At 63.6% G+C, this 450,288-nt stretch carries 420 protein-coding genes, 2 tRNA genes, 5 pseudogenes and 3 riboswitches (2 of these 430 only partly in view); of the genes and pseudogenes, 224 read left to right on the top strand and 203 right to left on the bottom strand.

The features are described from left to right. The 3 genes in view from SLT36_RS10765 to SLT36_RS10755 are tightly spaced (each overlapping or abutting the next) and all read right to left on the bottom strand, a layout consistent with a single transcriptional unit that may run on beyond the window. Nucleotides 1-297 carry the start of a CCA tRNA nucleotidyltransferase gene (locus SLT36_RS10765; RefSeq protein WP_432287367.1) on the bottom strand. 960 nt of this gene lie to the left of the window's left edge, so only the first 297 of its 1,257 coding nucleotides appear in the window; its start codon is at nt 295-297; the stop codon falls past the left edge of the window. Further along, nucleotides 294-926: a CoA pyrophosphatase gene (locus tag SLT36_RS10760; protein WP_432288302.1), complete on the bottom strand. Its 633-nt coding sequence runs from the start codon at nt 924-926 to the stop codon at nt 294-296. Before SLT36_RS10760 ends, SLT36_RS10765 begins: the two co-directional genes overlap by 4 nt. Further along, the gene (locus SLT36_RS10755) at nt 926-1,570 is read right to left on the bottom strand and encodes a DUF1285 domain-containing protein (RefSeq protein ID WP_432288300.1); all 645 of its coding nucleotides are present in this window, start codon (nt 1,568-1,570) and stop codon (nt 926-928) included. Before SLT36_RS10755 ends, SLT36_RS10760 begins: the two co-directional genes overlap by 1 nt. Before the next feature lie 317 nt (nt 1,571-1,887). On the opposite strand from SLT36_RS10755, the gene SLT36_RS10750 reads away from it, so the two are divergent. From SLT36_RS10750 to SLT36_RS10735, 4 genes are read left to right on the top strand one after another with little or no spacing between them, the layout of a single operon-like run. After that, the gene (locus tag SLT36_RS10750; RefSeq protein ID WP_432287366.1) at nt 1,888-2,892 is read left to right on the top strand and encodes an AAA family ATPase; all 1,005 of its coding nucleotides are present in this window, start codon (nt 1,888-1,890) and stop codon (nt 2,890-2,892) included. Further along, nucleotides 2,892-3,806: a DUF58 domain-containing protein gene (locus SLT36_RS10745; RefSeq protein ID WP_432287365.1), complete on the top strand. Its 915-nt coding sequence runs from the start codon at nt 2,892-2,894 to the stop codon at nt 3,804-3,806. Before SLT36_RS10750 ends, SLT36_RS10745 begins: the two co-directional genes overlap by 1 nt. Continuing rightward, entirely contained in the window at nt 3,803-6,628 is a 2,826-nt protein-coding gene (locus SLT36_RS10740) for a DUF4159 domain-containing protein (protein WP_432287363.1), read from the top strand. The genes SLT36_RS10745 and SLT36_RS10740 overlap by 4 nt, the downstream gene beginning before the upstream one ends. 1 nt (nt 6,629) lies before the next feature. Further along, on the top strand, nt 6,630-8,711 hold the full coding sequence (locus SLT36_RS10735) for a hypothetical protein (protein WP_432287361.1): 2,082 nt from the start codon (nt 6,630-6,632) through the stop codon (nt 8,709-8,711). Nucleotides 8,712-8,725: 14 nt separating this feature from the next. Here the strand turns inward: SLT36_RS10735 and SLT36_RS10730 are convergent, their stop codons facing one another. After that, nucleotides 8,726-8,896: a hypothetical protein gene (locus SLT36_RS10730; RefSeq protein ID WP_432287360.1), complete on the bottom strand. Its 171-nt coding sequence runs from the start codon at nt 8,894-8,896 to the stop codon at nt 8,726-8,728. A 345-nt stretch (nt 8,897-9,241) separates the two neighbouring features. Between SLT36_RS10730 and SLT36_RS10725 the strand changes: the two genes are divergently transcribed. The 5 genes from SLT36_RS10725 to SLT36_RS10705 all read left to right on the top strand — a co-directional run bounded on the left by SLT36_RS10725 (nt 9,242) and on the right by SLT36_RS10705 (nt 10,527). Further along, nucleotides 9,242-9,448 (top strand): cold-shock protein, encoded by a 207-nt coding sequence (locus tag SLT36_RS10725; RefSeq protein ID WP_067959320.1) that lies wholly within the window; start codon nt 9,242-9,244, stop codon nt 9,446-9,448. A 131-nt stretch (nt 9,449-9,579) separates the two neighbouring features. Further along, nucleotides 9,580-9,846, top strand: coding sequence for a hypothetical protein (locus SLT36_RS10720; protein WP_432287359.1), 267 nt, complete (start codon nt 9,580-9,582; stop codon nt 9,844-9,846). After that, entirely contained in the window at nt 9,843-10,097 is a 255-nt protein-coding gene (locus SLT36_RS10715) for a hypothetical protein (protein WP_432287357.1), read from the top strand. The genes SLT36_RS10720 and SLT36_RS10715 overlap by 4 nt, the downstream gene beginning before the upstream one ends. A gap of 29 nt (nt 10,098-10,126) precedes the next feature. Next, nucleotides 10,127-10,267 carry a hypothetical protein gene (locus SLT36_RS10710; RefSeq protein ID WP_165915833.1) on the top strand — a complete coding sequence of 47 codons (141 nt, stop codon included), beginning with the start codon at nt 10,127-10,129 and terminating at the stop codon, nt 10,265-10,267. Between the two features lie 29 nt (nt 10,268-10,296). Further along, nucleotides 10,297-10,527, top strand: coding sequence for a hypothetical protein (locus tag SLT36_RS10705; protein WP_432287356.1), 231 nt, complete (start codon nt 10,297-10,299; stop codon nt 10,525-10,527). 55 nt (nt 10,528-10,582) lie between these two features. Here the strand turns inward: SLT36_RS10705 and clpS are convergent, their stop codons facing one another. Further along, a complete protein-coding gene (gene clpS / locus SLT36_RS10700; protein WP_432287354.1) occupies nt 10,583-10,888 on the bottom strand; it encodes an ATP-dependent Clp protease adapter ClpS in 306 nt (101 codons plus the stop codon). Nucleotides 10,889-11,076: 188 nt separating this feature from the next. Between clpS and SLT36_RS10695 the strand changes: the two genes are divergently transcribed. The 4 genes from SLT36_RS10695 to SLT36_RS10680 all read left to right on the top strand — a co-directional run bounded on the left by SLT36_RS10695 (nt 11,077) and on the right by SLT36_RS10680 (nt 13,729). Next, entirely contained in the window at nt 11,077-11,430 is a 354-nt protein-coding gene (locus SLT36_RS10695; protein WP_432287352.1) for a DUF1428 domain-containing protein, read from the top strand. A gap of 162 nt (nt 11,431-11,592) precedes the next feature. Then, nucleotides 11,593-12,546 carry a helix-turn-helix transcriptional regulator gene (locus SLT36_RS10690; protein WP_432287351.1) on the top strand — a complete coding sequence of 318 codons (954 nt, stop codon included), beginning with the start codon at nt 11,593-11,595 and terminating at the stop codon, nt 12,544-12,546. Between the two features lie 326 nt (nt 12,547-12,872). Further along, nucleotides 12,873-13,226, top strand: a complete 354-nt coding sequence (locus SLT36_RS10685) for a hypothetical protein (protein ID WP_432287350.1) — start codon at nt 12,873-12,875, stop codon at nt 13,224-13,226. Continuing rightward, complete coding sequence (locus tag SLT36_RS10680; protein ID WP_432287348.1) at nt 13,223-13,729, top strand: hypothetical protein; 507 nt, start codon at nt 13,223-13,225, stop codon at nt 13,727-13,729. Before SLT36_RS10685 ends, SLT36_RS10680 begins: the two co-directional genes overlap by 4 nt. Nucleotides 13,730-13,775: 46 nt before the next feature. Here the strand turns inward: SLT36_RS10680 and choV are convergent, their stop codons facing one another. The 3 genes from choV to choX form a co-directional block, all read right to left on the bottom strand. Further along, nucleotides 13,776-14,957 (bottom strand): choline ABC transporter ATP-binding protein, encoded by a 1,182-nt coding sequence (choV, locus tag SLT36_RS10675; RefSeq protein WP_286291282.1) that lies wholly within the window; start codon nt 14,955-14,957, stop codon nt 13,776-13,778. After that, complete coding sequence (choW, locus tag SLT36_RS10670; protein ID WP_067959292.1) at nt 14,954-15,808, bottom strand: choline ABC transporter permease subunit; 855 nt, start codon at nt 15,806-15,808, stop codon at nt 14,954-14,956. Before choW ends, choV begins: the two co-directional genes overlap by 4 nt. Nucleotides 15,809-15,936: 128 nt before the next feature. Continuing rightward, the gene (gene choX / locus SLT36_RS10665; RefSeq protein ID WP_432287346.1) at nt 15,937-16,872 is read right to left on the bottom strand and encodes a choline ABC transporter substrate-binding protein; all 936 of its coding nucleotides are present in this window, start codon (nt 16,870-16,872) and stop codon (nt 15,937-15,939) included. Between the two features lie 212 nt (nt 16,873-17,084). On the opposite strand from choX, the gene SLT36_RS10660 reads away from it, so the two are divergent. The 7 genes from SLT36_RS10660 to SLT36_RS10630 all read left to right on the top strand — a co-directional run bounded on the left by SLT36_RS10660 (nt 17,085) and on the right by SLT36_RS10630 (nt 26,737). Further along, complete coding sequence (locus SLT36_RS10660; protein WP_067959286.1) at nt 17,085-17,699, top strand: thymidine kinase; 615 nt, start codon at nt 17,085-17,087, stop codon at nt 17,697-17,699. A gap of 106 nt (nt 17,700-17,805) precedes the next feature. Beyond that, nucleotides 17,806-18,894, top strand: coding sequence for a hypothetical protein (locus tag SLT36_RS10655; RefSeq protein WP_432287344.1), 1,089 nt, complete (start codon nt 17,806-17,808; stop codon nt 18,892-18,894). Nucleotides 18,895-19,117: 223 nt separating this feature from the next. Next, complete coding sequence (locus SLT36_RS10650; RefSeq protein WP_432287342.1) at nt 19,118-20,266, top strand: hypothetical protein; 1,149 nt, start codon at nt 19,118-19,120, stop codon at nt 20,264-20,266. Between the two features lie 195 nt (nt 20,267-20,461). After that, nucleotides 20,462-22,372, top strand: a complete 1,911-nt coding sequence (locus SLT36_RS10645) for an AAA family ATPase (protein WP_432287340.1) — start codon at nt 20,462-20,464, stop codon at nt 22,370-22,372. A 44-nt stretch (nt 22,373-22,416) separates the two neighbouring features. Continuing rightward, nucleotides 22,417-23,703, top strand: coding sequence for a DUF6638 family protein (locus SLT36_RS10640; RefSeq protein ID WP_432287338.1), 1,287 nt, complete (start codon nt 22,417-22,419; stop codon nt 23,701-23,703). An 11-nt stretch (nt 23,704-23,714) separates the two neighbouring features. After that, a complete protein-coding gene (locus SLT36_RS10635) occupies nt 23,715-24,839 on the top strand; it encodes a DUF2333 family protein (RefSeq protein ID WP_432287336.1) in 1,125 nt (374 codons plus the stop codon). Nucleotides 24,840-25,057: 218 nt separating this feature from the next. Continuing rightward, a complete protein-coding gene (locus SLT36_RS10630; RefSeq protein WP_432287334.1) occupies nt 25,058-26,737 on the top strand; it encodes a formate--tetrahydrofolate ligase in 1,680 nt (559 codons plus the stop codon). A gap of 136 nt (nt 26,738-26,873) precedes the next feature. On the opposite strand, the gene SLT36_RS10625 is transcribed toward SLT36_RS10630, so the two are convergent. Continuing rightward, a complete protein-coding gene (locus SLT36_RS10625) occupies nt 26,874-27,287 on the bottom strand; it encodes a TipAS antibiotic-recognition domain-containing protein (protein WP_432287332.1) in 414 nt (137 codons plus the stop codon). Nucleotides 27,288-27,434: 147 nt separating this feature from the next. Beyond that, nucleotides 27,435-27,629: a MerR family transcriptional regulator gene (locus tag SLT36_RS10620; protein ID WP_432287331.1), complete on the bottom strand. Its 195-nt coding sequence runs from the start codon at nt 27,627-27,629 to the stop codon at nt 27,435-27,437. 239 nt (nt 27,630-27,868) lie between these two features. On the opposite strand from SLT36_RS10620, the gene SLT36_RS10615 reads away from it, so the two are divergent. Next, nucleotides 27,869-29,881 (top strand): bifunctional metallophosphatase/5'-nucleotidase, encoded by a 2,013-nt coding sequence (locus SLT36_RS10615; RefSeq protein WP_432287330.1) that lies wholly within the window; start codon nt 27,869-27,871, stop codon nt 29,879-29,881. Between the two features lie 125 nt (nt 29,882-30,006). Here the strand turns inward: SLT36_RS10615 and SLT36_RS10610 are convergent, their stop codons facing one another. Beyond that, nucleotides 30,007-31,128: an acyl-CoA dehydrogenase family protein gene (locus SLT36_RS10610; protein WP_432288299.1), complete on the bottom strand. Its 1,122-nt coding sequence runs from the start codon at nt 31,126-31,128 to the stop codon at nt 30,007-30,009. Nucleotides 31,129-31,345: 217 nt separating this feature from the next. On the opposite strand from SLT36_RS10610, the gene SLT36_RS10605 reads away from it, so the two are divergent. Next, nucleotides 31,346-32,038: a winged helix-turn-helix transcriptional regulator gene (locus SLT36_RS10605; protein WP_067959258.1), complete on the top strand. Its 693-nt coding sequence runs from the start codon at nt 31,346-31,348 to the stop codon at nt 32,036-32,038. Here the strand turns inward: SLT36_RS10605 and SLT36_RS10600 are convergent. From SLT36_RS10600 to SLT36_RS10590, 3 genes are all read right to left on the bottom strand, one after another. After that, nucleotides 32,035-32,505, bottom strand: coding sequence for a GFA family protein (locus tag SLT36_RS10600; protein ID WP_432287328.1), 471 nt, complete (start codon nt 32,503-32,505; stop codon nt 32,035-32,037). The genes SLT36_RS10605 and SLT36_RS10600 overlap by 4 nt on opposite strands. A gap of 144 nt (nt 32,506-32,649) precedes the next feature. Continuing rightward, on the bottom strand, nt 32,650-33,123 hold the full coding sequence (locus SLT36_RS10595) for a 6,7-dimethyl-8-ribityllumazine synthase (protein WP_067959252.1): 474 nt from the start codon (nt 33,121-33,123) through the stop codon (nt 32,650-32,652). Between the two features lie 76 nt (nt 33,124-33,199). After that, a riboswitch (FMN riboswitch) is annotated at nt 33,200-33,346 on the bottom strand. A gap of 58 nt (nt 33,347-33,404) precedes the next feature. Beyond that, the gene (locus SLT36_RS10590) at nt 33,405-33,959 is read right to left on the bottom strand and encodes a sugar O-acetyltransferase (protein WP_432287327.1); all 555 of its coding nucleotides are present in this window, start codon (nt 33,957-33,959) and stop codon (nt 33,405-33,407) included. Nucleotides 33,960-34,109: 150 nt separating this feature from the next. Here SLT36_RS10590 and SLT36_RS10585 point away from each other — a divergent pair, with 150 nt between their 5' ends. Together SLT36_RS10585 and SLT36_RS10580 are read left to right on the top strand one after the other, a co-directional pair. Beyond that, nucleotides 34,110-34,571, top strand: coding sequence for a DUF4126 domain-containing protein (locus SLT36_RS10585; RefSeq protein WP_432287325.1), 462 nt, complete (start codon nt 34,110-34,112; stop codon nt 34,569-34,571). Then, nucleotides 34,568-35,950 carry an FAD-containing oxidoreductase gene (locus SLT36_RS10580; protein ID WP_432287323.1) on the top strand — a complete coding sequence of 461 codons (1,383 nt, stop codon included), beginning with the start codon at nt 34,568-34,570 and terminating at the stop codon, nt 35,948-35,950. Before SLT36_RS10585 ends, SLT36_RS10580 begins: the two co-directional genes overlap by 4 nt. 44 nt (nt 35,951-35,994) lie before the next feature. On the opposite strand, the gene SLT36_RS10575 is transcribed toward SLT36_RS10580, so the two are convergent. Continuing rightward, the gene (locus tag SLT36_RS10575) at nt 35,995-36,762 is read right to left on the bottom strand and encodes an isocitrate lyase/PEP mutase family protein (RefSeq protein WP_432287321.1); all 768 of its coding nucleotides are present in this window, start codon (nt 36,760-36,762) and stop codon (nt 35,995-35,997) included. Between the two features lie 198 nt (nt 36,763-36,960). Further along, entirely contained in the window at nt 36,961-37,413 is a 453-nt protein-coding gene (locus SLT36_RS10570; protein ID WP_432287319.1) for a MarR family winged helix-turn-helix transcriptional regulator, read from the bottom strand. 179 nt (nt 37,414-37,592) lie between these two features. Here SLT36_RS10570 and SLT36_RS10565 point away from each other — a divergent pair, with 179 nt between their 5' ends. After that, nucleotides 37,593-40,022, top strand: coding sequence for a membrane-bound PQQ-dependent dehydrogenase, glucose/quinate/shikimate family (locus SLT36_RS10565; protein WP_432287318.1), 2,430 nt, complete (start codon nt 37,593-37,595; stop codon nt 40,020-40,022). A gap of 43 nt (nt 40,023-40,065) precedes the next feature. Here SLT36_RS10565 and SLT36_RS10560 read toward each other — a convergent pair whose 3' ends face one another. Beyond that, complete coding sequence (locus SLT36_RS10560) at nt 40,066-40,971, bottom strand: DMT family transporter (RefSeq protein WP_432287316.1); 906 nt, start codon at nt 40,969-40,971, stop codon at nt 40,066-40,068. A 97-nt stretch (nt 40,972-41,068) separates the two neighbouring features. On the opposite strand from SLT36_RS10560, the gene SLT36_RS10555 reads away from it, so the two are divergent. From SLT36_RS10555 to SLT36_RS10520, 8 genes are all read left to right on the top strand, one after another. Beyond that, on the top strand, nt 41,069-41,926 hold the full coding sequence (locus tag SLT36_RS10555; protein WP_432287315.1) for a LysR substrate-binding domain-containing protein: 858 nt from the start codon (nt 41,069-41,071) through the stop codon (nt 41,924-41,926). A 133-nt stretch (nt 41,927-42,059) separates the two neighbouring features. After that, nucleotides 42,060-43,226, top strand: coding sequence for an MFS transporter (locus SLT36_RS10550; protein WP_432287313.1), 1,167 nt, complete (start codon nt 42,060-42,062; stop codon nt 43,224-43,226). Between the two features lie 32 nt (nt 43,227-43,258). Next, nucleotides 43,259-43,468, top strand: a riboswitch (cobalamin riboswitch). Nucleotides 43,469-43,576: 108 nt separating this feature from the next. Then, on the top strand, nt 43,577-44,392 hold the full coding sequence (locus SLT36_RS10545) for an ABC transporter ATP-binding protein (protein WP_432287312.1): 816 nt from the start codon (nt 43,577-43,579) through the stop codon (nt 44,390-44,392). A 16-nt stretch (nt 44,393-44,408) separates the two neighbouring features. Beyond that, the gene (locus SLT36_RS10540) at nt 44,409-45,353 is read left to right on the top strand and encodes an ABC transporter substrate-binding protein (RefSeq protein WP_432287311.1); all 945 of its coding nucleotides are present in this window, start codon (nt 44,409-44,411) and stop codon (nt 45,351-45,353) included. Nucleotides 45,354-45,407: 54 nt separating this feature from the next. Continuing rightward, the gene (locus SLT36_RS10535; protein ID WP_432287309.1) at nt 45,408-46,415 is read left to right on the top strand and encodes a FecCD family ABC transporter permease; all 1,008 of its coding nucleotides are present in this window, start codon (nt 45,408-45,410) and stop codon (nt 46,413-46,415) included. Nucleotides 46,416-46,658: 243 nt separating this feature from the next. Then, a complete protein-coding gene (locus SLT36_RS10530) occupies nt 46,659-48,848 on the top strand; it encodes an anthranilate synthase (RefSeq protein ID WP_432287307.1) in 2,190 nt (729 codons plus the stop codon). A 68-nt stretch (nt 48,849-48,916) separates the two neighbouring features. Further along, nucleotides 48,917-49,873 carry a cation diffusion facilitator family transporter gene (locus tag SLT36_RS10525; RefSeq protein WP_432287305.1) on the top strand — a complete coding sequence of 319 codons (957 nt, stop codon included), beginning with the start codon at nt 48,917-48,919 and terminating at the stop codon, nt 49,871-49,873. A 129-nt stretch (nt 49,874-50,002) separates the two neighbouring features. After that, entirely contained in the window at nt 50,003-50,308 is a 306-nt protein-coding gene (locus tag SLT36_RS10520; RefSeq protein WP_432287304.1) for a putative quinol monooxygenase, read from the top strand. Nucleotides 50,309-50,313: 5 nt separating this feature from the next. On the opposite strand, the gene SLT36_RS10515 is transcribed toward SLT36_RS10520, so the two are convergent. From SLT36_RS10515 to SLT36_RS10505, 3 genes are all read right to left on the bottom strand, one after another. After that, nucleotides 50,314-51,519 (bottom strand): metal transporter, encoded by a 1,206-nt coding sequence (locus SLT36_RS10515; protein ID WP_432287303.1) that lies wholly within the window; start codon nt 51,517-51,519, stop codon nt 50,314-50,316. Further along, nucleotides 51,516-52,649: a multicopper oxidase domain-containing protein gene (locus SLT36_RS10510; RefSeq protein WP_432287301.1), complete on the bottom strand. Its 1,134-nt coding sequence runs from the start codon at nt 52,647-52,649 to the stop codon at nt 51,516-51,518. The genes SLT36_RS10515 and SLT36_RS10510 overlap by 4 nt, the downstream gene beginning before the upstream one ends. A gap of 555 nt (nt 52,650-53,204) precedes the next feature. After that, entirely contained in the window at nt 53,205-54,191 is a 987-nt protein-coding gene (locus tag SLT36_RS10505) for a Bug family tripartite tricarboxylate transporter substrate binding protein (RefSeq protein ID WP_192315022.1), read from the bottom strand. 196 nt (nt 54,192-54,387) lie between these two features. Between SLT36_RS10505 and SLT36_RS10500 the strand changes: the two genes are divergently transcribed. The 6 genes from SLT36_RS10500 (at nt 54,388) to SLT36_RS10475 (ending at nt 61,506) form a co-directional block, all read left to right on the top strand. Then, entirely contained in the window at nt 54,388-55,470 is a 1,083-nt protein-coding gene (locus SLT36_RS10500; RefSeq protein ID WP_432287299.1) for an AbrB family transcriptional regulator, read from the top strand. Nucleotides 55,471-55,552: 82 nt separating this feature from the next. Further along, nucleotides 55,553-55,855, top strand: a complete 303-nt coding sequence (locus SLT36_RS10495; protein ID WP_432287298.1) for a DUF6958 family protein — start codon at nt 55,553-55,555, stop codon at nt 55,853-55,855. A 388-nt stretch (nt 55,856-56,243) separates the two neighbouring features. Continuing rightward, nucleotides 56,244-57,911 carry a 2-isopropylmalate synthase gene (gene leuA / locus SLT36_RS10490; protein ID WP_432288298.1) on the top strand — a complete coding sequence of 556 codons (1,668 nt, stop codon included), beginning with the start codon at nt 56,244-56,246 and terminating at the stop codon, nt 57,909-57,911. 136 nt (nt 57,912-58,047) lie between these two features. After that, nucleotides 58,048-59,817: a tetratricopeptide repeat protein gene (locus SLT36_RS10485; RefSeq protein WP_432287296.1), complete on the top strand. Its 1,770-nt coding sequence runs from the start codon at nt 58,048-58,050 to the stop codon at nt 59,815-59,817. 131 nt (nt 59,818-59,948) lie between these two features. Beyond that, entirely contained in the window at nt 59,949-60,749 is an 801-nt protein-coding gene (locus tag SLT36_RS10480) for an alpha/beta fold hydrolase (protein ID WP_432287294.1), read from the top strand. A gap of 154 nt (nt 60,750-60,903) precedes the next feature. Beyond that, on the top strand, nt 60,904-61,506 hold the full coding sequence (locus tag SLT36_RS10475; protein ID WP_432287292.1) for a hypothetical protein: 603 nt from the start codon (nt 60,904-60,906) through the stop codon (nt 61,504-61,506). Here SLT36_RS10475 and SLT36_RS10470 read toward each other — a convergent pair. Further along, entirely contained in the window at nt 61,496-62,431 is a 936-nt protein-coding gene (locus tag SLT36_RS10470) for a metallophosphoesterase family protein (RefSeq protein WP_432287291.1), read from the bottom strand. The two genes, SLT36_RS10475 and SLT36_RS10470, sit on opposite strands and share 11 nt — an antisense overlap. A 53-nt stretch (nt 62,432-62,484) precedes the next feature. Here SLT36_RS10470 and SLT36_RS10465 point away from each other — a divergent pair, with 53 nt between their 5' ends. Both SLT36_RS10465 and SLT36_RS10460 read left to right on the top strand, forming a co-directional pair. Then, nucleotides 62,485-62,979: an NUDIX domain-containing protein gene (locus tag SLT36_RS10465; RefSeq protein WP_432287289.1), complete on the top strand. Its 495-nt coding sequence runs from the start codon at nt 62,485-62,487 to the stop codon at nt 62,977-62,979. A 111-nt stretch (nt 62,980-63,090) separates the two neighbouring features. Beyond that, nucleotides 63,091-63,702 carry a hypothetical protein gene (locus SLT36_RS10460; RefSeq protein ID WP_432287288.1) on the top strand — a complete coding sequence of 204 codons (612 nt, stop codon included), beginning with the start codon at nt 63,091-63,093 and terminating at the stop codon, nt 63,700-63,702. Nucleotides 63,703-63,761: 59 nt separating this feature from the next. Here the strand turns inward: SLT36_RS10460 and SLT36_RS10455 are convergent, their stop codons facing one another. Further along, nucleotides 63,762-64,751: a glutathione S-transferase family protein gene (locus tag SLT36_RS10455; protein WP_432287286.1), complete on the bottom strand. Its 990-nt coding sequence runs from the start codon at nt 64,749-64,751 to the stop codon at nt 63,762-63,764. 273 nt (nt 64,752-65,024) lie between these two features. Here SLT36_RS10455 and SLT36_RS10450 point away from each other — a divergent pair, with 273 nt between their 5' ends. The 5 genes from SLT36_RS10450 (at nt 65,025) to SLT36_RS10430 (ending at nt 68,593) form a co-directional block, all read left to right on the top strand. After that, nucleotides 65,025-65,561 (top strand): GNAT family N-acetyltransferase, encoded by a 537-nt coding sequence (locus SLT36_RS10450; RefSeq protein ID WP_067959181.1) that lies wholly within the window; start codon nt 65,025-65,027, stop codon nt 65,559-65,561. A 66-nt stretch (nt 65,562-65,627) separates the two neighbouring features. Continuing rightward, nucleotides 65,628-66,389, top strand: coding sequence for a 3-hydroxyacyl-CoA dehydrogenase (locus SLT36_RS10445; protein ID WP_432287285.1), 762 nt, complete (start codon nt 65,628-65,630; stop codon nt 66,387-66,389). A 146-nt stretch (nt 66,390-66,535) separates the two neighbouring features. Beyond that, entirely contained in the window at nt 66,536-67,300 is a 765-nt protein-coding gene (locus tag SLT36_RS10440) for a HugZ family protein (RefSeq protein WP_432287283.1), read from the top strand. Between the two features lie 130 nt (nt 67,301-67,430). Further along, nucleotides 67,431-67,727 carry an ArsR/SmtB family transcription factor gene (locus SLT36_RS10435; protein ID WP_109575469.1) on the top strand — a complete coding sequence of 99 codons (297 nt, stop codon included), beginning with the start codon at nt 67,431-67,433 and terminating at the stop codon, nt 67,725-67,727. A gap of 62 nt (nt 67,728-67,789) precedes the next feature. Next, a complete protein-coding gene (locus SLT36_RS10430) occupies nt 67,790-68,593 on the top strand; it encodes a TrmH family RNA methyltransferase (RefSeq protein ID WP_432287281.1) in 804 nt (267 codons plus the stop codon). Nucleotides 68,594-68,595: 2 nt separating this feature from the next. On the opposite strand, the gene SLT36_RS10425 is transcribed toward SLT36_RS10430, so the two are convergent. Both SLT36_RS10425 and SLT36_RS10420 read right to left on the bottom strand, forming a co-directional pair. After that, entirely contained in the window at nt 68,596-69,738 is a 1,143-nt protein-coding gene (locus tag SLT36_RS10425) for a hypothetical protein (protein ID WP_432287279.1), read from the bottom strand. 105 nt (nt 69,739-69,843) lie between these two features. Continuing rightward, nucleotides 69,844-70,425 carry a DUF1134 domain-containing protein gene (locus tag SLT36_RS10420; protein WP_067959164.1) on the bottom strand — a complete coding sequence of 194 codons (582 nt, stop codon included), beginning with the start codon at nt 70,423-70,425 and terminating at the stop codon, nt 69,844-69,846. Between the two features lie 344 nt (nt 70,426-70,769). Here SLT36_RS10420 and chpT point away from each other — a divergent pair, with 344 nt between their 5' ends. Then, nucleotides 70,770-71,399 (top strand): histidine phosphotransferase ChpT, encoded by a 630-nt coding sequence (chpT, locus tag SLT36_RS10415; RefSeq protein ID WP_067966240.1) that lies wholly within the window; start codon nt 70,770-70,772, stop codon nt 71,397-71,399. 213 nt (nt 71,400-71,612) lie between these two features. Beyond that, entirely contained in the window at nt 71,613-71,981 is a 369-nt protein-coding gene (locus SLT36_RS10410) for a response regulator (protein WP_432287277.1), read from the top strand. Nucleotides 71,982-72,080: 99 nt separating this feature from the next. Here SLT36_RS10410 and ctrA read toward each other — a convergent pair whose 3' ends face one another. Then, nucleotides 72,081-72,776, bottom strand: a complete 696-nt coding sequence (gene ctrA, locus SLT36_RS10405) for a response regulator transcription factor CtrA (RefSeq protein ID WP_067959158.1) — start codon at nt 72,774-72,776, stop codon at nt 72,081-72,083. Between the two features lie 451 nt (nt 72,777-73,227). Between ctrA and SLT36_RS10400 the strand changes: the two genes are divergently transcribed. Then, nucleotides 73,228-73,605: a flagellar export protein FliJ gene (locus tag SLT36_RS10400; RefSeq protein WP_067959155.1), complete on the top strand. Its 378-nt coding sequence runs from the start codon at nt 73,228-73,230 to the stop codon at nt 73,603-73,605. 87 nt (nt 73,606-73,692) lie between these two features. On the opposite strand, the gene SLT36_RS10395 is transcribed toward SLT36_RS10400, so the two are convergent. Continuing rightward, the gene (locus tag SLT36_RS10395; protein WP_371746481.1) at nt 73,693-74,121 is read right to left on the bottom strand and encodes a winged helix-turn-helix transcriptional regulator; all 429 of its coding nucleotides are present in this window, start codon (nt 74,119-74,121) and stop codon (nt 73,693-73,695) included. Nucleotides 74,122-74,198: 77 nt separating this feature from the next. On the opposite strand from SLT36_RS10395, the gene SLT36_RS10390 reads away from it, so the two are divergent. Beyond that, complete coding sequence (locus SLT36_RS10390) at nt 74,199-75,125, top strand: NADP-dependent oxidoreductase (RefSeq protein WP_432287275.1); 927 nt, start codon at nt 74,199-74,201, stop codon at nt 75,123-75,125. An 84-nt stretch (nt 75,126-75,209) separates the two neighbouring features. After that, a complete protein-coding gene (locus SLT36_RS10385; RefSeq protein WP_432287274.1) occupies nt 75,210-75,677 on the top strand; it encodes a paraquat-inducible protein A in 468 nt (155 codons plus the stop codon). Nucleotides 75,678-75,779: 102 nt separating this feature from the next. Here the strand turns inward: SLT36_RS10385 and SLT36_RS10380 are convergent, their stop codons facing one another. After that, the gene (locus SLT36_RS10380) at nt 75,780-76,055 is read right to left on the bottom strand and encodes a DUF1153 domain-containing protein (RefSeq protein WP_013529904.1); all 276 of its coding nucleotides are present in this window, start codon (nt 76,053-76,055) and stop codon (nt 75,780-75,782) included. Nucleotides 76,056-76,323: 268 nt separating this feature from the next. On the opposite strand from SLT36_RS10380, the gene mnmA reads away from it, so the two are divergent. After that, on the top strand, nt 76,324-77,514 hold the full coding sequence (gene mnmA, locus SLT36_RS10375; RefSeq protein ID WP_432287272.1) for a tRNA 2-thiouridine(34) synthase MnmA: 1,191 nt from the start codon (nt 76,324-76,326) through the stop codon (nt 77,512-77,514). Nucleotides 77,515-77,525: 11 nt separating this feature from the next. Continuing rightward, on the top strand, nt 77,526-77,900 hold the full coding sequence (locus tag SLT36_RS10370; RefSeq protein WP_432287270.1) for a YkvA family protein: 375 nt from the start codon (nt 77,526-77,528) through the stop codon (nt 77,898-77,900). Between the two features lie 70 nt (nt 77,901-77,970). Here the strand turns inward: SLT36_RS10370 and SLT36_RS10365 are convergent, their stop codons facing one another. Next, a complete protein-coding gene (locus tag SLT36_RS10365; protein ID WP_432287268.1) occupies nt 77,971-78,924 on the bottom strand; it encodes a Gfo/Idh/MocA family protein in 954 nt (317 codons plus the stop codon). 285 nt (nt 78,925-79,209) lie between these two features. Between SLT36_RS10365 and SLT36_RS10360 the strand changes: the two genes are divergently transcribed. Next, nucleotides 79,210-79,286: transfer RNA gene (locus SLT36_RS10360), tRNA-Met, on the top strand. 168 nt (nt 79,287-79,454) lie between these two features. Here SLT36_RS10360 and SLT36_RS10355 read toward each other — a convergent pair. Next, nucleotides 79,455-80,384 carry a sugar phosphate isomerase/epimerase family protein gene (locus SLT36_RS10355; protein ID WP_432287267.1) on the bottom strand — a complete coding sequence of 310 codons (930 nt, stop codon included), beginning with the start codon at nt 80,382-80,384 and terminating at the stop codon, nt 79,455-79,457. A gap of 195 nt (nt 80,385-80,579) precedes the next feature. On the opposite strand from SLT36_RS10355, the gene SLT36_RS10350 reads away from it, so the two are divergent. From SLT36_RS10350 to ugpC, 5 genes are all read left to right on the top strand, one after another. After that, nucleotides 80,580-80,954: a hypothetical protein gene (locus tag SLT36_RS10350; protein WP_432287265.1), complete on the top strand. Its 375-nt coding sequence runs from the start codon at nt 80,580-80,582 to the stop codon at nt 80,952-80,954. 160 nt (nt 80,955-81,114) lie between these two features. Beyond that, a complete protein-coding gene (locus SLT36_RS10345; protein ID WP_432287263.1) occupies nt 81,115-82,446 on the top strand; it encodes an extracellular solute-binding protein in 1,332 nt (443 codons plus the stop codon). Nucleotides 82,447-82,522: 76 nt separating this feature from the next. Further along, nucleotides 82,523-83,407 carry a carbohydrate ABC transporter permease gene (locus SLT36_RS10340; RefSeq protein ID WP_432287262.1) on the top strand — a complete coding sequence of 295 codons (885 nt, stop codon included), beginning with the start codon at nt 82,523-82,525 and terminating at the stop codon, nt 83,405-83,407. A 14-nt stretch (nt 83,408-83,421) separates the two neighbouring features. Further along, nucleotides 83,422-84,318 (top strand): sn-glycerol-3-phosphate ABC transporter permease UgpE, encoded by an 897-nt coding sequence (gene ugpE, locus SLT36_RS10335; protein ID WP_432287260.1) that lies wholly within the window; start codon nt 83,422-83,424, stop codon nt 84,316-84,318. A 12-nt stretch (nt 84,319-84,330) separates the two neighbouring features. After that, nucleotides 84,331-85,470, top strand: a complete 1,140-nt coding sequence (gene ugpC, locus SLT36_RS10330; RefSeq protein ID WP_432287258.1) for a sn-glycerol-3-phosphate ABC transporter ATP-binding protein UgpC — start codon at nt 84,331-84,333, stop codon at nt 85,468-85,470. Nucleotides 85,471-85,651: 181 nt separating this feature from the next. On the opposite strand, the gene SLT36_RS10325 is transcribed toward ugpC, so the two are convergent. From SLT36_RS10325 to SLT36_RS10310, 4 genes are all read right to left on the bottom strand, one after another. Beyond that, nucleotides 85,652-86,578, bottom strand: coding sequence for a LysR family transcriptional regulator (locus SLT36_RS10325; protein WP_432287256.1), 927 nt, complete (start codon nt 86,576-86,578; stop codon nt 85,652-85,654). 276 nt (nt 86,579-86,854) lie between these two features. After that, nucleotides 86,855-88,474, bottom strand: a complete 1,620-nt coding sequence (locus SLT36_RS10320) for a pilus assembly protein TadG-related protein (protein ID WP_432287254.1) — start codon at nt 88,472-88,474, stop codon at nt 86,855-86,857. Between the two features lie 97 nt (nt 88,475-88,571). Next, the gene (locus tag SLT36_RS10315) at nt 88,572-90,194 is read right to left on the bottom strand and encodes a peptidoglycan D,D-transpeptidase FtsI family protein (RefSeq protein ID WP_432287252.1); all 1,623 of its coding nucleotides are present in this window, start codon (nt 90,192-90,194) and stop codon (nt 88,572-88,574) included. 49 nt (nt 90,195-90,243) lie between these two features. Continuing rightward, nucleotides 90,244-92,682 (bottom strand): penicillin-binding protein 1A, encoded by a 2,439-nt coding sequence (locus SLT36_RS10310; RefSeq protein ID WP_432287250.1) that lies wholly within the window; start codon nt 92,680-92,682, stop codon nt 90,244-90,246. A gap of 205 nt (nt 92,683-92,887) precedes the next feature. Here SLT36_RS10310 and SLT36_RS10305 point away from each other — a divergent pair, with 205 nt between their 5' ends. Beyond that, complete coding sequence (locus SLT36_RS10305) at nt 92,888-93,769, top strand: LysR family transcriptional regulator (RefSeq protein WP_432287248.1); 882 nt, start codon at nt 92,888-92,890, stop codon at nt 93,767-93,769. Between the two features lie 93 nt (nt 93,770-93,862). On the opposite strand, the gene SLT36_RS10300 is transcribed toward SLT36_RS10305, so the two are convergent. From SLT36_RS10300 to phnF, 10 genes are all read right to left on the bottom strand, one after another. Next, entirely contained in the window at nt 93,863-94,942 is a 1,080-nt protein-coding gene (locus SLT36_RS10300) for an NAD/NADP octopine/nopaline dehydrogenase family protein (RefSeq protein ID WP_432287246.1), read from the bottom strand. Between the two features lie 71 nt (nt 94,943-95,013). Beyond that, nucleotides 95,014-95,628 carry a helix-turn-helix domain-containing protein gene (locus tag SLT36_RS10295; protein ID WP_067958831.1) on the bottom strand — a complete coding sequence of 205 codons (615 nt, stop codon included), beginning with the start codon at nt 95,626-95,628 and terminating at the stop codon, nt 95,014-95,016. Between the two features lie 30 nt (nt 95,629-95,658). Further along, nucleotides 95,659-96,234 (bottom strand): peroxidase-related enzyme, encoded by a 576-nt coding sequence (locus tag SLT36_RS10290; protein WP_432287245.1) that lies wholly within the window; start codon nt 96,232-96,234, stop codon nt 95,659-95,661. Beyond that, nucleotides 96,231-96,731, bottom strand: a complete 501-nt coding sequence (locus SLT36_RS10285; RefSeq protein ID WP_432287243.1) for a CMD domain-containing protein — start codon at nt 96,729-96,731, stop codon at nt 96,231-96,233. Before SLT36_RS10285 ends, SLT36_RS10290 begins: the two co-directional genes overlap by 4 nt. A gap of 9 nt (nt 96,732-96,740) precedes the next feature. Further along, a complete protein-coding gene (locus SLT36_RS10280; protein WP_432287242.1) occupies nt 96,741-98,240 on the bottom strand; it encodes an NAD(P)-binding domain-containing protein in 1,500 nt (499 codons plus the stop codon). A 110-nt stretch (nt 98,241-98,350) separates the two neighbouring features. Next, the gene (locus SLT36_RS10275) at nt 98,351-99,436 is read right to left on the bottom strand and encodes an ABC transporter ATP-binding protein (RefSeq protein WP_432287240.1); all 1,086 of its coding nucleotides are present in this window, start codon (nt 99,434-99,436) and stop codon (nt 98,351-98,353) included. Further along, nucleotides 99,436-100,230 (bottom strand): ABC transporter permease, encoded by a 795-nt coding sequence (locus SLT36_RS10270; protein WP_067958813.1) that lies wholly within the window; start codon nt 100,228-100,230, stop codon nt 99,436-99,438. Before SLT36_RS10270 ends, SLT36_RS10275 begins: the two co-directional genes overlap by 1 nt. Continuing rightward, on the bottom strand, nt 100,230-101,219 hold the full coding sequence (locus SLT36_RS10265; RefSeq protein WP_115731047.1) for an ABC transporter permease: 990 nt from the start codon (nt 101,217-101,219) through the stop codon (nt 100,230-100,232). The genes SLT36_RS10270 and SLT36_RS10265 overlap by 1 nt, the downstream gene beginning before the upstream one ends. A gap of 244 nt (nt 101,220-101,463) precedes the next feature. Then, nucleotides 101,464-102,573, bottom strand: coding sequence for an extracellular solute-binding protein (locus SLT36_RS10260; RefSeq protein ID WP_432287238.1), 1,110 nt, complete (start codon nt 102,571-102,573; stop codon nt 101,464-101,466). Nucleotides 102,574-102,993: 420 nt separating this feature from the next. After that, on the bottom strand, nt 102,994-103,779 hold the full coding sequence (phnF, locus tag SLT36_RS10255) for a phosphonate metabolism transcriptional regulator PhnF (protein ID WP_432287236.1): 786 nt from the start codon (nt 103,777-103,779) through the stop codon (nt 102,994-102,996). A gap of 86 nt (nt 103,780-103,865) precedes the next feature. Between phnF and phnG the strand changes: the two genes are divergently transcribed. The 7 genes from phnG to SLT36_RS10220 all read left to right on the top strand — a co-directional run bounded on the left by phnG (nt 103,866) and on the right by SLT36_RS10220 (nt 109,097). Then, complete coding sequence (gene phnG, locus SLT36_RS10250; RefSeq protein WP_432287235.1) at nt 103,866-104,330, top strand: phosphonate C-P lyase system protein PhnG; 465 nt, start codon at nt 103,866-103,868, stop codon at nt 104,328-104,330. Further along, the gene (phnH, locus tag SLT36_RS10245) at nt 104,330-104,935 is read left to right on the top strand and encodes a phosphonate C-P lyase system protein PhnH (RefSeq protein WP_432287233.1); all 606 of its coding nucleotides are present in this window, start codon (nt 104,330-104,332) and stop codon (nt 104,933-104,935) included. The genes phnG and phnH overlap by 1 nt, the downstream gene beginning before the upstream one ends. A gap of 1 nt (nt 104,936) precedes the next feature. After that, nucleotides 104,937-106,046 (top strand): carbon-phosphorus lyase complex subunit PhnI, encoded by a 1,110-nt coding sequence (locus SLT36_RS10240; RefSeq protein WP_432287232.1) that lies wholly within the window; start codon nt 104,937-104,939, stop codon nt 106,044-106,046. After that, nucleotides 106,043-106,936 carry an alpha-D-ribose 1-methylphosphonate 5-phosphate C-P-lyase PhnJ gene (locus tag SLT36_RS10235; protein ID WP_432287230.1) on the top strand — a complete coding sequence of 298 codons (894 nt, stop codon included), beginning with the start codon at nt 106,043-106,045 and terminating at the stop codon, nt 106,934-106,936. Before SLT36_RS10240 ends, SLT36_RS10235 begins: the two co-directional genes overlap by 4 nt. Further along, nucleotides 106,933-107,709: a phosphonate C-P lyase system protein PhnK gene (gene phnK / locus SLT36_RS10230; protein WP_192314975.1), complete on the top strand. Its 777-nt coding sequence runs from the start codon at nt 106,933-106,935 to the stop codon at nt 107,707-107,709. The genes SLT36_RS10235 and phnK overlap by 4 nt, the downstream gene beginning before the upstream one ends. 66 nt (nt 107,710-107,775) lie before the next feature. Next, on the top strand, nt 107,776-108,483 hold the full coding sequence (gene phnL / locus SLT36_RS10225) for a phosphonate C-P lyase system protein PhnL (protein WP_432287229.1): 708 nt from the start codon (nt 107,776-107,778) through the stop codon (nt 108,481-108,483). Next, nucleotides 108,480-109,097 carry a DapH/DapD/GlmU-related protein gene (locus SLT36_RS10220; RefSeq protein ID WP_432287227.1) on the top strand — a complete coding sequence of 206 codons (618 nt, stop codon included), beginning with the start codon at nt 108,480-108,482 and terminating at the stop codon, nt 109,095-109,097. Before phnL ends, SLT36_RS10220 begins: the two co-directional genes overlap by 4 nt. Nucleotides 109,098-109,104: 7 nt before the next feature. On the opposite strand, the gene gltS is transcribed toward SLT36_RS10220, so the two are convergent. Then, nucleotides 109,105-110,316 (bottom strand): sodium/glutamate symporter, encoded by a 1,212-nt coding sequence (gene gltS, locus SLT36_RS10215; protein ID WP_432287225.1) that lies wholly within the window; start codon nt 110,314-110,316, stop codon nt 109,105-109,107. 283 nt (nt 110,317-110,599) lie between these two features. Here gltS and SLT36_RS10210 point away from each other — a divergent pair. Next, nucleotides 110,600-111,986: pseudogene (locus SLT36_RS10210) on the top strand (IS1182 family transposase). A gap of 163 nt (nt 111,987-112,149) precedes the next feature. Here the strand turns inward: SLT36_RS10210 and SLT36_RS10205 are convergent. Then, entirely contained in the window at nt 112,150-113,172 is a 1,023-nt protein-coding gene (locus SLT36_RS10205) for a Tim44 domain-containing protein (RefSeq protein WP_432287223.1), read from the bottom strand. Nucleotides 113,173-113,399: 227 nt separating this feature from the next. Next, the gene (locus SLT36_RS10200; RefSeq protein ID WP_432287221.1) at nt 113,400-113,834 is read right to left on the bottom strand and encodes a GFA family protein; all 435 of its coding nucleotides are present in this window, start codon (nt 113,832-113,834) and stop codon (nt 113,400-113,402) included. Between the two features lie 227 nt (nt 113,835-114,061). On the opposite strand from SLT36_RS10200, the gene SLT36_RS10195 reads away from it, so the two are divergent. Further along, nucleotides 114,062-114,400, top strand: coding sequence for a winged helix-turn-helix transcriptional regulator (locus SLT36_RS10195; RefSeq protein ID WP_432287219.1), 339 nt, complete (start codon nt 114,062-114,064; stop codon nt 114,398-114,400). A 59-nt stretch (nt 114,401-114,459) separates the two neighbouring features. Here SLT36_RS10195 and SLT36_RS10190 read toward each other — a convergent pair whose 3' ends face one another. After that, complete coding sequence (locus SLT36_RS10190) at nt 114,460-114,804, bottom strand: GFA family protein (RefSeq protein ID WP_432287218.1); 345 nt, start codon at nt 114,802-114,804, stop codon at nt 114,460-114,462. Between the two features lie 284 nt (nt 114,805-115,088). Here SLT36_RS10190 and phnC point away from each other — a divergent pair, with 284 nt between their 5' ends. From phnC to SLT36_RS10160, 6 genes are all read left to right on the top strand, one after another. Next, nucleotides 115,089-115,931 (top strand): phosphonate ABC transporter ATP-binding protein, encoded by an 843-nt coding sequence (phnC, locus tag SLT36_RS10185; RefSeq protein WP_432287217.1) that lies wholly within the window; start codon nt 115,089-115,091, stop codon nt 115,929-115,931. A gap of 91 nt (nt 115,932-116,022) precedes the next feature. Next, nucleotides 116,023-116,934 carry a phosphonate ABC transporter substrate-binding protein gene (gene phnD / locus SLT36_RS10180; RefSeq protein ID WP_432287215.1) on the top strand — a complete coding sequence of 304 codons (912 nt, stop codon included), beginning with the start codon at nt 116,023-116,025 and terminating at the stop codon, nt 116,932-116,934. A gap of 74 nt (nt 116,935-117,008) precedes the next feature. Beyond that, on the top strand, nt 117,009-117,962 hold the full coding sequence (gene phnE / locus SLT36_RS10175; protein WP_432287213.1) for a phosphonate ABC transporter, permease protein PhnE: 954 nt from the start codon (nt 117,009-117,011) through the stop codon (nt 117,960-117,962). Between the two features lie 2 nt (nt 117,963-117,964). After that, entirely contained in the window at nt 117,965-119,350 is a 1,386-nt protein-coding gene (phnE, locus tag SLT36_RS10170; protein WP_432287212.1) for a phosphonate ABC transporter, permease protein PhnE, read from the top strand. A 99-nt stretch (nt 119,351-119,449) separates the two neighbouring features. Next, a complete protein-coding gene (locus tag SLT36_RS10165; protein WP_067958747.1) occupies nt 119,450-120,157 on the top strand; it encodes a DUF1045 domain-containing protein in 708 nt (235 codons plus the stop codon). Nucleotide 120,158: 1 nt separating this feature from the next. Beyond that, nucleotides 120,159-121,295 (top strand): alpha-D-ribose 1-methylphosphonate 5-triphosphate diphosphatase, encoded by a 1,137-nt coding sequence (locus tag SLT36_RS10160; protein ID WP_432287210.1) that lies wholly within the window; start codon nt 120,159-120,161, stop codon nt 121,293-121,295. A 45-nt stretch (nt 121,296-121,340) separates the two neighbouring features. Here the strand turns inward: SLT36_RS10160 and SLT36_RS10155 are convergent, their stop codons facing one another. Further along, nucleotides 121,341-121,964 (bottom strand): helix-turn-helix domain-containing protein, encoded by a 624-nt coding sequence (locus SLT36_RS10155; RefSeq protein WP_154386860.1) that lies wholly within the window; start codon nt 121,962-121,964, stop codon nt 121,341-121,343. A gap of 114 nt (nt 121,965-122,078) precedes the next feature. On the opposite strand from SLT36_RS10155, the gene SLT36_RS10150 reads away from it, so the two are divergent. The 3 genes from SLT36_RS10150 to SLT36_RS10140 all read left to right on the top strand — a co-directional run bounded on the left by SLT36_RS10150 (nt 122,079) and on the right by SLT36_RS10140 (nt 126,042). After that, entirely contained in the window at nt 122,079-123,233 is a 1,155-nt protein-coding gene (locus tag SLT36_RS10150; protein WP_432287209.1) for an NAD(P)/FAD-dependent oxidoreductase, read from the top strand. Nucleotides 123,234-123,312: 79 nt separating this feature from the next. Then, nucleotides 123,313-124,911, top strand: a complete 1,599-nt coding sequence (locus SLT36_RS10145) for an ABC transporter substrate-binding protein (protein ID WP_432287208.1) — start codon at nt 123,313-123,315, stop codon at nt 124,909-124,911. A gap of 27 nt (nt 124,912-124,938) precedes the next feature. Beyond that, nucleotides 124,939-126,042 carry a serine hydrolase domain-containing protein gene (locus SLT36_RS10140; protein WP_432287206.1) on the top strand — a complete coding sequence of 368 codons (1,104 nt, stop codon included), beginning with the start codon at nt 124,939-124,941 and terminating at the stop codon, nt 126,040-126,042. A gap of 60 nt (nt 126,043-126,102) precedes the next feature. Here SLT36_RS10140 and SLT36_RS10135 read toward each other — a convergent pair whose 3' ends face one another. Continuing rightward, nucleotides 126,103-126,711, bottom strand: coding sequence for a DUF6969 family protein (locus SLT36_RS10135; protein WP_432287204.1), 609 nt, complete (start codon nt 126,709-126,711; stop codon nt 126,103-126,105). Between the two features lie 21 nt (nt 126,712-126,732). Here SLT36_RS10135 and SLT36_RS10130 point away from each other — a divergent pair, with 21 nt between their 5' ends. After that, nucleotides 126,733-127,071, top strand: a complete 339-nt coding sequence (locus tag SLT36_RS10130) for a hypothetical protein (RefSeq protein WP_432287202.1) — start codon at nt 126,733-126,735, stop codon at nt 127,069-127,071. Between the two features lie 67 nt (nt 127,072-127,138). Here the strand turns inward: SLT36_RS10130 and SLT36_RS10125 are convergent, their stop codons facing one another. Both SLT36_RS10125 and SLT36_RS10120 read right to left on the bottom strand, forming a co-directional pair. After that, on the bottom strand, nt 127,139-128,350 hold the full coding sequence (locus SLT36_RS10125; RefSeq protein ID WP_432287200.1) for a YeeE/YedE family protein: 1,212 nt from the start codon (nt 128,348-128,350) through the stop codon (nt 127,139-127,141). A gap of 105 nt (nt 128,351-128,455) precedes the next feature. After that, nucleotides 128,456-129,379: a sulfurtransferase gene (locus SLT36_RS10120; RefSeq protein ID WP_432287199.1), complete on the bottom strand. Its 924-nt coding sequence runs from the start codon at nt 129,377-129,379 to the stop codon at nt 128,456-128,458. A gap of 68 nt (nt 129,380-129,447) precedes the next feature. Here SLT36_RS10120 and SLT36_RS10115 point away from each other — a divergent pair, with 68 nt between their 5' ends. Further along, nucleotides 129,448-129,609 carry a hypothetical protein gene (locus SLT36_RS10115; protein ID WP_432287198.1) on the top strand — a complete coding sequence of 54 codons (162 nt, stop codon included), beginning with the start codon at nt 129,448-129,450 and terminating at the stop codon, nt 129,607-129,609. Nucleotides 129,610-129,668: 59 nt separating this feature from the next. Then, nucleotides 129,669-131,255 (top strand): ABC transporter substrate-binding protein, encoded by a 1,587-nt coding sequence (locus SLT36_RS10110; RefSeq protein WP_432287196.1) that lies wholly within the window; start codon nt 129,669-129,671, stop codon nt 131,253-131,255. Between the two features lie 119 nt (nt 131,256-131,374). Here SLT36_RS10110 and SLT36_RS10105 read toward each other — a convergent pair whose 3' ends face one another. Further along, entirely contained in the window at nt 131,375-132,037 is a 663-nt protein-coding gene (locus SLT36_RS10105; RefSeq protein ID WP_432287194.1) for a hypothetical protein, read from the bottom strand. A 186-nt stretch (nt 132,038-132,223) separates the two neighbouring features. On the opposite strand from SLT36_RS10105, the gene SLT36_RS10100 reads away from it, so the two are divergent. Beyond that, nucleotides 132,224-132,781 (top strand): transglutaminase-like cysteine peptidase, encoded by a 558-nt coding sequence (locus SLT36_RS10100; RefSeq protein WP_432287193.1) that lies wholly within the window; start codon nt 132,224-132,226, stop codon nt 132,779-132,781. A gap of 15 nt (nt 132,782-132,796) precedes the next feature. On the opposite strand, the gene SLT36_RS10095 is transcribed toward SLT36_RS10100, so the two are convergent. Then, the gene (locus SLT36_RS10095) at nt 132,797-133,279 is read right to left on the bottom strand and encodes a hypothetical protein (protein ID WP_067958723.1); all 483 of its coding nucleotides are present in this window, start codon (nt 133,277-133,279) and stop codon (nt 132,797-132,799) included. A gap of 7 nt (nt 133,280-133,286) precedes the next feature. Further along, nucleotides 133,287-134,102 (bottom strand): helix-turn-helix transcriptional regulator, encoded by an 816-nt coding sequence (locus SLT36_RS10090; protein ID WP_432287191.1) that lies wholly within the window; start codon nt 134,100-134,102, stop codon nt 133,287-133,289. Between the two features lie 714 nt (nt 134,103-134,816). Here SLT36_RS10090 and SLT36_RS10085 point away from each other — a divergent pair. From SLT36_RS10085 to SLT36_RS10065, 5 genes are all read left to right on the top strand, one after another. Further along, nucleotides 134,817-136,631 (top strand): hypothetical protein, encoded by a 1,815-nt coding sequence (locus SLT36_RS10085; protein ID WP_432287190.1) that lies wholly within the window; start codon nt 134,817-134,819, stop codon nt 136,629-136,631. 130 nt (nt 136,632-136,761) lie between these two features. Beyond that, entirely contained in the window at nt 136,762-138,798 is a 2,037-nt protein-coding gene (locus SLT36_RS10080; RefSeq protein ID WP_432287189.1) for a type I secretion protein, read from the top strand. Between the two features lie 19 nt (nt 138,799-138,817). Further along, a complete protein-coding gene (locus tag SLT36_RS10075; protein WP_432287187.1) occupies nt 138,818-141,403 on the top strand; it encodes a type I secretion system permease/ATPase in 2,586 nt (861 codons plus the stop codon). A 12-nt stretch (nt 141,404-141,415) separates the two neighbouring features. Next, nucleotides 141,416-142,759, top strand: a complete 1,344-nt coding sequence (locus tag SLT36_RS10070) for an HlyD family type I secretion periplasmic adaptor subunit (RefSeq protein WP_432287186.1) — start codon at nt 141,416-141,418, stop codon at nt 142,757-142,759. A 35-nt stretch (nt 142,760-142,794) separates the two neighbouring features. Next, nucleotides 142,795-144,417, top strand: a complete 1,623-nt coding sequence (locus tag SLT36_RS10065) for a GNAT family N-acetyltransferase (RefSeq protein ID WP_432287185.1) — start codon at nt 142,795-142,797, stop codon at nt 144,415-144,417. Between the two features lie 37 nt (nt 144,418-144,454). Here the strand turns inward: SLT36_RS10065 and SLT36_RS10060 are convergent, their stop codons facing one another. The 12 genes from SLT36_RS10060 to SLT36_RS10005 form a co-directional block, all read right to left on the bottom strand. After that, the gene (locus SLT36_RS10060) at nt 144,455-145,261 is read right to left on the bottom strand and encodes a 3-methyl-2-oxobutanoate hydroxymethyltransferase (protein ID WP_432287183.1); all 807 of its coding nucleotides are present in this window, start codon (nt 145,259-145,261) and stop codon (nt 144,455-144,457) included. A 43-nt stretch (nt 145,262-145,304) separates the two neighbouring features. After that, nucleotides 145,305-146,117: a 5-deoxy-glucuronate isomerase gene (gene iolB / locus SLT36_RS10055; RefSeq protein ID WP_432287181.1), complete on the bottom strand. Its 813-nt coding sequence runs from the start codon at nt 146,115-146,117 to the stop codon at nt 145,305-145,307. A 4-nt stretch (nt 146,118-146,121) separates the two neighbouring features. Then, the gene (locus tag SLT36_RS10050) at nt 146,122-146,325 is read right to left on the bottom strand and encodes a hypothetical protein (RefSeq protein WP_067958695.1); all 204 of its coding nucleotides are present in this window, start codon (nt 146,323-146,325) and stop codon (nt 146,122-146,124) included. A 149-nt stretch (nt 146,326-146,474) separates the two neighbouring features. Next, nucleotides 146,475-147,392, bottom strand: a complete 918-nt coding sequence (iolE, locus tag SLT36_RS10045; RefSeq protein ID WP_432287180.1) for a myo-inosose-2 dehydratase — start codon at nt 147,390-147,392, stop codon at nt 146,475-146,477. Between the two features lie 91 nt (nt 147,393-147,483). Continuing rightward, nucleotides 147,484-149,334, bottom strand: a complete 1,851-nt coding sequence (iolD, locus tag SLT36_RS10040; protein ID WP_432287179.1) for a 3D-(3,5/4)-trihydroxycyclohexane-1,2-dione acylhydrolase (decyclizing) — start codon at nt 149,332-149,334, stop codon at nt 147,484-147,486. Between the two features lie 61 nt (nt 149,335-149,395). Continuing rightward, nucleotides 149,396-151,324: a bifunctional 5-dehydro-2-deoxygluconokinase/5-dehydro-2-deoxyphosphogluconate aldolase gene (locus tag SLT36_RS10035; RefSeq protein ID WP_432287178.1), complete on the bottom strand. Its 1,929-nt coding sequence runs from the start codon at nt 151,322-151,324 to the stop codon at nt 149,396-149,398. Nucleotides 151,325-151,494: 170 nt separating this feature from the next. Beyond that, nucleotides 151,495-152,484, bottom strand: coding sequence for an inositol 2-dehydrogenase (gene iolG, locus SLT36_RS10030; RefSeq protein WP_432287176.1), 990 nt, complete (start codon nt 152,482-152,484; stop codon nt 151,495-151,497). A 154-nt stretch (nt 152,485-152,638) separates the two neighbouring features. Then, nucleotides 152,639-153,682, bottom strand: a complete 1,044-nt coding sequence (locus tag SLT36_RS10025) for an ABC transporter permease (RefSeq protein WP_432287175.1) — start codon at nt 153,680-153,682, stop codon at nt 152,639-152,641. Between the two features lie 28 nt (nt 153,683-153,710). Next, the gene (locus SLT36_RS10020) at nt 153,711-155,252 is read right to left on the bottom strand and encodes a sugar ABC transporter ATP-binding protein (RefSeq protein ID WP_432288296.1); all 1,542 of its coding nucleotides are present in this window, start codon (nt 155,250-155,252) and stop codon (nt 153,711-153,713) included. A 93-nt stretch (nt 155,253-155,345) separates the two neighbouring features. Then, nucleotides 155,346-156,284 carry a substrate-binding domain-containing protein gene (locus SLT36_RS10015; RefSeq protein WP_067958671.1) on the bottom strand — a complete coding sequence of 313 codons (939 nt, stop codon included), beginning with the start codon at nt 156,282-156,284 and terminating at the stop codon, nt 155,346-155,348. A 319-nt stretch (nt 156,285-156,603) separates the two neighbouring features. Beyond that, nucleotides 156,604-157,419: a TIM barrel protein gene (locus tag SLT36_RS10010; RefSeq protein WP_432287174.1), complete on the bottom strand. Its 816-nt coding sequence runs from the start codon at nt 157,417-157,419 to the stop codon at nt 156,604-156,606. A 140-nt stretch (nt 157,420-157,559) separates the two neighbouring features. After that, nucleotides 157,560-158,591: a LacI family DNA-binding transcriptional regulator gene (locus SLT36_RS10005; RefSeq protein ID WP_432287172.1), complete on the bottom strand. Its 1,032-nt coding sequence runs from the start codon at nt 158,589-158,591 to the stop codon at nt 157,560-157,562. A gap of 161 nt (nt 158,592-158,752) precedes the next feature. On the opposite strand from SLT36_RS10005, the gene SLT36_RS10000 reads away from it, so the two are divergent. The 4 genes from SLT36_RS10000 to SLT36_RS09985 all read left to right on the top strand — a co-directional run bounded on the left by SLT36_RS10000 (nt 158,753) and on the right by SLT36_RS09985 (nt 162,551). Beyond that, the gene (locus tag SLT36_RS10000; RefSeq protein ID WP_432287171.1) at nt 158,753-159,841 is read left to right on the top strand and encodes a fatty acid desaturase family protein; all 1,089 of its coding nucleotides are present in this window, start codon (nt 158,753-158,755) and stop codon (nt 159,839-159,841) included. A 24-nt stretch (nt 159,842-159,865) separates the two neighbouring features. Next, nucleotides 159,866-160,180 carry a MocE family 2Fe-2S type ferredoxin gene (locus tag SLT36_RS09995; RefSeq protein ID WP_067958664.1) on the top strand — a complete coding sequence of 105 codons (315 nt, stop codon included), beginning with the start codon at nt 159,866-159,868 and terminating at the stop codon, nt 160,178-160,180. 17 nt (nt 160,181-160,197) lie between these two features. Further along, nucleotides 160,198-161,418, top strand: a complete 1,221-nt coding sequence (locus tag SLT36_RS09990) for an NAD(P)/FAD-dependent oxidoreductase (protein WP_432287169.1) — start codon at nt 160,198-160,200, stop codon at nt 161,416-161,418. A 113-nt stretch (nt 161,419-161,531) separates the two neighbouring features. After that, nucleotides 161,532-162,551, top strand: coding sequence for an aldose epimerase family protein (locus SLT36_RS09985; RefSeq protein ID WP_432287168.1), 1,020 nt, complete (start codon nt 161,532-161,534; stop codon nt 162,549-162,551). A 3-nt stretch (nt 162,552-162,554) separates the two neighbouring features. On the opposite strand, the gene SLT36_RS09980 is transcribed toward SLT36_RS09985, so the two are convergent. From SLT36_RS09980 to chvE, 5 genes are all read right to left on the bottom strand, one after another. Continuing rightward, the gene (locus SLT36_RS09980; protein WP_432287167.1) at nt 162,555-163,325 is read right to left on the bottom strand and encodes an SDR family NAD(P)-dependent oxidoreductase; all 771 of its coding nucleotides are present in this window, start codon (nt 163,323-163,325) and stop codon (nt 162,555-162,557) included. 10 nt (nt 163,326-163,335) lie between these two features. Further along, nucleotides 163,336-164,331: an AraD1 family protein gene (araD1, locus tag SLT36_RS09975; protein WP_067958653.1), complete on the bottom strand. Its 996-nt coding sequence runs from the start codon at nt 164,329-164,331 to the stop codon at nt 163,336-163,338. Between the two features lie 156 nt (nt 164,332-164,487). Next, a complete protein-coding gene (gene mmsB / locus SLT36_RS09970) occupies nt 164,488-165,702 on the bottom strand; it encodes a multiple monosaccharide ABC transporter permease (RefSeq protein WP_432287165.1) in 1,215 nt (404 codons plus the stop codon). Further along, nucleotides 165,699-167,237, bottom strand: coding sequence for a multiple monosaccharide ABC transporter ATP-binding protein (gene mmsA, locus SLT36_RS09965; RefSeq protein ID WP_432287163.1), 1,539 nt, complete (start codon nt 167,235-167,237; stop codon nt 165,699-165,701). Before mmsA ends, mmsB begins: the two co-directional genes overlap by 4 nt. A gap of 228 nt (nt 167,238-167,465) precedes the next feature. Then, nucleotides 167,466-168,482: a multiple monosaccharide ABC transporter substrate-binding protein gene (chvE, locus tag SLT36_RS09960; protein ID WP_154386477.1), complete on the bottom strand. Its 1,017-nt coding sequence runs from the start codon at nt 168,480-168,482 to the stop codon at nt 167,466-167,468. Nucleotides 168,483-168,820: 338 nt separating this feature from the next. Here chvE and SLT36_RS09955 point away from each other — a divergent pair, with 338 nt between their 5' ends. Beyond that, nucleotides 168,821-169,807, top strand: a complete 987-nt coding sequence (locus SLT36_RS09955) for a LysR family transcriptional regulator (protein ID WP_432287161.1) — start codon at nt 168,821-168,823, stop codon at nt 169,805-169,807. 93 nt (nt 169,808-169,900) lie between these two features. Here the strand turns inward: SLT36_RS09955 and SLT36_RS09950 are convergent, their stop codons facing one another. The 8 genes from SLT36_RS09950 to SLT36_RS09915 form a co-directional block, all read right to left on the bottom strand. Continuing rightward, on the bottom strand, nt 169,901-171,079 hold the full coding sequence (locus tag SLT36_RS09950; RefSeq protein ID WP_432287159.1) for a serine hydrolase domain-containing protein: 1,179 nt from the start codon (nt 171,077-171,079) through the stop codon (nt 169,901-169,903). A 26-nt stretch (nt 171,080-171,105) separates the two neighbouring features. Continuing rightward, a complete protein-coding gene (locus tag SLT36_RS09945) occupies nt 171,106-172,302 on the bottom strand; it encodes a serine hydrolase domain-containing protein (RefSeq protein WP_432287158.1) in 1,197 nt (398 codons plus the stop codon). A 165-nt stretch (nt 172,303-172,467) separates the two neighbouring features. Then, the gene (locus SLT36_RS09940; RefSeq protein ID WP_246340993.1) at nt 172,468-173,493 is read right to left on the bottom strand and encodes an extracellular solute-binding protein; all 1,026 of its coding nucleotides are present in this window, start codon (nt 173,491-173,493) and stop codon (nt 172,468-172,470) included. Nucleotides 173,494-173,610: 117 nt separating this feature from the next. Continuing rightward, complete coding sequence (locus tag SLT36_RS09935; RefSeq protein WP_432287156.1) at nt 173,611-174,645, bottom strand: extracellular solute-binding protein; 1,035 nt, start codon at nt 174,643-174,645, stop codon at nt 173,611-173,613. Nucleotides 174,646-174,662: 17 nt separating this feature from the next. Continuing rightward, nucleotides 174,663-175,463, bottom strand: a complete 801-nt coding sequence (locus tag SLT36_RS09930) for an ABC transporter permease (protein WP_432287154.1) — start codon at nt 175,461-175,463, stop codon at nt 174,663-174,665. After that, nucleotides 175,456-176,376, bottom strand: a complete 921-nt coding sequence (locus tag SLT36_RS09925) for an ABC transporter permease (RefSeq protein WP_154386443.1) — start codon at nt 176,374-176,376, stop codon at nt 175,456-175,458. Before SLT36_RS09925 ends, SLT36_RS09930 begins: the two co-directional genes overlap by 8 nt. A gap of 3 nt (nt 176,377-176,379) precedes the next feature. Further along, nucleotides 176,380-177,474: an ABC transporter ATP-binding protein gene (locus SLT36_RS09920; protein WP_432287153.1), complete on the bottom strand. Its 1,095-nt coding sequence runs from the start codon at nt 177,472-177,474 to the stop codon at nt 176,380-176,382. 125 nt (nt 177,475-177,599) lie between these two features. Beyond that, nucleotides 177,600-179,276 carry an amidohydrolase gene (locus SLT36_RS09915; protein ID WP_432287151.1) on the bottom strand — a complete coding sequence of 559 codons (1,677 nt, stop codon included), beginning with the start codon at nt 179,274-179,276 and terminating at the stop codon, nt 177,600-177,602. A gap of 254 nt (nt 179,277-179,530) precedes the next feature. Here SLT36_RS09915 and SLT36_RS09910 point away from each other — a divergent pair, with 254 nt between their 5' ends. Continuing rightward, nucleotides 179,531-180,184, top strand: a complete 654-nt coding sequence (locus SLT36_RS09910; protein WP_432287149.1) for a TetR/AcrR family transcriptional regulator — start codon at nt 179,531-179,533, stop codon at nt 180,182-180,184. A gap of 17 nt (nt 180,185-180,201) precedes the next feature. Next, nucleotides 180,202-181,233, top strand: a complete 1,032-nt coding sequence (locus SLT36_RS09905) for a histone deacetylase family protein (RefSeq protein ID WP_432287147.1) — start codon at nt 180,202-180,204, stop codon at nt 181,231-181,233. A 90-nt stretch (nt 181,234-181,323) separates the two neighbouring features. Here the strand turns inward: SLT36_RS09905 and SLT36_RS09900 are convergent, their stop codons facing one another. Continuing rightward, on the bottom strand, nt 181,324-182,511 hold the full coding sequence (locus SLT36_RS09900; RefSeq protein ID WP_432287145.1) for a TMEM43 family protein: 1,188 nt from the start codon (nt 182,509-182,511) through the stop codon (nt 181,324-181,326). Between the two features lie 412 nt (nt 182,512-182,923). Between SLT36_RS09900 and SLT36_RS09895 the strand changes: the two genes are divergently transcribed. Next, nucleotides 182,924-183,625, top strand: a complete 702-nt coding sequence (locus SLT36_RS09895; RefSeq protein ID WP_310322152.1) for a helix-turn-helix transcriptional regulator — start codon at nt 182,924-182,926, stop codon at nt 183,623-183,625. After that, on the top strand, nt 183,622-184,377 hold the full coding sequence (locus SLT36_RS09890) for a helix-turn-helix transcriptional regulator (protein ID WP_432287143.1): 756 nt from the start codon (nt 183,622-183,624) through the stop codon (nt 184,375-184,377). Before SLT36_RS09895 ends, SLT36_RS09890 begins: the two co-directional genes overlap by 4 nt. 127 nt (nt 184,378-184,504) lie before the next feature. Here SLT36_RS09890 and SLT36_RS09885 read toward each other — a convergent pair whose 3' ends face one another. The 6 genes from SLT36_RS09885 to motA are packed head-to-tail and all read right to left on the bottom strand — an operon-like array spanning nt 184,505 to nt 189,406. Then, entirely contained in the window at nt 184,505-184,942 is a 438-nt protein-coding gene (locus SLT36_RS09885; protein ID WP_067958619.1) for a hypothetical protein, read from the bottom strand. Further along, nucleotides 184,939-186,015 (bottom strand): flagellar biosynthesis protein FlhB, encoded by a 1,077-nt coding sequence (gene flhB, locus SLT36_RS09880; protein ID WP_432287141.1) that lies wholly within the window; start codon nt 186,013-186,015, stop codon nt 184,939-184,941. The genes SLT36_RS09885 and flhB overlap by 4 nt, the downstream gene beginning before the upstream one ends. Before the next feature lie 26 nt (nt 186,016-186,041). Then, nucleotides 186,042-187,055, bottom strand: a complete 1,014-nt coding sequence (locus SLT36_RS09875) for a flagellar motor switch protein FliG (protein WP_067958615.1) — start codon at nt 187,053-187,055, stop codon at nt 186,042-186,044. 49 nt (nt 187,056-187,104) lie between these two features. Beyond that, the gene (fliN, locus tag SLT36_RS09870) at nt 187,105-187,509 is read right to left on the bottom strand and encodes a flagellar motor switch protein FliN (RefSeq protein ID WP_432287139.1); all 405 of its coding nucleotides are present in this window, start codon (nt 187,507-187,509) and stop codon (nt 187,105-187,107) included. 52 nt (nt 187,510-187,561) lie between these two features. Beyond that, nucleotides 187,562-188,494 carry a FliM/FliN family flagellar motor switch protein gene (locus tag SLT36_RS09865; protein WP_432287138.1) on the bottom strand — a complete coding sequence of 311 codons (933 nt, stop codon included), beginning with the start codon at nt 188,492-188,494 and terminating at the stop codon, nt 187,562-187,564. A gap of 36 nt (nt 188,495-188,530) precedes the next feature. Next, on the bottom strand, nt 188,531-189,406 hold the full coding sequence (gene motA / locus SLT36_RS09860) for a flagellar motor stator protein MotA (RefSeq protein ID WP_432287136.1): 876 nt from the start codon (nt 189,404-189,406) through the stop codon (nt 188,531-188,533). Between the two features lie 154 nt (nt 189,407-189,560). On the opposite strand from motA, the gene SLT36_RS09855 reads away from it, so the two are divergent. The 43 genes and pseudogenes from SLT36_RS09855 (at nt 189,561) to SLT36_RS09645 (ending at nt 229,387) form a co-directional block, all read left to right on the top strand. Further along, nucleotides 189,561-190,685: a DUF1217 domain-containing protein gene (locus SLT36_RS09855; protein ID WP_067958597.1), complete on the top strand. Its 1,125-nt coding sequence runs from the start codon at nt 189,561-189,563 to the stop codon at nt 190,683-190,685. 7 nt (nt 190,686-190,692) lie between these two features. Next, nucleotides 190,693-191,415, top strand: a complete 723-nt coding sequence (gene flgF, locus SLT36_RS09850) for a flagellar basal-body rod protein FlgF (RefSeq protein ID WP_067958594.1) — start codon at nt 190,693-190,695, stop codon at nt 191,413-191,415. Beyond that, nucleotides 191,416-192,816: a flagellar protein export ATPase FliI gene (gene fliI, locus SLT36_RS09845; RefSeq protein ID WP_432287134.1), complete on the top strand. Its 1,401-nt coding sequence runs from the start codon at nt 191,416-191,418 to the stop codon at nt 192,814-192,816. Further along, nucleotides 192,800-193,429: a hypothetical protein gene (locus tag SLT36_RS09840; RefSeq protein WP_286291731.1), complete on the top strand. Its 630-nt coding sequence runs from the start codon at nt 192,800-192,802 to the stop codon at nt 193,427-193,429. Before fliI ends, SLT36_RS09840 begins: the two co-directional genes overlap by 17 nt. Nucleotides 193,430-193,500: 71 nt before the next feature. Continuing rightward, nucleotides 193,501-193,881 (top strand): flagellar basal body rod protein FlgB, encoded by a 381-nt coding sequence (gene flgB / locus SLT36_RS09835; protein WP_067958577.1) that lies wholly within the window; start codon nt 193,501-193,503, stop codon nt 193,879-193,881. Nucleotides 193,882-193,886: 5 nt separating this feature from the next. Then, complete coding sequence (flgC, locus tag SLT36_RS09830) at nt 193,887-194,303, top strand: flagellar basal body rod protein FlgC (RefSeq protein ID WP_067958576.1); 417 nt, start codon at nt 193,887-193,889, stop codon at nt 194,301-194,303. Beyond that, nucleotides 194,303-194,617, top strand: coding sequence for a flagellar hook-basal body complex protein FliE (locus SLT36_RS09825; protein ID WP_432287132.1), 315 nt, complete (start codon nt 194,303-194,305; stop codon nt 194,615-194,617). Before flgC ends, SLT36_RS09825 begins: the two co-directional genes overlap by 1 nt. 11 nt (nt 194,618-194,628) lie before the next feature. Beyond that, the gene (gene flgG / locus SLT36_RS09820; RefSeq protein WP_432287131.1) at nt 194,629-195,417 is read left to right on the top strand and encodes a flagellar basal-body rod protein FlgG; all 789 of its coding nucleotides are present in this window, start codon (nt 194,629-194,631) and stop codon (nt 195,415-195,417) included. Nucleotides 195,418-195,422: 5 nt separating this feature from the next. Further along, nucleotides 195,423-195,896: a flagellar basal body P-ring formation chaperone FlgA gene (gene flgA, locus SLT36_RS09815; RefSeq protein WP_432287130.1), complete on the top strand. Its 474-nt coding sequence runs from the start codon at nt 195,423-195,425 to the stop codon at nt 195,894-195,896. After that, a complete protein-coding gene (locus tag SLT36_RS09810; protein WP_067958568.1) occupies nt 195,893-197,170 on the top strand; it encodes a flagellar basal body P-ring protein FlgI in 1,278 nt (425 codons plus the stop codon). Before flgA ends, SLT36_RS09810 begins: the two co-directional genes overlap by 4 nt. Nucleotides 197,171-197,179: 9 nt before the next feature. Next, nucleotides 197,180-197,764, top strand: a complete 585-nt coding sequence (locus SLT36_RS09805) for a MotE family protein (RefSeq protein WP_432287129.1) — start codon at nt 197,180-197,182, stop codon at nt 197,762-197,764. Continuing rightward, nucleotides 197,761-198,465, top strand: a complete 705-nt coding sequence (gene flgH, locus SLT36_RS09800; RefSeq protein ID WP_432287127.1) for a flagellar basal body L-ring protein FlgH — start codon at nt 197,761-197,763, stop codon at nt 198,463-198,465. The genes SLT36_RS09805 and flgH overlap by 4 nt, the downstream gene beginning before the upstream one ends. A gap of 9 nt (nt 198,466-198,474) precedes the next feature. Next, nucleotides 198,475-198,984, top strand: coding sequence for a flagellar basal body-associated FliL family protein (locus SLT36_RS09795; RefSeq protein ID WP_067958562.1), 510 nt, complete (start codon nt 198,475-198,477; stop codon nt 198,982-198,984). Continuing rightward, complete coding sequence (fliP, locus tag SLT36_RS09790; protein WP_432287125.1) at nt 198,981-199,712, top strand: flagellar type III secretion system pore protein FliP; 732 nt, start codon at nt 198,981-198,983, stop codon at nt 199,710-199,712. The genes SLT36_RS09795 and fliP overlap by 4 nt, the downstream gene beginning before the upstream one ends. A 294-nt stretch (nt 199,713-200,006) precedes the next feature. Next, nucleotides 200,007-200,999 carry a flagellin gene (locus tag SLT36_RS09785; protein ID WP_432287123.1) on the top strand — a complete coding sequence of 331 codons (993 nt, stop codon included), beginning with the start codon at nt 200,007-200,009 and terminating at the stop codon, nt 200,997-200,999. Between the two features lie 257 nt (nt 201,000-201,256). Then, nucleotides 201,257-202,354 carry a flagellin gene (locus tag SLT36_RS09780; protein WP_067958540.1) on the top strand — a complete coding sequence of 366 codons (1,098 nt, stop codon included), beginning with the start codon at nt 201,257-201,259 and terminating at the stop codon, nt 202,352-202,354. A 285-nt stretch (nt 202,355-202,639) separates the two neighbouring features. Continuing rightward, nucleotides 202,640-203,731: a flagellin gene (locus tag SLT36_RS09775; RefSeq protein ID WP_432287121.1), complete on the top strand. Its 1,092-nt coding sequence runs from the start codon at nt 202,640-202,642 to the stop codon at nt 203,729-203,731. Nucleotides 203,732-204,027: 296 nt separating this feature from the next. Further along, nucleotides 204,028-205,011 carry a flagellin gene (locus SLT36_RS09770; protein WP_432287120.1) on the top strand — a complete coding sequence of 328 codons (984 nt, stop codon included), beginning with the start codon at nt 204,028-204,030 and terminating at the stop codon, nt 205,009-205,011. A 290-nt stretch (nt 205,012-205,301) separates the two neighbouring features. Next, nucleotides 205,302-206,279, top strand: a complete 978-nt coding sequence (locus tag SLT36_RS09765) for a flagellin (RefSeq protein WP_432287118.1) — start codon at nt 205,302-205,304, stop codon at nt 206,277-206,279. Nucleotides 206,280-206,605: 326 nt separating this feature from the next. Then, nucleotides 206,606-207,607, top strand: coding sequence for a flagellin (locus tag SLT36_RS09760; RefSeq protein WP_432287117.1), 1,002 nt, complete (start codon nt 206,606-206,608; stop codon nt 207,605-207,607). A 178-nt stretch (nt 207,608-207,785) separates the two neighbouring features. Beyond that, on the top strand, nt 207,786-209,435 hold the full coding sequence (gene fliF / locus SLT36_RS09755) for a flagellar basal-body MS-ring/collar protein FliF (protein ID WP_432287115.1): 1,650 nt from the start codon (nt 207,786-207,788) through the stop codon (nt 209,433-209,435). Further along, a complete protein-coding gene (locus SLT36_RS09750) occupies nt 209,435-210,064 on the top strand; it encodes a hypothetical protein (protein ID WP_432287114.1) in 630 nt (209 codons plus the stop codon). The genes fliF and SLT36_RS09750 overlap by 1 nt, the downstream gene beginning before the upstream one ends. Further along, nucleotides 210,061-211,371: a MotB family protein gene (locus SLT36_RS09745; RefSeq protein WP_432287113.1), complete on the top strand. Its 1,311-nt coding sequence runs from the start codon at nt 210,061-210,063 to the stop codon at nt 211,369-211,371. Before SLT36_RS09750 ends, SLT36_RS09745 begins: the two co-directional genes overlap by 4 nt. Then, nucleotides 211,368-212,771 (top strand): chemotaxis protein MotC, encoded by a 1,404-nt coding sequence (locus SLT36_RS09740; RefSeq protein ID WP_432287112.1) that lies wholly within the window; start codon nt 211,368-211,370, stop codon nt 212,769-212,771. The genes SLT36_RS09745 and SLT36_RS09740 overlap by 4 nt, the downstream gene beginning before the upstream one ends. Next, entirely contained in the window at nt 212,768-214,063 is a 1,296-nt protein-coding gene (locus SLT36_RS09735; RefSeq protein WP_432287110.1) for a flagellar hook-length control protein FliK, read from the top strand. Before SLT36_RS09740 ends, SLT36_RS09735 begins: the two co-directional genes overlap by 4 nt. After that, a complete protein-coding gene (locus SLT36_RS09730) occupies nt 213,993-214,583 on the top strand; it encodes a transglycosylase SLT domain-containing protein (RefSeq protein WP_432287108.1) in 591 nt (196 codons plus the stop codon). The genes SLT36_RS09735 and SLT36_RS09730 overlap by 71 nt, the downstream gene beginning before the upstream one ends. Before the next feature lie 211 nt (nt 214,584-214,794). Beyond that, nucleotides 214,795-215,463 carry a response regulator transcription factor gene (locus SLT36_RS09725; RefSeq protein ID WP_067958516.1) on the top strand — a complete coding sequence of 223 codons (669 nt, stop codon included), beginning with the start codon at nt 214,795-214,797 and terminating at the stop codon, nt 215,461-215,463. Nucleotides 215,464-215,528: 65 nt separating this feature from the next. Then, on the top strand, nt 215,529-216,782 hold the full coding sequence (locus tag SLT36_RS09720) for a flagellar hook protein FlgE (protein ID WP_432287107.1): 1,254 nt from the start codon (nt 215,529-215,531) through the stop codon (nt 216,780-216,782). Between the two features lie 36 nt (nt 216,783-216,818). Beyond that, nucleotides 216,819-218,273, top strand: coding sequence for a flagellar hook-associated protein FlgK (flgK, locus tag SLT36_RS09715; RefSeq protein ID WP_432287106.1), 1,455 nt, complete (start codon nt 216,819-216,821; stop codon nt 218,271-218,273). Nucleotides 218,274-218,277: 4 nt separating this feature from the next. After that, complete coding sequence (locus SLT36_RS09710) at nt 218,278-219,321, top strand: flagellar hook-associated family protein (protein WP_432287105.1); 1,044 nt, start codon at nt 218,278-218,280, stop codon at nt 219,319-219,321. A 26-nt stretch (nt 219,322-219,347) separates the two neighbouring features. Continuing rightward, a complete protein-coding gene (gene flaF, locus SLT36_RS09705; RefSeq protein ID WP_432287103.1) occupies nt 219,348-219,695 on the top strand; it encodes a flagellar biosynthesis regulator FlaF in 348 nt (115 codons plus the stop codon). After that, on the top strand, nt 219,692-220,132 hold the full coding sequence (gene flbT, locus SLT36_RS09700) for a flagellar biosynthesis repressor FlbT (protein WP_432287102.1): 441 nt from the start codon (nt 219,692-219,694) through the stop codon (nt 220,130-220,132). Before flaF ends, flbT begins: the two co-directional genes overlap by 4 nt. After that, on the top strand, nt 220,132-220,545 hold the full coding sequence (gene flgD, locus SLT36_RS09695; protein ID WP_432287100.1) for a flagellar hook assembly protein FlgD: 414 nt from the start codon (nt 220,132-220,134) through the stop codon (nt 220,543-220,545). Before flbT ends, flgD begins: the two co-directional genes overlap by 1 nt. After that, nucleotides 220,542-220,808, top strand: a complete 267-nt coding sequence (gene fliQ, locus SLT36_RS09690) for a flagellar biosynthesis protein FliQ (RefSeq protein ID WP_067958500.1) — start codon at nt 220,542-220,544, stop codon at nt 220,806-220,808. The genes flgD and fliQ overlap by 4 nt, the downstream gene beginning before the upstream one ends. 270 nt (nt 220,809-221,078) lie before the next feature. Further along, the gene (locus SLT36_RS09685; RefSeq protein ID WP_154386457.1) at nt 221,079-222,722 is read left to right on the top strand and encodes an MFS transporter; all 1,644 of its coding nucleotides are present in this window, start codon (nt 221,079-221,081) and stop codon (nt 222,720-222,722) included. A 367-nt stretch (nt 222,723-223,089) separates the two neighbouring features. After that, nucleotides 223,090-225,180 carry a flagellar biosynthesis protein FlhA gene (flhA, locus tag SLT36_RS09680; RefSeq protein WP_067958496.1) on the top strand — a complete coding sequence of 697 codons (2,091 nt, stop codon included), beginning with the start codon at nt 223,090-223,092 and terminating at the stop codon, nt 225,178-225,180. Further along, nucleotides 225,177-225,929, top strand: coding sequence for a flagellar biosynthetic protein FliR (fliR, locus tag SLT36_RS09675; RefSeq protein ID WP_432287098.1), 753 nt, complete (start codon nt 225,177-225,179; stop codon nt 225,927-225,929). Before flhA ends, fliR begins: the two co-directional genes overlap by 4 nt. 3 nt (nt 225,930-225,932) lie before the next feature. Beyond that, the gene (locus SLT36_RS09670; protein WP_432287096.1) at nt 225,933-226,322 is read left to right on the top strand and encodes a hypothetical protein; all 390 of its coding nucleotides are present in this window, start codon (nt 225,933-225,935) and stop codon (nt 226,320-226,322) included. A 62-nt stretch (nt 226,323-226,384) separates the two neighbouring features. Beyond that, the gene (locus SLT36_RS09665) at nt 226,385-226,939 is read left to right on the top strand and encodes a rod-binding protein (protein WP_432287095.1); all 555 of its coding nucleotides are present in this window, start codon (nt 226,385-226,387) and stop codon (nt 226,937-226,939) included. A 10-nt stretch (nt 226,940-226,949) separates the two neighbouring features. Beyond that, on the top strand, nt 226,950-227,360 hold the full coding sequence (locus SLT36_RS09660) for a hypothetical protein (RefSeq protein ID WP_067958484.1): 411 nt from the start codon (nt 226,950-226,952) through the stop codon (nt 227,358-227,360). Continuing rightward, complete coding sequence (locus tag SLT36_RS09655) at nt 227,357-227,896, top strand: hypothetical protein (RefSeq protein ID WP_432287094.1); 540 nt, start codon at nt 227,357-227,359, stop codon at nt 227,894-227,896. Before SLT36_RS09660 ends, SLT36_RS09655 begins: the two co-directional genes overlap by 4 nt. Before the next feature lie 189 nt (nt 227,897-228,085). Next, nucleotides 228,086-228,367: an SCP2 sterol-binding domain-containing protein gene (locus SLT36_RS09650; protein WP_067958475.1), complete on the top strand. Its 282-nt coding sequence runs from the start codon at nt 228,086-228,088 to the stop codon at nt 228,365-228,367. An 86-nt stretch (nt 228,368-228,453) separates the two neighbouring features. Then, nucleotides 228,454-229,387: pseudogene (locus SLT36_RS09645) on the top strand (IS481 family transposase). A 1,284-nt stretch (nt 229,388-230,671) separates the two neighbouring features. Here the strand turns inward: SLT36_RS09645 and SLT36_RS09640 are convergent. Continuing rightward, a complete protein-coding gene (locus SLT36_RS09640; RefSeq protein WP_432287093.1) occupies nt 230,672-231,313 on the bottom strand; it encodes a GNAT family N-acetyltransferase in 642 nt (213 codons plus the stop codon). Nucleotides 231,314-231,429: 116 nt separating this feature from the next. Continuing rightward, nucleotides 231,430-232,563 (bottom strand): ornithine/lysine decarboxylase, encoded by a 1,134-nt coding sequence (gene odc2, locus SLT36_RS09635; RefSeq protein WP_310322271.1) that lies wholly within the window; start codon nt 232,561-232,563, stop codon nt 231,430-231,432. A gap of 549 nt (nt 232,564-233,112) precedes the next feature. On the opposite strand from odc2, the gene SLT36_RS09630 reads away from it, so the two are divergent. The 4 genes from SLT36_RS09630 (at nt 233,113) to SLT36_RS09615 (ending at nt 237,145) form a co-directional block, all read left to right on the top strand. Beyond that, entirely contained in the window at nt 233,113-234,312 is a 1,200-nt protein-coding gene (locus SLT36_RS09630) for an amidase (protein ID WP_432287091.1), read from the top strand. Nucleotides 234,313-234,316: 4 nt separating this feature from the next. Further along, the gene (locus SLT36_RS09625; protein ID WP_067958465.1) at nt 234,317-235,225 is read left to right on the top strand and encodes a LysR family transcriptional regulator; all 909 of its coding nucleotides are present in this window, start codon (nt 234,317-234,319) and stop codon (nt 235,223-235,225) included. A gap of 77 nt (nt 235,226-235,302) precedes the next feature. After that, nucleotides 235,303-235,968 carry a DUF1007 family protein gene (locus SLT36_RS09620; protein WP_432287090.1) on the top strand — a complete coding sequence of 222 codons (666 nt, stop codon included), beginning with the start codon at nt 235,303-235,305 and terminating at the stop codon, nt 235,966-235,968. A gap of 4 nt (nt 235,969-235,972) precedes the next feature. Further along, nucleotides 235,973-237,145 (top strand): nickel/cobalt transporter, encoded by a 1,173-nt coding sequence (locus tag SLT36_RS09615; protein ID WP_432287088.1) that lies wholly within the window; start codon nt 235,973-235,975, stop codon nt 237,143-237,145. Nucleotides 237,146-237,264: 119 nt separating this feature from the next. On the opposite strand, the gene SLT36_RS09610 is transcribed toward SLT36_RS09615, so the two are convergent. Both SLT36_RS09610 and SLT36_RS09605 read right to left on the bottom strand, forming a co-directional pair. After that, the gene (locus SLT36_RS09610) at nt 237,265-237,519 is read right to left on the bottom strand and encodes a hypothetical protein (RefSeq protein ID WP_067958446.1); all 255 of its coding nucleotides are present in this window, start codon (nt 237,517-237,519) and stop codon (nt 237,265-237,267) included. A 53-nt stretch (nt 237,520-237,572) separates the two neighbouring features. Further along, complete coding sequence (locus SLT36_RS09605; RefSeq protein ID WP_432287086.1) at nt 237,573-238,094, bottom strand: hypothetical protein; 522 nt, start codon at nt 238,092-238,094, stop codon at nt 237,573-237,575. On the opposite strand from SLT36_RS09605, the gene SLT36_RS09600 reads away from it, so the two are divergent. Then, nucleotides 238,077-238,793: a response regulator gene (locus SLT36_RS09600; RefSeq protein WP_182576015.1), complete on the top strand. Its 717-nt coding sequence runs from the start codon at nt 238,077-238,079 to the stop codon at nt 238,791-238,793. The two genes, SLT36_RS09605 and SLT36_RS09600, sit on opposite strands and share 18 nt — an antisense overlap. Further along, nucleotides 238,790-240,220: an ATP-binding protein gene (locus SLT36_RS09595; RefSeq protein ID WP_432287084.1), complete on the top strand. Its 1,431-nt coding sequence runs from the start codon at nt 238,790-238,792 to the stop codon at nt 240,218-240,220. Before SLT36_RS09600 ends, SLT36_RS09595 begins: the two co-directional genes overlap by 4 nt. A gap of 12 nt (nt 240,221-240,232) precedes the next feature. Here the strand turns inward: SLT36_RS09595 and SLT36_RS09590 are convergent, their stop codons facing one another. Next, a complete protein-coding gene (locus tag SLT36_RS09590; protein ID WP_067958433.1) occupies nt 240,233-240,439 on the bottom strand; it encodes a hypothetical protein in 207 nt (68 codons plus the stop codon). A gap of 151 nt (nt 240,440-240,590) precedes the next feature. Further along, nucleotides 240,591-241,298, bottom strand: coding sequence for a GNAT family N-acetyltransferase (locus SLT36_RS09585; protein WP_432287083.1), 708 nt, complete (start codon nt 241,296-241,298; stop codon nt 240,591-240,593). A 59-nt stretch (nt 241,299-241,357) separates the two neighbouring features. Here SLT36_RS09585 and SLT36_RS09580 point away from each other — a divergent pair, with 59 nt between their 5' ends. After that, a complete protein-coding gene (locus tag SLT36_RS09580; RefSeq protein WP_432287081.1) occupies nt 241,358-242,542 on the top strand; it encodes a pyridoxal phosphate-dependent aminotransferase in 1,185 nt (394 codons plus the stop codon). Between the two features lie 20 nt (nt 242,543-242,562). Here the strand turns inward: SLT36_RS09580 and SLT36_RS09575 are convergent, their stop codons facing one another. The 5 genes from SLT36_RS09575 to SLT36_RS09555 form a co-directional block, all read right to left on the bottom strand. Next, nucleotides 242,563-243,258 (bottom strand): methyltransferase family protein, encoded by a 696-nt coding sequence (locus SLT36_RS09575; protein ID WP_432287080.1) that lies wholly within the window; start codon nt 243,256-243,258, stop codon nt 242,563-242,565. Beyond that, nucleotides 243,255-244,073, bottom strand: a complete 819-nt coding sequence (locus tag SLT36_RS09570; protein ID WP_432287078.1) for a sterol desaturase family protein — start codon at nt 244,071-244,073, stop codon at nt 243,255-243,257. The genes SLT36_RS09575 and SLT36_RS09570 overlap by 4 nt, the downstream gene beginning before the upstream one ends. A gap of 113 nt (nt 244,074-244,186) precedes the next feature. Then, complete coding sequence (locus SLT36_RS09565; RefSeq protein ID WP_432287076.1) at nt 244,187-244,942, bottom strand: SDR family oxidoreductase; 756 nt, start codon at nt 244,940-244,942, stop codon at nt 244,187-244,189. 332 nt (nt 244,943-245,274) lie between these two features. Then, nucleotides 245,275-246,027 (bottom strand): tellurite resistance TerB family protein, encoded by a 753-nt coding sequence (locus tag SLT36_RS09560; RefSeq protein WP_192314843.1) that lies wholly within the window; start codon nt 246,025-246,027, stop codon nt 245,275-245,277. A gap of 101 nt (nt 246,028-246,128) precedes the next feature. After that, complete coding sequence (locus tag SLT36_RS09555) at nt 246,129-247,058, bottom strand: rhodanese-related sulfurtransferase (protein ID WP_432287075.1); 930 nt, start codon at nt 247,056-247,058, stop codon at nt 246,129-246,131. 138 nt (nt 247,059-247,196) lie between these two features. On the opposite strand from SLT36_RS09555, the gene SLT36_RS09550 reads away from it, so the two are divergent. Both SLT36_RS09550 and SLT36_RS09545 read left to right on the top strand, forming a co-directional pair. Beyond that, nucleotides 247,197-248,066 (top strand): N-acetylmuramidase domain-containing protein, encoded by an 870-nt coding sequence (locus SLT36_RS09550; protein WP_432287073.1) that lies wholly within the window; start codon nt 247,197-247,199, stop codon nt 248,064-248,066. A gap of 156 nt (nt 248,067-248,222) precedes the next feature. Continuing rightward, complete coding sequence (locus SLT36_RS09545) at nt 248,223-248,864, top strand: 2-dehydro-3-deoxy-phosphogluconate aldolase (protein ID WP_263006242.1); 642 nt, start codon at nt 248,223-248,225, stop codon at nt 248,862-248,864. 197 nt (nt 248,865-249,061) lie between these two features. On the opposite strand, the gene SLT36_RS09540 is transcribed toward SLT36_RS09545, so the two are convergent. Together SLT36_RS09540 and SLT36_RS09535 are read right to left on the bottom strand one after the other, a co-directional pair. Continuing rightward, on the bottom strand, nt 249,062-250,801 hold the full coding sequence (locus tag SLT36_RS09540) for a DUF882 domain-containing protein (RefSeq protein ID WP_432287072.1): 1,740 nt from the start codon (nt 250,799-250,801) through the stop codon (nt 249,062-249,064). 356 nt (nt 250,802-251,157) lie between these two features. Continuing rightward, on the bottom strand, nt 251,158-252,666 hold the full coding sequence (locus tag SLT36_RS09535) for a sigma-54-dependent transcriptional regulator (protein WP_432287071.1): 1,509 nt from the start codon (nt 252,664-252,666) through the stop codon (nt 251,158-251,160). A 142-nt stretch (nt 252,667-252,808) separates the two neighbouring features. Here SLT36_RS09535 and SLT36_RS09530 point away from each other — a divergent pair, with 142 nt between their 5' ends. The 7 genes from SLT36_RS09530 (at nt 252,809) to SLT36_RS09500 (ending at nt 259,574) form a co-directional block, all read left to right on the top strand. Continuing rightward, the gene (locus SLT36_RS09530) at nt 252,809-254,644 is read left to right on the top strand and encodes a M3 family oligoendopeptidase (RefSeq protein ID WP_432287070.1); all 1,836 of its coding nucleotides are present in this window, start codon (nt 252,809-252,811) and stop codon (nt 254,642-254,644) included. A gap of 21 nt (nt 254,645-254,665) precedes the next feature. Beyond that, nucleotides 254,666-255,820 carry an aminodeoxychorismate synthase component I gene (locus SLT36_RS09525; RefSeq protein ID WP_432287069.1) on the top strand — a complete coding sequence of 385 codons (1,155 nt, stop codon included), beginning with the start codon at nt 254,666-254,668 and terminating at the stop codon, nt 255,818-255,820. Beyond that, nucleotides 255,769-256,437, top strand: coding sequence for an aminotransferase class IV family protein (locus SLT36_RS09520; protein WP_432287067.1), 669 nt, complete (start codon nt 255,769-255,771; stop codon nt 256,435-256,437). Before SLT36_RS09525 ends, SLT36_RS09520 begins: the two co-directional genes overlap by 52 nt. Nucleotides 256,438-256,496: 59 nt before the next feature. After that, the gene (locus tag SLT36_RS09515; RefSeq protein WP_067958397.1) at nt 256,497-256,778 is read left to right on the top strand and encodes a CopG family ribbon-helix-helix protein; all 282 of its coding nucleotides are present in this window, start codon (nt 256,497-256,499) and stop codon (nt 256,776-256,778) included. Further along, nucleotides 256,775-257,074 carry a type II toxin-antitoxin system RelE/ParE family toxin gene (locus SLT36_RS09510; protein ID WP_067958394.1) on the top strand — a complete coding sequence of 100 codons (300 nt, stop codon included), beginning with the start codon at nt 256,775-256,777 and terminating at the stop codon, nt 257,072-257,074. Before SLT36_RS09515 ends, SLT36_RS09510 begins: the two co-directional genes overlap by 4 nt. Further along, entirely contained in the window at nt 257,071-257,988 is a 918-nt protein-coding gene (locus SLT36_RS09505; RefSeq protein WP_432287066.1) for a heme-dependent oxidative N-demethylase family protein, read from the top strand. Before SLT36_RS09510 ends, SLT36_RS09505 begins: the two co-directional genes overlap by 4 nt. 140 nt (nt 257,989-258,128) lie before the next feature. Next, nucleotides 258,129-259,574 carry a homospermidine synthase gene (locus SLT36_RS09500; RefSeq protein WP_432287064.1) on the top strand — a complete coding sequence of 482 codons (1,446 nt, stop codon included), beginning with the start codon at nt 258,129-258,131 and terminating at the stop codon, nt 259,572-259,574. Between the two features lie 66 nt (nt 259,575-259,640). Here the strand turns inward: SLT36_RS09500 and SLT36_RS09495 are convergent, their stop codons facing one another. The 3 genes from SLT36_RS09495 to SLT36_RS09485 are packed head-to-tail and all read right to left on the bottom strand — an operon-like array spanning nt 259,641 to nt 261,905. After that, the gene (locus SLT36_RS09495) at nt 259,641-259,928 is read right to left on the bottom strand and encodes a PTS sugar transporter subunit IIB (protein WP_432287062.1); all 288 of its coding nucleotides are present in this window, start codon (nt 259,926-259,928) and stop codon (nt 259,641-259,643) included. Nucleotides 259,929-259,949: 21 nt separating this feature from the next. Next, nucleotides 259,950-260,411 carry a PTS sugar transporter subunit IIA gene (locus SLT36_RS09490; protein ID WP_432287061.1) on the bottom strand — a complete coding sequence of 154 codons (462 nt, stop codon included), beginning with the start codon at nt 260,409-260,411 and terminating at the stop codon, nt 259,950-259,952. 57 nt (nt 260,412-260,468) lie between these two features. Continuing rightward, entirely contained in the window at nt 260,469-261,905 is a 1,437-nt protein-coding gene (locus SLT36_RS09485) for a PTS galactitol transporter subunit IIC (RefSeq protein WP_067958385.1), read from the bottom strand. 258 nt (nt 261,906-262,163) lie between these two features. Between SLT36_RS09485 and SLT36_RS09480 the strand changes: the two genes are divergently transcribed. The 8 genes from SLT36_RS09480 (at nt 262,164) to SLT36_RS09445 (ending at nt 270,892) form a co-directional block, all read left to right on the top strand. Next, a complete protein-coding gene (locus tag SLT36_RS09480; protein WP_067958382.1) occupies nt 262,164-262,553 on the top strand; it encodes a hypothetical protein in 390 nt (129 codons plus the stop codon). Nucleotides 262,554-262,766: 213 nt separating this feature from the next. Next, nucleotides 262,767-264,731: a 5'-nucleotidase C-terminal domain-containing protein gene (locus tag SLT36_RS09475; RefSeq protein WP_432287059.1), complete on the top strand. Its 1,965-nt coding sequence runs from the start codon at nt 262,767-262,769 to the stop codon at nt 264,729-264,731. Between the two features lie 222 nt (nt 264,732-264,953). Beyond that, nucleotides 264,954-266,018 (top strand): ferrochelatase, encoded by a 1,065-nt coding sequence (gene hemH / locus SLT36_RS09470; RefSeq protein ID WP_432287057.1) that lies wholly within the window; start codon nt 264,954-264,956, stop codon nt 266,016-266,018. 66 nt (nt 266,019-266,084) lie between these two features. Further along, complete coding sequence (locus SLT36_RS09465; protein WP_432287056.1) at nt 266,085-267,299, top strand: NAD(P)/FAD-dependent oxidoreductase; 1,215 nt, start codon at nt 266,085-266,087, stop codon at nt 267,297-267,299. 113 nt (nt 267,300-267,412) lie between these two features. Then, nucleotides 267,413-268,363 carry an SPFH domain-containing protein gene (locus SLT36_RS09460; protein ID WP_067958370.1) on the top strand — a complete coding sequence of 317 codons (951 nt, stop codon included), beginning with the start codon at nt 267,413-267,415 and terminating at the stop codon, nt 268,361-268,363. A gap of 36 nt (nt 268,364-268,399) precedes the next feature. Beyond that, nucleotides 268,400-268,864 (top strand): NfeD family protein, encoded by a 465-nt coding sequence (locus tag SLT36_RS09455; protein WP_432287055.1) that lies wholly within the window; start codon nt 268,400-268,402, stop codon nt 268,862-268,864. Between the two features lie 121 nt (nt 268,865-268,985). Then, entirely contained in the window at nt 268,986-269,591 is a 606-nt protein-coding gene (locus SLT36_RS09450; protein ID WP_432287053.1) for a TetR/AcrR family transcriptional regulator, read from the top strand. 92 nt (nt 269,592-269,683) lie between these two features. Continuing rightward, nucleotides 269,684-270,892: an MFS transporter gene (locus SLT36_RS09445; RefSeq protein ID WP_432287052.1), complete on the top strand. Its 1,209-nt coding sequence runs from the start codon at nt 269,684-269,686 to the stop codon at nt 270,890-270,892. A 32-nt stretch (nt 270,893-270,924) separates the two neighbouring features. Here SLT36_RS09445 and SLT36_RS09440 read toward each other — a convergent pair whose 3' ends face one another. Continuing rightward, nucleotides 270,925-271,923 carry a KpsF/GutQ family sugar-phosphate isomerase gene (locus SLT36_RS09440; protein WP_432287050.1) on the bottom strand — a complete coding sequence of 333 codons (999 nt, stop codon included), beginning with the start codon at nt 271,921-271,923 and terminating at the stop codon, nt 270,925-270,927. Between the two features lie 150 nt (nt 271,924-272,073). Between SLT36_RS09440 and SLT36_RS09435 the strand changes: the two genes are divergently transcribed. After that, nucleotides 272,074-273,759, top strand: a complete 1,686-nt coding sequence (locus SLT36_RS09435) for an outer membrane beta-barrel protein (RefSeq protein ID WP_432287048.1) — start codon at nt 272,074-272,076, stop codon at nt 273,757-273,759. Here SLT36_RS09435 and bluB read toward each other — a convergent pair. Both bluB and galU read right to left on the bottom strand, forming a co-directional pair. Then, nucleotides 273,756-274,487 carry a 5,6-dimethylbenzimidazole synthase gene (gene bluB / locus SLT36_RS09430; protein ID WP_432287046.1) on the bottom strand — a complete coding sequence of 244 codons (732 nt, stop codon included), beginning with the start codon at nt 274,485-274,487 and terminating at the stop codon, nt 273,756-273,758. The genes SLT36_RS09435 and bluB overlap by 4 nt on opposite strands. Nucleotides 274,488-274,534: 47 nt before the next feature. Further along, a riboswitch (cobalamin riboswitch) is annotated at nt 274,535-274,719 on the bottom strand. Nucleotides 274,720-274,782: 63 nt separating this feature from the next. Beyond that, a complete protein-coding gene (galU, locus tag SLT36_RS09425) occupies nt 274,783-275,670 on the bottom strand; it encodes a UTP--glucose-1-phosphate uridylyltransferase GalU (protein ID WP_432287045.1) in 888 nt (295 codons plus the stop codon). A 247-nt stretch (nt 275,671-275,917) separates the two neighbouring features. Here galU and SLT36_RS09420 point away from each other — a divergent pair, with 247 nt between their 5' ends. Continuing rightward, the gene (locus tag SLT36_RS09420) at nt 275,918-277,135 is read left to right on the top strand and encodes a lytic murein transglycosylase (protein WP_432287043.1); all 1,218 of its coding nucleotides are present in this window, start codon (nt 275,918-275,920) and stop codon (nt 277,133-277,135) included. Between the two features lie 15 nt (nt 277,136-277,150). Then, complete coding sequence (locus SLT36_RS09415) at nt 277,151-278,392, top strand: SGNH/GDSL hydrolase family protein (protein ID WP_432287041.1); 1,242 nt, start codon at nt 277,151-277,153, stop codon at nt 278,390-278,392. 64 nt (nt 278,393-278,456) lie between these two features. Here SLT36_RS09415 and SLT36_RS09410 read toward each other — a convergent pair whose 3' ends face one another. The 3 genes from SLT36_RS09410 to gltB are packed head-to-tail and all read right to left on the bottom strand — an operon-like array spanning nt 278,457 to nt 285,876. Continuing rightward, a complete protein-coding gene (locus SLT36_RS09410) occupies nt 278,457-279,911 on the bottom strand; it encodes a glutamate synthase subunit beta (RefSeq protein WP_432287040.1) in 1,455 nt (484 codons plus the stop codon). A gap of 23 nt (nt 279,912-279,934) precedes the next feature. Then, nucleotides 279,935-281,137 carry a hypothetical protein gene (locus SLT36_RS09405; protein WP_432287039.1) on the bottom strand — a complete coding sequence of 401 codons (1,203 nt, stop codon included), beginning with the start codon at nt 281,135-281,137 and terminating at the stop codon, nt 279,935-279,937. A gap of 8 nt (nt 281,138-281,145) precedes the next feature. After that, entirely contained in the window at nt 281,146-285,876 is a 4,731-nt protein-coding gene (gene gltB, locus SLT36_RS09400) for a glutamate synthase large subunit (protein WP_432287038.1), read from the bottom strand. Between the two features lie 499 nt (nt 285,877-286,375). Between gltB and SLT36_RS09395 the strand changes: the two genes are divergently transcribed. Beyond that, complete coding sequence (locus SLT36_RS09395) at nt 286,376-287,425, top strand: threonine aldolase family protein (RefSeq protein ID WP_432287037.1); 1,050 nt, start codon at nt 286,376-286,378, stop codon at nt 287,423-287,425. Nucleotides 287,426-287,498: 73 nt separating this feature from the next. Here SLT36_RS09395 and SLT36_RS09390 read toward each other — a convergent pair whose 3' ends face one another. Next, the gene (locus tag SLT36_RS09390; RefSeq protein ID WP_154386971.1) at nt 287,499-287,966 is read right to left on the bottom strand and encodes an Hsp20 family protein; all 468 of its coding nucleotides are present in this window, start codon (nt 287,964-287,966) and stop codon (nt 287,499-287,501) included. A 464-nt stretch (nt 287,967-288,430) separates the two neighbouring features. Between SLT36_RS09390 and SLT36_RS09385 the strand changes: the two genes are divergently transcribed. After that, the gene (locus SLT36_RS09385) at nt 288,431-289,390 is read left to right on the top strand and encodes an alpha/beta fold hydrolase (RefSeq protein WP_432287036.1); all 960 of its coding nucleotides are present in this window, start codon (nt 288,431-288,433) and stop codon (nt 289,388-289,390) included. A gap of 6 nt (nt 289,391-289,396) precedes the next feature. Here the strand turns inward: SLT36_RS09385 and hisN are convergent, their stop codons facing one another. Both hisN and SLT36_RS09375 read right to left on the bottom strand, forming a co-directional pair. After that, a complete protein-coding gene (hisN, locus tag SLT36_RS09380; RefSeq protein WP_432287035.1) occupies nt 289,397-290,170 on the bottom strand; it encodes a histidinol-phosphatase in 774 nt (257 codons plus the stop codon). Nucleotides 290,171-290,392: 222 nt separating this feature from the next. Beyond that, nucleotides 290,393-291,283, bottom strand: a complete 891-nt coding sequence (locus SLT36_RS09375) for an N-formylglutamate amidohydrolase (RefSeq protein WP_432287034.1) — start codon at nt 291,281-291,283, stop codon at nt 290,393-290,395. Between the two features lie 228 nt (nt 291,284-291,511). On the opposite strand from SLT36_RS09375, the gene cpdR reads away from it, so the two are divergent. Together cpdR and SLT36_RS09365 are read left to right on the top strand one after the other, a co-directional pair. Further along, nucleotides 291,512-291,874: a cell cycle two-component system response regulator CpdR gene (cpdR, locus tag SLT36_RS09370; protein ID WP_018429348.1), complete on the top strand. Its 363-nt coding sequence runs from the start codon at nt 291,512-291,514 to the stop codon at nt 291,872-291,874. Nucleotides 291,875-292,000: 126 nt separating this feature from the next. Next, nucleotides 292,001-292,075, top strand: a tRNA-Val gene (locus SLT36_RS09365). A 76-nt stretch (nt 292,076-292,151) separates the two neighbouring features. Here SLT36_RS09365 and SLT36_RS09360 read toward each other — a convergent pair. Both SLT36_RS09360 and SLT36_RS09355 read right to left on the bottom strand, forming a co-directional pair. Continuing rightward, entirely contained in the window at nt 292,152-293,639 is a 1,488-nt protein-coding gene (locus tag SLT36_RS09360) for a flavin-containing monooxygenase (protein ID WP_432287033.1), read from the bottom strand. A 111-nt stretch (nt 293,640-293,750) separates the two neighbouring features. Further along, a complete protein-coding gene (locus tag SLT36_RS09355; protein ID WP_067958320.1) occupies nt 293,751-294,203 on the bottom strand; it encodes a cupin domain-containing protein in 453 nt (150 codons plus the stop codon). A 247-nt stretch (nt 294,204-294,450) separates the two neighbouring features. Here SLT36_RS09355 and SLT36_RS09350 point away from each other — a divergent pair, with 247 nt between their 5' ends. The 3 genes from SLT36_RS09350 (at nt 294,451) to SLT36_RS09340 (ending at nt 296,882) form a co-directional block, all read left to right on the top strand. Next, nucleotides 294,451-295,401, top strand: a complete 951-nt coding sequence (locus SLT36_RS09350) for an AraC family transcriptional regulator (RefSeq protein ID WP_432287032.1) — start codon at nt 294,451-294,453, stop codon at nt 295,399-295,401. Between the two features lie 102 nt (nt 295,402-295,503). Then, a complete protein-coding gene (locus SLT36_RS09345; RefSeq protein ID WP_432287030.1) occupies nt 295,504-295,755 on the top strand; it encodes a hypothetical protein in 252 nt (83 codons plus the stop codon). Nucleotides 295,756-296,114: 359 nt separating this feature from the next. Beyond that, a complete protein-coding gene (locus SLT36_RS09340; RefSeq protein ID WP_432287029.1) occupies nt 296,115-296,882 on the top strand; it encodes an aspartate/glutamate racemase family protein in 768 nt (255 codons plus the stop codon). Here the strand turns inward: SLT36_RS09340 and SLT36_RS09335 are convergent. Then, nucleotides 296,879-297,619 (bottom strand): GntR family transcriptional regulator, encoded by a 741-nt coding sequence (locus tag SLT36_RS09335; RefSeq protein ID WP_432287028.1) that lies wholly within the window; start codon nt 297,617-297,619, stop codon nt 296,879-296,881. The two genes, SLT36_RS09340 and SLT36_RS09335, sit on opposite strands and share 4 nt — an antisense overlap. Before the next feature lie 132 nt (nt 297,620-297,751). On the opposite strand from SLT36_RS09335, the gene SLT36_RS09330 reads away from it, so the two are divergent. From SLT36_RS09330 to SLT36_RS09295, 8 genes are all read left to right on the top strand, one after another. After that, a complete protein-coding gene (locus SLT36_RS09330) occupies nt 297,752-298,765 on the top strand; it encodes an ABC transporter ATP-binding protein (RefSeq protein ID WP_432287027.1) in 1,014 nt (337 codons plus the stop codon). A 470-nt stretch (nt 298,766-299,235) separates the two neighbouring features. Beyond that, nucleotides 299,236-300,801, top strand: a complete 1,566-nt coding sequence (locus tag SLT36_RS09325) for an ABC transporter substrate-binding protein (RefSeq protein ID WP_432287025.1) — start codon at nt 299,236-299,238, stop codon at nt 300,799-300,801. Nucleotides 300,802-300,861: 60 nt separating this feature from the next. Beyond that, a complete protein-coding gene (locus tag SLT36_RS09320) occupies nt 300,862-301,827 on the top strand; it encodes an ABC transporter permease (RefSeq protein WP_432287024.1) in 966 nt (321 codons plus the stop codon). Continuing rightward, nucleotides 301,824-302,747 carry an ABC transporter permease gene (locus tag SLT36_RS09315; protein ID WP_432287022.1) on the top strand — a complete coding sequence of 308 codons (924 nt, stop codon included), beginning with the start codon at nt 301,824-301,826 and terminating at the stop codon, nt 302,745-302,747. The genes SLT36_RS09320 and SLT36_RS09315 overlap by 4 nt, the downstream gene beginning before the upstream one ends. Before the next feature lie 18 nt (nt 302,748-302,765). Then, nucleotides 302,766-303,965, top strand: a complete 1,200-nt coding sequence (locus tag SLT36_RS09310) for an amidohydrolase family protein (protein ID WP_432287021.1) — start codon at nt 302,766-302,768, stop codon at nt 303,963-303,965. Further along, the gene (locus SLT36_RS09305) at nt 303,962-304,924 is read left to right on the top strand and encodes an ABC transporter ATP-binding protein (RefSeq protein ID WP_432287020.1); all 963 of its coding nucleotides are present in this window, start codon (nt 303,962-303,964) and stop codon (nt 304,922-304,924) included. Before SLT36_RS09310 ends, SLT36_RS09305 begins: the two co-directional genes overlap by 4 nt. Nucleotides 304,925-305,172: 248 nt before the next feature. Further along, the gene (locus SLT36_RS09300; RefSeq protein ID WP_432287019.1) at nt 305,173-305,892 is read left to right on the top strand and encodes a glycosyltransferase family 32 protein; all 720 of its coding nucleotides are present in this window, start codon (nt 305,173-305,175) and stop codon (nt 305,890-305,892) included. Between the two features lie 61 nt (nt 305,893-305,953). Next, nucleotides 305,954-307,297, top strand: coding sequence for a Mur ligase family protein (locus SLT36_RS09295; RefSeq protein WP_432287017.1), 1,344 nt, complete (start codon nt 305,954-305,956; stop codon nt 307,295-307,297). Between the two features lie 30 nt (nt 307,298-307,327). Here SLT36_RS09295 and SLT36_RS09290 read toward each other — a convergent pair whose 3' ends face one another. From SLT36_RS09290 to SLT36_RS09235, 12 genes are all read right to left on the bottom strand, one after another. After that, complete coding sequence (locus SLT36_RS09290) at nt 307,328-308,983, bottom strand: GMC family oxidoreductase (protein ID WP_432287015.1); 1,656 nt, start codon at nt 308,981-308,983, stop codon at nt 307,328-307,330. A gap of 8 nt (nt 308,984-308,991) precedes the next feature. Then, a complete protein-coding gene (locus SLT36_RS09285) occupies nt 308,992-309,768 on the bottom strand; it encodes a 3-ketoacyl-ACP reductase (protein WP_432287013.1) in 777 nt (258 codons plus the stop codon). Then, nucleotides 309,765-311,270 carry a GMC oxidoreductase gene (locus tag SLT36_RS09280; protein ID WP_432287012.1) on the bottom strand — a complete coding sequence of 502 codons (1,506 nt, stop codon included), beginning with the start codon at nt 311,268-311,270 and terminating at the stop codon, nt 309,765-309,767. Before SLT36_RS09280 ends, SLT36_RS09285 begins: the two co-directional genes overlap by 4 nt. 1 nt (nt 311,271) lies before the next feature. Then, on the bottom strand, nt 311,272-312,387 hold the full coding sequence (locus SLT36_RS09275) for an ABC transporter ATP-binding protein (protein ID WP_432287010.1): 1,116 nt from the start codon (nt 312,385-312,387) through the stop codon (nt 311,272-311,274). A gap of 4 nt (nt 312,388-312,391) precedes the next feature. Next, on the bottom strand, nt 312,392-313,273 hold the full coding sequence (locus tag SLT36_RS09270) for a carbohydrate ABC transporter permease (RefSeq protein WP_067958276.1): 882 nt from the start codon (nt 313,271-313,273) through the stop codon (nt 312,392-312,394). Then, a complete protein-coding gene (locus SLT36_RS09265) occupies nt 313,270-314,187 on the bottom strand; it encodes a carbohydrate ABC transporter permease (RefSeq protein WP_432287008.1) in 918 nt (305 codons plus the stop codon). Before SLT36_RS09265 ends, SLT36_RS09270 begins: the two co-directional genes overlap by 4 nt. A gap of 164 nt (nt 314,188-314,351) precedes the next feature. Next, nucleotides 314,352-315,605, bottom strand: coding sequence for an ABC transporter substrate-binding protein (locus SLT36_RS09260; protein WP_432287006.1), 1,254 nt, complete (start codon nt 315,603-315,605; stop codon nt 314,352-314,354). A gap of 85 nt (nt 315,606-315,690) precedes the next feature. After that, entirely contained in the window at nt 315,691-317,211 is a 1,521-nt protein-coding gene (locus SLT36_RS09255; RefSeq protein ID WP_432287004.1) for an aldehyde dehydrogenase family protein, read from the bottom strand. Continuing rightward, entirely contained in the window at nt 317,211-317,990 is a 780-nt protein-coding gene (locus tag SLT36_RS09250; protein ID WP_432287003.1) for an enoyl-CoA hydratase/isomerase family protein, read from the bottom strand. The genes SLT36_RS09255 and SLT36_RS09250 overlap by 1 nt, the downstream gene beginning before the upstream one ends. Next, nucleotides 317,983-319,593: an acyl CoA:acetate/3-ketoacid CoA transferase gene (locus tag SLT36_RS09245; RefSeq protein WP_432287001.1), complete on the bottom strand. Its 1,611-nt coding sequence runs from the start codon at nt 319,591-319,593 to the stop codon at nt 317,983-317,985. Before SLT36_RS09245 ends, SLT36_RS09250 begins: the two co-directional genes overlap by 8 nt. Before the next feature lies 1 nt (nt 319,594). Then, entirely contained in the window at nt 319,595-320,596 is a 1,002-nt protein-coding gene (locus SLT36_RS09240; RefSeq protein WP_432287000.1) for a Gfo/Idh/MocA family protein, read from the bottom strand. Then, nucleotides 320,593-321,630, bottom strand: a complete 1,038-nt coding sequence (locus tag SLT36_RS09235; RefSeq protein ID WP_432286998.1) for a LacI family DNA-binding transcriptional regulator — start codon at nt 321,628-321,630, stop codon at nt 320,593-320,595. Before SLT36_RS09235 ends, SLT36_RS09240 begins: the two co-directional genes overlap by 4 nt. Nucleotides 321,631-321,946: 316 nt before the next feature. Here SLT36_RS09235 and SLT36_RS09230 point away from each other — a divergent pair, with 316 nt between their 5' ends. After that, nucleotides 321,947-323,113, top strand: coding sequence for a dihydrodipicolinate synthase family protein (locus SLT36_RS09230; protein WP_432286996.1), 1,167 nt, complete (start codon nt 321,947-321,949; stop codon nt 323,111-323,113). Nucleotides 323,114-323,117: 4 nt separating this feature from the next. On the opposite strand, the gene SLT36_RS09225 is transcribed toward SLT36_RS09230, so the two are convergent. The 19 genes from SLT36_RS09225 to SLT36_RS09135 all read right to left on the bottom strand — a co-directional run bounded on the left by SLT36_RS09225 (nt 323,118) and on the right by SLT36_RS09135 (nt 343,579). Next, nucleotides 323,118-323,606 (bottom strand): ester cyclase, encoded by a 489-nt coding sequence (locus SLT36_RS09225; RefSeq protein ID WP_432286995.1) that lies wholly within the window; start codon nt 323,604-323,606, stop codon nt 323,118-323,120. A gap of 214 nt (nt 323,607-323,820) precedes the next feature. Next, nucleotides 323,821-325,248, bottom strand: a complete 1,428-nt coding sequence (locus tag SLT36_RS09220; RefSeq protein ID WP_432286993.1) for a gamma-aminobutyraldehyde dehydrogenase — start codon at nt 325,246-325,248, stop codon at nt 323,821-323,823. A 19-nt stretch (nt 325,249-325,267) separates the two neighbouring features. Continuing rightward, on the bottom strand, nt 325,268-326,083 hold the full coding sequence (locus tag SLT36_RS09215) for an ABC transporter permease (RefSeq protein ID WP_182575398.1): 816 nt from the start codon (nt 326,081-326,083) through the stop codon (nt 325,268-325,270). Further along, a complete protein-coding gene (locus SLT36_RS09210; protein ID WP_432286991.1) occupies nt 326,073-327,044 on the bottom strand; it encodes an ABC transporter permease in 972 nt (323 codons plus the stop codon). Before SLT36_RS09210 ends, SLT36_RS09215 begins: the two co-directional genes overlap by 11 nt. Next, the gene (locus tag SLT36_RS09205) at nt 327,041-328,039 is read right to left on the bottom strand and encodes an ABC transporter ATP-binding protein (protein ID WP_432286989.1); all 999 of its coding nucleotides are present in this window, start codon (nt 328,037-328,039) and stop codon (nt 327,041-327,043) included. Before SLT36_RS09205 ends, SLT36_RS09210 begins: the two co-directional genes overlap by 4 nt. Nucleotides 328,040-328,246: 207 nt before the next feature. After that, on the bottom strand, nt 328,247-329,401 hold the full coding sequence (locus tag SLT36_RS09200) for an ABC transporter substrate-binding protein (protein WP_432286987.1): 1,155 nt from the start codon (nt 329,399-329,401) through the stop codon (nt 328,247-328,249). A 137-nt stretch (nt 329,402-329,538) separates the two neighbouring features. Next, on the bottom strand, nt 329,539-330,450 hold the full coding sequence (locus tag SLT36_RS09195; RefSeq protein WP_067958240.1) for a LysR family transcriptional regulator: 912 nt from the start codon (nt 330,448-330,450) through the stop codon (nt 329,539-329,541). A gap of 533 nt (nt 330,451-330,983) precedes the next feature. Then, a complete protein-coding gene (locus SLT36_RS09190; protein WP_067958237.1) occupies nt 330,984-332,048 on the bottom strand; it encodes an ABC transporter ATP-binding protein in 1,065 nt (354 codons plus the stop codon). 19 nt (nt 332,049-332,067) lie between these two features. Continuing rightward, the gene (locus tag SLT36_RS09185) at nt 332,068-332,859 is read right to left on the bottom strand and encodes an ABC transporter permease (RefSeq protein WP_310322468.1); all 792 of its coding nucleotides are present in this window, start codon (nt 332,857-332,859) and stop codon (nt 332,068-332,070) included. Continuing rightward, entirely contained in the window at nt 332,856-333,770 is a 915-nt protein-coding gene (locus SLT36_RS09180; protein ID WP_432286985.1) for an ABC transporter permease, read from the bottom strand. Before SLT36_RS09180 ends, SLT36_RS09185 begins: the two co-directional genes overlap by 4 nt. Before the next feature lie 65 nt (nt 333,771-333,835). Further along, nucleotides 333,836-334,942 carry an ABC transporter substrate-binding protein gene (locus tag SLT36_RS09175; RefSeq protein ID WP_115730865.1) on the bottom strand — a complete coding sequence of 369 codons (1,107 nt, stop codon included), beginning with the start codon at nt 334,940-334,942 and terminating at the stop codon, nt 333,836-333,838. A 236-nt stretch (nt 334,943-335,178) separates the two neighbouring features. Next, complete coding sequence (locus tag SLT36_RS09170; protein ID WP_432286984.1) at nt 335,179-336,351, bottom strand: iron-containing alcohol dehydrogenase; 1,173 nt, start codon at nt 336,349-336,351, stop codon at nt 335,179-335,181. 11 nt (nt 336,352-336,362) lie between these two features. Continuing rightward, entirely contained in the window at nt 336,363-336,836 is a 474-nt protein-coding gene (locus tag SLT36_RS09165) for a DUF2569 family protein (RefSeq protein WP_432286982.1), read from the bottom strand. A 19-nt stretch (nt 336,837-336,855) separates the two neighbouring features. Then, on the bottom strand, nt 336,856-338,244 hold the full coding sequence (locus SLT36_RS09160; protein WP_432286981.1) for an aldehyde dehydrogenase family protein: 1,389 nt from the start codon (nt 338,242-338,244) through the stop codon (nt 336,856-336,858). A gap of 74 nt (nt 338,245-338,318) precedes the next feature. Continuing rightward, nucleotides 338,319-339,689 carry a glutamine synthetase family protein gene (locus SLT36_RS09155; protein ID WP_432286980.1) on the bottom strand — a complete coding sequence of 457 codons (1,371 nt, stop codon included), beginning with the start codon at nt 339,687-339,689 and terminating at the stop codon, nt 338,319-338,321. Nucleotides 339,690-339,770: 81 nt separating this feature from the next. Continuing rightward, nucleotides 339,771-340,835, bottom strand: a complete 1,065-nt coding sequence (locus tag SLT36_RS09150; RefSeq protein WP_432286979.1) for a TRAP transporter substrate-binding protein — start codon at nt 340,833-340,835, stop codon at nt 339,771-339,773. Nucleotides 340,836-340,920: 85 nt separating this feature from the next. Continuing rightward, nucleotides 340,921-342,246 (bottom strand): TRAP transporter large permease, encoded by a 1,326-nt coding sequence (locus tag SLT36_RS09145; RefSeq protein ID WP_432286978.1) that lies wholly within the window; start codon nt 342,244-342,246, stop codon nt 340,921-340,923. After that, entirely contained in the window at nt 342,243-342,713 is a 471-nt protein-coding gene (locus SLT36_RS09140; RefSeq protein WP_432286977.1) for a TRAP transporter small permease subunit, read from the bottom strand. Before SLT36_RS09140 ends, SLT36_RS09145 begins: the two co-directional genes overlap by 4 nt. 68 nt (nt 342,714-342,781) lie before the next feature. Further along, nucleotides 342,782-343,579, bottom strand: a complete 798-nt coding sequence (locus SLT36_RS09135) for an N-formylglutamate amidohydrolase (protein ID WP_432286975.1) — start codon at nt 343,577-343,579, stop codon at nt 342,782-342,784. A 142-nt stretch (nt 343,580-343,721) separates the two neighbouring features. Between SLT36_RS09135 and SLT36_RS09130 the strand changes: the two genes are divergently transcribed. From SLT36_RS09130 to SLT36_RS09105, 6 genes are all read left to right on the top strand, one after another. Then, nucleotides 343,722-344,567, top strand: coding sequence for a MurR/RpiR family transcriptional regulator (locus tag SLT36_RS09130; RefSeq protein WP_432286973.1), 846 nt, complete (start codon nt 343,722-343,724; stop codon nt 344,565-344,567). 226 nt (nt 344,568-344,793) lie between these two features. Next, on the top strand, nt 344,794-345,954 hold the full coding sequence (locus SLT36_RS09125; RefSeq protein ID WP_432286971.1) for an efflux RND transporter periplasmic adaptor subunit: 1,161 nt from the start codon (nt 344,794-344,796) through the stop codon (nt 345,952-345,954). A gap of 14 nt (nt 345,955-345,968) precedes the next feature. Further along, complete coding sequence (locus SLT36_RS09120; protein ID WP_432286969.1) at nt 345,969-349,097, top strand: efflux RND transporter permease subunit; 3,129 nt, start codon at nt 345,969-345,971, stop codon at nt 349,095-349,097. A 133-nt stretch (nt 349,098-349,230) separates the two neighbouring features. Next, on the top strand, nt 349,231-349,716 hold the full coding sequence (locus SLT36_RS09115) for a MaoC family dehydratase (protein WP_269441453.1): 486 nt from the start codon (nt 349,231-349,233) through the stop codon (nt 349,714-349,716). A 137-nt stretch (nt 349,717-349,853) separates the two neighbouring features. Beyond that, nucleotides 349,854-350,504 (top strand): TetR/AcrR family transcriptional regulator, encoded by a 651-nt coding sequence (locus SLT36_RS09110; RefSeq protein WP_067958193.1) that lies wholly within the window; start codon nt 349,854-349,856, stop codon nt 350,502-350,504. A 123-nt stretch (nt 350,505-350,627) separates the two neighbouring features. Beyond that, nucleotides 350,628-350,876 (top strand): DUF680 domain-containing protein, encoded by a 249-nt coding sequence (locus SLT36_RS09105; RefSeq protein ID WP_432286967.1) that lies wholly within the window; start codon nt 350,628-350,630, stop codon nt 350,874-350,876. 169 nt (nt 350,877-351,045) lie between these two features. On the opposite strand, the gene SLT36_RS09100 is transcribed toward SLT36_RS09105, so the two are convergent. The 6 genes from SLT36_RS09100 to SLT36_RS09075 form a co-directional block, all read right to left on the bottom strand. Next, nucleotides 351,046-351,267: a hypothetical protein gene (locus tag SLT36_RS09100; RefSeq protein ID WP_432286965.1), complete on the bottom strand. Its 222-nt coding sequence runs from the start codon at nt 351,265-351,267 to the stop codon at nt 351,046-351,048. 92 nt (nt 351,268-351,359) lie between these two features. Beyond that, nucleotides 351,360-351,908 (bottom strand): sarcosine oxidase subunit gamma, encoded by a 549-nt coding sequence (locus SLT36_RS09095; RefSeq protein ID WP_432286964.1) that lies wholly within the window; start codon nt 351,906-351,908, stop codon nt 351,360-351,362. Then, nucleotides 351,901-354,894 carry a sarcosine oxidase subunit alpha gene (locus tag SLT36_RS09090; protein ID WP_432286962.1) on the bottom strand — a complete coding sequence of 998 codons (2,994 nt, stop codon included), beginning with the start codon at nt 354,892-354,894 and terminating at the stop codon, nt 351,901-351,903. The genes SLT36_RS09095 and SLT36_RS09090 overlap by 8 nt, the downstream gene beginning before the upstream one ends. Then, complete coding sequence (locus SLT36_RS09085; protein ID WP_432286961.1) at nt 354,894-355,274, bottom strand: sarcosine oxidase subunit delta; 381 nt, start codon at nt 355,272-355,274, stop codon at nt 354,894-354,896. The genes SLT36_RS09090 and SLT36_RS09085 overlap by 1 nt, the downstream gene beginning before the upstream one ends. 11 nt (nt 355,275-355,285) lie before the next feature. Next, complete coding sequence (locus SLT36_RS09080) at nt 355,286-355,720, bottom strand: hypothetical protein (protein ID WP_432286960.1); 435 nt, start codon at nt 355,718-355,720, stop codon at nt 355,286-355,288. After that, nucleotides 355,720-356,973 (bottom strand): sarcosine oxidase subunit beta, encoded by a 1,254-nt coding sequence (locus SLT36_RS09075; protein WP_192314681.1) that lies wholly within the window; start codon nt 356,971-356,973, stop codon nt 355,720-355,722. The genes SLT36_RS09080 and SLT36_RS09075 overlap by 1 nt, the downstream gene beginning before the upstream one ends. 239 nt (nt 356,974-357,212) lie before the next feature. Here SLT36_RS09075 and SLT36_RS09070 point away from each other — a divergent pair, with 239 nt between their 5' ends. Next, nucleotides 357,213-357,971 carry an SDR family oxidoreductase gene (locus SLT36_RS09070; protein WP_432286959.1) on the top strand — a complete coding sequence of 253 codons (759 nt, stop codon included), beginning with the start codon at nt 357,213-357,215 and terminating at the stop codon, nt 357,969-357,971. Between the two features lie 50 nt (nt 357,972-358,021). Here the strand turns inward: SLT36_RS09070 and SLT36_RS09065 are convergent, their stop codons facing one another. Together SLT36_RS09065 and SLT36_RS09060 are read right to left on the bottom strand one after the other, a co-directional pair. Next, complete coding sequence (locus SLT36_RS09065; RefSeq protein WP_432288294.1) at nt 358,022-359,185, bottom strand: MFS transporter; 1,164 nt, start codon at nt 359,183-359,185, stop codon at nt 358,022-358,024. 147 nt (nt 359,186-359,332) lie between these two features. Continuing rightward, nucleotides 359,333-360,160 (bottom strand): AraC family transcriptional regulator, encoded by an 828-nt coding sequence (locus SLT36_RS09060; RefSeq protein ID WP_432286957.1) that lies wholly within the window; start codon nt 360,158-360,160, stop codon nt 359,333-359,335. A 90-nt stretch (nt 360,161-360,250) separates the two neighbouring features. Here SLT36_RS09060 and SLT36_RS09055 point away from each other — a divergent pair, with 90 nt between their 5' ends. Then, entirely contained in the window at nt 360,251-360,661 is a 411-nt protein-coding gene (locus SLT36_RS09055; RefSeq protein WP_432286956.1) for a DUF2000 family protein, read from the top strand. Between the two features lie 48 nt (nt 360,662-360,709). On the opposite strand, the gene SLT36_RS09050 is transcribed toward SLT36_RS09055, so the two are convergent. Further along, nucleotides 360,710-361,894, bottom strand: a complete 1,185-nt coding sequence (locus tag SLT36_RS09050) for a glycoside hydrolase family 5 protein (protein WP_432286955.1) — start codon at nt 361,892-361,894, stop codon at nt 360,710-360,712. A 239-nt stretch (nt 361,895-362,133) separates the two neighbouring features. On the opposite strand from SLT36_RS09050, the gene rpsU reads away from it, so the two are divergent. From rpsU to SLT36_RS09025, 5 genes are all read left to right on the top strand, one after another. Next, a complete protein-coding gene (rpsU, locus tag SLT36_RS09045) occupies nt 362,134-362,400 on the top strand; it encodes a 30S ribosomal protein S21 (protein ID WP_067958156.1) in 267 nt (88 codons plus the stop codon). A 149-nt stretch (nt 362,401-362,549) separates the two neighbouring features. Beyond that, entirely contained in the window at nt 362,550-363,389 is an 840-nt protein-coding gene (locus tag SLT36_RS09040; RefSeq protein ID WP_371746472.1) for a tetratricopeptide repeat protein, read from the top strand. 22 nt (nt 363,390-363,411) lie between these two features. Next, nucleotides 363,412-364,005: an NAD(P)H-dependent oxidoreductase gene (locus tag SLT36_RS09035; RefSeq protein WP_432286954.1), complete on the top strand. Its 594-nt coding sequence runs from the start codon at nt 363,412-363,414 to the stop codon at nt 364,003-364,005. 69 nt (nt 364,006-364,074) lie between these two features. Then, on the top strand, nt 364,075-364,551 hold the full coding sequence (locus SLT36_RS09030; RefSeq protein WP_067958149.1) for a DUF992 domain-containing protein: 477 nt from the start codon (nt 364,075-364,077) through the stop codon (nt 364,549-364,551). Nucleotides 364,552-364,722: 171 nt separating this feature from the next. Then, nucleotides 364,723-365,355, top strand: coding sequence for a LysE family translocator (locus SLT36_RS09025; RefSeq protein ID WP_432286953.1), 633 nt, complete (start codon nt 364,723-364,725; stop codon nt 365,353-365,355). A 76-nt stretch (nt 365,356-365,431) separates the two neighbouring features. Here the strand turns inward: SLT36_RS09025 and SLT36_RS09020 are convergent, their stop codons facing one another. From SLT36_RS09020 to SLT36_RS08965, 12 genes and pseudogenes are all read right to left on the bottom strand, one after another. Continuing rightward, the gene (locus SLT36_RS09020; RefSeq protein WP_432286951.1) at nt 365,432-366,928 is read right to left on the bottom strand and encodes a hypothetical protein; all 1,497 of its coding nucleotides are present in this window, start codon (nt 366,926-366,928) and stop codon (nt 365,432-365,434) included. 147 nt (nt 366,929-367,075) lie between these two features. Continuing rightward, nucleotides 367,076-368,462 (bottom strand): annotated as a pseudogene (locus SLT36_RS09015) (NAD(P)(+) transhydrogenase (Re/Si-specific) subunit beta). A gap of 1 nt (nt 368,463) precedes the next feature. After that, a pseudogene (locus tag SLT36_RS09010) lies at nt 368,464-368,885 on the bottom strand (proton-translocating transhydrogenase family protein). A 226-nt stretch (nt 368,886-369,111) separates the two neighbouring features. Further along, a pseudogene (locus SLT36_RS09005) lies at nt 369,112-370,244 on the bottom strand (Re/Si-specific NAD(P)(+) transhydrogenase subunit alpha); the annotation flags it as partial. A gap of 285 nt (nt 370,245-370,529) precedes the next feature. Continuing rightward, entirely contained in the window at nt 370,530-370,778 is a 249-nt protein-coding gene (locus SLT36_RS09000; protein ID WP_067958134.1) for an aa3-type cytochrome c oxidase subunit IV, read from the bottom strand. 431 nt (nt 370,779-371,209) lie between these two features. Next, on the bottom strand, nt 371,210-371,716 hold the full coding sequence (locus tag SLT36_RS08995; RefSeq protein WP_432286950.1) for a hypothetical protein: 507 nt from the start codon (nt 371,714-371,716) through the stop codon (nt 371,210-371,212). A 5-nt stretch (nt 371,717-371,721) separates the two neighbouring features. After that, the gene (locus SLT36_RS08990; RefSeq protein ID WP_432286949.1) at nt 371,722-372,525 is read right to left on the bottom strand and encodes an ABC transporter substrate-binding protein; all 804 of its coding nucleotides are present in this window, start codon (nt 372,523-372,525) and stop codon (nt 371,722-371,724) included. A gap of 47 nt (nt 372,526-372,572) precedes the next feature. Then, the gene (locus tag SLT36_RS08985; RefSeq protein WP_432286947.1) at nt 372,573-373,352 is read right to left on the bottom strand and encodes an N-acyl amino acid synthase FeeM domain-containing protein; all 780 of its coding nucleotides are present in this window, start codon (nt 373,350-373,352) and stop codon (nt 372,573-372,575) included. A 156-nt stretch (nt 373,353-373,508) separates the two neighbouring features. Continuing rightward, complete coding sequence (locus SLT36_RS08980; protein ID WP_432286945.1) at nt 373,509-375,818, bottom strand: putative bifunctional diguanylate cyclase/phosphodiesterase; 2,310 nt, start codon at nt 375,816-375,818, stop codon at nt 373,509-373,511. A gap of 139 nt (nt 375,819-375,957) precedes the next feature. Beyond that, nucleotides 375,958-379,434 (bottom strand): indolepyruvate ferredoxin oxidoreductase family protein, encoded by a 3,477-nt coding sequence (locus SLT36_RS08975; protein ID WP_432286944.1) that lies wholly within the window; start codon nt 379,432-379,434, stop codon nt 375,958-375,960. A 206-nt stretch (nt 379,435-379,640) separates the two neighbouring features. After that, nucleotides 379,641-380,174, bottom strand: coding sequence for a hypothetical protein (locus tag SLT36_RS08970; RefSeq protein WP_432286943.1), 534 nt, complete (start codon nt 380,172-380,174; stop codon nt 379,641-379,643). Next, nucleotides 380,167-380,763: a CGNR zinc finger domain-containing protein gene (locus SLT36_RS08965; RefSeq protein WP_432286941.1), complete on the bottom strand. Its 597-nt coding sequence runs from the start codon at nt 380,761-380,763 to the stop codon at nt 380,167-380,169. The genes SLT36_RS08970 and SLT36_RS08965 overlap by 8 nt, the downstream gene beginning before the upstream one ends. A gap of 93 nt (nt 380,764-380,856) precedes the next feature. Between SLT36_RS08965 and SLT36_RS08960 the strand changes: the two genes are divergently transcribed. From SLT36_RS08960 to SLT36_RS08950, 3 genes are all read left to right on the top strand, one after another. Next, the gene (locus SLT36_RS08960; protein WP_432286940.1) at nt 380,857-381,762 is read left to right on the top strand and encodes a branched-chain amino acid ABC transporter permease; all 906 of its coding nucleotides are present in this window, start codon (nt 380,857-380,859) and stop codon (nt 381,760-381,762) included. 199 nt (nt 381,763-381,961) lie between these two features. After that, complete coding sequence (locus SLT36_RS08955; protein ID WP_432286939.1) at nt 381,962-382,546, top strand: TRAP transporter small permease subunit; 585 nt, start codon at nt 381,962-381,964, stop codon at nt 382,544-382,546. Beyond that, nucleotides 382,543-384,282, top strand: coding sequence for a TRAP transporter large permease (locus tag SLT36_RS08950; protein WP_432286938.1), 1,740 nt, complete (start codon nt 382,543-382,545; stop codon nt 384,280-384,282). The genes SLT36_RS08955 and SLT36_RS08950 overlap by 4 nt, the downstream gene beginning before the upstream one ends. Nucleotides 384,283-384,353: 71 nt before the next feature. Here the strand turns inward: SLT36_RS08950 and SLT36_RS08945 are convergent, their stop codons facing one another. Genes SLT36_RS08945 through SLT36_RS08935 form a run of 3 tightly spaced genes read right to left on the bottom strand, consistent with a single transcriptional unit; the run spans nt 384,354 to nt 386,534 of the window. Then, on the bottom strand, nt 384,354-385,604 hold the full coding sequence (locus SLT36_RS08945; RefSeq protein WP_432286936.1) for an RNA polymerase sigma factor: 1,251 nt from the start codon (nt 385,602-385,604) through the stop codon (nt 384,354-384,356). A 1-nt stretch (nt 385,605) separates the two neighbouring features. Continuing rightward, nucleotides 385,606-386,109 carry a YciI family protein gene (locus tag SLT36_RS08940; protein WP_432286934.1) on the bottom strand — a complete coding sequence of 168 codons (504 nt, stop codon included), beginning with the start codon at nt 386,107-386,109 and terminating at the stop codon, nt 385,606-385,608. A 32-nt stretch (nt 386,110-386,141) separates the two neighbouring features. Next, complete coding sequence (locus SLT36_RS08935; protein ID WP_432286933.1) at nt 386,142-386,534, bottom strand: MAPEG family protein; 393 nt, start codon at nt 386,532-386,534, stop codon at nt 386,142-386,144. A gap of 505 nt (nt 386,535-387,039) precedes the next feature. Here SLT36_RS08935 and SLT36_RS08930 point away from each other — a divergent pair. After that, nucleotides 387,040-387,405 carry a VOC family protein gene (locus SLT36_RS08930; RefSeq protein ID WP_432286931.1) on the top strand — a complete coding sequence of 122 codons (366 nt, stop codon included), beginning with the start codon at nt 387,040-387,042 and terminating at the stop codon, nt 387,403-387,405. Nucleotides 387,406-387,466: 61 nt separating this feature from the next. On the opposite strand, the gene SLT36_RS08925 is transcribed toward SLT36_RS08930, so the two are convergent. After that, the gene (locus SLT36_RS08925) at nt 387,467-388,576 is read right to left on the bottom strand and encodes a TRAP transporter substrate-binding protein (protein ID WP_067958106.1); all 1,110 of its coding nucleotides are present in this window, start codon (nt 388,574-388,576) and stop codon (nt 387,467-387,469) included. A gap of 297 nt (nt 388,577-388,873) precedes the next feature. On the opposite strand from SLT36_RS08925, the gene SLT36_RS08920 reads away from it, so the two are divergent. Next, on the top strand, nt 388,874-389,647 hold the full coding sequence (locus SLT36_RS08920; protein WP_432286929.1) for a gamma-glutamyl-gamma-aminobutyrate hydrolase family protein: 774 nt from the start codon (nt 388,874-388,876) through the stop codon (nt 389,645-389,647). Between the two features lie 69 nt (nt 389,648-389,716). On the opposite strand, the gene SLT36_RS08915 is transcribed toward SLT36_RS08920, so the two are convergent. The 7 genes from SLT36_RS08915 to SLT36_RS08885 all read right to left on the bottom strand — a co-directional run bounded on the left by SLT36_RS08915 (nt 389,717) and on the right by SLT36_RS08885 (nt 396,066). After that, nucleotides 389,717-390,634, bottom strand: coding sequence for a hypothetical protein (locus SLT36_RS08915; RefSeq protein ID WP_432286927.1), 918 nt, complete (start codon nt 390,632-390,634; stop codon nt 389,717-389,719). A gap of 2 nt (nt 390,635-390,636) precedes the next feature. Then, nucleotides 390,637-391,095: a hypothetical protein gene (locus tag SLT36_RS08910; RefSeq protein ID WP_432286926.1), complete on the bottom strand. Its 459-nt coding sequence runs from the start codon at nt 391,093-391,095 to the stop codon at nt 390,637-390,639. A gap of 379 nt (nt 391,096-391,474) precedes the next feature. Continuing rightward, entirely contained in the window at nt 391,475-392,458 is a 984-nt protein-coding gene (locus tag SLT36_RS08905) for a 2-hydroxyacid dehydrogenase (RefSeq protein WP_432286925.1), read from the bottom strand. Beyond that, on the bottom strand, nt 392,455-393,489 hold the full coding sequence (locus SLT36_RS08900) for a LacI family DNA-binding transcriptional regulator (RefSeq protein WP_067958100.1): 1,035 nt from the start codon (nt 393,487-393,489) through the stop codon (nt 392,455-392,457). Before SLT36_RS08900 ends, SLT36_RS08905 begins: the two co-directional genes overlap by 4 nt. A 64-nt stretch (nt 393,490-393,553) precedes the next feature. After that, nucleotides 393,554-394,492, bottom strand: a complete 939-nt coding sequence (locus SLT36_RS08895) for a DMT family transporter (RefSeq protein ID WP_432286923.1) — start codon at nt 394,490-394,492, stop codon at nt 393,554-393,556. 131 nt (nt 394,493-394,623) lie between these two features. Next, nucleotides 394,624-395,136 carry a MarR family winged helix-turn-helix transcriptional regulator gene (locus SLT36_RS08890; protein ID WP_067966171.1) on the bottom strand — a complete coding sequence of 171 codons (513 nt, stop codon included), beginning with the start codon at nt 395,134-395,136 and terminating at the stop codon, nt 394,624-394,626. 198 nt (nt 395,137-395,334) lie between these two features. Beyond that, nucleotides 395,335-396,066, bottom strand: coding sequence for an intradiol ring-cleavage dioxygenase (locus SLT36_RS08885; protein WP_432286922.1), 732 nt, complete (start codon nt 396,064-396,066; stop codon nt 395,335-395,337). Nucleotides 396,067-396,250: 184 nt separating this feature from the next. On the opposite strand from SLT36_RS08885, the gene SLT36_RS08880 reads away from it, so the two are divergent. Both SLT36_RS08880 and SLT36_RS08875 read left to right on the top strand, forming a co-directional pair. Then, the gene (locus SLT36_RS08880) at nt 396,251-397,333 is read left to right on the top strand and encodes a CobW family GTP-binding protein (protein WP_067958095.1); all 1,083 of its coding nucleotides are present in this window, start codon (nt 396,251-396,253) and stop codon (nt 397,331-397,333) included. 158 nt (nt 397,334-397,491) lie between these two features. Further along, entirely contained in the window at nt 397,492-398,466 is a 975-nt protein-coding gene (locus SLT36_RS08875; protein WP_432286920.1) for a WD40 repeat domain-containing protein, read from the top strand. A gap of 35 nt (nt 398,467-398,501) precedes the next feature. Here the strand turns inward: SLT36_RS08875 and SLT36_RS08870 are convergent, their stop codons facing one another. After that, the gene (locus SLT36_RS08870; RefSeq protein WP_432286918.1) at nt 398,502-398,954 is read right to left on the bottom strand and encodes a hypothetical protein; all 453 of its coding nucleotides are present in this window, start codon (nt 398,952-398,954) and stop codon (nt 398,502-398,504) included. A 74-nt stretch (nt 398,955-399,028) separates the two neighbouring features. Here SLT36_RS08870 and SLT36_RS08865 point away from each other — a divergent pair, with 74 nt between their 5' ends. After that, nucleotides 399,029-399,460 (top strand): MarR family winged helix-turn-helix transcriptional regulator, encoded by a 432-nt coding sequence (locus SLT36_RS08865; RefSeq protein WP_432286917.1) that lies wholly within the window; start codon nt 399,029-399,031, stop codon nt 399,458-399,460. Between the two features lie 39 nt (nt 399,461-399,499). On the opposite strand, the gene SLT36_RS08860 is transcribed toward SLT36_RS08865, so the two are convergent. Continuing rightward, entirely contained in the window at nt 399,500-399,931 is a 432-nt protein-coding gene (locus SLT36_RS08860; protein WP_432286915.1) for a hypothetical protein, read from the bottom strand. A gap of 172 nt (nt 399,932-400,103) precedes the next feature. Between SLT36_RS08860 and SLT36_RS08855 the strand changes: the two genes are divergently transcribed. The 4 genes from SLT36_RS08855 to SLT36_RS08840 all read left to right on the top strand — a co-directional run bounded on the left by SLT36_RS08855 (nt 400,104) and on the right by SLT36_RS08840 (nt 405,706). Next, nucleotides 400,104-401,489 (top strand): aspartate aminotransferase family protein, encoded by a 1,386-nt coding sequence (locus SLT36_RS08855; protein ID WP_432286914.1) that lies wholly within the window; start codon nt 400,104-400,106, stop codon nt 401,487-401,489. A 30-nt stretch (nt 401,490-401,519) separates the two neighbouring features. Further along, the gene (locus SLT36_RS08850; RefSeq protein WP_432286913.1) at nt 401,520-402,908 is read left to right on the top strand and encodes a glutamine synthetase family protein; all 1,389 of its coding nucleotides are present in this window, start codon (nt 401,520-401,522) and stop codon (nt 402,906-402,908) included. 111 nt (nt 402,909-403,019) lie between these two features. Beyond that, a complete protein-coding gene (locus SLT36_RS08845; RefSeq protein ID WP_432286912.1) occupies nt 403,020-404,258 on the top strand; it encodes a putative DNA modification/repair radical SAM protein in 1,239 nt (412 codons plus the stop codon). Continuing rightward, complete coding sequence (locus tag SLT36_RS08840; protein WP_432286910.1) at nt 404,255-405,706, top strand: UdgX family uracil-DNA binding protein; 1,452 nt, start codon at nt 404,255-404,257, stop codon at nt 405,704-405,706. Before SLT36_RS08845 ends, SLT36_RS08840 begins: the two co-directional genes overlap by 4 nt. Before the next feature lie 44 nt (nt 405,707-405,750). Here the strand turns inward: SLT36_RS08840 and SLT36_RS08835 are convergent, their stop codons facing one another. The 4 genes from SLT36_RS08835 to SLT36_RS08820 form a co-directional block, all read right to left on the bottom strand. Next, a complete protein-coding gene (locus tag SLT36_RS08835; RefSeq protein WP_432286908.1) occupies nt 405,751-407,016 on the bottom strand; it encodes a glycerate kinase type-2 family protein in 1,266 nt (421 codons plus the stop codon). Nucleotides 407,017-407,034: 18 nt separating this feature from the next. Then, on the bottom strand, nt 407,035-407,541 hold the full coding sequence (locus SLT36_RS08830; protein WP_432286906.1) for a heme-degrading domain-containing protein: 507 nt from the start codon (nt 407,539-407,541) through the stop codon (nt 407,035-407,037). Between the two features lie 58 nt (nt 407,542-407,599). Next, a complete protein-coding gene (gene guaD, locus SLT36_RS08825) occupies nt 407,600-408,916 on the bottom strand; it encodes a guanine deaminase (RefSeq protein WP_432286904.1) in 1,317 nt (438 codons plus the stop codon). Between the two features lie 110 nt (nt 408,917-409,026). Next, complete coding sequence (locus tag SLT36_RS08820) at nt 409,027-410,247, bottom strand: urate hydroxylase PuuD (RefSeq protein WP_432286902.1); 1,221 nt, start codon at nt 410,245-410,247, stop codon at nt 409,027-409,029. Between the two features lie 147 nt (nt 410,248-410,394). On the opposite strand from SLT36_RS08820, the gene SLT36_RS08815 reads away from it, so the two are divergent. Then, nucleotides 410,395-411,315: a LysR family transcriptional regulator gene (locus SLT36_RS08815; RefSeq protein ID WP_067958054.1), complete on the top strand. Its 921-nt coding sequence runs from the start codon at nt 410,395-410,397 to the stop codon at nt 411,313-411,315. A 27-nt stretch (nt 411,316-411,342) separates the two neighbouring features. Here SLT36_RS08815 and SLT36_RS08810 read toward each other — a convergent pair whose 3' ends face one another. Next, nucleotides 411,343-412,689 (bottom strand): serine hydrolase domain-containing protein, encoded by a 1,347-nt coding sequence (locus SLT36_RS08810; RefSeq protein WP_432286901.1) that lies wholly within the window; start codon nt 412,687-412,689, stop codon nt 411,343-411,345. A gap of 27 nt (nt 412,690-412,716) precedes the next feature. Next, nucleotides 412,717-413,190, bottom strand: coding sequence for an SRPBCC family protein (locus SLT36_RS08805; RefSeq protein ID WP_432286899.1), 474 nt, complete (start codon nt 413,188-413,190; stop codon nt 412,717-412,719). A gap of 122 nt (nt 413,191-413,312) precedes the next feature. Between SLT36_RS08805 and SLT36_RS08800 the strand changes: the two genes are divergently transcribed. Both SLT36_RS08800 and dps read left to right on the top strand, forming a co-directional pair. Beyond that, a complete protein-coding gene (locus tag SLT36_RS08800; RefSeq protein ID WP_286292023.1) occupies nt 413,313-413,828 on the top strand; it encodes a winged helix-turn-helix transcriptional regulator in 516 nt (171 codons plus the stop codon). 107 nt (nt 413,829-413,935) lie between these two features. Continuing rightward, complete coding sequence (dps, locus tag SLT36_RS08795; protein WP_067958045.1) at nt 413,936-414,424, top strand: DNA starvation/stationary phase protection protein Dps; 489 nt, start codon at nt 413,936-413,938, stop codon at nt 414,422-414,424. A 27-nt stretch (nt 414,425-414,451) separates the two neighbouring features. Here the strand turns inward: dps and xdhC are convergent, their stop codons facing one another. The 4 genes from xdhC to uraH are packed head-to-tail and all read right to left on the bottom strand — an operon-like array spanning nt 414,452 to nt 419,551. After that, nucleotides 414,452-415,342 carry a xanthine dehydrogenase accessory protein XdhC gene (gene xdhC / locus SLT36_RS08790; RefSeq protein ID WP_432286897.1) on the bottom strand — a complete coding sequence of 297 codons (891 nt, stop codon included), beginning with the start codon at nt 415,340-415,342 and terminating at the stop codon, nt 414,452-414,454. Next, complete coding sequence (xdhB, locus tag SLT36_RS08785; protein WP_432286895.1) at nt 415,339-417,699, bottom strand: xanthine dehydrogenase molybdopterin binding subunit; 2,361 nt, start codon at nt 417,697-417,699, stop codon at nt 415,339-415,341. The genes xdhC and xdhB overlap by 4 nt, the downstream gene beginning before the upstream one ends. A 1-nt stretch (nt 417,700) precedes the next feature. Next, nucleotides 417,701-419,182 (bottom strand): xanthine dehydrogenase small subunit, encoded by a 1,482-nt coding sequence (xdhA, locus tag SLT36_RS08780; RefSeq protein ID WP_432286894.1) that lies wholly within the window; start codon nt 419,180-419,182, stop codon nt 417,701-417,703. 3 nt (nt 419,183-419,185) lie between these two features. Then, nucleotides 419,186-419,551, bottom strand: a complete 366-nt coding sequence (gene uraH / locus SLT36_RS08775) for a hydroxyisourate hydrolase (RefSeq protein WP_432286893.1) — start codon at nt 419,549-419,551, stop codon at nt 419,186-419,188. A 180-nt stretch (nt 419,552-419,731) separates the two neighbouring features. Here uraH and puuE point away from each other — a divergent pair, with 180 nt between their 5' ends. The 9 genes from puuE (at nt 419,732) to SLT36_RS08730 (ending at nt 430,434) form a co-directional block, all read left to right on the top strand. Further along, the gene (gene puuE, locus SLT36_RS08770) at nt 419,732-421,165 is read left to right on the top strand and encodes an allantoinase PuuE (protein WP_432286891.1); all 1,434 of its coding nucleotides are present in this window, start codon (nt 419,732-419,734) and stop codon (nt 421,163-421,165) included. A gap of 17 nt (nt 421,166-421,182) precedes the next feature. Then, nucleotides 421,183-422,028: a bifunctional allantoicase/(S)-ureidoglycine aminohydrolase gene (locus tag SLT36_RS08765; protein ID WP_154386411.1), complete on the top strand. Its 846-nt coding sequence runs from the start codon at nt 421,183-421,185 to the stop codon at nt 422,026-422,028. A 23-nt stretch (nt 422,029-422,051) separates the two neighbouring features. Next, nucleotides 422,052-422,552, top strand: a complete 501-nt coding sequence (locus SLT36_RS08760; protein WP_432288292.1) for an ureidoglycolate lyase — start codon at nt 422,052-422,054, stop codon at nt 422,550-422,552. 3 nt (nt 422,553-422,555) lie between these two features. Beyond that, complete coding sequence (locus tag SLT36_RS08755; RefSeq protein WP_432286889.1) at nt 422,556-423,149, top strand: nucleoside deaminase; 594 nt, start codon at nt 422,556-422,558, stop codon at nt 423,147-423,149. A gap of 91 nt (nt 423,150-423,240) precedes the next feature. Then, on the top strand, nt 423,241-425,241 hold the full coding sequence (locus SLT36_RS08750; RefSeq protein WP_432286887.1) for a CocE/NonD family hydrolase: 2,001 nt from the start codon (nt 423,241-423,243) through the stop codon (nt 425,239-425,241). A 142-nt stretch (nt 425,242-425,383) separates the two neighbouring features. Beyond that, nucleotides 425,384-426,967, top strand: coding sequence for an ABC transporter substrate-binding protein (locus SLT36_RS08745; protein ID WP_432286885.1), 1,584 nt, complete (start codon nt 425,384-425,386; stop codon nt 426,965-426,967). A gap of 15 nt (nt 426,968-426,982) precedes the next feature. Then, entirely contained in the window at nt 426,983-427,942 is a 960-nt protein-coding gene (locus SLT36_RS08740) for an ABC transporter permease (protein ID WP_067958016.1), read from the top strand. A gap of 10 nt (nt 427,943-427,952) precedes the next feature. Next, the gene (locus SLT36_RS08735; RefSeq protein WP_432286883.1) at nt 427,953-428,783 is read left to right on the top strand and encodes an ABC transporter permease; all 831 of its coding nucleotides are present in this window, start codon (nt 427,953-427,955) and stop codon (nt 428,781-428,783) included. Further along, a complete protein-coding gene (locus SLT36_RS08730; protein ID WP_432286881.1) occupies nt 428,776-430,434 on the top strand; it encodes an ABC transporter ATP-binding protein in 1,659 nt (552 codons plus the stop codon). The genes SLT36_RS08735 and SLT36_RS08730 overlap by 8 nt, the downstream gene beginning before the upstream one ends. A 143-nt stretch (nt 430,435-430,577) precedes the next feature. Here the strand turns inward: SLT36_RS08730 and SLT36_RS08725 are convergent, their stop codons facing one another. From SLT36_RS08725 to SLT36_RS08700, 6 genes are all read right to left on the bottom strand, one after another. Further along, complete coding sequence (locus SLT36_RS08725) at nt 430,578-431,519, bottom strand: alpha/beta hydrolase (RefSeq protein ID WP_432286879.1); 942 nt, start codon at nt 431,517-431,519, stop codon at nt 430,578-430,580. Nucleotides 431,520-431,767: 248 nt separating this feature from the next. After that, nucleotides 431,768-432,550 (bottom strand): carnitinyl-CoA dehydratase, encoded by a 783-nt coding sequence (locus tag SLT36_RS08720; protein WP_432286878.1) that lies wholly within the window; start codon nt 432,548-432,550, stop codon nt 431,768-431,770. A 12-nt stretch (nt 432,551-432,562) separates the two neighbouring features. Then, complete coding sequence (locus tag SLT36_RS08715; protein WP_432286876.1) at nt 432,563-434,674, bottom strand: acetate--CoA ligase family protein; 2,112 nt, start codon at nt 434,672-434,674, stop codon at nt 432,563-432,565. An 82-nt stretch (nt 434,675-434,756) separates the two neighbouring features. Continuing rightward, complete coding sequence (locus tag SLT36_RS08710; protein WP_432286875.1) at nt 434,757-435,920, bottom strand: acyl-CoA dehydrogenase family protein; 1,164 nt, start codon at nt 435,918-435,920, stop codon at nt 434,757-434,759. 3 nt (nt 435,921-435,923) lie between these two features. Next, complete coding sequence (locus SLT36_RS08705; RefSeq protein ID WP_432286873.1) at nt 435,924-437,015, bottom strand: carnitine 3-dehydrogenase; 1,092 nt, start codon at nt 437,013-437,015, stop codon at nt 435,924-435,926. Between the two features lie 37 nt (nt 437,016-437,052). Further along, nucleotides 437,053-437,970 carry a 3-keto-5-aminohexanoate cleavage protein gene (locus SLT36_RS08700; RefSeq protein ID WP_184701328.1) on the bottom strand — a complete coding sequence of 306 codons (918 nt, stop codon included), beginning with the start codon at nt 437,968-437,970 and terminating at the stop codon, nt 437,053-437,055. A gap of 76 nt (nt 437,971-438,046) precedes the next feature. Between SLT36_RS08700 and SLT36_RS08695 the strand changes: the two genes are divergently transcribed. After that, complete coding sequence (locus SLT36_RS08695) at nt 438,047-439,027, top strand: GlxA family transcriptional regulator (RefSeq protein WP_432286872.1); 981 nt, start codon at nt 438,047-438,049, stop codon at nt 439,025-439,027. On the opposite strand, the gene SLT36_RS08690 is transcribed toward SLT36_RS08695, so the two are convergent. From SLT36_RS08690 to xylA, 4 genes are all read right to left on the bottom strand, one after another. Further along, the gene (locus SLT36_RS08690; RefSeq protein ID WP_432286871.1) at nt 439,024-439,782 is read right to left on the bottom strand and encodes a TIGR01458 family HAD-type hydrolase; all 759 of its coding nucleotides are present in this window, start codon (nt 439,780-439,782) and stop codon (nt 439,024-439,026) included. The two genes, SLT36_RS08695 and SLT36_RS08690, sit on opposite strands and share 4 nt — an antisense overlap. Before the next feature lie 62 nt (nt 439,783-439,844). Beyond that, nucleotides 439,845-440,075, bottom strand: coding sequence for a hypothetical protein (locus SLT36_RS08685; RefSeq protein ID WP_432286869.1), 231 nt, complete (start codon nt 440,073-440,075; stop codon nt 439,845-439,847). A 109-nt stretch (nt 440,076-440,184) separates the two neighbouring features. Next, entirely contained in the window at nt 440,185-440,673 is a 489-nt protein-coding gene (locus SLT36_RS08680; protein ID WP_432286868.1) for a GNAT family N-acetyltransferase, read from the bottom strand. Nucleotides 440,674-440,798: 125 nt separating this feature from the next. Continuing rightward, nucleotides 440,799-442,109 carry a xylose isomerase gene (gene xylA / locus SLT36_RS08675; protein WP_432286867.1) on the bottom strand — a complete coding sequence of 437 codons (1,311 nt, stop codon included), beginning with the start codon at nt 442,107-442,109 and terminating at the stop codon, nt 440,799-440,801. 151 nt (nt 442,110-442,260) lie between these two features. Between xylA and SLT36_RS08670 the strand changes: the two genes are divergently transcribed. Next, a complete protein-coding gene (locus SLT36_RS08670) occupies nt 442,261-442,620 on the top strand; it encodes a nuclear transport factor 2 family protein (RefSeq protein ID WP_432286866.1) in 360 nt (119 codons plus the stop codon). Nucleotides 442,621-442,634: 14 nt separating this feature from the next. Here SLT36_RS08670 and xylB read toward each other — a convergent pair whose 3' ends face one another. From xylB to SLT36_RS08655, 3 genes are all read right to left on the bottom strand, one after another. Next, the gene (gene xylB / locus SLT36_RS08665; RefSeq protein WP_432286865.1) at nt 442,635-444,086 is read right to left on the bottom strand and encodes a xylulokinase; all 1,452 of its coding nucleotides are present in this window, start codon (nt 444,084-444,086) and stop codon (nt 442,635-442,637) included. 215 nt (nt 444,087-444,301) lie between these two features. After that, entirely contained in the window at nt 444,302-445,624 is a 1,323-nt protein-coding gene (locus SLT36_RS08660) for a tetratricopeptide repeat protein (protein ID WP_432286864.1), read from the bottom strand. 10 nt (nt 445,625-445,634) lie between these two features. Next, entirely contained in the window at nt 445,635-446,258 is a 624-nt protein-coding gene (locus SLT36_RS08655) for a LysE family translocator (protein WP_067957979.1), read from the bottom strand. 179 nt (nt 446,259-446,437) lie between these two features. Here SLT36_RS08655 and SLT36_RS08650 point away from each other — a divergent pair, with 179 nt between their 5' ends. The 3 genes from SLT36_RS08650 (at nt 446,438) to SLT36_RS08640 (ending at nt 449,212) form a co-directional block, all read left to right on the top strand. Then, nucleotides 446,438-447,169 (top strand): L,D-transpeptidase, encoded by a 732-nt coding sequence (locus SLT36_RS08650; protein ID WP_246765202.1) that lies wholly within the window; start codon nt 446,438-446,440, stop codon nt 447,167-447,169. A 154-nt stretch (nt 447,170-447,323) separates the two neighbouring features. Next, a complete protein-coding gene (locus SLT36_RS08645) occupies nt 447,324-448,490 on the top strand; it encodes a diphosphate--fructose-6-phosphate 1-phosphotransferase (protein WP_432286863.1) in 1,167 nt (388 codons plus the stop codon). A 50-nt stretch (nt 448,491-448,540) separates the two neighbouring features. Next, nucleotides 448,541-449,212: an MBL fold metallo-hydrolase gene (locus SLT36_RS08640; protein ID WP_432288290.1), complete on the top strand. Its 672-nt coding sequence runs from the start codon at nt 448,541-448,543 to the stop codon at nt 449,210-449,212. A 233-nt stretch (nt 449,213-449,445) separates the two neighbouring features. Here SLT36_RS08640 and SLT36_RS08635 read toward each other — a convergent pair whose 3' ends face one another. Beyond that, nucleotides 449,446-450,288, bottom strand: partial view of an aldehyde dehydrogenase family protein gene (locus SLT36_RS08635; protein WP_432286862.1) — the 3' portion only. It continues 606 nt past the right edge of the window; only the last 843 of its 1,449 coding nucleotides appear in the window; its start codon lies off the right edge, out of view; it ends in the stop codon at nt 449,446-449,448.

Below are 450,288 nucleotides of genomic sequence, written 5' to 3'. Positions count from 1 at the left end.
GACGTCGGCGCGCAAGGTGGTGACCTCGAATGGCTTGCCGCCAGCGACCACGGTGATGGTACCGTGCTCGGCGCCGGTGGGCACAGTCTTGAAACCTGCCGCCTCGGCGCGGCGCACGGTTTCGTCAGGCAGATTTGACGTGGCGATGTCGACATCGGCGACGGGCTCGCCGAGCAGCGCATTGCGCACGGCACCGCCGGCGATGCGCGCCTCGCCGCCGTCGGCGTTCAGCACTGCGAGCAGTTTCTGCAGCTGCGGGTCGCTCAGCCAGGAGGCTGCCGATATCGTGGCGCTCATGTGTAGAGCCTTTCATAGAGCGCGCGGATGATGCCGGCGGTGACGCCCCAGATGTAACGCTCTTCATAGGGCATGGCGTAGAAGAAACGCTCCTGGTCCTGCCAAGTGCGGCTGGCGCGGCCGTGATTGGCCGGGTCCATCAGGAAGCTGAGCGGCACTTCGAAGACGTCGTCGACCTCGCCGGCATTGACGGTCAGCTGGAAGCCGGGGCGGACAACGCCGAGCACCGGTGCAATGCGGTAGCCGCTGCCAGTGACGTAGTCCGGAAGGCGACCGATAACATCGACGAAATCGGAGGTTATGCCGATCTCCTCGACCGTTTCGCGGAGTGCGGCCGCCTCGGGCGAGACGTCAGTCGGGTCGATGCGTCCGCCGGGAAAGGCGATCTGGCCGGAATGGCTCTTCAGCTTCTCGGCACGCTTCGTGAGGATGACCGTCGAGGCATCGCCGTGATCCACCACGGGGATCAGCACAGCGGCATCGCGCAGCCGGTCGTGCACGAACAGTTCGCGCATGTCCGGGTTCAGTACGTGGTCGCCATAGTCGGCAACCGCATCGTTGAGATGCTCCTGTGCGGCGCGCTGGCGGAAATCCTGCGCCGAATAATGCGCTGTCGGGGCATGAACCATCACGCGCTCAGCCGCTCCAGCTTGTCCCAGGGCATTATGGGGTAGACCTCACCCTTCGAACGCACGGCAAACATGTCCTTACCTGATATGTCGATGCGCTCGCCAACTTCGGCGAGCTCGTACATCACCGGACGCGCCACCAGCGCCTCGAGGCGCCCGCGGACCAGCAGGTATGGCTTGAGGCCGCCTGTCTCGGGCTCGTCGACAAAGCGCAGCGGATGCTCCGGGCCAACTTCGACGACATCGCCGACATTGGTGCGAAAGGTCAGGATCTGGTCAGCGCCCTCGCCCGTCACATTCATCTCGACAGCAACGAAATGCGCGTCGACGACGCGGATTCCGACCCGTTCCACCGGGGTGACCAGGTAGGTCTTGCCGTCCTCGTCCTTGCGCAGGACGGTCGAAAACAGCTGCACCAGCGGCAGGCGGCCGATCGGCGTGCCCAAATAGAACCAGGTCCCGTCGGGCTTGATTTCCATGTCGAGATCGCCGCAAAAATCGGGATTCCAGCGCTCGACCGGCGGCAGGCCCTTGCCGGCGCGGGCGGCACGCGAAATCAGCGCCTCGAGGCCGGCGGTGTCTCCGGCACGGGTCAGGCCAAGGTCAGTTGCCGCCTCGCGGCTATGGTCAAGGTCGCCAGTCATGGTCACGAAATAGTCACTGTTGTTGCGCTTGTCAGCATAGGCAAGTGATTTAAGTTCAATGCCATGACCTCGCAAAGGTGCGGGCATGGAGATCGCGACGCCCGGGATCGTTTGACCTCTGGGGATTGGGCGGCAGGCACGACGTCCACACGGACGACGCACCGGACCAAGAGGCAAATAATCCTTGTAGATTGACGAAGCGGCCCCCTGTTCTGATGGACGAGAGAGGCACGCTGTAGCATTTTGAGTGAGCGCATCGGCAGTCCGGGAATCGGTTTTGATTTCAGGCGCCGCGCCAGAAGAAGGATCCGGCCCGCATGAGCGTGATGATCAAGGAAACGGCGATGAGCGAGAGCGAGATGATCGCCGCAGCCGAACGTGCGCTTGCCGACATCGCCAAGATCCGCGCTGGCGTCGGCCGCGTCATCTTCGGCCAGGAAAGCGTCGTTGAACGCACTCTGGTGGCGCTATTGGCCGGCGGCCATGCGCTGCTTGTCGGCGTGCCCGGCCTTGCCAAGACCAAGTTGGTCGAGACGCTCGGCATCGTGCTCGGCCTCGACTCGCGCCGCATCCAGTTCACGCCCGACCTGATGCCATCCGACATCCTAGGCTCCGAGGTGATGGAGCAGGACGACCAGGGCAAACGCTCCTTCCGCTTCATATCAGGGCCGATCTTCGCGCAATTGCTGATGGCCGACGAGATCAACCGCGCCAGCCCGCGCACCCAGTCGGCGCTGCTGCAGGCGATGCAGGAGTACCACGTGACGGTCGCGGGCGAGCGCCACGACCTACCCGCCCCTTTCCATGTGCTGGCAACCCAGAATCCGCTCGAGCAGGAAGGCACCTATCCGCTGCCGGAAGCCCAGCTCGACCGGTTCCTGATGCAGGTCGACATCCTTTATCCCGAGCTTGAGGCCGAGCGTCGCATCCTCCTGGAAACCACAGGCATCGAAGACGCCAGGGCGCAGAATGTGCTCGATCCCGAACGCCTGAAGGACATCCAGTTGCTGATCCGGCGCATGCCGATGCCCGAAACCGTGGTCGAGGCGATCCTCAAGCTGGTGCGTTCGGCGCGCCCCGGCCAGGGCCATGCCGAGACTGACAAACACGTCTCCTGGGGCCCCGGTCCGCGCGCCAGCCAGGCGCTGACACTGTGTGCCAGGGCGCGCGCCCTCTATGACGGGCGGCTTGCGCCGTCGATCGACGACATCCGCGCGCTGGCGGAGCCGGTGCTGCAGCACCGCATGGCGTTGACCTTCGCCGCCCGCGCCGAAGGCATGACGGTCCGCGACGTGGTGGCGCGGCTGGTCAAGGACATCTGATGGCGCGCATCGGCGAGGCATCGGCACCGGTTGCGACCAGCGATGCGCTTGCCCGTGGCAGGTTGCGCGCCTCGCTGGTGCCTGACCTGCTGGTCGAGGCCCGCCGCATCGTCAACACTGTCATCGCCGGTTGGCATGGCCGCAAGAAGCGCGGCATAGGCGAGAATTTCTGGCAGTTCCGACCCTATGTGCAGGGCGAGGCGATGGCGCGCATCGACTGGCGGCGCTCGGCCCGAGACGACCACACCTATGTGCGCGACCGCGAATGGGAAGCGGCCCACACGGTCTGGTTGTGGGCAGACCTGTCGCCGTCGATGCTGTACAAGTCGAAGACGGCGACCGTGTCGAAGGAATCACGCGCACTGGTGCTGGTCTTTGCGCTGGCCGAGCTTCTGTCACGCAGCGGCGAGCGCATAGCATGGCCGGGACTGACCGACCCGTTCAGCGCCCGCAACGGCGCCGAGCGGCTGGCCTCGCATCTGGCGCAAGCCGTTTCACTGCCGGCGAAACCTGATCTGTCCAGCATCCGTCGCTTCTCCGACATCGTCATCATCGGTGACTTCCTCGATCCGGTCGAAGAGACGATGGCCTGGCTCGATACGTTGGCCCGCCATGGCGCCCGCGCCCATCTGATCGAGGTCGCCGATCCTGCGGAAGAGAATTTCCCCTATGCCGGCCGCACCGAATTCACCGACCCCGAGACGGGCGAAAAGCTGACCGCCGGCCGCGCCGAGCAATTGTCGGACGCCTATCGCAATCTCTACGGCGCGCGCCGCGAGGAACTGGCCGCCTGGTGCAAGCGGCTCGGCTGGAGCTACACGGTCAACCACACAGACCGCCTCGCCTCCGAGGCGCTGGTGCGCGTTCATATGGCGTTGACCTCGGAAGGCCACGGACCGGGAGGGCGCCGATGAGCTGGCTGCCGCTGTCGTTCGGATTTCCAGCCGTCTTGTGGGGGCTGCTCGCCCTGCCCGTCATCTGGTGGCTGCTCAGGCTGACGCCGCCCAAGCCGCAGGCCGAAATCTTCCCGCCGCTGAAGATTTTGGCGCGGGTGTTCAAGAAGGAAGAGACCCCACATCAAAGCCCGTGGTGGCTCACCCTGCTGCGCTTGCTGATGGCGGCACTGGTGGTGCTGGCGTTGGCCGAGCCGGTGTTCAATCCGCGCGAAAAACTGCCGACGGGCGGAGCTGCGCTGGCACTTGTGGTCGACAATGGCTGGGCGAGCGCACCGGACTGGAAACGCCGCGTTGCCACGGCCGAACGGCTTATCGCCGATGCCGGTGCATCAGGACAGCCGGTCGTGCTGGCCTTCACCGCCGAAAAGCCCAATGCCGAGATCGGTCCGTTCGATGCACAGGCAGCGCTCGATCGCCTGCGCGCCGCCGAACCGCGGCCGGTGCCGACCGACAGGGCGCCCGTTTACGCACGCGTCGCCACCGTTCTGGCAACTTTGCCCGGCACGAGCATAGCCGTTCTCGACGACGGGCTGGCGGGTGCAGGCGACGCGCAAGCGTTTTCGACGCTGCTGGGCCAGAACCCAGCCAATGTGCTGTGGGCCTCGCCCGAACGGCTCGACGCCAAGGGCCTGACATCAGCCGAAAACGAAATGGACGGCTTTGCGCTGACCGCCATCCGCGCGCCGGGCGACCCCGCTCCGGGGGCCGTGACGGCAGGTGCCTTCGACGACAAGGGCCGCCGCATCGCCGACGCCACGCTGGCCTTCGCGCCGGGCGAGACGGTGGCAACCGGCACGATGACCGTGCCTTTCGAACTGCGCAACGATTTTGCCTCGATCGCGCTGGACGGCCAGGGCCAGGCAGGCGCCGTGCGGGTGCTCGACGACAGCTCCAAACGCCGCCGTGTCGGCCTGCTGTCGCAGTCGGATGCCGACGACTCGCAGCCGCTGCTGGCGCCGCTCTATTACATTCGCCGCGCGCTCGAACCCTTTGCCGATTTGAGCGAACCAACGAGCTCCGACCTCGCCGAGGCGATCCCGCAAATGCTTGAGCAGAAGCCGGCGATGATCGTCATGGCCGATGTCGGCACCATCCCGCCGCAGGCGCGCGAGAAATTGCTGATCTGGCTCAAGGAAGGCGGCACGCTCGTGCGTTTCGCCGGCTCCCGCCTCGCCGCCGCCGGCAATGACGAGGAATTGCTGCCGGTGCGGCTCAGGCTCGGCGAACGTTCGCTCGGCGGCGCCCTGTCGTGGACGGCACCACAGCCGGTCAGCGACTTCCCCGGCGCCGGCCCGTTTGCCGACCTGTCGCCGCCCAACGAGGTGACTGTGAGCAAGCAGGTGCTGGCCGAGCCGACGCCTGATCTCGCTGCCAGCACCTGGGCCAATCTCGCCGACGGCACGCCGCTGGTGACGGGCGCCCGGCGCGGCAAGGGCACGCTGGTGCTGTTCCACATCGCGCCGCAGGCGACATGGTCGAACCTGCCGATCTCGGGCAGCTTCGTCGAGATGCTGCGCCGGATCGTGCAGCTGTCGCGCAACCAGGGCACGGCAACCACAGGCGTCGAGGGCAAGCCGGCATCGCTGGCACCGTACCGGATGATTTCGGCCGACGGCCGCATTGTGCCGCCGACGCCGGATGCCCGGCCGCTGCTGGCAGGTGCCGGCGCCCTGCCCGTCACGCTCGAAAACCCACCCGGCCTCTATGGCAGCGAAGAAGGTGTGCTCGCCCACAATCTGCTGAAATCCGACAGCACGCTGTCGCCGCTGGTGCGACCGCAGCTTTCAGCGCCGGTGACCGAAATACGTTACGCTTTCGACGAATCGCGCGACCTGAAAGGCTCGCTTGTGGCAGCAGCTCTGGCATTGATGGCGCTCGACACGCTCGCCGTGCTTTGGATGGGCGGCATGTTCTCGCGCCGTGGCGCGAGACGCGGGCGAACGGCCGGCACGGCCGCGGCAGTATTGCTTTGCCTCGGCGCACTGATGGCGCAGCCGAATCTGGCGCGTGCCGACGACGCCAAGCCAGGCGACGTCGAGGCGGTCGAGGCCATCTCGAAGACCCGCGTCGCCTATGTTCTGACCGGCGAAGCCTCGGTCGACGCCATAAGCCGTGCCGGCATCGCCGGGCTGACAAAATTCCTGATCGAGAAGACCGCGCTCGAACCGGGCGAGCCGGCCGGCGTCGACATCGCCAAGGACGAACTTGCTTTCTACCCGTTGATCTACTGGCCGATCGACCCGGCCGCCGCGATGCCGAGCGAAGCGGCGATCGCCCGCGTTGACGCCTACATGAAGCAGGGCGGCACCGTGCTTTTCGATACCCGCGACCAGTTCGCCAATGGCATTGGCGCCGATGCAGCGAGCCCGGCGACCGAGCGGCTGCGCGATATCCTTTCCAGCCTCAACGTGCCCCCACTGGAGCCGGTGCCGGCCGATCATGTGCTGACCAAGGCGTTCTTCATCCTTCCGGAGTTCCCCGGCCGTTTCAACGGCAGCCCGCTGTGGGTCGAGGCGTCGCTTGAGGCATCGAACGCGGAGGGCCGGCCGGTGCGCACCGGTGACGGCGTGACCCCGATCATGATCACCGCCAACGATTTCGCCGGCGCCTGGGCCATCGACGAGAACGGCGACCCGATGCTGCCGACGGTGCCTTCGGACCCGATGCAGCGCGTCTATGCGCTACGCGCCGGCGTCAACATCATGATGTACATGCTGACCGGCAACTACAAATCCGACCAGGTGCACGTACCTGTCCTGCTCGAACGGCTGGGGCAATAGCATGAACTGGTCCGTCGCCTTCGAGCCCCTGCTGTCGTGGCCTCTTCTGGCGGCGCTGCTCGTGCCGCTCGCCCTGCTCGCTTTTGTCGGCCTTTGGTTCCGCCAGCGCGGCGCCTGGCTGCGACTGGTTGCGCTCGGCGCGCTCGGGTTGGCACTGGCAAACCCTGTGATCCTCGACGAAGAGCGCGAGCCGCTGAAGAGCGTGGTCGCGATCATCGTCGACCGCAGCCAGAGCCAGGACATCGGTGCCCGCACCGCCCAGACCAATGCAGCGGTCGAAGGCCTCAAGGAACGGCTGGCGCGCTTCAGGCAGTTCGAGGTGCGTGTCGTCGAGGCCGGCCGTTCCGAGGCCGCCGACGACCGCACCGAAACGCGGCTGTTTGCGGCACTCGAAGGTGCATTCCGCGATGTTCCGCCGTCGCGTATCGGCGGCGCCGTGATGGTCACCGACGGCCAGGTGCACGACGTGCCCGGCGCCCCAGCGACCAGCGCACCGCTGCACGCGCTCATCACCGGCGAGGAGAATGAGCGCGACCGCCGCATCCGCTTCGAGAACGCTCCCCGCTTTGGTATCGTCGGCAAGCCGCTCGACATGACCTATCGCGTGATCGACACCGGAGGCGAGGCCGGGTTGGTCGACGTGCGCGTGTCGATCAACGGTAACCAGGTTTCGGTGCAGCGCGCCTTTGTCGGCCAGGAAATGCCGCTCCAGATCACCGTGCCGTCGGCCGGGCGCAACATCGTCGAACTGTCGATCGACCGGGTTCCGGGCGAGCTGACCGACACCAACAACCGCGCCATAGCCCTCGTCGACGGCATCCGCGAGAATTTGCGCGTGCTTCTGGTCTCGGGCGAACCGCATGCCGGCGAGCGTACCTGGCGCAACCTCTTGAAGTCCGACGCCTCGGTCGACCTCGTGCATTTCACCATTCTGCGGCCGCCTGAAAAGCAGGACGGCACGCCGATAAACGAACTTTCGCTGATCGCCTTTCCGACGCGCGAGCTGTTTGTCGAGCGCATCAACGACTTCGACCTGATCATCTTCGACCGCTACCAGCACCGCGACGTGCTGCCGATCCTCTATTACGACTACATTGCCGAATATGTCGAAAAGGGCGGCGCGCTGCTGATCGCCGCCGGCCCCGAATATGCCGGCGAGCAGTCGATCGCCAACACGCCGCTGATCTCGGCCCTGCCCGCCATGCCCAATGGCGACGTTGTCGAGAAGGCCTTCTATCCACGCCTGACCGAACTCGGTCAGCGCCACCCGGTGACGCGCGGCCTCGAGGGTTCGGCGCAGGAGCCGCCGCGCTGGAGCCGCTGGTTCCGCCAGATCGGCATCGAACAGCCGGAGGGCGAAGTGGTGATGAAGGGTGCCGATGACAGGCCCCTGCTCCTGCTCGACCGCAAGGGCGAAGGCCGGGTCGGCATGTTCCTGTCCGACCAGGGCTGGCTGTGGGCACGCGGCTTCGAGGGTGGCGGCCCGCATGTCTCGCTCTACCGCCGCATCGCGCACTGGCTGATGAAGGAGCCCGAACTCGAGGAAGAGCGCCTGACCGCAGACGGTCGCGGCATGGTGCTCGATATCCGCCGCCAGACGATGCGCGACGAAGCTGGTCCTGCCCGCGTCATCACGCCGTCCGGCAAGACGCTCGACGTCCAGCTCGCCAAGAGCGACCCCGGCATCTTCACTGGGAGCGTCGAGGTCGGCGAGATCGGCCTCTACCAGGTCGGCAATGGCGACCTGACCGCGCTTGCCCATGTCGGGCCGGTCAACGCGCCCGAATTCGCCGACGTGGTCTCGACCGAAAACGTGCTGCGCCCAACCGCCGAGGCAACCGGCGGCGACGTGCGCCGCCTGGCCGCGACCGGCATCTCGGCCCTGTCCAACGGCATCTCGCTGCCAAGCATCGTACCGGTGCGCGGCAATGCCGAAGCCTCCGGCCGCGACTGGCTCGGCTTCCGCACCACCGACGACAGCGTGCTGAAGTCGGTGTCGCGGGTGCCGCTGTTCGGCGGCTTCCTCGGCCTTGGCTTGCTGCTGCTGGCGCTCGGCGGAATGTGGTACCGCGAGGGCCGGTAGCCCCTCGAAATCAATCAGCGCAGGCGGTTGTCTTCCATCATTTGCAGCTCGCGACGTCGCGAGCCGTCGCTGTCGGCGAGCCGCAGACGCGCGATTTCGTCCTTGCGCGCGGTCAGCTTGACCAGCTTGGCCGGCGGCGCGGAAACTTTGATGACTGAGGTCTTCGGCCTTCTCGTGAACATCATGGCTTTGTCCTCGCATGGGGGGAATGCAGTCCGCCGCGAAGGACCAGACGGTCCTGCGGGAAAGCAACTGCCAATTGTCTGCTAGTGCTGAGACGGTATCAGCATTCCACGACCGCTGCTAGACGGACACGATCCGAAATAAATTTTGAAATAGAACCTAGCCTGCAAAAAACACCTTACATAAACCGCAATTAAGGTTTAGAAGTAATCAATCGTTTTTTGGGCCAGCTTGGCTATCGCGGCGTCAGAGGTTCTCGACCCGCCAAACTCTTTCCAAATCGTCGATCTATTGATGTGCGGCAATACTTGCCGCGCGACGACTTTTCTCATTCGAAAGATACTCCCATGAACACTGGAACCGTGAAGTTCTACAATGGCCAGAAGGGCTTTGGCTTCATCGAGCAGGCCGGCGGCGGCAAGGACGTTTTCGTCCATGTCAGCGCGCTCGAGCGCGCCGGCTTCTCCGGCCTGGCCGAAGGCCAGAAGCTGAATTTCGAGCTGGAGCGCGACAACAAGGGCCGCGAGTCGGCCACCAATCTTCAGCTGCTCTGATTTCATTTGGCCCGGATCGAAGGACGCTGACCACGGATGTACTGGCAGCACCCATCCGGTCCGACCCAGGCACGCTTGAAGCGGCGAAAGCGGGGCATTGCTCCGCTTTTCGTTCATTTCGGGAGACATCGATGACCGGGCGCACCAAACGTTCAACCGTCCATTTCGACAGGCCGTTCGCCTTGCGCGGGATCGAGGAGATCCAGCCGGCAGGCGACTACGACATCGACCAGGACGAAGAGCTGATCGACGGCATCTCGTGGATCGCTTACCGCCGCGTCGCCACCTACATTCACCTGCCCGCGCGATCATCCAACCTGCTGACCAGCCAGGTTCTCGCCATCGACCATGCCGAACTCGAAGCCGCGCTGCGGCAGGACCAGGAAAAGGCCGCATGATCAGGTTCACAAAAGGACCGGCTTCAGCCCCGCGCGTGGAAAAGCCGTCGCATCGCTTCACCGTCGGCCAGATGGTGCGGATCAAGAGCCGGATCGGCATCGCGGTAAAGGACGCAGAGACCTTCCACGTCAAAGCGACGCTGCCGGCCAAAGACGGCTCGCCGCAATACCGCATTCGCAGTGACCGCGAAAACCACGAGCGGGTCACCACGGAAGACAATCTCGAGGGCGTCGAAGCGGTAGCCGAATAGGTTCGCTTCGCAACAGGAAGGGCACGACCATGGCCAAGGGCCAACAACGCAGCAACCGCGAAACCAGAAAGCCCAAGAAGGAGAAGGTCGAAGTCAAAGCCGCGTCCACCTTCGGTTCGCAGGTCAAGCAGGCAGAGACAACATCCTACAAAGGCAAGCCGAAAGGCTGACCTGTTCGCGAAGGCGGCTGGAGGCAGATGTGAATTTCGTCATCGAATTCTATCGCCTGCGCAAGGAAGACGGCGCGCACGCGACGCTCGACCGCATTTCCCTCGAAGCGCCGGATATCGACGCGGCCGTCGATGTCGCCAGCTCGCTTTTCCATACGCTCACAATGCCGCAGGTGCCTGACCAGGTCCGCATCTGCGACTGGGGCGGACGCGAACTCTATGTCGGCCCGGCCTCGGGTACGGAACCGGCAGCATTGTAGCGGATTGGCGGCAGCCTGCCTGCGGGCATCTTGCCCTCTGCTGCGCGGACACTCCTCACTCCTCCGGTTCTGTCGTGAACTGCAGCGGATAGCCCTTGGCCTTGCCGGCTTCCGTCGCCCGCGTCGCCTTGGTCTCGGCGACATCCCGGGTGAACACCGCAACGACGCAGACACCACGCTGGTGTGCGGTGATCATCACCCGGTAGGCCTGGTCTTCCGACATGTGGAATTCGCCCTTCAGCACCGTGACGACGAAGTCGCGCGGGGTGAAGTCGTCATTGATGAGAATGACCTTGTGCAGCTTCGGCCGCTCGGTCTTGGGACGAAGCTTGGTGCGGGGGACGGCGGTGGTTTCGGGCATGGCAATCGCGCCTCATGCTCACGTCCCGATAGTATGGGGTCGATCGCAACCCGCTGCAACGGTTTCGGAACCCATGCTCCGCCCTACCATTGTGCGCTCGAGGACGCTTGCGAGAAAAATTGGCCGGCATTGTAGGATCGGCCGGCAGCCATTCGTCCTTGCAACGTCACAACACGAGGAGAAGAAGCATGTCTTATGTCGATGGGTTCCTGCTCGCCGTGCCGAAAGGCAAGATCGAGGCCTACAAGGAGATGGCGCGCCTCGGAAGCGAGGTCTGGAAAGACCACGGCGCACTCGCCTATGTGGAGTGCCTGGCCGATGACGTCCCTTATGGCGAAGTCACCTCCTTTCCCCGCGCCGTGCAGGCCACGGACGACGAGATTGTCGTCTTCTCTTGGATCGTCTACCGCTCGCGGGAGGACCGCGACGAGATCATGAAGAAGGTGATGGCCGACCCACGCTTGGAGGGCGATCCAGCGTCATGGCCGTTCGACGGCAAGCGCATGATCTATGGCGGGTTCAAGCCGTTTGTAGAAGCCTGATCCCTCCGACCAATTGATGGCGGTTACTGGCAGCAATCGGCAAACCGCCATCTTGACCGCAACAGCCGTTCCGTGAATAAGGATGCAACCCCGCATAGATTGAAACAGAAAAACCTTCCCGCCTAGGTAGCTGTCGGGTGCATTCTGAAACGGAACCGTTCGATGCAGCGCCTTACAACCTTTGACGTACCCACACGCGACCGCCTGTCCTACCTGCACGATTTCGTTGCCCGTCACGTTGCCGGCCTGCGCTTTCGGCCGGAAGACGCTGACAACTTTGCCTTCGATGTCTCCGCCTACTTTCTCGACGCCGGCACGACGGTCGGCACTGCCTGCTATTCAGCCGTGCTCGGCGAACGCCCGAAGGACCTGATGGCAGCGGACGGCCGCCAGGACTATCTGATGACCATCCACACCACCGACTATGAGGTGGCGGTGGCCGGCAAGCCGCCCTTGTCGATCAAGGCCGGCGACATCACGTTGCTCAACGAAGCGACGTCAATGGCCTTCGCCTTGCCCAACACGCTGCTGAAGGTGGTATCCTTGAACGAGGCGCGGCTGGCAGCCCTTGCGCCACGCATCCGCCAGAAGGCGTTTCATCACATCCGTGCCGATGCCGCCGGCGCCGGGCTGCTGACGGGTTATGCCGACCTGTTGCGGTCGCAGGCACCCGAAGGCGAGGCCGGGCGTCGACTTGCCGGCAACCACATCTACGACCTCGCCGCCCTCGTCGTGCAGGGCGCGACCGCAGCCAGTGCGGAACCGGTGCGCGCCAGCCTCAGCTCGGCGCGGCTGGGACTGGTCAAGGCCGAGATGTTGCGCCAACTGACCGATCCAGAGCTTACGGTCACCTCGATTGCGCGGCGTCAGGGCGTGACCCCGCGCTACATCCAGCGACTTTTCGAGCAGGAAGGGATTACCTTCTCCGAGTTCCTGCGCGACGCTCGCCTCGACCTCGCCTACAACGCGCTCGACCTTGCCGGCGCCACAACGGTGTCGGCGATCGCCTTTGATGCCGGCTTCAACGACCTGTCGCATTTCAACCGTGCCTTCAGGCAGCGCTTCGGCGTGACGCCTTCGGAAATAAAGGCGGCTGCACTGCGCCGCTGTCAATAAAGCCTGCGCGTCCAGACGTATGAAAGCCGCGCAACCTCATTGAGGCTTCGCATCGGCTTGCCGAAAATCGGTTCCGGCTCTCGGCCGATACGTTGGACGCCCGCACTGTTCGCTCCAGACCGCACCTGTTCGCCCCACGCCAAGACGACATCTGTGCTGTCGTCGTAAATCGGCGCCGTGGCGGACCGATGCATCCGAAGGGCGGGGGCGCTCATCGACGCATGCGAGGCCGGCCATCGCCGGACCGTCGACTGGGCAGAGTCGACGGTCCGCGCATGGCCCGCATCCAGAGAGTTCGCGCCTTCTCCAGCGAAATCGAGAGATCCATGAAAAGAGCGATTGCATTGATGATGTGCGGCATGCTCGCCGCCTGCAGTCAGACGACGTCGACGACCAGCACCACGACGTCGGCAGGCGCGCCCAAGGCGGCAGCACAATTGGCCCCCAAGGGCAAGAAGCAGACGGCAGCCCAGCGCTGCGAGGAAGCGATGCGCAAGGCGACCCAGGCGCAGACGAATGCCGCCATGCTCGGCGGCGCGCTGTCGATGGTCGGCGGCTTCGGCGGACTTGGCCGCGGCGGCGCCATCGCGGGCTCCGTGGCCTCGGTCGGCGGCTCGCTGATGCAGGCCAAGGCGCAGAACGACGCCGACAAGGCGCTCGATGCTGAGTGCATGGGATGAGCGCCGCCCTCAGACGCCGCATCGCCGGCGGCCTGCTGGCGGCGAGCCTGGCGCTCGGAGCGCTGGTGCTGCCGGCCCGGGCATTGACGCTGGAAGAAGCCGGCAAGGTGGTGCAACTGCTCGGCGAACTTGAACCCGAACTCGGTCGCCTCGCCTATGACGAGGAAGAGGCCGACCAGTGGTTCGACGACGATTCCGGGCTTGAAGGCCGCATCGCCAAGGCCGGATTCACCAGGGAAAGCTGGAAGGAGGCGCTCGACGCCACCTTCCGCGGCTATCTCGCGACGATCGCCGCCGAACGCTTCGAAGCGACGTTCTCTGGCCTTACGGAAAAGGTCGACGCCAGCGACCTGAACGCCGAGCAGAAGGCCGAGATGCGCAGCTTCGTCGAGGAAAAGATCACCGAGACGCGGGCCCTGCGCGCCGAAGGCGCGCAATATATCGACGCCGTGCAGCCTTATGCGGCCAAACTGAACGAGCTGCTGGGCGACGGGGAAGAGTGATCCGAGCGGCTTTTCTTCTCCCCGTTTGCCGGGAGAAGAAAAGCTGTCATCGCCTCAGCACAGCACTTAGCACGTCGCGGATGCCGATGGCGCCAACGAAGCGGGACTGGTCGTCGAACAGCGCCACGGGCGATGTCTGCGAGCGGTGCATGGCAAGCATCACCAGCTTGAGCGATGTGCCCGGCTTCGCCCAGAAGACGTGCGAGGCCTCGTCGGCCGACTTGTCGATCTCGTCGACCGAAACCCAGACGGCCGGCTGGCCGTTGCGCTCGGCAGCGGCAACCAGGCCCTGCGCGTCGATCTTGAAGCGCGTGGTCTTGCGCCGGTCGAGCCAGAGCCAGCCCTCGCCCGCATCCTCAAGGTCGCGGCGGTCACGCATGACATTCCATGCGGTGAGCACCGACAGTGGATTCACGTTGGCGATGAAGTCGCGAACATAGTCATTGGCCGGACGCAGCACGATATCTTCTGGCGGCCCGGACTGAACGATGCGGCCCCCCTCCATGATGGTGATGGTGTTGCCGATCTTGAGCGCTTCCTCGAGGTCGTGACTGACGAAGATGATCGTCTTCTTCAGCGTCTTCTGCAGCTGCAGCAGCTCGTCCTGCAGCTTGGTGCGGATCAGCGGGTCGAGCGCCGAGAATGGCTCGTCCATCAACAGGATCGGCGCTTCGGTGGCGAAGGCGCGGGCTAGGCCGACACGCTGCTGCATGCCGCCCGACAGCTCATGCGCGTACTTCTTGGCCCAGGGCGTCAGGTTGACCAGGTCGAGCTGCTTGCCGACCTTTGCCTTGCGCTCGGCGTCGGGCATGCCGGCAAGCTCGAGGCCGAGGCCGACATTTTCCTCGACCGTACGCCAGGGCAAAAGGCCGAACTGCTGGAACACCATGGCGACCTGGTGCTGGCGCAGGCGGCGCAAGGTCGGCTCGTCGCAGGAGACGACGTCGACCATCCTGTCGCCGTCCTTGACCATGACCTGGCCACGCGAGACGATGTTGAGGCGATTGACGGCGCGCAGCAGCGTCGACTTGCCGGAGCCGGATAGGCCCATCAGGACAGATATTTCGCCCTCGTTGATGGTCAGGTTGGCGCCGGCGCAGCCCAGCACATTGCCGGTCTTTTCGAGGATCTCGGCGCGAGTGGCACCCTTGTCGAGCATGGCGAGCGAAGCGGAGGTGTCGGCACCAAAGACGATGTCGACATTCTTGAAATCGACGGCGACGTTCATTTCTTGCCTCCCACGCCGATACGCGTCATGCGGTCGAGAACGATGGCGAGCACGACGATCGCCAGCCCTGCTTCAAGTCCGAGGTCGATCTTGCGCGAGCCGAGCGCGCGGTTGATTTCGGTGCCGAGGCCACCGGCGCCGATGAGGGCAGCGAACACGACCATCGACAGCGACAGCATGATGCACTGGGTGAGTCCCGCCATGATGGTGGGTAGGGCCGCCGGTAGCTCGACCTTCCACAGCAGCTGGCGCTTGGTGGCACCAAAGGCCTGGCCGGCCTCGATGATCGCGGTCGGCACCGAGGTGACGCCGAGATGGGTCAGGCGCACCGCCGTCGGAATGACGAAGATGATGGTGACGATCAGGCCGGGCGCGTTGCCAAGACCGAACAAGGTGAGCACCGGGATCAGGTAGACGAAGGTCGGCAGCGTCTGCATCAGGTCGAGCACCGGCAACATGAAGCGATAGACCTTGGGCTTGTGCGCCGCCCAGATGCCAAGCGGCACGCCGATGGCCATCGAGGCGGCAGCGGCAGCAACGACCAGCACCAGCGTCTCGACGGTCTGCTTCCAAAGGCCCTGGTTGATGATGAACAAAAGACCGAGCGCAACCCCTATAGCCAGCGCCCGCGAACGCTGCAGGTACCAAGCGAGAGCCGCGACCAGCGCCACGACCACCACCGGAGGCAGCAGCAGCAGCCCGTCGACGAGCCCGTCGAGCAACAAGTTGAGCCCGTTGGAAAAGCCGCGGAAGATGGCGTTGAAATTGTCGGTCAGGAAGGTGAAGAACGCCTTGCCCCACAGGCCGATCGGAATCTTGTAGGCAGCCAGCAAGTTCGATACCGGATCCATCTGTCCCCTCTCTATTGCTTTCGCAGGCGCCGGTCGCGCTGGCGCTTCTCGCTTAACTTGATACGAAAAAGGGCAGCTGTCTCGCTTCGCTGCCCTTCATCATGTCATTTGCAGGCTGGACGCCGGCTTTAGCTCGCCAGAGCAGCCTTCACCGCAGCCGTTGCATCGCCGCCGTCGAAGGTGGTGACGCCGTTGAGCCATGGCGTTGCTGCATCCGGATTGGCCTTGAGCCAGTCCTTGGCAACGTCGTTGGCGTTACCACCCTTGAGGATGGCATCCATCATGGTGCCTTCCATCTCCAGGTTGAACTTCAGATTGCCGAGGAACTTGCCGACATTCGGGCACTCGGCGACGTAACCCTTGCGGACGTTGGTGCTGACGGTAGCAGCGCCAAAGCCGGAATCGCCCATGCCGTCGAGATAGGCGATCTTCATCGCGCCCATGACAGGATGCGGCGTCCAGCCGAGGAAGGCGATCCACTCGTTCGACTTCATCGATTGCTCGGCCTGGGTCAGCATGCCGGCCTCAGACGATTCGACCAGTTCGAAGCCGGTGAGATTGTTCTCGGGCTTGGAGATCATGTCGAGGATGATGCGATTGCCGTCGTTGCCGGCTTCGATGCCGTAGATCTTGCCGCCGAACTTGTCCTTGAACTTACCGAGATCGGTCAGCGTCTTGACCCCGCCTTCGGCGACGTAGGACGGCACGACGATGCCGTAACCGGCGCCGGACAGGTTTTCGCCGATGGTCTCGACCGAGCCGTCGGCGACATATTCCTTGATGTCGGCAGTCATCGACGGCATCCAGTTGCCGAGGAAGACGTCGAGATCCTTGTTCTTCAGCGAGGCGTAGGTGACCGGCACGGAAAGCTGGATGACCTCCGGCTCGTAGCCGAGTGCGGTCAAAAGCACCGAAGCGACGCCTGTCGTGGCCTGGATGTCGGTCCAGCCAACATCGGACAGGCGCACCTTCTTGCAGCTTTCGGCATCGCCCGCGAAGGCGGCACCGGCAGTCATGACCGCCGACACGCCGACAGCGGCGGCGAGTAGTTTCATGCGCGACATATGGAATCTCCCATTCGTATTTATGACGGCAACGCGGTATTGTTGTTGTTCGTCTTTGTCGCGAGCCAAACACCATTTTCCTTTGGATTCAAGTGACATGACGCAACGACAGACGCCGCCGGCTTATCCATCAGCGACATCACGAAGGTTTTTTGCGGTGGATGGCAGGGCTGGCCCCTCCCCGCGCCCGACGGCTTCTGATTAGAAGAACCATGGCCAAGCTCTATTTTCATTACGCCACGATGAATGCCGGCAAGACGACGATGCTGCTGCAGGCGTCCTACAACTACCGCGAGCGCGGCATGACGACGATGCTGTTTGTCGCCGGCCACTACCGCAAGGGCGACACCGGCTATATCTCCTCGCGCATCGGGCTTGAAGCCGGCGCCGAGATGTTCCGCGGCGGCGACGACCTCTATGCCCGAATCGCCGAGCATCACCAGCACACGACCGTCCACTGTATCTTTGTCGACGAGGCGCAGTTCCTCGAGGAAGAGCAGGTCTGGCAGCTTGCGCGCGTCGCCGACAGGCTGGGCATTCCCGTCATGTGTTACGGCCTGCGCACCGACTTCCAGGGCAATCTGTTCTCGGGCTCGCGGGCGCTTCTCGCCATCGCCGACGACCTGCGCGAGGTGCGCACGATCTGCCGCTGCGGCCGCAAGGCGACGATGGTTGTGCGGCTCGGCCCGGACGGCAAGGTCGCCCGCCAGGGCGAGCAGGTGGCGATCGGCAAGGACGTCTACGTCTCCTTGTGCCGGCGCCACTGGGAAGAGGAAATGGGCCGGGCCCAGCCCGACGACTTCATCGGATTTGCCACACCAAGCTAAGTAGCCCCGGCATAATTGCTTTCGCCCGCGGCTGTGTGTCTTTCAATCGCAAGATGCGCCACATATATTCGGCGCCACTGTCCCGCATTCGACACCGGAGGAACGTATGGCAACGCTGCAGAATTTCGATGCCGAGATCGCCAAGACCAAGCAGGTCGTGGAGGACATGCGGAGCAAGATCGAGCAGTCGGGCACAGTACTCGACAAGATTGCCACGACCGACGCCAAGATCGGCGCCTCCGACTTCGACATCGAGAACGCGCGCATCCAGGACGTGCTGAAGCAGCAGAAGGTGATGGAAGGCAACATCGCCGACCTGATCATCGGACTTGAGGACGCCACCAACGTCTTCGGTTCGGAATTCGAGAGCATGAAGAGCTTCACCGGCTGGGAAACCTTCGTCGGCATCTTCTCCGATTCCAGCAAGCAGCGCATGCGCACCGACCGCGTGCGCAACATGTCGCTGGCCGGCAATCTGCAGGAACTTTTGGTCAAGTCCGACACCATCGTCGGCATCCTGAAGGCGCAGAAGCAGGTCCTCGACGAGCGCTACAAGACCTCGGAGGCCAGCCTGTCCCAGGTGATCGAGCGCCGCAAGGTGACGATGTCGAACCTCGAAGCGACCCAGAAGCGCATCGAGGAGCTGAACCCGCTTCTGCTCGACATCGAAAACAAGATCGCGGCCTCGACCAGCCAGAAGGAACGCACCGAGCTTGAATCCGAGCGTTCCAAGCTCGCCACCGAATACAACGAGAAGCAGGCGAAGGAACAGGAAATCCTGGCCGAGAGCCAGACGCTCGAACGTTACACCTCGATGTTCCAGACTTTCGTCGATTCGCTGAACAACCAGATCGCAGCGCAGGCGACGCTGATCAACAAGCTGACCATCGATACCGAGCAGCGCATCGTCTTGTACAAGGCGCTGGAAGACTCGCTGAAGACGGCAGCGCAGCAGGACGTTGCCCACAAGATCAACACGCTGGGCTCGAAGGTCGACAACACCGCCGAAGAGACCATGGCCGGCATCGGCGCCGCCGCCCAGAAGCACATCGGCGACCTGCTCGAACTGCACGAGAAGAACATGGTGGCGACCGCCGACATCCAGCGCCGCAAGAAGCTGGCCGACGATGCCTTCGCCCGCCGCTTCGAGGACGTGTTGAGGAAGCACAACGCCTCGGATTACGTGCAGTCGTAACCTAGCAAGCATCCGCGATGTCGCGCCCTGTCGCGCCCCCCTCTGGCCTGCCGGCCATCTCCCCCACAAGGGGGGAGATTAGGCGGTGGTTGGCGCTTCGCCGGTATTCGGCGATGAAGTTCGGGCGACAGGAAACGCGACAGGCGATCTCCCTCCTTGTGGGGGAGATGGCCGGCAGGCCAGAGGGGGGCAACGTCGAGCCGATGCATTCGAGAATTTGCCCATGACCCCCACAGACGACCCAGCCGTCCGCTACTTCGACGCGATTGCGGCGGCGCTCAGCGGGCTTGAGATTTTCATGCGTGACGACCGCTCGCCGCTCTACCGGCACGGCATCGTGGCGAAGGTGGCGGCGGCCTATATCGCGCGACTGGAACGGTCCTTCGCCTGTTGGCGCAACCGGCTCGGCTTCATGGAGACCTTCAAGATTTCGCGCGCCGAGAGCGGCTTCCCGGTGTTCCAGAACGTGCTCGAACTGGAAAACGACCGCAAGACGGCGGCGCAGCGGTTGGCCAGCATCCCACCACCGGGCGAGCTGCGCGAGGAGATGGCCGACTTCATCCTGCGCCACAAGGAATTTCCCGAGGCGCTGCAGCGCTCGATGGCCGAGCGGCTCTATCTCGAGGACGTCAAGGACGGCTCGACCTTCTCGCCCTTCATCCTGGCGCAGACGGCCAAGGTGTCGGTCAATCCAAAGTCGATGCGGCCCTATTATCTCGTCCACTGGGGCAGCTTCGACGGCACTGCCAACCTGCCGCTGATCTATATGGCGACCGTCGAGGATTCGTCGGAGGCGATGGTCGAGCAGCTCGTCGACACCGACATCGGCAGGCTCAACGAGAGGATCGAGATCCCGTTGCCGGTCGACGGCTTGCTCAACCCCGATCTCGCCCACCGCTTCGACGACTTCACCGAGAAGAACTCGGCCTATTCGCTGTCGCCGCTGACGGTCGCCACCAATCTCGACAAGGATTTTCCCGACCTGCACCCCAAGCAGCTCAGGCGCATGGTGCTGGGCCCGTTCTATTCGGCCGGCATCACCGAGCACAATTCGACGGTCAGCGAAGTGCTGTCGAAAGTGCGCAAGGCCGAAAACGCCTGGCTTTTGACCTGGACCATCCAGGAAGTCTACTCCAAGGCCGAGAAGCCCGGCCGCAAGGGCCTGTGGTCGAGCGAGCCGTCGAGCGAGGAGTTCTTCATCAACACCGACGACCTCGAGGCCGCGCGCCAGGGCGTGTCGAGCTACGAGAAACACGCACTGATCCCGCACGAGGCCTACCAGGCGCTCTACGCCGCCGGCGAAGCCGAGAAGATCTTCGGCGGCTACAAGGTGCACATCCTGTCGAAGGGACAGGTGATCTCGGATGTCTGAGAGCGAGGCGGTCGACCCCCACTCCGTCTCGGCTTCGCCTCGACACCTCTCCCCCGTTCGACGGGGGAGAGGAAAGACCGCCATCGGGCCTCGCGCTGTTCCTCTCCCTCCGGAGGGGCGAGAGGTGCCGAGCGCAGCGAGGCGGAGTGGGGGAAACCCTGGCAGGACTAAAACACTGATAGCAGGAGAAATCTGATGGACACTGGCCTGACCACGATTTCCGAAGCCGACATCGAAAAGCACCGCGCCACGGCGCAGAGCTTCATCACCCGCATCGTCGTGCTGGAGGATTCCTCCGGCCAATCTGGTACGGCGCTTGCCGGCACCAACAGGCGCTTCGTCTCGACGGTTTCGACCGGCTCGATCCGCAAGACGCGCGAGGTCGAGTTGCAGAAGACCGTCACGGCGATCCGCCCCGACGACCAACTGATGTCGATCCCACAGCACACGCTGCTGTTTCGCGCCCGCCGCGGCATTGCGGTGGCGCTTGCCGTTTCGGACGTGTTCTCGCGCTCGACCGATCTGGAGGCGCTGCAGGCCAAGAACGCGCGCAGCCCGCTCGAGGGCGACGAGGCCAGCCATTTCAAGAAGCTGCTGTCGGCGTCGGCCTATGTCGCCGGCTTCACGCTCGCCTCCTACCTCGCCCAGCTGATCGACAGCGACGGCGAAGCGCCCAATGACGTCAGCGAACCCGAATTCCTGTTCGACACGCCCCAGGACGCGGTGAAGTCGATCGTCTCCGGCCTCGACCGAGCGCTGTCGGGTGCCAAGGACGATGCCGACCTTCTGACGCGCGGTCGCGCCTTTGCCCGCACAGCTATCGAGGGCCTGTTGCAGCGCAAGGGCCGCTTCGACGGCATCGGCGCCTTCGAGAACGCCCATATCCGCATCGACGCCGACGACTTCACCCTCGACGGCTTCGACGTCGCGCCGGGCAAGAAGTCGAAGCCGCTGGTCATGACCTTCAAGACGCCGCAGGAGGTCGTCGGCAACCACATCGCAAAGTTCCAGTCGGTCAGGCTGGCGAAGATGCTGATGGCCTATGATTTCGACCGCGAGCTGAACCCGTTTGTCGAGCTCGGCGGCTTCCTGTTCACCTTCATCGGCGACGGCGCACCGGGCACCGGCAAGACCACGCTGATCCAGATGATCGCAGGCCTGGTCAACAATTACTGCCAGATCGCCGGCTATCCCTTCGCCTACGAGAATTTCGGCGTCGACCAGATTTCTTCCTATCAGGGCAAGTCGGGCCAAAACTGCCGCCAGTTCATCAACAATGTGCTGAACCCGCGCGCCATCGGCTTTGGCACCATCGACGACATCGACCAGGTGGCAGCCAGGCGCTCCGACGACCGTGCGTCGGCCGGCCAGCAGGAAATCACCGGCGTACTGATGGATGCATTCGCCGGCGCCGGCACGGTCGTGCGCGGCAACTGCTCCTTCGGCATGTTCTCCAACTATCCCGAGAATGTCGACGATGCGCTGCGCCAGCGCGCCGGCGCCCGCTGGCTGGTCGACGGCCCGCAGACCCGCGACGACTACATCGACATCTTTGTCCTGCTTGCCGGCAAGAACCATAAGATCCCCCTCGGCGAGCATGAGCTTTATGCCGCGCAGGAGATCCAGCGCGCCGTGACCGAAGCCTATGAGGAGCACGCCAAGCCGCAGGAAGACGGCCTGGAAAAGGTCTACGACCGCTTCATGAAGGACAATGGCGCGCCCAAGACGCTGGCCGACGTCGGCACCTATTTGCACATGATCAAAGAAGCCGAGCCACGCTTCACCGGTCGCGCCATCAAGAACGTCACCGACGCGATCAAGATGCGCGCCATGGACATCGAGCTGCCTGACGAGTGGTTCGAAAAGCCCGAGGCTTTCATGCACAAGGGCTACGACGAGAAGAAGGCGATGATCGAGGAGCTGCGCGGACCGTTCTCGATGGACATGGTGATGCAGGAGATCAACCGCTACGCCGACAGCGAATTCCGCTACTCCGACAAATCAGACGATGCCGCCGTGTCCAAGCTGTTGCGCGACGCAAGGCTGCGCGAGCGCGCGGCGAAGGAGATGGAGGAACTGAAGGCGAAGGGACTGTGGAATGCCTGACGTCCTTCTTACTGTTCACGGGGAGAAGGAAATGGATCACTGACATGGACCTCCTCCGCGACAACGAACTGATCTATGGACGGCTTTTGCCAGTCGATGAGCCGCACCTGATCGACCGCTACAACAAGGCGCTGAAGGCGTTCGGGCTGGAACCGACGAAGCTCAAGAGTTTCGAGATCGACCGCACCGGCTTCTCGCCAGAGATTGCCGAGGAGCTCGGCGACTACCAGTATCTTGACCCCAACGAGGTCAACCGCCGCTTCATCATCCTGACGCCGTCGCAGATCGACTTGCCGGTCGTGCACACGGCATTCTCCAACACCTCGCAGCTGCTTTTCGAGTTCATGTCGAAGAACCAGCGCGCCATCGACGCGCTGACGATCAAGGACGTGATCTACGGCGAGATCGAGGATTCGGTGTCCAAGGTCGAGGACATCGAAGACCTGTTGTCGATCAACCAGGTCGAGTTCCGCGTGCTGTCGGCCGAGGATGTGCTCGGCAAGGCGGCCGAGCTCGGCAAGCTTGTCGACAAACTCAAGCAGGAGCCCGAGGCCTGGCGCGACGATGCCATGCTCCAGCGCATGGTCGACCTTGCCAAGGTCTGTGGCGATATCCGTGAGAACGCGCTGGTGCCCGACCAGGTGATCTTCCGCCACAACGCCTTCTGGACCAGCCATTTCGGCGGGCTCTACGTCTTCGTCGACCCTGATGTGACAACGGTCATATCAGATCCGTCGGCACCTGGTTTCCGCCGCTCGCGGCCATGGCAGGTGAGCTATCTCTCGATCAAGGACGCCGACAAGGTGTTCAAGTTCCTGGCGTCGACCGGCCGGCTCGACCTGCCCCGCGCCTCGTGGATCGAAAGCTCGGGTTATCTCGAGCACCGCGCTGAAATGGCTGTGCGCGCCCTGATCCGCGAGGCCGAGCCGAAGCGCGACATCGGCAAGGTCGACAAGGTCTGGCTGCAGACCTGGATCCACAGCCATGCCGACGCGATCAACCGTGACGGCACCTTCCCCTTCCTCAATGCCGCCAAGCGTGAGATCGCCCAGCTCGGCCAGTTGCGGCTGGAAGAGGTGTTTCCGCTGCACCGCTTCCTGGTGGTGCGCGCCAAGACCGACCATCCCGACGCCTGGCTGACCAACCGTCTGATCTCCGAATTTGTGCCGTCGGATTTCGTCTCGCGTTATGTCTTCAACAAGCAAGGCTTCTACAAGGATTATGAAGAGCTCAACGAGACCTGGCGATCCAATGTTGTCGACACATTGAAAACCACATATCTGAAAGACAAGGCGGCGTTCCGCGCACAGCTCTACGGCCTGACCGACTGAGAGGATTCCAAATGCTTGATCCGATCGTGAGTTTCTTCACCCGGATGTTTCAGCTGATCGGTCGGGGCCTTGGCTTCGTCATCGGCATATTGCTGCTGCCGTTCATCTGGGCCTGGCGCTGGTTCGTCCAACGCGGATGGGTGCTGAAGACGCTGGTTGGCGGCGCTATCGTCGGGCTTGTGGCGCTGTATGGCTACTTTGTCTGGAACACCCAGGTGTGGACCAACTTCAACCCCGACTATGTGGCGACGCATAATTTCGAGAACCGCAATGTCTCGGCCGGCGAGCAGGTTGTCGCAGGCGGCGGCACCGACACCGCCAAGACCTGCGGCCGTTCGGCGATCGCCGACATCTCCGCTGAACTGATCGACCTCAACGTCAACCAGAATGCCTGGATCTCGTCGATGATCCTCTACAAGACCGGCCTGTTCGGCCTGTCCTGGGATCACACGCCTTTCCTCGACAACAAGGCCTCGTTCCAGCGCGGCATCAACCAGGCGATCCGCCGCACGACCACCGAACTCGCCGACAATCTCGGCCGCGTGCGTGGCACCAGCCAGGTCGATTCCGATCTGCAGGATGCCCGTGGCAACATGCAGTTCGACGAATACACCTGGTATTTCGGCCTGACCCCGTTCGGCCCCAAGACGCCGACGCCAAGCTACTACCGCTCGGCGATCAAGAGCCTGAACAATTTCAACGGCCGCCTCGAGAAGTGCCAGGCGGTGTTCGACGCCCGCGCCGACAATCTGATCCAGTTCATCGACCGCATTTCGAACGATATCGGCGCGACGTCGGCGATCCTCAAGGACCGCGCCGAGAACTACAACAATGGCTGGTTCGACCCGCGCGCCGACGACCGCTTCTGGTTCGCCTATGGCCAGCTCTACGGCTATTACGGCCTGCTCAAGGCGACCCATGCCGATTTTGAGGACGTGCTGAAGACACGCAACCTCGACAATCTGTGGGATACGATGGAGCAGCAGACTCGTGCCGCCCTCAACATCCAGCCCTTCATCATCTCCAATGGTGCTGAAAACGGCTGGTTCATGCCCTCGCACCTGATCACCATGGGCTTCTACATCCTGCGCGTCCGTTCGAACCTGGTCGAGATCAGCAACGTGCTGAGCAGGTAAGGGAATGGCGAATAGGGAGTGGTGGTGAGAGGCGCGCTCCGCGCGTCGCGGCTCCTCTCCATTCGCTATTCGCTGCTCCCTATTCACTCACCTGCCCTGTCGCAATCCGTGCATTGGGCGGCTGTTTTGAGACGGCAGGCGATGGCGATGTCGCGCTTCTATGGCGGCGACATCGATGGCCACGGCGCCATCTGAACAATCACTGTGGAGGAGCCGTCATGGCCGAATTCAAGACCGACATCGAGATCGCGCGTGCGGCGAAGAAGAAGCAGATCCAGGAGGTCGGCGCCAAGATCGGCATTCCGACCGAGCATCTGCTGCCTTATGGCCACGACAAGGCGAAGATCTCGGCCGAGTTCATTGCCAATGCGCGCAAGAACAAGGACGGCAAGCTGATCCTGGTCACCGCGATCAACCCGACGCCGGCCGGCGAAGGCAAGACCACCACCACGGTCGGCCTCGGCGACGGTTTGAACCGCATCGGCAAGAAGGCCATCGTCTGCATCCGCGAAGCCTCGCTCGGGCCGAACTTCGGCGTCAAGGGTGGTGCTGCCGGCGGCGGTTATGCCCAGGTCGTGCCGATGGAGGACATGAACCTCCACTTCACCGGCGACTTCCACGCCATCACCACCGCCCACAACCTTTTGTCGGCGCTGATCGACAACCACATCTACTGGGGCAACGAGCTCGGCATCGACACCCGCCGCGTCGTCTGGCGCCGGGTGATGGACATGAACGACCGCGCGCTGCGCCAGATCAACTGCTCGCTCGGCGGCGTCGCCAACGGCTTTCCGCGTGAAGCCGGCTTCGACATCACCGTCGCTTCCGAAGTCATGGCGATCCTGTGCCTGGCAACCGATCTGAAAGATCTCGAGAAGCGCCTCGGCGACATCATCGTCGCCTATCGCCGCGACAAGACCGCCGTCTATGCCCGCGACCTCAAGGCCGACGGCGCCATGGCGGTGCTGCTGAAGGACGCGGTGCAGCCGAACCTGGTGCAGACACTGGAGAACAACCCGGCCTTCGTCCATGGCGGCCCGTTCGCCAACATCGCCCATGGCTGCAACTCGGTGGTTGCCACCACCACCGCCCTCAAGCTCGCCGACTATGTCGTCACCGAAGCCGGCTTCGGCGCTGACCTCGGTGCCGAGAAGTTCTTCGACATCAAGTGCCGCAAGGCGGGTCTCAAGCCGGCAGCCGCCGTCATCGTCGCCACCGTGCGCGCGATGAAGATGAATGGCGGCGTCAAGAAGGAAGAGCTCGGCAAGGAGAATGTCGAGGCGGTGAAGAAGGGCTGCGCCAACCTTGGCCGCCACATCGAGAACGTCAAGCAGTTCGGCGTGCCTGTGGTGGTGGCGATGAACCACTTCGTCTCCGACACCGACGCCGAAATCGCAGCGATGAAGGACTATGTCGCCTCGATGGGTGCGGAAGCGATCCTGTGCAAGCACTGGGCCAAGGGGTCGGCCGGCATTGAGGAGCTCGCCCACAAGGTGGTGCAGCTGGCCGAAAGCGGCGCCTCGCAGTTCTCGCCGCTCTATCCCGACGACATGAAGCTGTTCGACAAGATCGACACCATCGTCAAGCGCATCTACCGCGGCTCCGAAGCCATCGCCGACAAGTCGGTGCGTGAGCAGCTCCATGCCTGGGAACAGGCCGGCTACGGCCACCTGCCGGTGTGCATGGCCAAGACGCAGTATTCGTTCTCGACCGACCCGAACCTCAGGGGCGCCCCTGTCGACCACGTCGTGCCGGTGCGTGAAGTGCGCCTCGCCGCCGGCGCCGGCTTCATCGTCGCCATCTGCGGTGAGATCATGACCATGCCCGGCCTGCCCAAGGCACCGTCATCCGAGAAGATCTTCCTCAACGAACAGGGCCAGATCGAAGGACTGTTCTGAGTTCGGGGCGTCATACCCAGACGGAGGGGCGAGGCCGCAAGGCCCCGCCCCTTTTCTTTTTTCGGGCGCATCGCTTTGCTCGAAACGCCCATCGCCGTCATTGGCGCAAATCCCAACAGGCGCATGCTCTACGACTTCAGGCGGCCTGGCGTCGTGCCCAGGCCTTCATCGCCGTGGGCAGCCAGCGGGCGAATCCCGGCGCCAGCGTCTCGTAGCGCCGGGCAAAGTCAGGGTGGTCGTAGATGTCGGCGAGGCCTGCATAGGCATCCATCGTACAAGGCTGCGGCCACATGCGGCTGACCCAGCGATGGTGGCGCTCGACCAGCATGTCGAGTTCGCGCGCCTCGGGCACGATGCCCTTTTCCATGGCTGACGCCAGTGACTGTTCGATGTCGCGCAGCTCGGCCGTCGCGACCTTGCTCTGCTCATCGCTGAGCTTCGGCGCATGGCTAACTGCCTTGCGCATCGGCTCGCCGTAACGCCCGACCAGCCAGTCCTCATATTCCGTCTGCTTTTCGGAAAAGCCCTTGTACGGTTCGGCATGTTTCATCGCGCAATCTCCTTCGAGTTTGGCGATCGTACGGTCGATCGTCCTGACAAGCTGGCGGTAGCGGCTTGCCTCGGCCTCCAGCCGCCGGCGCTGCTGCCTGAGCGACGCGAGCCGGTCGAAACCGGGCGCATCGAGGATGGCAACGATCTAGCCGAGCGGAATGCCGAGTTCGCGGTGGATGAGCAACGGCTGCAGCCGCAGCAGGTGTTCTTCGCCATAGCTGCGATATCCGTTCGCGTCGACATGGGCGGGCTCGAGCAAACCGATGTCGTGATAGTGGCGCAGCGTCCAGACCGTCACGCCGGCAAGCCGCGCCAGTTCACCCACAGCATATGCCGTCATCCGACCATGTCTCCGCAAGACCGGATGAGTAGTCCCTCACGTCGCGTCAGGGTCAAGCGAGAGAAAGAAGCGGCAACCGCATACGGAACCTGGCTGCACCATTCCCGATCTTTTCGTTGCGGCACGCAGTGCAGGAAACTTGTTAGTTCCCAGGAGCTTCATCGCACTGTCATGTGGTCACTCTAGGCCTGCCCGCCATGAGTCCACGCATGTCGCGTGGGACCAGCAAGGAAGACTAGATGACTACGCATAAAGGCAGCCTTTCGCGACGTTCGATGCTGAAAGGCGGCGCAGCGCTGGCTGCTACTGCAGCCATATCTCCCTACATCGTTTTCCGCGCGCAAGCAGCGCCTGCGGCTGGTGAACTTGCCATGATCGCTGCGACGCCGAATTCGAACGGCGCCTTTGAAAAGCTCTACCTGCTCAAGGGCGACCCGCTGGCCGGGCCGATCAAGGCGATCGTGACCGAAACGGGCACGGCCGTGCCCATGTCAGGGCTGGAAATGGGCGAACGCCGCCTGCTGCGGCTGATGCATTTCAACGACTTGCACAACCACATCACCGAAATGCACGCGAAGAAGGGCGACACCCACGTCTTCTCGCAGATGGTCAAGCAGGTGAAGGACGCACGTGCCAACGCCGTCGCCGACGAGGTGGTGCTGTTTGTTTCCGGTGGCGACGATCACACCGGATCGATCTTCGACGAACTGCTTGGATGGTCGCCGGACGAGTTCATCGCCGACGCCGGATACCGCGTCTATTCCGCCGGCGGCGTGGATGTCGCGGTGCTCGGCAATCATGAATTCGACCGTGGCGCTACCGTGTTAAAGAAGGGCATTGAGACCGATGCCAGCTTCCCGCTGCTGTCGGCAAACGTGCATGGTTCCTCGGTCCTGAAGCGTGACGAAGACTACTTCGCCGCCGTGATCGGCGAGGCGAAGGGACTGCGAATCGGTTTCGTCGGCCTGACCACTTCCGTCGACACGCGCGTCGGCCAGCCCGCCGACCCGAAGCTTGCGGTCGCCAGCCCCCTCGAAGCTGTGCGCAACGTGCTGCCGGCGGTGGCGTCGGTCGCCGACATCGTGGTTGTGCTGTCGCACTGCGGTTATGGCGGCGACCAGCACAAGAGCGGCAAGGCGGGCACCGCCCGCACCGTCGGCGAAGGCGACTTCGCCATCGCCCAGGCCATCGCCCCTCTGACGGACAAGCCGATCGTCATCATCGGCGCCCATACCCACACCAAGCTCAACGCCGAGGGTATCGACACCGACAATGTCGTCGAAGGCGTGCTGATCACGCAGGCGCAGGCCCATGGCGCCTATCTCGGTGAGATCGCCATATCGATCCGCAGCGACAACGGCCGCAAGGGCTGGTTCACTTCGGTCGGCCTGCGTCCCACCAAGGCGCGCGACCAGCGCGTCAAGGCTGGCGAGGCCGGCTACGAGACCTTCGAACAGGAAGCGGACTACGACGTCGATTTCGAACAGACGCATGTGGCACCGCTGATCAAGGCGCTCGACACGAGGCTGAACGAAGTCATCGGCCAGGTTCCGGACGACACGCTCGTTTCGAACGAACGCACCTTCGCCGATCGTTATGTTGGCGAGACCGCGCTTGCCAATTTCATGAACGACGCGCTGGTCAGGCGTTCGGAGGATTTCCCCGGCGGCCGCATCGACGTGGCGTTGTTCAACGCTTCGGGCATCACCTCGGGTCTGCCACAGGGACCGCTCAGCTTCCGCCAGTGGTATGATGTCATGCCTTATGCCGACGGCGTGCACGTGGCCATGATGACCGGCGCCCAGATCCGCGACATGCTCCAGAGCAACGCCAAGCGTGTGCTGCGGCCGGAAGAAGTGAGCAAGGTCGACACTTCAGCCTTCGTTTCGCGCGGCTTCCTGCATTTCTCTTCCGCCCTGCGCTACACGATCAAGCTGAACGCATCTGCCATCGAGGCCACGGCGACGGCCATCACGATCGCGGGCAAGCCGATCGAGGACGTCCTCGATCGGCAGTTCAAGGTTGCGTTCAACACCTACGTCGCGCTGGGCGGTTTTGGCGAAACCTGGAACGGCAAGCCGATCGGCGGCGAAGTGCCCGGCCAGATCCCAAGCATGGACCTCAGGGGCTTGCCGTTCGATCACACCGGCATGGTCTACCGCAACGAGGTCGTGGCACTCATTCGCGAGGCAAGGACCGTTGGCCCGGACATGGGTCTGACACTGGATCAGCGGGTGCGGATCGAAGCCTAACCAAAGCCGGAACCGACTTCGCGGTAACATGCACGTGTGCAGATGTACCGCATTCCGAAAGGCTCGAACACTACATATCAGCCGCCGCGATTGGTCGCGGCGGCTGATCGTCTCGGGAGTTATGTTCAGAAGATCGTGTCGACCGGAAGCCCAAGCGCCATAGCCCCGGCATAGTGCGCCTGCGGGCCAGATTGGAGCGGGTGGAAGCGCGCGGCCTGCATGTCGCGGAAGCGGCGTTCAAGGCCCTTGTCGCGGTAGAAGGACGAGCCGCCGGCAAGTTCCATTGCCAGTTCAACGACTTCGAGCCCATGGCTGGCGACCAGCGTACGGCCGATCATCACCTCATTGACGCTTTCCGCCGACGGGCGGTTGCGCCCGACCTCCTCGATCATCGAACGATGCGCCATCTGGGCGGCGCGCAGGGCGGTGTCCATGCGGCCGGCAAGGTTGAGTACGGTCTCGCTGGCCGGCTTCTTCCTGGCGATCTCGACAGCAATGTCGCGGGCGCTCTCGGCTACGCCAAGATAGACGGCGTAGATCAGCGGGAAGGCAACGGTTGCGATGATCTGGAACACCGGATGCCAGTGGCCCGCCGCGCGCGAGAAGCTGACCGACGCGTCGGGCACGAACAGCCCGTCGATGACGACGTCGTTCGAGCCGGTGCCGCGCATGCCCAGCGTGCGCCAGTTGTCCATCACGCGAACCTCGGGCGCCCGCATCGGCACGCCGAAATGGATCACCTTTTCGCTGTCGTCGTCGGCACAGGTGATCGCCCCGGTCATCAATATGTCGCCGGCGGCAGCACCTGAGGTGAAGACCTTGCGCGCCGTGATGCGGTAGCCGCCCTCGACCTTCTCGGCCTTGCCTGAACCACCGATCCAGTCCGACCCGCCTGACGACAGCAGGATCAGGTTTTCGGCAGCGACGCGCTTGAGCAGCGGTTCGACAGCAGCGACCTTCTGGTGGCGCCAGCGCCAGGCGGGGATGGCCACCTGATGCGTGTGCATGGCAAAGGCGAGCGCTGTCGAGCCGCAGGCCCGCGCCATGATACGCAGCATTTCCGCAAGCTCGGCGATGTCGGCACCGCCACCGCCCAGTTCGAGCGGCACGCCGGCGCTGGCGAGGCCGGCCTTCTTAAACAGCGCATAATTGTCGGCGACGAAGATGTCGCCCTCGTCAAACTGCCGTGCCCGCTCGGACAGGGCTGGAACCAGGTCGTTAGCCGCAGCGACCACATCGATCGGCATTGCACCAGTCACGCCGGCACGTGCCAGCGCAGCGTTATCAAGACTTCTCATCAAGTCGTCTCCTGTTGACCGGCAGGTCAGAGCCAAGGATCGCGCCAAGGGCCGCCCCGGTCCAGTTCAGGAAGTGAACCGCCGGCCGAGCCGGTCGTCCCTATGGGCTAGGTGCGAGCATGCTGCTTTTGCGCTATAAGGCCGGGTCTCCTGCGAATGGTGCGAGATGAGCGATCGCGGCGGTTACGGCCAGTTTTGCCCGGTTTCGATGGCGTCGGAAGTGCTGTGCACCCGCTGGACAACGCTGGTCGTGCGCGAAATGCTGATGGGATCGAGCCGTTTCAACGATCTGCGCCGCGGCGTGCCACGCATGTCGCCGGCTCTGCTGTCCAAGCGGCTGAAGGAACTTGAGCGCGCTGGCGTGATCCAGACCGAGCGTGGCGGCGCGGGCAGCGTCGAATACCGGCTGACCGAGGCCGGAGAGGATTTGCGGCCGATCATTCTCGGCCTTGGCGACTGGGGCCATCGCTGGGTGGAATCCCAGCTAACCCTCAGGAATCTCGACCCTTCGCTCCTGATGTGGGACATGCGCCGCAACCTCAACCCGCAGCCCCTGCCGCCAAAACGTTGCACGATTCACTTTCTGTACCCCGAAGTGGCGAAAGCGCAGCAAAATTGGTGGCTGGTGGTCGCCGACGGGACAGTCGACCTTTGCAATTCCGACCCCGGCTTCGACATCGACCTCGAGGTCAGGGGATCGCTGCGCAGCATGACATCGGTTTGGATGGGCCTGTCCAAACTCAACCAGGAACTCGATTCCGGTCGGTTGGAGCTCGATGGCGACGACAAGATCGCCCACGCCATGCAGGCCTGGCTCGGCCTGAGCAGCTTTGCGCCGCTGGCGCGCCGGGCACCTTAGGTCTCGCCCGCTTCCGCCCAGGCGAGATACTCGTGCATCAACGGCTCAAGGTCCTCCATTGCGGGGAATTCGTTGAAACTCCTGACAGCGCCCGTCGCGGCGAAGGGCATCTTCGTCCTGGTGTAGGTTTCCATGAAAGGCCGGAACCACGTGGCATCCTCCTGCATGGTCGGACGCACATTGACGAACCAGTCGACACCGACGACGCGGGTGAACATCCACGTCTTGCAGTGATCGCAGAACTGGTGGTGCAACTGCTCCCCATGCGCTCCCCCGACAACGGTTTCGCCCTTGGTGACGGCAAAGCCGTCTGCCGGCACCATCGCAGTCAGCGAATAGGCCGAGGACGACATCCTCTGGCAGCCGGGACAATGGCAGGCGGCGGTGCAGATCGGCGCTTTTGACACCTCGATCTCGACGCGGCCGCAGCGGCACGCCCCCTTGAGCGGCAGTGGAATGGACGACATGTCAGCCCCCTTGCATGATGCTTTGCGCATCCTGCAACCGCAGCGTTCCGAAGCATAGGGCCAGCTTCTGGCTTCCGATGCGACGTGCCATCGCAGGGGCCGTCGGCCCTCCCCTGAGAGGAGGGCCGGGTCGGTGCGATCACTTCAGGCCGCGACCAGGGCGCGTGCCTTGAGCAGTTCGACGCAGGCGTTGGCGGCTTCCTTGCCCTTGACCTTGAAGTGGTCGAAGAAGAAGCGGTGATGCTCGGCGCTGTCGTGGTAATTGTGCGGGGTGAGCACCGCCGACAGCACCGGAACGCCTGTCTGAAGCTGCACATTCATCATGCCGTCGAGCACGGCATGCGCCACGAAGTCGTGGCGGTAGATGCCGCCATTGACGACAAAGGCGGTGCCGAGGATCGCCTGGTAGCGGCCGGTCTCGGCCAACGTCTTGGCAAACAGCGGGATCTCGTAGGCTCCGGGCACGTCATAGACATCGACTGCGAAGCGGCCGTCCGACAGCGTCTCGATCTCGGAGCTGAAGGCTTTCACGCATTCGTCGACGATGTCGGCATGCCAGCGCGCACGGATCACGGCGACGCGCGTTGTATCGAAGTCTTTCGGGGATTGCTGATTCATGGGTCCATCCTTCCGTTTCGAACCAGAATCAGGACGCACGAGACGGAATCCCGGCGGCTTGCGCCTCCGCTTTCCCGTTCGTTCTCTTCCATCCGGACTATGACCGTCGGCTCCGGAGTTGCACCGGATCTGCTGACCCTCCCGTTACCGGGAAGCGCTCGCGGGCTTGGGTTCGAAAACCCTTACCGCCGGTGGGGACTTTCACCCCGCCCTGAGAACATTAACGCCTCACGATATGGCGGCGCGCAGGGGCGCTGTCAATGACAGGAATAATAGTTTCTCTATCCAGAAATCAGCCGTGCCGGATTTCCGACGACGGTCGCGCCGGCCGCAACACTTTTCGTCACCACCGAGCCGGCGCCGACGATAGCGTCGTCGCCAATCTCGATGCCGCCCAGCAAGATGGCGCTGCCGCCGATCCAGACATTGCGGCCGATGGTGACCGGCCGGCCAATCTCCAGGCCGGCGCGACGCTGGACCGGGTCCTTGTGGTGCTCGGGGCAATAGATCTGTACGCCGGGGCCGAACATCGTGCCCGCGCCGATGCTGACGGTTGCCGTGTCGAGGATGGTGCAGCCGGCATTGAGGAACACGCCCTCGCCCAGATGGATGTTAAAACCGTAGGCGCAGTGGAACGGCGCTTCGATGCGAGCGCCCTCACCCGCCGAGCCGAGCAACGTTCGTAGCCGGGGCGCGATATCGCCGCGCTCCACGGGCGGTAGCGAGCGGTGCTCGAAGACGGCGTCGGCCGCCACTGCGCGGAGTGCGTCGAGTTCGGCGTCGACGCAGTTGTACCAGGCGCCGGCCGCCATCTTTTCGCGTTCGCTCTGAGCCATTTCAAATGTCCTTCCTGCTTGCCCAGCCAAACCACAGAACCGGCCATGCTGCAAAGGTCGAAGCCTCGCGGCTCTGGCGAAACCAGATGGCTGTGCTAGCCTCCTGACAAAGTGCACTTCCGGACCAGACACATCCACGGGGGACGAAGGATGATCTACCTGCTCGCGCTTCTCATCGGCATTGTTGCCGGCCTCAGAGCCATGACCGCGCCGGCGGCAGTCGCCTGGGGCGCCTGGCTCGGCTGGCTGCCGCTGGCCGGCACCTGGGCCGGCTTCATGGGCCACTGGATAGCGGTCGCCATATTCACCGTGCTGGCCCTTGTCGAATTGGTCACCGATCAGTTGCCGTCGACACCTAGCCGCAAGGTGCCGGTGCAATTTGGCACCCGCATCGTCATGGGCGCGCTGACCGGCGCCGTCATCGGCACCGCTGGCGGCATCGTTGTTGGCGGGCTGGCTGCCGGCATCATCGGCGCGATCCTCGGCACGCTCGGCGGCGCGGAAATCAGAGGCCGTCTCGCGGCTTCCTTCGGCAACGACTTGCCGGCGGCATTGATCGAGGATGCCGTGGCGATACTCGGCGCCCTGCTGGTCGTGAGTATGGTCGTATGAGCGTGGAGCAGAAATTCGACGCCATCATCATCGGCTGCGGCCAGGCCGGGCCGCCGCTGGCCGGACGGCTGACGGCAGCGGGTCAGACTGTGGCGCTGATCGAACGCAAGCTTGTCGGCGGCACCTGTGTCAACACCGGCTGCAAGCCAACCAAGACGATGGTCGCCAGCGCCTATGCCGCCCATCTGGCGCGCACCGGCGCCGACTATGGCGTGTCGACCGGCGAAGTCTCGATTGATATGCAGGTCGTGAAGGCGCGCAAGGACAAGGTAACCCTCGATTCCCGCGCCGGCCTTGAAAGCTGGATCGCCGGCATGAAGGGCTGCACGCTGTTTCGCGGCCATGCCCATTTCGAAGGGCCGCATGAGGTGCGTGTCGGCAACGAACTGCTCCATGGCGAGCGCATCTTCATCAATGTCGGCGGCCGCGCCAACATTCCGGACATGCCCGGCGTCAACGACATCAGCTACCTCACCAACACCTCGATGATGGAGGTGGATTTCCTGCCCCGCCATCTCGTCGTCGTCGGCGGCAGCTATATCGGGCTGGAATTCGCCCAGATGTTCCGCCGCTTCGGCGCGCAAGTGACCGTGGTGGAAAAGGGCCCGCGTTTGATCTCGCGCGAGGACGAGGATGTCTCGGAGGCAGTGAGGGGCATGCTCGAACATGAAGGCATCGCCCTAAGGCTGAACGCCGAATGCATCAGCTTTGCCCGGCATCCCGACGGTGTGACCGTCGGCGTCGACTGCACCTCAGGCGACCGTGCCGTAACGGGCAGCCACGTGCTGCTCGCCATCGGCCGCAAGCCCAACACCGACGATCTCGGCCTCGACAGAGCGGGCGTGGCCACCGACAAGCGCGGCTACATCGAGGTCGACGACCAGCTCAGGACCAACGTCCCGCACATCTGGGCGATGGGCGACTGCAACGGCAAGGGCGCCTTCACCCACACCGCCTACAACGATTTCGAGATCGTCGCCGCCAACCTGCTCGACAATGACCCGCGCAAGGTTTCGGACCGCATCGAGGCCTATGCGCTCTATGTCGACCCGCCGCTCGGCCGCGCCGGCATGACGGAGACGGCAGCGCGCAAGAGCGGCCGCAAGGTGCTGGCAGGCCAACGGCCGATGACGCGCGTCGGCCGCGCCGTCGAAAAGGGCGAGACGCAAGGATTCATGAAAATCCTTGTCGACGCCGACACCAGGCAGATCCTCGGCGCCTCGGTGCTGGGCATCGGCGGCGACGAGGCCATCCATGCGGTGCTCGACCTGATGTATGCCAGGGCGCCGATCGAGACCTTGCAGCGCGCGGTCCACATCCACCCGACGGTATCGGAGCTTCTGCCGACGATTGCCATCGAGCTGAAGCCGCTGGCATAGGATCGGCCCATCCCGTGAAGCCGGGACGGGCCTTGGTTGTTCGCCTATTCGAAGGCCGCACGGGCCTTGGCTTCCAGCCATTCGGCCATCTGACGGTAGGGCACCGGACCGTAGCTGATGCGGGCGACGCCGAGCTCGGCCAGCTTCGCCTTTGGCGGCACATGAGCGAGCGCGATGATGTTGACCGGCAGCGAGACCGCCTTGCAGAGCTTGCCGATCAGCGCCTCATTGCCGAGGCCCGGCGCGAAGAAGCCATGCGCGCCCGCCTTAGCGTAGGCTTCCGCGCGTTCGATCGCGGCATCGACAAGCGCGTCGCTGTGTTCGTCAGGCTTGGCTTTCAGGAAGATGTCGGTGCGGGCGTTGATGAAGGCGGGAATGCCGGATGCCTTGACCGCTTCGGCCGCACCGGTGATGCGCGTCACCTGGACGGCGATGTCGTGCAGGCCGTTGCCGCCGACGATCTGGTCCTCGAAATTAAAGCCGATCACCCCTTCCGACAACGCCCGCGAAACCGTCGCGGCGACCGTCTCAGGCTCGACGCCATAGCCGCCCTCGAGATCCATCGTGATCGGCAAATCCGTGGCGGCGACGATGCGACGGATGTTGTAGAGCGCCAGGTCGAGCGGGATCTTTTCGCCATCGGCGAAACCGAAGGCAGCGGCAACCGGCCAGCTGCCCGTCGCGATCGCCTTGGCACCGGCCTTGGCGACGATGGCAGCACTGCCGGGATCCCAGATGTTGTAGAGCACCACCGGGTCGCCCTTCACATGCAGGGCATGGAAGGCCTTGGCCTTGTCGATCTGGCTGGTCATGGAATTCTGCCTCTTGGGATGACTGACGGTCTGGAACCTAGCAGCGTGACGCCGCTTGGCCATAGCGCAGAATGCGGTAAGTGAGTTGCCAGAGACAGGGGTAATCACCGTTGCGTGGATCGGACCGTCGCGGCGTTGCCATGCCATGACCGGCGAACAACGGTTACGGCCCAGATAGATGAACCCTTCCCCCTACCCTCAGCTATCCGGATCCGCTGCCAGCAGCCGCTGTTCAAGACGCACAAGCACACCGAGCGCGACCTCAAGTTCCGCGGCGTCCTCGTCGGCCAGAAGCTCGGTGCGCAACCTCTCAAGAATGCGCTCGATCTCCTCGACACGGCCACGGCCGGCATCGGTCAGCGACAGGATCTTGGCGCGCCGATCGCCGGGATCGCCGCTGCGGGTGATCAGTCCGTCGGCGGCGAGCAGGTCAACGATGCGCACCAGCGATGGGCCCTCAAAGCCGAGATGGTCGGCGATCACGCCCTGGCGGATGTTGTCGCCCAGCCGCGACAGCGTCAGCAACGGCATGGCGGTGGCATGCGAGAGACCGCAATCGTCGAGCGCGCGGTCCGCCGCGTGGCGCCAAAGCCGGGCGACGGAGAGCAGGCTCCTGCCGAAACCGGCGCGGTCGGATGCGTCATTGGACATTCGAGAAAGATAACATATTATCTATTAGGATGCGATGAGATTCTCGGCCGGAACACGGTCGCGACGTCTGTGCGGAGGTAGAGGCGAGGAGTTCTCCGCAGAGCGCCGGCATGACGATCGCGTCCGAAACCGCCCGCCCGGGCGGCTGGCTTTCGGTTCAATCTTCGCGAGACATCGACATGGCAGAACAACAGACACCCAGAGGCAGCGGCGGCTGGCTTCTGGTTCTATTCGGCCTGCTCTTGGTCGTCATCGGGGCACCGCTCGTCTATGGCGGCGTCCAGCTGATCGGCCTGGGCGGATCCTGGTATTACGCGCTCGCCGGTCTCGGCGTCATTGCCTCCGGTATCCTCTACATCATGCGCCGCAAGGCCGGCCTCTGGCTCTACGGCCTGGTATTCGCGGCGACGCTCGCCTGGGCCCTCTGGGAATCCGGCCTCGAGTTCTGGCCGCTGGTGCCGCGCCTCGTAGCACCCGCCGTGATCGCCATCCCGGCGCTGTTGCTCGCGCCGCTCTTCCCGACGAGCACAGGCAAACGGGCTCCGTTTGCGCTTGCCGCCCTGCTTGTGGCGGCACTTCTCGCCACCGCCTTCTACGGCTTCACGCCGCATGGCGTCATCAGCAATACGCTCGCCTCGGCCGAACCCAAGCCGAGCGTTCCGCCGGCAGCCGCCAGCGCCACCGACTGGCGCCACTATGGCCGCACCCCGGCAGGTACACGCTATGCCCCGATCGACCAGATCAACCGCGACAATGTCGACAAGCTCGAGGTTGCCTGGACGTTCCAATCGGGCGATATCCCCTCAGGGACCGCGCAGGACCAGAACACGCCGCTCTTCGTCAACGACACGCTCTACACCTGCTCGCCCAACAACATCGTCCATGCGCTGAACCCGGATACGGGCGAAGTGAGGTGGAAATTCGACCCGAAAGCCAAGTCGCCGCTGTGGCAGCGTTGCCGTGGCGTCAGCTATTACGAGCCGGCTGCTGCGCCGGCCGAGGCAAGCGCAGCCCCCGCCGATCCGCTGGCGCCGGCGAGCGTCGTAGCGTCGACGCCCGACATGCCCGCTGCGGCGGCATCCTGCGCCGCCCGCATCGTCATGACCACAATCGACGCCCGCCTGATCCAGCTCGACGCCAAGACCGGCGAGCTGTGCCAGGATTTCGGCAATGGCGGTATTGTCGACCTCAAAAGCGACATGGGCGAGATCAAGGACGGTTTCTACTTCCAGACCTCCGCCCCCACCGTGGCGCGTGACCTGATCATGGTCGGCGGCTGGGTGTGGGACAATGTCGAGACAGGCGAACCCTCCGGCGCCGTACGCGCCTTCGACGCCCTCACCGGCGAACTGGTCTGGGCCTGGGATCTCGGCAACCCCGCCATCACCAAGCTGCCGCCGGAAGGCGAAAGCTACACGCGCGGCACGCCCAATGTCTGGTCGACACCGGCCTATGACGAGGCCCTCGGCCTTGTCTACCTGCCGACCGGCAACGCCACGCCCGACTTCTTTGGCGCACATCGCTCGAAGGCCGCCGAGGACTATACCGCCTCGGTCGTCGCCCTCGACATCGTAACCGGCCGCGAACGCTGGAAGTTCCAGACCGTGCACCACGACATCTGGGACTACGACGTTCCGGCCCAGCCGGCGCTCTACGACGTGCCGGATGGCAAGGGCGGCACGGTTCCAGCGCTGATCCAGATCACCAAGCGCGGGCAGATCTTCATGCTCGACCGCCGCGACGGCAAGCCGATCGCCGAGGTCGAGGAGCGCGCCGTTCCGCAGACCGGCGGCGTGCCGGAGGACTTCCTGTCGCCGACGCAGCCCTATTCGGTCGGCATGCCGGCGATCGGCGCGGAGCCCTTCGCCGAGGCCAAGATGTGGGGTGCGACGCCTTACGACCAGCTCTACTGCCGCATCGAGTTCAAGAAGATGCGCTACGAGGGCGAATTCACGCCTCCCGGCCTGACGCGTTCGATCATCTTTCCAGGCTACTATGGCGGCATGAACTGGGGCAGTGCGGCGATCGACGAGGCCCGGGGGTTGCTGATCGTCAACGACATCCGCATGCCGCAGTTCGCCCAGCTAATGCCGCGCGAGGAGACCGACAATTATGGCGGGTCGGCAGCCCATGACGGTCTGTCGCAGCAGAAGGGAACGCCCTATGGCGCGCTGAAGAACGGCTTCATGTCGCCGCTCGGCGTTCCCTGTCACCAGCCGCCTTATGGCACCTTCACCGGCATCGACCTCAAGACCCGCCAGATCGCCTGGCAGGTTCCGGCGGGCACGCTGCAGGATACCGGTCCGCTTGGCATGAAAACCGGCCTGCAGATCCCGATCGGCATGCCGACGCTGGGCGGTCCGATCGCGACGTCAGGCGGCCTCGTCTTCTACGCCGGCACGCAGGACTATTATCTGCGTGCACTCGATGTGGAGACGGGCAATGAGTTGTGGAAGGGCCGGCTGCCTGTCGGCGCCCAGTCTACGCCAATGACCTTCGTCTCGCATGAGAGCGGAACGCAATATGTGGTCATCTCGGCCGGCGGGGCGCGCCAGTCGCCTGACCGCGGCGACTACATCGTCGCCTACAGGCTGCCCAAGCAGAACTGAGTCTGAGCGCATCGACATCGGAAGGGGCGCCTCGGGCGCCTTTTCATTTCTGGCCGGCAAGGGCGGTACCCGTGCGACGAACAGGCAGCCGCCAGCCGAGCCTCACGCCGAGCGTTGCGATGGCGATCAGGACCATGCCCATGCTTTGCGCGATGCCGATGGGGTGGTTGTAGACCGCCCAGTCGATGATGATGGCGACCACCGGATAGATGAAGGTGAGCACGCCGATAACCGGCGTCGTCAGCCTGGGATAGGACGAGAACATCATCACATAGGCGATGCCGGTGTGCAGCACGCCAATGCCGATAAGCCAACCCCATGAGTTGAGCGAAATGTGGCCGGAAAAATTGGCAGCCGGCGCAAGCATGATGACGCCGACCGCCGTCTGGCAGAGCACCGTGATCTCCGGCCGCTGTTCGCCCAGGCCCTTGGCCAGGATCGTCACCACCGCATAGAGGAAGGCACCGCCGAGCGCCATGGCGATGCCGATCATCCAGGTGGTCGTGACCGGATTGTCGGAGACGACGAGGCCGCTGGCCAGCACGACGCCCAAAAAGGCAGCGCCCATCCAGGCGACCTGGTCAATGGTAATCCGCTCCTTGAGGAACAGAACGCCGATCAGCACCACGAAGAACGGCTGGATATGATATACGATGGTCATCACCGCAATCGAGGTCTTGGCGAAGCCGGCAAAGAACGCAGTCCAGCTCAGCACCATGCAGACGCCGCAAAGCGTCGCGCGGCCGAGGCGGCTCCAGGATAGCGAATTGTCAGGCAGGTAGCCGCGCACAAGGCACCAGGCGCCGAGAAAGAGCGAGCCAAACAGGCAGCGCCAGAACACCGTCGTGATTGGGTCGATGCCCGCCTCAGTGACGAAGGCGCCGACGGTGCCGGCGATAGCCATGGCGACAGCGAGGTTCAGGGCGGGAAAGCGGGAGGCGTTGGTCATGAGCGTCGTCCGGTCGCGATGGCCAAGCAAGCCCCGATTGACGAATTCATTCAAACGAATAGATTTGGCGAACCCTATTCGAATTGCTGATACCATCATGGCGATATCACTCGACCTCGACCTGCTGAGGACCTTCGTCGCCGTAGCCGACAGCGGCAGCTTTTCCCATGCCGCGGCACGCATCGGGCGCAGCCAGTCGGCCATCAGCATGCAGATGCAGCGGCTGGAACAGACCATCGGCAAGCAACTTCTGGTACGCGGCCCGCGCGCCGTGCTGCCCAACGCCATCGGCGAGGAGCTACTGGTCTACTCCAGGCGGCTGCTGAAACTCTCCGACGAAGCCTGGGCAAGCGTCACCCGTCCGGAGGAGGCCGGCAGCGTGCGGCTCGGCGTGCCGGACGACTATGCCGCATTCCTGCTGCCGACGGTGCTGTCGCGCTTCGCCGCGGCCCACCCGCTGGTCACTGTGGAGCTTGTCTGCGAACAGTCGACTACGCTGGTGAAGACTTTCGCCGACGGCAAGCTCGACCTTGCCATCATCACCCGCGGACCGGAGCAGGCGATCGAGGTGCTGCAGCGCGAGAGGCTTGTCTGGGTAGCCTCCCCCAACCATGTCGCCTGGGAGATCGATCCGCTGCCTGTCGCGCTGTTCGAGCCCGGTTGCGTCGCGCGAAAGAGCGTGTTGCAGGTGCTGGGCGCCGCCGACCGATCGTTCCGCTGCACCTATTCCAGCGCCAGCCTGCTCGGGCTGATCGCCGTGGTTCAGGCGGGTCTCGCCGTAGCCGTGCTCGCCCAGCGCAGCGTGCCCCCCGGCCTGCGCGTCATCGGCGAAGCCGAGGGCCTGCCGCCGCTGCCCGAGATGGAAATCGGCATATTGCGCAACCCGCAGCCCGCCAATTCGGCGGTCGACCGGCTCTACGAATTTCTCCGACGCGACCTCACCCAGCAGTCCTGATCCTCGCAGCTAGCGTCTTGCGTATGTCTGCCATGCGCCAGATGCATTGCTGCAATGCGGCAACGTCGCTTGTGCCGCGCGGGACATGAGGAAATTGTGCGTCTAAATCGTTTCAGCTCCCCTGAGTCCGCCCATGCCCTTGCCGATCCTCGCTCTGGCCGTTGCATCCTTTTGCATCGGCACCACCGAATTCGTGATCATGGGCCTGTTGCCGGAGGTCGCCGCCGACCTCGGCGTGTCGATCCCGGCCGCCGGTCTTCTGGTCACCGGCTACGCGCTCGGCGTCGTCGTCGGCGCCCCGATCATCGCGGTGGGCACAGCGAAACTGCCGCGCAAACCGGTGCTGATCGGGCTCGCCATGATGTTCGTCTTCGGCAACCTGCTTTGCGCCATCGCCCCCACTTACTGGACGCTGATGATCGCTCGCGTCATCACCGCCTTTGGTCACGGCGCCTTCTTCGGCATCGGCTCGGTGGTGGCGGCAAACCTGGTCCCAACCAACAAGCGCGCCAGTGCCATCGCCCTGATGTTTGCCGGCCTGACATTGGCGAACATCCTCGGCGTTCCCGGCGGCACGGCACTCGGCGAGGCCTATGGCTGGCGCGCCACCTTCTTTGCCGTCGTCGTCATCGGCCTGCTCTCGGTGGCGGCCATAGCCTGGCTGGTCCCTGCGGGCGTCGCCCCTCCCGGCAAGGGCGGGGTATCAGGCGAGGTCAAGGTTCTGGGCAAGCTCCAGGTCTGGCTCGCCATGATCATCTCGGCGCTCGCCTCGGGCAGCCTGTTTGCCGTCTTCACCTACATCAAGCCGATCCTGACCGACGTCAGCGGCCTCTCGGTTGAATCGGTCACTTGGGTGCTGTTGCTGTTCGGCGGCGGCATGACCATCGGCAACATCATCGGCGGCAAGCTGGCCGACTGGAAGCTGATGCCCACAGCCATCGGCGCGCTGGTGGTGATGGCGGCGATTCACGTCGCCTTCGCCGGACTCAGCTCTTCGGCGCCCGCGGCGATCCTGCTCGTCTTCATGTGGGGCGTCATCACCTTCGTCATCGTGCCGCCGATGCAGATGCGCGTCGTCGAAACCGCTTCGGAGGCACCGAACCTCGCGGCCACCCTCAACCAGGGCGCCTTCAACGCCGGCAACGCCGCCGGCGCCTGGGTCGGTGGTGCTGCAATTTCGATGGGCGTGAGCTATGCCGGCCTGCCCTTCGTCGGTGCGGCCATCGCGCTGTCTGCCTTCGGCGTCGCGCTCATTTCCTTCGCGCTCGACCGCCGTGACGCAATTCAGCAGGCGGCATGACGCTTTAGCGATTGTCAGCAACCCGTCGCTGCTGTAGCCACGACAGCGATGGTTCCTGCTATCCGGTTCGGGCAGCAGGTTAAATGGGAACACGGTGAGACGTCCCCGACGCGAAACCGTGGCTGCCCCCGCAACTGTGAGCGGATAGCAATTCGGAAACATGCCACTGGCCGAAAGGCCGGGAAGGCTCCGAGGCGCGATCACCCGCAAGCCAGGAGACCTGCCATCATCCGATTAACTCAACCGGCCGGGGTGTGCCGCGGAGATGATGATGGTTGCGACTGCCTTTTTCGGTACCGGCGCGCTTTCCGGATCGTTCTGCTACCTCCGCCCGACCGCGGAGACAGGGTATGCTCGATCGCGTCCACGCCGCTAGCCGCCTTGTAGGCACCACCCCGGCACTGCTCGAACTCGATGGCGTCAGCTGGGGCCCTCGTGCTTCGCAGCCGATCCTCGAGCCGATCAGCCTTGCGGTTGCGCCGGGCGAGTTGCTCGCCATCGTCGGCCCCAACGGCGCCGGCAAGTCGAGCCTGCTGCGCTGCCTCTACCGCTACCACAAGCCGACTTCGGGCACTGTCCGCCTCGACGGCACCGACATCTGGAAGATGAAGCCGCGCGACTGTGCCCGCCGCATCGCGACCGTGCTTCAGGAAAGCGCCTCGGACTTCGGCCTGACTGTCGCAGAAATCATCGAGTTGGGCCTGACCCCGCATGTCACGAGTTTCGGCACCAGGGACCGCGACTACGACCAAGTCGAGGCAGCCCTTGCCCTGCTCGGCCTGACCGCACTCGCTGCGCGCGACTTCGGCTCGCTGTCGGGCGGCGAAAAGCAGCGCGTGATGATTGCCCGGGCATTGGTGCAGCGACCCGACCTTCTGATCCTCGACGAACCGACCAACCACCTCGACATCCGTCACCAACTCGAAGTGCTGGAGCTGCTCGGCAATCTCGGCTGCACCGTCATCGTTTCCCTGCACGATTTGGCGCTCGCCTCGGCCCATGCCGACCGCGTGCTTGTCATGGACGGAGGCCGCGCCGTTGCCTGCGGCGCGCCCGCCGACATCCTGACGCCCGATCGCATACGTGACAGCTTTTCCGTCGGAGCGACCCTCGACGACCATCCCGTCACCGGTCGTCCACGCTTTTCCTTCCACCTCGAACGCTGAACATCAAGGAGCCTCCATGCGCCTGCCCATCATCGCCGCCGCCCTGCTCGCCAGCTGCGCAACAGCTATGGCCAGCGGCTTCCCCGTCACCGTCAAGAGCTGCAACCGCGACGTAACCTTCGAGTCCGCGCCCAAGCGCGCCGTCTCGCACGACGTCAACCTGACCGAGATGATGCTGGCGCTCGGCCTTGCCGACCACATGGCCGGCTATTCCGGCATCTCCGGCTGGAAGACGCTGAGCGAGGATTTGCGCAAGGGCGTCGGCGAACTGCCCGAACTCGCCCCACAATACGTCAGCAAGGAAGTGCTGCTCGGCGCCGACACCGACCTGTTCTTCGCCGGCTGGAACTACGGCATGAAGGTCGGCGGCGACGTCACCCCGGATACGCTCGCGCCCTTCAAGATCGCTGTCTACGAGCTGACCGAAAGCTGCATCCACATCATGAAGAAGGACAAGTCGTCGCTTCAGGACATGTATGCCGACCTGCTCAATCTCGGCGCCATTTTTGGTGTGCGCGAGAAGGCGGACGTCCTGGTGGCAGGCTATGAGAAGGAACTCGCCGACTTCCAGGCCGAGCTGCCCAAGCTCGACAAGCCAGTCAACGTGTTCATCTACGATTCCGGCGAGCAGAAGCCGTTTACCGCCGGACGCTACGCCATGCCGACCGCCATTATCGAGGCAGCCGGCGGCAAGAACATCGTTGACGACGTCGAGTCGAGCTGGGTCGAGATTGGGTGGGAGCCGGTCATCGAGCGCAATCCCGACATGGTGGTGATCGTCAATTACGGTGAGGTAACTGCCGAGCAGAAGATCGACTACATGCGCACCAACCCGGCCTTCAAGGACATCGAGGCAGTGAGGAACAACCGCTTCTTCGTGCTCGAATACAACGAGGCGACGCCGGGACCGCGCAACATTGCGGCGATCAAGCGGCTGGCCGCCGCGATGCGGGCCGACTGAGCCGTGTCGCATCGCCACTTCGTCACAGGGCCAAGACACGTCCTGATCCACGCCATGCCGGCCCTGATACCGGGGCTGGCCGTGGTGCTTGTGATAGGCATGATCATTGCCGTCGGCGTCGGCCCGGTGGCGATCCCACTGGAAACGGTGTGGGGCGTCATTGCCAACAAGCTGATACCGGGAAGCGTCGAGGCGGTCTGGTCGAGCGGACGCGAGAATATCGTCTGGGACGTTCGCGCGCCGCGCGTCATCCTGGGCGCCATCGTCGGCGCCTCGCTGGCGCTGGTGGGGGGAGCCCTGCAGTCGGTGACACGCAATCCGCTCGCCGATCCGCATCTGCTCGGCATTTCGTCGGGCGCGGCCTTCGGCGCGATCATGGCGCTGATCCATTCCGGCATGGTGCTCGGCACCGTCACCGTGCCAGTCTTCGCCTTTGCCGGCGCGCTGGCGGCAACCGCACTGGTGCTTGCCATCGCCAACCTGGCGCGAGCGCAGTCGGCCGGCCAGCTGATCCTTGCCGGCGTGGCGGTGAGCTTCATCATCTCGGCCGCAGGCAACCTCTTGATCTTCATCGGCGACCCCAAGGCTGCCCATGTCGCGATCTTCTGGATGCTTGGCGGGCTCGGGCTGGCGCAATGGAGCCATCTGCCCTATCCGCTGGCAGCCCTTGTCCTGTGCGGCGTCTGGCTGATGACGCAGACCCGCAACCTCAACGCCATGACGTTGGGCGACGAAAGCGCAACCGCACTCGGCATCCCGGCGCAGCGCTTCCGGCTCAAGGTCTTCGTCGCCTGTGCGCTGCTGACCGGCTGTGCGGTTGCCTACTCCGGCGTCATCGCCTTTGTCGGCCTGATGATCCCGCACATCGTGCGCTTCTTCGTCGGTGGCGACTATCGCCGCGTGCTGCCGCTGTCGGCGCTGGTCGGCGCCATCTTCCTGATCGCCGCCGACATGGCCGCACGCACGGTCGTGCCGCCGCAGGACATGCCGCTCGGCATCGTCACCGGGCTGATCGGCGGCATTGCTTTCGTCATCTTGATGCGGCGACGGACAACAAAGTGAGGGTCAGTTGGTAATGCAATGCAAGACGACGCAAATCCGGTTGCGTGGCCCCGAATTCGCCGCTATGCATTCCGCCATGAACACGACTTCGCTCCAGAACATGTGGTGGCGGGCCAGCTGACAGCGGCCTCTTGAAGCGCGTGCGCGTGAAGATTGTGATGGCCGCAACGGGATTTCCGGGCGGCCATTTGCTTTTTTCGAACCAGGCTCCGGACGCTCCCACTGCAAGAGATGGAGACGGGAATGACGTTGGAATTGCTTGAAAACGGCGCCGAGCGCTACGTGACGTCAGGCGGGGTGTCGATCACCCGGCAGCGCCACGAAACCGCCTATCACGGCGCGATCGAGACCTATCTCGACGGGCTCAACAGCCGGCGCGGCGCGGTGTTCTCCTCCAACTACGAATATCCCGGCCGTTACACCCGCTGGGACACCGCCATCATCGACCCGCCGGTGGTAATCTCGGCACGCGGACGCGCAATGAAGATCGAGGCGCTGAACGGCCGCGGCGAGGTGCTGCTGCCGGTGATCCGCGCCGTGCTCGCGCCGCTCAATGAGCTGACGATCACCGAGACCTCCAAGCGCTTGATCGCGCTCGAGGTGGCGACGCCCGGCCGCGTCTTTACCGAGGAAGAACGGTCGCGCGTGCCTTCGGTGTTCACCGTGCTGCGCGCAATCACTGCCTTGTTCAAGTCGGACGAGGACAGCAATCTTGGCCTCTACGGCGCCTTCGGCTACGACCTCGCCTTCCAGTTCGACCCGGTCGAGCACACACTGGTGCGCAAGGACAGCCAGCGCGACCTCGTGCTGTTTTTGCCCGACGAGATCCTTGTCGTCGACCATTATTCAGCCAAAGCCTGGCACGATCGCTACGACTATTCCGGCGCGGATTTCTCGACCGAGGGCCTCGCGCGGGACAGCGTCGTCGAGCCGTTCAAGGCGTCCGACCGCATTCCGCCACGCGCCGACCATGAGCCGGGCGAATATGCCCAACTGGTGCGCCGGGCGATGGACAGTTTCAAGCGCGGCGACCTGTTCGAGGTCGTGCCCGGCCAGATGTTCTACGAGCGCTGCGAGACGGTGCCGTCGGAGATTTCGCGCCGGCTGAAGGCGATCAACCCTTCCCCCTATTCGTTCTTCATCAATCTCGGCGAAGGCGAGTATCTGATCGGCGCCTCGCCGGAGATGTTCGTCCGCGTCAACGGCCGCCGCGTCGAGACCTGCCCGATCTCGGGCACCATCAAGCGTGGCGACGACGCCATCTCCGACTCTGAGCAAATCCTGAAGCTGCTCAATTCGAAGAAGGACGAATCCGAGCTTACCATGTGCTCTGATGTCGACCGCAACGACAAGTCCAGGGTTTGCGAGCCAGGCACGGTACGCGTCATCGGCCGCCGCCAGATCGAGATGTATTCGCGGCTGATCCACACTGTCGACCACATCGAGGGCCGCCTGCGCGAGGGCATGGATGCCTTCGACGCCTTCCTCAGCCACGCCTGGGCGGTGACGGTCACCGGCGCGCCCAAGCTGTGGGCCATGCGTTTCATCGAGCAGAACGAGAAGAGCCCCCGCGCCTGGTATGGCGGGGCGATCGGCATGGTGCATTTCAACGGTGACCTGAACACCGGCATGACGCTGCGCACCATCCGCATCCAGGACGGCATCGGCGAGGTGCGCGCGGGCGCCACATTGCTCTACGATTCCGTTCCCGAGGAAGAAGAAGCCGAAACCGAACTGAAGGCCTCAGCCATGCTCTCCGCCATCCGCGACGCCAAGACCGGCAACGCTCCCGGCACCGAGCGCGCCACCGCGCGCGTCGGTGAAGGGGTCAAGATCCTGCTCGTCGACCACGAGGATTCCTTCGTCCACACGCTGGCCAACTACTTCCGCCAGACCGGCGCCGACGTCTCGACCGTACGCTCGCCTGTGCCGGATGAAGTCTTCGACCGGATCAAGCCCGACCTGGTCGTGCTCTCCCCCGGCCCCGGCACGCCGAAGGACTTCGACACGGCGGCAACGATCAAGAAATCCAGGGACCGCGACCTGCCGATCTTCGGCGTCTGCCTCGGCCTGCAGGCACTGGCCGAAGCCTATGGCGGCGAGTTGCGCCAGCTGGCGGTGCCAATGCATGGCAAGCCATCGCGTATCCGCATCTCCAAGCCGGGCATCGTCTTCTCCGGCCTGCCCAAGGAAGTGACCGTCGGCCGCTACCACTCGATCTTTGCCGATCCGGTGCGGCTGCCCTCCGACTTTGTCGTCACGGCGGAGACTGAGGACGGCGTCATCATGGCGTTCGAGCACAAGAAAGAACCGATCGCCGCGGTGCAGTTCCACCCCGAATCGATCATGACGCTCGGCCATGACGCCGGCATGCGCATGATCGAGAACGTGGTAGCCCACATGCCGCGCAAGGCCAAGGACAAGGCGGCCTAGCCAACATCGACAACCTCCCCTCTCGCGGCCGCTTGGCCGCGGGCGGGCAGCAGCCATAAAGCGAGATCATGGTCCAGACCGAAACGAAGGGATTTTCAGCCAGCGGCAGCCAGCCGACATCGGCCAAGAAGCGCGTCGCTAGACTGGCTTTCTGGTCGATCATCATCGGCGGCGCCGTGATGGGGCTGAAATTCGTCGCCTGGTGGCTGACGGGTTCGGTGGCGCTCTATTCGGACGCGCTGGAATCGATCGTCAACGTGGTTGCTGCGATGGCCGCCTTCTGGGCAATCAAGGTCAGCCACAAGCCCGCCGATCTCGACCACCAGCACGGCCACCACAAGGCCGAGTACTTCTCGGCCGTGCTCGAAGGCGTGCTGATCATCGTCGCGGCCTTGCTGATCCTGTTCGAGGTTTGGCGCAGCTGGGGCACGCCGATGGACGCCGAGCAGCCCTGGCTCGGCCTCGGCATCAACGGTATTGCCGCCGTGGTGAATGCGATCTGGGCCACCATGCTGATCCGCGTCGGCCGCGCAGAGCGCTCGCCGGCGATGGTCGCAGACGGCCATCACATCATGACCGACGTAGTGACGTCGGCCGGCGTGCTGGTCGGCCTCGTCGGTGCCATCGCCACCGGCTGGACGATTCTCGACCCCGTGCTGGCTGTTATCGTCGCGCTCAACATCCTCTGGCAGGGTTGGCACGTCATGAGCTCGTCGATGAACGGCCTGATGGACCGCGCCGTCGAGCTGGAAGACCACATGCGCATCCGCGACATCATCTCTGCCAACTCCAAGGGTGCGATTGAGGTGCACGACCTCAAGACCCGCATTGCCGGCCGCGCCACTTTCATCGAATTTCACCTCGTCGTCGACGCCGACATGAGCGTCGGCGAAAGCCATGTCATCTGCGACCGCATCGAGGATGCGCTGAAGCAGGAAATCCCCTCGGTGCGCATCATCATCCATGTCGAGCCGGATGACGAAGCCAAGCTGCCCAAGGGCACGGTGGCGGTTCCCTTCGCCTGAGCTACCTTTGCTGAACTCTGGCCCGTTTGTCAGGATGGTGTCGGCTTGAACCGCGGACCTCGGCCGTCAGGCTGGACAAGTGCTGCCTCGCAAGCACAATCCGGGCAACGAAGCGATGCGAGTCCTGAGATGTACGGATTGATAGGGAAGATGCGGGCCCAGGCCGGCAAGCGCGATGAACTGCTCGGCATCCTGCTTGGAAGCACCAGTGCCATGCCGGGATGCCTGAGCTATGTCATCGCCAGGGATCCAGCCGACGTCGACGCGATCTGGATATCCGAGGTCTGGGACAGCAGCGCAAGCCACAAGGCCTCGTTGCAACTGCCCGAGGTCAAGGCGGCGATTAGCCGGGCAATGCCGATCATCGCCGGCTTCGACACCAGCATCGAGACCGAGCCGGTTGGCGGCTTCGGGCTGGACGCAGCCGGAGGCTAGCCCCTCTAGATCTTCACCAGCATCGCGGTGAGGTACATGAAGCCGGCACCGGCAGCGAGGCCTGACATGACTGCCGGGCTGAACAGGCCATTGCCCTCAGGCCCTTCGCGGCGGCGCATCATGGCTGTCACCTCGACGATGACCTGAAGTATCGCGCCGGCGCCGATGGCAAGCGCCAGCGCCGACCATTGCGGCGCGAACGCCAGGCTGCCGATCCACAGGCCCAGCACCGCCGGCCAGCCGGCCAGCAGCGTCAACCAGGCGAAGGTCCAGAGCGCGATGCGCTCGCGCAGGATGGGTGCGGCGATGCCGATGCCTTCGGTGACGTTGTGCAAGGTGAAGCCGATCACTAGGAAGGTGCCCAGGCCTGCCGCACCTGCCGCGAACGCCGCGCCGATCGCCAGGCCCTCGCCGAAATTGTGCAGGCCGATGCCGATGGCGATGTAGGTGGCGAGCGCCAAACCCTTTGGCGCGCCGTTGCGCCGACCGATGCCCATCAGGATCAGGAAGCTCGCTGCCGCGGCCAGCGCCACCATCGCGTTGCCCTGGAAGACTGCAGCAGATTCGGCCGCAAGCTCGAAGGCGTCGCCGATGGCATCGACCATCAGGAAAGCGAGCAGGCCGACAGTCACGGCAAGGAGAAAGTTCATGCCGTTGCGTCCGACGCCGCGCAAGGCGGGATAGAACATCAGGCCGATCGCCACCGGCACGACGCCGACGAAGATGCCGAGGATCGCCTGCGACAGCAGGCTGGAGCTGGTGGCAATGGGTGTTGCCACCGCAACCGGAATGTCATGGGCGAAGGTGGTACCGGTATTGGTCACCAGGTTGATCGCATGCGCTTCGCCGAGCACCCAGGGGAACGGCACCTGGATCCAGGCGGAAGAACCTCGCGCCAACGGTCCTGGTGGATCCTGGGTGAATTGCCAATAGGCATCGTCGACCTGGACCTGGGCGATCGTCATAGGCTCCGAGCCGCCGGCGCGGACCAGGACGCGAATGCCGTCGCTGCCGAGGATGACGCGCTCGAAGGCAATGTCCTCGACCGGTGGCGTGCCGTTGTTGAAGCGCGCCAGCGGATTGGTTGAAACCAGAACCGCAATGGCCGCGGCAAAGGCGAGCAGAGGCAGGATGATCCACCACAGCGCACGGCGTGGCGATGCAGAACCCGGCAGTTCGGCTTCGGTCTCGGAAACGGGCGCGTCTCTCATGCCACGTCCTCCACGACGTCGAACATGCCGACCCAGCCCAGTTCGGTAAACTCCGACTGGTGCGGATGGAACATGTAGAGGCCTGCCTCATGCTCGGCGAAAGTGAACTCGATGATGCCGCGCTGGGCCTGGCACTGGGTGATCAGGTCGACGGTCTTCAGCGTCGGCGTCAACGTTGTGCCCTGGTCGAAATAATCGAAGAAATTGGCATGCAGGTGAAACGAATTGATCGGGTCGAACTCGACGACATTGATCAGGTAGATCCGCACCGGCTTGTTCCTGGCGATGCGGATCGGCGTGTTCATGTAGGTGTGCGCCACCGTGTTGACGGCATAAAACTCGTTCTCGCCGTCAAAGTTGGTGTCGAAGGCATTCATCACCATGACGAATTCCTGCCACCCGGCATTCTCCGGCGAGCCGTAGAGCCGCGAACGGGCGACATCGGCCTGCTCAGGGTGGCGCGCCGGATCGGGATCGATGACGAAGGCGCCGTACATGCCCTTGTGGATGTGCCGCTTTAGCGGCAGCGCGTGACAATGATAGAGATGGCAGCCGAACGGCTTGGCGTCGAACTCGTAGACGAACTCATCGCCGGGATTGATCAGGCCGGCACCCGGCACGCCGTCCATGCGCGCAGCGTGGATGCCGTGGAAGTGCATCGAATGCGGATGCGAGCCGTAGTTCTTGAACACGATGCGCAGGCGCTCGCCTTCAGTGGCGCGCAGGGCCGGGCCGGGAACGCGGCCATTGTAGGTCCAGGCCGGGAACATCACGCCTGGAGCGATCTCGATTTCCTTGTCTTCGGCAACGACCTCGAAGGTCCTGAGCGTGCGCCCGTCAGGTAAGGTCGATGTCGTCCCAACATCCCAATCGGTCAGCATATTGGCCGGATCGAAGCCGTTGCGGGCACTGTCGACCTCGCCGACGGTGACCATCGCGCCATGTGCGCCGCTGTGCCCTGCCGAAGCCGGATAGGCATCGGCACTAGAAGTCGATTGAGCGGCGGCATGCCCGTCATACGACGCCTGCCCCACCGCGGCGGTGACGCCCGCAGCCGTGGCTCCCGCGGTGCAGATACCGCCGGCCAGCACCAGCCTGCGGCTGAGCCGCTCCCCTAATATTGTCGCCACTTCGACCATCCCGAGTCATGATGCAAATGCGAATGATTTGCATCATGCTCTCGCAAACACGCGCGCACAAGCTGAATCTGATTGATAGCCGATGGACCTAAACTGACGCGATGACTCAATAATCCGGTGGCCAGGCGAGTTGCGGGCAATGAGGATGCGGGAGAGAAATGCCCGAGCCTTGCGGCGCAACCGGTTGAGAAGCACAGCCGTACAGAGGGACGATGTGTGCGATACGGCCGCGATACGCGCCGTCTATGAAGAGCGGCAGTGAATCAGGATCGTAGAAATTCCGGGCAAGCCGCTGAATGGATTATCTGTTCTGAGCCCCGGTATCCGCTTCGGAGTGCTCGCGGACGACAGCGCTGTGCCTCGATGCCGATGACGTCGATACCTGACTGAAGCACTTCGGTTGTCACAACTGCACGACGGCGAGCGCCGTCTACGATGGTGGCACCGATCCTTCGCCCGCACTTCGATTCAAATGCGAGCGCGTGACGGAAAGGACCGGACGACATCGGGCGGCGGATCGTCGAAGCGACGCGCCGCCCAAAAAAGTCAATCGATCTGGATCTTGGCGTCCTTGACGACAGGCCCCCACTTGGCCAGCTCGGCCTTGACGTGGGCAGCCAGCTCATCCGGCGTCGAGCCGACGATCTTGGCGCTGAAGCCGTTCATCTTCTCGATGACGGCCGGGTCGGTCATAGCCTTGTTGGCCGAGGCATTCAGGCGATCGACAACCTCCTTCGGCGTGCCGGCGGGCGCAAACAGCGCGTTCCAGGTATACGTCTCATAGCCCGGCACGCCGGCTTCGGCGATTGTCGGTACGTCGGGGAAGGACGGCGCCCGCTCGGCCGTGGTGACGCCCAGCGCCTTCAGCGTGCCGCCCTTGATGTGCGAGGACGAGGACGGCAGATTGTCGAACATGATCGGCACCTGGTTGCCGACGACGTCGTTCAGCGCCGGACCAGCACCCTTGTAGGGAATGTGCTGGATGCTGACGCCAGCCATTGCCTTGAACAGTTCGCCCGAAAGATGCAGCGGCGTGCCGTTGCCTGACGAGGCATAGGCATATTTGTCGGGCTCGGCCTTCAACAGCGCGATCAGCTCCTGCACGTTGTTGACCGGCAGCTGCGGGTTGACGACGAGCACATTGGGCACGACGACAAGCAGCGAGACAGGGGTAAAATCCTTCTCCGGATCGTAGGGCTTGGTCTTGAGGATGAGCGGGTTGAGCGCGTGCGTGGCAACCGTGCCCATCAGGATGGTGTAGCCATCCGGTTCGGCGCGGGCGACACGGTCGGCACCGATGTTGCCGCCGGCACCCGCGACATTCTCGACAATGACCTGCTGGCCGAGATCGTCCGACATTTTCTGCGCGATGATGCGGGCGACGACGTCGGTCGAGCCGCCGGCGGCAAACGGCACCACCAGGGTCACTGTCCGGTCCGGGAATTTCTGGGCTATGGCCTGCGGCGCCAAGGCAAGCAGCGAAGCAGCAGAAAGCCCGAGGGCCAATGTCATGCGGCGGGTGAATTTCGTCATCAGTACGCACCTCCTATTTTGGCGGTGGCACCTCGTTGCCGACCGCGTGGAGCGGCGAGCGTATGAACTTTACCTACGCCGTCAATGCGACGTTGGAGGTATGGTGACGTTCGGCAGAGGAACGAGGGTTGCCTGGCGCTGCATCTGCGGACAACACGGGCTGACACATCATCCCGAATAGGTCTAAGACGACGGCATGAAGCCTGACCCGCAGCCTGCCGCTCCGCTCACCGATACGAAGCCCTTGGTGCAATGGGCCCTGCTGCTCATCTGTTCGGTTCTGCTTGCCGGCCTGTTCGAGCAGGTGCACCTGCCTGCGGCCTTGCTCGTCGGGCCGATGCTGGTTGCCATCTTGCTTGGCAGCAACGGTGCCACTGTGCGGGTGCCGCGGCCGCTGTTCGTCTCGGCGCAGGCGCTGATCGGCTGCCTCGTCGCCAGCTCGATTTCTGCAGGCATCTTCGTCACCTTCGCCGCCGAATGGCCGCTGTTCCTGAGTGCGGCAATCGCCACCGTCGCCGCGAGCAGCTTCCTCGGCTGGTTCATCTCGCGGCTCAAGGTCTTGCCCGGCACCACCGCCGTGTGGGGTTCGGCGCCGGGAGCCGCCACCGCCATGGTACTTATGGCGGACGCATTTGGCGCCGACGCGCGGCTCGTCGCCTTCATGCAGTATCTGCGCGTCATCATGGTTTCGATCGCCGCCGCGGTCATCGCACGGCTCTGGGTCGACACGTCAGGCGTCGAAGCGCCAGGCATCGAGTGGTTTCCTGATATCGCCTGGCCGGCATTCGGCGCGATGATCGGCGTCGCCATTGTCGGCGGCACGCTTGGCCATCTTCTGCGCATCCCCTCGCCCTACTTCGTCGGCGCGATGCTGGTTGGTGCGGTCGTCCATCTCGGCTTCGGCGTCGAGCTGCAACTGCCGGAATGGCTGCTGGCCATCGGCTACACTCTGATCGGTTGGTCGATCGGGCTCAACTTCACCCGGCCTATCCTGCGCCACGCCGCACGCGCCCTGCCTCAGGTGGTCGGCTCCATCGCCGCCCTGATGGCCTTCTGTGGCGCGCTGGCCTTTGGCCTGCACCTCATCCTCGGTGTCGACCCACTGACCGCCTACCTCGCGACCAGCCCCGGCGGCATGGATTCCATCGCCATCATCGCCGCCGCCTCCAAGGACGTCGACCTGTCCTTCGTCTTGACGCTGCAGATGCTGCGCTTTCTGATCGTGCTGGCGTTTGGCCCGGCGCTGGCGCGGCTGGTGGCCCGCGCGATCAAGGACTGAGCGGCCGAAAAAGGCCTCGCCCCTGTAGGATCGGGCCGTCCGCTTTCGTCCTTTGATCGTCAGACGAGGAAGGAGAGCAGACATGGCATCCCACACCCCAGCGAAAATCATCATCGAGAACGTCAACCATCCCGGACAGGCCAAGCCGGCAGATGCTGCCATGTACCAGGCGATGAAGCAGGCGATCCTTGAGGTACTGCCGGCGAAATCACCTGGAATGACCGTCGCCGAAATGCAGGAATGCGTTCGCGGCCGCCTGCCCGAGCAGCTCTATCCCGACGGCGCCAAGTCGGGCTGGTGGACCAAGGCAGTGCAGCTCGATCTCGAGGCGAAGGGCATCATCACGCGCGAGAAGGTCAGCCCGCTGCGCCTGCACAAGGCCTGATCCGGAAGCTGCTGCGTCAGAAAGGCCGGATACAGCACCGCGCATCGTGCCGGGCGGGCTTGCGCGGTCCATGCGCCTCCTGTAAGAGAGCGCCATGTCGTCGCGCAAGATCAACGAAATTTCCCGTCCGGCCGCTTTTGCGGGCGAGACGCTGCGCGCCCTTTCCTCGGCTCTTCTTCTTCTCGGCCTTATCGGCGATCGCCGGGCTCGTTAAGGGAGCGTCCGGCGGTCGAATTGCCGCCGAGGCATATGCTCCTTTGCTCTTCACAACAGAACCGAATTTCTGATTTAAGACCGCTGAAGCATGCGCGCGTTGTCGTGCATGGCGGCCAAGAGAACGAGACCGACAATGAGCAAGACCACTCCCGCTTCCGGCCGAAGTGCTGGCATGCCGTCCGCCGCCATTAAGTACCAGCCCTACCACAAGATCGACCTGCCCGACCGGACCTGGCCGTCCAGAACCATCGACAAGGCGCCGATCTGGTGCTCGGTCGACCTGCGCGATGGCAACCAGTCGCTCGTCGATCCGATGGGCCACGACCGCAAGGCGCGCATGTTCCAGCTGCTGCTCGACATGGGTTTCAAGGAAATCGAGATCGGCTTCCCCTCGGCGTCGCAGACCGACTTCGATTTTGCCCGCTGGTGCATCGAGGAAGGCAATGTCGCCGACGACGTGTCGCTGCAGGTTCTCGTCCAATGCCGCCCGGAACTGATCACCCGCACCTTCGAGGCGCTCGAAGGTGCACACAAGCCGATTGTGCATTTCTACAACTCGACCAGTGAGTTGCAGCGCCGCGTGGTGTTCGCCAAGGATGTCCAGGGCATCAAGCAGATCGCCACCGACGCTGCCAAGATGATCACCGACATGGCCGCCAAGGCCGGCGGCGGCTATCGCTTCCAGTACTCGCCGGAAAGCTTCACCGGCACCGAGCTCGAAGTCGCGCTGGAGATCTGCAATGCAGTCGCCGAGATCGTCAAGCCGACGCCCAACAACAAGCTGATCATCAACCTGCCCTCGACCGTCGAGATGGCAACGCCCAACATCTATGCCGACCAGATCGAATGGATGTGCCGCAACCTCGACAATCGCGAAAACCTGATCATCTCGCTGCATCCGCACAACGACCGCGGCACCGGCATCGCCGCCACCGAACTCGGCCTGATGGCGGGCGCCGACCGTGTCGAAGGCACGCTGTTCGGCAATGGTGAGCGCACCGGCAACGTCGACGTCGTGACACTGGCGCTCAACATGTTCACGCAAGGCGTCGACCCGATGCTCGACTGCTCGGATATCGAGCGGATCAAGCAGGTCTACGAATATTCGAACCAGATGGTCATTCCGGAGCGCCACCCCTATGTCGGCGAACTGGTCTACACCGCCTTTTCCGGCTCGCACCAGGACGCCATCAACAAGGGCATGAAGGCGATCAAGGTCGCCAACAAACCACTGTGGGAAGTGCCCTACCTGCCGATCGACCCTCAGGACGTCGGCCGCAGCTACGAGGCGATCATCCGCATCAACTCGCAGTCCGGCAAGGGCGGCATCGCCTATGTGCTGCAGGCCGACTACGGCCTCAACCTGCCGCGCTCGCTGCAGGTCGAATTCAGCCAGGACATCCAGCAGATCACCGACAGCGAAGGCAAGGAAGTGTCGCCGAAGCGCATCCACGAGCGCTTCCTCGAACGCTATGTCGACCAGCCGGGCGCCCGGATGAAGTTCGTCGATCACCAGACCTTCCCCGACACCGAGGTGAAAGGCCGCCGGGTCGTCGAGGCGACCATCCTCGACAATGGCAAGGAAATCGTCATCAAGGGCACCGGCAACGGTCCGATCGACGGCTTCGTCGACGCGCTTTCCCGTCACATCGGCATCGACTTGTCGGTGCTCGACTATTCCGAGCACTCGATCCAGCGTGGATCGAACGCCTCGGCCATCTGCTACATGGAAGTCGAATATCCTGCCGGACGCCTCTTCGGCGCCGGCATCAACACAAATATCGTCGCCGCTTCACTAGAGGCTGTGGTTTCCGCAGCCAACCGGATCGTGTCGAGATAAGTCTAACTGCAGTCCGCAGAAGCCTCGCCCGTGGATAACGGGCGGGGCATTTGTGCATCGTTGCTGAGCGCGCTTGTACACTGACGCCAGCCGACTATGATCAGGCCGTTCGTACCGGTTGGAAAAGGGTCGACACTTGGTTGCCTCCACGCCTGCTGCCCCCGCAGTGCGCGAAGCGCTTGAGCGGCTTGTTGCCAGCGAGACCTTTGGCCGGTCCGACCGGGCACGCAAGCTGCTGCGCTATATTGTCGAACGTGAGCTCGCCGGCGAAGCCGAGCGATTGAAGGGATTTGCCATCGCGGTCGACGTCTTCGGCAAGGACGCCGAGTTCGATTCGGCGACCGATGCCGTCGTCCGTGTTCAGGCAGGACGCCTGCGCGAGCTTCTGGCACATTATTATGCCGCCGAGGGCAGCAACGATCCGATCCGCATCGGCATCCCGCGCGGCAGCTATGTCCCGACCTATGAGGCGCTCGCCGAGTTTCCTCCAGCGTCCCCTCGCCCCGCCGAAGCACAGCACAACGGTTCGACTGCGGTGCTGGCCCGGGTCGAATCAGGCCTTGCCGAGAACGAGCCGCATCATGCCGACGAGGCTCAGGCCGACCCGGCCTACTCCGGCACCAGCGTCAAGCGGCAGTTGCGCTACTTCTGGGCGGCTATGGCGCTGGTCATCGTCATGCTCGGCATCCTTGTCTTCCGCAACATCGGCGGCCCGATCGGCTTCGAGGTTGCCGGGCTGAACAACTTCCGCGGTGCCACTTCGAGCATCAACGACACTGTCGACCAGCTGCCGGCCGTGCACATCCATTCGAGTTCCGAGGGCGGACAGACGGCGCGCGTGGCAACGGTGCTGCGCACGGCACTGTCCGGCTTCGACACCATCGACCTGATAGCCCGCGAACGGTCCGATACGGTCAGGCGCGCCGACGCCACCGATTTCGACTTCACCGTCGATACCGGCCCAAGCGCCGGATCGGTGCTGGTCGAGCTGCAGCACATGGCCAGCGGCCGCATCCTCTTGTCGCGCGTGCTCTCGCCGCAGGAGATCAGCCCTGATGTCATCGACGATCGCATCGCCGACATCGTCTCTTCGGCCATCCCGGCTTCCGGCATGATCTACAGTTTCATCGAACAGAACGGACTGCAGCGCGGACTGACGGCCTGCCTGCTGCTCAGCGGTGCCTATTACATGGACCAGAACGCCACCAAGCACCGCGCCGCCTATCAGTGCATGGACGACCTCTCCAAGCGCAGCGCCAAGTCGCCCGTCGTCTACGCCGAGCTGGCCTCGCTGCAGTTGGAAGCCGTCACCGACAACTATCCCTACCCGCCCAATGCGACGACCGAGGGCGCCTACGCGCTGGCCCACAGCGCCGTTCAGATGGGCTCGACCAGCCCCTACGCCCATCGCGCCTATGGCTATCTGCAGACGCGGACCGGCGATCGCACCGAGTCCATCAGGTGGATGCGCAAGGCCTATGAGCTCAACACTTACGACCTGACCATGGCGGCATCCTATGGCTATGCGCTCATTCTCGGCGGCAGCTACAGCGATGGCGTGCCGATCATGAAGCGCGCCGTCGAAAGCGCCAGCGCGCATCCGGGCTGGTGGGACTACGGCCTGTTTCTGGGCGAATTCATGCTCGGCAACCGCTACGCCGCGGCCCGCGCCGCCAGCGCGCTGGCAACCAACAAGAAACCGCATTACGTGGCAGCGCGCCTGATCGCCGCAAACTTCGTCGGCGACACCAAGCAGGCGTCCGAGCTGTCGAAGGAGATTGCAACGCGCTATCCGGCCTTCACCAACGACCCTGCCGCCACCTTTACCAAGGGCAAATACCCGGCGGAACTGACCAAGGCGCTGACCAAGGCTCTGCGCGCCGCCGGCCTCGGCCACCAGACCTGAGCTTCACTGGCGTTTTCTGCTCATTTCTTGCATAAATAATTTTGCGCGTTTGGCGCTCATACGTTGTTTTACAACTCGCTACTTTCAGTTTACAACTTTTCGTGAATTTCTATCCGACTTTTTGAGCAAAAATGAATTACCCCATCCATGCCGCCGTTCGGGGAAGCGGCAAGAATGTAGTGGTCCTGCTGCACGGCTTCGGCGGATTTGGCGGTGTCTGGGACGACGTCGTCGGCCACCTGCAGGACGCATTCACCACGATCGCCTATGACCTGCCGGGGCACGGGCTGTCGCTCGACTATCCCAAGGCCGGCTCGGCCAAGGTGGCGGCGAATGCCGTTTTGGCCGATCTGGCGGCGCGTGGCATAGACCGCGCCCATTTCGTCGGCCATTCGATGGGCGGTGCGGTGGCGACGCTGGCAGCACTGTTCGATCCCGAACGGGTCGCCTCGCTGACATTGCTTGCACCGGGCGGCTACGGCCCTGAGATCAACGGCCCGCTGCTCAGGCGCTATGCGGCTGCCGCCTGCGCCGAAGAAATCCGTGCCTGCCTCACCGAAATGTCGAGCCCAGACCGCACCGTGCCCGAAGCGACGGTCCGCGATCTCGCCGAGATGCGCAGCCGCCCGGGCCAGACGGAAAAGCTGATCGCCTTTGCTGCGGCGATGACCTGCGAAGACAAGCAAGGCGTCATCCCGCGCGAAAACCTGGCGACGCTGACGATGCCGGTGATGGTGGTATGGGGCACGGACGATGTCGTGCTGCCCTACAGCCATGCCGACGCGCTGCCTTCGGGCTTCCTCATCCACCATGTGCTGGAAATTGGTCACATGCTGCCGGAGGAGACGCCGGCGCTCGTGGCCGACATCGTCAGCCGCATGGTCCGCCGACGCCAGCGTCGTCGGCCAGACGTTGCCGCCTGCGACAGCTGATCTGCCAGGTGATGCGTTGCCGCTTCTAAGAACCTGCAGGGCAACCGTTTTCAGCTCCTCGGCGGCCAGCGAAAATGAGTTCACGCAGGTTACAATTCCGCCGCGATCGTAGCTATGTTAACGGTTGCTTAAACATGATCCGGGGCAACAGGCGATGAGCGACGACAGGGCGACCGCACTGAAGCAGGCGCACCCGCTGGCGGACGCCATCCGCGACGTCAAGAACGCCAATGCCGACCGCAGCGACGTGGTCGTCGACCTGCGCGATGCCCACCGCATGCGGCTTGAGCTGCTTGCCGCCGAGCTTGAGCCGGTTTTCGCCGACGTGCCCAAGGACATCGACAACTTCGATTTCGTTATCTCTTCGGGGCTGCAGCCCAGGCTGTGGATCGACGCGGTGAGCCATGTCGGCCTCGGCCGCGACCGCCGCACCTTCCGCTTCGTCCGCGACACCCGTGTCGGCCGTGTCGTGTTGGCCGAATCCACCGACGCCAAGCGCATCGCCGACCAGGTGACGCGCTATATCGCCGAACGAATCGTCGAGCGCCAGCAGATGATGGAGGGTGGTGCGGAGCCGGCGCTTGCAGGCTTCGCCAGGGGGCCAGTGGCTGATGCCGAGCCACCGATGCGGCACAGGCCAGCCCTGCCGGGCATCATGGCGGGTTTTGGCCTGCTTGTTGCCGGTGCTGCCATCGGCATCGCCGTCATGGCGGTGCTTTACTGGCTGCGCCTCGCTGCCACCGGTATCATTCCCTGACCAATGCAGCCGAGCGCGGAACCGCTGCGCTCAGATCGAAGGTTCCGATCTCGGCCGATGGCATAGCCGGTCCGGACAGACCACGACGGGTAAGCCTGACATTCCAGTCCCCGGGCTGGCCGGAGATGTCGAGCAGGTTGAACTGTGCCGCCGGCTTGTGTCCTCCCGGCGCTTGGCCTGCCGCGGCAACGCCGACAACAGGCACGGGCCCGTCGCGCCCGTCGATCCAGTGCAGCGTCGGCAGATGCGAATGGCCATGAAGCACCAGCTCGGCGCCATGTCGTCTGACCAGCTTTTGGAACTTGCCGATGCCGAACAGGCGCTTGTGCTGGCCCACAGCGCCGCGAACCGGCGGATGGTGGAGCATGATCGCCCGGAAAAGGCCGCGCTTGCCTGTTTCGTCGAGGACCCTGCCCAGCCGCTCTGCCTGGCCTTCGCGAAAGAAGCCGCTGGCCATGAAGGGAGCCGTCGCGCGCGCCGTCGACACGCCAATCAGCGCAACACCCTGCCGCACGCGCAGATAGGGAAAGCTCGTCGAACTGATCGCGCCAAGCACGCCGTCGCCGTGCATCCACGGCGCCCAGGCATGGCAGGCTTTGTCGAAGGCCCCGGGCACATAGGCATCATGATTGCCCGGCACGACCGAGACATCCGCTGGTTCGCCCAGCGTTTCGAGCCACAGCCGCGCCAGCGCGATTTCGCCATCGAGCGCCAGATTGACCAGATCGCCCGTTACCGCGAGATGGTTGGGCGCCTGCACCTTGAGGTCGGCGACGATGGCATCGACAATGCCGTCATGGTGATGCCGGCGGCGGTTCCGCTGCCAATTGACGTAGCCGACCATGCGCTTGGAGGCGAGGTCGCGATAGGTTACATCCGGAAGCGGACCAAGATGGACGTCGGAAATATGCGCAAGCCTGAACATCGTTTCCTTTTAGGTCACGCGTTCCAAGCTTTCCACCCATGGCGGCATGCCTGATGAGCAATGTCGCCACTTCCCCTCGCCAGGGTCCATGGGAGCGGCTGCGCGGAAGGCTGTTCCATTTCTATTTCCTGCTGCGGCGGCCGATGACGCTCGGCGTGCGCGGCCTCGTCCACGACACCGCCACCAACTCGGTCTTCCTGATCCGCCACACCTATGTGCCCGGCTGGCAGCTGCCGGGTGGCGGCATCGAGATCGGCGAGACCTTTGTCGAGTCGCTGGCGCGTGAACTGGAGGAAGAAGGCAACATCGTCCTCACCGCGCCGCCCATCCTCCGGTCGATCCACCTCAACAAGCAGGCGACAAAGCGGGATCATGTCGGTTTCTACCTGATCCAGGCCTTCGGGCAGGACAGGCCGAAGCAACCCGACCATGAAATCGCCGAGGCTGGATTTTTCCCGCTCGACGCGCTGCCGGAGGGCACGACGCCAGCGACGCGGCGCCGGATTGCCGAGGTGTTCGAGGGCAAGGACGCATCGCCGTATTGGTGACGCCGAAACACTCCGTTCGTCCAGACGTCCCCGAGCAAGAACAACCCTAATGTTTGCGAATGTTGGACATCTGGATATGCTGCCGGGATCCGATCAACTTGAGCCTGATGAATGGAACGCTGCCGGATATGTAGCCGCCTGCTGAACTTTGACCAGGATCCGCTATCTGGAGACAGTGGAGGCGACTGCTGGGGCTGTATCGGCAAGATTGAGGCAGACTCGGGCTGGGCGCCAACCACCTCCTTCATCGCGGACGAGATCGAGGAAGGCTGGCGCGAGCAGGATGGCACGGCGAAGTCTCAGGCGTTTTTCGTGAATGACGCTGAGTGGCAGCGCAAGGTCGCTGCAGGTTACAAGCCGTGGTTTGACAGGCGACTTTCGCATTGCCGGGTTCGTGGCTTCGATCATTTTCCCGATTGGCCTTGGGCCGAGGATGGCAAGCAGCCTAGCTACGACATCTGCTTGTGCTGCGGCGTTCAGTTCGGCTACGAGGATGAAACGGCGAATGGATGTTATGCGTCGCGCAAGAACTGGGTGGAGACGCGACAATGCGGATTCTGGTCGTTGCCAACCATGAAACCTCCACCCGATTGGTCGCCTTCCCGGCAGTTGCGTCAAGTTCCCGCCGACTTCCGCTCTCCAGACGACGAGCGGCTGGTGGTGTTGGCATCCGAGCATGAATCGAAAGGTCTACACCTGAGCATTCGACCCCGACTACCCTGACGCGCTCCGCGCCCTCATGACAGGCGCACCATGAAGGCTTGGCACTCGGCGCAGGCAGCTCAAGCCGCCTTCAGCAACTTGCCCCTGTTGTGCGGAGCGTCGAGATCCAGCTCCGGCCCGAGCGGGATGATGCCGGTCGGGTTGATGCCGGTGTGGCTGCCGTAGTAATGCGCCTTGATGTGCAGCATGTTCACCGTCTCGGCCACGCCCTGCACCTGGTAGAGCTCGCGCAGGTAGTTCGACAGGTTCGGGTAGTCGGCGATCCGGCGCAAATTGGTCTTGAAGTGGCCGACATAAACAGGGTCGAAACGCACCAGCGTCGTGAACAGCCGCCAGTCGGCCTCGGTAAGCCTGTTGCCGACGAGATAGCGCTGGCGTGAGAGGCGGTCTTCCAGCGTGTCGAGCGCGGCGAACAGTTCGTTGAAGGCCTCCTGATAGGCGGCCTGGCTGGTGGCGAAACCGGCGCGGTAGACGCCGTTGTTGATCGAGGGATACACAAGCTCGTTGACCGCATCGATCTCGCCGCGCAGCGCTTCGGGGTAAAAGTCGACCGCGGCGTCGCCCCATGCGTCGAAAGCCTGGTTCAGCATCCGGATGATTTCGGACGACTCGTTGGAAACGATCGTCTTTTCCTTCTTATCCCACAGCACCGGCACGGTGACGCGGCCCGAATAGGTCGGATCGGCCATGGTGTAGATCTGGTGCAGGTAGTCGAGGCCGTAGAGGGTGTCGCCAGTGGCGCCGTCATCGCTGCGGAACGTCCAGCCATTCTCGCCCATGTAGTGATGGACGACCGACACCGAGATGATGTCTTCTAGCTTCTTCAGCGCGCGGAAAATCAGCGTCCGGTGCGCCCAGGGACAGGCGAGCGAAACATAGAGGTGGTAGCGCCCCGGTTCAGCTTTGAAGCCGCGCGTGCGGCCCTCCCCAGGCTTGCCGTCGGTCGTGACGAAATCGCGCCATTGCGAATGCGAGCGCACGAATTTGCCGCCTGTCGACTTGGTGTCGTACCAGCGATCCTGCCATTTGCCTTCAACCAGCAATCCCATCGTGAAATCCTTTCGTTTGCCACGATGTAGGGGCTCGGCGACCGCAGCCGAAGCGCAACTCGCTGAACGGATTGTCAACGCAGGACGCACATCGGCCAAATGCACGATGGACGGGCGCCGAAAATGATGGTAGCGGGCATTTCGATGTCACATTGCTTTGCAAATATCCGGGTCGACCGACGACGAATGAGCGCACGCGCTTGAAGCGCTGACTTGCGACTGCTGCGGCATGCCCCGCGGCACCTCATCCCACGGTACCGGATTGCAAAGAACATGACCCTCGCCGACGTCACCTACATGCCGGAAGCTCCGGCGCACGATCTCGAAATCGATGAAATCAACGCCGAGGCCTTTGGCCCGGGTCGGTTCACACGCGCGGCCTACAAGATCCGCGAAGGCGGTCCGCACGACCGCTCGCTGTCCTTCGTCGCCATGCATGGTGGCCAGGTCATCGCCTCGGTCAGGATGACGCCAATCGCCGCCGGCGCCGGCCGGGCACAGATGTTGGGCCCGCTTGCCGTGCGCCCCGACTTCAAGAACATGGGCATCGGCCGCAAGCTGGTCGCCATGGCGCTCGCAGCAGCGGAAAAATCCAGCGAACCCGCCGTCATACTCGTCGGCGACGAGCCCTATTACGGCCCGCTCGGTTTCGTGCGCATTCCGCGCGGCCAGATCGAGATGCCGCGGCCGGTCGACCTTAACCGCCTCTTGGCGCATGAGATCGTGCCGGGCGCGGTTGCCGAATTGACGGGCGAGGTCTGCCACGCCAACCTGGCCAAGACACCGCAACGCACGACCGAGCCGGCCTAGCCGCCGATGACTTGCCCGTGCCGCCCATCTTGCTAATTCAGTAACAGCAGAAGAGGACAGGCTGACATGAATCCAAACGGGCAGATTGCTGTGGTCACCGGCGCCGGCTCCGGCCTTGGCGAAGCCACCGCGCGCGCACTCGCAGCCAAGGGCGCCAAGGTCGCGATCTTCGATCTCAGCCTCGAACGCGCCGAGAAGGTCGCCGCCGACATCGGCGGTGTCGCCGTGCGCTGCGATGTCAGCAATGAAGAAAGTGCTGTCACGGCATTTGCCGAAGTGGAAGCCAAGCTCGGCACGGCCCGTATCCTGGTCAACTGCGCCGGCATCGCCGTCGGCGTGAAGACTGTCGGCAAGGACGGCCCGCATCCGCTCAGCGTCTTCCGCCAGGTGATCGAGGTCAACCTGATCGGCTCCTTCAACATGATCCGGCTGTTTGCCGACGCAGCCGCCAAGCTCGAACCGCTGGCCGGCGGCGAGCGCGGCGTCATCATCAACACCGCCTCGGTCGCCGCCTATGACGGCCAGATCGGCCAGGCCGCCTACTCCGCCTCCAAGGGCGGCGTCGTCGGCATGACGCTGCCGATCGCCCGCGATCTCTCGCGTTCGGGCATCCGTGTCGCCACCATCGCGCCCGGCATCTTCAAGACCCCGATGATGGCGGCGATGCCGCAGGAGGTGCAAGACTCGTTGGGTGCCGCCGTGCCGTTCCCGCCACGTCTGGGCGAACCGTCGGAATATGGTGCGCTGGCATTGCACATCGTCGAGAACCAGATGATCAATGGCGAGACCATTCGCCTCGACGGCGCCATTCGCATGGCGCCGAAATAGGCGCCAGCCGTCCCAGGATCGGCTATCCTGCAGCCCCGGCAGCGCAAGCTTCCGGGGCTGTTTTGCTTGTGGCGAAATGACCCCCTTGCCAAAGCCTGCTCGCCTTGGATAAGTAGATTAAATTAGTCATATTTGATGGTGAAGCAGTGGAAGAACGCAAGAAGGACGTGTTTCTGGAGACCACCGCGGAAGCGACAGCGCTCGCGCGTTCGCTGATGCGCAAGGCCCGCCATGGCGCGCTTGCCGTCATCGAGCCGGAAACCGGCTCGCCACTCGCCAGCCGGGTCGGCACCGCAACCGACGTCGACGGCACGCCGCTGATCCTGATCTCGGGCTTGTCCGCTCACACCAAGGGCATCGTCGCCAATCCCGTCTGTTCGCTTTTGGTCGGAGAGGTCGGCAAGGGTGATCCCCTAGCCCATCCGCGCATCACGCTGTTCTGCCGGGCGCGCAAGCTGGAACGCGGCACGCCGGAATACGCCCGCGCCGAACGTCGCTACGTCAACCGCAATCCCAAGGCCAAGCTCTACATCGGCCTCACCGACTTCACCGTCTTTCGGCTGGAACTCGAGCGCGCCAATCTCAATGGCGGCTTCGGCAAGGCCTATCTGCTGAGCCGCGACGACCTGCTGCTCGCCGGCCCCGCGGTGGACGCGATCGCGGCAGCCGAACAGTCGGCTCTCGACCACATGAATTCGGATCACACCGAAGCGACCACGATCTATGCCACCCATCATGGCCGGCTCGACGATAAGGGCTGGGTGCTCAGCGGCTTCGATCCTGAAGGCATGGATCTGGCCGCCGGCGACGAGACCGCACGCGTGCTTTTCCCTGCGTTACTTGCCGAGGCCGCCGATCTCAGGCGAAGCCTTGTGGAAATGGCAAAAGAAGGTCGCGCAGCGAAGTCTTGATTTTTTCAGCGAAAGCTGATTTGTCCTATTTTAGCCAGATTGATCGCTGATTCCATTGATCATCTGGTTTGGTAATCCGTCGTTGTTGCCCCCATGACGCCGGAAAGCATGACTGATACACGGGGTACCCATGAAACCGAAAAAACTGACGGCCAATGCGGAAGCTGCTGCTTCCTTGCTCACGCTTATGGGCAATGAAAAGCGGCTGATGATCATGAGCCATCTGCTCGACACGGAAATGTCGGTCGGCGCGATTGCCGAAAAGGTGTCATTGAGCCAGTCGGCGCTGTCGCAGCACCTGGCCCGTTTGCGCAACGAGGAACTGGTCGAGACACGTCGCGACCGGCAGATGATCTACTACACCTGCAAGTCCGAAGCCGTGCGCAAGCTGCTCGGCACGCTGGAAGGCATCTTCGAGGACGCCTGATCTTCAGCTGACAAAGCCTTTCCAGGCTCCCATAGCGGACTGCCCTCCGCTATGAAGCTACCATGAACATCATCCGCATCGACGACCCGGCCGACCCGCGCGTGGCCCCCTATCTCGACATCCGCGAGCGCGATCTGGTCGGTCGCGACGGGCGTTTCATCGCCGAAGGCAAGGTCGTTCTCAACGTGCTGTTTGCAGCGCGGCGCTTCGACGCGGATTCGGTGCTGGTGCTCGAAAACCGCCTCGCCGGCATGAGCGAGACCCTCGCCCTCGCTCCCGAAGCCATGCCGGTCTACGTCGCCTCGAGCGCCGTCATGGACGCCATTGCCGGCTTCCACATGCATCGCGGCATCCTGGCCATCGGCCGCAAGGGAGCGACGGCTTCAGTCGACGACGTGCTTGCCGCCCTGCCCGAACGCGCGCTGGTGGCGGTGCCGGTGGGGATCTCCAACCACGACAATATCGGCTCGATTTTCCGCAACGCGGCAGCCTTTGGTGCCGACGCGGTGCTGCTTGACCAGACCTGCTGCGACCCGCTCTACCGCAAGGCAATCAGGGTCTCAGTCGGTGCAGCGCTCAAGGTGCCGTTCGCCATAGGCGGCACGGCCGGCGAGCTTGCCGACGCACTGACCCGCCACAGCTTCGAGCAGCTGGCGCTGTCGCCCGCGGGCAAGGCCGACATCAGGGACATCACGCGCCCTGCCCGGCTGGCGCTTTACCTCGGCACCGAAGGCGAAGGTTTGCCCGAGCCGCTGCTGAGAAGGCTGACGACAGCAAAGATCCGGATGGCGCCCGGTTTCGACAGCCTGAATGTCGCGGCCGCATCGGCGATCGCGCTGCATCACTTCACCGAAGCATCAGGGTAGGCCTATTCGGCGGGGACAGGTTTCTGCAGCGCCCGGACGCGATCGGCAAGGCTGATCACGGCTGGCGCATCGACGGGCGTACGGGCCTCACCGGATACGGCAAGCGCCTTGGCAATCGGCGAGTCAGCGCCCTCGAGCCGAGCCGTGAGCGCCACGACTTCGGCGGCCAGTTCGTGCATCTGCTCGCGCAGCTGCGAATCCTCGCTTGGCGACGACTTGGTGCGTCCTGCCTTCGACAACTCGCCTTTCAGCCGCTTGTTCTCGCGCGTCAGCGTGGTCAGCCGCCCTTCGAGGCGCTCCCGCTCCATCGCCTGCGCCGTGCCATTGACCGCTGCCGTTTCCGGCGCGGTCTGCGGGCCCTTCAGCTGCTCGCGCACGCGGGCGAGTTCGGTTTCGCGCAACCGGCCGAGCTCCGCCTCGCGCCGCTCCAGCTTGTCGTCGCGGTCACTGAGTGAAGACACCATCTGCTGCAACTTCTTGTCCAGTTCGACAGCGCGCTTGGTTTCCGCCAATAGCGCCTCGCGCACGGCCTTGTTGTCGGCTTCGAGTTCGACGACACGCTTGTCGGTGTCCTTGCGCTGGCTGCGCAGCGCCGACATGTCGTCGGAGAGCTTGCCAATCTCGCTTTCGCGGCTGACCAGCTCGATCTGGCGGTTGCTCGAGGACAGGCTGGCCTCGTCATACAGCCTGCCGATTTCCTCGATCTCCTGCGCCCGCTTCTCGAGCATGCTCTCGGCCTCGACGAGCTGGCTGGCAAGCGCCTTGATCTGCTCGTCGCGCTTGGAAATGTCCTCGCTCAGACTGCCGCGCGTCGCTTCCAGTTCGCTGACGGTGCGATCCTTGTTGGCATGGTCGGTGGCGTGGGCCTTTTGCGCCTCGCGGCTGCGGCTGAGCTCGACGGCCTGCGACAAGAGCTTTTCCTGCGCCGATTTGAGCTGCACTTCGACCCTGCGCAACGCCATGGCGTGCTCGGCCCGCAGGCTGTCCTTGTCGGCGCGGATTTCGTCGAGTGTCATCGGAAGCTTGGCTTCGACCCGCTGGCGGGTGACCGAAACGGCCCGCCGCCAGACCGACGGCGCGATCAGAAGCACCACGAAGCCGGCGGTCAGGAAGCCAAGAACGAAAAAGAGGATCGACTGGACCAAGGCACTTTACCCGTTACGGATACGCGCGAGTTTGCCATGTTCCCATGGCAGGAATCCAGCACCGCCGCAACAAAATGGCGCCCAATCGACCTGTTCTTCACACAATCAGAACGGATTCCAGGTCGGCTGCTGGGTCAACTTCAGGTAGCCAAGATTGACGCCCAGTCGCGCGCCGACACCGGTACGCACGGGCACGAGCAAAATATTGCCGCGCTTGAGGACGTTGAAGCCAACGCCGGCAACGACATAGGCCGAACCAGCGACGCCGCCATAACGGTCATAGAGGTTGTTCACGTCGTCCAGGTTGTAGACCAGAATCATCGTGCGCGAGCCCTGCCCGCCGAAATCCCAGCCCAGCGACGGCCCCTGCCAGAACACCTTATGGTCGCCGGCATTCTTGGTGTAGAGCGTGCCCTCGCCATAGGTCAGGCCGCCGACAAAGGCACCCGATCCCTCTTCGCCAAGCACGTAGCCGTTCGGCAGACCATAGGACGCGAAAACCTTCTCGACCACGCTGGCGAGACCGCCAGACGTCGAGCCAAAGAAGCGATGGCCGGAATCAAGGATCTCCTGCGAGGTATATTGCTGCGCGCGAGACGCAGATGTCGAAAATGCCAGAACGCCGACAAGGACGAACATCGCGGCAACAAGCCGGGCAAAAGTCCGGCCATAGAATCGGGAAATCATGCTTCCAAATCTCCGTCAGGGAGCACACTTTCTCGACGCCCCGGACCCGCTGCTACTCTTGATGGCGGCTGGCTGGTCCAACTTCGGCAAACTATGCCGTAATCCTTTTTCAACCATTAAACTGACCTACGAAGATGGCGGATCGAAGGCACGACCGGGCGTTAAAAAGCCCGGAGTTGCGCAGAAAAGCCACCATTTCGCGCAAGCGTTACCGGCTGTTTCTTGCCGCATGAGGCGGCGCTGTGTAACCAAGAGTACTGTAAGGCCAGCCCTGATTCGTACTGTCGGGCTTCATGGCCGCCAGATCGTGGTTCAAGTCATTTTTTGCCCGAGGGATGCCGTTCATGGCCGAGTTGTTGACGCTTTCCGCCCCTGACCTCGCAGCGCTGCTGTGCAGCCGCGTCTGCCACGACATCATCTCGCCGGTCGGCGCCATCAACAATGGCCTCGAACTGCTCGATGAGGGCGGCGCCGACGAGGACGCGATGCGCCTCATCCGTACCAGCGCCCGCAACGCCTCGGCGCGGCTGCAGTTCGCCCGCATCGCCTTTGGGGCTGCCGGCTCGGCTGGCATGCTGATCGACACCGGCGACGCGGAATCGGTTGCGACCGCCTTCCTCAAGAACGAGAAGCCGGAACTGACCTGGAGTGGCGGGCGCGCCCTGCTGCCCAAGAACAAGGTCAAGCTGCTGCTCAACCTTTTGCTCGTCGCCCATGCGGCGATACCGCGCGGCGGCAAGCTCAGCGTGACGCTGGAAGCCGTCGAGACGGCGCCGAAATTCATCCTGTCGGCCAGCGGACCGATGTTGCGTGTGCCGCCAAAATTCCTCGAACTGCACTCCGGCCACAAGCCTGACGAGCCGATCGACGCCCATTCGGTGCAGCCCTACTACACGCTGCTGCTGGCGCGCGAAGCCGGCATGACGATCTCGATCCACGCCACGCCGGAAGAGATCCTGCTCACTGCCGAGTAATCGGCACGACGTTTCAGTATTGTCGAAGCATTGTCGTCATTGCCTGGTGGCAACGGCCTCGTGACAGCGTGCGCGCGCTTCGGCGCGACCGCACGCGCCGAAGTTTCCAAGAATTTTACCATTCGGGTTTTCGGCTTCTTTACGCCGCCCAGCTAAGGTCACGTTGCATCCGGCGCGACTGACGCGTCCGGCTCCCGCAAAAAGGACCGGGATATGAAGCGTTGCCTGTTCGTCGATGATTCGAGCGTCATTCGCAAAGTCGCCAAACGCATCCTCAACAGCTCCGAGATGGTCGTCGTCGAGGCGGCAACCGGCGCCGAGGGGCTGGATATGTGCGCCTACGACATGCCCGACATCATCGTCGTCGATGGTGGGCTCGAGGACATGAGCACCACAGACTTCATCCGCCGTGTCCGCGCCATCGAAGGCCGTGTCAAGCCGCAGATCGCCATCTGCCTGACCGAGGTCGACATCGGCGCCATCATGCGCGCCAAGCGTGCCGGCGCGCAGGGCTATCTTCTGAAGCCGTTCACCAGGCCGCAACTGCTCGACCGCTTTCGCGCCTTCGACGTCGCAGCCTGATTTCGCTCCTGGGACGACAGACTCCTCGCGAGAACCTGTGCCCAGAAAAAAGAAAACCCGGCACGAAGGCCGGGTTTTGACTGAAGTATCCAGAATAAATCAGGCAATTTCGCGAAGTTCTTCCGGTTCACGTAGCACATAGCCGCGGCCCCAGACAGTCTCGATGAAGTTCTGGCCACCGGATGCAGCGTCGAGCTTCTTGCGTAGCTTGCAGATGAAGACGTCGATGATCTTCAGTTCGGGCTCGTCCATGCCACCATAAAGGTGATTGAGGAACATTTCTTTGGTCAGCGTGGTGCCCTTGCGCAACGAGAGCAGCTCCAGCATCTGGTATTCCTTGCCGGTCAAGTGCACGCGCTGACCACCGACTTCGACGGTCTTGGCGTCGAGATTGACGATCAGGTCGCCGGTGATGATGACCGACTGGGCGTGGCCCTTCGAACGGCGGACGATGGCGTGAATGCGTGCCACCAGCTCGTCCTTGTGGAACGGCTTGGTCATGTAGTCATCGGCGCCGAAGCCCAGGCCGCGCACCTTGTCCTCGATACCGGCCATACCGGAGAGGATCAGGATCGGCGTCTTGACCTTGGACAGGCGCAAAGTACGCAGAACCTCGTAACCCGACATGTCGGGCAGGTTCAGGTCGAGAAGGATGATGTCGTAGTCATAAAGCTTGCCGAGATCGACGCCTTCTTCGCCGAGATCGGTCGTGTAGACGTTGAAGCTTTCCGATTTGAGCATCAGTTCGATGCTCTGTGCGGTTGCACTGTCGTCTTCTATCAGCAGAACGCGCATTCAAATCCCCTTTTCTGCTGCCGGAACGTCTTCTCGGTCTAATCCATACCGGCCCAGTGCTACTGAATCGGAGGCTGCCATCGAATGGTTAACAAAACCTAATTTCGTATGGAAGACCATATCAGAAATTTTAACCGGCGCATACACCCTCTTGAATCCAATCATGAATCACACGGTCAACATCTTAACGCGCTGCATTAACAAGGTTGCCTAAGCGACTCCGGACACGACCCGATTACATTCACGGCGAAAACCAGAATCTTTACCGGGCTTTAAGTCTCGATGGGTATGATTAACGATGCCCGTAAACGAATGGTTACCGACGGACAAAAACTTTAAAAGTTTGTTTTCCATAGTCGGGAGTTGAGAACCGGTTCCGGCGCGGCATGGTCCATTTGGGCCGAAGTAGGCGAGTAGAAGTGCGTTTTTCGGTGTTCGGGAGTATCGGGTCATGAAGTCACGTGAGAACCTGGTCAGGCTCAAGCAGTTTCAGGTGAACGAAAAGCGCCGCCAGCTGATGCAGCTTGATTCGATGATCGCCGAGTTCGACCGCATGGCCAGCGAGCTCGAACTGCAGATCGTCGCCGAGGAAAAGAAGGCGGGGATCACCGATCTCAATCATTTCGCCTATCCGACCTTCGCCAAGGCCGCGCGGCAACGACGTGACAACCTGAAAAACTCCCAGCATGACCTGGCGCAACAGCGCGCCGCTGCCGAATCCTTACTCGCCGAAGCTGAAGCGGAGCTGTCCAAGGCGGAGGCTCTGGAGTCGCGCGACCGCAACACCCGCGACGCCGACGGCACCGGTCGCAGCGCGATGATCGGCTAAAAAGTCAATTCTCCAGCACTTTGCCGCTGCTCGCGCGGCAGCGAGTCGTTTGGCGCCTCGAGCCATCCGCTCGGCCCAAGGCCTCCGCTAGGTCCTGAGTTCGGCCGGCTCTCCTTCCGCAGCCAAAGACTGGGCACGCGAATCACGAATTTCGGGCGCATGGCGCTCCGCCCAGACACGGATCTGGTTGAGCAGATCGGCGAGGTTACGGCCGAGATCGGTCAGCTCGTACTCGACGCGCGGCGGTATGACCGGGAAGATCTCGCGCCGCACCAGCCCGTCGCGCTCCAGAATACGCAGCGTCTGCGTCAGCATCTTGGGCGTGATGCCCTCTACCTTGCGCTGCAGCTCACCATAGCGCCGCCGGCCCGGCTTCAAGGCACCGACGACCAGATAGACCCACTTGCTCGCCAGCATCTCGAGCACGGTGTGCGACATGCATTCGCGTCGGAAGGCGTCATAGCCGAACGGCGTGTCGGGGGCGCAGTCACTATCCATGGGGTACCTATATATCATTGAGGTACATTCTAGACAACCGAATGATACTATCCAAATGATAGTGGCACATGCATCCACCCAAGGAGGACATTCCCATGCGTGCCATTACCCAGAACACTGTCGGCGGACCTGAAGTGCTCGAACTCGCCGAACAGCCGACACCGCAGCCCAAGCCCGGCGAAGTGCTGATCCGCATCAAGGCTGCCGGCGTCAATCCGGTCGATGCCGCCGTGCGCGGCGGGTTCTACCCCCTTCTTGGCGAGCCGCCCTTCGTGCTCGGGTGGGACCTGTCAGGCACTGTCGAAGCGGTTGGCGCTGGCGCCAACGGCTTTGCAGCAGGCGACGAGGTCTTCGGCATGCCGCGCTTCCCGGCACAGGCCGGCACCTATGCCGAACTGGCGGCAGCACCGGCAAGCGAGATCGTGCACAAGCCAGAGGCGCTCGACCATGTCACGGCAGCCGCCCTCCCCCTCGCCGGCCTGACGGCCTGGCAAGGCCTGGTGACGGCGGGCAAGCTCAAGGCGAACGACCGTGTCCTGATCCAGGCGGCCGCCGGCGGCGTCGGCCACCTGGCCGTGCAGATCGCCAAGGCGCGGGGCGCTTATGTCATTGCCACCGCGAGCCCCGGCAAAGTCGATTTCGTCCGCTCCCTCGGTGCCGATGAGGTGATCGACTACACCTCGGACGATTTCGTCGCCAAAGCCGGCCCGGTCGATCTCGTCTTTGAGGCGCTCGGCGGCGATCATCCTGAGAAGTCGCTGAAGGCGCTGAAGGACGGCGGCACGCTCGTCGTGCTGCTCGGCCTCAGCGACAAGGCCGCAGCAGAGGCTGCATCACGTGGCATCAGGGTCGAACGCATCTCGGTCCGGCCGGATGGCGATGGCCTGAAGGAACTGGCGAAACTGACGGAAACCGGCAAACTCAAGGTCCATGTGGCCAGGAGCTTCCCGCTCGACCAGGCCGGTGCCGCGCATGCCTTCCTGGCAACCAAACCCAAGGGCAAGGTCGTTCTGGCGCTTTGAAAGCTACGCCTGAATTCCTGCAACAACGAGCCGGGCAATGCTGCCCGGCTTCTCCATTATCCGGACTTTCGCTATAGCTTGCTGATGCGCTCGCTTTTGCCACTGATCCTGTTTGCGGCTTCGATCTGCTTCGTGCTCGGCATCGTGTTGCCGCTTATCCATGTCGATCGACTGTATTTCTTCTCCGACGAACCCTCGCTGATCGACATGATCGCAGCACTTTGGAGCGGTGGCGATTGGCTGCTGGCGATTGTCGTCGCCATGTTTTCGGTGGTCTTTCCCGCGATGAAGCTCGGCCTGCTCCACAATGCGGCCTATGGCCAGGCAGCCGGCGCCGTCAGCATTCCCGGCTGGTTTCGGGCCCTGTCCAACTGGTCGATGCTCGACGTCATCCTCGTCGCGCTGGTGGTCTTCGCCGCCAAGACATCAGGCCTCGCCACGGCCTTCACCAAACCTGGTCTGTGGTTCTTCGCGGCATCGGTGATGCTGACTGCAACCGCTTCAGCCGTCATCAAGAGGAAGCCACGGGACAGCACACAGGCAGCTCACTGAGGCAATGCGTTTCAGGTTGCAATCCGAGGAAAGCTGAGCCCGAAAGCAAAAAGGGTGCGGCAAGCCGCACCCTTTTCTGTTGGTTGGCCGCAACGGCCGGTGTCAGTGGCGGTATTGCTGGATGCGCGTGGTGCGCAGGCCGGCAAGGCCGTATTCGTCAATGGAAGCCTGCCAGGACAGAAACTCCTCGGTCGTCAACTTGTAGCGTTGGCACGCTTCGTCAAGACTGAGCAGTCCTCCCCTGACCGCAGCGACCACTTCCGCCTTGCGGCGGATAACCCACCGGCGCGTGTTGGTCGGGGGCAGATCGGCAATCGTAAGCGGGCTGCCGTCCGGCCCGATAACATATTTGACACGCGGTCTAACCAGATCGGTCATCGTACTCTCTACTAAAAACTCAAAGACCCAATCACCTGTCACACTAGCGCCACAGCTTTAAAAATTGCCTAAGCGTACACTAAGAGCTAAGTAACGAACGTGAACAGAACGTTAGACTCTCAATCCGCAATTTAACCACCTGCCCAGTTGGCTGGTTTCTCGCCGAAAAAGGTGGGCCAGCGCGCTTCGGGTGGCACTGCGATGAGGCTTGACCTATATTGCAGCCATTGGCATGCAGCCGACCTAAAGACAGCGGAACGCAATCCCGATGAACAGCCTGGACCTGCCCGGACGCCCCGAAGACACCCGCGTGGTTGTTGCCATGTCGGGCGGTGTCGATTCTTCAGTCGTGGCCGGCCTGCTCAAACAGGAAGGCTATGACGTCGTCGGCGTCACGCTGCAGCTTTACGATCATGGCGCTGCGACCCACCGCGCCGGCTCGTGCTGCGCCGGTCAGGACATTGCCGACGCCCGCCGCGTCTCCGAGACTCTTGGCATTCCGCATTATGTGCTCGACTATGAAGAGCGCTTCCGCAAGGCCGTCATCGATCCCTTTGCCGAAAGCTATGTTGCGGGCGAGACGCCGATCCCCTGCGTTTCGTGCAACCAGACGGTCAAGTTCGCCGACCTGCTCGCCACCGCGCGCGAGCTCGGCGCCGATGCGCTCGCCACCGGCCACTACATCCGCTCCAAGCAGAACGGTGCCCACCGCTCCCTGTACCGCCCGGTCGACGCCGATCGTGACCAGAGCTATTTCCTGTTCGCCACCACCCAGGAGCAGATCGACTATCTGCGCTTTCCCCTTGGCGGCATGTCCAAGCCAGACGTGCGCGCCGCTGCCGAGCGCATGGGCCTGACGGTTGCCGCCAAGCAGGACAGCCAGGACATCTGCTTCGTGCCGCAGGGCAAATATTCCGACATCATCGCCAAGCTCAGACCCTCGGCCGCCAATCCCGGCGACATCGTCCATATCGACGGCCGTGTGCTCGGCCGCCATGAGGGCATCCTGCGCTACACCATCGGCCAGCGCCGCGGCATCGGCATCGCCTCCGGCGAGCCGCTCTACGTCGTCCATATCGACGCCGAGCGCGCGCGTGTCGTCGTCGGCCCGCGCGAGGCGCTGGAGACCCACAAGATCTTCCTGCGCGGCATGAACTGGCTCGGAGACGGCGCCCTGTCAGCGGTGCCGGCCAGCGGCCTCGAGCTTCATGCCAAGGTGCGTTCATCACGCCCGCCGCGCCCCGTCGTGCTGCACCACAAGAACGGGACCACCTGGGTCGAGCTCGTCGACGGCGAGTCGGGCATCGCACCGGGTCAGGCCTGCGTGCTCTATTCCGACGAGGGCAACGAAGCCCGTGTCTTCGGCGGTGGCTTTATCGAGCGTTCCGAGCGCCATGCCGACGCCGAGGCGATGCTGTCGCGGCTGGCGGCAACGCCGGGTTCGATCGCGGCGGAATAACCGCAACTTCAATGTTGGAAGCGGCCAAGCGCTGGGCACGGCTCCTGAAGCGCGATGTCGTGGCGCTTTATCTCGCCGCACGCAGCCCGCTGACGCCATGGTTTGCCCGCGTGGCCGCCGCCTGCGTGGCAGCCTACGCGCTGAGCCCGGTCGATCTCATTCCTGATTTCATACCCGTGCTCGGCTATCTCGACGACCTGCTGATCGTGCCCCTGGGCATCTGGCTGGTGATCCGCATGATTCCGGCCGAACTGATGGCTCGCTTCCGTGCCGAGGCAACCGAAATCACCGCCAGGCCGCGCAGCATGGCCGGCCTCGCCTTCGTCATCGTGGTGTGGCTGGCAGCGCTTGCGCTTGTCGGCTGGTGGCTGCTGCGAAGGGCGTAAGGGAGTAAGGGACAGACTGCGCCAATGGCGCGCAACCCTTTGTTGACCTACTCCCCTGATCCCACAAAGGTCAGTCGTGCGTGACCGTGCCTGCCGTGAGAATCCTGAGCACGCCGAGCGCTTCGTCGGCCCCGGTGCGCGGCTCCTCACGCGTCTGGATGCAGTGGATGAAGTGCTCGAGCTCGCGCGTCAGCGGCATGGCATTCTCGATCGGAATATAGGTCGGCTCGTTCGTCGTCGACGTCCACTGCCCCTCGTCCTGCCAAACGGCGTGGCGATAGAGCGCCAGCTTGCGCTCCTGCGGCTCGACATCGTCGAACACCGCCATGCCCTTGGTGCCGACGACGGTCAGCCGGCGCTCGCGGTAAGGGTTGAGCCGCGAGGCGAACAGGTGCCCGCGCAGGCCGTTGGGGAAGCGCATGTGCAGATGGGCGAAATCGCTGAGATGGTTGAGCACGGCAGCCCCCTCGCCGCGCACCTCGATCGGCGCCGTGCCGGTGATCGCCAGGATCATCGACAAATCGTGCGGCGCCAGATCCCACAGCGCGTCGTTCTCGGCATGGAACTTGCCGAGACCGAGACGGTGCGAGTGGATGTAGCCGACATCACCGAGCTCGCCCTTGTCGACAAGCGCCTTGAGCCCTTCGAAGGCCGGGTGAAAACGCAGCACGTGGCCAGTCATGAAGACGCGGCCATTGTCGCGCGCGGCCTTCACGGCGCGCTCGGCATCAGGCACGGTTAGCGCGATCGGCTTTTCGACGAGCACGTCCTTGCCGGCCTCGACGGCACGCACGGCAAAGTCGGCGTGGAACTGCGGCGGCAACGCCATGACGATCGCATCAACATCGTCGCGGGCGAACAATTCGTCGGGGGTCAGCGCGATGCAGCCATGTTCGCCGGCAAAGCGTTCGGCCCGCGCCGAATCGACGTCGGAAACGGCATGGAGGGCGCCAAGCGACTTCAGGGTGCGGATGTGGTTACCGCCCCAATAGCCGCATCCAAGGACTGCAATACGCGGTTTCATCAGGCTCTTTCCAAGGAGAATTATGCCGGCAGACATAGTCCCGGCACCTCGCCAACTCAACCCCGCGCGTTGCGCCATCAGCGCCCGGCGCGTCCGCGAAGGCGGCGGAATGGCGCTTTCCGCGAGCTGCCCAAGGGTCAGCCGATGCGTCAGACATTTAACCTGAAACGCCCGATCTCACTGCTTGACAGGCTCGCCATCGAGACATTATATCCGCCCAACCTTGGCGAACGCATCGACGCCTGCCTCTCACAGAGACAGTGATTTCGGGCCTTCTCCAACCCTGGCGGGATAGCTCAGTTGGTTAGAGCACGGGAATCATAATCCTGGGGTCGGTGGTTCGAATCCACTTCCCGCTACCACTTCCTCATCTCAAAACAGCATGCAGCCGGCGTAGCAGATGCCGCTTTCGGGGTTCGTCCCCACGAGCGCTCGTCGTCGTTGAGGCTTTTTGCTGCCTGCCAGACGCGCCTCATCGACGCGCGGCGCCGGGAAGCTCGGCGCCGCAGAGATGGATGTTGGACGCTCGTTCAGGCGGCGCGGGCCTGACCGATGACCTGGACCTTGTCGGCCAGCGCCTTGGTCGCATCGACGGTTTCCTGAGCGGCGTACCAGTAGCGTTGCTTGAGCTCGATATTGAACAGCACGCCCTCGGGGAAGCTGCATTCGGCCATCAGCGTTTCCCAGGGGATGTCGCCCCAACCGACCGGCAGGTGCAGGTCGCCATGGCCGTAGGCGAGGCGCTCACCCTCGGTAAACATCCAGATGTCGTCCTGGCGGCCGAAGCTGTCATGCATGTGGAGATGGCGGGCATACGGCGCCAGCGCCTTGATCTCCCCGACGAAATCATCGCGGCGGCCGTCGAAGTCGAGCTTGAGATAGGCGTGGCTGAAGTCGAGGGTGGCGACGACATTGGGGTGGGCGATGGCCTCCAGTTCGCGGGCGAGGCGCGACGGCGACGAAGCATGGATCTTGCCGTCATAGCCTGCAAACAGCGTCTCGACGCAGAGAAAAAGGCCGTGCTGGCGGGCGATCTCGCCAGCCTTGGCCAGCCATTCGCGCTGGCGGTCATAGGCGGCTTCGATGCCATGGCCCTGTTGCAGCGGTGTCAGGCCGGAGTGCATGACATAGTTTTCGGCGCCGACCTCAGCCGCTATTTCAAGCGAGGCCTCGAGCACCTCGAGGTGGCGCGGCAGGCGAAATGCCTCGTCCATGAAGTTGATCGCCAGCGGGCCATGTGCCGAGAAGCCGACGTCGCGGCCGGCAGTGGCGCGCTTCAGCGCCTCGAGCTGCGGCCTGCGGATCCTGCCACCGACCACGAGGTCCATGTCATAGGTGGGCAGCTCGATCGACTCGACGCCCAAGGCTTCAATCATGTCGAGCTCGTCGCTGAAGTCGGAAAGGTCGTCGGCGCGCTTGTGCGCTGAAATGCCGGTGCCGGCGGTGCCATTGGCAAGCATGGTCTGTTCCTCGTCGTGGAGAATGGCGGGGCATCGCCCCTCGGGTGAAAACCGTGGGCAGACTGGTCCGGCTACGTGTCAGCCGTTTTGCGTGAGCGTGACGCTTTGCTGACAGTGCACAGGCGCCGTCGGCCATGGACATTGGCCGGCAAAAGTCATTGAATCGTCATCGCAACGTCATGAACGGGTACCGCGATGCGACGCTTCCTGCAGGTGCTGTTGATGCTGTCGGCCGCGTTTCCGCCGATGTCGGCCGCTCTCCCGGGCGAGCTCAGTTCGGGCGAAATCCGCAGCGAGCTCGTCGGCCGTTCGATCTCGTGGTGGGAACAGGGCGGCTGGTTCAGTGGCCAGATGATGCTTTTACCCGACGGCCGCGCCGAGATCAGCGTCGATGCGCCGAAGCGGGCCGGCGATAGCGGCCGCTGGATGGTGCGCGGCGACCAGCTCTGCACCGTCTGGGGCGATTTCCGCTCCGGCCAGGAGAAATGCTACTCGCTCCAGCGCGGCGAGGCCGGCCGCTTCGAGACCAGCGGCGGCAACGTCTTCGAGGTCAGGGAAGCCGGCGTCTGAAAGACTGCATTCTTGGATGAGAGCAGCTGTGCGGCCGCCATTCCACGCTGTCGTTGATTGTCGTCATTCTGTCACCGGATCAAGACGTGCCTGTCATCCCGTCAGGGTACGGGCTGCAGCGAGCATTGTGCTCGCACCAGCTTCCTGAGGGAGACGACGGATGAAACGACTGTTCCTGCTTGCAACTGCGGCAAGCGCCATTGCGACGGCCGCCGGTGCGGCCGAGCGCACCAAGTTCGATTTCTGGTACGGCCTGACCGGCGACCTCGGTGAGGTCGTGGCCAAGCACTGCCAGCTGTTCAATGAATCGCAGGACAAGTACGAGGCGGTCTGCACCGGTCAGGGCGGCTACGACAAGGCCGAGCAGAACACGATCGCCGCTTATCGCGCCAAGCAGCAGCCGACCATCGTCCAGATCTATGACGCCGGTACCGTCAACTTCATGCTGTCGGGCGCCATCTATCCGGCCAACAAGTTCACCGAGGAGCACAAGCTCGACATCGACTGGAAGGGCTATTTCCCCGGCATCGCCAACTATTACGCCACCTCCGGCGGCGACATGTGGTCGTTCCCCTACAATTCGTCGACGGCCGTGTTCTACTGGAACAAGGATGCCTGGGCGAAGATCAACAAGACCAGCGCGCCCCAGACCTGGGCCGGGCTCGGCGAGGACCTCAAGGCTATGAAGGCCGCCGGTGTCGAGTGTGGCTTCGCCTTCGACTTCGACACCTGGATGAACCTCGAGCAGTTCTCCGCCACCAACAACCTCCCCGTTGCCTCGATGGACAACGGTTACGGCGGTCTCGGCGCCGAGCTGGTCTTCAACAAGACCGCCTTCGTCGACCACATGAAGGACTTCAAGAGCTGGCTCGACGCCGGCTACGCCAAGATCCAGACCACCCAGGTGGGCAAGAACCTTGTGCAATCCTTCGCCGACGGCAGCTGCGCCTCGACAATCACCTCGATCGCCAACCACGGCACGGTCAAGAACACCCAGGTCGCCGGTCTCAACTGGGACGTGGCGATGCTGCCAGTGATCGACACCACCAAGCGCACCAACTCGCTGGTCGGCGGCGCCTCGCTGTGGCTGATGCAGGGCAAGACGGACAAGGAATACGAAGCTGCCTCCGCATTCCTGAAATATGTGACGGCTGCCGACACCGGCGAGAAGTACATCGCCGAGAACACCGGCTACATCCCTGTTACCACCGAGGGTTTCGACCTGCTCAAGCAGGAAGGCTTCTACAGCGACCCCAAGCATACCGGCCGTGAAGTCGCCATCGCCTCGCTGACCGCTTCCGACGTCGGCCCGCTGTCGCGCGGCATCCGCCTCGGCAACTTCACCTCGATCCGCGCCGAAGTCCGCGCCGAACTCGAGGCCGCCTTCACCGGCCAGAAGGACATGCAGACGGCCATCGACGCGGCCGTCGAACGCGGCAACCAGATCCTGCGCCGCTACGAGCAGACCTACAAGGGCGCTGCCCTGCCCTGATCCTCAGGCTTGGGACCAGTCGGGCGCCGCTCTCCGCGGCGCCCATTTTTCAGCATAGCGGAACGGGAGACGTTGCTTGGAAAAGCGCGCCACTTTCTCCAACCTGTGGCTGGCGGCGGCCTTCATTGCGCCGCAGATGCTGCTCATCTTCGTCTTCTTCTACTGGCCTTCGGGCGAGGCGCTCTACTGGGCGGTCACACTCGAGCCGCCATTCGGCGGCAGCAACGACTGGGTCGGCCTGCTCAATTTCCAGACCGTCTTCGCCGATCCCAAATATTGGAGCTCGGTGCGGATATCGCTCGCCTTTGCCGGCATAGCCACCGCGCTGTCGTTGGTCATCGCCGTTATCCTCGCGCTGTTCGTCGACAGACGGTTGCCCGGACACCAGGTCTACAAGTTCACCTTTTTCCTGCCCTACGCGCTGGCAGCACCCGCCGTCGGCCTTGCCTTCCGCTTCATCTTCTCGCCGGATGCGGGCTTCGTCTCGACCATCAACCGGGTCTTTCCCGACATCTGGAATCCGGCGCTCGATGGCTATGACGCCTTTGCCCTGATTGTCTTTGCCCAGAGCTGGAAGATGGTCGGCTACAACTTCATTTTCTTCCTGGCCGCACTCCAGTCGATACCGCGCTCGGTGATCGAGGCTTGCGCCATGGACGGCGCCGGCGTGATGCGCCGTATGCGCGACGTGCAATTGCCGCTGATCGCGCCGACGCTGTTCTTCCTGATCGTCATCAACATCACCGACAGCTTCGTCGACAGCTTCGGCATCGTCGACATCACCACCGGCGGCGGCCCGGCCCGCGCGACCGACCTGATGGTCTACAAGATCTATGCCGACGGCTTTCAGGGCAAGGACTACTCGCTCGCTGCCGCCCAGTCGATCGTGCTGATGCTGCTGGTCATCGCCCTCACAGTCATCCAGTTCCGCTACGTCGAGCGGCGCATCCACTACAGTTGACCGGAGCGCCAACCGTGATCGAACGTACTCCCATCCTCGACTTCGCCACCCACGCGCTGCTGATCTTCAGCCTGGTCGCACTGCTGATCCCGCTGTGGATCGTGTTCGTGGCGGCAAGCCACGACTTTCACACCGTCAACCAGGTGCCGATGCCGCTCTGGCCCGGCGGCCACCTGTTCGAGAACCTGTCCGCCGCCTGGGAGCAGGGTAACTTCGACCGGGTGATGCTGAATTCGCTGATCGTCGCCGGCGGCGTCACCATCGGCAAGATCTCCATCTCGGCGATCTCGGCCTTCTCGATCGTCTACTTCAACTACCGCCTGCGCATGGTTTTCTTCTGGCTGATCTTCATCACCCTGATGTTGCCGCTGGAGGTGCGCATCGTGCCGACCTACGCGGTTGCGGCCGATGCGCTGAGGCCGTTCCAGTCGATGCTCGATTTCGTCGGCATCAGCGTCAACCTGCCGGAGTGGAACCTGCTCAACTCCTATTCGGGTCTGATCCTGCCGCTGATTGCCACTGCCACCGGCACGTTCCTCTACCGCCAGTTCTTCCTCACCGTGCCCGACGAGTTGACCGAAGCCGCCAAGATGGACGGCGCAGGCCCGGTACGCTTCTTCTTCGAGGTGCTGTTGCCACTGTCGCGAACCAACATGGCAGCGCTCGCCACCATCATGTTCGTGTGGTCCTGGAACCAATATCTCTGGCCGCTGCTCGTCGTCACCGACCACCAGAACTACGCCACCGCCACCATGCAGTTGCAGAAGGTCGTGCCCGGTCCGTTGTTTGGCGAGCCGCCGGTCTGGAACATCGCCATGGCGGCCAACCTGATCGTCCTGGCCCCGCCGGTGCTGGTGACCATTCTTCTGCAGCGCTGGTTCGTGCGCGGCCTCATCCAGACCGACAAGTAAGGAGACCAGACCATGGCCCAGATCGCCATTCGCGGCGTGCGCAAGACCTACGGCAAGAACGAGGTCGTGCACGGCATCGACCTAGACATCTCCAGCGGAGAGCTGGTCGTCATCCTTGGCCCGTCCGGTTGCGGCAAGTCCACGCTGCTGCGTATGGTCGCCGGACTTGAAGCGATCTCCGACGGGGACATCTCGATCGCGGGCAAGATCGTCAACAAGCTCGAGCCGCGCGAACGCGGCTGCGCCATGGTGTTCCAGAACTACGCGCTCTATCCGCACATGACAGTCGCTGACAACATCGGCTACGCGCTCAAGATCGCCGGTATCTCGAAGGCCGACCGCCGCGAGCGCGTTAAGGGTGTGGCGACATCGCTCGGCCTTGTTGAGTTCCTCGACCGCAAGCCGGGCCAGCTCTCCGGTGGCCAGCGCCAGCGCGTGGCCATGGGCCGGGCGATGATCCGCGAACCCAAGGTGTTCCTCTACGACGAACCGCTGTCGAACCTTGACGCGCGGCTGCGCGTGGCGATGCGCGTCGAGATCCGCAAGCTGCACCAGCGCCTGGGCGCGACCACCCTGTTCGTAACCCACGACCAGATCGAGGCGATGACCTTGGCCGACCGCATCGTTGTCATGAACAAGGGCGTCATCGAGCAGGTCGGCGCGCCGGTGGAAATCTACCAGCGCCCGGCGACAACCTATGTCGCCGGCTTCATCGGCACGCCCGGTCTCAACCTGCTGCCCGGCACCATCGATCCGGCCAAGGGCATCGTCACGCTCGAGGACGGGCAGGAACTGGCCTATGACCGTGGCCGCTGGCCCGCGGCGGTTCCTGGGCCGATCACCGCCGGCTTCCGCGCCGAGGCAGTGGAAGTCGGCTCGGGCGGACTGTCGGGAACCTACGAATTCTCGGAAGAACTCGGCGCCGCCCAACTGGTCCACGGTACGGTGGCGAAGTCGATCGTCATTGCCCACATCGTCGGCAGCAGCCGGCGCAAGGCGGGAGAGCCGCTGTCGTTCCGGGTCGCGCCGCAGCATCTCCAGCTGTTCGACCAGCGCAGCGGCCGCCGGTTGAGCGGCGAAAAGAGCCCTGAAGTTTCGCTGGACGCCGCATCCGACATCGTTGCCGGGCGACCGATGCTGATGCCCGCCTGACAGGTGAGAACGACGAAGCCATTGAGCCCAAGCCATTGGCTTGACTTGTGCCTCTGTGAGGCCGGCCCCGGCCCTCTCGCCAGGCCCTTTTTTTGCTTGGACTTACGGATGCGCGTATCCAACTTCCGCTACCGGTTCCTCACTTTGAGACGGCATGCGGCCGGCGAAGCAGACCTTCCTGCTAGCCCGTCATCTGCTGGATGATCCATTTCCTGAAGGCGATCACGCCTGGGCTTCGCCTTTGTGCCGGCGACGTCACCAGGTGGTACTGCAGGTCCGACGGCATGATCTCGTCGAAGCATTTGACCAGCCGCCCCGCGGCGAGGTCGTCGGCGACAAGCGAGGACCGTACCAACGCCAGCCCAGCATCCTGCCGGCACGCCGCGATCATGTCGGAGAATGTCGGGAAGCTCGGCCCGGCCTGAAAATCGAACGGTCCCTCCAAGCCGTCGACAGCAGGAAACTGCCCCTTCCCGTCGTAGATCTGCCCATGCCAGCGCTCCCAATCCAGCACCGTGTGCCGGGCGCCTTCATAGCGCAGCAAGGGTGCCGCGCGCAGTGCCTGGCGACTAGGCAGAGCCCTGGCAACGGCCGGTGACGAGACGGCGAATTCATAGTCCTCGGTAAGGCGGAAGGCTTCGGTGCCCGGCAGTGTCCCCCCCAGCCAGATCGCAACGCCGATCTTGTCGATGTCGAAGCGGGCGCGCCGGTACTCGATGGTCACGCTGACGTCGATCTCGGGGTGGGCGACGCAGAAGCCGCCGAGCCGCGGCTGCAACCACTGGCTGGCGAATTCCGGTGTCGTCGAGATGCTGAGCTGTTCGCTCCGGAGGCTCGGGCGCGCCCTCTCCAGCACCGCCTCCAGCGCCGACAGCGCCGCGACGATATCAGGTATCGCCTTGTCGGCCAGGACTGTCAGCTCGACACCCTTCCTGCTGCGCACGAACAGCGGCGTGCCCAGCCAGGCTTCGAGCTGCGCGATCTGATGGCTGATGGCCGTCTGGGTCAGCCCGAGCTCCTCGCCCGCTTTGGTGAAGCTGCGTGTGCGCGCCACCGCCGCCATGGCGCGGAGGGTCTGCAGCGGCGGAAGTCGGGAGCCTTGTTGCATGAAATTCCTTCATGCCAAGAGTGACGTTACTTCATTGTACCCGACGCATGGCGACATGCAAATCATGGGGAGCCATGAAACAGCTGCCGGTCATTTCTATGAAGAAAATCTCTGACGCAGTCAGGCGTATGTTGTGGCGCTTTCGCCGCCATGGTCGCCCGTCTTCACTCCCGAGCTACCTCCAGCGCGATATCGGCCAGCCGCACAAGCCTGATCGGCCGCGCCATTGGGCCGACTAACGCCTGACGGCTTGTCCCATCGCATGATCGAACAGTCTCAATGGGTGATCAGCAGCGGCGAGATCGAGTTCGCGATGGTCTGGAACGCCGCCTTCAGCTCGGCGATGTTCTTGGTCGGGAAGTAGTAGCCCGGACCCGTCGCGCAGGTGCTGTAGAGATCGCGATTGGCCGGGGTGTCGGCACCCAGCACCACCGTGTAGACGATGACATCCTGCTTCTTCAAATCGGCACAAACGGTCTTCGTCGCCTCGTTGACCTTGCTGAGCGCACCGCTACGACTGGACGAGCCCATGCGCCCCGTGTCGAGGTAACTGTAGGCGCCGTAGTCCGACTTGTTGATGGCTTCCGAAGACGCGCCGAAGACGTTGTTTTCGCCGTCGGTGAAGACGACGACAACCTTGGTGGTATCGGGCGCCTTGAAGGCATCACCCTCGGTGAACGGCGCGCCCGGCGAAAGAACGCGATACCCCCAGGCGAGGCCCTCGGACACGTTGGTCCCCGAACCGTACCAGAAGTTCATGTTGTCGAGCTCGCCCTTGGTCTTCTTGACCGGGTCGCCGCCAATCTTGGCAAGGTTCTCGGTCAACGGGACCACAGGCGTGGCGCAGCCATAATTCGGGCCGTTGGTGTCGTTGGGAGTTTCCTTGAGAATGGAACCGTCCCGAATTGTCTTGTCCCGATACTTGTCCCATGATTGCTGCTTTGCGCGGTCGGTGTCATTCTTGCCGACCAACTTCTCGTGCAGATAGCTGTTGTTGTATTTGTTGCCATTGTTGCCGGTCTTGACGGCGTCGCCCGGCTCGTCGGGCGCAAAATAGGGCACGAACAAGGTTTCCGGAATGCTCAGGTCAGGCGGCGTGTCGTCAAGCGCATAGCTGCCACCGCGGGCTTCGACGCAACCCTTCCATTCACCGGTCGGGCCGCTCTTCCAGTTGTCCTTCAGGTACTTGAAGAGCTTCCAATGGCCAATGCGATTCTTTGAGTCGTAGTTGTCGAAGTTCTTGCCGTTCCACGACTTGTCATCCAGCGGGATGAGCTCCCTTGTATCGATCCACGACTGACTGAAACCCTCGTCGCTCTTGATGTTCACGGCAGTCACGAACGGCACCAGTGCTGCCCGAATCTGGCGCTCAGGCCGGTCGGCCTTGACCTTCTGCAAGGTCCTGATGATCTCCTTGGAGCCCTCGATCAGCGCCGCCATGTTGGCCGCGCCCATCGAGCCGGTGTTGTCGAGCACCAGCGCGACTTCGAGCTTGGAATTCGATTCAAACGCATTGGCCGTGGCGGCGACGGCCGAGCTCTGTCCGAAGATGAAGGAGAAGTTCAACTTTATGTTGGAATCAGCGGTGGCGGTGGTCTTTATTTCGTTGACAGTCTGCTCAACGACGAGCTTGGCCTTGGCGTTGACCAGCGCCGGCTTGTTGGCAACGTTGGCGGCAAAGAAGGCGTCGAATGTGGCCTGTCGAGTGCCGGTCTGATCGCTCAGTCGCGACGCCGCCAGCACCGCAGAATCGAGCGCGTTCTGCAGGTCCGATCTGGCCTTCATCAGATTGGCGATATCGAGCGCGAAGCCGACGGCGGCCAACAGCACAGGCAGCAAGATCGCGAACATCATCGCGAAATTGCCGCTTCTCGACAGCCAGAAGCGTTTGAGCACGACAGCCTCCCCGAAATCCAGCAGAGGCTTTTGCATACAAACAATTTAAATTGAGTTTAGCAGATTTCATACAACCGCAAGATGGCCTGCTTGGCACTCAAAGGTCTCCCGCAGCGTCAATTTCCTTGCCGTCACGATAGGCCACGCCAGTCCCGAAGGACTGCGGCTGCAAACCAAGCATCGGCAGGACGCGCCGGAGGATGGCGCCGCCAAGGGGAACGGCATTCCACCCTGAAGTCCTGAAGCCGTATGTCTCGGGCAGACCCTTGGGTTCATCCAGGATCGTCAGCAAAAGGTATCTCGGCTTGTCGGCCGGAACCACGGCCATGAACGAGGTCATCACCAGATCCTCGACGTATCGGCCGTTGACGACCTTTTCCGCCGTGCCCGTCTTGCCACCGACGAGATAGCCTGCGACGGCTCCGTTCCTGGCGGAACCGGCCTCGGCGTTGTAGCGCAGGAGATACCGCATCGCCTCCGCCGTGGCAGGCGAGACGAGGCCCGAGCCGACGACGCGGCCGGCGACCGGGGCGCCCTTGATGAAGGTCGGCGTGATCAGGCGTCCGCCATTGACCAGCGCTGCAATACCCATGCTCGCCTGCAACGGTGTCACCGCAATGCCATGGCCGAACGAGACCGTTGCCGTCGTCACTTCGCCCCAGCTTCGCGGCAGGATCGGGGCGGCGCTCTCCGGCAGTTCGGTGCGCAGTCGCGACATCAGGCCGAAGCGTGTGAGATAGGCCCGCTGCGCTTCACCGCCCAAGGTCATGGCAATCCTCGCTGTCGATATGTTCGAGGAGTAGATGAAGACCTCCGGGATGGTCAGCATGCGGTACTTGCCGCGATAGTCATGGATCATCTGCCGCCCGAACTGCAGCGGCTTGCGCGCATCGATGACCGACTGCAGCGTGAACTGGCCGGAATCGAGCGCCATCGCAGTGGTCAGCGCCTTGAAGGTCGAACCCATTTCGAAGGCGCCGGCACTGATCCGGTTGAGCCGCTCGGGCCTCAGCGCGTCGATGGGCACGTTGGGGTCGAAATCGGGAAACGAGGCCAGCGCCAGCACCTCGCCATTGTCGACGTCGAGCAGCAGGCCGGCACCTGCCTTGGCCTTGAAGCGTGCCATCGCCTTCAGGGTTTCGTCGGCAAGGGCGTGCTGGACGCGGACATCGATCGTCAGAGCTACCGGCTGCAGCTGCCTGGCATCGCCGGCCATGCCGGCGAGATTGAGCTCCTGCAGACCCTGACCGTCGATCCACTTCTCGATACCCGAGATGCCTATGTTGTCGAGATCGACTGCGCCGAGCACATGGGCGGCCAGCGGACCGTTGGGATAGATGCGACGCTTCTCCGCACGCAGCCCGATGGCCGGAAGCCCGGCGTTCCACAGAGCCTGTTTCTGCGCCGGCGTTACCTGACGCTTGAGCCAGGCGAAGGCGGCATCGCTTTTCAGCCGCTGATGCAACTGGCGCGCATCGAGGTCTGGAAAGATGGCCACCAGTTTTTCGACTGTCTCGTCGACGTCGGGCACGTAGCGCGGTTCGGCATAGACAGACGCGCTCGGCAGGTCGGTTGCCAAAAGCACGCCATTGCGGTCCAGGATCTGCGGCCTGGCATTGGCCACCGCCCTGAAGGCATAGGCCGGTCGCTCGTTGCCGGCCAGGCCAAGCTGCACCAGTCGTCCGCCGATGGCTGCGAACAAGAGGGCAAACGCCGCCATGACAAGCCGGATGCGGCCTCCGGCATTTCTCGCGCCACGCCTCTGCATCTCAGTAGAGCCCGCCGGTGCTGTTGAGGAGCCTGTCGCGCAGCGCGGGCGAAATGCCGCCAATGGCAGGAACCGTCGCCGTGACGACGTCAGACGCTTCAAAGCCGTCGATGACAGGGCAGTCGCCGATGCAGGGCGAGGTGCCAGGCTTGAAGGCCTCACGAATCGAGTCCGCAGTGCCGGCAGCGACGCGCCTTCCCGTGCGTCGGTCGACGCTTTCGAATGTCATCCCTTCGGGCACAGGAAACTCGGCAGCCAGCTTGCCCTCGAGGGCAACCTTCATGAAGTCGATGAAGACGGGTGCCGCCAGCCCACCGCCGGATTCGCCATATCCCATCGGCTTCGGCGTGTCGTAGCCCAGGAACACGCCGGTGACGACGTTGGGCGTGAAGCCTATGAACCAGACGTCCTTCTCGTCATTGGTGGTTCCGGTCTTGCCCGCGACCGGCACGCCGAGTGCCGATACGCTGGTTGCCGTGCCGCGCTCGACAACGCCACGCATCATCGAGGTGATCTGGTAGGCAGTCATCGGGTCGAGCACGTGTTCGCTGACGTCACGCAGTTCAGGTTCCGGCTGGTCCTGCCATACCTCGACATTGCAGGCGTCGCAGTCCCGGCCGTCGTGGCGGAAGATGGTCTTGCCGTGACGGTCCTGGACACGGTCGATCATCGACGGCTGCACCGATTTGCCGCCGTTGGCGATGACAGCATAGGCCGAAACCAGGCGCATCAGCGTGGTCTCGCCAGCACCGAGCGACATCGGCAGGTAGGGCTTGAGCTTGTCATAGATGCCGAAGCTCTGGCCGTATTGCGCCACCACATCCATGCCGACATGGCGCGCGAGACGCACCGTCATCAGGTTGCGGCTTCGTTCGAGCCCGGTGCGCAAGGTCGAGGGACCGCTGAAGCGGCCGTCATAGTTCTTCGGTTTCCAGACCCGCCCCGCACCATCGGGAAGCGCGATCGGCTGGTCCATCACCAGTGCTGCCGGCGTGTAGCCGATGTCGAGGGCCGCGGCATAGACGAAGGGCTTGAACGCCGATCCCGGCTGCCGATAGGCCTGCGTGGCGCGGTTGAACTCCGACTGGGCAAAGGAGAACCCGCCGACGCTCGCCAGCACCCGGCCGGTGTGCGGATCCATCGAGACGAGCGCGCCCTGCACTTCCGGCACCTGCCGCAGTACATAGCCGTCGTGCTGCTTCTCAACATAAACGACATCCCCGGCCGCAAGAGCGCCTGCCGATGTCTTGCCCGCCTTTGGGCGCCTCAGTGCCCAGCGCATCGACTGGGTGCTGATGTGGGCGATTTCTCGCGCCTGCCGGCTGCCTGAAGCCTGGCGAAGGCCAATCCTGATGCCCTCGTCGGCCGCGCCGAGCACGACCGCCAGGCGCCATTCCGGCACGTCGGCCAGTGGCACGATGCCATCAAGTGCTTGTTGCCAATCGCCATCGGTCGCGATGCGGGCCACCGGTCCGCGAAAGCCCCTGCCCTGATCATAGTTGACGAGCCCGCGCCGCAGCGCTCTGACCGCTGCTGCCTGCAGCTTGGGATCGAGCGTCGTGCGCACGGCGAGGCCGGCGGTGTAGAGCGCAGCGTCGCCATATTGCTCGGCGATCTGTCTGCGCACCGCCTCGGTGAAGTAACTGGCATCAGCAACCAGCAGGTTCGGTGCGCGCGTCTTCGTACCGAGCGGCAAGGCCGCCGCAGCGCGCGCTTCATTCCGGTCGACAAATCCGTTGCGCAGCATCTGGCCGATCACCCAGTTGCGTCGTTCGACGGCTCGCTCGGCGTTGAGATAGGGATTGTAGTTGTTCGGCCCCTTGGGCAGCGCGGCAAGATAAGCCGCCTCCGCAACCGAAAGATCGCTGACCGGCTTGTCGAAATAGGTCAGTGCCGCCTCGGCGATGCCATAGGCGCCGAGCCCGAAATAGACGTCGTTGAAATACAGCTCGAGGATCTCGTCCTTGGAAAAGGCGCGTTCGATGCGAACGGACAGAACCGCCTCGCGGACCTTGCGTTCCAGCGTGCGGTCCGAGGAGAGCAATAGATTCTTGGCGATCTGCTGGGTGATCGTCGATCCGCCGATCATGCGCTGACCAGAGCCGAAGTTGGCCATGTTGGCCCAGACCGCGTTGACGAGCCCGGACATGTCGATGCCGGAATGGCTGTAGAAGCCCTTGTCTTCCGCCGACAGGAACGCCTGCCGGACACGATCGGGCACGGCGGCGATCGGCAGGAAAAGCCGCCGCTCGCGTGCATATTCGGCGAGCAATGCGCCATCATAGGCATAGACCCGGGTCATGACAGCCGGTTCCCAATCCGCCAGCTCGCGGTAGTCGGGCAGATCCCTGGTGATGTCGGCGACCAGCAAAGCCAGGCTGCAGGCGGCCGCAAGCCCGGTCAGGACGAGGAATGAGAACAGATGGCTGATGAATTTCATGATGGGCAGCTTGTCAGTTGGAAGCAGGCCCCAGGAAAATGGGCGAACGACGACAGCTCACAGGCTCCACCCCAGCCCGCGAACAGGTCATAACCTGCAGGTTTTGTTCGATAACGGCCGCAAACTGGCAAAATCCCGTGACCTCGACAAACACTCAATATTTTGGTTACCCATGAGAAAAATATGGGCATAGGACCGCAACCACGTGGAAACGTCACAATTGCCGCTGAACGCGCTGCGAGCCTTCGAGGCTTCGGCGCGCCATTGCAGCTTCACCCGGGCCGGCATGGAGCTGTTCGTGTCGCAGACCGCAGTCAGCCATCACGTGAAATCCCTCGAGGACCTGCTCGGGGTGAAACTGTTCCGTCGGCTGCCGAGGGGACTGGCGCTGACCGACGAGGGCGCGGCCCTGGCGCCTGTGCTGACAGACGCCTTCCGGCGCGTCACCGCGACGATGAGCCGGTTCGAGGAGGGGCACTTCCACGAAGTGGTGACTGTCGGCGTGGTCGCGACCTTCGCCGTCGGCTGGCTGATGGAACGGCTGCCGGCGTTCCACCAGGCGCACCCCTATCTCGACCTCAGGATCATGACCAACAACAACCGTATCGACCTCGCCGGCGACGGTCTCGACCTGGCGATCCGCTTTGGCGACGGCTCATGGCGTGGAACCGAGGCGATGCAGCTGATTGCCTCGCCATTGTCGCCGGTCTGCTCGCCCGTGATGGCGGCGCGGCTGACACAGCCGGCGGACCTCGCGCGCGTCGAGCTGTTGCGCTCCTATCGCGCCGACGAATGGACGCGCTGGTTCGAGGCGGCAGGTGCGCCGCAGCCGGTGTTGCGCGGTATGATGTTCGATTCGTCGCTGGCCCTTGCCGAGGCTGCAGCCCGCGGCGTCGGCGTAGCCCTGGTGCCGATTAACATGTTCGAGCGCAATCTCGACGACGGCCGCCTCGTCCAGCCGTTCGAGACGACGGTTTCAACCGGCGACTACTGGCTCACCCGGTTGAAATCCCACCCGGTGACAGCTGGAATGCAGGCCTTCGAGAACTGGTTGCTGCAGCAGTTCGGCGCTCCGGGCGAAGCCTGACCCTTACCCCGAGGCAGCGGCCAGCTGCCGCCGGAGCAACAAAAAAGCGGCGCAGCGACCCGCCAGGAGCGCCGCGTCTGCGGTACCCAGACCTTAAGCTACCGCATATCCGTCACGGCAAAGGCCGTTGAGTTCGGCCAGCGACATGGCGTCGAGGTCGAGCGCGGTCAGCAGGTCGTTCTCGGCAGTAAAGTCGCGGCCATACATGGCCGAGAAGATGCGCACGCCGGCTTCGTGCAGCTCGGCGGGGTAGCCTGCCAGACGGCCGATCTTGGCGGTCATGACCAGGCCGAAAGGCACGTCTTCGGTAACATAGCGGCTGTCGGCAGTGGTCGGGCCCTGGCCGCCATTGCCGGCCTCGTGCATTTCCTGGTTCATCTCAGAGATCGAGCTCATCGGCACGTGGAAAGACAGGTGGAAGTGCTGGAAGATGTTGCGCACTTCGAGGCCGAGCTTGGTGGCAATGGCGATGCGTTCCTCGTCGAGCTGCTCGAGCAGGCGGCCGACATTCGGCGTCACGTTCTGGCCCTGGCTCCAGGTCTCACCGCGCTCCATGCGCGTCATGTTGCCGAGCGCGATGCCCATGTGGTTCTGCGGATTGAGGTTGGACAGTGCGATCGCCATCAGGCTGCCGCGGTCGACGAAACGGTCGCCGAACAGCACCTGACAAACGGCTAGGCCATCGGCGCTGCGCGAGGCCGGAACGGTGGCGAGATCGACCTTCTTGCGCACGGTGTTGACGTTGACCAGCGTCGGGCTGAGCTGGCGACCGGATACGACAGTCGTGCCCCAGCCGACAACAGGCGCGACGACACCGCGCGCAGCCAGCAGGCGCGACAGATAAAGCGCGCCGAAGGATGCATGCGAGCTGATGATCACGGTCTGGTCGGCCCTGACGTAAGGCGCGATGGCGTCGAGAACGACCTTGTGGCCATAGGCCGGCAGCGCGATCAGGATCGCTTCAGCGCCGGCGACGAGCGCTTCGGCGCTCGGAGCAGCAGCCGGTTGGAAGGTGCCTTCGACGGCGCCCTGGGCAACCAGAGCTTCGCCCTTGGCCAGCGCCTTGGTGCGCTCGCCCGACGGCGACCACAGCGTTGCCTTGTGGCCCTGCTGTTCCAGAAACACCGCCGTGCCAAAGGCGATCGAACCCGCGCCGACAATACCTACCTTCATTTTCAACATTCCCTTTTGGATCAAATTCATTTCAGGCCCGGCGCTCCCATCGCGGGCGCACCCGGGGTCGTTCATTTCGGGCGTATCAACGCCCGGGTCGTGCTGCTGCCGACCTCACCCGATGCCACCACCAGGAAAGCCCGTGCACCGGCCGGGCCAACACTGGTCAGCGAGTGTGCGACGTCGGCCGCATAGCGCGCCGTCTCGCCGGCGCGGACGATCATCTCGTTGCCGGCGCTGCGCACCACGATCTCGCCTTCGGTGCAGTGCAGATGCTCGATCGTGCCTGTGCCGTGGGGATCGCTGATCAGCTTGCCCTTGAGCTCGAAGCTCAACAGATACCATTCGATCAGCGGCACCATGCCGGCCGGCGACAGGATCTGAAGCGTGCAGCTGCCGTCGGCGCTGCGGATGGTCGGCGTCAAATTCTCCGGCTGCAGGTCGATGCGGTCGCCACGCTCCTCGCTGGCGCCGCTGATCAGGCTGTTGAGGTCGATGTTGAGCGCGCGGGTGAGATGCCACAGCGTGCCATAGGTCGGGTTGGCGTTGCCGCGCTCGATCTCCGACAGCATCGAGCGCGAGACGCCCGATCTGGTCGCGAGGTCGGCAAGCGTCAGGTTCTGCTGCTTGCGATATGCCTGCAGGCGCGGCCCGATTTCCGGCGGATTGACCGAATGTATGTTCATTCCGATTCTCCATTCCGACGCCACGGGCAACTATTCGGCGAGCGGTTCTCCAAGCGTGTGCATCAGCCGGTTGGCCCAGCCGAACAGCGACGACGACAGGATCAGGTCGAGGATCTCGTCCTTGCCGAGACCGGCGTCGACAAGCGCCTGCATGTCGGACGCATCGGCGTCCGAGGGGCACTTCGACAGCTTGACCGAAAAGTCGAGGATCGCCTTCAGCCGCGGCGAAATTACCGCTTCGACACCGTCGGCGAAGATCGCCGCAATGACGGTCTCGTCCTTGGACAGCTGGTTGTAGCGGCTGGCGTGCACCGCCGCACAGTAGATGCAGCGGTTGACGATCGACGCGCCGACGGCGCCGATCTCGCGCTCGGCGCGCGACAGGCCGCCCTTGTTGTACATCACCCCGTTGAACAGCGGCGAGCGGTGAGTCAGCGTCTCGACGTCATGGGCCAGCACCAGCACGTAGTCCGACACCTTGGTGTTGGACGGCGTGATCTTCAGCGCCTCGAGCTGTGCCGGAGTGGCATCCGCGAGATCGAGCGGCTTGACGTATGGCTTCCACTCGGGGACCGCGGTGGTGAATTCGTGAACGACCTTGCTCATGCCAGTCCCCGCATCAGCCGCAGCCCGGCGGCAACCCTGATCTGATAGCTGACGAAAGCGACGAGCTCGGACAGGCGCACGATGTCGGCGTCGGTTAGCCCGGCTTCCTGCAGCAGTTCGATATCGCGGCGCGTCGCATCCTTGGGCGCATGTGCCACGAGATCGACATGGCGGATCAGGGCCTTGAGCCTGATGTCGCCGCCGCCGTCGAACCAGATGTCGGCAATGCGCGGGGTGTCGCCTGAGGCGCCCGAGCTGTCGAGCAGGGTTTCGAAATGCGCCTCGAAATCGCCGGCGTCGTTGATCTTGGCGATGCGGCAGGCCAGGGCTGCGCGCTCGGCATGGGTGAGACCGCCGGGTTCAGCGGGCGTCAGCGCCGCATCATGCGTCTGCTGGGTCAGCGCCATGATGTCGGCGCGGCCGGCGACGACCGCCGCCAGGTCGCTTCCCGGCGCTATGCCGACGATCGCGGCGATCACGTCTTTGGTGTCAGTCATGCCTTCCTCTTATGCCTGCTTGCGGGCGGCTGCCGGCGCTTCGTCCGGCAAGGGCGATGCCGTCCACTCGTCACCGCGCAGTTCGGGCGTGTCGTAGTCGAGCAGGCGCTGCCAGTACTGGCCGAAATTCTCGCTGTAGAGCTTTGCGGCGATCTCGCGCGCCAACCACGCCGCACCTTCGCTGATGCCCGGTATGTCGCCGCTCATCTTGCCAAGGCTGGCGGCCGCCCCGGAGTTGAAGCTGTGGATGTTGGCCAGCCACGGTGCCTGTCCCGGCTCGCGTTCGAGAAAGGTGAAGTCGTTGGCAAGATAGGGGTAGTTGCCAAGCTCGGTGTTTTCCTGGCCTTCAGGTGGCGTGAAGCGGTCCTGCCACAGCAGGATCTTGTCGGCGTAACCGTCGAGCTCCTTGCGCGCCAGCGGATCGACGCCGAAGCCAGTGCCAAGGATCAGGAAGTCGCAGCGGACCGCCTTGCCCTGCGAGGTCGAGATGACGATCTCGTCGCCGTCGAGCTCGGTCTTCTCGACCGCCGCATCGAAATGGAACCAGGCGTTGGGATGCCGGCTGACACGCATCGTCGAGCCACGCGGCGCTGGTGTCTGGGTGCGCAGCGAATAGTTCATGATCTGCCAGCGCCTGGTATCGCCGAGCTGCGGGAAGGCAGCGGTGAAGCCGAACGAGCCGATGCCCATCAGCTTGTTGATGCAGGGCATCTCTTTGCGGCGGATGAGATGGCGGACTTCCGCCGCCCCTGCCTCCAGCGCCTCGGCGGCATTGTCGACGGCCGATGCGCCGACGCCGACAACGACCACGCGCTTGCCGCGCAGGGCAGCGAAATCGATGGCGTCGGAGGAATGCGCCCAGAACGTCCGCGGCAAGCCGTCGACGAAACCGGGAATGCTTGGATGGCCCATGCCGTCACGGCCGGTCGCCATCACCACCTTGCGGGTCAGCACCGATTTTTCCCGAGCGCCCTCGCCCGACAGCGTCAACCGCATCAATTCGCCTTCCGGCACGATCGTCTTGACCTCGACGCCGTTCTCGACCGGCAGGTCGAGCACCTTGCGGTACCAACGCAGATACTCCATCCACATCGGCCGGGGGATCTTGTCGAGTTCAGCCCAGGTCTCGTTGCCGAACTGGGCGACATACCATGCACGAAAGGTCAGCGACGCCATGCCATAGGCCGGGCCGGTCAACTGTTTGGGCGAGCGCAGCGTCTCCATCCGCGCATAGGTCAGCCACGGCCCTTCAAAGCCCGTCGGGCTGCGGTCGAAGATGCGGATGTTCTGGATGCCGGCACCGAAGAGGGCGAAACTCGCGACCAGGCCGCACATGCCGCCGCCAATGACGACGACGTCATGGACCTTTTCTTCCCCCTCGACTGATGTCGGCACCACCCAGTTCGACGGCGGGTAGCACAGGCAGGCCAGTTCGTCGCGAACACGCTGTTCGAGCTCGGCGAGGCCGGCGGCGGCCGCTTGCAACGGCGCTTGTACGTCAAACGCCATAGGTCGCCCCCGATGTCCGGTCGAATTCGTCATGTCGCATGTCCTGCCCTGCCTGCTGTCGGCCCGCACCGGTTCTCGACGCGGGCCGCCCTTGTCGCCTGTTTGTCGTCTCAGTTGTGCGCGTGGCGGTCGGGGATGACCGTCGTCGTCTCTGGCTTCCAGCCGACCCAGATTTCCTCGCCATTGAGCTGGCTGACGTCGGCGGGATGGACCAGCGCATTGAGCATGGTCCCGTCGCCGACCTCGACCGAAAGCGAGGTGTGGTTGCCTTTAAATACGCGCTGACGGATCTTGCCCTTGATGCGGTTGCCACTCTCCGGCTCGGCGGCCGAGCAGTGGATCGCCTCGGGGCGCAGCACGACATAGAGGTGGTCACCGGCCTTTGGCGTAAGCCCGCCCTGTGCTGCCTTGATGGTGACGCCGTTCCAGTTCAGCGCTGCCTGGTCACCTTCGGTGCCGACGACTGTGCTGCGCAAAAGATTGGTCTCGCCAATAAAGTTGGCGACGAACACCGAGCCGGGTCGGCCATAGAGCGTGTTCGGATCGCCCATCTGCTCGATGCGCCCCTTGTTCATGACCACGATCGTGTCAGACATGGTCAGCGCCTCTTCCTGGTCGTGGGTCACGAACATGAAGGTCTTGCCGGTCTTTTCCTGGATCGACTTGAGCTCGATCTGCATCTGCTGGCGCAGCTTGGCGTCGAGCGCCGACAGCGGCTCGTCGAGCAGCAGCACCTCCGGATCGGGAGCCAAGGCACGCATCAGCGCGACGCGCTGGCGCTGGCCGCCCGACAGCTCCGACGGCAGCCGCTTGGCGTAGTCCTCAAGCTGGACCAGTTCGAGCAGCTCCGAGACACGGCGGTGAATGTGCTGGTTGTCGAAACCCTTGAGCTCAAGGCCAAAGGCGATGTTCTTGGAGATGCTCATATGCGGGAACAGCGCATAGTCCTGGAACACGATGTTGACGTTGCGCTTGTTGGGCGGAACGCGTGTCACGTCCTTGCCGCCAAGCAGGATGCGGCCGGAGTTCGGCGTCTCGAAGCCGCCGAGCATGCGCAGTGAGGTCGACTTGCCGCAGCCGGACGGGCCGAGCAGCGTGACGAACTTGCCCGCCTCGATGCTGAGATTCAGGTTCTCGACGGCAACATGCTTGCCGTAGCTCTTGGTGACATTGTCGAACTGGACGACGGGTTGCATCAGCGGGTCCTCGCGCGGCGGGTCATGTATTCGGCGTAAAGTCCGACGGCGGCGGTCACCACCAGGACGAGTGTCGCCATTGCGTTGATTTCAGGAGACATGCCGCCCTGCACCTTGGCGAAGATCAGCATGGGAAGGGTCGGGCGATAGCCGCCCAGGAAGAAGGTGCGCACGAAGTCGTCGATCGACAGCAGCACGCAGAAGATCATGCCTCCGACAAGCGCCGGCCCGAGATAGGGCAGCGTGACGCGGAAGAAGGCAACGATGCTGTCGGCACCGAGGTCACGCGCGGCATCGACGAGATTACCCGGCATCGAGCGCAGGCGGGTCAGCGCCATCACCACCACGAAGGGCACTGCATGCACCGTGTGGCCGAGGATGATGGCCGCGGTTCCCGTCGGCATGTCGATTGTCGAGATGAAGATGCGCAGCGAGATGGCCGAGATCATGCCTGGTACGACAGCCGGAAGGCAGGCAAGCGCGAAGATGATGACTTGGCCCTTGATGCCTTCGGCGACGATCAGCATGGCGATCCAGGTACCGAGCGTGGTTGCGGCGAGCGTCGAGGCGGCGGCGATCATCACCGAGTACAGGCAGGCTTCCAGGAACTGCTTGTCCTGCATCACCTTGGCATACCAGTCGAGGGTCCAATCGCCGATCGGGAAGGCGACGAAGTTGGCGTCCTTGAAGCTCATCGCCATCATCAGCGTGAGCGGCAGGAGCAGGTAAAGCAGGAAGGCCCAGTAGATCGCCGTCAGCGACGTGCGCGGAGCGTCTGCAAACATGTTGCGCATCAGAATGCACTCCTTTTCTTGCCGCCGACGAGGCGCATGAAGATGCCTGCGGTGATCAAGGCGGTGACCAGCATGATCAGCGCAAAGGCGGCGCCGACCGGCCACTTGTCGCTGGCGCCATGGAAGAAGCCGCTGATGGTTTCAGGAAACAGCACGGTGTTGGGTCCGCCGAGCAGCATCGGGGTCGCAAAGACGCCGATGCAGGTCAGGAACACGAGGCTGCAGCCCGAGACGATGCCGTCCTTGGACAGCGGCAGGATGATCCGGCGGAAGCGTGTGAACGGACCGGCGCCCAGATCGGCAGCCGCATCCAGATATTGTCCCGGGATCTTCTCGATCGCCGAGTAGAGCGGCAAAAGCATATAGAGGCAGATCAGGTAGACCAGGCCGAAGCCGAGCGAGAACGAGGTGTAGAGCATCGGGATCGGCCGGTCGATCAGGCCGATCTCGCGCAAGAGCACGTTGACCGCGCCGCGGTTGGCAAGAAGCATGATCACCGAGAAGGTGCGGATCAACTCACCGGCCCAGAACGGCACCAGCAGCAACAGCAGCGCCTTGGAACGGCCCTCCGGCTTGACGACCTTGGCGACGTAATAGGCCACCGGATAGACCACAACCAGCGTCACCGCCGTCGCTGCCGTGGCGAAGATGAAGCTCTTGATCAGCGGCGTGAAGTAGAGCGATTCCTTGAAGAAGATCGCGTAGTTGTCCAGGGTGAAGTGCGATTCCACTCCCGGCAGCACCGGGTAGTGGGACATCAGGCTGATCTTCAGCATCTGATAGATCGGCCCGACATGCAGCATGATCAGCCAGACCAGCGGCACCCCGGCCAGAAGGATGATCCGGCCGATCCGGGACTCGACCGCGGCCCCCAGCGTATGCCGGTAGAGCGCGGAATTGACCACCTTGGCGATGCCGGTCGAATATTTGGGCACCGGCGCGTCGCCGCGCCCTGCCGCATAGCCGGCTGTCGTGTTGCTACTCACCATCAAACAATCTCGGTTGGCGCAGCCCAACTTGTACCGCCAGGCACTGCCGGCAGGTCAGTCATCGCGCGTTGTGGGACTACAGCGCCTCGCTCAGAACGCTGTAACTCTCTGAACCGGTGCATGAGCCCACCCGAAAATCGTGCCCGATTTTCGAGGGTCATGCACATGACAGGCCGGCAGCCTGTCCCGGAGATCGTCGCAGCGCTCCGGGACAGGCGATGGGCCGTGCGAGGCTTTCGCCTCGTCAGGCCGCTTTGACCTCAGCGGTCGCCCGGTCGATCATCTCGTTCTTCATGTCGCGATTGACCGACGAGAAGAAGACGATGCGCTCAAGCTCTTCCTGCGGCAGCGTCGAGGCGAGCTTTTCGCGGTCGTTGAGCAGGTCGGCGACGCCGTTGATCGTCGAGCTGTAGCCCGACTGGCGGGTCATTGCGGCACCCACCTCCGGGCTTGCAAGCACGGCGTCGAGGAGCTTGTAGGCGTTCTCGGCGTTGGGCGCGTTGTTGACGACGTTGAGCGTATAGCAGAAGCCGAACGTGCCTTCCTTCGGCACCGACAGCTGAATCGGATGACCGTCCATGATCAGCTTGGCAGCCGGACCCGACCACGAATGGCCGAGATAAATGTCCTCGTTGATGAACATCTGCTGCACTTCCGAGCCGGCGTCATAGTACTTGCGCACCATGTCCTTGTGCTTGATCAGGAAGTCGCGCGCTTCGTTGGTCGCCTTCTGCGCCACGTCGGCCTTGTCGACATAGCTGACGAAGTCGCCGTCATGGCCGAGATACTGCATGACAATGGTCATGAAATCGCTGACGATATAGGAGGTCTGCCCCTTGTACTGCGGGTCGAACATGATCTCCCAGCTCGGCGCTTCCTTCACATAGTCGACATTTCGGGCGAGCCCCTCATAGCCGGCGAGGATCGGCAGGCCCCAGAGATTGTCGTCGACGCGCGCCCAGGCAGCGTTCTGGTAGGCCGGGTTGAGGTTCTTCCAGTTCGAAATCTTGCCGGTATCGAGCGGCTGCAGCAGCTTCGAGCTGATGAACTGCGAATAACGATGGCCGGCGACGGTGACGATGTCGGTCGAAGGATTTGCACCCTCGGCAGTGAGCAGATTGTATTGCTTACCCTGGTCGTCGGTCAGCCGGATGTTGACCTGAATTCCACTGTCCTTCTGGAACTTGTCGAGGAATTCCTGCGGCAGGAATTTGTCGTAGGTGGTGATGTTCAACACGCCGTTCGCAGCCCAGCCGGGGGTCGGGCGGATCACGGCGGGCATGGCAAGGACGGCGGCGCCACCACCAAGCATCTTCAGCGCGGTACGGCGGTTCGGTACCAGAATATTGTTCATTATGTTCCCCATTTGGATAATATCGATCACGCGCACGGCTTCCGCCGCGCAATAAAACCCGCCCTCACGCAGTCGAAAGAACTGCGCGACCGACAAGCCGGCGAAGAGGTATTCTCAGCGGTATTTTACAGACTACTAATGAACTGGCGCAAAGTCCTCCACCAAGCCAGTCCTGAATTCCGACATTCCGTCCGCAAATTCCACTAAACTGGAATTTTTCTCTAAACCGGACAAATGTCAAGCATTGTTAGAAAGAATCTTGGTTGCCCACCAACATATGCAGACAGCAGACCCCGCATAGGTTTGCGCTGGCAAGCCAACTAAGCACGGCCATGGGAATCGCATCCAATCGCCAGGAATCGACGATACGTTGAGATGAACCGCCATGCGCCTTAGCGGCTGCGGCAAATAGCTGGAACCTCAGGCCTCCGTCGAGACGCTGAGCTCGACCCTGTCGGCGACAAAGCGGGTTTCAGCGTACTGGATAGACACGCCAGCGGTGTCGACGTTGATCGCCCTGGCGACGAGTACGATGGCGCCGGCGGACAGCTTGAGATCGGTCAGGTCGGCGGCATCGGCATGGCGCGCCGAAACCAGCGTCGTATTGCGGAAATAGTCCTCGATTCCAAAATGCTGGAAAGCGAGCGTGATCGACGCGGTCTCGGCGTAGACCCGTGCGAAGCCGGGGAAGCGCTCCGCATCGAACCAGCTCGTCGCGCGCGACACCGGCCGGCCGTCGGCCTCGCTCAGCGTTTCCAGCCGGAGCACCGGCGCATCCGGCGCAAGCCCCAGGGCTTCGGCGACACGGCTGAGGGCAGGCTCTATGGCGTCGGCCAGGAGGATGCTGCGGCGCTCGCGCGTCTGCTCGCGCAGCCCTGTAGAAAACCGCGTCCGCGCCGATATTGGGTAGGACAGCTTCTGACGGCTCTCGACGAAAGTGCCGCGCCCCTGCTCGGCGCGCAACACGCCTTCCTGGACAAGCGCGGCAATGGCGCTGCGCAAGGTATGGCGATTGACGCCGAAGCGTTCGGACAGGATCATTTCGGGCGGCAGCTTGCCATCGGCGCCCAGAGTTCCAGCCGATATCGCCTGCCTGATCTGGTCGGCGATCTGGCGCCACAGCGCCACCCCGCTCTTGCGTGTCACCGCCTGTTCTCGTCCCGGCCCGCTCAAATCCACCGTCCCAGTTTGCGACTTGTCATGCATCCGTCACGGAGCCTCGCTACAAGCCCATTGTATGTTGTTCGATTGTATAGAACAATAGACAAATTTGAAGTGGAGCGGCGAACGAGATGGACCGACGGCAGGAAAGAGAACTGGAGACGGCGCGCAAGGCGGCCATGGCAGCGCTTTCGCTGGCACCAGTGGACGAATTGAAGCGGCTGTGCGCGGCGGCAGGCATTTCTGGCGAAGCCGAGATGCTGCGCGGACCCGAGACCGGCCTCGTGTCGGTTCGCGGCCGTATCGGCGGCGGCGGCGCGCCGTTCAATTTCGGCGAGGCGACGGTGACTCGCGCCACGGTGCGTTTGCCAGGCGGCGAGATCGGCCATTCCTATGCCCTCGGCCGCGACAAGGAGAAGGCCCGCCTTTCGGCCATCACCGATGCCCTCTGGCAGAATGCCGACCGCCGCGCCGACATCGAACAGAAGATCATCGCACCGTTGCGTGCCGCACAAGCCGAAGCCGATGTGACCAGTCGTGCCGAGACGGCAGCGACCAAGGTCGACTTTTTCACCATGGTGCGCGGAGAGGACTGATGGATCAGATGGATGTGATTGACGGCGGCTTTGCCAACCCGGTTTTTAATGCCCAGATGGTTTTCCGCGCCGTCATGGACGCCATGGCGCGTCCCGGGACGGTCCAGCGGGTAGCTGGCCTGGCACAGCCGCCTGCACCGCTGGCGGCCACCGCGGGTGCGGTGGCGTTGACCTTGTGCGACCACGACACTCCGCTCTGGCTCGATGCCGGGCTGCAGGTCTCGGCGGCAAAGTCCTGGCTCGGCTTCCACACCGGCGCGCCGCTGGCCGCGACACCGGCCGACGCGCATTTCGCCCTTGTCGCCAACCCGGCCAACCTGATCTCGCTCGAAAACTTTGCGCAGGGAACGCAGGAATATCCCGATCGCTCGACGACACTGATCCTGCAGGTCGACAGCCTGACCGATGGTGCACCCCTGCATCTCGAGGGCCCCGGCATCGAGACGACTGACAGCATCGCGCCGACGCCTCTGCCGCGCCATTTCGTCGAGCAGTGGAAGCAGAACGGTGCCCGCTTCCCGCGCGGCGTCGATGTGATCCTGGCTGCGCCTGGTGCGGTCGCCTGCCTGCCCCGCACTGTCCGCATCAAGACGATGGAGGCCTGATATGTATGTAGCTGTCAAAGGCGGTGAAGCCGCCATCGCCAACGCCCATCGCCTGCTCGCCGACCGCCGTCGCGGTGACCGCTCGGTGCCGTCGCTGCGCATCGACCAGATCGTCGAGCAGCTGGCGCTCGGCGTCGACCGCGTCATGTCGGAAGGCTCGCTCTACGACCGTGAGCTTGCCGCGCTCGCCATCATGCAGTCGCGCGGCGACCTGATCGAGGCGATCTTCCTCGTCCGCGCCTATCGCACCACCTTGCCGCGCTTCGGCTACACGAGGCCGATCGACACAGCCGCCATGCAGGTCGAGCGCCGTGTCTCGGCGACCTACAAGGACCTGCCCGGCGGCCAGCTGCTCGGCGCGACCTTCGACTACACCCACCGCCTGCTCGACCCGGAACTCGCCACCGATGCCGAAGTCGCGACGCCCGAGCAGCGCGAAGGCGACGGCCAGCGTATGGCGCGTGTGTCCGAGATCCTCGCCCATGAAGGGCTGATCGAGGCCGACGGCGAGCTGCCCGAGGACCACCTCACTGGTGACATCACCCGCGAGCCGCTCGAGTTTCCGATGGAGCGCGACATCCGCCTGCAGGCGCTGTCGCGCGGCGACGAGGGTTTTCTTTTGGCGCTCGGATACTCGACGCAGCGCGGCTATGGCCGCAGCCATCCCTTCGTCGGCGAGGTCCGCATCGGCGAGGTCGAGCTCGAGCTCGACGTACTTGAACTGCCCTTCCCCATAAGCCTCGGCCGCATCCGCGTAACCGAGTGCCAGATGGTCAACCAGTTCAAGGGCTCGGCCAAGGCGCCACCGCAGTTCACCCGCGGCTACGGGCTGGTCTTCGGCCAGTCGGAGCGCAAGGCCATGGCCATGTCGCTATGTGACCGGGCGCTCCGCGCCGGCGAACTGGGCGAGGACATCACCGCACCGGCACAGGACGAAGAGTTCGTCATCTCGCATTCCGACAACGTCCAGGCGACCGGCTTCGTCGAACACCTGAAGCTGCCGCATTATGTCGACTTCCAGGCCGAACTCGACCTCGTCCGCCGGATGCGCGGCGAGCATGAGAAGCGCAACCAGACCAACGAAACCGAACAGCGGGAGGCGGCGGAATGAGCACGCCTGCAACAGACATCGCAACCTACAACTTCGCCTATCTCGACGAGCAGACCAAGCGGATGATCCGCCGGGCGATCCTCAAGGGCATTGCCATTCCCGGCTACCAGGTGCCGTTCGCCAGCCGCGAGATGCCGATGCCCTATGGCTGGGGCACCGGCGGCGTGCAGGTGACCGCCGCGATCATTGGTCCTGAGGACGTGCTGAAGGTCATCGACCAGGGCGCCGACGACACGACCAATGCCGTCTCGATCCGCGCCTTCTTCCAGAAGGTCGCCGATGTCGCGGTGACCACCGAGACGGCGAAGGCGACGATCATCCAGACCCGTCACCGTATCCCGGAATATCCGCTGACCGGGGGCCAGACGCTGGTCTACCAGGTTCCTATCCCCGAGCCGCTGCGCTTCCTCGAACCGCGAGAGACCGAGACACGGAAGATGCATGCGCTCGAGGAATACGGGCTGATGCACGTCAAGCTCTACGAGGACATCGCCAAGCACGGCCGCATCGCCACGACTTATGCCTATCCGGTCAAGGTCGAGGGCCGCTACGTGATGGACCCCTCGCCGACACCGAAGTTCGACAATCCCAAGATGCACATGTCGCCCGCGCTTCAGCTGTTCGGCGCCGGCCGCGAGAAGCGTATCTATGCCGTGCCGCCCTTCACCAGGGTGGTCAGCCTCGATTTCGAGGACCATCCCTTCGAGATCCAGACCTTCGACCATCCCTGTGCGCTGTGCGGGGCCGCGCAGGTCTATCTCGACGAGGTCATCCTCGATGACAAGGGCGGGCACATGTTCGTCTGTTCCGACACCGACCATTGCGAGACGCGCCAGGCCTGCGGCCATCGCGGCCACCTCTCGCCCGATATGCTGGAGCCCGCACAATGACCGACGAACCGCTTCTGCGCGTCACAGCGCTGTCCAAATATTACGGCTCGCGCATCGGCTGCGAGGACATCTCCTTCGACCTCTGGCCGGGCGAAGTGCTGGCCATCGTCGGTGAATCCGGCTCGGGCAAGACCACCTTGCTCAACTGCCTGTCGACGCGGCTGCTGCCGACGTCGGGCACTGCGAGCTACCGCATGCGCGACGGCCAGTGGCGCGACCTCTACCGCATGAGCGAGGCCGAGCGCCGCTTCCTGATGCGCACCGACTGGGGCTTTGTTCATCAGAACCCGGCCGACGGGCTGCGCATGACGGTGTCGGCCGGCGCCAATGTCGGCGAACGGCTGATGGCCATCGGTGACCGCCACTATGGCAACATCCGCGCTACCGCAGTCGATTGGCTCGGCCGCGTCGAGATCGACGAGGAGCGAATCGACGACGAACCCCGCGCTTTCTCGGGCGGCATGCGCCAGCGCCTGCAGATCGCCCGCAACCTCGTTACCGGCCCGCGGCTGGTGTTCATGGACGAGCCGACCGGCGGCCTCGACGTGTCGGTGCAGGCGCGCCTGCTCGATCTGTTGCGCGGACTGGTCACCGACCTCGGCCTCGCGGCCATCGTGGTCACGCATGACCTCGCCGTCGCCCGGCTGCTGTCGCAGCGCATGATGGTGATGAAGGACGGCCATGTCGTCGAAGCCGGCCTCACCGACCGTGTGCTCGATGATCCGCGCGCGCCCTACACCCAGCTCCTCGTCTCCTCCATCCTGCAGGTCTGAGCATGGTCCCGAAAAGTGGTTCCCGGTTTTCGGGCAAGATCATGCTCATCAAGGAAAGATTCTGACATGGCCACTCCCCTCATCGTCTCGGAGGTCTCCAAGGCCTTCACCATGCATCTGCGTGGCGGCATCCGCCTGCCGGTGGTCGCCAATGTCTCGTTCTCGGTCAGGGCTGGCGAATGCGCCGTGCTCGGCGGCCCCTCTGGCGCCGGCAAGAGCTCGATCCTGAAGATGGTCTATGGCAACTACAGCGTCGACCAGGGTCAGATCATCGTCGATCACCATGGCCAGCTTGTCGATCTCGCCACGGCCACCCCGCGCACGGTGCTTTCGGTGCGCCGCGACACCATCGGCTATGTCAGCCAGTTCCTGCGCACCGTTCCGCGCGTCTCGGCACTCGGCGTCGTCGCCGAGCCGCTGGTCGCCCGCGGCACCGAACGCTCCGAGGCCCATGCCCGCGCCTCGGAACTGCTCGGCCGGCTGAACCTGCCGGAACGTCTGTGGAGCCTGCCGCCCGCCACCTTCTCCGGCGGCGAGCAGCAGCGCGTCAACATCGCCCGTGGCTTCATCACCGACCATCCGGTGCTCCTTCTCGACGAGCCGACGGCATCGCTCGACGCCACCAACCGCGAGGTGGTGATCGGACTGATCGAGGAGAAGAAGCTGAAGGGTGTGGCCCTGCTCGGCATCTTCCACGACGCCGACGTGCGCGAGGCGGTCGCCGACCGCATCATCGATGTCACCACATTTGCCGCCGGAAAGGTTGCAGCATGAGCCGCAACCTGTCCGAACAGCCTTACGTCCACCCATCGGCCGAGGTGACGCAGTCGACGCTCGGCCGCTGGACCGAAGTCTCAGAACGCACCCGCATCAGCGACAGTTCGCTCGGCGACTATTCCTACGTCATGCAGGACTGCAGCCTGTGGTGCACGACGGTCGGCAAATTCTCCAACATCGCAGCAAGCGTGCGCTGCAACGCCACGAACCATCCGACCTGGCGGCCGACGCTGCATCATTTCACCTACCGCGCCTCGGACTATTGGGAAGATGCCAGCCACGAGACCGAGTTCTTCGAATGGCGTCGGTCGAACGCGGTGACCATCGGCCACGACACCTGGCTTGGCCACGGCTCGACGGTGCTGCCGGGCGTTGCCGTTGGCGACGGTGCGGCGGTCGGCTCAGGCGCGGTCGTCACCAAGGATGTCGCACCTTACACCATCGTCGCCGGCGTGCCGGCCAAGCCGCTGCGCGAGCGCTTCGACCGCAAGACAGCGGATCGCTTCCAGGCGCTGGCCTGGTGGGACTGGGACCACGCCAGGCTGCGCGTTGCCCTCGACGATTTCCGCAACCTCTCGGCGGAAGAGTTCCTGGAAAAGCACGGCGGCTGAGGAGCCCTCACCCCGCCAGGAAAAACTGGATCGCGATCATGTTGACCAGGTCGACGAAAAACGCCGAGACCAGCGGCAGGATGATGAAGGCGTTCGGTGACGGGCCATAGTGCCTGGTCACCGCCGTCATCGACGCGATGGCGGTGGGCGTGGCGCCGAGCGAAAGGCCGGTAAAGCCGGCGCTCAGCACCGCCGCCTGGTAGTCCCGGCCCAAAAGCGGGAACAGCACGATCAGGATGAAGGCCACAGCGAGCAGCGCCTGCATGGCGACGACGACCAGCAGCGGGCCGGCAACCCCGGCAAGCGTCCAGAGCTGCATGCTCATCAGCGACATGGCGAGGAAGGCCGAGAGCGAATAGTCGGAGATCAGCGACATTGCCGGCGAGCGCGCCGGCCATGGCATGCGCGGAAAGATGTAGGGGATCGTGTTCGACAGGACGACCCCCATGATCAGGCAAGGCACGAACAATGGCAGCTTCACGCCCATCGCCGTGACCGGGCCGTGAACCACATAGCCGAGCACCACGGCGACATTGACCAGCAAAAGCGCCTGCATGAAGTTCGACTTGTCGATCGGTGCGGCCTCTGCCCGGGCGACGGCCGACTCGCCGTCGGGGCCGCTCGCATCGGCGGTCAGCTTGCCACGCTCGACGAGGAACTTTGCCACCGGCCCACCGAGGACGCTGGCGACGATCAGCCCGAGCGTCGCCGCGGCGGTGCCGACTTCAAGGGCGGCCGGAAAACCGTGCTCTGCGGCGATCGCCGGCGCCCAGGCAATCGTCGTGCCATGGCCACCGACAAAGGCGATCGACCCCATGATGACGCCTGCAGCAGAGGGCAGGCCGAACAGCCAGGCTCCAAGCGTACCGACGCCATTCTGCAGGAAGACGAAAAGCACGGTCAGCACGCACAACACCGCCAACGCCCGTCCCCCGACCAGCAAGTCGGCCAGCCGCGCATTGACGCCGACGGTGGCAAAGAAGATGACCAGCAGCCTGTCGCGCGTGGTCATCTCGAAGACGATCTCCGTGCCTGACAATTGGTGGAACGCCCAAACGGCCACGGCCGCGAGAAACCCGCCGGTGACCGGCTCCGGGATGTTGTAGTTGCGCAGGAAAGCAATGTGACGGTTGAGCAGCACGCCGACGAAATAGACGATGATGCCGAGCGTGAGCGTCAGGAAATCTGGCGAAACGAGAACATTGTCGGCCATGGCCATCCGAGCTTCGCCTGGACACCCGAACCAAGGTGCCGGATCGGATGAGCCCGATCTCCCCTGCCTCTCAACCTTGCCCAGAACAATTTCAAGAGCAATCGGAATTGCGGCCCGGCTTTGCCAGGCTATGCCCGATCATTGGCGATCACGAACCTGATGCCATCCCCGTTGTGGGCAATGGTTAGAGCTGCCACGCACCTGAACCCAAAAAAAAGCCCCGCTGTTGCGGGGCTCAGACTGCTGACAAACCCCTGGCGAGAGTTGGGGGTTTGTGATTCAGTGTGTGATGTTGAAGCGAGCTGGCCCTGAACAAACCGCACTTGAGATCGTCACGCTTGATCAACTGGTTCCAGTTGATCACCTTCTGCGCAAGATCGATGGTGTTATCGATTTCTCGTTCATCCACGATCTGACAGCGCCGCTTTACTGCGCCGACAATGGTCGCCCGCCACTCGGGTCGCCCGCCACTCGATCCGACCTTGATGTTCAAGGCGCTGTTCATCGGCTACCTGTTCGGGGTGCGCTCGGAGCGGCAATTGGTGCGAGAGATCGAGGTCAATGTCGCCTACCGGTGGTTCCTGCGGCTGAAGCTGACGGACAAGGTGTTCGACGCCTCGACATTGTCGCAGAACCGCCGCCGGCGCTACCAGGACGAGACGATCGCGCAGGCGATCTTCGACCGCATTGTCGAGCAGGCGATCGGGGCAGGCTTGGTCGACGGCACGGTGCTCTACACCGACAGCACGCACCTGAAGGCCAATGCCAACAAGGGCAAGTACGACCTTGCCATGGTCGCCAAGTCGCGTGCCGACTACTGGGGCGAACTCGACCGGGCGATCGATGCCGAACGGGCGCTGCACGGCCAGAAGGCGCTGAAGGAGCAGGAGCGGCAGCCTGCGGTGAAAGAGACGAAGGTCTCGCGCACCGATCCTGAGGCAGGCTATATGGTGCGCGAGGGCAAGCCGAAGGGCTTCTTTTATCTCGATCACCGCACGGTGGATGGCGGCTTGGGCATCATCACCGACACGTTTGCCACGCCGGCCAACGTGCATGACTCGATCGTCTATCTCGACCGGCTCGACCGCCAGGTGGAGCGTTTCGGCTTCGACGTCACGGCGGCGGGGCTGGATGCCGGCTATGCCACGCCAGGCATCGCCAAGGGCCTGGAGGACAGGAACATCCAGGGTGTCGTCGGCTATCGCAACCCGCCCCGGCCAAAGCCTGGCAAGATGAGGAAGGGCGCTTTCGTCCATGAGCCGGACCTTGACGGCTATCGTTGCCCGCAGGGCCAGTTGCTCACTTACGCCACCACAGATCGCGGCGGTTATCGCCACTACAGGAGCGACCCGACGATCTGCCGCAACTGTCCGCTGCTGGCGTCTTGCACATCAAACGCCAAGGCCGAGCGCACCATCACGCGCCATGTCTGGCAGGATGTCCGCGAGCGGGTCGATGCCAACCGCTTAACCGCATGGGGCAAGGCGATCTATCGACGCCGCAAGGAGACGGTCGAGCGATCCTTCGCCGATGCCAAGCAGCTCTTCGGCCATCGCTATGCACGCTTCCGAGGGCGAACACGCGTCGCCTGCCAGTGCCTGATCGCAGCCGCCGCCCAAAACATGAAAAAGATCGCAATCAGCCTCTGGCCAAAGCCAAAACCAAGCCTCGCATGAGGCCAAAGCGGGCTCGCAACGGCCCTGGCATCTGCTCCCCGAAATCAAGCCAAAAGCTCAATCAACCCACAAAACAAAACCCCGCCGAAATTCGTCGGGGTTCGTCAGCAGTCTGAGCCGCGCGATGCGCGGCCTTTTTTTATTCGTTGGACGCGTCCTGCGATCAGGCTTCCTGGATAGCCGAGAGCTGCCAGTCGCCGCCGTTCTGGCGAACGAAGGTCCACAGTTCGGTCGTCTCGCTCGGCTCGTTTGCGTCGCCGTCCACCACTTCGCCGGTCGTGCGGTTGCGGGTCACGTCGATCGACGAATAATTCATCGCCGCAGTGGCGTAGTCGCGGTCGCCTTCGTTCCAGCTTTCGGCAATGTCGGCCTGCAGGAGCTGGACGTTGGTCACGTCGTTGCGGACGCCGTTCTGGGCGTTGTCGGCCAATTCTTCCGAGAGATAGGACACCATCTCCGGCGTCACCAGGCGACGCAACGCCTTGTGGTCCTCGCGGCCGAACGCTTCCTGGACCTCGGTCAGCAGGCGCTGGAACGTGTCGAGATCTTCGCCCGACACTGTAATGTCCTTGCTGGCAGGCTGCTGCGGCGCGGCCTCGGCGCGGCTGCCACCGATGCTCGGAATGCTGAACGAACGGCTGCCGCCATTGGCCTTGCCGCTATCTCCAGACGGTGCCGCGTCGCGGTAGTTGAAGTTACCGCCGCCGGCACCCGCGCCGGCCATCGCCGGACCGGTGGCTTGGCGCGAACGGAAGAAGCGCAGGGCGAGCCAGATGGCGCCGCCGATCAGCAGCAGTTGCATCAGCATGCCGAACATGCCGGCGAGGCCGCCAAAGCCTTGGCCCATCATCATGCCGAGCAGGCCACCCATCAGCAGGCCGCCGATCATCGCGCCGCCGAAGCCGCCCATGAAGCCGGGGCGCTGCGGTGCAGTCGCGCCAGGACGGGCTGCACTGGTGGCGGCCGGGTTGGTTGCCTGACCGGTGTTGGGCGTCATCGAACGCTCGACCGGCGCGGTCGGCTGCGGCGCGGTGCGGGTCGGCGGCGCCGACTGGAAGGTACGCGCACCCCTGCTGCCGAAGCTGCCGCCGCGCCGTGCATCGGCGTGGTCGACGGCGACCATGGAGAAGGCGAGGAACAGGCCCGCGAAAAGCGTGGCGAAGCGGGTCGTTCGGGACAATTTCATCAGCGGATCCTCAAAGTGTCGTCCGCTCTCATATAATGACTAACAACTGTAGTGTCAGGGTTTGCAGGCCAAGTTTTGGCAGATTCTTGCCGAAATTCGGCAAAGCATTGATTCGTCATGCTTTTTCCAGGATTTCCGCAAGCGGATCTTATGTCCGACTGTCAGCTGCGGCCGTCTGCGGGCTGTGCTTGGGTACAATGCCGACAGCCAGCTGCCTGGTTTTCGTATTACTCCTTGTGATTTCCCTTTCGAGGCGAGCCCACCTCGGGCACACCTTCGAGACAAAGCCAATCGTGCTTGCTGTTCGGCCAGTGGAGCACGACCGGCGCCGGGAACCCTTGGTCCTCCAGGCAGCCAACCGAGACCGTCAGCGCCGCCGTCAACGCTCCCGCCCGCATGAAGACGACCGATCCACAGGTGGTGCAGAATGTCTGCTCCAGCCATTGTCCCGACGCGCCGGCTCGCCGCCACGACCTGGTCTCGCCTTCCTGGCTGACGACGGCGGAATCCGCATAGATGGCGCGGTACGAGAATGCCGTCCCGGTGCATCTCTGGCACTCGGTGCAACTGCAGGCATAGACTCGTCTCGGCTCCCCGGCGAGGACGAGTTTCACGCTGCGACACGAACAGGAGGCGGTGCGTTTCGTCTCCCCGTCATGCATGCGGGTAGCCCTGGTCGAACAAAGTTCGGACGATGGACGAGCCCATACGGTCCGTGCCGAGCACGCAGACATCTGTTTTCACGAGTTTTATCCGAAATGCGAATGCCCCTTGCGACGTGGGGTTGGTTTACGTTTGGCGCGCGCTCGGACCGAACATATGTACCGTCACAGCATTGAGAAGTACGCACCTTGAAGTAAGCCATTGATATCATGACAGGAGCTGGAAGATGAGGCACAAGGAACCGGACAGCTGCGGTTTTGCCGCAGCCATGCAGGCCATCGGCGGCAAGTGGAAAACCGCGCTGCTGTGGCAACTGCACCTGCGGCCCCATCGCTTTGCCGAACTGCGCCGGTTGCTGCCGGGCATCAGCGAAAAGATGCTGACGCAACAATTGCGGCAGATGGAGACCGACGGGCTTATCAGCCGGCATGCTTACGAAGAGGTGCCGCCGCGCGTCGAATATTCGATCACGCCGCTGGGCTTGAGCCTGAACGATGCCGTGGCCGCGATGTCGGCATGGGGCAAGCAGCACGAGAGCTGGAAAGGTCAGCGCCAGGCGGCCTGACGCGGCCAAGCGGTACACCTGCCAACGCCAGATCTCGGGGTGATTCTCCGCCGAAGCGTTCAGCGGCTGCGGCCGTCGAACGGGATGCGCTTGAGCGTCATCAGATCGATCTCTTCGATGCAACGCACATTGATCGCCGCCGTCTTTTCGCCGCTCGGGCTGACGCCCATGCCAAACGGCGCGCAGCCGCAGTTCAAACAGAACATGTGGTCGATGACGTGCTTGTTGAATTTGTAGGTCGAAAGCCGCTCAGGCGGCGTCGTGACGGTCAGCTTGTCGCGCGGCACGAACCACAACAGGTAGCCCTTGCGGCTGCAATGCGAGCAATTGCATTCGATCGCACTTGCCGGCTCGCCCTCGACTTCGAACGAGACATTTCCGCAGTGGCAGCTTCCCTTGGCCATGGGCCCTCTCCTCCTCGTGATTGACTTGCGCGCAAGGCTTAGCGCCCGTCCCCTGGCCTGACAATCGCGGCCGTCAAACGGCGGCAACAGCAGCTCGCGCTAAGCCGAATTGGGAGGTGGGATTCCCGAAAACAGCGATATTTGCCCTCAAAAGCCGCGTTTTTCGCGCGTCGGCCTGTGCATCGTAACAAAACTGACATGGTCCCGACATTGCAGCTTCACGTCCCGGGTCTAGGCCCATCGCAGACAAGGGCGAAAAGGCCCGACGGGACAGGGAAGCCAAGATGCTCGAAATCCGCAACGTGACGCGCCGCTTCGGCAAGAATGTCGCCGTCAACGGCGTCAACCTCAAGATCCAGCCGGGCCAGATGGTCGGCATCATCGGCCGCTCCGGCGCCGGCAAGTCGACCCTGCTCAAGACCATCAACCGCCTGATCGACCCGAGCGAGGGCTCAATTTCCTTCGACGGCACCGAAGTGTCGTCGCTGCGCGGCACGCAGCTGCGCCGATGGCAGCGCGACTGCGCCATGATCTTCCAGCAGTTCAACCTCGTCCCGCGCCTCGACGTCTTGACCAACGTACTGCTCGGCCGCCTCAACCACCGCTCCACCGCGCTCAACCTGCTCTCGATCTTTACGCGTGAAGAGCGCATCCGGGCGATCGCCGCGCTCGAGCGCCTCGACATCGCCCGCACCGCCCTTCAGCCGGCTGGTACGCTGTCTGGCGGCCAGCAGCAGCGCGTCGCGATTGCGCGTGCTCTCATGCAGGAGCCGAAGCTGATCCTCGCCGACGAGCCGATCGCCTCGCTCGACCCGCTCAACGCCAAGGTGGTGATGGACGCGTTGCGCGACATCAATCTGCGCGATGGCATCACCGTCATCACCAACCTGCACACGCTCGACACCGCCCGCACCTACTGCAACCGCATCATCGGCATGCAGGGCGGCGCGGTGGTCTTCGACGGCGCGCCTGAAGACCTTACCATCGAGGCCGTCCGCCTCGTCTACGGCGCCGACGCCGACGGCACTGAAATTTCCGAAGCCATCACTTCGACCAGCATTCGTCCGGTCAAGGTCAGGGTTCCCGTATCCGCCGCACCTCTCGAACCGGCCTACGCCCCGGTCTGAGGCTGCTCGCGTTCGTCTCGCCCGCGTCAAGGGCTCGCAATCAGCAACCGCAATGACCCGGCATGCCGCCGGGCCGAACTGGAGACATGTCATGTTCAAGAAAGCACTTCTCAGTGCCGCTTCGCTCGCCGTGCTGGCGATCGGTTCGGCCCATGCAGCCGACCTCAAGGAATTCCGCATCGGCCTGATCGGCGGCGAGAACGAAGCCGACCGCCTGCGCAATTTCCAGTGCCTCGTCGACCAGCTGCCCAAGGCGATCGGCGTGGAGAAGGTGTCGCTGTTCCCGGCTGCCGACTATGACGGCACCATCCAGGGCCTGCTCGGCGGCACGCTCGACTACGCCGAGCTCGGCGCTTCGGGCTACGCCAAGATCTATCTGCAGAACAAGGATGCGGTCGAGCCGATCCTGACCACCGTCCAGACCGACGGCGCCACCGGCTACTATTCGATCATGGTCGCCAAGAAGGATTCGGGCATCACCAAGCTCGAAGACCTCAAGGGCAAGAAGCTCGGCTTCGCCGATCCGGACTCGACCTCGGGTTACCTGATCCCGGTCACCTCGCTGCCCAAGGACCTCGGCGGCACGGCCGTGAAGGACTATTTCGCCGAAACCGGTTTCGGCGGCGGCCATGAGAACCTCGTCCTCGAAGTGCTCAAGGGCACCTTCGACGCCGGCACGACCTTCGGTTCGGGCGTCGGCGAGTTCAAGGACGGCTACACCTCGGGCAACCTGAAGAAGATGGTCGACAAGGGCATCCTCGACATGGACGACCTGGTCGAAGTCTGGAAGTCGCCGCTGATCCCGAACGGCCCGATCGTCGTCCGCACCTCGCTCGACGCCGACATCAAGACCAAGTTCAAGGACTATATGATCAAGCTGCCGCAGACCGATCCCGCCTGCTTCTCGGCCATCCAGGGCGGCGACTTCAAGGGCTTCACCGAAGTCACTCCTGAGTTCTACCAGCCCGTGATCGACGCCCGTAAGGCGCAGATCGGCAGCTAAGCCCCAAGCCTCCCGGACGCGCCGCGAGAAACACGCGGCGCGTCCCTTTTTATCCGGGATCGGACGGAACCCCCATGACAATGCCCCTCTCGGAAGCCGGCCTCGCGGTCGAGCAGCACTGGCGCGAGCTCGCCGGGCGCCGCCGCCTCTACACGGCCGGCGGCCTGATTGTCCTCCTGCTTGCGCTGTCCGGATCGCTCTGGTTCGCCAATGACAGCAACGCCGGCAAGTTCTTCGACCGGCTGCCGCATTTCTTCGATTTCGTCGACCAGCTGGTCCCGCGCGACGGCCTCGAGGTCTGGCGCGCCATGTTCGACCTGCCTTCGCCCTATGCCGACGGCAGCCTGAAATTCGATTACCCCGAAGGCCGGATGTATCTGTTCGGCTCGGTCTACATGCCCGAATACGGCTACAAGATGCTGGAGACGATCAACATCGCGCTGGTCTCGACGCTGATCGGTTTCGCCTTCGGCTTCCTGCTCTGCTTCCTGGCGGCCTCCAACCTGGTGACCCAGCGCTGGCTGCGCTTCTTCGTCCGCCGCTTCCTCGAAATCCTGCGCGCCTTCCCCGAGATCGTCATCGCCGGCTTCTTCCTGGCAGTGCTCTCGATGGGCGCCATCCCGGCGATCATCGCCGTGTCGCTGCACACCGTCGGCGCACTTGGAAAACTGTTCTTCGAAGTGGTCGAGAACGCCGACATGAAGTCCGACGAAGGCCTGCGCGCCGTCGGCGGCAACTGGCCCGAGCGCGTCTGGTTCGGCATCGTGCCACAGGTCATGCCCAACTTCCTGAGCTATGGCCTGCTGCGCCTCGAGATCAACGTCCGCGCCTCGACAATCATCGGCGCGGTTGGTGGCGGCGGTATCGGTGAGGCGCTGCGCCTGTCGATCAGCCGCAACCACGAAGCCAAGACCATCGCCATCATCATCCTGCTGTTCTGCACCATCGTTGCGGTCGACCAGTTCTCGGCCTGGCTGCGCAAGAAGCTGGTCGGCGAGCAGGCCTTCGCCTTCGGTCGCGGGGAATAATCATGACCACACTTTCCATGGCCGACATGCAAGCTATCGCCGACCGCCACCCCGGCGTCGTCAGCGGCTCCTGGCGCAAGAGCCTGATCGGTTGGGCGGTCAGCGCCGGCATCGTCGCCTATCTCGCCTTCGCCTGGTGGTTCTTCGCCGTGGGCGCGGTGCTTGCAGCCGGCAACTGGGGCATCGCCGGAACCTATCTCGCCGACTGGGTCAGCTACGAGATCCGTCCGCAGATCGAGTTCGAGAATGGCCGCCTCGACATCAGCTACGCGCGCTTTTCGTCCTATCGCGCCGACCGCCATCCCGACTGGCTCGACATCACCCAGCCGGCCGGCGCCACCATCGCCGGCAACAAGGCGCCTGCCGATCGCGTCGTTGCCCATATCGGAACCGCCACGACGATCGACATAGCGCCTGATCGCGTGATGGTCGCCCATGGCGGCGAAACGCTCGACGTGACCATCGTGCCGGGCCAGAGCATCTCGGTCACGGGTTCCCTGCCCAGCTGGGCGACGCAGAAAGGCCCGGGCCAGAAGATCCTTGCCGATTTCGGCTTTGCCGGCGGCCTGCAGATCGATGAGGACGACGTCAAGATCCGCCACCGCTTCTTCGGTTGGGAGAACTTCGTCTTCGACGCCAACTCGCCCTTCTGGGGCAAGTCGATGAGCGATGTGCTGTCACTGATCTCCTCTGGTGAACGTCTCGACCCCAACAGGTCCAACGCCGCCCTTGCCTGGGACAACATCGTCAACAACTCGGAATGGCAGCACGGCGACGTCTGGCTCAAGCTTGCCCAGACCATTGTCATGGCCTTCGTCGGCACGCTGTTCGCCAGCCTGCTCGCCTTCCCGCTCGCCTTCATGGCCGCGCGCAACATCACCCGGAACCGCCTCGTCAACCAGGTCGCCAAGCGATTCTTCGACTTCCTGCGCTCGGTCGACATGCTGATCTGGGCGCTGTTCTTCACCCGCGCCTTCGGCCCCGGCCCGATCGCCGGCATCTCGGCGATCTTCTTCACCGACACCGGTACCTTCGGCAAGCTCTACTCCGAGGCGCTGGAGAACATCGACGACAAGCAGCGCGAAGGCATGCGCTCTGTCGGCGCCTCGCCCGCTTCGGTCCAGCGTTATGGCGTCGTGCCGCAGGTGCTGCCGGTGCTGATCAGCCAGTCGCTCTATTTCTGGGAATCGAACACCCGTTCGGCCACCATCATCGGCGCCGTTGGTGCCGGCGGCATCGGCCTCAAGCTGTGGGAAGCGATGCGCACCAATTCCGACTGGGAAAACGTCGCCTATATGGTGCTGCTGATCCTTGTCGTGGTGTTCATCTTCGACAACATCTCGACTGCATTGCGCCAACGCCTGATCGGCAACAAGGCCAGTCACTGAACAAATGTGGCCGGCCCTTGCAAAGGCAGCAAAGTCGGCCACTACTTCGTCAAACTGTCACGCAAATCATCTATCGCACGGCCTTCCAGGAACCTTTCCATGCGCTACGCCATCTATTTCACGCCTGAGCACGATGATCCGCTGTGTCGCATCGCGGCCGGCTGGCTCGGGCGCGATGCGTTTGGCGGCGCAGTCACGGCGGCAAAGGCGTTTGGCGCGCTGTCGGCCGCGGAGGTTGCGTTCCATACGGCGGCAGCCCGGCGCTACGGCTTCCATGCCACGCTCAAGGCACCGTTCCGCCTCGCCGACGGCATGACCGAGGTTGGCCTCATCGATGCGGTCGACGCCTTTGCAAATGCCACCGTGCCGTTCGACATACCACGCCTGAAACTCGCCCAGATCGACGGCTTCTTCGCCCTCGTGCCGGCGGAGCCGCTGCCTGAGCTCGACCGCTTCGCCGGCGATGTGGTGATGGCGTTCGAACCATTCCGCGCACCGTTGAGCGACGCCGAGATTGCCCGCCGCAACCCCGATGCGCTGTCGCCGAGGGAATGCCGCAACCTCAGCCAGTGGGGCTACCCTTATGTTTTCGACACCTTCCGTTTCCACATGACCCTGACCGGCCGCATCGCGGCCGAAGAAGCCGCGCGCGTCCGCGTCGCAATCGAGGAATGCCTGGGCGACACACTCGACAAGCCGGTGCCGGTGGATGGCCTGGCCGTGTTCGTCGAGCCGTCTCCGGGTGCGCCGTTCGAGGTGCGGACCTATCGCGCACTGGGCAAGCAAGCTGAAAGAAAGACCGCCTGAGATGACCGACCTTGTCCTGAAGAATGCCCGCATCGTCCTGGCCGACGAGGTGATCGACGGCTCGATCGTCGTCCGTGACGGCAGGATAACAGAGATTTCTACCGGCCCGAGCGCCATCGGCGAGGACATGGCCGGCGACTACGTCATTCCCGGCCTCGTCGAGCTTCACACCGACCACCTCGAAGGCCACTACGCGCCGCGACCGCGCGTGCGCTGGAACCCGATTGCCGCCGTGCTTGCCCATGACGCACAGGTGGCGTCGGCCGGCATCACCACCGTCTTCGACGCGCTGCGCGTCGGCATGGACGAGGATGCCGACATGACGGCCGCCGACATGCGCCTGCTTGCCGATGCGATCGAAGACAGCGTGCGCGCCGACCGCGTCCGCGCCGATCACTTCATTCATCTGCGCTGCGAAGTCTCCGCCGGCGACTGCCAGGACAGCTTTGCCGTCTTCGACGGCGACGACCGCGTCAAGCTGGCCTCGCTGATGGACCACGCGCCCGGCCAGCGCCAGTTCGTCAACCTCGAAACCTACGCTTACTACTACCAGCGCAAGCTCAAGCTGAACGACGTCGAGTTCCGGACATTCTGCGACAAGCGCATGGGCGATTCCGCCCGCAATTCGGCGCCGAACCGGCAGGCGATCTCGGCTGCCTGCCACGCGCGCGGCATCGTGCTGGCGAGCCATGACGACGCCACATCGGCCCATGTCGATGAGGCGATCGCGCAGGGCATCCGCGTCGCCGAATTTCCGACCACGCTCGAAGCCGCCAACGCCTCGAAGGGGGCCGGCCTCGGCGTCCTGATGGGCGCGCCCAACGTCATGCGCGGCGCCTCGCACTCAGGCAACGTCTCAGCCCGTGCCCTTGCCGAACACGGCCTGCTCGACATCCTGTCGTCCGACTATATCCCCTTCAGCCTGATCCAGTCGGCCTTCTTCCTTGGCGAAGTCGTCGACGGCATCTCTCTGCCGCAGGCAATGGCGATGGTGTCGAAGAACCCGGCAGACGCCGTCGGCCTCACCGACCGCGGCGTCATCGAAGCTGGGCGCCGTGGCGATCTGGTGCGCGTGCGGGTCGACGAACATGTGCCGGTCGTGCGGACCGTCTGGCGCGAAGGCCGCCGCGTCGCATAAACCACTTCAGGAACTGGCGCGTTTTGCAACTTCCAGCAAGACGCTCTAGGCGCCGACCTTCTCTTCCTCATTGAGGCCGATCAGGGTCTGCTCCATATCGGGCTCGTCGCCGGAGCAGACGCACAGCATTTCCGCATCGCCCTCGCCGACCGAAAGGTAGGCGTGGCCCATGGTGCTGTCGATATAGACACTTTCGCCAGCCTTGAGCCGCACCGGCGCATATTGCTCGGTGTGGACCTCGATCTCGCCTTTCAGCACGATCAGGAACTCCTCGCCGGCATGGCTGGTCAGCGGGCCGAACTGCTCGAGTGTGCGCGCCCGCGCATCGGCCAGAATCGGCACCATGCGCTTTCGCACCAGATCGGTGGCGAGATAATAATAGTCGTAGTTGCGCGTCAGCTGGCGCAGCGTCGTGCTCTTCGACGTCACCGACCGGCGCGTACGCGCCGTGGGCTGCTTTGAATCGCCGCTCAACAGCTCGGTGACATGGATGCCGAGCCCGCCGCATATCTGCAGCAGCTTGTCGTAGGTCAGCGACATCTGGTCGTTCTCGACTTTCGACAGCGTCGACACCGCTACGCCGGTGAGATGGCTGACGTCCTGAAGCGTCCAGCCATGTTGCCGTCTCAGGTTGCGCAGGCAGTCGCCGAGATTCGGCTGTTCGGACATTGGCATCTCCATCACCTGACTATGTTAGCTAGTCCAACTCATTCCTTGTCGCAAGATTCACCCATATTTTTCCTATCCGCTAATTATTGACCAGATCAGAAAATGATTTTACGAATGGCCATGCATTCCACGTCCCACACCCCCAGAGTTATCGTCATTGGCGGCGGCATTGCCGGCCTCTCGCTCGCAGCCGCGGTCCAGCAATGGGCCGAGGTGACGGTGATAGAACGCGAATCCCAGCTCGGCTACCACGCAAGCGGGCGCTCCGCTGCCCTGTTCACCGAAACCTACGGCAACACGCTGGTCCGCGCCCTGTCGGTGGCAAGCCGGCAGGCCATCATCGATGGCGGCTTCATCGAGCATGTGCGTGGCGCCCTGCATTTCGGCGGCCCCGACGATGACGATGCCATCGACGAGCTCGCTGCAGAGTACCAGGCACTGGTGCCATCAGTGCGGCGGCTGTCGCCTCGGGACGTTAGCGAGCTGGTGCCGCTGATCGCGCCGGAGCGGACCTGCGGTGCCGTCTACGAACCGGGTGCCGTCGACATCGACACCGGCAAGATGGTCCAGGCCCAGGCCTCGGCACTGAAGGTATCGGGCGGCAAGATCGTTACCGGCGCCGATGTACTCGAAATCAAGCGCACGCCGGACGGCTTCCGCGTCGTCACGGCGTCGGGCATCCACGACGGCGACATCGTCGTCAACGCGGCAGGCGCCTGGGTCGACGTCATCGCCGGCCGTGCCGGCCTGTCCGGCCTCGGCTTCATGCCCAAGCGGCGCACCGCCTTCCTGTTCGACCCGCCCGCTGGCGTCGATGTGCGCAAATGGCCGCTCGTCGTCGATCTGCACGAGCGCTTCTATTTCAAGCCTGATGCAAGCCGCCTGATCGGCTCACTCGCCGACGAGGCCGACACAGAACCGTGCGACGCCTATCCCGAGGACATCGACGTCGCCACCGCCGCCTACAACATCGAGGAAGCGACCGGTCTCGATGTCGGCCGGCCGTCGACGCCCTGGGCCGGCTTGCGAACCTTTGCGCCGGACCGCACGCCGGTCGTCGGCTTCGACCCGCGCCTGCCCGGCTTCTTCTGGCTCGGCGGCCAGGGCGGCTACGGCTTCCAGGTGTCGTTGACACTGGCCCGTTTGGGATCGGCACTGATGCGCGGCGAGCCGCTGCCTGATGATCTCGTCGAACTCGGCGTAACCTATGGCGCGCTCGCGCCGGACCGTTTCGTGCAGGCGAACGGCATCAGCGCCGTGGGCACGTAGACCTCAGGCAGCAAGCATCTCGGCGCTGTGGGAGGAGAACCGCTGCGCGCCACAACCAACCATAAAGGGAGCGATAACAATGACTTCTTCTGGCATGTTTCTGCGTTCGGCGCTTGTCGCCTCGACCATGATGTTCGGCGGCCAGGCCTACGCCAAGACACTCGTCTATTGCTCGGAGGCCAGCCCCGAAACCTTCAACCCGATGCTGACGGTGGCGGACTCCACCATGGATGCGGCCGCCAAGACGATCTTCAACCGCCTCGTCGAATTCAAGCCGGGCACCACCGAAGTCGGACCTGCCTTGGCAGAGAAATGGGACGTCTCCGAAGACGGCAAGGTCTACACCTTCCATCTCCGCAAGGGCGTGAAGTTCCATTCCAACGACACCTTCACGCCATCGCGCGGGTTCAACGCCGACGACGTGCTCTACACCTTCGAACGCCAGCGCGACACCGCGAACCCCTATCACAAGCTGTCGAACGCGTCTTACGAGTACTTCTTCGGCCTCGGCATGGGCTCGATGATCAAGAGCATCGAGAAGGTCGACGACTACACGGTGCGCTTCACCCTGACCGAAGCCAACGTCACCTTCCTCGCCGGGGTCGCGCTCGACTACCTCTCGATCCTGTCGCTCGAGCAGACCGAGAAGATGGTCGCCGCCGGTACGCCCGAAATCATCGACCAGCGCCCGGTTGGCACCGGCCCATTCATCCTGCAGGCCTACCAGCAGGATGCCCAGATCCGTTACGTCGCCAACAAGGACTACTGGAACGGCGCGCCCAAGATCGACACGCTGATTTTCGCCATCACGCCGGAACCTGTCGTCCGCGTCACCCGCATCAAGGCCAATGAGTGCCAGGTCGCCGCCCCGCCGCCGGCCGCAGCACTTGCCGAGATCAAGAACAATCCCGAGATCGATATCCTCAGCCAGCCGGGCCAGAACATCGGCTCTGTCGGCTTCAACACCGAGCACAAGCCGCTCGGCGACGTGCGCGTGCGCACAGCGCTTGCCAAGGCGATCAACCGCCAGGCCATCGTCGAAGCGGTCTATCAGGGCGCCGGCAGCCTGGCCGGCAGCATGGTGCCGCCGATGCAACTGGGTGCGGTCACCGACGCCGCGATCGACTACGATCCGGAAGGCGCCAAGAAGCTGCTGCAGGAAGCAGGCCTCGACGCCGGCACCAACATCAAGCTTTGGGCCATGCCGGTGTCGCGCCCCTATAACCCCAATGCCCGCCGCATGGCCGAAATGATCCAGGCCGACTGGGCGGCCGTCGGCGTCAAGTCGGAGGTCGTCACCTTCGAGTGGGGCGAATACCTGACCCGGACCGGCAAGGGCGAGCACGACGCCTATCTGCTGGGCGGTTCGAGCGACAACGGTGATCCCGACAACATGCTGTCCTTCTCTTTTGCCTGCGACGGTGTGAAGGGTGGCTCGAACCGTTCGCGCTGGTGCAATCCCGAGTTCGACAAGCTGCTCGCTGCCGGCCGCGTCACATCAGATCCGGAGAAGCGCGCCGAGATCTACCGCGCCGCTCAGGCGATCTTGAAGGCAGAGGTGCCTGAAGCGCCGATCGCCCATTCGGTGGTCTCGATCCCGGTGCGCAAGAGCGTGCTCAACTATGTGATGGATCCGTTCGGCCGGCAGAATTTCGCCGCCGTCGACGTCGCCGAGTAAGGCAAGCAACGGAGAAAGCAGACAGTCATGCGCGAAGACCTGAACCGTCTGCTCGAAACCTACCGCGCCGAGGGCGCGGTAGGCGCCTCCCTCGCCTTCGCGCGTGGCGACGGCGAGGTCGTTGCCGTCACCGCGGGCGTATCGGACAAGCCGCGCAACCTGCCCGTCACACCGGACCAGCTGTTCAAGATCGGCAGTTGCACCAAGACCTTCGTTGCCGCGGCGCTGATGAAGCTCGCCGAGGACGGCAAGGTCGATCTCGGCGCGCCGATTTCAGCCTGGTTCCCCGACCTGCCGCGATCGGGCGAGGTGTCGGTGCGCCAGCTGATCAACCATCGCGGCGGCTTGCCGGAGTTCGAATACGACATCCCGATGGACCCGAGTCGGACCTGGACGCCGGCCCAACTGGTCGAGCTCGCCTTCAACGTCGGCGAGCAGACCGCACCCGGCGGCCCGGCGGTCTACAACAACACCGGCTATGTGTTGGCCGGCATGCTGATCGAAGCGGCATCCGGCCTGTCGCTCGGCGCCTATCTCCGCGAAAAGGTCCTCGGACCGCTCGGCCTCGAGGACACATGGTCGCCGGCGACCGAAAGTTTTCCGTCCGGGCGCATCGTGCGCGGCTACTATCATCGTCCGAAGCCTGTGACAGGTACCAGCGCGACGCTGGCCGACGGCGGCGAGATGTGGCGCATGGACGGCGTGCTGCCCTATTCCGACGATTTGCAGGACTCCTCGGACAGCTTTCCCTTTTCCGGCGCCTATGGCTGCGGCGACATGGTGTCGACGCCGAGTGACATGGTGGTCTTCATGCGTGGGCTGTTTAACGGCAGCCTCCTGCCTGCACCGCTGTTCCGCGAAATGAGCGAGAACCGCGCAGAAGTCAGCTTTCCCGGGACCCGGATGCGCGAGACAGGTGCCGGCCTGTTCCAGAGCAGCTACGCCGACCGCCCGTTCTTCGGCCACCAAGGCAGCATTCCCGGCTACGTCGCCGTCATGCAGCACGAGCCCAGGTCCGGCCTGACGGTGGCCATGGCCTGCAATGCCGGCTCGGGCAATCGCCTGTCCTTCTATGCCAGCAGCATGCACCCCGTGTTCGACCAGGCCATCAGGATCATCCTGAGGGGATAGCGCACCGGCCCCGAATTCGGGACCGATTTCAGGAAAGCACGACGCCCAGTTCCAATGTGTTCAGACGCCCAGGCCGGCGGCCATCTGGCGAAGGTCAACGCCGAGTTCGGACGTCACCTCCAGCGCGCGGTCGTCGCGCGCTGGAGCGCCATTCGCCTGATGATGCGCGGCCAGTACGCGGTCGCGCTCGCGGATCAGCGCCCTGATCTCCTCGCCATAGAGCGCCAGCACGGCACTCAGCCAGCGATTGACCAGGTAGGACGGCCGGGCAAAATGCAGGTCGAAGCGCGGCAAGAGCGCAATCGTCGCCTCGGCCTCCAACCAGTTGTCGCCGACGACCCATTGGTTGACGGTGAACAGACGCAGCAGCCGGCCATAGGCGTCGACGCCGACCGCCACCACGTGGTGGATCGGCCCGTTGGCGCCTTCCGGCCTGACGAAGCAATGGAAATGACCGTGTTCGGCCTGCCCCTCCCGCGGCGGGTGGCTGTGGTAATACCACTGCGCACCCGTCTCAGCGTCGAACACGTCGCCTTGGGGAAAATGCTCCCAGGCGGCCACCGACTTGGCCTCGCGCAGCGTCTCGAGCAGCACGTTGCTGTTGGATTTCGCCAGCACCTGCTCGCAAAACAGCGCCTGTCGCGCCGCCTCCACTCTCATCTCGTCCATCCTTGGCCTCCGGGCCGCAGCTTGGCCTATTGCGGCTGGGCCGCGCAAGGCGAGGCTGCGGGAGCGGCAGCACATGGAGATGCGGCAGGTGCGGGAGCTGCCGCGCAGGGCGAGGCAGCGCCGCAAGGGGCGACGGCCGCCGGAGCGGGTGCCGCCGAGCAAGGCGAAGCTGCTAAACATGGCGACGCTGCCGCGCATGGGGATGCTGCGGCACAAGGAGCGGCCGCGGCACAAGGCGATGCGGCCGAGCAGGGCGAAGCTGCGGCACAAGGCGAGCTTGCAGCGCACGGGTTACCGGCGGCGCAGGGCGTTGCCGGCGCGGCGGCAGCGGGTGCAGCCTTCGGCACGGCAAAGCGGTAATGGTCGACGGCGACGGCCGAGGTGGCGGCGAGGAAGGCCGTGCCGAACAGCAGAGTGTTGCGCGCGCTCATTTCTTGAACCCATCGAGACCGAAGAGCGGACGTAGAGCGACACCGCCGAGGCTGCCGACAAAGGCCGAGGCGAACCACAGCCAGCCATGCAGACTGCCCGAGGCGATGCCGGAAAACAGCGCACCGACATTGCAGCCGAAGGACAGCCGCGCGCCATAGCCCATCAGCACGCCGCCGATGGCCGCCGCCAGGAACGAGGCGAAAGGCATATGCACCTTGGGCGCGAACTTGCCGGCGAGGCCTGCGGCCAGCGCGGCTCCGAGGATGATGCCGAAATTCATCACCGAGGTGATGTCGGCGAGCACGCTGGAGCCCAGCGCCTTGGCCGGCCCGGGCCAGGTCCAGAACGCCCAGGTTTCGACCGGCACGCCGACCGCCTGCGCCACCTTGGCGCCCCACAGGCCGAAACCGAAGGTCACCGACCACGGATGGCCGGCAGTGACCAGTGTCGCGACGTTGAGAGCGGCGAGCAGAAGCCCTGCCCCGATCAGCGGCCACGGACCGTGCAGCAAGCGGCCCACGCCATGGCGTGGCGCGGGTTTTGCCGTCTCGATGGCGCCATGGGCACGACGCTCGATCAGCACGGTGAGGCCGGCGACGGACGCCAGGCCGACAAGCGTAACAATCACTCCGCCCGTCACGCCAAGTGTTTTGCCGAGACTGATCTCGGGCAGCGACGGCAGCGCCAGCCACCACGGCAGATGCGCCGTGCCGATGACAGCGCCGACGATGAAGAAGATCAGCGTCACCAGCATGCGCGAACTGCCGCCGCCGACGGTGAACAAAGTGCCCGAGCCGCAGCCGCCGCCGAGTTGCATGCCGAGACCGAACATCGCGGCACCCACCAGCACCGACACGCCGACCGGCGCGAAGGCGCCGACGAGCGCCTGGCCGTTGAAGCTGCCGAGCGACAAAAGCGGAATGAAGACGACCGCTGCCGCGGCGATCATCAGCATCTGGGCGCGGATGGCATTGCCACGCTTCTCGACGACGAAGCGGCGCCAGCCGCCAGTGAAGCCGAAGGAGGCGTGGTAGAGCGTCAGCCCAAGCAGGCCGCCGATCACAAACAGCACCGCCTGGCGCGTATCGATCACCTGGCCGATGGCGAGCCCGCCGAGGATCAAGGCAAGCCCGACAAAGACGACAGGTCCCTTGTCGAGGTTGACGCCAGCGACAGGTGCCGGCGCGGTGGCATTTATCTCAGTCATTTCAGATCAGTCCGGGACATTCTGGAAGTGTAAGCGTGGCCGCTTCAAACGAAGATGTCCAGGATCGCTCCTGGACATCGTCGTGTCGGCCCTGCCCTCTGGCGATCAGTTGCCGGGCTGCACGGGGCGTGCCGGATCGGCTGCCCATTCGGCCATCGAGCCATCATACATTTTGGTGTTCTTGTTGCCCTCGACCTCGCTCAGGCCGAACCACACCACCGACGCCCAGTGGCCGGTGTTGCAGAAGGCGATGTTCTGCTGGTCCTTGGCCAGGCCAACGGACTGCGACAGGCTTCCAACCGCTTCCTTCGACGCAAAGGACGCCTTTTCCGCGTCATAGAGCTTGCTGTTTTCGAGATTCTTCGAGCCGGGAATGGTGCCGGCAACACGGACGACAGGGCTCTTCGCCTCGCCCTTGAACTGCGCGGCCGGGCGACCGTCGATCAGTTTGATGCCTTCGGCGCGCGCCTTTTCGACATCGGCGGTCGTGGCCAGAAGCTCCTTCTTCAGTTCGCCCGTGAAGGCGACCGCCGCGGGCTTGGCGACATCGGTTGCCAGTTCGCCGCCGGCGGCTTCCCAGGCGCGAGCGCCGCCGTCGAGGATCGACACGGCGTCATGGCCGAGCACCTTGAAGGTCCAGTAGACGCGGGTGGCGCCGCCGAATTCCGAGGAGTCGGTGCCATTCGGTACGATGACGACATGGCTGTCATTGCTGACGCCAAGGTCGCCGATGGTCTTGGTGATGGTCTCGAGCGGCGGCAGCATGCCGGGAACGCCATTCATCTCGGCCCGCCAGCCGGCCGTGGAATAGGGAGCGCTGACGGCACCGGGCACGTGGCCCTTGGCGTAGGGGTTGGCGCCATCCTTGGCGGCATCGCGCACGTCGATCACGACGAGGCTCTTGTTGCCGAGGTTGGACTTGAGCCAGACGGCGTCGACAAGCGGCTTGTCGGTCAGGCGTTCGGCCTGCGCGCCGGTGGCAAAAGCCAAACCCGCAGTAACGACTGCAGCCAACAGAGAAAAGCGCATCGGACAACTCCAGGAGAAAACGATTCCAAAAACAGATATTGAGAGCAACAGTAATCCGGAATCACGACATGAACACGCCATCCGAGACCCAAATCGGCGGCAATTTCAAAACAGAATACGCGAAACTTGGACAAAATTGGAAAACGATTCCACGCATCATGCCGCATGTTCATATGCGGGCAAAAGAATATAACCCCTTCACAAATCGGCCTATTACGACGACTTTCTGATCGACGCCGCCGAGCCGATGATTTGGGCCGCAGCAAAGGCTCATGAGGGGACTAGAGGCATGCGTTTGTTGAAGGCCATGGTTGCAGCGATGTTGGGGATGGCGCTCGCTGTCTCGGTTGCGTTCGCCCATACGCCTGACGACACTCTGGTCGTTGCCGATGCCATAGACGACGTCGTAACCCTCGATCCGGGCGAGGTCGGTGAGGTCGGCGGCGTGCTGACCAGCAGCCAGATCTATCAGTCGCTGCTCACCTTCGACGCCGACGACCCGACCCGCATCAAGGGCCTGCTCGCCGAAAGCTGGGCGATTTCGCCCGACGGCAAGACCTTCACCTTCAAGATGAACCCGAAGGCGCGCTTTGCCTCGGGCAATCCGGTGACGGCGTGGGACGCCGAATTCTCACTGAGGCGGGTCATTCACCTTAAGTCGCGCTCGGCCTTCATCATCGGCCAGTTCGGCTTTTCGCCTGACAATGTCGACGACCGCATCAGGGCGCTGGACGACCAGACCCTGGTCATCACCCTTGCCGAAACCTATTCGCCGAGTTTCCTGTTCTACTGCCTGTCGTCCTACATGGGCGCAATCGTCGACAGCAAGATCGTCAAGGCGCAGGAAGTAAACGGCGACTATGGCAATGGCTGGCTAAAGGCACAGAACTCCGCGGGATCGGGGCCGTTTGCGCTCAGCAAATGGCAACCGAGGGAATCGATCCTGCTGGCGCGCAACGACAAATACTGGGGCGCGCCGGCCAAGGTCGAGCACGTGCTGATCCGCCATGTCGCCGAAAGCTCGGCCCAACGCTGGCTGCTCGAAACCGGCGAGATCGACATCGCCAACCGGCTCGGGCCCAACGATTTCGACACGCTCACCAACAACCCGAAGCTGTCCATCGTCCATGGTCGCTCGGGCAACATTTATTACATGGGCCTGAACGTCAGGAACCAGTATCTGGCCAATCCCAAGGTGGTCGAGGCGATGAAGTACCTCGTCGACTACCAGGGCATCGTCGACACCATTTCGCGCGGCACCATGGAAGTGCACCAGACGCTGGTGCCCAACGGCTTCCTCGGCGCCATCGCCTACCGGCCGTTCAGCTTCGACGTCGAGAAGGCGAAGGCGGTGCTGGCCGAAGGCGGGGTCAGCGGCGAGTTCTCGCTCGACATGGTGGTGTGGGACACCCAACCCTTTACCGATTTCGCCAAGGCAATCCAGGCCACCATGGCGCAGGCGGGCGTCCATCTCAATCTGCAGGTGATCGGCGGCCGCGAATGGCTCGAGCGCTACCGCAACCACGACCTCGACATCTGGCTTGGGCTATGGGGGCCCGACTATCCCGACCCGCACTCCAACGCCAAGGCCTTCGCCGTCAACAAGCAGGATGCTCCCGACGGTTCCGACAGCCTGGCCGACCGCTTCGGCTGGAACGCCGGCCGACTGTCGCCCGACGCCATGGCCGCCGTGCGCGAGCAGGACACCGCCAAGCGCAAGGCCATGTACGAGGCGATCCAGAAGGTGCATACGGACACCTCTCCCTTCATCATGATGTTCCAGGAAGTGCGCAAGGTCGGCGTCAGCGCGCGGGTCAAGGGCCTGATGATGGGCACGACCTTTGCCGACGACCGCTATTGGGCGGTGTCCAAATAGACGCCTGCGGCCAACGCCGAGATCTCCAGCGCGTTCGACAAATTTTACGGCAACAAAAAAACCGGGCGGCAAAGCCGCCCGGCATGTCTCGCATGTTGCCCGATCAGGTTCGGTCTGGCTCAACCACCGGCGCCGCCGGCGCCGCCGGCGCCGCCGCCAGCACCACCACCGGCAGCCGCACCACCGCCACCGGAATCGCCGTCAGCACCATCAGAGCCGCCGCCACCGCCGCCGCCACCGCCGCCGCCGCCACCGCCGCCACCGCCGCCGCCACCGCCGCCGCCGCCGCCGCCCCCGCCGCCACCGCCACCGCCACCACCGCCGCCGCCGCCACCGCCACCGCCGCCGCCGCCGCCGCCGCCGCCACGCGCGCCGCCACCGCCGCCGCCGCCGCCGTTATCGCCGCCGCCGCCGTTATCGCCGCCGCCGCCGTTATCGCCGCCGCCGCCGTTATCGCCGCCGCCGTTGTCGCCACCACCATCGGTGCCACCGTCGCCGTCATCGCCGTCGTTCTCGCTGCCGGCCAATACAGCCGCGATCAGCGAGGTCGTCAGCGGCGGGCACGCTGCCAGCTGATCGGACGACATGACGCTGCTGCGATTGATCGCAATGCAGCACATTTCATAGTTGCCCTGGGTGAGAGGTTGGCACTGCGCGGCCGTCATGCGCGGCCGGATGTTGCTCTGGGCAGATGCGGGGAGAACGAAGCTGACCGCCGCAAGAGCCGAGGAAACCAGCAGAATCGTGTGAATCCTGCGCACGCAGGTTGGGTACGTCGTCATTTCTTCCTCCTGAGGGAAAAAACGCGCCCGTCCCCAAACTGGCGCTATGATCACGCGTTCCGATCATCGGAAACACTTTGTTAAGCATACAACCTTTTGAAATCGGTGCAAAGGCCGCCCGCATGGGTTGATTTATCTAGCTCTAATATGCTGTCTGCTAGTACCCATTGAGAGGGGGAACAGCACATGTACAAGTTCGCGGCGCTTGTTGCGATCGCCTTGCTTTCGGCTGGCTGCAGCCAGTCTGCCACCTCCGGATCAAGCATGAGTACGGTCGGCTATGCCTTTGCACCGCCGGCGGCAAATACCTTTTGCACTAGACAACCGGGACTATGCAGCACCGCCGGCAAGACCAAGGTGATGGCGCTGACCGAGGCGCGCATGAACGACCTCAAGCGGGTCAATGCCTCGGTCAACCAGCGCATCCGGCAGCGCGAGGACATCGCCACGACAGGACGTGACGACGACTGGCGGCTGCCGACATCGGTGGGCGACTGCGAGGACATCGCCATCCTCAAGAAGAACGAGCTGCGCAAGCTCGGCTGGCCGGCATCCACGCTTCTGTTGACCGTCGCCACCTATGGCGGCACCGGACACACGGTGCTGACGGTCCGCACCGACAGCGGCGACCTCATCCTGGACAACCGCACCGGCGCCATCAGGAACTGGAAAAGTACGCCCTACCGTTACTTTGCACGGCAGTCGCAGTCGGAAAGCGGAAGGTGGACGCGGATCGGCGTTTGAGGATGCCCAGCCCGCTCAGTGCGGGAACTGATTTTCCTCGACGATCTTCCAGATCTGCCGGTTGATGTCCCTGATCGCCTCGATTGAGGCCGAGATGCGGTGCATCTCGTTGTCGTCCAGCTCCTCGTTCTTGCCGTAGCGGACGCTGTCCTTGCTGTCGAAGATGCGCATCAGTTGGGTGCTGGCGCGCGTGCCGGTCTCGTCGAACGAGTAGATGCAATGGCTGTACTTGTTGCGCAGCTTGCCCTGGTGGGTCAGTTGGTCGGCCACCGACAGCACGGCGTCGCGGCAGGCCTGCGGTGTCTTCGCCATCTTTGCGAGGCGCTCGACGAGATCGAGGCGCGCACGCGTCGTATTAAGAGTGAGGAAGATGATGATCGCCGTTTCCTTGTCGACCTTGGCAAGACCGGCGATCAGATAGATGAGCAGGCTTTCGGTGTTGGTCCAGGTGTAGTTCAGCTGGCCAACGGTAAGCAGCACGTCCTGGAAGCGCGGCATCGCACGCTCATGACAAGGTATGCTGAGCGTGCGGCACGACGCCGTCGCTGCTGACGCGACGATCGCCGCCGCTGTCGCGCCGCTTGTGATAGACCGCCGCCGCCTCAGTGCGATTGTGCGCGCCAAGCTTGGTGATGATGTTGTGCAGGTGGATCTTCACCGTATGCTCGGACAGCCCGAGCGCCGCGGCGATCAGCTTGTTCTGCAGGCCGCGTGCAACCATCGCCAGGATCTGCAGCTCGCGCTCCGTGAGTTCGTCGAAATCGTCGGTTTCGCCGTCCTGCGCGACGGGCGCCTTCGGTGACGGGGCTTCAAGATTGGCGACCGGTCCGAGCACTCCGGCGCGGCGTCGTTCGACGATCGGCTCGAACAAGGACAGCGGGAAATACTCGCCGCCGCGCAACACCAGGCGCACCACCGACAGCCAGACGTCAAGCTTCAGGTTCATCGGCAGAACACCACGAACGTTCCGTGCCGTGACGACATCACGGATCGAAACCTCCTGCCTGCCGTCTTCCTGGATCAGCATGACCTGTGCCGAGGGGTGCAGAAGCGCCAGCCGTTCGGACTGGGCAGCGACCTGCGGCAGTTGCTTGGCTTCGACCAGGATCAGCGAAACCGGAGCCTCGAAGCCGACGCACGCATCGGCAAGCGTCGGCACCTGCTCGACAGTGATCCAGTGAAATTCGCGTTCGATTGCGAAAATCAGGCTCTCCGACACGAAGTCGGCCGGAGCAACGATCAGCAACGTCTTGCAGGTCTTCTGTGCGGAGCCATCCGCTCCGTTAGCGCGGCGTGCGCTGGGAATAGCCACTCGGTACATGAGGTCTCCCACCCAATGTTCACAAAGCTACTTCTTCCCCCATTGCCGCCTAAGGGGAGCATTAGTTAATAGCATATACGTCTTGTTAACGGTTCGGTATATCCAAGATGAGCTATCGAGGGCGCTGATGTAGCCCATCCGGTCAATTGGACCGCCACGCGAGCTAGCCCTTCGGCCTAAGCTGACCTGCCCGATCGAGCGATCAACGCTGCGTTTTTCCATCCGCAACAAGCAGCCGGAACTTGGCCGTTTCCCAGATCGACGGCACGTAATTGTACAGTGATTGCAATAGCTCAATATTTCCCGCCGATTCTCGGCTGCAATAGCTAGATCGCCATCGCGACTTCTTGGGCCGCCCGCCCAAACAGCCTAGCGCGAACTGTCAGCTTACAATTTCGGGGTCACGGCCACAGACTTTGTTGGTTCAAGCAACATGGGCGTGGGTGCTTGAGAATCCGCAATAAGTCGCGATTTGGGCCAGCTGTAGCGGCCTTGCGTTCACGACATTGTGAGAATCCAAGTCTCCCACCCCGCCAGCAAGGGGAGGGTTTCCACCGACCAGAATGAGTTCAGGGTACCCGGCTATCAGTCCCCTCAGCCAGGCAACCCTTCGTTTCTCCTTCTCCATCGAAAACTCAACCGTCCGCGTGAACCCGAGACCGTGTTAGAGATGAAAACGGTCAAGTGATCGCGGTCCCAACCGAGGACAAGACGATGTCTGATCGTAACAGCAACAATCTCAACGCGTTTGGCCTGCAATTCGTCGGCAACGAGATCGAATTGGGCGGCGACAGCGAGAACGAAAACAAGAACGAAAACGAGAACAAGAACGAAAACGAGAACAAGTCCGAGAACGAAAACGAGAACAAGTCCGAGAACGAGAACGAAAACAAGTCCGAGAACGAGAACAAGAACGAGTCCGAAAACAAGAACGAGAACGAGAACAAGTCCGAGAACGAGAACGAGAACAAGAACGAATCGAAGAACGAGAATACCAACGAGAACAAGACCGAGACCAAGGTCGACGTCGACGTCGATGTTGACGTCGAGCTCGACGGCCGCCTCGGCGACTACAAGGAAGACAACGACTTCGCCGACATTCACGCCGGCGGCGACATCAAGGGCGATGTGCTCTTCAGCAAGGACGGCGACGTCACCTACGATCCAGGCGACGACATCAACTTCAAGGACGTGCTGACCGGTGCGATGGGCGCCAACAGCAACGCCTTCCTCATCAACCAGACCGCCGACATGGTCGACAACGACAAGCTCGAAGGCGCCACCGTCAAGAACGACGGCGACTTCAAGCAGGAGTTCGACAACAAGGGCGGCAAGGCTGACGCAGGCGACGGCATCAGTGCCGGAGGCGGCGGCGCAGAAGGCGGCAACGCCAAGGGCGGCGAAGCCGACGGCGGCGACGGCGGCAATGCCAAGGGTGGCGAAGCCGACGGCGGCAAGGGCGAAGGCGGTCTGGCACTCAGCGCAGCTCTCGGCGGCGACGCCAAGGGCGACACCAAGGCCGACAGCGGCGACAGCAAGGGCGGCAGCGCCGACACCGACGCTGACGGCGGCAAGGGCGACGGCGGCAGGGGTGGCGACGGTGGTGCCGGTCTCGGCCTCGGCCTCGGTCTCGGCCTCGGTGCCGGCCTCGGCGTCGGCGCAAGCGAAGCCGACTCGGGTGATGCCAAGGGTGATGGCGGCAACGCCAAGGCCGACAGCGGCGATGCCGATGCCGACTCCGGCAAGGCCGACGCCGGCAACGGCGGCGACAGCGGCGACACCGAAGGCGGCGACGCCAAGGGCGACGCTGGCGACGGCATCGACGCATTCGTGCCGATCCTGCCGATCCTGAACTTCGGTGAAGGCGGCGACGCCAAGGGCGACGGCGGCAACGCCAAGTCCGACACCGGCAGCGGCGGCGATGCCGATTCGGGCAATGCAGACGCCGACAGCGGCGATGCCAAGGCAAATGCCGGCGACGCGAATGGCGATACCGGCGATGCACTCAGCGCAGGCTTCGGTGCCGGCTTCGGCGCAGGCTATGGCGAAGGCTCGGGTGAAGGCAATGGCGGCGGCGGCGGCGGCGGCGGCGCAGGAACCGGTGGTTCGGCGACTGCAGGTGCTGCAACGGGCGGCGCAAGCACCTCGGGTGGTGCATGGGCGCTCAACGACGGCGACGGCGGCCACGCGCTGAGCGGCGCCTGGGCTGACGGCACGGGCGGCAACGCCACGGGCGGCGGTGCCTGGGCTGGCGGCGGCGGCGGCGGCGGAACGGCCGGCGATGCATGGGGCGGCGCCGGCGGCGCAGGCGGTGCAGGCGGCAGCTGGGGTTCGGACAACGGCGATGACGGCTATGTCACGGGCAGCAGCCATGCGAGCGCCGATGCCACCATCGACACCAGCGCCTTCAACCAGCAGATCGTGATGGGTGCCAACCTCCAAGGCAATACGGTCGACATGACCGTGGTGGGCGGCGACTACCATCACACCCTGACGGGTGAAGACGCCACCGACCACAGCACGCTCTGACCATCGGCATGAAGGCTCCGCGGTTGCGGAACCAGTGAGCCGGACTGCGCGGGTAACCCCGCGCAGTCCATCTTGGCCGGTGGAGCATGTGCAGCCTCACCGCGCCTGAACTCCGGGTGGAGGCACTGCCATGTATGCCGTGTATTTCGATAGGATCTCCGAGACGATCGCGCACTTCATCGGCCTGTTCGATACGGCCAGCGAGGAGGCGCGCCTCAAGCAGGCCTATGACGAATTCCGGGCGAAGCAGGAAGCCGAAGAGAAGCTGCCTGAGCACCAGACGGCGGCCATCAAGGTCGACACCTCCCACACCCTCGAGGATTTCGATCCGAGCCTCAAATACATCGGCGTCCGGCCCGAGATCGAGGAACTGACGGTCTGGTCGAAGGTCCACTTCACGCCGCCGGACGTCGATGTCCCGCACGGACCGTTCCTGCACAATTTCGCGCATTCCCCCGAAGGCATGACCGTCGGATCGGGTGGCATCGTCCTGCCCGAGATCTCCCCTCCCGGAGATCTGGCCGCGATCATCAACCAGGAGATCCGGCTTTCGGACAACGACTATGTCAGCTTTGGCGGCAGCGGCCTGACCTTCGTCGGCGCCCCCGCCGACGACAGCCCCCTGGCCGACATGCAGCAAGCGGCAGCCGATCTGTCGCCCGTCGATGACCTGACGCTTCCCGGCACCACCGAAGAGATGGGCACGTTCGTCACCACTGTGGCCGCCCGCATTGAAGCTTTCGACGCCGACGACCACGGCAATGCTGATGTCTTCTGCGTCAAGGGCGAGACCATCGAAGGCACCTACTTCAACGGCCAGCTGGTCGACGAAGCCGCCGTGCCGAAGATGGAGGACTACGTCAACTTCCTCAAGGATGAGGATCCGGACGCCAAGGGCCCCGACGCGCCGCTCGACACCAACACGCCTCCCGATTCCAGCGACTTCATGGACGGCTGGGGCGACGGAACCGCCAATCCGAGCGTCACCATCGGCACCGGCGGCAACACCGTCATCAACGATTGCGTCATCGTCAACGAATGGGTCTCGGCCGAAGTCATGGCCGTCATGGGCGACCATTTCTCGGTCAACGCCATCGTCCAGATCAATGGCATGTGCGACGCCGACAGCGTCGGTACGGCAGTTGGTGGCTGGCCCTTCGATCCGGGTGGCCAGGATCAGAGCTTCAACATCGCGATGTTCAAGCACATCGATCCGTCGGCAGGCGAAGCCAGCGCAGCCCCCGAGGCACCGCCGGCATTCCCGTCCTACTACGTGGTCACCGAGATTTCGGGCGACCTGATCATGATGAACTGGATCAATCAGTTCGCATTCGTCACCGACAACGACATCTGCATCGCATCTTCATCGGGCGTGCAGTCTGTCGTTTCGACCGGCGACAACACCGCCTTCAACGGTGTAAGCCTCAACGAACTGGGCAATTACTACGACCTGATCATCGTCGGCGGCAACGTCTACGACCTCAGCATGATCCACCAGATCAACCTGCTGCTCGACAACGACACGATCGGCGCGGTCGCCGGCTTCTCGACGACGGGTGAAGGCTCGGTCTCGACCGGGGACAATCTGCTCTGGAACCAGGCCAGCATCATCAATGTCGGCAACGGCACCACCGAGCCGCTGCCCGACGGCTACAACACCGCCGCGAGCAACCTGGCCTCAGGCAACCACGAACTGCCGAACTCCATCCTGCAAGACGCAGCCTTCGAGGGCATCGGCATCCTGCGCGTGCTCTACATCTCGGGCGACATCTACAATCTGCAGTACATCAAGCAGACGACCGTGGTCGGCGACAGCGACCAGGTCGCGCTTGCGATGAACCAGGTGACCGCCAATCCCGACACGGACTGGACGATCACCACTGGCGGCAACCAGCTGGTCAATTCGGCGACCATCGTCGACGTCGACGGCTACTCCAAGATCTATGTCGGCGGCGACAGCTACTCCGACGAAATCCTGATCCAGGCCAACTTGGTGTCGAGCGAACCCGACCTCGGCACCCAGAACCCGGACATCCTGATTACCGAAGCAGTGGTGTTTCTCGACGACGCGAACGACGACGGCGGCAGCGCTGGAGGCAGCGACCACATCGCACCGCCGCCTGCCGATTCAGCGTCGGCCGACGTCATGCAGCACATGCTGGGTTAAGCCATAAGAGGGGCATGAGATGACCGACGACCGTGAAGGCTGGAGTGGTTTTCAGAACGTGCCGGACGACGGCGACAGTCAGGACGGCCCGCAGGAGCGTCCCTCGGAGCCCAAGCCCTTGCCGCAGGTGCGGCTGTCGAATGCGGTAGCTCCCCAGGAGCAGGCGCTCGACAATCTCGAACGCTACATCGACAAGGTTGTCGGCGACTTGCACGACGCTGCCGGCGACAAGCCGGACGCCAAGGCCGCCCCGGTTGAACCTGCGCCTCCCTCAGAACGTCGGGCGCCGAAGGCCCAGGTGCCAGCGCCGCAGTCTCCGCAGGCTGCTCCCAACGCGGCGCCCGCTGCGCCATCGCAGCAGGCAAGCGCCAAGCCGGCGCAGGCTCCTCAATCCGCGCAGCCGAGCCTTAGGCCGGTAACCGCGCACCAGCCATCCCAGAGGCCATCAGAGCCCTCGATCATACCTCCGGAGCGGAGCGCTACGGCTCAACGCCCCCCAGCGTCTGCCCCCGCCGAAACAGCGCCCGGCACGCCGCCGCAACAGGCTCAGCGTGCGGCTCCGGAGGAACCCATTGCTGCGCCCCAACCCAATGCCGAGGCGCCTCAGGCCAGGCCAGCGCCCGTCGAGGCCCCGAAGCCGGCCGCCACGACGGCATCGGCTGCCCCTCGCCCCGAGATGCGCGTGAGCGAGCCGCAGGGACCAGCCAAGACCGAGATGAAAGACACCTCGATGCCGGTCGGCAAGGTGATCGACGCCGATAACGGCCCGATCAAGCCGAAAGAAAAACTGCCCGAAGCCAAAGGCCCGAACGGCGGTGACGTCGACGGCGGTGGTGGCGGAGGTGGCGGCGGGGGCGGTGGTGGCGGCGTCTTCCACAAGCGTCTCGGCCCGATCGACTTCTCGGCCTCGCTCAAGGCCGGCCTCAAGGTCGTCAAGCGCAACCTTTTGATCGTCATGCTGTTCACGCTGGCCTCCAACGTGCTGGTGCTGGCGATCCCGCTCTACCTCTTCCAGATTTCGGACCGCGTTCTGACCAGCCGCTCGGTCGACACGCTCGTGATGCTGACAATCGTCATCGTCGGCGCCGTCGTGCTGCAGACGATTTTCGACGCCATTCGCCGTCTGATCCTGATGCGTACGGCGGTCGAGGTCGCGGCCCAGCTCGGCGCGCCGATCCTCAGCGCTGCCGCCCGCGCGGCACTCCACAGCAACGGCCGCGAATACCAGACTTTGAGCGATCTGCAGCAACTGCGCTCGTTCCTGGTCTCGGGCACGTTGCTCACGCTGCTCGACGCGCCGCTGGCGCCGCTGTTCGTGCTCGCGGTTTTCCTGGTGCACCCGCATCTCGGTTTCATCGTGGTGACGACGTCGCTGATCCTGCTGGTGATCACCATCGTCAACCAGCGTTCGACGGCAGCTCCCTTTGGCGAGGCCAACAGCTTCCAGAGCAAGGCCAACCTGCATCTCGACTCGATGTCACGCAATTCACAGATCATCAACGCGCTGGCCATGATCCCGGAAGCCGTACGCATCTGGGGCAAGGATACGGCAAGCTCGCTGCGCGCCCAGGTCATCGCCCAGGACCGCAACATCGCCTTTGCCGCGACGTCGAAGGCAACCCGCCTGCTCACCCAGGTCGCCATGCTCGGCTGGGGCGCGCATCTCGCGCTCGACGGCCATCTCAGCGGCGGCATGGTCATTGCCGCGTCGATCATCGCCAGCCGCGCGCTGGGCCCGATCGAAGGCGCCATCGAAGGCTGGAACCAGGTCATCCAGTCGCGCGCCGCCTATAGCCGCATCGCCAGCCTGCTGCAGACCTCGCCACTCAATTTCGAGCGACTGAACCTGCCGCGCCCAGAGGGCCGGCTCGACGTCGAGCGCCTGCTCTTCGTGCCGCAGGGCACCAAGCGCGTCGTTCTCAACGGCATCACCTTCGCGCTCGCCCCCGGCGACTCGCTTGCCGTCATCGGCAATTCGGGCGCAGGCAAGACGACGCTCGGCAAGATGCTCGTCGGATCGATCCTGCCGACGTCGGGCAATGTGCGCCTCGACCTGATGGACCTGCGCAACTGGGACCAGCGCCAGTTCGGCGAAAACATCGGCTACCTGCCGCAGGACGTGCAACTGTTCCCGGCAACGATCAAGGCCAACATCGCCCGCATGCGCGAGGACGTCAGCGACGCCGAGATCTATCAGGCGGCCATGCTCGCCGATGTACACGAGATGATCGCCACCTTGCCGCATGGCTACGAGACTTTCGTCGCCGCCGACGGCGCACCGCTTTCCGGTGGCCAGAAGCAGCGCATCGCACTTGCCCGCGCCTTCTTCGGCAATCCCCGCATGGTTGTGCTTGACGAGCCGAACTCCAACCTCGACGCCGCCGGCGACGTGGCGCTTGCCCGCGCGCTCCAGCACGCCAAGGAAAACAAGATCACCGTCATCACCATCACGCAGCGCCCGGCGCTTCTGCAGAGCGTCGACAAGATCCTGCTGCTGGTCAACGGCACGGTGGCCTTGTTCGGCCAGAGGCAGGACGTGCTCCAGGCACTTGCCCAGCGCGGGCTGAGCATCGAGGGCGGCTCGTTCGGCCATCAGATTCCGTAAGGGGGCAATGTCATGAGCGACACGGCAATCGTAAAGGTCCACGACCTCGAATGGTACGCCGACGTGCCGCGCTCGATCGGCAAGCAGACCAAGATCGGCCTGCTGCTGATTGCGATAACGTTCGGCGGCTTCGGCACCTGGGCGTTCACCGCCCCACTCGCCGCCGCCATCATTGCTCAAGGCTCGTTTGTCGCGGCGGGGCAGAACAAGATCGTCCAGCATCTCGAGGGTGGCATCATCAAGGAGCTTCTGGTCAGCGAAGGCGACCGTGTCCGCTATGACCAGCCACTTCTGCGCCTCGACGAAACGGCGGCACAGGCCAACGAGCGGCAGCTCTTCCTGCGCCAGGTGCGGCTCGATGCCATCGCTGCCAGGCTGAACGCCGAGATCAGCGGCGCGCCCAGCATCTCCTTCCCCAGCAACGTCAGCGACAACATCAGCGATCCCGAGATCAAGCCGATCGTCGAAGGCCAACAGCTGAACTTCACCGCCGCGCGCGGCAAGCTGCAGAGCGAAATCGGTCTGCTGCAACAGAATATCGCCGCCTATCGCTACCGCGCCGACGGCTATCAGCAACAGCACGACGCGGTGCAGCGGCAGCTTTCGCTGATGCGGGAAGAATATGCGGGCAAGAAGCAACTGCTCGACAAGGGCCTGCTCAGGGCAACCGAAATCAAGGCGATCCAGCGTGCCATGGCCGATGCCGAGGGACAGATCGGCCGCCTCGCCGCCGAGGTCTCAGAGATCGGCTCGGAAACGATCAAGCTCGACCAGCAGATCAAACAGGCCGAGGAAGCATACAAGCAGGCGGCGCTGGAGCAGTTGCAGAACCTCGAGGGCGATCTCGACACCATCCGCGAACAGCTGCGCCAGGCCAAGAGCGTTCTCAACCGCGTGACGATCAACGCGCCTGTCGCCGGCACCATCGTGCGCATGTATTACCACACGGCGGGTGGCGTCATCGAAAGCGGCAAGCCGATCGTCGAGATCCTGCCGTCGGACGTGCCGCTGGTCATCGAGACCCTGATCTCGCGCACCGACATCGACAACGTCCGTGTCGGCCAGTTGGCGACCGTCCGGCTCAACGCGCTCAACCGGCGCACCACGCCGGTGCTCGACGGCAAGGTGATCTATGTCTCCGCCGACGCCCTGCCCGACACCTCGGGCCCGGTCGCGCGCGAAGTCTATGTCGCCCGCGTCAGCCTGTCAGCGGACCAGATTGCGCGCGTCCACGGCTTCTCGCCAACACCTGGCATGCCCGCCGAGGTGCTGGTCCAGACCGAGGAGCGGACGTTCTTCCGATATCTGACCAAGCCGATCGCCGACAGCATGTCGCGCGCATTCATGGAGCGTTGAGCGAGGGAGACACCATGCCGTTGAGGGGGACAGAGATGCAGGTTGACGTCATCACCGATGTTGAAACGCTGGCCAAAGTGCGGCAGGACTGGGAGCGCCTGTACAAGGCGGACCCCGAGGCGCAGTTCTTCGTCTCCTGGGCCTGGCTGGTGCCCTACATGCGCTTCTACAAGGGCGCCTGGTTCGTACTTGCAGCGCGCCTCGGCAATCCGGGGTCGCCCTATGTCGCGCTGATGCCGATGCGCATGCGCACCCGGATGAGCGGCAAGACCGGCCTGTTCTTCAACGAAATCAGCATGGCCGGCAACAATGCCGCCGATTACACCGGCGCCATCTGTGATCCCGCCCATGCCGAAATGGCGTTGAAGGCCTTCGGCCGCCACGTCGCCCAGATGGGCTGGGCGCGGCTCAATCTCGAAAATCTGCGCATGTCACGCGAGCGGGTCTTTGCCTTCATCGGCCAGTTCTCGCGCGACATCTTTGCCATGCGCGAGTTCAGCCGCGTCAATGCCGCCGACAATGTCGACAACTGCCGCTGTTTCGCGGCCGCCCTGCCCGACACCTTCGACGGCTATCTCGACAATGTGCTCAGCACCAACACCAGGCAGAAGCTGCGGCGCTTCCTGCGCAAGGTCGATGCGGGCGAGTTGCGCATTACCCGCGCCGACGTCGACACCTATGAGCGCGACATCGATACGCTGCTTGAACTCTGGCGGATAAAATGGGGCGCCCGCAAGGGCGACCGGCTGGCCTCCATCCTTCACAACAATCGTCGGGTACTGCGCGACAGTTTCCGCAATGGGACGCTGTTCCTGCCGGTCCTGTGGCAAGGCGACCGGCCGCTGGGGGCGCTCGCCATCTTCGTCGACCCGGTCAAGAAGGCGTTGCTGTTCTTCATGGCCGGCCGCGACGAGACCGTGACCTCGATCCCCGCCGGCCTGATCCTGCATGGCCACTGTATCAAGCTGGCCATAGAGAATGGCCTCACCACCTATGATTTCCTGCGGGGCGACGAGCCCTACAAATTCGCCTTCGGCGTCACCGAGAGCAAGATCAACTGCGCCCAGATCTACACCAAGAGCGGGCGTAATGTCGGTGACCGGCTCGATCCGCGCTCGCTCAACGCCATATTCGCCGAGGTTACGGTCCTCCATCAGAAAGGCGAACTGGCACGGGCGGAAACCGGCTATCGCCAGATCCTTGCCACCGACGCCACCCACGCCCGCACGCTCTACGGCATCGGCCAGCTGCTGTCGGCCAAGGGCGAGCACCGCGAGGCGTTGGTCCATTACCAGACGCTCGCCAATTCGGTGCCGACATCGGCCAAGGCATGGCTCAGGCTTGGAATGGAGCTGCAGGCGCTGTCCCGGCACATCGAAGCGGCGGAAGCCTTCCGCAAGGTGCTGTCGCTGGCACCCGATTTCGCCGGCGCCGAATTCTCGCTGGCCAAGAGCCTCGCGGCGCTCGACCGCTTCGAGGACGCCATCGAAACGCTGGAAGCCTTGGAACGCAAGCTTGAGGCGGCATCGCGCGACGACACGCTGCTGGGCAAGACCAGGATCATGCTCAAGCGGCTGAAACTTGAAGCCAGGCCGAGCTACATAATGCTCAACCCTGATCGGAAGTCGGTGACGCGCGTTTTGAGTACGGCGCTTTAGACGCCGATATGCGAACCGCCTTCCGGAGCGGGCAGGCCTAGGCCTGCCCGCTCAGAAAATCCTCGAACTTGCGCATCTCTCCGGCGTCGATGCCGACCATATGGTTCGCCGCCGGATAGGCGCCGCTGGCAATGTCGCCGGCATATTCTTTGAACGCCGCAATCCGCTCCTGCTGGATGCGATCATACTCAGCCGCGAGGTTGCGATACACCTTGGCGTGGCGCGGATAATGGCCGCGATTGAGCCCGAGCACGTCCTCTGCAAACAGGTATTGCGCATCGCAGCCCGCACCGGCGCCCATCGAGATCAGCACAAGCGAGCTGCGCCTGGAGATCGCGCTCGCCACTTCGGCCGGCACCACCTCGATCTCGGCTGCAAAAGCGCCCGCCTGCTCCAGCGCCTTAACCTGCCGCCAGACGAGCTCGGCCGTTTCTGCCGTCTTGCCGACCGCCTTGAAGCCGCCTGTCCAGGTCGAATGCGTCGGGATCAGCCCGACATGGCCGCAGACCGGGATATGTTCGTCCGCCAGCCGGCGGATGGTCCGGTCGCTCGCCGAGCAGTAGACCGCATCGGCGCTCGCCGCCTTGAGCTTGACCGCCGTACGCAGGATTTCGTCTGATGTCGCCCCCATCATGCCGTACTCGTCGCCCGGAACGGCAAAGCAGGTAGGTGCCGCATCGCGGAAACGCGGGTCGAACATCAGACCGTAAGTGACGGACAGAAGATCGATGCCGGCGCGCTCGGCGGCCTCCGCCTCCTCCAGCGTCGTCACCCTCAGTTTCGACAGCTGTCTCTTGCCTTTCAACGCGCGCAGATCCGCGACCGTTGGCCTGTTGCGTGCCATCGTTTCGTCCTCGCTCCTGGAGTGTATTGGGCTTTCTGACGCCTCAGGCCTTCAGCAGCCACTCATGCTCTTTGGCGTTGTGGAACTTCCAGGTCCGCTTCGGCCCCGCCATGACATTGAGATAATAGAGGTCGTAGCCGTGGCAGGCAGCGCAAGGGTGATAGCCCTTGGGCACCAGCGTCACGTCACCATCCTCCACTGCCATCGCCTCGTCGATCTCGCGATGCCCGGCATCGTTGAACTCGGTGTAGACGCGCTGGAAGGCAAAACCCTGCGGCGGGTTGAGCCGATGGTAATAGGTCTCCTCCAGCAGTGATTCAGCGGGGAGATTGTCCTCGTCGTGCTTGTGCGGCGGATAGCTCGAGGTGTGGCCGCCTGGTGTGATGACCTCGACCACCAACAGCGAATCCGCCGGATCGCCTTCGGGCAGAATGTTGGTGACGTAGCGTGTGTTGGTGCCCTTGCCGCGCGTTTCCTGCTTGACGTCGTCGGGACCGATTACACGCACCGGCAGGTTTCCGCCGAGGCCGGGAGCCGTGCAGACGGCGAGCTCGACATTCGTGTCGGCCCTGATCGACCAGTCGCCGCCAGCCGGCACATAGACCGACCAGGGCTTGCCTTCGAAGGGCGACATGCGCTCGCCGAGCATGCCGAGATCGTCCTCGCCGACCCGCACATGCGCCTTTCCCGAAACCAGCACCAGGCAGGTTTCGCGGTCGGCTGTCCAGTCGCCGAAGGTATCGCCGGGTTCCAGCTTGTGCAGGTCGAAACCGACATAAGTCCAGCCGGCGGATTCAGGCGTGACGTGCGTGACGCGCCCGGTGCCGTGCTTCGGCTTGATCAGCAGTTTCGACATCTCGTCACTCCTTGTCGGTGGCGGCGTCGTCGCCAGGCTTGTAGGCGATGAGGAATTGGTAGGCACCGAGCGCAGCCATGCCGCCCGCGAGCGTGCCCCAGAATGCGGATCCGGTGGCAAACTCGAAGATCGACCAGGCGGCGCAGAAGCCGACCAGCGCTATGCGCCTCCACAACGGGCGAAGGAACGGATGGTTCTGGTCGTTCATCAATTGCGTGTTGCCTCGCCGATCAATTTCTGCGGATGGTAACCGGCCCCCGCGCGACGCTCAAGCACTACGGCGCCGCGCGTCGGAGCCCCACAAAGGACGCCGTGATGGAGGCAGCCATCCTGACAAATCGACGCCGACTTTCGGGGTCATGCGGCGGGAAAGCCCTGTGTTTCTACCGTGTAGCCCGCCACCGTCATCACCCGCATCAGTTCGGCATGACCGACCTGAGCCATCTTCAGCGGCGGGCTCTTCTTCGGGTCCTGCTCTGCCTCGACAACGAACCAGCCCTCATAGCCATGGTCGGCGAACTTCTGCACGATCGCACCGAAATCGAGCGAGCCGTCGCCCGGCACGGTGAAAGCGCCCAGGGCCACCGCGTCGAGGAAGGACTGCATGGTCCAGTCGAGCGCCTTGATGACGTCCAGACGCACGTCCTTCACATGGACGTGGCTGATGCGCTTGTGGTGGCTGTCGATGGCACGCAACACGTCGCCACCGGCAAAGGCGAGATGGCCGGCATCGAGCAGGAGCGGGATGCCCTCGCCCGAATGCTTCATGAAGGCATCGAGCTCGTGTTCGAACTGCACCACCGCAGCCATGTGGTGGTGATAGGACAAAGGCATGCCCTGCTCGGCGCACCACTCGCCGAATGCGGTCAGCTTTCGGGCATAGGCCTTCATCTCGTCGTCGGAGAGTACAGCCTTGGTTGCCAGCGGCTTCGAGCGGTCGCCCTGGATCGAGCGGCCGACCTCGCCATAGACGATGCAGGGGGCATCGACCGCCTTGAACAGCTCGATCATCGGCTGGATGCGATCCTTGTTGGCGGCGAGGTCGTCGTTGACCAGCGTGCCCGAGAACCAGCCGCCGCACAAAGTCACGTCCGCCTTCTTCAGGATCGGCAGCATCTCCTCAGGCGTGCTCGGAAACCGGCGTCCCTGCTCCATGCCGGTAAATCCAGCCGAGCGCGATTGCGCCAAGCATTCCTCCAGCGACACGTCATCGCTCAGTTCCGGAAGGTCGTCGTTCCACCACGCGATGGGGGACATGCCCAGTTTGGCTTTCACTTCAGTTCTCCAGTGTCATTCTCTGCCGTCGCAAAAGACAGCCTCAATTCGCTACCATCAGCGCCAACATCACAGGTCCAATCACAAACCCTCAATCCCCCACCCGCTGCAGCTTCAGTTTTTCCTCATAGCCCTTACGAGCGGCATTGACCTCGGCGCGTGCGCTCACCTCGGGCACTGCAACGTCCCACCAGTGGCCACCCTCGCCGGTCGAGATCAGCGGGTCTGTGTCGATCAACACCACCGTCGTCCTGTCGCTCTTGCGGGTGCGGTCGAGCGCGGCTTCCAGGTCGGCAATCGACGCAGCCTTCTCCGCATTGGCGCCCAGGCTTTTCGCATGCGCGACGAAGTCGATATCAGGCAAGATCTCATGCCTGGAGTCGCGCAATAGGTTGTTGAAGTTGGCGCCGCCAGTGGCCATCTGCAGCCGGTTGATGCAGCCATAGCCCCTGTTGTCGAGCAGCACGATGGTGAGCTTGAGACCCAGCATGACAGACGTCGCAATCTCGGAGTTCAGCATCAGATAGGAGCCGTCGCCGATCATGATGACGACCTCCTTGTCAGGCCGCGCCATCTTGGCGCCCAGGCCGCCCGCAATCTCGTAGCCCATGCAGGAGAAGCCGTATTCGGAATGGTAAGAGCCGGGTTCGCCCGCCTGCCACAGCTTGTGCATCTCGCCCGGCAGGCCGCCAGCCGCATGCAGCACGATGACATCGCTGCCCAGCGTGCGCTGCACGGCGCCGATCACCTGAGCGTCTGAAGGCAATGCGGCATTGGTCGCCGCCGTCACCTTGGCGGCTGCCTTGCGCCACTCGGCCTTGCCTGACTTGGCGATCTCTGTCCAGGTCACAGGCGCCTTGTAGCCGGCGACAGCGGCGCCGAGCTCCATGAGACCTTCCCTGGCATCCGCCACCAGCGGCAGGGCCATGTGTTTGCCCGCGTCGAAGGGCTGGACGTTGAGCCCGATGATGGTCTTGCCCGCGTTCTTGAACAGCGCCCATGAGCCAGTGGTAAAGTCCTGCAGCCGCGTGCCTACGGCCAGAACGACGTCCGCCTCCTCGGCAAGCCGATTGGCCGCCGCTGTGCCGGTGACGCCGACCGCCGCCATGTTCAGCCCATGCTCGTCGGTCAGCGCCGACTTGCCGCCCTGCGTCTCGCAGACCGGGATACCGGTCGCCTGGACGAAGCGGTCGAGTTCCTCCGAAGCACTGGAATAGAGCACGCCGCCACCGGCGACGATCAGCGGCTTCTTCGCCGCTTGAAGCACCTCGGCAGCGACAGCCAGTTCGTCGCGGTCCGGACGCGGCCGGCGTGGCGTCCAGACGCGCTCGGCAAAAAAGCTCTCGGGATAGTCATAGGCCTCGGCCTGAACGTCCTGGCAGAGCGATAGCGTCACCGGCCCGCACTCGGCCGGATCGGTCAGCACCTGCATGGCGCGCGCCAGCGCCGGGATGATCTGCTCTGGACGAGTGATGCGGTCGAAATAACGCGACACCGGACGGAAGCAGTCATTGGCGGATACCGTGCCATCGCCGAAATCCTCGACCTGCTGCAGAACCGGGTCGGGCACGCGGTTGGCAAAGACGTCGCCGGGCAGAAGCAAAAGCGGCAGGCGGTTGACATGGGCGAGTGCCGCCGCCGTCACCATATTGACCGCGCCCGGGCCGATGGAGCTCGTCGCCGCCATCACGCGCCGCCGAAAGTTGGTCTTGGCAAAGGCGATCGCCGCATGCGCCATCGCCTGCTCGTTGTGGGCGCGATAGGTCGGCAGCTCCTCGCGCACCTGGTAGAGCGCTTCGCCGAGACCGGCGACGTTGCCGTGGCCGAAGATCGCCCACACGCCACCGAACAAAGGCACCATCTTGCCGTCGATTACGGTCATCTGCCGTGTGAGATAGCGCGTCAGCGCCTGCGCCATGGTCAGGCGAACGGTCTTGGTCATCGTCTTCTCCTCCCGCTTCAGCGGCGCATCCTGAGATGCCGGCCTCGCTTCAGCTGTCTGTTTATGCCGCCCGACGGTCGCGCGCGGCAAGCCATGCCTTGGTAAGCTGCTCGAAACGCTGGGCCATGTCGTCGACTGCCGCCTGGTCGTCCATGCGGCCGGCCATCCACTCTTCCGCCGCGTGGGCAAAGATGCTGCGCCCGACGGCGAACCCCTTGACGACTGATGCGTCAGACGTCGCGGCGAAGGCCACTTCGAGCTCGGCCAGCGGTGCCTCGAGCCCAAGCAGCACCACGCCACGGCAGTAGGGATCGTTGGTGGTGACGACCGCCTCGATCTTCTGCCACGCGGCGGCCGAAGCCTGCGGCTCGAGCTTCCACCAGTCGGGCTTGATGCCGAGCGCGTAGAGTTCTTCCAGCGCGCGCGGAATGGTGTTCTCGTCGAGCTTGCCGTGCTTGCCGGCGATGATTTCGATCAACAGCTCACGGCCGACCTTTCGCGCCGCCTCGAACAGGGTGCGCAGCTTCTGCTGCTGCTCGGCTTTGAGCTCAGCGGAATCGTCGGGATGGTAGAAGCACAGGCACTTGATGCAGTGCTCGACCGGCCACTCCACCAGCTGCGAGCCGATGTCCTGCGAGAATTCGAAACGCAGCGGCCGCGAACCCGGCAGCTCCACCGGCCGTCCCAGCCAGGAGAAGGGATGGCGGGCGAATTCGAACATCGCATCGCGACCGAACTTCTCGTCGATCAACATGCCGTAGCCGTCGCGGCCATCGGCAACCTTGGCCGCCGCTTGCACAGCCAGCACCTTGAAGTCGCGGACACGCTGAGCATCCGCACCCGTGCGAGCGGCGATGTCTTCCAGCTGGATGCGGTGGTCGCAGGCGAGCGCCATCATCGACGGGATCTCATGCCGGCGCGTGGTTGCCCAATGCACGTGGTTGATCGCCTCGTCCTTGCGCAGCGCGCGTTCCTTGCTGCCGTTCCTGAGGAAGAATTGCAGCTCGTCGAAGGTCGGGATCTCCGGCGAGCAGAGCAGACGCGACACGGCGAAGGCGCCACAGGCATTGGCCCAGGTAGCCGATGTCGCCAGGCTCTCGCCGCCCAGCCAGCCACGCAGGAAACCGGACATGAAGGCATCGCCCGCACCCAGCACATTGTAGACCTCGATCGGAAAACCCTTGCCGACGATGCCAGCCTCGAGATCGTCCGAGATCGCCCCGTCATAGACGATGCAGCCCATCGGCCCGCGCTTCAGCACGATCGTCGCGCTGGACAGCGAACGGATGGTCTTCAGCGCGGCGAGCAGCTCGCTTTCGCCCGACGCGATCATCACCTCTTCCTCAGTGCCGACGATCAGGTCGCAGTCGGCCAGCACACCCTTGATATGGTTCGACACCTTGTCGGACGCGATGTAGCGGCTTTCACCGGCGGCGTGGCCGGCAAGGCCCCAGAGGTTCGGGCGGTAGTCGATGTCGAACACCACCTTGCCGCCGCTTTCCTTGATCAGCTTCATCGCCTTGCGCTGGGCGGCATCGGTGTTGGGCCGCGAGAAATGCGTGCCCGTGACGACGATCGCCCGCGCCGACTTGATGAAATCGGGGTCGATGTCGGCTTCCGTCAGCGCCATGTCGGCGCAGTTTTCGCGGTAAAAGATCAGCGGAAACGTCTTGTCGTTCTCGACCGAAAGAAGCACCAGCGCCGTCAGCCGCTCCTTGTCGGTGACGATGCCGCCGTCTGATACACCCTCGCGCAGCATCTGCTCGCGGATGTAGCGGCCCATATGCTCATCGCCGACGCGGGTCAAAAGCGCCGAGCGCAGCCCGAGCCGCGCCGTGCCGATGGCGATGTTGGCGGGGCAGCCGCCGACCGACTTGGCGAAGGACGCCACGTCCTCCAGCCGCGATCCGGTCTGCTGGCCGTAGAGATCGACCGAGGCGCGCCCGATGGTGATGACGTCGAGTGTAGGCTGGTTCTTGGGGTCGGTCATTTTGTCCTCCCGGTCGCTCCGCCGCGCCGGCCTGCCCGCAGATCAGTTAGCAGGCCACACAATGCAATTTCAATTCCAATTACCTGCCATCAGGAATTTTTATTCCATCAACAGATTGTGGCTGTGCGCCCCGAGGCCAATTGCCCCGAGGCGACTGTCCGCCCGTTGGCTTAGAGCCGTACGGTCTTGCCTTCCTTGGCCGACTTCAGCGCCGCATCGGCCAGCTTCAGCGCCATCAGGCCGTCCTTGCCGTCGGGCGAGATCCTGGCACCCTTGGTCACCGAAGCGACGAAGGCGGCGATCTCGGCGGCATAGGCTTCGGTGTAGCGGGTCATGAAGAAGTCGTGCAGCGGCGGGCGAGTATAGCCCTTGCCGTTGGCGACCTCGATTGAAACGGCGCGCTGGTTCTCCGCCGCCACCATGCCATCCGAACCATGCACCTCGATGCGCTGGTCATAGCCATAGGTTGCGCGACGCGAATTGGTGATGACGCATTGCTGGCCGGTCGCGGTCTCCAGAATGACGCTGACACTGTCGAAATCACCGAGCTCGCCGATCTTCTTGTCGACCAGCACCGAGGCGGTTGCCGTCACTGCCACCGGTTCGGCACCGAGCAGGAAGCGGGCCATGTCGAAGTCATGGATGGTCATGTCGCGGAAGATGCCGCCCGAACGCGTGATGTATTCGGCCGGCGGCGCGCCGGGATCGCGCGAGGTGATCACCACCTGCTCGACCTTGCCGATGGCGCCGTCGTCGATCGCCTTGCGCACAGCGGCGAAATGCGGGTCGAAACGCCTGTTGAAACCGACCATCAGCGTGCCGCCGGCCTTCTCGACCACGGCAAGGCACTTTTCGACACGCTTGGCGTCGAGGTCGATCGGCTTTTCGCAGAACACCGCCTTGCCGGCGAGCACGAAGCGCTCGATCAGGTCGGCATGGGTGTCGGTCGGCGTGCAGATCACCACCGCGTCGATGTCGGCCGCTTCCTCGATCTGTTCGATCGTACGTACGTCGCAGCCATAGGCCCCGGCGAGATCGTTGGCCGCCTTTTCGAAGGCATCGGCCACCGCAACGAGCTTGGCCTGCGGGTTGGAGGCCACGGCCTTTGCGTGGACCTTGCCGATGCGGCCTGCGCCGAGGACACCGAACCGAACTGTCATGACAACCTCATTTCCTTGGCCCGCGCCGTCCGGGCCTGCAATCTTGATCTTTGGGGAGGGGCCGCCCGCCGACGGGAAGCCGGGCGGCCTGATTCTGACATGATCCCGAAAAGTGGAACCCGGTTTTCGGATAAGATCATGTCCAAAGCACTCTTTACGCCTTCTTGCGCTTGTTCTGGCGATGCTGGTCGATGATCACGGCCGCAACGATGATGATGCCCTTGATGATTTCCTGATAGTAGGCGCCGACCTTGAGGAAGGTGAAGCCCGAAGTCAGCACGCCAAGGATGATCGTGCCGATCACAGTGCCGGTGATGCGCCCGACGCCGCCCGAGAGCGAGGTGCCGCCGATGACCGCAGCAGCGATGGCGTCGAGTTCGTAAGCCACGCCCATGCCCGGCTGGCCTGAGGCGGCGCGGGCCGCGGTCATCACGCCGGCCAGTCCCGACAGCAGACCGGCAATGGCATAGACCTTGATCAGGTGGCCGCCGATATTGATGCCCGAGACGCGCGCCGCCTGCGGGTTGGCGCCGATGGCATAGGTGAACTTGCCGTAGCGAGTGTAGGTCAGCGCGATGTGGCAGATGACGGCAACCAAGAGGAAGATGATGACCGGCAGCGGCAGCGGAAAGCCGAGGATGTTGAAGCTCTTGCCAAACCAGGTGAAGCTGTCGTCGAGCAGCGCCACCGGCTGGCCGAGCGTATACCATTTGGCGAGGCCGCGCGCCGACACCATCATGCCAAGCGTGGCGATGAAGGGCGGTATCTTGGTCCGTGCTATCAGGGAGCCGTTGACGATGCCGGCAAGAAGGCCGACGCCGAGGCCGGCGAGGATCGCCCAGATCGGCGACATGTCGGTCAACGCGGGATAGACGGCGCGCGGATTGGCCGATGTCTGCGCCAGGCTCGCCGCGACCATGGCGGCGAGACCGACGACCGAGCCCGACGACAGGTCGACGCCGGCGGTGATGATGACCTGGGTCACTCCGACCGCGATGATGCCGATCACCGATACCTGCAGGATGATGATCGACAGGCGCTGCTTGTTGGCGAGGAAGCTGTCACCGACGAAGATCCAGCCAAGAATCTCGAAGACGATGGCGATACCGATCAACACGCCGAGGATGGACACCTCCGGCGGCAGGCGCTTCTTGCTTCCGATGACGTTTGCGGGACCCGCAATCTCGTTCGTCGACATGGTTCTTCCACCCTTGAGCTGATTGGCGTCAGTGCGACGCGAGTTCCATGATCTTGACCTGACTGGCCTCGGCGCGGTCGAGGAAGCCGGTGACGCGGCCCTCATGCACCACCATGATGCGGTCGCTCATGCCCAGGCACTCGGGCATCTCGGACGAGATCATGACCACCGCCACCCCCTGCCCGGCGAGCTTCGAGATCAGGCGATGGATTTCGGCCTTCGCGCCGACATCGATGCCGCGCGTCGGCTCGTCGAGGATGAGGATCTTCGGCTTGGTCAAAAGCCAGCGCGCGATCAGCACCTTCTGCTGGTTGCCGCCGGACAGGTTGATGATCGGCTCGGCCATGTCTGGGGTCTTCACCCTCAGCGCCGCGCTGATCTCGAGCGAATCCTTGCCGAGTTGCTTTTGCTGCACGAAACCGTTCTTGACATAGTCCGACTGCAGCACCGCCATCTGGGTGTTTTCCTGGATGTCGAGCAAGAGGAAGCAGCCGGTTTCCTTGCGGTCCTCGGTCAGGAAAGCCATGCCGTGCTTCATAGCCGTGGCCGGGCTGTCGACACGGACCGTCTTGCCGAACAGCTCGATGGTGCCGGCGTCCGACGGCGTCACGCCGAAGATCGTTTCGGCGATGTTGGAGCGGCCCGAGCCGACGAGACCGGCAATGCCGAGGATTTCGCCAGAACGCACGTCGAATGAAACGTCGGAGAAGACGCCCTTCAGCGTGAGCCCCTTCACCGACAGCACGACGTCGCCGATCGGCACCTCCTCCTTGGGGAACATCTGGGTGATCTCGCGCCCCACCATCATGCGGATGATGTCGTCGCGGGTCACCTCGGTCGACGCCTTGGTGGCGATGTACTTGCCGTCGCGGAACACCGAGAACTCGTCGGCGATCTCGAACAGCTCGTTCATCTTGTGGGTGATGTAGATGATGCCTTTGCCCTGGGCGCGCAGCGCCCGGATGATGGTGAACAGGTGGTCGACCTCGCGCTCGGTCAGCGCCGAGGTTGGCTCGTCCATGATCAGCACGTCGGATTCGTAGGACACCGCCTTGGCGATTTCGACCATCTGGCGGCTGGCGACGGTCAGCGTACCCACCTGAACCTCGGGATCGATGTCGATGTTGAGGCGCCTGAACAGGTCTGATGTCTTGCGGCGCATCTCGCCATGGTCGACGAAGCCAAGCCGGGTCAGCGGCTCGCGGCGGATCCAGATGTTCTCGGCCACCGTCATCGGCGCCATCAGGTTGAGTTCCTGGTGGATCATGGCGATGCCGTGTTCGAGCGCATCGAGCGGCCCGCGCAGCTTGATGTCTTCGCCGCGCAGCTTGAAGCTGCCGGAGTCAGGCGTGTAGATTCCGGCCACGATCTTCATCAGCGTCGACTTGCCGGCGCCGTTCTCGCCCATCAGCGCATGTACGCTGCCGCGTTTCAGACGCAGCTGGACGTTGTCGAGGGCGACGACACCCGGGAATTCCTTACGAACGTTTTCGACCTCGAGAAGATAGCCGCCATCCACCGCGGCACCGCCCGCAGGCGCCGCTTCCATCGTACCGGTGCTTTGCATGATTGGTCCTCCCAGGCCGGCCCGACTGTTGCGCGGGTCAAGGTCCTCGTGGGGAAAATGCGCCGCCGTTTGCGACGGCGCATTGGTCAGATCATATCAGTTCTTGGTGGTGTACTGGTCCATATTCGCCGGGGTCACCAGCTCGAACGGCACCCAGACGGGCGACGTCACGGCTTCGCCCTTGGCGAGTTTCATGGCGGTTTCAACCGCACCGCCACCCTGGGCGGCGGCGTTCTGGAACACGGTCACATCGAGGTCGCCGGCCTTCATGTAGGCGAGCGCTTCCTGGGTCGCATCGACGCCGGCCACGATCACGGTCTTCATGTCCCAACCGGCCGCCTTCATGGCGTTGATGGCGCCGATGGCCATGTTGTCGTTGTTCGAGATGACGGCGTCCGGCTTGTGGCCGGCGGCGATCCAGTTGGTCATCAGGTCCTGTGCCTTGACCGGATCCCAGCCAGCGGTCTGTTCGTCGATGACGTTCAGCTTGACGCCGCAGTCGCTGCCGGCGTTGACATCATGGATGTCCTTGGTGCGCATCACAGCCGCCTGGTTGGCGAGGTCACCGACCATGATCAGGATGCCGGCCTCGGTCTTGCCGGCTTCCTTGAGGATGCGGCAGACTTCCTTGGTCTCAAGCGTGCCGGAATCGACTTCGTTCGAACCGACGAAAGCACCCTTAGCACCGAGCGCGCCGACGTCGATCGGCTCGCGGTTGACGTAGACGATCGGAATGCCGGCGTCGGTGGCAAGCTTGGTCATCGGCCCGGTGGCCGAGGTGTCGACCGGATTGACGATGATGGCGTCGACCTTGGCGGCGATGAAGTTCTGGACCTGGCTGAGCTGCTTGTTAACGTCGTCGTCGGCGATCTCGATGACGACCGGCTGGCTGGCGTCAGCCGCGGACTTCTCGATACCCTTGCGCAGGACGGTCAGGAAGGTGTCAGAATTGGCCATGCTGACGCCGATATCGCCGGCAAACGCAGTGCCGGACATCAGCGCGGTCATGGCTACGCCGAGCAGGAATTTCCTCATGTTCACTCTCCTCCAACAATGGTGCCCGGCTGCACCCCGATGTGCCGGAAGCCCGCGGTCGGCCGCAGGCTCGTCTCTACGAGAGGCACCATCGCTCCTCCGCGATGCAAGATGCGCCACCCGCTTCCCGATGCCGGCCCAAATTCAGAATGTTCGGGCCGTGTTTTTTATATATGAAATGTTTATTCCATATTGAGGTCAAACGTCAAGAGACATTCCATTGCCTGCCTATCAATCCTGGGGGAACAACGAATTGCGCCGCCCGGTCGCCCGGGCGGCGCTGGAGATGACGGCTATTTCGCTGGATGGAGCCGTTGCGTCAGACCCGCGAGCGGATGAACGCAATGCTCTCGGCAAGCGCTGGGCGCGGCTCGGTAAGCTTCTGCACGACAGGCGAAAACGGCTCGAAGGAGAGCAGTCCCTGATAGCCGCCAGACACCAGCGCACGGATCTGGCCGACATTGTCGAGCCGGTCGGCTGCATCGACCAAGACCCGGTGCGGGTCGCGCATGTCGGAGACCGTCACCGCGGGGTCGTCGACGCCTGAAATGTGCACCAGGCCGGTCATGCCTGGGAAGATGTCGGGCTCGCCGGCAAGATGATGATGGAACGTGTCGTGAACCATTCGAAAAGTGTCAGTTCCATCGACATCCTCGATGGCTTCGGCCGCCTCGCGCTTGGAGCGCAGCGAGCAGATCTCGAAGCCGAGCGGCTCGACAAGTCCACGCACGCCGCGATCGCCGAGGATCGCGGTCAGCGCCGTCAGCGCCGTCCTGAGGTTACGCTGGCGCTCGCCATCGGCCTGCCCCGTGCCGTCATTGACCGGAACCAGGACCAGCGCCGCAGCACCGGCGTCGCGGGCATAGTCGGCGAGTTCGATCGCCTCGGCTTCGCGCGCGGCGTTCCACTCGTTGAAGCGCTGCAGGGCGTTGATGGTTGCAATGGACATTCCATTTTCCGCTGCCTGCGCCTTGATGGCCGCAGCCGGCGTGCCGTCGATGATGGCGTTGCCTGAGAGGTCGTTGCGGATTTCGACATCGCTCAGGCCAAGGTCCCGGCACAATGCGAAGAACGCCGCCGGCTTCAGCCCGGGTGCCACCATATGGTTCAGCGCGAATGTGAGCTTGCTGGGCATGCCGAATTTCTCCTCCGGGATCGCGGGGCGGCGCATCGATATTTATGTTCCAATCTACCCATATAATAGAACAGTCAATCCGAAGTATGATGCGAATCTATCATTTACTGATAGATTCGCATGGCTGGCAGGCCACACCGTCAGATGTTCTCCGGCAGGAAGATATCGAACGGCAGGAAGGTCTGACCGGGGGCGTTGGCCGCCCCCTCCTCGACCGCATGCGCCATCAGCCCGACAAGTTCGCGGCACAACGATGCCAGCGGCGTCGCAATCACCATCGTTGCAAGGTTGTCGGCCAATGCCACGCGTGTGTCCAAGGTTATCTCGTTGCAGATCAGCACCGGCAACGGATCGGCCTTAGCCTGGCGTAGCGCCGAGATCGCCCCTTCGATGCCACCGCCGGCAACGTAACAACCGACGAGATCGTCATGCTTGCGGAGCAGGTCGTCGACGACCTGGTGGGTGGCTTCCCAGGACTCGTTGTTGACGATGGTTTCGAGCAGCGTGAAGTCGGGCGCATGTTCGCGGAAGAAAGCGCGAAAGCCGATCTCGCGCAATTCATGGCCATGGAAGCGATGGCTGCCGACGAACAACGCCACCTTGCCCGGCCGCCGCGCGCATTTGGAGATCATCCAGGCGGCGGTACGTCCAACCTTGAGGTTGTCGATGCCAACGTACCCCTCGCGAATGCCCGTCGCGAAGTCCGACAGCAGCGCGAAGACGGGAATGCCGCGCTGCTTGAGTTCAGCAACCGCCGCCGTCACGCTGGGATGGTCGGGGCTGACCAGCGCCACCGCATCGCAGCTTGCCGCCAGCCGCCGCAGCCGTTCCAGAATCTCCTCCGGCGCGAGCGTCTCGGCAAACTCGATGACACCAGCACCGCGAAACCCTGTCGCCTGGGTTATCGCCTCCTCCAGTTCACCGGCGAAGGCACGGTAAAACACGTCTTTCGGCCGCAGCAGCACGAAGCCGAGCCGATACACCGGCAGTTCCTTGCGCATGCGCTGCGCGATCAGCCCGGCGGCATGATAGCCGATGGATGTCGCCGCCTCGTAGACGCGGCGCTGCGTTTCCTCGCGCACCGGCAGGCGCCCGTTCAGCACACGGTCGACGGTTGCAACGCTGACGCCCGAGGCGTGGGCGAGATCGGTGATTGTCGGGCGCTTGCTCATGTCCAATCCCTGGATTCTGCCGCAGCTTAGCACAACATGATAGAAAATGATAGAAACCATCATGCAATGATTGAAAATATCGCATCATGAGTTAGCATTCTTCCAGTGAACGATGTCCAGCGCCCATCGCGGACCTGTTTCCGACTTCCGGGGAGAGAGCCATGACCGTGACGCCTTTGGCGCGCGACTACAGCCTTGTGGGAGAAAGCGCGCATCGCGCCGTCGAAAGCGGCCTTGCGGCTGCCGAGTGGTACCACACCGACATTCCGCGCAAGCAGATGAAGGAGCTGATGCAGCGCTCGGACGGTCCGGCCATCCGCGACACCGCAATCTGGCTCGGCCTGCTCATCACCTTCGGTACTGCCGGCGCGGCGCTGTGGGGCAGCTGGTGGTGTGTGCCCTTCTTCCTCTGCTACGGCGTGCTCTACGGCTCGGCCACCGACTCGCGCTGGCACGAATGCGGCCATGGCACCGCCTTCAGGACGCAGTGGATGAACGACGCGGTCTATCAGATCGCCTGCTTCATGATCATGCGCAATCCGGTGACCTGGCGCTGGAGCCACACCCGCCACCACACTGACACCGTCATCGTCGGCCGCGATCCAGAGATAGCGGTCATGCGCCCGCCAGACCTTCTGCGCGTCGCGCTCAATTTCTTCGGCCTGCTCGATGCTTGGCACGCCATGGTCGACATGGTCCGCAACGCGGCCGGCATCATCGGCGCGGAGGAAAAGACCTTCATCCCCGAGAGTGAGCAGCCCCGCGCCATCCGCATCGCCCGAATCTGGCTCGCCATCTATGTGGCCACCATCATGCTGGCACTTTATCTCGGCTCATGGCTGCCTTTGATGCTTGTCGGCCTGCCTCGCCTCTACGGCGCCTGGCATCACGTGCTCACCGGCCTTTTGCAGCATGGCGGCCTCGCCGACAACGTTATCGACCACCGCCTCAACAGTCGCACGGTGCTGATGAACCCCGTCAGCCGCTTCATCTACTGGAACATGAACTACCACGTCGAACATCACATGTTCCCGATGGTGCCCTATCACGCGCTGCCAAAGCTGCATGAGCTGATCAAGCACGACCTGCCGGCCCCTAGCCCCTCCATATGGGACGGCTACCGCGAGATGCTGCCGGCCTTCGTCCGCCAGCTCCGCAACGAGGACTACTTCGTCAAGCGCGAGCTGCCGCCGACGGCACGGCCCTACCGCGAGGACTTCCATAGCGAGACCGCGCTGGCTGCCGAATAGTTTTCGAACCCCAGGGAGAGAGACATGAGCGACTGGATCGAGGCCTGCGCGGCCGACGACATCGACGAGGAAGACGTGATCCGCTTCGACCATGCCGGGCGCACCTTCGCGCTCTACCGTAGCCCGGAGGACGAGTTCTTCGCCACTGACGGCTTGTGCACCCACGAGCAGATCCATCTGTCGCAGGGCCTGGTCATGGGCGATATCATCGAATGCCCCAAGCACAATGGCCGCTTCAACTACAAGACCGGTGCCGCGCGCGGCGCGCCCGTCTGCGTCAACCTCAGGACCTATCCGGTAAAGATCGACGCCGGCAAGGTCTTCATCCAGTTGGGCTGACTGACATGGCGGCGGGAATGATCATCATCGGCGCCGGCGAAGGCGGCACGCGCGCCGCCTTCGCCCTGCGGGAAGCCGGCTACGACGGCACCATCACGCTTGTCGGCACGGAGAGGCATCTGCCTTACGAGCGTCCACCGCTGTCCAAGGAGGCGATGACATCGACCGATGCACCCGCCATCAAGGCGATCGCCGACGCCGCACGCCTCAAGGAACATCGCATTGACGTGGTCGGCACCACCTCCGCGACATCGATCGACCGCGCCAACCGCTCGGTCCGTCTCACCAACGGCTCCGACCTCGACTACGACAAGCTGTTGATCGCCACCGGCGCCACACCGCGCAGGCTGCCGCTTGCCGGTCTCGGCTCGCGCTGCGTCTATCTCCGGACCTTCGATGATGCGCTCGCCATCCGTTCGCATCTCGGTCCCGGCTGCCGGATAGCCATCGTCGGCGGCGGCTTCATCGGCCTCGAACTCGCGGCATCCGCCCGCAAGCTCGGCGCGGACGTCACCGTCATCGAGGCTCAGTCGCGCATCCTGATGCGCGGCGTGCCGGAAGACATCGCAACCGTCGTCCACGAGGCGCACGCAACCGAAGGCGTCGACATTATCTGTGGTGACGGCATTGCGACCATCAACGACAGGGCTGACGGGGTATGCATCACGCTTGCCAGCGGCCTGCAGGTCACGGCCGATCTCGCCATCATCGGCATCGGCGCGGTGCCGGTCACGACACTTGCCGAAACCGCGGGCCTCACCCTCAATAACGGTATCGCCGTCGACGCACAGCTACGCACCAGCGACCCTCTGATCTTCGCCGCCGGCGACTGCTGTTCGTTCCCGCTCGCCGTCTATGGCGGCCGCCGCGTCCGGCTGGAGGCCTGGCGCAGCGCCCAGGAGCACGGCGCGCTCGCCGCGCGCAACATGCTCGGATCAGAGGAAGCCCTTGCCTGCGTTCCCTGGTTCTGGTCCGACCAGTACGGGCTCAGCCTGCAGATCGCCGGCTTGCCCGACGAAGGCGAGCGCACCGTCCGCCGCGACCTCGACGACGGCGCCTTCATCCTGTTCCATCTCAAAGAGGACGGCCGACTCGTCGCCGCCAGCGGCATCGGCCCGGGCAATGCGGTTGCGCGCGACATTCGCCTCGCCGAAATGCTGATCGCAAAATCCGCCCGCCCCGACATCGGCGCGCTGGCCGCGCCCTCGGTCAAGCTCAAGAGTCTGCTCGCCGCCTGACACGGAGCACGCACCCATCAGGACGCGCAAGGCAGCTGGCAAAAGCCGCTTGAGAATCGTGCCGGTTTGCAGGAACCTGCGCTGGGCGCGAGGGCCGCGCGGAGCAAACGACAATGCCGATCAGCGAATTCGGTCAGATGGCCGACGGCACGGTGGTGCAAGCGATCGACATCGCCGCCGAAGGCATCGAGGCAAGGATCCTCACCTTCGGCGCGACACTTGCCGACCTCGTCGTCGGGACGCCTGACGGCCCGCGCTCGGTCATCCTTGGCTTCGACGATCTTGCCGGCTATCTCAGCCATGGCGGCTATTTCGGCGCTATTGCCGGACGTTGCGCCAACCGCATCGCCGGCGGCAGCTTCGAGCTCGACGGACAGACGTTCCAGCTCGATCTCAACGAGGCGGAGCGCACGCATCTCCACGGCGGCAGCGACGGTTTCTTCCGCCGCAACTGGCTGGTCGTCGATGCCAACGACAGTTCGGTGCTGCTGGCGCTGATCTCGCAGGCAGGCGATCAGGGCTACCCCGGCAAGGTTATCGCCACCTGCCGCTATTCGCTCGACGCCGGACGCCTCACCATTGCGCTCGGCGCCCGTGCCGATGCCCCCACATTGGTCAACCTCGCCACCCACGCCTATTTCAATCTCGACGGTGGCGGCTCTATCCTCGACCATCGTCTGAAGATCGCCGCCGAGGCCTACACACCTGTCGACGCGAACAACATACCGACCGGCGAGGTGCCAGCCGTCGACGGCACGCCGTTCGATTTCCGTGAGCTTCGCCCGGTCCGCAACGGAGTGGACGAGGCACACAGCCCTTATGACCACAACTGGGTACTTGCCATGCAGCCGGCGCCCGAGCCGTGGCATGCGGCAAGGCTCGAAGGCCCGCTGTCCGGCATCCGGCTCGATCTCTGGACCACCGAGCCAGGGCTGCAGCTCTATGACGGCGCCTTCCTGCCGGTTGCCCCGCCCTTGCGCGGTGGCATCGTACCGATGCGTCACGGCGCGCTGTGCCTCGAGCCGCAGCGCTTCCCCGACGCCATCCATCACCCTCACTTTCCAAGTGCGGTGCTACGACCGGACGAAATCTACTCGCAGGTCACCGAATATCGCTTCTCGACGGTCGAATAAGCGCTACACCCAGCCGCCATCGACGACGAAATTCTGTGCCGTGCACATGCTGGAATCGTCGGCCGAAAGAAACAGCGCCATGCGCGCGATGTCGTCGGGCAGGACCCGCCCTGCCAGGCACTGATTTGCATCGATCTCGGCATTGGCTGCATCGTCAACCCAGAGCTCAAGTTGGCGCTTGGTCATCACCCAGCCCGGTACCAGCGTGTTGACCCGGATGCCATGCTTGCCGAGATCGCGGGCGAAGGAGCGCGTCATGCCTTGCACGGCAGCTTTGGAAGCGGCATAGGCAGGATATCCGCCCGAGGCCTTCATCCAGCCGATAGAGCCGAGATTGACGATGGCACCGCCGCCGGCGGCGATCATGCCGGGTGCCACCGCCTGGATGGCGAAGAACGAGTGGCGCAGATTGACCGCGACACGCGCATCGAAATACTCCGGCGTCACCGCGCGCCAGTCGTGGCGGGTGTCGCTCGCGGCGTTGTTGACCAGCGCCATGGTCGGACCCTGCAAGGCCTCGATCGCGGCTATCGCCTCGCGGTAGGCCGCGATATCGGTGATGTCGCAGGCATGGAAGGCGACGGAAGCGCCCATGCCCGCCAGCTCCTCGGCAAGAGCCATGCCCTCGGCTTCGGCAAGGTCGACAAATCCGACTTTCGCTCCCTGAGCGGCAAAGGCCCGCACCATCGCCTCGCCGATCCCTGTCGCTCCGCCGGAGACGAGCACCGGCCGCCCAGCCAGGCTCGGATATCTAGCCATCATGTCGTCGCTCATCGCCATCACCTCACAATGTCCTGACCGCGATGGGTGCCGCTGCCCGCGCCTGTTTCAGCGGATTGCGCAGCGGCAGTCCGAATTCCGCCGCCTCGATCTCGAACACGTCACCGGGCTCCGTCTTCACCCCGTCAGCGAATGACAGCGTCGCCGTTCCGAACATGTGCACATGTACGTCGCCCGGTTGGCGGAAGACGCCATATTTGAAGTGATGATGTTCGAGATTGGCGATGGTGTGGGACATGTTGGCCTCGCCCGACAGGAACGGCTTTTCCCAGATCGGCTTGCCGGCGCGAATAATGCGCGAGGCGCCCTTGATGTCGGCGGGCAGTTCGCCGACGAGGATTTCCGGGCCAAACGAGGCATTCCGCAGCTTCGAATGGGCGAGATAGAGATAGTTGATACGCTCGGTGACGTGGTCGGAGAACTCGTTGGCGAGCGTGAAGCCGATGCGATAGGGCGTGCCGTCGTCGCCGACGAGATAGACGCCTGCAATCTCCGGCTCCTCTCCGGCATCGAGCGCGAAGTGCGGCGACACCAGCGGCTTGCCGGGATCGACGACCATGTTGCCGTTGCCCTTGTAGAACCACTCCGGCTGCACACCGACCTGGCCTCGCGCCGGCCTGCCGCCCTCCAGCCCCATGCGGAACATCTTCATGGAATCGGTCAGCATCTCCTCGCCACTGGCGTCCAGCTTCTTGTGCATGCTGTCGCGCGTCGCCGCCGAGCCGAGATGGGTAAGCCCGGTGCCGGTCAGATGCAGATGCGCCGGATCGGGATGCCTGACCGGCGACAGCACCTGGCCGGCGCGGCCGGCGGCCTCGATGTCGACGGCCTCGCCAAGGCCGCGGTCGGCGACGATGGCCGCAAGCGTGGTTCCGGCGCGCACCGCCTCCAGCGCCAGCGCGTAGATCGACTTGGCGTCGTTGACCAGCCGCGCGGTCCCGCCTTCCCGCACCGCCACCCGGCTCTTGCCGTCGGCCAGGATTATCTGGGACATCAACATTCCTGCACTCCTTCCGTCTCGCCCCGGCCGGCCTCGTTTCCGGCGCCCGGCAAGACTTTCCCGTCGCGCCACGCACATGCGCAGCACGCCTTGCCTGTTGTCTTCGAGATTGCGGGCCCGCTCCCCCGGGCGCCGCGGCCGGTCGCTCCCTGCGGCCTAGGCCTTCTTCTTGTTGTAGAGGTCGAAGGCGACAGCACCGAGCAGCACCAGGCCCTTGATCACCTGCTGCCAGTCGATGTTGATGCCCATGATCGACATGCCGTTGTTCATCACGCCCATGATGAAGGCGCCGATGACCGCGCCCGCCACCTGGCCGACACCGCCCAACGCCGAAGCACCGCCGATGAACACCGCAGCAATCACGTCGAGCTCCATGCCGGCACCTGCCTTAGGCGTCGCCATGTTCAGACGGGCGGCAAAGATCAGTCCGGCAAGTGCTGCCAACGCCCCCATGATGGCGAAGATGTAGAATGTCAGCCGCTCGGTGTGGATGCCCGAGAGAGCAGCCGCCTTGACGTTGCCACCCATCGCATAGATGCGCCGGCCAAAGGTCATACGCTTGGTCACGAAAACGAATGCGGCGATGAGCACTCCCATCACGACAAGCACGTTGGGCAGGCCGCGATAGGACGCCAGCATATAGAGCAGGAACAGCACGATACCGGCCATGACGGCATTCTTCAGCACGAAGAAGCCGAAGGGCTCGGCGTCATAGCCGTGGCTCTCGCGGTTGCGCCGGCTTTTCAGCGCCGCGAAGAGCATTCCGGCGACGATCAGCAAGGCAATGACGATGGTGGTAGCGTGCAGCTTGACCCCGCCGATCGTCCACGGCCCGATCGGGTCGGGGATGAAGCCCGCCGACAGCATCTGGAATTCCGGCTGGAAAGGCCCGACCGAGCGCCCGCCGAGCAGCCACAGTGCCAGCCCCTTGAACACCAGCATGCCGGCAAGCGTGACGATGAAGGACGGGATTTTCATATAGGCGATGAAATAGCCCTGCACCCCACCGATGACGGCGCCGACGCATATGCATACCAGTCCGGCAAGATACGGATTGAAGCCGAAATCGACCATCAGCACCGCCGCGACCGCGCCGATGAAGCCGGCGACCGAGCCGACCGACAGGTCGATATGCCCGGCGACGATGACCAGCAGCATGCCGAGCGCCATGACGATGATGTAGGAATTCTGCAGGATCAGGTTGGTCAGGTTGACCGGTTTGAACAGCACACCGCTGGTGGTGAACTGGAAGAAGATCATGATGGCGATCAGGGCAAGCACCAGCCCGTATTCGCGCAGGTTCGCCTTGATGGCATCTTGCGCCGTCGCCTTGGCGGAATTGACCGTTGGGGCAGCTGTTTCCGTGCTCATGCGGCTTTCTCCTCGCCGCGGACGATCGCCCGCATGATCTTTTCCTGGCTCGCTTCGCTGGCCTTCATCTCACCGACGATGCGTCCCTCGTTGAGCACATAGATGCGATCGCAAATGCCGAGAAGTTCCGGCATCTCCGACGAGATCACCAAGATGCCCTTACCCTCGTCGGCGAGCTTGTTGATGATCGCGTAGATTTCATACTTGGCGCCGACATCGATGCCGCGCGTCGGCTCGTCGAGGATCAGCACGTCTGGGTTGGCAAACAGCCACTTCGACAGCACCACCTTCTGCTGGTTGCCGCCGGAAAGGTTCCCGGTGATCTGGTAGACGCTGGACGAGCGGATGTTCGTCTTCTTGCGGTACTCGTTGGCGGCCCGGATCTCGACATTGTCGTCGATCACACCCGATCGCGAGGACACGGCCGGCAGGTTGGCAACGGTCACATTGTGCTTGATGTGGTCGATCAGGTTGAGCCCGTAGACCTTGCGGTCCTCGGTGGCATAAGCGAGGCCTGCCTTGACCGCCTTGCCTACCGTCGAGGTATCGGCGGGCTTGCCGTGCAGCAGCACGTTGCCGGTGATGTTGGTGCCGTAGGACCTGCCGAACACGCTCATCGCGAACTCGGTGCGCCCGGCCCCCATCAGGCCCGCAATACCGACGACCTCGCCCTTGCGCACCGACAGGTTGACGCTCTTGATGATCTGCCGCTCCGGATGCAGCGGGTGGTGCACCGACCAGTTTTTCACCTCGAAGATGGTCTCGCCAATGTTCGGCTCGCGATGTGGATAGCGGTTCTCGAGGCTCCGCCCGACCATCGAGGTGACGATGCGGTCCTCGGTGATATCGGCCTTGTCCATCGTCTCGATCGACTGGCCGTCGCGGATGATGGTGATCTGGTCGGCGATGCGCTTGATCTCGTTCAGCTTGTGCGAAATCATGATCGAGGTCATGCCTTGCGCCTTGAACTCGACGAGCAGGTCGAGCAGCGACTGGCTGTCCTTCTCCGACAGCGAGGCGGTCGGCTCGTCGAGGATCAGAAGCCGGACGTCCTTGGCCAGCGCCTTGGCGATTTCCACCAGTTGCTGCTTGCCGGTGCCGATATTGGTGATCAGCGTGTCGGGGTCCTCGCGCAGGCCGACCTTCTTCAACAGCGCGGCGGCACGGCGGCGCACCTTGTCCCAGTTGATGATGCCGTTGGTCGCCTGCTCGTTGCCCAGGAACATGTTCTCGGCGATCGACAGCATCGGCACGAGCGCAAGCTCCTGATGGATGATGACGATGCCGCGTTTTTCGGAGTCATGGATGCCGTTGAAATGGCATTCCTGGCCTTCATAGCGGATGTCGCCGGAATAGCTGCCGAAGGGATAGACGCCGGAGAGGACCTTCATCAGCGTCGACTTGCCGGCGCCGTTCTCGCCGCAGATGGCGTGGATGTCGCCGCGTCTAACCTTGAGATTGACGTTCTCGAGCGCCTTGACGCCAGGGAAGGTCTTGGTGATGTCGCGCATTTCCAGAATGATGTCGTCACTCATGGTCCCTCGCTCGAAGTGGCGCCCCGCCTGTCCAGGAAAATGCACCCGGAAACGGAGGCAGCGTACTCTCTTTGGAACGGAGCTCCACCCCCTCCTTGCGCGGGTCTCGACACGCGCCCGCGCCCGGCATTGGCTGCCTTCGGCGTTGATGCCGGGAGCCCGCCAAGCGGGTGTCCGGTCCCTTGAACCGCTCCCCGCAATGGCACGGGGAGCGGCAAGGCGGGAGGCTTACTTGATCTCCTCGGCCTTGATGTAGCCGGAGTCGACCAGGACCTTCTGGATATCGTCCTTGACCACCGACACGGGCACCAGCAGGTAGGACGGAACCACCTTGACGCCGTTGTTGTAGGTCTTCTCGTCGTTGATCTCGGGCTTGCCGCCGGAGAGCGCTGCATCGACAAGGTTCGCGGTCACCTTGGCCAGTTCGCGGGTGTCCTTGAACACCGTCGAGTACTGCTCGCCTGCGATCATCGCCTTGACCGAAGGTACCTCGGCGTCCTGACCGGAGATGACAGGCCATGGCTGTTCGGCCGTGCCGTAGCCGACGCCGCGCAGCGACGAGATGATACCGCGCGACAGGCCGTCATAGGGCGCGAGTACCGCATCGACACGGCTGCCGTCGGAGTAGTTGGCCGACAGGATGTTGTCCATGCGGGCCTGCGCCACCGCCGCATCCCAGCGCAGCGTGCCGACCTTTTCCATGCCCATCTGGCCCGACTTGACGACCAGCGTGCCCTTGTCGATCAGCGGCTGCAGCACCGACATGGCGCCGTCGTAGAAGAAGAAGGCGTTGTTGTCGTCGGGCGAACCGCCGAACAGCTCGATGTTGAACGGACCTGGCTTGTCGGGATAGCCGAGGCCCTTGAGCAACGAGTCCGCCTGGAGCACGCCGACCTTGAAGTTGTCGAAGGTGGTGTAATAGTCGACATTGCCGCTGTCGCGGATCAGGCGGTCATAGGCGATGACCTTGACGCCCTTGTCGGCCGCCTGCTGCAGCACCGCCGACAGCGTGGTTCCGTCGATCGAAGCGATGATCAGGGCCTTGGCGTCCTTGGTCACCATGTTCTCGATCTGGGCGAGCTGGTTCGGGATATCGTCTTCGGCATACTGCATGTCGATGGTGTAGCCCTTGGCTTCGAGGGCCGCCTTGAGCGCGTCGCCGTCATTGATCCAACGCAGCGACGACTTGGTCGGCATGGCGATGCCGATCGTCCCCTTGTCCTGGGCATGGGCCTGATAGGACATGGCGGCGAGGCCAACCGCGAGGGCGGCTACGAACGTCTTGATGATCTTCACCTTCTCTCTCCCTTGTGAAGTGCCGGCGCGCGGACGCAAGCGCTCGCGCGTGGCCCCGCCATGAACGGCGCGGCAAAGCCAGGTATGATGCGTATTCCTCCAAAAGGCCGCGAGCCCTGCGTTTCCTCCGCTCGATGCTCCAGCGCCCGGCTGGCTGACATCGAACTCGCGACGGTCTCAACGTCGGGGAATGTGGCATAACAGTCAAATGCAAAATCGGCTGCACGGCATATCATTTCTGGTATGCTTCAAAGCCAGTTCAAGGCTGAGCAGGAGGGAAGGACGCGATGGTCGACATCCGGGACGACGCCAGGGTAAGCGGCACCAGCCTGCGTATCAACGACAACGAAACCTTGCTGCGCAGCGGCCTCAAGCTGCGCCATATGCGCATGGTGGTGGCACTGGAAGATCACGGCCAGATCAGCGCCGCCGCCCAGGTCATGAACATCTCCCAGCCCGCTGCCTCGCGCATGATCTCCGAGATCGAGGACATCCTCGGCGTCGAGGTCTGCGAGCGCCTGCCGCGAGGCATCCGGCTGACGCCCTATGGCGCAGCCCTTGCCCGCCGTGGCCGCGCCATCCTGCTCGAGATGCAGCAGGTCGACCGTGAGATCTCCGACCTCAAGTCCGGCAAGGGCGGCTCGGTCGCCATGGGCGCGGTGACCGCACCCGCGATCGAGCTGGCGGTACCTGCCATCCGCAAGATCCGCGAGCGCTATCCGCGCATCGAGATCAGCGTGCAGATCGAGACAAGTGCCGTCCTGGCACGCGAACTCCTCGCCTCGCGCCACGATTTCATCGTCGCCCGCGTCCCCGACGATCTCGATCCGCGTTTGTTCGAAAGCCGCATCATAGGCATCGAGAAGGCCTGCCTCATCGTTCGCCGCGGCCATCCCCTGGCCGGCTCCGGCACTGTTCCGCTGGAACGCCTTGCCGAATTCGACTGGGTTTTCCAGCCCGGCGGTTCGCTGCTACGTCAGACGGTACAGGGCATCTTCATGAGCCGAAACGTCCGCATGCCCGACCGCATCCTCAACACCAGCTCATTGCTCTTGACGCTGGTGATGGTGGCGCAGTCGGACGCCATTGCCCCGATCGCGACTGACGTCGCCAACTTCGTCAACGCCAAGAGCGGTCTCGACGGCACGATCGAGATCCTGCCGATCGCCTTCGACATCAACGTCCAGCCCTACAGCCTGATCACCGTGCGCGGCCGCACGCTGTCACCGACAGCCCAGTTGCTGCACGACCACATCCTGCGTGAGATCGCATAGGCGACCTCACGGGACCGAAGTGCCTTGCCCCCAGGAAGTGAGGAGAGTTAGCCCGGCGAAACCGTGACGGATGGACACTCGAGAGCTCGGCCCTCACACCCTGGCGCAGATCGCCTCGAAGAACGCGACATTGTCGAGGTCGAGCGGATCGTCGACCGGCAGCGCCTGCGACGACATCTTGGAGATCACCACCTCGGCCTTGGGGTCGATGTAGAGCCACTGGCCGTGGATGCCGATGCCGCAATAGGCTTGGGCAGCATTGGCGCTCTGGTACCACTTGTTGCGATAGCGCCCGTGGGCGAACAGGTTGGTCATCGTACCGCGCTGCCAGGCCACTGCATCGCCGCCATGGATGGTGTCTTCGACCCAGGCCTGAGGCACAATCCGGCCGCCTTCGGCAACACCGCCCTGCCGCATCATCTCGCCGACGCGCGCGAGGTCGCGCACCGCCACCGATACGCCGCCCGCCGCGCGCGCCGAGCCTTCCGCATCGACGCTGACGAAGGCATCGCGCACCGCGCCCAGCGGCTGCCACAGCTTGTCCGCCATCAGCTCGGCATAACGCTGGCCAGAGGCGCGCTCGACGATGATGCCGAGCAGGTCTGAATTGGGGGAGCGATAGCGGAAGGTCTGGCCGTGCGGCTCGTCCAGCGGCTGCAGTGAGACGAGGAACTCGCGCAAAGTTTCCGATCCGCCGCCCGGGTTCCACATCGTGGCGCGGCGATAGCGGGCAAAGGCGCTTTCGGGGTCGAGATAGGCCTCCTCGAAATCGAGGCTGACGGTCATGTCGAGCACGTGACGCACAGTGGCTTTGGCGTAGACCGAGCCGGTCGCTTCGGGCACGTAGTCGGTCACCGGCGCATTCGGGTCGAGCTTGCCCTCGCCTTCGAGGCTGCCGGCAAGGATCGCCGTCAACGACTTCGAGATCGAAAAGATGATGTGCCGTGCCTCGGGCCGCATCTCGGGCGCGAACCAATCGCCGACGAAGCGCCCCTTCTTCATCACCACAAGCGCATCCGTCGACGAGCGATCGAGGAAACCGGCCACGCTCTCGTTTCGACCGTTGATATCAACGATTTCCGTCAGAAGCCCGGCGAGATCGACGGACGCGCTCTCGACCTTGCCCTCCAGGGCCGGGATTCGCGTGCTGCGCACCATCTCGCCGACATTCTGGAAAGCCCAGCGGTTGAACGGCTTCTCGCGCCAGTTGCCGAGCGTCACGTCCTGGCGCGCAAAACCGAATACCTGCTCGAAGGCGCTTGATGACGTCATAGTATGTCCTTGCTGCTATGTTCCAGTCAGGCGAGTGCGGCTGCGATGGTGTGCACAGCCTTCAGGGTCGCCACCGAATAGGGAACCGAAGTGAAGTCGGGCCAGGTCGACAGCTTCACCGTGACAATGCCGGCGTCGAAATTGATATGGATCAGTTGCCCGAACACGCCGCGGCACATCAGCGTCCGCGAGCGCGGGTCCTCGATCCAGAACTGGTTGCGATAGCTGGCCTCGGGCATCGAGGTGCTGAAGTTGGGGCCATGCATTCCCCGCCGGGTCTCGGCGATCCAGCCGGCAGGCACGATGCCGGCGCCGTCCTCCAGGATCGTCTGGCCGAAGCGGGCATAGTCGCGCAGCGTCGCGTTGAAGCCGCCGTCGGCAATGGCGTAACCGGCGCTGTCGACGGTGAAACAGGCGTTCTCCTCGGCGCCGATCTTCTGCCACAGCTCTTCGGACACCAGTTGCGGCAGCCGCCTGCCGGTCGCCCGCTCCATGATGAAGGCGAGCACATCAGTCTCGATCGAGCGGTACTCGAAGGCAGCGCCATGCGGCCTGGTCGTTTCGGTGAGGCGCTGGATCAACTCGAACATATGCCGTGGCCAGTGGAAGCTGGGGTCGGCATCCGCGGGGACCGGCTTCCAGCCGCCGGCGACGTCGACCTGGCCGATGTCTGAATAGGGATCGGTATAAGCCTCGCTGAAACGGACACCCGTGGTCATGTCGAGCACCTGCTGAACGGTCGCCCCCTTCCAGCCGGTCATTGCCAGCTCCGGCAGATAATCGGTCACCAGCTTCTTCGGGTCGACGATACCTCGCCCCGCAAGAATGCCGCATACCGCGCCCGTCACCGATTTCGCCACCGATTGCGACAGATGCAGCGTGCGTGGCGTCATGCCGTTGAAGTAGCGCTCATAGGCGATCTTGCCGTCCTTGAGCACGAGGAAGCCATCGGTGTAGGTCTCGTCGAGCAGCCCCGAAAGCGTCGTCGGTTTGCCCCCGCTGTCCACGACCGCCAGGCCGTCGAGATCTGTCTCGGCGCGCGGCAATTCACGAACCGGACCTTCGCCGCGCCAAACCTCTGAAGTCGGCAAGATTTCGCGCACATGCTGGAAGGCCCAACGGTTCCACGGCGGACGGTCCCAGTCCTCGCGTGGCATGGCCATGGCGGGCGGCGAACCCTGCATGATGGGAGGCACGTTTTCGCTGTTTTTGTAGGAGCTCATGTCTCTCAACCTATCTCTTCTCCCCGCCCGCGGGGAGAAGATGCTGGCCTTTCGATAAATTCAGGACCAGACGAGGGTCGGCGCGAACGCTTCGAAGCTTGGGGCTGCCCTTCATCCGTCCTTCAGGGCACCTTCCCCCACGTAAACGGAGAGACGGAACAGCCCTTACTTCTGCAGGTCGGTCCAGATCTTGGTGTAGATCGCATCGACCTCCGGCGGGCACATCAAGGCCATCGTGCCATGCGCCTTGCTCGCTTCCGGAATAACGATTTCAGGCGCGTCCTTCATCTCGGCGGGCATGAACTTTTCCGAGCCTGCAATGCCGTTGGCATAGCGGTGATAGGCGGAAAGCCCCGCCGCGATTTCGGGATCCATGATGAAGTTCTGGAACAGCTTGGCGTTCTCGACGTTCTTGGCGTCCTTCAACACCACCACGTTGTCGCTCCAGTAGGTGAAGCCTTCCTTCGGATAGCCGAAATTCACCTCAGGACGCGCCAGCCGGATGCGCAGCGCGGCCCCGTTCCAGGTTGTCGAGGCCTGGAAGTCGCCGGCCTTCATCTTGTCGATCGCGCCATACTCCATAGCGACCCAGTTCGGTTTCGCCGCCACCAGCAGGTCGCGCGCCTTCTTCAGCACCTCCTTGTCGTCGGTGCATTGCTGGCCGCCGACATAGCGGATCGCCGCCGTCACCACGTCCTTCATCTCGGGGACGACATTGACCTTGCCCTTCAGCTCGTCGGGTGTCTCGAAGATGATCTTCCAGGTGTTGATGTCGCCCTTGTAGGTGCTGGTGTTGACAACCGTGCCGACCGTGCCCCAAGCCCAGGGCACCGAATATTTGCGGCCGGGGTCGAATTCGGGGTTGGCCCAGTCGGGCGACACGTTCTTGAAGTTCTCCATGCCGCCCGGATTGGTCTCGAGCAGCAGACCTTCCTTGATCCAGATCGGCAGATGCGTCTGGGAGGGAACCGCGATGTCGAAACCGCTGCCGCCCTGGCGCACCTTGGCGAGTGCGGTGTCGTTCGAGTCGTAGTCGGTGATCGTCACCTTGACCTTGTACTTTTCCTCGAACTTCTTGATCACCTCGGGGTTGGTGTAGTTGCCCCAGTTGTAGATGTTGAGCTGGCCTTCGGCGCGGGCAAAGCCGGTCGCCGCAAACAGCGCGATCGCCGCGACGGCAGTGGACATCATTGGTTTCACAGCAGGTCTCCTCTTCATTTCAGACTGTGAGCACCCTGCCAGTGGCAGGCTACATCAACATCACGGCCGGACCGGGTCCGGCCGTGATGGTTTCTGATCGGGCAGAACTTACTTCTGCAGTTCGGTCCAGATCTTGGTGTACAGGGCGGTCACCTCGGGCGCGCAGGTCTGGAGGATTTCGCCGTTCTTCTTGAACTCCTCCGGCACCACGACTTCCGGCGCGGACGTCATGTCGGCTGGCATGAACTTCTCCGAACCGGCGATGCCGTTGGCATAGCGATGGAAAGCCGAGTTCATCGCCGCGTTTTCCGGATCCATCATGAAGTTCTGGAACAGCTTGGCGTTCTCGACGTTCTTGGCTTCCTTCAGCACCACGACGTTGTCGGACCAGTACTGGAAACCTTCGGTCGGATAGCCGTAGTGGATGGCCGAGTTCTTCAGCCGCTGGCGCAGGGCCGAGCCGTTCCAGTCGCTGGTTGCCTTGAAGTCGCCGGCGCCCATCTTTTCGATGGTGTTGTATTCCATGGCGATCCAGTTCGGCTTGGCGGCAACGAGAACGTCACGCACCTTCTTCAGCACTTCCTTGTCGCCGGTGCACTGCTCGCCGCCGACATACTTGATCGCAGCATGCATGACGTCGTTCATCTCGGGAACGACGTTGACCTTGCCCTTCAGCTCGTCCGGCGTGTCGAAGACGATCTTCCAGGTGTTGATGTCGCCCTTGTAGACGTCGGTGTTGACGACCACGCCGACGGTGCCCCAGGCCCACGGCACGGTGTACTTGCGGCCGGGATCGAAGGCCGGGTTGGCCCATTCGGGCGCGACGTTCTTGAAGTTCTCCATGCCACCAGGATTGGTCTCGAGGATGAGCCCTTCCTGGATCCAGATCGGCACGTAGGTCTGCGACGGCATGGCGACGTCGAAGCCGGTGCCGCCCTGGCGCACCTTGGCAAGTGCGGTGTCGTTCGAGTCGTAGTCGGTCACTGTTACCTTGACGTCGAACTGCTTCTCGAACTTCTTGATCATGTCGGGGCTGATGTAGTTGCCCCAGTTGTAGATGTTCAGCTCGCCGGCTGCGGAGGCGAGGCTGGTCGAGGCAAGCAGCGCAAGGCCGGCGGCCATCGACATGGATTTCAGATTCATCATTCCACTCCCGTTGATTAATCCCGTTTCCTGCTCAAGAAGAAGAACAGCGTGACGATGACGACCGACAAGAGCAGGAAGACGGTCGATATCGCATTGACCTCCGGCGTGATGCCGCGGCGGATCTGCCCCAGCATGTAGGTTGGCAAGGTGTCCTGCCCTCCCGACTTGACGAATTCGGTAATGACCACGTCGTCGAGCGAGATGACGAAGGCGAGCATCAGGCCGGCTATGATTCCCGGCCAGAGCAGTGGCAGCGTCACGCGGCGGAACGCCTTCCACGGCGTGGCGTAGAGATCGGCCGCAGCCCGCTCGAGCGTCAGGTCCATGTTCTCGAGGCGCGCCCGGATCGGCAGATAGGCGAAAGGGATGCAGAACGCCGTGTGGGCCGCGATCAGGTAGCCGAGGCCGTTGTAGCCGCTGGCGATCTTGATCTGCGCAAAGAAGATCAGCAGCGCCACGCCTGTGACGATCTCCGGCACCATCAGCGGCTGGTTGATGAAGGCGTATTTGAACGTCAGGCCGCGATAGGCGCGCGTCCGCGTCGTCGCCAGTGCCGCCATCGTTGCGGCAATGGTGGCGATGATCGCCGCCGAGGAGGCGATCTTCAGCGACCGCCAGGAGGCGTCGACGACCTGCTGGTTGGACCAGGCAGCGACGAACCAGCGCAGCGAGAAGCCGCCCCAGTCGGACACGGAGCTCGATTCGTTGAAGGCGTAGACCACCAGCACGGCGATCGGCAGGTAAAGCAGGAAGAAGCAGGCGCAGGCGATCGTCGTAAAACCGGTCTGCTGCCTGATCGAGAAGCGCTTAGCCATGACGCACCTCCGAGCCCGCGGTGTTGCGGACGTAGACGAGCAGCGCCACCATCACGATCGCCATGACGGTGATCGAAAGCGCCGCCCCCAGCGGCCAGTTGCGCCCCTGCCCGAACTGCAGCTCGATCAGGTTGGCGAACATCATGTTCTTGCCGCCACCCAGAACGCTTGGCGTCACATAGGCGCCGATGGCCGGGATGAACACCAGGATCGAGCCGGCGACGACGCCGGGCCTGACCAGCGGGAAGATGATCCGCTTCAGCACCTGCCAGCGCGTGGCATAAAGATCGTAGCCGGCCTCGACGAGGCGGAAGTCAAGCTTTTCCATGCTGGCATAGAGCGGCAGCACCATCAGCGGCAGGTAGACATAGACCATGCCAACCATGATGGCGAAGTCGGTGTAGAGCATCTGGATCGGCTGGTCGATGATGCCGAGATTGATCAGCGCCGTGTTGATCAAGCCTTCGTTGCGGATCACCTGCAGCACGGCAAAGGTGCGGATCAGCAGGTTGGTCCAGAACGGAATGGTGATCAGGAACAGCCAGATGTCGCGCGTCCGCTCCGACCGCGTTGCGATGAAATAGGCCGTCGGAAAACCGAAGACCAGCGTCGCCACCGTCGCCATGAGCGCGAGTTTCAGCGAGCGCCAGAAGATGGTCAGGTGGGCGCTGGCAAACGACAGCGTGTCATCGAAGATATCGCGTTCGAGGAAAACCGAGACCCAGCCTTCAGTCGAGAATTTCCACTGAACGTCGCCGTAAGGCCCCGGCGTCAGGAACGAATAGAGAAGCACGATCAAGAGCGGGCCGGATGCGGCCAGAAGGATGATGATCAGCGCCGGCGCCGAGAGATACCAGCGGTTCCTGATCTCCCGCGCCTCTGCCTGTTTTTCGATTTCGGCTGCGGTTGCCATGGCTCAGTCCTTCAGGATCTGGGCCGCATCGTCGCCGAGGACGATGCCGACGCGCTCGCCGCGCTCGAATTCCACCAGCGCGCCGCGCGTGTTCTGCTGGCGCACGGTGAAAGCCTCGCCGTCATCCAGCCTAACATGCACATGCGTGTCGGTGCCGAAATAGACGACGTTTTCGACAAGGCCCGAAATGTCGCCCTTGCCCTTCACCGCCTTGGCGTGCTCGGGCCGGATGACGACGGTGGCATCGCCGTCGGGCTTGAAGCCATCGGCCACCGTCGCCGAGATCGTCGCGCCAGACTTCAGCGTCACCTTGGCCTTGCCGCCGTCGATGCTGTCGATGCTGGCGTCGAGGAAATTGGTTTCGCCGATGAAGTCGGCAACGAAGCGAACCGCCGGCCGGTCGTAGATCTCGCGCGCCGACCCGACCTGCAGGATCTTGCCCGACGACATCACCGCGATGCGATCGGACATGGTCAGCGCTTCTTCCTGGTCATGGGTGACGAAGATGAAGGTGATGCCGGTCTCGTGCTGCAGACGCTTGAGTTCGATCTGCATTTCCTTGCGCAGCTTGTAGTCGAGCGCCGACAGCGGCTCGTCGAGCAACAGCACCTTGGGCTGCGGCGCGAGTGCGCGGGCCAGCGCCACGCGCTGTTGCTGACCGCCGGAGATCTGGCTGGTGCGGCGCTTGGCGAGCTTTTCCATGCGCACCAGCTTCAACATCTCGGCGACGCGGGCGTCGATCTCGGCGCGTGGCTTGCCCAGCATCTCAAGGCCGAAGCCGATGTTCTCGGCCACCGTCATATGCGGAAACAGTGCGTAGGACTGGAACACCGTGTTGACCGGCCGCTTGAACGGCGGCAGCGGCGCGATATCGCTGCCATAGAGCAGGATCTCGCCTTCCGAAGGAAAATCGAAGCCGGCGATCAGGCGAAGCAGCGTGGTCTTGCCGCAGCCGGAAGGCCCAAGCAGCGTGAAGAACTCGTTTTCCCTGATCGAAACCGAAACGGTATCCAGCGCTGCGACCTGCGCCTCTCCCGTTCCGAATACTTTACGAACCCCACGAACTTCGATCGCATTCTTACCCGGTGTGTCCGGCACGCAAACGCCCCATTGTTTCGTCCACTTTTGCAGTGAAACTTTTTTCCCCGTTCAATTGTCACCACACCCCGTCAGGCTTGGCAACAACGGCTCGTCGTCCTGTCGCCAGGCATCCGCCATGCGGCTCATGCCTGGTAGGTCACCCGCCCTCCGCAGATGGTCGTCACCGGCCGCACCTGGTGCAGGTCAGCCGGATCGGTTGCCTCGATGTCGGCCGAGAGCACCACCAGATCGCCGAAATAGCCCGGCTTCAACGCGCCCTTGCGGTCTTCCTTGAACTCGGCGTAGGCGCCCTCGACGGTGTAGCCAGCCAGCGCCTGGTGCAGCGAAACGCTCTGGTCGGGCATGTCTTCAGCCCATGGCTTGCGCAGCATCGCTGCCTGCATGCCCTCGATCGGATCGATCGGCGCCACCGGCCAGTCGGAGGCAAACACCACATGCGCGCCGGCCTCGATCAAGGTCCGGGTCGGATAGGCATAGGGCCAGCGCTGGCGACCGATGCGCGATACCGTCGGCTCAAGAGGAAAGCTCATCGCACCCGGCGGGTGCGGAGGCTGCATCGAAGCGATCACGCCGAGGTCGACGAAACGCTGGATGTCGCTGGCCGTGGTCAACTCGACATGCTCGACACGGTGGCGGCTGTCGCGCTTGCCATTCACTTTTGCGGCCGCCTCGTAGCCGTCCAGTACGGCGCGTGTCGCGCCGTCGCCGATCGAATGCACGGCGATCTGGAGGCCGCGCCGGTCGATCTCGGTGGCGATACGTTTGAACTCCTCTGGCGAAAACAGCGGCTCGCCGACCCAGTCGGGACGATCCGCATAGGGCTCGATCATCACGGCCGTCCAGGAGTCCAGCACGCCGTCATAGAACATCTTGACGAGACCCGACGACAGCCAGTCGCTGTCGTAGCGCTCGGCCATGACGGACGCCTTGTCCAGCGCGTCTGGCGTCATGAAGTTCTTGTAGTGGAATGGGATCTGCACCCGGCAGATCAGATCGCCCTCTGCCTGGACTTCCGACAACAGCTCCAACTGGTAGAAATTGCCGTCCATGTTCTGGATCGAAGTGATGCCGTGGCGCGCACACCAGTCGAGGCCGCGGCGCATGATGTCCCTGTCACCCGCGCGTTCCTCGCCTTCGGGCACAGGATCAGGCTCGCCGCCGGTCGACAGGCCGAGCCGCACACGCTCCTCGCCGGCAAGCTTGAGCACCGGGTTGAACGCCTCGTTCTCGCGCAGCTCGCCCTCGGCCAGGCCATCGTCGCCCATGACGATCTCGTTGCCGGGCGTAAGTTCCCGCCCGTGCAGCACATCGGCCATTTCGAGCGCCTTGGTGTTCGCCCAATAGGTGTGATGGTCGGGGGCCGCCATGATGAAGGCCCGGTCGGGCAAGATGGCGTCGAGGTGATGGCGCGTCACGCGCTCGCTGCCGAGAATGGTGTAGTCGGCGCCTTGGCCGACAAGCATGCGCTGGTTCGGGCGAGCAGCCGCATAGGCCAGCACCGCTTCACGCAGAGCATCAAGGCCATGCACGCCGGCAAGCTGCAGATGCGCCAGTTCGGCCGCACCCGAGAAGAGATGCATGTGCGCTTCGATGAAGCCAGGAACCACCGAGCCGCCGCGCGCGTCGATAATCGTTGTGTCGGGGCCGCGCAGCGCTTCAACGGTGGCGTTGTCGCCAACGGCTGCGATCAGTCCATCAACGACTGCCACCGCTTCGGCCGTGGGCCGGGTCGAGTCCATGGTCAGCACGCGGCCGTTGATGACGATCAGATCGGCATTGCGAACCGTTTGGACAGACATCGCGACTCCGCGCACTTGACTGACTGATACCGTTCACGCCCGCACCGGCTGCCCCTTCCCAAGGAGTGGCGCAACCAGACAGCAGGCTGAGGCCGGTTCGCTGTCCCAAGGAATTCCTCTTTCCCTAAAGACAGCGTCGAGAAAAAATGCGACTAATTATTCGCGTTTGTCAATATGCGGGTTTTCCGGGGATGCGTTGTGGAGGACGCCCCTGGTGTATGCTGGCGACGAGCAGGGAGCGAGAAGTCCAGTCCGTGAAGAGCAGTCTCACAAAGAAGGCCACGACGGCGCTTAGCCCGCGCAAGCAGCCGCGACAGGAACGGTCGAGCAAGGTCGTCGACAGGATCCTCGACGCCGCCCTGATCCTGACCAGGGAACAGGGAACCAAGACGCCGACGACGCTGGCCATCGCCCAGCGCGCCGGCCTGTCGGTCGGCTCGGTCTACCAGTACTTTCCCAACAAGGAAGCCATCCTGCTCGACCTTGCCCGGCGCTGGCTCGGTGCCTTCCCGGAAGTGATCGCCAAGCGCATTGCGGCTCCCCGCCCGACCAATCGCGACGAATTCCAGCAGGAGGTGGACAAGCTCTTCGTCGACACCTCCCGGCTCTATCTCGACAACGCCACGCTGATGCCGGTCATCGAGGCGATCACCGGCAATCCCGACCTCCGTCCGATCCAGAACGAGTATGACGACCAGATCATCGCGCTCTATGCAGCCTGGCTGCAGCATGTGAACCCGGCGCTCGACGACGGCATCGCCAGCCGGCTCGGCGTGGTGATGATGGAAGTCGGCCACGTCTGCCGTCTCGTCGGGCTCAAGCGCGACCGCAAGGCCTTCGATCTCATCCAGGACGACGTCAAGACCATGTGGCTTGCCCTCGTCGCCCCCTATCTCGACCTCAACTAGAACCAGGAAGGATTTTCATGAAGACAGTCTTTTCGCCGCTTCACGCCGGCCACAGCGACCAGATGGAGCTTGTCGCCGGCGCCATCGTGCCCGGCTTCGAAAAACCCTCGCGGGCCGAGATCATCAAGGCGCGGGTCGAAAACCAGAAGCTCGGCGATATCCTGGCGCCCGAGATACATGACCTCGCCGCCGCCAAGCGCGTGCACGCGGCCGACTACATCGATTTCCTGCCGACCGTCTGGCCGCACTGGGAGGCAGCAGGGAAAACCGGCTCGGCCATCCCCTTCGCCTGGCCGACGCGCGGCCTGCGCGGCGACGTGCGCCCGCAGACCATAGAGGCACTGCTCGGCTACTACTCCTTCGACGGCGGCGCGAGCTTCGTGAAGGGGACCTGGGATGCCATCAAGTCATCCTATGATGTGGCGCTGACAGCAGCTCAACTCGTCAAGGCCGGCGAACGTGCCGCCTTCGCGCTCTGCCGTCCGCCGGGCCACCATGCCGGTGCCGCTTTCATGGGCGGCTACTGTTTCATCAACAACGCCGCCGTCGCCGCCCAGTGGTTCCGCGACCAGGGCGCAAAGCGCGTCGCCGTGCTCGACGTCGACTATCACCACGGTAACGGCACTCAGGAGATTTTCTACTCACGCGCCGACATCCAGGTCATCAACCTGCATGGCGACCCGATGACCGAGTATCCGTTCTTCCTCGGCTATGCCGACGAACGCGGTTCGGGCGAAGGTGAAGGCTTCAACATCAACTACCCGATGCCCTTCGGCACCACCTTCGACAAATGGAACGAGGCACTGGAAGAAGCCTGCCGGAAGCTCGCTGCCTATGCGCCTGACGTGGTCGTGGTCTCGCTCGGCGTCGACACCTTCGAGAAGGACCCGATCAGCCACTTCAAGCTGACCAGCGCCGACTATCCGAAGATCGGTGCCCGCATCGCCAAGCTCGGCCTGCCGACCTTGTTCGTCATGGAAGGCGGTTACGCCGTCGACGAGATCGGCGTCAATGCCGTCGGCGTGCTGACCGGCTTCGAGGGGCGGTAGTCCTCAAGCTCTCCCTTCTCCCCGCTTGCGGGGAGAAGGCGCCACGAAGAAGCGGATCAGAGACAGCACTAGGCTGCCACCGTTCTCAGGTCACTGCGCCGAAACAGTTCCCGCAGCCGCCGGCGCCGCTGCCTTCTTCCGTCCAAGCCGCGTCAGCAGCCAGGCAACCGCGAGTCCGCCAAGCGCAATGCCTATCGCCAGCAGCGGCCGGTACCAGAACCATGCGACCGCGATCGTTGCAGTGCCCACCAGCAAGGCCAGTACGAAGGCGACAAGCCCGGTGCCCATGCGCACCATCGAGCCTATGAAGGGGATCACATCGGCAATCACGCCGAGTGGCGCCAGCAGCAGCCCGAAGCCGATTGCCAGCAACAGCAGGCAGCCGACGCGCACCAGCCAGGTGATGATGGTGTTGGCACTGACTGCGTCGGCGAACATCTTTTCCGCCGGCACCCTGCCGCTGTCTACAAGCAGCAGCTCGTCGCCGGCCACCGTCTGGTAGGGCGCAAACCGCTCGCCCGTCTGGCGGCCGATGACACTGATGTCGCCGAGCGGTACCAGCCGGTACTCGATGCGGTAGTCGCCGATGGCGGGCGAGGTCGGGTTGGCGCCGAGATAGATACGCCCGTCGACAATATTGACACGCTCGGTGCCGGGATAGGACGCAGCAATGTCCGGCAGCTGGCTCGGCGTGATGGTCAGCGGATTGCTGTCGCCGATGCGGTCGAACACCGGCTCGTCAAGCGTAAAGGCGCCAAGCTTGCCTTCATGGATCTGAAACGTGCGCGAGCCGAGCGCCATGGCGGGGTTCTGATGATTGGCCGGCTGCTTGAACTCGGCCGAGTCGATCGGCCGGTCCTGCCATTCCTTGGCGTAGCTGTAAGTGGTGACGGTTTCCTCGCCGCCACCCAGCTTGGTGTTGGTCTCCGATTTGGAATTCTCCACCCACTGGAACATCTCGACGGTGCGCACCAGTCGCACGCCCTTGGCCTCGATGGCAAAGTCCGGATCGCTGACTGCGTCAGCGGTCGTCACGGGCCCCGTGGTGTGCACCAGCTCGCCCTCATTGGCGGCGTCGATCTTGTCGACGGGCACCGACACAACCGCACCTGCGCCCTCCGCCAGCGAGCGCGCCGTGGTCACCGCCCGGCCCTCGTTCCAGAACAGCACCACGACCATGGCAAGGACGAGGACGAGCCCGACCAACACGCCTCCGACCGAGCGCCTGATGCGCCCGAACCACGACACGCTGGTCACTTCACGAAACTGATCGCTCATCTGCTATCCCTGCCCCAAGCGACGCAGCGTTAAGCCGAATGGGCCAGGCGATCAATGGCCATTCTCGCGAAGCTTTCCCGAAGGTTTCCGCAGCGTTTCCGGCTGCCTTGAGTCTGTCGAAGGACTCTGAATTAACTTTTTGTCAATTCTGTTTGCGGAGCGATTCGCGAGGGGTTAAATTGAACCCGAATCAGCCGGTCCACGGGGGGCGCGGCGAACCACCAACTCTCTGAAATACCGGGATTTTCCTCGGTTGAGAGCGCGTCAGGCTTCGCGCGACCCGCACGGATTCGGCCGATGGATGCATAAGGCGTCCGCGTCGCGTTTCTAGCGTCATAGTCACGAGTTTTACGACCGGTTCGGGCGCCGCCCAGACCAGGTACCCTTATGGATTCCGGCAGAAGTTTCTGAAATGACCGCCCTCGCCGCTCGCAACGAACAGACCACCGTCGCAGCAAGGCTCGCATCCAGAAGCGATCTCACTGCTTTCTTCATGAACCTGACCGACGAGATCGGTGCAGACGGCTACATGCTGGTCGCCATCGCCCAGGATCAGGAGCGCGACAATCTCCAGATCATCGCCTCGAACTGGATCTACGACGCCATCCAGCTCGCCGGTCATGCACTGATCGCCGGTCTGGCTCAGGGCCCGTTCGCCAGTGCGCCGGGCGCGCGCCCGCAGAGCCTGCTGGCCTCCCAGGCGCCCGCCATTCTCGGCGGCGAGGAAGCCCGCCTGCTCGACGTGCTCGGCCATGCCGAAATCTTCGCACTTCGCCTGCATGTCGGCCGCCAACGCTTGTTCGTATTGTTCTCGGCTGCCGAGGCCGGCCGCATCGATCCGAACGTCATGCCGCGCACCCAGCTCGAATGCTGTTATGCCCTGTCGCAGGCGCCCAGCGTGCTGGCCGCAGCGACAATGCAGGACCCCTTGTCGGACCGCGAGCGGGAGTGCCTGTTCTGGGTCTCCGAGGGCAAGACCACCGACGAGGTGGCGCTGATCCTCGGCGTGTCTTCCAACACCGTCAACAGCTACATCACCCACGCGATCCAGAAACTGTCGGCCTCCAATCGCGCCATGGCGATTGCGACCGCAATCAGGAGCGGCATCATTTGAGCTACGCCCAGGCAAAGCAGCTGAGCCGCGCACGCGATTATGACCAGGATGTTCCGTCCGCCCCTCACCCGATCGGCCTGCAAGCCGTAACGCTCGCGGACGCCGCCAAGCGCTGCCGCTGGATCTCGGTCGATCTCGGCGCGCGCGATTTCGCGCTGTGCCTGGCAGGTCCACCCGCAGAAAGCGGCCGGCTGACGGCATGCTTTGATTCCGACTATCCCGGCTCCATGTCGGCTGCCCGCCTGCTCGGCGGCGGCATCGGCGAACACCTGATGCGCCATGCGCGCCAGTCGACTGCGCCATGCTGGTGGACGGATGACGCCGATGCACCTGAGGTCTTTTCAGCACTCACCTGGACCAGCCGCATCGAACCACTCGCCCAGAGTGGCCGCGGCATCGCATTTCCCGTTTACACCGATCGCGGCCAGGTCGGCCTCTTCATCTTCGGCGGCCCGGAGCTTTCGCCCAACCCGCAGACGCTGCACGACCTGCACGGCCGCTGCTTTGCGCTGTTCGATGCGGTGTCGCGCATCATCTCGTCCCAGTCACGCGACCTGCCGTCGATGTCGCGCCGCGAGATCGAATGCCTGAAGCTGACCTCTCGCGGCTACACCAGCGAAGAGATTGCCAAGCTGCTCAAGCTTTCGGTGCACACCGCCAACCAGTATCTCACCCAGACGACGCAGAAGCTCAACGCCGTCAACCGCATGCATGCGGTCGCCAAGGCGCTGCGGCTGGGCCTGATCGACTAGCGCTGGTCGGGGTTTCGGGTCAGGCCGAGCCAAGAATGGCCGGTACCGAGAACCGGAGCGTACATTCAACCTACGTGAGCACCGGAAGCGCAGGGAGCAGGCATTTGCAAGCCGGCATCACTCGAATCTAGGCCGCTTCGGCCTGCGGCGTCCGCCTGATCATCGCATGCTGGATGGCGGCGGCGAGATATTCCGTGTTCTTTTCCGGCTCCGGATCCGGCTTCTCGAACGACACATAGTGGACTTCCACTGACGCGTTGGTCGCCGTCATCGACAGCTGGAAATAGACCACCGCCCCTTCCGGCCTGAGCTCGAGGTCAAGAACGATGCGCGGGCTACCCGTCCAGCTGACATGCGCCTCACCGCCCAGCCCGAGGCGCAGCGCGCCCGGCATGAAATAGAGCTCCGCCGCAGAATCGACCAGATCGGCCACGTTGGCAAAATGCTCGAGCCTGATGAAGGCGATGTAGTCGGCAAGGTCGACGAGGCGCAATTCGCGCACCACCGGCTGGATCGCCGTTGCAACAAGTACTTCACGGGTCGAAGCGTACTGCTGATTTTTCATGACGGATTGCGCTGAGCCTTGTTTCCGTAAACGATCCGCACCAGTTCGGCGACGGCCTGGTAGAACTGCGATGGAATGACACTATCCACTGAAACTTGCTTGTACATGGAGCGGGCGAGCGCCACGTCTTCGAACACTGGAATGCCGTTCTGTTCGGCTATTTCGCGAATCTTCAAAGCGACCAGGTCCTGCCCCTTGGCGAGCACGACAGGTGCTGCATCCTCGTTGCGGACGTAGCGCAACGCGATGGCGAAGTGGGTCGGATTGGCGATCACCAGCGTCGCCTTGGGCACCGCGGTCATCATGCGCTGGCGAGCGCGGTCGCGGGCGATCGAGCGCAGCCGGGCCTTGACTATCGGATCGCCTTCCGACTGCTTCATCTCGTCCTTGACCTCCTGCTTGGTCATGCGCTGTTCCTGGAACCAGTGGAAGCGCGACCAGACGATGTCGGCGACGCCGATCACCCCCATGACGAAAACGATCGCCACCAGGATGTCGACGGTGATGCCGCGGATGACGTCGCCAAAGGCCACCGGATTGGTGATCATACCGGCCAGCAGCCGGCGATGATCGTCCGACAGCACGAAGTAAAGCACGATCATCACGAAGCCGAGCTTGCCCAGCGACTTCAGGAATTCGACAAGGCCCTGAGCGCCGAACATGCGCTTCCAGCCCTTGGTCAGGGAAATGCGTTCGGCTTGCGGCCGGATGCGCTCGCCGACGAACTGCGGCACATTCTGGATCAGCGACGCACCGACGCCCGCCACGATCAGCATCACGAACAGGCTGGCGACCGCGCGTGCGATCTCGACCGCCACCACCTGGTAGAGTTCGATGACGTCGCGCTCGGTGCCGAGCGGCCAGGCCTCGGGCTTTTCGAGGAAATTGGACAGGAAGACGCCGAGTTCGGCGACCGACGAGCTGGCAAAGAACACGGCATAGACCATGATCGCCAGGAACGAGGTGAAGATCGCGACTTCCTTGGAGACGGGCAACTTGCCCTTCTCCATCGTGTCGCGGATTTTCTTCTCTGTCGGCTCTTCTGTTTTGGAGTCTTTGTCCTCATCCGACATTGCTCAGCAGACCGCGTCGGATAAGGTCAGGCGGCGTCTTGCGCGGATGGCAATTCGAGGAGGCCCTCGTTTGACATGCGCAAGGCGGTGGAAGCGATGGTCTTGCGGGCACGCAGGATGTCGGCCGGTTGAATGCCTTCCGATCCCTGGCTCAGTTCGGATTCGATCATGCGGCGCGAGCGCGCGCTGATCGACGACAGCACGGCCTCGGCGAGCGGCAGCGGCGTTCCACGCAGGGCCATGGTGATGAGTTCGGTCGAGAGTCCGTCGAACAGAGCCACGCGCGCCTTCTGCGACATCGACGTGATGTCCTCGAAGGAGAACAGGCGGGCGCGGATGGCATCGAGATCGGCCATGCCGACTTCCCGCAAGTCGCTCATCACCTCTTCGAGCTGCGACTTGTCCAGTTCGTTGAGGACGCTGGCGACGCGCGTCTGTCCGACCGATGTATCCTTCTGGGCGCTTTCGGTCAGCACGTGGTTGCGCAGCTGCTGCTCGACCAGCTTGGTCGCCGCCTCGGGCACGTTGGCCAATTCCATCATGCGCTTGATGATCTCGCTGCGCACCGGCTTTTCCATCGACAACACCACGCGTGCCGCATAGGTCGGCGCCAGGTTGGACAGGATCATCGCCGCGGTCTGCGGATGCTCATTGGCAAGGAAAGTGCCGATCTGCGTTGCTTCGAGCCTTTCGACCTGCGGCCACACCGGCGGCAGGTTGTCCTTGATCATCAAGGGTTCGCCATTGCCCATCAGGGCGTTCATTTCTTCCGGCGACAGCGACTCGTTGAGGATGGTGTCCATCTTGTCGGCGGAATCGAGCAGGCCGGCACCTTCAGTGAACTCGGCCTCGAACTCGGCGACGATCCGTTCGAGATCGGCCTGGGGAATCGTACGCAGCAGCCGCGCGCCTTCGATGAGCGCCTTGAGCTCCTCCTGCTTGAAGAACTTCAGCAGCCGGCTGGCCGAGGGCTTGCCCATTGCCACCAAAATAGCCGCAGCCTTCTGTGGCCGCGTCAGCGACGCCAGCGACGTGGTCATGCGGAGGTCTCTCTGGAAGCAGGGGTAAGCACAGTCAAAAGTCCAGTCCTCAGGCGCTCTTCGTCGCCGCTACGATTTCGGTCAGGCGGATGCCGAAACGCGACGGATCGCTTTCAAGTACCGTGATTTCGCCACGCGCGATACGCCTTCCGTTGACCACGACGTCGACAGGTTCGCCGATGCGGCGGTCGAGCGCAACCGTCGAGCCCTTCTGCAGCGCCATCAGCTCCGACACCGGCATTTCGGTGCTGCCGAGCACGATCTGCACTTCGACCGGAATGCCGAAGATCACGCTGCTGTTGCCGGCTGCTGTCGCTGCACCGCCGGCGCTTGGCCGCTTTTCCTCTTCGCTCAGCACGCCGCGCAATTCTTCGATGGCACGATTGAGCTGATCGTCCTCGACTTCTTCGATTTCGGGCTTTTCGACCTCGGGCTTGGACTGTGCCTTGCTCATCGGTGTTCTCCAGTTCTGTCGTTCGCGGCGGCTGGTGCTGCTGGGCAGCAGCTCACCCCGCGACGATCCCTTCAATTGTTTCTTCTGTAGAGTCGAACGGACGCCGGATGCGTACTGTGTAATTCTGGCCGAGCTTGCCGAACTCGCAGGCAAACAGTGTCTTGCCGCGAGCGGCGATAACAGCGTTGGACTGGGTGTTCTCGGCGAGCTCGATGACCTGCCCGACCTGGAGACCAGTCAGTTCGCCAAGCGTCATGCGCCCGATCGGCATCGAGGCTTCCAGCCTCACGGTCGAGCGCATCAGTTCGTCGGAGAAGCGCGAGCGCCATTCGGTGCTCGGAGCAGCACTCGTCTCGACCTCTGCCGGGCGGCGATCCGCAACCAGTACGCGCTGCGGCAGCGTCAGCGTCAGCGTACCGCGCGAAGCCGTCGTCGACACGGTCAGCACGATGCGCGCCGACGGCCCGTCGCGAAACACATGCTTCTTCATCATCGCACCGGTGATCGCTTCGGGCGCCGGCAGCTTGATACCAAGGCCACCGTCCGGCCCCTGCGCGTTCATCGCGCGCGCCACATCCTGGATCAGCAGCGAGACAACGCCAAGCTCGATCGACGACAGATCGCGGTCGATCGGGGCAATGTCGCGGCCGGCATCACCGCCGAACATCAGGTTGACCAGGATGGCGATCGCCTGCGGATCGAACGTCATCACCAGGCCATCGGGCGAAAGCTTGGTCGGGGCGACGGTCATCGCCTGGTTGCTCTTGCCTGCCTTGGCATCCGTCATGCGGCCAAGCTTGATCTCGCCAACCTCGACGAAGACAGATGTTGGCAGTGCCTGGTTGATGGCCTCGGCAATAGCGGTTGCCGCGCGTTCGGCCAGGCGGCGCGCAGCGGCAAGCACTTTCTCCGGCTCGCCGGTATCGCCCAGCAGGCGCTCGATGACGACATCCCGCGGTTCCGCCGGGCTTGCGGTGGTATTCATGACTTGCGATGCCCTTTGTCAGCGTCCCGCATTGGCTCAGGCGGCCTTCTTCTCGACGATCGCCGTGTTCAGCGTGCTCTGCTCCACCGAATCGATCGATGGACGATCATAAGACGAGATCGTCTTGCGGCCGAACTCGATTGCAACCTGCGGCAGCGAGCCGTTCATGTAGGCCAGCAGCGTCTGCTTGACGACGATGTAGAGGCGGTTCTTCTTCTCGCGCACCGTCTTGATCTTGGTGGCGATCGGCGCGACCACGGCATAGGATAGGAAGATGCCGAGGAAGGTGCCGACAAGTGCCGCGCCGATCAGGCCGCCGAGGATTTCGGGAGACTGGTCGAGCGCGCCCATCGCCTTGACCACACCGAGCACCGCAGCAACGATGCCCAGCGCCGGCAGGCCGTCACCGACGGCGATCAGCGCGTGATAGGACTTGAGCTTGTCGGCACGGATGGTCTGGATTTCTTCGTCCATCAGCGCCTCGATCTCGTGCGAGCGGGCGTTGCCGATGATGATGATGCGGCAATAGTCGCAGATGAAATGCGTCAGGTCGTAGTTCTTGAGCACCAGCGGATAGGCCTGGAAGATCGGCGAGTCGTCGGGGTTGTCGATATGCGCCTCGACCTCGGACCGGGTTTTGGTGCGCAACTCGCGCATCAGCGAATGCAGCACGCCCAGCGTCTCGAGATAGTCCTGCTCTTTCGGCACTGCCTGCTTGAGCGCTTCGACGATCGCCTTGCCGGTATCCTTGACGGTGGCCATCGGGTTGGCAACCAGGAACGTACCGAGGGCCGCACCGCCAATGATGACGAGTTCCCAAGGCTGCATCAGGACTTCCAGGTGTCCACCCATCGCCATGAAGCCGCCGAGCACACAGCCCAGCGTCACGACGAGTCCGATCAGAATGCCCACAGCAGGTCCTTCCGCACTTTCAAAGCAACATACAGGCACAGATAGCGGCCGTGCCTTGTGTGAGGCTTGAAGGACCATCGCAAAGCCATTCAGCCTCGCGCAAGCAATGGGGCGTAGCCTTCCCCGTCTATGCTGCGGCGGAAGGGCTGTTGTCGTGCTCAATACCTATACAAGCTACCACCTGATCGCGCGGGATCTCGGCAAGGCCTTGGATCGCGTGGAGAACCAGCCCACTGTCGAGCGCGACACCGAGTACTATCTCAAGAACATCACCAAGGTGAAAAGCATCGACGAGTTCGTCAAGAACGATCGTCTGTTCAAATACGCCATGAAGGCGCACGGCCTGCAGGACATGGCCTACGCCAAGGCCTTCATGGTCAAGGCCCTGAAGGAAGGCGTGGCCAAGGAAGACAGCTTCGCCAACAAGCTGACCGACAAGCGCTACGCCGAATTCGTCAAGAGCTTCAACTTTGCCGAGCTCGGTGACAAGGCCACCGTCTACACCAAGGCGCAGCAGGGCGCGGTCGACAAATACCTGATCCGGGTCAAGCTCGATGGTGTCGACCCCAACTCCGAAGCGGTCAAGAAGGAGGTCAAGTATTACCTCGACAACATCGTCAAGGTGACATCGGCCAAGGACCTTATGTCCGACACCAGGCTCTACACCTTCGCCATGAAATCCTTCGGCATCGAAGGGTCGATCCCCAACAAGGAGATGATGGAAAAGGTACTGGCCGGCGGCGTTCGCGACCCGAAGAGCTACGCCAACCAGATGACGGACAAGCGCTACGCCGCGTTTGCCAGCACCTATAACTTCGAAGCACTCGGCAAGGATGCGACGACCTACAATGCCGCGCAGCGTCCGGCGGTCGACAAGTATGTCCGCCAGACCCTGGAAGAGGACGCCGGCAAGGACAATGAGGGCGTGCGCCTCGCGCTCTATTTCGAGCGCAAGGCCCCCTCGATCACCAGCTTCTACGAAGTGCTCGCCGACCCAGCGCTGGCCAAGGTCGTGCGCACCGCGCTCGGCCTGCCTGAATCATTCGCCTCGGCCAACATCGACCGTCAGGTCAAGCTGTTCGAGGACAAGCTCAAGATCGAGACCTTTGCCAATCCCAAGAAGCTCGGCGAATTCCTCAAGCGCTTCACCAGCCTCTGGGAAATCAACAATCCGTCCTCCCCGGTGCAGGCCTCCGTCGGCACCTTGTTCGGCTCGTCGTCGCCGGCCTACGGCGTTTCGACTGACGTGCTGTTTGCCATGCAGAAACTGAGGTTCTGAGAACATCATGCAGAACGGTCTTTACGTCGCCCTTTCCGCCCAGGTGGCTCTGGAAAAGCGTCTCAACACCATTGCCGACAACGTCGCCAACGCCTCGACCGTCGGCTTCCGCGCCACCGGCGTGAAGTTCGAGGACGTCGTTTCCGGCCTCGGCCCGAAATCCGTCTCCTTCACCTCGCCGGGTGATACCTACCTGTCGACCCAGCATGGCGCGATGCGTGAAACCGGCAACCCGTTCGACTTCGCCATTCGCGGCGACGCATGGTTCGGCATCGAAACGCCTGCTGGCGTCGTGATGACGCGCGACGGCCGCTTCTCGATGACGGCGGAAGGCCAGCTCGTCACCGTCGAGGGCCATCCGGTGCTCGACGCTGGCGGCGCGCCGATGCAGCTTGACCCACGTGCCGGACCGCCCACCGCGGGTTCCGACGGCTCGCTGCGCCAGGACGGACGCCTCGTCGGCGCCATCGGCCTCTACGAGTTCAACCCCGGTACCAATTTCGTCCGCTACGGCAACTCCGGCGTCATTCCGCCGACGGCGCCCGAGCCGGTCGTCGACCGCATGGATGCCGGCATCGTCCAGGGCTTCGTCGAGGAGTCCAACGTCAATCCAATCAAGGAGATGAGCAAGCTCATCATGGTGCAGCGCGCCTTCGAGAACACCGCCGCTCTGATGCGCCAAACCGAAGCGTCGTTCTCCGACGCCATCAAGACCCTCGGCTCGAAGTAAGTGAGCAACGCGCTGGCCAACATCCGCGACGAGCCCCAGGCGGTCCACGACAACCGGCTCGAAGCGCTCGAGCGGATCCAGCACCGCTTCGCCGACGACCGCCTGCTGGTCAGACGCGGCGGGCAAGTGACCGAGATCGCACCAACCCACTACAAGGTCGGCGGCCTGTCGCTCAGCGCGCGCCTCGGCGACATCGTGGAACACCGTGGCCATGGCCGCAACCGGCGCGGCGAGATCGTGCAGATCGGCCGCGACGAGGTGCTGGTGGCGCCTTATGAAAGCAGCGGCGAGGTCGGCGTCGGCGATGCCGTCTTCACGCGTGGGCCGATCGCCATCACGCCGCATCCGAGCTGGCGCGGCCGTGCCATCGACGCGCTCGGCCGCCCCATAGACGGCGGCGCACCGTTGGTCCGCAGTGCCAGGAACGATGCCACCGAAGCGATCCCGCCTGCGGCGCTCGCCCGCCAACGCGTCGAAACAGGCTTCCTGACCGGCGTCCGCGTCATCGACATCTTCACCCCGCTGTGTTTCGGCCAGCGCATGGGCATCTTCGCCGGCTCCGGCGTCGGCAAGTCGACGCTGCTTGCCATGCTCGCCGGCGCGGATGCCTTCGACACCGTCGTCGTCGCCCTGATCGGCGAACGCGGCCGCGAGGTGCGCGAATTTCTCGAAGACACCATCGGCGTCGCTGCCATGGCCAAGACGGTCGCGGTCGTCGCCACCTCGGACGAGAGCGCCATGATGCGCCGCCGCGCGCCCGACACCGCGATGCGTGTCGCCGAGCATTTCCGCGACAAGGGCCACCGCGTCCTGCTGGTGCTCGATTCCATCACCCGTTTTGCCCATGCCCTGCGCGAGGTCGCCATCGGCGCCGGCGAGCCGCCGGTGGCGCGCGGCTATCCCGCCTCCGTCTTCACCGAACTGCCCAAGCTGCTCGAACGCGCCGGCCCCGGCATGGAGGGCACGGGATCGATCACCGCCATCATCTCCGTGCTTATCGACGGCGACGACCACAACGATCCCGTCGCCGATTCCGTGCGCGGCATTCTCGATGGCCACGTGGTGCTCGACCGTTCCATCGCCGAGCAGGGCCGCTATCCGCCGGTCAATCCACTGGCTTCGATCTCCCGTCTCGCCTCCAAGGCCTGGACGCCGGAGCAGCGCCAGCTCGTCAGCAAACTAAAGGCACTGATCTCGCGCTTCGAGGACACGCGCGACATCCGTCTGCTCGGCGCCTACCAGCCGGGCGCCGATCCCGACCTCGACCTCGCCGTGAAGCAGGTGCCGGTAATCTACGAAGCGCTCGGCCAGTCGCCTGCCGACGGGCCCTCGCTCGATCCGTTTTCCGACCTCGCACGCCATTTGAAATCCAGGGATAGAACACATGTTCAGGCGGAATGACCCGGCAAGCGAATTCCTTGAGATGATAGGCTCCAAGGACGAGCCGCGCACGCTGATGCAGCGGCTCGGCCTGAAACGCCGGCCGCTGACCATCACGCCGAAGCACGAGAAAAAGCGCGATCACCGCAGCGATTTCATCATCGCCGCCCTCGGCATCGCACTCGGGCTCACCTGCGCGCTGTTTCCCTGGTACATCTTCTTCAATCAGGACAAGTTCGGCATCCGGGCGATGAAATTCTCCGGCGGCGGTCAGAACGACCAAGCGGTCCCACTTGTCATGGGCGAGCAGGTCGAACGTGTCGGCGCGCCGATGACGGCCGAAGACATTCCGCCGATGAAGCTCGACCTGTTTGCCACCGGCTCGCTGCGCCCCAACAAGGATGAAGCTGGTCTTGCCGGCATCGCCGAACAGCCCTTTCCTGGACCGAAGATCGAATTCAAGCTCGTGCACATCGCCAATGGCCGCGCCATGGTCGAGGACGACGCCGGTGTCTGGGTGGTGCAGCGCGGCTCGGTGCTGCCCGATTCGAGCCGCGTTGCATCGATCGAACAGCGCGACGGCAAATGGGTGCTCGTCACCTCGCGCGAAGAGGTCTTCCAGGTCGCGCAGTAGCGGCCCGGCTCCCTCGCAAGGCCCGCGCAAGACTGAGGCCATAGTGTTTGGAAATCTGCTCGGAGATTTCCATGGACCCCGTCAACCTGTTCGATCTGGCTGCCCAGCAGGCTCGCTGGCTCTCAGTGCGCCAGAACGCCATCGCCGGTAACGTCGCCAACGCCAACACGCCCGGCTATCGGACCAACGACATCGAGCCCTTCGAGAAAGTGCTCGACCGTTCGCGCGTCGCCATGGCGTCGACCCAGACGGGCCACCTCACCGGCGGCGCCACCGAAGCCGGTTACGCCATCAGGCCGGAGGATCCCAAGCACGCCGTTCTGCCTTCGGACAATACGGTTGCCGTCGAGGAAGAGCTCATGAAAGCCGGCGAAGTCCGCCGCTCCTTCGAGCTCAACACGGCCATCGTCAAGGCCTTCCACCGCATGATCATGCTGAGCACGAAGGCCTGACCGGGATGGATCCGCTCGTCGCCGCCCTCAAGGTCGCCGGTTCCGGTCTCGGAGCCCAGTCGGAACGCCTGCGCATCGTTTCGGAAAACCTCGCCAATGCCCAGTCGACCGGCAACACGCCGGGCGCCGATCCCTATCGTCGCAAGACCGTCAGCTTCGCCGCCGAACTCGACCGCGCCACCGGCGCCTCGACCGTCGAGATCGCCTCGATCGGCCACGACCAGACGGCTTTTCCGCTGGAGTTCCAGCCCGGCAACGAGGCCGCCGACGCCGCCGGTTTCGTCAAGATGCCCAACGTCAACGTCATCATCGAAATGGCCGACATGACCGAGGCCAACCGCTCCTATGAAGCCAACCTGCAGGTCGTCAAGCAGGCGCGCGAACTCATTTCCATGACGATTGATCTTATGAGGAATCAGTAATGATCGGCTCCATCAGCCCAGTCGGCACCCAGCTACTGTCCAAGCCGACCAGCGTTGTGCCCGAGGTCGGCGCGGCTGCGGCAGGCGGCGGTGTCGCCTCGTCCTTCGCCGCCGCCCTCGCCGACGCAGCGACCGAAGCGCACAACACCTTGCGCCAGGCCGAGCAGCTGTCGCTCTCCGGCCTTCAGGGCAAGGCCGACACGCGTGAGGTGGTCGATGCCGTGATGAGCGCCGAGCAGGCCCTGCAGGCCGCCGTCGCCATCCGCGACAAGATCGTCACGGCCTATCTCGAAGTCAGCCGCATGGGCATCTGAGGAACAACCCGATGAAAGCGCTTGCAATTGCCGCCACGGGCATGAATGCCCAACAGACAAATCTCGAGGTGATCGCGAACAACATCGCGAACATCAACACGACCGGCTACAAGCGCGCCCGCGCAGAGTTCTCCGACCTGCTCTACCAGGTCGACCGCACCCAGGGCGTGCCCAACCGGGCCAATTCGGCGATCGTGCCGGAAGGCGTCTCGATCGGCCTCGGCGTCAAGACGTCGGCGGTGCGCAACGTCCACATCCAGGGCGTGCCGACCAACACCGGCAACGAGTTCGATCTCGCGCTGACCGGCAAGGGCTGGTTCCAGATCGAAGGCGCCGACGGTCAGACGCTCTACACCCGCGCCGGCTCCTTCAACAAGAACGCCACCGGCCAACTCGTCACCGTCGACGGCTTCAACGTCATTCCGGCGATCAACGTGCCGCAGGACGCCGTCGAGGTCATCGTCAACAATTCCGGCCAGGTCTTCGCCCGGCTCGACAACCAGACGGCGCTCCAGCCGCTCGGGCAGCTGACGCTTGCCAACTTCGCCAACGAGGCCGGCCTCGCGCCGCTCGGCGACAATCTCTTCGCCGAAACCGAAGCGTCGGGCGCGGCCAATGTCGGCATTCCCGGCGATCCCGGCTACGCCACCATCCGCCAGGGCTACCTCGAAAGTTCCAACGTCGATCCGGTCAAGGAAATCACCGAGCTGATTTCGGCACAGCGCGCCTACGAGATGAACTCCAAGGTCATCCAGGCGGCCGACGAAATGGCCGCCGTCGTCTCCAAGAACATCCGGTGAAGATTATGCGGCGACGGAACGCCCTCCTCTACATCCGCTCGGCAGTCCTTGCTTTCGCCATGCTTGGCGGCGCAGCGCAGGCTGCCGACCAGGAGGTCGTGCTCGTTCCCAACCGCGTCATCTATCCCGGCGAGACGATCGCCTTGTCCTCGCTCAAGGAAGTCACCCTCAAGCCGGGCAAGGTGCGCCCCGACGCAGTCGCCACCATGGCCGACGAGCTCGACGGCCGCATCGCCAAGCGTACGCTTTTGCCCGGCCGCTATGTTCCGATTACCGCGCTGCGCGAGGCCTGGCTGGTCGACCGCGGCGCTTCCGTTCAGGTCGTCTTCGCCTCGGGCCCGCTGATGATCTCGGCCGCGGCCGTGACGCTCGAGCCAGGTGCAGCCGGCGACGTCGTCAAGGTCCGCAACCTCGACAGCGGCAAGGTCTTCACGGGCACGGTCATGGCCGACGGCTCGATCCGCGTGGGTGCCATATGATCCGTAGACTGTTGCTCGCCGCAATCGCCGTATTCGGCCTGCAAACCGCTTATGCAGACGGCCCCGATGGCGTTCCGGCCGGCCAGCTGAAGGCCGGCGGCAAGGCGGCTGCCGGTGGTTACGCCACAACCGAATTCGGCGGTGGCAATGGCGGCGACGGCGACTTCATCGCCACCTCGGGCGATGGCGGCCGTCAGACCACGCTCAATTCGGGCACCGCCGCCAATCTCGTCAATGTCCGCATCAAGGACGTCGCCTCGCTCCAGGAAGCCCGCGACAACCAGGTTGTCGGTTACGGTCTCGTCATCGGCCTGAACGGCTCGGGCGACAGCCTGCGCAATTCGCCCTTCACCGAGCAGTCGATCCGCGCCATGCTCGAAAATCTCGGCATCGCCTCCGAGGATGGCCGGGCGCGCGTTCGCAACGTTGCCGCCGTCATCGTCACCGCCAACCTGCCGGCCTTCGTCCAGGCCGGCGCACGCATCGACATCAACGTCTCCTCGCTCGGCGACGCCTCATCGCTTGCCGGTGGCACACTTGTGATGACCCCGCTCAAGGCGCCCGATGGCGAGATCTACGCCGTCGCCCAAGGGTCGGTGCTGGTCTCCGGCTTCAACGCGCAGGGCAAGGCCGAGCAGGTCACGCAAGGCGTGCCGACCTCCGGCCGCGTTCCCAACGGTGCCATCGTCGAACGCGAGGTCAAGGCCCGCTTCGCCGACGAGAACGTGCTCACGCTGCAGCTGTTCAATCCTGACTTCTCGACCTCGGTGCGCATTGCCGACGCCATCAACGACTATGCCCGCCACCGCTTCGGCAAGCGTGTCGCCGGCGAGCAGGATTCGCGTGTCGTCGTCATCCGCAAGCCCGAAGGCGTTTCGACCGCGCGCTTTTATGCCGAGCTCGAGAACCTGATGATCATGTCGGACGTCCCCGCGCGGGTCGTCGTCGACGAGCGTACCGGCACCATCGTCATCGGCAACGAGGTCAAGATCTCGCGCGTCGCGATCAGCCACGGCACGCTCACGGTTCGCATCACCGAGCAGCCGCGCGTCGTCCAGCCCGAGCCATTCTCGCGCGGCGAAACTGCGGTCGAAGATGCTACAGTCATCGAGACCGAGCGCGCCGACTCCAAGCTCGCCTTGCTCGACGGCCCGGATCTGCAGACGCTGGTCGCCGGCCTCAATCGCCTCGGCGTCAAGCCGGATGGCATCATCGCAATCCTCCAGGGCATCAAGTCGGCAGGCGCGCTGCAGGCCGACCTGGTGGTCCAGTAAGCCATGGCCATGACCAACGCCCTCTCCCACATCCGTCGCCACGCACTTGCCGCGGCAGCACTCGGCGTCGTCTTTGCCGGTTCCGCATCCGCCGAACAGGCCGCGCCGAAGGCGCCCGTGGTCCAGGGCACGCCGACGCGGGTCATCGAGCGCGAGACCCCGAAGAAACCCGTCGAGGCTGCCGTGCCGCCGGTCGAACAGAGCGAGGTCGAGCGCTTCTGTTCCAACATTGCCGACGCTGCCCGCGACCGCCGTTACCAGTTGCAGGCCGAGGAGCTGAAGAAGCTGCAGGCCGAGGTCGACAAACGCATCGCCCTGCTCGAGGAGCGCAAGACCGAATACGAAACCTGGCTGAAGCGCCGCGAGGTCTTCCTCGCCCGCGCCGAGGAAGGTGTCGTCCAGATCTATTCACGCATGAAACCCGATGCCGCCGCCGAGCGCCTGGCGGTGATGAACACCGACCTCGCCGCCGCCATCATGATGAAGCTCGACGCGCGCAAGGCGAGCGTCATCCTGAATGAAATGGAAAGCAAGGTCGCGGCGGAACTGACCCGCATCATCGCGAGCGCCGCACGCCGGGAAGACCCCACATGATCAGAAAAGCCCTCCTCGCCGCAGCCATGGCCAGCCTTGCCGGCTGTGGCTCCAACCTCAAGGAAATCGGCAAGGAGCCGACGATGTCGGCCGTCGGCTCCGGCATCGAGGATGGCAGCTCGTCGATGTACCGCTATCCTGAATCGCCTGCCGCACCGCCGAAGCGCTTTTCGCTTTGGCAGGACAAGCAGAGCCGCATGTTCACCGATCCGCGCGCGCTGCAGCCGGGCGACATCCTGACCGTCAAGATCGAGATCGACGACAGGGCCCGTTTCCAGAACGAGTCCGAGCGCAACCGCGTCACCAACCGGACCATTGCCGCTGGCCTCAATGTCGAATGGGACGGCGCCAAGACCGGTGGCAAGGGCGATGGCAGCGCCGGCTCCAAGTCGATTTATGCCGGCGACGGCGCCACCACGCGGTCCGAGAAGCTCAACCTGCTCCTCGCCGCCGTCGTCACCGACGTGCTGCCCAACGGCAATATGATGATACGGGGCTCGCAGGAGGTGCGCGTCAACGCCGAACTGCGCGTCTTGACCATCGCCGGCATCGTGCGTCCGTCCGACATCGGTCCGGAAAACACCATTCCCTACGAGCGTATCGCCGAAGCACGCATCTCTTATGGTGGCCGCGGCCGCATCACCGAGGTCCAGCAGCCGCCCTACGGGCAGCAGTTCCTCGACCAGGTCCTCCCCTTCTAGGTCCGGGACATGTCAGACATAGATCAGTTCCTCCCCCAGAAGCCCGGCCCCTCGCTGGTCGTCCAGCTCGGCATCCTGGCGGTGCTGACCGTCGGAGCCATCGGCATGGGCTGGCTGTCGGGTGGCTACCTCAAGGGCGAGAGCACACCTGTCGAGCAAGCTGCTCCCGAAGCGCCCAAGGCCCACGCCGCCAAGGAAGAAGCGCCGGCCGAACACGGTCCGGCCAGCGAAGCTGCAGGCACTCTGGTGCAATTGCCGGCCATCACCGCCAATCTCGCGGCACCCGACACGATGTGGATCCGCCTCGAGGTCTCGCTGGTGCTCGACGCGCCGCAATCCGCAGACCTCGCCGAGCGCGTCCACCAGGACCTGCTCGCCTACGTGCGCACGCTCAGGATCCACCAAGTCCAGGGCGCCAGCGCTTTCCGCCACCTCAAGACCGACCTCGACGAACGCGCCGCGATCCGCAGCGATGGCCACGTCAAGGAAGTGCTGATCAGAACGTTGCTCTTCGAATGAAAAAGTTCCTGGCCACCGCAGCCATCCTCGCTGGCGCAATTGCGCCGGCGAGCGCACAGCAGCTCGACCTGAGCCAGCTCGGCAACACCGATGGCGCCACCATCGGTTACATCATCCAGATGTTCGGCCTGCTCACCGTGCTTTCGGTGGCACCAGGCCTGCTGATCATGGTGACGAGCTTCACCCGCTTCGTCATCGCCTTCTCGATCCTGCGCACCGGCATCGGCCTGCAGTCGACGCCGGCCAACCTGATCCTGATCTCGCTGTCTTTGTTCATGACCTTCTACGTCATGGCGCCGACCTTCGATCAGGCCTGGCAGAACGGCGTCAAGCCGCTGATGGACAACCAGATCACCCAGGTTGAAGCTGTCGACCGCATTTCCGACCCGTTCCGCACCTTCATGATGCGCAATGTCCGCGACAAGGACTTCAACCTGTTCGCCGACCTCGCCCGCGAACGCGGCCAGACGGTGTCGGAAGACAAGGTCGACCTGCGCATCCTGGTCCCGGCCTTCATGATCTCCGAAATCCGCCGCGGCTTCGAGATCGGCTTCCTGATCGTGCTGCCCTTCCTCGTCATCGACCTGATCGTCGCCACCATCACCATGGCGATGGGCATGATGATGCTGCCGCCGACAGTCGTGTCGCTGCCGTTCAAGATATTGTTCTTCGTCCTCATCGACGGCTGGAACCTGCTCGTCGGCAGCCTCGTACGATCTTTCACCTAGATCACCGCGCGTCCGCTTGCGGGCGCGCTATCACCGAAATCCGGCATGACGGCCGCAGTTCGCTTCGCGCGAGCTGCGGCCGTCATGTTTTTGAGGGCGCGCACAAATCCCGGGAAAATCAGCAAGTTAATGCGCGTTAACCATACCGCTTAGACCTTTGGTAGCTTCTATCGTGGAGATTGCCCGGCATGGCGGGTGATCCTCTCGGAGAGATCATGGGCATGATGCCGCTCCGCCATACCGGTCGGTCCGGTATGTCCCTGTACTTCAGCATATCCTAGGGGCGTAATTCCCATGTCCAGCATCAACACCAACGCGTCAGCAATGACCGCGCTGCAGACCCTTGCAGCCACCAACAAGTCGCTCAACGTCACCCAGGGCCGTATCGCCACGGGTCTCCGCGTCGCCGAAGCTTCCGACAACGCTGCCTACTGGTCGATCGCAACCACCATGCGTTCGGACAACAAGGCTCTTTCGACGGTCCAGGATTCGCTTGGCCTCGGCGCGTCGAAGGTCGACACCGCCTATACCGGCATGAACAAGGCCATCGACACGCTCAACGACATCAAGGTCAAGCTGGTCGCCGCCAACGGCGCATCGGCTGCCGACAAGGAAAAGATCGACACCGAAATCAAGGCGCTGCAGGGCCAGCTGAAGGCCTATGCCGACGGCGCTACCTTCTCGGGCTCGAACATGCTGTCGGTCAACACGACCACCGGTCACGCCACCGCCGGCACCGCCGACGACGTCAAGATCGTTTCGGCCTTCAACCGCGACGCTTCGGGCACGGCCTCGATCTCGACCATCGACGTCAAGGTCCAGGACATCAAGCTCTATGACGGCTCGGCAGCCACCACCGGCCTGACCAACGGCATCCTCGACGCCTTCCGTCTCGGCACGGGCGCTCGCACCGCTGCCGCTTCGGCCCCGACGGCCGGCGCTGCCGCAGCCGGCACCGACACCTACACCGTGGCCTCGCTTTCGGTGAAGGGCTTCAGCGACACCCAGATCGGCGCCATGCTCGGCGTCGTCGAAGGCGCGCTGAAGGAAATGACGACCGCTGCAACCAACCTCGGCGCTGCCAAGAGCCGCATCGAGCTGCAGAAGTCGTTCACCTCGAGCCTGATGGACTCCATCGACCGCGGCGTCGGCCAGCTCGTCGATGCCGACATGAACAAGGAATCGACCCGTCTGCAGGCCCTCCAGGTCCAGCAGCAGCTCGGCATCCAGGCGCTGTCGATTGCCAATGGCAACTCGCAGTCGATCATGTCGCTGTTCCGCGGCTGATCGAACCGTCTCAGGCATTCCGTATCAGGACGGGCCGCACCTCAGGTGCGGCCCGTTTGCGTTGGGTTGGCGCTTTGGAAATAATTCCCAAGATTATCTGCAATGTTTCTGACGCTTAGCGATTTGGTAGGGAGTATCGGAGAGATTACCCGGCATGGCGGGTGATCCCTCGGGGATCATGGGCATGATGCCGCTCCGCCATACCGGTCGATCCGGTATGTCCCTGTACCTTTGCATTTCCTAGGGGCGTAATTCCCATGTCCAGCATCAATACCAACGCGTCAGCAATGACCGCGCTGCAGACTCTCGCAGCCACCAACAAGTCGCTCAACGTCACCCAGGGCCGCATCGCCACGGGTCTCCGCGTAGCAGAAGCCTCCGACAACGCCGCCTACTGGTCGATCGCCACCACCATGCGTTCCGACAACAAGGCGCTTTCCACCGTTCAGGATTCGCTCGGTCTCGGCGCTTCGAAGGTCGACACCGCCTACACCGGCATGAACAAGGCCATCGACACGCTCAATGACATCAAGGTCAAGCTGGTCGCCGCCAACGGCGCATCTGCCGCCGACAAGGCCAAGATCCAGACCGAAATCAAGGCGCTGCAGGGCCAGTTGAAGGCCTATGCCGACGGCGCGACCTTCTCGGGTGCCAACTACCTCTCGGTTGCCTCCGACAAGAACGCCGCGGGCGCCGCAGCAGCCGCCGACACCGGTGTCCAGCAGGATGCCAAGATCGTTTCGGCCTTCAACCGCGATGCGTCGGGCACCGCCTCGATCTCGACCATCGACGTCAACGTCGAAGGCATCAAGCTCTATGATTCGGGCGCCGGCACCCCGGCCAATGTCAAGAACGCCGGTATCCTCGACCGCCAGACCGCAATCTGGAGCTCGAAGGCTGCCCAGACTGCCTACGACAGCGCCTATGCTGCCTCGGTGGCAGGTGGCGGCACCGACACCGCATCGGCGACGGCTGCCGCAACCGCGGCCGCAGCAGCTGACGGCACGGCGACGTCCATCGCTGGCGTCTCCGTCGCCAACCTCGACATCACCGCTGCCGGCGTCACCGACGCCTTCATCGGCTCGATGCTGAGCAAGGTCGAAGGCGCGCTGAAGTCGATGACCACGGCTGCAACCAACCTCGGCGCCGCCAAGAGCCGCATCGAACTGCAGAAGGCATTCACCTCGAGCCTGATGGACTCCATCGATCGCGGCGTCGGCCAGCTCGTCGATGCCGACATGAACAAGGAATCGACCCGCCTGCAGGCCCTTCAGGTCCAGCAGCAGCTCGGTATCCAGGCGCTGTCGATTGCCAACGGCAATTCGCAGTCGATCATGTCGCTGTTCCGCGGCTGATTCTCAGGCACATCACAATACATCAGGGCCGCACCTCAGGGTGCGGCCCTTTTCGTTTTAGAATCGACTTATATTTAAACTCAAGAATATTCAAAGTTTCTTCGAGAAAACTCAAGATTATCTCACGGATATTCTGACAATTATACTTTTAGAATTTTTGTATGAGAACCGTAGCGGCCATGGCGGGTGATCCTCACCGAGAGATCATGGGCATGATGCCGCTCCGCCATACCGGTCGATCCGGTATGTCCCTGTACTATCGCATTCCTTAGGGGCGTAATTCCCATGTCCAGCATCAATACCAACGCATCGGCAATGACGGCGCTGCAGACCCTTGCAGCCACCAACAAGTCGCTCAACACCACCCAGGGCCGCATTGCCACCGGCTTCCGCGTCGCCGAAGCTTCCGACAACGCTGCCTACTGGTCAATCGCCACCACCATGCGCTCCGACAACAAGGCACTCTCGACGGTCCAGGATTCGCTCGGCCTCGGCGCTTCCAAGGTCGACACTGCCTATACCGGCATGAACAAGGCCATCGACACCATCAACAACATCAAGGTCAAGCTGGTCGCCGCCAACGGCGCGTCGGCTGCCGACAAGGCCAAGATCCAGACCGAAATCAAGGCGCTGCAGAGCCAGTTGAAGGCTTATGCCGACGGCGCGACCTTCTCCGGCTCGAACATGCTGTCGGTCAAGTCCGACAAGGACGCAGCCGGTGCGGCAGCAGCCGCCAACACCGGCGTGCAGCAGGACACCAAGATCGTCTCGGCCTTCAACCGCGACGCCTCGGGTACTGCCTCGATCTCGACCATCGACGTCAAGGTCGAGGGCATCAAGCTGTTCGACAGCGGCACCGTTGCCAACCTGAAGAACGCCGGCATCCTCGACCGATCGACGGCGATCTACAGCTCGGCCACCGCACAGGGCGCCTATGAGGCCAAGCTTGCCGAGCGTGTCGCAGCAGGCGACCACGACGTCGACGCCAAGACCGCCGCAGCAACCGCCGCGACGGCGGCGGACGCCACGGCAACGGTTGTCGTAACCAAGTCCGTCCACGACCTCGACATCACAGCCGCCGGCGTCACCGACGGTGTCATCGGCGCGATGCTGAGCAAGGTCGAAGGCGCGCTCAAGTCGATGACGACGGCCGCCACTAACCTCGGCGCTGCCAAGAGCCGCATCGAGCTGCAGAAGTCGTTCACCTCGAGCCTGATGGACTCCATCGATCGCGGCGTCGGCCAGCTCGTCGATGCCGACATGAACAAGGAATCGACCCGTCTGCAGGCCCTCCAGGTCCAGCAGCAGCTCGGCATTCAGGCGCTGTCGATTGCCAATGGCAACTCGCAGTCGATCATGTCGCTGTTCCGCGGCTGATCGAACCGTCTCAGGCACTTCCCGGGAATATGGGCCGCAGTTCGCTGCGGCCCTTTTTTATTTGGGATCTTCTTCCGCACACCCCATCAGGCGGCAAATCCGCCAGCCAATTATTCTACAACTCGGCGTTGGCTAATCAGCGATTTTCTCAAAAGTTAGAGTTTTAGCAATGTCTATATGAGAATGATGCGTCATGGCGGGTGATCGACAGCGATCATGGGCATGATGCCGCTCCGCCATACCGGTCAATCCGGTATGTCCCTGTTTTTTTGTTGTTTTTTCGGGGCGTAATTCCCATGTCCAGCATCAATACCAACGCGTCGGCAATGACCGCGCTGCAGACCCTGTCTGCGACCAACAAAGCTCTCAACACCACCCAGGGCCGTATCGCCACCGGCTTCCGCGTCGCCGAAGCTTCCGACAACGCTGCCTACTGGTCGATCGCCACCACCATGCGCTCGGACAATAAGGCACTGTCGACGGTCCAGGACTCGCTCGGCCTCGGCGCTTCGAAGGTCGACACCGCCTACACCGGCATGAACAAGGCCATCGACACGCTCAATGACATCAAGGTCAAGCTGGTTGCCGCCAACGGTGCATCGAACGCCGACAAGGCCAAGATCCAGACCGAAGTGAAGGCCCTGCAGGACCAGCTCAAGTCTTATGCCGACGGCGCAACCTTCTCCGGCACCAACATGCTGTCGGTCAACAGCGGCGCTGCCGTGGCTGCCGACGTCAAGGTCGTCTCCGCCTTCAACCGTGACGCTGCAGGCACGGCTTCGATCTCCACCATCGACGTCAAGGTCGAGAGCATCAAGCTCTACGAAGCCGGCGCCGGAGTTGCCACCACCGGCAAGGGTATCCTCGACTCCGAGCGCACCGCTGCTGGCGTCGAAGGCGCGGCAAACGCCGTCACCCTCGGCACCTACGACGCGGCCGACACCTTCCAGGTCGCCACGATGAAGCTGACGGACGGCACGCTGTTTGCCAACGACCAGCAGCTGACCCAGATGCTCGGCGTCGTCGAAAGCGCGCTCAAGGACATGAACACGGCCGCCACCGATCTCGGCGCCGCCAAGAGCCGCATCGACCTGCAGAAGACCTTCACCGCGAGCCTGATGGACTCCATCGATCGCGGTGTTGGCCAGCTCGTCGATGCCGACATGAACAAGGAATCGACCCGCCTGCAGGCCCTCCAGGTCCAGCAGCAGCTCGGTATCCAGGCGCTGTCGATTGCCAACGGCAACTCGCAGTCGATCATGTCGCTGTTCCGCGGCTGATCGAACCGTCTCAGGCATTTCGCATCAGGACGGGCCGCACCTCAGGTGCGGCCCGTTTGCGTTTGGGTCCGCACCCGTGTGTCGCGCTGAAAGATCGAGGAAACTCTAAATATTTCAATCTTCTAACAAACGAACCTCATACAGTTGTTAGCAGTTCGGTAAGGTTAAGATGCGATCGTCTTTTGCATGGCGGGTGACCCCTTCTTGGCGATCATAGGCATGATGCCACGCCGCCATACCGGTCGATCCGGTATGTTCCAGTATTGCTTTTTCCTAGGGGCGTAATTCCCATGTCCAGCATCAACACCAACGCGTCGGCAATGACGGCGCTGCAGACGCTTTCCGCCACCAACAAGTCGCTGAGCACCACCCAGGGCCGCATCGCCACAGGTCTGCGCGTCGCCGAAGCTTCCGACAACGCTGCCTACTGGTCGATCGCAACCACCATGCGTTCGGACAACAAGGCTCTTTCGACGGTCCAGGACTCACTCGGCCTCGGCGCTTCCAAGGTCGACACCGCTTACACCGGCATGAACAAGGCCATCGACACGCTCAACGACATCAAGGTCAAGCTGGTCGCCGCCAACGGCGCATCGGCCGCCGACAAGGAAAAGATCGACACCGAGATCAAGGCCCTCCAGAAGCAGCTCCAGGCCTATTCCGACGGCGCCACCTTCTCCGGTACCAACATGCTCTCGGTCAAGAGCGGTGCTGCGGCAACCGCAGCCGACGACGTCAAGATCGTCTCCGCCTTCAACCGCGACGGCGCCGGCTCCGCTTCTGTGTCGACCATCGACGTCAAGGTCGATAACATCAAGCTGTTCGAGACCGGCGGTGCTGCCGCCATCAAGACCGGCATCCTGGATGGCCAGCGTCTCGGCACCACCGGCGTCCGTGCCGCCCTGTCCGCCCCGACCCCCGGCACCGATGCCGCAACCGACACCTACTCGGTCATGACAGTTTCGGTCAAAGGCTACTCCGATGCGCAGCTCACCAAGCAGCTTGGCGTTGTCGAAGCAGCACTCAAGGAAATGACGACGGCCGCTACCAACCTCGGCGCTGCCAAGAGCCGCATCGAACTGCAGAAGGCATTCACCTCCAGCCTGATGGACTCCATCGACCGCGGTGTGGGCCAGCTCGTCGATGCCGACATGAACAAGGAATCGACCCGTCTGCAGGCCCTCCAGGTCCAGCAGCAGCTCGGTATCCAGGCGCTGTCGATCGCCAACGGCAACTCGCAGTCGATCATGTCGCTGTTCAAGGGCTGATGCCCCGGCGCCAAAACATCTCCAGTCGTGAAATCGGGCCGTACCCCATGGGTGCGGCCCGATTTCATTTTGCCCTGTCCGCCGCCTTCTCCTCGCCTGGCGGCGCCGGATAGCTTCGCGCAAGTTACGGCGAGCATAGATTCCGCCACGTAACGGTAAATGCGAAGGCCTGTCGCCGTGTGGTCTTTAATCTGCCGTTAACCATAAGTTCGTAGTTATGGTTAACCAATTGCTATGACGGTTCGGCTGCCACGGGCAGAACGTACGGCATCCGCAACCGGTTCGCGGCGGCAGATCGCGCGGCTCTGACAGAGGGGTTTATTTCGATGTCCAGTATTATGACCAATGCTTCGGCGTTGACGGCGCTTCAGAGCCTCAACACCACGAACAAGGCTTTGAACACCACCCAGGCCCGCATCTCGACCGGCTTCCGCGTCGCGGAAGCCTCCGACAACGCTGCCTACTGGTCGATCGCCACCACCATGCGCTCCGACAACAGGGCACTCTCGACGGTCCAGGACGCGCTCGGCCTCGGCGCCTCGAAGGTCGACACCGCATACACCGCGATGCACAAGTCGATCGACACCCTCAACGACATCAAGGTCAAGCTTGTCGCCGCCGCCAATGGCTCGGACGCCGACAAGAACAAGATCGACGTCGAGATCAAGGCGCTGCAGGCACAGCTCAAGAGCTATGCCGACAGCGCCAGCTTCTCCGGTGCCAACTGGCTTTCGGTCAATTCGACGACAGCTGCCGGCCATTCGGCGGCCGGCGTCCACAATGACGCCAAGATCGTTTCGGGCTTCATCCGCGACAATTCGGGCACGGTCACGCTGGCAACGATCGACATCAAGGTCCAGAGCGTGAAGCTCTACGACGCCGCAGCCACCAACAACGTCAACAAAGGCATCCTCGAAGGCCTTCGCCTCGGCACCACGGGCGTACGCGACAACACCGCCGTCAACCCGGCTACCCCGGGTGCAGCGGTTGCCGCCACAGACGGCTACGCCGTTGCGACCCTTTCGGTGAAGGGCTTCAGCTTCGACCAGATCCTGCAGATGGTGAAGGTCACCGAGACGACCCTCGCCGAGATGACCGACGCCGCCACCACGCTCGGCGCGGCCAAGAGCCAGATCGACCTTCAGAAGACCTTCACCACCAGCCTGATGGACTCCATCGACCGCGGCGTCGGTCAGCTCGTCGACGCAGACATGAACAAGGAATCGACGCGCCTGCAGGCCCTTCAGGTCCAGCAGCAGCTCGGCATCCAGGCGTTGTCGATCGCCAATTCGAACTCGCAGAACATCCTGTCGCTGTTCAAGAGCTGACGCCTCGGCCCCGAAACCCGATTTCGGCGTTCGGAAACGCCTGAATCCAGGTTGCACTTCGGCAACAGCAATCCCGACGAAATGCCATGGGCCGCGCAACTTGCGCGGCCCATAACATTTTCGCACAAGCTTCGCGGGCTAGGGTCTCTCCGGAAAGTATTGCGGGGAACTTACGCACGTGCCCGAACAGCTACAGAGCATCGTCGCCAATCTCAGGAGTTTCGGCCCACGCCGTCTCGCCATGCTGGGTGGTATCGCAGCACTGGTGATCGCCATCGTCGGCGTGGCATCCGTCTATCTCAACCGTCCTGCCTACGAGACGCTCTATGTCGGCCTCGAACGCTCCGACGTGAACCAGATCGGCATGGTGCTGGGCGAAGCGGGCATCGGCTTCGACGTCGCCTCCGACGGCACCACCGTGCTGGTCCCAGCCGGCAGCACCGCGCAAGCCCGCATGCTGCTCGCCGAAAAAGGCCTGCCCACCAGCGCCAATGCCGGCTACGAGCTGTTCGACAATGTCGGCTCGCTCGGCCTCACCTCCTTCATGCAGCAGGTCACCCGTGTCCGCGCATTGGAAGGCGAGATCGCCCGCACCATCCAGTCGATATCAGGCATCAAGGCCGCCCGTGTTCACATCGTCATGTCCGAGCGCGCCAATTTCCGCCGCGACGAGCAGAAGCCGTCGGCCTCGGTCGTCATCCGCGCCGCCAGCATGGATGCCGACAAGAGCGCCATGTCGATCCGCCATCTCGTTGCCGCAGCCGTCCCCGGCCTCGATGCCGAGCGTGTGACGGTTCTCGATTCGAGCGGCAATTTGCTCGCCGCCGGCGACGATCCCAACAATTCGAGCGCCGCCCGCTCAATCGGCGTCGAGCGCACCGTCGAAACCCAGATCGAGGACAACATCCGCCGTGCGTTGGCAGCCTATCTCGGGCCGGACAATTTCCGCGCCAGCGTCAAGGCTGACGTCAACACCGACTCGCGCCAGACCGAAGAGACGATCTTCGATCCGGAATCACGCGTCGAGCGCTCCGTCCAGGTGGTCCGCGCCAACGAGAATTCCAACCAGAAGCAGTCGTCGACACCTGCCACCGTCGAGCAGAACCTGCCCGATGCCGAGGCCGCTGCCAGCGACGGCCCGCAGTCGACCTCGGCCAGCGACCGCAAGGAAGAGATCACCAATTACGAGATGAACTCCAAGCGCATCGCCACGGTGTCGAATGGCTATTCGGTAACCAAGATGTCGATCGCCGTGGTCGTCAACCAGCAGCGCCTGGCAGCCATCCTCGGCAAGGACGCGACGCCCGAGGCCATCGCCGCCCGCGTCGCCGACATCCAGAAGATGGTGACCTCGGCCACTGGCTTCGACGAAAAGCGCGGCGACCTGATCAACGTCTCGGCGGTCGAGTTCATCGACGGCCTCGACGGCGAGGTCATCGAGAGCCCCGGCATCATGGCCTCGATCGGCCAGCACGCAGGAACGATGATCAACGCCGCCGCCTTCATCGTCGTCGTTTTCCTCGTCGCCTTCTTCGGTCTGAGGCCGATGGCAGCAGCACTGTCGGGTTCGTCCGCAGCCCCTGCCCTGCCCACCTTCGCCGGGCCGAGCTTCGAGGAGATGCAGCGCGCCTTGCCGAATGCGGAGGGCATGGCTTCGTTCGAGGAAGAGCCCGCCGCATTGTCCGACCAGCGGCCGCACGCCATGGACGACCTGCGCAACAAGCTGCGCCCTGCCCCGCAGGACCGCCTCGCCCGCATGGTCGACATCAATGAAGAGCGCACCGCACTGATCCTGCGCAAATGGGCCGGTAACGAGGTTGCCGCGTAATGTCGATCGCAGCGCTTTTTGAACGGCTGACCGATTTCGCACCGCTCGCGCCAAATCCGCATCCGCATGCCGACCAGACCGAGACCTCGGCCACGGAATATCCCAAGGCGGTTCCGGATCTGGATATCCCGGCAATCGTCGCCGAAGCCGTCGCCCAGGCCGAGGCCGATCTGACCACACGCCTGAGCGAGGAGTACGAGCTGGTGCTCGAGGCCGAGCGCCAGCGCCACGCCGAGGAGGTCGCCGCCCTTGGCGCCCGCTTCGGCAGCGAGGCCGGCGAGGTCATCGCCACGCGCATCGCCGAGATGGAGACGCGTATCGTCCACCTCACCACCGACGCCGCCGCCCGCGTTGTCGCGACGTTGGTCAGTGACGACATCCGCCAGCGCTCGATCGATGCCCTGTCCAGCGCCATCATTGCCGCCTGCGCCGACCGCGAAGCGGTGCGCATCAAGGTCAGCGGCCCGCAATTCCTGTTCGACGCGCTCGCGGCCGCCATTGGCGCACGCATCGACAATGTCGACTTCGTCGAAGCAGTCGGCTTCGATCTCAGCGTCGCGATCGACGACAACCTGTTCGAGACCCGCCTCGGCGAATGGTCTTCGGCGCTTTCCGAGACCTTGCCATGAACGGTCCTGACGGCGCCGAGCCACGCCACGAGATCGTCATCGTCAGGCGAGCCCATTCCGACCATGACGACGGCCACCATGGCGGCGCCTGGAAGATCGCCTTCGCCGACTTCATGACGGCGATGATGTGCTTCTTCCTCGTCATGTGGCTGATCAGTGCCGCCAACGAACAGACCAAGGCGGCTGTCGCCAGCTACTTCAACCCCGTCAAGCTGGTCGACCGCAATGCCAGCCGCAAGGGCCTCGAAGAACTCGGTGACGGTCCCAATTCGGTCGGCCTGACTGCCGAGAACCCGCAGGAAGCCAGCGCCAAAGCAGGCTCCGATGGCCGCGGCAATGCCGGCCCGTCGACGGAGAAAAACTCCGCTGACGCCAGCCCTGCCGCCAACCGCTCTGACGAGCACCTGTTTGCCGACCCCTACGCTGTGCTCGCCGAAATCGCCCAGGACACCGGCGCCAAGGCCAACATCTCGGAACGCAACGAAGGCGGTGCCCAGAATGCCGGTCCGGCAAGCGGCGCCTCTGGCGGAGAAGCCTATCGCGACCCGTTCGCACCCGATTTCTGGACCGAGCAGGTGGCAACGCCTGCCGCCGAAGCAAGTGCCGAGCGCGCCGCGATCGAAGGCGAACCGGCAAAGCCCGGCGACAAGACCGAGCGTTCGGCCAAGACCGATCCGGTGAAGGCCGAAGAACAGCAAGCCAAGCCCGCAGAACAGACGGCCGCACCGGCTCCCGCAGCGCGCGAAACCGCCGCCAAGCCCGGCGATGCCCCCAAGCGCGACACCAACGAAGCTGAAGCATTGGCCGAGGCGCCAAAGCCCAGGGACGAGGCGCCGACACGCGAAACCGTCAACGATGCCGACGCCATCCGCCGCGAACTCGCCGAGGCGATCAAGTCGGGCGGCGCCCTGCCCGACGGTCTCTCGGTCGTCGCCACAGACAAGGGCGTCGTCATCTCGGTCACCGAACAGTTCGATTTCGGCATGTTCGAAATCGGCTCCGCCGTGCCGCGCAAGCAGCTTGTGCTCGCCATGGAAAAGATCGCCAAGACGCTTGCCACCCACGAGGGCAACATCTCGATCAACGGACACACCGACGCGCGTCCGTTCCGTGGCGGCGGCTATGACAACTGGCGCCTGTCCACCTCGCGCGCCCACTCAGCCTACTACATGCTGGCCCGCGCCGGGCTTGACGAAAAGCGTATCGTCGAGGTCGCCGGTTTCGCCGACCGCAAGCTGAAGGACAAGGCCGAACCGTTCTCGGCCACCAATCGGCGTATCGAAATCCTGCTGGAGCGCGCCGAATGAGGCTGGCGGCAACCCTGTCCGGTGCCGCGCTGATCGCCCTGCTCGTCGCGGGCGTGCCAAGCCGTGCCGTGGCCAGCGAGGCGCCGGCGCTCGAGCCTTACCAGCTGGTGCGCTGCCTGCAGCTGTTGCAGGACCGCATCGCCTCCGGCGATCAGGCTTCGCTGCCGTTGCAGCGCCGGCTGCTCGAAATGACCGACAAGCGCATGCGGACCGCCGATGTCGACGCATTCAAAGATCCCAAGAATTTTCGCGCCCTGCTGATCTATGCGATGAGCGGCGGCAACCCGCTGACCATCGAGCAGGTGGTTTCGCGGCTGGAGCTTGAAGAGGCCGACCAGAAGCTGGCGCAAGGCGTCATCGATTATCTCCGAGGCAAGCCCAAGGGCACGGTGGAGGCGCTGGCCGCGATCGACCCGCTGACGCAGATTTCTGAACTCGGTGCCTTTCTGGCGCTGGTCAAGGGTTCCGTCAGCATCGCCGAACAGCCCGAGCAGGCGATGACGCTGTTCGACCAGGCCAGACTGCTCAGCCCCGGCACGCTGGTCGAGGAAGCCGCCCTGCGCCGCTCGGTTGCGCTCGCCACCCGGCTTGAGGATGGCGGCCGCTTCCTGCGCAACTCGACGCAATATGTTCGCAGCTACCTGCGCTCGCCTTATGCCAGCCAGTTTGCCGATGCCTTCGTTGGCGGCGTCGTTGCCCTGCACAAGTCGATCAATCTTGACACGCTCGCCGAAATCACCGCGATGATGGACGCCGAGCAGGAACGGGTCGTCTATCTCCGTATCGCCCGCCATGCTGCCATCGACGGCCTGACCGAGCTCTCCGCCTTTGCCGCTGCCAGGGCCGAAAAGCGTCGTGACGGCGCACCTGGCGGTGCTGACCCGCGCGCCCAGCTTTATTCCGGCCTGTCCTCGGTCACTTCCGGCACCGCCGCCGACATGCTTGGCAAGCTCGGCGACATCGATCGCGACAAGTTATCCAAGGGCGACCGTGCCCTGCTCGACGCCGTCGAGGCGGTTGCCTCGGAGCTGACGTCGGCTGTTCCGGCGACACCCGCAAGCGCATCGAAACCGCTGGATGTCGGCGATCTGCCGCCGGCGGCGATCGAGATCACGCCGCCACCGGCGGATCCGATGATCCCCGACGCCGTCGAGACACCTGCAGAGGCTGCGCCCGCCCAGTCGGCGACACCCGCAACCCAGTCGGCGGCCCCCGAGGTCCCGGCAGCAGCACCCGCGTCGCCTCCGGCTGAACAGCCGGCGACGGTGGCGGCGCCCAGGGTCGTGCCTTTGACAGCGCAACAACAACCGGAATCAGCGGAACCGGAAGATCCCAAGATCACTGAAGCGCGCCGCACGCTTGAATCAATTGACGAACTGCTAGGAGGCTCCCCCAAATGACCGACGCCATCAGCGCGGCCCTGGTGAGCCCGCTCGCGCGCCATTCATCCGGCCATGAGCGCAATGCCCTCGCCAGCAATGACGACCAGCCCGATTTCGGCCAGGCCCTGAGCTCACCGAACAAGGGCGAGCCGAAATCGAAAGGTCATGCCGCCGATCACGATACGCCGCGCCAAAAGGGCCTGAACAAGCTCGCAGAGCGGCTTGCGGCACGTGACGCGCTCGCCGAAGCCGAGGGCAAAACACCCAGGGTCGGCGAAGCTGCCGAGGACGCGACACTCGAAATACCCCAGCCGCAGCCGGATGCCACGACGAAGGACGTCAAAGCGGAAAAAACCGAAGAGCCTGCATTGCCGCTGGTGCTTGCACTGAGCGAATTACGCAAGGCGGGCGCCCAGCCGGCAAAGGCTGGTTCCGCCGACGCGACCGACGTCGAGGAGAGCAAGGCCAGCGCACAGCCAGAGGCTGCAGGCGACGCGTCGGAGCCGGAACTCGCAGCCCTCGTCACGAGCGGCAAGACCGCGCGCCAGGCTACCACCGGAGCCGCGCCGCAGTCCGCGGCACCTGTTTCGGCACCCGCGACAGCCTCCACGCCCGAGACGCAGCAGGCAGCACAATCCGGCGCGCCGGAAACCACCAGCGACGTCGCAGCCAGGGCCGACAAACCGGCACGACCGACACCCGTCAGGCAAGCCGAACAACCCTCCGTCGGCAACACCGTCACCGTCATGTCGGAGCAGTCGATCCCGGCACCGGCGAGCACTGGCGCGGGCAGTACCGCGGGCGCGCTGGCGCTCGACATCGCCTCCGCGGCACCGCGCCATGTCGCTGCCGTATCCTCGGTCCAGCAGCTCCAGAACAGCGCATCCAGCACACCCGGCGCGCAGGCTCTCAAGATCCAACTGCGCCCCGTCGAACTGGGCATGGTCACAGCCAATCTTCACCTGACCGGTGAGCAACTTTCGGTTGAAATCGAGGTTGAGAACACCGAGGCCTACAACAGGCTTTCGTCCGACCGCGAGGCGATCAACAGCGCCCTGCGCGGCCTCGGTTTCGACGTTGACCGCGTCACCATCCTGCAGCCGCAATCGACGAATGCCCGCGCTGACGGCAGCGCTGCCAACGGCTTCGCAGGCCGTGACCAGGCATCTGCCCAGTCGGGCGGGACAGGTGGTGAAGGTGGCAATTCCAGCAATGGACGTCAGAGTGGGAACGCTGCAAATGACGAAAGCAATTCGCGCAACATCTCGTCGTCTGGCGCTGATCGCCCTGGCAGCAGCCGCTACATCTAGCGCCGCCAGCACGATCGCTGCAGCTGCGGCCAATCCGTGCGAGCCTGAGATCCTGCGCGCCGCCGACCGCTACGGCGTGCCGGTCGGCATTCTCTATGCCGTTGGTCTGACCGAAACGGGAAAGAAGGGTAGCTTGCAGCCTAACGCCTTGAACATAGAGGGAAAAGCCGTCTTTCCTAGGAATGAGGCCGAAGCCGTTGCGGCCTTCGAGACGGCGCGTCGCGAAGGCAAGACGCTGATCGATCTCGGCTGCATGCAGATCAACCACCGATACCACGCAACCGAATTCCGCTCGGTGCGCGACATGCTCAATCCGCGCCTCAATGTCGACTATGCCGCGCGCTTTCTCGTCAGCCTGCACTCGCGTCATGAATCCTGGTCGATGGCGGTCGCGCGTTATCATGCCGGCCCCAACAACGACCCTGCACAAAAACGCTACGTCTGTCGCGTCATCGCCAACATGGTCGCCACCGGCTTCGGCCGCTGGACCGAAAACGCCCGGACCTTCTGCAACCCATAGGCGTTGCCAGCCGAACCGAACCGGACACGGGCCGTTACCCCGCCCCTCATTACAGGCTTGCGCAAGGATGCACGCATATCGTGCAACCTGTTCAACCCATGCGATTCCGGACTCCCTAAAAAATAGCGGCAAGAATTCACGATTGGTCGCCTTGGTCCCGACCCATTACCGATTGGTTAACAGGGCATTTTACTGATTCGGGGGCGGAATCATGATCGTAATCGTGGACGAGCGAGAGCTCGTCACCAACGGATATAATTCACTCTTCGACCGGGAAGGTGTGGCGTGCGCAGGCTTCCGTTCGACCGAATTCGGCGAATGGGTTTCCAGCGCTCCCGACGAGGATCTGCGTTCGGTTCGCGCCTTCCTCATCGGCGACTGCAACGAGGGCTCGATCTCGCCGCGTCAGCTGCGAGACCGTACCAAAGCCCCGGTCATCGCCCTCAGCGAACAGAACAATCTCGAAAACACGCTCAAGCTTTTCGAGTCGGGCGTCGACGACGTCATCCGCAAGCCCGTCCACATCCGTGAGATCCTTGCCCGCATCTCGGCCATCCGCCGTCGCGCCCAGGAAGACACCGGCTTCACCCAGATCGGCGCAATGCGCATCTTCATGGACGGCCGCGACCCCGAGATCGACGGCGAGCCGATGCCGCTGCCGCGTCGCGAGCGTCGCATCCTTGAGTATTTGGCAAGCAACAGCGGCCGTCGCGTCACCAAGACCCAGGTCTTCAACGCGATCTACGGTGTCTTCGACGAAGAAGTCGAAGAAAATGTCGTCGAAAGCCACATCTCGAAGTTGCGCAAGAAATTGCGTGAGCGTCTTGGCCACGACCCGATCGATTCAAAACGTTTCCTCGGCTACCGGCTGATCGTCTGACCAGCCTCGCGCAAGACATGCCACGTAACTTCACCAGCGTGGCATGAGATTTGAGGAGACCACCGATGAGCCTTTACGGAATGATGCGAACCGGCGTTTCGGGCATGAATGCCCAGGCGAACCGGCTGTCGACGGTCGCCGACAACATCGCTAACTCGAGCACGACCGGCTACAAGCGCGCCTATACCGAATTCTCGTCGCTGGTGCTGCCCAGCACGCCCGGCGCCTACAATTCCGGCGGCGTCACCACCAAGGTGCTGAACGCAGTCGCCAAGGACGGAACGCTCCAGTACACGACGTCGGGCACCGACCTCGCGGTCCAGGGCAACGGCTTCTTCGTCGTCCAGGACTCGTCCGGTTCGCCCTACCTCACCCGCGCCGGTTCGTTCGTGCCCGACGGCCAGGGTCGCCTCATCAATGCCGCCGGTTACCAGCTGATGGGCTACAGCTACGCAAATGGCATTCCGGCCGCCACCGCCAACGGCTTCGATGGCCTGGTGCCCGTCCAGATCTCGAGCTCCGAGCTCACCGCGCTGCCGACCAAGAACGCTACCTTCACGGCCAACCTGCAGAGCGACGCTGCCGTCTCCGCCGGCCCGCTCCCGAGCACGAATGCCGCCGGCGCGACCTATACGTCGAAATCGTCGATGGTCATGTACGACAATCTCGGCGCCAAGAAGATCGTCGACATCTACTACACCAAGACCGGCGCCAACACCTGGGACGTCGCCGTGTACGACCAGTCCAAGGCGGCGGCCGGAACCTCGTTCCCCTATGCCGCAGGCGGTCTGCTGACCAACAGCACCATGACCTTCGACGGTACCACCGGCAAGCTGACCAGTGCCGGCAGCCTCAGCTTCACCGTCCCGAACGGTGCGCCGGTGACCCTCGACATCTCCAAGATGACGCAGCTGGCATCGCCCTACACCGTGACCAAGGCCGTTGCCGACGGCAACGGACCGAGCACCATCGAACGTGTCGAGATCGACACCGACGGCACCATGTACGCCCAGTACGCAGACGGTTCGATGAAGCCTCTGTTCAAGATTCCTCTGGCCGACGTGGCAAGCCCCGACCGTCTCAACAGCCTTTCGGGTAACGTGTTCCGCGAGAGCGCCGACTCCGGTCCGGTCCAGATCGGCTTCGCCGACTCGGGCGGCCTCGGCAAGATGATCTCGGGTGCGCTCGAAAACTCCAACGTCGACATCGCCGAGGAACTCACCGCGATGATCGAATCCCAGCGTAACTACACTGCCAATTCCAAGGTCTTCCAAACCGGAGCGGACCTGATGGATATCCTCGTCAACCTGAAGAGATAGGACTGACGGGCTTATCGCCCGCTGGAAAAACATAGCATGTCGCTGTCGTCTGCCATTAGCATAGCCCAATCTGCGCTTCGCAACACGTCGCGCCAGACAAGCACTGTTTCCCGCAACGTCGCGGATGCATCAAATCCTGACTACGTGCGCCGCACAGCCGTGCTCGCCAGCACCGGCCCCGGGGCGCGCGTGGTCGAAATCCAGCGTGCGACCAACGAGCAGCTGTTTCGCCAGAACCTGTCTGCCCTGGCCGACTTCACCGGCCAGAACACCCTCCTGGAGGGGCTGCAGAAACTGTCGCTCGACGTCAACGGCTCGGAAAACAAGGGCTCGGTCGCAACCCAGCTCGGCAAGTTCCAGCAGGCGCTGCAGCTTTACGCGGCAGCCCCCTCCAACCAGAACCTCGGCACGGCGGCGATCGACGCCGCCCGCCAGGTGGTGCGCTCGCTCAACGACGGCAGCGATGCCATTCAGCGCATCCGTACCGAGACCGACAGCGAGATCGCGACCACCGTCGATGATCTCAACAGGCTGCTCGCCGATTTCGAGCAGGCCAACAAGGCGATCATCCAGGGCACCCGCGCCGGCCGCGACGTCAACGACTCCCTCGACCAGCGCGACGCCATCCTGAAGAAGATTTCCGAGATCGTGCCGATCTCGACCTTCAAGCGTGGCGACAACGACATGGTCATCACCACAGGTGATGGCACCACCTTGTTCGAGACCGTCCCGCGCGCGGTCACCTTCCAGCCGCTGGCGGGTTACTCCGCCGGCGTGACCGGCAACAAGATTCTCATCGACGGCGTGCCGCTTCAGCCAGGCGTCGGCGCCAACACCAACGCCGGCGGCAAGCTCGCCGGCATGATCCAGCTCCGCGACAGTGTCACCACCACGATGCAGTCGCAGCTCGACGAGATGGCGCGCGGACTGATCACCGCCTTCTCGGAGACGGCACCAGCCCTTGCGGACCAGGCCGGCCTGTTCACCTGGTCCGGCGGCCCGGCGGTCCCGCCGGCCGGCGTACTGGTCAATGGCCTTGCGCGCTCGATCAAGATCAATCCGGCGGTCGACCCGCAGATCGGCGGCAATCCCAAGCTGTTGCGCGATGGCGGCATCAACGGCGCGGCCTATGTCAAGAATCCCGCCAGCAACGCTTCTTATGCCGACCTGCTGATCTCCTATGGCAACCGCATCGACCAGACGATGACTTTCGATCCGGCCGCGGGTATCGCCACAAGCTCGAGCCTCAGCACCTTCTCGACCAATTCGATCGGCTGGTTCGAGGGCATGCGCAAGCAAGCGGACACCGCCGCCCAGACCAAGGAAGCGCTGGCTATCCGCACCGCCGAGGCCCTTTCAAACGATACCGCTGTCAATGTCGACATCGAGATGTCGAAGATGCTGGAACTCGAGCAGTCCTATCAGGCCACGGCCCGGCTGTTGAAGGCGGTCGACGACATGCTGGCAGCCCTCCTGGGCGCGGTGAGATAGCGCGATGAAAGCGACGTTCGTCTCCTCCTCCGCGGTCACCAGCGCCCTGCGCTACTCGATGCTGCGCCAGCAGTCCGAGCTCATCAAGGCGCAGAAGGAGGCCAGCTCCGGCTTCGTCGCCGACACCGGTTTGGCGCTTGGCGCCCGCACCGCGCAGTCGGTCACGCTCCATCGCGACCTCGAGCGCCTCGATGGCATTGTCGACAGCAACGGCCTGGTGTCGTCGCGCCTGTCAGCGACGCAGAAGTCGCTCAACGAGGTCGGCAAGGCCGCACAGACCTTCCTTGCCAGCCTGACCAGCAGTTCCTCCGGTGATGCCGCCTATGCGCTGACCCAGAAGGCGGCGCGCGGCACGCTCGACACGCTGACCTCGGTGCTCAATACCAGCCTCAACGGCGAATATCTGTTTGCCGGCACCAACACCGACGTCAAGCCGCTCAACGAATTCAAGGCCGGCTCGCCGGCCAAGGCGGCATTCGACACCGCCTTCCAGACACATTTCGGCTTCACGCAGAACGATCCGGCGGCGCAGTCGATCTCGGCCACCCAGATGGACACCTTCATGACCTCGGTCGTCGAGCCGATGTTCCTCGGCGCCGGCTGGCAGGCCAATTTCTCCAATGCCACCGACCAGGGCATCACCAGCCGCATCACGCTCAACGAAACCACCGAGTCCTCGGTCAGCGCCAACAATGCCGGCATCCGTAAGGTCGCCATGGCCGCCGCCATGGTCAGCGACCTGCTCGATTCCAATGTCGGCGCTGCGGCCCGCGGCGCGCTGGTCACCCGCGCCGTGTCGATCATAGGCACCGCCATCAGCGACATAGGCCAGTTGGAATCGCAGACCGGCATCATCGAGCAGCGCGTCACCAACGCCACCGATCGCATCAAGATGCAGATGGACCTGTTCGAGCGCCACATCATCAACACCGAGGGCGTCAACCCTGAAAAGGCGGCGACACGCGTCAGCGACCTGATCTCGATGATCGAGAGATCCTACGCATTGACGGCACGCATCCAGAAGCTCAGCCTGATGAATTACCTCTGACCTGAACGGCAACAAACGGGACGCATATGTATCAATTCTCCTATGCCGACATTCAGACCGACTCTGTCGCCGATGCGCGGGATCGCGAACGTCAGCTTCTCGGCCGCTCGATCGACATGCTGATAAAGGCCAGCGAAGCCGGAGCCAATTCCAACGAGGCGATCGCCGCGCTGAACTTCACCAACCGCGTCTGGACCTCCCTGATGGACGATCTCGGCAACCCCGAGAATGCCCTCCCCAAGGAGCTCCGCGCCAACCTCATTTCGATCGGCCTGTGGCTGCTGCGCGAGTCGGAAGACATCCGCCAGGGCCGCTCCGAAAGCTTCGAAGGCCTGATCGAGGTCTCGCAGATCATCCGCGACGGCATACAATGAAAAACACGCTCAAGATCTCGCTGAAGGCCAACGAGAAGATCTACATCAACGGTGCCGTGGTGCGCGCCGACCGCAAGGTCTCGCTCGAACTGCTCAACGACGTGCAGTTCCTGCTCGAAAGCCATGTGTTGCAGCCCGAGCAGGCTTCGACGCCGCTGCGCCAGCTCTACTTCATCCTGCAGGTCATGCTGGTCGATCCGATCGGCGCGGTCCAGGCGCGCGACATGTTCCGCCGCTCACTGCCGTTGCTGCTCGCCACCTTCGACAATGCGGAAATCCTCTCCAGCCTGAAGCATGTCGACCGCCTCGTCGCCGAGGATCATGTCTACGAGGCGCTGAAGACCATCCGCTCCCTCTATCCACTCGAACAGCGCATCATCGCCGGCGAAGAGACCGAAACGGTGCAACCCGCCCGCGCAGCCGGAGGCAAATTCTGATGGCCATTGATTTCACTGCACCGGTCAACGCCAACACCAACGCCAATGCCAACAAATCGACCGGTTCCAAGACCCAGGTCGACTACCAGTCCTTCCTCAAGCTGCTCATGGCGCAGATGAAGAACCAGGACCCGACCAAGCCGATGGAATCGACCGAGTATGTGGCGCAGCTCGCCACCTTCTCGCAGGTCGAGCAGTCGGTGCAGATGAATGCGCGCCTCGACCAGATCCTGCAGTCCTCGGCGCTCGCCCAGGCAGACGCCCTGATCGGCCGCAACATCACTTCGGCCGACGGCAAGACGTCGGGCACGGTCACCGAGGTCCGTCTCGCCAAGGACGGCGTCACCGCCGTGCTGTCCGACGGCAAGACCGTCGCGGTCGTCGCGGGCGTCAAGGTCAAGGCCGCCGCGTGAACGAAGCCGATGCCCTCGACCTTGTCCAGTTCGCCATCTGGACGGTGCTGACCGCCTCCGCGCCCGCTGTGGCGGCAGCCATGCTGGTCGGCGTCGGCATCGCCCTGATCCAGGCCCTGACCCAGATCCAGGAAATCACACTCACCTTCGTGCCCAAGATCGTCGCCATCTTCCTGGTGGTGGCGCTGACCGGCCCGTTCATCGGCGCCCAGATTTCCAGCTTCACCAACGTCATCTTCGAGCGCATCGAAAACGGCTTCTGACGGCTGCGTGGCAAGCCTGTCCGCGCACCGCGACCCGAGACCGTCCCCCGTGGACCTTAGCCGCGCCGCCACTGGACCATGCCGGCATCGTACAAATGGGTTCACCCGGCCAGCCGATCATGGTCTAGTCATTCCTGCATGATCGAAATCGATTCCCCGAACAGGTCGTGCATCGACAGGAGGGCCACGGCGTCCTTTGCGCCTCCCGAAGGAGGCTTGGCGCCGTAGCGGCAAATCACACGAGGGCACCCGGCTCAGCCGGCTTGGCGCATGGACGACGACCACCAGTACGAGCAAGGTTCGGCGCTCGCGCCCTTCAAGCACGGCATTTTCCGTTCCGTCTGGTTCGCCAGCCTGGCTTCGAATTTCGGCAGTCTGATCCAGTCTGTCGGAGCCGCCTGGTTGATGACCTCGATCGCCACCTCGTCCGACATGGTGGCGCTGGTCCAGGCCTCGATCTCCCTGCCGATCATGCTGTTTTCGCTCGCGTCGGGCGCACTCGCCGACAGCTACGACCGCCGCCGCGTCATGCTGACCGCGCAGTGCTTCATGTTCGCCGTCTCGGCGGCGCTGACGCTGTTTGCCTATCTCGGTCTGATCACGCCCTGGCTGCTGCTCACCTTCACCTTCCTCATCGGTTGCGGCACCGCGTTGAACAACCCGTCCTGGCAGGCCTCCGTCGGCGACATGGTGCCCCGCACGGTAATGCCGGCGGCCGTCGCGCTCAACTCGATGGGCTTCAACATGACGCGCAGCGTCGGCCCGGCCATCGGCGGCATCATCGTCGCCACCGCAGGTGCTGCGGCCGCCTTCGCCGTCAACACGCTGAGCTACTTCGCCATCATCTTCGTACTGTTCCGCTGGCGCCCGCAATATCCGGCAAACCCGCTGCCACGCGAAACGCTCGGCCAGGCCATGGGTGCGGGCCTGCGCTACGTCGCCATGTCGCCCAACATCGGCAAGGTGCTGCTGCGCAGCTTCGCCTTCGGCTTCACCGCCGTCGTCATCCAGGCACTGCTGCCGCTGGTTGCCCGCGACCTCGTCGCCGGCGGCCCGCTGACCTACGGCATCATGCTCGGCGCCTTCGGCGTCGGCGCGGTCGGCGGCGCGCTGATCAGCGGCCGCATCCGCAGCAGCATGACGAGCGAAACCATCGTGCGCTCGGCCTTTCTCGGCTTCGCCCTCTGCAGCTGGATCGCCGCCTTCAGCTCCAATGCCTGGCTCACCTCGGCCGGCCTGCTCGTCGGCGGCGCCTGCTGGGTGCTTGCGCTTTCGCACTTCAACATCACCGTGCAGATGTCGACCCCACGATGGGTCGTCGGCCGGGCGCTGTCGATCTACCAGATGGCAACCTTCGGCGGCATGGCGCTGGGCAGCTGGATCTGGGGTCTCGTCGCCGAAAGCAACGGCGCGGCCACCGCCCTGATCGTCGCCGGCATCGTCATGCTGGTCGGTGCGGCGATCGGCTTCCTGCTGCCGCTGCCCGAGCACACAGCGCTCAACCTCGACCCGCTCAACCGCTTCCGCGAACCACACCTGGCGCTCGACGTCCGGCCGCGTTCGGGGCCCATCGTCATCTCGATCGAATTCATCATCCGCGAAGAAGACGTACCGGCCTTCCTCGATGCCATGACCGAGCGCCGCCGTGTCCGCCGCCGCGACGGCGCCCGCAACTGGGTGCTGGCGCGCGACCTTGAAAACCCCGAGATCTGGGTCGAAACCTACCACACCCCGACCTGGCTCGAATACATCCGCCACAACCAGCGCGCCACCCACGCCGACGCCGTCATCGGCGACAAGCTGCGCGCCTTGCACAGCGGCCCCCAGCCACCCCGCGTTCACCGCCTGATCGAACGCCCCACCAGCCTGGCGGCAGCCCTCGGCAGTCACAAGGGGCATATCGAGCTGCATTGAGGGAGCGGCGAATTGTTGCCGCCAACCTCCTAGCTCGCGATCCTTCGCACCCCCCTCTGCCCTGCCGGGCATCTCCCCCACAAGGGGGGAGATCAGGCTTGCATCGACCCCGCAGTCAGTCACCAGCATCGCTGTTCGCACCCTCAGGATGGGCGCCGTCGGCGACGAGACTAATCTCCTTGTGGGGGAGATGGCCGGCAGGCCAGAGGGGGGCGCAGGATCGCGACTGCCGAGATTTGCCTCATCAATCAGCGACCTTTCGGCAATCCACTAGCAGGACGCCCCCTCCCACCCTCGCGCAAGCTTGGCGCAATAGGGTCAGGAAGCCGTGGCATTGGCGCGCGGCGGGATTCGATCGGAAGTACCAATGGCGATCAGCGAAACCATTTCAGGCGCAGGCGTTCCAGCCAGGAACGGACGCGACGTCTTCTTCGCCGTCGGCATCGTCATCATCCTCGCCGTCCTGTTCCTGCCGATCCCGGCCTTCCTGATCGACGTCGGCCTTGCCTTCTCGATCGCCATTTCGGTGCTGATCCTGATGGTCGCGCTGTGGATCCAGCGCCCGCTCGACTTCTCGTCGTTCCCGACAATCCTGCTGATCGCCACGATGCTGCGCCTGTCGCTCAACATCGCCACCACGCGCATGATTCTGTCGCATGGCAATGAAGGCACGCATGCCGCCGGCTACGTCATTTCGGGCTTCTCGAACCTCGTCATGTCCGGCGACTTCGTCATCGGCCTGATCGTGTTCCTGATCCTGATCGTGGTGAACTTCATCGTCATCACCAAGGGTGCGACGCGTATCGCCGAAGTCGGCGCCCGCTTCACCCTCGACGCCATTCCCGGCAAGCAGATGTCGATCGACGCCGACCTGTCGGCCGGCATGATCGACGATAAGACAGCGCAGTTGCGCCGCCGCGAACTGGAAGAAGAAAGCTCCTTCTTCGGCTCGATGGACGGTGCCTCGAAATTCGTCCGAGGCGACGCCATCGCCGGCCTGATGATCACCGCCATCAACATCGTCGGCGGCATCGCCATCGGCTATTTCCGCCACGACATGGGCATGGGCGAAGCCGCTGACGTGTTCATCAAGCTGTCGGTGGGCGACGGCCTCGTCACCCAGATCCCGGCGCTCATCGTCTCGCTCGCCGCCGGCCTGCTCGTCTCCAAGGGCGGCACCCGTGGATCGGCCGACCAGGCGGTGTTCGGCCAGCTCGGCGCCTATCCACGCGCGCTCTATGTCGCCGCCGGCCTGCTGTTTCTGCTTTCGCTCGTGCCCGGTCTGCCGATGTTGCCGTTCCTCTCGCTTGCCGTTGCCATGGCAGCACTCGGCTACTTCATCCCGATGCAGCACAAGCGCCGCATGGCCGAGGTCGACGCTGAAAGGGAGCAGGTCGAGGCCGATAAGGTCGAAGAGGAAAAGAACTCGGTCAAGGCATCGCTCGCCACCGCCGAGATCGAGTTGCTGATCGGCAAGCAGCTGTCGACGCGCCTGCTCGCTACCCATCAGGAACTCGCCTTCCGCATGTCGAAGATGCGCAAGAAGTTCGCCACCCAGTACGGCTTCGTCGTGCCGGAAGTGCGCATGACCGACGACTTCTCGATCCCGCCCAAGAGCTACCAGATCAAGGTGCACGGCACCGTCGTCGCCGAATACCAGATGCGCGTCGGCGAAATCATGGTGCTGCTCGGCTCGCGCGATCTGCCAGACATTCCGGGCGAGGAAGTGCGCGAACCGGCTTTCGGTATGCGCGCCTTCTCGGTGCTCGATTCCTTCGCCGAGGACCTGAAGCGCGAGCAGTTCACCTTCGCCGACAACATGTCGGTGCTGCTCACCCATCTCTCCGAGGTGATCCGCAACAACCTGCCGCAGCTCCTGTCCTACAAGGACATGAAGGCGCTGCTCGAGCGCCAGGACCCCGAATACCGCAAGCTCGCCGACGAGATCTGCACCTCGCACATCACCTATCCCGGCCTGCAGGCGGTGCTCAAGCTTCTGCTCGCCGAGCGCGTCTCGATCCGCAACCTACACCTCATCATCGAGGCAATCGCCGAGATCTCACCGCATGTCCGCCGCACCGAGCAGATCGTCGAGCACGTCCGCATCCGCATGGCGCAGCAGATCTGCGGCGATTTGAGCGAAGGCGGCGTGCTCAAGGTGCTGCGCCTCGGCAACCGCTGGGATCTCGCTTTCCACCAGAGCCTCAAGCGCGACGCCAAGGGCGAAGTGCGCGAGTTCGACATCGATCCGCGCCAGCTCGAGGAATTCGGCCAGGAAGCCTCCAAGGCGATCCGCACGCATCTCGAAACCGGTGAGCGTTTCGTGATCGTCACCGCACCCGACGCACGTCCCTATGTCCGCATGATCATCGAAAGGCTGTTTCCCACCCTGCCGGTGCTCAGCCATGTCGAGATCGCCAAGGGCGTCGAACTGCGCGTGCTCGGTACCGTCTCATGAATGCCGCCGCGCAAGGCATGGTCCTTGCGGCGTTCCTGGCCTTCTGTCGCATCGGCGCCTGTTTCATGCTGATGCCCGGAATCTCCAGCGTGCGCGTGCCGATGCATGTCAGGCTGTTCGTCGCCGTCGCCGCCACCGGCGGGCTGCTGGTCCACCTCTGGGACCAGATCTTCCCGTTCGTCGACGCTCGTCCCGGCGTGCTGATGCCGATGATCGCCTCCGAGCTTCTGATCGGCGGCCTGATCGGGCTGATGGCCAGGCTCTACATCCTGGCGCTGATGTTCATGGGCTCGGCGATCGCCATGCTGATCGGCTTCGGCGGCGTCGGCGGCCACGCCATCGAGGAAAACGAGCCGCAGGCAGCGCTTGCCTCGATCATCTCGATCGCGGCACTGATCCTGCTGTTTGCCTTCAATTTCCACCACGAGATCATCCGCGCGCTGGTCGCCTCCTACCAGGTCGCGCCCGTCAACATGTTCTTCAATCCGCAGGCAGCCCTCGTCGACGTCACCGACACGCTGTCGGAAAGCTTCATGGTGGTGCTGAGGCTGGGAAGCCCCTTCGTCGCCTATGCCATCCTGATCAACCTGACGATCGGCTTCGTCAACAAACTGACGCCGCAGATCCCGGTCTACTTCATCTCGCTGCCCTTCGTCGTCGCCGGTGGCCTGGTGCTGGTGTATTTCGGCATCGCCACCATGCTCAGCCTGTTTGCCGACGGCTTCGTCGACATCACCGTGGGAAGGTAAGGAATGGCCGCGTCGCGCGGGGATCGCCTGAAGAAACTGGTAGCCGTGCAGGAGCAGCTCAAGGCGCTGCACGAGACGCGCCATGCCGGTTTTGTCGCCAATGCGATTGCCGCCGAAGCCGAGGCGCAATCGCTGTCGGACAGCTTCGACAGCACCGACGGCATCTCCCAGCTGTTCCCTGAGCTCTACCATCGCCGCATCAAGGAGGCGATCGACAAGAAGCAGCTCAATCTCGGCCTCGCCAATGTCGAGGTCGGCAAGATCGCCACGGCCACCGCCCGCACCAACATGGTCGAGCGCGCCTACCGCGAGGTCCGCCGTCAGGATGAGCGTGACAGCGCCGACCGCGAACGTCTCGAAATCATTGAAAGAAAGTCGGCTGAAGACAAGTAAGGTTGCCGCAAGCTTGACCCTCCACAATCAGCAGTAACGTAAACCCGGAAAGGCGCGCCGCTTTGGCCATCTCCCCCCCCAGCGACATCATTCTGGATGTAGCCAAGGCCGTCGAGCCATCAGGCATCCAGGCTGCGCGCGCGGCGCTTGCCAACCGGACCGCCAGCGCGGCACCGGCCGGAACATTTTCGCTCACCGAAGCCGACGTCACCGGCGGTGTCACGCGCCAGCCGGACAAGACCTCGGCCGATGCGTCGATGAAGAAGTTCGAGGCAATGGTCCTGCAGACCTTCATCGGCAACATGATGCCGAAGAACACCGAAAGCGTGTACGGCAAGGGCATGGCCGGCGACATGTGGAAGTCGATGATGGCCGAGCATCTCGCCAACCAGACCGCCGAAGCCGGCGGCATCGGTATCGCCAAGACCGTTATGCGCGACCACTACATCAAGGACGAGCAGGTGGTGCCGGTCAGCGGCGTCTCTGGCGGGCCTGAAAAGGCGGAACTCGATGAACAAATGAGCCAGGCCACTGCGCTCATTCAGGAATTGCAGCGGAAGATGGTGCGCTCGCTGGGAAGCGACGATGCCGCCTCCGCCACTGACACAAAATCGTAGAGGATAAGATATGTCGGATCTCTCCGAATACAGGACGAACCTGCCGGTGACGGCCGATCTCATCGACGCTGCCCGCCCGGGCAACGTCGCGGCCATCATCAGCCGGATCGAGGATGCGGTCGAAGAAGAAACCGCCGCGATCCGCACCGACGTCCATTTCGACATCAAGGCGTCGAACGCCCGCAAGAGCCGATATCTCTACGAACTGACCCGCGCCACCAAGGGCCTGGTCGAAGGCGATTACCCAAGCGAGCTGAAGATCGGCGTCGATCGCTTGCGCGACAAGCTCGTCGCCAATGAACGAGCGATCCTCGCTCATCTCAGCGCCGTCAGCGAAGTCGCCTCCCTGCTCCGCGACGCCATCCAGCGCTCCGAAGCGGACGGTACCTATTCGGCAAACGAATTCGGGTGGGCGCGGTGATCAAGTTCATCGCGGCGGCGCTGTGGATTGTCGCCGTGACCCTCGGCTCGGTCTTCTATTCGTTCCAGGCCGCCGCAAACCTGCCGGCGACCGAAGAGCAGAAGCCGCTGCTCGGCGGTCTCGATTACGTCAAGACAGACGTCATCTCGGTGCCGCTGCTCAAGGGCGAGCGCGTGCACGGCTATTTCCTGACGCGCCTCGTCTACACGGTCGAGCCCAAGGAAGTCGGCAAGCTATCGGTGCCGATGGCCTCGCTGCTTGTCGATCAGGTCTATTCCTATCTCTACGGCAATCCGCAGATCGACTTCACCGAATATGAGAAGCTCGATCTGGACGGCTTTCGCAACGGCATCCGCGACGCCATCAACGCCCGTGTCGGTTCGAAGCTGATCCACGAGGTAATGGTCGAGCAGATCGACTTCCTGACCCCCGACGATGTCCGCGACAACGCCGTGCGCCAGCGTGAATCGGCTGCTGCCGCAGCAGAAGCCGAGGCGGCAAAGCCAGCCGAAGCAAGCCCGGCCAAAGCACATTGAACCCGAAAGGCAGCCAGTTTGGCTGCCTGTCGCGCCGTGTCGCGTGACCATCGCCAGCCAATTCAACGTTGACGTAAACGTAAGATGCCAGCTATAGGCAATGCAGTCCTGTGACATGGCCGGCTCGTCCGGATTGGTCCGGGGAGGCCGGGCGCAAAGCGCCTTTCGGGAAAAGACCAGGAGAGAGCCATGAGCATTCAGGCAGTCGCAGACAAGATCAAGGCGAAGGTGGAGAGCGCCGGCTTTGGCCGCTCGATCAAGTTCGACACCGGCAGCGACGGCGTCATCGTCATCGATGGCACCACCCTGTCGACGACCGACGGCCCGGCCGACTGCACCATCAAGCTGTCGCTCGACGATCTCGAGTCGCTGATCGCAGGCGAGCTCAACCCGACGATGGCGTTCATGACCGGCAAGATCAAGGTCGAGGGCGACATGTCGGTGGCCATGGGCCTGAGCCAGCTGCTCTAAGTGTCGAAGCTATGAAGGTTGTTCATTCGAGGATGGACTGAGAAGCTGGGTTGCGAAGCCAACCAACCTTCAGTGGAGCTCCCCGAATGAACGTTCATAAGAATGCGCTTTTGACGCCTTCAGGTCGAGTGCTTTTGGTTCAACGCATTGAACAGGGCTGGAGCGTGCGGCGTGCTGCCGGTTCGGCCGGGTTTCGGAACGGACAGCCTATCGCTGGCTCGGCCGCTACCGGGCCGGCGACCGGGTTCTGCACGATCGCAGTTCAGCGCCGCACCGCTGCCGGCATCGGCTGGCAGCCATGCAGGTGTCTCGGATCGAGCAGTTGCGCCGCCAGCGCATGACGGGGCCGGCGATTGCCCGGTCCTTGGGCTTGGCGCGCTCGACGGTGGGCCTGGTGCTGCGCCGGCTGGGACTGAACCGGCTGGCCTGGCTTGATCCCCGGCCGCCGGTGCTGCGCTACGAGCGGCAGCGACCGGGCGAACTGATCCACATCGACATCAAGACCCTGGGTCGCATCGACGGCGTTGGCCACCGGATCACGGGCCAGCACCAGGGTCATCATCGCGCCCGCGGCATCGGCTACGAACACCTGCATGTCGCCATCGACGATGCCTCGCGCCTCGCCTATGTCGAACTGCTGCCAAGCCTGGGCCGGGAAGATGCCACCGGTTTCCTCAACCGGGCACTGGCCTGGTATGCCAGGCTGGGCGCCAGGGTTGAGCGGTGATGACCGACAATGGCTCGGCTTATCGCTCCAAACTGTTCGCCCAGGCGCTCAAAGGTGCCGGTGCCCCACATCCGCACTAGGCCCTACACCCCGCGCACCAACGGCAAGGCCGAGCGCTTCATCCAGACTTCGCTGCGCGAATGGGCCTATGCAAGGCATACGCCTCATCGAACGAACGCGCCAAGGCCATCCACCATTGGGCAGCCAACTACAACCTGGAACGCCCACATTCCGCCCTTGGCGGCATCAGCCCGTTCCAAAGACTGAACAACCTTCTTGGAAACGACATCTAAGCCGACAAGACCATCGGAGTTGGAAATGCCCGGCGGTGACGCCGGGCATTTTCTATGCAACCCACGCACTTCCGGCACACACGCAATGCAACCGTAATGCACGTGGTCCACATCGCTCGCCAGGACGATTTTGCGACGTGGAGTATCATATGACCGAAATCGACTGGCCGCATTGGCCGCGACCCTGTGCGTCGTCGCCCTCGCCGGCTGCGTGGACGACCGCTATGGCCGCGACTGGGACGGTCCCGGGCACGGGCCGCGCAGCTGGGACGGCCCCAGAGGCGGGCCCCGTAGCTGGGATGGCCCGCGCGGGCCGCGCAATTGGGATGGGCCGCGCGAATACCCCAGGCATGGCCCGCCGCCGCGTCCCAGCAGTGAACCGCTCGACTGCCGAGCGGACCGGCAACGACGCCGTCGCCCGATTGCATCGACCGGCCGCGACCGCGCCGCTTCTCCAACGACTGACTGCAAAGGCCGGGCTCGCCCGCCTTTCTCATTCGTGAGGGACAAAGGTCCGACCCCGGCGGCCCGGTAATGTCCCCACAACAATTGAAGCCCACATCGCCCCGGTCAATTCCACCCGGAGTGTCCTGTGAATCGAAATCGACTGATTGCCCTGGCTGCGACCCTGAGCGTGCTTACGCTCGCAGGCTGCGTGGATGATCGCTACGGCCCGCCGCGCTGGGACGACACGCGCTATCCGCCGCGCCATGGCGACAACTACACGCGGTATCCGCCGCGTCATGGCGGAGATCAGCCGCGCTATCACCCCCGCCCACCTGTGCCGCCAATGCCGCCACCACGCCCACCCCGTGCACCACGCCCGCCATTCTCGGAGCCGATCTTCTGCACCCAGGAATATGGTCGCCCGCGGCATTCCGATTGTGACCACAGGCGGCGGCCACACCGTGGCGGCGACCGGTACTACACCACCAACCAGTGAGCGATGGCGCCGTGCCTCGTCGAGGCACGGCGCTTTGCCCATCCCATAGCCGACGTGGAGTCGAAAGTGCGTCGAAACCGCCTTGCAGCAGTGGCAATGGTCATGGCTTGCGTTACGCCGCTGTCGGGCTGCGGCTACCTTGTCTCGGCAGTCGAGTTGAGTGACGAGCACACCACAAGCCAACAGCGGCCATCGCTGTTGCCGCAATCGCCACAGCCGTCAATCGCCTGCGTCAAGGAGAGAACGCCGTCGCCGACCTGTTTCCCGGCTGCGCCAGGCCGTATTTCGGCCTGGAGATAACGCGTTCCGGCTCACCTCAGGCAGCCGGGCGGACACTCCGGCTAGAGTGCAGCACGGCCCGTCGGACGCGCAAAGGCCACGCCCGCGTTTTCCGATCCCGCACCGCCCTTACCGAACGTCGAGTCCGCCCTGCGCGACGGGGCGCCGAGCTTGCGCCCGGCCGCCTTGAGCACGCCTTTGGCGCCGTCGAGCGCACCGGAAACGAGTTCCAGCGCGAGGAAGCGGTCCCGCTCATAGGGGCCGGGCATGGCCAACTGGCCGGTCTTCGCGGCGGAGAAGCCGAAACGCGCATAGTATGGCGCGTCGCCGACGAGCAGGATGACACGGTGGCCAAGGCGGGCGGCTTCGGCGATAGCCAGGCGCATCAGCGCCGAGCCGATGCCGGTGCCCTTTGCCGCCGTGTCGACGGCGAGCGGGCCGAGCAGCAGCGCAGCAGGACCGCCCTCGCCCAGCCGCACGTCCCACAGCCGCACGGTGCCGACGACCGAGCCCTTGGCATCGCGCGCGACCAGCGCCAGGCCCTCGGATGGGCGGCGACCGCGGCGCAGCTTCTCCGACGACTTCTTGCGCCGCTTCGGGCCCATGGCACGGTCAAGCAGTACCTCGCGCGCGGCGATGTCGGCCCGGGTTTCAGCCACGATCACGATGTCGGGCAAGATTTGGACAATTTCTTCAACGTTCATTTCCGCGATCCTTCACGAGCGGAGATCTGTTCCACAAGCGAACCCGATCGGGCGTGCAGAGGCACGCCCGCCGGGGTGATCTGAACGGCTCCGGCGTCAGGCGCCGTTTCGAGCCGTCAGATCACGTAAGATCGGAGAGGCTCGAAGCCGTTGAAGGCGACAGACGAGTAGGTCGTGGTGTAGGCGCCGGTACCCTCGATCAGCACCTCGTCGCCGATGGTCAGCGACAGGGGCAGCGGGTACGGCGTCTTTTCATACATCACGTCGGCCGAGTCGCAGGTTGGGCCGGCGAGCACGCAAGGTGCCACCTCGTCGCCGTCGCGGTCGGTCACGATCGGGTAGCGGATCGCCTCGTCCATCGTCTCGGCGAGACCGCCGAACTTGCCGATGTCGAGGAACACCCAGCGCACATTGTCGTTGTCGGCCTTCTTGGAGATCAGCACGACTTCCGACTTGATGACGCCGGCGTTGCCGACCATGCCGCGACCCGGCTCGATGATGGTCTCCGGGATGTTGTTGCCGAAGTGCTTGGACAGCGCCTCGAAGATTGCCTGGCCATAGGCCTGGGCCGCCGGCACGTCGCGCAGGTAGCGCGTCGGGAAGCCGCCGCCCATGTTGACCATGCCGAGCATGATGCCTTCTTCGGCGAGCTTGGCGAACACCTTCTTGGCGTCAGCAAGCGCACGATCCCAGGCCGTCAGGTCGGTCTGCTGCGAGCCGACATGGAACGACACGCCATAGGCATCGAGGCCGAGCGACTTGGCAACGCGCAGCACGTCGACGGCCATTGCAGGCACGCAGCCGAACTTGCGCGACAGCGGCCATTCGGCGCCTTCGCCGTCGGTGAGCACGCGGCAGAACACGCGCGAGCCGGGAGCGGCACGCGCCACCTTCTCGACCTCTTCGACCGAGTCGACGGCGAACAGGCGGATGCCGAGTTCGAAGGCACGTGCGATGTCACGCTCCTTCTTGATGGTGTTGCCGAAGGAGATGCGCTCGGCCGGGGCGCCGGCATCCATAGCCATCTCGATTTCGGCGACCGAAGCGGTGTCGAAGGACGAGCCCATGCCGGCGAGCAGGCGCAGGATCTCAGGCGCCGGGTTTGCCTTGACAGCGTAGTAGACCTTGGACTCCGGCATCGCCTTCTCGAAGGCGCGGAAATTGTCGCGCACGACATCGAGGTCGACGACCAGGCAAGGGCCGGAGGGACGTCGCGTGGCGAGGAAGTCGAGGATGCGCTGAGTGGCCATAGGTCTCTCCATCGCGCGGTCCTGCCGCGCAAAAATCATCAAGCTGCGGGACGGCCGTTCCCGGCCGCGGAATCCCACGGTGGACAAAGACATGACCGCTATTTGATGGATCCAGCCTGTGGAGACCCTGGAACCATAAATGCGCTTCACGCGGCGATGAACCTGAGCCAGCCCGGCTTCGGTTCGCTTTGTCTGCCTTGGCTTGGAAATGGGAAGACCCGTTCCGCACTGCCGGCAATGAAGGTGTGCCTCTTCAGTAACCCCGGCTTTTGGACAGCCGGAAGAGAACCAGAAAGGCCCGCACCGTCGTTGCTTCAAGGTGTCCTCGATTTTGCGGTTGGCCGCTAAATCGACTGGAGGGGTTAGCTCCAGTTACCTTACCGATTTCCTCGCCATTCGAGGGATCGGCGGACACCCACAGGCACGTGCGACTTTGGGCAAGCGCGGATATATGGCTCGTCACCGTCACAATCAATTAAAATCTCATGGCGGGTTGAAAAAATTCAAACGTCGAACAATGTTGATGAGGTCGTAAACAGGTTTCGAACGATGACCGGCACATCCGACCGCTACAACGCTTTTCTCGATGTGCCACAAGCGGCTGTTTTCAATGCGAAAACTGGACCGCTGGCGGGCATGCGCCTGGCCGTCAAGGACATATACGACGTCGCCGGCTACCGAACCGGCTGCGGCAACCCCGCAAAGGCTGCCAGCGCCGATCCGGCCCCCACAACCGCCCCTGCCGTACAAATCCTGCTCGATGCCGGCGCGCGCTTCGTCGGCAAGACCCAGACCGACGAACTTGCCTTCTCGCTGATGGGCCAGAACGCGCACTTCCCGCACCCGATCAATCCCGCCGCGCCGGACCGTGTCACCGGCGGTTCGTCGTCGGGCTCGGCTGCGGCGGTCGCCGGCATGCTCGCCGACATCGCAATAGGCTCCGACACCGGCGGCTCGATCCGGGCACCGGCGAGCTTCTGCGGGCTGATCGGCCTGCGCACCACACACGGGCTGATTTCGCTCGACGGCGCGATGAAGCTGGCGCCGAGCCTCGACACATGCGGCTGGTTCGCACGCGATATCGACGTCTATGAGACAGTGGCGAAGCTGCTCATCGGCAAGGACGCCCATCGCGGCCAGCTGAAACGGCCCGTGGCGCTCGACTGGCTCGACAGCCTGCCGACCGGCCCGGATGAAGCGGCAGAGTACCAGCGGATGCGTCGGCGTGCCGGAACCGCCCTTGGCCCGATCGCCAAGGCAGGCCCTCTCTCCTTCTCATCAGACGAGCTCTATTGGTGCTTCCGCAAGGTCCAGGCCTTCGAGGCCTGGCAAGAGCATGGAGCCTGGATCGCTTCCGGAGATCGTGGCCTCGGACCGGGCGTCAAGGAGCGTTTTGAGTTCGGCGCCACCATTTCCGGGTCAGACTATGCCGCCGAGATCGAAAGGCGCGACGCGTTTCGCCAGGAGCTCGGCGTGCTGCTCGGCACGGACGGCATTCTGGTCCTGCCGACGGTACCGGGAGCCGCGCCCCTGGCCAGCGGCAGCCATGACGAACTTCTCGCCTATCGCGAGCGCGCTTTGATGCTGCTCTGCCTGTCCGGCCTGTCGGGCTTCCCCCAGATAACGCTGCCGATCGGCACGGTCGACGGCGCGCCGTTCGGGCTGTCGCTGCTCGGCCCGGCCGGCAGCGATCTCGCGCTGATCCGGTTGGGACGCCGCGTGCTCGACACTGCCGGCACAAAGGACTGATGCCATGGACACACTCACCCGCATGCGCGCCTTCATCGACGTGGTCGAGGCCGAAGGCTTTTCCGCCGCCGCGCGCAAGATCGGCCGCTCCAAGGCGCTGCTGTCCAAATATGTGCGCGAGCTCGAGGACGAACTCGGCGCGCTGCTGCTCAACCGCACGACACGGCAGTTTTCGCTGACCGAGGCAGGCCATACCTATTACAGGCGCGCCTCCGAGATCATCCGCGAGGTCGACAGCCTGGCCGATGCTGTGCGCGAATCCTCGGGCGACGTGCGCGGCCGGGTCAAGCTGTCGGCGCCGCGCACCTTTGCCGACGCGCCGATCGGCCGCTCGCTGATCGAATTCGCCAAGGCACATCCTGATATCGTGCTCGAGATTCATCTCGACGACCGCTTCGTCGATCTTGTCGAGGAGGGCTTCGACCTCGCCATCCGCATCTCCAGGCTGGAGAACTCGTCGCTGATCGCCCGGCGCTTGGCGCCGTTCGGCATCCGGGTCTGCGCCTCGCCCGAGCTTATCGAAAAATACGGCATGCCGACAAAACCGGCGGATCTCGCCAACGTACCCTGCATCATCGACACCAATGGCCGATACATGTCGAACTGGCCATTCTCCGGCGAGACCGGCGACGTCATGACCGTATCGGTCTCGGGCCCGATGGAGGTCAACAGCCCGATGGCGGCGCGGGCCGCGGCCGTTGCCGGACTCGGCTTTGCCATCCTGCCCGATTTCATCGCCGCCCCCGATCTCGATTCCGGCCGGCTGGTGCCGGTGCTCGACGACCGCCGCCTCGGCGGCGGCGGCATCTTCGCCGTCTACCCGCACCGGCGCTACCTGCCGGCGAAGATCCGGGTCTTCGTCGACTTCCTGGTGCAATGGTTCAAGACCAACCCCTGCAATCATGCCGTTTAGTTGAACGGCCGCCGTCCCACTTTCGCCGGGTTTCTGATAATTGTCGGCATCACCCAACATGTCGGGCCGCCGGAGCAATGATTCTGAAGATTTACAAGACGACGCTGGCCACGGCGGCAATGGCCTTGCTGACGATGACGGTGCCGGCGAGCGTTCACCCGCACGTCTTCGCCGAAGCGCGGCTCGACGTCGTGCTCAATCCCGACAAGACCGTGAAATCGCTCAGGCATCTCTGGCGCTTCGACGACCTGTTTTCCAGCACGGTGCTGATGGAGTTCGACAAGAACTCCGACCTCAAGCTCGACGACAGCGAACTGGCCGAGGTCTCCAAGACGGTGTTCGAATCGATCGGCGAGTACAATTACTTCCAGGTCGTGACAGTCGACGGCAAGGACATCGCCATGAAACCGCCGGCCAATCTCGTCGCCAATTTCGAGGACCAGCAGCTCATCATCCTGTTCGAGACCGAGCCGAAGGAGCCGCTGAAGCTTGCCGGCAAGATCGATTTCGGCGTCTACGATCCGACGTTCTACACGGCGATCGATTTCACCGAAGACACCAATCTGAGCGTCGCGGACCTCCCCCCGATCTGTACCAAGACAGTGGTCCGGCCCGATCCGGACGAAGCAATCGCGCAGAACCAGTCGAAGCTGACCGATGCGTTCTTCAACGACCCGTCGGGCACCGACATGAGCAAGATTTTTGCCACGCGCCTGGAATTGAACTGCCCAGCCAAGGGGTGATGCAGTGAAGAAGACGACCATCCGAGTGATTTTCGCGCTACTGGCGCTCAGCTATGTGCTCAGCCATTTCGCGGTCCGGGCGCATGCCCAGAGTTCACTCGGCATCGGCACCAACGAAGCGATGGTGCCGTCGACCGGCCTCTTCTCCGAGCTGCTCAACTGGATCAACGTTCATCAGCAGCAGTTCTACCGCTCGCTGACCGGCTCGCTGAAGGCGATGCGCGACGGCGACAGCGGCGGCATCTGGCTGCTCGTCGGCTTGTCCTTCGCCTATGGCATCTTCCACGCCGCCGGCCCCGGCCACGGCAAGGCCGTGATCTCGTCCTATATGCTCGCCAACGAAGTGGCGTTGCGCCGCGGCGTGATGCTGTCCTTCGTCTCGGCCTTCCTCCAGGGGGCGACTGCCGTTGTGCTGATGACGCTGGTGTTCCTCGTCCTGCGCGGTACATCGGTGTCGATGACCAACGCAACCTGGTTCCTTGAAACGGTGAGCTACGCCCTGATCGCCGCCTTCGGCGCCTGGCTGCTGTGGAAGAAACTCAAGCCGATGGCGTTTCTGGCAGGTGCAGCTCCGGTACACAGCCTGTCGGCAGCCCATGTCCATGCGCATGGTCATCATGATCACGACCACGCCACCTCAGGTCATGACCATTCGCACGACCATCATGACCACGCCACGTGCAGCCACGATCATGCACACGATCATCACGATCACGCTCACCAAGCCCACAACCACGCGCATCATGACCACGGGCACAGCCAGCATGCTCACGCCCATCACGCTCACGCCGTGGGTGATGTCTGCTCGACCTGCGGCCACTCGCACGCGCCGGATCCCAGGATGCTCGAAGGCAAGCATTTCGACTGGCGCACCGCATGGTCGGCGGTTGCAGCGGTCGGTATCCGCCCCTGCTCTGGCGCGCTGATCGTGCTCAGCTTCGCCTTCCTCAACGGACTTTGGGCCGGCGGCATCCTGTCGGTCTTCGCCATGGCGCTCGGAACCGCCATCACCGTCTCGGCACTTGCCATCATGGCAGTGACGGCGAAGAACTGGGCCGTTGCTATTGCCGGCGACGGCCGCGCGGGAAACCGCGTCCACAATGCCATCGAGATCGGCGGCGCGGCACTCGTCATGCTGCTTGGCCTGGTGTTGCTGGCCGCTAGCCTGAAGGCCTGAGCGGGCTTGGCGCCCGCGACGTCCTGAACTGCCAATCTGCGCGCAAAAGAAATCCGCCCTGGAGTTGCGGCTGCCAGGGCGGATTTCTTATGAACCACGACCTGCGTGGCGTCGGGTGCTTACATCGTGGTCTTCTTGGTCGTGGCGGCCGGCGCGACGTGCTTCTTGTGCTTCTTGACCTTCTTGTGCGTCGGCTTCTTGCTCGCGACCTTCTTCACCAGCGGAGTGACCGTCTTGGTGGTGGTCGTGGCGGCAGCGGCCGGCGCTGCCGTGTAGCCGGCAGCGTTGGCCGAGCTGGCGGTGAGCACCGGGGCCGAGAAGGCCATGGCGACGGTCATGCCGAGAGCGGTCAGCAAGGTCTTGTTGACGTTCATGATCAGTTTCCTTTGCACAAGTGCATTGTTGGGGGCCTTCTTGAGCTTGCCGATCAGGGTTCGATCGGTTGCGCTCCAAGCATCTTCAGTGCTGTCGCATAGGCGCGGATGCCCTGGGCCTGCTGGTTGCCGGCACAGAATTTCATCGCCTTTTTCTGAAGCGCTTTCGCTTCGGCGGCCCGTTTCGCCTCGGCATGTTCAGCGATTTCATCGGTGAATTGCTGCTGCAGCCTGTTGCAGCGATCGGTCCTCGTAACTGTTCCCTTTGCCTGCGGCTGGGTGCTGGCTGCGCCAATTGAAAGTGCGGCGAGCAGTACGATCATCGAACTGGTCACTAACTTTCGCATGTCGGTTCCAGCACCCGTGGTTGAAGCAGCACGGTTGTTATCGCCGACCGACTTGTCGGGTTTCTTTCCGGTTTGCAGTGTTTTGTTTCTGGATTGTAACTGCCGCCTCAGGCGCTCAAGTTCTCGTGTTTTCTGGTCAAAACCTTGGTTTGACCTCATTTCGCCAAGGTCCGCGCCGATGCCGTTCGCATCGACCTGAGGTGCGAAAAAGTGAAGACCGATGCCCATGTCCTGATCGTCGACGACGACAGGGAAATCCGCGACCTGCTCCAGGAATTCTTCGTCAAGCACGGCATGCGCGTCTCGGGCGCGCGCGACGATGACGAGATGCAGGCAGCCCTGCGCCGCGCCCCTGTCGACCTGATCATCCTCGACGTGATGCTGCCCGGCAAAAGCGGCCTCGACATCTGCCGCGACCTGCGCACGCATTCGAGGATCCCGATCATCATGCTGACAGCGGTCACCGAAACCATCGACCGCGTCGTCGGCCTGGAGATGGGCGCCGACGACTACGTGCCAAAACCCTTTGACCCACGCGAGCTGCTGGCCCGGGCACGCGCCGTGCTGCGCCGGCCGAGTGCCGCGGGAACGACGCACCGGCCGGTGCCGCAAGTCTACAAATTCGCCGGCTGGACGCTCGATGCCTCCCGCCGCCGGCTGCTCAGGCCCGACGATATCCGGGTCGAGCTGACGACCGCCGAGTTCAACCTGCTGCACACGCTGGTGCGCTCGGCGCAACGTGTGCTGAGCCGCGAGCAGTTGGTCGAACTCTCCAACCAGAACGGCGACTACAGCTATGACCGCAGCGTCGACATCCTGGTGAGCCGCCTGCGCCGCAAGATGGAAGACAATCCGCGCGCGCCGAAGCTGGTGCTGACCGTGCGCGGCGGCGGCTATCAGTTCGTGCCCGAGGTGTCAGCCGAATGAGATGGCTCCTGCCACGGTCGCTGCCGGCCTGGGTGCTTCTGATCGTCATCGCCGGGCTGCTGTCAATCCAGGTCTCGACGCTCTCCATCGTCTCGCGCGAACGCGTCGCCTCCAACAATATCCTCGACCTGTTTCGCCTCAACGACCGGGCGTTGTCGCTGGCAAAGCTGATGTATGCGGAACAGCCGCTCGATCGCACCCGCATCGCCGCCGGCCTCTCCGTTCCGCCGCATGTGCTGACCACTTCGGATGCGCCTGCCGTCAGCTCGGTCATTCCCGCGGATGACGAAATGGCAGAGCTCGAGGACATCATCGTCGGCAGGCTGTCGAAATACGGCATCCAGGAAGCTCGCGTGCGCCGCGAAATGCCGAAGGCACGGCCGAGCCAGAATTCGGCGGAACCCGACCAGAGCGTGGGCAGCGTCGAACGCGAACTGCTCGACCTGTCATCCGACATCACCAACAGCGACACGCTGGTGGCGTCGATCGAGTTCAAGGACGGCCAGTGGCTCAATTTCACCATGAAGGCGACGCCACCCAGTCCGGTCCTCAACAGCGACAGTCTGCCGCTATACGGATCGGTGGCAGCCCTGGTGGTGGCGCTGTCGATCTGGTCGCTGCGCCGGCTGACGGCACCTTATCGCGCGCTCGAAAGTGCCGTCCGGCGGATCGGCGCAGACCTGAAAAGCCCGCCTCTGGATGAACGCGGCAGCAGTGAATACAAGTCGGCGGCACGGGCGGTGAACACCATGCAGGCGCGGCTGAAAGAATATGTCGAGGACCGCGAATTGCTGGCGGCCGCGCTCGCGCATGATCTCAGGACGCCGCTGACGCGCATTCGCCTGCGCCTCGAATTGCTGCGCAACTCGCCGCTTCGCACCGCGCTGATGCACAATCTGGCCGATATCGAGGCGATCTCGGCCTCCGTACTCGACTTCGCCACCTACGAGGCCAGGGACGAGGCGTTGGAACGGATCGACTTCTGGTCGCTCGTCGATTCGATCGCCGACGGCAATCCGCATGTCGTCTTCGACGGCGCTCGCCACCACGCCCGTGGGCTCGTCTGCCAAGGCCAGGCGATCGCGCTGCGCCGATGCGTGGCCAATCTCGTCGACAATGCGGTAAAGTATGGCGGCAAGGCCCGCCTGGCCTTGTCGCAGGTCGACGGGCACGTGCTGCTCACCATCGATGATTCCGGGCCGGGCATTCCGGAGACAAAGATGGAAACCATCTTCCGCCCGTTCATCCGTATCGAAGGTTCGCGCAACCGCCAGACCGGAGGCTTCGGGCTCGGCCTGACGATTGCCCGCAACATTGCCCGCCGCTTTGACGGCGACGTTGTGCTCAAGAACCGCAGCGGCGGCGGCTTGCGCGCCGAGCTGACGATACCGCTCGCCGAAACGGCAAAGGCTACGGCGGCAGGATAAGATCAGTTGGCGTCAGTTGCCGTTCTTGCGCTGGCTGCGGCCGCGCAGCCAGAACACGCCGAAGAAGGCGAGAACGAAGCATACCGCGATGACACCGGCGGCGGCGGTCGAATAATTGCCGACGGCGAGCATCACCTTGGGCAGGAAAAACGCCGCGACGCCGAAGATGATCATGATCCATGCGGCGGCGACGGCGGCGTGGCGGGTCTTGGTGTCCATCGGCGTGGCCCTAACATCTCGTTGCGTCCGGACCCATGCCGGCAAGTTCAGCTACATAGCGCCCGTTGCCGATTCAGCCAACGCGCCATCACCGGTTCGATTGTCGCACGCATAGCTCTGTTGGGGCCAAAAGGCGCGCCCGTGGGCACCTTCAGGCGCCGAACTCGGCGCGGAAATCCTCAAGCTTGCGCTTCTGCTGGCCTGCGGCATCGAAGTTGGCCGGATCGAGCCAGGCGTCGTAGGCCTTGAGCAAGGCCGGCCATTCCTTGTCGATGATCGAATACCAGGCGGTGTCACGGTTCTCGCCCTTGGTCACCATGTGCTGGCGGAAGATGCCCTCGAACTTGAAGCCGAAACGTTCGGCCGCCCGCTTGGACGGTTCGTTGCGATTGTTGCACTTCCACTCGTAGCGCCGATAGCCGAGCTCGAAGATGTGGCGCGCAAACAGGAACTGGGCCTCGGTTGCCGCCGGCTTGCGCGAGACGATGTCGCTCCAGTAGATGTTGCCGATCTCGATGACGCCGAAATTCGGGTCGATGCGCATCAGGGTCTGCCGCCCGGCCATCTTGCCGCTGGCCTTGTCGATGACGACGAAAAACAGCGGGTCCTCGCTCGCCGCCGATTTTTCGAGCCAGGGTTGGAAATCGGCGCGGGTCTGCGGCTTGGTGTCGAAGAGCCAGCGGAAGCGCCCTTCGGCATCTTCGGCGGTCGCCATTTCGTACAGGCGTTCGCCGTGTTTTGCGGCGTCGAGCGGCTCCAGGCGGACATAGCGTCCCTCGAGATTTATGCGCTCGGGGCGCGGCCGCGGCTTCCAGTCCTGCAGGTTCTCGGACAAGGACGTCTCCAATTCGTTTGACATGGTCGCCCCAACTCTCGCAAAAATCCGGTGCCCCCAACAGAACCACACGGATAGCCGGAATGCTCCACACGATTGCCGCCTTCGACCGCCTCGGCGAAGAAAATGCCTTTGCCGTATTGGCCCGCGCCACGGCCCTGCTCCATGAGGGGCGCGATATCGTCAACCTGGGCATAGGTCAGCCCGACTTCCGCACGCCCGCGCATATCGTCGAGGCCGCGATCAAGGCCTTACGTGATGGCCATCACGGCTACACGCCGGCCAACGGCCTGTTGGCGACGCGCGAGGCGGTGGTGCGGCGCACCTTGGCCACGACAGGCGTCGAGGTGTCGCCGGAGAGCGTCATGATCATGCCCGGTGGCAAGCCGACGATGTTCGCCGCGATCCTGATGTTCGGCGAACCGGGAGCTGAAATCCTCTATCCGGACCCGGGTTTCCCGATCTACCGCTCGATGATCGAGTTCACCGGCGCAACACCGGTGCCGGTGCCGATGCGCGAGGCCAACGGCTTTGCCTTCTCGGCCGAGGAGACGCTTGCACTGATCACGCCAAAGACGCGGCTCCTGATCCTCAATTCGCCGGCCAATCCAACCGGCGGGGTGACGCCGCGCGTCGAGATCGCCAAGCTGGTCAAGGGCCTCGAGGCCCATCCGCATGTCGCCATCATGTCGGACGAAATCTACGACGTCATGACCTATGACGGCGAAAGCCACGTCTCGCTGCTGACCTTCCCTGAAATCCGCGACCGTCTGATCATCCTCAATGGCTGGTCCAAGACCTGGGCGATGACCGGCTGGCGCATGGGCTGGTCGATCTGGCCGAATGCGACCGTAGGCGGCCGCCTTTACGACAAGGTGCGCAAGCTCGCCGTCAATTGCTGGTCCTGCGTCAACGCGCCGAGCCAGTTCGCCGGCATTGCCGCCATCGACGGCCCTCAGGACGACGTCGAGCGCATGATGCGCGCCTTCGACAACAGGCGCCGTATCGTCGTCGAAGGCCTGAACGCCATACCAGGCATTTCCTGCGTCACGCCGAAAGGCGCCTTCTACGCCTTTCCCAACATCAGCCGGACCGGCTGGAAGGCCAAGAAACTGGCTTCGGCCCTGCTCGAGGACGCCGGTGTAGCGCTGATCGGCGGGCCGGACTTCGGCATATTGGGTGAAGGCTACATCAGGCTGTCCTACGCCAACTCGGAAGAGAACATCCTGCGGGCGCTGGAACGCATCGAGGCGTTCCTGGCGAAATAGCCGGGCGTTTCGATCTGCGCTTACTCGGCCGGCAGCGTACGCGTCGCTGCCGTGCCGGGCCAGTAAGGCGTCAGCGTCGGGATGACCATCGGAACGTGGCGGGCATAGTCTTCATACTCGGGGAACGTCGCGCGGAGGATGCGTTCCTCGTTGACCATGCGGCGGTACTGCAATGCCCACCACAGGATGAAGAGCAGGGCAGACCAGATCGACCAGCCGGCGATAACCGCGCCGAGCGTCGTAACGGCTTCGGCAGCGTAAAGCGGGTGCCGGACGATCGCATACGGCCCCTGGACGACCAGTTGGCGGGCGGCGGCCATGATCGAGAACGAACGTCCGAGATAGATCACGCACCAGATCGACAAGACAGTGCCCGCAACCATCAGGCATGAGGCAAAGATGCGCAGGCCGATGCCTGGGCTTCCGGTCGGCAGGACGACGAGGAACATCAGGCAGAACGTACCGGCGATCGCCGTCAGGCGAGGTTCGATGCCCGATGATACGTTCTTCGGCGCGTGCCGGATGACGGTGAGGAAAACGATCAGGGCAAGGAAGACCAGGCCAGCGACGCGCGACGCGAGTACGAAGCCCCAGAGATCGATCTGCTCCCGCATCTGGACGGTCGCAATGATCGAAACCGCCTGCATGATCGCCAAGTACAGAAAGATCGAAATCATCAGGCCCTTGCCGGCCACATCTTCCAGGCGGCTGTTCATTTCTGGGTCTCTCCGATTGCGGAAGGCAGGCTGACGTCGTCGAGCGGCTTTCCGGCCACAAACGGGTAGGCCAGCTGCTCGTGATAGAGCTGAGGCACTGGATCGTCGGTGCCGTATTTCGACGGCATGCGGTCGGGCATGTAGAGCGTGCCGCCGATCACGTCGAGGAACGGCAACTGGCCGGCGAAGTTCTTGTCATACGCCTGGCGCTCATTGGCGTGGTGCCAATGATGGAACTTCGGCGACGCAAAGATCCACTTCAACGGGCCGAAGCCGATGCGGGTGTTGGAATGCACCAGCACCGACTGCCATTGGTAGATCACCGCATAGATGACGATGGCCGCAGGCGAGAAGCCGAGCGCGAACAGCGGCAGATAGGACGCCGACTTGGTGAGGATCTGGTCGACCGGATGCACCCGGTGCCCAGCAAGCCAGTCCATCTCCTCGATGCTGTGATGGACGGCATGAAACCGCCACAGGAACGGCACGGCATGGAAGGTGCGGTGGGCGAGATAGAAGCCGATATCGGCGAGGATAATCACCTCGATCGTCTGGAGCCAGATTGGTTGGCTGCGGACTGCGGCGCCTACGCTCCCCGGCACGATGTAGCCAAGGCCGACCATCATGAGGGCAATCACCGACAGCAGGCCGATCTTGATGACGATGCCGTTGAACAGGAGGTAGAAGACGTCGTTGAGCCAATGTCGGCGCAGCGTCTTCTGCTCTTCGTGATGCGGGATCAGTTGCTCGAGGGGGATGAAGATCAGCGCGATGACGAGAAGCGCCTTCAGATCCACCAGATCGCTCAATTGCATGCCAAAATCCGCCTTCAGGAGCCACTTCGACGCGTAAGCACCGTTGTGTACTACTTCTGGGTTAACGGCTGTTTGCCACGGACCGGGGGATTGTCGGGATCTGACCGGCCGCCTCAGCCGCGTCCGACATAGGGCATCTTGGTTGCCATGACGGTCATGAACAACACGTTGGCGTCAAGCGGCAGGCTGGCCATGTAGACGACGGCCTCGGCGACACGGGCGACGTCCATCACGGCTTCCGCAGCGATCGAGCCATTGGCCTGCTGCACGCCGACGGTCATCGGCACGGCCATCTCGGTCAACGCATTGCCGATGTCGATCTGTCCGCAGGCGATATCGAAGGGGCGACCGTCGAGCGCCAGCGTCTTGGTGAGACCCGTGATGGCGTGCTTGGTCGCGGTGTAGGGCACCGAGCCGGGGCGCGGTGCATGGGCAGAGACCGAGCCGTTGTTGACGATGCGTCCGCCCATCGGCTCCTGTCGTCGCATCGCCGCGAAGGCTGCCCGCGAACACAGGAAGGTGCCGGTGAGATTGACGGACACGACCTCGTTCCAGGCCTCGACCGGGATTTCGTCGATGGTCGACGCCTTGTAGCCCATGCCGGCATTGTTGAAGAGCAGGTCGACGCGGCCGAAGGCCTCGGTGATGGTCTCGAACATGTCGTCGACCTGGTCGGGCCTGGTCACGTCGCAGACGATGGCCAGCGCCTTGGCGTCTGTCTTGCCGGCGTCGCGGATCGCTTCATCGAGCGCATGCTTGCTGCGGCCGCAGAAGACGGTGTTCCAGCCCTCCTTGAGCAAGGCCGTCGCCACCGCCTTGCCGATGCCCTTTCCCGCGCCCGTAACCACCGCAACCCTGTTGCTTGCCATGATGAAGCTCCTCCCTGCGCATGACCGATCGCCGGCGGCAGATCATTGGTAGCGCGGGCAGTCTAGTGCACGGCCCCGAAAATCGAAATAGGACGGCGCGCCGTTGGCAAGGGCCAGAATCGACCTGCGCGTCAGTCATCGAGGATTGGGGGGGCATTGGTGAGGATAAGACACACAAAAAGGGCGGTCATTGGCGACCGCCCAGTCTTTGATCGAACCGTGCTTGGGAGGAGGAGAGCCGATCCGAGTAAGAAAATGATGCGCCCGGGCGGTTAACAAATCCTTAACGCGAAAAAACGCCTCTTAGGCACCGCCCGGCGCCTCCCGGTCTGTTACCAGCGCGGATTGACTTGCGGATTGGCCGATGCCTCGACGACCGGCACCTTGACGCTCGAAACCGTCGCCTCGATATGGTCGACAAGCGCGTCCGGCAGCTGCAGCCGGCCGGCGAGCAGGTCGAGATAGCCGCGCTCGGCGCGGGTGTCGGGATCGATGGCCAGGCGTGAGGCGGTGTAGAGCTCGACCTTCTGTGCCTCGGTCTGGGCCGCGGCGACGATCGCGTCGAGATCGAGCGGCGAATTGAGCTCCTCCATCAGGAACTGCTCGGCGTCGGAGCCGATGCCCGACAGGCTGAGCTTGTCGCCGATCTTCTTGCGCTCGTCATCGTCGATATGGCCGTCAGCCTTGGCGGCGGCGATCATGGCGCGGATCAGCGTCAGTACGAACTCGGTCTCGCCCTGTGGCGCCTGCGATGGGTGGAAGGAATTGTCCGACGGCGGCGGCAAAAGCTGCGGCTCGGCATCGGGGGCGGCAGTTGCCTGCTCAGGCGCATTGCCGGCCTTGTAGTTCTGGTAGGCCTTGTAGGCCAGGCCGCCAATGGCCGCGAGACCGCCGACCTTCAGCGCCGTGCCCGCAACCTGGCGGCCGGCACCGGTGCCGAGCAGCACGGCAACCAGCGCGCCGGCCGCAAGCGGATTGTCCTTGGCGAGTTGGGTCGCCTGCCCGGCCTTGTCGCGCACGGTGGAGCCGGTTCCCGGGATCTTGGAGCCAAGGAGATCGTCGAGCAGCTTTTTGGGGTCGAACATGGATGCCTCCGGTTGGAATATCGGTCGCCGAGAGGTAGGCGGACGATCAAGACATTACAATGACGCCCGTCAATTTGGCGAGATCGGCCGGAAGCGGAGGGCTAACTGCCGATATGAGGGCTGGAGCCACGCTTTTCCGCCAATTCCACCTGGCGATGGCGCTCAGCATAGCGCGCGCGGTCTTCGTCCGTGCGGGCATCATGGCAATGCGGGCAGGACACGCCCGCCTCGAATGTCGGCGACAGAAGCTCTTCCGGCATCAGCGGATGCCGGCAGGCGCGGCACAGCTCGGCCTCCCCTACGACAAGCCCGTGCGACACCGACACACGCTCGTCGAAGACGAAGCACTCGCCCTCCCAAAGGCTCTCTTCGGCCGGCACGTCCTCGAGATATCTAAGGATGCCGCCCTTGAGGTGGAAGACATCGTCGATGCCGATCGACCTGACGTATGCCGTGGCCTTCTCGCAGCGAATGCCGCCGGTGCAGAACATCGCCACCTTCTTGCCTTCGAGCTCGCCGCGATGGTTTTCGACCCAGGCCGGGAACTCGCGGAAACTCTTTGTCCGCGGATCGACAGCGCCGGAAAAGGTGCCGATCGACACTTCATAATCGTTGCGGGTGTCGACGACGATGGTGTCGGGATCGGAAATCAGCGCGTTCCAGTCGCTCGCCTCGACATAGGCGCCGACGCTGGCGAGCGGATCGATACCCTCGACGCCCATGGTGACGATTTCGCTCTTCAGCCGCACCTTCATGCGGTGGAACGGCATCTCCCCAGCCGTGCTGTACTTGACCTCAAGGCCGGAAAATTCCGGCATGGCCTCGAGATGGGCGATCAGCTCGGCGATCGCCTCTTCGGTGCCGGCGACGGTGCCGTTGATGCCTTCGCGTGCGAGCAGCAGCGTCCCCTTGATGCCACGGCCGCAGCAGAAGGCGGCGAGCGGCGCGCGCAAAGCCTCGTAACCCTCGAGCCGGCAGAAGCGGTAGAGGGCGGCAACGCGGAAAAGAGACTGCGGTGTAGACAGGTTCATCGCCGAGCCACTAACGCCTTGGCCGTTTTTTTTCAACGTGCAGCTGAAAGCAGAACGATTACAGTCTGTTGTCGATTCGACCTGCGCCCAGCGGTAAAATCTTTTCCACCGGACGCCTGGATATGGAGAAGACCGCGCATGTTCAGCAGGCAAACGGCAACGGAAATCGAAAAGGCGGCCAGCGAGTTCGGACTGGAGCCGGCGGCGCTGCTGGCCATCGCCGAGATCGAGAGCGCCGGCCAGGTATTCGCCAAGATCGACGGCCGCAACGAACCGCTGATCCGTTTCGAGGGGCACTATTTCGACCGCAGGCTTTCCGGCGCAGCGCAGGAGCGTGCCCGCGCCGAAGGGCTGGCCTCACCGAATGCGGGTGCAGTCGCCAACCCGCGCGCCCAGGCAGCGCGGTGGCAGATGCTCGAACGGGCAGCCGCCATCGACCACCAGGCCGCCTATGAATCGACGTCCTGGGGGCTCGGTCAGGTGATGGGGTCGCATTGGCAATGGCTCGGCTTTGACGATGTCGATGCGCTTGTGACCGAGGCACGTTCAGGCGCCGCCGGCCAGGCCCGGCTGATGACGCGCTATCTCGACAAGGCGGGCCTGACAAGTGCGTTGAACGATCACGACTGGGAAGCGGTCGGCCATGGCTACAACGGACCCGGCTTCCGCAAGAACGGCTACCATCTCAAGCTGGCGGAGGCTTACAAGCGGCAGATCGACGGCCCTGCCCCCGGCGACCTCACCATGATGGTCGGAACGCGCGGTGAGTTGGTCACCGAACTGCAGGAAGTGTTGGTTGCCCTGGGCTATCCCGTCGACACGGACGGCATCTATGGCCCAGGCACGGCAGCCCAGGTCAAGCGTTTCCAGGCTGATCATGGCCTGGCCGCCGATGGCATCGCCGGTCAGCGTACCCAGGCAGCCATCGCCCAGGCTCTGTCTCTTGGCGACCGCGACTTGTGGTCGACCCTCAAGCGCTGGTTGGCCGGGATTTTCCGCCAGGCATAGACTGCTTGCGCTCTAAGGCGTAGGGCTTCGGCGACAGCGACGGCCATCGACCCACCGCGCTCATTCGGGGCGCAACACCATGGCGCCAAAGGCTTCGTGGACTTGGAATGGCGGGTCTGTTAAATCGGTTGAAAATTGACAGCGGAGTGAAATGCCATGACCAGCAAAACCCAGAAACTGCTTGCGCTGCTGGATGGCCAGCCGGTCATTCCGGTGCTGAAGATCGAGCGCGCCGCTGACGCCGTGCCGCTGGCCCGCGCGCTGGCGCGAGGCGGTCTCCGGGCGATCGAGATCACGCTCAGGACCGATGAAGCACTGGAATGCATCCGCCGTGTCGCCGCCGAGGTCGAGGACTGCATCGTCGGCGCCGGTACCATCCTCAGCGCGCGCCATTTCGACGAAGCCGTCGCCGCCGGCTCGAAATTCATCGTCAGCCCCGGCCTGACGCGCGAGCTGGCAGCACACGCCGCGCAAAGTGACGTGCCGCTGTTGCCGGGCACCATCACGCCGGGCGAAATCATGGGCGCGCTTGAAGCCGGGCTCGACTTCCTGAAGTTCTTCCCCGCCGAGCAGGCCGGCGGCGCATCGTTCCTCAAGGCACTGGCCTCGCCCATTGCCGGAGTAAAATTCTGCCCGACGGGTGGCATCTCGGCCAAGAACGCCAGGGATTATCTCAGCCTGCCGAACGTCGTCTGCGTCGGCGGCTCGTGGGTCGCCCCCGACGACATGGTCAAGGCAGGCGACTGGGCCGGCATCGAGGCGCTTGCCGCCGAAGCGAACAAGCTGCGCAAGAACTGAGTTTCTTGCCTTGGAGCAATTCCAGGAAAAGTGTGCAGCGACTTTCCGTCCGGAATTGCATAAAAACAAGAAGATAGAGAGTTTCCGCGATTCGAGGAAACGCGGAAACGCTCTAGCCCCCGGCGGGAGAAGGTGAGACCAAAAACAAAAAGCCGCGCAGGTTGCCCCGCGCGGCTTTTTGATTGTCTTGATGTCGATCAGTTCGTCGAGAACCGGGCCACCGAGAGGAATTTCACGGCTGTGCCGGAGAACTTGTGGGCACTTGCCGACTGGTCGCCCTGCTGGAAGCCCGCCGTGTAAACCTCGGTCGGAGCCGTCCGAACCATGTTGTAGGCAAAGCCGGGCGCCTTGGTGTTGGTCGTGACCGTCGTCACCTGCGTGCCGCTGCGCAATGCCCAGCGTGCGGCGTCGGGCGCAGCGGCAACGACCACGGCCTTGGGATCCGGCTTGGCTTCCTGAGCCAACGGGCGGGCCGACTTGCGCGTCGTCTTGACGTTGCCACCGACGGCCGCGGCAGGGTCGGTGCCGGCCGAAGCTGTGGTGATCGCGTTCTTGGGCGTTGCAGCTGCAGGAGTTGCGGTTGCAACTGCCTCGGGCTGGTCGAAGACCGAACGCGGCTCCGGCTGCGGCGCAAGCGAGGCGATTTCGAGTTCATCCTGGGCGGACTCGTCTTCGGCGGGAATGTCGTTCGCAGCGGCCAGGGCAGCTTCAACGGTCATGTCCTGCGGACGGGCCGACGGCAGCGGTGCGTTGACGTCGCTGGCAATTGCAGGCGCGTCATCCGTCGAGGCCAACGCCATCAGCACGTTCTGGCTCTCGGGCTTGAGCTCGGCCGGCGGAGTGTGGTTCGGGCGCCAGGTCGGCAGCGGCACATTGGCTGCGATCTGCTGCTCGACGGCGGTCGGCTGCTCACCTCCGGCCAGCGGGGCCGAAGCAGCTCCGAACGGCACGTTCTCGGCGGTCGCCATGCCAACCTCGGCCTGTGGCCGCGGGGCTACACCAGGCAGCGGAACGCTGCGCGCCGGCAAGGCCGCGATGATGGTCTCGGGCGCCTGCTGGTCAGGTGCCTCTTCGGCCACCTGTGGGATCTCGGCGCGCTGCGCATTCTCGGGCGCCACGATCTGGATGCCGGGCAGCGACTTCTGAACCGGTGCCTCCGCTGCTATGGCCTTGGTCGGCGCCTTCTTGGGCTGAACGGCAGCCACTGCGATTTCGCCGGTATCCTCTTCCTCGTCGGCACCACCGCCGAACAGCGCGGCAAACAGGCCGCCGCTGCGCTTGGCAGGCGTTGCACTGGCAAGCACGAAGTCACCGCTCGCCTTGCGCGACTGATAGGACGCCAAAGCCTGCTCGAAGCCGGGCAGCGGCTTGCCGTCGCTCGGCACGTGCAAGGTCTTGCCCGATGGGAACACCGCGACGAGTTCCTTGCGGCTCATGCGTGGCCAGTGGCGCACATTGCCGACGTCCATGTGGACGAAGGGCGAACCGGAACGCGGATAATAGCCGACGCCGCCGGCCTGCACACGCAGGCCCGAGTCACGCAGTTTCTTCAACGGCACGCCCGGAATGAAGAAGTCCATCGCCTTGCCGAGCATGTGCTGGCTTTTTTCCGCAACGCCGCTGGAGCGGCTGCGCAGCAGCGAATTGGTCGCCGGCGAGCGATAGGCGGAGACGACGTGGATGTAGTCGCGGGCGCCGGAGGAACGATAGGCCTCCCAGACCACGTCGAACAGACGCGGGTCCATCTTGGTCGGCTCGTTGCGGCGCCAGTCGCGCAGGAACTGATTGAGCTTCTTGAGGCCAGCCTGATCATAGCGGCCATTGCGCTTGAACGTGATCTCAGCCCGCTCACCCGTGTGGGTGTAATACAGCTTGAGTGTCCGCGTTTCGGCGGAGGCTGTTGCCTGAGAGGCTGTCAGGAAACCAAACGTTAGCATCGCGGCTGTAAGCCACTTCTGCCAACCATTCGATTTCGAGCGACGCCCTTCGGTGTTCTCGATCCTATTCAAATCAAAAGGCCCTGTTAGGCTGCCATCTGTCCCCGGATTTGAAGCCCGGACACGCTTACGGATTCGCGTCCGAATATCGATCCTAATGGTTAATCACTGCTTATTGAAGGCGAAATGCGGTAACACCATGGCGATATCCCACCAAAAAGGAATCGCACCTTTTCATGGTAAACCACTGGTTTAAACCACAAAAACACCACTGAACAAATACGCATGAAACTGTAGTGCGCTGCGTCCCGCAAGCGACACGCAAGCTTTAAATCAAAATCAGCGGCAACAAAACATCAAGAGGCCAACCGCTCGCTGCGACCGGTCTCGGGATCGATGCCGTATTCCTTGAGTTTACGATACAGCGTCGAGCGGCCGATTCCCAGCCGCCGCGCGACCTCGCTCATCTGGCCATTATAGTGATCGATGGCGAGCCGGATCATCTCGAACTCGACATCGGCAAGCGCCCGGACATTGCCGCGTTCGTCAAGTGCGCGCAGCATTCCCGGCCGAAGCCGCTCCGGTGCCGGCGGCTGAAGGGCTGCGGCAGACGTCGGGCTGTCCACGACGATCTTGGCCGCCGCCGGCACGGGTTGGCCGCCAAGATCGACCACGCCTTCGACCTGGGCGCGGATCTGCGGGAACTCGTCCTCGGTAAGGATATCGCCCTCGGACAGCACGCAGGCGCGGAACACCGCGTTTTCGAGCTGCCGGATGTTGCCCGGCCAGTCATAGGCCTGAAGCAGCGCCAGCGCACCTTCCGAGATCATCGGGATGCGGCCATGCGGGCTTGCCGGTGCGACGCGGGAAATGAAATGGCTGACCAGAAGCGGAATATCGTCGCGGCGCTCGCGCAGCGGCGGCACGAAAATCGGGTAGACATTGAGGCGATAGAACAGATCCTCGCGGAACTTGCTGTCCTTGACCTGCTGCAGAAGATTGCGGTGCGTCGCCGAAATCAGCCTGATGTCGACCTTGACCGTCGCGCGCCCACCAACCGGGTCGACCTCGCCCTCCTGCACCGCGCGCAACAGCTTGACCTGCACGTCGAGCGGCAGGTCGCCAATCTCGTCGAGGAACAGCGTGCCGTGGTTGGCCTCGACGAACTTGCCCGGATGTTTCTCCGTCGCACCGGTGAACGAGCCTTTCTCATGGCCGAACAGGATGCTCTCGACGAGATTGTCGGGAATGGCGCCGCAATTGACGGTGACGAAGGGTTTCGAGCGGCGGTCGCCTGAGCCCTGGATGGCGCGCGCCACGAGCTCCTTGCCGACACCCGATTCGCCCTCGATCAGGATCGGGATGTTGGAAGCTGCGGCCTTCTGGCCGAGCCGGATGACACGGTCCATGGCCGGGCTGCGGGTGACCATGTCGCGGAAGGTGAGAAAGCCGCTGCCGCGGCGTGCCGTACGGCGCACCTGGTCCTCGACCGCTTCGACCTTGAGCGCGTTGTCGATTGCCGCCGCCAGCCGGTCTGGCGAGGCCGGCTTGACGACGAAGTCGAAGGCGCCGTTGCGCATCGCTGAAACCACCGTTTCGATGCCGCCTTGCGCAGTCTGGACGATGACCGGAAGGGCGATGCCGCGTTCGCGCATCGCCTTGAGCACGCCGATGCCGTCGAGCCCGGGCATGGACAGGTCGAGGATGATCACGCCGATCTCGCCGGCACGCGGCCCGTCGAGCGCGCGGAGGGCGGCTTCGCCGCCGTCGACAGTTATTGCGGTGTGGCCGAATTTCGTCACCGCGGCGTCGACGAGGCGACGTTGTACGGGATCGTCATCGACTATGAGAATCGAACCTGCCATGAATGTCCGCAATATGCCCGAAGCTGCTTATTGGATGTGGATCATCCTGGCACAGGGTTCTAAATAAGGTTTCAAGAAAGCCGGTGAACGAATCCCTTAGGATTGAATCCAACCGGTCAAAGTCAGTGAAAAGGAAGACGCAATGCGTTGGAATTCCGGGCAACAGATGTCGGCCACTGCCTCCGCCGGGAGCGCGGCAGGGCTGGGCGAACTGCCCGAATGGAACCTTGCCGACCTCTATTCCAGCATGGATGCGCCGGAGCTAGCCCGCGACCTCGAGAAGGCCTCGGCCGATGCCGTTGCCTTCGAGGCGCGCTGGAAAGGCACGCTTGCCATCGAGGCCGCGCGTGGCGGGGCCGGCAAGCTCGGCGAGGCGATGCGCACCTATGAGGCGCTGGAAGAGTTGGTCGGCCGCGTCGTTTCCTATGCCGGCCTCGTCTATGCCGGCGACACCTCCGACCCCAAGCGCTCGAAGCTCTATGGCGACGTGCAGGAAAAGATGACGGATGCCAGCGCGCATCTTCTGTTCTTCGCGCTCGAGCTGAACCTGGTCGACGACGAGCTCATCCTCAAGGCGCTCGATGCCGACCCGGCTTTCGGCCATTACCGTCCCTGGGTGCTCGACCTCCGCAAGGACAAGCCCTACCAACTCGAAGACCGCGTCGAGCAGCTGTTCCATGAAAAGTCGATCACCGGGCGCGGCGCCTGGAACCGGCTGTTCGACGAGACCATGACCGACCTGCGCTTCAACATCGGCGGCGAGGAACTGGCGCTCGAACCGGCGCTGAACATGCTCCAGGATCCCGACGGCGAGGTTCGCAAGGCGGCATCAGACGCGCTTGCCGCGACCTTCCGCAAGAATCAGCGCGTCTTCACGCTGATCACCAACACCTTGTCCAAGGACAAGGAAATCTCCGACCGCTGGCGCGGCTTCGAGGACATCGCCGACTCGCGACACCTCGCCAACCGCGTCGAGCGCGAAGTCGTCGACGCGCTCGCTGCAGCCGTCCGCGCCGCCTACCCGCGGCTGTCGCATCGCTACTACAAGATGAAGGCCAAGTGGCTCGGCATGGAGGTGATGAACCACTGGGACCGCAACGCGCCTTTGCCGGAGACGCCACAGGCGACGATCGGCTGGGACGACGCAAAGGACACGGTGCTGACCGCCTACCAGCGCTTCTCCCCCGAAATGGCCGAGATTGCGCGCGACTTCTTCGACCGCCGCTGGATCGACGCCCCGGTCCGTCCCGGAAAGGCGCCGGGCGCCTTTGCCCACCCGACGGTGCCGTCGGCGCACCCCTACGTGCTGCTCAACTACATGGGCAAGCCACGCGACGTGATGACCCTCGCTCACGAACTCGGTCATGGCGTGCACCAGGTGCTGGCCGCTGGCCAGGGCGCCCTGATGGCCTCGACGCCGCTGACGCTTGCCGAAACGGCAAGCGTGTTCGGCGAGATGCTGACTTTCCGCTCACTGCTCGACCGCACCACGGACAAGCGCGAGCGCAAGGCGATGCTGGCGCAGAAGGTCGAGGACATGATCAATACGGTCGTGCGCCAGATCGCCTTCTACGAATTCGAGCGCAAGGTCCATTCCGAACGCAAGAACGGCGAGCTGACCTCGGACCAGCTCGGCCAGTTCTGGCTCGAGGTTCAGGCCGAGAGCCTGGGGCCGGCGATCAAGCTGCGCGAAGGCTACGAGGTGTTCTGGTCCTACATCCCGCACTTCATCCACTCGCCCTTCTACGTCTATGCCTATGCCTTCGGCGACTGCCTGGTGAATTCGCTCTATGCCGTCTACCAGAATGCCGAGCGCGGCTTTCAGGACAAGTATTTCGAGATGCTGCGCGCCGGCGGCACCAAGCATCATTCGGAGCTGCTGAAACCGTTCGGGCTCGACGCCACCGATCCCGCCTTCTGGCAGAAGGGGCTTGCCGTCATCAGCAGCCTCATCGACGAACTGGAAGCGCTGGACTGATCGCGTCCCCAGGCAACTGTCATGACTGGTCCCCACTCCCCCTTCGTCCTGTTCAGGGACGACCCCGCCGGCCGCGAGGTGCTGTTCGAGGCACCGCGCGAGATCATCGTTGCCCGGGACGCTGCGGATTTTTTCCCGGCATTGCAGGCAGCCCAGAAGGCGCACGAACAGGGCAAGTGGCTCGCCGGCTACTTCTCCTACGAGGCCGGTTACCTGCTCGAACCGAAGCTGCGACCGCTGCTTCCCGAGGGCCGGCGCGCGCCGCTGGTCTGCCTCGGCGTGTTCGACCAGCCGTCGGACAACGACCGTCCGGCATCGCGCGCGGCCGTCACTAACGGGCCGATCTTCGATGCACGGGCGACATGGTCGGAAGCGGACTATGAGCGCCGCTTCAACAAGCTGCACCAGCACCTGCGCCAGGGCGACTGCTACCAGGCCAACCTGACCTTTCCGGTCCAGGCGCAGTGGTCGGGCACCCCGCTAGACGCCTTCGACGCCTTGATTGCCCGGCAGCCGGTGAAATATGGTGCGCTGGTCTCGCTCGGCGGCCCCACGGTGCTGTCGCGCTCGCCCGAACTGTTCTTCGAGATCGACAGCGACGGCTGGATCGAGACCCATCCGATGAAAGGCACCGCCCCGCGCGGCAAGACGCCGGAAGAGGATGCCGCCCTCAGGGAATTCCTGCGCAACGACGAGAAGAACCAGGCGGAAAACCGCATGATCGTCGATCTGCTGCGCAACGACATCTCGCTGATCAGCGAAGTCGGCACACTCGACGTTCCCGAGCTGTTTCGCATCGAGAGCTACCCGACGGTGCACCAGATGGTCAGCACCGTGCGGGCGAAGCTGTTGCCCGATCTCAGCATCGAGCAGGTCTTCGCGGCTCTGTTTCCGTGTGGCTCGATCACCGGAGCTCCGAAAATCCGCGCGATGGAAATCCTGCGCGAACTGGAGAGCCCCCCACGTGACGTCTATTGCGGCGCCATCGGCTGGATAGCGCCCGGCGGCACGATGCGCTTTTCGGTAGCGATCCGCACCATCACGCTGCATGAGGACGGCGAGGCCGTCTACAATGTCGGCGGCGGCGTGGTGTTCGATTCGACTGCGGAAGCGGAGTATGCGGAATGTCTTCTGAAAGCACGCTTCGCCACGGGCACGGTTCCGGCTTCGACCTGATCGAGACGATGCGCTGGGAGCCGGCTGGCGGTTTCCTCCGCGGCGATCTGCACCTCGCCAGGCTCGAAGCTTCGGCGCGAGCCCTTGGCTTCAGCTTCGACCGCGAAAACGTCGGGCAAAACCTGAAACGTGCAGCCACCGGCGACGCTGCCTTGCGGGTCCGGCTTGCCCTTGCCGCCGACGGCAGCACAGACATCACCACCCAGCCATTCGCAGCACTTGCGGCTGATGCCATGTGGACGATACGCATCGCTGCGACTCGCCTCGACAGCTCAAATCAGCTGCTGCGCCACAAGACCACGCGCCGCGAGGCCTATGACCGTGCCCGCGCCGAGTTTTCCCGCGAAAAAGCCGACGAGATGATCCTGCTCAACCAGGCGGGAAACGTCTGCGAAGGCACCATCACCAGCATCTTTGTTGATCTTGGCGAGGGTGGACCACTCAGGACGCCTGCACTTGCTTGCGGCCTGCTTGCCGGGGTTTTGCGCGGCGAAATGCTTGAGCGCGGCGAAGCCGTCGAGACCATTTTGAGCTTAGATGACCTTGGCGGGGCATCAAGACTATGGGTCGGGAATTCGCTACGCGGGTTGATACCGGCAAAGCTGGTGCGAGGTTAGGTTTGACTCACCGCGATAGTCGACTACATTGTATCAAGGTGCATTTGTAGAGCCTGAACATGGCCAGCGAATCCAAATTCTCTATCAGCCTGCCCGACGATCTGCGCTGCGAAGTAGACGATTATGCAACGCTGACGAGACGTTCGCGCGCCTTCATCATCAAGGAAGCAGTGGCCGCTTATGTCGGCGACCAGCAGGCCTATCTCGCCAGCGTGCGCGAGGCCGAACGCGAGGCCGACGAAGGCACATTCGTGCTGGGAGAAACCGTGACGGATTGGCTGGCGTCATGGGGATCCGAGAGTGAACTGCCAGCTCCAGAAGCAGGTGCCGCCGAGACATGACGTTACGCATCCTTCCTCGCGCCGTCCGTTATCTCGCCGAGCTCCGCACAACCATTGCCGCTGATGACCCAGAAATGGCGCAGAAGGTCGGCGAGCGCATCATCAAGGCGCTGCGGCTGATTGAGGAGCGGCCCGACATCGGGCGCCCGACCGCCGGTCGCGAGTCCGTACGCGAATGTGCGGTGCCCGACCTGCCCTACTTCATTCCGTACCGCGTCAAGGACGGCAACATAGAAGTGCTGCGTGTCTATCACACCAGGCGCAATCGCCCGCCGCAGTGGCCGACCACCCTGTGATCCCTGCGCATACGCCTTACGACGGCACCTCCAAACCTTTCGCCATCGGACTGAAACAGGCCGAGCCACGCGACTGGATCGAGCTGGACGCGCATCTTGAAGCCTATCTCGCGGAGAAGGACCGGCTCTACGCCGAAATTCCCGACAAGGTCTTCGTTGCCGAAACCGGCACGCGCGCAGCCCAGCAGGAAGTGCTTGACCTCTTGGTCGCGCATCTGGTCGAACGCTACCCTGAGATCTACCGCCTCAAGGACGGGCGCTGCGTTATCGCAGGCTCCGGTCGCTCCGTCGACGTCACCAACGCTGGCGACAACCCGTTGATTGCCGCGTCAAAACTCGTCCAGGAAGACCTGATCCTGATGCGGCAGGGTGAAAATGGCTGGAGGCTGGCCGCCGGTTCGCTGTGCTTTCCCTCGTCGTGGCGGCTGACCGAGAAGTTCGGCAAGGCGATCCATGACATTCACGGCCCCGTTCCCGGATTCGGGCCGGGCACCCGCATGAACGAGCTGATCGCCCGCATGTTCGACAAGCTCGCGGTCCTGGTCGAGCGCTTCAACTGGTCGGTTCAGGCCAATGGCGAGCTCTATCACCCGCTCTCCGATCGTCAGCGTTTGGCCCGCTCGGCGGAAACGGATTCGACCTTTCCCGGCGCCGACGTCGCCGCCCACGCCTTCATCCGCGTCGAGCGCCAGACCCTGCGCAAGCTGCCAGTTACCGGCGACATCCTGTTCACCATCCGCATCTATCTCGATCCGCTGGCGGTGCTTGCGCGCACCCCCGACAAGGCGCAATTGGCTTCGTCGTTCGCAGGGCAATTGATGAGCCTCGACCGCGACCAGCTCGACTACAAGGGCCTCGCCTCCGACCGCGACAGGCTGGTCGGCTTCCTCAACGGCATCGCCTCCGCCGGCTAAGAATAGCGGCATAACGTCCGGTTCCTACAGGATGTGGGAACCCGGATTCGCTTTATTGTGACAAGCATGTATGGTTTAGCCGTTGAAGCCGGGTCAATCGGGGCCCGGCTCTTTTAGTGTGAGAAGGAGTGCCATAAAAAATGGCGAATGAAAAATGGCCCGTTTACGGTGAGATTACTGGTCCTGTTGTGATGATCGGCTTTGGTTCGATCGGTCGCGGAACGCTCCCCCTCATTGAACGCCATTTCAAGTTCGACAAGTCGCGCATGGTGATTATCGATCCCAGCGATGAAAACCGAAAACTCGCGGATGAGCGTGGCATCAAATTCATCCAGGAGGCGGTAACCAAGGACAATTTCAAGGCGCTTTTGACGCCGCTGCTGACCAATGGCAGTGGCCAGGGCTTCTGTGTCAACCTCTCGGTCGACACCGGTTCCGTGGAGCTCATGCATCTGTGCCGCAAGCTCGGCACGCTCTACGTCGACACCGTCATCGAGCCGTGGCTCGGCTTCTACTTCGACAACAGCGCCGACAATAGCGAGCGCACCAACTACGCGCTGCGCGAGACGCTCCTGGAAGAGCGGCGCAAGCACCCGGGCGGAACGACAGCCGTTTCGACCTGCGGCGCCAATCCCGGCATGGTCTCGTGGTTCGTCAAGCAGGCGCTGGTCAACCTATCCAGGGATCTCGGCCTCGACTTCGAGGAACCGGCGACCAACGATCGCGAGGGTTGGGCAGCACTGATGAAGAAGGCCGGCGTCAAGGGCATCCACATCGCCGAGCGCGACACCCAGCGCACCAAGAATCCCAAGCCGATGAACGTGTTCTGGAACACCTGGTCGGTCGAAGGCTTCATTTCGGAAGGTTTGCAGCCGGCAGAGCTCGGCTGGGGCACCCACGAGACCTGGAAGCCCAAGAACGCCAAGAAGTTCAAGAAGGGCAACAAGGCGGCGATCTATCTCGAGCAGCCGGGTGCCAACACGCGCGTCCGCACATGGTGCCCTACCCCTGGCCCGCAATACGGCTTCCTGGTCACCCACAACGAGGCGATCTCGATCTCCGACTTCTTCACCGTGCGCTCGAAGAAGGGCAAGGTGACCTACCGCCCGACCTGCCACTACGCCTACCATCCCTGCAACGACGCGGTGCTGTCGCTGCACGAGATGTTCGGCGCAGCCGGCAAGGCACAGCCCGTCCATCACGTGCTTGACGAAAACGAACTTGTCGACGGCTCGGACGAACTCGGCGTGCTGCTCTATGGCCACGACAAGAATGCCTACTGGTACGGCTCGCAGCTGACGCTCGAACAGGCGCGCAAGCTTGCGCCTTACCAGAATGCCACTGGCCTGCAGGTCTCGTCAGCCGTGCTCGCCGGCATGGTTTGGGCGCTCGAAAACCCGGAAGCCGGCATCGTCGAAGCCGATGAGGTCGACTACAAGCGTTGCCTCGACGTGCAGAAGCAGTATCTCGGACCGGTCAACGGCTACTACACCGACTGGACGCCGCTTGAAGGCCGCCCCGGCCTGTTCGAGGAGGATCTCGACAAGGAAGACCCCTGGCAGTTCCGCAACATCCTGGTGCGCTGAACGCGTTACCGGAAAACGAAAAGGGCGCCGCGAGGCGCCCTTTTTTGCTTGCTCGCGGAGGTGGAGCTACTTGCGCAGCTCGGCCTCGATGTCGTCGAGCGCCTTGTCCTTGCCGATGCCGGTCAGGAAGGCGAGCCCCTTGATGACAGGGACAGTCACCGACGCCGAAATGGGCGTGGTCGACACGATGAGGTCGACATTGTCGGCGAGGCTCGGCACTTCGGTTGCCTTGCACTGCATGGCGTTGAAGGTCAGCCCGCGCGACTTCATGACTTCGGTGACGGTGGCGTTGACCGCCGTCGAGGTGGCGACGCCGGTGCCACAGGCAAAGAGAACGGTCTTCTGTTTGGCCATCAAGTAAATCCCTTCCTAAGGCTAGCCGAGCACTGCGCCGATGTCTTCGATCGACCTGGCGTTGCTGAGGCCGGCAAGCGCCGCCTCGCTCTGGATGGTGTCCATGATTTCCTGAAGCATGTCTATCTGCTTGTCCTTGTCGTTGATGGCAAGCAGGAACACGTAGCCGACAGGCACCGCCTCGTCAGGATCTTCCATGTTGGCGAAGTCCACCGGCTTTCGCAGCACGGCCAGCGCGATACCCGGTTTCAGGACATGCTCCGGGTCGGTGTGCGGAATGGCGACATTGAGGGCGTAGCCGAGCGGCAGGCCGGTCGGCATCGTCGCCTCGCGCTTTACCACGGCGCCCGCATAGGACGGCCGGACATAGCCGAGCGCCTCGAGCTTGCCGGCAAGCAGGCGGATGACCGCTTCGTTGTCTTGTGCCTCGACCCCCAGGGCAATGGCTTGGGGATCGAGAAAGTTCATCAGGGCTCGCGCCATTCAACTACTCCAGTGTCCGAAACCGGCGGCACGCGCCGCCGGTCCGGGTTTTCGATGTCAGGCGTGTGCCGAAGCCTTGGCGCGGACGGCAGGGGCTGCCTGCTCGGCTTCATCCTCGGCGCCCGCCGCGCGCTCCCATGCCGCGCTGTTGCGGCGGTAGAGGACGAACAGCAGGGCAATCACCGCCGCGAGCAGAACCAGGCCGGCGATGGCGAGGCCCTGGATCGCTTCGATGATCACGTAAGGGATCCACAGGAAGCCGTCGACGACAGAGGTGATCTGCACCGCATTGGCCGGCATCTGGAAGCCCGACGAGACGGCAGCACTTGTGAACAGCGGCGCCAGCGCGTTTGCGACATAGAAGCCGAGCGCCAGCGTGACGGTGCCGACGATGACCATGCGGAAGACGTTGCCCTTGAGCAGCGGCGCGGTCATGGCGACAATGAACGGAATGACTGCAAGATCGGCGAACAGGATGACGCGGTTGCCGGGCAGGATGACCGACAGCACGATGGCGATCGGTACCAGGATCAGCGACGACGAGATGGCGGCGGGGTGACCGATCAGGATCGCCGAGTCGAGGCCGACGAGCAGCTCACGGTCACCGGTGCGCTTGCGGACGAATTCCTGGGCGGCGTCCGAAACCGGCAGCAGGCCTTCCATCAGCACCTTCACCATACGCGGCAGAAGCAGCATCACAGCAGCCAGCGTCATGCCCGTCGTCAGCACCTTGGACAGCACGGTGCCAAAATCGCCGGCGTTGTAGTAGGCGATCACACCAAGCACGAGGCCGATGATCAGGCCGAGCACGACCGGCTCGCCGAAGACGCCGAAGCGCTTCTCGATGGTCTCGGTCGAGATGTTGATCCTGTTGATGCCGGGAATACGGTCCATGATCCAGTTCAGGACGATGGCGATGGGCAGGATCTGCGCCGAGGCCAGATGCGGCACCGACACACCTGGAATGCCGTAGAACTGCTGCACCGCGCGTGCCGACCAGTCGGCGAACAGCAGCGCAAGCGCTGCGACGAGCGCTGCGACCGCCAGGCCGTAGCCGAGGCTGCCGGTAGCGGCGGTGGCCAGCGAACCGACGAAGGCAAAGTGCCAGAAATTCCAGACGTCGACGTTGAGCGTGCGCGTCAGTCGCAAAAGCAGCAGCGCGATGTTGACGGCAATACCGATAGGAATGACCCACAGGCCGACCGACGAGCCGAAGGCAATGGCGGCAGCCGACGGCCAGCCGACATCGACGATGTCGCGCTGGATGCCGGTGTTGGTGACGATCGCCTTGGCGACGTCGCCGATCGAGCCGAGCATCAGCCCGAGCACCAGGTTGATGCCGATGAAGGCGACACCGATGGTGATGGCGGCGCGGAACGCCTTGCCCACCTTGGCGCCGAGAACCACAGCGATGATGAAAATGACGATGGGCAACAGTACCGTTGCTCCAAGCGTGTCCACGGCCGCTTTCAGGCCGGTCAGAAACGAATCCATGTTGCCTCCCCAAGGCGTCTAAGTTGCTCCAGGCACATCCCTTGCCTAGAACATTTGTGTTTTACAGTATACGAAAGTTGCATCGTTTACAAAAACTGTCAATCTACCCATGCGGCCCCGACGGCCCAACGGGCGGGCAAATCGGCCACAGTCGCAGTCAATTCGCAATTGCCCGACCGACGATGTCGGCCGGCAAAGCCTTGCCTTTAAAGCAAAATCGGGCGATTGAAGGCTGCGGACTGAGGAGAGGATTCTTTCATGACGACTTCGCGCAAAATTGCTTCGGCCGGAGTGCTTGCCTTGCTTGCGGCCGCCATTGCCGGCTGCTCGACCAGCGGCGGCGGATCTTCGGGCGGCGGTGGCGTGAGGCCAGCGCCGACGGGTGTGGAAGGTGCATGGCTCGACGCCAAGGGCACTGGGCTCTCCACCTTTGCCGCCGGCTCGTTCCAGACGGTCGCGACCGACACCGGCCAGAAGCTCTCGGATGGTACCTACATCCTGACCGGCGCCAACTCGGTCCAGATCAACGGCACGTCGCTGATCCGCCAGTCGCCGATCAGCTTCAACTGCCTGCTGATCTCGGCCAACCAACTCAACTGCACCAGCTCGGCCGGCCAGCAATTCACCCTGACCCGGCGTACCGCCTGACGGCATTCCAGGCCCGCTTCGGCGGGCACGGCTTCTCCTTTCAGGCTTCCGGCGCGGCCGGAAGCCATGCCCGGCAAGTAAGCCGGCTTTTGGTTTCCGATTCTCCCTTGCATCCGAAAATTCGGAATGTGAACATGGCGCCAAGGAATGTGTAACATTCCGGTCAAGCGAAGACGCTAAACGTCTCGCGGGGGTCATTCGGGAGATTTCATCATGAAGAGATTGGCTGCCATTGCGGCTTTGTCGGCCTCGGCATTCGGCTATTCCGCCGCGCCGTCATTCGCCGACTATACGTTGACCATCATGCATATCAATGACTGGCACAGCCGCATTGAGAGCAACAACAAGTTTGAATCGACCTGCTCCGCCGAAGAAGAGGGCAAAGGCGAGTGCATCGGCGGTGCCGCGCGCCTGGTCACGGCGATTGCCGAACAGCGCAAGAAACTCGAAGGCCAGAACGTTCTCTTGCTCAATGGCGGCGATAACTTCCAGGGCTCTTTGTTCTACACCACCTACAAGGGCGCGGTTGAAGCCGAATTCCTCAACCAGATGAAATTCGACGCCATGACCGTGGGCAACCACGAGTTCGACGACGGCGAAGAAGCACTGGTGCCTTTCCTCAAGAAGATCCAGTTCCCGGTTCTCTCGGCCAACGTCCACCCGAATGCCCAGTCCAAGGTCGGCGACCGCATCAAGCCGTCCCTGGTGCTCGAGGTCGGCGGCCAGAAGATAGGCATCATCGGCGCCGTCACCACCGACACCCCGGAAGTCGCCTCGCCCGGCCCGAACATCGCCATCGAGGACGACATCAAGACGATCACCGCCGAAGTCGAGAAGCTGAAGGCCGAGGGCGTCAACAAGATCATCGCGCTGACCCATGTCGGCTATCCCCGCGACAAGGAACTGATCGCCAAGATCCCCGGCGTCGACGTTGTCGTCGGCGGCCACTCGCATTCTCTGTTGTCGAACACCGACGCCAAGGCCGAAGGCCCCTACCCGACGATGATCGACAACCCCGAGGGCTACAAGGTTCCGGTCACCCAGGCCGCGTCCTACTCCAAGTATCTCGGCGAGTTCACCGTCACCTTCGACGACAACGGCGTGGTCAAGGAAGCCAAGGGCGACCCGATCTATCTCGACAACTCGGTCAAGCCGGACGAGGCGGTTCTCGCCCGCATCAAGGAGCTCGGCGCGCCGATCGAAGAGCTGAAGAACAAGGAGGTCGCCGAGAGCACCGACCTGATCGACGGCAGCCGCGACAATTGCCGCGCCCGCGAATGCACGATGGGCAACCTGATCGCCGACGCCATCCTCGACCGGGTCAAGGACCAGGGCGTCACCATCGTCTTCCAGAACGGCGGCGGCATCCGCGCCTCAATCGACAAGGGCGTGGTGACAATGGGCGAAGTGCTCACCGTCCTGCCGTTCCAGAACACGCTCGCCACCTTCCAGCTCTCCGGCAAGGACATCGTTGCCTCGCTTGAAGCAGGCGTCAGCGAGATCGAGGAAGGCAAGGGCAAGTTCCCGCAGGTCGCGGGCCTGAAATACGCGTTCGACAAGTCGGTCGCCGCCAACGCTGGCCGCATCAAGTCGGTCGAGGTGATGGACGGCGGCGCCTGGAAGCCGATCGACGAAGCCAAGGTCTACACTGTCGCGACCAACAACTACGTCCGCCAGGGCGGCGACGGCTACAAGCTGTTCGCGTCGAACGCCACCAACGCCTACGACTATGGTCCGAGCCTCGAACAGGTCGTTGCCGACTATCTCGGCAAGAACCGTCCGTTCACGCCGAAGCTCGACGGCCGCATCACCGAGATCGCCGCGACCGTTGCCGCAGCGCCTGCTGCCGAGCCGGCAAAGCCGGCTGAAGCCGTCCCCGCGGCAACGACCGAAGCCGCACCGGCAACGCCTGCGCTGCCGAGCGCCTCGGGCGAGATCGCCGGCACACCGCCGACAGTCGAGCCCGCCAAGCCTGCCGAGGCAACTGCACCCGCTACGGCGTCACCGGCTGCCGCCGGCAAGTCGCACACCATTGCCCGCGGCGACACCTTCTGGGATCTGGCCAAAACCTATCTCGGTGACGCGACCAAGTGGCAGGCGATTGCCGCGGCCAACCCGGACGCCAAGGCCGAGGACCTGCATATCGGCGGAACGCTTTCGATTCCGTCGGCAAACTGAACAGGGCTACTTGCCTGAGCAAACCCGCCCGGCATGCCGGGCGGGTTTTTACTTTCCAGGCAGGAGAATCGGGCAATGGGGCAGGAAAGCAATAAGGTACTGGGGCGACGAAACCCTGCTCCCCAGTTGCCCTGTTGCCCTATTCCCTTGCAGGGTGCGGCCAGACGCGACATTGAATGCCCACCCCATTCAATTAGGTATCCCGCGTAACGGAGACACCGAATGAACCTGACGACCACAATCGACGAGACATCGGCCAAGGCACTGGGCGCGTTTCCAAACGGTCATCCGGCAGTGCGCAAAGGCAAGGTCGGCGTTCTCCTGGTCAATCTCGGCACGCCCGACGGCACCGACAAGAAGTCGATGTGGCGCTATCTCCGCGAATTCCTGTCCGACCCGCGCGTCATCGAGATGCCCAGGGTGCTTTGGTATCCCATCCTCTACGGCATCGTTCTCAACACGCGGCCGAAGAAGTCGGGCGAGAACTACAAGAAGATCTGGAACACCGATCGCGATGAGTCGCCGTTGCGCACCTATACCCGCGCCCAGGGCGAGAAGCTGGCAGAAGCGCTCAGCGACCTGCCTGACGTCGTCGTCGACTGGGCCATGCGCTACGGCAACCCGTCGACCGAGAGCGTCGTCAAGAAGCTGATCACCCAGGGTTGTGACCGCATCGTCATGTTCCCGCTCTATCCGCAGTTTTCGGCAACGACGACGGCGACCGCCAGCGACCAGCTGTTTCGCGCGCTGATGAAGATCCGCGCCATGCCGTCGATCCGCACGGTTCCCGCCTATTATGACGAGCCGGTCTATATCGAAGCGCTGGCCCGCTCGATCGAGCAGCACCTGGCCAATCTCGACTTCGAACCGGAGGTCATCCTCGCCTCCTATCACGGCATCCCGAAGCCCTATTTCGAGAGGGGCGACCCCTATCACTGCCATTGCGTGAAGACGACCCGGCTGCTGCGCGAGCGGCTGGCGATGAGCGACAAGAAGCTGATGACCACCTTCCAGTCGCGCTTCGGTGCGCAGGAATGGCTGCAGCCTTACACCGACAAGACCGTCGAGCGGCTGGCCAAGGAGGGCGTCAAGTCGATCGCCATCGTCAACCCCGGCTTCTCGTCCGACTGCATCGAAACGCTGGAGGAGATCGCCGGCGAAAACGCCGAGATCTTCCACCATGCCGGCGGCAAGAATTTTTCCCACATCCCTTGCCTCAACGACAGTCCGGAAGGCATGGCCGTGATCGAGACGATCACGCGTCGCGAGCTGATGGGCTGGGTCTAACCGCCGGCGGCGGAACCTCCACCGGCGCGCGGCGTTGACCACGGGCCAGGGGAGATCCGCCCGTCTATGACCCGCAAGCTCGACCTCAGGACCGGACGGCCCGTCTGGTACGCCTACCGCGCACCGTCCGTTCCGACAGGCCGGTTCACCCGCGACATCAGGACCGACGTAGCCATCGTCGGCATGGGCATCAGCGGCGCATTGATCGCCGAAGCCCTGACCGATGCTGGCCATGCTGTCGTCTGCATCGACAGGCGCGGACCGCTCCTCGGCTCGACTGCGGCGACCACCGCGCTCGTCCAGTTCGAGATCGATCAACCGCTGTCGAAGCTCGCCCGCAGCATCGGCCGTGAACAGGCCGAACGTGCCTGGCGACGTTCGCGTCTTGCGGTGTTGAACCTCAGGACGCGCGTCGACGAACTCGGCATCCGTTGCAACATGGAAACCAGGTCTTCGCTCTATCTTGCCGGCGATGTTCTGGATGCGCCGGCATTGCGCGACGAGGCAGAAGCCCGGCGCCTTGCCGGCATTCACGCCACCTATCTTGCCGCATCCGAACTGCAGGACCAGTGCGGAATCCGACGCCAGGGCGCCATCCTGAGCCACGACAATCTGGCACTCGACCCGAGAAAGCTGACCGCCGGGCTGTTTCACAGGGCCCTGGAGGGCAAGGCACGCTTCTACGCCCCCGTCGAGGCTGTCTCCATCAAGACCGGACGCGAAGAGGCGGTGATGGTGACGGCGGAAGGCCCGACGATTACGGCCGGCCATGTCGTGCTGGCGACCGGCTACGAACTCGTCGCCAACCTGATACCCGCCACCGACCACAAGATCATCTCGACCTGGGCGATCGCAACAAAACCACAAAGGCAGGCGCTTTGGCCGGGCCGGCATCTGATCTGGGAGGCCTCCGACCCCTATCTTTACTTGCGCGCGACGGCGGACGGTCGGGTGATCTGTGGCGGCGAGGACGAGGATTTCGTCGATGAGGTTCGGCGCGACGCGCTGATCGCCGAAAAATCGGATCGCATTTCGGCGAAGCTGAAGCGGCTTTTCCCGCGACTCGATGCCAAACCGGCATTCGCCTGGGCCGGTTCGTTCGGGACCACGCCGACCGGCCTGCCCTATATCGGCGCCATTCCAGGCCACCCGCGCATCCATGCAGCCATGGGTTATGGCGGCAACGGCATCACCTATTCACGCATCGCGGCGGAGATCGTCAGCGCCGGCATTTCCGGCCACCGGGATGCCGACGCCGACCTGTTCGCCTTCCCACGCTAAGCCGGACGACATTTCCGGCTTGCTGTGTTGTATCGCCGCTGAAACGCCCTTAAGTCTTCAACGCATGTGGCGCGACTTGTGAATCGCGCACTCAACTTGCGGGGGAGTTTCGCATGGGCTTCAGCGGCTTCGATATCGTCATCCCGGTACTTGTCGTTCTCGTGCTCCTGGTGCTGTTCGCCGGCATCAAGACCATTCCCCAAGGGTACAACTACACTGTCGAGCGTTTCGGTCGTTACACCCGGACGCTGACGCCCGGCCTCAACCTGATCATCCCCTTCATCGACCGCATCGGCGCCAAGATGAACATGATGGAGCAGGTGCTCGACGTGCCGACGCAAGAGATCATCACCAAGGACAATGCGATGGTCGCCGTCGACGGCGTCGCTTTCTATCAGGTGTTGAACGCGCCGCAGGCGGCCTATCAGGTCGCCGGCCTGCAGAACGCCATTCTCAACCTGACCATGACCAACATCCGCACCGTGATGGGCTCGATGGATCTCGACGAGCTGCTGTCGAACCGCGACGCCATCAACGAGCGCCTGCTGCGCGTCGTCGACGAAGCGGCACACCCCTGGGGCATCAAGATCACCCGCGTCGAGATCAAGGACATCAATCCGCCGGCGAATCTGATCGAATCGATGGGTCGCCAGATGATGGCCGAACGCAACAAGCGCGCCCAGATTCTCGAAGCCGAGGGCATGAAGCAGGCGCAGGTTCTGGAAGCAGAGGGCCGCAAGGAAGCCGCCTTCCGCGACGCCGAGGCGCGTGAACGCTCCGCCGAGGCCGAGGCACGCGCTACCCAGGTGGTTTCGGAAGCCATCGCCAAGGGCGACGTCCAGGCGATCAACTACTTTGTCGCACTGAAGTACACCGAGGCGCTGGCCAAGGTTGGAACAGCCAACAACAGCAAGCTTGTCCTGATGCCTATGGAGGCGTCGTCGCTGATCGGCACACTTGGCGGTATCGGTGAGATCGCCAAGGAAGTCTTCCGCGACGGCGGCACGGCAGGCGGGCAGCGCCAGGCCTCCCGGCCGCCGAGGATTCCGCCCGAGCAGGGCTGAGCCTCTGACCGGACGAGGTGAATTGAGGAACCGCACATGATCGCAAGCATCGTTGCCGAACTCGGTCCCTGGAACTGGATGCTGCTCGGCTTCATCCTGCTGTGTCTGGAAATCTTTGCGCCGGGCGTATTCCTGCTGTGGATCGGCATCGCCGCGCTGATCGTCGGCTCGGCGTCGCTGCTGCTCTGGGACGCGGCGTTCTGGACCTGGCAGGTGCAGGTCCTGGTTTTCCTGGTGCTCTCGCTTGCCTCCGCCTATGTCGGCAAGAAGCTCGTTCGCGCCCGCGAACAGGCATCCGACCAGCCCCTTCTGAACAATCGTGGCGCCCAGATGATCGGCCGCACCGCAACGCTGGCCGAACCGATCAGGGAAGGCCGTGGCCGCATCAAGCTCGGCGACACGACTTGGCGGGTCTCCGGCCCCGATCTGCCCGCCGGTGCGCAGGTGCGTGTCATAGGCGCTGCCGACACCGACCTGGAACTGGTGGTGGAGCCGGTCTGAGGCAAGCTCTCCTGATCGCTTGAGCGGCACCTCGCCAGCCCCCTGGAGCATCCCTTTGACTTGACCACATGACCACGCTCAATTATTAGATTGATCAATCTAATAATAAATGAGAGCGCGGATGCGCAAAGTCGACCCAGAAAAGTTCGAGGCAAAAAAGCAGCAGATCCTGACTGCGGCGATCACCTGTTTTACCCGGAAAGGTTTTCACGGCACCTCGACCGCTGAAATCTGCGCCGAAGCAGGCATGAGCCCCGGCAACCTGTTCCACTACTATCCGACCAAGCACGCGATCATCGCGGCAATCGTCGAGCAGGATCGCCGCGAGACGGCGGCCTATTTCGCACAGATCGACAACAGCCAGGACCTGTTCGGCGAGATCCTCAAATTCATGGACATCGTGCTCGAACTGGCCGCCGACCCGGCCTATTCGAGCCTCGCACTCGAAATCGCGGCGGAGGCGATGCGCGACCAGCAGATCGCATCCCTCGTCACGGCCCATGACGCCGAAATGCGCACAGCACTCGCCCTGATCCTGCGCGATGCCGCCGCGCGCGGCGAGATCGGGCCGGGGCTCGACCCTGCCGACGGCGCTCAATGGATCTCCGCGCTCATCGACGGCGTGTTCGGCCGCGTCGCCGTCGACCCCGGCTTCAAGCCGCTCGAGCAAAAGAAGACATTGCATCTGCTGTTGACCCGCTTTCTCAGGCCGGGAGCAACGACATAGGCGAGACAGACGGGCACGGGCCGGCAAGGCTTGCCCCGGAAATCCTGAAACCAGAACCAGCAAAGGATGCTGCGGCTCGCAGCGAAGCTGTCATGAACACCTTGCGCCTTGCCAGGACACGCGCCCCGTTTGCCGGGCTGCAGCTGGCCAGTATCTTCTTCAGCCTGGGCAATGCAATCACCGCCATCGTCTATCCCTGGCTGGTCTACGACCTCACCGGCAGCGCCAGCTGGATGGGCATCGTCGCCTTCGTGACACTCGCTCCGGCTATTCTCGGCAGCGCGTTTGGCGGCCCTGTCGCCGAAAGACTCGGCATCCGCCAGACCGCCATGATCGCTGTCGGGCTCGGCTGCTTAGCGTCGATTGCCGCCGCCCTGCTCTACGGCTTCGGCATGCTGACCATCGGTGCGCTCGTCGCGCTTGCCTTGCTCGGCGCCATATTCGACGGCCCCGGCAGCGTCGCGATCGAATCCCGCGTTCCCGAAATCGCGCGTCTGGCGCGCATGCCGCTGCTGCGCGCCAATGCCATCGACGACCTTGTCGACAACGGCGCGGCCATCGTCGGGCCGGCGATCGCTGCCTTGCTGGTGGCGATCGTCGAGACCTCTACGCTGTTGTGGATCATCGCCGCACTCAACATGGTGACCGCATTGATGACCGCGCTCAGCCTGCCCCAGTTCCGCCTGCGGCAGATGTCCTCGACCGCGTCCACTGAACTGGCTGGCGCGATGCGCATCATCTTCGGATCGGTCCGCCTGCGGACGGCCCTGCTGCTGGCCAGCCTTGGCACCGGCACCTTCGTTGCACTCGAAAATGTTGCCCTGCCGGCAATTTTGCGCGCCGAAGGGCAGTCGGCTTCGATATTGGGGCTCTATCTCACCGCCGCCGCGGCCGGCGCCATAGCGGTCAACCTTGCAATGGCCGTAATCGGCGGTCGGCCCGCCTTGCGCAGTATCTTCGTTGCCGCCTTCGTCGGCCTGGCCGCCGGCGTCATCATGCTCGTGATCGACCGCTCGGTGCCCACACTGATTGCATCAGGTGCAGTTCTCGGCATCGCCGCCGGCCCGCTCTCGCCTGTTTTCACCACCCTGTTGCAGACCAGTGCGCCGAAGAACCTGCGCGCCCATGTCATCGGCGCCTCGATCGGAATGATCCTCGTCACGACGCCGCTGGCCGCCCTCGTTGTCGGTGCCGCGCTGGACCTGTTCGGACCGACGGCGGTCTTGTCGGCATGCGCGGCCATGCTTGCCGCCTGCGCAGTCATCGGCGCGCTCGCCCTCGGTCCGGACGAAGCTGAGTAGGGGGCGTCAGGCAGCTGGCAGCAGGGCGCCGGTCAGGCGGCACCAACCCGGAGCAGATCGTGGAAGTGGATGATGCCGACAGGCTTGTCGGCTTCGACCACCGGGATGGCGCTGATGTTGTGCTCGTTGAGCATTGCCGTCGCAGTGCCCGCCAGCATCTGCGGCGGCACCGTCTTGGGCTGTCGGGTCATGATGTCCTCGACATTGGTCTCGGCGAGATTTCGATCGAGATTGCGCGCCAGGTCACCGTCGGTGACGATGCCGGCCAGCCGGCCCTGCTCGTCGACGACAACGACGCAACCGAAACGCTTCCTGGACAGTGTCTTTACTGCCTCCGGCATCTTGGTGCCGACGGCGACGATCGGCATTTCCTCGCCCTTGTGCATCAGGTCGCCGACCGGCATCAGGCTCGCGCCGAGCTGGCCGCCGGGATGGAAGGTGCGGAAATGATCGGCAGTGAAGCCGCGCGCCTCGAGCAAAGCCACGGCCAGCGCGTCGCCGACGACGAGTTGCAGCAGCGTCGAGGTCGTCGGCGCAAGACCGTGCGGACAGGCTTCCGGCGCCCGGGGCAATGACAGGACGACGTCGGCCTGACGCGCCAAGGCGGACGTATCGCCGGCGGTCAGCGCAATCAGCGGGATCGAAAAGCGCCTCGAATAGGCAACGATACCCTTGAGCTCTGCTGTTTCACCCGACCAGGAGAGTGCGACGATCGCGTCTTCCCTGGTGATCATGCCGAGATCGCCGTGAATGGCTTCCGAAGGATGGACGAAATAGGCCGGAGTCCCGGTGGAGGCGAAGGTCGCCGCCAACTTGGAGCCGATATGCCCGCTTTTGCCGACGCCGGTGATGATCGCCCGGCCGCTGAGCTGGCCCAGGATCGAGACAGCCCTGGCGAATGGCTCGGCGAGCGGGCCTTCGAGCGCTGCGACAAGCGCGGCGATGCCGGCCTGCTCGATGGTGACGGTGCGGAGCGCGGAGGCGATCGACGCCTGCCCGTCCGGCTCTTTTTTCAGCGATCCAGCGTGCATGGCGCATGCGTTAGCGCGTCGGCGTGCGGCTGTCCATGATTATCCGCCCAAAACGAAGCCTCTCGGGGCGTGCGGGAAACGCTCCGTTAACCATGGCGATTTACCAGTTGGTAAGTGCGACGCCCTTGCGTCGGCGAAGCAGTGGGAAAGATGGCGCAGATCAGGCCGGAGCAACGGACACAGACCACGGCACTCCGCATCTTGCTGGCGACGGCAAGCGTGGTGACGTTGCTGTGCGCCGCACCGCTGCATGCCCAGGAAACCGCCTTGCGCGGACCGGTCAGCGAAGACGACATCAACAACACCCTGCGGCTTTACAAAAGGCGCCCTGCGGCCGAGCAGGCGCAGGACCAGGCACCGGCCTACCAGCCGGTCAGCCCCGGCGCGATTCCAACCCAGGCCGACGCTGAGGCCACCGATTTGTTCAGCGAACCGCCCAACGCCGACGGCACATCGGCCGGCTCCTTGTCATCCGCCCGTCCGCCCACGACCGCGCGCCAGCGCGCCCGCGAGGCACGCGAGCGGCTGGCCGGCACCGCCGCGCCGACGGCCGCCGAGCGGCCAGCAGTGCCGGCAGCCGACGAAGAGCTGACCACCGGCACCGTGCGCCAGGGCACCGTCGATTCCGAAACGGAGATCGAGAACGGACCCGAAGCCGAGCGCCAGCGCGCCATCGAAGGCCGCAGACCTCAGCCGGATGCGAATCCGTTCGAGCCGACTGGCATCCGTTTCGGCACCTTCGTTCTGAAGCCGAGCCTTGAACAGGGCGTCACCGCGACGTCGAATGCGGATTCCAGCTTTAACGGAAAGTCGGCCGTTCTGTCCGAGACGACTCTCAGGCTGAACGCCGCGTCCGATTGGGAGAGCCATTCGGCGACCATCGACGCCTATGGCAACCACCGAAAATCCATCTCCGGCCAGGAGGTCAAGGATCTCAGCGGCGGCATCGACGGGCGGCTGCAGCTCGATCTCGCCGACGACATGCGCGCATTGGCGCGGCTCGGCTACAGCATGCGCCCGGAATCGACGTCGTCGCCCGTGGTCATCTCCGGCACCGCCGAGCGGCCGACCCTGCACACGCTGAACGGCGCGCTGGGTGTCGAAAAGGCCGTCGGCAAGTTCCGCTTCGGAGTGACCGGCGAAGCTGTCGACGAAAGCTATAGCGACGCCGAACTGACCGACGGCACCACGCTCTCACAAAAGGACCGCGACTCCAGGCTCTATACCGGCAAGGTCCGCGTCGGCTACGAGGTCTCACCGGCGTTGACGCCCTTTGGCGAGGTCGAATTCGGCCGCCGGGTCTATGACCTGCGCTTCGACACCGCCGGTTTCGAGCGTTCGTCCAAGCGTACCGGCGCCCGCGCCGGCGTCGAGATCGACATGGGCGAAAAATTCGGCGGCGAGATTTCGGCCGGCTGGATCTCGGAGGATTTCGACGACGACCGGCTGAAGACGGTTTCGGCCGCGACGATCGCCGCCGATCTCAGATGGTCGCCGATGCGCGGCACGATCGTCGGCCTGACCGGCGAAACCTTCGTCGAGGGATCGACGACCCCGGGCGACAGCGGTTCGGTGCTCTACAACGGCCGCCTCAGCGTCGAACGGCAGATCCGTTCCAACCTGACTGCATTCCTCGCCGGCGGCGTCGGCTACCGCGACTATGCCAGCTCGAACGACCACGAGCTGAGGCTGAGTGCCGAAGCGGGCCTGACCTGGTGGCTCAACCGCTACGCCGGCCTGACCGGCAAGCTGCGCCATGAGACCTTCGACAGCACCTTGCCGTTCCGCGACGCCAAGACCAACAGCGTCTTCGTCGGGTTGAAAATCCAGCGCTAACCTTGGGGCAAACCGCCGATCGCGGCGGCTGAGGCCCTCAAGGCCGTCTCCCCCTGCCCCGCATAGACCTCGCTCATGATCAGCTCGGCAAGCGGCAGACGGCATCCCCAGCCATGGCGCTCGAGATCGGGCTTGTCGGCGAATTCGTTGACGTGGCCGACGCAGAGATAGGCCACCGGCACGACGTGATCGGGAATGCCTAGCAACTGCTTCAGCGCCTCGCGATCGAGGATGCTGACCCAGCCGACGCCTATGCCCTCGGCACGCGCGGCGAGCCAGAAATTCTGAACCGCGCAGACGGTGCTGAAGAGGTCCATCTCTGGATTGTGCCATCGCCCGAGCGGAGAGTTTGCCGAACGGCTGCGGTCGCAGGTGATGACCAGGTTGAGCGGGCTTTCGCAGATGCCTTCGAGCTTGAGCTTGCGGTACAGCTCCCGCCGCTCCTCGGCGATCTGAGGCAGTTCCTGCTGCCGCGCCGCAAAGAACAGGTCCCGGACCCGCTCGCGTCGTTCGCGATCTCTGATGACGATGAAGTTCCACGGCTGCATGAAGCCGACCGACGGCGCGTGATGGGCCGCCAGCAGCAGCCGCGCCAGCACATCGTCGTCGATCGGATCAGGCAGAAAATGGCTGCGAACGTCGCGGCGCGTGAAGATGGCGCGGTAAACGGCACCCTGTGCGGCGATATCGAAACAGACTGAAACGGCCTTCAACTGGTCAGCAAGCATCGCATATCCCCTGGCGAGCATGTCGGTTCCCTCCGCCTGACCATGCGGAGGTCGATGTCTGCCGGGCCGGTCTTCTGGCTCGAGTTCAACCCGTCTGCGGCGCCTTCCCGTTCAGGATGAACAGTGGCCTCTGCCGTTACGGTCCCTCTTACAGCGTTGGGCACGCCACGGATTTGCACCGTGTTCCCGATTCTCCCGCATCGCTGCGGGCACCTGGCAGGGTATGTCTAGCGGCAGCAGCGGCCGAAAGCCATCGCACCGTGCGTCCAATCCTGACGCACAGGCGACATGTGGCTTACTTGCCCGGCTTGATCTCGCCGAGCAGCCCTTCGATGACGCCGGCCATGCTCCTGCTGAGATCGGAGCGCGACAAGGCAAAGGCAACGTTGGCTTCGACGAAACCTTCCGGCGAGCCGCAGTCGAAGGTGCGGCCGCGATAATGATAGCCGTAGAAGGACTGCATCTTCTCGAGTTTGAGCATGGCGTCGGTCAGCTGGATCTCGTCGCCGGCGCCACGCTCCTGGCTTGCCAGGATGTTGAAAATCTCCGGCTGCAGAATGTAGCGGCCATTGATGAACAGGTTCGAGGGTGCCGTGCCCTGCTTGGGCTTTTCCACCATGCCCTCGATCTCGAAGCCGGTGTGAACCGACTTGCCCTTGCCGACGATGCCGTATTTGTGCGCCTCGGCCGGGTCGCATTCCTGGACAGCGATGATGTTGTTGGCGGTCTCGGCATAGAGCTCGACCATCTCGCGCATGCAGCTCTTTTCCGACTGCATGATCATGTCGGGCAACAACAGCGCGAAGGGCTCGTCGCCGACCAGCTCGCGCGCGCACCACACTGCGTGGCCAAGGCCGAGCGGTACCTGCTGGCGCGTGAACGAGGTCTGGCCCGGGGCCGGTTGCAACCGCTGCAGGCGCTCCAGTTGCTCGGTCTTGCCGCGCTGTGCCAGCGTATCATAAAGTTCGAACTGGACGTCGAAATGGTCTTCGATGACCGCCTTGTTGCGGCCCGTGACAAAGATGAAATGTTCGATACCCGCTTCGCGCGCCTCGTCGACCACGTACTGGATCACAGGGCGATCGACCACAGTCAGCATTTCCTTGGGGATAGACTTGGTGGCAGGCAGAAAACGCGTACCGAGGCCGGCGACCGGAAAAACTGCCTTGCGAACTCTTTTCATTGCGTGGTCGTCCGATAGAGGGATGTATCGGACGCCAACTTTGCCACGCCCGAATTGATGAATACTGAATGCGTTCACATATTCGGCGACAGCGGGCAAGACCATTGATCACGCGATCTTGATTGTCCGAACAGCTAGGTGGACAATCCCTCAACCCGCTTTTCGTTCCCCAAGGGGTCTATGGTAAACTGATTGATAACCGGCATCGGCGATGAATCGTGTTTCTGATCTCTCCAAGGAGGAAAGAATGCCCCTTCGCAAGACCGCCAAAGGCCTCCTGAGCGCCGCTGCCCTTTCGCTGGCATTGATGCTTCCGGCCGGCCCGGCGGCCGCCGAAGCCGGTTTCCAGCGCTGGGTGGCGAGCTTCCGCTCCGTCGCCGCAGACAACGGGATTTCCGGTTCGACCTATGACCGCGCCTTTCGTGGCGTGACCTCGGCCGACCCCGAAGTACTTGAAAAGGCCCGCTTTCAGCCCGAATTCACCGCACCCGTCTGGGACTATTTCGACAATCGCGTCCATGACCAGTCAATTGCTGTCGGTCGCGAGATGGCGCGCAAGTGGAAACCCTGGCTCGACCGCATCGAGGCCAAGTATGGCGTCGACCGCTACATCCTGCTCGCCATCTGGTCGATGGAATCGAACTACGGCGAGATTCTCAAGAACGACAAGGTGATGCGCAATGTCGTGCGCTCGCTGGCGACGCTCGCCTATGGCGACCAGCGCCGGGCGAAGTTCGCCCGCACCCAGCTGATCGCGGCGCTGAAGATCCTGCAGCGCGGCGACATCGACGAAAGTCATCTCGTCGGCTCCTGGGCCGGCGCGATGGGCCACACCCAGTTCATCCCGACCAGCTACCAGGCCTACGCTGTCGATGCCGACGGCAATGGCAAGCGTGACATCTGGAACTCCGTGCCCGACGCGCTCGCCACCGCAGCCAACCTTCTGAAGAAGAACGGCTGGCAGGCCGGCAAGACCTGGGGTTACGAAGTGGTGCTGCCCGCGGGTCAGAAGTTCCCGACGGGATCGCTGACGCTCGACAAATGGGCATCGCTCGGCATCGAACGCGCCAACGGCAAGGCCTTCAAGCGCGGCTCCGACGTCGCCACCCTCAAGGTGCCGGACGGCCGCGGCGGACCGGCCTTCCTGATGACCAAGAATTTCTCGGTCATCAAGCGCTACAACAACGCCGACAAATACGCGCTCGCCGTCGGCCTTCTTGCCGACGAGATCGCCGGCTATGGTGGCCTGGTGCAGGACTGGAAGCGGCCGTTTACCAAGCTCAGCTTCCAGGAAAAGCAGGAGTTGCAGAAGCGCCTGTCGGCGCATGGCTATTACGACGGCAAGAGCGACGGCAAGATCGGCGAGGGTTCGCGCTCGGCAATCAAGGCATTCCAGGCACAGCTGGGCTTGACGCCGGACGGTCATCCGAGCATGGAAGTGCTGAAGTTCCTGCGGCGTAACTAGCAACCGGAGGCTGTATTGGCATTGACGCGTCGTCCGCGGTTTTCGCTGTTGCGCCTGACGACGCCACTGGTTGCGGTGGCGGTCGCCTTGACCGCCATTTCGTCGACAATGCCGACGCCGGCCGTGGCGCAGGAAGGCATTCTGCGCAAATGGTCCCTGCGCGACCTGTTCATGCCGCGCCGCGAACCGCGCGTCGATCCCTTCATCATTGACGAGCCGCAGCCGCGCAAGAAAATCCGCAAGACGCCACGCAAGCCAAAGGCAACCGCCGGCAATGTCGGCAGGGCTGCCGATCCGGCCGTTCCGGTGGTCGAAAAGCTGGCTGACGCGCGTGTCGTGCTGGTCATCGGCGACTTCCTCGGCGGCGGCATTGCCGAGGGGCTGGGCACGGTCTTTGCCGAGAATGCCAAGATCAGGGTCATCGACAAGACCAACGGCTCGTCGGGCCTCGTCCGCGAGGACTATTACAACTGGCCCGAGAAAGCCAAGGCGCTGATCGAGCAGGAAAAGCCTGCCGCCGTCATCATCATGATGGGCTCCAACGACCGCCAGCAGATGCGGGTCGCCGACGCCCGCGAGCCACCGATGAGCGGCGCGTGGACCAAGGAATACACGGCGCGCGCGGACAAGCTGGCCAAGGCCATCGCCGACACCAAGGTACCGTTCCTGTGGGTCGGCATGCCCGCCTTCAAGTCGTCGAAGATGAACGCCGACATGCTCGCCTTCAACGACATCTACCGTGCTGCAACGGAAGCCGCAGGCAGCGAATTCGTCGATGTCTGGGACGGCTTCGTCGACGAGGCCGGCGCCTTCGTCACCAGCGGCCCCGACATCAACGGCCAGCCGGTGCGCCTGCGCGCCGACGACGGCATCAACGTCACCCGCGCCGGCAAACGCAAGCTCGCCTTCTTCGCCGAGAAGCCGCTGAACAAGCTGCTCGGCATCACGCCTCAAGGTACCGAAACCGTCGTGCCGGCAAGCCTGCCGCAGGCGACGCCCGGCGAACTCAACGTGCCTGTCAACATCGACCGGACGGTGCCGGTCTCGCTCTCCGATCCGGAACTCGACGGTGGCACGGAGCTTCTCGGCGGCCAGACGGCTGCCACGTCCGACCCGCGTTCTCCAGGCGAAAAGCTTGCCGTGCAAGGCATCGCCCCCGCAGCACCTGCCGGCCGCATCGACGACTTCTCCTGGCCGCCAAAGCCGCTGCCTGCAGCGCAAGGAACCGAAACGACGACCGCCATCATCAGGCGCTAAGGTTGTCGACCGGAAACGAAAAAGGCGCCTCGCGGCGCCTTTTGTTTGCTTGGTTCCGGCCAGCTTAACGCGGCAGGACGCTCGACCCCATCAGGTCGGTATCTATCGAATGCGCGGCCTGGCGGCCTTCGCGGATCGCCCAGACCACAAGCGACTGGCCGCGGCGCACGTCGCCGGCGACATAGAGCTTGTCCACATTGGTCTTGTAGTCGCGGTCGTTGGCGGCAACATTGGTCGAACGGCGGCTGTCGGTGGTGATCTCCAGCTTGCCCTCGAGTTCCTTGACCATACCGTCGGCGAGCGGCCCGGCGAAGCCGATGGCGATGAAGGCGAGATCGGCGCGGATGACGAACTCGGTGCCCGGGATCGGCTTGCGCTTGTCGTCGACTTCGCAGCACTTCACGCCGGTCAGCTGGCCTTCTTCGCCGATGAACTCCAGCGTTGCCACCTGGAACTCGCGCTGCGCGCCTTCGGCCTGCGAGGACGAGGTGCGCATCTTGGTCGCCCAATAGGGCCACACGGCGAGCTTGTTCTCGCGCTCCGGCGGCTGCGGGCGAATGTCGAGCTGGGTGACGCGCACGGCACCCTGGCGAAATGCGGTGCCGACGCAGTCGGACGCCGTATCGCCGCCGCCGACGACGACGACATGCAGGCCACCAGCGACGATCGGTTCCGACTGCCAGGCAACCGACTGGATGTCTTCGCCGCCGACGCGCTTGTTCTGCTGGACGAGGTAAGGCATCGCGTCATGCACGCCCTTAAGGTCGTCTCCGGGAATGCCCGCCGGACGCGGCGTTTCGGAGCCGCCGCAGTAAAGCACGGCATCGTATTCGGCCAGGAGCTCGGTCACCGGCTTGTCGACGCCGACATTGACGCCGCAATGGAAGGTCACGCCTTCGCCCGTCATCTGCTCGACGCGACGGTCGATGTAGTGCTTCTCCATCTTGAAATCAGGAATGCCGAAACGCAGCAGGCCGCCGGGACGGCTCTCGCGCTCATAGACATGCACGTCGTGGCCGGCGCGGCCAAGCTGCTGCGCCGCGGCCATTCCGGCCGGGCCGGAACCAATGACTGCGACGCGTCTGCCGGTCTTCTTCTCCGGCGGATAAGGCCTGATGTAACCGGTCTCGTAAGCCTTGTCGGCGATCGCCTGCTCGACGGTCTTGATGGCGACAGGAATGTCCTCGAGGTTCAGCGTACAGGCTTCCTCGCAAGGTGCCGGGCAGATGCGACCGGTGAATTCGGGGAAGTTGTTGGTCGAATGCAGGTTGCGGATCGCGTTGTCCCAATCGCCATTGTAGACGAGGTCGTTCCAGTCCGGGATCTGGTTGTGCACCGGACAGCCCGTCGGGCCATGGCAGAACGGAATGCCGCAATCCATGCAGCGCGCGGCCTGCTTTTCGACTTCCTTGTTCGACATCGGCAGCGTGAATTCGCGGAAGTGCCGGATGCGGTCGGATGCCGGCTGGTACTTGTGCACCTGCCGGTCAATTTCGAGAAAACCTGTAACCTTGCCCATGCCTTAATCCACTCAACCTATGCTCATTCGCCATCAACGATATCGAGCAAATTTTCAAAACGCCGTGCGACATGCTTATCAGCGCACGCAGCTTTGACATTTTTATCGTTCGCCAAGTCATGAAGAGTCTTCCGGAGAATATCCTTCTGCTCCTCAATAATATCACGAACTAATGGCGCACCAGAATTACTGTAGTACACATTTCTAACGTTACCATAGCTTGTAACTCCTCCTGACTCTCCTATATAGAGCCTCACGAGCCATGTTAGAATTCCCCCTTGGACTTCTTCGGGACAAAAATCGAACGCGCCGATTTCTTTGAACGACCTTAGAAGTTCGCCATGGTAAGCATGCGACGTCCAGCGATGTCCGACTGACTTCATTTGGCCAAGGAATGCTTCAAAAAACTGCTTCTTCGCAGCTTTGCGCAGATACGGCGCGGCGCCAACTGCATAGGCAACTCTTGCATGCCTTGTATCTAGGTTGCGCCCAATCTTCTCCTGCAGGTGTTCACCGATACTCGTTATCGACTGGCTTCTCGCTCTGCCTTTGACATAACCCAACAACGTGTACGCGTTTTGTTGAACAACGTCTGGCTGACTGGCATCTAGCGCCTTGCTAACGAGAAACTTAAGAATCTCGACTTGCCTGGTCGAAGGAGCATGCTCAAAATCTTCCAGCAACGCATCGTCTGGGGTAGCAAGATTTGGCTTCTCTACAATTTCCTTAACATCCGTAACTTTTAGCAGATGTATCGGATCTTTGGAGAGAATTGATTCAATACAGGTTTGAAAGATATATACACAATCCTCCACACCTGCTTCGTATTCATCGTCTTCATGCTCAAGATCTCGTCGTATCTCGTAGCACCTTGAAACTCGCCGCCAGTCGGCACGAGACAGCAACCCCATCCTATAAGCTAAGTCAATTATCTTTGAGGTTGCGTAATTTTCAACATCTTCGGCTGTAGCAACAGGGGGTAACCTGTGCTGCTGTGCGGCCTCCTTCGCAATATCAAGCCCCGCCACCACGATCTTCTCTCTTAGATCATGAATGGCCGCATTAAAAAGGCGCTGGCAGGCACTGCTTGGATCGGCAACAAGCAGCTTTTGAACCCGTTCGATAAGGCTCTTTGCCCTCCATTGGGGGCGTATTCTGCCTAACAGAGTTGGAACCTGACTCGCTTCGATCTGCGACGCCACGGGATTCGGCACAAGCTGATTCATGATTCATACTACTCCGCCGCGACGCCCATCCTCATGCGCTCCATCTCGATCAGTGCGCGGCGGTACTCCACCGGCATGACCTTGCGGAATTTGGGTCGGTAGCTCGCCCAGTCGTCCAGGATCTGCTTGGCACGGGTCGAACCGGTGTAGTGCATATGGTTCGAGATCAGCTGAACCAGGCGCTCCTCGTCATGGCGTGTCATGTCGCCCGAGACGTCGACGCGGCCCTTGTGGGCGATGTCGCCACCGTGATGGTGCAGCTTCTCCAGCATGTCGTCCTCTTCGGGGACCGGCTCGAGCTCGACCATCGCCATGTTGCAGCGCTCGGCGAAATCGCCTTCCTCATCGAGGACATAGGCGACGCCGCCCGACATGCCGGCTGCGAAGTTGCGGCCGGTCTTGCCGATGACCACCACCACGCCGCCCGTCATGTATTCGCAGCCATGGTCACCCACGCCTTCGACGACGGTAACGGCGCCCGAGTTGCGGACGGCGAAACGTTCGCCGGCGACACCGCGGAAGTAGCACTCGCCTTCGGTCGCACCGTAAAGCACGGTGTTGCCGACAATGATTGAATCCTCGGCAACGATCCGGGCGTCATCCGACGGGCGGATGACGATGCGGCCGCCGGACAGGCCCTTGCCGACATAGTCGTTGCCGTCGCCGACCAGCTCGAACGAGATACCGCGGGCCAGGAAGGCACCGAAGGACTGTCCGGCGGTGCCGGTCAGCTTCACCGAGATGGTGTCCTCGCGCAGGCCCTTGTGCCGGAAGCGCTTGGCGACCTCACCCGACAGCATCGCACCGGCTGAGCGGTCGACGTTGCGGATGGTTGCCTCGATCTTCACCGGCTGGCGCGTTTCGAGCGCCGCCTTCGCCTCGGCGATCAGCTTGCGGTCGAGAACGTCGTCGATCGGATGCTTCTGGCGCTCGGTCCAGTGGACGGCTTCGCGCGGCGCATCGGGCTTGTAGAACACCTTGGAGAAGTCGAGGCCACGCGACTTCCAGTGGTTGATCAGCTCACGCTTTTCCAGCAGGTCGGCGTCACCGATGATCTGGTCGAGATGAGTGTAACCCATTTCGGCCAGCAGCTCGCGCACCTCTTCAGCGACGTAGAAGAAGTAGTTGATGACGTGCTCGGGCGTGCCCCTGAAGCGTTTGCGCAGCACCGGATCCTGGGTGGCGACGCCAACCGGGCAGGTGTTTAGATGGCACTTGCGCATCATGATGCAGCCCGCCGCGATCAGCGGCGCGGTCGAGAAGCCAAACTCGTCGGCGCCCAGCAGAGCGCCGACGACGACGTCGCGGCCGGTACGCAGGCCGCCATCGACCTGGAGCGCGACACGCGAACGCAGGCCGTTCAGCACCAGCGTCTGATGCGTCTCGGCGAGGCCCATTTCCCATGGGCTGCCGGCATGCTTGAGCGAGGTCAGCGGCGATGCACCGGTGCCGCCGTCATAGCCTGATATCGTGATGTGGTCGGCGCGCGCCTTGGCGACACCTGCCGCAACCGTGCCGACGCCCACTTCCGACACCAGCTTGACCGACACGTCGGCCGCCGGGTTGACGTTCTTCAAGTCGTAGATCAGCTGCGCCAGGTCTTCGATCGAATAGATGTCATGGTGCGGCGGCGGCGAGATAAGGCCCACGCCCTGCGTCGAGTGGCGGGTCTTGGCGATCGTCGCATCGACCTTGTGACCAGGCAACTGGCCGCCCTCGCCGGGCTTGGCACCCTGCGCCACCTTGATCTGCATCATGTCGGAGTTGACGAGATACTCCGTCGTCACGCCGAAGCGGCCGGAAGCCACCTGCTTGATCGCCGAACGCTCGGGGTTCACCCCGCCGCCGGGCAGCGGCAGGTAGCGGTCCGGCTCCTCGCCGCCCTCGCCGGTGTTCGACTTGCCGCCGATCTTGTTCATCGCAACGGCAAGCGTGCTGTGCGCCTCGCGGCTGATCGAGCCGAAGGACATGGCACCGGTCGAGAAACGCTTGACGATCTCGGCCGCCGGCATGACGTCGTCGAGCGCGGCCTTCTTGCGCCCGCTCTCCTCGGCCAGCTTGATGCGGAACATGCCGCGGATCTGCTGGGCACGTGCTGTTTCGCTGTCGATCTGCGCGGAGAACTCCTTGAAGGTCGCCCACGAGCCCGAACGCACGGCGTGCTGCAGCGAGGCAACCGCGTCAGGCGTCCACACATGGGCTTCGCCGCGCATGCGATACATGTACTCGCCGCCGACTTCGAGCGCGTTGCGCAGAACCGGGTCTTCGCCGAAGGCCGAGGCGTGACGGCTGACGGTCTCAGTCGCCACCTCTTCCAGCCCGACGCCTTCGATGTTGGTCGCCGTGCCGGTGAAGTACTTCTCGACGAAGTCGGTCTTCAGCCCGATGGCGTCGAAGATCTGCGCGCCGCAATAGGACTGGTAGGTGGAGATGCCCATCTTGGACATCACCTTGAGGATGCCCTTGCCGATCGACTTGATGTAGCGGCCGACGACCTCCGAGCCATCCACTTCAGGCGGGAACTCGCCCCGCTTGTGCATGTCGGTCAGCGTGTCGAAGGCCAGATACGGGTTGATCGCCTCCGCGCCGTAGCCGGCAAGGCAGCAGAAGTGATGCACCTCGCGCGGCTCGCCCGATTCGACGACAAGGCCGACCGAGGTGCGCAGGCCCTTGCGGACAAGGTGATGGTGCACGGCCGCCGTCGCCAGCAGCGACGGGATGGCGATGCGGTCCGGACCAAGCTGGCGATCGGACAGGATGATGATGTTGTAGCGGCCCGCGACCGCCGCCTCGGCGCGCTCGCACAGACGCTCGATCGCACCCTGCATGCCGGCAGCACCTTCCGATGCGGCATAGGTGACGTCGATCGTCTTGGTGTCGAAGCTTTCCTCGGTGTGGCCGATGGAGCGGATCTTCTCCAGGTCGGCGTTGGTGAGGATCGGCTGACGCACTTCCAGACGCTTGCGGCGCGACGTGCCGACGAGGTCGAGAATGTTCGGGCGTGGACCGATAAACGAGACCAGGCTCATCACCAGCTCCTCGCGGATCGGATCGATCGGCGGGTTGGTGACCTGGGCGAAGTTCTGCTTGAAGTAGGTGTAGAGCAGCTTCGACTTGTCCGACATCGCCGAGATCGGCGTGTCGGTGCCCATCGAGCCGACTGCTTCCTGGCCCGTCGTCGCCATCGGCGACATCAGGAGCTTGGTGTCTTCCTGGCTGTAGCCGAAGGCCTGCTGGCGATCGAGCAGCGAGACGTCCTTGCGCAACGCGCGCGGTTCGACCGGCTTCAGTTCCTCGAGGATCAGCTGGGTGTTGGACAGCCACTTCGTGTAGGGGTGCTTGGTCGCGATCTCGGACTTGATCTCCTCGTCCGAAATGATGCGGCCCTTGACCAGGTCGATGAGCAGCATCTTGCCGGGCTGCAGACGCCACTTCTTGATGATTCTCTTTTCGTCAACCGGCAGCACGCCGGCTTCGGACGCCAGGATGACCCGATCGTCGTCGGTGACCATGTAGCGGGCGGGACGCAGGCCGTTGCGGTCGAGCGTGGCACCGATCTGGCGGCCGTCGGTGAAGCACACCGCAGCCGGACCGTCCCACGGCTCCATCAGGGCCGCGTGATATTCGTAAAAGGCCTTGCGGTCGGCATCCATCGACTTGTTGCCGGCCCAGGCTTCCGGGATCAGCATCATCATGGCATGCGCCAGCGTATAGCCGCCCTGGAACAGGAACTCGAGCGCGTTGTCGAAGCACGCCGTATCCGACTGCCCCTCATAGGAGATCGGCCAGAGCTTGGAGATGTTGTTGCCGAACAACTCGCTGTCGACCGAGGCCTGGCGCGCCGCCATCCAGTTGTTGTTGCCGCGCACCGTATTGATTTCCCCGTTGTGGGCGACCATGCGGTAGGGGTGCGCCAGCTTCCATGACGGGAAGGTGTTGGTCGAGAAGCGCTGGTGGACGAGGATCAGCGCCGTCTCGAAGCGCGGATCGGAAAGGTCCTTGTAATAAGCGCCGACCTGGAAGGCCAGGAACATGCCCTTGTAGACAATGGTGCGCGCCGACAGCGACACGCAATAGGCGCCGATGTCCTTATTGTTGTGCTCGGCATAGATGCGGCCGGAAATGACCTTGCGCAGCAAATAGAGGCGCGCCTCATACTCCTCATCGTCGTCGACTTCGGGCGTGCGCCCGATGAACACCTGGCAATGGAACGGCTCGGAAGCCGCGATATCAGGTGCCTTCGACAACGAGGCGTTGTCGACCGGCACGTCGCGGAAGCCGATCAGCGGCAAACCTTCCGACTGCGCCGACTCGCGGATGATGTCCATGACATGTTCGCGCGTCGCAGCATCCTGCGGCATGAACCAGTGGCCGACGCCATACTGGCCGGGTGCCGGCAGATCGATGTCCTGCTTGGCCATCTCCTCGCGGAAGAACCGATCGGGGATCTGCACCAGGACACCGGCGCCATCGCCCATCAGCGGATCGGCGCCGACGGCGCCGCGATGCGTCAGATTTTCGAGCATGAACAGACCGTCCTTGACGATCTGGTGCGACTTGATGCCCTTCATCTGGGCGATGAAGCCGACGCCGCAGGCGTCATGTTCGTTGCGCGGATCGTAGAGGCCATGCGCTGCATAGCCGGTGGTGGTTCGGAGATGATCGGTTTTATTGTTGGCCGCTTTCGTCTGCGCGGCCGGCACAAAACCCGTCGTCACAGATGGCGTCAACTCCGTCATCGTCTATCTCCATTCCAGCCCGATCCGGGCAGTTTGCCTTGGGACGGCAGTATGCCGATCCGTTCACCATCAGATATGCTCGATATGCAGCGGCACAGCGCCGTTCGTCGGCGCTAAACCGCAGTCGGGACAGACGTGAACGGATTGCTCCGACCTCAGCCCTGACCCTAGCCCGCAGCGGAAGCCGGACGCAGCGTCATCATACGCCAAATCCGGTTCGTATTGGGCAGATAAATAAGACAGCACTGCTGTCCTAAATTTTTTATGACAGAATTCTTGAATACGCACAAGACCGATTCACGAATTTTCCGCCTCTGCAAAGACCGAAAATTACGTCAAACCGTCGCATGGCGTAATTTTTGAACACCCGGTCAAAACAGCACTTTTCCTGCCTCAATCGATTTCTGGACCCCGCACTTGCCGAAGATCGGCAAATCCGGTCTAGCTCGCGCCTACCCTGCCACGCAGTCTCCCGCAGCCATATTACGGACCGACGAAAATGTTCTTCGCATCAGACAATTGGGCCGGCGCTCACCCCAAGGTTTCCGAGAGACTGCATGCCAGTGCTGCGGGCTTCAGCCGCGCCTATGGCGACGGCGAGCTCGACAAGGCGGTCTATGCACGGTTCTCAGAAGTTTTCGAGCGCGAGGTGGCGGTGTTCTTCGTCGCCACAGGCACCGCGGCTAATTCGCTTTCGCTCGCCGCATACGGCAAGCCGGGTGGCATTTCCTTTGCCCACCGCGAGGCGCACATTCTCGAGGATGAATGCGGCGCGCCTGAGTATTTTTCCCATGGTTCGCGGCTCTGCCCGGTCGATGGAACGCTCGGGCGCATGGACATCGGCAATCTCGAGCGAGCGATCGGCCGCTACGCCTCCGAAAACGTCCACGGCGGACGCCCGGCTGCGATTTCCATCACCCAGGCGACCGAGGTCGGCACCATCTATCGTCTCGACCATATCGCGGCCGTCTCCGCCGTCGCCCGCAAGCATGCGCTGCCGCTGCACATGGATGGCGCCCGCTTTGCCAATGCGCTGGTGTCTCTCGACGTCTCGCCGGCGGAAATGACCTGGAAACGCGGCGTCGACATCATCTCCTTCGGCGGCACCAAGAACGGCTGCTGGTGCGCCGAGGCGATCGTCATGTTCGATCTCGACCGCGCCAGGGAAATGGCCTTCCTGCGCAAGCGTTCGGCCCAGCTGTTCTCCAAAGCGCGTTTCATCTCGGCGCAATTCGACGCCTATTTCGACGGCGGCCTGTGGCTGGAGACGGCGCGTCACGCCAATGCGATGTCGGCCAGCCTTGCCCGGGCAATCGAAAGCTCGTCCGTCGCCCGCCTCGGTTGGCAGCCTGAGGCCAACGAGGTCTTCGCCATCGTCAGGAAGGACGTCGCCGAAAAGGCGCAAGGCACCGGTGCCGCCTTCTACGCCTGGCCGACCCCGACGTCGCTCGCCGGGCAGATCAGCGATGACGAGGCGCTCTTTCGCTTCGTCACCTCCTTCGCCACCACCTCAGACGACATCGGCCGGTTCAGCGAACTGCTGCGTTAGGCGCAGTTACGGATAGCGGACAACAAAAAGGCGGCGCTGGAGGCGCCGCCTTTGCTGCTTGGGAGGAGCAGTCTTAGTTGACAGTGTTGGCCTCGATCTGCTTGGCCTTCGCTGGAGCAGCGGAGATCTCGATCTTGCGAGGCTTGTGCTCTTCAGGAATGTTGCGCTTGAGATCGATGTGAAGCAGGCCGTTCTTGAGGGTCGCGCCGACGACCTCTACATGGTCGGCAAGCTGGAAGCGCCGCTCGAAGGCACGCGAGGCGATGCCGCGATAGAGCAACTCCGAACCTTCGCCGGCGCTTTCATTGGCGCGCTCGCCCTTGACCGTCAGCACATTGCGATGGGCTTCGATCGAAATCTCGGTTTCCGAGAAGCCTGCGACCGCCATGCTGATGCGGTAGGCGTCCTCGCCGGTGCGCTCGATGTTGTAGGGCGGATAGGTGGTACCGCCGTCGGGCTGGCCAAGGCCATCAAGCATGTTGAACAGACGGTCGAAGCCGACAGTCGAGCGGTGGAGCGAGGAAAAATCAACGTGACGCATGGGTGTTCTCCAGTGAGCAACAAGGTTTGCGCATGACCTGTGCCGAAACCCATTCTGGCGTCCCGGCGGTGATCAGCGGCCCCGATATTGGGCGCCGCAGGAGACATTTGGGGGGCGCCCAAAGCCATTTCAAGACATCTTTGCGAGAGCTTTTTCACCGCCGCCAGGATGAACCGAAGATGAACCGCCCCTTCGGTATCCGTTCAGGTCGGCCGGCCTAGAGTGCACCCAAGTTCAAGAACAGGCGGCACCACAGAATGCCGCCGACGAAGCCGAACCGGGTTGCAACGTCCCTTCCTCCCGGAACGACAGAGGCCGAAGGCAACCCGCAAGCTGCCTTCGGCCTCATTCGATTCCGATTGGCGTTTCCGCTTCGCACGGATTTCCTTTGATTTTCTCGGTGCGGCTTTCTATCACCCTCGTATCGCCAGATCCCACGGCAGCGAGTGCCAAGCCGAGCGCTGATGACGGACGTATTCCACGAAATCCCCGGCAATCCGGTACCCGAGCGGGCAACCGTCGGCCACTTCAACGCGCATGACGGCAAGCAGTTGCGTTATGGCCTGTTTCGCGCGACTTCGCACCCGTTCAAGGGCACGGTGATTCTGCTGCCGGGCCGCAACGAGTGTATCGAGAAGTATTTCGAGACCATTCGCGATTTGTCAGTACGCGGCCATGCCGTCGCCATCTTCGACTGGCGTGGCCAGGGTGCATCCGAGCGGCTGCTGCGCGACCGTCACCGCGGCCACGTCAAGACATTCGACCACTATGTCAGGGATCTCGAGGCCTTCTTCGAGCAGATCGTCTTGCCCGACTGCCGCGGCCCGTTCTTCATCCTTGCCCATTCGAGCGGTGCCTTGATCGCCCTTCTCGCCGCACCGACGATGATCAACCGCGTTCAGCGCATGGTGCTGGTGGCGCCGTTCCTGTCGGTCGTCGGCGCGCCGTTCTCGATGTCGGCGATCAGGCGCATCACGACGCTGCTGTGCTGGATCGGCCTCGGCAGGCTCTACGCCGCCTGGGGCCCGCGGCCGCGCGAAGGCACGCCCTTTGCTGTCAACAAGCTGACCAGCGACGAACGTCGCTATCGCCGCAACATCCTGCTCTACGAGACCTACCCCGAACTCTCCGTCGGCGGACCGACGATCGCCTGGCTACGGGCGGCTGCGACGGCCTCGGAAACAGTGCGCGACCCGGCCTTCATGGCCTCGCTCAAGGTGCCGATGCTGATTGTCACGGCCGGCGCCGACCAGGTGGTCTCGACGCGCGACGTCGAGCAATATGTCCACGGATGCCGTGTTGCCTCAATGCTGACCATCGATGGCGCCCGCCACGAGATCCTGCAGGAAGTCGACATTTACCGCGAGCAACTGCTCGCGGCGTTCAGCGCTTTTGTGCCGGGAACGCCCGTGATGGTCGAATAGCCTGCTTCAGCCCATCAGCACCTTCAAGGCCGCAGCATGCAGCTCGGGCGTTGCCGCCGCGATGATGTCGCCACCATTTTCCGCCGGGCCGCCATCGAAGGTCGTGACGATGCCACCGGCCTGCTCGATAATGGGGATCAGCGCCACGATGTCGTAGGGCTTGAGCCCCGGATCGACGACGATATCGACCTGGCCCGCCGCAACCATGGCGAAGGCGTAGCAATCGGTGCCGTAGCGCGCGAGTTGGACCTGGGTTTCCAGATGGTCGTAGCGTTTGCGCATCTCGCCCTTGAACAGGGCAGGCGTGGTGGTGAACATCGTCGCATTGCCGAGCGACGTTGTCTTGCGCACGGCAAGCTTGCGCGGCCCGCCCGGGCCCTCATAATGCGAACCCTTGCCGTCGGCATAAAACAGCTCGCCAGTGAATGGCTGCGACATCAGGCCGGCAACCGCATCGCCCTCGACGGTTAGCCCGACCAAGGTGCCCCACACCGGCAGGCCGGAAATGAAGGCGCGCGTGCCGTCGATCGGGTCGATCACCCAGACATGGCTGTTGCCGAGGTTTTCGCTGCCATGCTCCTCGCCGAGGATGCCATGATCGGGAAATTCGGCGTTGATCAGCGCGCGAACGGCACGTTCGGCCTCCTGGTCAGCCTCGGTGACCGGATCGAAACCACTGGCCAGTTTGTTTTCCACCGCCTCGAGGCGGCGAAAACGCGGCAGCGTCTCGGCTGCTGCTGCAGTTGCGATCCGTCGCATGAACCCGGCGTCGACCATCATTCACCCCATCTCCAACTGTGGCGTGGATGACACGCCACGACCCCGCTCGGCAATAACCACATCACCGTGAATTAAAAAGCCCAAAGGCGCCTTGACTTTTGTGCAGCGCACAATAATCTCGACTTCGGACAGTTCTCCTGTCCATGCCCTCCTTGGGCGTTTCCTCCCTAGACTTCGACCGCTCTCCGGAGCGGTCTTTTTTTAACCACCGGCCTCAGGCGGCTACTCTGCGGCCAATGGCAGGTCGAGGAAATGATAGTCTGGTATTGCCATGAGATCCCCGGAAAACCGGGCCAGATCGTCGGCAAGCGCATAAAATCCAGCGGATTTCTTGAACGTTCGTTCGTCCATATAGAGCCCGCGATTGATCTCGATCTGCAGCGCGTGAAGCTTCCGGGCCGGGCGGCCGTAGTGTTCGGTGATAAAGCCGCCGGCGTAAGGTTTATTGTGCGCCACAGCATAACCCATGGCCGCCAGCAGCCCGATTGCCCGCTCTGACAGAGCAGATGCAGCAGAGGTGCCGAAACGGTCACCGACGATGAAATCAGGCCGTGTGCCATTGTCGCCGAGGCGGACCGACGCCGGCATCGAATGGCAGTCGACGAGCACGGCATAGCCAAACCGGGCATGGGTCCGGGTGACCAGCCGCTTCAGCGTCTCATGATAGGGCTTGTAGACGGATTCGATTCGCCCGATCGCCTCCGACAGCGGCAGCCGGCCGGGATAGATATCCAGCCCCTCGCCCACCAGCTTCGGCACCGTGCCCAGCCCTCCGGCGACGCGCGCCGAGCGGACATTGGCGAAAGGCGGCACCGGCTCGGCGAACATCCGGGGATCGAGTTCCCACGGCTCGCGGTTCACATCGAGATAGGCGCGTGGGAAGTGCGCGGTCAGCATCGGAGCGCCCAAGGCGACGGCCGCGCCGAACAGTTCGTCGACATAGCAGTCCTCCGAGCGCCTGATCGCGATGGCGTCGAGCCTGGACATGGCCAGAAACCGGTCGGGATAACAACGTCCGCTGTGTGGCGAATTGAACACGAACGGCACACGCTGCTCGGCACTCGTCCGGACTTCGAACGGCGGCAGCTCGGCGAAATCTTCGGCTGGCGTCATCTTTCCTGATGGACCTGCGAAATGCACTCACTCATCCATCGAAAGTGCCACCTGCGGCGGCCAGTGTCCAGTCGTTCAGGCGGTGGAAAGTCGGCTCTTATTATGCCTTTGCGTCAGTCTGCTGACACGTCATTCACTTGATGTTTACCGTCCAGGACTCATATACAAGATGGTTAACGAAGCCCCTGCTGGGGGGCGGCTTCGACCGCTGATTCGGACGGGATACTTATGGCACGCATTCTTCTGGCAGAAGACGACGACGATATGCGTCGCTTCCTGGTCAAGGCGCTGGAACGCGCAGGTTACCAGGTAAGTGACTTCGACAATGGCGCGAGCGCTTACGAGCGGCTGCGCGAGGAACCCTTTTCGCTGCTTCTGACCGACATCGTCATGCCGGAAATGGACGGCATCGAACTGGCGCGCCGCGCAACCGAGATCGACCCCGATCTCAAGGTGATGTTCATCACCGGCTTTGCGGCAGTCGCCCTGAACCCTGATTCGAAGGCGCCACGCGACGCAAAAGTGCTGTCGAAGCCCTTCCATCTGCGCGATCTCGTCAACGAGGTCGAGAAGATGCTCCACGCCGCCTAGGCGTTTCCCCAGCGTCGCCAAGGGAATTGATGGCGCCGCTGAAGGAATTGATGATCCGGCGCATTTTTCCGCCAAACACGCTATTGACGCGCCGGATCAAAAATGGTGTATCCGCCCCCATCGGATGGGCGTGTAGCTCAGCGGGAGAGCACTGCATTGACATTGCAGGGGTCACAGGTTCAATCCCTGTCACGCCCACCATCCGAACTCCTTGATATCACTTGGCAATATCGACCGACGGACAGCCGGACTTGGCACAGTTGTTTGCGTTGTCCTTTTACGCCGCCCGATAATCCGGCGCGCTGTTGAGATAGCCCGCATAGGCATCGGCGTTTGGCGGCGCGAAGTTTTCGGCCAGGACATTGCGCCGCCGTTTGGTTGCGCCGATGTCGGCCAGAAGCTCGTCGAAATGCTTGAAATGATAAGGCGCGACGCAGAGGCCACCATAGACGCCCGCCGCCGGCCGTTCGTCGCGCTTCCAGCGCAGCATCATCTCGATGTTGTCGGTCATCTCCTGGCGCGTCGGCTGGCGGCCCAATTTGCCGTCGGCGTAGCGCACCAGCCAGTTGGCAGCGAGCTCGGCGCTGAGCACCGTGCAGAACGACGAGTTGAAACCGACGAAACCCATGTCGGGCAAATCGGGGTTGGCGATGACACGGTAGAGCCGGTACTGCCCGTCCGGCTCGACAAGCTTGCGCCGGTATTCCTCGGGCAGGAACGGAACCCCGGATTTCCAGCCGACCGCGAGAATGGCCATGTCGGCCTTGACCCGCTCGCCGCCCGACAGGATCACCGTGTCCTCGTCATAAGCAGCAATAGTGCCCTGGATTGCCTTTATGCGTCCGTCGGCGACCATGTCGAAGAAGCCCGGCGTCACGATCGGCACCGAGCAGTTGATACTGGTCTCGATCGGCACTTTTGGCCTCAGGCCGGTCTTCTTCAGCTTGAGCTGCAGCGAAAGCAGGCTTTCCAGACCGCGCCAGTTGGCCCAGACGAACGGCTTGGCAATGGCATGCGCCAGTCGCGCCAGCAGAGGCTGGTTCCAGCTCGGGAACATCACCTCCTGGGCACGGACATAGAGGATGCGCTTGAAGTTGATCAGGCCGCCGATGAAATAGGGAATGCGCCAGACCGGCTCGAGATAGACGATGGTGACTGCGGCAGCACCGGAATTGACGGCGTTGACGGCGATGTCGGTCGCCGACTTGGAGAAGCCGAGCACCATGACCCGCTTGCCCCGCACCGTCGCCGGATCGGTGTATTCGGACGAGTGCAGCACCTGGCCGCCGGCCGCGACGAACGCGTCCTGACCTGGATGCACCAGCTCGCGTTTCTCGCTGAAATTGCCGGTGCAGACGGCGACGAAGTCAAAATCCCCAGTGACCGTCGTGCCGTCGCCGGACTCCAGTTCGACGGCCCAGCCTTTGGCGCCATTGCGCCGCTGCATGGAAACAACCTTGGTACCGTAGCGGATCAGCGGCACGAGCCCGTTCTGCTCGGCGTAACTCTTGAGATAGGCGTGGACCTGCGTGCCTTTCGGCCATTCCGGATAGGTCTCCGGCATCGGCATCGAGGTGTAGCGATAAAGATCCTTCGGGCTTTGCGTCTGCACATCGGGATAGGATCGCGATGGTTCCCAGACACCGCCCAGATCGTTGCCACGCTCGACGATCTCGACGTCATGACCGCGTTGCCTGAAGGCGTGTGCTGCCGCAAGCCCGCTCACGCCGGCGCCAATGACGCAGACTTTCTTCTTCTCGACCATGTCGTTGTTCCTTGTTCGCCAGGATTCCGGTTCATCAGGACATGTGCCTGCCGTCGCACGCGATGCTTGTCGCGTGCGTCAGGCAGATGCCCTGGTTGGGATCTGGCAGCCTTAGTCGTTGGCTTCGGGCGGCAGGAAGTTGACCTCGTGCTGAGCCGAGACCTTCACCACCTCGGCCGGGTCGGCGAGGTTGTCGAGCCGGTTGAACAGTTCTTCCAGCATTCCAGCCGGCGAAACCCAGAACAGGGCTTTGGTCGGCTTGTCGGACTTGTTGAAGTAGCCGTGCGGAATGCCCCTGGGCATGCGCACAAGATCGCCCGCCTTGGCCTTGACCCATTCGCCGTCGAGCTTGAGGTCGAGCTCGCCTTCCTGCACCAGGATGAACTCCTCCTGGTTCGGATGGATGTGCACGGGCACGAACTGGCCCGGCTCGCTGTTGGTCTCGAAGGCGAAGGTGGCGTCGCACACCGCCTTCGGGAAATAGACCTGTCCAAGGATGTTCCAGGTCTTGCCGGCATAGCCGGTGCCCTGGCGCGTGATGCCCTTGGCGAGTTCATTGCTCATGTGATGCTCCCTTTGCTTTCGAAGGGCCTACCCGAGGCGACCCTTTCATTTGTTCCACGCAGAGATTGCTGCGGGTATCTCCAAAGCACTAGCCGGAATGCGCGATGACTATCCAGAAAGCGCAAAAATGCTGCCGGCGCGACCTACTGCCGCTCATTTTCATTGGCAGCCGAAGGATCGGTGCTAGTCTGCCCGAATGCTGATGGAAGAGGCGTCCGTCCGAAGGGTACCGCTTTCAGACCATGTCTTGTTTCAGTCGAACGATCTCGACTGCGCCAGGGAGCGGGTCGCCCAGAAGTTTTGCAATCACCGACTGGACATCATCGGTGAGAGGAAGGCTTTTGGCGTCACGCACAATCATGCGCCCGGCGAGATGATCTCGCTGAACTACATCAGCTATGGCGCCGACGTGCTGATCGATCCGGGCGAACTCGGCGACTTCTACCTGGTCCAGATGCCGATCTCGGGCGCGGCCACCGTGCGCAACGGCAAGCGCGAATTCCTGACCGACCGCAGCATAGCCTCCGTCCTCAACGCCGACCTCGCGACGAGGATGAAATGGTGGCAGGGCTGCGCCCAGTTGCTGGTCCAGGTGCGGAAGGCGCCGCTGCATGCCTTTGCCATGCGCCTGCTCGACCGCGATATCCAGGGGCCGCTGATCTTCGATCCGCTGATCGATTTCTCCCGACCCGAGATGCAGGCATGGCGGCGCCTGGCCAACTCGCTGTTCCATGCCGCCGACGCCAAAGCACCACTTCACGGGCCGGGCCTGCACAATGTGCTGCATGAGCAGCATCTGCTCGAACTGTTCCTGCGCAACCAGCCCAACAATATGAGCCTGTTCTTCAACGAGCGGAGGCCGGGTGCAGCCCCCCGCCACCTGAAGCGGGCGGAAGAATTCATCCGCGCCAATGTCGCGGCCCCCATAGGGCTGCATGAGATCGCCGAGGCCGCCGGCGTAGCCCCCAGGACCTTGCAACTGGCTTACCGCAACGCCTTCGGCATCTCACCCATCCGTGCCCTGACCCGCGAACGCATGCGCCGTGCCCGTTTCGACCTCGTGGCGGGCGAAGCCAGCGTCACCGACGTCGCGCTGAAGTGGGGCTTCACCCATTTCGGCCGCTTCGCCGCCGAGTACCGGCACGAGTTCGGCGAGCTCCCTCGCGAGACCAGAAAAGCCAGCGCTCTGCCGCAGTAGCTTGCAGGCGCTTGGCGCAACGCTTTACCCTCCTTCCCGACAAGCAAAACCGCCAGATGGTGTTCGTCGCCCGCGTCACTCGACAATCACTGGAGCATACCTATGCCCGACCTCCCCCGGATGGCGTCGCCCTTGCAGGCGATCCTGATGTCGGAGCTATCAAGGGGAAACAGTATTCTCTCGGTCGGCGACTGGCCACCGGGCTGTCGACTGTTCGTCATGCTGGCGCGTCCGTTCAGGAAGAAATACGCCATATCAGGCGATGTGGAATATGCCGTGGTCAACGACCCGCACTATTGGAAAGCCGAATATCGCTACAGGAACGGCGAGGAATGCCTTGCCTGCGGTTTCTAGGCCTGTTCTCCCCTGGACCTGCATTTTCCAAAATGTATACAATTATCGCGTTTTCCTGATGCGCTGGCTTCTCCGAAAGCCATGCCTTGTTCGGCTTTGAGCTCCTGCCCGCTGCAGCGCAGCAAAATCCTAAACCCTTCAAATGCTTGTGCCGTCACTCGCAGCATCTCGGCAATTGGCAGCCGAACTGACTCCACCGGATCTCGCGCTTGGCGGGCGCTCTTTGTCACCTGTCCCGTAAAATCGCCTGACGCCATGTTGACAACAGCAAATTACATCCAATACGAATACATGATAGTATACAATTTTAGGCTGGGAACTACCGACACCCGGCGAGGCCAGCGGCTTCAGAGGATCGCATGAGAATCAAGCTCATCAATCCCAACACCACCCAGTCGATGACCGACCTCATCGGCGATGCGGCGCGGGCGGTTGCAGCACCTGGAACCGAGATTCTGGCGGTGACCTCCCGCTCCGGCGCCGCCTCGATCGAAGGCCACTACGACGAGGCGATGAGCATCATCGGTCTCGTCGACGAGATCATGGATGAGCCGACCGCCGACGCCTACATCATCGCCTGCTTCGGCGATCCTGGCCTGCTTGCGGCGCGCGAGATAACAGGCGCACCGGTGTTCGGCATTGCAGAAGCCGCCATGCACGCGGCAAGCTTCGTCGCCACCGGCTTTTCAGTGGTGACGACGCTCGAACGCACGCGCATCATCGCCGAACAGCTGGTCCGCAACTACGGCATGCAGCATCATTGCCGCCGCGTGCGCGCCACCGACGTGCCGGTGCTGGAGCTGGAGAAGCCGGAATCGAACGCCCGCGCGATCATCCTTGCCGAGTGCGAGAGGGCGCTGTCCGAAGACCGCTCCGAAGCAATCGTGCTCGGCTGCGCCGGTATGGCCGACCTTGCGCATTATCTCGAAGACCGGCTGCAGGTACCTGTCATCGACGGCGTCGTTGCCGGCGTCAAGTTTGCCGAGGCTATTGTCGGCATGGGTCTGAAGACGTCCAAGCGCGGCGATCTCGCCTATCCGCTGCCCAAGACCTACCGCGGCAAGCTTGCCGGCTATGCGCCCGATACGCGCCTTCCAAACGCCGGCGCGACGAGAAAGGTCAGTTAGGCCAAGGGTTTGAACAGCGTCTTGAAGTCGACGCGCACGGGGTGGTCGGACAGGTCGATCTGAGCCTCGATATGACGGAGATGGTGGTCCATGTACTGCGCAGCTTTCTTGCCCTCCCGCCGCTTCAGGGCGTCCACGATCTCCTTGTGCTCGCTGTACGAGCATGGCACCGCACCCGGCGATTCGTACAGCGCGATGATCAGCGACGTCCGCGACACCAGCTCGTGCACGAAGTCGCGCAGCACCTCGTTTCCGGCAAGCGAGGCGAGTTCACGATGAAAATCCCCGGAGAGCTGCAGCCGCCTATGTTTGCTGTCTTGCTCGACTGCCTCCGCCTCGGCGCTCACCATAGCCGTCAGCCGATCGACGTCTTCCCTGGTGATCGTCGAGGCGAGTTTTTCCGCGAGGATGCATTCCACCCCACGCCTGGCTTCGAACACCTGTCGCGCCTCCTCGATCGAAGGCTTGGCAACGAAGGCGCCCTTGTTGGGGATCAGGTCGACCAGCTTCTCGTGCGACAGCCGCTGCAAAACCTTGCGGATGATAGTGCGGCTGACGCCGAAGGCAGTCGCCAGCGCGTCCTCCTGCAAGGGCGTCGCCGGGCGGATCTGGTGATTGATGATCGCCGCGTAGATTTCGCCGTGAATATGCTCGTCGGTCGGGCCGCCGCGCTTCTTGGTCTTGCCGCTCTGGCTCGGCGAAACGGCGGTCTTCGAAGCGCGGGGCTCGCGTAGCATGTCACGATCCTGGTGAATTGACCTGGTGAATTGGGCATAGGGAGGACTTGGTATGTATTCTATCCTCTACAGTTGCTGCTTGGAACATGCCTTTTCCCTTGGCACAACCCTTGAACGCATGGCGGTGCTCCCATGACTGGACTGGCCTTTGATCCGGGAGCGGCGGCGCAAGCTGGCGCCGTCCTCGATGTACACAATCTGCGCATCGAGTTTCCGCTGCGCCAACGCTCGCTCGTCGCCGTCGACGACGTTTCCTTCAGCATCGGCCAGGGCGAAATCCTCGGCGTCGTCGGCGAATCCGGCGCCGGCAAGTCGCTGACCGGAAGCGCCCTGATCGGGCTGCTGCAGCCGCCCGGGCGCATATCGGGCGGCACCGTCCATCTCTCCGGCCAGCGCATCGACGACCTGCCCCAGGCCGAACAGCGCAAGCTGCGCGGCCGCCACATCGGCGCGATTTTCCAGGACCCGCTGACCAGCCTCGACCCGTTGTTCACCGTCGGACGCCAGTTGACAGAAACCATCCGCGCGCATCATCCGGGCAATGCCGAGACGGCACGCGCCAAGGCGCTGCAGCTGCTGCGCGAGGTCGGCATAGCCGATCCGGAAAACCGCTTCAGCCAGTATCCGCACCAGTTCTCGGGCGGCATGCGCCAACGCATCGTCATCGCACTGGCGCTTGCCGGCGAGCCGGAGCTGATCATTGCCGACGAGCCGACGACGGCACTCGACGTTTCGGTCCAGGCCCAGATCATCGGGCTGTTGAAGCGACTTGCGGCGACCCGTGGCACCGCGATCATGCTTGTCACCCACGACATGGGCGTCATCGCCGAGACCGCCGACCGGGTCGCGGTGATGTATGCCGGCCGCGTCGTCGAGATCGGACCGGTCGACGAGGTCATCCACCGGCCACGCCACCCCTATACTGCCGGGTTGATGGGCTCGATCCCGTCGCTCAATCGCAAGGCCGACCGGCTTGCCCAGATCGATGGCTCGATGCCGCGCCTGGGCAGCTGGCCGGGAGGCTGCGCCTTCAATCCGCGCTGCCCCAAGGCCGGAGACCGCTGCCGCAGCGAACTGCCCCGGCTCGCCGATGCCGGCGGCACATCCGCCGCCTGTTTCATCCACCAGGGCGGCACGACGCTCTGACGGCAGAACAGCCGCCCCAAGGATGGCGCTGCCGCGGTCTGAACATGGCCTTCTATTTCGATAGCGTCGCCGGTTGCGACGGCGCTGGTTTCGCCACGCCCATGCCCCTGCCAGACAGCTCAAATTTCAGGCATTGTTTGTATACAATTTATGCCATTTTGCGCATACAACACTGTAGACGAGGCGTATTCGATGTGAAATCATCCCTCCTGTCGGCTCTCAACAGGCTAGGCTCCAAGTGACAAGTGCTCGAGATCAGAATGGATCGAAATGGGCATTCCCCGAACCTCGGGGGATGAGAGGATCGCGGTTTCGTTCCTGTCACGCCGGCCACACAGCCTTGTTGAACCAGTTCTCGAACCCGATGGATGCGGCGCCTTTCGGCATGCTCGACGCCCTGGCCATCGGCATGCCGACGCCCGAACGAGACAACACAAGTCCAACAATCAAGAACTGTGTGGGAACAGCCGATGAACCGTTATCTGAAACTCCTTCTCCTCGCCTCCTGCGCCGGCCTCGCCGTCAGCACGGCTGAAGCCAAGACGCTGCGGTTCGCTGAATCGCAGGAAATCAGTTCGATGGACCCTCACGCGGCGCGTGAGGATTTCACGCTCAGCCTGATCGGCAACGTCTATGAAGGCCTTGTCCGCTGGAACAAGGAGCTCAAGATCGAGCCGGCCCTGGCCGAAAGCTGGGAAACGCTGTCCGACACCCAGTGGCGCTTCCACCTGCGCAAGGGCGTGGAGTTCCACAACGGCAACCCGTTCACCGCCGACGACGTGATCTTCTCCTATGAGCGTGCAGGTTCGCCGGGCTCGCCCTTCGCCGGCCTGCTCGAGCCGATCGCCGGGATCGCCAAGGTCGACGACCACACCATCGACATCACGCTCAAGCGCAAATACGCGCTGCTGCTCAACGATTTCGCCGGCTGGTACATCCTCGACAAGGAATTCCAGGAATCGATCGGCGCCCAGAAGCCGCTCGACCTGTCGACCAACACCGGCGGCGCGATGATCACGCAAGGGATCGGCACCGGACCGTTCAAGGTCGCCAGCCGCGAGCCCGACGTGAAGACCGTCTTCGTCGCCAACGAAAAATGGTGGGACAAGCGCGAGCACAACATCGACGAGATCGTCTACACGCCAATCGCCAACAATGCCACGCGCGTCGCGGCCCTGCTCTCCGGCGAGGTCGACTTCATCCGCAACGCGCCGCCGCAGGACGTCGCGCGCATCGAGGGAACACCCGGAATGCAGATCATGCGCGCGCCGCATCTGCGCAACATCTTTTACGGCATGGACCAGCAGTCCAAGACCTTGCCCGGCCTCGATTCCAACCCGCTCGCCGACGTGCGCGTCCGCAAGGCGATCTACCAGGCCATCGACATCGACGGCATCAAACGCTCGATCATGCGCGACAACAGCCGCCCGTCGGCGATCATGATGGCGCCGCAGCTGCCCTTCTACGACGCCAGCCTCGACGTCCGCTTCCCCTTTGATATCGAGGCGTCAAAGGCACTGCTCAAGGAAGCGGGTTATGCCGACGGCTTCACCTTGCCGATGGATTGCCCGGCCGGTTCGTTCATCAATGACGAGCAGATCTGCCAGGCAACTGTCGCCATGCTCGCCAAGGTCGGCATCAAGGCGCAGCTGACGATGCACCCGCCCGTGCAGTTCGACACAGAACTGCCGGCCGGCAAATACTCTTTCTACATGCTCGGCTGGGCCGGCCTGCCGACGCTGGACGCCTACAACATCATCTCGGCGACCTTCCACACACCCACCGGCGACCTCGGCGCCTGGAACCCGAAAGGCTATTCCAACGCCCGCGTCGACGAGCTGATCCCGCAGATCGGTACCGAATACGACACCGAGAAGCGCCAGGAGATGATCTCCGAGGTGATGAAGCTGCATCGCGACGAGGTCGGCAAGATCATGCTGCACCAGCAGTTCCTGACCTGGGGTATGAGCGACAAGGTCCACGCCATCGTACCAGCCGACGAATACACGCGGTTCTGGTACTACACGATGGACTGACGATTGATCGGAGGCTGGGCGTCACGCGCGCCCGGCCTCTTCTCCATTTCAGAGGCTGAGATGATTTCCTTGCTCGCCACGCGACTGACCAGCGTCATCCTCGTGATGCTGGTCGTGTCGGCGCTTTCGTTCTCGATCTTCAATTTCCTCGGCGATCCGGTGAACAACATCCTCGGCGTCAACGCCACGCTTGCCCAGCGCGAGGAACTGCGTGTCGCCCTTGGTCTCGACCAGTCGACATTCGTCCAGTTCTGGCGCTTCGTCGAACGTGCCGTGGTCGGCGATTTCGGCATCTCCTATCGCAACCGCCAGCCGGTGGTCGACCTGATCCTCGCCCGCCTGCCGGCGACGCTGGAACTCGTCATGTGCGCGACCGTCATTGCCCTCGCCATGGGTATCCCGATGGGCGTCTATACGGCGCTCAAGCCGCGTGGTCTGTTGAGCCGAAGCCTGCAGTTTGGGTCGCTGCTCGGCATCTCCATGCCGCAGTTCCTGATCGGCATGCTTCTGATCATGGTGTTCTCCGTCGAACTGCGCTGGCTCTCGGCCTTCGGCCGCGGCGAGGTGGTGACGCTGGGTGGGTGGACGACTGGCCTGCTCACCACATCAGGCATCAAGGCCCTGATCATGCCGACCATCACGCTCGCCGTGTTCCAGGTTTCGATGATCATGCGGCTTGTGCGCGGCGAAATGCTTGAGGTGGTACGCACGGATTTCGTCAAGTTCGCCCGCGCCCGCGGCCTCTCCGACCGCGCCGTCTATCTGACGCATGCGCTGCGCAACAGCCTGTTGCCGGTCATCACCATCACTGGCCTGCAGATCGGCTCGCTGATCGCCTTCGCCATCGTCGTCGAGGCGGTCTTCCAGTGGCCCGGCATGGGCATGCTGATCCTGCAGGCCATCGAATTCGCCGACTTCCCCGTCATGGCCGCCTATCTCGCCTTCGTCGGTTTCAGCTTCGTCACGATCAACCTGATCGTCGACCTCATCTATCTCGCCGTTGATCCAAGGTTGCGCGCAAAATGAGCCAGCTCGTCCTCCGACTGAAAGCCTTCGGCAACAGCGAATTGGCCTGGCGCTTCAGGAACTCGCCGCCGGTCATCTTCGCCGCTGTCGTGCTGATCGCGCTGGTGTTCTGCGCCGCCGCCGCAAGCCTGATTGCGCCTCACAATCCGTTCGATCCGGCCACCCTCAACATCATGGACGCCCGCCTGCCGCCGGCATGGATCGACGGCGGCAGCTCGACCTACCTGCTAGGCACCGACGAGCAGGGCCGCGACATCCTCTCCACCATCTTCTACGGCATGCGCGTGTCGATCCTGGTCGGCATCGCCGCCGTCGCCTTCTCGATGACCATCGGCGTCGCGCTCGGCCTGATCGCCGGCTATCTCGGCGGCTGGGTCGACACCGTCATCATGCGGCTCGGCGACATCCAGCTCAGCTTCCCGACAATCATGATCGCCTTTTTCATCGACGGCGTCGCCAAGATCGTCATGCCGATCGGCATGCGCGAGGAGATGCGTTTCTACGTCGTCATCCTGGCGATCGGTGTCGCCGACTGGGTCCAGTTCGCCCGCACCGTGCGCGCCGCCACCATGATCGAGCGCCGCAAGGACTATGTCGCCGCAGCCCGCATCAGCGAGGTCGGCAACGTCCGTATCCTGCTTGCCCACATCCTGCCCAACACCATCGGCCCGGTGCTGGTGCTGGCAACGCTCGGCCTTGGCGTCGCCATCCTCACTGAAGCGATCCTGTCCTTCCTCGGCCTCGGCATGCCGCCGTCGCAGCCCTCGCTCGGAACCCTGATCCGCGCCGGCAACGACCTGCTTCTGTCAGGCGAATGGTGGATCTCGCTCTTCCCCGGTGCCGCACTCGTGTTGCTGGTGCTGGCCGTCAACATCGTCGGCGACTGGCTTCGCGACGTCCTCAATCCTCGCCTTCGCTAAGACCACGGAACAGCAATCATGACCGACCTTCTGCTTACCAATGTCCGCCCCGATGCCGGGATCGCCGGCAACATCCTGATCGAGAATGGCCGCATCGCGGCGATTGGCACCAATGTGACGGCCCCTGACGGCATCAAGGTCGTTGACGGCAAGGGCGCGATCGCCATTGCCCCCTTCGTCGAGGCGCATGTCCATCTCGACAAGATCCTGTGGGGCCTGCCCTGGCACGGCATCAATGTGCCGGATTCGCTCCGCGCCATGATCGACAACGAGGTCGAGATCCGCCGCAGCTTGCCCTGGTCTGTCGCCGAGCGCGCCGGCAATCTGATGCGCCAGTGCGTCGCCAACGGCTCGACCCACATTCGCAGCCATGTCGACATCTCGCCCGAATACAAGCTCGACAATCTGCATGGCGTGCTTGCCGCATGGGAAAAGACCAAGCACGCCGTCGATCTCGAGATCGTCGCCTTCCCGCAACTCGGCATGTTGATCGAGCCGGGCACGGCCGAACTGATGGAGGCAGCCCTTGACGAAGGCGCATCAATCATCGGCGGTATTGACCCGGCCAGCGTCGACGGCGACGCCAAGGGCCATCTCGACACCATTTTCGGCATCGCCCACCGCAAGCAAGCCAAGATCGACATCCACCTGCATGAGCGCGGTGAGCTCGGCCTCTACGAACTCGGCCTGATCGCCGAGCGCGCCAAGGCGCTTGGCATGCAGGACAAGGTCATCGTCAGCCATGCCTTCTGTCTCGGCACCGCATCGCGCGACGAGCTCGCCCGCATGATGGACCTGCTCGCCGAGGCCGGCATCGGTATCATCTCGGCGGTGCCCGGAGACATCCCCTTCCCGCCGATGTTCGAGCTTGCCGACCATGGCGTGCGCTGCGCGGTGGCGTCGGATTCGCTGCGCGACACCTGGAATCCGCACGGCAATGGCGACATGCTGGAGCGTTGCTGGCTCCTGTCCTGGCGCAGCAATTGCCGCACCGACGCCGAGCTGAGCGCCGCCCTCGACATGGGGACGAAGCGCGGCGCCGACCTGCTCGACCTCGCCGGCCACGGGCTGGAGGTCGGCTGCGACGGCAGCCTCGTCTTGATCGAAGGCGAAAACCTGGCCCAGATCGTCGTCGACCGGCCGAAGCGCGCGCTGGTGGTCAAGCGCGGCCGCATCGTCGCCCGCGACGGCCAATGGATCGATGGTGGCGGGGCATGAACGCAATCGTCACCGAACAGCCCTTGCTCAAGGTCGCCGATCTCGGCCGCACCTTCGACGTCTCTGCGCCCTTCCTGCAGCGGCTGGTGACACGTGCGCCGCGCCGCAGCGTCAAAGCCGTCGACGGTGTCAGCTTCGCCATCCGACCGGGCACCACTTTCTCGCTGGTTGGCGAATCCGGCTGCGGCAAGTCCACCGTCGCACGCCTCGTCGCCGGACTGGAAAAGCCGACCGTAGGCGCCGTGGAAATCCGCAAGGCGAGCGGCGAGCGTGTCCGCTTGCAGATGGTGTTCCAGGATCCCGTCGGCAGCCTCAATCCACGCTGGCGCATCGGCCAGAGTATCGCCGAGCCGATGGCGCGAAAGCTTGGCCGCACCGAGCGCCGCAAGCGCATCGGCGAATTGCTGGTCACCGTAGGCCTGGCACCCAGCGACGTCGACAAATATCCGCACGAATTCTCCGGCGGCCAGCGCCAGCGCATCTCGATCGCCCGCGCGCTTGCCGCCGAGGCCGAGCTGCTTCTACTCGACGAACCGACATCCGCTCTCGACGTGTCGGTGCAGGCACAGGTGCTCAACCTGCTCAAGGATCTGCAGCAGAAACTAGGGCTGACCTATCTGTTCATCAGCCACAATCTTTCGGTCGTGCGTTTCCTCACCGACCGCATCGGTGTGATGTATCTCGGCCGCCTCGTCGAGGAAGGACCGGGCGAAATCATCCTCGAAAACCCGCAACACCCTTACACCAGGCTACTGCTCGAAACCGTGCCCGACCTCGAAGCGCCAAAGCGCGACCGTGCGCCCTTGGGCGGCGACATCCCGAGCCCGCTCAACCCGCCCAGCGGCTGCACTTTCCACCCGCGCTGCCCGCTGGCCATGGACATCTGCAAGCGGGAACGGCCGGAACTGAAGCACACCGCAGCCGGCGCCAACGTCGCCTGCCACGCCATTCAAGGCTGAGCAGCAAGGCGCAAGGCGTGCCATGGCGGCTAGTTCCGCACCGTAGATCCGAAAGGGCGCCAACTTTCGGCACACGCCGGCTGCCGATCGGCGAAGAGGCACTCGACCTTTGGGTTGACGAGCCTCCCATCACACGCCAGAAGGTATTCATCAACGCGGCGCTTCGCCTTCTGGTTGCTCGCCACGCCTCCGCTGCACAGCCATGTGTTAGGCACCTCCTGTCTTGGGCCTATGGAGCTTCACGCCTCATGAAAATTCCCAAGAAGCTCAGCCATATCTGGATAGGCCCCAAGCGACAGCCGTCGCCGTGGATGCAGACCTGGATCGACCATCACCCGGACTGGGACTACACGCTTTACGACAACGACTTCCTCCACAAGGGCAAGTTCAGGACCCGCGCCCAGATCGACGAGTACATGAAGCGCGGCGCTTATGCCGGTGCTGCAGACCTGTTGCGCTTCGAAATCCTGTACGCACAAGGCGGCTACATGGCCGGAGCGGACAGCATTTGCGTCCACCCGGTCGATGAATTGTTCGATGACGGTGGGACCCTCTACACCGTCTACGAAAACGAGTTCCTGCGCGGCCAGTTGGTTGCCCCGATCGTTGCGGCAGCGCCGGGCCATCCATTCCTGGACCTGATCCTCTCCATACTCGAGAGGACACCCCCAGCCGAACTGGACCAGCCCTGGAGGACGACCGGCAATCTGTTCATTGCCGAGCTGATCGAAACGCACCGTCCGGATATCGTCATCTGGCCCTCTCACATCCTCATTCCCGAGCATTTCATCGGGCGAAAATACTCGGGGACCGGCAAGATCTATGCGCACCAGATGTTCGGAGAAACGACCGGCGCCTATCAATTCAGCTCGATCTTTTCCAACATGCTCGAGTACCGGCGGCGTATCTATGCTTCGATGGCGCGTAAGCGATTGAGAGCGATCAAGAAGAAGAAAACGGCACAATGAGCGCGCAACGTGCCGTGGGACTACGTGGCGCGGATCGAGCGACCGCTGGAGCAGGGCATTGATGTATCAGGCGTTCAGAAATGCCACGCGGTCCTTCCGCCGGAAGCATGGGCCACGGGCCATCATCGCTCGCCTCGGCAATGGCCTCCGGTTGAAGCTGGCGCAACTGAGACGTGGCCGCTCCAAGGCGCTGCACATCGGCATAACGGGCAGTTCGGCGAAATCGACGACCACCGCCCTGCTTGCCCACATTCTGGAGGGCCAGGGCAGCGTATACGCCCAGGTCTGCGAGAACACGATCCCGCAACTGGCAAGGACGTTGTGCCACGCGCCATCGCAGGCGGACTATGTCGTCGCCGAGGTTGGCGCCACCGTCAAAGGCTCGATCACGCCGATGGCCCGCCTCCTCCGCCCTGACGTCGCCATCATCACCAAGGTCGGCCTGGAGCATTATTCGGCCTTTCGCGGCAAGGACGCCGTGGCTCAGGAAAAGGGAGAGCTTGTCGCAGCCTTGCCGCCGTCGGGGCTGGCTGTCCTCAATGCGGACGATCCGCATGTCATGGCGATGGCAAAGCGTACCCAGGCCCGGATCGTCACCTTCGGCCGGTCGGAAGGCGCCGACTACAGACTGGACGCTGCCGAGGCTGCTTTCCCACAACTCCTCAAGGTGACGGTGTCCTGCCGAAAAGGAAGCTTCGAACTGCAGACGGCTTTTGTAGGGGAAGAGTTCTGGATCGCGACCCTGGGCGCTTTCGCCACCGCTGTCGAACTCGGCGTGCCACCGACCTTGGCGGCATCTCGCATTGCCGGCTTTGCAGCCCCATGGAACCGCTGTGGCATCCTCGCCACCGCTGGAGGCCCTACCTTCATCGTCGATACGGTGAAGGCGCCCAACGACAGCATTCCGGCCGCCATCGCCATTCTCCGCAATGCCCAGCCAGCCAACAAGCGCGCAGTGATCGGCTTTATTTCCGACTATACCGGCGGCCCAAGGAAGGGCACCGCACTTGCCTACGACCTCGCCTACCAATGTTCCGACCAGTTCATCTTCGTCGGTGAAAACGGCCATCGCGCCCGCCCTACCGCAGAGGACAGGAACAGCTGCAAGTTCGTCGACTTTCTCTTGCCAAAAGAGGCATCTGACTATGTCAAGGCAACCTCGCGGCCGAACGAACTGATCCTTCTGAAGGGGTCACAGACCCAGCATCTTGAACGGATCGCGCTCAGTTGGACACACGATGTCCAGTGCTGGGAAACCAATTGCGGCAAATACATCGACTGTCTGCAATGCGGAATGGTCGAGGTTCCCTACCACGATCATCGCAAGGCCCGCAAAGCTCGTGCCCGAGCCTTGCGGAACAAAGACATGTCCCGCTCGAGCCAAGATGTCGAGCTGAGAGAATGAGCCCGGTTTCGGATCCTTGCCCCGGAGCTGCTAGCTGACCTCCGCCCGCGCCCTTGGCCTGATGTCGTTGCGCTCGTGAGTGAAGATCGCCGGCGGCAGGGGATCGCGGTTGCGGATGATGTCGGCACCTTTCTCACCCATCATGATCGTCGGGCCGTTGGTGTTGCAGGACGGCACGCGCGGCATGACCGAGCTGTCGCAGACACGCAAGCCCTCCATGCCATGTACCTTGAGCTCTAGGTCGACGACAGCCATGTCGTCGGTGCCCATCTTGCAGGTGCCGACAGGGTGATGGTCTGTCTTGCCGTTGGCGCAGCCATAGTCGAACAGCTGTTCCTCGGTCACCTTGTCCGGCCCCGGCAGCCGCTCGGCCAGCACGAAGGGTTTGAGCGCCGCCTGCTGCATGATTTCGCGCGCCACCCGCAAGCCCTCGATCGACATCTTGCGGTCGTGCGGATCGGCCCAGTAGTTCGGGTCGATCAGCGGGGCCGCCGCGGGGTCGTTCGAAGCGAGCCGCACCGTGCCGCGCGAGCGCGGATGCAGATAGGCGGAGTTGAGCGTCACACCCGCATTCTTGAGCCTGGCGACGCCGGCCTCAATGCCCGAGCCGAGGCCGAGATGGAACTGGATGTCGGGCGAGCGTGCGTCGGGATCGGCGTACCAGAAGCCGCCCGTTTCAAAGAGGCTCGACGTCACCGGACCGGTACGGAACAGCACATATTGCAGCCCGGCCCACAGCGTCCGGTGCAGCTTGGCGACATTGTCGTAGGTGTGGTCACCGGTGCATTCGGAGATCACGAACAGGTCGAGATGGTCCTGCATGTTCTCGCCGACGCCCTTGAGATCGTGGACGACGGGCACGCCGACGCTTTTCAGATGATCGGCCGGGCCGATGCCCGACTGCAGCAGAAGCTTGGGCGAACCGATAGCGCCCGAGGACACAAGCACCTCCCGCTCCGCGCGGATGATTTCGGTGCCATTGCCGCTGGCGACCTCGACACCGACAGCCCTGCCCTTTTCGACCACGATGCGCGTCACCCGCGCGCCCAGCCGAACGGTCAGGTTGCGCCTGCCCTTGATCGGGGCGAGATAGGCCATCGAGGCCGACGAGCGCCGCTTGTTGCGCTGGGTCAATTGATAGAAGCCGACGCCAGCCTGCTGCTTGCCATTGAAGTCGTGATTGTAGGGAATGCCGAGCTCCTGGCCGGCGCGGATATAGGCATCGCAGATCGGCAGGGCAGCCGACGGCATCGACACGCCGAGTGGCCCGCCATAGCCATGATAATCGTCGGCGAAACGCTGGTTGTCTTCCGAGCGCTTGAAATAGGGCAACACCGAGCGGTAGTCCCAGCCGGTGCAGCCGTCCTCGCTTGCCCACAGATCGTAGTCTGCGGCGTTGCCGCGCGTGTAGAGCTGGGCGTTGATGCTGGAGCCGCCGCCGATCACCTTGGCCTGGGTGTAGCGCAAGACGCGGCCTTTCATGTGCTCCTGCGGCACGGTTTCCCAGCCCCAGCTCGCCACGCCCTTGGTCATCTTGGCAAAGCCCGCCGGCATGTGGAACAGCGGGTTCCAGTCGCCGCCGCCGGCCTCAAGTAACAGTACGCGCACATCGGAATCTTCGCTCAACCGGTTGGCCAGCACGCAACCGGCTGGACCCGCACCTGTGATGATGTAGTCGTAAGTCATCTCTGATCTCAAAGTCGCGCGACCGACAGCGCACCGTCAGCCCTGATGATTGAGCCGGTGGCAAAGCCGAAGCCGCCGCTGGCGAGTGCCGCCGCGATGCGGCCGATGTCGTTCGGCTCGCCCCAGCGTTTGACCGGCACGAGGCCGTCAGCGATCAGCCGGTCGTATTTCTCCGAGACTTTCGCCGTCATTTCGGAGCGGATGATTCCGGGCCGGATTTCGAACACGTCGATGCCGGTGCCGGCGAGCCGCAGCGTCAGCCCTTGGGTGAAGGCGGCAAGCCCGGCCTTCGACATGCAGTAGTCGAGCCTGTCGGGCGACGTCATCTCGGCCGAGATCGAGGTGATGTTGATCACCGAGCGCGCATGCAATGTCGGTGGTGCGATGAGCATGGCCCGCAGCACCGCCTGGGTGAAGAACACCGTGCCGCGCAGATTGACCGCCATGATGGCGTTGAAATTCTCGGGCGTCATCTCGAGGAAATCGCCGCGCACCCTGGACGCGACACCGGCATTGTTGACCAGGCAGTCGATCTGCCCGAAATGCCCGACGATCCTGTCGACCGTGCCGGCATGGCCGTCGAGGTCGGCAAGGTCGGAGGCGAGGAACAGCACGCGCGCACCGTGTTTCTCCAGCCCCGATACCGCCTCTGCCGAGGCAACGTCTTCCTCGCGATCGGTGATGGCGAGGTCGAAGCCCGCCCTGGCAAGCGCTTCGGCAACGGCAAGGCCGATGCCGCGCCGCGCGCCGGTCACCAGTGCCACCGGTTTTGCCGCCACTTTCATGCCGCCAGATCCTTTTCAGCGATGTGGTCGGCAACCCGCAGCGCCTGCGCCGCGATCGTCAGCGCCGGATTGACCGCCGCCGATGTCGGCAGGAAGCTCGCATCGACCACGAACAGGTTCGGATGGTCGAAGGCGCGGCAGAAGACGTCGAGCGGGGCGTCCTTGGGGTCGCTGCCTATCCTTACCGTGCCGCACTGGTGCGACGGCGTGCGCTTGTCGAAGGCGCGTGAGACGACGACAGGGAAACCTGCGCTGCGCAGCACCTGCTTGAGCTTGGCCACCAGCCGCTCATGCGCCTGCCAGTTGCTGCGCACCCATTTCAGCACGATGCGGTCGCCATCGACCATGACGCGGCTTTCCGGCGACGGCAGGTCCTCGCTCATGGCGTAGAAGTCGATCGAATGCGCCGTTGTCAGATTCAACAGCCACTCCGGCACGGCGGGCATCGCGCCCTTCAGGATGGTGCCCGAGATGCGCCCGAGCAGTTGGACGTTGCCCAGCGGCGGCCCGCCCTCGCCGTCGGAGAGATAAAAATCGTTGAAGCCGAAGGTCTTCTGGTAGACCGAGTCGTTGCGGAACCAGGGGCTCATGGCGATGACAGCCGTCGAATTGTGGTTCATGAAGTTGCGGCCGACCTGATCGGAGCGGTTGGCGAGGCCGCTGGGGTTGCTGTCATTGGCCGAGCGCAGCAGAAGCACCGCCGATTGCACAGCCCCTGCCGACAGGATCACCAGCTTCGGTCGCAGCACTGTTGCCTCGCCATTGCGCAGGTAATGAACCGCAACGACCCGCCCGTCGGCGGCCGCCTCCAGACGCGTCACGCGCGAGCCGGTCTGCAGCTTGACGTTCTCATGCTTCAGCGCCGCGGCCAGCGCCGTCGTCTCGGCATCCATCTTGCCGTCAAAGCTGTTGGGATGGGCGTCCCACGGCGTCTTGCCCTTGGCCAGCCAGCGCTCGATATCGACACCGAGCGGCAGCGAGAAGGGATGCACGCCGCTGGCCTTGAGACGTGCCCGCACCTTCGAGATCGCGGGCTCGTCGGCAACGGGCTTCAAGCCATAGGGCTGCGAATGCACGGGCTCGGTCGGGTCTTCGCCGAGCGTACCGCGCACCTGATAAAGCTCTTCGGCCCTGCCGTACCACGGCTCGAGGTCGTCATAGGCAATCGGCCATGCCGGCGACACACCGTCGAGATGCTGCATCTCGTCAAAGTCCTCGCGGCGGTAGCGTGTCAGCACGGCGCCATAGAACTTCGAATTGCCGCCGACATTGTAATAGTTGCCCGGATTGAAGCCGGTACCGTCGGCCTCATACCAGGTCTCGTCAGGGCGGAAATGCCCGCGCTGGAAGATGGCGCGCTGGTCGCGGTTCTCCGGCCGGTCGGCGATATGGCCACCAGCCTCGAGCACGAGAATCTCCGCGCCGGTCGCGGCGAGCCCTGCAGCAACAGTAGCGCCGCCGACACCCGAGCCGATGATGACGATGTCAGGCTGTCCGGACATGTCAGGCGATGCGCAGCTGGCTCTTCGGGTCGAAGAACACCGCCTTGTCCAGGTTGAAGGCGAGCTTCGTCTTCTGGCCGGCATGGATCGCGGCGTCGGCACGCAGCCGCGCCACCACTTCCTTGCCGCCGAGCTTGGTCACAGCAAAGGTGTCGGAACCGGCAGGCTCGACCACCTCGATCAAACATTCGCCCTCGGCGATCGACCTGGCGTTGCGATCGGCGCCATCCGGGTCGGTCAGTGCTTCCGGACGGACACCGAAGATGATCTCCTTGCCCGAATAGCCACCGAGCGCACCATTGGCATTCTTGATCGGCAGCGCCAGCGGCTTCTCGCCCGGCCTTTCGAGCATGACGTTGAGCCCGCCCTCGCCGTTTTCGAGGCGCGCGGTCAACAGGTTCATCGCCGGCGAACCCATGAAGTCGGCGACGAACATGTTGGCCGGGCTGTTGTAGATCTCGGCCGGCGTGCCGAACTGCTGCAGGGTGCCGTCCTTGAGCACGGCGATCTTGGAGGCCAGCGTCATCGCTTCGATCTGGTCGTGGGTGACATAGACGATCGTCGTCTTCATGCGCTGGTGCAGGCGCTTGATCTCGGTGCGCATGTCGACGCGCAGCTTGGCGTCGAGGTTGGACAGCGGCTCGTCGAACAGAAAGACCTGCGGATTGCGCACCAACGCCCGGCCCATGGCGACACGCTGGCGCTGGCCGCCGGAGAGCTGGCTCGGCTTGCGGTCGAGCAGGTGGCCTATCTGCAGGATGTCGGACACCTGCTTGATCGCCTTGTCGCGCTCGTCCTTGGGCACGCCGCGGATTTCCATGCCAAACGCGATGTTCCCGGCCACCGTCATGTTCGGGTAGAGCGCGTAGGACTGGAACACCATGGCGATGTCGCGCTTGGACGGATGCAGCCCGGCGACCGAATTGCCGTTGATGGAGATCTCGCCCGAGGTGATCGGCTCGAGCCCGGCTATGGTGTTGAGCAGTGTCGACTTGCCACAGCCCGACGGGCCGACAAGCACCAGAAAGCCGCCCTTGTCGATCTCGATGTTGATGTCCTTAAGGATCTCCACCTGGCCGTAGTTCTTGTAGAGACTGCTGATCTTGAGAAACGACATGGGCTTACCCCTTGACCGCGCCGGCCATCAGGCCGCGCACGAAATAGCGTCCGGAGACGATGTAGACGATGAGGGTGGGCAGGGCGGCGAGGATCGCGCCGGCGAAATGCACGTTGTATTCCTTCACGCCGGTGGACGAGTTGACGAGGTTGTTGAGCGCCACCGTCAGCGGGATCGAGTTGAAGCCTGAAAACGACGAGCCGAACAGAAAGTCGTTCCAGATGTTGGTGAACTGCCAGATGACAGTGACGACGATGATCGGGCCCGACGACGGCAAAAGGATGCGCCGGAAGATCTGGAAGAAGCTGGCGCCGTCGATCTGTGCTGCCCGCACCAGTTCGGTCGGGAACGCCTCGTAATAGTTGCGGAAGAACAGCGTGGTGAAGCCGAGGCCGTAGATGGCGTGGATCAGCACCAGACCGGTGATGGTGCCGGCAAGGCCGGTCAGGCCGAGGATGCGCGCCGACGGGATCAGCACGATCTGGAACGGGATGAAGCAGGCAAGCAACATCAGACCGAAGACGATGTTGTCGCCCTTGAAGCGCCACTTGGTCAGCACGTAGCCGTTGAGCGCGCCGAGGATGGTCGACAGCGCCACCGCCGGAACCACCATCATCACCGAGTTCAGGAAATAGGGCTTCAGCCCCGTCGGCGAGACGCCGATCTGCGCCGTCGACCAGGCCGACAGCCAGGGCGCGATGGTCCATTGCTGCGGCAGCGCCAGCATGTTGCCCTGGCGGATCTCGTCCAGCGGCTTCAGCGAATTGACGACCATCACATAGAGCGGCAGCAGGTAATAGACCGCAAACAGGATGAGCACGGCATAGATCAGCGCACGGGCGAAGATGCCGTTGCGGGTGGCAACGTCCTGGGAGGCGGCACTCATTTCTTCTTCCCTCCGAGTTCGGAGTAGAGATAGGGCACGATGATAGCGAAGATCATCATCATCATGATGATCGCGGAGGCTGCACCCATGCCCATTTCATTGCGGCCAAAGGTGAACTTCTGCATGAACAGCGCCGGCGTCCAGGTCGCGGTGCCAGGCCCGCCGTCGGTCATCGCAACGACGAGGTCGTAGGACTTGATGGCGAGGTGGGCCAGCACCACGAAGGCCGACAGGAACACCGGCCGCATCAGCGGAATGATGATCCGGCGATAGATCGTCAGCGTCGAGGCGCCGTCGATCTGGGCGGCCTTGATGATTTCGTTGTCGACGCCGCGCAGACCGGCAAGGAACATCGCCATGACGAAGCCCGACGACTGCCAGACGGCTGCGATGACGATGGTGTAGATCGCCATCTGGCCTTCCTTGATCCAGCGGAACGAGAAGCTCTCCCAGCCCCACGACTGCATAACGTGTTCGAGGCCGATGCCGGGATCGAGAAACCACTTCCAGGCGACGCCGGTGACGATGAAGGACAGTGCCATCGGGTAGAGATAGATCGGGCGCAGCACGCCCTCGCCGCGGATCTTCTGGTCGAGGAAGATCGCCAGCGCCAGCCCGATGAAGCTGCAGACGACGATGTACAGCACCGAGAAGATCGCGAGGTTCTTCAGCGCCGTGATCCAGTTCGGATGGTTGAACAGCCTGACATAGTTGTTCAGGCCGACCCAAGTCGAGAAATCGGGCAAAAGCTTCGAGCCTGAGAACGACAGGAACGCCGTGAAGACGATGAAGCCGTAGACGAAAATCAGGATCAGCGCGAAGCTCGGCGCCAGCACGATCTTCGGCAGCAGGTCCTGCAACGTCGCGCGCGGGTTCGTTACCGCACGGGGTGCGGTCGTGGTGAGATCGGCCATGGGGTCCAGCCTTTGGGTTGTCAGGTCAGGATGTGCCCCGGCCGAAGCCGGGGCACGAAGTTCGGTGAAGGGCCTGCCGGGGCCCCGCTGCTACGCAGCTCCCCGGCGATCGCCGCCTTCCATCGCGCCACCGGCACGGTGGATTTGCTGTGCAAACCGCCGTCTCACCCCTTGGCAGCGGCAACCGCTTCGGCCAGCGCCTTGGCGGCGGCCTTGGAATCGAGCTCACCGTTGAAGTGACGGGTAACGACGTCGTAGAGCGCGTTCTTCACAGCAGCTGGCGCGGCATAGCCATGGGCCATCGAACCGAACAGCTTGCCACCGGTGCTGGCTTCCGCCAGATCCTTGATGCCCTTCTTGCCGCAATCGTCAAAGGCAGTATCCGGCACGTCGGTACGCGCCGGCACCGAGCCCTTGACCACGTTGAACGAAGACTGGAACGCCGGATCCTCAATGTCGGCGGCCATCTGCATCTGGGCCTTCTTCTTGTCGTCACCGACCTTGAACATCATGAACATGTCGGAGTTGAAGGTCACGGCGCCCTGCGTCCCGGGGAAGCGGATGCAGACGAAGTCGGTGCCCGGCTTCTGGCCGGCCTTGAGGAACTCGCCCTTGGCCCAGTCACCCATCATCTGCATGCCCGCCTTGCCCTCGATGACCATCGCCGAGGCAAGGTTCCAGTCGCGGCCAGAGAAGTCCTTGTCGACATAGGTCTTGAGCTTGGCCATGCGGTCGAAGGCTTCGACCATCTTGTCGCCGCCGAGTGCGGCCGGATCGAGATCGATCATCGACGACTTGTAGAAGTCGGTGCCGAGCGACAGCACGACGGCGTCGAAGATGGTCGCATCCTGCCAGGCCTGGCCGCCATGGCCGAGCGGGGTGATACCGTTGGCCTGCATCTTGTCGAGCACCGCGACCAACTCGTCCCAGGTCTCGGGCGCCTTGCCGCCGGCAGCGTCGAGCGCCTTTTTGGAGATCCAGACCCAGTTGGTCGAGTGCACGTTGACAGGTGCTGCAATCCACTTGCCGTCATGCTTGGCGAAGTTCTGCAGTGCGGCCGGAACGACCTTGTCCCAGCCTTCCTTGTCGGCCACTTCGCCGAGATCGCCGACGACGCCCTGGTTGGCCCAGTCGGTGATGTCGAAGCCAAGCGCCTGCACGGCGGTGGGCGGATCGCCTGCGGTGACCCGGGCGCGCAGCGCGGTCATCGCCGCTTCGCCACCGCCGCCGGCAACCGGCATGTCTTTCCAGGTCACGCCCTGGCCTTCCAGGTTCTTCTTCAGCACGTCGAGTGCGGCTGCCTCGCCACCTGACGTCCACCAGTGCAGAACTTCGACGCTTTCCTCGGCCTGTGCCATCGGCATAGGCGCGGCAAACAGTGCCGCCACGGCTGCCGTACTCATCAAAAACTTACGCATTCCAGTTCCTCCCGGGTTGCAAGTTCCTCACGCGTCATTGCGTGTCATAAAATCCCTTCGGCCCCGCCTCTGGGAATTCCTCCGTTCAGCCGCGCGCCTCCTTCGGCATCCAATGGCCGGTGCGCGGTCCGATATGCATGTTGAGCGTCTTGGTCTCGGTGTAGTCCTCGACCGCATGGCGGCCGAGCTCGCGGCCGATGCCCGATTGGCGGTAGCCACCGAAGGGCAGCTCCGAGGCGCCGTCCATGAAGGTATTCATCCAGACGGTACCGGCACGGACTCTGCGGCCGACTGTCAGGCAGGTGTCGAAGTCGCGGCTCCAGACGCCTGCCGACAGACCATAGTCGATCGAATTGGCGATACGGATCGCCTCGTCAGTGGTCTCGAAGGCAAGCACCGAAAGCACCGGTCCGAACACCTCCTCTTTCGCCACCGCCATGTCGGGGGCGACCGACGACAGGATCGTCGGCTCCATGAACTGGCCGAGGCCGAGATCGGCGGCAGACCCGCCGACAGCAACCCTCGCACCGTTCTCGCTCGCACCTTTCACGTAACCAACGATCTTCGCAAGATGCTGCGGCGTGATGATAGCACCAACCTGCGTCGACGGGTCGAGCGGATCGCCGACCTTGACCTTGGCCGACAGAGCGGCAACGCGGCTGGTCACCTCGTCGGCGATGTCGCGATGCACGATCAGGCGCGAGCCGGCATTGCAGCACTCGCCGGCGTTGAAATAGGCGCCGAAGACGGCCGCATCGACGAAGTCATCGAGATTGGCATCAGGGAAGACGATCTGCGGGTTCTTGCCGCCGAGCTCCAGTGACACTTTCTTCAACGTTTGCGCGGCGTTGGCCATGGTCAGCTTGCCGATACCGGTCGAGCCGGTGAACGACACCATGTCGATGTCGGGGTGACTGGTCAGCGGCGCGCCAGCCTCCGGCCCGGTTCCGACGATGATGTTGACCACGCCCTGGGGAACCCCTGCCGCCTCCAGAATCTCGCCGAGGACCAGCGTCGAGCCTGACGTCAACTCCGACGGCTTGACCACTGCCGTGCAGCCGGCGGCCAGCGCAAAAGGCAACTTCTGGCTGACGATCAGGAACGGGAAATTCCACGGCGTGATTATCGACACGACGCCGATCGCCTCGCGCAGCACCACGCCCAGCGTGCCGTCGCCCAGCGTGTTGTAGCTCTCGCCATGCAGGTCCCGCGCAAGTGCTGCCGCATAGCGCCAGATGTCGGCGGCACCGCCAAGTTCGGCCTTGGCCTGGGAGATCGGCTTGCCTGACTCGATGCAGTCGAGGAAGGCGAGTTCATCGGCACGCGCGTCGATGATGTCGGCCGCTCGCAGCAGGATGCGCGAGCGCTCGGCACCGGTCATGCGCGGCCAGTGGCCGTCGTCGAACGCCTTGCGTGCCGAGGCAATCGCCCTGTTTGCATCGACCACGGTCGCGGCCTGATAGCGGCTGACCACGGCGCCATGGCCGGGGCTGGTCCGCTCGATGGTCTTGCCTTCGGCGCCAGCGGTCCATTTGCCGTCGATCAGCATCTTGAACTCGCGGACCGTGAAGCCGTCGAGCGGCTTGGGGCGCATCAGGACCGTCATCACCATTCTCCTGCAAACTTGGCGGCACGTTTCTCGCTGAAGGCTGCAAGCCCCTCCTGGAGGTCGCCGGTCTTGGCGACGAGGATAGAGCCCAGTGCCTCGACGGCGGTGCCATTGTCTTCGCCATTCGCTGTCGCGATCATCAGTTTTGCGACCTCGATTGCCGCCGAGCCACGGGCCGCGATCCTGGCTGCATAGTCGCGCGCAGCAGCCACGGCGCCACCGGTCTCGACGACATGGTCGACCAGCCCGAGCCCCGCTGCCTCGTCGGCGGAAAACACCTCGCCGCCCAGCGCCATGCGCCGCACCACCTGCGCCCCGGCGCGGCGCACCAGACGCTGCGTGCCCGACCAGCCTGGAACCATGCCGAGCCCTGTCTCCGGCAGGCCGATCTTGACGTGACGTTCGGCGATGCGGATGTCGGCAGCTATCGCCAGCTCCAGCCCGCCGCCCAACGCATGGCCGTTGATGGCGGCGATCAGCGGCACACGCACCGTCGCCAGCCGTTCGAACACGCGGTGGCCGAAACGCACCCAGGCATGGCCGAACTCGTTGGGTGTCATGCCGCCCCAGGCCTTGATGTCGCCACCGGCCGAGAACGCCTTGCCCTCGCCGGTGAGAATGGCGACGCGGATTTCCGCATTGGCCTCGACCTCGTCGCAGGCCTGGGACAGCGCCTTCAGCATGTCTATGTCGAAGGCGTTGAGCTTGTCCGGCCGGGCCGCCGTGATGATCGCTACAGGACCCTCGAACTCGACCCTGATGCGCTGGTCAGCCATGGATGCCCTCCAGCTTGCGCACCGGCTTGCGCGGCAGCTTCAACCCGATCGGCGCTTCGGCGAACAGGGCGGCATCCATCTGCTTGAGTTTGTCCGACACGATCAGCGGGAATTCCGACTGGTCGAGAATATGCGTCTGCAGTTCGACGCCCGGCGCGATCTCGGTCAGCACAATGCCTTGAGGCATGAGCTTCATCACACAGCGTTCGGTGACATAGGTGATGTCCTGGCCCTGTTCGACGCCGCGGCGCCCCGAGAAGGTGACATGCTCGACCTCGTTGACCAGCTTCTTGAGCTTGCCTTCCTTATCGACCACCAGCTTGCCAGCCTCGATGTCGAGCTTGGCGCCGGCATTGAACATGCCGGAGAAGACGATCTTCCTGGCTCGCGCCGTGATGTCGACGAAACCGCCGGCACCCGCCGTCACATGTGGCCGGAAGCTGAGCTTGGAGACGTTGACTGAGCCGTTGCGGTCGATCTCGAGGAACGACAGCAGCGAGGCGTCGAAACCCGCGCCCTGGAAGTAGGTGAACTGGTAGGGCGATGGCATGAAGGCGTCGGCATTCGACGCACAGCCAAAGGCGAAATCGAGCAGCGGCACGCCGCCGACGGCACCCTGCTCGATCACCCAGGTGACCTCGCCTTGCAGGCCTTCTTCGAGCAGGATGCGCGGCACGTTGGCCGAGATGCCGAAGCCGAGATTGACGGCGCTGCCCGCTTCCAGCTCCTGCGCCACGCGGCGCGCGATCACTTTCTGGATGTTGAACTCGGGCACGCGGAAACTGTCGAGCGGGCGCATGATCTCGCCCGAGATCGCCGGATCGTAGAGCGTCTGCGTCGTCTGCTTCTGCTCGGGATCGACGACGATGTAGTCGACCAGCATGCCGGGAACGCGTACGTCATGCGGGCGCAGCGAGCCGTCCTTGGTGATGCGCTTGACCTGGGCGATGACGATGCCGCCATTGTTGCGGGCGGCGAGCGCCTGGTCGAGTCCGCCGAGATAGGCGCCCTCGTGCTCGTAGGTCAGGTTGCCACGCTCGTCTGATGTCGTCGCCCGGATGATCGCCACCTCAGGCTTGATCGCTGGAAAGAACAGCCAGTCCTCGCCCTCGAAGCTGACCTTCTTGACCAGCGGCTCGGCCGCTGCGCGCGCATTCATGGCGCAGCCCTGCCGCTCCGGATCGACGAAGGTGTCGAGCCCGACCTTGGTCATCACGCCCGGCCGTTTGGCCGCAGCCTCACGGTGCATGTCGAACATGATGCCCGATGGCACATTGTAGGCGGCCACCTCCTCGTTGCCGATCATCTGCCAGATCAGCGGCGGCTCGGCGCTCGATGGACCCGACGGATAGGAGCCGCCGATGATCGTCTTCAGCAGGCCCTTCTTGGCGATATGGTCGACCCCCTTGATGCCGCTCATGTCGCCGGCGGCGATGGGGTGCAGCGTGGTCAGGTCGCGCGGATGCCCCACCGTCTCGAAGCGTTCGCCGATCGCCTTCAACATCAGGTCGGGGCAGCCAAGCCCGCTCGACGATGACACCGAGACCACCGCTCCATCGGGTATCAATGCAGCGGCCTGGGCGGGAGTGATGTGCTTGCTCATGTCAGAGCCCCGCCTCGATGGCCACTGCCTTGCCCGTCGCCGCCGACTTGACCACGGCAAGACCCGTCGCCAACGACCATACGCCGTCCTCACCCGTGGCGGACGGTCTGCCCTTGCCGGTGACAGCATCATGGAACGCCTGCAGGCTCGCTTCGTAGAGATTGCACTGCTCGAGATCGAGCTCGTGTTCGCCCTCGGCATTGCGCAAGACGACCGTGCCGACAGGCTTCTGCGTCATGACATTGCGCGCGATCAGCGACCCCTCGGTGCCATGCACCTCGAAACCGGTCTCGGCGAACTTGGTGGTGAAGGCATCGTGGAACTGAGCGATCACGCCCGACTTGAAGCGCAGCACGCCCATCACGGCGTCCTCCAGCCCGGCCTGCCCCATGCCGCCCGCCTGGCTGAAGGCGACGGCCTCGACCGGATCGTCATTGAGCACGAAGCGCAGCGTGTCGGCGTCATGCACCGTGATGTCGAGGATCACGCCGCCGCCGGCCTGCGGCTTGTCGAGCCGCCAGCCCTGCAGATGCGGCGGCAGGTAGACCGCGTGAAACACCCTTGCCGCCATCGGCTTGCCGATGCGGCCGGCAGCGATTGCATCGCGCATTGCCCGATGACTCGCGGCATTGCGCAAATGATGGTTGGTGCCCATCACGACACCCGCTTGCCGCGCCGCCTTGACCATCGCCTGAGCGTCGTCGAGCGTCAGCGCCAGCGGCTTCTCGCACAGCACATGCTTGCCGGCTGCGGCCGCCGCAAGCGCTTGGTCCAGGTGCAGCTCGTTGGTGGTCGAAATGTAGACTGCGTCGACAGCGGCATCGCCGACGATGTCCTCGAGCGACGTCACAGATTTCGCGATGCCGTTCGCCTCGGCATAGGCCCGGCCGCGCTCGGCATTGGTGCTCATGACAGACACGACCTCGCCGCCGGTCGCACGGATCGCGCCGATGACCCATTCCCTGGCGATGGTGCTCGCCCCGATCAGACCCCAGCGCGTCATGCCGTAAGCTCCCTAACCCGTTGCGGCGCACCGCAGCTCTCGCGCACCACCAGCCGCACCGTCGCCACCAGCGCCTCGGCATCGAAATCGCCGGCATTGATCTGCTTGAGCAGCAACTGTGCTGCCCGCCGGCCCATGCCTTGCGGATCGACCGAAACAGTGGTCAGCGCCGGCACCGCCGTTTTTGCCTCGATCACGTCGTCGAAGCCGATGACGCCGAAATCGACGCCCGGTTCGATGCGGGCGCTGCGCAGCCCGTCGCAGGCGCCGAAGGCTACCGCATCATTGAAGCAGAGCGCCGCCGTCGGCCGGTCGGCCATAGACAACAGCCGCTCGACCGCCGCCACACCGCCTGCACGCGACGGCGCCGAACTGATCACCAGCTCGTCCGAGGCATCGAGCCCCGCCTCCACCAGAGCGTCGCGAAAACCGCGCATGCGTTCGTCGAATACGGCCGTGTCGTTGAAGCCGCCGAGGAAGGCGATGCGCCGATGACCGAGCTCGATCAGATGGCGCACGGCAGCCGCAGCCCCGGCATGTCCGTCCGACACCACGGAGGAGACCTTGAGCCCCGGCACGTTGCGCGCCACCAGCACGACAGGAATGCCGCTGTCGACCAGCGGCCGGAGATCGGCTGATGTCGTCCCGCGCGCCGGCGACAGGATCAGCCCGGCCATGCCATGCTCGCGCATCGAGGCGATCACCTCGGCCTGGCGGTCGGGATTCTCGGCCGAGTTGGCCATGAACTGGATGTAGCCGGCCGACTGCACCACCATGTCCATGCCCACCGCCAGTTCGGCAAAAAAACTGTTGGTCAGGTCGTTGACGACGATGCCGACGATCTTGGATTTCGACTGGCGCAAATTGGCGGCGCTGCGGTTGTAGACGTAGCCGAGCTCGCGGATGACGGCGCCGACCTTGGCGCGGGTCGTTTCATTGACCAGCGAGCTGCCTTGAAGGACGAGCGACACGGTCGACTTCGACACGCCGGCAGCATGCGCAACATCGACAACTGTCACCTTCGGCTGCTTCAAAACGATCCTCCTGGCGAGCGTCTCCGGCTCCCTTTTCCGAGTTCAATAATTGGAACGTTCCAAACTGTCAAGCAAGGAAGAACGGCGATACCATCGTTTTCACATCAGCCGAACCCAAAGGCCTTGGCCACCAGAACGCCAGAATTGTACACAATTTGCTCTTTCAAACGATTTGTAATGCTATTTTGCGCTGAAACCATCCCAGCATATCGTTGCACCGCCCGATCGACCGGCACACCTGCGCCAGACCCCACAATTCCGGCTTGAAATTTGGAACGATCTAAATTACCAGATGCAACCGATCAGGGAGGAACCCATGGCCAAGGCAGTGAAGCTTCCGCGGACGGACCGCTCGATCGAGACCTACGCACTTGTCGGCACACCGATCGAACGACCTGAAGCCGCCCCCGTTTTCAATCGTATCGCCTACGCGGCTGCGCATGTCGTCTCCGACCCGTGGGCCGACACGCTGCCCTGGAACAGCCCTGTAATCGACTGGGATGCGACCATGGCCTTCCGCCATCATCTCTGGTCGCTCGGCTTCAGGATCGCCGAGGCGATGGACACCTCGCAGCGCGGCATGGGGCTGGATTGGGCGGGCGCGCAGGAGCTGATCAGCCGCTCACTCGCCGAAGCGCGCACGGTGCCGGGTGCCGACCTCGCTTGCGGCGCGGGCACCGATCAGTTGCCCAAACAGGATGCCAAATCACTCGACGACGTCATCTCGGCCTACGAGGAACAGTTCGGCTTCATCGAGAAGCATGGCGGCCGCGCGGTTCTGATGGCGAGCCGGGCGCTCGCCCATGTCGCGAAATCCCCCGACGACTACCGCAAGGTCTATGGCCGCATCCTTGGCCAGGCCAAGGACAAGGTGGTCCTCCACTGGTTGGGCGACATGTTCGATCCCGAACTCACAGGCTATTGGGGCGGCGACCGTTTCGAGGACACATTGCAGACCGTGCTGTCCATCATCACCGATCACCAGGACAAGGTCGAAGGCATCAAGATCTCGTTGCTTGACCAGGCCTATGAGGTCGAGCTGCGCCGGCGTCTGCCCGAGGGCGTGATCTGCTTCACCGGCGATGACTTCAACTATGCCACCCTGATAGAAGGTGACGGCACGCGCCACAGCCACGCGCTGCTCGGCATCTTCGATGCGGTAGCGCCCCAGGCATCCAAGGCGCTGGCAGCCTTGGCCAAGGGCGATCTCGCCACCTTCCGCGGCACCATCGAGCCGACAGTGCCGTTGTCGCGAAAAATCTTCGAAGCTCCGACGCAGTACTACAAGGCCGGCGTCGTCTTCCTCGCCTGGCTCAACGGCCACCAGAGCCACTTCACCATGCCCGCAGGCATGCAGTCGGCGCGCGGTGCGATGCACTACGCCGACGTCTTCCGCCTCGCCGACCGGGCCAATGTGCTCGACAAGCCGGACCTCGCAGCAGCGCGCATGACGGCCCTGATGACGCAGTACGGCTTCACCTGACCGGCTACATCAGCCCAAGCTGCTTGTAGAAGCCGAGCGCATCATAATAGTCACTCTGGCTGGCGATCTTGCCGTCCTTGATCGAGAACATCGAAGCGCCAGTGAAAGCGAACTTCTTGCCTGTCGCTTTCGTGCCGTCGGCCCAGTCGCCGGTGTTGGTGCCGGAGAACTCCCATTCGAACGACACACGGTCGTCCTGCATCACGGGCTTGCCCTTCATCGTCCAGACGGCATCGGGAACGGCTTTGAGGAAATTGTCGATGACGCCGATCTTGGCCGCCTCCTTGCCCTCGACCGGTTTGCCGACCGAAGCGTCGTAGTAGACGACGTTGTCGGCGAAATGTTCGGCCGCCTTGGCCGAGTCATGGGCGTTCCAGGCGGCGAGATAGGCCTCGACGACGGCCTGCGGCGTGTCCTGCGCCAGCGCGATCGAAGGCGTCGCGGCGAGGACCGCCGCTGCGGCTGCAGATGCGAGAAACTGACGGCGATGCATGTCTTTTCCTCCCTATTTTCCTTCTCCTGTTCACGAGGAGAAGGTGTCACGAGACGTATGAGGGGCGGCGCTTCAATCTACGAACGCGGAGCGGCCCCTCAGCTGACTGCCGACCCGGCCAGGTGCCCGCTGCTTACGGCAAAGTTCGACCTTCGCCGGCCTGCCATGCTGCCGGAGGCATCATGGCTTTCGCGCTGCGCGCGCTTCCGGCCGCTCATCCATGCGCGATCATCACATGGCGTACGGCGGTGTAGTCCTCTAGCGCATAGACTGACATGTCCTTGCCGTAGCCGGACTGCTTGAGGCCGCCATGCGGCATCTCGTTGGTCAGCATGAAGTGCGTGTTGATCCAGGTGCAGCCATATTGCAGCCGCGCCGCGGTCGCCATGCCGCGCGAGATGTCCTTGGTCCACACCGATGACGCCAGGCCGTAGTCGCTGTCATTGGCCCAGTTGACCGCCTCGTCGACGTCGGAGAAGCGCGTTACCGAAACCACCGGGCCGAACACCTCGCGGCGCACGATCTCGTCCTCCTGCAGCGCGCCGGCGACGACCGTCGGCTGGTAGTAGAAGCCGCCGCCTTCGCCCGGCTTGCCGCCTGTGGTGATCTCGATGTGCTTGAGCTCGGAGGCCCGTTCGACGAAGGAGGCAACGCGGTCGCGCTGGCGCCTGGAGATGAGCGGCCCGATCTCGTTTTCGGTGTCGTCGGCCTGGCCGTAGCGGATGGTAGACACTGCTGACGACAGGTCGGCGACGAGCTTGTCGTAGACCTTTTTCCCGGCGTAGATGCGGCAGGCCGCCGTGCAGTCCTGGCCGGCATTGTAGTAGCCGAAAGCGCGCAGGCCGCTGACCACGGCGTCGATGTCGGCATCGTCGAAGACGATGACCGGCGCCTTGCCGCCGAGTTCGAGATGCGTGCGTTTGACCGACTTGGCCGCCGCCTGCAACACCTTCTTGCCGGTGGCGACGTCGCCGGTAATCGAGATCATGCTGACCGCCGCATGGTTGATCAGCGCATTGCCGACACTCTCGCCGCGGCCGAGCACGACATTGACCACGCCTTCCGGCAGGACCTCAGCGAGAATCCTGGCGAGCTTCAGTGCCGTCAGCGGCGTCTGCTCCGAAGGCTTGAAGACGACAGTGTTGCCGCCGGCAATTGCCGGTGCCAGCTTCCAAGCCATCATCATCAGCGGATAGTTCCACGGCGCGATAGAGGCGACGATGCCGACGGAGTCGCGGCGGATCATCGAGGTGTGCCCAGGCAGATACTCGCCCGCCACCAGACCCGGCATCGAGCGCACCGCACCGGCGAAGAAGCGATAGCAGTCGACGATAGCCGGAATCTCGTCATTGAGCACGGCGTTGATCGGCTTGCCGCAGTTGAGTGCCTCGAGCCTGGCAAAGGCTTCCGCCTCGGCCTCAATGCGGTCGGCGATCTTGAGCAAGTAGCTCGAGCGCTGCGCCGGCGTGGTCTTCGACCACGTCACGAACGCCATCTGCGCTGCCGCAACCGCCACCTCGATCTGTGCCGGCGAGGCCTCCGGCAGGCTGAGAATCGTCTCGCCGGTGCGCGGGTTGAGGATCGCTTCCTCGGTCTCTGTTCCCCGCTCGAATTTCGAGCCGATGAGCATCTGGGTGTCCATGATTTCTCCCTTTCGAGTCTTATTTGCCGGCGCCGGCGATCTGGTCGCCTTCGCGGGTCAGGTAATAGGCGGCAAGGATGGGCAGCAGGGTCGCGAGCACGACGACCATGGCGACGACATTGGTGACCGGGCGCTGGCGTGGCCGCACCAGTTCCTCCAGCATCCAGATCGGCAGCGTCTGCTGCTGTCCGGCGGTGAAGGTGGTGACAATGACCTCGTCGAAGGACAGCGCAAAGGCGAGCATGCCACCGGCCAGAAGTGCCGTGCCTATGTTGGGCAGGATCACATGCCGGAACGTCTGGAAGCCGTCGGCGCCGAGATCCATCGACGCTTCGATGAGCGAGCCCGAGGTGCGGCGGAAGCGCGCCACCGCGTTGTTGTAGACGACCACGACGCAGAAGGTCGCGTGGCCGAGCACGATCGTCCAGAACGAAAACGGGATTTCGGCCAGGCTGAAGGCCGAGCGCAGCGCGATGCCGGTGATGATGCCGGGCAGCGCGATCGGCAGGATGACGAGCAGCGAGATCGCCTCGCGGCCGAAGAACCGGGTCTGACTGACCGCCGCCGCGCAGAGTGTTCCAAGCACCAGCGCAATACCAGTCGAGATCGCCGCGACCTGCACCGAAAGCCCCAGCGCCTGCCAGACGTCGGCACGTCCCCACGTCACGGCGAACCACTGGGTGGTAAAGCCGGGCGGCGGCCACTGGTAGCTCTTTTCTTCGGTGGTGAAGGCGTAGACGAAGATCAGCAGGATGGGCAGGTGCAGGAAGGCAAGGCCCGCGGCAGCTGCGATCTTGAGGCCGGTCGGGGCAGATTGCGAGCGGTCAGAGCGCATCGAAGGCTCCCATGCGTTTGGCGCCCCAGAGGTAGAAGCCCATAATGACGACGGGCACCACGGTGAAGGCGGCGGCGAGCGGGATGTTGCCGGCGGTTCCCTGCTGGGCATAGACCGCCTGACCGATGAAAAGCCTGGACGTGCCGATGATCTGCGGGATGATGTAGTCGCCCAGCGTCAGCGAGAATGTGAAGATCGAGCCGGCAACGATGCCGGGCAGCGCCAGCGGGAACAGCACGTTGCGGAACGTCTGCCTTGGTGACGCGCCGAGGTCTGACGAGGCCTCGACCAGATTGCCCGGCACACGCTCGAGTGCTGCCTGGATCGGCAGGATCATGAATGGCAGCCAGACATAGACGAAGACGATGAAGGTGCCGGTGAACGATACCGACAGCGAGTTTCCGCCAATGACGGGCAGCGACAGCCAGCTGTCGAGCAGCCACGACAGATGCAGTTTGGCAAACAGCCAGGTCAGGATGCCTTCTTTAGCGAGGATCAGCTTCCAGGCATAAATCTTGACCAGGTAGCTCGACCACAAGGGCAGCATGACCCCGAGATAGAACAGCGCCTTCCAGGTGCCGCGGGCATAACGCGCGGCGTAGTAGGCGATCGGGAACGCGACGATGGCTGAAGCCAGCGTCACCACTGCGGCCATCGTCACCGTCCGGACGATGATGTCGAGATTGGCCGCCTGCAACAGGTCGCCATAGGTCCTCAGCGTCAGCTCGCGGCTGATCAGCCCGGAGAACTCGTCGATCGAAAAGAAGCTCTGCGCCAGAAGTGCGATCAGCGAGCCGATATAGACGACGCCGAGCCAGAGCAGCGGCGGCGCCAGCATCAGGAACAGCAGCAAGCCCGGCTTGCGCCACAAGAGGTCGGAGAACGAGCCGGCCAGTCCGCCGCGCCGGGGCAGGATCGCCGCAGCCACGTTGGATGTGCCTGACACAGCCTGGACGCTCATGCCTGCTCCTCCATGAGGTGGAGCTGGTCGCGGTTGAAGGTCAGCATGACATGGGCGCCGTCCTCGGGCACGGCAGTACCTGACGGCAGCGTCGCGTGCAGTCTCAAGCCGTTGGCGTCGAGCGAAAGTTTGGTGGCGGCGCCGAGATAATGACGCGAAACGACACGCGCGGCGACGCCGTCGCCAGACGTATCGGAGCGGACACGGATGTGCTCCGGCCTGAGGCTGCCCCAGCGGTGCTGGCCGGCATAACGCTGGACAAAATCGGGCGGTAGTACGTTGGACGAACCGACGAAATCGGCGACGAAGCGCGAGGCCGGGCGCTGGTAGATTTCCTCCGGGGCACCGACCTGCATGATACGGCCGTCGTTGAACACGGCGACCCGGTCGGCCATCGACAGCGCTTCGCCCTGGTCGTGGGTGACGAAGACGAAGGTGATGCCCAGCGCCTTCTGCAATTGCTTGAGTTCTTCCTGCATGCTCTCGCGCAGCTTGAGGTCGAGGGCGCCGAGCGGCTCGTCGAGCAGCAGCACCTTGGGCTTGTTGACCAGCGCACGGGCCAGCGCCACACGCTGCCTCTGGCCGCCGGACAGCTGGCCCGGCTTGCGGCCGCCGTAACCCGGCAGTTGCACAAGCTTGAGCGCATCTTCGGCGGCGCGGTGGCGCTCGTCCTTGCCAACGCCCTTGACCATCAGGCCGTAGGCGACATTGTCGAGGACGTTGAGATGCGGGAACAGCGCGTAGTCCTGGAACACCGTGTTGACGTTGCGCCGGTAAGGCGGCACGCCCTCGGCACGTTCGCCGAAGATTGAGATGCTGCCCGATGTCGGCTGCTCGAAGCCGGCGATCAGCCGGAGGCAGGTGGTCTTGCCCGAACCCGAGGGACCCAGCATGGCGAAGAACTCACCCGGCTTGATCTCGAGGTCGACGGCATCGACCGCGCGCACCGCGCCGAAATGGCGCGAGGTTTTCTGAAAGGCGACTGCTGGGGTCATCGTCTTTGGCTTCCGATGTCTGGGCCACGTACGCCCAGGTAAGAGCCTGGCCATGGCAACGCATCCGGCCGACCCACGGCCGCCGATGCTTGTCTGCCGCCGTCAGGCGGTCGTTTAAGCTCGGTTGGTGCCCTCCGCCCCCTCTCCCCGTGGGGAGAGGGTTGGCTGCAACGCGGCCTGGCGAGGGGGCATCGTTTCGTGGTGGCCTCAGCGGCCGCCGATTACGCCGATATAGTCCGACACCCAGCGATAATAGGGCACGCATTGGTCGTTCTGGCTGGCGCATTTCGACACCGGGGTCCGCCAGAACTTTATCTTGGCGAAGTCCTCGAAGCCGTTGGCCTTGCAGCCCGCATCGGTCAGCAGTTCGTTGCCCTTGCAAGCAGCCGGCACGACCGGGTTAGATCCGAACCACGCAGCAAGATCGCCCTGCAGCTTGGGGTTCAGCGAATGCTCGAGCCACATATAGGCGCAGTTCGGATTGGCGGCATCGACATGCATCATCGTCGTGTCGGCCCAGCCGGTGGCGCCTTCCTCCGGGATCGTCGAGCCGACGGGCTGTTTCTCTGAGCCGAGCAGGTTGACCTGGAATGGCCACGATCCCGAAGCCACGACGCCTTCGTTCTTGAAGTCGTCGACCTGGATCATGGCGTCGTGCCAGTAGCGGCCGACAAGCGTACGCTGGACGCGCAGCAGGTCGAGGGCCGCCTTGTACTGGTCCTCGTTGAGCTCGTAAGGGTCCTTGATACCGAGGTCGGGCTTGTGGGCCATCAGGTAGTTGGCAGCGTCCGCGATGTGGATCGCCCCGTCATAGGCCTGGACGCGTCCTTTGTTGGGCTTGCCATCGGGCAGGTCCATCGGCTCGAACACGACGTTCCAGCTCTTCGGCGCTTCCTTGAAGACGCTGGTGTTGTACATCAGCACGTTGGGCCCCCACTGATAGGGCACGCCGTAATGCTGGCCGTCGACGGTGAACCACGGCGCATCCTTGAGGCGCTCGTCGACGGTCGACCAGCTCTTGACCAAATCGGTATTGATCGGCTGGACGCGCTTGCCGGCGACGAGGCGGAGCGAGGCGTCGCCCGAGGCGGTGACGAGGTCGAAGCCGCCTTCGTTCATCAGCGCGACCATTTCGTCAGACGTGGCTGCAGTCTTGACGTTGACCTTGCAGCCCGACGCCTTTTCGAACTCCGTCACCCAGTCGTAATTCTTGTCGGTCTCGCCACGCTCGATGTAGCCCGGCCAGGCGATGATGTTGACCTGCCCCTCGCCCTTGCCGATTTCCTTGACCTGCGCCACCGCCTGGCCGGAAAAGCTGCAGGCCAAGGCGATTGCCGTGCAGGATTTAAGAAATGTCTTCATCTCGATCCTCCCATGTGCAGGAACCGCTCTCCCATTGGCGGTGTTGCCCTGAGACGAAAGGTGCTGCGAAAGCGCAGGTTTCGCAAATTCATTCGAAAGAAGGGTGATATCGGTTTTTCCGATACCGGACAGATCCGTCAGAGCTTCTGGCGGACGGTGCGCTGTGCTTGCGCGATGCCAATGAAATCGCGCGCCGCCGCCGGCAACGACGAGCCGCGCCGCCACACCATGCCGACCTGCACCACCGGCAGCGAACCCGAGACGTCGCGGGACTCGATACGATCGCCTTCCAGTGACCACGGCCGGTAGACGAGGTCGGGCAGCAGCGCCACTCCTGCCCCCGTCGCCACCAGCGAACGCACCGCCTCGACCGAACGTGTCCGGAAGGCGACATGCGGTTTGGCACCGATCGCCGAAAGCAGTTTGCCGGTGTTTTCCTCGATCTCGTCGACCGACAGCATGATCAGTGGCTCGGATGCGATGTCGCCGACGCTGATGATTTCGGCCGAGGCGAGCGGATGGCCGAGCGGCAGCCAGAGGCGATAGGCAGAGACCTCGAGGATTTCCGATTGCAGCGCCATGCGGTCGCGCAGATTGGAGGTGACCATGACGGCGAGGTCGAGTTTGCCGCCGACAAGCAGATGCTCGAGGTAGTCGCCATTGTCCTCGATGGCCGAGATCTCAACGGCCGGATGGGCGCGGCGGTAGCGCGCAAGCAGATCGGACAGCACGTAACCGGCAACCAGCGAAGTGACGCCAAGTTTAAGCTGTCCGGTCGCGGTCGCCTGCCCGCCGAAAAAGGTGCGCCGGGCGTCGGAGACGTCAGCCAGGATCTTGGTGGCGTGGCGCAGGAACTGGTGGCCCTTATGGGTGATGTTGAGTCCGCGCGGATGACGCTCGAACAGCTCGACGCCGAGGTCGGCTTCCAGCTCCTTGATCGCCTCGGTGACTGACGACTGCGAGATCGACAGGTTCTGCGCCGCGCGCGAGATCGTGCCCTGCTCGGCGACGGCGACGAAGAACTGAAGCTGGCGAAGCGTGAAGGCCATGGCCGGAGTAGACAGGGCGGTGGGGGATTTGGGAAGGCCCTCGCCAAACCACGCTTGTTGTAACGATGGGGAAAGGCGCGCCACCATCGATCGTATCCCGGGCGAGCGAAGCGAGACCCGGGATGACGTGTCAGAGTCGACAGAGCGCGAAAGGTCCGATGCCAAATTGCGCAGGTAGCGATCCTTCGCACCCCCCTCTGGCCTGCCGGCCATCTCCCCCACAAGGAGGGAGATCACCCCTTCATCCCCGTCCCAGCCAAACACCAACGTCGCAAAGCTAATCCTTACGAATTCAATTCGCAGGATGAACGCCGACCGCGACGCGACTAATCTCCCTCCTTGTGGGGGAGATGGCCGGCAGGCCAGAGGGGGGTGTGAAGGAATGAGGCAGTCGAGATTGGCACCGACACGCTCGGAGCAGCCTGCCAATAGAACTTCACGACCGTAGGAGTTCTCTTCCCGCTCAAATCGGAGGCGGGAAATCCCCGCCTCTTTGAAATGCCAATGGTCCGCGCGCGAAGGGCAGCGGCCCCCTAGTGCAGCACCAGCACGTCTCCGGAGGAGAAGCTGATTTCGGTCTTCTGGCCAACGACCGGCGGTGGGCTGCTCGGGCTGTTGAACGTGTCGAGCGAGACGACGTTTTGGCCGACGCCGACGCGGACGCGGATGACCGAGCCGAGGAAATGCACGTCGGCGATCTGGCCGGTGAGGTTCGAATCGTTGCCGGCCTTGCGGCCGAGCGAGATCGCCTCGGGACGCAGCGCCAGCGACAGCGTATCGCCTGACTTGGAGCCGTTGAGCTTGCCCTTGAGGCCGATCTCCTCGGCGTTGATCTTGACCGTGCCGGAGGCGGCGTCGCTGATCGTGCCTTCGAGCACGTTGAGCGTGCCGACGAAATTGGCGACGAACTTGGTCGACGGGCGGTTGTAGATCTCGAACGGCGTGCCGGTCTGGTCGGCGCGGCCCTCATTCATCACCACGATGCGGTCGGACATCGACAGCGCCTCCTCCTGGTCGTGGGTGACGAAGATGGTGGTGATGCCGAGCTTCTTCTGGATCGAACGGATTTCCTCGCGCAGCGAGATGCGAACCTTGGCATCGAGCGCCGACAGCGGCTCGTCGAGCAGCAAGAGCTTGGGCTTGGGTGCCAGCGCGCGGGCAAGTGCTATGCGCTGCTGCTGGCCGCCGGAAAGCTGGTAGGGATAGCGGTCGCCGAAGTCGGGCAGCTTGATGATGCCGAGCATCTCATCGATGCGCGCCTGGGCCTCCGCCTTGGGGACGCCGGCGACCTTGAGGCCAAAGCCGATGTTCTGGGCGACGGTCAGGTTGGGAAACAGCGCATAGGCCTGGAACACCATGCCGATGTTGCGCTGGTTGGGCTTGAGGCCGGTGACATCCTTGCCGCCAATCAGCACCTTGCCGGCGCTGGGCTCCTCGAAGCCGGCGACGATGCGCAGCATGGTCGTCTTGCCGCAGCCCGATGGTCCGAGGAACGAGACGAACTCGCCGGCGCCGACGTCGAGGTTGAAGTCCTTGACCACGGCGACGTTGCCGAAGGATTTCTTGACGCTCTGGATGGAAAGGAAGGGATCGGCCATTGGCTTGTGCTCTTCTTGTTCAGTTCGGGCGGTTTGCCGACTTCGGCGCGAAACGGGCGAGGATCTGGATCACCGACATGCAGCCCCAGGTGATGGCAAAGGCGATGACCGCGAGCGCCGCCGGCTCATAGGCGCGGTTGGCACCAATGTTCTGCAGGTATGGGCCGAAGGCTGGGCGGTTGAGCAGGCTGGCCAGGGTGAACTCGCCGATGACGATGGCAAAGGTCAGGAAGGCGCCAGACAGTACGGCGATCAGCACGTTGGGCAGGATGACCCGGGCGATGATCGTGGTCCAGCCGGCACCGAGGATTTGGGCGGCTTCGGTCAGCGTGCGAACGTCGATGGTGCGCAGGCCGGTGTCGACGGCGCGGTACATGTAGGGCAGCGCCAGCGTGGCATAGCCGATCACCAGCAGCGCGTCAGTGCCGCGCGCCGAGCCGAGGAACGGCAGCGGCGAATTGGAACCATACATCCTGATGTAGCCAAAGACGATGACGATCGCCGGGATGACCAGCGGCAGCAGCGTGATGAACTCGACCACCGGGCGGAGCTGCGGCATGCGTAGCCTGATCCAGTACGCCGTCGGCACGACGAGGAACACGCCGAGCAGGATCGTAAACACCGCGACTGTCACCGAATAGGCGAAAGTTTCCTGGAAGCGGCTGTCGCCGAGCACGACGCGGTAGGCATCGAAGGAGTATTCGCCGCGCCGCATGCGCAGCGAGAACTCGAAGGTGGCGATCAGCGGAATGAAGAAATAGGCGGCGCCGACGGCAAAGACGAGCCAGGCCCAGAAGCGACTGGTCTTCATTTGAGCCACCTCTCGCTGCGGGTGCGGAACCAGATATAGAAGATGTTGGCAAGGCCGGTGACGACGATCATGCCGAAGGCCAGTGCATAGCCGAGATGCGGGTTGTGCAGCACGTCACCGCGGATCTGCGCGTAGAGCTTGATCGGCACGATATTGAGCGACGAGCCGGTGAAGGCATAGGCTGTGGCAATCGCGCCGAAGGAATTTGCGAACAACAGGATGACCGTGCCGAGAAAGCTTGGCCACAGCACCGGGATGACGACCATGCGCCAGTATTGCCAGGTCGTGGCGCCGAGCGTGGCGGCAGCCTCGCCCCATTCGCGCTTCAAGCCGTCGATCGCCGGCGTAATGATGACGATCATCAGCGGAATCTGGAAGAACAGATAGACGATGATCAGGCCCCACGACGTGAGCACATTGAAGCCCATCGCGTAGATGTCGATGCCGATATAGCGCAGGAGGACGGTGACCAGGCCAAGACGGCCGAGAGTGGCGAGAAAAGCGAAGGCCAGCGGCACGCCGGCGAAATTGGAGGCGACGCCGGAGAACGTCATCGTCGACGAGCGCACCCAGCTTGGCAGGCCGCCGCGCACGATGGCGATCGCCATGGCGAGACCAATGAAGGCGCCGATGGTGGCCGACCAGAAGCTGATCTTGATCGACACCCAATAGGCGTCGCGAATGGAGGCGTCGAGGAACAGCTGCCGGATGTTGTCGAGCGTGTACTCACCCTGGTCGTTCTGGAATGCGCCGATGACGAGATACAGCGTCGGCAGGATCAGGAACATCAGGGCGAAGATGAAGAACGGCGCAACGCCGAGCCAATGGGTCGGCAGGCGAAAACCGCTGCGGGCATCCGGCGGAGCGGAGCGTGTGGCGATGGCCGTGTCGGAAATGCTGGCTTGGGTCATCGGAGCGCCGTCTTGAGAGAAAAATGCGGGCGGCCGCGAAGCCGCCCGCGATAGCAGATGCTCAGTTACTGAACGTTGGCGCCGACAACGGCATCCCATTGCTTGGTGATCGCTTCCTTGCCCTTGGCCTGATCTTCAAGCGTCGGGAACACGGCCTTCTCATAGGCAGCGGCCGGCGGCAGCTTGTCGAGCATGTCCTGCGGGATCTTGCCGTTCTTGGCGAGATCGTTGAAGCGGATCGGGTGGCAGTAGCCCTTCAGCCAGCCGAGCTGACCTTCGTCGGAATAGAGGTACTCCATCCACAGCTTGGCAGCGTTCGGGTGCGGCGCATAGGCGCTGATCGCCTGGACATAGACGCCGGCAACGACCCCCGAGGCCGGGACGACGACGTCGACCGGCGGGTTGCCGTTCAGCGTGTCGCGGCCCGCAAGGGCGTTGTAGTCCCAAGTGATCAGGATCGGGGTCTGGCCCTGTGCGAGGGTGGCCGACTTGCCGATGACCGGCACGAAGTTGCCCTTGGCGTTCAGTTCCTTGAAGAAGGCGAGGCCCTTCTCGGCAGCCGAAGCGGCGTCGGTGGCACCCGAGCCGAGACCGGCGGCATAGACGCCCTGGATCGCCTGGTTGGACGCGCGCGGGTCACCGGCGAGCGCAACCGAGTTCTTGTACTCGTCCTTCAGCAGATCGGCCCAGTCGGCCGGCGCATTCTTGACGAGGTCCTTGTTCACTTCGAAGGACAGCACGCCGTAATAGTCGCCGTACCAGTAGCCTTCGGCGTCCTTGGCGGTGTCGGGGATCGAATCCCAGGTCGCGACCTTGTAGGGCTGGATCAGGCCGTCGGCCTTGGCCTGCGGACCGTAGGAGAGACCGACGTCGATGACGTCAGGCGCCTGCGGGCCCTTGTTGTCCTTGTTGGCCTTGATCGCCTCGATTTCGTCGCTGGAGCCCGCGTCGGGGTTCAGCTCGTTGACGGTGATCTCGGGGTACTTCTTCTTGAAGCCTTCGATGACGGCGCCATATCCGCACCAGTCATGCGGCAGCGCGATCGTGGTCAGCTGGCCCTCCGCCTTCGCGGCGGCTTCGAGTGCGGCCATATCCTGGGCCGACACAAAAGCCGTCGTCACCATCAGCGACGCCGCGCTTAGGGAAAGCACTTTCCCTGCAAACTTGAACATGTGTTCTCTCCGTTGAACTGACGCCATGAGACGCCTGCGATGCGGTAATGGCTTCATGTGACAGTCGCATGAAAGTTCCATGAAGCCACCGCCCGCAGTGGAAAAAAGTTAACTACTTTTAATCGGTTGTCGCAATCGTCGCCGTTGTTTACCGGCTAATTAAATTCCGGATGTCCCCCAAGCCTCCCCTTTGTTTTGCCGACTATACAATTCGGGATCGTGTCTCGACACTAGTCTCAAACCGTCCCTTCGATGGCGTTTTCAAGCAAGCCGAGGGCGGCCTTCTTGGTGAGCTTGACCGGGTTGCCACCGGCGGTCGGATCGACCACGGCCATGTCGGCGATCAGGGTCTTGCGCTTCTTGTCCATGTCGAGGCCCTTGATCAGGCCCGGCAGCGCATGCGGTACCTTTAGTTCCTTGCGCAGCTTGATCACCGCCTTGGCAAAACCGTCGAAACCGCCCTTGATTCCGCAATAGGCCGACAGCCTGACGATCTTCTCCTCGATGACGTCGCGATTGAAGGCGAGCACATAAGGCATGAAGACGGCGTTGGTCATGCCGTGATGGGTGTCGTAGAGCGCGCCGATCGGATGCGACAGCGAGTGGATGGCACCGAGGCCCTTCTGGAAGGCAGCGGCCCCCATGGCGGCAGCGCTCATCATGTGGGCGCGGGCGGTGAGGTCCTTGCCGTTGGCAAACGCCTTGGGCAGGTTCTCGAACACCAGGCGGATGCCTTCGACGGCGATGCCGTCGGCCATCGGGTGGTAGCCGGGCGCGCAATAGGCTTCGAGGCAGTGGGCGAAGGCGTCCATGCCGGTACCGGCAGTGATGAATGACGGCATGCCGACCGAAAGCTCGGGGTCGGCGATGACGATCGCCGGCAGAAGCTTGGGATGGAAGATGACCTTCTTGGTGTGGGTCTCTTCATTGGTGATGACACCCGCGCGGCCGACCTCGGAGCCCGTGCCGGCGGTGGTCGGAACGGCGATGATGGGAGCGATGGCGTCGGAGTTGGCGCGGGTCCACCAGTCGCCGACATCCTCGAAATCCCACACTGGCAACGTCTGGCCGGCCTGGAAGGCGATCAGCTTGCCGAGATCGAGCGCCGAGCCGCCGCCAAAGGCGATGACGCCGTCATGCTTGCCCTTCCTGAACACGGCGATGCCGGCGGTGAGGTTCGATTCGACCGGGTTCGGCTTGACGTCGGAGAAGACGCCATAGGGCACCTTGGCGTCGTCGAGGATCTTCAGCGTGGATGCCACGACCGGCAGCTTGGCGAGCCCGGGATCGGTGACGAACAGCGGTTTCTTGATGCCGGTGGCGGCAAGCACGTCGGGCAGCTCGGAGATGCGGCCGGCGCCGAAACGGACGGTGGTCGGGTAGTTCCACTTGGAAACGAGTTTGGACACGTCTTTTCTCACTAGTTGATGAAGGTATTACGGACGCGAAGGGACCTCCGCATGTAGATGATGCCGACGCCGTAGAGTCCTACGGCGCGCCAGAGACCGCTCAGCAAGACGTCGAGAAGCGATGTCGCCCGGGTCTGAAACAGGTTCCCGAAGAAAACCGCTGCCACGAACATATGCACGATGACCACCGCGATGTTCACCAGCGCCCATGCCACATAAAGACGCGGGAAGTAGCGCTTCTTCATGAACATCACGACCAACAGGCCGATCGGAAACGCCAGTGAAGTGACCACATATGCAATCAGCTCAAAGCCCAAGAACTTGTTCAGATGCCCTGGCAGCGGCTCTTTCATGAACGCAGCCAGCACATCCAGATGCCCAAGCCCATAGAACGGCGCGACCAGTATTCCGACCATGACGAGAATCAGCCAGCCCCCCAAACCTTTGGGCTCGTCTTCGGCTGCGGGGGGCTGGGCGATGGTCATCCTGCTGTCAGCTGTGCTCCTAGATCTTCTCGCGCAAGTGATAAGACTTCGGCCGGGTCAAATTGTCGTAACCGATCTGCGACAGCGCAGCACCCTTGCCGGTGTCCTTGACGCCGGTCCAGACGAGGGCCGGATCGAGATAGTCGCAGCGGTTCATGAACACGGTGCCGGTTTCGACGCGGTCGCCGACCGAGATGGCGTGCTCTGTGTCGGCTGTCCAGATTGACGCGGTGAGGCCGTAGGGGCTGTCGTTCATCAGCGCGATCGCCTCTTCGTCGTTGCGCACCTTCATGATGCCGACGATCGGGCCGAAGCTTTCCTCGCGCATCACCGACATCTGATGGTCGACATTGGTCAGCACCTCGGCCGGCAGGTAGGGCGAGCCTTCCTTGTCCTGCGCGTCCCTGGTGTTCATGTGCGCCACCGCACCCTTGCGCAGGGCCTCGGCCTTCTGCTCGCGGATGAAGTCGGCGAAGCGCGCCTGGGCCATCGGGCCCATTGTCGTTGCCTGCTCGAGCGGATTGCCGAGCACATAACCCTTCGTCTCGGCGATGAAGCCCTCGACGAACTGGTCGTAGATCTTTTCGTGGACGTAGACGCGCTCGATGCCGCAGCAGCACTGACCGGAATTGAAGAACGCGCCCTCGACCAGATTGGCAACCGCATGGTCGAGCTTGGCGTCGGGCAGCACATAGGCAGGATCCTTGCCGCCCAGCTCGAGGCCAAGCGTCATGAAGGTGCCCGCTGCTGCCTTCTCGATGGCGCGGCCGCCGGCGACCGAGCCGGTGAAGTTGACGTGGTCGATCTTGCCCGAGCCGAGCAGCTTCTCGGTCTGGGTGTGGTTGAGCACCAGGTTCTGGAAGACGTACTTCGGCAGGCCGGCGGCTTCAAATGCACGGGCGAAGCGCTCGCCGACGAGCAGCGTCTGGGCGGCGTGCTTGAGAATGACTGTCGAGCCGGCGATCAGCGCGGGCACGATGGTGTTGACGGCGGTGAGATACGGATAATTCCACGGCGCAATCACCATGACCACGCCCAGCGGGTCCTTCTTCACATAGCGGCGGAAGCCGTCCTTGGGATTGGACGCCGGCACCGGCGCGAGCGCGCGCTCGGCGATCTCGACCATGTACTGGGTGCGTTCCCTAACGCCGCCGAACTCACCGCCATAGCGGGTCGGCCGGCCCATCTGCCAGGCCAGTTCGGGCACGATCTCGTCGCTCATCGCAACCAGCGCCTCGAGCATCTTGAGCATGTAGGCGGCGCGCTCGGCGACCGGCACGCGGGCCCATTCGGCCTGTGCGGTACGCGCGCGTTCGACCGCTGCATTGATCGCCTGGTCGGAAGCGACCGGCCGCTCGACATAGATCGAGCCATCGATGGGGGATTTGAGTTTGACCGTCTCGGTCATGTCTATTGTCCTTCCAAGTTCAACACCCTCCCTTGGCCGGCAGGCCAAAGGAGGGTCACGCAGTGATGGTGACTTTAGTACCGCTCGAAGCCTCTGTGCAGCTCCCAGTCGGTGATGCGGCGGTCGTATTCGAACTGTTCCCAGCGCGCGGTGTGGACGTAGTGGTCGACGACCTCCTCGCCGAGCGCTTCCCTGAGCATCTTCGACGACGCCAGCGTCTCGGTGGCATCGCGCAGGGTCTTCGGAATTTCGGGCAGGCTGGCGGCCTGGTAGGCATCACCGAAGAACGGCTTCTGCAGTTCGAGCTTCTCGTCGATACCGGCGAGGCCGGCGGCGATCAGCGCAGCAAAGGCGAGATAGGGGTTGAGGTCGGCGCCGCCGATACGGCACTCCATGCGGATGCCCTTGGTGCCCTCGCCGCAGAGGCGGAAGCCGGCGGTGCGGTTGTCTTCGCTCCACATGATCTTGGTCGGCGCGAACGTGCCCGACTGGAAGCGCTTGTAGGAGTTGATGTAGGGCGCCAGGAACCAGGTGAACTCCTTGGCATATTTGAGCTGGCCGGCCGACCATTGCTGACCGAGCTTGGACAGGGTCCACTCCGCACCCTTGTCGTAGAACAGCGGCGTCTTGCCGTCGGCGCTCCACAGCGAATTGTGGATATGGCTGGAATTGCCGGCGAGGCCGTAATTGTACTTGGACATGAACGAGATCGCCTTGCCTTCGGAGGCTGCGATCTCCTTGGCGCCGTTCTTCAGGATGACATGGCGGTCGGCCATCTCAAGAACTTCGGCGTAACGGACGTTGATCTCTTCCTGGCCCGGGCCCCACTCGCCCTTGGAATTCTCGATCGGGATGCCGGCGGCTTCCATCTCGTTGCGAAGCCGGCGCATGACGCCTTCTTCCTTGGTGGTGATGCCGATCAGATAGTCGCCGATATAGGGCGACGCGGTGTCGAGGTTCTGCCAGTGCTTGGCGCGGGCCGAATCGTAGGTTTCGGAAAACAGGTAGAATTCGAGCTCGGATGCGAAATAGGCGAGATAGCCGCGCTCCTGCAGCCGCTTGACCTGCCTGCGCAGGATGCCACGCGGCGAGTGCGCCAGGTCCTCATGCGTGCGGTGATCCTTGAGGTCGCAGAGCAACAGCGCTGTCTTTTCGAGCCAGGGCACGTTGCGGATGGTGTTGAGGTCGGGCTTCATGACGAAGTCGCCATAGCCTTTCGACCAGCTTGCCGCCTTGTAGCCGGGCACCGGCTCCATATCGATGTCGTTGGCAAGCAGGTAGTTGCAGCCATGCGTCTCGTCATAGGCGGATTCGACGAAATACCTGGCCAAAAACCGCTTGCCGATCAGACGGCCCTGCATGTCGACGGCGCAAGCGAGCACCGTGTCGATCTCGCCGGCGGCGACAGCCTCCTTCAGCTGATCGAATGTAAGATTTCCGGCCATTTACTGCTCCTGGGCGTTTGAAACCTGCGTAGGCGCGGTCCGCCCGCACACGCGGACGGACCTGTTTCCAAAGATGGCTGCTCAGCCGTAACGGTAGGGCGGGCCGGCTTTGATCATCGAATCGTTGTACTTCTTGATAATCTCGACGACCTTTGCGCTCCGCGGGCTCTGGCCAGCGACCTCACCCCAGAACTTCGTCGCCTCGTCCTCCACCTGCTTCCATTCGGCGTCGGGGATGGTGGTCAGTTCGAGCTTTCCAGTGTTGCGGTAATTCGCCTCACCGGCCCAGTACCAATGCAGCCGGTAGTAGTGCGAACTGTCGATCGCCATGCGCAGAAGCTGCTGCAGGTGTTCGGGGACGGCCTTCCACTTCTCGGTATTGACGAAGTACGAGCCGGCCCAGGCGCCTGACAACGGGTTGGTCAAGAAGTATTTCAAGACGTCGGCCCAGCCCACCGTGTGCATCTCGGTAATGCCGCACCAGCAAACGCCGTCGAGTTCGCCGGTCTGGATCGCCGGCTGAACGTCCTCGTACGGTAGCGACACAGGCACGACGCCGAATTTGGACAGGAACTGGCCGCCGGTCGGGAAGGTGTAGACCCTGAGGCCCTTGAGGTCGGCCAGCGATTTGATCGGCTTGGTGGTGCCGAAGTTGCAGGGGTCCCACGAACCTGTGCTGAGCCAGGTGACGTCCGGAATCTCGGCATAAGCCTCCTCCCAGACTTCCTTGAGTCCGTGCCAATGCCAGAGCGCCGGAACGTCGAGCGAGTAGCGCGAGGCGAGCGGGAAGTAGGCGCCGAACACCCTGACGTCGACGGGCGCCGCGGCCGAATCGTCGTCGCTCTGGGCAAAGTCGATCGTGCCAGACTGGACCGCGCGGAACAGTTCGCCGTGCGGAACAAGCTGGTCAGCCGTGTAGAGCTCGATCTCCATCTCGCCATTGGCGGCCTTGTTGAACCAGTCGATCGAGTTTTTGACCACGTGCTCGGCCAATGCCGGCCCGGCGTAGGTCTGCATACGCCACTTGATCGGGCTCTGCGCCTTCACATAGGGCGTGGCCAGCGCGGTGGCGCCAACAGCGCCCGCACTCGCCAGCACGGATTTCCGAAGAAACTCGCGCTTGTTAAGGGTCTTCCTGTCGTCCATCTCACTTACTCCCATTGCTTGCTTCGTTCACGTTCGGGATGCCAGTTCGTTCGGTGCCGCCTCCTCCCTTTCCGTCATGCCAGCCTCATCGGCCCGTGACTTGCGAGGGCAGCCAGAGTGCTATCTGCGGAAAGACCATGATGAGTATCAGCGACAATACCATCAGCGCGAAGAAGGGCACGATGGATCGGTAGATGTCGCCCAGCGTGATCTCCGGCGGTGCCATGGCCCGCATCAGGAACAGATTGTAGCCAAACGGCGGGGTGATGTAGGCGATCTGACAGGTGATCGTGTAAAGGACGCCGAACCAGATCGGATTGAAGCCGAGACTGATGACGAGCGGGATATAGAGTGGAGCGACGATCACCAGCATGGCGGTGTCGTCGAGGAACATGCCCATCACGACAAAGGACAGGAGCATCAGCACCAGGATTGTCCAGGGCTCGAAATCCCAGGTGTCAACCAGAACTGTTTTGACAGCCTTCACCGCGCCAAGCCCGTCATAGACGGAGCTGAAGCAGAGTGCGCCAAGGATGATCCACAGAAACATGCAGCTGATCGACAGTGTGTTGCGCGTCGATTCCTCGAAGACCTTGCGGTCGAGGTTCCCTGACAGCCAGGCTGCCGCCATGGCGAGCGCCGCACCAACCGCCGAGCTTTCCACCAAGCTGGTAGTTCCGGTCAGGAACAGCCCCATCATGACGGCAAAGATGGCGATTGGCAGCAGGCCGGCCCGCAGCAGCCCGAACTTTTCCGACCAGGTGATCTCTGCCCGCTCTTCCGCCGGCAGCGCAGGACCAATCTCCGGCTGGAAGTAGCAGCGGATGGCGACATAGGCGGCGAAGATGAAGGCCATCAGCAGGCCGGGGCCGACGCCCGCCAACCAGAGGTCGAGAACCGGCTGGCGTGCGATCATGGCAAACAGCACCAGCACGACGCTGGGCGGTATCAGGATCCCGAGCGAGGAGCCGGCCTGGACGACGCCTGTCACCATGACTTTGTCGTAGCCATGGCGAAGCAGTTGCGGCAGCGCGATGGTCGCGCCGATTGCCATGCCGGCGACCGACAGGCCGTTCAGCGCCGCAATCAACACCATGAGACCGATCGTGCCGAGCGCCAGCCCGCCTCGCACCGGCCCGAACCAGACGTGGAAGAGCCGGTAAAGATTGCTCGCCATGCCCGATTCCGAGAGCATGTAGCCCATGAAGATGAAGAACGGCACGGTGATCAGGGGATACCAGTTGAGCACCTGAAAGGCGGCATTGAACGGCATTTCGAATGAGCCCTGGCCCCACAGCCAAAGCGCCGCGGCCGAACCAACAAACCCAATGACGCCGAACACGCGCTGCCCGGTAAACAGCAGCACCATCATGGTTCCGAACATGAAGAGGGTAATGAATTCCGAACTCATGCAATCGGCCTTCCACGCGCTGCCGCGACGTCCTTGAAGAAGTTGGAGATGCACTGCAGCAGCAGCATGAAGATGCCGAACGTCATGATCACTTTGATCGGCCACAACACGGGGGCCCAGGCGGAGTAGTTCTGCTGGCTGTAGACAATGGCGTAGTTCGTACTGGAGACGGCACCGCCGAGGAGCACCGCAAGATAGAAGATGACGAAGAGAACGGTGATCGCGTCGGTGACAGCCCGCTTCCGAGCGGCGAGCCTGCTGTAGAACAGGTCCATGCGCACGTGTCCGCCGAGTTGCATCGTATAGGCGCCGCCCAGAAGATAGTATGCAGAAAGGATGAACTGCGACATCTCGAGCGCCCAATTGAAGGGCACACCAAGCAGCAGCCGCGAAATCGTCGAGCCGAGCAGGATTGCGCCCATCAAATAGAGCAGATACATGGCGCCACGGCCGATGCGATGGTTCATCGCATCGACGTACCGGACGAATAGAATTGCGGCATTCGGCAATGACTCGTTCTCCGTTCGGCCAGTTGTCAGGCGTTTGCCTGGTAGGGAGCGGCCTCGCCCGCTTCCGGTTCGAACTCTGCAAAGATGCCCGTGAGCAGATCCGCCCATTTCCGCTGCCCGGCCGGAGCCGAAATTTCGTCGTTGCGGATTTCGATCATCGCGCATGGCAGGCCGCGCGACCTGCCATGGTGTTCCAGGGTGAAATAGACGCGGTCTTCAGGCGAATAGGGCTCGTTGACGCCAACAGTCACGCCGTCGAGCCTCTGCAGCGCCGCGATCAGCGGTGCGGCAAGCCGACAATCCTCGTCATGGATGATGCCGATGTGCCAGGGGCGCGAGACGCCCTTGTAGACCGGAGTGAAGGAATGGACAGACACCAGTCTCGTCTCTCGCCCTTCGCGGAGCCGCTCCGAAACGACCTCGTCGATCGCCTCGTGGAACGGGCGCCACGATAGCGCGATTCGCGCCTCGCGCTGAGAGGCGGTGAGAGCCGCATTGCCTGGAATGGCCGTCGTCTCGCTGATCTCCGGGATCAGGTCATGAGCGGCGAGCGGCCGGTTGCAGTCGATGGCAAGGCGCGACACGCAGGATTCGACAAGCGTCGCATCAAGGCCCTCGGCCATGCGTTGCGACACCGGCAAGGCGCCCGGATCCCAGGCGATGTGGCGCAGCATTTCGGACGCATCGAGACCAAGCGTGCCGTAGTTTGCGGGCAGATGATTTGAGGCGTGGTCGCACAGGATGACAAAAGGACTGCGCCCGGCCCGGTTCGTCACCCGGACGGCATTCGACATTGCACGCGCAGCGGCCTGGCCCGTTCCCATTCAGTCATCCCCGGGGCCGTATCGTATGTTACGTATTTTTGTTCATTGCGCCCCTTTGGATGATTTCATACACATTGAGAGAGTTTGTCAAATGTCATTTCGGGCCTGAGCCGGACTGTGCGCTGGGCCAGGACGGCAGTGGATGCAGCAGGGGATGAGGATGGTTTCGAGCGTTGCCGAACTGATCACCGAAAAGATCGACACCATGCCTGCCGGCGAGCGCCGGGCGGCGCAGACGCTGATCGCCTCCTATCCACTGATCGGGCTGAAGACGGTGGCCGAATTCTCCCAGCAGGCCGGTGTGTCCTCGCCCACCATCCTGCGTTTCGTTGCCAGGCTCGGCTTCCAGAACTACCCGGAATTCCAGTCGGCACTCCAGGACGAGCTGGCCGCCCAGCTGCAATCGCCGGCGTCGCGAACGACAACCACGCCGTCGCTGCTACCCGCCTCGACAGCGCCCATACTCGAAGCGGTGCTCGAAAACATCCGCGAGACCTTCCGGCACATTTCCGACAGGCAGCTCGCCGACATTGTCACCCAACTGGCCGGCCCGAAAGGGCACGTCTATCTCGTCGGCGGCCGCTTCACCGACCCACTGGCGCGCTACATGGCAGCCCACCTCAACCTGATTCGGCCTGACGTCACCCATCTCGTCGGACAGGAAAGCCTGTGGCGCGACAAGCTGATCGACATGAGCAAGCGCGACACGCTGCTGATCTTCGACATCAGGCGTTACCAGGACAGCCTGATCCGCTTTGCCGAGAAGGCCCATGCCAGAGGCGCCACCATCGTCCTGTTCACCGACCAGTGGCTGTCGCCGATCGCGCGCTTCGCTCGCCACGTGATCGCAGGGCGCACGGCGGTGCCGTCGGCGTGGGATTCGTCATCGGCGCTGTTCGTCGCCGCCGAAACGGTTGTCGGCGCGCTGACCAGCAAGCTCGAAACGGAAGCGGCAAGACGCATTCGCGCGATCGAGGACTTGCGCTGAGCGCGCGGTAAATCCTGCAAATATTACGCAGATTTAATGTGCCAGACAGCCAGATTTGCCCTAAGCCTCGGCTGACGAACTAGGCTATACTGGCGCCCCGATGGGCTTGCGCCCGGTTGCCGACGAACGATCCCTTGGCAAGGTGCGGCAACAGTGCAGTGCTTTGCCAGCGATGAGACGCCACGTGTTCCCGAGTGGAACGAATACGCAGCAGACCGGAGTACGCATGGCCGCCTGGAAGCAGATTGTCTTGGCACTTGTCATTGTACTTGCGGCAGCCGCCGGATGGGTGCTGCTGGTGCCGAGCTCGCGCACGGTCCTTGCCAGCTGGGGCATCGACTGGGCCCAGGCCAAGACCGAACAGCCGCAGGCGGCGGCGCGCAACGGCAGCGGCGGCAACCGCCAGGGCGGCAATCGTGGCGGCCAGCCGCAGACACCTGTCGTGACGCAGACGGTGGCGTCAGGCACGATCAACGACCGCCTGTCGGCGATCGGCACCGGGCGGGCACTCAACTCGGTTGTCATCAACCCTTACGCATCGGGGCGGCTGACTGAAGTCTCGGTCGCAGCCGGCGAGAAAGTCACTGCGGGCACGATGATTGCCCGGCTCGATTCCGATTCGGAAGAGATCGCGCTCGAACGCGCCCGCATAGCCCAGGGCGACGCCGAGGCATCGCTGGAGCGCATCAAGGCGCTGCGCGCCACCAACACGGCAACCACCGTGCAGCTCAAGGAAGCCGAACTCGCCGTCGAGAATGCGCGTCTGGCCGTGCGCGACGCAGCGTTGGCGCTCGACCGCCGCACCATCACCGCGCCCATTGCCGGCATCGTCGGCATCCTGCCTGTCGAGGCCGGCAACTACGTTACCAGCCAGACCACCATCGCCACCATCGACGACCGTTCCAGGATCATCGTCGACATCTGGGTGCCGGAGCGCTTCACCGGGCTGATTTCGGTCGGCGCGCCGTTGAGCGCAAGCTCGGTAGCGCGCCCCGACCGGGTGTTCGAAGGCGAGGTCAGTGCCATAGACAATCGCCTCGATGAACAGAGCCGCACGCTGCGCATCCAGGCGCGGATCGACAATGACGACGACGCGCTGCGCGCCGGCATGTCGTTCCAGGTAGCGATGCAGTTTCCCGGCGACACCTATCCCTCGGTCGACCCATTGGCGATCCAGTGGGGCGGCGACGGCGCCTTCGTCTGGGCGCTCGACAGCGGCAAGGCCAAGCGCGTTCCGGTGCGTATCATCCAGCGCAACACCGACAGCGTGCTGGTGCAGGCGGCGCTGACATCAGGCGACAAGGTGGTGACCGAGGGCATCCACACGGTGCGCGAAGGCGCCGAGTTGCTGATTGCCGGCCGCGAGGCCGGCGGCAGCGGCTCCTGAGCGGGAGCGCCGGCATGAGCGCCACCAAGAACGAGAACGCCGAAAAAGGCATCACCGCACTGTTCGTGCGCCGGCCGGTGCTGGCCTTCGTCATCAACACGCTGATCGTGGTCGCCGGCCTCGCCGCATTCTACGGCGTCGAGGTGCGTGAGCTGCCCGACGTCGACCGACCTGTCATCACCGTGTCGACGACCTATTCCGATGCCGCGGCCGAAATCGTCGACCGCGAGGTGACGGCGGTGGTCGAAGGGGCTGTGGCGCGTGTCACCGGCGTCAAATCGATCTCGTCGAGCTCGTCCTACGGCAACAGCCGGGTAACAGTCGAATTCAATGACGGCGTCGACCTCAACGTTGCCGCCTCCGACATGCGCGACGCTGTCGGCCGGGTGACCAACTCGCTGCCCGACGACGCCGATGCGCCGCGCATCGTCAAGGCCGACGCCAATGCCGACGCTGTGATGCGGCTGGCGGTGACCTCCGACACCATGCCGGTCGAGGACATGACGATCCTGGTCGAGGACCAGATCGTCGACACGCTGGCCGCCGTCGACGGCGTCGCCGACGTGCAGACCTATGGCGACCGCGCCAAGATCTTCCGCGTCGACATCGACCAGGCCAAGGTGGCGAGCCTCGGCCTGACGCTGGCCGACATCTCGAACGCGCTGGCGAGCGTGTCATTCGACGCACCCGCTGGGTCTCTGACCGTCGGCAACCAGGACCTGATCGTCCGCGCAAGTGCGGCTGTGACGACGCCCGAGGCCTTCGAGAGCATCATCATCAACGGCAAGACCAAGCTCGGCGACGTCGCCACCGTCACGCTCGGCGGCGACCCGGGCTCGACCTCTTTGCGCTCCGACGGCAAGACCGGCATCGGCATCGGCATCGTGCGCCAGGCTCAGTCGAGCACACTCGACATCTCCAAGGGCGTGCGCGCGGCAGCAGAGAAGATCCAGACCACGCTGCCCCCCGGCATGACGATCCGGGTGACGTCGGATGACGCGACGCTTGTCCAGGGCGCCATCCACGAGGTCGAGATCGCGTTGATCCTGTCGGTGACGATCGTGCTGATCGTCATCTATGCCTTTCTGCAGGACTGGCGCGCGACGCTGATCCCGGGCTTTGCCATGCCGGTGGCAATGATCGGCACGATCGCCGGCATCTATCTTGCAGGCTTCTCGGTCAATATCCTGACGCTGCTGGCGCTGGTGCTGGCGACGGGCCTCGTCGTCGACGACGCCATTGTCGTGCTCGAAAACATCGTCCGCCGCCGCAACGAGGGCATGGGCCCGCGGGCGGCTGCCGTGCTTGGCACGCAGGAGGTGTTTTTCGCGGTGGTGGCAACGACGGCGACACTTGCCGCAGTGTTCATCCCGATCTCGTTCCTGCCCGGCCAGACCGGCGGCCTGTTTCGCGAGTTCGGCTTCGTGCTGGCGATCTCGGTACTTCTGTCGTCGATCGTGGCTCTGTCGCTGTGTCCGATGCTGGCCTCGCGCATGCTGACCGAAAAGAGCATCGAGCACAGCCATGGCGGCGTGCTCGGCAGGATCGGCACGAAGCTCGCCGCGCTCTACAAACGCTGCTTGCATGCTTGCCTCAATGCGCCCGCTATCGTCATCCTCGTGTCGCTGCTGTTTGCGGGCGCGGCATATGTCGCCTTCGGCAGCGTGCGCCAGGAGCTGACGCCGACCGAGGACCGCTCGTTGGTGATGCTGCGCGTCTCGGCCCCGCAAGGCGTCAGCCTCGACTACACCGCCTCGCAATTGCGCCGCATCGAGGGGCTGATCGAGCCGCTGCGCAAGTCGGGCGAGATCGAGAGCACCTTCGTCAGCGCCGGCATGGGCAACAACAACAACAGCGGTTTCATGGTGCTGTCGCTGGCGCCGTGGAGCGAGCGCAGCCGCACCCAGCAAGAGATCGCCGCCGACATCCTGGCCCGCACCAGCCAGGTGCCCGGCGTGCGCACCACGGTCGGACAGCCCAACAGCCTGGGCATTCGCGGCGCCGGCAACGGTCTGCAATTCGCGCTGATCGGCAACAGCTATGCCGATCTCGGCACCGCCGCCGCCAAGGTGCTGGCCGAGATGGAGAAGGATCCGCGCTTCCGCCAGCCGCGGCTTTCGACCGACGCCAACCAGCCGCAGCTGTTCGTCACCGTCGACCGCGAGCGCGCCTCCGACCTCGGCATCGACATCAATGGCCTGTCCCCTGCCCTGCAGGCGATGCTCGACGGCCGCAAGATATCCAGCGTCTTCATCGAGGACCGCAGCTACGACGTGAAGCTGGTCTCGACCACCAATCCGATCAACGATTCGACCGACCTCGAGAACATCTTCATCAGGACGACCGACGGCCGCTTCGTGCCGGTGTCGACGATCGCCACGCTCAGCGAACGCGCCGTGCCGCCGTCGCTGTCACGCGAACAGCAGCAGCGTTCCGTCGCCATCACCGCCGGCCTGGCCGACGATTTTGCGCTCGGCGATGCACTGAAGGAAGTCGAGCAGATCGCGGCACCGGTCCTGCCGGCGGGCAGCCGCCTGCTGCCGCTCGCCGAGGCGGCGACGCTGAACGAGACCAGCGGCAGCATGCTGACGATCTTCGGCTTTGCCATTGTCATCATCCTCTTGGTGCTGGCGGCCCAGTTCGAGAGCTTCGTTTCGGCTGTCATCATCATGGCGACGGTGCCCTTGGGCCTCGCCTGCGCCGTTTTCGCGCTGATCCTGACCGGCACCTCGCTCAACGCCTACAGCCAGATCGGGCTCGTGCTGCTTGTCGGCGTGATGGCCAAGAACGGCATTCTGGTGGTCGAGTTTGCCAACCAGTTGCGCGACCGCGGCATGGGCGTGCGCCAGGCGATCGAGGAAGCGGCGACGATCCGGTTGCGACCTGTCATGATGACGATGATCTGCACCGTGCTCGGCGGCCTGCCGCTGGTGCTGGCACAGGGCGCCGGCGCCGAGGCGCGCATCGCGCTCGGCTGGGTGATCGTCGGTGGCCTCGGGCTCGCCACGATCTCCACACTGTTCCTTACGCCGGTGGCCTATCTGCTGCTCGGACGCTTCATCACGCCCAAAGTCGCCGAGGAGAGCCGCCTCAAGCGCGAGCTCGAGGAAGCCGCCTACACCGGCGTCGAGCCGGCCGAATAGCAAAATCATCTGCTGATACTGGCCAATCTGCGACGGATTTGCCGCCACAAGCGATGACATGGCGTGTCTGATTCTGTATCAGTCCTCGCAGTTACAGCGCCGCATGACTTTTTCTTATGCAGGACAGGATGCAATGAGCCTGAAATCGATCACCCTCGACGAACTTCAGGCCAATCTCGGCAAGGAGGTTGGCGTCTCGCCATGGCGCACTGTCACCCAGCTGATGATCGACCAGTTCGCCGACGCCACCGACGATCACCAGTTCATCCATTGCGACCCCGACCGCGCGGCGGCCGAGACGCCTTTCGGCGGCACCATCGCGCACGGCTTCCTGACGCTGTCGCTGCTTTCGGCGATGACCTTCGACACGCTGCCTTCGCTCGAAGGCGGCAGCATGGGCATCAACCAGGGTTTCGAGGAGCTGAAGTTCGTCGCCCCTGTCAAGACCGGCTCGCGCATCCGCACCCGCTTCGTGCTGTCGGGCCTGAAGATCCGCCCGTCGGGCTGGATCCAGGCGACGCATGATGTGACGATCGAGATCGAGGACCAGAAGAAGCCGGCCCTCACCGCACGCTGGCTGACCATGACCTTCGTCGAGCCCAAGCGCGAAACAGCCTGATCCCTTCCGTCTTCGTTGCTGCCCATTCCGGACCGGCATTGCGCTAGGTCCGATGAGCTAGCGTGCTCGCCTTGCCGCATTATGGCTCGCCGTATAGACTCCTTTGATCAGATCACGGGAAACGATAGGGCGGTTTCTTGTCCAGCAGTGCAGCACAGCGACGCGAACTCCAGAAGGCCGAACTCAGGGCCGAACTGGTGGCGGCGGCCCACGCGCTCGTACGGGAAGAAGGCTACGAAGGTCTGACGATCCGCAAGCTCGCCACGCGGGTCGGCTATGCGCCGATGTCGGTCTATTCCTATTTCGCCGACAAACAGGAAATTCTGATGGCGCTGGCCGAGGATGCCTTCGCCGACCTGGCGCGGCGGATGCGGCAGAACCAGCCCGAGGATCCCGTCGAGGCAATGCGGGCGGCGCTGAGCGAATATGCGGAATTCGGCCTTGGCAATCCCAACGAATACCGCACCGTGTTCATGACCGAAAAGCTGAAGCATCCGCCTGAAGAGACGTTCGACGAGATGGAGCGAGAGAACCCGGCTTTCCAGATCATCATCGAACGGGTGCATGCGTGCCTTGCCGCCGGCGTGCTGAAAGGCGATGCACGCGCCATCGCCACCGCGCTGTGGACCGTTGCACACGGCTCGGTGTCGCTGCTGATCACCTTCCCCTTCTACCCCTTCGGCGATCCGAAGGCCTATGTGATGCGGATGGGCGACCTGGCCATGGCAGGCCTTGCCGCCAGCGAGACGCCGCCGCTCACCGACGAACCCGGCAAGTGCCCTGGGTAGCAGTGCAGTCAGTGCATCCAAATTAATTTCGTACGCGTACGGTTTATCCCTTGCAAAACGCAGGGTGCGGCCGTATCTGTAAGTCACACCGTACACGTACGGCAAAAATTTACGGAGATGACAATGCGACGGACTATTCTGGCGCTCGCGGCTCTCGCCGCGACGAGCGGCTTTGCAATGGCAAACGACACCCACAAGACGACGCACCAGCCCACTGTGTGCACCCAGACCATCTCGGGCCAGAAGCTCGACTGTGGTCCGACCGGATCCGTCAAGAATGACAGGGGTCCGCAAACGACCAATTCGATCAGCGCGGAAAAGCCGCGCGTCGGCATCGACGTCAATCCCTGGATCGTGCCGAGCTTCAACTGAACGTTTTCTCAGTACCTCCAGAAAAGCCGCCCGTAAAAGGGCGGCTTTTTCGTTTTTTGGCAGGTCCTCTGGCATGTAGCAGGGGTCTTGTCGGCATCCGCAAAGGATCGATGCCGCGAGAGCTTTCCCATAAGCTGTCCCAGATTGCACCAATAGCGGCAGACAACCTCTATTGATCGGCCGTTTGGCCCTTCTCATCGCCAAACGGTGCGCCGGAAATCGTCGTCGAGGTGACCGACACCGGGTCGCTGGCAGGAAAGCTGTCTTCCAGGGCCTCGTCGAGTTCCTGCTGCAGGACCTGCTGATCCTTCGGCCGTTCGTCGTTGCGGCGGGCGCGCCTTTCGCGCTGCGGCCGCATCCGGCCGGTGGTTTGCACGGGCATGGATGGCATGGATTTGTCCTCTCTTCAGCGTCGAGAACAAACGCCTGCCCTGCCCCGAGGTTCCGGGGCGAGGCAGCTCTTCGGAAGAAAGCTCGCGCGGACTAGCCGTCGCGGGCAGCCTCGGACAGGAAGCCCCAGACATAGTCGGAAAACGAGCGCCAGCATTCCAGACGGAAGGCATCCTCGCCGGTGCGCAGAAGCACCATCTCGACCTTGCCGAGCACGGTGCGCGAGGCGGCACCCACCGGGAAGGCTGCAAGCGACAGGTCCTGCGGGCAGCCGGCATTGATGGTATCAGCCGCATTGGGGCCAATGACGGCGATGCCGACATTGCGATGCGAGACATCGACCGCCGAGTGCAGGCCCTTGACCGAAGCGCAGTCGCCGATGGGATCGCCGCCGGCCTCGTCGATAACAAGCCATTCGTCAGGGCCGAGCCAGAGCACGGTGCGGCCAGCCTTGACGGCCGAGCTCTTGGGTTTCTCCGGAAGGGTCACGCCGATCGCCTTGGACAGCGCGGCGACGGCGGCTGGGCGGGCACGCAGCGACATGCGGTTGGCCGGTTCCAGAACCTTGAGCGAAACGCCATGCCCGCCGAGGCTTTTGCCGGCATGCGCCGGCTGACGGGTTGCGATTGCGACCTTAGCCATTGAGGCGGTCTCCCTTCTCGTCGAAGAATACGGTTCCGGTGACTTCCACCTCGATGACGCCATCGGGCATCGGCACGTAGAGCGTCTCGCCAATCCGGTCGCGACCGCCGAGCACGAGGCCCATGGCGATCGAGCGGTCGCAATTGGCCGACCAGTAGCTCGAGGTGACGTGGCCGATCATCTTCATCGGGATCGCCTGCTTGGGGTTCTCGACGATCTGGGCACCCTCTTCGAGCACAGTGCGCGGATCTTTGGTCTTGAGGCCAACGAGTTGCTTGCGGCCCTTGGCGACAAGGTCGGGGCGCGTCATGCCGCGAATGCCGACGAAGTCGGTCTTCTTCTTGCCGACGGCCCAGTCGAGGCCGGCGTCACTGGGCGTTACGGTGCCGTCAGTGTCCTGGCCGACGATGATGTAGCCCTTCTCGGCGCGCAGCACGTGCATCGCCTCGGTGCCATAGGCGCAGGCGCCGTGCTTCTGGCCCTCGGCCCACAAAGCTTCCCACACCGCGCGGCCGTAATCGGCCGGCACGTTGACCTCGAAACCGCGGTCGCCGGTGAAGGACATGCGGAACAGGCGGGTCGGCACACCACAAATCTTGCCTTCTCGCACCGACATGTGCGGCATGGCCTCGTCGGACATGTCGATGCCCTCGACCAGCGGCGCGATGATGTCACGCGAGTTGGGGCCTTGTACCGCAATCACGGCCCACTGCTCGGAGACTGAGGTCAACCAGACGTCGAGATCGGGGAACTCGGTCTGGAGATAGTCTTCCATGTGGTTCATGACGCGGGCAGCACCACCTGTCGTCGTAGTGACGTGGAAGCGGTCCTGCGCCAGGCGGCCGACGACGCCGTCGTCATAGATGAAACCGTCCTCGCGCAGCATGATGCCATAGCGGCAGCGGCCGACTTCGAGCTTCTCCCACGGGTTGGTGTAGAGCAGCTCCATGAACCTGGCGGCGTCAGGACCGACCACCTCGATCTTGCCGAGGGTGGAGGCGTCGAACAGGCCGGCAGACTTGCGGACGGTGACGCATTCGCGGTCGACGGCTCGATGCATGTCTTCGCCGGCGCGTGGAAAATACCAGGCGCGCTTCCACTGGCCGACATCCTCGAACACCGCGCCATGGCTCTCGGCCCAGCTATGGGTCGGGGTCTTGCGCGTCGGGTCGAACAGCCCGTGGCGGGCGTGGTTGACGATGGCGCCGAAGGTCACCGGTGTGTAGGGCGCGCGGAAGGTGGTGAGTCCGACGGCCGGGATGTCCTTGTTTAGCGCCTCAGCCGCGATGGCAAGGCCGTGCATGTTGGACGTCTTGCCCTGGTCGGTGGCCATGCCGTTGGTGGTGAAGCGCTTGACGTGCTCGATCGAGCGCATGCCTTCATGCACTGCCTGGCGGATGTCCTTGGCGGTGACGTCGTTCTGGAAGTCGACGAAGGCCTTGACCGTGGTACCGGCACCGGCGCCCGGTCCGGAACCGAGCATACCGCCGGTCCAGCCTTCGGAAGCCTCGACCTTGAGCGTGACACCCTTGCTTGACTTGGCCCCAGCATCGCGGGCGGCATTGGCGCCGGCCTCAAGCGCCTGCGCGACGGTGTCTTCGAGCGAGTCGGAGCCGTTGCAGGCGCCGACCGAGACGCAATCCTGAGCATATGTACCGGGCAGGAAGCGCTTGGTGGCGTCGTCGAAAGCAACCTTGCCGCGCGACTGCGAGAACATGTGCACCGATGGCGTCCAGCCGGCTGACATCAGCAGCGCGTCGACGGCGATGGTGCGCTCGGCGCCGCCGCCCTTGGCCTGCACGGTCATCGACTTGATCCGCTGGCTGCCATTGACGCTGGTGACGGCGCGGCCATGGTTGACCTCGATGCCGAGCGCGCGTGCCTCATCGACAAGCGGGCCAGACGGGTTGTCGCGCAGGTCGACGACGGCGGCGACGCCGACGCCAGCCTTCTTGAGGTCGATGGCCGCAGCATAGGCGCTGTCATTGGCGGTATAGACCCCAATCTGTCTGCCGACGACGACGCCGTAATGGTTGAGGAAGGTGCGCGCCGCGGATGCCAGCATGACACCCGGGCGGTCGTTGTTGGCAAACACCATGTGACGCTCGATGGCGCCGGTGGCGATGACAACGCGCTTGGCGCGAACTTGCCACAACCGCTCGCGCGGCTCGTCGCGGCCGGGGCGCGCAAGATGGTCGGTGACACGCTCGACGAGGCCGACGAAATTCTGGGCGTAGTATCCGAAGGCCGTGGTGCGCGACAGAACGGTGACGTTGTCCATTGCGGCGAGTTTCGCCACCACAGCTTGCGCCCAGCTCCAGCCGTCCTGGCCGTCGATGACGGCGCCTTTTTCATAACGCAGCGCGCCGCCGAACTCGGCCTGCTCGTCGCAAATGATGACGGGGACGCCGGTTTCGGCCGCAGCAAGTGCCGCAGCCAGGCCGGCAGCGCCGCCGCCGAGCACCAGCACCTCGCAATGGGCGTAGAGCGCCGAATAATGGTCGGGATCGGGTTGGTCCGGTGCTACACCAAGACCGGCCGCGGCGCGGATATTGGGCTCGTAGAACTTGTGCCAGGCAGCCTTTGGCCACATGAAGGTCTTGTAGTAGAAGCCGGCCGAGAACATCGGCGACGCGATATCGTTGACGGCACCGACGTCGAAGGAGAGCGACGGCCAGCGGTTCTGCGAGGCGACGGTCAGGCCGTCATAGAGCTCCTGCACGGTGGCCCGCACATTGGGCGTCTTGCGCGCAGCGTCGCGGCTGACGGTGACCAGCGCGTTCGGCTCCTCGGCGCCAGCGGAGAGGATGCCGCGCGGACGGTGATACTTGAACGAGCGGCCGACGAGATGCACGCCATTGGCGAGCAGCGCCGACGCGACGGTGTCACCGGCAAGGCCGGTCATCGACTTGCCGTCGAAGGTAAAGCGCGCGGTCTTGGCCGGCGTCAGGCGGCCCTGGCCGGAAATGCGGTAGGACCCGGCCATCATGCCTCTCCCTTGGTCGAGCGTTTTGCCTTGGGCTTTTCGTTGAGCTGGTCAGGCGGGCGGTTGGCCCAGGCGGCCGGGCCACCGTCGGCCTTGAGCTTCTCGAGGTCCGGCTTGGGCTCGCCGGCCTTGTAGGTCAGAAGGAAGCGGTCGGTGATGGTGTCGCGGGCGGCGTTGAAGAAGCGCGCGCAGCCATGGATGTGGCGCCAGCGTTCGAAGATTACACCCTTCGGGTTGGAGCGGATGAAGAAGAATTTTTCGAAGTCTTCGTCGCTCTCGGCGGCGATGCTGGTCGAGCGCGCTATATGCGCTTCGCCGGCATTGCGGAACTCGAGCTCGGGACGCTCTTCCTCGCAATAGGGGCAGTGAATGAGAAGCATCTTGATGATCCCTAGAGTTCGCCGGGGCCGATTGTGGTGCCTTGCGGCTGGTCGCAGAGCCGCCGCCCCAAGGCCTCGAACGGAGCGACGCGCTTGATCAGCGTCTCGACGTTGTCGGCCGGCAGGAACAGGTCGCGGCTTGAGATGTTGAGGAAGGTAAGCTCGAACGGGTTGGCCGAGACGATGACGTGGCGCCCAGGCGGCGCATCGTGCTCATCATCGGGATCGTCAGGCGTGTCGATGAAAGAAACGACCCGGCGCCCGCCACTCCACACACACGCAAGCAGGCCCGAGGCGACCGAGAACGGCCACTCCGCCTCGTTGTCGCTGCGGCTGATCGTCTGCAGCCGGACCTCGCTGGCATCGGGTACGTGCAGCATGCCCCTTTCGTCGGCAAGGACGAAGGGCGCGGCCACGGCCGCTATGGTGGCGGCGAGCGTTGTCATCAGTGCGCGACGGCTGCGGCTGCCGCCTCGTCGATGAGACGGCCGGTGCGGAAGCGCTCGATGGTGAAGGGCGCGTTGATCGGGTGCGGCTCGTCGCGGGCAATGGTGTGGGCAAAGACGTTGCCCGAGCCCGGCGTTGCCTTGAAACCACCCGTGCCCCAGCCGCAATTGACGTAGAGCCCCGGCACCGGCGTCTTGGCCAGGATCGGCGAACGGTCCGGCGTGACATCGACGATACCGCCCCACGAACGCAGCATCTTCATGCGCGTGAACATCGGGAACATCTCGCAGATCGCATCGAGCGTGTGGTTGATGATGTGCAGGCCGCCGGTCTGCGAATAGGAAATGTACTGGTCGGTGCCGGCGCCGATGACCAGCTCGCCCTTGTCGGACTGCGAGATGTAGGCATGTACCGTGTTGGACATGACAACGCACGGGAATACCGGCTTGACCGGCTCCGATACCAGCGCCTGCAGCGGGTAGCTTTCGAGCGGCATGCGCACGCCGGCCATGTTCATGATGACCGAGGTGTGCCCTGCGGCAACGACGCCGACCTTCTTGGCGCCGATGAAGCCCTTCGAGGTCTCGACGCCCGAGACGCGACCGTCGGGCGTACGGCGCACGCCCGTCACTTCGCAATTCTGGATGATGTGGACGCCGCGATCGGAGGCGCCGCGGGCATAGCCCCAGGCAACCGCGTCGTGGCGAGCGGTGCCGCCGCGGCGCTGCAAGGCGGCGCCAACGACGGGATAACGCGCCGAGGCCGAGATGTTGAGCGGCGGACAGAACTCCTTGGCCTGCTCCGGCGTCAGCCATTCATTGTCGATGCCGTTCAGCCGGTTGGCGTGGACATGGCGCTTCAGCACCTGCACGTCATGGACGTTGTGCGCCAGCATCATCACGCCGCGCGCCGAATACATGACGTTGTAGTTGAGGTCCTGGCTGAGCCCGTCCCACAGCTTCAGCGCATGGTCGTAGATGCCGGCCGATTCGTCATAGAGGTAGTTCGAGCGGATGATGGTGGTGTTGCGGCCGGTGTTGCCACCACCGAGCCAGCCCTTTTCCAGCACCGCGACATTGGTGATGCCGTGCTCCTTGGCGAGATAATAGGCAGTTGCCAGGCCATGGCCGCCGGCGCCGACGATGATGACGTCGTATTCGCTTTTCGGCTCAGGCGAGGACCACTGTTCCTCCCAGCCCTTGTGTCCCCGCATCGCCTCGCGGGCTATGGCAAAAACCGAATATTTCCGCATTTTTTCAGGGCCTCGCTGATGCCGGAAGCTTGGGAGCGCGAGGTGTAGCACTAGCGAAATCCGACGACCAGCCTTGGACTGTTTGCGACGGGGCCTGCCGTTTTGCGCCATGGGTTTGCGCCATCGGGTTCGTCGTCGATTTCCGCCGCAGATATCGGGTGGCTGGCAAGCCTGGCTATTGCGAATGACACGACCAGGCCAGCGGAGCCCGCTGGCTGAACGTGCATGGAGCAAGTACGATGTTTGGACTGAACGGAAAAGTGGCTCTGGTGACTGGAGCGAGCTCTGGCATCGGCCGGGCGACGGCGAAGCTGTTCGCTGCGCAGGGCGCCAAGGTTGTGCTGGCGGCACGTGGGGCGACCGGGCTGGAAGCGCTGGCAGCGGAGATGCGGGCCGACGGATGCGAGGCAGCGACGCTCGCCGGCGACGTCAGGGACGAAAGCTTCGCGCGTGCCCTCGTCGAGCTTGCTACCACCGAGTTCGGCGGTCTCGACATTGCCTTCAACAATGTCGGCCTCGTCGGCGAAATGGGCCCGATCACCGGGTTGGAACTGGCAAGCTGGACAGAGGTGATGGAGACCAATCTGACCAGTGCCTATCTCGGCGCAAAGCACCAGATCCCGGCAATGCTGGAACGTGGCGGCGGCTCGTTGATCTTCACCTCGACCTTCGTCGGCTACACCGCCGGCATGCCCGGCATGGCGGCCTATGCCGCGAGCAAGGCCGGCCTGATCGGCCTGACGCAGGTGCTGGCTGCCGAATATGGCGCGCAAGGCATCCGCGTGAACGCCCTATTGCCCGGCGGCACCGACACGCCGATGGCGACGTTCAAGACCGCCGAAGAACGCGCCTTCGTCGAGGGTCTGCACGCGCTAAAGCGCATCGCCCGACCCGAGGAGATCGCCCGCTCGGCGCTTTATCTCGCTTCGGAAGCCTCGAGCTTCACCACGGGTGCCGCCCTGCTGGCCGATGGCGGCGTGTCGATCAACCGACTCTGAAATTGGCACGGCCCAGAGTTGCGAATCTCCGGGCCGCCAAGGCGATCCGATCAGGCCGCGCCGAGGCGCGCGGCCTTCATGTTGGGCAGGAACACGGTCAGCAGGCCCAGCATCGGCAGGAACGAGCAGAGCTTGAAGACATATTCGATGCCGCGCGAGTCGGCGATCACACCCAGCACCGCGGCAGCGATGCCGCCAATGCCGAAGGCAAAGCCGAAGAAGATGCCGGCGATGAGACCGACGCGGCCGGGCACCAGCTCCTGGGCGAAGACAACGATGGCCGAGAAGGCCGAGGCCAGGATCAGGCCGATCAGCACGGTCAGCACCTTGGTCCAGAACAGGTCGGCATAAGGCAGCATCAGCGTGAACGGCAAAACGCCGAGAATCGAGAACCAGATCACCGTCTTGGCGCCGAAGCGATCGCCGATCGGGCCGCCGAGGAAGGTGCCGAGTGCCGCCGCGCCGAGGAACAGAAACAGCAGATACTGCGATTCCTGCACCGACACGCCGAAGCGCTCGATGACATAGAAGGTGTAGTAGCTCGACAGGCTGGCCGTGTATGCCTGCTTGGAGCAGACCAGGATGGCCAGCACGACCAGCGCCGAGATGACTTTGTTGCGCGGCAGCGGGTTGAACAAGGTCGGCGCCGCGCGCTTGGCGGAACTGACGATGTGGCGGCTGTACCAGACGCTGACACGGATGAGCACGACGATGCCGACCATGGCAGCGATCGAGAACCAGGCAATGCCGCCCTGCCCCAGGGGCACGACAATAAAGGCGGCCAGCAACGGCCCGAGCGCCGAACCGAAATTGCCGCCGACCTGGAACAGCGACTGGGCGAGGCCGAAGCGGCCGCCGGAGGCGAGACGCGCGACTCGTGACGATTCGGGATGGAATATCGCCGAGCCCAGTCCGACGAAGGCCGAGCCGACGAGCAGCATCGAATAGCTGTGCGCGAAGGCCAGCGTCAGCAGGCCGATCAGCGTCAGGCACATGCCGACGGGCAGCGAGAATGGCAGTGGCTTCTTGTCGGTGTACATGCCGATGACCGGCTGCAGCAGCGACGCGGTGACCTGGAAGGTCGTGGTCAGAAGGCCGATCTGCCAGAAGTCGAGCTTATAGTCGTCCTTCAGCATCGGATAGAGCGACGAGATCAGCGACTGCATGACGTCGTTGAGGAAATGGCTGAAGCTGACCGCGAGAAGAATTGCCATCACCGTGCCATCGGCGGACGACGAACGGGCGGGTATGGCTGTATCGGTCACGGCAAAAGCTCCGGGCGCATTTCTAGGGACAGGCTGACATAGACCCGCAGGCCGCGCCTTTCATGGTGCACGCTGCGGTACTGTACGGTCCAGTTGTCAGCGGGTGCCAGCGCGCGCAAGGGCTGTGAAGCGGCCCGGCGTGATGCCGAAGCGGGCACGGAAATGGCGTGTCATGTGGCTCTGGTCGGCGAAGCCGGAAGCCGCAGCAGCCTCGGCCAACCCCTCGCCCGCGGCCATGCGGGAGCGCGCGTGCGCCAGCCTGCGCCCGACGAGATAGCGGTGCGGCGAGGTGCCGAGAAGCCGGCGGAACGCACGGGCAAGCTCGAAGCGGTCGAGGCCGGTGATGCGTTCGAGGTCGCCTGACGTCACCTGCCGGTCGAACTCTTCGGTCAGGAACGAGCGTGCTACGGCGACCTCGTCGACGGGCAGTGCCGCCACGCGCCGCAGCCCGGCGTCATCGCTGCGCCGGGCGAGGTGCGCCGCAACATCGGCGACGAAGGCATCGGCCTGCAGCAGCTCCATTGGATAGGGGAAATCGGCGAAGGCATCGTCGATCAGAGCGGCAAGTGCGGCATCGCGCTCGACCACTTCGGGCACGAAGGGCAACAGGCTGTCGCGGCCCAGCGCCCGACAGACGAGCCACGGCTCGATGTAGAGCATGCGGTAGGAAAAGCCATCGGGCACACCGGCATGGCCGTCATGCACCTCATCGGGATGGATGACCATGCATTCGTCCCGGACGCTGATCCGGTCGCTGCCACGATAACGGAAGGCCTGCGCGCCCCAAAGCGTGTGGCCGACGGCATAGGTTTCGTGGCGATGCGGATCGTAGGCGTGGCCACCGAAGCGCGCGACCAGACGCTGCAGCCCGTGGACCGGCTCGTCGGTGGCGATGAAGTCTTCGGTCATTGATGCGGGAGACATCATGCGGGTCCGCGCTGGCTGAAACCGCAATGTCGTGGCGCTCGCACAAACGTTCAAGACCCTTACGCCGGACGCGGCTAGCCTTGGGTCATGATGTACCCGACCAAGACCGCTCTCATCCTCCTCGACGAACTCGCGCCCTGGCAGAAGGTAAATGTCTCGGCATTCCTGACCGGCGGGCTGATGCACGGTTATCCCGAAATGGCAGGCGAGCCCTACAAGGACAATGACGACAATTTTTATCTCGCGATGATCCGCGAACCTGTCTTCGTCTATGGCGCGGACAGCCAGACGATACGGCGAACCTTCGAGCGGGCCCGTTCGCGCGGCATGGCGTTTTCGATCTACTCGCGGCCGCTGTTCGTAACGAACAACGACGCCGACAACCGCGCCTCGGTGGCGGCAACGCCTGCCGCCGGGCTCGACATCGTCGGGCTCGGCCTGCATGGCGACCGCAAGCTCGTCGACAAGATCGTCAACGGACTGAAGTTTTTGGCGTAGCGCAGTTCCGGGGAAAGCGTGGTCCGTCCGGAATTGCGCCAATAACGATTACTTGCCCGCCGCCAAGCGCTTGGAGATCGGTTCGAACTCGGACGTCGACTTGCGCTTGACCGGATCGGGCTCGTTATTCTCCTGCGCTTCCCAATATTTCCAGTTCACCTTGCCCGAGCCGAGCTCGTAGTCCATGCCGTCCCAGGCGTCTTCGCGGAAGCTGTAGAAGGCCCAGTGCAGCTTGTCCTCGTCGAGGTTGGTCAGCACGTCCTCGAGATACTGCTTGCAGAACGGCAGGCGGCGCATGCAGCCGAACTCGCCGGCGACGACGCGGTTGCGCGCGATGCCGCGGCTCTCCGCCCACTCGACCGGCTGGTCGAGATAGGCGCGGACGCGCTCGGCATCCCATCTCTCCTCGCCGTTGCCGTAAGGCACCTTGCCTGGATAGGCGTAGGGCTTGTCGCGCTTCATGTTGGGCGCGCTGGTCGCGGCATAAGGCTCGTACATGTGGAAAGAGTAAAGGACGCGCTGATCGGCGAGGCCCGCCGGCCAATAAGAGAAGGCGTCGGCCGCGGCATACCAGCCGGCGTCGGCCATGATTGGGGTCGCAGGATCGACTTCGCGGATCGCCGCGATGACCGTGTCGTAGAAGGCCCTGAGATCACGCGAGCTGCCGGCATTCTTGGTGTACCAGGCGCGCATCTCGGCGATGTTGGCGTGCTCGGCGAGCCCCCCTTCCTTTTCCGGCGTCGGCTCGTTGACGATGTTGTAGGCAGCGACGGCCGGATGGTCCTTGAGTTCGCGCGCCAGGTCGCGCCAGAAGGCGGCGGCCTGGGTCCAGTATTCCTTGTCGGCCCACAGGCGGCCGTCGAACTTCCTGTCGTTGTTCTGGGCCCAGCGCATGCCGGGAAGCGATAGCGGTGCGATGACAACCTTGAGGCCGGCCTTGTCGGCGCGGTCGAGCACTTGCTTCAGCGTCTTCACGTCGGAGGCGACAAGGCCGTCATACTTGTCGGCGGTGCCGATCAGGAAGTCGCGCTTCTCCGGCTTCCACTTGTCATAGGACAGGCGCACCCAGGTGGCGCCATAGCCGCGCAGCGCATCGAAATAAGCCTGATCCGGCGGCAGGCGGTTGAAGCTGTTGCCGCCATGCTGCGGCTTGTCCCAGAAGCCGATGAGATCGGCCGCGTGCGCCTGCGGAATGGCGGCAGTGAGCGCCAGGGCGAAAATCAGTGAACGCATGGACGGGCTTGCCTATGGGAACTGGAAATGAGAGTGGCTTCCTTGACAAGGAATGCGGCGGAAGTGGGCACGGTGCGGTGCCACTTTTCGCACAGACCGCAGGAAGTGCGGCCTTTGCAGTGGACAAGCAGGGCTGATTCTGCTATCTGCCGCCAACAATTCCCGGTGGAACCCATCGTGGAGGCGTTGTGGCTATTGCCGTAGCCTCCAGATTACGAACCCGAAAGACAGGATCACACGTGCAGGTACTCGTCCGCGATAACAATGTTGACCAGGCGCTTCGCGCGCTGAAGAAGAAAATGCAGCGCGAAGGCATCTTCCGTGAAATGAAGATGCGCGGTCACTACGAGAAGCCTTCGGAAAAGCGTGCTCGCGAAAAGGCTGAAGCCGTTCGCCGCGCCCGCAAGCTGGCCCGCAAGCGCGCCCAGCGCGAAGGCCTGCTGCCCAGCACGCCGCGCCCGGCCGCTGCCGCTGGTGCAGGCGCTGGCGCACGTCCGGCACGTTGATCTGCCAATCTTTGGTCCTTTTCGAAGGATAACGACAAGGTGGGGCGACCAAAAATCGCCGCCACCTTTTTGTTTTGTCCGGACGTCACCGGACGCGGCGCTCAAGCCGTAGAGGCGCAAGCGAGGGACACGCAGCGATGAATGCAGTCATGAGCAACCGCAACTCCCTGCTGCGCGGCGGCGCCATGACAGCTCTCGTGCTGGTATCCATGGCCGTTGCCGGCTGCCAGTCGTCCGGCCCGGCCGGCGAGCTGACCCGCATCGACACGATGCAGGGTTCGAGCGAGAACATCTCGTCGCTGAGTGCCGTCATCTCAAGCAATCCCAACGACCCCGAAGCCTACAATGTGCGCGGCTCGGCCTATGGCCGCGGCGGCAAATACCGCGAGGCACTGCAGGACTTCGACCGGGCGCTGCAGCTCAATCCGAACTTCTATCAGGCCTACTCGAACAGGGCGCTGATCTACCGCTTCATGGGCAACCAGGCCTCGGCGCTGGCCGACTACAACAAGGCGATCCAGCTCAACGCCTCCTATGACGCTGCCTATATCGGCCGCGGCAATCTCTACCGCAAGGCGGGCCGCACCCAGGACGCCTTCAACGATTTCCAGAAGGCGATCGAGCTCGACACCACCGACCCGCGCGCCTACCACAATCGCGGCCTGATCTATCAGCAGCAGGGCCAGCACGCATTTGCGCTCGAGGATTTCTCCAAGGCGATCTCACTGTCGCCTGACGCAGCCGAGCCGTATAACGGCCGCGGCCTGTCTTATCTCGCCACCGGCGACGACGACAACGCCTTCGCCGACTTCAATATGGCAATCAAGCTCGACGGCAAGATCGCTGAAAGCTGGGCCAACCAGGCGCTGATCTACGAGCGTCGTGGCGACAAGGCCAAGGCCGCCAAGGCTTATGCCGAGGCAGTGCGCCTCGACCCCAACTACAAGCCTGCTGTCGACGGCCTCGCCCGCACACGCGGCGGCGCCTGACCTTTCGCGGCGAGGCATTGCCATGAACTGCCTCGTCGTGCTGTCGCATCCGCTGCCCGACAGCCTGAACCGACATTTCGCAGAGACGGCAATCGCCGAGCTCACCGGCGCCGGCCATCAGGTCGAGCTGCTCGACCTCTACCGCACAGCTTACGATCCGCGCCTGACACCCGCCGAGCGTAGCTCTTATTATGGCGAGCGCTTCGACGCATCGGCACTCGACGCCCACCCAAAAACCCTGCGCGAGGCCGAGGTGCTGGTGCTGGTGTTCCCGACCTGGTGGTTCGGCCTGCCGGCGATGCTGAAGGGCTGGGTCGACCGGGTGTTCGCCCCTGGCATCGCCTTTGATCACGGCAGCGATTTCGGCCCGATCAAGCCGCTGCTCGGCAAGCTCCGCCATGTCGTTGTCATCACCACACTCGGCAGCCCGTGGTGGATTGACCGGCTGCTCATGCGCCGTCCGGTGCGCCGCATCCTGAAATGGGGTGTGTTCAAGGCTTGTGCGCCGAAGGCCCGCTTCGCCATGCTGTCGTTTTATGCCGCAGAAAAGCCGCAGCCGGAGCGCGTGATGCGTTTCGCTGGCGAGATTCGCCGGCGATTGCGTGAGATCGGCTAGCCGCGCCTGAGGGAACCTTTCGGCGGCTATGCGGTTGATATCGCTTCATGCCTGAAAGGATTCCCCCAAATGAAAAAGCTCGCCATCCTTGCCCTTGCCCTGGTGCCCTTTGCGGCACCCGCACACGCGCAGTTCGGCGCCAAGCTCGGCATGCTCAGCTGCACCGTCAACGGCGGCACCGGCTTTGTCATCGGCTCGAGCAAGGACATGCAGTGCACGTTTACGCCAGCCTTCGGCAACCGCGCCCAGGAGATCTATTCCGGCCGCATCAACAAATACGGCGTCGACATCGGCACCACCACCGGCGGCGCGCTGGAATGGCTGGTACTGGCGCCGAGTCGCGACGTCTACGACCCGGGCGGCCTCGCCGGCAACTATCTCGGCGCGACAGCCGAAGCGACGGTCGCAGTCGGCCTCGGCGCCAACGTGCTCGTCGGCGGCTCCGGCCGCTCGATCGCGCTGCAGCCGGTCAGCCTGACCAACCAGACCGGCCTTAACGCCGCCGTGGCGATCGGCGCGCTGCAGCTGACCGCACCTCTCAAGTAAGCTGCAGTCACCGTTTCAAAGTGCCGGGGTGCAAACAGCGCTCCGGCATTTTTTTGTGCCGATGACGCGGCATCTGCCGCAATCGTTCGGTCGCGCCTGCCCTCTTTCCCGGTTCGAGATTTCCGGGCATTTCTGCGCCCAGCCGGAGATCCAGCGCGGAGGGGAATGTGCATGCCCGAGACAGCCAGCCTGATCGCATTTGCTGCCATTGCCCTTGGCATGGTGCTGACACCGGGCCCCAACATGATCTACCTGGTGTCGCGTTCGCTGAGCCAGGGCCCCAGGGCCGGCCTGATCTCGCTCGGCGGGGTGGCGCTCGGTTTCGTCGTCTACATGCTGTGCGCGGCCTTCGGCATCACGGCGCTGATATTCGCCGTTCCTTACGCCTATGACGCCATCCGCTTCGCCGGCGCCGCCTACCTGCTCTGGCTCGCCTGGCAGGCCCTTCGCCCGGGTGGACGTTCGCCCTTCCAGGTGCGGCAGCTGCCCAAGGACACGCCGCGCAAGCTGTTTGCCATGGGCTTTCTCACCAATCTGCTGAACCCCAAAGTCGCCGTGCTCTATCTGTCGCTGCTGCCGCAGTTCATTGATCCGGCCGACGGCAGCGTGCTGACCCAGCTTCTGGTGCTCGGCACGATCCAGATCTCGATCAGCATTACGGTCAACGCACTCATCGCCATCTCCGCCGGTTCGATCTCCTCCTTCCTCGCCAGCAACCCCGGCTGGGTCGAGGTGCAACGCTGGCTGATGGGCACGGTGCTGGCCGGTATGGCCGTGAAGATGGCAACCGAAGCCCAGCGCTAAAGTGTGTGGCGGTTCTCCGTCCGGAATTGCGCCAACAAAAAAAGAGATCCGCGATTCGAAGAATAGCGGAAACGCCCTAGACGGCCGGACCAGCCGGCTTGATGCGCCGGCGCGCGGCGGGCCGCGGCTTAGGCGGATCGGGGGCCGCCTTGCGGCCGAGATCGACGGCGTCGCGCAGCACGTCGAGATGGCTACGCGGGCCGCGCTCACCAGAAGGCAGCACCTCCCAGCCCTCGGCCGCCGTCGACCAGTAATTGGTGTGGGTGAAGATACGGCCGAGCGCCCAGGTCAGGCTGACCTGGATGTTGAGGATGCCGGGGCCGAAATTTTCGACCAGCGGTCCGGAGATCGGATCGCCGGTCAGCCAGCCATTGCCCTTGTCGTGGATGTTGGTCCAGCGCGTCGCGGAAAAGACCGCAGCGTGGTGTGGGTATCTAGGCAACCGCGAGGGGTAGAGGATGTTGGGGGTCTTGCCTTCCGACACCGGCGGGCATGTCGACAGCAGCCGCTCGTCGACCGCCTTGGCGAAGTCGGCGGCATTGTGCGCAACGAGGAACTCGGCATGGGTGAGCGGGCTGCCGAAGGTGACGAAATCGCTGACCTTCCAGCTGTCGAGCTTGTCGGACGGTGCGCTGCTCAGCTGCCGATAGAGCTGCCATTGCAGGCCGCGAAACTCAGCCAGCTCTGCGGCATCCATCGTGACCTTGGCGCGCTCGGCGCTGTCGATGGGCAGCGCCTTCTTGCCGACAGCGCGGAACGCCTTGAGCAGCTCCGGCTCGCTGCGCCTGTTGCGGCCGCTCGGCGCGCGTTCGGCCCACAACAGCTGCAATATGTCGTAGGCGACGATGGTGCCCAGGCTGTGGGCGACAACGACGATGCGGTCATAGGCCGGGTCGTCGTTCAGCCCGCGCAGCAGCGCCAGCCCCCTCTCCCGCACTTCTGTTCGCTTGACAATGGTGTCGGGCTCGGCCCGGACATAGATGGCAACGTCGCCGAAATAGGGCACCAGGAACTGGCTGACCAGCCAGCCGACGGCCACGGCAGCGATGCTCCAGACCCAGCCGGGGAAGAGCACCTTGCCCAGCCCGAACCACTCGATCAGGTTGGGAACGATGAGCAGCGTAGCGATCAGCGCAGTGACCGCCCAGGCGGCGATGTAGAGCCGCCGTGCGTCGACGGGCACATCCGACCACTTGCGCAGCAAAAGGCCCTTCACCCAGGCCACGAGGCGCTGGACGGTGGTGCCCTGAGTAATGTCGGACCAGTAGAGCTCGTAGAACTCGGTCCGCCGTCCGTCGACGTCATCGGGCGTGGTGATGCGGCGCAGCTCGTAGGACCGCGCGCGCCGGTCAGGGTGGACCCAGCTCTTGTTGATCAGGCCATCACCGTCAGGATCCGGCTTGCGCGCACCGAACTTGCCTTCCGTCCGACTGAGATCGGAACTCCAGACAGCACTGACGAAGCTGCGGATGGTATCCATCGGCCGCTGCTCGCCCATGCCGTGGACGATGACCACGGCCTGGCGCGCATTGTCCTTGGCCGCAGGCCGTATTGGTGCGGGGCTGACATTCATCGCAAATCCCCCCTGACAAGAGCGAAGACTATTCAGCAAGAAGACTGTTCAGAAACAGGGGCAGCCTATGCCAGTTCAAGGCAACAAAAAAGCCCGGGCGTTGCCGGGCTTTTGTTTGTCGGCGTGTGGATGGCTGAGAGTGTTTTCTCAGTGATCCATGGCCTTGACGATTTCTTCGGTCATCTTCTTGGCGTCGCCGAGCAGCATCATGGTGCCGTCCTTGTAGAACAGCGCGTGTTGTCGATGCCGGCATAGCCGGAGCCGAGGCTGCGCTTGACGAACAGGCAGGTGCGGGCCTTGTCGACGTCGAGGATCGGCATGCCATAGATCGGCGAGCTCTTGTCGTCACGCGCCGACGGGTTGGTGACGTCGTTGGCGCCGATGACGTAGCGACGTCGGCCTGCGAGAACTCCGAGTTGATGTCTTCGAGCTCGAAGACCTCGTCATAGGCACGTTGGCCTCGGCAAGCAGCACGTTCATGTGACCGGGCATGCGGCCGGCGACCGGGTGGATATTTGACTTCCACCATTGGCCTTGAGCTTGTCGGCCATCTCGCGCAGCGCATGCTGGCCTGGGCGACGGCCATGCCGTAGCCCGGCACGATGATGACCTTCTGGGCGTTCATCATCAGGTACGCGGCGTCGTCGGCAGCACCCGTCTTGACCGTGCGCTGGATGCCGTCGTCGACAGCTGCCGCCGTCTCGCCGCCGAAGCCGCCAAATGACCGAGATGAACGAGCGGTTCATGCCCTTGCACATGATGTAGGACAGGATCGCACCGGACGAGCCGACCAGCGCACCGGTGATGATCAGCGCGAGATTGCCAAGCGTGAAGCCGAGTGCCGCTGCTGCCCAGCCCGAATAGGAGTTCAGCATCGACACCACGACAGGCATGTCGGCGCCGCCGATCGGGATGATCAGGAGCACGCCGAGCACAAGCGACAATGCCACGATCAGCCAGAAGATGGTCGTCGACTGGGTGGTGACCAGGAGCACGATCAGCACGACAGGCCGATGCCCGAGGGCGGCGTTGATCAGGTGGCGGGCCGGCAGCATGATCGGCTTGCCCGACATGCGGCCGTCGAGCTTGAGGAAGGCGATGACCGAGCCGGTGTGAAGGTGATGGCGCCGATGGCAACGCCAAGGCTCATCTCGACAAGCGCCTGGCCATGGATGGCGCCGACGGCACCGATGCCGAAGCTTTCGGGTGCATAGATCGCAGCAGCGGCAACCATGACGGCGGCCAGACCGACGAGGCTGTGGAAGGCAGCGACCAGCTGCGGCATCGAGGTCATGGCGATGCGTCGGGCGGTGACCGCACCGACACCGCCGCCGATAACGAGGCCGAGCACGATCAGGCCGAGGCCGCCGGCAGAGGCTTGGCCAGCGCCAGCGTGGTCACGATGGCGATGCCCATGCCGATCATGCCGTAGGTGTTGCCCTTGCGGCTGGTGGTCGGATGCGACAGGCCACGCAGCGCCAGGATGAACAGGATGCCGGAGACGAGAGAGGAAGGAAGCGAGGTTCAGGGTCACGTCACTTGTCCTTCTTCTTGTACATCGCCAGCATGCGCTGGGTGACGAGGAAGCCGCCGAAGATGTTGACCGAGGCCAGCACCAGGGCGACGAAGCCGAAGCCGGTGGCAAGGCCGGAAGCGGCGATGCCGACGGCCAGCAGCGCACCGACGACGATGACCGAGGAGATCGCGTTGGTGACGGCCATCAGCGGCGTGTGCAGGGCCGGCGTCACCGACCAGACGACGTAATAGCCGACGAAGATCGCCAAAACGAAGATGGCGAAGCGGAACACGAACGGGTCGATCGCCCCGCCTGACACGGCATGTGCCGCATTGCCGGCAGCTTCGGCCGCACCTTCAGATGTGGCGAGATCCTGACGCCGAGCCGGACGGCGGCAACCGCCTGGTCGAGCTGGTCGAGGGCTTTCTGAAGACCTTCCATCACGCGTCTCCCTCAGATGATGTCTTCGCGCCGGCGCTTGGCGCCGACTTCTTGGCAGTGGCTTTTGGGCAGCGGGCTTTTTCGCAGCCGCCGATTTGTCCGCTTTGGCGGCGGCCGGCTTCTTCGCCGCTGCCTTGGCAGGTGCAGCACCATCGCTCGCCGGGTCGTCGCCGCGGTTCTGGCCGGCCACGATCGGCTTTGGCTTGTCCGCCACGGCAACCGCTGCAGCATTGGCGAAGTTCGGATGCACCACCTTGCCGCCATCGGTCAGCATTGTTGCCTTGACCAGCTCGTCGTCGCGGTTGATGGCGATCTGCTTGGTGGCCTTGTCGACCATGGTCTCGAGGAAGGCGAACAGGTTCTTGGCGTAAAGCAGCGAGGCGGACGCCGCGACCCGGCCCGGCACGTTGAGATGGCCGACGATCTTTGCCCCATTGGCTGACGTGACGACCTTGCCCGGCACCGCACCCTCGACATTGCCGCCGCGCTCGACGGCGAGGTCGACAAGCACCGAACCCGGCTTCATCGAGGCGACCATAGCCGCCGACACCAGCTTCGGCGCCGGACGGCCGGGATGAGTGCCGTGGTAATCACGATGTCCTGCTTGGCGATGTGCTCGGCAGTCAGCGCCGCCTGCTTGGCCTGGTACTCCTTGGACATCTCCTTGGCGTAACCGCCTGCGGGTTCGGCGGCCTTGAACTCCTCGTCCTCGACGGCGAGGAACTTTGCGCCGAGCGAGGCGACCTGCTCCTTCACAGCCGGACGCACGTCGGTGGCCGTCACGATCGCGCCCATGCGGCGTGCGGTGGCAATCGCCTGCAGGCCGGCGACGCCGACGCCCATGATGAACACTTTGGCCGCAGGAACAGTACCGGCTGCCGTCATCATCATCGGCAGCGCCCGGTCATATTCCGAGCACCGTCGATGACTGCCTGGTAGCCGGCGAGATTGGCCTGCGACGACAACACGTCCATCACCTGGGCTCGGGTGATGCGCGGCATGAACTCCATGGCAAACGCCGTCACCCCCGCCTTGGCCATCGCCGCCAAACCGGCCTCGTTGCCATAAGGATCCATGGTGGCAAGCACGGCAGCGCCCGGCTTGTAGCCCTTGACCTCGGCCTCCGAGGGACGGCGCACCTTGAGCACCACATCGGCCTTGGCGGCATCGCCGGCCTTGCCGATGACAGCCCCCACCGCCCGCATAATCGGCATCGGGAATGCGCGACAAGGTGCCGGCGCCCGTCTCGACAACAACCTCGAAGCCAAGACCCACAAGGCGTTTCACCGTATCCGGTGAAGCCCCTACGCGGCTCTCAATCGCATCAAGCTCTCTGGGTATGAATATCGTCTGGCCCACCGTGACGTCCTTTCGGCTGAACCTTACCAAACGTAAAGTGCCGGACGCACACAGACGCGTCGCGCCTTACCAACGAAATCGACTGGGCTAGTGACGAGAAGACCGCCGACGCACCCGCACCAAAACTTATCAGGACCATGCCCTGCCGGGCGCTTCGCCGGCAAGGTTATTGCGTGCAGCCGCTTTTGGTCCACGCTCTTCGCAGGAAGACCGTCGGTTCAGCTTCGACCGGAAATTGGCCGTGACACGAACCGGCGCGGGAACCCGGCGGCTGCCGGAAATCAATCAGCGGATATGGGTCGGCACGTCGCGCAGCAGATAGCCGCCGACGCCGCAGATGATCAGAAACAGCACGAGGCTGGAGAAGAAGCCGGCCGGCGTAAAGAAGCCGAAGGCCATGGCGATCATCAGCGCCACGCAGAACAGCGTGCCGTATTTGGACAGCATGATGAACATCGAATAGGTTTTCTCGTGCTCGGCGTAATCCATCTGCGCGCCAAGTTCGATCGGGCCGGTCGGCGTGGTATCAGCCATGAGAGTCCCTCCGGAAAACGAGTTCAAGGGCACATACCTAAATGCGCGCTGCAGGGCAATGGAAAGATTGCCCTTTGGCTGCGACAAGATTATCAATCCCCAACGGGGAAATAAATGCTCATTTGATCAAACGCAAGCGTTTATTGCGAAAGCGATGACTGATATTGCGATGCCGGAATGGTGGCGGGTTTCGAAAAGCAGGGTGGCTGGCAGTGCGGAGGTGCTGTCCAGATGCGAATGAAAGCCTAGTGGACATGGTTCGCGACTGTTCAGGTTGCGGCGGTACAGGCCGGAAGCCTTCCGACTACCTGAGTGCGACGGGCTCCGCACTGGCGGCAGATGAGGGCGAGAATGAGTTCAGCATGATCAGGCAAGGGCGCGCCGCGCCACAGCGATGGCCGCGCCGATTACTGGCCAGGGGGGAAGGGATCCTAGTTCTTGCAAGCCTCGTTGAGCGACCATGGCGCATGCGACGTGGCGAACTTGTTGGCTTCCTGATCGACCAGCGGGGCGATCATCTTGGCATCGGCGGTCAGCGGGTGCGATGCCTTGACGAAGCGGTTGCCGTCCCACTGCAAAAGCCAGGCGCTGCCATTGCCGGCATGGTTGGCGCAGGTCGTCGCGAACGGGCCGATCATGCCTGACATGCCGAGGGCTGCCAGCCTGGCATCGTCGATCTTGAGGTTCTCTAGCCCCCAGCGCATCTGTTCGCCGCTGATCAGCCTTTTGTCGAAGTGCTCCTGGGCCGCCTTTATCGCCTCGGCCGACAGCATCGAGATCATGACGCCGCGCTGGTAGAAAAGCTTGTCGAGCGCCTCGGCAGGCGTCTGCGACTTGCCGGCGTCGATGACATATTTGCGGATGTCCTTGATCACCTCGGCATCCGGCGCGGGCAGGTTCCACGACAGGGCGCGATAGCCCTTCGCCGCCTCGCCCACAGCCTTCAGTCGTCGTCGTCATGCGCCGACCACCAGATGCCGACGAGCCTGTCCATCGCAAAGCCCGATTTAACCGCCTCGACCAAGGCACCCGCATTCATCGCGCCCCAGCCCCACAAGAGCACAAAATCCGGGCGCTCGGCCTTGATCTTCGCCCATTGCACCGACTGGCTCTGCATCTCCTTGGCCGCCACAGGCACGGGCAGCAGCGTGAAGTCAAAACTGTCGGCATATGCCTGCAACAGCGGGATTGGCTCCTCGCCATAAGGACCGTCGAGGTGCAAAAGCACGATCTTCTTGCCACGCAGATTGTCGAGGTCGTCGCCCGATATGCCCTTGAGCATCATCGAGGCGCCGTCCCAGTAGCTGACCGGAGGATTGAAGGCCCAGGGAAAACGCCTGCCGTCTGCCATGGCCGAGAAGCCGTATCCCGGCGCGAGCACAGGTACCTTGTCGACGCTGGCCTTGGGCAGCAACTCAAGAGTGATCGCGGGCGACCAGGGCTGGGTAACAAGGCTCGAAGCCTTGGCCTTGTCGTAGCACTCCAGAGCCTTGTCGACGCTGAAGCCGGTCTCGCACTCGTCGTAGTTCAGCCTGATGCCGTTGATACCGCCGTCGCGCTCGTTGAGCATCAGCATGTAGTCACGCTGGCCGTCCGTCAGCGGAGTACCGGCATCGGCGAAAGGGCCGGTGCGGAAGGTCATATTGGCGACTGTGAGCGTGTCTTCAGCAGCCAGCACCGGAGCGGGCAGGATCATCCCGAGCAGCAATACGGCCCGCAACAGGTGTTTTGTGGTCGGCGTCGTCATTGTTCCCGCGGATTCCGGATCACATTGCCGCCGACCTTACGCGAAGCTCAGGCGGCTTCGCGAAAATATTTCGCCGTCGGCAGGATGGTCAGCGGCGCGAGCTCGCCCATAGGCTGCCTGCCGAACATCAACCTTTGTTCCATCGGCGTCGACTTGAAGAACGGGAAACGCTGGAACGAGCGCTCGCGGATGCTGTTGACGTCGGCGCGGTAGAGCACGACCTTATAGTTGAGGCCGGGATAATCGCGCAACTCGCCGATCTGCTCCGACTTGTAGATGCGGCGGTAGAAACCGGCATGCTCGGGACGAATGGTCGACAGGCAGTAAGGCGCGTCGAAATAGAAGCAGGCCATGCCGGCCAGGCGCAGCGTGAGATAAGGTATCTGCGGATAGACACGCGACCAGTCCGGATCTGCAGCGAAGCGGCTGGGATCGACGAAGTTGGCGCCGGCCGCCAGTTGGGGGCGCAGGATATCGCCATAGACGGTCGTCGACGGCGACGCCGGCGTTTCGCGACAGGCATGATGGATGCGCAGCGTGCTGACCAGTTGGCCATCAATGTAGATGCCGAATTTGTAGCAGTTCTCGGCATCGTCGAGATCATCATGGATGGTGTGGTCGGGATTTTCCGACACCATGTCGCTCAGACGGTACGACTTGTAGCGGAGGCGATAGATGTCTTCGAGGTCTTCGCCCTTGTCGCAGCGCCGGTATTCGGCCCGCTCGAGCAGACTTGAAACATGGCTCGCGAAACTCGAGCCTTCACCGGACACACTGCCACTCTTGACGTCGGCGTCGCCGCCGGACGTCGCTTGATGGATCGTCATGGTATTCCCCGTACTTCCGCCCAATCGAAGGGTAGCGGAGGCCGGTTTGATGTAAAGATAAAATTCAAAATGTTCCTATTTACCTTCCATTAAGGTTAACAATTAATGGATGAACAAGCGTTTTTGCCAGTTGGGCGACCTGCCCTTCCGCTTACTTTATCGGCGGGCTGAAATGCGTGCGAGACCGATGTCCTTGGCAAAGGGCCAGACGGTGTTGGACATGGTTTCAATGCCGGACGACGACAGCGCCGAACCGAACAGGAAGCCCTGGACGAGGTCGGGGTGGACCTCGACAGCGAGGATCTTGAGCTGTTCGAAGGTCTCGACGCCCTCGACGGTGACCGACAGGCCGAGCGGCCGTGACAGGTCGACGATGCCTTTCAGCAGCTTCAGCGAGCGCGGGTTCTGCGCGACATCGGCAAGGAAGCTGCGGTCGATCTTGACCTTGTCGAGCGGCAGCTTGTGCAGATAGCTCAAGCTGGAATAGCCGGTACCGAAGTCGTCGAGCGCAATGCGCACGCCCAGTGCCTTGAGTTCCTCGATGTAGCTGCGCGTCGACGACTTGTCGTCGAGCAGCGCCGTCTCGGTGACTTCGATTTCGAGACGATGCGGCGCGAGGCCTGAAGCCACAAGCGCGCCGCGGACCTTCTCGACGACATCGCGGTCGCGGAAGTCCTTGGCCGACAGGTTGACCGACACGCCGATCGGCGCCGGCCACTTGGCGCATTCGGCGCAGGCTGCCTGCAGCACGAAGGTGCTGATGTCGGAGATGATGCCCATCTCCTCGGCGAGCGGAATGAAGGTTGCCGGCGAGACCGGGCCAAGCTCTGGATGATCCCAACGGCACAATGCCTCGCAGCTGGCGATACGCATCGTGCTCATCGAAACGATCGGCTGGTAGACCACGCGGAGCGCGCGCGCTTCAACCGCATTGCGCAGATCGGCCTTCATCAGCTGGCGATTGCGGAAGGCGGCGTCCATCACCGCCTCGAACAGCTGCCAGCTGTTCTTGCCGGATTCCTTGGCCTTGTAGAGCGCGAGGTCGGCCTTGACGATCATCGCATCGACATCGGATTCACGCACCTTGCCGAGCACGGCGCCGCCGCTGGCCTGGATGCGCAGCACATGGCCGGCGACATCGACCTCGCCCTGCAATTCGGCGAACATGCGGTCGAGCATCAGCTTGAGATGGCTCTCGTCATCGACCTTGTCGAAATAGATCATGAACTCGTCGCCGCCGAAGCGGCTGACCTTGACGGCATCGGAGGCAAACGCTGCCAGCCGCTCGGCGACGGCGTAGATCAGCCCGTCGCCGACAGGATGACCAAGCGTGTCATTGACGCTCTTGAAGTCGTCAAGGTCAAGCACGGCGAGCGCGCACAGCCGTTCGCGGTCGCCGGAGAGTACGCATTCAGCCGCCACTTCATGGAAATAGGCGCGGTTGGGCAGCCCGGTCAGGCCATCGTAGCGGGCCATGAAACGGATCTTCTCTTCGGCGGCGACACGAGCTGTCACGTCCTCGAAGGTGATGACGCCAAGCTCCTGGCTGCCTTCGCGCGCCGAGAACTCCAGGCACTGGCCGTTGGCGAGCGAGACCAGGACCTTGCGGTCCCTGCCCTCGCGCAAAGCGCGGGTCAGCTGAGCCTCGATGTAGCGGCAATCCTTGAGCGCGAGTTGGCCGCCGGCGACGCCGCGCATCAGCAGGCCATGGATCGAGCGGCCGAGCAGCGCCTCCGGCGATTTGACCGACATCAGATGCGCAGCTTCCGCGTTGGCCACAGCCACGCGACCGTCGGGGCCGAGCATGACCAGGCCGTGCGACATGGTGTTGAGGGCACGATTGAAGCGCTGGGCGAGGCGGTTGGCCTTCTTCTCCTCCGACACTGCGGTGAACAGCACGTCGCGCACCGTATCCGCGAACTTGCGGATGGCGTAGAGGAACGGCGCCGACAGCAGGCCCAGGAAGACGTGGTAAAAATCGCCACGCAGCAGAAAGCCGAGCGAGATCGCCCAGGTCATCGTGACGGTGAAGATCATCACCATGCGCGGCGAGCCGTAATTGCGGCCGGCAATCGAGGTGGCCGATGCAAGCGTCACGCAGACCGAGGCGATTTCGGCGAAAGGATCATAGGCGAAATAGATGCCGGCGAGGCAGAACGAGCCCAGCGCCAGGCCATGCAGAGTACCATAGAGGATGTAGTCGTTTTCGCGCTTGTGCGCTTCTTCCCACGTCGCGGCAGCCGGCAAGCTGTTGTATTTGCGGAAGTTTCGCATGCGCAACGTGGCGACGAGCACCATGAACATCGCAACGACAAGATAGAGCGGGTGAGCGGTTTTCCACCAGACGACGCCGATCAGGACCGTCTGCGCAACCATACCAACAGCCAGCGTCGCGCCATCGCGGAAAAGCGTTTCCACGAAGGGTATGTAGACGTCGACCGGTATCTCGTTGTTTCTTCTGCGCATCCGAGGCCTGCCTGGGAGGCCAAGGACTGCCACATCCACCTTAAGAAAGGCTTAGAAAGCGCGCACTTATGCGCCAGTAACGCCGCTCAATCGCCCGCCACAACTTCTAATTTAGGTTCAGGTAAACAAGTCGTATCGTCTACTCGGCAGCTTGCAGGGCGGCGCTTGCCGGCGCGGCAGCCAACCTCTTGACCAGCCGTTCCCGTTCCCCCGATGCCTTGTCGACGCTCGCATGCTTGACGTGACCATAACCACGGATCAGCTGCGGCACCGATGCCAGGGCGGCCGCAGCATCAAGGTTCTCACTCGACAGCGAAGCGCGGATCAACTCGAGATCGGCCTCGTAGCGGTCGAGCAATGCACGCTCCATGCGGCGCTCGGCGGTGTAGCCGAAGATGTCGAGGGCACCGCCGCGCAGGCTCTTCATCGCCGACAGCAGCCTGAAGCCCTTCATCATCCACGGACCAAAGTTCGACTTTCGCGCAACACCGTCGGCGCCCTTGCGGCCGAGGATCGGCGGCGCGAGATGGAACTCGAGCCTGTCGTAGCTCTGGAACTGCTTGGCCAGTTCACGCTGGAACGAGCCGTCGGTGTAGAGCCGGGCGACCTCATACTCGTCCTTGATCGCCATCAGCTTGAACAGCGAGCGCGCCGCCGCATCGGTGACGATTGTCGAGCCCGCCTTTGCCTTCTGCTCGGCAGCCCGGAGCGCAGCGATGCGGCCGGTGTAGCGCTCGGCATAGGCAGCGCTCTGATAGGCTTTCAGGAACTCGGCGCGGCGTGCGATCATCTCATCGAGTGTCTGGGCGACGACAGGCTCATCGCCGCGGGTGGTCCGGCCGATCATGGCGCGGACGAACTCCGGATCATGGGCGGCGCGGCGGCCCCAGCGGAACGCCGCGACATTCATCGCCACCGCTTCGCCATTGAGAGCGATCGCCTTTTCGACCGCTTCAGTCGACAGCGGCAGGCCGCCGTGCTGGAAAGCAAAGCCGAGCATGAACATGTTGGCACCGAGCGAATTGCCGAACAGCGCTGATGCGGTGCGGGTGGCGTCGAAGAAATGCGCGTTCGCCTCGCCCGCCGCATCGCGGATCGTCTTCTTCAGCCGCTCCGTCGGCAGCGAAAAGTCGGCCGAGCGCGTGAACTCGCCGGGCATGATCTCGGCGGTGTTGGCGACGAAGATGGTGTGGTTTTCGCGAACCGCCGCCAGCACCTTCTTGGCGCCCGACACGACGAGGTCGCAGCCGAGGATCAGGTCGGCCTTGCCGGCGGAAACGCGGATGGCGTTGATGTCGTCCGGCGAACGGGCGATGCGGACATGGGTGAACACCGAACCGCCCTTCTGGGCGAGGCCGGCCATGTCGATCATGCCGCAGCCTTTGCCTTCGAGGTGGGCGGCCATGCCGAGGATGGCGCCGACGGTGACGACACCAGTGCCACCGACGCCGTCGATGATCGCTGCCCAGCCGTCACTGTCGAGCGCGAACGGCTTCGGCTCAGGCACGCCCTGCAACGCGTCGCTGGTTCCGGCTATGCCTCCGGCCTTGCGGATCTTGGCACCATGCACCGTCACGAAGGACGGGCAGAAGCCGTTGACGCAGGAAAAGTCCTTGTTGCAGCTCGACTGGTCGATCTTGCGCTTGCGACCGAACTCGGTTTCGACAGGCTGGATCGAGACACAGTTGGACTTGAGGCCGCAGTCGCCGCAGCCCTCGCAGACGAGTTCGTTGATGAAGACGCGCTTGTCCGGATCCGGAAAGGTGCCGCGCTTGCGGCGACGGCGCTTCTCGGCAGCGCAGGTCTGGTCGTAGAGCAGGACGGTGACGCCCTTGATGTCGCGCAGCTCGCGCTGAACAAGGTCAAGATCGTCGCGGTGATGAAAGGTTGTACCGGCAGGAAACTGCGAACGGCCGCCATATTTGTCCGGCTCGTCGGTGACGACGGCGATGCGCTCGACGCCCTCGGCACGGACCTGGCGGGCAATCATGTCCACGGTCAGGCTGCCTTCATGCGGCTGGCCGCCGGTCATCGCAACCGCGTCATTGTAGAGGATCTTGTAGGTGATGTTGGCATCCGAGGCGAGCGCGAAGCGGAGCGCCAGCGTGCCGGAGTGATTGTAGGTGCCGTCACCGAGATTCTGGAAGATGTGCTCGCGCTTGGTGAACGGCGCCTGGCCGACCCATTGCGCGCCCTCGCCGCCCATGGCGGTGAAGCCAACGGTGCTGCGGTCCATCCACAACGACATGAAGTGGCAGCCGATACCGGCGCCGGCGATCGAGCCCTCCGGCACCTTGGTCGAGGAATTATGCGGGCAGCCGGAACAGAAGAACGGCGTGCGCGACGCCACGTCCTTGGTGTCGGCCAGCATCGCCTGGTACTGGCGCAAGCGGCTGACGCGGGCGGCGATCTCTTCCGACGGGCCGATGACCTTGAGCACGCGCTCGCCGATGGCAATGGCGATGTCGTTGGGGTCGAGCGCGCCCTTGGCCGGAAACAGCCAGTCGCCGCGCTCGTCCCGCTTGCCAACGACCTTGGGCTGCATCGAGGTGCCGTAGAGCTCCTCGCGCACCTGGACCTCTAGCAACGAACGCTTTTCCTCGACGACGACGATCATCTCGAGGTCACGGGCAAACTCCCTGATGTGCTCGATGTCGAGCGGCCACGGACAACCGACCTTGAACAGGCGGATGCCGAGCTGGTTGGCGCGGCTCTCGTCGATGCCGAGATCGTCGAGCGCCTGGCGCACGTCGAGAAAGCTCTTGCCGACGGTGATGATGCCGATCTTGGGTTTGCGGCCGCCGGGATAGACGATGCGGTTGATGTTGTTGGCGCGGATGAAGGCGGACGCAGCCGCCCGCTTGTATTCGTGCAGCCGCGCTTCCTGACCGAGCTGGTCGAGCTCGTGGCGGATGTTGAGCCCGCCTGGGGGCATGTCGAATTCGGGGATGACGATGTTGAGCCGGCCGAGCGAGGCGTCGACTGAGGCGGTGGACTCGATGTTGTCCTTGACGCATTTGATCGCCGCCCAGGTGCCGGCGAAGCGCGACAGGGCAAAGCCGTAGAGTCCGTAGTCGATCAGCTCCTGCACCCCGCCCGGATTGAGGATCGGAATCATCGTGTCGACGAACAGGAACTCGGTGGCGTGTGCGTTGGTCGAGGATTCGGCCGTATGGTCGTCGCCCATCAACGCCAGAACGCCGCCCTTCTTCGAAGAGCCGGCGAGATTGGCATGACGGAAGACATCACCCGAGCGATCGACGCCGGGACCCTTGCCGTACCAGACGGAAAAGACGCCGTCGTGCTTGCCTTCGCCCAAAAGCTCAGCCTGCTGCGAGCCCCAGCAGGCCGTGGCGGCGAGTTCCTCGTTGAGACCGGGCTGGAAGACGATGTTGGACTGCGCCAGCTGCGTCTTGGCTTTCCACAGCTGCAGGTCGAGCCCGCCGAGCGGCGAGCCGCGATAGCCCGAGACGAAACCCGCCGTATCGAGGCCGGCGAGCCTGTCGCGCTCGCGCTGCATCAGCAGCATGCGGATGACGGCTTGCGCGCCGGAGAGGAAAATCCGCTCCTTGCCCAGATCGAACTTGTCGTCGAGAGCGACGTCGTGAAGCGTCATCAGCATTTCCTGTGCCCCAACCACCCTCGATTCGGGCAGCTGACCTTGGGTAGCCTAGCGATAGCTTTTCCGGGCGCGGCTGTCGCGTCAAACGAAATTCTTTGCCTGGGAAAAAGAACAATCGAAGGTGGCTAGGACCGCCAGCCACGCACGAATCCGCAAGCAGAAGCCGTCCAGGCGAATGAAAATTTCCTTCGGAGAGAAGCTCAGGCGGCGGGCGGACAGGTCACGCCGCGGCCTCCGGGCAGGTGACCGTCGGGATGCCCCTCAAGTTCCGGATTGGGATCGTAGAACGGGCCGACGACGAGCGGCTTGTCGGGCAGCACCGACTGGTCTTGTGACGAGGCCATCGTCGTCTCCAGCGCCTGCATCAGCTCGCCGCTGGCATCCTCGATGCGGATCGACACCTTGTAGGGCCTGTCCTTGACCACGCATTCGAGCGGCGGGCTGTTGATCGTCACCTTGTCATTAAGCGGCCATATCTTCTGGCGGACGATGATCGCCTCGCCCCCGGCGGGGTTTTCGAAGGTAGCGACCGCAACTTCGCCCTCGCCGATCGGCTTCAGTGGCCTCAGGGTGACAAGATACTGTACGGTCGCGACCCGGTAGTTGAAGACGAACAGCCGGCCGGACAGTTCGAAATGCTCATCCTCGCCGCCGGTTTCTCGGCAGCCAGCCAATGCCAGCGAGGCAAATGCCAAAAGGGCAAAGGCGGCACGCAAAAATTTGCGCTCAGGCATTTTGCACCTCCTTGCGCCTGCTGTAATGGCGCTTCGCCTTCTGACGGTTGCCGCAGACGGCCATGTCGCACCACAAGCGGCTGCCGTTGCGACTGCGATCGAGAAACAGCCAGTTGCAGTTCGGGCAAATCCTGAGCCGGGACATGGTGGCGGCGGATAAGAGCGACAGCGCCGATACGGCGAGTGCTGCCTCGAAGGCCAATGGTTCCGGCGTGGCACCGAAGGGGGTTGCGGCACTCAGGCTTTCGCGCGCACCAATGAGCCCACTGGCACAGGCGTTGAGGAAAGCGGGCATATCGGCCGTGGCAAGCGCGCCGTCGATGACGCTGCTTCGCATCAGGCGGTCGGTGGCTTCACGAATGGCAATCACCTTGCCGGCAATCGCCAGAGGGTCGGGAGCGGCCAGCGCCCTGCCCTTCAGCTCGTCGGCGCGAAAGCCGCTGGCCGCAGCGGCGAAGCGGGCGATCTCCATGGGCTCGTCGAAACGGTCGAAGCTGCGCGCTGCATCACCCCGCAACACCACTGTGTTGGCGGTGTCGAGCGCGAGCACGCCGCCAGAGAAACGATGTTGGGTCCAGGAGACTGCCATGCCTCAATCTAACTGGTAAATGCAATTTGACAAGTTAGTATCGCGGGCGCAGTCTTTGCGGCAGCGCGACAAGTGGGCGCCGCCGGACAACGCATGCTCTATTTCCTGCAACAGCTTCTCAACGGCGTGCATTCGGCGGCGATCTACGGCCTGCTGGCCTTCGGTTATGCGCTCGGCAACGGCCTGCTCCAGCGCACCAACCTTGCTTTTGGCGGCATCTTCGCCTTCTCGGGCCAGACGATGATCCTCGCCGCCGTCTACGGCTACCAGGCGATGTGGCTGACGCTGCCGGCGACGATCGCCTTCGGCATCGTCGTGGCGCTCGCCTATGCCGCTCTTGTGAGCCGGGTGATGTCGCGTTCGGTCTTTGCACCTCTCGCCAACCGCTCGCCCAACGCCATCGTCGCCGCCACGCTCGGCGTGATGATCGTGCTGATGGAGATGAGCCGCATTGCTGCCGACACGCACGACTACTGGCTGCCGCCGATGCTGGCGACGCCGGTGGTCTTTGGCTCAGATGGCAATTTCGTCGCGACGCTGACGGTGATCCAGCTGATCAACACGGCAGTGGTGGTCGCCGTCATCACCTGGGGTGCTTTCAGGTTGGCGCGATCGAATTTCGGCCGAAACTGGCGAGCGGTCGCCGACGATCCCTTTGCCGCCAAACTTTGCGGCATCGACACGGCACGGGTGTTCCACCGTGCCCTGCTGTTGGGTGGCCTGTGCGCCGGCCTGGCCGGTGTTCTGGCAGCACTTTATTACGGCAATCTCGGCTTTGGCGCCGGCCTGGTCTACGGCTTGAAGATCCTGTTCATCACCGCGGTTGGTGGCTATTACGCCCCTGGAAAGGCAGCACTCGGTGCTGCCGCCTTCGGTATCGCCGAGTCGCTCTGGGCCGGCTATTTCCCGATCGAATGGCGCGACGCCTGGATGTATGGCCTGCTCGCGGCGATGCTTGTGCTGACCGGCGACCGCAAGGACGCACTAAGCCGGGCCTGACCGCGAAATGGCCTTCGACTTTGGTCGCATACCGCGCGACCTTCTGGTCTTTTCCCTTGTTTTGCTACCTTCGCAGCAATTGACGGGAACGGCGCGTTATGTTGACGCCGCACCCTTGACCGGCATACCCATGACATCGGGAGTGCCGAAAAAGAACGTCGGGGAACAACGGCTGCCCCACACAACCTGGGAGGAATGCATGGCAGGGCTTCTCGCTCTATCCAGAGCCATTGACCGTATCAACGAAGCGATCGGCAAGACGGTGGCATGGGCGATCCTGCTCGCCATCCTCGTGAGCGCAGGCAACGCGGTGGTGCGCAAGACATTCAACATGTCGTCGAACGCCTGGCTGGAACTGCAGTGGTACCTGTTCGGTGCCGCCTTCATGCTTGCAGCAGCCTACACGCTGAAGCAGAACGAACACATCCGCATCGACATCGTCTACGGCCTGTTCTCGCGCCGCGTGCAGCACTGGATCGACCTGCTCGGCCATGTGCTGTTCCTGATGCCCTTCGTCCTGCTGATGATCTTCTACTTCATCCCCTATGTCAGCCTGTCGTTCCGCTCCGGCGAAATGTCTTCGAGCGCCGGCGGCCTGATCCTGTGGCCGGCAAAAGCGCTGCTGCTGATCGGTTTCGTGCAGCTCGGCCTGCAGGGCGTCTCCGAGATCATCAAGAAGGTCGCCATCATGCGCGGCGACATGGAGGATCCCAACCCGTTCATCTCCGCACACGAGCAGGCTGAACTCGAAGGCAAGGCCCTGGCCGACGAGGTACGCCCATGATCGAGTTCATCGCCCAGAACATGGCGCCGATCATGTTCTTCTCGCTCATCATCTTCATGCTGCTGGGTTACCCCGTAGCCTTTTCGCTCGCCGCCAACGGCCTGCTGTTTTTCTTCATCGGGGTGGAGCTCGCACCCTATTCGAACGGCTCGATCAACCTGTCCTGGCCACTGCTCTATGCCTTGCCGGAACGTTTCTGGGGGGTGATGTCGAACGAGACGCTTCTGGCGATCCCTTTCTTCACCTTCATGGGCATCGTGCTCGAACGCTCCGGCATGGCCGAGGACCTGCTCGACACCATAGGTCAGCTGTTCGGACCGATCCGCGGCGGTCTCGCTTATGCCGTCATCTTCGTTGGTGCGCTTCTGGCTGCGACCACCGGCGTGGTTGCCGCCTCGGTCATCGCCATGGGCCTGATATCGCTGCCGATCATGTTGCGCTACGGCTACGACCGACGCGTTGCCTCCGGCGTCATCGCGGCATCAGGCACGCTTGCCCAGATCATCCCGCCCTCGCTGGTGCTCATCGTGCTCGCCGACCAGCTCGGCCGCTCGGTCGGCGACATGTACAAGGGCGCGCTGATCCCCGGCCTGGTGTTGACCGGCCTCTACATGGGCTACATCCTGTTGATGTCGATCATCCGGCCGAAGTCGATGCCGGCACTTCCCCTGGAGGCCCGCACGCTCGGCCATGGCGTCACGTCGTTGTTCGTGGCACTGGCTGTCGCTGCCATCATCGCCTATGCGGCGCATGTCTATCTCTCGCCCACCCACGGCGCCAATGCCGACATCCTCGGCGCCTGCGTCGGTGTCATCTTCATCTACGTCGTTGCCATCGCCGACCGCGGCATGAAGATCAATATGATGTCACGGTTGGCCCAGCAGGTGATCATCGTGCTGATCCCGCCGCTGGCACTGATATTCCTGGTGCTCGGCACCATCTTCCTCGGCATTGCGACACCAACCGAAGGCGGCGCGATGGGTGCTGTCGGTGCGCTGATCATGGCCGCCGCCAAGGGCCGCCTCAACCTCGATGTGATCAAGCAGGCGCTGGCCTCCACCACGCGCCTGTCGTCCTTCGTGCTGTTCATCCTGATCGGCGCCCGCGTCTTCTCGCTGACCTTCTACGGTGTCAACGGCCACCTCTGGGTCGAGCACCTTCTGGTGTCGCTGCCCGGCGGCGAAGTCGGCTTCCTGATCGCCGTCAACATCCTCGTGTTCCTCTTGGCCTTTTTCCTCGACTTCTTCGAGTTGGCCTTCATCATCGTGCCGCTCCTGGCGCCTGCCGCAGACAAGCTCGGCATCGACCTGATCTGGTTCGGCGTGCTGCTCGGCGTCAACATGCAGACGTCCTTCATGCACCCGCCCTTCGGCTTCGCGCTGTTCTACCTGCGTTCGGTCGCGGCACGCGTGCCCTATCTCGACCGGATCACCGGCAAGAACATCCAGCCGGTGACGACGGGCCAGATCTATTGGGGCGCGGTGCCGTTCGTCTGCATCCAGATCATCATGATCGGCCTGACCATCGCCTTCCCGCAGATGGTGATGCACTACAAGGGCAAGACGGTCGACCCCTCGACCATCGAGATCAAGATGCCCGATATGCCCGGGCTCGGCGGTGGCCTCGGCCTGCCGCCGCTCGGCGCACCGGCAACTCCGGGAACCGCGCCGGCTGCTCCAGGCACGGCACCAGCCGCACCGGCCAACGATCTCTCGAAACCACCGAGCTTCAACTGATCCACAAGCCAAGAGGGCGCCCACGTGGCGCCCTTTCTTCTTGTTCCCAAGATGAACGCCAGTCGAGCGGGTCAGCCTAATCGGCCTGCCTCTGCCGATCTCGCCACCTGCTGGGCCCGCCGCCGCAGGAAGGCTGCGTCCGACTCGGAGCCGGCCAGGTCGATGGCCATCGCATAGGCCGCCGCAGCGTCGTTGAACTGCCCCATGCGCGACAGAAGTTCGGCGCGCGCCGGGTGAAAAGGCTGATAGGCCTTGAGCTCGGCGGCCAGTGCATTGAGCGAACGCAATCCAGCCTCCAGCCATCCCGCCTCAGCGAGAGCAACCGCACGATTGAGACGCACGACGGCTGTAGGCTCGAGGCGCAGCAGGCTGTCATAGAGCAGGACGATCTGCGGCCAGTCCGAGACCTCGCCCTGGACGTGACAGGCAGCGATCGCCGCCTTGATCTGGTAGGGCCCCGGCGCACGACGCTGCATCGCCGTCTTGATCAGGCCGAGACCTTCGTCGATCTGCGCCCTGTTCCATTTGGTCCGGTCCTGCTCGGCCAGCGCAACCGTGATGCCTTCGGCATCGACACGGGCGTGGCAGCGCGCCTGGGTGATGAGCAGCAAGGCCAAGCAGCCTTCGATCTCGGGATCGTCAGGGTGAAGTCGGTTCAAGAGCCTGCACAGGAACAACGCTTCCTCGGCGAGGTCGCGGCCGTTGGCCGGGCCGGCGGCATAGCCAGCGGTGTAGATGAGGTAGATGACGGATAGCACCGACTGCAGCCGCGTCGCCCATTCGTCGGGACCCGGTACGGCATAGGGGATGCGTGCGGCTGAAATCTTGGACTTGGCGCGCGACAGCCTTTGTCCCATCGTCGTCTCGGCGTCGAGGAAGACGCGCGCGATCTCCGGGGTCGAGAGGCCGCCTATGGTGCGAAGCGTGAGTGCGACCTGCGACTTGGTTTCCAGTGCCGGATGGCAGCAGGCGAAGATCAGCCGCAGGCGTTCGTCCGGGATGTCGTCTGGATCGTCGGCCGCTTCGTCGCGCACCAGCGGCCTGAGATCATCGACCTTTCGCTCTTCGGACTTGTTCTGCCTGATACGGTCGATCGCCTTGCGATAGGCGGCCTGCAGCAGCCAGCCCTGCGGCGAATACGGCACGCCGTTGCGGCTCCAGTGCGAAACCGCCGACACCATCGCATCCTGAAAGGCTTCCTCGGCGAGCTGGAAACTGCCCAGCCGGGCGATCAGGGCGGACATCAGCCGCCCCCGGTCGTTGCGGACCAGCGCGTCGAGCGCCCTGGTGACAGCAACGGCACCGGAGGCGGCAGAAGCCATGTTACTGCTCTGTCGGATTGTAGCTCATGAGCGGGCGCACCTCGACGGTGCCCCAAGCGGCCGAAGGCACCATCGCGGCATAGCGCAGCGCGCTGTCGAGATCGGGCACGTCGACAACGTAGTAGCCGCCAAGGTGCTCGCGCGTTTCGGCGAACGGACCGTCCATGGTCTCGACCTTGCCGCCGCGCAGCTTCACCGAGGTGGCCGTCTCGATGCCCTGCAGGCCTTCGCCCGAAACCAGTACCTTGTCGGCCTTCATCTGTTCGTTGAGCGCAAAGAAGCCGCCCATCATCGCCTGGAACTCCGGCGTGCCATAGGCCGGTTCGAGCTTCGGGTCGCCGTAGATCAACAGCATGTATTGCATCGTCTTTTTCCCTTCCGTTGCAGTTGTGGCCGTTTGTGCCTGCAGCGGCAACGTCGCTGCGAAGGTGAGTACCAGCGCGGCGCGCAAGAGCTTGCGGCGTTTCTGGAATCGATCGGAGGACTCCCGGAATACCTGGTTCATAAGAAAGCTCCGTGTCTCAGGTTTGTTGCGGATCAGAGCCCAGTGAGGATCCGGACAAGTGCGACGGCGAGCACGAGGACCGCCAGGACGTTGGTGCCGTTGCCGACATAACGCAGCGGGTGGCCGGCATTGTCGATCCTGAGGCCGAGGGGATGGGCGAGCCGGCCGACGACCAGCAGGATGCCGGCAGCGTGCAGCCAGAGCCTGTCGGTACCTTGGGCCTCGGCCAGCACCATCAGGATCAGCACGAACGGCACCCATTCGATGAAGTTGCCGTGCTGGCGGATCTTCTGCAGGAGATTGAGGTCGCCACGATCGCCGATCGAGCAGTTGAGCTCGGAACGGGTGGACGTCACTCTGATCCACAGGACGAACCAGATCGGGGTCAGGAGGAGTGCGTAGAGAGTAGTCGTCGTCAGTGTCATGTCGAAATCACCGTTTGAGATTGCCTATGACCCAAGAACGGAAGCCATCAGCGAATTTCGACATGGCGCAAAAAACAAAATGCGAAATTGCCAAATCATTTCGTGACGAGCCGACGCTCGCAAAGTCTTTCGCGCTGAATAGACGATTCTGCCTAAAGATCGGTGACCCAGAATGCACTTGGAATTGTTTGCCGAGGTGGGCTGGAGAATACAGATAAAAGCAATGACGCGCCCGGGCACATCATCCGCGATGACTAAGATCGCCTTTGCGGAAACCCCGGAAGACTGCTATCCGGCGATCGCCGAAAAAGACATGGCCGGTTCGGTAAGTCCGGTCACTTCCCCTCGGGGAAGCCTGCCCACCGCATCGCGGGAGGACCCACGGCCGGACCGCGATGGCATTTGCCGCGCGACCGGCGGGTCTGTGGCAAATGCATTTGGTCCACTCGATCTCCGGTCGGCTCGGCACATCCTGTCCGCATTCAAACCGAACAGGAGACCAAGAATGAAACTCAACCACGCCAATCTCACCACATCTGACGTCGCCGCCCTTGCCGGCTTCTTCGCCGAGCATTTCGGCTTCAGGCTCGACGCCACGCGCGGCAAGGACGCCTTTGCCGTCCTGGCAGGCAGCGATGGCTTCGCGCTCAACCTGATGAAGCCCGCGAGCGACGACGGCCCTTACCCCTCTGGCTTCCATGTCGGCTTCTTTGTCGACAGCCCCGACATCGTCCGCTCCAAGCAGGCCGAGCTGACCGCCGCCGGCTTCACTCCAGGCGAAGTCCAGGAACTGACCCGCGGCGGCATCAAGTCGACGACCTTCTACTGCAACGCCCCCGGCGGCGTGCTCGTCGAGGTCGCCTCACATTGAGGCACAAGAAAAAACCCCGGAGCGTTGCCCCGGGGTTTTTGAACCAAGCGTTCAGGAAAGCTTAGAGCTTGCCGTTGCGCTGTTGGATCATCATGAAGGTGTCGTAGTTGTATTCGGCGATCTGGGCCCACAGATAGTGGTCCTTGCGGAAGCCCTTGATCGAGTCCCAGATCTTCTTGAAAGCCGGATTGCTGGCTTCCATCTCCGCATAGACCTCGTTGGCCTTGTCGAAGCAGGCCGAGAGGATTTCCGGACTGAACGGACGCAGTTGCGCGCCGTTGGCAACCAGGCTCTTCACCGCCGTCGGGTTGAGGAAGTCGTACTTCTGTAGCATGTTCGCGTCCGCAGCCTGGGCAGCCGTGCGCAGCAGTGCCTTGTAGGCTGCCGGCAGTTCGTCGACCTTGGCCTTGTTGAACATGAAATGGACCGTCGGGCCGCCTTCCCACCAGCCGGGATAGTAGTAGTAGGGCGCGACCTTTTGGAAGCCGAGCTTCTCGTCGTCATAGGGGCCAACCCATTCGGCAGCATCGATGGTGCCCTTTTCCAGCGCCGGATAGATGTCACCGCCGGCGATCTGCTGCGGCACCACGCCGAGCCGCTCCACGACCTTGCCGGCGAAGCCGCCGATGCGCATCTTCAGGCCCTGCAGGTCGGCGACCGTGTTGATCTCCTTGCGGAACCAGCCGCCCATCTGCACGCCGGTGTTGCCGCCGGGCAGACCGTAGAGACCCTGGGTCGCCAAGAATTCGTTGAACAGGTCGATGCCGCCGCCATGGTAGTGCCAGGCGTTCATACCGCGTGCGTTGAGCGCAAACGGTACGGCCGCACCCAGCGCCCACGTGGGGTCCTTGCCCCAGTAATAATATGCCACCGTGTGGCAGGCTTCGACCGTACCGGCGGTCGTGGCGTCGGCCGCCTGCAGGCCGGGCACGATTTCGCCGGCAGCGAAAGGCTGGATGGTGAAGTTGCCGTCGGTGGCTTCCGACAGGTGCTTCGACAGGACTTCAGCACCGCCATAGATGGTGTCGAGCGACTTGGGGAAAGACGACGCGAGCCGCCATGTAATCTTGGGATTGGACTGGGCAATCGCCGGTGCCGCGAGCGTCGCAGCGGCCGCGGCCGCTCCCACGCCGGTGGTACCGGCCTTCCTGATAAATGAACGGCGATCCATCAAAATCCTCCCATAGTGGACCGAAAGACATGCGACGCTGGGGAAATATTTGGCCTCCCACCACTCACGCCGACCGCGACAATACACGGCGAAGGGGATGAGTAAAGCACGCCCGAGAGGGCGGAGAAGCTTTGGCCGCGCAAAACGCTGCGGCAGCGCAAGCATCTAAAACTATAGTCTAAGCCCGCCCGCCTGGCACATACGAGATATGCAAACTTGTGTTGGAAAAGCGCCTCGGGATCGCCTATTTTGTAGGCAGGGAAACAGCCTGCTTTCCACAAGGATTCGAACCCCATCATGCACCAGCCGCTCGTCGCCGTTTCGTCAGACGTCAAGCAGTTCGAGAACTACACCTGGCATGCAGCACCCCAGCAATATCTCGAGGCGGCGATCTCGGGCGCCAGGGTGCTGCCCGTGCTGGTGCCCAATTTCGGCGACCGCCTCGACCTCGATGAGCTGCTCTCGTCGGTCGACGGCGTCATGCTGACTGGCTCGAAGTCCAACGTCGATCCTCGCCTCTATGGCGAGGAAGCGACCGAAGCGAATGGCCCCTACGACTTCGCCCGTGACTCGACCACCATGCCGCTGATCCGCAAGGCGATCGAACGCGGCGTGCCGCTGCTCGCCATCTGCCGCGGCATTCAGGAGCTCAACGTGGCGCTCGGCGGTTCGCTCGCCACCGAGATCCAGGAGCGCGAAGGCATTGCCGATCACCGGGCTCCGGTCAGCGACAACCAGGACGAACGCTTCGCCATCCACCAGGTGGCGACCATCAAGCCGGGCAGCTGCCTTGCCGGCGTGTTCGGCCCAGGCGACATCCTGGTCAACTCGGTCCACCGCCAGGCGGTCGAGCGTCTAGGATCGAAGCTTCAGGTCGAGGCCGTGGCGCCTGACGGCACAGTGGAAGCCGTGTCGGTTCGAGATTCGCGTGCCTTCGCCGTCGGCGTGCAATGGCACCCCGAATACTGGGTCAAGTCCGACGACGTCTCGCAACGCATCTTCAAGGCATTTGGCGATGCGGTGCGCGCGCATGCGGTCGCCCGGCAGGCTGCACGGACGGCAGCAGAGTAGCTTTCCGCCTCCCACTTGACCGAGCCCGCCGACCGATCCGGCATTGCCGCACCGAACGTGGCGCGACGGTCAGTTCGGGTTGATGATTTTCCACATCTTGTTGAATGGAAACGCGAACACCAGGTTCGGTGCGACGCCACCGAAGACAAGTCCGCAGGCCACAACCTCGGCGCCCTCCGACCGGCAAAGCAGAGCACCGGAATGCCCTTTGCCGACGGCACCAGCAACCATCTGCAACTGCCAGAATTCGGCATAAGGCACGTGGATTCCATCGACGTTGATGGTAACGCTGCCGACCACCCGCTCGGGGAATGCACATTCGAACTGCTGACCGTTGACGCGATACCAATATCGATGCGCAGACAGCGTTTCGATGCCTTCGAGCCGATCGACATCGTTGTCCAGATCGAGAATCATGAAGTCATCGACGGTGAAGGCCGGGTTGACTTCGATACGCGCCACGTCATGCGTTGTGATGATACCTGGCCGAAGTTGCGACGCATTGGCGACCACGCCGAAACGATAGAACTGGCCGTCAGTCCGGTTGAGCACATCGACCGGGCCGGCCGCTCCACCCGCAGCGGCATTCACCACGACATGGGCGTTGGTGAGCAGGAATTTTCGCCCGCCGTCGGTGTAGGCAACCGCACACACGCCGACATCGTTGTCGAAAGCTCGCAGTATATGGCCTGAACGCAGGCCGAAGGTGGTCGGCTCGGAACCGAGTTCCGTCACATCCGTCGCAATGGTGTCCGCTGTGCGGCCATCCGTAGCCAGCCAATCGATCTGCTTTGGAATGGCGTCTTCGCGAGCCACTTGCTCCTTCCGCGCCACGTAGAAGTTGAGCGACTTCTCGGGCAGCCTGACGCCATTCTTCACCTTGTGGCCAACTGTCATGTAGCGGACATTGCGTTTCGAGGTCAGCGCCTCGAAATCCGCAGCGCCGGAGCGTCGGATGTCCCACACCGTCGGAAGACGTCTGGACATGGCTAATTGACGTTGATGGTGCCGCCGGGTGATGTACCGGCACCGGCAGGCGTCGCTGGAACCACTGTCTGGCGTTCGGGTACCTTGAGCAGCGTCGAGTCGGAAACCAGCGGGCGCAAACCAGTGATGTTGCCGTCGTTGTCGAAGACGATGTCATAGACGCCGAAGCGGTTGCCGGAGCCTCCGGCCTTGCCGCTGAAGGCATCACCGATGGGATTGCCGCTTTTCACCGCCTCCTCGATCAACTGGATGAGCGCGACCGCGACGGCTGTCGTGTCCTGGTTGCTCTTGACCTTGGTCAAGAAGCCATTCTGGAACTCGGCCTCGAAGTCATGCTTGGCGAGGAAGGTGCTGAACCTCAGCGCATAGGCCCTGTTGTAGTTGGGCACCATCAGCAGACTGACGCTGTCACCACTTACAACAAGCAGCGGCTTGACTTCGTAGATACGAATTCCCGCCACCGGTGAGTTTCCCTTCACCGGGACAGCCGTGACATTGGCGCAAGCGGGAAGCGCCAGAGCCATACAACAGATAAAAATTCTGGATTGCCACCTAGACATCTTGCGATCCCCCAACCGCGCTGTGCCTATGTAAAGTATTACACTTCCTTAATACAACCACAAGAGAAAATTGTCATTATTACTTACACTGATATCTGACACGCAAAATGCGTGAAAGAAGAAGCGGTTAGCATATACGTGACGAGAGGGCGGAGCCAAAACCTCAGAGACGGGAATGCCCCTTCCAACTTCATCTAGTCTGCGCGACCTGCAGTTCAGGACTGATCAGCACCTGCAATGATCCGACAGACTTTCCGTTGAACTTGCCGAATGGTGGTTGCTATGCCCGGGCCGTCACGTCAGCGGTCTCGGGTACCGGCGTCAGCGCCCGGCGCGCATGTGAAAACCACGAAAAGATGTTGTCGGCCGCAAGGTCGGCCATCGCTTGCCGGGTATGAACTGTGGCGGAGGCCACGTGGGGCAGCAACGTAGCGTTCGGCAAGTCGATGAGGGCCTGCGGCACATTGGGCTCGTCAGCGAAGACGTCGAGGCCGGCGGCAAGGATCGTGCCTTTCGACAGGGCATCGACAAGCGCTGCCTCATCGACGGTGGCGCCACGGCCGACATTGACGAAAACCCCGTTGGCGCCGAGCGCCTCGAAAATGCCGGCATCGACAATCTTTGCGGTCTGCAGCGTGGCTGGCGCAACCGACACAAGCGTGTCGACAGACAAAGCCAGTTCCTTCAGCGTCGGATGGTAGGCGTACGCCAAGCCCTCGACCGGGCGGCGGTTGTGGTAGGCGATCGGCAGTCCGAAAGCTTCGAGCCGGCGGGCGATGGCACGACCGATGCGGCCCATGCCGAAGATGCCGATGCGGCGGCCGCGCAGCGTGCCCGGCGTCAGCCGATAGTCACCCTCGCTGACCCAGCGCCCGTCGCGCAGCCATATCTCGGCCCGTGGCAGCTCGCGCACAGCGTTGATGAGCAGGCCGACCGCCGCGTCTGCAACCTCTTCGGTCAGGACGTCAGGCGTGTTGATGACCATGATGCCGCGCAGGCCGGCGTGGCGCGCATCCACACCGTCGTAGCCGACGCCGAAATTGGCGATGATTTCGAGATTGGGGAGTGCGTCGATGAAGCCTGCATCGACGCGGCCTGCCGAGGCTATGCCACGGACCTTGGCCTTCATTTCATCTGTCAGCAGCGCCGGATCGCCCGATGCGAGATGGACAAGCGGGAATGCCGATCTGAGTCGCTCGGTGACGCGGGCGTGCAGCAGTCCGGGAATCAGGACTGACGGCGCCTCGATGGCTGGCACAGTCATGTGCGCTCTTTGGGCTTTCCCGTCGACTGCCTGACATGCAGCTCGGGCTTGATCAGTTCCTGCGACGGGCGCACCGACTGGCCGTTGAGCTTGTCTAGAAGCGCGCTTGCCGCTCGACGGCCGACCTCGCGCTGGCCGTTCCACACAGTGGTCAGCGCCGGCGTCGCGATCTGCGCTTCCTCGAGATCGTCGTAGCCGGTGACGGAAACGTCGATGCCCGGCACGAGGCCGGCACGCGCGATGCCGTTCATCAGGCCGATGGCGACGAGGTCGTTCCAGCAGCAGGCTGCGGTCGGCTTGTCCTTCAGCGCCAGGAACTGTCCGGCCGCCTCGAAGCCGCCCTGCTTGGTGCGCGGTCCGGCGATGCGCCAGGTCGGCAGCACTTCCAGGCCCGCCGCTTCCATGGCGTTGAGATAACCCTGATAGCGGTGGCGGCCGGTCGAGGTCTGGTCGGTGCCGCCGATCATGGCGATGCGCTTGTGGCCGAGCGAGATCAGGTGGTTGGTGGCAAGCGCCGTGCCATAGGCGTCGTCGCCGCGAAAAACGGGCACCTCTGCACCTTCGACAGAGCGCGCGATCAACACCGCCGGCAGGCCGTTCTCCTCGGCCATGATGATGTCCTCGGGCGGCGTGCCGATGGCTGGCGACATGATCACGCCATCGGCGCCAAGCTGCAAAAGCGTGTCGACGAAGGTGCGCTGCTTCTCCAGATCGTCATAGTGGTTGGAGAGAATGAAGGTCTGGCGGCTGCGGTCGAGCTCGCTCTCGATGGAGCGCAGGATCTCGGCATAGAACGGATTCATGATGTCGTGGACGACGACGCCCACGATGCCCGAGCGCGAGGTGCGCAAGCTGGCGGCGCGGCGGTTGTAGATGTAGCCGATCTCGCGGGCATGCTGCTTGATGCGATCACGGGTGACGTCAGCGACAAGAGGGCTGTCGCGCAGCGCAAGCGATACTGTCGCGGTCGAAACGCCGAGCGCGTCGGCTATCGTCGAAAGCTTGATCTTCTGAGCCAGCGGGCCCTCCATCCGCAAGCGTGAACGGACGGTCTTTTAAACCGTTTAAAGCCGTATGCCATTGTTCAACGGCAAATCAAAGCTTTTTTGCCAGCTCTTCGGTTTCGGCACTCGGCGCGGCGCGGTTCCGGACCCTCAGCGTATGCTCGCGGTGGATGATGTAGAGGCCGCTGGCAACGATGATCGCGGCACCGGCAAGCGTCCAGCGGTCGGGCAACTGGTCGAACACCAGCCAGCCCAGGATGATCATCCAGACCATCTGCAGATAGGGGTAAGGCGCAAGTGCCGTGGCAGAGGCGCGCTGGTAGGCCTTGATCAGCAGCCAGTGGCCGAAGCCGCCGAAGACGCCGAGCCCGAACAACACCAGCCAGTCATAAAGATGTATCGGCAGCGAACCGGCGAGCGGCACGGCCGGCAGCATGAAGAGCGCAGGAACCACTGCCGAATAGAGGATCAGGCTCTCGGCCGTCTCGCGCCTGCCCATCTGACGCGTCATGATGGTGTACAGCGACGAGCTCAGCATGGCGCAGAGCGAAAAGATGTGCCCCATGTCGAAGCCGCCGAAGCCCGGCCGGGTGATGACGAGCACGCCGATGAAGCCGACGAAGACCGCGAGCCATCGCCGCCAGCCGGCCCATTCGCCAAGCAGCGGCCCGGCAAGGGCGGTGATGACCATCGGGCTGGCGAAGTTGATCGACACGGTTTCGGCCAGTTGCAGGGTCTGCAGCGCGAGGAAATTGAAGATCGTCGAGCCGAACATGAAGACGGCGCGCAGGATCTGCAGCCACAGGCTCTGCGGCACCAGCCGCTCCGGCCGCTCCCAGGCCTTGAACAGCACGAGCACGATCAGCGCATGTACGGCAAAACGCACCCAGGTGACGAAGGGTGCCGCCATGCCTGATGTGACGAGATGCTTGGCGCTGGTGTCGAGGAAGGAAAACACCAGGCCCGAGGCAAATATCAGCAGGATCGCCGATGATGGCGTTGCGGTTTCTGCTGGTTTTTGAGGAGACACGCTGGCAGGCCGGGCAAATGACTAGGGATGCTTGGCTATTGCGCCTATCGCGGATGCCCAGCAAGGCAAAAGACGTAGACCAGGCTATTTTCCATCCCGGATACCGGGATGGAATGTCTCTGCCGTGACGGTTACTCCGCCGCTTCGGCTTCCACTTCGGGCTCGACCTCGGTCGTGCCCTCGACGTCGGCGGCAGCCTCGTCGTCGATCAGGGTCAGGTCGGACAGGTTGGCCTCGATGCGCAGCAGGAGCTTGGAAAGCTGCTTGACGTCCTTCTTGTCAAAACCTTTGAGCGCTTGCTTTTCGGTCTTCTTGACCGACTTCTCGACGGCGCGGATGGCGTCACGGCCGGTCTCGGTGAGGAAGATGTGGGCCTGGCGGGCGTCGGTGTCGGATGCGCGCTTTTCCAGGAACCCCTGGGCCTGCAGCCGGTTGATGGTCTTGGTGATTGTCGGCGGCCGCACGCCGAGGCGCGAAGCGAGCTGGCCGGGGGTCTGGCCGTCATCATCGTGCAGCGACAGCATGATCTGGTCCTGGCCGGCATAAAAACCATGCGCCAGAAGCCGTGCGGCCAGCGAGGTGCGCGCCAGTCGGGCGACCTGGTGAAGCCGGCTCATCGCCGCGCCTTTGTTGGACTTGGACATCCGCATCTCCTGCGCCACGCCTCGTACCGTGATGGCCGAGAATAGTTGCTGCGTGGCCCTTTGCAATCGACCGCACGGGAGATTGTTGCCTGCTCGTTTTGCCGGCAACCGACCACCCGCACGAGCGCTCTGTGCCAGACGCATGTTACAGTTCGATGACAGATACGCTTCGCCGGCAAATCTTCCAGTCGATAGACGTCATCCTGCCCGTCTCACGGCAACGATCATCAGCGCCTCGTAGGCGAATGCGGCTTCGCGCACCGTGCTCTGCACGCCGGAACCGGCGCGGCGCAGGATGCCGTCGTCGGCGTTCATCGTGTCGCGTTGTCCGCCACGCTGATTGTAGGGCGCCCTGGTCGAGAAGATCTGCTCGCTGAGATCGTCGGGAAAGAACATCTGCCCGGTCATGGCCCTGCCCTCCTCCGGAAACGCCTTGAAGTGGATGTGGGTGGTGCGACCGCGGTACCAGCCGGGATAGATGGTCTGGAAAGTCGCGATGCCGGCCGTGTCGGCCCGCTGCCAGCCGCGCAGGAATTTTTCGCCTGACGTATCGACGTCGCGATTGTCGCCCTGGCCGGGATAGCCGGAATAGTGCCCCGTCGCGTCGCAGTGCCAGAGATCGACGCGCGCGCCCTCGATCGGGTTGCATGCTTCATCGACGATCTGCAGGCGCACGGTGAGGTCGACACCCTCACGACCTTCGGCGATTTCGCTGCGCTCGAGCTCCGGGTCGAAATAATAGGGCCCTTCGGTGGTTTCAGGCGTGATCGAGCAGACGCCGGCTTCCGGCAAGAGCAGCGAGTTCGCTTGCGGCGAGGCTTGCTGCGCAAACAGCTGCACCGGCACGAGCGCGCTGCCGCCCGCCGTCACCGCAATCAGGCCAAGCGCCCGGCGGCGGTTGAGTGTGCTGGGGAAAGGTGCCTTGCGCATGGCTGGGTGTCTCCACGAATGGGTCGGCAAGCCCCTTGCCTGACCGTCAATCTAGGTGCGGTCGCACCTCGCTCCCAATGAAACTTCCGTAATGTTCATCAGGTGGCGCCATCATGCCGTTTGAGACGTGCAAAAGCTTGGCCGGCATCCTATATGAGGCCTCTATTCGATCCCGAGGACGACAATGACCGAAACCCAGACCCAAATCCCCGTCACCGTGCTGACCGGCTATCTCGGTTCCGGCAAGACGACCCTACTCAACCGCATCCTTTCCGAGAACCATGGCAAGCGATATGCGGTCATCGTCAACGAATTCGGCGAGATCGGCATCGACAACGACCTGATCGTAGAATCCGACGAGGAAATCTACGAGATGAACAATGGCTGCGTCTGTTGCACCGTCCGCGGCGACCTGATCCGCGTCGTCGAAGGCTTGATGCGCCGCCCGGGCCGTTTCGACGCCATCGTCGTCGAGACCACCGGCCTCGCCGACCCGGTGCCGGTCGCCCAGACCTTTTTCATGGACGACGACGTCCGTTCCAAGACCAAGCTCGACGCGGTCGTGGCGCTCGTCGACGCCAAGCACCTGCCGCTGCGCCTCAAGGACAGCCGCGAGGCAGAAGACCAGATCGCCTTCGCCGACGTCGTCGTGCTGAACAAGACCGACCTGGTTACATCAGACGAGTTGCGCGACGTCGAGGCTGCCGTCCGCGCCATCAACCCGTCCGCCAGGATCCATCGAACCACCCGCGCCGGCGTGGCGCTTGACCAGGTGCTCGACCGCGGCGCTTTCGACCTGAAGCGCGTGCTGGCCGACGACCCGCATTTCCTCGACGCCCATGATCATGACCACCACCACGATCATGAATGCGGCCCGAACTGCGACCACGACCACCATCATCACCACCACGATCATGACCATCATGATCACGACCACCACGAGCATGGCGCGGTGTCGCCGATCCACGACGTGACGGTGCAGTCGGTGTCGCTGCGCGGCGGCGAGATGGATTCCAAAAAGTTCTTCCCCTGGATCGAGAAGATCACCCAGATGGAAGGCCCCAACATCCTGCGCCTCAAGGGCATTATCGCCATCAAGGACGATCCGGACCGCTACGTCATCCAGGGCGTGCACATGATCATCGAAGGCGACCACCAGCGTGCCTGGAAGGACGACGAAAAGCACGAGAGCCGGCTGGTATTCATCGGCCGCGAGCTCGACGCCGAGCGTCTGAAGCGCAGCTTCGAGGCTTGCCAGGCAGCCTAGCCATCGGAAAACCCACGGCCCTCGATGTATCGGGGGCCGGTCGCTCGCCTCGCCTCGGATGCGAGTTGAGCGCCAGCGTCGACCCAGTGTCGAAGTTGACGCTTGCTCACCCTGTCCTTAGGGGTGAGGACAAATCAGCACCGGAAGTTTTACAGCCCATGCCGACAGTCGCCCCGCTTGATCTCGACGGACATTGCGTCACTGCAAGCTTCCTCGACGACATTCCGTTCTTTGCGCTTGCCGACGGCATGGTGCACTGGCTCGACCATGGCCAGAAGTCGGTCAGGCTGCATGACGGGCTGCTGTCGGCGACGACGACGGCCAAAAACGACCTGATGATCTCGGGCGGCGAAGACGGCAAGGTGATGACGCTGACCTCGGCCGGCGTTGCGGCTGAACTGGCCAGCGTCGGCAAGAAGTGGGTGACGTCGGTCGCTTCAGGCCCGCAGGGTGCCGTGGCTTACGCCAGTGGCCGCAATGCCTGGGTGCGCTTCGCCGACGGCAAGACCAAGGAGTTCGCCCACCCGCGCTCGGTCGAGGGCGTGGCCTTTTCGCCGAAGGGCATGCGCATCGGCGTTGCCCGCTACAATGGCGCGACGCTGCATTTCCCCGCCGCCGACGGCACGCCGACCGAACTGCAATGGGACGGTGCGCATACCGGCATCACGTTTTCGCCCGACGGCGCATTCCTGGTGACCACCATGCAGGAAAACGCCCTGCACGGCTGGAAACTCGTCGATGCCAAGCACATGCGCATGACCGGCTATCCCGCCAAGGTGAAGAGCCTGTCGTGGAGTGCCAAGGGCAAATGGCTGGCCAGCTCCGGCGCGCCGGCGGCGATCGTCTGGCCCTTCACAGGCAAGGACGGCCCGATGGGCAAGGCGCCGCTGGAACTCGGCACGCGCGGCAACACCATGGTGACCTCGGTCGCCTGCCATCCGAGCGAAGACATCGTCGCTATCGGCTATGAGGACGGCATGGTGCTGGCCGTGCGTTTTGCCGATGCCAAGGAAGTGCTTCTGCGCCGCCCCGGCAAGGGCGCCATCACCTCGATGGCCTGGGACAAGGAAGAACGCCGCCTCGCCTTCGGCAGCGCCGCCGGCGATTGCGGCGTCATCGACATCACCGGCTAGCGCCCGCAGTTCCGGCAAAGTCTTTCCCTGTTCCCTCAGCCTGCACGCACAGCCCTCGCCGGTCTGTGCCGCAGCGCCAGGCCATCGCGCATGTTGAGCGAGAGGAGCGCGATGTTGACGGCACCTGCGGCAAGCTCAAGCGTCTGCAAGATGATGAAGGCCGTATCGAAACGGCCTTCCGCCGCCCAGCCGGCAAGTACATAGGCCGACGGCAGCAGCACCAGCAGGCCATTGGCGGCGACGATGCGCATGCGCCGCTTCTTGTGCTGGACGACAGGGCGCCTCCAGCCCTTGCCGAGCGAGAATCCCGTGCCACCGGCAACGATCATCGCCGGGATGAGAACCACCATGCCGGCGAGAATTGCGGCCTTTGCCGTGGCGATGATTTCGGCGTTGCCGGTCAGTTCAGCGGCAATTGTGGCAATCCAGAAACAGCTGACAGTGAGCAAGGCAACCCCGCCGGCCGCGGCATGAAGTTTCGCTTTCATCGTCGAACCTCCGATTTATATAGCAAGCTATATATCATTGCATAGCATGCTATTCAACGACTATTTGTCGGACCATGGCCTTTCAGAAAGAACGTTCCGCCGGATACCTTGCCAACCAGATGGCACGCCTGTTCGCCAAAGGGCTGCATGAGCGCATCCGCCCCCTCGACCTGGCGCCGGCACAGTTCATGACGCTGCAGGCGTTGTGGGACGAAGATGGCTTGCCCCAGAGCGAACTGGTACGGCGCCTCGACGTCGAGCAGGCGACGATGGCCAATACGCTGACCAGGATGGAGCGTGACGGGCTGATCGAGAGGCGCGCCAACCCGGCCGACGGACGCTCGCAGGCAATCCACCTGACGCCAAGGGCCAAGGCGCTGCGCGACCCGGCAACTGCCGCTGCCCGCGCCCAGAACGAGGCCGCTTTGGCCGACTTTTCCGAAGAGGACCGGGAAACTTTTCTGGCGCTGATGCGCCGCGCCATCGCCGCCATGCATAAGGATTGACCGTCGGCGTGCACTCCGATGGCGGCTTGGCCGGCTGGACTATTCGACCAGGCAGGTGGCGCGGCCGGTGAAATTGTAGGTCTTGCCGTCGCCGCCGGTGGCGTCCGTCATGTCGAACACTGTTACCGAATACTGACCGATATAGTCGCCCTCGTCGCCTGATTTGGTCCGGACCGTGATCTCGACATAGCCATGTGGCTTGTCGCCTTCGCGCTCGCGGTAGACGACCATGCGCAACTCCTCGCCATCGAGCCAGTATTGCGCGAGATGGTCGCGCTCGAAGCTCATCTTGCGCAGGTCCTGCGAAATCGCCTTGTCCGAAATCTCGATTTCGCCGCGGAAGTTGAACACCGGGCTGCCCATGCCGCGAGTGACGCCACTCTCGATGGTCAGCTTCACTGCCTCATCCTTGGCACCGCAAGAGAGCCCGCCAGAGGCACCGGCCGGGCCCGCCGCAAGCAGGATCGACATGGCAGTCATCATAGCACGCATCGCTCATCACCCCCAAAGCACAGTGTCATGATCGCCATTGCGATCGATGGGTCAAGATGGCCGCGCTGAGCCAACAGAGAGACTTGCAACGGCCAGTTGCCGTTTGTGGGAACGGCTGGCTAGAGTGGCGCCCGTCTGTCCAATGGGAGCCATGATGAACCGTATCGAACGACCTGAAGCCACCGAAGGCGGCGTGCCTTTGTCGCGCATCGCCGAACTTGCAGCGACGGAGGCGGAAATCTTCCGCCGCGCCCGCCCAAAATCGGAGGCCGCGGTGGGCAACGGCATGGCCGGGTTCTTCAACGGCGTTCCGATGCACTGGATGAAAGACTGGCCGACGCCCTTTCCCATCCTGGTCGACAAGGCGAGCGGCGCCACGATCACCGACATCGACGGCATCAGGCTGGCCGACTTCTGCCTTGGCGATACCGGCTCGATGTTCGGTCATTCACCGGCACCCGTCGCCCGCGCGATTCGCCGGCAGGCGGCCCGCGGGCTGACCTACATGCTGCCGTCGGAGGATTCGCTCACGCTCGGCCTGCTGCTGGCAAGGCGCTTCGGCCTGCCGCATTGGCAGATCGCGACGACAGCCACCGACGCCAACCGCTTCGCCCTGCGCGTCGCTCGCGCCATCACCGGCCGCGACAAGATCCTCGTCTTCAACGGCTGCTACCACGGCTCGGTCGACGAGACGATGGTGCGGCTCGACGGCGGCAAGCCGATCAACCGCCCGGGACTATCAGGCGAGTTCCGCGATCTCACCCAGCGCACCCGCATCGTCGAGTTCAACGATCTTGCGACGCTGGAGAAGGCGCTGAGCCATGGCGACGTCGCCTGCGTCATTACAGAGCCGGTGCTGACCAATTCCTGCATGGTGCTGCCTGAGCCCGGCTTCCTCGAAGGCGTGCGCACGCTGACGCGGCAAGCCGGCACGCTGCTCCTGATCGACGAGACCCACACCATCTCGACCGGCCCCGGCGGCTATACAAGCAAGCACAATCTCGAGCCCGACCTGTTCGTGCTCGGCAAGCCCGTCGCCGGCGGCGTGCCGGCCAGTGTCTGGGGCATGAGCGAGGAGGTCGCCGCCCGCTACGCCGCCTACAATGCGACAAGGGAGCCGGGCTATTCCGGCATGGGCACGACGCTGTCGGCCAATCCTCTGCAGTTCGCGGCGATGCGCGCCACGCTCGAAGAGGTGATGACGGAGGCGGCCTACGCCCACATGGAAAAGCTGGCCGAACGGCTGTCCACGGGCCTCGACAAGGCGATCCGAAAACGGAAACTGCCCTGGCACGTGATGCGTGTCGGCGCTCGCGTCGAATTCATCTGCGCCTCCGGTCCGCTGCGCAATGGCGGCGAGGCCGAGCATGCCCACGCCTCCCGGCTGGAGGCTGCCATGCATGTGGCGCTGGTCAATCGCGGCGTGCTGATCGCGCCGTTCCACAACATGATGCTGGTCTCTCCGGTGACGACAGCGCGGCAGGTCGACAAGCTGATCGCAGCGTTCGGCGACATTGCCGCCCGTCTTGCGGCATGAGACAAGGCACAAGGACAATCGAGTGACATCATGACATCACCTTCCGGCTCGACCGTCGACGAAGCGAGAGCCTTCCTCGACGCGAACCCAGACATCGAAGCCTTCGATATCGTGCTGACGGACGCCAATGGCGTCGGCCGTGGCAAGATCATCCGCCGCCACGAACTGATGGGACTTTACGAAGGCGGGCGCCACCTGCCCATCTCCATCCTCGGCCTCGACATCACCGGCGAGGACGTCCACGAGACCGGCCTGATCTGGGATTCCGGCGATGGCGACCTCCGCGCCTGGCCGATACCTGGCACGCTGAAGCCTTTGCATGGCACCAGCCCCGCCCGCGGCCAGGTGCTGATGTCGATGTTCCATCTCGACGGCGCGCCAATGACTTCGGACCCTCGGCTGGCGCTGAAGCGACAGGTCGACAGGCTGGCTGAAAAGGGCCTCTATCCTGCCGGCGCCTTCGAGCTCGAGTTCTTCCTACTCGCCAACGAGCGCGACGGCGACGGCAAGGTCCAGCCGGCCCGTGCCGTGCTTGACGGCCGCGCCTCCGGCAAGACCGAGGTCTACTCGGTCGACCACCTGCACGGCATGGAGCCGCTGTTCTCTGACATCTATGCCGCCGCAAAAGTGCAAGGCATCCCGGCCGAGACCGTGATCTCGGAATATGCGCCGGGTCAGTACGAACTCACCTTGCGCTACCGCAAGGACGTCATGCAGGCGGCCGACGACCTGTTGATGCTGAAGCGGCTGGTGCGCGCTCAGGCTCGCCGCCATGGCGTCACTGCCTGCTTTATGGCCAAGCCGATCGAGAAATATGCCGGCTCGGGCATGCATTTCCACGTCTCGCTGCTCGACAGCGACGGCAATAACGTCTTCACCGAAACCGCGGAAGGCAGCTGGGAGCCGAAACTGCTGCACGCGCTCGGCGGCCTCGCCGAGACGATGGCGGAATCGATGCTGGTGTTTGCGCCGCATGCAAACTCGTGGCGTCGCTTCGTCTCCCAGTCCTACGCACCGGTGGCCCCCACCTGGGGCGTCAACAACCGCTCGGTGGCGCTGCGCGTGCCGGCGGGCGACGCCAGGAACCGCCGCATCGAGCACCGTCCCTCCGGCGTCGACGCCAACCCCTATCTCGTCGCCGCGACCATCCTCGCCGGCATCTCGAAAGGGCTGGAGGAGCAGCTCGATCCTGGCCCGGAAACGTCTGGCAACGGCTACGAACAGGCCGAAGGTACTGAAAGCGTGATGCCGCCGGACTGGCGCTCGGCGATCGAGGCGGCGAAAGCGTCGGAGTTTCTCCGCGAGGCACTGGGCCACGACCTGCACCGCACGTTTACGGCGATCAAGGAAAGCGAATATTTCCGCGTCGCCCGCACGGTGAGCGAGCTCGACTACCACCTTTATCTGCACGAGGTGTGATCCCCGGGATGGCGGCTAATACCGCCATCCATTCGCCGACGCGTCGTTCACATTTGCCGCATCATAGCGAACCCTCTGGCCTTGGCAGGCAAAAGAACATATCATGAACAAATGACAGTTCTTTCGACCCGCGAGAAACTCGCGATCCTTTCCGACGCCGCGAAGTATGACGCTTCCTGCGCCTCGTCAGGCGCCGGCGGGCGCGACTCGCTCAAGTCTGGCGGCATCGGCTCGACCGAGGGCATGGGCATCTGCCACTCCTACGCCCCCGACGGCCGCTGCATCTCGCTGCTCAAGATCCTGCTGACCAATTTCTGCATCTACGATTGCAGCTACTGCATCAACCGCTCGTCCTCCAATGTCCGCCGCGCCCGCTTCACGGTCGACGAAGTGGTGCGGCTGACCATGGATTTTTACAAGCGCAACTACATCGAGGGATTGTTCCTCTCGTCAGGCGTCATTCGCTCGCCCGATGAGACCATGACAGAGATGGTGGAGGTGGCGCGGCGGCTGAGGCTCGACGAGAAATTCGCAGGCTACATCCATCTCAAGACCATCCCCGAGGCGTCTGCCGAGCTGATCGAGAAGGCAGGCCTCTATGCCGATCGCCTGTCGATAAATGTCGAACTGCCGACCGATGAGGGCGTGAAGCGGCTGGCGCCGGAAAAACGGCCGGAGACGATCCGCGTCTCGATGGCAAAGCTGCGTTCGAAGATCGAGGAGAAGGCGGAGCCGACGCTGAGGACGAAGACTCGCGAGCGTTTTGCACCGGGCGGGCAGTCGACGCAGATGATCGTCGGCGCCGACGCCACTTCAGATGCCCGCATCCTCAAGACCAGCGCCCGGCTCTATGGCAGCTACCAGTTGCGCCGCGTCTACTATTCGGCCTTCAGCCCGATCCCCGACGCCTCCTCTGCCCTGCCCCTGAGGAGGCCGCCGCTGATGCGCGAACACCGGCTCTACCAGGCAGATTGGCTGATGCGCTTCTACGGCTTTGAACAGGGCGAGATCCTCGACGGCACGCCGGACGGCATGCTCGACCTGGAGATCGACCCCAAGCTCGCCTGGGCGCTGCGCAACCGCGCCTCCTTTCCCCTCGACGTCAACCGCGCCGACAAGGAGAGGCTGCTGCGCATCCCGGGCCTCGGCACGCGCGCTGTGGAGCGTATCCTGGAGACCCGCCGCTTCAAGCGGTTGCGGCTCGAGGACGTTGGCCGTCTTTGCCAATCCATCACCAAGGTCCGCCCGTTCATCGTCGCCGACGGCTGGTCGCCGGGCGCCGCCACCGACGCTGCACGGCTGCGCGAGGCGATTGCGCCGAGGCCGCGGCAGCTCGAGCTGTTCCGATGACCGGCCATCCCGCTTTGCCACTGGCCGCCTACGCCGTGCATCTCGCCGGCCCGACCGACTTCGACGGCTGGCGCGATGCGGCACGCAGGCTGAGCACCAACGAGGTGAAGCCCGAGGACATCGAATGGCATGTCGGCGGCGAAGGGGACGAGCTGCCGGCGCCGACCCCGGGCGTCGAACTCAGGGTCTCCCGAGATTTCATCGAGCGCGCGGCCATCGTCACCTGCCACAGCGACAGCGAGCGCTTCGCCCTGCTCTATCGGCTGCTGTGGCGGCAGCGCAGCGAGCCTCATTTGCTCCGCATCGCCTCCGACCCCGACGTGCGCCGCTTCGAGGCGATGGAAAAGTCGGTCAGGCGCGACGAGCACAAGATGCATGCCTTCGTCCGTTTCCGGAAGATCGGCGACGGTGACGAAGAGCGCTTCGTCGCCTGGTTCGAGCCTGACCACTTCATCCTCGAATTGGCAGCACCGTTCTTCGTGCGTCGCTTTACCGGCATGCACTGGGCGATCCTGACGCCACATGGCTCGGCTGAATGGGACCGCGAAAGACTGGCGCTAGGCCCCGGCGCTTCGAAGGATGATGCGCCCGCCGCCGACCAGTCGGAGGAGATGTGGCGGACCTATTTCGCCAGCATCTTCAATCCCGCCCGCCTCAAGGTGAAGGCGATGCAGGCGGAGATGCCCAAGAAGTATTGGCGGAACCTTCCCGAGGCGTCGCTCATTCCGGAGCTGATATCAGGCGCCGACGCGGCTGCCCGGGAAATGATCGCGAGGATGCCGACGATGCCCGCAGCGCATCACCAGGCGATACAAGCCAGACACTGGCCGGCTTTGGAGCCGTCGCCGGAGACAGAGGCGCATTCGATCGACGCACTGCGCCAGCAAGCAAGCCAGTGCCGGCGCTGTCCGCTGTGGAGCGAGGCGACGCAGACGGTGTTCGGCGAGGGTTCTGACAATGCCGAACTGGTTTTTGTCGGCGAGCAGCCCGGTGACCAGGAGGACCTGCAGGGCCGGCCATTCGTCGGCCCGGCCGGCAAGATCTTCGACGCGGTGCTCGGCGAAGCCGGCATCGAGCGGACGGCAGTCTACGTCACCAATGCCGTCAAGCACTTCAAGTTCGAACCACGCGGCAAGCGCCGCATCCACAGCAAGCCCAATGCCGGCGAGGTGCAGGCTTGCCGCTGGTGGCTGGCGCAGGAGGTGACACTGCTAAAGCCGAAGCTGATGGTGGCGCTCGGCGCGACCGCGGCACAGTCGCTGCTGGAGGCGCCGGTGGCGATCACCAAACAGCGCGGGCAGACCATCAAACGCGACGACGGCCTCGCCGTTTTCCTGACGATCCACCCGTCCTACATCCTGCGCATCCGCGACCCGCAGGAGGCGGCAGCCGAGCGCGCCCGCTTCGTCGCCGACATCAGGACGGTGCGCGCGATGATGGCAGGCTAACGCAAGGCCAAGACCCGTCCCACCCGGCAAAAGGCGTATGCCAGCTACCGGATCAGGATCGCCCTGAGGTCGTTGACGTTCGTGCCGGTCGGCCCGGGGACGAAAAGATCGCCCACCGAGTTGAACGCCGTCCAGGCATTGTTGCCGGCCAGCATCGCCTTGGCGTCGACGCTGGCAGCATGCATGCGCGAAACTGTGGAGCCGTCGGCAAAGGCGCCGGCATTGTCCTCGGAACCGTCGATGCCGTCGGTATCGGCGGCCAGCGCGTCGATGCCCTGGAGACCGTCGATGCCGATGGCGAAGGCAAGCAGGAACTCGCTGTTGCGGCCGCCCTTGCCCTTGGCCCTAAGGGTCACCGTGGTCTCGCCGCCGGACAGGATCAGCACCGGCTTGTTGAACGGCCGGTTGCGGGTCGCGACTTCGCGGGCGATGGCCGCATGCACGCCACCGACCTCGCGTGCCTCGCCCTCGATGGCGTCGGAGAGGATTACGGTCTCAACGCCCTGCTTGCGCGCGGCTTCGGCGGCAGCGTCGAGCGACACGGCGGCAGAGGCGATGACATGCACCTCGTTGCGGGCGAAGCGCGGGTCGGTCGGCTGCGGCGCGTCGGCGGCAGCCGAGTTGATGTGGGCCATGACATTGGCGGGCAGCGCGATGCGGTAGGTTTCGATCAGGCGCAGCGCATCGGCGCGCGACGCCTCATCAGGCACCGTCGGACCCGAGGCGACCAAAGCGGGATTGTCGCCGGGAATGTCGGACACGACGAGCGAGACGACGCGGGCGGGATGCGCGGCTGCAGCCAGCCGGCCGCCCTTGATGCCTGAAATGTGCTTGCGAATGGTGTTCATCGCCGAGATCGGCGCGCCGGAAGCGAGCAGCGCCTCATTGACGGCGATCTCATCGGCAAGGGTCAGGTTCCCCGCCGGCGACGGCAGCAGCGCCGAGCCGCCGCCCGAGATCAAAGCGACGACGAGGTCGTCCTCGGCCAGGCCGGAGATCGTCTGGAGCAGAAGCTTCGCCGCTTCGAGGCCGTTGGCGTCGGGCACCGGGTGCGAGGCCTCGACGATCCTGATGCGCTCGCAAGGGGCGGCAAAGCCGTAGCGGGTGACCACCACGCCCTCCAACGGTCCGTCCCAGGCTTTTTCGAAAGCGGCCGCCATCTGGGCCGAGCCCTTGCCGGCGCCAATGACAATCGTCCGTCCCTTGGGCTTTGCCGGCAGGTGGCGGCGGATGGTGAGCTCGGGATCGGCGGCCGCCACGGCGGCTTCGAAAACGCTGGTCAGAAACTGCTTCGGGTCGGTCATGGCCATCGGGACGTTCAAACTCTTTCAGCTGTTCGCGACGGGGGGCAAGGCGAGTTCATGGCTGGGAATGCCGAGGTGGGCAGAGATGGCCGCGACGACCACCTCGTGGTCCTGGCGCTCCGGCAGCCCTGAAACGGCAATGGCGCCGATGACGCCGACGCCCTTGACCTTGATCGGGAAACCGCCGCCGGCCAGCACATAGTCTTCGATGGGCAAGGCTTCGCCGATCGGAAAGGTACGGTCCTCGCGGGCCTTGGTCAGCACCATGCGGTAGCTGCTGCGGTGGAAAACCTTGACGACATTGATCTTGCGCCGCGCCCATTCGGTGTTGCCACACGTCGAGCCCGGCAGGGCGCAGTAGAACAAGGTCCGGTCCCAAAGCCTGATGTCGACCACGATCGGCAGCTTTTCGGCAACGGCGCGGGCACGTATGGACGCGCCGATGTCAAAGGCCGCCGCCTCGTCAAAGCCCTCGAAGACCAGCCGGGATTCCTGCTCGGCGACCTTCTTCACGTCATCGGCTGCTGCCATCGTCCGCTCCTCCTTCAGACCAGAGGTCACATGGCAGACGCGAGGCAATGACGCAAGGTCAGGCTGCCTGATCCATCGTCGTCTTGGCCGCTTTGCCTGCGACATAAACTTCCACCACGGCGCGGTCGTCGCCGAGCGTCTGCAGCAAGAACAGCTCCTCGGCCAGCGTGCCGCAGCGCTCCATCCTGAGCCGCATGCCAGGCGTGGCGCGAGCATTGAGCACCACGAGGTCGGCATCCGTGCCGACGTCGAGCGTGCCGACCTTGTCTGCGATCGACAGCGCCTCGGCATTGCCGCGCGTCAGCTGCCAGTAGGAAGCCAGCGGGTTCAGCTTCTCGCCGTTGAGCGCAATGACCTTGTAGGCCTCGTCCATGGTGCGCAGCATCGAATAGTTGGTGCCGCCGCCGACGTCGGTGGCGGTGGCGATCCGGAGCGGCCTGTCGCGCTTGCGGTAGCGCTGGTAGTCGAACAGGCCCGAGCCAAGGAACAGGTTGGAGGTCGGGCAGAACACGGCGATCGAGCCATGCTCGGAGATCGCGTCGGATTCACGCTCGCCGAGATGGATGCAATGGCCGAGCAACGTGCGTTTGCCGAGCAGACCGTAATGTTCGTAGACGTCGGTATAGTCGCGCGACCAGGGATAGAGCTCCTGGGTGAAGGCAATCTCGGCGTGGTTTTCCGACAGATGCGTCTGGATGTGCAGGTCGGGATGCTCGCGCGCCAGCTGGCCGGCCATCTCCATCTGCTCGGGGGTCGAGGTGATGGCGAAGCGCGGCGTAATGGCATAGTGCTGGCGGCCCTTGCCGTGCCATTCCTTGATCAATGCCTTGGTGTCGTCATAGCTCGCCTGCGGCGTATCGAGCAGACCGTCGGGGGCATTGCGGTCCATCATCACCTTGCCGGCGATGTTGAGCATGTTGCGCTCATGCGATTCGGCGAAGAACGCCTCGGCCGACTGCTTGTGCACCGAGCAATAGGCGGCAACGGTCGTCGTGCCGTGGCGCACCATCTCGTCGAGGAACAGGCGCGCGATGCGGCGGCCATGCTGGGTGTCGATGAAGCGCGTTTCCTCGGGGAAGGTGTACTTGTTCAGCCATTCCAGCAGCTCGGCGCCATAGGACGCAATGATCTGCATCTGCGGGATATGGACATGCCCATCGATGAAGCCGGGCAGGATCAGATGCGGGCGATGGTCGACGACCTTGGCGTCACCGGCCTGGGCCTCGATCTTCGAATAGGCGCCGACGGCCGCGATCTTACCGTCGCGCATCAGCACCGCACCATCTTCCTCATAGGCATAGGACGCATGGTCGTCTGCGCTGTCGGGCCAGCGCAGGAAGGACAAGGTACGGCCGCGAAGGAGTGTGGTGGTCATGATCGAACTCTACAGGCTTTCTGGCGTGGCGACATCGCGGCCCAGGTCAGCGCGCGAAGGATTGGGCGCGTCAGCTGCGCCTTTGGCTTTCAATCTTCAGGTCGCAGGCGCTATTTGCGCGCCTGTTCATACCAGGCGACCAGCAACGCCCGCTCCTCGGGTGTGATCTGGGTCACGTTGGCCGGCGGCATGGCATGGCTGCGGCCAGCCTGCAGGTAAATCTCCCGCGCATGCAAGGCGATCGCGTTGTCGGTCTCCAGCACCACGCCCTTGGGCGCATGATAGACGCCCTCGTAGGACGGCTCGTTGGCGTGGCACATGGCGCAGCGGCCGAGAACGGTATCACGAACCTTGGGGAACTGCGCGGCGGCGATGTAGGGCTCGGTGGTGACGGAGGCATTCTTGTCCTCGCCGGTCAGAACCTTGGGCACCGTCGACAGCCACATGATGACGACGAACAGCAGCGCGGCGGCGAGCCAGGTCCAGTGCGGATTGCCTTCGCGCTTGTGCACCGTGTTGAAGTAGTGGCGGATCAAGACGCCGATGATGAAGATCAGCGCGGCGATGATCCAGTTGAACTCGGTGCCGAAGGCCAGAGGGTAGTGGTTCGACAGCATCAGGAACACGACCGGCAGGGTCAGATAGTTGTTGTGCGTCGAGCGGGTCTTGGCGATCTTGCCGTATTTCGGGTCAGGTTTGCGGCCGGCGATGAGGTCGGCGACGACGATCTTCTGGTTCGGGATAATGACCATGAAGACGTTGGCCGACATGATCGTCGCGGTGAAGGCACCGAGATGCAGGAAGGCGGCGCGGCCGGTAAACAGCTGCGTATAACCCCAGCTCATGAACACGACGACGACATAGAGGATGATCATGAGAAGCGTGTCGTGGTCGCCGAGCTTCGACTTGCAGAGCAGGTCATAGACGATCCAGCCGAGACCGATCGAGGCGAGCGAAATGGCGATGGCGACAGGCGCCGACACGTCGAGCACGTTGCGGTCGACAAGGAACAGCTCGGCGCCGCCGTAATAGACCAGGCAGAGCAGCGTGAAGCCGGAAAGCCAGGTGGCGTAGGATTCCCACTTGAACCAGGTCAGGTGCTCCGGCATCTGGGCCGGCGCCACCAGGTATTTCTGGATGTGGTAAAAGCCGCCGCCATGAACCTGCCATTCCTCGCCATGGGCGCCGACCGGCAGGCCGTCATGCTTGCGCAGCCCGAGATCAAGCGCGATGAAGTAGAACGACGAGCCGATCCAGGCCATGGCGGTGATGACATGCAGCCACCGCACGGCGAAGCTCGCCCAGTCCATGAAAAACGCCAAGTCGTACATCCGCCGTCCCTTTTTCGCAGCGTGCCGATCTTACGATGCCCGATGCATTGGGGAAGTGAAAGGATTCGCGATGACTTTCAAAAAAATCTGGAAAATACTAGCGTAGCGCTGCACGGCACAAGCCGGCTATGGAACCATCGGTCTCGCATGGCATATCTCGACAACATCGCGGTCTTCGTTCGCGTCGTGGAACTCGGCAATCTTTCTGCCGCGGGCCGCGACATGCGCATTTCGCCGGCGGTCGCCTCCAACCGCATCAAGGAGCTGGAGAAGCACCTCGGCGTGCGCCTGTTCAACCGCACGACGCGCCAGTTGATGCCGACCGAGCACGGCAACGTGTTCTATTCCGGCGCCAAGCAGGTTCTGGAAGCGATCACCGAGGCCGAAGCCGCCGTCTCGGCGCTTTCCGGCCAGCCGCGCGGCACCATCCGCGTCACCGCCCCGCTCGGTCTTGGCCGTCGGCTTGTCGCCTCGGGCATTCCCGAATTCCACGACAAATATCCCGACATCGAGGTCAGGCTCAGGCTTTCGGACCACAATGTCGATATCCTCAAGGAAGGTCTCGACGTCGCCTTCCGGCTCGGCGTGATCGAGGATTCCAGCCTCAGGATGCGCGGCATCATGGAATGCGAGCGTGTGCTGGTCGCAGCACCCAAATATCTGGAAAAGCGCGGCGAACCGGAAAGCGCCAATGAGCTGATCGGCAAGAAGCATGACTGCCTGATGCTGCGTTATCCCGGCTCACGCGAGTATTTCTGGACGTTGGAGACGCCCAACGGGCCGACCAAATTCGAGGTCCACGGCCCGTTCGATTCCGACGACGGCGACGTGCTGACCGGCTGGGCGCTGGCCGGGCGTGGCATCATCAACAAGCCGCGCTTCGAGGTCGAGCCCTTCATCCGCGACCAGCGGCTGAAGATCATCCTGCCGCAGACGCCGCCGACGCCGGTGCAGTTTGCCGCCGTCTATCCGCACAAGAAGCTGCAGGACCCGAAGGTCCGGCTGCTGCTCGACTTCATGGCGGAGCGCTGCCACAAGCTGATCAAGGATATCCTTGCTGGCAAGTGAGGCGGGCGAAGATGTTAGGCCGGCACCTCATCCCTCGATCGCCTGGTAGGCCGAGGTCCAGAAGTCGACATAGTGCTTGGGCGCCTCGGGCGAGTCCATCAGCTTCTGGGACAGCAGGATGCCGGCAAAGTCATTGGCCGGGTCGGCATAGGCAGAGGTGCCATAGCCGCCGTCCCAGCCGAACCTTCCCGGCGTCGTAAAGAGATTGTCGCGCTTGAGCGCGACCGACATGCCGAGCCCCCAGCCGGAATTGCCGTTGAAGAACATCGCAGCGCTCGCCTTCTGCTCGTCGGTGAGCTGGTCTGACGTCATCAGCTCGACCGAAGCGCGCGACAATATGCGCTCGCTGCCGAGCCTGCCCCTGCCCAGCATCATGCGCTGAAAGGCGAGATAGTCGTCGGCTGTCGAGACAAGCCCGCCGCCACCGGATTCGAAAATGGCCGGCCTGGCGAACAGCCCGCCCTTGGCCTCGTCATAGACGCCGAGCTTGCCGCTCTGGAAATCCCTGGAATAGGCGGTAGCAAGCCTGTCGACCTTCTCGGCCGGCACATGGAAGCCGGTGTCCTTCATGCCGAGCGGGCCAAAGATGCGCTCCTGCATGAAGGCGGACAAGGGCTGGCCGGCAACGCGCGCGACAAGCACCCCGGCGACGTCGAGGCCGGTGTGATACAGCCAGCCCTGGCCAGGCTGATACGCGAGCGGCAGGGAGCCGACGGCCTTCATGAAGGCATCGGGCGAGCCGCGGTACAGGTCGGCACTCGGCGCGATGCCGGCCTCCGCCATCGCATGCTGCACCGGATAGGCGAAGGGATAGACCATGATCGCGCCGACGCCGAAGCGCAAGGTGAGCAGGTCGCGCAGCGTGATTGCCCTGTTGGCCGGAACCGTATCGGTGAGCGGGCCGTCGACACTCTTCAGCACCTTGCGCTCGGCGAGTTCAGGCAGCCATTTGTCGACAGGGTCGTCGAGACGCAACCTGGATTCCTCGACCAGGATCATCGCCGCGACTGCGGTGACCGGCTTGGTCAGCGAGGCAATGCGGAAGATGCTGTCGCGCTGCATCGGCGCCGAACCGTCAAGCGCCAGCTTGCCTGCGGCCTCGACATGGGTCTCGCCGCCGCGACTGACCGCCCAGACGAGACCCGGCACGTCCCCGCTGTCGACATGACCGGCCATGACCTTGCGCATCCGCTCGAGTCGGTCGGTTGCGAAGTTACCTGTGCTCATCGGCGTGCTCCCTGTTGCCGCGGACGTGGCCGAAGCCGTTGTCGTCGATGCATCCTGCGCGCCTGCTGATGTCGGCGCGGCAAGGACAGCCGACACCGCCAGTCCCTTGATCAGGCTACGACGATCCAGGCCCGAAGACATGTTCATGTTGGCCTCCTTGCGTTCGCTGCCGCCCTATGCGGCAGCTGGGAGCTTCTCGACTTCGCCGGCCAGGATATCGAGCAGCCCCCTGCAGCCGGCTTCGCGGTCGACAGAGCCGTCCTGTCCATTGAGGAACGAATCCTGCTCGACATAGGTCAGCCTCGTGCCATTGCCTTCGGGTTTGAACTCGATGCTGGCGAGCGACGCCGAAAAGCTGACACCAGCAAGCGCCATGACATAGGCGATGACGATGCTCTGGTCGGCGACGATGTCGAGATAGGTCGTGTCGTTGGAAATCTCGGGGCCGCCCTGAAAGCGGAAACGGCTGCGCTCCAAGCCGCCGACACGGAAATCGAGCGAGAATTCGTCGACCTCCCAGCCTTCGCCTTCGGCGAACCAGCGGCGCTTGCGCTCGGCATCGGAGAAGGCGGCGAACACCTCGGCGGGCGAGGCCGCGTAATATCGATCGATGCTGAAGCTGGCCTGAATTGTTGCCATCGCGGTCATGTCTCTCTCCATCAAATCAGCTGCCCCTGCCTTTGGCAATCACAACTGGTTGCGTATCTTAACCAGTTGCAAAATAGGCTGACTGATTTTATATTGCAACTGGTTTTTTGGAGACACTTTGCATGAACCAGCAGCATCGGTCGGGCTGTCCGATCAACCTCACCCTCGAGGTGGTCGGCGACAAATGGAGCCTCATCGTCCTGCGTGACATGATGTTCGGCAATCGACGGCACTTTCGCGAGTTGCTGACGCAGTCTGAGGAAGGCATCGCCTCCAACATACTCGCCGACCGGCTGCGTCGGCTGCTCGACGACGGGCTGATCAGCAAGGCCGACGATCCCAGCCACAAGCAGAAGGCGATCTACTCCCTGACCGAGATGGCGATAGAGTTGCTGCCGGTCTTCGCCCAGATCGCCGCCTGGGGCCGCAAATGGCTGCCGGTCAGCGAAGAGCTCAGCATCCGCGCCGAACTGCTGGAAAAGGGTGGGCCTGAGATGTGGGAGCGCTTCATGGAGGAGCTGCGCACCGACCATCTCGGCGAGCCGCTGTCGGAGGCAGCGCAACAACGGCTTCCGGTGCGCCTGGAACTGCAGGCGGCCTATCTCGAAGTCGTCGCCCGTAACGCCGGATCAGCTTGATTTTCCACTAGGCCAGCCCGGAACCGAACTGTCATATGGCTGTTGTAGCCTGCGTGAGCCGCCTGCCAGTCGCCGGGCGGCGCGACCAGCCATCAAGGAGCAGGCACGTGATTTCCCATCCGACGCGCAACGATCTCAAATCCAACGCCAAGAAGGTTTCGATCGAGCTTCTCAACGCCCGGCTCGCCGATGCGATCGACCTGGCGCTGATCACCAAGCAGGCGCACTGGAACGTCAAGGGGCCGCACTTCATCGCCATCCACGAGATGCTGGACGGCTTCCGCAAGGATTTGGACGAACACGTCGACACCATCGCCGAACGCGTCGCCCAGCTCGGCGGTGCCGCCCTAGGCACCTCGCAGGTCGTCGTCGAGGCCAGCAAACTGAAGCCCTATCCGACCGACATCTCCAAGACCAAGGATCATATCGCAGCTCTGATCGACCGCTATGCAGACGCCGCGAAAAGCGTGCGCACGGCCATCGACGAGACTGGAGAGGCCGGCGACGCCGATACCGCCGATATCTTCACGGCCTATTCGCGCACGCTCGACAAGTCGCTGTGGTTCCTCGAAGCCCACATCCAGGAAAGCGAATAGCCGCCGGCCTGGTTGCCGCCACGCCGGTCAGTTCGCGCTGAAAAGCGCGGTCATGATCTCGGCTGCGGCGAGCGCCGCAATGACGGCGGGACGCTTGTCTTTCACCGCGTCACCGCCGATCGGACAGATCAGCCTCGCGACTTGTTCGTCGCTGCCACCTGCGGTCTTGAGAAACCAGCTCCTGAACGTCGCCTTCTTGGTCTTGGAGCCGATCATGCCGACATAACAGGTGTCATCGCGCTTCAATGCCTCGGCGACGATCAGGAAGTCGAGCGCGTGGTCGTGGGTCAGAACGACGAAGGCCGAGCCTGAGGGGGCTTCGCGCACCATCTCTTCCGGCACAGGCGTCAGCCGCGTCACGACATTGTCGGGCATGCCTTCCAGCGCGTCGGCGCGGGTCTCGACGACGACGACATTGAGCGGCAGAAGCGCGAAGGCCGATGCCAATGCCTGCCCGACATGGCCGCCGCCAAAGACATAGACATGCGGACGCGCGGCATCCGACGCCTCGGCTGCGGCCAACAGATCGGCGCGCATCGCTTCGTCGACATTCCTGACGGCAACCTCGACGCGGCCACCGCAGCACTGGCCGATCTCCGGCCCGAGCGGAATGTCCAGGGTCAGGCTTTCCTTGGTTTCACTGGTATGGTCGAGATAGCGCGCCGGGACGGGATCGCCGGTGACGTGCTCCATGACCGTGCTGCGCTTGGACGAACCGGCCAACATGGCACGCGCAGTGTCGATCGCCATGAATTCCAGCTGACCGCCGCCGATGGTGCCGAAAATGCGCTGCGGCGACACCAGCATCCACGCGCCTTTTTCGCGCGGGGTCGAGCCCCTGGCCTCGGCCACCTCGACCAGCGCCACCGAAGGCGCTGCGTCAAGGAAGGCCCGGAGGCTCTTGGCGGTCGCGGTCACTTGGCCTGGGCCGCCTCTGCCCGGAGGCGTTCGATCGCCATCAGCACGCGCTCGGGCGTCGCCGGAGCATCGAGGCGCGGACAGATCCTGTGGTCGGCGACACTTGCCACTGCATCCGACAGCGCATGCAGCACTGCCATGCCATGCGGTAGCGGCGGCTCGCCGACAGCCTTTGAACGATGGATCGTCGGCTCATAAGCCTCGGACCAGTCGGTCAGCGCGACGTTGAAGACCTTGGGCCGGTCGGAAGCGAGCGGGATCTTGTAGGTCGACGGCGCATGCGTGCGCAGCCGACCCTTGCCATCCCACCACAACTCTTCGGTGGTCAACCAGCCCATGCCCTGGATGAAGCCGCCCTCGACCTGGCCGATATCGATGGCCCGGTTCAGCGAACGACCGGTGTCATGCAGGATGTCGGCGCGCTCGACGACATATTCGCCGGTCAAAACGTCGACCGATACCTCGGCGCAGGCCGCGCCATAGGCGTAGTAGTAGAAGGCATGGCCCCTGCCCTTGCTGCGGTCCCAATGGATCTTCGGCGTCTTGTAGTGGCCGGCGGCCGACAGCTGGATGCGGTTGAGATAGGCCTGCTTGACCAGCTCGTTGAAGGCAATCTCCTGATTGCCGACGCGCACGCGGTTGGGCAGGAACACCACCTGGTCGGCCGGCACCTGGTACTTCTCGGCGGCGAAGTCGGTCAGCCGCTTGCGGATCTGCCGCGCCGCATCCTGGGCCGCCATGCCGTTGAGGTCTGCGCCCGACGATGCTGCCGTGGGTGCGGTGTTGGGCACCTTGGCCGTGGTGGTCGCGGTGATCTTCACGCGGTCGAGGTCGATCTGGAACTCTTCCGCCACCACCTGCGCCACCTTGAGATGGAGGCCCTGCCCCATCTCGGTACCGCCATGGTTCATGTGCACCGAGCCGTCGGAATAGACATGCACCAAGGCACCGGCCTGGTTTGACTCGGTTTTGGTAAACGAGATGCCGAACTTGACCGGCGTCATCGCCAGACCGCGCTTGACGAAGCGGCTGTTGGCGTTGAAGGCTGCGATCTCGCGGCGGCGGCGTGAATATTGCGCGCTGTCCTCGAGCTCGGCGACGATGCGCTGGATGATGCAGTCCTCGACCTTCTGGTGATAGGGCGTGAGGTTGCGTTCGCCCGGCGTGCCCATCGGATCGTAGAAATTCAGCTTGCGGATTTCGAGCGAGTCCTTGCCGACGGCAAAGGCAACCTCGTCGATGACGCGCTCGGCGCCGACCATGCCCTGCGGGCCGCCGAAGCCGCGGAACGCCGTGTTCGACACCGTATTGGTGTAGAGCGGCGCCGACTTGGCGTGCACGTTGGGATAGAAATAGGCGTTGTCGCAGTGGAACAGCGCGCGGTCGCCCACTGGGCCCGACAAATCGGCCGAGAAGCCGGCATTGAGCGCGAACATGTAGTCGACGCCGAGGATGCGGCCCTCGTCGTCGAAACCGACCTCGTAGTCGATGGCGAAGTCGTGGCGCTTGCCGGTGGCGGTCATGTCCTCGTCACGGTCGAGACGGACCTTGACGGCGCGCTTGTGCTTCTTGGCGGCGATCGCGGCGATCGCAGCACACTGGTTGGCCTGGGTTTCCTTGCCGCCAAAGCCGCCGCCCATGCGCCGCACTTCGACCTGCACCGCATGGCTCGGCACGCCGAGCACGTGGGAGACGAGATGCTGCGTCTCGCTCGGTCCCTGCGTCGAACAATAGACTGTTACCTCGTCGTCCTCGCCGGGCACGGCGAGCGAGACCTGGCCTTCGAGATAGAAATGGTCCTGGCCGCCGAGCTTCATCCGCCCCTTCACCCGCCGCGGAGCAGCGGCTATCGCCGCCGCCGCGTCGCCGCGATTGAGCGTCAGCGGCGTCGTCACCTGCTTGTCGTTCTCGGGGTCGAGGTCCCAGATACCGAAGATCGCCGCCAACTCTTCATACTCGATCTTGGCAAGGCGCGCCGCCTGGCGGGCCTGCTCGCGGGTCGTGGCGACGACGGCGAAGATCGGCTGGCCATGGAACTGGACTTTGCCCTCGGCCAGGACCGGGTCGTCATGCATGCCACTCGGCGACACGTCGTTCTCGCCGGGCACGTCGGCATAGGTCAGCACGTCGACGACGCCGGGGGCCGCGCGAACAGCCGCGAGGTCGACCGACTTCAGCGTGCCATGGGCGACATTGGACAGGCCGAGGCCGATATGCAGCGTGCCTGCCGGTTCCGGCATGTCGTCGATGTAGATCGCCTCGCCGGCGACGTGCTTGTGGGCGGAGTCGTGGCGCTGGTCGCTGTGGACGCCGCCGGAGATCTTGGCGGCCTTGAGGTTCGGTTGATGCTGGGTCATGTCACGCAGCCTCGTATCTCGACACCGTCAACGGCGCCTTGGTGTCTGTCGTCTCCATGTAGAAACGCAACAGCAGGTTCCTCGCCGCCAGCGCACGGTATTCGGCGGTGGCGCGCATGTCGGTCAGCGGCGTGAAGTCCTCGGCGTATTTGGCCATAGCTGCCTCCACCGTTGCTTCGGTCCAGGGCTGGCCGACGAGTGCCGCCTCGACCGCGCTGGCGCGCTTCGGGGTCGCCGCCATGCCGCCATAGGCGATGCGGGCTTCGGCGACGGTGCCATCCTTGGCAAGGCTCAGCCAGAAGGCGCCGAGTGTTGCGGTGATGTCCTCGTCGCGGCGCTTGGTGATCTTGTGGACCGCGAAATGGACGCCCTTCGACGGCACCGGCACATGCACCGCTTCGACGAACTCGCCCGGCGCACGATCCTGCTTGCCGTAGGCGATGAAGAAGTCCTGCAGCGAAATCGTCCGCCGCGTCTTGCCCTTGCGCAGTGTGAGCGTCGCGCCAAGCGCGATCAGTGGCGGCGGCGTATCGCCGATCGGCGAGCCATTGGCGATGTTGCCGCCAATGGTGCCCATATTGCGCACCTGCTGGCCGCCGATGCGGTCGATAAGTGGGCCGAGTGCCGGAATGTGCCGCGACAGCGTCTCGAAGGCTTCGGTGTAGGTGACGCCGGCGCCGATTGATATGACTCCCTTGTCATGTGACAGGTCCTGCAGGCCCTCGATGTTGGCGATGAAGACGACTGGCGCGATCTTGCGCATATGCTTGGTGACCCAGAGGCCGACATCGGTCGAGCCGGCGACCACGGTTGCTGTCGGCTCTGCTTCGAGCACGGCGGCGAGATCGTCGACAGTTGCCGGGATGACGAAGCGGTCCTTGCCTTCGCCGACCTCGACGCGGACGCCGTCACGGAAGGCTTCGAGCCGTGCGGTGATCGCCTTGCGCTCGACCAGCAGCGGATCCTTGGCGACCTTGCCGTAGTCTGAGATGGCCCGCGCAGCGCGCATGATGGCCTCGTAGCCGGTGCAGCGGCAGAGATTGCCCTGCAGCGACTTTTCGATCTCGGCGTCCGAGGGCTCCGGCGATTTCATCCACAGCCCGTACAGCGACATGACGAAGCCCGGCGTGCAGAAGCCGCATTGCGAGCCGTGGAAGTCGACCATCGCCTGCTGCACAGGGTGCAGCCTGTCGCCGCCACCGGCAAGATGCTCGACCGTAACCACATGGCAACCGTCGAGCGAGCCCATGAAGCGGATGCAGGCATTGACACTTTCATAGGTGAGCTTGCCGCCGGAGAGGCGGCCGACCAGCACCGTGCAGGCGCCGCAGTCACCTTCGGCGCAGCCCTCCTTGGTGCCGCGCAGCGAGCGCTGCAGGCGGAGATAGTCGAGCAGCGTGGCGTCTGCAGCGACGTCGGAAAGCTTGATGTCCTCGCCGTTGAGGATGAAGCGGATGTGATTGCGTGTCTTGACCATCGTCATGGCTCAACTGCCCCGATAGGTGGAATAGCCGAAGGGGGAAATCAGCAGCGGCACATGATAATGCGTCGGCTCGGCCATGCCAAAGCGGATCGGCACGATGTCGAGGAAAGCCGGCTTCGGCAGCTCGGTGCCCAGGCCACGGAGATAATCGCCGGCAGCGAAGACCAGCTCGTACTCCCCGGCCAGGAACTCATCGCCGGCCAGAAGCGGCGCATCGCAGCGTCCGTCGGAATTGGTGGCGACCTTCTTCAGCAGCGTGCGTGCGTCGCCGTCGAGCCGGAACAGCGAAATCACCAGGCCTTCGGCAGGCTTTCCGGTCGCAGTATCAAGGACATGGGTTGTGAGGCGTCCGCCTTCGGCCTTTGTCATTCGCTCTCCCTATTGGCGCTGAACGCCATCATCATAGATTTTGCGCCATTTAAGGCCATTGCATAAGGTGCGGTCGAGCAGAGCACTACAAAAAGACTTTCAAATTTTTTCGAGGGAATGTCTGACGCACCTTTCGTTATTCTGCTCAAGTGCCCGGCAAGAATCCGGTTTTGAGGGAACATGCGTTACGTAAGAGATATGCGCGGCTACGGCGCAAACCCACCCCACCCGCAATGGCCTGGCAACGCGAATGTTTGCGTACAGTTCGTGGTCAACTACGAAGAGGGCGGCGAAAACAACATCCTGCATGGCGACGCCGCTTCGGAAGCGTTCCTGTCGGAGGTGGTCGGCGCGGCGCAATGGCCGGGCAAGCGCCACTGGAACATGGAATCGATCTACGAATACGGTGCCCGCGCCGGCTTCTGGCGGCTCCACCGCATGTTCACTGAAGCCAATGTGCCTGTCACCGTCTATGGCGTGGCGACAGCCCTTGCACGTTCGCCCGACCATGTCGCGGCGATGCAGGATGCCGACTGGGAAATCGCCTCTCACGGCCTGCGCTGGATCGACTACCGCGATCATGCGGAAGCCGACGAACGCGCCGACCTGATCGAAGCTATACGCCTGCACACCGAAGTGGTCGGCGAACGCCCCAAGGGCCTCTATCTCGGCCGCACCTCGGTCTATTCGGTGCGGCTCGCCGCTGCCGAAGGCGGCTTCGAGTGGATTTCCGACACCTATGACGACGAGCTGCCCTACTGGCTCGACCATGACGGCCACGGCAACGCGATTTCACCCCAACTGGTCATCCCCTACACGCTCGACGCCAACGACATGCGTTTTGCCACAGCCCAAGGCTTCAATTCGGGCGACCAGTTCTACGCCTATCTCAAGGACAGCTTCGACACGCTCTATCGCGAGGGTGCCGCTGGCCGACCGCGCATGATGAGTATCGGCCTGCACTGCCGCCTTGTCGGCCGCCCGGGCCGCGCCGAGGCGCTGCGCCGTTTCATCGAATATGTACAGGGTCACGACAAGGTCTGGCTGGCCCGCCGCCAGGACATCGCCCAGCACTGGCGCGACACCCACCCCTACCAGCCGCAGGCGCTGCGTCCCTCGCGCATGGGCCGCGATGAGTTCGTCCAGCGCTTCGGCTCGATCTTCGAGCATTCGCCCTGGATCGCCGAGCGCGCTTTCGAATTCGAGCTCGGTCCGGCGCACGACAGCGCCGGCGGCCTGCACAACGCACTCTCCCGCGCCTTCCGCTCGGCGAGCGAGTCGGAGCGGCTCGGTGTTTTGACCGCCCACCCCGACCTTGCCGGCAAGTTGGCCCAGGCCAAGCGCCTGACCGAGGAGTCGACGAAGGAGCAGGCCTCCGCCGGTCTCGACGCGCTGACCGACGCCGAGCGTGCCCGCTTCACCGAGTTCAACACCACCTATGTCGAGAAGTTCGGCTTCCCCTTCATCATCGCCGTGCGCGACAATGACAAGGCAAGCATCCTCAAGGCATTCGAGACCCGCATCGCCAACAACCGCGACCAGGAATTCCTGACTGCCTGCAAGCAGGTGGAACGTATCGCCTGGTATCGACTTCACGACCTCCTTCCCCGCTGAGACCCCCGTCAGAAACCATGACAAAACGCTCCTACTACGCGCCGAAAGGCGGCCTGCCTCCCCAGACGGATCTGATCACCGATCGCGCCGTCTTCACCGAAGCCTATGCAGTGATTCCGAAGCGCGAGTTTTCGGACATCGTCACCAGCTTCCTGCCGCACTGGGACAAGGCGCGCGCGTGGGTGATCGCCCGCCCGCTGTCGGGCTTCGCCGAGACCTTCTCGCAATACATCATGGAAGTGCAGCCTGGTGGCGGCAGCGATAGGCCGGAGCCGGACGCGGGCGCCGAGGGCGTGTTCTTCGTCGTCGAAGGCGAAGTGACCGTAACGATTGCAGGCAAGAGCCATGTGCTGACGCCGGGCGGCTATGCCTATTTGCCGCCGGCGAGCGGGTGGACGATGCGCAACACCGGTTCGGAAACCACGCGGTTCCACTGGATCCGCAAAGCCTATGAGTATGTCGACGGCCTCGACACGCCCGATCCACTGTTCCTCAACGAAAACGACATCGCGCCCAACCCGATGCCCGACACCAACGGCGCCTGGGCGACCACACGCTTCGTCGACCCCAACGACCTGCGCCACGACATGCATGTCACTGTGGTCACCTTCGAGCCGGGCGGCATCATTCCCTTCCCTGAAACCCACGTCATGGAGCACGGCCTCTACGTGCTCGAGGGCAAGGCGGTCTACCGGCTGAACAACGACTGGGTCGAGGTCGAGGCTGGCGACTTCATGTGGCTGCGCGCCTTCTGCCCGCAAGCCTGTTATGCCGGTGGCCCCGGCAAGTTCCGCTACCTGCTCTACAAGGACGTCAACCGCCACATGCAGCTCGGCGCCTTTAACGCCACGCGCCGCCGCTAAGGACCAAAGCCATGTCGGGTGAGATGAAGCGGATCGTCGCCAAGCCGCTGACGCGGGAGAACTTCGCCGAGTTCGGCGAGGTGATCGACACCAACTGCGACACGCACTACCCGATCAATTCAGGCAAATGCGAGCGCTACCATGCGCTCGCCCGCGCCGAGGCCGCCGGTCCGGACGGCCACGTCATCATCAACATCTTCAAGGGAACGCCCTACGAATTCCCGCTGAAGCTCTCAATGGTCGAGCGCCATCCCTTCGGCAGCCAGGCCTTCATTCCGCTGTCGCCGCGCCCCTACCTCGTCATCGTCTGCCACGACGTCGGCGACGGCCCGGGTGAGCCGCACGCCTTCATCACCGCACCCGGCCAAGGCGTCAACTATCCCCGCAACCTCTGGCACGGCGTGCTGACGCCGATCGGCGAAAGCCAGGATTTCGTCGTCGTCGACCGCGGCGGCACCGGCCCCAATCTCGAAGAGTTCCATTTCTCGCACCCTTACGAAATCACCCTTCCTGAAGGCTTATGACTCATGGCCGAACTGTCGCTCATTGAACGCCTCTTCGACGTCATCGAACACGACATCGTGCCCAAGACCGTCGAAGGCGTGACGAAGGGCAACAAGCTGTTCGGCGCTGCCCTGCTCGCCAAGGACGATCGCTCGTTGGTGCTGGCCGAGACCAACAACGAGCTCGAAAACCCGCTCTGGCACGGCGAGATGCATTGCCTGAAGCGCTTCTATGAGATGCCCAAGGCAACCCGCGCCGACACCAAGGACCTGATCTTCCTGTCGACTCACGAGCCCTGCTCGCTGTGCCTGTCGGCCATCACCTGGGCCGGCTTCGACAATTTCTACTACCTTTTCAGCCACGAGGATTCGCGCGACAGCTTCGCCATCCCGCATGATTTGAAGATTCTGAAAGAGGTCTTCACGCTGGAGCCCGGCGGCTACAACGCCGAGAACGCCTACTGGAAGAGCTTCTCGCTGCGCAAGCTGGTGCGCGAATTGCCGGATGCCGACCGCAAGCGGCTGGAGGAGCGGGTCGCCAGGATCTCCAGGCGCTACGACGAAATGTCGGAGACCTACCAGGAGCGCAAGGCCGACAACGACATCCCGTTGAACTGACGCGATTTGGCCAGTGAATTCCGTTCGCTGGCCCACGCATGACACTTGCGTCAGCCACCCTGCATCGTACTGATGGCGCAGGGAGCCAAGCATGAAGACCATCACCGAATTTCCGCGCGACATCGTCGAGTTTCCCGATATGGGCATCGTCATGCCCGACGGTACCAGGCTGTCGGCGCGGGTGTGGATGCCGGCGGATGCCGATCAGGACCCGGTGCCTGCCATCCTCGAGCATCTGCCCTATCGCAAGCGCGACGGCACCACGACCCGCGATTGCCTGACCCATCCCTATTTCGCCGGCCATGGCTACGCCTCGATCCGCGTCGACATGCGCGGCAACGGCGATTCCGAAGGCTTGATGGACGACGAATACTCCGACCAGGAGTGGCAGGACGCCTGCGACGTCATCGCCTGGGCAGCAAGCCAGCCCTGGTGCAACGGCAAGGTCGGGATGATGGGCATCTCCTGGGGCGGCTTCAACGGCCTGCAGGTGGCGGCCCTCCTGCCCAAGGCGCTGAAGGCGATCATCACGCTGTGCTCGACCGACGATCGCTACGCCGACGACATCCACTACAAAGGCGGCCTGCTGTTGAACGAGAACATGGGCTGGGGCGCAACCATGCTGTCCTACTCCTCCAGGCCGCCGGATCCGGCGCTGGTCGGTGAAAAGTGGCGCGATATGTGGCTAGACCGGCTGGAGCATGAGCCCTTCCTGCCCGCACACTGGCTGAACCATCAACGTCGCGACGCCTACTGGAAGCGCGGCTCGCTCAACGAGGACTACTCGGCCATCAAGGCCGCCGTGCTCGCCATTGGCGGCTGGGGCGACTCCTACAAGAACACCGTTTCGCGCCTGGTCAGCAACCTCAAGGCGCCGGTCAAGGGCATCGCCGGGCCATGGGTGCACAAATATCCGCATTTCGCCGTGCCGAAGCCGGCCATCGGCTTCCTGCAGGAGGCTTTGCGCTGGTGGGACCACTGGTTGAAGGGCAAGGAGACCGGCGTCGAAGACGATCCGGCGATGCGGCTCTACGTCATGGAGTCCGAGCCGCCGCGCGAGTGGTATCTGGAGCGCCAGGGCCGCTGGATCGCCGAGCGGCAATGGCCTTCGCCAGAGATCGCGACCAGGACCCTGGCGCTCGGCACCAACGGCATGTTGGCCGAGGGCGTCAAGCTGGAGGCGCCGGTGTCGATCAACTCGCCGCAGGATTGCGGCATGGATGGCGGCGAATACTGCGCCATCTGGCTCGGGCCGGAACTGCCGGGAGACCAGCGCGCCGACGACGCCAAGTCGGCCTGCTTCGACGGTGCCGCACTCGAGGCACCGCTCGACATCGTCGGCAGCCCGGTCATCCGGCTGAAGCTTGCCGCCGACCGGCGGCGGGCGATGGCGGCGGTGCGCCTGTGCGACGTCCAGCCCGACGGTGCCTCGACGCGTATCACCTATGGCGTGCTCAACCTCTGCCACCGCAACAGCCATGAGTTCCCCGAGGACGTAGTGTCAGGCGAGACGATGGAGATCGCATTCAAGCTCGACGACATCGCCTACCGCGTCGCTGCAGGTAACCGGCTGCGCGTCTCCATATCCTCGACCTATTGGCCGCTGGTCTGGCCGTCGCCGGAAGAGGTGACGCTGACGATCCAAGGTGGCGCGATCGAGCTGCCGGTGCGGGCCTCGGGCAAAGGCGACGAATGGACGTTCGAGGAACCGGAAGGCGCCACCCCCTGGAAGATCGAAACGCTGCGCGAGGACAGCCACCTCCGCAAGGTCGAACGCGCGGACGGCAAGGTCACTCTTCGCATCGTCGACGACTTCGGCGAGACCCGCGATCTCGACCATGGACTGGCGGTCGGCGAGGTCGCCCGCGAGTCCTGGAGCATCGATCCTGCCGACCCTCTCGCGGCCCATGGCGATACCCATTGGACCCAGACGCTGAAACGCGACAATTGGTCGGTCAGGACCGAAACCTTCACCACCATGCGTTCGGACGGTGAGAATTTCCATCTCACCGGCCGCATCGAGGCCTATGAAGGCGAGATTCTGGTTTTCGAGCGCAATTTCAGCGAGATCGTCGCTCGCGACCACATCTGACGTTCAGAACGACTGTTCCGAATGCGACATGGCGAATGCGCCACTCGATGTCGCATTCGGCCTTGCCGATGCCCTTACGTTACGGTCAATATTGCCACCAGAAGTCGAGCAATAACGACCGCCAGAGTGAGGAGCCTTTCCAATGTCAAATGAACTGGAATATCTGAGCCGCCGAGTCGCTGCGGGCAAATTGAACCGTCGCGATTTCCTGGGCCGCGCCGCGGCCCTGGGCGTCGCGGCAACCTTCGCCAACTCGTTGCTGGCCAGCGCCGCCAAGGCCGAAGGTCCTGTGAAAGGCGGCATCCTGCGCGCCGGCATGCAGGGTGGCGCGGCCACCGACAGCCTCGACCCGGCATCCTGGTCGAGCCAGGTGCCATATTTCTTCGGCCGCCAGTGGGGCGAGCAGTTGGTGCAGATCTCGCCCGAGGGCGAGCCCAAGCCGGCGCTGGCCGAGGAATGGGGTGCGTCCGACGACGCCAAGACCTGGACCTTCAAGATCCGCAAGGGCGTGCAGTTCCACAACGGCCAGGAGATGACGCCGGCTGACGTCGTCGCCACCATCGAACGCCACTCCGACGAGAAGGCGAAGTCCGGCGCGCTCGGCCTGATGGGCGGCATCGCCTCGGTCAAGGCCGACGGCCAGAACGTCATCTTCGAACTGAAGGACGCCAACGCCGACCTGCCCTTCCTGCTCGACGACTATCATTTGATGATCCAGCCCAATGGCGGCAAGGACAAGCCCGACGCCGGCATCGGCACCGGCCCCTACAAGATCACCGTCAACGAGGCCGGCGTACGCCTCGGCGGCGAGAAGTTCGCCAACTACTGGCGCGACGACCGCGGCTTTGCCGACCAGATCGAGATCATCGTCATCAACGATGCCACGGCTCGCACCTCTGCATTGCAGGGGGGCCAGGTCGACATTATCAACCGCGTCGAGCCGAAGATCGTCGAGCTGATCAAGCGCGTGCCGGGCGTTGTCATCCGCAATGTCGCCGGCCGTGGCCACTACGTCTTCATCGCTCATTGCAACACCGCGCCCTTCGACAACAACGACCTCCGGCTGGCGCTGAAATACGCGCTCGACCGCGAGGAGATGCTGCAGAAGATTCTGATGGGCTACGGCTCGGTCGGCAACGACACGCCGATCAACAAGGCCTATCCGCTGTTCACCGAAATGGAGCAGCGCAAGTTCGATCCCGACAAGGCCGCCTTCCACTACAAGAAGTCGGGCCATTCCGGCTCGGTGCTGCTGCGCACCTCCGACGTCGCCTTCCCAGGTGCTGTCGACGCCGCCCAACTCTACCAGCAGAGCGCCGCCAAGGCCGGCATCACGCTCGAGGTCAAGCGCGAGCCCGGCGACGGCTACTGGTCGGAGGTCTGGAACAAGCAGCCCTTCTCGGCCTCCTACTGGGGCGGACGCCCGACGCAGGATCAGATGTACTCGACCGCCTACTATTCGAAGGCCGAGTGGAACGACACGCGCTTCCAGCGCGAGGACTTCGACAAGATGCTGTTTGCCGCCCGTTCCGAACTCGACGCGGAGAAGCGCAAGAAGATCTATGCCGACATGGGCCAGATCGTGCGCGACGAAGGCGGCGTCATCACGCCGATGTTCAACGACTTCATCGACGCCACCAGCGCTAAGGTCGGCGGCTGGGTCGATGACGGCAACCAGGAGATGATGGGCGGCTACGCACTGTCCAAGTGCTGGCTCAACGCCTGATAGGGCATTGAGCGTATGTCCAATCCGATCCTGAAACTGATCGCCCAGCGCATTGCGCTGGGCCTTCTCTTGCTTTTGGCCGTTTCGGTCCTGATCTTCGCCGGCACCCAGATCCTGCCCGGCGACGTCGCCCAATCCATTCTCGGCCAGTCGGCCACGCCGCAGGCGCTGGCCAATCTGCGCGAGGAGCTCGGCCTCAACGCGCCCGCCTATGTCAGGTATTTCCGCTGGCTCGGCGGCGTCTTGACCGGCGACCTCGGCACTGCCCTCTCGAGCCGCCAAGACATTGCCACCGCCATTGGCGGGCGACTGTGGAACACGCTGTTCCTCGCCTTCTGGGCGGCGATCGTGTCGATCCCGCTGGCCATCATCCTCGGCCTGCTTGCCGTGCGCTACCGCAACGGCTGGATCGACAAGACCATTTCAGGCCTGGCGCTGGCCTCGACCTCGTTGCCGGAGTTTTTCGTTGGCTACCTGCTCGTCTACTTCTTCGCCGTGAAGTGGCAGATCTTCCCCGGCATCTCCACCGTCTATGACGGCATGCCGTTCCTTGAGCGCATGAAGGCCATCGCCCTGCCGGCGACCGCGCTGACGCTGGTGGTGCTCGCCCACATGATGCGCATGACGCGGGCGGCTATCCTCAACGTCATGCAGTCGGCTTATATCGAGACCGCCGAGCTCAAGGGCCTGTCGCCCTTCGAGATCATCCGCAAGCACGCCTTCCCCAATGCGATTGCGCCGGTCATCAACGTCGTCATGCTCAACCTCGCCTTCCTCATCGTCGGCGTCGTCGTCATCGAGGTGATCTTCGTCTACCCCGGCATGGGGCAATATCTGGTCGACCATGTCGCCAAGCGCGACGTGCCGGTGGTGCAGGCAGTCGGGCTGATCTTCGCTGCCGTCTATATCGGCCTCAACATCATCGCCGACATTGCCGCCATCGTGGCCAATCCGCGCCTCAGGCATCCGAAGTGAGGGGCGTACCATGCTTGACCTGAAAAATATTCCCCTTGGCGCCGCGATCGGGCTGGTGCTGACCGCACTGTTCCTGATCGCGGCGATCTTCGCGCCGCTGATCGCACCTTACGGCCTGGGCGAGATCGTCGGCGACGTCTGGGCCCCGATGTCGTCGCAGTTCCTGCTCGGCACCGACAATCTTGGCCGCGACCTCCTCTCGCGCATGATCTTCGGCGCGCGCACGACGATCTTCATCGCCGTGATGGCGACGGCATTGTCGTTCTCGCTGGGCGCGATCCTCGGCTTCACCGCGGCCGTCGTCGGCGGCTGGTTCGACACGGGCATGTCGCGCTTCGTCGATCTGTTGATGGCGATTCCGACGCTGATCTTCGCGCTCGTCGTGCTGTCGGTGCTGCCATCGACATTGGTGACGCTAATACTGGTCATGGGCATCCTCGACGCCACCCGTGTCTACCGCCTGTCGCGGGCGGTGGCCGTCGACATCAACGTCATGGATTTCGTCGAGGCAGCCAAGCTGCGCGGCGAAGGCAAGGGCTGGATCATCTTCCGCGAGATCTTGCCCAACGCATTGTCGCCGCTGATTTCCGAACTCGGCCTGCGCTTCATCTATGCCGTGCTGTTCCTGTCGGCACTGTCCTTCCTCGGCCTCGGCGTTCAGCCGCCGGATGCCGACTGGGGCGGCATGGTCAAGGAAAACAAGGACGGCATCGTCTTTGGCATCCCGGCAGCGCTGATCCCGGCCGCTGCGATCGCGGCGCTCGCCATCTCCGTCAACCTCGTCGCCGACTGGGTGCTCAACCGCACCACCGATCTCAAGGGAGGGCGCGGCAATGGCTAAGGCACCTGCGAACGGCTCCGGCCCCTTGCTCGACATCCGCAACCTCAGGATCGAGGCCAAGGTCTACCCACCCGGCGAAGCCCCGCGCACTATCACGCTGGTGCACGACGTGTCGCTGACGCTCGAAAAGGGCAAGGTGCTCGGACTGATCGGCGAATCCGGCGCCGGCAAATCGACGATCGGCCTGTCGTCCATGGCCTATGGCCGCGGCGGCGTGAAGATCACCGGCGGCGAGATCATCCTCAACGGCCGCGACATCCGCAAGGGCGGCACGAAAGGCATCCGCGCTTTGCGCGGGCGCGAGGTCTGTTATGTCGCGCAGTCGGCGGCGGCGGCCTTCAACCCGGCGCATCGCCTGATGGACCAGGTGGTCGAAGCTTCGATCCTGCACGGCGTGTCGAGCCGGGCAGAGGCCGAGCGGCGCGCGGTTGCGCTGTTCAAGAAGCTCAGCCTTCCCGATCCGGAAAACATCGGCAAGCGCTTCCCCCACCAGGTCTCGGGCGGCCAGTTGCAGCGCGTCATGACCGCCATGGCGCTGTGCTCCGAGCCTGACCTGATCGTCTTCGACGAGCCGACGACGGCGCTCGACGTCACCACCCAGATCGACGTGCTTGCCGCCATCAAGGAGGCGATCCGCGACACCGGTGTCGCCGCGCTCTACATCAGCCACGACCTTGCCGTCGTCGCCCAGGTCTCGGACGAGATCATGGTGCTGCGCCATGGCAAGCTGGTCGAATGGGGCGGCACGCAGCAGATCATCAAGGAGCCGCGCCAGGAATACACCTCGGCGCTGGTCTCGGTGCACGAGATCGCGCACGAGGAAAAGAAGCCGGGCGCTTCCCCCTTCCTGTCGGTCAGGAACGTGACGGCCGCCTATGGCGGCGGCAAGATCAAGGTGCTGAAGAACGTCTCGGTCGACATCCTGCCCGGCCAGACGCTCGCCGTCGTCGGCGAATCAGGCTCGGGCAAGTCGACCCTGGCGCGCGCCATAACCGGCCTTTTGCCGCCCGAGGAAGGCAGCATCACCTTTGCCGGGCGCACGCTCGGCAACCGCCTCGCCGACCGCAGCCGCGACGACCTGCGCGAGTTGCAGATGATCTATCAGATGGCCGACGTGGCGATGAACCCGCGCCAGACAGTGGGCACCATCATCGGCCGCCCGCTGGAGTTCTATTTCGGCATGGGCGGCAAGGAACGCGATGTCAGGGTCGCCGAACTGCTCGACAAGATCGAGATGGGGCGCGGCTTCATCGACCGCTATCCAGCCGAGCTCTCGGGCGGCCAGAAACAGCGTGTCTGCATTGCACGTGCCCTGGCGGCAAAACCGAGGCTGATCATCTGCGACGAGGTGACGAGCGCGCTCGACCCGCTGGTCGCCAACGGCATCCTCAAGCTTTTGCTCGGGCTGCAGGCCGAAGAGGGCGTCGCCTATCTGTTCATCACCCATGATCTGGCGACGGTAAAGTCGATCGCCGACTCCATCGCCGTCATGTATCGCGGCGAAGTGGTGCGCTACGGGCCGAAGTCCGAAGTGCTGAAGCCGCCCTTCGACGCCTACACCGACCTGCTGCTGTCGTCGGTGCCGGAGATGGAGATCGGCTGGCTGGAAAAGGCGATCGGCGGACGCAGGATGGCAAGCGCTGGGAATTGAGGCGCACCCTGTCCCTCGCTCCGTTTGCGGAGAGAGGGTGGCCACGAAGCGGCCGGTCGAGGCAAATCGGCACTGGGAAGTGGGCGCCGCCCCTCATCCGGCTGCCGGCACCTTCTCCCCGTCAACGGGGAGAAGGAAGCTCGTCACCACACCCACTCGCCGCGCCCCAGCGCGGCCACCGCGTCGACGATGCGCGTGAAGCTTTGGCGGGCACGGCCGACCGTGTGGCGAGCGCGCAGGTAGCCGTGCACCAACCCCGGCTCCTCATGCCAGAAGGCCTTGCCACCAGCGGCAACAATGCGTTCGCCATAGGCCTCACCATCAGACGACAGCGGGTCGCATTCGGCCGTGATGACGACAGTCGGCGGCAAATTGGCGAAGTCGGCGTCGGCCAGCGGCGATAGCGTGATGTCGCCGGTGCGGTCCTCGCCACCGGTGCGGATGTCCTTATAGAATTCGAGATCGCGCATGGTCAGCATCGGCGCCTCAACGTGGACGACGTAGGAACCGCGTGCTCGATCGCCGCCAAGGCCCGGATAGACCAACACTTGCCCGACCGCACGACGCTTGTGGCCGCGCGTCGCGTGGCTGACGGCGGCAGCGATGTTGCCGCCGGCGCTGTCGCCGGCGAGCACGATTGGCTGGCTGAATTTGGCCGTAGCCCATTCGAAGGCGGCCAGGGCGTCATCGAAAGCAGCCGGATGCAAGTGCTCGGGCGCCAGCCGGTAGTCGATCGACACGACCTCGTAGCCGGTGCGGCCACACAGCTCGGCACAGACATCGTCATGGCTGTCGAGCCCGCCAAGGATGAAGCCGCCGCCATGGAAATAGAGCACCACCGCTTCCGGCGCCTTGCCGGCGAGGCGGTAGATGCGGATAGGCACATCGTGAGCTGGCGCCGTGATTGCCGTCGTCTCGGCCGACACGCCCTCGGGATAGCCGGCGAAGAACTCCCGGCACATGCGATCGTAGATCTCACGCTGCTGGACAATGGTGTAGTCGATGGTATCGGGCGGATAGTAGGCGTTGGTGCGATCGATGAAGGCCCAGGTCTCGGCATCGATGAGTTTTGTATAGTCGGTCATTCGCGCGCACCGTGGGAGCTGCCCCGCGCTACGTTGCCCCCCTCTGGCCTGCTGGCCATCTCCCCCTCAATGGGGGAGATTGAGCGCGCCGACCTCGCGCCACTTCCTGCAGCTTTGCAAGAATGTCCTAACCGGTGCAAAGGTTTGCAGGTGGGCGGGACACCGATCACAGCCTGACCTCCCCCTTGAAGGGGAGATGGCCGGCAGGCCAGAGGGGGGCGCGAAGGAACGCAAGTATCTCCACGAACTTACTTCCCCTTCCACACCGGATCGCGCTTCTCCGCAAACGCCTTGAAGCCTTCGAGATTGTCCTCCGAGGCGTAGAGTTCGTCGACCGTCGGGAACTGCCGCTTGGTGATGCGGTTCATCGTTTCCTGGAAGCCGGTGCCCTCGGCCGCGCGCGCCACCTCCTTGATGGCGGCGAAGACCAGCGGCGGACCGCCGGCGAGCAGGCGGGCGATCTCCCAGACACGATCCTCGAGCCTGTCGGCCGGCAGCACCTCGTTGACCAGGCCCCAGCGATGCGCCTCGGCGACGTCCATCCAGCGCCCAGTGAGCAGAAGGTCCATCGCCACGTGATAGGGAATGCGCTTGGGCAGCTTGATGGTCGCAGCGTCGGCAAGCGTGCCGGCGCGGATCTCGGGCAGTGCGAAGCTCGAATGTTCGGAGGCGTAGATCAGGTCGCAGGACAGCGCCAGCTCGAAGCCGCCGCCGACCGCCATGCCGTTGACGCAGGCAATCACCGGTTTGTTGAGGTCGCGCAGTTCCTGCAGTCCACCGAAACCACCGACGCCATAATCGCCGTCGACCGCGTCGCCGCCGGCCGCTGCCTTGAGGTCCCATCCGGCGGAAAAGAACTTTTCCCCCGCTGTCTTCACGATGGCGATACGCAGGCCGTCGTCGTCGCGGAAGGCCTTGAACGTCTCGCCCAACCGCCGGGACGTGGCGAGGTCGATCGCGTTGGCCTTGGGCCGGTCGAGCGTGACCTCGAGGATCACGCCCTCCCTGCGGGTTTTCACGACGTCCGACATTTCTCTCTCCCTCTAGGCCGTAACCAGCAGCGCATCCGCGATCCAGGCGCCCTGCCCTTCACCGCAGACGATCAGCGGATTGATATCGAGTTCCTCGATTGCATCGGCATGATGGGACACGAAGCCTGATATGGCCATGATCGCATCGATTGCGGCACCGACATCCGCCCTGGCGCGGCCGCGATAGCCTTGGAGCAACGGATACATCTTCAGCCCCTTGAGCGTCGCCTCGACCTCGCCGCGCGCGGCGGGCAGCAGCAGCGTGGCGCTGTCCTTGAGCAATTCGACCAGCACGCCGCCGCTGCCGATGGTCATGACCGGTCCGAACAGCGGATCGCTGGTGACACCGACGATCAGCTCGGCCACGCCGCCCAAGACCATCTCTTCGACATAGAGGCCGAAGCCGAGTGGCAACAGGGCTAAAGCCGCCGCGCCGACGTCCTCGCCGGTCCGCAGGTTGAGCCTGACGGCACCGAGTTCGCTCTTGTGGGCGACGCCGAGCGCCTTGAGCGCGACAGGATAGCCCAACGCGTCGGCGGCCGCGATCGCCTCGCCGACACTTGCGACGCGGCGGCCTGCCGGCACGGCAAGGCCGGCATCCCGCAGCAGTGATTTGGCGGCGGCTTCGTCGAGGGTGGTTGGGGCACCGCCCCCCTCCGACCCCGCGTAGGCGCCACCGACTGCCGCAGCAACCGGCCTTGCCCACGCTTCGCCAATCATCGCCGCAGCCTCCGCCGCATCCATCGCCTCCGCTATGCCCTGCAACGGCACGATGCCGTGCGCAAACAGGTCGGCGGCGTGCTCCTCGGTCAGGTTCTCCGACATCGACGCCACCACCGCGCCAGACGCGCCATTGGCTTTCAGCGCCGCCTCGAAGGCGCGCACCGTCGGCCACCAGTCGGCATCCGAGCAACGGTCGTTACGCGGGAAGTCGAGCACCAGCATGTTGAGGTCGAAGCTACCAGATGCCATGGCGGTGAAAGTGGCCGTCATCGCCGGTTCGTCGTTCCAGATGAAGGTGTGGTAGTCGAGCGGATTGGCGACCGCCACAAAAGCGCCGAGCGTCGATTTTATCCGCGCATAGTGGTCAGGCTTAAGCGCCGGGAAACGCACCCGCCGGCCCTCGGCACTGTCGGCCATGACGGAGGCCTCGCCACCCGAACAACTCATCGACGACAGCGTGAAGCCGGGCAGTGGTCCCAAGGCATGAAGCAGTTTCAGCGTTTCGAGCAGTGACGGGATGGTATCGACACGGGCGATGCCCAGCCGCTTGAGGAAGGCATCCGACGCGGCGTCGGAGCCGGCGAGCGACGCGGTGTGCGAGATCGTCGCCTTGCGCGCCTGCTCGGAGCGGCCAACCTTCATGGCGACGATCGGCTTGTTCAGTTCACGTGCGCGCGCAGCCAGCCGCTCGAAGCCGTCGACCGTGTCGAAACCCTCGATGTGCAGGCCGAGGCACGACACGCGCTCGTCCTCGATCAGGCCCAACGCCATCTCGGAGAGGCCTGTTTGCGCCTGGTTGCCGGCCGTCATCAAGAAGGCAACCGGCAGGCCTCGCTTCTGCATGGTCAGGTTGCAGGCGATGTTGGACGATTGCGTGATGATGGCAACGCCGCGCCCATCAGGCGCGAGCCTCTGGCCACCGTGCTGGTCGGGCCACAACAGCGCGCCGTCGGCATAGTTGATCAGGCCATAGCAATTGGGTCCGATGACGGGCATCGCACCGGCGGCCGTTACCAGCTCGGCCTGCAGCCGCTCACCATCGGCATCGTCGTTGCCGGCCTCGAGGAAGCCTGAGGCAAAGCAGATCGCCCCGCCTGCGCCGCGCGCGGCAAGTTGCGCGATCACCTCGATGGTCAGGAAGCGGTTGACACCAACGAAGGCGGCGTCGGGGGCGGCCGGCAACTCGGCAACCGAGCGAAAGGTGCTGATGCCCTCGACCTCGTCCTTGGTCGGATGCACCGGCCAGAGGTCGCCGGCAAAGCCCATCTTCCGGCACTGCTTGACCACGGCGGCGGCTTGCGAGCCGCCGAACACGGCAATCGACTTCGGCCGCAGCAAACGCTCGAGCCGCGTTCGCCCTGCAGGCTTCGGGGTGGAGGTGGTCAAAGTCGAGCTACTCATTTCCACCCCCACCCGGCCCTGCGGGCCACCTTGCCCCGAAGAGCAAGGTCAAACTTTCCTTGCCGCCTGCGCAGCCCCGAGATCATCCGCCCACCGCCCTGAGCAGCGCGCGGGAGATGATGTGGCGCTGGATCTCCGAAGTGCCTTCCCAGATGCGCTCGACGCGGGCGTCGCGCCAGATGCGCTCCAGCGGCAGGTCGTCCATAAGGCCCATGCCGCCGTGGATCTGGATCGCTTCATCGGCGACGAATGCCAGCATCTCGGTAGCCTTGAGCTTGGCCATCGCCATGTCCTGGTCGGTGACCGTGCCCTGGTCGTATTTCCAGCCTGCCTCCATCACCATCAGCTCGGCAGCCTTGAGCTCGGTCGCCATGTCGGCCAGCTTGAACGACACGCCCTGGAACTTGCCGATCTGCTGGCCGAACTGCTGGCGCTGGGCGGCGTATTCGACGGCATGGTTCAATGCGCGTTCGGCGCGGCCGAGGCAGGTGGCGCCGACCTGCAGGCGCGTCGCGCCCAGCCAGCTGTTGGCGACTTCAAAACCTTTGTGCACCTCGCCCAGGACCTGGCTCGCCGGCAGGTGGCAATCGTCGAACTCCAGCACCGAATTGGTGTAACCGCGATGCGAAACGTTGCGGTAGCCGTCGCGGACAGTGAAGCCAGGCGTGCCCTTGTCGACGAAGAAGGCGGTGATCTTCTTGCGTTTGCCACGCGACGTCTCTTCTTCGCCCGACGCCATGAAGACGATGGCAAAATCTGCAATGTCGGCGTGGGAGATGAAATGCTTGGTGCCGTTCAGCACCCAGTCGCCACCCTTCTCGACGGCTGACGCCTTCATGCCGCGCAGGTCGGAACCGGCGCCCGGCTCGGTCATCGCCAGACAGTCCGATTTCTCGCCGCGAATGCAGGGGAAGAGATACTTTTCGCGCTGCTCCGGCGTGCCGGCGAGCAGGATGTTCGACGGCCGCGCCACGCAGGTCCAGTGCAGTGCATAGTTGGCTCGGCCAAGCTCCTTTTCGTAGAGCAGCCAGGTCAGCGTATCGAGCCCGGCGCCACCGACATCGGCCGGCATGTTGGCGGCATAAAGCCCAGCCGTGATCGCCTTTGCCTTGATATCCTCGATCAGCTCGCGCCGGAGATGACCCGTGCGCTCCACCTCCTGCTCATGCGGATAGAGCTCGTTCTCGACGAACGCACGCGTCGTGTCGACGATGAGCTGCTGTTCCTCCGACAGACCGAAATGCATGGCTTAGCCCTTCTTCTTGGCCGGAGCCTTTTTTGCCGTCTTTTTTACCGGTTTGGCCGCTTTGGCCTTTTCGGCGGCCTTCGACACCTTCGGCTTCGCCTGCGCGGACAGCTGCTTGGTGTAGTCCTTGTAGAGCGCGCCGGCGCCCCAGCCCTTGCCCTTGTTCTGTTTCGACAGTGCATCCATGATCGCGACAAGGTTGTCGTCGCGAATCTTTTCCAGTTCGCGGATCGACCACTTGTCGGACTGCTCGTCCGACTGCGTGGCAATGAGATCGACAAGCTCGTCGTTGAACTCCGGCACATCCATCAGCTTGGTCCACGGCCACTGCAGGCAGGGCCCGAACTGAGCCATGAAGTGGCGCATGCCGGCCTCGCCGCCGGCGACCCGATAGACCTGGAACATGCCCATCTGAGCCCAGCGCAGGCCGAAGCCGTAGCGCATGATGTCGTCGAGTTCCTCGACCGAGCAGATTCCGTCCTTGATCAGCCACAGCGCCTCGCGCCAGGCCGCTTCCAGCAGGCGGTCGCCGACAAAGGCTTCGATCTCCTTGCGGATGACAACCGGCTTCATGCCGATCGAGGAATAGATTTCCTTGGCGACCTCGATGGCCTCGGGGAACGTCTTGATACCACCGACGATCTCGACGATGGGCAGGAGGTAGACCGGGTTGAACGGATGGCCGACAACCAGTCTTTCGGGATGCTTTTTCATCGCCACCTGCATGTCGGACGGCTTGATGCCCGAGGTCGACGAACCGATGATCGCATTGGCCGGCGCATGCATGTCGATCTCGGCCAGCACCTTGTGCTTGAGATCGAGTCGCTCAGGCACGCTTTCCTGGATGAAATCGGCGTCCGCCACCGCCTCGGCGATTGTCTTGGCGTAGGTCAGCTTGCCTTCTCTGGGGAGGCCGTCGGGTACCATCTGCTTGTAGGCGCGGCGCGCGCCCTTCATCACTTCGCCGACCTTGCGCGAAGCCTCCGGGTCCGGATCGAAGATCGACACGTCGATGCCATTGAGCAGCAGCCGCGCCACCCAACCCGCGCCGATCACCCCGCCGCCAATGGCGGCTGCTTTGGAAATTGTGTTCATGAACATGCCCCTCCCGGCAGATTTGAACTTGCGACCATCAGGCCGCCAGCGGTGCCCGCTTGACGAGGTTCAGCTTCTTGCGCACCTCTTCCGGTCCGATGACCCGCGCGCCCAGGGTCTCGACGACGGTGACCGCCTTCTCGACCAGTTGCGCATTGGTGGCGAGCACGCCCTTGTCGAGCCAGAGATTGTCCTCGAGGCCGACGCGCACATTACCGCCGGCCAGCACCGCTGCGGCCGCATAGGCCATCTGGTTGCGGCCCAGCGAGAAGGCCGAGAAGGTCCAGCTCTTCGGCACGTTGTTGACCATCGCCATGAAGGTATTGAGGTCGTCGGGCGCACCCCACGGCACGCCCATGCACAGCTGCACCAGCGCGTCGGGCGCAAGCACGCCCTCCTCGACCAGTTGCTTGGCAAACCATAGATGACCGGTGTCAAAGGCCTCGATCTCGGGCTTCACGCCCATCGCGGTCATCATGCCGCCCATGGCGCGCAGCATGCCCGGCGTGTTGGTCATGACGTAGTCGGCCTCGGCGAAGTTCATCGTGCCGCAGTCGAGCGTGCAGATCTCCGGCAGACACTGGCGCACATGCTCGACGCGGTTGGTGGCGCCGCCCATGTCGGTGCCGGCTTCCTTGAGCGGCAGCGGGCTTTCGACGCCGCCAAACACCATGTCGCCGCCCATGCCGGCGGTGAGGTTCAACACCACGTCGACATTGGCTTCACGGATGCGCTCGGTCACCTCACGGTAAAGATGGATGTCGCGGCGCGGCTTGCCGGTCTCTGGGTCGCGGACGTGGCAGTGGACGATGGCAGCACCGGCCTTGGCTGCCTCGATAGCCGAGTCGGCAATCTGCTTGGGCGAACGCGGCACCAGATGGCTGCGATCCTGCGTGCCGCCGGACCCGGTCACGGCACAGGTAATGAAAACCTCACGGTTCATCTCGAGCGGCATCGCATTCCTCCCTTACGAAACTTGACGGATCATTGCGCCGCTTGCGTCGTCTTGTTTTGCATTTTACGAAAGCCAAATGGCAAAAAGCGAAAAGCCGACAATCTTTCGCGAGGAGCGCTCGCCGCTCAAGGTGACGATGCTGGTTTTCTCCGGCGCGTCGATCATGTGCGTGGCATCAGCCGTCGACCCGCTGCGTGCGGCCAACCGCATATCAGGTGAGACGCATTTCGACTTTCGGCTGGTATCCGCCACAGGCGAGCCGGCGATCACCACCTGCGGCCTGCCGGTCGCGGTATCCGGCGCCTTCGACCCAGACGAGCCCTGCGACGTGCTGATGGTCATCGCCGGCTTCGGCACCCAGGGCTACACCACCTCTAAGCTGCTCGGCGGCATCAGGCGCTGTGCCCGCCAGGCGCGAGCGGCCGGAGGCATCGAGGCCGGCACCTGGCTGGTCGCGCGTGCCGGGCTTTTGGAAGGCCGTGCCGCCACCACCCATTGGGAAGACATGGAGGATTTCGCCGCCGCCTTCCCCGACGTCGAGGTCCGCCCCGACCGCTACATCATCGACGGCGCGGTGTTCACCTCGGGCGGTGCGGCTCCGACCTTCGACCTGATGCTGCATCTGGTACGCTCGCGGCTCGGCATGGCCACCGCGCTCGATGTCGCCAGCGTCTTCATCTACGACCAGTCGCGTGCCGCCACCGACGCGCAGCCGCTGGTCTCGCTTGGCCGGCTCGACGGCTACGACCCGCGCCTCGCCCAGGCGATCCGGCTGATGGAAGCACATGTCGACCAGCCGCTGACCATCGCCGCGATTGCAAAACGTGCCGGCGTGACCGCACGCACGCTCGAAAGCATCTTCCGCGCCTCGATCGGCGAAACTCCGGGCGCCTACTATCTCAGGCTGAGATTGAATGCCGCGCGAAGACTGGTGGTCGACACGCGCGTCAGCATGGCCGAGGTGGCGGAGCGCACCGGCTTCTCATCGGCCGCCGCATTCTCCCGCAGCTTTTCGCATGCCTTCGGCACGCCGCCGGTGAGGATGCGCAAGAGCTAGCCGCGATGGGCCAGGAGCCAGTCGACCGCCGCAGCGAGATCGTCGACGACCGCGCTCGGGTGCGGCGCGTGGCGGCTTTCGTCACCGGCGCGATATTTGCCGGTGCGCACCAGAAGCGCCGATCCGATGCCGGCCTTCAAGGCACCCGCAACATCGCTTTCGGCATCGTCGCCGACCATCACCGCCTGTCCCGGCAGGCAGTCCAACCCGGCCAACGCGGCATGGAAGAAGTCCCGCGCAGGCTTGCCCAGCACCGTCGCCTGCTTGCCGGCCGCAAATTCGAGCGCCGCGACGAAGGCGCCCGCATCGAGACTGAGCCCGCCATCGGCATCCTTGAAGGTGCGGTTGACGGCAAGCGCTAGAAACTCAGCACCATCGATCAGCTGGCGGAAGGCGGCGTTCATCGCTGCATAGGTGAAGGCCTCGGCGGCATCGCCAACCACCACCGCCTTCCTGTCGCCGAACATGTTGCCGGCGAATTCGGGCACGAGGTCGGGATGCACCAGGAGATGGGGCGCGCAGCCTTCGCGGGCGAGCCAATCGACCGCGGCACGCGCCGGCGTGAACAGCTCGTCACTGCTGACGGAGACGCCAAGGTTGGCAAGTTGTGCAACGATCGCCCCGTGCGGTGAACGCGTCGTGTTGCTGACGAAGCGGATCGGCAGGCCCTCGGCGCGGAGTCGCCCGATGGCAGCGACCGCGCCCGGTATCGGCGTGTCGCCGTCATAAACGACGCCCGAGAGATCGAGCAGCACCGCGCGTATCATGCAAGGAGGATGGCCGACCTCCCTGGCTTCGTCAAACCACGCTGTTGGGATCAGGCCGCCTGGTTGACGACACCGTCGATGCGAGAACGCATGCTCTGGGCCAATATGGCCTCGAGGCGTGACGCAACCGCCCGGGTCCATTCGTCGGAAAGCTCAGGCTCCAGCGACGGCGGCAATGCCATCAGCCGGTCGACGATCGAACCGGTCTCCGACCTGTTTAGCAGGGCGTCGATCGCCGGTTCGTGGCCACGTGTGATGAAAGTCTCTTGTTCCCGTCTCATGGCGCGGTAAGTCGCTGATTCGACTGGCATCTTGAGGGCGAGAAAGAGGCAATTCAGGGGCAGGCGTGCAACTGCGCACCGGGGCTCAACCCATGCGATTCCTGTCCTGTCACCCTCCGCGACCGAGCGACTTTACGAACAGCACAGTGGTCAGCCCGCTGTCCCATTCCTCGTCGGGATAATTTGCCGTCTCGACATAGCCGAGCGCGCGGTAGAAGGCCTGGCTCTGCTGGTTGAACGTATCGGTTTCGAGCCGTACTTTCGGCAAACCGGCCTTGCCGATCTCCTGTTCGGCCCGCGCCAGCAGCAGCCTGCCGAGGCCGAGGCGCTGGAATCTGCCGGAGACGTGCAATGCTTCGATGAAGTCGCCGCTCCAGTGGACCATGCCGGCGACCTGGCCGTCGACTTCCGCGACCCAGAAGGCAGGGCCGTTTTCATCGACATAACGGCCGCCGACATCGGACGAGAGGTAGCGTTCGGCAGCCGCTTCGGTGATCTCCGGCCGCCAGGTGCTCTCGAACGTATCGGCCAACACCTGCTTTACCGCGGCGAAGTCCTCTGTTTTCGCCGGCCGCACCAAGATGTTGCGCATGTCCATGCTCTCGCTCCTGCTTTCCAGGCGTCCATCTAGCAGCAGGACTTCGTTTGGGCATCGGACAGTGCTGACAAAAAATGGCGCCAGCCCTCGGGGCCGGCGCCGTCGTTCATCGTCGTGCGCAGCCGTCAGACGTAGCGGTTGACGACGTTCTCCAGATATTCCTGCCGGCCCGACTTCGGCTGCGGCTCAATGCCGTCGGCGACGACGCGCGCGGCGATCTGCTCGAGGCTGCGTTCGCCAGCCAGCATCGCCTTGGCTTCAGCCGATTTCCAGCCGGCGTAACGCGCCTCGAGCGGACCCGACAGCGCCTTGTCCTCGATCATTTTCGCCGCAGCCTTGAGGCCGCGCGCGCAAGCGTCGATGCCGCCGATATGGGCGACCAGCAGGTCTTCGGGGTCGAGCGACTGGCGGCGCAGCTTGGCGTCGAAATTGGTGCCGCCTGACTTGAAGCCGCCACCGGCAAGCACGTGGTAATAGGCAAGCGCCATTTCGGGCACGTTGTTGGGGAACTGGTCGGTGTCCCAGCCCGACTGGTAGTCGTTGCGGTTCATGTCGATGGAGCCGAAGATGCCGAGCGCATTGGCGGTCGCCAGTTCGTGCTCGAAGGAGTGGCCGGCCAGGATCGCGTGCCCCTGCTCGATATTGACCTTCACCTCGTTCTCCAGCCCGTACTTCCTGAGGAAGCCATAGACGGTGGCGACGTCGTAATCGTACTGGTGCTTGGTCGGCTCCTGCGGCTTGGGTTCGATCAGAATGGTGCCGGTGAAGCCGCTTTTGTGCTTGTAGTCGACGACGAGGTTGAGGAAGCGCCCGAGCTGGTCGAGCTCGCGGCCCATGTCGGTGTTGAGCAGGGTCTCGTAGCCCTCGCGACCGCCCCACAGCACGTAGTTCTCGCCCTCGAGCCGCTTGGTGACATCCATGCAATGCTTCACCGTCGCCGCCGCATAAGCAAAGACATCGGGATCGGGGTTGGTCGCGGCACCCGCCATGAAGCGGCGGTTGGAGAACAGGTTCGCAGTGCCCCACAAAAGCTTGACGCCTGTCTTGGCCATCTTGGCTTCGAAATAGTCGGCGATCTCGTCGAGGCGCTTTGCACTCTCGGTGAAGTTGGCACCCTCCGGCCGCACATCGGCATCGTGGAAGCAGTAGTAGGGAACGCCCAACAGCGAAAACAGCTCGAAGGCGACATCGGCCTTCAGCCTGGCGTTCTCCATCGTCTCGCCAAACCAGGGCCGCTCGAAGGTCTGGCCGCCGAACGGATCGCCGCCCGGCCAGGCGAATGTATGCCAGTAGGCAACGGCGAAGCGCAGATGGTCTTCCAGCCTTTTGCCCAGCACCACCTCGTCGGCGTTGTAATGGCGATAGGCCAGCGGATTGGTGCTGTCGGGGCCTTCGTAGCGGACGGGCTTGATGTCGCCGAAATAGCCGGTGCTCATGGCAAAACTCCTTTCAGTGAGTACGCATGACCGCCCGTTTTGGGGCGGTCGCCGAATTTCCGTGTTCGATTACCTCAGGCGTAATTGGTTTCATTCGCGCCCGCTGCGACAAGGGTGGCGTCAACCAAGACGTGTCAGACGGAGAGCAGAAATGACCGACTACAACGCCATCGCAGAAGCCTATTTCGCCGCCTGGAACGAGACCGACGCCGCCGCCCGCAAGGGACTTGTCGAAGCTGCCTTCGTCACCGGCGTCAGCTATCGCGACCCGATCATGCAGGGCGACGGCCATGCCGGCATCGACGCTTTGATCGCAGGCGTGCACGGCCAGTTCCCCGGCTTCCGCTTCAAGCTGAAGGGCAATGCCGACGGCTTCGGCGACAACATCCGCTTCTCCTGGGGCCTCGGCCCAGATGGCACGGACGCCGTCATCGAAGGCTCGGACTTCGCCACCATCAAGGACGGGCGCCTGAGCCTCATTACCGGCTTCCTCGACAAGGTGCCGGGCTGACATAGACTGAGCGTTCACATCGTCCCCCGGATCGCCGGATAGAGCTTGCGATAGCGCTGGTAGGCCTCGTCATAGGCGCCTGCCAGTGCTGCCAAGGGTTCGATGGTTTCGGCGGTATCAGGCGGCGTGCAGACTTGGTGCGGATCAGCACCTTCGGCAGCGATCAGGCCGAGGCGCGCAGCGCCGAAGGCAGCCCCGAAATCGCCGTCGGCGGGAATGTCGACCGGCAGGCTGAGGGCAGTGGCGATCGACTTCAGCCAGTAGCGCGAGCGTGAGCCGCCACCGATAGCAGTCACCCGCGTCAGCGACGTTCCGGCCTTGGCCAAAGCTTCGAGGCTGTCGCGGAAGGCGAAGGCAACGCCCTCAAGCACGGCCTGGGTCAGGCCGGCGCGGTCGATCTCATGGGCAAGACCGGTGAAGGAACCGCGGATCGCCGCGTCGTTATGCGGGGTCCGTTCGCCCGAGAGATAGGGCAGGAAGGTGACGCCCGAAGGTGCGCGCAATTCGTCCCCGAGTTCGCGTGTCAGCTCGGCCGCATCCTTGCCCGCTACGCTGCTCAGCCAGTTGAGCGAATCCGTCGCCGACAGGATGACGCCCATCTGGTGCCAAGCCTGCGGCAACGCATGGCAGAAGGTGTGAACGGCACTTTCCGGATTGGGCAGGTAGGCGCCATTGGCGGCAAACAGCACACCCGAGGTTCCGAGCGACACGAAGGCAGCACCCGGCTTGACCGTGCCCATGCCGCAGGCAGAGGCGGCATTGTCGCCCGCACCGCCTGCGATCACCACGCCCTGCCCCATGCCCCATTTCGCCGCCAGTTCGCCGCGCAGCGTGCCTGCCTTGTCGGTGCCCTCGACCAGCGACGGCATATGTTCGGTGCCAAGGCCAGTGGCGGCGAGCAGCTCCGGCGACCAGCGCCGCGCCGCGACGTCGAGCCAGGAGGTACCGGCCGCGTCGGACATTTCGGAGATGTATTCGCCCGTCAGCCAGAGCCTGAGGTAATCCTTGGGCAGGAGCACCTTTGCCACCTTGGCGAAGATGTCGGGCTCGTTGGCCTGCGCCCAGGCGAGCTTGGGGGCGGTGAAGCCAGGGAATACGATATTGCCGGTGATCTTGCGGAAGCGCGGATCGGCGTCGAGGCTGGCCGCCTCGGCAAAGCTGCGCGTGTCGTTCCAGAGGATGCAGGGGCGCAGCACCTTTCCCGCGGCGTCAAGCAGCGTTGCGCCATGCATCTGGCCGGAGAGGCCGATGCCGCGCGCGGCGGCAAGTTCTGTTGGATGCGCGGACCTGAGCTCGGCGACCGCCTCTTCTGCGGCCCGGATCCATTCGGCAGGGTCCTGCTCGGACCAGCCGTGATGCGGCCTGGAGACGTCAAGCGAACCATGGCCGGAACCAATGATCTTCTGGTCGGCGTCCATCAGCAGCGCCTTCACGCCTGACGTGCCGAGATCGAGCCCGAGATACATGTCATTCCTCCCGAATGAGCGAAGCGGACGGCAAGCGTCCATCCTCTCACGTCATTGGCCGGCCTTCATCGCCAACAGGCAGAAACGGCCAGGCCATCGTCCCGTTCCTCCGACGGACGCTGCTTATTAGCAAACATTCCGGGGTCGGGTCGATATTTATTTCGGAACTCGCAAAAAATAAAATCAAACGCCTCGGAGAGCGCTGTCGGCCCAGATCAGCCATGCGCGAGCAGCGCGGCGCGCTGCACGAACAGGCCCGAGAGCGGACTGGCCGGCCGCGCGTTGTTGCGGGCGGAGGCGAGCTTCACGGCAAGCACATCGTTGCCGTCGCGCAGGGCCGCCTCGATCAGCGTCAGCTCGATGACGTCGCGCTGGGCATGGCTGCCGCCGAAGCGATGGGCGATGGTCCGGACAGGCTCGAGCAGCCGCACCGTCTCGCCATAACGCCCTTCCCCGAAGGCCTTGATCGCCAATGTGACGGGATGGCCGACATCCCGGGTGAATGCGGCGTTGTCGTCGTCGCGGGCAATCGCCTCGCGCTGGGCATAGAGCATCGCCTTAGCCGGCGCTTCCAGCCCGGCGCCCACAAAGGCCATCATCGCGTGTGCATCGTTGAAGGCATAGTTGCCGGCCGCGGCCTTCGGCGCCCAGTTGGCGGCAAGGCTCGCCCAGCGCTCGCCGACATCGACACCGCCGAGATTGAGCCGCCACAGGATCGCCGAGGCGTCGACCATGTTGAGCGCCAGCTTCGATTGCGCGCCGTAGATCGGTCCGTCATAAAGTGCCAGCACCTCGTCGGTCTCGCCGAGATCGAAATGGAACAGCGCAAGGTGCCACCAGTTGTGGACCTGGAGGAAACTCTCCTTCGTCCAGGCGTCCGAGTTGCCGCGCATCCAGGCGATGCCGTCGCGCTGGCGGCTCAGCATCTCCATCACATGCGCCACCGCATGCTGGGCCCAGCCGTCGCGCGGCTCGAGCTCGACCGCCTCGCGCCCCAACGCCTCGGCCCTGGCATAGTCGCCCATCTCCTCGAAGCCGAAGGCTTGCATGCCGAGGATGGCGTGATAGCCGGGCATGCCCATGCCCCATGACGATAGCGCCCTGGCGATACGATCGCGCAGCATCGGGGCGTTGCCGGTGAAGAAATCGATCTGGTGTCCGGCCTGCAACGCCAGTGCATCGGTGGGATGCTCCGCCGTCAGCTCGCTGAGGATACGCCCGGCCTCATGCCAATGCCCGCTAGCGAGGCGTCCGAGAGCCACGACATGGGCCTTTTCCCTCGCCGTCGCCGCGAGCCCTGCAGCCGCAGCGTGGCAATCCCGCGCCACCGCCATCGCCTCACGTTCAGTGGAGAGGCCATAGAGCCAGCCCTTGAGTACATGCGCCATGGTAAAGTCGGGCGCGGTCGCGATCGCCTTGTCGGCCGATCCGACCGGATCGCCGACAAAGCGCTGGAGTTCGCTCACCCCGCGCTCGTAGTGCGCAGCCGCCGCCGCATCGGCGCCGCTCAGCGCAAGTCCGAGCCCGTCCTTCACCATCACAGCTTCCTCAGTGCCCGGAGCGGGTGGCCGCAGCGGCAATGCCGGCGCCGACCAGAAGCGTGCCACCGGTACGGTTGAAAATGCGGATCGCGCGAGGATTGGACACGACACTTCGCGCCCGTGCAGCCACCAGCGCGTAGCCGAAGGCGTTGGCGAAGGCGAGCGTCAGGAAGGTCAGCTCGAAGATCACCATCTGCGTCCAGAAATCGCCGCTGCGGTCGAGGAACTGCGGCAGGAAGGCCACGAAAAAGGTGATGCTCTTGGGGTTCAGCGCGGTCACGATCCAGGCATGCGCCATCATCTTGGCGGCAGACGCGGCATCCGTGCGCGGCTTGGCGTCCAGCGTGCCACCGGCGCGGAACAGCTTGATGCCGAGATAGATCAAATAGGCGGCACCGATCCACTTGACGATGGTGAAGACTGTGGCGGACGCGGCAAGCAGCGCGCCGATGCCCAGCATCGACAGCGTCATGGCGGTGAAATCGCCCAGCGCCACGCCGACGGCCATCGGCAGTGCCGTGCGCCAGCCCTGGCCGAGCGCGTAGGATACGACGAGCAGGATCGTGGGCCCCGGGATGACGAGAAGCACCGCGGACGCGGCGGCAAAGGCGGCCCAGCTTTCAAACGACATGGCAACTCTCCCTCATTGGATGCGGGATCAAGCTCCGGCTCCGCGACGATGTAAAGCCCTTAACGCGCGGCAGGTGGCGTTCATGCTTTTTCAACCATGAATGGTGAAAATAGACGCGATCCACAGCCGGAGTTTCACTCCGGTGCCTGGCCGCCCCGCGTATAGAGTGGAATTGTGCCGTGTCGAAATCGCCTGCTCCGAAGACCGAATTTTCGAAACTTGCCTCGCGTCGCAACGTGCTGTTCGGCCTCGGTGCCGCTGGCCTGGTCGCCGGCTGCAGCCGTGCCATGGACTTCGAGATGCCGGCGATGGGCCTGGACAACACCGTCACCGGTTCGGTCCGCCCGCAGATCAGCGTCGACAAGCAGGTCACCAGCCCGAATGTGATGTATGCGTCCTTCACCGACGAAGGATTCCAGTTGCCGGAAATCCCCTTTGCCAAGGTCGATCCGAAATTCCGCCGCCAGATCGTCGTCGATCCGACCGGCGAAGCCCCCGGCACCATCGTCGTCAAGCTGCAGGAACGTTTCCTCTATCTCGTCCAGCCCGGCGGCGAAGCCATCCGCTACGGCGTCGGCATCGGTCGCGACGGCTTCCTGTGGAGCGGCCGCGCCAACATCCAGTATGGCAAGAAGTGGCCGACCTGGACGCCGCCGCGCGAGATGATCGCGCGCAAGCCGGAGCTGGTGAAATGGGCCGGCGGCCAGCCAGGCGGCCTCGACAATCCACTCGGGGCGCGTGCCCTCTACATCTTCCAGAACGGCCAGGACACCGGCTACCGCGTCCATGGCTCGCCCGAATGGTGGACCATCGGCCAGGCGATGTCGTCGGGTTGTGTGCGCATGATCAACCAAGACGTCATTGACCTCTACAGCCGCGTCAACGGCAAGACGCCGATCGTCGTCGGCTAAAGCAGACGGCCGGAGCGGAAGCTCCGGCCCGCTCATCCCCGAAACCTTGCGAACCGGTTGAATCTCCCATTGCGTCGCTTCGCCAGAAGGGCGAATGTGCCGGAAAACAGCGTCATTTCGACGGCGATTTCCGGCACCCCTGGGGAGGACGACCATGCCCTCGACATTCGTGATTGCGCAAGGCGGCGGACCGACCGCCGTCATCAACCAGACCATGGCGGGTGCCGTGCTCGAAATCCGCCGCCGCCATCCCAAGGCGCGGGTCCTCGGCTCGCGGCACGGCGTGCGCGGTATCCGCGACGGCGACTATGTCGACCTGACCGACATCCCTGAGGAGCAGTTGCTGCGCATCGCGGCGACCCCGGGCGCGGCCCTCGGCAGCACGCGCGACAAGCCTGATGCCGCCTATTGCAATCTCGTGCTCGAAGGCCTGAAGAAGGCCGATGCGCGCGCTTTCATCTATATCGGCGGCAACGACACCGCCGGCACCCAGCAGATCCTGACCGACGCGGCCCAGGGCAGTATCGCCTTCGTGCACGCGCCCAAGACCATCGACAACGACCTCGAGGAAAACGACCACACTCCGGGCTTCATTTCGGCGGCGGAATTCGTCGCCGGCGCCTTCCTCTCGGTCGATCTCGATTTCCGCGCCTTGCCCGGCATCTATGTCGGCATCGTCATGGGCCGCCATGCCGGCTTTCTGACCGCCGCCGCCGCCGCATGGCGCGACGAGGACACCGACGGCCCGCACCTGATCTACGTGCCCGAGCGCGCCTTCTCGGTGCCGCGCTTCATCGACGAGGTGAAGGAGACGCTCGGTCGCCATCGCCGCTGCGTCGTTGCTGTTTCCGAAGGCGTCAGCACCGCCGACGGCAAGGCGCTGGTCGAGAGCATCGTGCCTGCCGACAAGCTGGAGCGCGACGCCCACGGCAACATCAAGCTGTCGGGCAGCGACCTGAGCCGGGCCTTCGAGAACGCGCTCGCCGAGGGCCTGCCGGGCAAGCGTGCCCGTGTCGACGCGCTCGGCTACATGCCGCGCGGCTATATCGGTGCAGTCAATGCGGTCGACGCGCAGGAGGCCTTCGACGCTGGTGTCTTCGCCATCGATGCGGCGGACAAGGGCGGCGGTTCGGTGGCGCTGAAATATGAGGGCGGCAAGACCGTGCTCAAGCTGGTGCCGCTGGCCAATGTCGCCGGCAAGACCCGGCACATGCCGGACGATTACATGCTGCCAGACGTCAACCATCTGTCCGAAAAGGGCATGGACTATCTCAGGCGGTTGGTGCCAGGCCGCTTCAAGATCGGCAGGCCGTTCGTGTGAAGCCCCGTCCCGGCTGGTTTTCGAGGAGCAGCGTCGACGAGACGACGACGATGCTGACCGAGCCATTCGTCACTGACTATTGTCGCGCCAATATGTGGCTGGTGCGCGGCCGCGACCTCGACATGCTCGTCGACACCGGCATGGGCATCTGTGCGCTCGCACCCGAAATCGACATCAGGCCGGGCAAGCCGCTGCTCGCCGTCGCAACCCACGTGCATCTCGACCATGTCGGTTCGCTGCACGAATTTGCCTGGCGTGCCGGCCCCCGCATCGAAGCGGAATTCTTCGCGACGATGCCCGACGAGGCCACCTACGCCAACATGTTCCGCAATTTTCCCGGCGCTGTGTCGGAACTGCCCTGGCCCGGCTGGAGCTCCGCCGACTATGCCATTGTGCCTGCGCCGCTTGACCGCCTGCTTGATGAGGGCGATGTCATCGAGCTTGGCGATCGCAGCTTTACCGTGCTGCATCTGCCCGGCCATTCGCCCGGTTCGATCGGCCTGTTCGACTGCCATGACGGCACGCTGTTCTCGGGCGACGCCATCCATGGTGGGCTTCTGGTCGACGACATGCCGGATTCCGACCGCACCGCCTATTGCGGCACCATGCGGCGCCTGATCGATCTGCCGGTGTGCATCGCCCATGGCGGCCACGCCGACAGCATCGATGGCACAAGGATGCGCGAGATTGCCGTGGAATATCTGAGGCGGAACGGGGGTTAAGAGGGGCGGTTTCGCTTGAAGCCCCTCTCCGTGTCGGGCTTCGCCCGAGCCACCCCTTCCCCACTCCGTGAGGGAGAGGAAACGCCAATCACGCAGGCCCTAGCCAAATTGACTGGTCTGCACAGGTAGAGTGTGACCTCGCAGAACTTGGGTTCCTCGCCCCCACAACGCGGGGGAGAGGTGGCACGGCGAAGCCGTGACGGAGAGGAGGAACCTCTTGAGACGAAAAGAGATCAGCCCAGACCTTCCTCGAACCCGCTGATCGCCTTGACCTCGAGGAAATCCTCGATGCCCCATTTGCCGCCCTCGCGGCCGAGGCCGGACTGCTTGTAGCCGCCGAAGGGGCTGCCATAGGGGCGGTCGGTGCCGTTGATTTGCACCATGCCGGCACGGAGCTTGCGCGCCACGCGTTGGGCGCGCGCCTTGTCGCCGGTCTGGACATAGGCCGACAGGCCGTAGGGCGTATCGTTGGCGATGGCGATGGCTTCCTCTTCCGTTTCGAACGGGATCATCGCCACGACAGGGCCGAAAATCTCCTCGCGGGCGATGCGCATGTCGTTGTTGGCGTCGGCAAACACCGTCGGGCGTACATAATAGCCGCGGTTGAAACCTTCGGGCCGACCGAGGCCGCCGGCAACGACACGCGCGCCCTCCTTGATACCGGCATCGATCATGCCCTGTACCTTTTCGAACTGTACGTCGGACGACAGCGGGCCGATGTGGTCGCCATCCTCGGCCGGGTTGCCGACCTTGACGGTGGCGGCATATTTCGCCGCGATGTCGACAGCCTTGGCATAGACCGGGCGCTGCACCAGCATACGTGTCGGGGCGTTGCAGGACTGGCCGGTATTCTCGAAGCAGTGCGCCAGCCCACGCGTCACCGCGTCGGTAAGGTCAGCGTCGTCGAAGACGATGTTGGGCGACTTGCCGCCCAGTTCCAGCGCCACGCGCTTGACCGTTTCGGCGGAAGCCTTGGTCACGGCCACGCCCGCGCGGGTCGAACCGGTGAAGGACATCATGTCGATGCCGGGATGGCGCGACATCGCCTCGCCGACTGTCGGCCCGTCGCCATTGAC

Source organism: Aminobacter sp. BA135 (assembly GCF_050859125.1).
GTDB lineage: Bacteria > Pseudomonadota > Alphaproteobacteria > Rhizobiales > Rhizobiaceae > Aminobacter > Aminobacter ciceronei.
This window is presented reverse-complemented; position numbering and strand designations above follow the sequence as displayed.

What these genes read in the sequence shown, in the direction of transcription:
- choW (WP_067959292.1), bottom strand. Translation starts at nt 15,808, where the DNA reads ATGGATCCGGTATCGAACTTGCTGGCTGCCTACAAGATTCCGATCGGC.
- SLT36_RS10390 (WP_432287275.1), top strand. Translation starts at nt 74,199, where the DNA reads ATGCGTGCCATTACCCAGAACACTGTCGGCGGACCTGAAGTGCTCGAA.
- SLT36_RS08710 (WP_432286875.1), bottom strand. Translation starts at nt 435,920, where the DNA reads ATGCATTTCGGTCTGTCGGAGGAACAGCAGCTCATCGTCGACACGACG.
- SLT36_RS09795 (WP_067958562.1), top strand. Translation starts at nt 198,475, where the DNA reads ATGTCAGACATAGATCAGTTCCTCCCCCAGAAGCCCGGCCCCTCGCTG.
- SLT36_RS10240 (WP_432287232.1), top strand. Translation starts at nt 104,937, where the DNA reads ATGTATGTAGCTGTCAAAGGCGGTGAAGCCGCCATCGCCAACGCCCAT.
- SLT36_RS09575 (WP_432287080.1), bottom strand. Translation starts at nt 243,258, where the DNA reads ATGAACAGCCGCCTGGAAGATGTGGCCGGCAAGGGCCTGATGATTTCG.
- SLT36_RS10635 (WP_432287336.1), top strand. Translation starts at nt 23,715, where the DNA reads ATGCTTGATCCGATCGTGAGTTTCTTCACCCGGATGTTTCAGCTGATC.
- choV (WP_286291282.1), bottom strand. Translation starts at nt 14,957, where the DNA reads ATGAACGTCGCCGTCGATTTCAAGAATGTCGACATCGTCTTTGGTGCC.
- SLT36_RS08865 (WP_432286917.1), top strand. Translation starts at nt 399,029, where the DNA reads ATGGCCTTTCAGAAAGAACGTTCCGCCGGATACCTTGCCAACCAGATG.
- SLT36_RS10275 (WP_432287240.1), bottom strand. Translation starts at nt 99,436, where the DNA reads ATGCAACCCGTCGTCCAGTTCGACAATGTCACCAAGAGCTACGGCAAG.
- SLT36_RS08835 (WP_432286908.1), bottom strand. Translation starts at nt 407,016, where the DNA reads ATGGCCATGACCGACCCGAAGCAGTTTCTGACCAGCGTTTTCGAAGCC.
- SLT36_RS10370 (WP_432287270.1), top strand. Translation starts at nt 77,526, where the DNA reads ATGTTGGAAGCGGCCAAGCGCTGGGCACGGCTCCTGAAGCGCGATGTC.
- SLT36_RS09105 (WP_432286967.1), top strand. Translation starts at nt 350,628, where the DNA reads ATGCGACGGACTATTCTGGCGCTCGCGGCTCTCGCCGCGACGAGCGGC.
- SLT36_RS09200 (WP_432286987.1), bottom strand. Translation starts at nt 329,401, where the DNA reads ATGAAGACATTTCTTAAATCCTGCACGGCAATCGCCTTGGCCTGCAGC.
- SLT36_RS08925 (WP_067958106.1), bottom strand. Translation starts at nt 388,576, where the DNA reads ATGGATCGCCGTTCATTTATCAGGAAGGCCGGTACCACCGGCGTGGGA.
- SLT36_RS09995 (WP_067958664.1), top strand. Translation starts at nt 159,866, where the DNA reads ATGAGCGACTGGATCGAGGCCTGCGCGGCCGACGACATCGACGAGGAA.
- SLT36_RS08945 (WP_432286936.1), bottom strand. Translation starts at nt 385,604, where the DNA reads ATGGCTTCTGCCGCCTCCGGTGCCGTTGCTGTCACCAGGGCGCTCGAC.
- SLT36_RS09220 (WP_432286993.1), bottom strand. Translation starts at nt 325,248, where the DNA reads ATGGACACCCAGATGCTCATCGGCTCGAAATTCGAGCGGGGAACAGAG.
- SLT36_RS09140 (WP_432286977.1), bottom strand. Translation starts at nt 342,713, where the DNA reads ATGAACCATCGCATCGGCCGTGGCGCCATGTATCTGCTCTATTTGATG.
- SLT36_RS09175 (WP_115730865.1), bottom strand. Translation starts at nt 334,942, where the DNA reads ATGTTCAAGTTTGCAGGGAAAGTGCTTTCCCTAAGCGCGGCGTCGCTG.
- SLT36_RS09765 (WP_432287118.1), top strand. Translation starts at nt 205,302, where the DNA reads ATGTCCAGCATCAACACCAACGCGTCGGCAATGACGGCGCTGCAGACG.
- SLT36_RS09545 (WP_263006242.1), top strand. Translation starts at nt 248,223, where the DNA reads ATGACCAGCAAAACCCAGAAACTGCTTGCGCTGCTGGATGGCCAGCCG.
- SLT36_RS10205 (WP_432287223.1), bottom strand. Translation starts at nt 113,172, where the DNA reads ATGAAATTGTCCCGAACGACCCGCTTCGCCACGCTTTTCGCGGGCCTG.
- SLT36_RS10160 (WP_432287210.1), top strand. Translation starts at nt 120,159, where the DNA reads ATGACCGACCTTGTCCTGAAGAATGCCCGCATCGTCCTGGCCGACGAG.
- phnG (WP_432287235.1), top strand. Translation starts at nt 103,866, where the DNA reads ATGGACCGACGGCAGGAAAGAGAACTGGAGACGGCGCGCAAGGCGGCC.
- SLT36_RS10560 (WP_432287316.1), bottom strand. Translation starts at nt 40,971, where the DNA reads ATGACCAACGCCTCCCGCTTTCCCGCCCTGAACCTCGCTGTCGCCATG.
- SLT36_RS09080 (WP_432286960.1), bottom strand. Translation starts at nt 355,720, where the DNA reads ATGACAACGCTCGCCGCCACCATAGCGGCCGTGGCCGCGCCCTTCGTC.
- SLT36_RS10110 (WP_432287196.1), top strand. Translation starts at nt 129,669, where the DNA reads ATGCGTTTGTTGAAGGCCATGGTTGCAGCGATGTTGGGGATGGCGCTC.
- SLT36_RS09290 (WP_432287015.1), bottom strand. Translation starts at nt 308,983, where the DNA reads ATGACTTACGACTACATCATCACAGGTGCGGGTCCAGCCGGTTGCGTG.
- SLT36_RS09035 (WP_432286954.1), top strand. Translation starts at nt 363,412, where the DNA reads ATGAACTGCCTCGTCGTGCTGTCGCATCCGCTGCCCGACAGCCTGAAC.
- SLT36_RS08905 (WP_432286925.1), bottom strand. Translation starts at nt 392,458, where the DNA reads ATGACTGTGCCAGCCATCGAGGCGCCGTCAGTCCTGATTCCCGGACTG.
- SLT36_RS09000 (WP_067958134.1), bottom strand. Translation starts at nt 370,778, where the DNA reads ATGGCTGATACCACGCCGACCGGCCCGATCGAACTTGGCGCGCAGATG.
- SLT36_RS09210 (WP_432286991.1), bottom strand. Translation starts at nt 327,044, where the DNA reads ATGAGCGTCCAGGCTGTGTCAGGCACATCCAACGTGGCTGCGGCGATC.
- fliN (WP_432287139.1), bottom strand. Translation starts at nt 187,509, where the DNA reads ATGAGCAAGGCACAGTCCAAGCCCGAGGTCGAAAAGCCCGAAATCGAA.
- SLT36_RS09640 (WP_432287093.1), bottom strand. Translation starts at nt 231,313, where the DNA reads ATGAACGTTGAAGAAATTGTCCAAATCTTGCCCGACATCGTGATCGTG.
- SLT36_RS10640 (WP_432287338.1), top strand. Translation starts at nt 22,417, where the DNA reads ATGGACCTCCTCCGCGACAACGAACTGATCTATGGACGGCTTTTGCCA.
- SLT36_RS10035 (WP_432287178.1), bottom strand. Translation starts at nt 151,324, where the DNA reads ATGACCGACCCCAAGAACCAGCCTACACTCGACGTCATCACCATCGGG.
- SLT36_RS09155 (WP_432286980.1), bottom strand. Translation starts at nt 339,689, where the DNA reads ATGGCCGGAAATCTTACATTCGATCAGCTGAAGGAGGCTGTCGCCGCC.
- SLT36_RS10605 (WP_067959258.1), top strand. Translation starts at nt 31,346, where the DNA reads ATGAGCGATCGCGGCGGTTACGGCCAGTTTTGCCCGGTTTCGATGGCG.
- SLT36_RS09390 (WP_154386971.1), bottom strand. Translation starts at nt 287,966, where the DNA reads ATGCGTCACGTTGATTTTTCCTCGCTCCACCGCTCGACTGTCGGCTTC.
- SLT36_RS10195 (WP_432287219.1), top strand. Translation starts at nt 114,062, where the DNA reads ATGAGGCACAAGGAACCGGACAGCTGCGGTTTTGCCGCAGCCATGCAG.
- SLT36_RS10085 (WP_432287190.1), top strand. Translation starts at nt 134,817, where the DNA reads ATGTCTGATCGTAACAGCAACAATCTCAACGCGTTTGGCCTGCAATTC.
- SLT36_RS10715 (WP_432287357.1), top strand. Translation starts at nt 9,843, where the DNA reads ATGATCAGGTTCACAAAAGGACCGGCTTCAGCCCCGCGCGTGGAAAAG.
- SLT36_RS08705 (WP_432286873.1), bottom strand. Translation starts at nt 437,015, where the DNA reads ATGAACACAATTTCCAAAGCAGCCGCCATTGGCGGCGGGGTGATCGGC.
- SLT36_RS10630 (WP_432287334.1), top strand. Translation starts at nt 25,058, where the DNA reads ATGGCCGAATTCAAGACCGACATCGAGATCGCGCGTGCGGCGAAGAAG.
- SLT36_RS10090 (WP_432287191.1), bottom strand. Translation starts at nt 134,102, where the DNA reads ATGTACCGAGTGGCTATTCCCAGCGCACGCCGCGCTAACGGAGCGGAT.
- SLT36_RS09065 (WP_432288294.1), bottom strand. Translation starts at nt 359,185, where the DNA reads ATGGCAATTCTTCTCGCGGTCAGCTTCAGCCATTTCCTCAACGACGTC.
- SLT36_RS10595 (WP_067959252.1), bottom strand. Translation starts at nt 33,123, where the DNA reads ATGAATCAGCAATCCCCGAAAGACTTCGATACAACGCGCGTCGCCGTG.
- SLT36_RS09385 (WP_432287036.1), top strand. Translation starts at nt 288,431, where the DNA reads ATGACGGACGTATTCCACGAAATCCCCGGCAATCCGGTACCCGAGCGG.
- SLT36_RS08695 (WP_432286872.1), top strand. Translation starts at nt 438,047, where the DNA reads ATGGCAAAAAGCGAAAAGCCGACAATCTTTCGCGAGGAGCGCTCGCCG.
- SLT36_RS09265 (WP_432287008.1), bottom strand. Translation starts at nt 314,187, where the DNA reads ATGGCCGATCTCACCACGACCGCACCCCGTGCGGTAACGAACCCGCGC.
- SLT36_RS10585 (WP_432287325.1), top strand. Translation starts at nt 34,110, where the DNA reads ATGATCTACCTGCTCGCGCTTCTCATCGGCATTGTTGCCGGCCTCAGA.
- SLT36_RS09840 (WP_286291731.1), top strand. Translation starts at nt 192,800, where the DNA reads ATGTTCAGGCGGAATGACCCGGCAAGCGAATTCCTTGAGATGATAGGC.
- SLT36_RS09525 (WP_432287069.1), top strand. Translation starts at nt 254,666, where the DNA reads ATGACTGGTCCCCACTCCCCCTTCGTCCTGTTCAGGGACGACCCCGCC.
- SLT36_RS10420 (WP_067959164.1), bottom strand. Translation starts at nt 70,425, where the DNA reads ATGATTTCCCGATTCTATGGCCGGACTTTTGCCCGGCTTGTTGCCGCG.
- SLT36_RS08940 (WP_432286934.1), bottom strand. Translation starts at nt 386,109, where the DNA reads ATGAACCAGGTATTCCGGGAGTCCTCCGATCGATTCCAGAAACGCCGC.
- SLT36_RS09780 (WP_067958540.1), top strand. Translation starts at nt 201,257, where the DNA reads ATGTCCAGCATCAATACCAACGCGTCAGCAATGACCGCGCTGCAGACT.
- SLT36_RS10500 (WP_432287299.1), top strand. Translation starts at nt 54,388, where the DNA reads ATGAAGCCTGACCCGCAGCCTGCCGCTCCGCTCACCGATACGAAGCCC.
- bluB (WP_432287046.1), bottom strand. Translation starts at nt 274,487, where the DNA reads ATGCTTGCTGACCAGTTGAAGGCCGTTTCAGTCTGTTTCGATATCGCC.
- SLT36_RS09940 (WP_246340993.1), bottom strand. Translation starts at nt 173,493, where the DNA reads ATGATGTCCACTGCCGTCGCGGCGATCGCGCTGTTTGCGGCGACCGGC.
- SLT36_RS09760 (WP_432287117.1), top strand. Translation starts at nt 206,606, where the DNA reads ATGTCCAGTATTATGACCAATGCTTCGGCGTTGACGGCGCTTCAGAGC.
- SLT36_RS09935 (WP_432287156.1), bottom strand. Translation starts at nt 174,645, where the DNA reads ATGAATCTGAAATCCATGTCGATGGCCGCCGGCCTTGCGCTGCTTGCC.
- flaF (WP_432287103.1), top strand. Translation starts at nt 219,348, where the DNA reads ATGTATCAATTCTCCTATGCCGACATTCAGACCGACTCTGTCGCCGAT.
- flhA (WP_067958496.1), top strand. Translation starts at nt 223,090, where the DNA reads ATGGCGATCAGCGAAACCATTTCAGGCGCAGGCGTTCCAGCCAGGAAC.
- SLT36_RS09885 (WP_067958619.1), bottom strand. Translation starts at nt 184,942, where the DNA reads ATGAAAAATCAGCAGTACGCTTCGACCCGTGAAGTACTTGTTGCAACG.
- phnE (WP_432287212.1), top strand. Translation starts at nt 117,965, where the DNA reads ATGACCACACTTTCCATGGCCGACATGCAAGCTATCGCCGACCGCCAC.
- SLT36_RS10145 (WP_432287208.1), top strand. Translation starts at nt 123,313, where the DNA reads ATGACTTCTTCTGGCATGTTTCTGCGTTCGGCGCTTGTCGCCTCGACC.
- SLT36_RS08975 (WP_432286944.1), bottom strand. Translation starts at nt 379,434, where the DNA reads ATGACGCTTCACGACGTCGCTCTCGACGACAAGTTCGATCTGGGCAAG.
- SLT36_RS09070 (WP_432286959.1), top strand. Translation starts at nt 357,213, where the DNA reads ATGTTTGGACTGAACGGAAAAGTGGCTCTGGTGACTGGAGCGAGCTCT.
- SLT36_RS10265 (WP_115731047.1), bottom strand. Translation starts at nt 101,219, where the DNA reads ATGGTGAGTAGCAACACGACAGCCGGCTATGCGGCAGGGCGCGGCGAC.
- SLT36_RS10545 (WP_432287312.1), top strand. Translation starts at nt 43,577, where the DNA reads ATGCTCGATCGCGTCCACGCCGCTAGCCGCCTTGTAGGCACCACCCCG.
- SLT36_RS09740 (WP_432287112.1), top strand. Translation starts at nt 211,368, where the DNA reads ATGAGGCTGGCGGCAACCCTGTCCGGTGCCGCGCTGATCGCCCTGCTC.
- SLT36_RS09510 (WP_067958394.1), top strand. Translation starts at nt 256,775, where the DNA reads ATGACGTTACGCATCCTTCCTCGCGCCGTCCGTTATCTCGCCGAGCTC.
- SLT36_RS10505 (WP_192315022.1), bottom strand. Translation starts at nt 54,191, where the DNA reads ATGACGAAATTCACCCGCCGCATGACATTGGCCCTCGGGCTTTCTGCT.
- SLT36_RS09280 (WP_432287012.1), bottom strand. Translation starts at nt 311,270, where the DNA reads ATGTCCGGACAGCCTGACATCGTCATCATCGGCTCGGGTGTCGGCGGC.
- SLT36_RS09550 (WP_432287073.1), top strand. Translation starts at nt 247,197, where the DNA reads ATGTTCAGCAGGCAAACGGCAACGGAAATCGAAAAGGCGGCCAGCGAG.
- guaD (WP_432286904.1), bottom strand. Translation starts at nt 408,916, where the DNA reads ATGACCACCACACTCCTTCGCGGCCGTACCTTGTCCTTCCTGCGCTGG.
- SLT36_RS10350 (WP_432287265.1), top strand. Translation starts at nt 80,580, where the DNA reads ATGCGACGCTTCCTGCAGGTGCTGTTGATGCTGTCGGCCGCGTTTCCG.
- SLT36_RS09395 (WP_432287037.1), top strand. Translation starts at nt 286,376, where the DNA reads ATGTTCTTCGCATCAGACAATTGGGCCGGCGCTCACCCCAAGGTTTCC.
- SLT36_RS10515 (WP_432287303.1), bottom strand. Translation starts at nt 51,519, where the DNA reads ATGAGAGACGCGCCCGTTTCCGAGACCGAAGCCGAACTGCCGGGTTCT.
- phnD (WP_432287215.1), top strand. Translation starts at nt 116,023, where the DNA reads ATGTTCAAGAAAGCACTTCTCAGTGCCGCTTCGCTCGCCGTGCTGGCG.
- SLT36_RS09590 (WP_067958433.1), bottom strand. Translation starts at nt 240,439, where the DNA reads ATGGACACCAAGACCCGCCACGCCGCCGTCGCCGCCGCATGGATCATG.
- SLT36_RS10095 (WP_067958723.1), bottom strand. Translation starts at nt 133,279, where the DNA reads ATGCCGCGCTTCCAGGACGTGCTGCTTACCGTTGGCCAGCTGAACTAC.
- SLT36_RS09620 (WP_432287090.1), top strand. Translation starts at nt 235,303, where the DNA reads ATGATTCTGAAGATTTACAAGACGACGCTGGCCACGGCGGCAATGGCC.
- SLT36_RS09490 (WP_432287061.1), bottom strand. Translation starts at nt 260,411, where the DNA reads ATGGCGCGAGCCCTGATGAACTTTCTCGATCCCCAAGCCATTGCCCTG.
- SLT36_RS10190 (WP_432287218.1), bottom strand. Translation starts at nt 114,804, where the DNA reads ATGGCCAAGGGAAGCTGCCACTGCGGAAATGTCTCGTTCGAAGTCGAG.
- flgA (WP_432287130.1), top strand. Translation starts at nt 195,423, where the DNA reads ATGCGGCGACGGAACGCCCTCCTCTACATCCGCTCGGCAGTCCTTGCT.
- SLT36_RS10430 (WP_432287281.1), top strand. Translation starts at nt 67,790, where the DNA reads ATGAACATCATCCGCATCGACGACCCGGCCGACCCGCGCGTGGCCCCC.
- SLT36_RS09150 (WP_432286979.1), bottom strand. Translation starts at nt 340,835, where the DNA reads ATGGACGACAGGAAGACCCTTAACAAGCGCGAGTTTCTTCGGAAATCC.
- SLT36_RS09060 (WP_432286957.1), bottom strand. Translation starts at nt 360,160, where the DNA reads ATGTCTCCCGCATCAATGACCGAAGACTTCATCGCCACCGACGAGCCG.
- araD1 (WP_067958653.1), bottom strand. Translation starts at nt 164,331, where the DNA reads ATGTTGATGTCCCAGATAATCCTGGCCGACGGCAAGAGCCGGGTGGCG.
- SLT36_RS10525 (WP_432287305.1), top strand. Translation starts at nt 48,917, where the DNA reads ATGGTCCAGACCGAAACGAAGGGATTTTCAGCCAGCGGCAGCCAGCCG.
- SLT36_RS08935 (WP_432286933.1), bottom strand. Translation starts at nt 386,534, where the DNA reads ATGACACTGACGACGACTACTCTCTACGCACTCCTCCTGACCCCGATC.
- SLT36_RS09500 (WP_432287064.1), top strand. Translation starts at nt 258,129, where the DNA reads ATGGCGAATGAAAAATGGCCCGTTTACGGTGAGATTACTGGTCCTGTT.
- SLT36_RS10000 (WP_432287171.1), top strand. Translation starts at nt 158,753, where the DNA reads ATGACCGTGACGCCTTTGGCGCGCGACTACAGCCTTGTGGGAGAAAGC.
- flgC (WP_067958576.1), top strand. Translation starts at nt 193,887, where the DNA reads ATGGATCCGCTCGTCGCCGCCCTCAAGGTCGCCGGTTCCGGTCTCGGA.
- cpdR (WP_018429348.1), top strand. Translation starts at nt 291,512, where the DNA reads ATGGCACGCATTCTTCTGGCAGAAGACGACGACGATATGCGTCGCTTC.
- SLT36_RS09485 (WP_067958385.1), bottom strand. Translation starts at nt 261,905, where the DNA reads ATGGATTCGTTTCTGACCGGCCTGAAAGCGGCCGTGGACACGCTTGGA.
- SLT36_RS09495 (WP_432287062.1), bottom strand. Translation starts at nt 259,928, where the DNA reads ATGGCCAAACAGAAGACCGTTCTCTTTGCCTGTGGCACCGGCGTCGCC.
- flgB (WP_067958577.1), top strand. Translation starts at nt 193,501, where the DNA reads ATGGACCCCGTCAACCTGTTCGATCTGGCTGCCCAGCAGGCTCGCTGG.
- SLT36_RS10235 (WP_432287230.1), top strand. Translation starts at nt 106,043, where the DNA reads ATGAGCACGCCTGCAACAGACATCGCAACCTACAACTTCGCCTATCTC.
- SLT36_RS09075 (WP_192314681.1), bottom strand. Translation starts at nt 356,973, where the DNA reads ATGCGGAAATATTCGGTTTTTGCCATAGCCCGCGAGGCGATGCGGGGA.
- SLT36_RS08875 (WP_432286920.1), top strand. Translation starts at nt 397,492, where the DNA reads ATGCCGACAGTCGCCCCGCTTGATCTCGACGGACATTGCGTCACTGCA.
- leuA (WP_432288298.1), top strand. Translation starts at nt 56,244, where the DNA reads ATGCCGTCCGCCGCCATTAAGTACCAGCCCTACCACAAGATCGACCTG.
- SLT36_RS08920 (WP_432286929.1), top strand. Translation starts at nt 388,874, where the DNA reads ATGCACCAGCCGCTCGTCGCCGTTTCGTCAGACGTCAAGCAGTTCGAG.
- SLT36_RS09945 (WP_432287158.1), bottom strand. Translation starts at nt 172,302, where the DNA reads ATGAGCTCCTACAAAAACAGCGAAAACGTGCCTCCCATCATGCAGGGT.
- mnmA (WP_432287272.1), top strand. Translation starts at nt 76,324, where the DNA reads ATGAACAGCCTGGACCTGCCCGGACGCCCCGAAGACACCCGCGTGGTT.
- SLT36_RS09310 (WP_432287021.1), top strand. Translation starts at nt 302,766, where the DNA reads ATGACCGACCTTCTGCTTACCAATGTCCGCCCCGATGCCGGGATCGCC.
- SLT36_RS09925 (WP_154386443.1), bottom strand. Translation starts at nt 176,376, where the DNA reads ATGGCAACCGCAGCCGAAATCGAAAAACAGGCAGAGGCGCGGGAGATC.
- gltB (WP_432287038.1), bottom strand. Translation starts at nt 285,876, where the DNA reads ATGACGGAGTTGACGCCATCTGTGACGACGGGTTTTGTGCCGGCCGCG.
- phnE (WP_432287213.1), top strand. Translation starts at nt 117,009, where the DNA reads ATGACAATGCCCCTCTCGGAAGCCGGCCTCGCGGTCGAGCAGCACTGG.
- mmsB (WP_432287165.1), bottom strand. Translation starts at nt 165,702, where the DNA reads ATGAGCACGGAAACAGCTGCCCCAACGGTCAATTCCGCCAAGGCGACG.
- SLT36_RS09710 (WP_432287105.1), top strand. Translation starts at nt 218,278, where the DNA reads ATGAAAGCGACGTTCGTCTCCTCCTCCGCGGTCACCAGCGCCCTGCGC.
- SLT36_RS09865 (WP_432287138.1), bottom strand. Translation starts at nt 188,494, where the DNA reads ATGAATACCACCGCAAGCCCGGCGGAACCGCGGGATGTCGTCATCGAG.
- SLT36_RS09745 (WP_432287113.1), top strand. Translation starts at nt 210,061, where the DNA reads ATGAACGGTCCTGACGGCGCCGAGCCACGCCACGAGATCGTCATCGTC.
- iolD (WP_432287179.1), bottom strand. Translation starts at nt 149,334, where the DNA reads ATGACCAAGACCGTTCGCCTGACCATGGCGCAGGCGCTGACGCGCTAT.
- SLT36_RS09605 (WP_432287086.1), bottom strand. Translation starts at nt 238,094, where the DNA reads ATGGGCATCGGTCTTCACTTTTTCGCACCTCAGGTCGATGCGAACGGC.
- SLT36_RS08990 (WP_432286949.1), bottom strand. Translation starts at nt 372,525, where the DNA reads ATGACGACGCCGACCACAAAACACCTGTTGCGGGCCGTATTGCTGCTC.
- SLT36_RS09030 (WP_067958149.1), top strand. Translation starts at nt 364,075, where the DNA reads ATGAAAAAGCTCGCCATCCTTGCCCTTGCCCTGGTGCCCTTTGCGGCA.
- SLT36_RS10535 (WP_432287309.1), top strand. Translation starts at nt 45,408, where the DNA reads ATGCCGGCCCTGATACCGGGGCTGGCCGTGGTGCTTGTGATAGGCATG.
- SLT36_RS10470 (WP_432287291.1), bottom strand. Translation starts at nt 62,431, where the DNA reads ATGTTCAGGCTTGCGCATATTTCCGACGTCCATCTTGGTCCGCTTCCG.
- SLT36_RS10005 (WP_432287172.1), bottom strand. Translation starts at nt 158,591, where the DNA reads ATGAGCAAGCGCCCGACAATCACCGATCTCGCCCACGCCTCGGGCGTC.
- SLT36_RS09165 (WP_432286982.1), bottom strand. Translation starts at nt 336,836, where the DNA reads ATGACCATCGCCCAGCCCCCCGCAGCCGAAGACGAGCCCAAAGGTTTG.
- SLT36_RS10220 (WP_432287227.1), top strand. Translation starts at nt 108,480, where the DNA reads ATGAGCCGCAACCTGTCCGAACAGCCTTACGTCCACCCATCGGCCGAG.
- phnF (WP_432287236.1), bottom strand. Translation starts at nt 103,779, where the DNA reads ATGCATGACAAGTCGCAAACTGGGACGGTGGATTTGAGCGGGCCGGGA.
- SLT36_RS09950 (WP_432287159.1), bottom strand. Translation starts at nt 171,079, where the DNA reads ATGACGTCATCAAGCGCCTTCGAGCAGGTATTCGGTTTTGCGCGCCAG.
- SLT36_RS10380 (WP_013529904.1), bottom strand. Translation starts at nt 76,055, where the DNA reads ATGACCGATCTGGTTAGACCGCGTGTCAAATATGTTATCGGGCCGGAC.
- SLT36_RS10615 (WP_432287330.1), top strand. Translation starts at nt 27,869, where the DNA reads ATGACTACGCATAAAGGCAGCCTTTCGCGACGTTCGATGCTGAAAGGC.
- SLT36_RS09020 (WP_432286951.1), bottom strand. Translation starts at nt 366,928, where the DNA reads ATGAATGTCAGCCCCGCACCAATACGGCCTGCGGCCAAGGACAATGCG.
- SLT36_RS09515 (WP_067958397.1), top strand. Translation starts at nt 256,497, where the DNA reads ATGGCCAGCGAATCCAAATTCTCTATCAGCCTGCCCGACGATCTGCGC.
- SLT36_RS08755 (WP_432286889.1), top strand. Translation starts at nt 422,556, where the DNA reads ATGGCCGAACTGTCGCTCATTGAACGCCTCTTCGACGTCATCGAACAC.
- SLT36_RS08830 (WP_432286906.1), bottom strand. Translation starts at nt 407,541, where the DNA reads ATGGCAGCAGCCGATGACGTGAAGAAGGTCGCCGAGCAGGAATCCCGG.
- SLT36_RS09630 (WP_432287091.1), top strand. Translation starts at nt 233,113, where the DNA reads ATGACCGGCACATCCGACCGCTACAACGCTTTTCTCGATGTGCCACAA.
- SLT36_RS10750 (WP_432287366.1), top strand. Translation starts at nt 1,888, where the DNA reads ATGAGCGTGATGATCAAGGAAACGGCGATGAGCGAGAGCGAGATGATC.
- ugpC (WP_432287258.1), top strand. Translation starts at nt 84,331, where the DNA reads ATGGCCCAGATCGCCATTCGCGGCGTGCGCAAGACCTACGGCAAGAAC.
- SLT36_RS10480 (WP_432287294.1), top strand. Translation starts at nt 59,949, where the DNA reads ATGAATTACCCCATCCATGCCGCCGTTCGGGGAAGCGGCAAGAATGTA.
- SLT36_RS10140 (WP_432287206.1), top strand. Translation starts at nt 124,939, where the DNA reads ATGCGCGAAGACCTGAACCGTCTGCTCGAAACCTACCGCGCCGAGGGC.
- SLT36_RS10150 (WP_432287209.1), top strand. Translation starts at nt 122,079, where the DNA reads ATGGCCATGCATTCCACGTCCCACACCCCCAGAGTTATCGTCATTGGC.
- SLT36_RS09330 (WP_432287027.1), top strand. Translation starts at nt 297,752, where the DNA reads ATGACTGGACTGGCCTTTGATCCGGGAGCGGCGGCGCAAGCTGGCGCC.
- SLT36_RS10070 (WP_432287186.1), top strand. Translation starts at nt 141,416, where the DNA reads ATGAGCGACACGGCAATCGTAAAGGTCCACGACCTCGAATGGTACGCC.
- SLT36_RS10295 (WP_067958831.1), bottom strand. Translation starts at nt 95,628, where the DNA reads ATGAACATACATTCGGTCAATCCGCCGGAAATCGGGCCGCGCCTGCAG.
- SLT36_RS10310 (WP_432287250.1), bottom strand. Translation starts at nt 92,682, where the DNA reads ATGAAATTCATCAGCCATCTGTTCTCATTCCTCGTCCTGACCGGGCTT.
- SLT36_RS10465 (WP_432287289.1), top strand. Translation starts at nt 62,485, where the DNA reads ATGAGCAATGTCGCCACTTCCCCTCGCCAGGGTCCATGGGAGCGGCTG.
- flgF (WP_067958594.1), top strand. Translation starts at nt 190,693, where the DNA reads ATGCAGAACGGTCTTTACGTCGCCCTTTCCGCCCAGGTGGCTCTGGAA.
- SLT36_RS09405 (WP_432287039.1), bottom strand. Translation starts at nt 281,137, where the DNA reads ATGAATCAGCTTGTGCCGAATCCCGTGGCGTCGCAGATCGAAGCGAGT.
- SLT36_RS10495 (WP_432287298.1), top strand. Translation starts at nt 55,553, where the DNA reads ATGGCATCCCACACCCCAGCGAAAATCATCATCGAGAACGTCAACCAT.
- flgK (WP_432287106.1), top strand. Translation starts at nt 216,819, where the DNA reads ATGTCGCTGTCGTCTGCCATTAGCATAGCCCAATCTGCGCTTCGCAAC.
- SLT36_RS08970 (WP_432286943.1), bottom strand. Translation starts at nt 380,174, where the DNA reads ATGCCTGAGCGCAAATTTTTGCGTGCCGCCTTTGCCCTTTTGGCATTT.
- SLT36_RS10540 (WP_432287311.1), top strand. Translation starts at nt 44,409, where the DNA reads ATGCGCCTGCCCATCATCGCCGCCGCCCTGCTCGCCAGCTGCGCAACA.
- SLT36_RS10565 (WP_432287318.1), top strand. Translation starts at nt 37,593, where the DNA reads ATGGCAGAACAACAGACACCCAGAGGCAGCGGCGGCTGGCTTCTGGTT.
- SLT36_RS10315 (WP_432287252.1), bottom strand. Translation starts at nt 90,194, where the DNA reads ATGGCGGCGTTTGCCCTCTTGTTCGCAGCCATCGGCGGACGACTGGTG.
- SLT36_RS09990 (WP_432287169.1), top strand. Translation starts at nt 160,198, where the DNA reads ATGATCATCATCGGCGCCGGCGAAGGCGGCACGCGCGCCGCCTTCGCC.
- SLT36_RS10685 (WP_432287350.1), top strand. Translation starts at nt 12,873, where the DNA reads ATGAAAAGAGCGATTGCATTGATGATGTGCGGCATGCTCGCCGCCTGC.
- flgH (WP_432287127.1), top strand. Translation starts at nt 197,761, where the DNA reads ATGATCAGAAAAGCCCTCCTCGCCGCAGCCATGGCCAGCCTTGCCGGC.
- SLT36_RS08735 (WP_432286883.1), top strand. Translation starts at nt 427,953, where the DNA reads ATGCTTGACCTGAAAAATATTCCCCTTGGCGCCGCGATCGGGCTGGTG.
- xylA (WP_432286867.1), bottom strand. Translation starts at nt 442,109, where the DNA reads ATGAGCACCGGCTATTTCGGCGACATCAAGCCCGTCCGCTACGAAGGC.
- phnL (WP_432287229.1), top strand. Translation starts at nt 107,776, where the DNA reads ATGGCCACTCCCCTCATCGTCTCGGAGGTCTCCAAGGCCTTCACCATG.
- SLT36_RS10610 (WP_432288299.1), bottom strand. Translation starts at nt 31,128, where the DNA reads ATGCCGATCGATGTGGTCGCTGCGGCTAACGACCTGGTTCCAGCCCTG.
- SLT36_RS08840 (WP_432286910.1), top strand. Translation starts at nt 404,255, where the DNA reads ATGACCGGCCATCCCGCTTTGCCACTGGCCGCCTACGCCGTGCATCTC.
- SLT36_RS10695 (WP_432287352.1), top strand. Translation starts at nt 11,077, where the DNA reads ATGTCTTATGTCGATGGGTTCCTGCTCGCCGTGCCGAAAGGCAAGATC.
- SLT36_RS09560 (WP_192314843.1), bottom strand. Translation starts at nt 246,027, where the DNA reads ATGTTCGACCCCAAAAAGCTGCTCGACGATCTCCTTGGCTCCAAGATC.
- SLT36_RS09135 (WP_432286975.1), bottom strand. Translation starts at nt 343,579, where the DNA reads ATGGGAACGGGCCAGGCCGCTGCGCGTGCAATGTCGAATGCCGTCCGG.
- SLT36_RS10555 (WP_432287315.1), top strand. Translation starts at nt 41,069, where the DNA reads ATGGCGATATCACTCGACCTCGACCTGCTGAGGACCTTCGTCGCCGTA.
- uraH (WP_432286893.1), bottom strand. Translation starts at nt 419,551, where the DNA reads ATGACAAAGGCCGAAGGCGGACGCCTCACAACCCATGTCCTTGATACT.
- SLT36_RS09980 (WP_432287167.1), bottom strand. Translation starts at nt 163,325, where the DNA reads ATGAGCGACGACATGATGGCTAGATATCCGAGCCTGGCTGGGCGGCCG.
- SLT36_RS08820 (WP_432286902.1), bottom strand. Translation starts at nt 410,247, where the DNA reads ATGTACGACTTGGCGTTTTTCATGGACTGGGCGAGCTTCGCCGTGCGG.
- SLT36_RS10725 (WP_067959320.1), top strand. Translation starts at nt 9,242, where the DNA reads ATGAACACTGGAACCGTGAAGTTCTACAATGGCCAGAAGGGCTTTGGC.
- SLT36_RS09230 (WP_432286996.1), top strand. Translation starts at nt 321,947, where the DNA reads ATGGCCAAGGCAGTGAAGCTTCCGCGGACGGACCGCTCGATCGAGACC.
- SLT36_RS09465 (WP_432287056.1), top strand. Translation starts at nt 266,085, where the DNA reads ATGACCCGCAAGCTCGACCTCAGGACCGGACGGCCCGTCTGGTACGCC.
- SLT36_RS09360 (WP_432287033.1), bottom strand. Translation starts at nt 293,639, where the DNA reads ATGGTCGAGAAGAAGAAAGTCTGCGTCATTGGCGCCGGCGTGAGCGGG.
- SLT36_RS10720 (WP_432287359.1), top strand. Translation starts at nt 9,580, where the DNA reads ATGACCGGGCGCACCAAACGTTCAACCGTCCATTTCGACAGGCCGTTC.
- SLT36_RS08880 (WP_067958095.1), top strand. Translation starts at nt 396,251, where the DNA reads ATGACCGAAACCCAGACCCAAATCCCCGTCACCGTGCTGACCGGCTAT.
- SLT36_RS10760 (WP_432288302.1), bottom strand. Translation starts at nt 926, where the DNA reads ATGGTTCATGCCCCGACAGCGCATTATTCGGCGCAGGATTTCCGCCAG.
- SLT36_RS09750 (WP_432287114.1), top strand. Translation starts at nt 209,435, where the DNA reads ATGTCGATCGCAGCGCTTTTTGAACGGCTGACCGATTTCGCACCGCTC.
- SLT36_RS09205 (WP_432286989.1), bottom strand. Translation starts at nt 328,039, where the DNA reads ATGACCCCAGCAGTCGCCTTTCAGAAAACCTCGCGCCATTTCGGCGCG.
- clpS (WP_432287354.1), bottom strand. Translation starts at nt 10,888, where the DNA reads ATGCCCGAAACCACCGCCGTCCCCCGCACCAAGCTTCGTCCCAAGACC.
- SLT36_RS08885 (WP_432286922.1), bottom strand. Translation starts at nt 396,066, where the DNA reads ATGCGCAAGGCACCTTTCCCCAGCACACTCAACCGCCGCCGGGCGCTT.
- SLT36_RS09410 (WP_432287040.1), bottom strand. Translation starts at nt 279,911, where the DNA reads ATGGGCAAGGTTACAGGTTTTCTCGAAATTGACCGGCAGGTGCACAAG.
- SLT36_RS09460 (WP_067958370.1), top strand. Translation starts at nt 267,413, where the DNA reads ATGGGCTTCAGCGGCTTCGATATCGTCATCCCGGTACTTGTCGTTCTC.
- SLT36_RS10100 (WP_432287193.1), top strand. Translation starts at nt 132,224, where the DNA reads ATGTACAAGTTCGCGGCGCTTGTTGCGATCGCCTTGCTTTCGGCTGGC.
- SLT36_RS09625 (WP_067958465.1), top strand. Translation starts at nt 234,317, where the DNA reads ATGGACACACTCACCCGCATGCGCGCCTTCATCGACGTGGTCGAGGCC.
- SLT36_RS08915 (WP_432286927.1), bottom strand. Translation starts at nt 390,634, where the DNA reads ATGTCCAGACGTCTTCCGACGGTGTGGGACATCCGACGCTCCGGCGCT.
- SLT36_RS10655 (WP_432287344.1), top strand. Translation starts at nt 17,806, where the DNA reads ATGGCAACGCTGCAGAATTTCGATGCCGAGATCGCCAAGACCAAGCAG.
- SLT36_RS09285 (WP_432287013.1), bottom strand. Translation starts at nt 309,768, where the DNA reads ATGAAAGTGGCGGCAAAACCGGTGGCACTGGTGACCGGCGCGCGGCGC.
- SLT36_RS09245 (WP_432287001.1), bottom strand. Translation starts at nt 319,593, where the DNA reads ATGAGCAAGCACATCACTCCCGCCCAGGCCGCTGCATTGATACCCGAT.
- iolG (WP_432287176.1), bottom strand. Translation starts at nt 152,484, where the DNA reads ATGACAGTTCGGTTCGGTGTCCTCGGCGCAGGCCGCATCGGCAAGGTC.
- phnK (WP_192314975.1), top strand. Translation starts at nt 106,933, where the DNA reads ATGACCGACGAACCGCTTCTGCGCGTCACAGCGCTGTCCAAATATTAC.
- SLT36_RS10165 (WP_067958747.1), top strand. Translation starts at nt 119,450, where the DNA reads ATGCGCTACGCCATCTATTTCACGCCTGAGCACGATGATCCGCTGTGT.
- SLT36_RS10660 (WP_067959286.1), top strand. Translation starts at nt 17,085, where the DNA reads ATGGCCAAGCTCTATTTTCATTACGCCACGATGAATGCCGGCAAGACG.
- SLT36_RS09440 (WP_432287050.1), bottom strand. Translation starts at nt 271,923, where the DNA reads ATGCACGCTGGATCGCTGAAAAAAGAGCCGGACGGGCAGGCGTCGATC.
- SLT36_RS09040 (WP_371746472.1), top strand. Translation starts at nt 362,550, where the DNA reads ATGAGCAACCGCAACTCCCTGCTGCGCGGCGGCGCCATGACAGCTCTC.
- xylB (WP_432286865.1), bottom strand. Translation starts at nt 444,086, where the DNA reads ATGTATCTCGGGCTCGATCTCGGCACGTCAGGCGTGAAGGCGCTGCTG.
- SLT36_RS08655 (WP_067957979.1), bottom strand. Translation starts at nt 446,258, where the DNA reads ATGTCGTTTGAAAGCTGGGCCGCCTTTGCCGCCGCGTCCGCGGTGCTT.
- SLT36_RS10200 (WP_432287221.1), bottom strand. Translation starts at nt 113,834, where the DNA reads ATGCATGACGGGGAGACGAAACGCACCGCCTCCTGTTCGTGTCGCAGC.
- SLT36_RS08750 (WP_432286887.1), top strand. Translation starts at nt 423,241, where the DNA reads ATGAAGACCATCACCGAATTTCCGCGCGACATCGTCGAGTTTCCCGAT.
- SLT36_RS09530 (WP_432287070.1), top strand. Translation starts at nt 252,809, where the DNA reads ATGCGTTGGAATTCCGGGCAACAGATGTCGGCCACTGCCTCCGCCGGG.
- SLT36_RS09120 (WP_432286969.1), top strand. Translation starts at nt 345,969, where the DNA reads ATGAGCGCCACCAAGAACGAGAACGCCGAAAAAGGCATCACCGCACTG.
- SLT36_RS08640 (WP_432288290.1), top strand. Translation starts at nt 448,541, where the DNA reads ATGCTGACCGAGCCATTCGTCACTGACTATTGTCGCGCCAATATGTGG.
- SLT36_RS09540 (WP_432287072.1), bottom strand. Translation starts at nt 250,801, where the DNA reads ATGCTAACGTTTGGTTTCCTGACAGCCTCTCAGGCAACAGCCTCCGCC.
- SLT36_RS08715 (WP_432286876.1), bottom strand. Translation starts at nt 434,674, where the DNA reads ATGAGTAGCTCGACTTTGACCACCTCCACCCCGAAGCCTGCAGGGCGA.
- chvE (WP_154386477.1), bottom strand. Translation starts at nt 168,482, where the DNA reads ATGTCCTATCAGGCCCATGCCCAGGACAAGGGGACGATCGGCATCGCC.
- SLT36_RS08685 (WP_432286869.1), bottom strand. Translation starts at nt 440,075, where the DNA reads ATGAGACGGGAACAAGAGACTTTCATCACACGTGGCCACGAACCGGCG.
- SLT36_RS09355 (WP_067958320.1), bottom strand. Translation starts at nt 294,203, where the DNA reads ATGAGCAATGAACTCGCCAAGGGCATCACGCGCCAGGGCACCGGCTAT.
- SLT36_RS10325 (WP_432287256.1), bottom strand. Translation starts at nt 86,578, where the DNA reads ATGCAACAAGGCTCCCGACTTCCGCCGCTGCAGACCCTCCGCGCCATG.
- SLT36_RS10570 (WP_432287319.1), bottom strand. Translation starts at nt 37,413, where the DNA reads ATGTCCAATGACGCATCCGACCGCGCCGGTTTCGGCAGGAGCCTGCTC.
- SLT36_RS10075 (WP_432287187.1), top strand. Translation starts at nt 138,818, where the DNA reads ATGACCGACGACCGTGAAGGCTGGAGTGGTTTTCAGAACGTGCCGGAC.
- SLT36_RS09650 (WP_067958475.1), top strand. Translation starts at nt 228,086, where the DNA reads ATGAGCATTCAGGCAGTCGCAGACAAGATCAAGGCGAAGGTGGAGAGC.
- SLT36_RS08950 (WP_432286938.1), top strand. Translation starts at nt 382,543, where the DNA reads ATGATCGAGTTCATCGCCCAGAACATGGCGCCGATCATGTTCTTCTCG.
- SLT36_RS10755 (WP_432288300.1), bottom strand. Translation starts at nt 1,570, where the DNA reads ATGACTGGCGACCTTGACCATAGCCGCGAGGCGGCAACTGACCTTGGC.
- SLT36_RS09275 (WP_432287010.1), bottom strand. Translation starts at nt 312,387, where the DNA reads ATGTCGTTTCTCAAGATCAGCAGTCTCTACAAGAACTACGGCCAGGTG.
- flgG (WP_432287131.1), top strand. Translation starts at nt 194,629, where the DNA reads ATGAAAGCGCTTGCAATTGCCGCCACGGGCATGAATGCCCAACAGACA.
- SLT36_RS09260 (WP_432287006.1), bottom strand. Translation starts at nt 315,605, where the DNA reads ATGCGTAAGTTTTTGATGAGTACGGCAGCCGTGGCGGCACTGTTTGCC.
- SLT36_RS09190 (WP_067958237.1), bottom strand. Translation starts at nt 332,048, where the DNA reads ATGGCCGATCCCTTCCTTTCCATCCAGAGCGTCAAGAAATCCTTCGGC.
- SLT36_RS09730 (WP_432287108.1), top strand. Translation starts at nt 213,993, where the DNA reads ATGACGAAAGCAATTCGCGCAACATCTCGTCGTCTGGCGCTGATCGCC.
- SLT36_RS08980 (WP_432286945.1), bottom strand. Translation starts at nt 375,818, where the DNA reads ATGCGCAGAAGAAACAACGAGATACCGGTCGACGTCTACATACCCTTC.
- SLT36_RS10740 (WP_432287363.1), top strand. Translation starts at nt 3,803, where the DNA reads ATGAGCTGGCTGCCGCTGTCGTTCGGATTTCCAGCCGTCTTGTGGGGG.
- odc2 (WP_310322271.1), bottom strand. Translation starts at nt 232,563, where the DNA reads ATGGCCACTCAGCGCATCCTCGACTTCCTCGCCACGCGACGTCCCTCC.
- SLT36_RS09585 (WP_432287083.1), bottom strand. Translation starts at nt 241,298, where the DNA reads ATGTCAAACGAATTGGAGACGTCCTTGTCCGAGAACCTGCAGGACTGG.
- SLT36_RS10120 (WP_432287199.1), bottom strand. Translation starts at nt 129,379, where the DNA reads ATGCGCTTTTCTCTGTTGGCTGCAGTCGTTACTGCGGGTTTGGCTTTT.
- SLT36_RS10475 (WP_432287292.1), top strand. Translation starts at nt 60,904, where the DNA reads ATGAGCGACGACAGGGCGACCGCACTGAAGCAGGCGCACCCGCTGGCG.
- SLT36_RS10435 (WP_109575469.1), top strand. Translation starts at nt 67,431, where the DNA reads ATGAAACCGAAAAAACTGACGGCCAATGCGGAAGCTGCTGCTTCCTTG.
- choX (WP_432287346.1), bottom strand. Translation starts at nt 16,872, where the DNA reads ATGTCGCGCATGAAACTACTCGCCGCCGCTGTCGGCGTGTCGGCGGTC.
- phnH (WP_432287233.1), top strand. Translation starts at nt 104,330, where the DNA reads ATGGATCAGATGGATGTGATTGACGGCGGCTTTGCCAACCCGGTTTTT.
- SLT36_RS10270 (WP_067958813.1), bottom strand. Translation starts at nt 100,230, where the DNA reads ATGCGCAACATGTTTGCAGACGCTCCGCGCACGTCGCTGACGGCGATC.
- SLT36_RS09180 (WP_432286985.1), bottom strand. Translation starts at nt 333,770, where the DNA reads ATGACCCAAGCCAGCATTTCCGACACGGCCATCGCCACACGCTCCGCT.
- SLT36_RS08765 (WP_154386411.1), top strand. Translation starts at nt 421,183, where the DNA reads ATGACAAAACGCTCCTACTACGCGCCGAAAGGCGGCCTGCCTCCCCAG.
- SLT36_RS10680 (WP_432287348.1), top strand. Translation starts at nt 13,223, where the DNA reads ATGAGCGCCGCCCTCAGACGCCGCATCGCCGGCGGCCTGCTGGCGGCG.
- SLT36_RS09055 (WP_432286956.1), top strand. Translation starts at nt 360,251, where the DNA reads ATGATGTACCCGACCAAGACCGCTCTCATCCTCCTCGACGAACTCGCG.
- xdhB (WP_432286895.1), bottom strand. Translation starts at nt 417,699, where the DNA reads ATGACCCAGCATCAACCGAACCTCAAGGCCGCCAAGATCTCCGGCGGC.
- phnC (WP_432287217.1), top strand. Translation starts at nt 115,089, where the DNA reads ATGCTCGAAATCCGCAACGTGACGCGCCGCTTCGGCAAGAATGTCGCC.
- SLT36_RS10690 (WP_432287351.1), top strand. Translation starts at nt 11,593, where the DNA reads ATGCAGCGCCTTACAACCTTTGACGTACCCACACGCGACCGCCTGTCC.
- SLT36_RS10010 (WP_432287174.1), bottom strand. Translation starts at nt 157,419, where the DNA reads ATGCCCAGCAAGCTCACATTCGCGCTGAACCATATGGTGGCACCCGGG.
- SLT36_RS10080 (WP_432287189.1), top strand. Translation starts at nt 136,762, where the DNA reads ATGTATGCCGTGTATTTCGATAGGATCTCCGAGACGATCGCGCACTTC.
- SLT36_RS08965 (WP_432286941.1), bottom strand. Translation starts at nt 380,763, where the DNA reads ATGGCAGTCTCCTGGACCCAACATCGTTTCTCTGGCGGCGTGCTCGCG.
- SLT36_RS09775 (WP_432287121.1), top strand. Translation starts at nt 202,640, where the DNA reads ATGTCCAGCATCAATACCAACGCATCGGCAATGACGGCGCTGCAGACC.
- SLT36_RS09720 (WP_432287107.1), top strand. Translation starts at nt 215,529, where the DNA reads ATGAGCCTTTACGGAATGATGCGAACCGGCGTTTCGGGCATGAATGCC.
- chpT (WP_067966240.1), top strand. Translation starts at nt 70,770, where the DNA reads ATGGCCGAGTTGTTGACGCTTTCCGCCCCTGACCTCGCAGCGCTGCTG.
- SLT36_RS09340 (WP_432287029.1), top strand. Translation starts at nt 296,115, where the DNA reads ATGAGAATCAAGCTCATCAATCCCAACACCACCCAGTCGATGACCGAC.
- SLT36_RS09955 (WP_432287161.1), top strand. Translation starts at nt 168,821, where the DNA reads ATGGTCGACATCCGGGACGACGCCAGGGTAAGCGGCACCAGCCTGCGT.
- SLT36_RS09580 (WP_432287081.1), top strand. Translation starts at nt 241,358, where the DNA reads ATGCTCCACACGATTGCCGCCTTCGACCGCCTCGGCGAAGAAAATGCC.
- SLT36_RS08700 (WP_184701328.1), bottom strand. Translation starts at nt 437,970, where the DNA reads ATGCCGCTCGAGATGAACCGTGAGGTTTTCATTACCTGTGCCGTGACC.
- SLT36_RS09215 (WP_182575398.1), bottom strand. Translation starts at nt 326,083, where the DNA reads ATGCGCTCTGACCGCTCGCAATCTGCCCCGACCGGCCTCAAGATCGCA.
- SLT36_RS10530 (WP_432287307.1), top strand. Translation starts at nt 46,659, where the DNA reads ATGACGTTGGAATTGCTTGAAAACGGCGCCGAGCGCTACGTGACGTCA.
- SLT36_RS10520 (WP_432287304.1), top strand. Translation starts at nt 50,003, where the DNA reads ATGTACGGATTGATAGGGAAGATGCGGGCCCAGGCCGGCAAGCGCGAT.
- SLT36_RS09825 (WP_432287132.1), top strand. Translation starts at nt 194,303, where the DNA reads ATGATCGGCTCCATCAGCCCAGTCGGCACCCAGCTACTGTCCAAGCCG.
- SLT36_RS08960 (WP_432286940.1), top strand. Translation starts at nt 380,857, where the DNA reads ATGCTCTATTTCCTGCAACAGCTTCTCAACGGCGTGCATTCGGCGGCG.
- SLT36_RS08745 (WP_432286885.1), top strand. Translation starts at nt 425,384, where the DNA reads ATGTCAAATGAACTGGAATATCTGAGCCGCCGAGTCGCTGCGGGCAAA.
- SLT36_RS09195 (WP_067958240.1), bottom strand. Translation starts at nt 330,450, where the DNA reads ATGGCCTTCACGCTTCGCCAGCTTCAGTTCTTCGTCGCCGTCGCCGAG.
- SLT36_RS08740 (WP_067958016.1), top strand. Translation starts at nt 426,983, where the DNA reads ATGTCCAATCCGATCCTGAAACTGATCGCCCAGCGCATTGCGCTGGGC.
- fliR (WP_432287098.1), top strand. Translation starts at nt 225,177, where the DNA reads ATGAATGCCGCCGCGCAAGGCATGGTCCTTGCGGCGTTCCTGGCCTTC.
- SLT36_RS09115 (WP_269441453.1), top strand. Translation starts at nt 349,231, where the DNA reads ATGAGCCTGAAATCGATCACCCTCGACGAACTTCAGGCCAATCTCGGC.
- hisN (WP_432287035.1), bottom strand. Translation starts at nt 290,170, where the DNA reads ATGATGGTCGACGCCGGGTTCATGCGACGGATCGCAACTGCAGCAGCA.
- SLT36_RS08670 (WP_432286866.1), top strand. Translation starts at nt 442,261, where the DNA reads ATGACCGACTACAACGCCATCGCAGAAGCCTATTTCGCCGCCTGGAAC.
- SLT36_RS09475 (WP_432287059.1), top strand. Translation starts at nt 262,767, where the DNA reads ATGAAGAGATTGGCTGCCATTGCGGCTTTGTCGGCCTCGGCATTCGGC.
- SLT36_RS09435 (WP_432287048.1), top strand. Translation starts at nt 272,074, where the DNA reads ATGGCGCAGATCAGGCCGGAGCAACGGACACAGACCACGGCACTCCGC.
- SLT36_RS08845 (WP_432286912.1), top strand. Translation starts at nt 403,020, where the DNA reads ATGACAGTTCTTTCGACCCGCGAGAAACTCGCGATCCTTTCCGACGCC.
- SLT36_RS10745 (WP_432287365.1), top strand. Translation starts at nt 2,892, where the DNA reads ATGGCGCGCATCGGCGAGGCATCGGCACCGGTTGCGACCAGCGATGCG.
- SLT36_RS10060 (WP_432287183.1), bottom strand. Translation starts at nt 145,261, where the DNA reads ATGGCACGCAACAGGCCAACGGTCGCGGATCTGCGCGCGTTGAAAGGC.
- gltS (WP_432287225.1), bottom strand. Translation starts at nt 110,316, where the DNA reads ATGGCCATGGCCGACAATGTTCTCGTTTCGCCAGATTTCCTGACGCTC.
- SLT36_RS10395 (WP_371746481.1), bottom strand. Translation starts at nt 74,121, where the DNA reads ATGATATATAGGTACCCCATGGATAGTGACTGCGCCCCCGACACGCCG.
- SLT36_RS09050 (WP_432286955.1), bottom strand. Translation starts at nt 361,894, where the DNA reads ATGCGTTCACTGATTTTCGCCCTGGCGCTCACTGCCGCCATTCCGCAG.
- SLT36_RS10455 (WP_432287286.1), bottom strand. Translation starts at nt 64,751, where the DNA reads ATGGGATTGCTGGTTGAAGGCAAATGGCAGGATCGCTGGTACGACACC.
- SLT36_RS10550 (WP_432287313.1), top strand. Translation starts at nt 42,060, where the DNA reads ATGCCCTTGCCGATCCTCGCTCTGGCCGTTGCATCCTTTTGCATCGGC.
- SLT36_RS10450 (WP_067959181.1), top strand. Translation starts at nt 65,025, where the DNA reads ATGACCCTCGCCGACGTCACCTACATGCCGGAAGCTCCGGCGCACGAT.
- SLT36_RS08725 (WP_432286879.1), bottom strand. Translation starts at nt 431,519, where the DNA reads ATGACCGACTATACAAAACTCATCGATGCCGAGACCTGGGCCTTCATC.
- puuE (WP_432286891.1), top strand. Translation starts at nt 419,732, where the DNA reads ATGCGTTACGTAAGAGATATGCGCGGCTACGGCGCAAACCCACCCCAC.
- SLT36_RS09125 (WP_432286971.1), top strand. Translation starts at nt 344,794, where the DNA reads ATGGCCGCCTGGAAGCAGATTGTCTTGGCACTTGTCATTGTACTTGCG.
- SLT36_RS09670 (WP_432287096.1), top strand. Translation starts at nt 225,933, where the DNA reads ATGGCCGCGTCGCGCGGGGATCGCCTGAAGAAACTGGTAGCCGTGCAG.
- SLT36_RS10580 (WP_432287323.1), top strand. Translation starts at nt 34,568, where the DNA reads ATGAGCGTGGAGCAGAAATTCGACGCCATCATCATCGGCTGCGGCCAG.
- SLT36_RS09915 (WP_432287151.1), bottom strand. Translation starts at nt 179,276, where the DNA reads ATGTCTGTCCAAACGGTTCGCAATGCCGATCTGATCGTCATCAACGGC.
- hemH (WP_432287057.1), top strand. Translation starts at nt 264,954, where the DNA reads ATGAACCTGACGACCACAATCGACGAGACATCGGCCAAGGCACTGGGC.
- SLT36_RS10155 (WP_154386860.1), bottom strand. Translation starts at nt 121,964, where the DNA reads ATGTCCGAACAGCCGAATCTCGGCGACTGCCTGCGCAACCTGAGACGG.
- SLT36_RS09535 (WP_432287071.1), bottom strand. Translation starts at nt 252,666, where the DNA reads ATGGCAGGTTCGATTCTCATAGTCGATGACGATCCCGTACAACGTCGC.
- SLT36_RS09295 (WP_432287017.1), top strand. Translation starts at nt 305,954, where the DNA reads ATGTATCAGGCGTTCAGAAATGCCACGCGGTCCTTCCGCCGGAAGCAT.
- SLT36_RS09685 (WP_154386457.1), top strand. Translation starts at nt 221,079, where the DNA reads ATGGACGACGACCACCAGTACGAGCAAGGTTCGGCGCTCGCGCCCTTC.
- SLT36_RS09090 (WP_432286962.1), bottom strand. Translation starts at nt 354,894, where the DNA reads ATGGCCGGGTCCTACCGCATTTCCGGCCAGGGCCGCCTGACGCCGGCC.
- SLT36_RS09025 (WP_432286953.1), top strand. Translation starts at nt 364,723, where the DNA reads ATGCCCGAGACAGCCAGCCTGATCGCATTTGCTGCCATTGCCCTTGGC.
- SLT36_RS08870 (WP_432286918.1), bottom strand. Translation starts at nt 398,954, where the DNA reads ATGAAAGCGAAACTTCATGCCGCGGCCGGCGGGGTTGCCTTGCTCACT.
- SLT36_RS09240 (WP_432287000.1), bottom strand. Translation starts at nt 320,596, where the DNA reads ATGACGCGCTGGGGTCTGATCGGGGCGAGCACCATCGCCAGGGAATGG.
- SLT36_RS09270 (WP_067958276.1), bottom strand. Translation starts at nt 313,273, where the DNA reads ATGAGTGCCGCCTCCCAGGACGTTGCCACCCGCAACGGCATCTTCGCC.
- SLT36_RS09335 (WP_432287028.1), bottom strand. Translation starts at nt 297,619, where the DNA reads ATGCTACGCGAGCCCCGCGCTTCGAAGACCGCCGTTTCGCCGAGCCAG.
- SLT36_RS09875 (WP_067958615.1), bottom strand. Translation starts at nt 187,055, where the DNA reads ATGACCACGTCGCTGGCGTCGCTGACGCGGCCACAGAAGGCTGCGGCT.
- SLT36_RS10105 (WP_432287194.1), bottom strand. Translation starts at nt 132,037, where the DNA reads ATGACGACGTACCCAACCTGCGTGCGCAGGATTCACACGATTCTGCTG.
- SLT36_RS10015 (WP_067958671.1), bottom strand. Translation starts at nt 156,284, where the DNA reads ATGAGGAAATTCCTGCTCGGCGTAGCCATGACCGCGCTGATGTCCGGC.
- SLT36_RS10260 (WP_432287238.1), bottom strand. Translation starts at nt 102,573, where the DNA reads ATGAACAATATTCTGGTACCGAACCGCCGTACCGCGCTGAAGATGCTT.
- SLT36_RS09570 (WP_432287078.1), bottom strand. Translation starts at nt 244,073, where the DNA reads ATGCAATTGAGCGATCTGGTGGATCTGAAGGCGCTTCTCGTCATCGCG.
- fliP (WP_432287125.1), top strand. Translation starts at nt 198,981, where the DNA reads ATGAAAAAGTTCCTGGCCACCGCAGCCATCCTCGCTGGCGCAATTGCG.
- SLT36_RS10345 (WP_432287263.1), top strand. Translation starts at nt 81,115, where the DNA reads ATGAAACGACTGTTCCTGCTTGCAACTGCGGCAAGCGCCATTGCGACG.
- SLT36_RS09225 (WP_432286995.1), bottom strand. Translation starts at nt 323,606, where the DNA reads ATGCATCGCCGTCAGTTTCTCGCATCTGCAGCCGCAGCGGCGGTCCTC.
- SLT36_RS09595 (WP_432287084.1), top strand. Translation starts at nt 238,790, where the DNA reads ATGAGATGGCTCCTGCCACGGTCGCTGCCGGCCTGGGTGCTTCTGATC.
- SLT36_RS09895 (WP_310322152.1), top strand. Translation starts at nt 182,924, where the DNA reads ATGACCGCCCTCGCCGCTCGCAACGAACAGACCACCGTCGCAGCAAGG.
- SLT36_RS09320 (WP_432287024.1), top strand. Translation starts at nt 300,862, where the DNA reads ATGATTTCCTTGCTCGCCACGCGACTGACCAGCGTCATCCTCGTGATG.
- SLT36_RS09480 (WP_067958382.1), top strand. Translation starts at nt 262,164, where the DNA reads ATGACGACTTCGCGCAAAATTGCTTCGGCCGGAGTGCTTGCCTTGCTT.
- SLT36_RS08805 (WP_432286899.1), bottom strand. Translation starts at nt 413,190, where the DNA reads ATGACCGCGATGGCAACAATTCAGGCCAGCTTCAGCATCGATCGATAT.
- SLT36_RS10645 (WP_432287340.1), top strand. Translation starts at nt 20,462, where the DNA reads ATGGACACTGGCCTGACCACGATTTCCGAAGCCGACATCGAAAAGCAC.
- SLT36_RS09305 (WP_432287020.1), top strand. Translation starts at nt 303,962, where the DNA reads ATGAACGCAATCGTCACCGAACAGCCCTTGCTCAAGGTCGCCGATCTC.
- SLT36_RS08860 (WP_432286915.1), bottom strand. Translation starts at nt 399,931, where the DNA reads ATGTCGATCCTGCTTGCGGCGGGCCCGGCCGGTGCCTCTGGCGGGCTC.
- SLT36_RS10125 (WP_432287200.1), bottom strand. Translation starts at nt 128,350, where the DNA reads ATGACTGAGATAAATGCCACCGCGCCGGCACCTGTCGCTGGCGTCAAC.
- SLT36_RS10280 (WP_432287242.1), bottom strand. Translation starts at nt 98,240, where the DNA reads ATGGCGTTTGACGTACAAGCGCCGTTGCAAGCGGCCGCCGCCGGCCTC.
- SLT36_RS10410 (WP_432287277.1), top strand. Translation starts at nt 71,613, where the DNA reads ATGAAGCGTTGCCTGTTCGTCGATGATTCGAGCGTCATTCGCAAAGTC.
- SLT36_RS08660 (WP_432286864.1), bottom strand. Translation starts at nt 445,624, where the DNA reads ATGGTGAAGGACGGGCTCGGACTTGCGCTGAGCGGCGCCGATGCGGCG.
- SLT36_RS10025 (WP_432287175.1), bottom strand. Translation starts at nt 153,682, where the DNA reads ATGTCGACGAACGAGATTGCGGGTCCCGCAAACGTCATCGGAAGCAAG.
- SLT36_RS10400 (WP_067959155.1), top strand. Translation starts at nt 73,228, where the DNA reads ATGAAGTCACGTGAGAACCTGGTCAGGCTCAAGCAGTTTCAGGTGAAC.
- SLT36_RS09455 (WP_432287055.1), top strand. Translation starts at nt 268,400, where the DNA reads ATGATCGCAAGCATCGTTGCCGAACTCGGTCCCTGGAACTGGATGCTG.
- SLT36_RS10050 (WP_067958695.1), bottom strand. Translation starts at nt 146,325, where the DNA reads ATGAACGACCAGAACCATCCGTTCCTTCGCCCGTTGTGGAGGCGCATA.
- SLT36_RS09145 (WP_432286978.1), bottom strand. Translation starts at nt 342,246, where the DNA reads ATGAGTTCGGAATTCATTACCCTCTTCATGTTCGGAACCATGATGGTG.
- SLT36_RS09375 (WP_432287034.1), bottom strand. Translation starts at nt 291,283, where the DNA reads ATGACGCCAGCCGAAGATTTCGCCGAGCTGCCGCCGTTCGAAGTCCGG.
- SLT36_RS09905 (WP_432287147.1), top strand. Translation starts at nt 180,202, where the DNA reads ATGAAGACAGTCTTTTCGCCGCTTCACGCCGGCCACAGCGACCAGATG.
- SLT36_RS09610 (WP_067958446.1), bottom strand. Translation starts at nt 237,519, where the DNA reads ATGAACGTCAACAAGACCTTGCTGACCGCTCTCGGCATGACCGTCGCC.
- SLT36_RS09160 (WP_432286981.1), bottom strand. Translation starts at nt 338,244, where the DNA reads ATGACCGAGACGGTCAAACTCAAATCCCCCATCGATGGCTCGATCTAT.
- SLT36_RS10135 (WP_432287204.1), bottom strand. Translation starts at nt 126,711, where the DNA reads ATGGACGAGATGAGAGTGGAGGCGGCGCGACAGGCGCTGTTTTGCGAG.
- SLT36_RS08955 (WP_432286939.1), top strand. Translation starts at nt 381,962, where the DNA reads ATGGCAGGGCTTCTCGCTCTATCCAGAGCCATTGACCGTATCAACGAA.
- SLT36_RS08850 (WP_432286913.1), top strand. Translation starts at nt 401,520, where the DNA reads ATGACATCACCTTCCGGCTCGACCGTCGACGAAGCGAGAGCCTTCCTC.
- SLT36_RS10460 (WP_432287288.1), top strand. Translation starts at nt 63,091, where the DNA reads ATGGAACGCTGCCGGATATGTAGCCGCCTGCTGAACTTTGACCAGGAT.
- SLT36_RS10365 (WP_432287268.1), bottom strand. Translation starts at nt 78,924, where the DNA reads ATGAAACCGCGTATTGCAGTCCTTGGATGCGGCTATTGGGGCGGTAAC.
- SLT36_RS09785 (WP_432287123.1), top strand. Translation starts at nt 200,007, where the DNA reads ATGTCCAGCATCAACACCAACGCGTCAGCAATGACCGCGCTGCAGACC.
- SLT36_RS10300 (WP_432287246.1), bottom strand. Translation starts at nt 94,942, where the DNA reads ATGAAGGTAGGTATTGTCGGCGCGGGTTCGATCGCCTTTGGCACGGCG.
- SLT36_RS09250 (WP_432287003.1), bottom strand. Translation starts at nt 317,990, where the DNA reads ATGGCTGACCAGCGCATCAGGGTCGAGTTCGAGGGTCCTGTAGCGATC.
- SLT36_RS09555 (WP_432287075.1), bottom strand. Translation starts at nt 247,058, where the DNA reads ATGAACCTGTCTACACCGCAGTCTCTTTTCCGCGTTGCCGCCCTCTAC.
- SLT36_RS09085 (WP_432286961.1), bottom strand. Translation starts at nt 355,274, where the DNA reads ATGCTTCTCATTCACTGCCCCTATTGCGAGGAAGAGCGTCCCGAGCTC.
- galU (WP_432287045.1), bottom strand. Translation starts at nt 275,670, where the DNA reads ATGAAAAGAGTTCGCAAGGCAGTTTTTCCGGTCGCCGGCCTCGGTACG.
- SLT36_RS09930 (WP_432287154.1), bottom strand. Translation starts at nt 175,463, where the DNA reads ATGGCTAAGCGCTTCTCGATCAGGCAGCAGACCGGTTTTACGACGATC.
- SLT36_RS10620 (WP_432287331.1), bottom strand. Translation starts at nt 27,629, where the DNA reads ATGACGGCATATGCTGTGGGTGAACTGGCGCGGCTTGCCGGCGTGACG.
- SLT36_RS10710 (WP_165915833.1), top strand. Translation starts at nt 10,127, where the DNA reads ATGGCCAAGGGCCAACAACGCAGCAACCGCGAAACCAGAAAGCCCAAG.
- SLT36_RS08855 (WP_432286914.1), top strand. Translation starts at nt 400,104, where the DNA reads ATGATGAACCGTATCGAACGACCTGAAGCCACCGAAGGCGGCGTGCCT.
- SLT36_RS10385 (WP_432287274.1), top strand. Translation starts at nt 75,210, where the DNA reads ATGCGCTCGCTTTTGCCACTGATCCTGTTTGCGGCTTCGATCTGCTTC.
- SLT36_RS10355 (WP_432287267.1), bottom strand. Translation starts at nt 80,384, where the DNA reads ATGCTTGCCAATGGCACCGCCGGCACCGGCATTTCAGCGCACAAGCGC.
- SLT36_RS09315 (WP_432287022.1), top strand. Translation starts at nt 301,824, where the DNA reads ATGAGCCAGCTCGTCCTCCGACTGAAAGCCTTCGGCAACAGCGAATTG.
- SLT36_RS08815 (WP_067958054.1), top strand. Translation starts at nt 410,395, where the DNA reads ATGGCATATCTCGACAACATCGCGGTCTTCGTTCGCGTCGTGGAACTC.
- flgD (WP_432287100.1), top strand. Translation starts at nt 220,132, where the DNA reads ATGGCCATTGATTTCACTGCACCGGTCAACGCCAACACCAACGCCAAT.
- SLT36_RS09450 (WP_432287053.1), top strand. Translation starts at nt 268,986, where the DNA reads ATGCGCAAAGTCGACCCAGAAAAGTTCGAGGCAAAAAAGCAGCAGATC.
- SLT36_RS08810 (WP_432286901.1), bottom strand. Translation starts at nt 412,689, where the DNA reads ATGAACATGTCTTCGGGCCTGGATCGTCGTAGCCTGATCAAGGGACTG.
- mmsA (WP_432287163.1), bottom strand. Translation starts at nt 167,237, where the DNA reads ATGAGTGACGACATCATTCTGGAAATGCGCGACATCACCAAGACCTTC.
- SLT36_RS08930 (WP_432286931.1), top strand. Translation starts at nt 387,040, where the DNA reads ATGAAACTCAACCACGCCAATCTCACCACATCTGACGTCGCCGCCCTT.
- SLT36_RS09810 (WP_067958568.1), top strand. Translation starts at nt 195,893, where the DNA reads ATGATCCGTAGACTGTTGCTCGCCGCAATCGCCGTATTCGGCCTGCAA.
- SLT36_RS10735 (WP_432287361.1), top strand. Translation starts at nt 6,630, where the DNA reads ATGAACTGGTCCGTCGCCTTCGAGCCCCTGCTGTCGTGGCCTCTTCTG.
- SLT36_RS10730 (WP_432287360.1), bottom strand. Translation starts at nt 8,896, where the DNA reads ATGATGTTCACGAGAAGGCCGAAGACCTCAGTCATCAAAGTTTCCGCG.
- SLT36_RS08645 (WP_432286863.1), top strand. Translation starts at nt 447,324, where the DNA reads ATGCCCTCGACATTCGTGATTGCGCAAGGCGGCGGACCGACCGCCGTC.
- SLT36_RS08800 (WP_286292023.1), top strand. Translation starts at nt 413,313, where the DNA reads ATGAACCAGCAGCATCGGTCGGGCTGTCCGATCAACCTCACCCTCGAG.
- SLT36_RS10445 (WP_432287285.1), top strand. Translation starts at nt 65,628, where the DNA reads ATGAATCCAAACGGGCAGATTGCTGTGGTCACCGGCGCCGGCTCCGGC.
- SLT36_RS09300 (WP_432287019.1), top strand. Translation starts at nt 305,173, where the DNA reads ATGAAAATTCCCAAGAAGCTCAGCCATATCTGGATAGGCCCCAAGCGA.
- SLT36_RS10290 (WP_432287245.1), bottom strand. Translation starts at nt 96,234, where the DNA reads ATGAGCAAGGTCGTTCACGAATTCACCACCGCGGTCCCCGAGTGGAAG.
- SLT36_RS10625 (WP_432287332.1), bottom strand. Translation starts at nt 27,287, where the DNA reads ATGAAACATGCCGAACCGTACAAGGGCTTTTCCGAAAAGCAGACGGAA.
- SLT36_RS09805 (WP_432287129.1), top strand. Translation starts at nt 197,180, where the DNA reads ATGACCAACGCCCTCTCCCACATCCGTCGCCACGCACTTGCCGCGGCA.
- SLT36_RS09565 (WP_432287076.1), bottom strand. Translation starts at nt 244,942, where the DNA reads ATGGCAAGCAACAGGGTTGCGGTGGTTACGGGCGCGGGAAAGGGCATC.
- SLT36_RS08890 (WP_067966171.1), bottom strand. Translation starts at nt 395,136, where the DNA reads ATGTCCAAGTCCAACAAAGGCGCGGCGATGAGCCGGCTTCACCAGGTC.
- SLT36_RS10115 (WP_432287198.1), top strand. Translation starts at nt 129,448, where the DNA reads ATGAACACGCCATCCGAGACCCAAATCGGCGGCAATTTCAAAACAGAA.
- SLT36_RS10575 (WP_432287321.1), bottom strand. Translation starts at nt 36,762, where the DNA reads ATGACCAGCCAGATCGACAAGGCCAAGGCCTTCCATGCCCTGCATGTG.
- SLT36_RS09100 (WP_432286965.1), bottom strand. Translation starts at nt 351,267, where the DNA reads ATGCCATCCATGCCCGTGCAAACCACCGGCCGGATGCGGCCGCAGCGC.
- SLT36_RS08730 (WP_432286881.1), top strand. Translation starts at nt 428,776, where the DNA reads ATGGCTAAGGCACCTGCGAACGGCTCCGGCCCCTTGCTCGACATCCGC.
- SLT36_RS09770 (WP_432287120.1), top strand. Translation starts at nt 204,028, where the DNA reads ATGTCCAGCATCAATACCAACGCGTCGGCAATGACCGCGCTGCAGACC.
- SLT36_RS09520 (WP_432287067.1), top strand. Translation starts at nt 255,769, where the DNA reads ATGTCTTCTGAAAGCACGCTTCGCCACGGGCACGGTTCCGGCTTCGAC.
- SLT36_RS10285 (WP_432287243.1), bottom strand. Translation starts at nt 96,731, where the DNA reads ATGACTGACACCAAAGACGTGATCGCCGCGATCGTCGGCATAGCGCCG.
- SLT36_RS10600 (WP_432287328.1), bottom strand. Translation starts at nt 32,505, where the DNA reads ATGTCGTCCATTCCACTGCCGCTCAAGGGGGCGTGCCGCTGCGGCCGC.
- SLT36_RS09420 (WP_432287043.1), top strand. Translation starts at nt 275,918, where the DNA reads ATGCCCCTTCGCAAGACCGCCAAAGGCCTCCTGAGCGCCGCTGCCCTT.
- SLT36_RS09255 (WP_432287004.1), bottom strand. Translation starts at nt 317,211, where the DNA reads ATGACGGTCCTGATGCGCCCCAAGCCGCTCGACGGCTTCACGGTCCGC.
- SLT36_RS08720 (WP_432286878.1), bottom strand. Translation starts at nt 432,550, where the DNA reads ATGTCGGACGTCGTGAAAACCCGCAGGGAGGGCGTGATCCTCGAGGTC.
- SLT36_RS08900 (WP_067958100.1), bottom strand. Translation starts at nt 393,489, where the DNA reads ATGGAGGGCCCGCTGGCTCAGAAGATCAAGCTTTCGACGATAGCCGAC.
- ctrA (WP_067959158.1), bottom strand. Translation starts at nt 72,776, where the DNA reads ATGCGCGTTCTGCTGATAGAAGACGACAGTGCAACCGCACAGAGCATC.
- SLT36_RS09900 (WP_432287145.1), bottom strand. Translation starts at nt 182,511, where the DNA reads ATGAGCGATCAGTTTCGTGAAGTGACCAGCGTGTCGTGGTTCGGGCGC.
- SLT36_RS09660 (WP_067958484.1), top strand. Translation starts at nt 226,950, where the DNA reads ATGTCGGATCTCTCCGAATACAGGACGAACCTGCCGGTGACGGCCGAT.
- SLT36_RS09725 (WP_067958516.1), top strand. Translation starts at nt 214,795, where the DNA reads ATGATCGTAATCGTGGACGAGCGAGAGCTCGTCACCAACGGATATAAT.
- SLT36_RS09095 (WP_432286964.1), bottom strand. Translation starts at nt 351,908, where the DNA reads ATGGCTAAGGTCGCAATCGCAACCCGTCAGCCGGCGCATGCCGGCAAA.
- xdhA (WP_432286894.1), bottom strand. Translation starts at nt 419,182, where the DNA reads ATGACGATGGTCAAGACACGCAATCACATCCGCTTCATCCTCAACGGC.
- SLT36_RS09445 (WP_432287052.1), top strand. Translation starts at nt 269,684, where the DNA reads ATGAACACCTTGCGCCTTGCCAGGACACGCGCCCCGTTTGCCGGGCTG.
- SLT36_RS09185 (WP_310322468.1), bottom strand. Translation starts at nt 332,859, where the DNA reads ATGAAGACCAGTCGCTTCTGGGCCTGGCTCGTCTTTGCCGTCGGCGCC.
- SLT36_RS08985 (WP_432286947.1), bottom strand. Translation starts at nt 373,352, where the DNA reads ATGACGATCCATCAAGCGACGTCCGGCGGCGACGCCGACGTCAAGAGT.
- SLT36_RS09130 (WP_432286973.1), top strand. Translation starts at nt 343,722, where the DNA reads ATGCAGCAGGGGATGAGGATGGTTTCGAGCGTTGCCGAACTGATCACC.
- flhB (WP_432287141.1), bottom strand. Translation starts at nt 186,015, where the DNA reads ATGTCGGATGAGGACAAAGACTCCAAAACAGAAGAGCCGACAGAGAAG.
- SLT36_RS10590 (WP_432287327.1), bottom strand. Translation starts at nt 33,959, where the DNA reads ATGGCTCAGAGCGAACGCGAAAAGATGGCGGCCGGCGCCTGGTACAAC.
- SLT36_RS09345 (WP_432287030.1), top strand. Translation starts at nt 295,504, where the DNA reads ATGCCCGACCTCCCCCGGATGGCGTCGCCCTTGCAGGCGATCCTGATG.
- SLT36_RS08760 (WP_432288292.1), top strand. Translation starts at nt 422,052, where the DNA reads ATGAAGCGGATCGTCGCCAAGCCGCTGACGCGGGAGAACTTCGCCGAG.
- iolB (WP_432287181.1), bottom strand. Translation starts at nt 146,117, where the DNA reads ATGTCGAAACTGCTGATCAAGCCGAAGCACGGCACCGGGCGCGTCACG.
- SLT36_RS10650 (WP_432287342.1), top strand. Translation starts at nt 19,118, where the DNA reads ATGACCCCCACAGACGACCCAGCCGTCCGCTACTTCGACGCGATTGCG.
- flbT (WP_432287102.1), top strand. Translation starts at nt 219,692, where the DNA reads ATGAAAAACACGCTCAAGATCTCGCTGAAGGCCAACGAGAAGATCTAC.
- SLT36_RS10065 (WP_432287185.1), top strand. Translation starts at nt 142,795, where the DNA reads ATGCAGGTTGACGTCATCACCGATGTTGAAACGCTGGCCAAAGTGCGG.
- SLT36_RS09735 (WP_432287110.1), top strand. Translation starts at nt 212,768, where the DNA reads ATGACCGACGCCATCAGCGCGGCCCTGGTGAGCCCGCTCGCGCGCCAT.
- SLT36_RS09985 (WP_432287168.1), top strand. Translation starts at nt 161,532, where the DNA reads ATGCCGATCAGCGAATTCGGTCAGATGGCCGACGGCACGGTGGTGCAA.
- SLT36_RS08680 (WP_432286868.1), bottom strand. Translation starts at nt 440,673, where the DNA reads ATGGACATGCGCAACATCTTGGTGCGGCCGGCGAAAACAGAGGACTTC.
- SLT36_RS09325 (WP_432287025.1), top strand. Translation starts at nt 299,236, where the DNA reads ATGAACCGTTATCTGAAACTCCTTCTCCTCGCCTCCTGCGCCGGCCTC.